At 71.6% G+C, this 456,159-nt stretch carries 425 protein-coding genes, 3 tRNA genes and 6 pseudogenes; 263 read left to right on the top strand and 171 right to left on the bottom strand.

Going from position 1 to position 456,159, the window contains the following annotated elements; translation table 11 throughout:
- Positions 1–1,050 precede the first annotated feature (1,050 nt).
- Genes purL through K8Z49_RS27020 form a run of 3 tightly spaced genes read left to right on the top strand, consistent with a single transcriptional unit; the run spans position 1,051 to position 4,806 of the window.
- The gene (purL, locus tag K8Z49_RS27030; protein ID WP_412521180.1) at positions 1,051–3,252 is read left to right on the top strand and encodes a phosphoribosylformylglycinamidine synthase subunit PurL; all 2,202 of its coding nucleotides are present in this window, start codon (positions 1,051–1,053) and stop codon (positions 3,250–3,252) included.
- A gap of 55 nt (positions 3,253–3,307) precedes the next feature.
- Complete coding sequence (locus tag K8Z49_RS27025; protein ID WP_412515544.1) at positions 3,308–4,033, top strand: hypothetical protein; 726 nt, start codon at positions 3,308–3,310, stop codon at positions 4,031–4,033.
- Between the two features lie 14 nt (positions 4,034–4,047).
- Positions 4,048–4,806 (top strand): hypothetical protein, encoded by a 759-nt coding sequence (locus K8Z49_RS27020; protein WP_412515543.1) that lies wholly within the window; start codon positions 4,048–4,050, stop codon positions 4,804–4,806.
- Between the two features lie 333 nt (positions 4,807–5,139).
- On the opposite strand, the gene K8Z49_RS27015 is transcribed toward K8Z49_RS27020, so the two are convergent.
- Positions 5,140–6,564 (bottom strand): pentapeptide repeat-containing protein, encoded by a 1,425-nt coding sequence (locus tag K8Z49_RS27015; protein WP_412515542.1) that lies wholly within the window; start codon positions 6,562–6,564, stop codon positions 5,140–5,142.
- A gap of 600 nt (positions 6,565–7,164) precedes the next feature.
- Here K8Z49_RS27015 and K8Z49_RS27010 point away from each other — a divergent pair.
- Both K8Z49_RS27010 and K8Z49_RS27005 read left to right on the top strand, forming a co-directional pair.
- Positions 7,165–8,010: a TIR domain-containing protein gene (locus K8Z49_RS27010; RefSeq protein ID WP_412515541.1), complete on the top strand. Its 846-nt coding sequence runs from the start codon at positions 7,165–7,167 to the stop codon at positions 8,008–8,010.
- A 14-nt stretch (positions 8,011–8,024) separates the two neighbouring features.
- The gene (locus K8Z49_RS27005; RefSeq protein WP_412515540.1) at positions 8,025–8,471 is read left to right on the top strand and encodes a DUF4231 domain-containing protein; all 447 of its coding nucleotides are present in this window, start codon (positions 8,025–8,027) and stop codon (positions 8,469–8,471) included.
- Positions 8,472–8,550: 79 nt separating this feature from the next.
- Here K8Z49_RS27005 and K8Z49_RS27000 read toward each other — a convergent pair whose 3' ends face one another.
- Together K8Z49_RS27000 and K8Z49_RS26995 are read right to left on the bottom strand one after the other, a co-directional pair.
- Positions 8,551–9,363 (bottom strand): inositol monophosphatase family protein, encoded by an 813-nt coding sequence (locus K8Z49_RS27000; protein WP_412515539.1) that lies wholly within the window; start codon positions 9,361–9,363, stop codon positions 8,551–8,553.
- Positions 9,360–10,217 (bottom strand): DUF5919 domain-containing protein, encoded by an 858-nt coding sequence (locus K8Z49_RS26995; protein ID WP_412521178.1) that lies wholly within the window; start codon positions 10,215–10,217, stop codon positions 9,360–9,362. The genes K8Z49_RS27000 and K8Z49_RS26995 overlap by 4 nt, the downstream gene beginning before the upstream one ends.
- Before the next feature lie 350 nt (positions 10,218–10,567).
- Between K8Z49_RS26995 and K8Z49_RS26990 the strand changes: the two genes are divergently transcribed.
- From K8Z49_RS26990 to K8Z49_RS26945, 10 genes are all read left to right on the top strand, one after another.
- A complete protein-coding gene (locus K8Z49_RS26990; protein ID WP_412515538.1) occupies positions 10,568–10,861 on the top strand; it encodes a hypothetical protein in 294 nt (97 codons plus the stop codon).
- Positions 10,862–10,938: 77 nt separating this feature from the next.
- Complete coding sequence (locus tag K8Z49_RS26985) at positions 10,939–11,340, top strand: hypothetical protein (protein ID WP_412515537.1); 402 nt, start codon at positions 10,939–10,941, stop codon at positions 11,338–11,340.
- A gap of 319 nt (positions 11,341–11,659) precedes the next feature.
- Positions 11,660–12,391, top strand: coding sequence for a GntR family transcriptional regulator (locus tag K8Z49_RS26980; RefSeq protein WP_412515536.1), 732 nt, complete (start codon positions 11,660–11,662; stop codon positions 12,389–12,391).
- A gap of 105 nt (positions 12,392–12,496) precedes the next feature.
- The gene (locus tag K8Z49_RS26975) at positions 12,497–12,919 is read left to right on the top strand and encodes a plasmid replication, integration and excision activator (RefSeq protein ID WP_412515535.1); all 423 of its coding nucleotides are present in this window, start codon (positions 12,497–12,499) and stop codon (positions 12,917–12,919) included.
- Positions 12,919–13,212 (top strand): hypothetical protein, encoded by a 294-nt coding sequence (locus K8Z49_RS26970; RefSeq protein WP_412515534.1) that lies wholly within the window; start codon positions 12,919–12,921, stop codon positions 13,210–13,212. Before K8Z49_RS26975 ends, K8Z49_RS26970 begins: the two co-directional genes overlap by 1 nt.
- Complete coding sequence (locus K8Z49_RS26965) at positions 13,209–13,523, top strand: hypothetical protein (protein ID WP_412515533.1); 315 nt, start codon at positions 13,209–13,211, stop codon at positions 13,521–13,523. The genes K8Z49_RS26970 and K8Z49_RS26965 overlap by 4 nt, the downstream gene beginning before the upstream one ends.
- 85 nt (positions 13,524–13,608) lie before the next feature.
- Positions 13,609–15,066 (top strand): FtsK/SpoIIIE domain-containing protein, encoded by a 1,458-nt coding sequence (locus K8Z49_RS26960; protein ID WP_412515532.1) that lies wholly within the window; start codon positions 13,609–13,611, stop codon positions 15,064–15,066.
- Positions 15,067–15,149: 83 nt separating this feature from the next.
- Positions 15,150–16,778, top strand: coding sequence for a replication initiator (locus K8Z49_RS26955; protein ID WP_412521176.1), 1,629 nt, complete (start codon positions 15,150–15,152; stop codon positions 16,776–16,778).
- On the top strand, positions 16,775–16,990 hold the full coding sequence (locus tag K8Z49_RS26950) for a helix-turn-helix transcriptional regulator (protein WP_412515531.1): 216 nt from the start codon (positions 16,775–16,777) through the stop codon (positions 16,988–16,990). The genes K8Z49_RS26955 and K8Z49_RS26950 overlap by 4 nt, the downstream gene beginning before the upstream one ends.
- Complete coding sequence (locus tag K8Z49_RS26945) at positions 16,990–18,273, top strand: tyrosine-type recombinase/integrase (RefSeq protein ID WP_412515530.1); 1,284 nt, start codon at positions 16,990–16,992, stop codon at positions 18,271–18,273. The genes K8Z49_RS26950 and K8Z49_RS26945 overlap by 1 nt, the downstream gene beginning before the upstream one ends.
- Positions 18,274–18,303: 30 nt before the next feature.
- On the opposite strand, the gene K8Z49_RS26940 is transcribed toward K8Z49_RS26945, so the two are convergent.
- The 3 genes from K8Z49_RS26940 to K8Z49_RS26930 all read right to left on the bottom strand — a co-directional run bounded on the left by K8Z49_RS26940 (position 18,304) and on the right by K8Z49_RS26930 (position 22,505).
- On the bottom strand, positions 18,304–19,293 hold the full coding sequence (locus tag K8Z49_RS26940; RefSeq protein ID WP_235206294.1) for a coiled-coil domain-containing protein: 990 nt from the start codon (positions 19,291–19,293) through the stop codon (positions 18,304–18,306).
- Between the two features lie 134 nt (positions 19,294–19,427).
- On the bottom strand, positions 19,428–20,591 hold the full coding sequence (locus tag K8Z49_RS26935; protein ID WP_021596059.1) for a S8 family peptidase: 1,164 nt from the start codon (positions 20,589–20,591) through the stop codon (positions 19,428–19,430).
- Positions 20,592–20,711: 120 nt separating this feature from the next.
- Positions 20,712–22,505, bottom strand: a complete 1,794-nt coding sequence (locus tag K8Z49_RS26930; RefSeq protein ID WP_024934220.1) for a serine/threonine protein kinase — start codon at positions 22,503–22,505, stop codon at positions 20,712–20,714.
- A 128-nt stretch (positions 22,506–22,633) separates the two neighbouring features.
- Here K8Z49_RS26930 and K8Z49_RS26925 point away from each other — a divergent pair, with 128 nt between their 5' ends.
- The gene (locus K8Z49_RS26925; RefSeq protein ID WP_021596061.1) at positions 22,634–23,077 is read left to right on the top strand and encodes a sterol carrier family protein; all 444 of its coding nucleotides are present in this window, start codon (positions 22,634–22,636) and stop codon (positions 23,075–23,077) included.
- Between the two features lie 43 nt (positions 23,078–23,120).
- A complete protein-coding gene (locus tag K8Z49_RS26920; RefSeq protein ID WP_412515529.1) occupies positions 23,121–23,756 on the top strand; it encodes a LamG domain-containing protein in 636 nt (211 codons plus the stop codon).
- On the opposite strand, the gene K8Z49_RS26915 is transcribed toward K8Z49_RS26920, so the two are convergent.
- A complete protein-coding gene (locus K8Z49_RS26915; protein WP_024934221.1) occupies positions 23,753–24,118 on the bottom strand; it encodes a hypothetical protein in 366 nt (121 codons plus the stop codon). The genes K8Z49_RS26920 and K8Z49_RS26915 overlap by 4 nt on opposite strands.
- 129 nt (positions 24,119–24,247) lie before the next feature.
- On the opposite strand from K8Z49_RS26915, the gene purF reads away from it, so the two are divergent.
- Positions 24,248–25,732: an amidophosphoribosyltransferase gene (gene purF, locus K8Z49_RS26910; RefSeq protein WP_412515528.1), complete on the top strand. Its 1,485-nt coding sequence runs from the start codon at positions 24,248–24,250 to the stop codon at positions 25,730–25,732.
- A complete protein-coding gene (purM, locus tag K8Z49_RS26905) occupies positions 25,729–26,769 on the top strand; it encodes a phosphoribosylformylglycinamidine cyclo-ligase (protein ID WP_111830760.1) in 1,041 nt (346 codons plus the stop codon). Before purF ends, purM begins: the two co-directional genes overlap by 4 nt.
- Before the next feature lie 237 nt (positions 26,770–27,006).
- Here purM and K8Z49_RS26900 read toward each other — a convergent pair whose 3' ends face one another.
- Both K8Z49_RS26900 and K8Z49_RS26895 read right to left on the bottom strand, forming a co-directional pair.
- Entirely contained in the window at positions 27,007–27,213 is a 207-nt protein-coding gene (locus tag K8Z49_RS26900) for a DUF3073 domain-containing protein (RefSeq protein WP_021596067.1), read from the bottom strand.
- 314 nt (positions 27,214–27,527) lie between these two features.
- Complete coding sequence (locus tag K8Z49_RS26895) at positions 27,528–28,610, bottom strand: Leu/Phe/Val dehydrogenase (protein WP_111830759.1); 1,083 nt, start codon at positions 28,608–28,610, stop codon at positions 27,528–27,530.
- A 125-nt stretch (positions 28,611–28,735) separates the two neighbouring features.
- Here K8Z49_RS26895 and K8Z49_RS26890 point away from each other — a divergent pair, with 125 nt between their 5' ends.
- A complete protein-coding gene (locus K8Z49_RS26890) occupies positions 28,736–29,614 on the top strand; it encodes a hypothetical protein (protein WP_021596069.1) in 879 nt (292 codons plus the stop codon).
- Positions 29,615–29,887: 273 nt separating this feature from the next.
- Complete coding sequence (bldC, locus tag K8Z49_RS26885; RefSeq protein WP_012850682.1) at positions 29,888–30,091, top strand: developmental transcriptional regulator BldC; 204 nt, start codon at positions 29,888–29,890, stop codon at positions 30,089–30,091.
- Positions 30,092–30,271: 180 nt separating this feature from the next.
- Here bldC and K8Z49_RS26880 read toward each other — a convergent pair whose 3' ends face one another.
- Entirely contained in the window at positions 30,272–31,045 is a 774-nt protein-coding gene (locus tag K8Z49_RS26880) for a TetR/AcrR family transcriptional regulator (protein ID WP_244938507.1), read from the bottom strand.
- A gap of 313 nt (positions 31,046–31,358) precedes the next feature.
- Between K8Z49_RS26880 and K8Z49_RS26875 the strand changes: the two genes are divergently transcribed.
- From K8Z49_RS26875 to K8Z49_RS26860, 4 genes are all read left to right on the top strand, one after another.
- Positions 31,359–32,363 carry a LacI family DNA-binding transcriptional regulator gene (locus K8Z49_RS26875; protein ID WP_021596072.1) on the top strand — a complete coding sequence of 335 codons (1,005 nt, stop codon included), beginning with the start codon at positions 31,359–31,361 and terminating at the stop codon, positions 32,361–32,363.
- A 313-nt stretch (positions 32,364–32,676) separates the two neighbouring features.
- Positions 32,677–32,913, top strand: a complete 237-nt coding sequence (locus K8Z49_RS26870) for a hypothetical protein (RefSeq protein WP_024934223.1) — start codon at positions 32,677–32,679, stop codon at positions 32,911–32,913.
- A gap of 93 nt (positions 32,914–33,006) precedes the next feature.
- Entirely contained in the window at positions 33,007–33,843 is an 837-nt protein-coding gene (locus K8Z49_RS26865; RefSeq protein ID WP_024934224.1) for an N-acetylmuramoyl-L-alanine amidase, read from the top strand.
- Between the two features lie 40 nt (positions 33,844–33,883).
- The gene (locus tag K8Z49_RS26860) at positions 33,884–35,302 is read left to right on the top strand and encodes a DUF7059 domain-containing protein (RefSeq protein WP_412515526.1); all 1,419 of its coding nucleotides are present in this window, start codon (positions 33,884–33,886) and stop codon (positions 35,300–35,302) included.
- Here K8Z49_RS26860 and K8Z49_RS26855 read toward each other — a convergent pair.
- Both K8Z49_RS26855 and K8Z49_RS26850 read right to left on the bottom strand, forming a co-directional pair.
- Entirely contained in the window at positions 35,299–36,369 is a 1,071-nt protein-coding gene (locus K8Z49_RS26855) for a quinone-dependent dihydroorotate dehydrogenase (RefSeq protein WP_075024070.1), read from the bottom strand. The two genes, K8Z49_RS26860 and K8Z49_RS26855, sit on opposite strands and share 4 nt — an antisense overlap.
- Positions 36,370–36,486: 117 nt before the next feature.
- Positions 36,487–37,626, bottom strand: coding sequence for a hypothetical protein (locus tag K8Z49_RS26850; RefSeq protein WP_412515525.1), 1,140 nt, complete (start codon positions 37,624–37,626; stop codon positions 36,487–36,489).
- Positions 37,627–37,818: 192 nt separating this feature from the next.
- On the opposite strand from K8Z49_RS26850, the gene K8Z49_RS26845 reads away from it, so the two are divergent.
- From K8Z49_RS26845 to K8Z49_RS26810, 8 genes are all read left to right on the top strand, one after another.
- The gene (locus K8Z49_RS26845) at positions 37,819–38,805 is read left to right on the top strand and encodes a hypothetical protein (protein ID WP_412515524.1); all 987 of its coding nucleotides are present in this window, start codon (positions 37,819–37,821) and stop codon (positions 38,803–38,805) included.
- 367 nt (positions 38,806–39,172) lie between these two features.
- Complete coding sequence (locus K8Z49_RS26840) at positions 39,173–39,862, top strand: hypothetical protein (RefSeq protein WP_111830755.1); 690 nt, start codon at positions 39,173–39,175, stop codon at positions 39,860–39,862.
- A 133-nt stretch (positions 39,863–39,995) separates the two neighbouring features.
- Positions 39,996–41,363, top strand: coding sequence for an extracellular solute-binding protein (locus K8Z49_RS26835; protein WP_412515523.1), 1,368 nt, complete (start codon positions 39,996–39,998; stop codon positions 41,361–41,363).
- A gap of 13 nt (positions 41,364–41,376) precedes the next feature.
- A complete protein-coding gene (locus K8Z49_RS26830; RefSeq protein WP_021594915.1) occupies positions 41,377–42,315 on the top strand; it encodes a carbohydrate ABC transporter permease in 939 nt (312 codons plus the stop codon).
- The gene (locus K8Z49_RS26825) at positions 42,315–43,145 is read left to right on the top strand and encodes a carbohydrate ABC transporter permease (RefSeq protein WP_021594914.1); all 831 of its coding nucleotides are present in this window, start codon (positions 42,315–42,317) and stop codon (positions 43,143–43,145) included. The genes K8Z49_RS26830 and K8Z49_RS26825 overlap by 1 nt, the downstream gene beginning before the upstream one ends.
- A gap of 10 nt (positions 43,146–43,155) precedes the next feature.
- Entirely contained in the window at positions 43,156–44,442 is a 1,287-nt protein-coding gene (locus K8Z49_RS26820; protein WP_021594913.1) for an ABC transporter ATP-binding protein, read from the top strand.
- A 3-nt stretch (positions 44,443–44,445) separates the two neighbouring features.
- Positions 44,446–45,732 (top strand): DUF4032 domain-containing protein, encoded by a 1,287-nt coding sequence (locus K8Z49_RS26815; RefSeq protein WP_024934226.1) that lies wholly within the window; start codon positions 44,446–44,448, stop codon positions 45,730–45,732.
- A gap of 23 nt (positions 45,733–45,755) precedes the next feature.
- Positions 45,756–46,442 carry a class I SAM-dependent methyltransferase gene (locus K8Z49_RS26810; protein WP_075024074.1) on the top strand — a complete coding sequence of 229 codons (687 nt, stop codon included), beginning with the start codon at positions 45,756–45,758 and terminating at the stop codon, positions 46,440–46,442.
- A 27-nt stretch (positions 46,443–46,469) separates the two neighbouring features.
- Here the strand turns inward: K8Z49_RS26810 and K8Z49_RS26805 are convergent, their stop codons facing one another.
- Complete coding sequence (locus tag K8Z49_RS26805; protein ID WP_412515522.1) at positions 46,470–47,444, bottom strand: helix-turn-helix domain-containing protein; 975 nt, start codon at positions 47,442–47,444, stop codon at positions 46,470–46,472.
- A gap of 381 nt (positions 47,445–47,825) precedes the next feature.
- Here K8Z49_RS26805 and K8Z49_RS26800 point away from each other — a divergent pair, with 381 nt between their 5' ends.
- A complete protein-coding gene (locus K8Z49_RS26800; protein WP_021594908.1) occupies positions 47,826–48,407 on the top strand; it encodes a hypothetical protein in 582 nt (193 codons plus the stop codon).
- Between the two features lie 70 nt (positions 48,408–48,477).
- Here K8Z49_RS26800 and K8Z49_RS26795 read toward each other — a convergent pair whose 3' ends face one another.
- Positions 48,478–48,672: a hypothetical protein gene (locus K8Z49_RS26795; RefSeq protein WP_021594907.1), complete on the bottom strand. Its 195-nt coding sequence runs from the start codon at positions 48,670–48,672 to the stop codon at positions 48,478–48,480.
- A 105-nt stretch (positions 48,673–48,777) separates the two neighbouring features.
- On the bottom strand, positions 48,778–49,311 hold the full coding sequence (locus K8Z49_RS26790) for a GNAT family N-acetyltransferase (protein WP_021594906.1): 534 nt from the start codon (positions 49,309–49,311) through the stop codon (positions 48,778–48,780).
- Between the two features lie 91 nt (positions 49,312–49,402).
- Here K8Z49_RS26790 and K8Z49_RS26785 point away from each other — a divergent pair, with 91 nt between their 5' ends.
- From K8Z49_RS26785 to K8Z49_RS26775, 3 genes are all read left to right on the top strand, one after another.
- Entirely contained in the window at positions 49,403–49,882 is a 480-nt protein-coding gene (locus K8Z49_RS26785) for an RrF2 family transcriptional regulator (RefSeq protein WP_021594905.1), read from the top strand.
- A 79-nt stretch (positions 49,883–49,961) separates the two neighbouring features.
- Entirely contained in the window at positions 49,962–50,408 is a 447-nt protein-coding gene (locus K8Z49_RS26780) for a carboxymuconolactone decarboxylase family protein (protein ID WP_075024075.1), read from the top strand.
- Between the two features lie 14 nt (positions 50,409–50,422).
- Complete coding sequence (locus K8Z49_RS26775; RefSeq protein ID WP_412515521.1) at positions 50,423–50,818, top strand: RidA family protein; 396 nt, start codon at positions 50,423–50,425, stop codon at positions 50,816–50,818.
- A 1-nt stretch (position 50,819) separates the two neighbouring features.
- Here the strand turns inward: K8Z49_RS26775 and K8Z49_RS26770 are convergent, their stop codons facing one another.
- A complete protein-coding gene (locus tag K8Z49_RS26770) occupies positions 50,820–51,323 on the bottom strand; it encodes a nuclear transport factor 2 family protein (RefSeq protein WP_021594902.1) in 504 nt (167 codons plus the stop codon).
- Positions 51,324–51,423: 100 nt separating this feature from the next.
- On the opposite strand from K8Z49_RS26770, the gene K8Z49_RS26765 reads away from it, so the two are divergent.
- A complete protein-coding gene (locus K8Z49_RS26765; protein WP_412515520.1) occupies positions 51,424–52,398 on the top strand; it encodes an alpha/beta fold hydrolase in 975 nt (324 codons plus the stop codon).
- 35 nt (positions 52,399–52,433) lie between these two features.
- Here the strand turns inward: K8Z49_RS26765 and fahA are convergent, their stop codons facing one another.
- The 4 genes from fahA to K8Z49_RS26745 all read right to left on the bottom strand — a co-directional run bounded on the left by fahA (position 52,434) and on the right by K8Z49_RS26745 (position 56,280).
- Positions 52,434–53,606: a fumarylacetoacetase gene (gene fahA / locus K8Z49_RS26760; RefSeq protein ID WP_412521174.1), complete on the bottom strand. Its 1,173-nt coding sequence runs from the start codon at positions 53,604–53,606 to the stop codon at positions 52,434–52,436.
- On the bottom strand, positions 53,597–54,436 hold the full coding sequence (locus K8Z49_RS26755; RefSeq protein ID WP_412515519.1) for a hypothetical protein: 840 nt from the start codon (positions 54,434–54,436) through the stop codon (positions 53,597–53,599). Before K8Z49_RS26755 ends, fahA begins: the two co-directional genes overlap by 10 nt.
- The gene (locus K8Z49_RS26750) at positions 54,433–55,638 is read right to left on the bottom strand and encodes a homogentisate 1,2-dioxygenase (RefSeq protein ID WP_021594898.1); all 1,206 of its coding nucleotides are present in this window, start codon (positions 55,636–55,638) and stop codon (positions 54,433–54,435) included. The genes K8Z49_RS26755 and K8Z49_RS26750 overlap by 4 nt, the downstream gene beginning before the upstream one ends.
- A gap of 114 nt (positions 55,639–55,752) precedes the next feature.
- Positions 55,753–56,280: a MarR family winged helix-turn-helix transcriptional regulator gene (locus K8Z49_RS26745; protein WP_111830746.1), complete on the bottom strand. Its 528-nt coding sequence runs from the start codon at positions 56,278–56,280 to the stop codon at positions 55,753–55,755.
- Positions 56,281–56,403: 123 nt separating this feature from the next.
- Between K8Z49_RS26745 and K8Z49_RS26740 the strand changes: the two genes are divergently transcribed.
- Positions 56,404–58,137: a pyruvate dehydrogenase gene (locus K8Z49_RS26740; RefSeq protein ID WP_412515518.1), complete on the top strand. Its 1,734-nt coding sequence runs from the start codon at positions 56,404–56,406 to the stop codon at positions 58,135–58,137.
- A 10-nt stretch (positions 58,138–58,147) separates the two neighbouring features.
- Here the strand turns inward: K8Z49_RS26740 and K8Z49_RS26735 are convergent, their stop codons facing one another.
- The gene (locus tag K8Z49_RS26735) at positions 58,148–58,732 is read right to left on the bottom strand and encodes a TetR/AcrR family transcriptional regulator (RefSeq protein ID WP_021594895.1); all 585 of its coding nucleotides are present in this window, start codon (positions 58,730–58,732) and stop codon (positions 58,148–58,150) included.
- A gap of 148 nt (positions 58,733–58,880) precedes the next feature.
- Between K8Z49_RS26735 and K8Z49_RS26730 the strand changes: the two genes are divergently transcribed.
- Both K8Z49_RS26730 and K8Z49_RS26725 read left to right on the top strand, forming a co-directional pair.
- A complete protein-coding gene (locus K8Z49_RS26730) occupies positions 58,881–60,479 on the top strand; it encodes an MDR family MFS transporter (RefSeq protein WP_412515517.1) in 1,599 nt (532 codons plus the stop codon).
- A gap of 94 nt (positions 60,480–60,573) precedes the next feature.
- Complete coding sequence (locus tag K8Z49_RS26725; RefSeq protein WP_075024083.1) at positions 60,574–62,181, top strand: AMP-binding protein; 1,608 nt, start codon at positions 60,574–60,576, stop codon at positions 62,179–62,181.
- Positions 62,182–62,190: 9 nt separating this feature from the next.
- Here the strand turns inward: K8Z49_RS26725 and K8Z49_RS26720 are convergent, their stop codons facing one another.
- Entirely contained in the window at positions 62,191–62,598 is a 408-nt protein-coding gene (locus K8Z49_RS26720; RefSeq protein WP_235206295.1) for an ATP-binding protein, read from the bottom strand.
- A gap of 95 nt (positions 62,599–62,693) precedes the next feature.
- On the opposite strand from K8Z49_RS26720, the gene K8Z49_RS26715 reads away from it, so the two are divergent.
- From K8Z49_RS26715 to K8Z49_RS26705, 3 genes are all read left to right on the top strand, one after another.
- A complete protein-coding gene (locus K8Z49_RS26715; RefSeq protein WP_412515516.1) occupies positions 62,694–63,236 on the top strand; it encodes a helix-turn-helix domain-containing protein in 543 nt (180 codons plus the stop codon).
- 414 nt (positions 63,237–63,650) lie between these two features.
- Positions 63,651–64,559 carry a hypothetical protein gene (locus tag K8Z49_RS26710; RefSeq protein WP_412515515.1) on the top strand — a complete coding sequence of 303 codons (909 nt, stop codon included), beginning with the start codon at positions 63,651–63,653 and terminating at the stop codon, positions 64,557–64,559.
- A gap of 44 nt (positions 64,560–64,603) precedes the next feature.
- A complete protein-coding gene (locus tag K8Z49_RS26705) occupies positions 64,604–65,485 on the top strand; it encodes an SCO6745 family protein (protein ID WP_412515514.1) in 882 nt (293 codons plus the stop codon).
- A 23-nt stretch (positions 65,486–65,508) separates the two neighbouring features.
- Here K8Z49_RS26705 and K8Z49_RS26700 read toward each other — a convergent pair whose 3' ends face one another.
- The 3 genes from K8Z49_RS26700 to K8Z49_RS26690 all read right to left on the bottom strand — a co-directional run bounded on the left by K8Z49_RS26700 (position 65,509) and on the right by K8Z49_RS26690 (position 67,741).
- On the bottom strand, positions 65,509–66,258 hold the full coding sequence (locus K8Z49_RS26700) for a methyltransferase domain-containing protein (RefSeq protein WP_412515513.1): 750 nt from the start codon (positions 66,256–66,258) through the stop codon (positions 65,509–65,511).
- 133 nt (positions 66,259–66,391) lie between these two features.
- Positions 66,392–67,114 (bottom strand): hypothetical protein, encoded by a 723-nt coding sequence (locus K8Z49_RS26695; protein WP_033330151.1) that lies wholly within the window; start codon positions 67,112–67,114, stop codon positions 66,392–66,394.
- A gap of 111 nt (positions 67,115–67,225) precedes the next feature.
- Positions 67,226–67,741 carry a CGNR zinc finger domain-containing protein gene (locus K8Z49_RS26690; protein ID WP_021597454.1) on the bottom strand — a complete coding sequence of 172 codons (516 nt, stop codon included), beginning with the start codon at positions 67,739–67,741 and terminating at the stop codon, positions 67,226–67,228.
- Between the two features lie 37 nt (positions 67,742–67,778).
- Here K8Z49_RS26690 and K8Z49_RS26685 point away from each other — a divergent pair, with 37 nt between their 5' ends.
- The gene (locus K8Z49_RS26685) at positions 67,779–68,396 is read left to right on the top strand and encodes a GNAT family N-acetyltransferase (RefSeq protein WP_412515512.1); all 618 of its coding nucleotides are present in this window, start codon (positions 67,779–67,781) and stop codon (positions 68,394–68,396) included.
- A gap of 31 nt (positions 68,397–68,427) precedes the next feature.
- Complete coding sequence (locus tag K8Z49_RS26680) at positions 68,428–71,370, top strand: AAA family ATPase (RefSeq protein WP_412515511.1); 2,943 nt, start codon at positions 68,428–68,430, stop codon at positions 71,368–71,370.
- A 10-nt stretch (positions 71,371–71,380) separates the two neighbouring features.
- On the opposite strand, the gene K8Z49_RS26675 is transcribed toward K8Z49_RS26680, so the two are convergent.
- Entirely contained in the window at positions 71,381–71,824 is a 444-nt protein-coding gene (locus tag K8Z49_RS26675) for a hypothetical protein (RefSeq protein WP_412515510.1), read from the bottom strand.
- 304 nt (positions 71,825–72,128) lie between these two features.
- Here K8Z49_RS26675 and K8Z49_RS26670 point away from each other — a divergent pair, with 304 nt between their 5' ends.
- Positions 72,129–73,829: an FAD-dependent oxidoreductase gene (locus K8Z49_RS26670; protein ID WP_412515509.1), complete on the top strand. Its 1,701-nt coding sequence runs from the start codon at positions 72,129–72,131 to the stop codon at positions 73,827–73,829.
- 15 nt (positions 73,830–73,844) lie between these two features.
- Here the strand turns inward: K8Z49_RS26670 and K8Z49_RS26665 are convergent, their stop codons facing one another.
- Entirely contained in the window at positions 73,845–75,116 is a 1,272-nt protein-coding gene (locus K8Z49_RS26665) for a hypothetical protein (RefSeq protein ID WP_075024090.1), read from the bottom strand.
- Between the two features lie 168 nt (positions 75,117–75,284).
- On the opposite strand from K8Z49_RS26665, the gene K8Z49_RS26660 reads away from it, so the two are divergent.
- Together K8Z49_RS26660 and katG are read left to right on the top strand one after the other, a co-directional pair.
- Entirely contained in the window at positions 75,285–75,728 is a 444-nt protein-coding gene (locus K8Z49_RS26660; protein ID WP_021597704.1) for a Fur family transcriptional regulator, read from the top strand.
- Positions 75,721–77,949: a catalase/peroxidase HPI gene (katG, locus tag K8Z49_RS26655; protein ID WP_412515508.1), complete on the top strand. Its 2,229-nt coding sequence runs from the start codon at positions 75,721–75,723 to the stop codon at positions 77,947–77,949. The genes K8Z49_RS26660 and katG overlap by 8 nt, the downstream gene beginning before the upstream one ends.
- Positions 77,950–78,044: 95 nt before the next feature.
- On the opposite strand, the gene K8Z49_RS26650 is transcribed toward katG, so the two are convergent.
- Positions 78,045–78,476, bottom strand: coding sequence for a Fur family transcriptional regulator (locus tag K8Z49_RS26650; RefSeq protein ID WP_021597702.1), 432 nt, complete (start codon positions 78,474–78,476; stop codon positions 78,045–78,047).
- Between the two features lie 102 nt (positions 78,477–78,578).
- Positions 78,579–79,541: a helix-turn-helix transcriptional regulator gene (locus K8Z49_RS26645; protein WP_075024091.1), complete on the bottom strand. Its 963-nt coding sequence runs from the start codon at positions 79,539–79,541 to the stop codon at positions 78,579–78,581.
- A 61-nt stretch (positions 79,542–79,602) separates the two neighbouring features.
- On the opposite strand from K8Z49_RS26645, the gene K8Z49_RS26640 reads away from it, so the two are divergent.
- Together K8Z49_RS26640 and K8Z49_RS26635 are read left to right on the top strand one after the other, a co-directional pair.
- A complete protein-coding gene (locus K8Z49_RS26640; RefSeq protein WP_075024092.1) occupies positions 79,603–80,175 on the top strand; it encodes a DinB family protein in 573 nt (190 codons plus the stop codon).
- Position 80,176: 1 nt separating this feature from the next.
- Positions 80,177–80,614, top strand: a complete 438-nt coding sequence (locus K8Z49_RS26635) for a VOC family protein (protein WP_075024093.1) — start codon at positions 80,177–80,179, stop codon at positions 80,612–80,614.
- 20 nt (positions 80,615–80,634) lie between these two features.
- Here the strand turns inward: K8Z49_RS26635 and K8Z49_RS26630 are convergent, their stop codons facing one another.
- Complete coding sequence (locus tag K8Z49_RS26630) at positions 80,635–81,744, bottom strand: hypothetical protein (RefSeq protein WP_075024094.1); 1,110 nt, start codon at positions 81,742–81,744, stop codon at positions 80,635–80,637.
- Positions 81,745–81,817: 73 nt separating this feature from the next.
- A complete protein-coding gene (locus tag K8Z49_RS26625) occupies positions 81,818–83,035 on the bottom strand; it encodes a L,D-transpeptidase (RefSeq protein WP_075024095.1) in 1,218 nt (405 codons plus the stop codon).
- A gap of 360 nt (positions 83,036–83,395) precedes the next feature.
- On the opposite strand from K8Z49_RS26625, the gene K8Z49_RS26620 reads away from it, so the two are divergent.
- From K8Z49_RS26620 to K8Z49_RS26585, 8 genes and pseudogenes are all read left to right on the top strand, one after another.
- Positions 83,396–84,811: an exopolysaccharide biosynthesis polyprenyl glycosylphosphotransferase gene (locus K8Z49_RS26620; protein WP_412515507.1), complete on the top strand. Its 1,416-nt coding sequence runs from the start codon at positions 83,396–83,398 to the stop codon at positions 84,809–84,811.
- The gene (locus K8Z49_RS26615; RefSeq protein ID WP_412515506.1) at positions 84,808–86,103 is read left to right on the top strand and encodes an O-antigen ligase family protein; all 1,296 of its coding nucleotides are present in this window, start codon (positions 84,808–84,810) and stop codon (positions 86,101–86,103) included. The genes K8Z49_RS26620 and K8Z49_RS26615 overlap by 4 nt, the downstream gene beginning before the upstream one ends.
- Positions 86,100–87,782 carry a lipid II flippase MurJ gene (locus K8Z49_RS26610; RefSeq protein WP_412515505.1) on the top strand — a complete coding sequence of 561 codons (1,683 nt, stop codon included), beginning with the start codon at positions 86,100–86,102 and terminating at the stop codon, positions 87,780–87,782. Before K8Z49_RS26615 ends, K8Z49_RS26610 begins: the two co-directional genes overlap by 4 nt.
- Positions 87,754–88,431 (top strand): polysaccharide deacetylase family protein, encoded by a 678-nt coding sequence (locus tag K8Z49_RS26605; protein ID WP_024934240.1) that lies wholly within the window; start codon positions 87,754–87,756, stop codon positions 88,429–88,431. Before K8Z49_RS26610 ends, K8Z49_RS26605 begins: the two co-directional genes overlap by 29 nt.
- Positions 88,428–89,561: a glycosyltransferase gene (locus K8Z49_RS26600; RefSeq protein WP_412515504.1), complete on the top strand. Its 1,134-nt coding sequence runs from the start codon at positions 88,428–88,430 to the stop codon at positions 89,559–89,561. The genes K8Z49_RS26605 and K8Z49_RS26600 overlap by 4 nt, the downstream gene beginning before the upstream one ends.
- Positions 89,548–90,246: a hypothetical protein gene (locus K8Z49_RS26595; protein WP_412515503.1), complete on the top strand. Its 699-nt coding sequence runs from the start codon at positions 89,548–89,550 to the stop codon at positions 90,244–90,246. The genes K8Z49_RS26600 and K8Z49_RS26595 overlap by 14 nt, the downstream gene beginning before the upstream one ends.
- Positions 90,243–91,373, top strand: coding sequence for a GNAT family N-acetyltransferase (locus tag K8Z49_RS26590; RefSeq protein ID WP_024934243.1), 1,131 nt, complete (start codon positions 90,243–90,245; stop codon positions 91,371–91,373). Before K8Z49_RS26595 ends, K8Z49_RS26590 begins: the two co-directional genes overlap by 4 nt.
- Positions 91,366–92,319: pseudogene (locus K8Z49_RS26585) on the top strand (glycosyltransferase); the annotation flags it as partial. The gene K8Z49_RS26590 and the pseudogene K8Z49_RS26585, both read left to right, overlap by 8 nt.
- Positions 92,320–92,426: 107 nt before the next feature.
- Here K8Z49_RS26585 and K8Z49_RS26580 read toward each other — a convergent pair.
- Positions 92,427–93,572 (bottom strand): glycoside hydrolase family 26 protein, encoded by a 1,146-nt coding sequence (locus K8Z49_RS26580; protein ID WP_412515502.1) that lies wholly within the window; start codon positions 93,570–93,572, stop codon positions 92,427–92,429.
- A gap of 222 nt (positions 93,573–93,794) precedes the next feature.
- On the opposite strand from K8Z49_RS26580, the gene K8Z49_RS26575 reads away from it, so the two are divergent.
- Positions 93,795–95,021: an ATP-grasp domain-containing protein gene (locus K8Z49_RS26575; RefSeq protein ID WP_412515501.1), complete on the top strand. Its 1,227-nt coding sequence runs from the start codon at positions 93,795–93,797 to the stop codon at positions 95,019–95,021.
- A 27-nt stretch (positions 95,022–95,048) separates the two neighbouring features.
- The gene (locus tag K8Z49_RS26570) at positions 95,049–96,299 is read left to right on the top strand and encodes an FAD-dependent oxidoreductase (protein WP_024934245.1); all 1,251 of its coding nucleotides are present in this window, start codon (positions 95,049–95,051) and stop codon (positions 96,297–96,299) included.
- A 77-nt stretch (positions 96,300–96,376) separates the two neighbouring features.
- Here K8Z49_RS26570 and K8Z49_RS26565 read toward each other — a convergent pair whose 3' ends face one another.
- Positions 96,377–96,628: a hypothetical protein gene (locus K8Z49_RS26565; protein ID WP_024934246.1), complete on the bottom strand. Its 252-nt coding sequence runs from the start codon at positions 96,626–96,628 to the stop codon at positions 96,377–96,379.
- Positions 96,629–96,987: 359 nt separating this feature from the next.
- On the opposite strand from K8Z49_RS26565, the gene K8Z49_RS26560 reads away from it, so the two are divergent.
- From K8Z49_RS26560 to K8Z49_RS26550, 3 genes are all read left to right on the top strand, one after another.
- Positions 96,988–97,887, top strand: a complete 900-nt coding sequence (locus K8Z49_RS26560; protein ID WP_412515500.1) for a hypothetical protein — start codon at positions 96,988–96,990, stop codon at positions 97,885–97,887.
- A 195-nt stretch (positions 97,888–98,082) separates the two neighbouring features.
- Entirely contained in the window at positions 98,083–98,994 is a 912-nt protein-coding gene (locus tag K8Z49_RS26555; RefSeq protein WP_412515499.1) for a chaplin family protein, read from the top strand.
- Positions 98,995–99,093: 99 nt separating this feature from the next.
- Complete coding sequence (locus tag K8Z49_RS26550) at positions 99,094–99,666, top strand: class E sortase (RefSeq protein ID WP_024934248.1); 573 nt, start codon at positions 99,094–99,096, stop codon at positions 99,664–99,666.
- Between the two features lie 43 nt (positions 99,667–99,709).
- Here the strand turns inward: K8Z49_RS26550 and K8Z49_RS26545 are convergent, their stop codons facing one another.
- Complete coding sequence (locus tag K8Z49_RS26545) at positions 99,710–100,705, bottom strand: matrixin family metalloprotease (protein WP_021600235.1); 996 nt, start codon at positions 100,703–100,705, stop codon at positions 99,710–99,712.
- 352 nt (positions 100,706–101,057) lie between these two features.
- Here K8Z49_RS26545 and K8Z49_RS26540 point away from each other — a divergent pair, with 352 nt between their 5' ends.
- From K8Z49_RS26540 to K8Z49_RS26520, 5 genes are all read left to right on the top strand, one after another.
- Positions 101,058–102,185 carry a DUF2382 domain-containing protein gene (locus K8Z49_RS26540; protein ID WP_412515498.1) on the top strand — a complete coding sequence of 376 codons (1,128 nt, stop codon included), beginning with the start codon at positions 101,058–101,060 and terminating at the stop codon, positions 102,183–102,185.
- A gap of 411 nt (positions 102,186–102,596) precedes the next feature.
- Complete coding sequence (locus tag K8Z49_RS26535; RefSeq protein ID WP_412515497.1) at positions 102,597–104,528, top strand: glycoside hydrolase family 3 protein; 1,932 nt, start codon at positions 102,597–102,599, stop codon at positions 104,526–104,528.
- A gap of 114 nt (positions 104,529–104,642) precedes the next feature.
- Complete coding sequence (locus K8Z49_RS26530) at positions 104,643–105,479, top strand: patatin-like phospholipase family protein (RefSeq protein ID WP_021591319.1); 837 nt, start codon at positions 104,643–104,645, stop codon at positions 105,477–105,479.
- A gap of 1 nt (position 105,480) precedes the next feature.
- The gene (locus K8Z49_RS26525) at positions 105,481–106,449 is read left to right on the top strand and encodes a 1-acyl-sn-glycerol-3-phosphate acyltransferase (RefSeq protein ID WP_412515496.1); all 969 of its coding nucleotides are present in this window, start codon (positions 105,481–105,483) and stop codon (positions 106,447–106,449) included.
- A 12-nt stretch (positions 106,450–106,461) separates the two neighbouring features.
- Positions 106,462–106,866, top strand: a complete 405-nt coding sequence (locus K8Z49_RS26520) for an RNA-binding S4 domain-containing protein (protein ID WP_021591317.1) — start codon at positions 106,462–106,464, stop codon at positions 106,864–106,866.
- Between the two features lies 1 nt (position 106,867).
- On the opposite strand, the gene K8Z49_RS26515 is transcribed toward K8Z49_RS26520, so the two are convergent.
- Both K8Z49_RS26515 and K8Z49_RS26510 read right to left on the bottom strand, forming a co-directional pair.
- Positions 106,868–108,292, bottom strand: a complete 1,425-nt coding sequence (locus K8Z49_RS26515; protein ID WP_412515495.1) for an arylsulfotransferase family protein — start codon at positions 108,290–108,292, stop codon at positions 106,868–106,870.
- Between the two features lie 62 nt (positions 108,293–108,354).
- A complete protein-coding gene (locus K8Z49_RS26510; protein ID WP_412515494.1) occupies positions 108,355–109,779 on the bottom strand; it encodes an MFS transporter in 1,425 nt (474 codons plus the stop codon).
- A gap of 100 nt (positions 109,780–109,879) precedes the next feature.
- Here K8Z49_RS26510 and K8Z49_RS26505 point away from each other — a divergent pair, with 100 nt between their 5' ends.
- Positions 109,880–111,919: a glycoside hydrolase family 97 protein gene (locus K8Z49_RS26505; RefSeq protein ID WP_075024144.1), complete on the top strand. Its 2,040-nt coding sequence runs from the start codon at positions 109,880–109,882 to the stop codon at positions 111,917–111,919.
- Positions 111,920–111,925: 6 nt separating this feature from the next.
- On the opposite strand, the gene K8Z49_RS26500 is transcribed toward K8Z49_RS26505, so the two are convergent.
- Complete coding sequence (locus K8Z49_RS26500) at positions 111,926–112,354, bottom strand: DUF7144 family membrane protein (RefSeq protein WP_412515493.1); 429 nt, start codon at positions 112,352–112,354, stop codon at positions 111,926–111,928.
- Positions 112,355–112,578: 224 nt separating this feature from the next.
- Between K8Z49_RS26500 and K8Z49_RS26495 the strand changes: the two genes are divergently transcribed.
- A complete protein-coding gene (locus tag K8Z49_RS26495; RefSeq protein ID WP_412515492.1) occupies positions 112,579–113,484 on the top strand; it encodes a hypothetical protein in 906 nt (301 codons plus the stop codon).
- Here the strand turns inward: K8Z49_RS26495 and K8Z49_RS26490 are convergent.
- The 3 genes from K8Z49_RS26490 to K8Z49_RS26480 all read right to left on the bottom strand — a co-directional run bounded on the left by K8Z49_RS26490 (position 113,481) and on the right by K8Z49_RS26480 (position 116,393).
- On the bottom strand, positions 113,481–114,272 hold the full coding sequence (locus K8Z49_RS26490; RefSeq protein WP_412515491.1) for a class I SAM-dependent methyltransferase: 792 nt from the start codon (positions 114,270–114,272) through the stop codon (positions 113,481–113,483). The two genes, K8Z49_RS26495 and K8Z49_RS26490, sit on opposite strands and share 4 nt — an antisense overlap.
- A 2-nt stretch (positions 114,273–114,274) precedes the next feature.
- Positions 114,275–115,375, bottom strand: a complete 1,101-nt coding sequence (locus K8Z49_RS26485; RefSeq protein WP_024934251.1) for a phospholipase D-like domain-containing protein — start codon at positions 115,373–115,375, stop codon at positions 114,275–114,277.
- Between the two features lie 67 nt (positions 115,376–115,442).
- Complete coding sequence (locus K8Z49_RS26480; protein ID WP_111830728.1) at positions 115,443–116,393, bottom strand: Lrp/AsnC family transcriptional regulator; 951 nt, start codon at positions 116,391–116,393, stop codon at positions 115,443–115,445.
- Positions 116,394–116,479: 86 nt separating this feature from the next.
- On the opposite strand from K8Z49_RS26480, the gene K8Z49_RS26475 reads away from it, so the two are divergent.
- Genes K8Z49_RS26475 through K8Z49_RS26465 form a run of 3 tightly spaced genes read left to right on the top strand, consistent with a single transcriptional unit; the run spans position 116,480 to position 119,313 of the window.
- Complete coding sequence (locus K8Z49_RS26475) at positions 116,480–117,355, top strand: VOC family protein (protein WP_200871717.1); 876 nt, start codon at positions 116,480–116,482, stop codon at positions 117,353–117,355.
- Complete coding sequence (locus K8Z49_RS26470) at positions 117,352–118,599, top strand: carboxylesterase family protein (protein WP_412515490.1); 1,248 nt, start codon at positions 117,352–117,354, stop codon at positions 118,597–118,599. The genes K8Z49_RS26475 and K8Z49_RS26470 overlap by 4 nt, the downstream gene beginning before the upstream one ends.
- Positions 118,600–118,650: 51 nt before the next feature.
- On the top strand, positions 118,651–119,313 hold the full coding sequence (locus K8Z49_RS26465) for a GntR family transcriptional regulator (protein ID WP_412515489.1): 663 nt from the start codon (positions 118,651–118,653) through the stop codon (positions 119,311–119,313).
- A gap of 17 nt (positions 119,314–119,330) precedes the next feature.
- Here the strand turns inward: K8Z49_RS26465 and K8Z49_RS26460 are convergent, their stop codons facing one another.
- Both K8Z49_RS26460 and K8Z49_RS26455 read right to left on the bottom strand, forming a co-directional pair.
- Positions 119,331–120,044 (bottom strand): class I SAM-dependent methyltransferase, encoded by a 714-nt coding sequence (locus K8Z49_RS26460; protein ID WP_412515488.1) that lies wholly within the window; start codon positions 120,042–120,044, stop codon positions 119,331–119,333.
- 9 nt (positions 120,045–120,053) lie between these two features.
- A complete protein-coding gene (locus tag K8Z49_RS26455; protein WP_412515487.1) occupies positions 120,054–120,647 on the bottom strand; it encodes a TetR/AcrR family transcriptional regulator in 594 nt (197 codons plus the stop codon).
- A gap of 51 nt (positions 120,648–120,698) precedes the next feature.
- Between K8Z49_RS26455 and K8Z49_RS26450 the strand changes: the two genes are divergently transcribed.
- Positions 120,699–121,961 (top strand): FAD-dependent monooxygenase, encoded by a 1,263-nt coding sequence (locus K8Z49_RS26450; protein WP_412515486.1) that lies wholly within the window; start codon positions 120,699–120,701, stop codon positions 121,959–121,961.
- 7 nt (positions 121,962–121,968) lie between these two features.
- On the opposite strand, the gene K8Z49_RS26445 is transcribed toward K8Z49_RS26450, so the two are convergent.
- From K8Z49_RS26445 to K8Z49_RS26435, 3 genes are all read right to left on the bottom strand, one after another.
- Positions 121,969–123,816 carry an ABC transporter ATP-binding protein gene (locus K8Z49_RS26445; RefSeq protein WP_111830721.1) on the bottom strand — a complete coding sequence of 616 codons (1,848 nt, stop codon included), beginning with the start codon at positions 123,814–123,816 and terminating at the stop codon, positions 121,969–121,971.
- Between the two features lie 211 nt (positions 123,817–124,027).
- Positions 124,028–124,702, bottom strand: coding sequence for a hypothetical protein (locus K8Z49_RS26440; RefSeq protein WP_412515485.1), 675 nt, complete (start codon positions 124,700–124,702; stop codon positions 124,028–124,030).
- Between the two features lie 17 nt (positions 124,703–124,719).
- Positions 124,720–124,965 carry a hypothetical protein gene (locus K8Z49_RS26435; RefSeq protein ID WP_024934254.1) on the bottom strand — a complete coding sequence of 82 codons (246 nt, stop codon included), beginning with the start codon at positions 124,963–124,965 and terminating at the stop codon, positions 124,720–124,722.
- 100 nt (positions 124,966–125,065) lie between these two features.
- Here K8Z49_RS26435 and K8Z49_RS26430 point away from each other — a divergent pair, with 100 nt between their 5' ends.
- Positions 125,066–125,215, top strand: coding sequence for a hypothetical protein (locus K8Z49_RS26430; protein ID WP_412515484.1), 150 nt, complete (start codon positions 125,066–125,068; stop codon positions 125,213–125,215).
- A gap of 79 nt (positions 125,216–125,294) precedes the next feature.
- Here K8Z49_RS26430 and K8Z49_RS26425 read toward each other — a convergent pair whose 3' ends face one another.
- A complete protein-coding gene (locus K8Z49_RS26425; protein ID WP_111830718.1) occupies positions 125,295–125,849 on the bottom strand; it encodes a TetR/AcrR family transcriptional regulator in 555 nt (184 codons plus the stop codon).
- 97 nt (positions 125,850–125,946) lie between these two features.
- Between K8Z49_RS26425 and K8Z49_RS26420 the strand changes: the two genes are divergently transcribed.
- Positions 125,947–127,527 carry an MDR family MFS transporter gene (locus K8Z49_RS26420; protein ID WP_177287886.1) on the top strand — a complete coding sequence of 527 codons (1,581 nt, stop codon included), beginning with the start codon at positions 125,947–125,949 and terminating at the stop codon, positions 127,525–127,527.
- A 43-nt stretch (positions 127,528–127,570) separates the two neighbouring features.
- Here the strand turns inward: K8Z49_RS26420 and K8Z49_RS26415 are convergent, their stop codons facing one another.
- On the bottom strand, positions 127,571–128,164 hold the full coding sequence (locus K8Z49_RS26415) for a dihydrofolate reductase family protein (protein ID WP_075024116.1): 594 nt from the start codon (positions 128,162–128,164) through the stop codon (positions 127,571–127,573).
- Positions 128,165–128,232: 68 nt separating this feature from the next.
- Positions 128,233–129,072, bottom strand: a complete 840-nt coding sequence (locus K8Z49_RS26410) for a helix-turn-helix domain-containing protein (protein ID WP_075024117.1) — start codon at positions 129,070–129,072, stop codon at positions 128,233–128,235.
- Between the two features lie 180 nt (positions 129,073–129,252).
- Here K8Z49_RS26410 and K8Z49_RS26405 point away from each other — a divergent pair, with 180 nt between their 5' ends.
- Complete coding sequence (locus K8Z49_RS26405) at positions 129,253–129,486, top strand: hypothetical protein (RefSeq protein ID WP_412515483.1); 234 nt, start codon at positions 129,253–129,255, stop codon at positions 129,484–129,486.
- A gap of 120 nt (positions 129,487–129,606) precedes the next feature.
- Positions 129,607–129,912, top strand: coding sequence for an alpha/beta fold hydrolase (locus K8Z49_RS26400; RefSeq protein ID WP_111830715.1), 306 nt, complete (start codon positions 129,607–129,609; stop codon positions 129,910–129,912).
- Positions 129,913–129,943: 31 nt separating this feature from the next.
- Here K8Z49_RS26400 and K8Z49_RS26395 read toward each other — a convergent pair whose 3' ends face one another.
- Genes K8Z49_RS26395 through K8Z49_RS26385 form a run of 3 tightly spaced genes read right to left on the bottom strand, consistent with a single transcriptional unit; the run spans position 129,944 to position 132,527 of the window.
- Positions 129,944–130,804: an ABC transporter substrate-binding protein gene (locus K8Z49_RS26395; protein ID WP_021591293.1), complete on the bottom strand. Its 861-nt coding sequence runs from the start codon at positions 130,802–130,804 to the stop codon at positions 129,944–129,946.
- Positions 130,805–130,836: 32 nt separating this feature from the next.
- Positions 130,837–131,628 (bottom strand): amino acid ABC transporter ATP-binding protein, encoded by a 792-nt coding sequence (locus tag K8Z49_RS26390; protein WP_412515482.1) that lies wholly within the window; start codon positions 131,626–131,628, stop codon positions 130,837–130,839.
- Positions 131,625–132,527, bottom strand: a complete 903-nt coding sequence (locus tag K8Z49_RS26385) for an amino acid ABC transporter permease (protein ID WP_412515481.1) — start codon at positions 132,525–132,527, stop codon at positions 131,625–131,627. The genes K8Z49_RS26390 and K8Z49_RS26385 overlap by 4 nt, the downstream gene beginning before the upstream one ends.
- A gap of 210 nt (positions 132,528–132,737) precedes the next feature.
- Here K8Z49_RS26385 and K8Z49_RS26380 point away from each other — a divergent pair, with 210 nt between their 5' ends.
- The 3 genes from K8Z49_RS26380 to K8Z49_RS26370 are packed head-to-tail and all read left to right on the top strand — an operon-like array spanning position 132,738 to position 135,816.
- On the top strand, positions 132,738–133,760 hold the full coding sequence (locus K8Z49_RS26380) for a threonine aldolase family protein (protein WP_146877399.1): 1,023 nt from the start codon (positions 132,738–132,740) through the stop codon (positions 133,758–133,760).
- Between the two features lie 59 nt (positions 133,761–133,819).
- Positions 133,820–134,452: a cupin domain-containing protein gene (locus K8Z49_RS26375; RefSeq protein ID WP_083598411.1), complete on the top strand. Its 633-nt coding sequence runs from the start codon at positions 133,820–133,822 to the stop codon at positions 134,450–134,452.
- Positions 134,449–135,816 (top strand): L-serine ammonia-lyase, encoded by a 1,368-nt coding sequence (locus K8Z49_RS26370; protein ID WP_412515480.1) that lies wholly within the window; start codon positions 134,449–134,451, stop codon positions 135,814–135,816. The genes K8Z49_RS26375 and K8Z49_RS26370 overlap by 4 nt, the downstream gene beginning before the upstream one ends.
- Positions 135,817–135,852: 36 nt before the next feature.
- Here K8Z49_RS26370 and K8Z49_RS26365 read toward each other — a convergent pair whose 3' ends face one another.
- Positions 135,853–136,764, bottom strand: coding sequence for a LysR family transcriptional regulator (locus tag K8Z49_RS26365; RefSeq protein WP_412515479.1), 912 nt, complete (start codon positions 136,762–136,764; stop codon positions 135,853–135,855).
- Positions 136,765–136,870: 106 nt separating this feature from the next.
- Between K8Z49_RS26365 and K8Z49_RS26360 the strand changes: the two genes are divergently transcribed.
- The 3 genes from K8Z49_RS26360 (at position 136,871) to K8Z49_RS26350 (ending at position 138,375) form a co-directional block, all read left to right on the top strand.
- A complete protein-coding gene (locus tag K8Z49_RS26360) occupies positions 136,871–137,371 on the top strand; it encodes a cysteine dioxygenase (RefSeq protein ID WP_412515478.1) in 501 nt (166 codons plus the stop codon).
- A gap of 12 nt (positions 137,372–137,383) precedes the next feature.
- Positions 137,384–137,881, top strand: coding sequence for a pyridoxamine 5'-phosphate oxidase family protein (locus tag K8Z49_RS26355; RefSeq protein ID WP_021591285.1), 498 nt, complete (start codon positions 137,384–137,386; stop codon positions 137,879–137,881).
- 71 nt (positions 137,882–137,952) lie between these two features.
- Positions 137,953–138,375 (top strand): VOC family protein, encoded by a 423-nt coding sequence (locus K8Z49_RS26350; protein WP_024934260.1) that lies wholly within the window; start codon positions 137,953–137,955, stop codon positions 138,373–138,375.
- A 186-nt stretch (positions 138,376–138,561) separates the two neighbouring features.
- On the opposite strand, the pseudogene K8Z49_RS26345 reads toward K8Z49_RS26350, so the two are convergent.
- Positions 138,562–138,804: pseudogene (locus tag K8Z49_RS26345) on the bottom strand (TetR/AcrR family transcriptional regulator); the annotation flags it as partial.
- A gap of 49 nt (positions 138,805–138,853) precedes the next feature.
- On the opposite strand from K8Z49_RS26345, the gene K8Z49_RS26340 reads away from it, so the two are divergent.
- Together K8Z49_RS26340 and K8Z49_RS26335 are read left to right on the top strand one after the other, a co-directional pair.
- Positions 138,854–139,141, top strand: a complete 288-nt coding sequence (locus tag K8Z49_RS26340; protein ID WP_412515477.1) for a hypothetical protein — start codon at positions 138,854–138,856, stop codon at positions 139,139–139,141.
- Entirely contained in the window at positions 139,128–139,340 is a 213-nt protein-coding gene (locus tag K8Z49_RS26335; RefSeq protein WP_412515476.1) for a hypothetical protein, read from the top strand. Before K8Z49_RS26340 ends, K8Z49_RS26335 begins: the two co-directional genes overlap by 14 nt.
- Here the strand turns inward: K8Z49_RS26335 and K8Z49_RS26330 are convergent.
- A complete protein-coding gene (locus tag K8Z49_RS26330; RefSeq protein ID WP_412515475.1) occupies positions 139,316–142,459 on the bottom strand; it encodes an NACHT and WD40 repeat domain-containing protein in 3,144 nt (1,047 codons plus the stop codon). The two genes, K8Z49_RS26335 and K8Z49_RS26330, sit on opposite strands and share 25 nt — an antisense overlap.
- A gap of 259 nt (positions 142,460–142,718) precedes the next feature.
- Here K8Z49_RS26330 and K8Z49_RS26325 point away from each other — a divergent pair, with 259 nt between their 5' ends.
- Positions 142,719–143,312 carry a hypothetical protein gene (locus tag K8Z49_RS26325; protein WP_021591280.1) on the top strand — a complete coding sequence of 198 codons (594 nt, stop codon included), beginning with the start codon at positions 142,719–142,721 and terminating at the stop codon, positions 143,310–143,312.
- Positions 143,313–143,619: 307 nt separating this feature from the next.
- Here the strand turns inward: K8Z49_RS26325 and K8Z49_RS26320 are convergent, their stop codons facing one another.
- Together K8Z49_RS26320 and K8Z49_RS26315 are read right to left on the bottom strand one after the other, a co-directional pair.
- Positions 143,620–144,240: a hypothetical protein gene (locus K8Z49_RS26320; protein WP_412515474.1), complete on the bottom strand. Its 621-nt coding sequence runs from the start codon at positions 144,238–144,240 to the stop codon at positions 143,620–143,622.
- Between the two features lie 86 nt (positions 144,241–144,326).
- On the bottom strand, positions 144,327–145,220 hold the full coding sequence (locus tag K8Z49_RS26315) for a hypothetical protein (RefSeq protein ID WP_143118772.1): 894 nt from the start codon (positions 145,218–145,220) through the stop codon (positions 144,327–144,329).
- Between the two features lie 928 nt (positions 145,221–146,148).
- Here K8Z49_RS26315 and K8Z49_RS26310 point away from each other — a divergent pair.
- From K8Z49_RS26310 to K8Z49_RS26300, 3 genes are all read left to right on the top strand, one after another.
- A complete protein-coding gene (locus K8Z49_RS26310; protein WP_021591277.1) occupies positions 146,149–147,105 on the top strand; it encodes an NAD(P)-dependent alcohol dehydrogenase in 957 nt (318 codons plus the stop codon).
- Between the two features lie 595 nt (positions 147,106–147,700).
- The gene (locus K8Z49_RS26305) at positions 147,701–148,888 is read left to right on the top strand and encodes a hypothetical protein (protein WP_412515473.1); all 1,188 of its coding nucleotides are present in this window, start codon (positions 147,701–147,703) and stop codon (positions 148,886–148,888) included.
- A gap of 520 nt (positions 148,889–149,408) precedes the next feature.
- A complete protein-coding gene (locus K8Z49_RS26300) occupies positions 149,409–151,586 on the top strand; it encodes a DUF6461 domain-containing protein (protein ID WP_412515472.1) in 2,178 nt (725 codons plus the stop codon).
- Positions 151,587–151,650: 64 nt separating this feature from the next.
- On the opposite strand, the gene K8Z49_RS26295 is transcribed toward K8Z49_RS26300, so the two are convergent.
- From K8Z49_RS26295 to K8Z49_RS26285, 3 genes are read right to left on the bottom strand one after another with little or no spacing between them, the layout of a single operon-like run.
- Complete coding sequence (locus tag K8Z49_RS26295; RefSeq protein ID WP_412515471.1) at positions 151,651–152,601, bottom strand: hypothetical protein; 951 nt, start codon at positions 152,599–152,601, stop codon at positions 151,651–151,653.
- Positions 152,598–153,155 carry a transposase gene (locus K8Z49_RS26290; RefSeq protein ID WP_412521172.1) on the bottom strand — a complete coding sequence of 186 codons (558 nt, stop codon included), beginning with the start codon at positions 153,153–153,155 and terminating at the stop codon, positions 152,598–152,600. Before K8Z49_RS26290 ends, K8Z49_RS26295 begins: the two co-directional genes overlap by 4 nt.
- Positions 153,156–153,188: 33 nt before the next feature.
- Positions 153,189–153,518 carry a hypothetical protein gene (locus K8Z49_RS26285; RefSeq protein ID WP_412515470.1) on the bottom strand — a complete coding sequence of 110 codons (330 nt, stop codon included), beginning with the start codon at positions 153,516–153,518 and terminating at the stop codon, positions 153,189–153,191.
- 454 nt (positions 153,519–153,972) lie between these two features.
- On the opposite strand from K8Z49_RS26285, the gene K8Z49_RS26280 reads away from it, so the two are divergent.
- The 3 genes from K8Z49_RS26280 (at position 153,973) to K8Z49_RS26270 (ending at position 155,233) form a co-directional block, all read left to right on the top strand.
- A complete protein-coding gene (locus K8Z49_RS26280; RefSeq protein ID WP_412515469.1) occupies positions 153,973–154,197 on the top strand; it encodes a hypothetical protein in 225 nt (74 codons plus the stop codon).
- A gap of 140 nt (positions 154,198–154,337) precedes the next feature.
- Entirely contained in the window at positions 154,338–154,730 is a 393-nt protein-coding gene (locus tag K8Z49_RS26275; protein ID WP_412515468.1) for a hypothetical protein, read from the top strand.
- Between the two features lie 293 nt (positions 154,731–155,023).
- Positions 155,024–155,233: a VOC family protein gene (locus K8Z49_RS26270; RefSeq protein WP_412515467.1), complete on the top strand. Its 210-nt coding sequence runs from the start codon at positions 155,024–155,026 to the stop codon at positions 155,231–155,233.
- Positions 155,234–155,494: 261 nt separating this feature from the next.
- On the opposite strand, the gene K8Z49_RS26265 is transcribed toward K8Z49_RS26270, so the two are convergent.
- A complete protein-coding gene (locus tag K8Z49_RS26265) occupies positions 155,495–155,941 on the bottom strand; it encodes a MarR family winged helix-turn-helix transcriptional regulator (protein WP_024934265.1) in 447 nt (148 codons plus the stop codon).
- A 72-nt stretch (positions 155,942–156,013) separates the two neighbouring features.
- On the opposite strand from K8Z49_RS26265, the gene K8Z49_RS26260 reads away from it, so the two are divergent.
- Together K8Z49_RS26260 and K8Z49_RS26255 are read left to right on the top strand one after the other, a co-directional pair.
- A complete protein-coding gene (locus K8Z49_RS26260; RefSeq protein WP_075024132.1) occupies positions 156,014–156,982 on the top strand; it encodes an NAD-dependent epimerase/dehydratase family protein in 969 nt (322 codons plus the stop codon).
- A gap of 280 nt (positions 156,983–157,262) precedes the next feature.
- Positions 157,263–158,087 carry an alpha/beta fold hydrolase gene (locus tag K8Z49_RS26255; protein ID WP_412515466.1) on the top strand — a complete coding sequence of 275 codons (825 nt, stop codon included), beginning with the start codon at positions 157,263–157,265 and terminating at the stop codon, positions 158,085–158,087.
- A gap of 171 nt (positions 158,088–158,258) precedes the next feature.
- Here K8Z49_RS26255 and K8Z49_RS26250 read toward each other — a convergent pair whose 3' ends face one another.
- The 3 genes and pseudogenes from K8Z49_RS26250 to K8Z49_RS26240 all read right to left on the bottom strand — a co-directional run bounded on the left by K8Z49_RS26250 (position 158,259) and on the right by K8Z49_RS26240 (position 159,592).
- Entirely contained in the window at positions 158,259–158,492 is a 234-nt protein-coding gene (locus K8Z49_RS26250) for a hypothetical protein (RefSeq protein WP_412521333.1), read from the bottom strand.
- A gap of 94 nt (positions 158,493–158,586) precedes the next feature.
- Positions 158,587–158,826, bottom strand: a pseudogene (locus K8Z49_RS26245) (IS3 family transposase); the annotation flags it as partial.
- Positions 158,827–159,247: 421 nt separating this feature from the next.
- On the bottom strand, positions 159,248–159,592 hold the full coding sequence (locus K8Z49_RS26240) for a helix-turn-helix domain-containing protein (RefSeq protein ID WP_412515465.1): 345 nt from the start codon (positions 159,590–159,592) through the stop codon (positions 159,248–159,250).
- Positions 159,593–159,820: 228 nt separating this feature from the next.
- Between K8Z49_RS26240 and K8Z49_RS26235 the strand changes: the two genes are divergently transcribed.
- From K8Z49_RS26235 to K8Z49_RS26225, 3 genes are all read left to right on the top strand, one after another.
- A complete protein-coding gene (locus tag K8Z49_RS26235) occupies positions 159,821–160,021 on the top strand; it encodes a hypothetical protein (protein WP_177287944.1) in 201 nt (66 codons plus the stop codon).
- A gap of 380 nt (positions 160,022–160,401) precedes the next feature.
- On the top strand, positions 160,402–160,560 hold the full coding sequence (locus K8Z49_RS26230) for a hypothetical protein (protein WP_412515464.1): 159 nt from the start codon (positions 160,402–160,404) through the stop codon (positions 160,558–160,560).
- Between the two features lie 407 nt (positions 160,561–160,967).
- Complete coding sequence (locus K8Z49_RS26225) at positions 160,968–161,480, top strand: hypothetical protein (protein WP_412515463.1); 513 nt, start codon at positions 160,968–160,970, stop codon at positions 161,478–161,480.
- Here the strand turns inward: K8Z49_RS26225 and K8Z49_RS26220 are convergent.
- A complete protein-coding gene (locus K8Z49_RS26220) occupies positions 161,390–161,863 on the bottom strand; it encodes a transposase (protein WP_412521170.1) in 474 nt (157 codons plus the stop codon). The genes K8Z49_RS26225 and K8Z49_RS26220 overlap by 91 nt on opposite strands.
- A gap of 395 nt (positions 161,864–162,258) precedes the next feature.
- Between K8Z49_RS26220 and K8Z49_RS26215 the strand changes: the two genes are divergently transcribed.
- The 3 genes from K8Z49_RS26215 (at position 162,259) to K8Z49_RS26205 (ending at position 164,539) form a co-directional block, all read left to right on the top strand.
- On the top strand, positions 162,259–162,495 hold the full coding sequence (locus K8Z49_RS26215) for a hypothetical protein (protein ID WP_235206299.1): 237 nt from the start codon (positions 162,259–162,261) through the stop codon (positions 162,493–162,495).
- Positions 162,492–163,052, top strand: a complete 561-nt coding sequence (locus K8Z49_RS26210; protein WP_412515462.1) for a site-specific integrase — start codon at positions 162,492–162,494, stop codon at positions 163,050–163,052. Before K8Z49_RS26215 ends, K8Z49_RS26210 begins: the two co-directional genes overlap by 4 nt.
- A 506-nt stretch (positions 163,053–163,558) precedes the next feature.
- Positions 163,559–164,539 (top strand): hypothetical protein, encoded by a 981-nt coding sequence (locus tag K8Z49_RS26205; RefSeq protein WP_024934269.1) that lies wholly within the window; start codon positions 163,559–163,561, stop codon positions 164,537–164,539.
- Here the strand turns inward: K8Z49_RS26205 and K8Z49_RS26200 are convergent.
- On the bottom strand, positions 164,487–165,602 hold the full coding sequence (locus K8Z49_RS26200) for a serine/threonine-protein kinase (RefSeq protein ID WP_412515461.1): 1,116 nt from the start codon (positions 165,600–165,602) through the stop codon (positions 164,487–164,489). The two genes, K8Z49_RS26205 and K8Z49_RS26200, sit on opposite strands and share 53 nt — an antisense overlap.
- 796 nt (positions 165,603–166,398) lie before the next feature.
- Positions 166,399–168,387 (bottom strand): TerD family protein, encoded by a 1,989-nt coding sequence (locus K8Z49_RS26195; RefSeq protein WP_412521168.1) that lies wholly within the window; start codon positions 168,385–168,387, stop codon positions 166,399–166,401.
- A gap of 390 nt (positions 168,388–168,777) precedes the next feature.
- Here K8Z49_RS26195 and K8Z49_RS26190 point away from each other — a divergent pair, with 390 nt between their 5' ends.
- From K8Z49_RS26190 to K8Z49_RS26175, 4 genes are all read left to right on the top strand, one after another.
- Positions 168,778–169,062: a hypothetical protein gene (locus K8Z49_RS26190; protein ID WP_412515460.1), complete on the top strand. Its 285-nt coding sequence runs from the start codon at positions 168,778–168,780 to the stop codon at positions 169,060–169,062.
- A gap of 421 nt (positions 169,063–169,483) precedes the next feature.
- Complete coding sequence (locus K8Z49_RS26185) at positions 169,484–170,002, top strand: tyrosine-type recombinase/integrase (protein WP_412521331.1); 519 nt, start codon at positions 169,484–169,486, stop codon at positions 170,000–170,002.
- Positions 169,960–170,412 (top strand): tyrosine-type recombinase/integrase, encoded by a 453-nt coding sequence (locus tag K8Z49_RS26180; protein WP_412521166.1) that lies wholly within the window; start codon positions 169,960–169,962, stop codon positions 170,410–170,412. The genes K8Z49_RS26185 and K8Z49_RS26180 overlap by 43 nt, the downstream gene beginning before the upstream one ends.
- An 81-nt stretch (positions 170,413–170,493) precedes the next feature.
- A complete protein-coding gene (locus tag K8Z49_RS26175; protein ID WP_412515459.1) occupies positions 170,494–171,150 on the top strand; it encodes a hypothetical protein in 657 nt (218 codons plus the stop codon).
- Between the two features lie 247 nt (positions 171,151–171,397).
- On the opposite strand, the gene K8Z49_RS26170 is transcribed toward K8Z49_RS26175, so the two are convergent.
- Positions 171,398–171,474: transfer RNA gene (locus tag K8Z49_RS26170), tRNA-Phe, on the bottom strand.
- A gap of 20 nt (positions 171,475–171,494) precedes the next feature.
- Positions 171,495–171,572: transfer RNA gene (locus K8Z49_RS26165), tRNA-Asp, on the bottom strand.
- 223 nt (positions 171,573–171,795) lie between these two features.
- Here K8Z49_RS26165 and K8Z49_RS26160 point away from each other — a divergent pair.
- From K8Z49_RS26160 to K8Z49_RS26150, 3 genes are all read left to right on the top strand, one after another.
- Entirely contained in the window at positions 171,796–173,229 is a 1,434-nt protein-coding gene (locus K8Z49_RS26160; protein ID WP_412515458.1) for an amino acid permease, read from the top strand.
- 73 nt (positions 173,230–173,302) lie between these two features.
- Positions 173,303–174,946 carry an adenylate/guanylate cyclase domain-containing protein gene (locus K8Z49_RS26155; RefSeq protein WP_083598492.1) on the top strand — a complete coding sequence of 548 codons (1,644 nt, stop codon included), beginning with the start codon at positions 173,303–173,305 and terminating at the stop codon, positions 174,944–174,946.
- Positions 174,947–175,100: 154 nt separating this feature from the next.
- The gene (locus K8Z49_RS26150) at positions 175,101–176,030 is read left to right on the top strand and encodes a glycerophosphodiester phosphodiesterase (RefSeq protein ID WP_021592630.1); all 930 of its coding nucleotides are present in this window, start codon (positions 175,101–175,103) and stop codon (positions 176,028–176,030) included.
- Here the strand turns inward: K8Z49_RS26150 and K8Z49_RS26145 are convergent, their stop codons facing one another.
- Complete coding sequence (locus K8Z49_RS26145) at positions 176,031–176,912, bottom strand: LysR family transcriptional regulator (RefSeq protein ID WP_075024476.1); 882 nt, start codon at positions 176,910–176,912, stop codon at positions 176,031–176,033.
- Positions 176,913–177,104: 192 nt separating this feature from the next.
- Between K8Z49_RS26145 and K8Z49_RS26140 the strand changes: the two genes are divergently transcribed.
- Positions 177,105–178,430, top strand: a complete 1,326-nt coding sequence (locus K8Z49_RS26140; protein ID WP_412515457.1) for a sensor histidine kinase — start codon at positions 177,105–177,107, stop codon at positions 178,428–178,430.
- Between the two features lie 140 nt (positions 178,431–178,570).
- Here K8Z49_RS26140 and K8Z49_RS26135 read toward each other — a convergent pair whose 3' ends face one another.
- A complete protein-coding gene (locus K8Z49_RS26135; protein ID WP_412515456.1) occupies positions 178,571–179,986 on the bottom strand; it encodes a cyclic nucleotide-binding domain-containing protein in 1,416 nt (471 codons plus the stop codon).
- A gap of 866 nt (positions 179,987–180,852) precedes the next feature.
- Here K8Z49_RS26135 and K8Z49_RS26130 point away from each other — a divergent pair.
- From K8Z49_RS26130 to K8Z49_RS26110, 5 genes are all read left to right on the top strand, one after another.
- A complete protein-coding gene (locus K8Z49_RS26130) occupies positions 180,853–181,725 on the top strand; it encodes a helix-turn-helix domain-containing protein (protein ID WP_021592634.1) in 873 nt (290 codons plus the stop codon).
- A gap of 255 nt (positions 181,726–181,980) precedes the next feature.
- Complete coding sequence (locus K8Z49_RS26125) at positions 181,981–182,193, top strand: DUF397 domain-containing protein (RefSeq protein WP_021592635.1); 213 nt, start codon at positions 181,981–181,983, stop codon at positions 182,191–182,193.
- A gap of 286 nt (positions 182,194–182,479) precedes the next feature.
- The gene (locus K8Z49_RS26120; protein ID WP_412515455.1) at positions 182,480–183,649 is read left to right on the top strand and encodes an alpha/beta fold hydrolase; all 1,170 of its coding nucleotides are present in this window, start codon (positions 182,480–182,482) and stop codon (positions 183,647–183,649) included.
- A gap of 310 nt (positions 183,650–183,959) precedes the next feature.
- Positions 183,960–184,340: an effector-associated constant component EACC1 gene (locus tag K8Z49_RS26115; protein ID WP_075024480.1), complete on the top strand. Its 381-nt coding sequence runs from the start codon at positions 183,960–183,962 to the stop codon at positions 184,338–184,340.
- On the top strand, positions 184,304–185,875 hold the full coding sequence (locus tag K8Z49_RS26110) for a caspase, EACC1-associated type (RefSeq protein ID WP_075024481.1): 1,572 nt from the start codon (positions 184,304–184,306) through the stop codon (positions 185,873–185,875). The genes K8Z49_RS26115 and K8Z49_RS26110 overlap by 37 nt, the downstream gene beginning before the upstream one ends.
- A 46-nt stretch (positions 185,876–185,921) precedes the next feature.
- On the opposite strand, the gene K8Z49_RS26105 is transcribed toward K8Z49_RS26110, so the two are convergent.
- Positions 185,922–186,749: an NAD(P)H-binding protein gene (locus tag K8Z49_RS26105; protein ID WP_412515454.1), complete on the bottom strand. Its 828-nt coding sequence runs from the start codon at positions 186,747–186,749 to the stop codon at positions 185,922–185,924.
- Positions 186,750–186,761: 12 nt separating this feature from the next.
- Positions 186,762–187,427, bottom strand: coding sequence for an SDR family oxidoreductase (locus K8Z49_RS26100; RefSeq protein WP_021592640.1), 666 nt, complete (start codon positions 187,425–187,427; stop codon positions 186,762–186,764).
- 78 nt (positions 187,428–187,505) lie between these two features.
- Between K8Z49_RS26100 and K8Z49_RS26095 the strand changes: the two genes are divergently transcribed.
- The gene (locus K8Z49_RS26095) at positions 187,506–188,384 is read left to right on the top strand and encodes a LysR family transcriptional regulator (RefSeq protein ID WP_021592641.1); all 879 of its coding nucleotides are present in this window, start codon (positions 187,506–187,508) and stop codon (positions 188,382–188,384) included.
- On the opposite strand, the gene K8Z49_RS26090 is transcribed toward K8Z49_RS26095, so the two are convergent.
- The 10 genes from K8Z49_RS26090 to K8Z49_RS26045 all read right to left on the bottom strand — a co-directional run bounded on the left by K8Z49_RS26090 (position 188,374) and on the right by K8Z49_RS26045 (position 199,330).
- The gene (locus tag K8Z49_RS26090) at positions 188,374–191,313 is read right to left on the bottom strand and encodes a right-handed parallel beta-helix repeat-containing protein (RefSeq protein WP_412515453.1); all 2,940 of its coding nucleotides are present in this window, start codon (positions 191,311–191,313) and stop codon (positions 188,374–188,376) included. The two genes, K8Z49_RS26095 and K8Z49_RS26090, sit on opposite strands and share 11 nt — an antisense overlap.
- A 70-nt stretch (positions 191,314–191,383) precedes the next feature.
- Entirely contained in the window at positions 191,384–192,001 is a 618-nt protein-coding gene (locus K8Z49_RS26085; protein ID WP_412515452.1) for an alpha-ketoglutarate-dependent dioxygenase AlkB, read from the bottom strand.
- Between the two features lie 42 nt (positions 192,002–192,043).
- Positions 192,044–193,978 carry an ABC1 kinase family protein gene (locus K8Z49_RS26080; protein WP_021592644.1) on the bottom strand — a complete coding sequence of 645 codons (1,935 nt, stop codon included), beginning with the start codon at positions 193,976–193,978 and terminating at the stop codon, positions 192,044–192,046.
- 130 nt (positions 193,979–194,108) lie between these two features.
- Positions 194,109–194,975: a helix-turn-helix domain-containing protein gene (locus K8Z49_RS26075; protein ID WP_021592645.1), complete on the bottom strand. Its 867-nt coding sequence runs from the start codon at positions 194,973–194,975 to the stop codon at positions 194,109–194,111.
- A gap of 193 nt (positions 194,976–195,168) precedes the next feature.
- Complete coding sequence (locus K8Z49_RS26070; RefSeq protein WP_412515451.1) at positions 195,169–196,206, bottom strand: helix-turn-helix domain-containing protein; 1,038 nt, start codon at positions 196,204–196,206, stop codon at positions 195,169–195,171.
- Positions 196,207–196,222: 16 nt separating this feature from the next.
- Positions 196,223–196,864, bottom strand: coding sequence for a hypothetical protein (locus tag K8Z49_RS26065; RefSeq protein WP_075024535.1), 642 nt, complete (start codon positions 196,862–196,864; stop codon positions 196,223–196,225).
- Positions 196,865–196,904: 40 nt separating this feature from the next.
- Positions 196,905–197,681: a glutamate ABC transporter substrate-binding protein gene (locus K8Z49_RS26060; RefSeq protein ID WP_412515450.1), complete on the bottom strand. Its 777-nt coding sequence runs from the start codon at positions 197,679–197,681 to the stop codon at positions 196,905–196,907.
- Positions 197,682–197,827: 146 nt separating this feature from the next.
- The gene (locus tag K8Z49_RS26055; RefSeq protein WP_075024485.1) at positions 197,828–198,490 is read right to left on the bottom strand and encodes a hypothetical protein; all 663 of its coding nucleotides are present in this window, start codon (positions 198,488–198,490) and stop codon (positions 197,828–197,830) included.
- A 144-nt stretch (positions 198,491–198,634) separates the two neighbouring features.
- Positions 198,635–198,982: a hypothetical protein gene (locus K8Z49_RS26050; RefSeq protein ID WP_412515449.1), complete on the bottom strand. Its 348-nt coding sequence runs from the start codon at positions 198,980–198,982 to the stop codon at positions 198,635–198,637.
- 219 nt (positions 198,983–199,201) lie between these two features.
- Positions 199,202–199,330, bottom strand: coding sequence for a DUF397 domain-containing protein (locus K8Z49_RS26045; protein ID WP_412515448.1), 129 nt, complete (start codon positions 199,328–199,330; stop codon positions 199,202–199,204).
- 672 nt (positions 199,331–200,002) lie between these two features.
- Between K8Z49_RS26045 and K8Z49_RS26040 the strand changes: the two genes are divergently transcribed.
- Genes K8Z49_RS26040 through K8Z49_RS26025 form a run of 4 tightly spaced genes read left to right on the top strand, consistent with a single transcriptional unit; the run spans position 200,003 to position 204,592 of the window.
- Entirely contained in the window at positions 200,003–201,016 is a 1,014-nt protein-coding gene (locus K8Z49_RS26040) for a sugar ABC transporter substrate-binding protein (RefSeq protein ID WP_075024486.1), read from the top strand.
- Positions 201,013–202,539, top strand: coding sequence for a sugar ABC transporter ATP-binding protein (locus tag K8Z49_RS26035; protein WP_412515447.1), 1,527 nt, complete (start codon positions 201,013–201,015; stop codon positions 202,537–202,539). The genes K8Z49_RS26040 and K8Z49_RS26035 overlap by 4 nt, the downstream gene beginning before the upstream one ends.
- The gene (locus K8Z49_RS26030; RefSeq protein WP_412515446.1) at positions 202,536–203,567 is read left to right on the top strand and encodes an ABC transporter permease; all 1,032 of its coding nucleotides are present in this window, start codon (positions 202,536–202,538) and stop codon (positions 203,565–203,567) included. The genes K8Z49_RS26035 and K8Z49_RS26030 overlap by 4 nt, the downstream gene beginning before the upstream one ends.
- Positions 203,564–204,592 carry an ABC transporter permease gene (locus K8Z49_RS26025; RefSeq protein WP_412515445.1) on the top strand — a complete coding sequence of 343 codons (1,029 nt, stop codon included), beginning with the start codon at positions 203,564–203,566 and terminating at the stop codon, positions 204,590–204,592. The genes K8Z49_RS26030 and K8Z49_RS26025 overlap by 4 nt, the downstream gene beginning before the upstream one ends.
- A 67-nt stretch (positions 204,593–204,659) precedes the next feature.
- On the opposite strand, the gene K8Z49_RS26020 is transcribed toward K8Z49_RS26025, so the two are convergent.
- The gene (locus K8Z49_RS26020; protein WP_021592656.1) at positions 204,660–205,307 is read right to left on the bottom strand and encodes a TetR/AcrR family transcriptional regulator; all 648 of its coding nucleotides are present in this window, start codon (positions 205,305–205,307) and stop codon (positions 204,660–204,662) included.
- 264 nt (positions 205,308–205,571) lie between these two features.
- Between K8Z49_RS26020 and K8Z49_RS26015 the strand changes: the two genes are divergently transcribed.
- The 6 genes from K8Z49_RS26015 to K8Z49_RS25990 all read left to right on the top strand — a co-directional run bounded on the left by K8Z49_RS26015 (position 205,572) and on the right by K8Z49_RS25990 (position 211,225).
- Positions 205,572–207,221 (top strand): long-chain fatty acid--CoA ligase, encoded by a 1,650-nt coding sequence (locus K8Z49_RS26015; protein ID WP_412515444.1) that lies wholly within the window; start codon positions 205,572–205,574, stop codon positions 207,219–207,221.
- 36 nt (positions 207,222–207,257) lie between these two features.
- On the top strand, positions 207,258–207,800 hold the full coding sequence (locus K8Z49_RS26010; RefSeq protein ID WP_021592659.1) for a cupin domain-containing protein: 543 nt from the start codon (positions 207,258–207,260) through the stop codon (positions 207,798–207,800).
- A gap of 182 nt (positions 207,801–207,982) precedes the next feature.
- Positions 207,983–208,696, top strand: a complete 714-nt coding sequence (locus tag K8Z49_RS26005; RefSeq protein ID WP_111830683.1) for a hypothetical protein — start codon at positions 207,983–207,985, stop codon at positions 208,694–208,696.
- 330 nt (positions 208,697–209,026) lie between these two features.
- A complete protein-coding gene (locus K8Z49_RS26000) occupies positions 209,027–209,398 on the top strand; it encodes a hypothetical protein (protein WP_021592661.1) in 372 nt (123 codons plus the stop codon).
- A 49-nt stretch (positions 209,399–209,447) separates the two neighbouring features.
- Complete coding sequence (locus K8Z49_RS25995) at positions 209,448–210,143, top strand: hypothetical protein (protein WP_412515443.1); 696 nt, start codon at positions 209,448–209,450, stop codon at positions 210,141–210,143.
- Positions 210,144–210,349: 206 nt separating this feature from the next.
- Entirely contained in the window at positions 210,350–211,225 is an 876-nt protein-coding gene (locus K8Z49_RS25990) for an endonuclease/exonuclease/phosphatase family protein (RefSeq protein WP_218163907.1), read from the top strand.
- Here the strand turns inward: K8Z49_RS25990 and K8Z49_RS25985 are convergent.
- Complete coding sequence (locus tag K8Z49_RS25985) at positions 211,212–211,343, bottom strand: hypothetical protein (protein ID WP_268746395.1); 132 nt, start codon at positions 211,341–211,343, stop codon at positions 211,212–211,214. The genes K8Z49_RS25990 and K8Z49_RS25985 overlap by 14 nt on opposite strands.
- A gap of 77 nt (positions 211,344–211,420) precedes the next feature.
- Here K8Z49_RS25985 and K8Z49_RS25980 point away from each other — a divergent pair, with 77 nt between their 5' ends.
- From K8Z49_RS25980 to K8Z49_RS25945, 8 genes are all read left to right on the top strand, one after another.
- On the top strand, positions 211,421–211,882 hold the full coding sequence (locus tag K8Z49_RS25980; protein WP_412515442.1) for a nuclear transport factor 2 family protein: 462 nt from the start codon (positions 211,421–211,423) through the stop codon (positions 211,880–211,882).
- 107 nt (positions 211,883–211,989) lie between these two features.
- Positions 211,990–213,210, top strand: a complete 1,221-nt coding sequence (locus K8Z49_RS25975) for a hypothetical protein (RefSeq protein WP_075024493.1) — start codon at positions 211,990–211,992, stop codon at positions 213,208–213,210.
- Positions 213,210–213,995, top strand: coding sequence for an SDR family oxidoreductase (locus tag K8Z49_RS25970; protein ID WP_412515441.1), 786 nt, complete (start codon positions 213,210–213,212; stop codon positions 213,993–213,995). The genes K8Z49_RS25975 and K8Z49_RS25970 overlap by 1 nt, the downstream gene beginning before the upstream one ends.
- A gap of 13 nt (positions 213,996–214,008) precedes the next feature.
- Complete coding sequence (locus K8Z49_RS25965; RefSeq protein ID WP_075024495.1) at positions 214,009–215,187, top strand: sulfotransferase family protein; 1,179 nt, start codon at positions 214,009–214,011, stop codon at positions 215,185–215,187.
- A 43-nt stretch (positions 215,188–215,230) separates the two neighbouring features.
- Positions 215,231–216,016, top strand: coding sequence for a class I SAM-dependent methyltransferase (locus K8Z49_RS25960; RefSeq protein WP_033330282.1), 786 nt, complete (start codon positions 215,231–215,233; stop codon positions 216,014–216,016).
- Positions 216,017–216,126: 110 nt separating this feature from the next.
- Positions 216,127–216,678 (top strand): copper chaperone PCu(A)C, encoded by a 552-nt coding sequence (locus tag K8Z49_RS25955; protein ID WP_075024496.1) that lies wholly within the window; start codon positions 216,127–216,129, stop codon positions 216,676–216,678.
- A gap of 116 nt (positions 216,679–216,794) precedes the next feature.
- Positions 216,795–217,676: a diacylglycerol/lipid kinase family protein gene (locus K8Z49_RS25950; RefSeq protein ID WP_075024497.1), complete on the top strand. Its 882-nt coding sequence runs from the start codon at positions 216,795–216,797 to the stop codon at positions 217,674–217,676.
- Between the two features lie 61 nt (positions 217,677–217,737).
- Positions 217,738–218,463, top strand: a complete 726-nt coding sequence (locus K8Z49_RS25945; RefSeq protein ID WP_177287910.1) for a TIGR02206 family membrane protein — start codon at positions 217,738–217,740, stop codon at positions 218,461–218,463.
- 7 nt (positions 218,464–218,470) lie between these two features.
- Here the strand turns inward: K8Z49_RS25945 and K8Z49_RS25940 are convergent, their stop codons facing one another.
- On the bottom strand, positions 218,471–219,250 hold the full coding sequence (locus K8Z49_RS25940) for a maleylpyruvate isomerase family mycothiol-dependent enzyme (RefSeq protein WP_412515440.1): 780 nt from the start codon (positions 219,248–219,250) through the stop codon (positions 218,471–218,473).
- A gap of 87 nt (positions 219,251–219,337) precedes the next feature.
- On the opposite strand from K8Z49_RS25940, the pseudogene K8Z49_RS25935 reads away from it, so the two are divergent.
- Positions 219,338–219,505, top strand: a pseudogene (locus K8Z49_RS25935) (isocitrate/isopropylmalate family dehydrogenase); the annotation flags it as partial.
- 28 nt (positions 219,506–219,533) lie between these two features.
- Here K8Z49_RS25935 and K8Z49_RS25930 read toward each other — a convergent pair.
- Positions 219,534–219,989 (bottom strand): hypothetical protein, encoded by a 456-nt coding sequence (locus K8Z49_RS25930; protein ID WP_412515439.1) that lies wholly within the window; start codon positions 219,987–219,989, stop codon positions 219,534–219,536.
- Between the two features lie 395 nt (positions 219,990–220,384).
- On the opposite strand from K8Z49_RS25930, the gene K8Z49_RS25925 reads away from it, so the two are divergent.
- From K8Z49_RS25925 to K8Z49_RS25835, 19 genes are all read left to right on the top strand, one after another.
- Positions 220,385–220,738: a DoxX family protein gene (locus K8Z49_RS25925; RefSeq protein WP_412515438.1), complete on the top strand. Its 354-nt coding sequence runs from the start codon at positions 220,385–220,387 to the stop codon at positions 220,736–220,738.
- 290 nt (positions 220,739–221,028) lie between these two features.
- A complete protein-coding gene (locus K8Z49_RS25920) occupies positions 221,029–221,460 on the top strand; it encodes an Asp23/Gls24 family envelope stress response protein (protein ID WP_021592676.1) in 432 nt (143 codons plus the stop codon).
- Complete coding sequence (locus tag K8Z49_RS25915) at positions 221,457–221,942, top strand: hypothetical protein (protein WP_412515437.1); 486 nt, start codon at positions 221,457–221,459, stop codon at positions 221,940–221,942. Before K8Z49_RS25920 ends, K8Z49_RS25915 begins: the two co-directional genes overlap by 4 nt.
- A gap of 24 nt (positions 221,943–221,966) precedes the next feature.
- Positions 221,967–222,170, top strand: a complete 204-nt coding sequence (locus K8Z49_RS25910; protein ID WP_412515436.1) for a hypothetical protein — start codon at positions 221,967–221,969, stop codon at positions 222,168–222,170.
- Complete coding sequence (locus K8Z49_RS25905; protein ID WP_021592679.1) at positions 222,167–222,520, top strand: Asp23/Gls24 family envelope stress response protein; 354 nt, start codon at positions 222,167–222,169, stop codon at positions 222,518–222,520. The genes K8Z49_RS25910 and K8Z49_RS25905 overlap by 4 nt, the downstream gene beginning before the upstream one ends.
- Positions 222,517–223,125 (top strand): DUF6286 domain-containing protein, encoded by a 609-nt coding sequence (locus K8Z49_RS25900; RefSeq protein ID WP_021592680.1) that lies wholly within the window; start codon positions 222,517–222,519, stop codon positions 223,123–223,125. Before K8Z49_RS25905 ends, K8Z49_RS25900 begins: the two co-directional genes overlap by 4 nt.
- Positions 223,125–223,709 (top strand): alkaline shock response membrane anchor protein AmaP, encoded by a 585-nt coding sequence (locus K8Z49_RS25895; protein ID WP_177287911.1) that lies wholly within the window; start codon positions 223,125–223,127, stop codon positions 223,707–223,709. The genes K8Z49_RS25900 and K8Z49_RS25895 overlap by 1 nt, the downstream gene beginning before the upstream one ends.
- Before the next feature lie 268 nt (positions 223,710–223,977).
- Positions 223,978–224,277, top strand: coding sequence for a UxaA family hydrolase (locus tag K8Z49_RS25890; protein ID WP_021592682.1), 300 nt, complete (start codon positions 223,978–223,980; stop codon positions 224,275–224,277).
- Entirely contained in the window at positions 224,256–225,419 is a 1,164-nt protein-coding gene (locus K8Z49_RS25885) for a UxaA family hydrolase (RefSeq protein WP_021592683.1), read from the top strand. The genes K8Z49_RS25890 and K8Z49_RS25885 overlap by 22 nt, the downstream gene beginning before the upstream one ends.
- A 1-nt stretch (position 225,420) precedes the next feature.
- A complete protein-coding gene (locus tag K8Z49_RS25880; protein WP_111830677.1) occupies positions 225,421–226,386 on the top strand; it encodes an NAD(P)-dependent oxidoreductase in 966 nt (321 codons plus the stop codon).
- Positions 226,383–227,453: an Ldh family oxidoreductase gene (locus tag K8Z49_RS25875; RefSeq protein ID WP_024934396.1), complete on the top strand. Its 1,071-nt coding sequence runs from the start codon at positions 226,383–226,385 to the stop codon at positions 227,451–227,453. The genes K8Z49_RS25880 and K8Z49_RS25875 overlap by 4 nt, the downstream gene beginning before the upstream one ends.
- Positions 227,450–228,142 (top strand): succinate dehydrogenase/fumarate reductase iron-sulfur subunit, encoded by a 693-nt coding sequence (locus K8Z49_RS25870; protein WP_412515435.1) that lies wholly within the window; start codon positions 227,450–227,452, stop codon positions 228,140–228,142. The genes K8Z49_RS25875 and K8Z49_RS25870 overlap by 4 nt, the downstream gene beginning before the upstream one ends.
- A complete protein-coding gene (locus K8Z49_RS25865) occupies positions 228,132–229,856 on the top strand; it encodes an FAD-dependent oxidoreductase (protein WP_412515434.1) in 1,725 nt (574 codons plus the stop codon). Before K8Z49_RS25870 ends, K8Z49_RS25865 begins: the two co-directional genes overlap by 11 nt.
- On the top strand, positions 229,853–230,356 hold the full coding sequence (gene sdhC / locus K8Z49_RS25860) for a succinate dehydrogenase, cytochrome b556 subunit (protein WP_021598990.1): 504 nt from the start codon (positions 229,853–229,855) through the stop codon (positions 230,354–230,356). Before K8Z49_RS25865 ends, sdhC begins: the two co-directional genes overlap by 4 nt.
- 19 nt (positions 230,357–230,375) lie before the next feature.
- Positions 230,376–230,747 (top strand): hypothetical protein, encoded by a 372-nt coding sequence (locus K8Z49_RS25855; protein WP_021598991.1) that lies wholly within the window; start codon positions 230,376–230,378, stop codon positions 230,745–230,747.
- A 107-nt stretch (positions 230,748–230,854) separates the two neighbouring features.
- Positions 230,855–231,664 (top strand): ABC transporter ATP-binding protein, encoded by an 810-nt coding sequence (locus tag K8Z49_RS25850; RefSeq protein ID WP_075024504.1) that lies wholly within the window; start codon positions 230,855–230,857, stop codon positions 231,662–231,664.
- A gap of 13 nt (positions 231,665–231,677) precedes the next feature.
- Entirely contained in the window at positions 231,678–232,532 is an 855-nt protein-coding gene (locus tag K8Z49_RS25845) for an ABC transporter permease (RefSeq protein ID WP_024934394.1), read from the top strand.
- A gap of 30 nt (positions 232,533–232,562) precedes the next feature.
- Positions 232,563–233,540 (top strand): ABC transporter substrate-binding protein, encoded by a 978-nt coding sequence (locus tag K8Z49_RS25840; protein WP_021598994.1) that lies wholly within the window; start codon positions 232,563–232,565, stop codon positions 233,538–233,540.
- 113 nt (positions 233,541–233,653) lie between these two features.
- Positions 233,654–234,400, top strand: coding sequence for a FadR/GntR family transcriptional regulator (locus K8Z49_RS25835; RefSeq protein WP_021598995.1), 747 nt, complete (start codon positions 233,654–233,656; stop codon positions 234,398–234,400).
- A 14-nt stretch (positions 234,401–234,414) separates the two neighbouring features.
- Here the strand turns inward: K8Z49_RS25835 and K8Z49_RS25830 are convergent, their stop codons facing one another.
- Genes K8Z49_RS25830 through K8Z49_RS25820 form a run of 3 tightly spaced genes read right to left on the bottom strand, consistent with a single transcriptional unit; the run spans position 234,415 to position 236,720 of the window.
- The gene (locus K8Z49_RS25830) at positions 234,415–235,149 is read right to left on the bottom strand and encodes a sulfite exporter TauE/SafE family protein (protein ID WP_024934393.1); all 735 of its coding nucleotides are present in this window, start codon (positions 235,147–235,149) and stop codon (positions 234,415–234,417) included.
- Between the two features lie 49 nt (positions 235,150–235,198).
- On the bottom strand, positions 235,199–235,798 hold the full coding sequence (locus K8Z49_RS25825) for a fumarate hydratase C-terminal domain-containing protein (protein ID WP_218163903.1): 600 nt from the start codon (positions 235,796–235,798) through the stop codon (positions 235,199–235,201).
- 19 nt (positions 235,799–235,817) lie between these two features.
- A complete protein-coding gene (locus tag K8Z49_RS25820; protein WP_021591185.1) occupies positions 235,818–236,720 on the bottom strand; it encodes a fumarate hydratase in 903 nt (300 codons plus the stop codon).
- Positions 236,721–236,949: 229 nt separating this feature from the next.
- Here K8Z49_RS25820 and K8Z49_RS25815 point away from each other — a divergent pair, with 229 nt between their 5' ends.
- From K8Z49_RS25815 to K8Z49_RS25805, 3 genes are read left to right on the top strand one after another with little or no spacing between them, the layout of a single operon-like run.
- Positions 236,950–238,350: a 4Fe-4S dicluster domain-containing protein gene (locus K8Z49_RS25815; protein ID WP_412515433.1), complete on the top strand. Its 1,401-nt coding sequence runs from the start codon at positions 236,950–236,952 to the stop codon at positions 238,348–238,350.
- A gap of 26 nt (positions 238,351–238,376) precedes the next feature.
- Entirely contained in the window at positions 238,377–241,199 is a 2,823-nt protein-coding gene (locus K8Z49_RS25810; RefSeq protein ID WP_412515432.1) for a molybdopterin-dependent oxidoreductase, read from the top strand.
- Positions 241,192–242,298, top strand: coding sequence for an Mrp/NBP35 family ATP-binding protein (locus K8Z49_RS25805; RefSeq protein WP_412515431.1), 1,107 nt, complete (start codon positions 241,192–241,194; stop codon positions 242,296–242,298). The genes K8Z49_RS25810 and K8Z49_RS25805 overlap by 8 nt, the downstream gene beginning before the upstream one ends.
- Positions 242,299–242,306: 8 nt before the next feature.
- Here K8Z49_RS25805 and K8Z49_RS25800 read toward each other — a convergent pair whose 3' ends face one another.
- Positions 242,307–243,221 (bottom strand): LysR substrate-binding domain-containing protein, encoded by a 915-nt coding sequence (locus K8Z49_RS25800; RefSeq protein WP_021591181.1) that lies wholly within the window; start codon positions 243,219–243,221, stop codon positions 242,307–242,309.
- Between the two features lie 73 nt (positions 243,222–243,294).
- Here K8Z49_RS25800 and K8Z49_RS25795 point away from each other — a divergent pair, with 73 nt between their 5' ends.
- Positions 243,295–246,276 carry a BRCT domain-containing protein gene (locus K8Z49_RS25795; RefSeq protein ID WP_412515430.1) on the top strand — a complete coding sequence of 994 codons (2,982 nt, stop codon included), beginning with the start codon at positions 243,295–243,297 and terminating at the stop codon, positions 246,274–246,276.
- 22 nt (positions 246,277–246,298) lie between these two features.
- Here K8Z49_RS25795 and K8Z49_RS25790 read toward each other — a convergent pair whose 3' ends face one another.
- Entirely contained in the window at positions 246,299–247,162 is an 864-nt protein-coding gene (locus K8Z49_RS25790) for a LysR family transcriptional regulator (protein WP_412515429.1), read from the bottom strand.
- 70 nt (positions 247,163–247,232) lie between these two features.
- On the opposite strand from K8Z49_RS25790, the gene K8Z49_RS25785 reads away from it, so the two are divergent.
- Together K8Z49_RS25785 and K8Z49_RS25780 are read left to right on the top strand one after the other, a co-directional pair.
- Positions 247,233–248,150, top strand: a complete 918-nt coding sequence (locus K8Z49_RS25785) for a PhzF family phenazine biosynthesis protein (protein ID WP_111830667.1) — start codon at positions 247,233–247,235, stop codon at positions 248,148–248,150.
- Complete coding sequence (locus K8Z49_RS25780) at positions 248,147–249,181, top strand: ornithine cyclodeaminase family protein (protein WP_021591177.1); 1,035 nt, start codon at positions 248,147–248,149, stop codon at positions 249,179–249,181. Before K8Z49_RS25785 ends, K8Z49_RS25780 begins: the two co-directional genes overlap by 4 nt.
- Before the next feature lie 125 nt (positions 249,182–249,306).
- Here K8Z49_RS25780 and K8Z49_RS25775 read toward each other — a convergent pair whose 3' ends face one another.
- Both K8Z49_RS25775 and K8Z49_RS25770 read right to left on the bottom strand, forming a co-directional pair.
- On the bottom strand, positions 249,307–250,674 hold the full coding sequence (locus tag K8Z49_RS25775) for a glucose-6-phosphate dehydrogenase (protein WP_412515428.1): 1,368 nt from the start codon (positions 250,672–250,674) through the stop codon (positions 249,307–249,309).
- A 28-nt stretch (positions 250,675–250,702) separates the two neighbouring features.
- Complete coding sequence (locus tag K8Z49_RS25770; RefSeq protein ID WP_412515427.1) at positions 250,703–252,532, bottom strand: glycoside hydrolase family 15 protein; 1,830 nt, start codon at positions 252,530–252,532, stop codon at positions 250,703–250,705.
- A gap of 197 nt (positions 252,533–252,729) precedes the next feature.
- On the opposite strand from K8Z49_RS25770, the gene K8Z49_RS25765 reads away from it, so the two are divergent.
- From K8Z49_RS25765 to K8Z49_RS25745, 5 genes are read left to right on the top strand one after another with little or no spacing between them, the layout of a single operon-like run.
- The gene (locus tag K8Z49_RS25765) at positions 252,730–252,939 is read left to right on the top strand and encodes a hypothetical protein (protein WP_021591174.1); all 210 of its coding nucleotides are present in this window, start codon (positions 252,730–252,732) and stop codon (positions 252,937–252,939) included.
- Positions 252,940–252,960: 21 nt separating this feature from the next.
- Positions 252,961–253,533 carry a MauE/DoxX family redox-associated membrane protein gene (locus K8Z49_RS25760; RefSeq protein ID WP_412515426.1) on the top strand — a complete coding sequence of 191 codons (573 nt, stop codon included), beginning with the start codon at positions 252,961–252,963 and terminating at the stop codon, positions 253,531–253,533.
- On the top strand, positions 253,533–254,081 hold the full coding sequence (locus K8Z49_RS25755; RefSeq protein WP_021591172.1) for a TlpA family protein disulfide reductase: 549 nt from the start codon (positions 253,533–253,535) through the stop codon (positions 254,079–254,081). The genes K8Z49_RS25760 and K8Z49_RS25755 overlap by 1 nt, the downstream gene beginning before the upstream one ends.
- Positions 254,082–254,090: 9 nt before the next feature.
- Positions 254,091–255,974: an ABC transporter ATP-binding protein gene (locus K8Z49_RS25750; RefSeq protein ID WP_412515425.1), complete on the top strand. Its 1,884-nt coding sequence runs from the start codon at positions 254,091–254,093 to the stop codon at positions 255,972–255,974.
- Positions 255,971–256,465 carry a S26 family signal peptidase gene (locus K8Z49_RS25745; protein WP_412515424.1) on the top strand — a complete coding sequence of 165 codons (495 nt, stop codon included), beginning with the start codon at positions 255,971–255,973 and terminating at the stop codon, positions 256,463–256,465. The genes K8Z49_RS25750 and K8Z49_RS25745 overlap by 4 nt, the downstream gene beginning before the upstream one ends.
- 8 nt (positions 256,466–256,473) lie before the next feature.
- Here the strand turns inward: K8Z49_RS25745 and K8Z49_RS25740 are convergent, their stop codons facing one another.
- The 13 genes from K8Z49_RS25740 to K8Z49_RS25680 all read right to left on the bottom strand — a co-directional run bounded on the left by K8Z49_RS25740 (position 256,474) and on the right by K8Z49_RS25680 (position 269,258).
- The gene (locus tag K8Z49_RS25740) at positions 256,474–258,006 is read right to left on the bottom strand and encodes a class I adenylate-forming enzyme family protein (protein WP_111830662.1); all 1,533 of its coding nucleotides are present in this window, start codon (positions 258,004–258,006) and stop codon (positions 256,474–256,476) included.
- Entirely contained in the window at positions 257,996–258,631 is a 636-nt protein-coding gene (locus tag K8Z49_RS25735) for a carboxymuconolactone decarboxylase family protein (protein ID WP_075024517.1), read from the bottom strand. Before K8Z49_RS25735 ends, K8Z49_RS25740 begins: the two co-directional genes overlap by 11 nt.
- Positions 258,628–259,335, bottom strand: a complete 708-nt coding sequence (locus K8Z49_RS25730) for an ABC transporter ATP-binding protein (RefSeq protein WP_075024518.1) — start codon at positions 259,333–259,335, stop codon at positions 258,628–258,630. Before K8Z49_RS25730 ends, K8Z49_RS25735 begins: the two co-directional genes overlap by 4 nt.
- Positions 259,328–260,056 carry an ABC transporter ATP-binding protein gene (locus K8Z49_RS25725; RefSeq protein ID WP_021591166.1) on the bottom strand — a complete coding sequence of 243 codons (729 nt, stop codon included), beginning with the start codon at positions 260,054–260,056 and terminating at the stop codon, positions 259,328–259,330. The genes K8Z49_RS25730 and K8Z49_RS25725 overlap by 8 nt, the downstream gene beginning before the upstream one ends.
- Positions 260,053–261,036, bottom strand: coding sequence for a branched-chain amino acid ABC transporter permease (locus tag K8Z49_RS25720; RefSeq protein WP_412515423.1), 984 nt, complete (start codon positions 261,034–261,036; stop codon positions 260,053–260,055). Before K8Z49_RS25720 ends, K8Z49_RS25725 begins: the two co-directional genes overlap by 4 nt.
- A complete protein-coding gene (locus K8Z49_RS25715; RefSeq protein WP_412515422.1) occupies positions 261,020–261,931 on the bottom strand; it encodes a branched-chain amino acid ABC transporter permease in 912 nt (303 codons plus the stop codon). Before K8Z49_RS25715 ends, K8Z49_RS25720 begins: the two co-directional genes overlap by 17 nt.
- A gap of 84 nt (positions 261,932–262,015) precedes the next feature.
- Entirely contained in the window at positions 262,016–263,272 is a 1,257-nt protein-coding gene (locus K8Z49_RS25710; RefSeq protein WP_412515421.1) for an ABC transporter substrate-binding protein, read from the bottom strand.
- Positions 263,273–263,339: 67 nt separating this feature from the next.
- Entirely contained in the window at positions 263,340–264,140 is an 801-nt protein-coding gene (locus K8Z49_RS25705) for a cyclase family protein (protein ID WP_021591162.1), read from the bottom strand.
- A gap of 19 nt (positions 264,141–264,159) precedes the next feature.
- A complete protein-coding gene (locus tag K8Z49_RS25700; protein WP_075024522.1) occupies positions 264,160–265,131 on the bottom strand; it encodes a fumarylacetoacetate hydrolase family protein in 972 nt (323 codons plus the stop codon).
- A gap of 90 nt (positions 265,132–265,221) precedes the next feature.
- Complete coding sequence (locus K8Z49_RS25695; protein WP_075024523.1) at positions 265,222–266,871, bottom strand: helix-turn-helix domain-containing protein; 1,650 nt, start codon at positions 266,869–266,871, stop codon at positions 265,222–265,224.
- A 116-nt stretch (positions 266,872–266,987) separates the two neighbouring features.
- On the bottom strand, positions 266,988–267,719 hold the full coding sequence (locus tag K8Z49_RS25690; RefSeq protein WP_021591159.1) for a hypothetical protein: 732 nt from the start codon (positions 267,717–267,719) through the stop codon (positions 266,988–266,990).
- A 17-nt stretch (positions 267,720–267,736) separates the two neighbouring features.
- Complete coding sequence (locus K8Z49_RS25685; protein WP_021591158.1) at positions 267,737–268,378, bottom strand: hypothetical protein; 642 nt, start codon at positions 268,376–268,378, stop codon at positions 267,737–267,739.
- A gap of 43 nt (positions 268,379–268,421) precedes the next feature.
- Positions 268,422–269,258, bottom strand: a complete 837-nt coding sequence (locus K8Z49_RS25680) for a TIGR03620 family F420-dependent LLM class oxidoreductase (protein ID WP_075024526.1) — start codon at positions 269,256–269,258, stop codon at positions 268,422–268,424.
- Between the two features lie 95 nt (positions 269,259–269,353).
- Between K8Z49_RS25680 and K8Z49_RS25675 the strand changes: the two genes are divergently transcribed.
- The 11 genes from K8Z49_RS25675 (at position 269,354) to K8Z49_RS25625 (ending at position 281,282) form a co-directional block, all read left to right on the top strand.
- Complete coding sequence (locus K8Z49_RS25675; RefSeq protein ID WP_021591156.1) at positions 269,354–270,259, top strand: LysR family transcriptional regulator; 906 nt, start codon at positions 269,354–269,356, stop codon at positions 270,257–270,259.
- A gap of 55 nt (positions 270,260–270,314) precedes the next feature.
- On the top strand, positions 270,315–271,073 hold the full coding sequence (locus tag K8Z49_RS25670) for a DUF6928 family protein (RefSeq protein ID WP_075024527.1): 759 nt from the start codon (positions 270,315–270,317) through the stop codon (positions 271,071–271,073).
- A gap of 154 nt (positions 271,074–271,227) precedes the next feature.
- The gene (locus K8Z49_RS25665) at positions 271,228–272,028 is read left to right on the top strand and encodes a TetR/AcrR family transcriptional regulator (RefSeq protein ID WP_024934389.1); all 801 of its coding nucleotides are present in this window, start codon (positions 271,228–271,230) and stop codon (positions 272,026–272,028) included.
- 173 nt (positions 272,029–272,201) lie between these two features.
- Entirely contained in the window at positions 272,202–272,813 is a 612-nt protein-coding gene (locus K8Z49_RS25660) for a VOC family protein (protein WP_021591153.1), read from the top strand.
- The gene (locus K8Z49_RS25655) at positions 272,810–273,067 is read left to right on the top strand and encodes a hypothetical protein (protein WP_075024529.1); all 258 of its coding nucleotides are present in this window, start codon (positions 272,810–272,812) and stop codon (positions 273,065–273,067) included. Before K8Z49_RS25660 ends, K8Z49_RS25655 begins: the two co-directional genes overlap by 4 nt.
- Positions 273,064–274,326 carry a hypothetical protein gene (locus K8Z49_RS25650; protein WP_021591151.1) on the top strand — a complete coding sequence of 421 codons (1,263 nt, stop codon included), beginning with the start codon at positions 273,064–273,066 and terminating at the stop codon, positions 274,324–274,326. The genes K8Z49_RS25655 and K8Z49_RS25650 overlap by 4 nt, the downstream gene beginning before the upstream one ends.
- Positions 274,327–274,331: 5 nt before the next feature.
- The gene (locus K8Z49_RS25645) at positions 274,332–274,904 is read left to right on the top strand and encodes a flavodoxin family protein (protein WP_024934388.1); all 573 of its coding nucleotides are present in this window, start codon (positions 274,332–274,334) and stop codon (positions 274,902–274,904) included.
- A 14-nt stretch (positions 274,905–274,918) separates the two neighbouring features.
- The gene (locus K8Z49_RS25640) at positions 274,919–276,043 is read left to right on the top strand and encodes an FAD-dependent monooxygenase (protein WP_111830655.1); all 1,125 of its coding nucleotides are present in this window, start codon (positions 274,919–274,921) and stop codon (positions 276,041–276,043) included.
- 27 nt (positions 276,044–276,070) lie between these two features.
- On the top strand, positions 276,071–278,935 hold the full coding sequence (locus K8Z49_RS25635; RefSeq protein ID WP_021591148.1) for a cytochrome P450: 2,865 nt from the start codon (positions 276,071–276,073) through the stop codon (positions 278,933–278,935).
- Entirely contained in the window at positions 278,932–279,882 is a 951-nt protein-coding gene (locus K8Z49_RS25630; protein ID WP_412515420.1) for a PDR/VanB family oxidoreductase, read from the top strand. The genes K8Z49_RS25635 and K8Z49_RS25630 overlap by 4 nt, the downstream gene beginning before the upstream one ends.
- Before the next feature lie 53 nt (positions 279,883–279,935).
- Entirely contained in the window at positions 279,936–281,282 is a 1,347-nt protein-coding gene (locus K8Z49_RS25625; protein WP_024934387.1) for an MFS transporter, read from the top strand.
- A 15-nt stretch (positions 281,283–281,297) separates the two neighbouring features.
- Here the strand turns inward: K8Z49_RS25625 and K8Z49_RS25620 are convergent, their stop codons facing one another.
- The 5 genes from K8Z49_RS25620 to K8Z49_RS25600 form a co-directional block, all read right to left on the bottom strand.
- Entirely contained in the window at positions 281,298–284,390 is a 3,093-nt protein-coding gene (locus K8Z49_RS25620) for an AfsR/SARP family transcriptional regulator (RefSeq protein WP_412521163.1), read from the bottom strand.
- A 170-nt stretch (positions 284,391–284,560) separates the two neighbouring features.
- Entirely contained in the window at positions 284,561–284,821 is a 261-nt protein-coding gene (locus K8Z49_RS25615; RefSeq protein WP_111830652.1) for a DNA-binding response regulator, read from the bottom strand.
- Between the two features lie 323 nt (positions 284,822–285,144).
- On the bottom strand, positions 285,145–288,252 hold the full coding sequence (locus K8Z49_RS25610) for a BTAD domain-containing putative transcriptional regulator (RefSeq protein WP_412515419.1): 3,108 nt from the start codon (positions 288,250–288,252) through the stop codon (positions 285,145–285,147).
- A 156-nt stretch (positions 288,253–288,408) separates the two neighbouring features.
- Entirely contained in the window at positions 288,409–290,886 is a 2,478-nt protein-coding gene (locus K8Z49_RS25605; RefSeq protein WP_412515418.1) for a peptidase domain-containing ABC transporter, read from the bottom strand.
- A gap of 12 nt (positions 290,887–290,898) precedes the next feature.
- Complete coding sequence (locus K8Z49_RS25600; RefSeq protein WP_412515417.1) at positions 290,899–292,161, bottom strand: condensation domain-containing protein; 1,263 nt, start codon at positions 292,159–292,161, stop codon at positions 290,899–290,901.
- Positions 292,162–292,368: 207 nt separating this feature from the next.
- On the opposite strand from K8Z49_RS25600, the gene K8Z49_RS25595 reads away from it, so the two are divergent.
- From K8Z49_RS25595 to K8Z49_RS25575, 5 genes are all read left to right on the top strand, one after another.
- Entirely contained in the window at positions 292,369–293,187 is an 819-nt protein-coding gene (locus K8Z49_RS25595; RefSeq protein ID WP_412515416.1) for a GNAT family N-acetyltransferase, read from the top strand.
- The gene (locus K8Z49_RS25590; RefSeq protein WP_111830650.1) at positions 293,184–294,155 is read left to right on the top strand and encodes a hypothetical protein; all 972 of its coding nucleotides are present in this window, start codon (positions 293,184–293,186) and stop codon (positions 294,153–294,155) included. The genes K8Z49_RS25595 and K8Z49_RS25590 overlap by 4 nt, the downstream gene beginning before the upstream one ends.
- A gap of 63 nt (positions 294,156–294,218) precedes the next feature.
- Positions 294,219–294,341 (top strand): hypothetical protein, encoded by a 123-nt coding sequence (locus K8Z49_RS25585; protein ID WP_021591137.1) that lies wholly within the window; start codon positions 294,219–294,221, stop codon positions 294,339–294,341.
- A 78-nt stretch (positions 294,342–294,419) separates the two neighbouring features.
- Entirely contained in the window at positions 294,420–295,697 is a 1,278-nt protein-coding gene (locus K8Z49_RS25580; protein ID WP_412515415.1) for an amidohydrolase family protein, read from the top strand.
- A gap of 36 nt (positions 295,698–295,733) precedes the next feature.
- A complete protein-coding gene (locus K8Z49_RS25575) occupies positions 295,734–300,293 on the top strand; it encodes an SDR family oxidoreductase (RefSeq protein WP_412515414.1) in 4,560 nt (1,519 codons plus the stop codon).
- Here the strand turns inward: K8Z49_RS25575 and K8Z49_RS25570 are convergent.
- The 7 genes from K8Z49_RS25570 to K8Z49_RS25540 are packed head-to-tail and all read right to left on the bottom strand — an operon-like array spanning position 300,277 to position 306,936.
- Positions 300,277–301,791, bottom strand: coding sequence for an AMP-binding protein (locus K8Z49_RS25570; protein WP_412515413.1), 1,515 nt, complete (start codon positions 301,789–301,791; stop codon positions 300,277–300,279). The genes K8Z49_RS25575 and K8Z49_RS25570 overlap by 17 nt on opposite strands.
- Entirely contained in the window at positions 301,788–302,561 is a 774-nt protein-coding gene (locus K8Z49_RS25565) for a hypothetical protein (RefSeq protein WP_412515412.1), read from the bottom strand. Before K8Z49_RS25565 ends, K8Z49_RS25570 begins: the two co-directional genes overlap by 4 nt.
- 2 nt (positions 302,562–302,563) lie before the next feature.
- Positions 302,564–303,559, bottom strand: a complete 996-nt coding sequence (locus tag K8Z49_RS25560; protein ID WP_412515411.1) for a 3-oxoacyl-[acyl-carrier-protein] synthase III C-terminal domain-containing protein — start codon at positions 303,557–303,559, stop codon at positions 302,564–302,566.
- Positions 303,560–303,561: 2 nt separating this feature from the next.
- Positions 303,562–303,837, bottom strand: coding sequence for an acyl carrier protein (locus K8Z49_RS25555; RefSeq protein ID WP_021591131.1), 276 nt, complete (start codon positions 303,835–303,837; stop codon positions 303,562–303,564).
- A gap of 55 nt (positions 303,838–303,892) precedes the next feature.
- On the bottom strand, positions 303,893–305,575 hold the full coding sequence (locus tag K8Z49_RS25550; RefSeq protein ID WP_412515410.1) for an AMP-binding protein: 1,683 nt from the start codon (positions 305,573–305,575) through the stop codon (positions 303,893–303,895).
- Positions 305,576–305,579: 4 nt separating this feature from the next.
- A complete protein-coding gene (locus K8Z49_RS25545; RefSeq protein ID WP_021591129.1) occupies positions 305,580–306,527 on the bottom strand; it encodes a ferritin-like domain-containing protein in 948 nt (315 codons plus the stop codon).
- Positions 306,528–306,561: 34 nt separating this feature from the next.
- Positions 306,562–306,936: an acyl carrier protein gene (locus tag K8Z49_RS25540; RefSeq protein ID WP_075023937.1), complete on the bottom strand. Its 375-nt coding sequence runs from the start codon at positions 306,934–306,936 to the stop codon at positions 306,562–306,564.
- 204 nt (positions 306,937–307,140) lie between these two features.
- Between K8Z49_RS25540 and K8Z49_RS25535 the strand changes: the two genes are divergently transcribed.
- Positions 307,141–308,586, top strand: coding sequence for a class I adenylate-forming enzyme family protein (locus K8Z49_RS25535; protein WP_412515409.1), 1,446 nt, complete (start codon positions 307,141–307,143; stop codon positions 308,584–308,586).
- A gap of 23 nt (positions 308,587–308,609) precedes the next feature.
- Positions 308,610–308,882, top strand: coding sequence for an acyl carrier protein (locus K8Z49_RS25530; protein WP_075023939.1), 273 nt, complete (start codon positions 308,610–308,612; stop codon positions 308,880–308,882).
- Between the two features lie 48 nt (positions 308,883–308,930).
- Here the strand turns inward: K8Z49_RS25530 and K8Z49_RS25525 are convergent, their stop codons facing one another.
- From K8Z49_RS25525 to K8Z49_RS25510, 4 genes are all read right to left on the bottom strand, one after another.
- On the bottom strand, positions 308,931–310,223 hold the full coding sequence (locus tag K8Z49_RS25525) for an amidohydrolase family protein (RefSeq protein ID WP_021591125.1): 1,293 nt from the start codon (positions 310,221–310,223) through the stop codon (positions 308,931–308,933).
- A 32-nt stretch (positions 310,224–310,255) separates the two neighbouring features.
- Positions 310,256–310,885, bottom strand: a complete 630-nt coding sequence (locus K8Z49_RS25520; protein WP_412515408.1) for an aspartyl/asparaginyl beta-hydroxylase domain-containing protein — start codon at positions 310,883–310,885, stop codon at positions 310,256–310,258.
- Between the two features lie 422 nt (positions 310,886–311,307).
- On the bottom strand, positions 311,308–311,484 hold the full coding sequence (locus tag K8Z49_RS25515) for a DUF4357 domain-containing protein (protein WP_412521161.1): 177 nt from the start codon (positions 311,482–311,484) through the stop codon (positions 311,308–311,310).
- Positions 311,485–311,502: 18 nt separating this feature from the next.
- Entirely contained in the window at positions 311,503–312,414 is a 912-nt protein-coding gene (locus K8Z49_RS25510; protein ID WP_412515407.1) for a hypothetical protein, read from the bottom strand.
- Between the two features lie 313 nt (positions 312,415–312,727).
- Here K8Z49_RS25510 and K8Z49_RS25505 point away from each other — a divergent pair, with 313 nt between their 5' ends.
- A complete protein-coding gene (locus tag K8Z49_RS25505; RefSeq protein WP_412515406.1) occupies positions 312,728–312,958 on the top strand; it encodes a hypothetical protein in 231 nt (76 codons plus the stop codon).
- 9 nt (positions 312,959–312,967) lie between these two features.
- On the opposite strand, the gene K8Z49_RS25500 is transcribed toward K8Z49_RS25505, so the two are convergent.
- Genes K8Z49_RS25500 through K8Z49_RS25480 form a run of 5 tightly spaced genes read right to left on the bottom strand, consistent with a single transcriptional unit; the run spans position 312,968 to position 319,616 of the window.
- Entirely contained in the window at positions 312,968–314,242 is a 1,275-nt protein-coding gene (locus tag K8Z49_RS25500; RefSeq protein ID WP_412515405.1) for a hypothetical protein, read from the bottom strand.
- Positions 314,243–314,252: 10 nt separating this feature from the next.
- On the bottom strand, positions 314,253–315,479 hold the full coding sequence (locus K8Z49_RS25495) for an OmpA family protein (protein WP_412515404.1): 1,227 nt from the start codon (positions 315,477–315,479) through the stop codon (positions 314,253–314,255).
- Positions 315,476–316,372: a hypothetical protein gene (locus K8Z49_RS25490; protein ID WP_412515403.1), complete on the bottom strand. Its 897-nt coding sequence runs from the start codon at positions 316,370–316,372 to the stop codon at positions 315,476–315,478. Before K8Z49_RS25490 ends, K8Z49_RS25495 begins: the two co-directional genes overlap by 4 nt.
- Before the next feature lie 32 nt (positions 316,373–316,404).
- Positions 316,405–318,633 carry a hypothetical protein gene (locus K8Z49_RS25485; protein ID WP_412515402.1) on the bottom strand — a complete coding sequence of 743 codons (2,229 nt, stop codon included), beginning with the start codon at positions 318,631–318,633 and terminating at the stop codon, positions 316,405–316,407.
- Positions 318,633–319,616, bottom strand: a complete 984-nt coding sequence (locus K8Z49_RS25480) for an AfsR/SARP family transcriptional regulator (protein ID WP_412515401.1) — start codon at positions 319,614–319,616, stop codon at positions 318,633–318,635. The genes K8Z49_RS25485 and K8Z49_RS25480 overlap by 1 nt, the downstream gene beginning before the upstream one ends.
- Before the next feature lie 105 nt (positions 319,617–319,721).
- On the opposite strand from K8Z49_RS25480, the gene K8Z49_RS25475 reads away from it, so the two are divergent.
- The gene (locus tag K8Z49_RS25475) at positions 319,722–319,922 is read left to right on the top strand and encodes a DUF397 domain-containing protein (protein ID WP_412515400.1); all 201 of its coding nucleotides are present in this window, start codon (positions 319,722–319,724) and stop codon (positions 319,920–319,922) included.
- A 44-nt stretch (positions 319,923–319,966) separates the two neighbouring features.
- Here the strand turns inward: K8Z49_RS25475 and K8Z49_RS25470 are convergent, their stop codons facing one another.
- A complete protein-coding gene (locus tag K8Z49_RS25470; protein WP_412515399.1) occupies positions 319,967–320,845 on the bottom strand; it encodes a helix-turn-helix domain-containing protein in 879 nt (292 codons plus the stop codon).
- Between the two features lie 405 nt (positions 320,846–321,250).
- Here K8Z49_RS25470 and K8Z49_RS25465 point away from each other — a divergent pair, with 405 nt between their 5' ends.
- The 5 genes and pseudogenes from K8Z49_RS25465 to K8Z49_RS25445 all read left to right on the top strand — a co-directional run.
- Positions 321,251–321,625, top strand: a complete 375-nt coding sequence (locus K8Z49_RS25465; protein WP_412515398.1) for a hypothetical protein — start codon at positions 321,251–321,253, stop codon at positions 321,623–321,625.
- A gap of 486 nt (positions 321,626–322,111) precedes the next feature.
- Complete coding sequence (locus K8Z49_RS25460; RefSeq protein WP_412515397.1) at positions 322,112–322,258, top strand: hypothetical protein; 147 nt, start codon at positions 322,112–322,114, stop codon at positions 322,256–322,258.
- Between the two features lie 77 nt (positions 322,259–322,335).
- Positions 322,336–322,659 (top strand): hypothetical protein, encoded by a 324-nt coding sequence (locus K8Z49_RS25455; RefSeq protein ID WP_412515396.1) that lies wholly within the window; start codon positions 322,336–322,338, stop codon positions 322,657–322,659.
- Between the two features lie 620 nt (positions 322,660–323,279).
- The gene (locus K8Z49_RS25450) at positions 323,280–323,567 is read left to right on the top strand and encodes a hypothetical protein (RefSeq protein WP_412515395.1); all 288 of its coding nucleotides are present in this window, start codon (positions 323,280–323,282) and stop codon (positions 323,565–323,567) included.
- Positions 323,568–323,984: 417 nt separating this feature from the next.
- A pseudogene (locus K8Z49_RS25445) lies at positions 323,985–324,194 on the top strand (DNA methyltransferase); the annotation flags it as partial.
- 448 nt (positions 324,195–324,642) lie between these two features.
- Here the strand turns inward: K8Z49_RS25445 and K8Z49_RS25440 are convergent.
- Complete coding sequence (locus K8Z49_RS25440; protein ID WP_412515394.1) at positions 324,643–324,948, bottom strand: DUF1330 domain-containing protein; 306 nt, start codon at positions 324,946–324,948, stop codon at positions 324,643–324,645.
- Between the two features lie 185 nt (positions 324,949–325,133).
- Here K8Z49_RS25440 and K8Z49_RS25435 point away from each other — a divergent pair, with 185 nt between their 5' ends.
- On the top strand, positions 325,134–326,036 hold the full coding sequence (locus K8Z49_RS25435; RefSeq protein WP_075023955.1) for a LysR family transcriptional regulator: 903 nt from the start codon (positions 325,134–325,136) through the stop codon (positions 326,034–326,036).
- 138 nt (positions 326,037–326,174) lie between these two features.
- Here the strand turns inward: K8Z49_RS25435 and K8Z49_RS25430 are convergent, their stop codons facing one another.
- Positions 326,175–328,838 carry an ATP-binding protein gene (locus tag K8Z49_RS25430; protein WP_412515393.1) on the bottom strand — a complete coding sequence of 888 codons (2,664 nt, stop codon included), beginning with the start codon at positions 328,836–328,838 and terminating at the stop codon, positions 326,175–326,177.
- 158 nt (positions 328,839–328,996) lie between these two features.
- Between K8Z49_RS25430 and K8Z49_RS25425 the strand changes: the two genes are divergently transcribed.
- Complete coding sequence (locus K8Z49_RS25425; RefSeq protein ID WP_021591107.1) at positions 328,997–329,503, top strand: pyridoxamine 5'-phosphate oxidase family protein; 507 nt, start codon at positions 328,997–328,999, stop codon at positions 329,501–329,503.
- A 390-nt stretch (positions 329,504–329,893) separates the two neighbouring features.
- Here the strand turns inward: K8Z49_RS25425 and K8Z49_RS25420 are convergent.
- Positions 329,894–329,969: transfer RNA gene (locus tag K8Z49_RS25420), tRNA-Glu, on the bottom strand.
- Positions 329,970–330,041: 72 nt separating this feature from the next.
- Positions 330,042–331,724 carry a metallophosphoesterase family protein gene (locus K8Z49_RS25415; RefSeq protein WP_412515392.1) on the bottom strand — a complete coding sequence of 561 codons (1,683 nt, stop codon included), beginning with the start codon at positions 331,722–331,724 and terminating at the stop codon, positions 330,042–330,044.
- A 23-nt stretch (positions 331,725–331,747) separates the two neighbouring features.
- Between K8Z49_RS25415 and K8Z49_RS25410 the strand changes: the two genes are divergently transcribed.
- The gene (locus tag K8Z49_RS25410) at positions 331,748–332,098 is read left to right on the top strand and encodes a metallopeptidase family protein (RefSeq protein ID WP_412515391.1); all 351 of its coding nucleotides are present in this window, start codon (positions 331,748–331,750) and stop codon (positions 332,096–332,098) included.
- A 96-nt stretch (positions 332,099–332,194) separates the two neighbouring features.
- Positions 332,195–333,526 carry an MFS transporter gene (locus tag K8Z49_RS25405; protein ID WP_024934380.1) on the top strand — a complete coding sequence of 444 codons (1,332 nt, stop codon included), beginning with the start codon at positions 332,195–332,197 and terminating at the stop codon, positions 333,524–333,526.
- Between the two features lie 10 nt (positions 333,527–333,536).
- Here K8Z49_RS25405 and K8Z49_RS25400 read toward each other — a convergent pair whose 3' ends face one another.
- Positions 333,537–333,851 carry a PspC domain-containing protein gene (locus K8Z49_RS25400; RefSeq protein WP_033330301.1) on the bottom strand — a complete coding sequence of 105 codons (315 nt, stop codon included), beginning with the start codon at positions 333,849–333,851 and terminating at the stop codon, positions 333,537–333,539.
- A 137-nt stretch (positions 333,852–333,988) separates the two neighbouring features.
- Between K8Z49_RS25400 and K8Z49_RS25395 the strand changes: the two are divergent.
- A pseudogene (locus K8Z49_RS25395) lies at positions 333,989–335,139 on the top strand (acyl-CoA dehydrogenase family protein).
- Positions 335,140–335,259: 120 nt separating this feature from the next.
- Positions 335,260–336,282 (top strand): aspartate-semialdehyde dehydrogenase, encoded by a 1,023-nt coding sequence (locus tag K8Z49_RS25390; protein ID WP_075023957.1) that lies wholly within the window; start codon positions 335,260–335,262, stop codon positions 336,280–336,282.
- 59 nt (positions 336,283–336,341) lie between these two features.
- Here the strand turns inward: K8Z49_RS25390 and K8Z49_RS25385 are convergent, their stop codons facing one another.
- The 4 genes from K8Z49_RS25385 to K8Z49_RS25370 all read right to left on the bottom strand — a co-directional run bounded on the left by K8Z49_RS25385 (position 336,342) and on the right by K8Z49_RS25370 (position 341,111).
- Entirely contained in the window at positions 336,342–336,560 is a 219-nt protein-coding gene (locus tag K8Z49_RS25385) for a DUF2277 domain-containing protein (RefSeq protein WP_021591100.1), read from the bottom strand.
- A 536-nt stretch (positions 336,561–337,096) separates the two neighbouring features.
- A complete protein-coding gene (locus K8Z49_RS25380; protein ID WP_412515390.1) occupies positions 337,097–338,089 on the bottom strand; it encodes a M28 family metallopeptidase in 993 nt (330 codons plus the stop codon).
- 72 nt (positions 338,090–338,161) lie between these two features.
- Complete coding sequence (locus K8Z49_RS25375) at positions 338,162–339,748, bottom strand: M4 family metallopeptidase (protein WP_256255679.1); 1,587 nt, start codon at positions 339,746–339,748, stop codon at positions 338,162–338,164.
- A 334-nt stretch (positions 339,749–340,082) separates the two neighbouring features.
- A complete protein-coding gene (locus tag K8Z49_RS25370) occupies positions 340,083–341,111 on the bottom strand; it encodes an alpha/beta hydrolase (RefSeq protein WP_412515389.1) in 1,029 nt (342 codons plus the stop codon).
- A 140-nt stretch (positions 341,112–341,251) separates the two neighbouring features.
- Here K8Z49_RS25370 and K8Z49_RS25365 point away from each other — a divergent pair, with 140 nt between their 5' ends.
- Positions 341,252–341,983 (top strand): isocitrate lyase/PEP mutase family protein, encoded by a 732-nt coding sequence (locus tag K8Z49_RS25365; protein ID WP_412515388.1) that lies wholly within the window; start codon positions 341,252–341,254, stop codon positions 341,981–341,983.
- A gap of 101 nt (positions 341,984–342,084) precedes the next feature.
- On the top strand, positions 342,085–342,909 hold the full coding sequence (locus tag K8Z49_RS25360) for an oxygenase MpaB family protein (RefSeq protein ID WP_075023960.1): 825 nt from the start codon (positions 342,085–342,087) through the stop codon (positions 342,907–342,909).
- Positions 342,910–342,963: 54 nt separating this feature from the next.
- On the opposite strand, the gene K8Z49_RS25355 is transcribed toward K8Z49_RS25360, so the two are convergent.
- Positions 342,964–344,616, bottom strand: a complete 1,653-nt coding sequence (locus K8Z49_RS25355; protein WP_075023961.1) for a BCCT family transporter — start codon at positions 344,614–344,616, stop codon at positions 342,964–342,966.
- Positions 344,617–344,646: 30 nt separating this feature from the next.
- Complete coding sequence (locus K8Z49_RS25350; RefSeq protein ID WP_075023962.1) at positions 344,647–346,101, bottom strand: pyridoxal phosphate-dependent decarboxylase family protein; 1,455 nt, start codon at positions 346,099–346,101, stop codon at positions 344,647–344,649.
- A 71-nt stretch (positions 346,102–346,172) separates the two neighbouring features.
- Between K8Z49_RS25350 and K8Z49_RS25345 the strand changes: the two genes are divergently transcribed.
- The 5 genes from K8Z49_RS25345 (at position 346,173) to K8Z49_RS25325 (ending at position 349,983) form a co-directional block, all read left to right on the top strand.
- Positions 346,173–347,117 carry a GlxA family transcriptional regulator gene (locus tag K8Z49_RS25345; protein WP_075023963.1) on the top strand — a complete coding sequence of 315 codons (945 nt, stop codon included), beginning with the start codon at positions 346,173–346,175 and terminating at the stop codon, positions 347,115–347,117.
- Positions 347,118–347,191: 74 nt separating this feature from the next.
- Positions 347,192–347,785 (top strand): hypothetical protein, encoded by a 594-nt coding sequence (locus K8Z49_RS25340; RefSeq protein ID WP_075023964.1) that lies wholly within the window; start codon positions 347,192–347,194, stop codon positions 347,783–347,785.
- 217 nt (positions 347,786–348,002) lie between these two features.
- Positions 348,003–349,469 carry a PepSY-associated TM helix domain-containing protein gene (locus tag K8Z49_RS25335; protein WP_075023965.1) on the top strand — a complete coding sequence of 489 codons (1,467 nt, stop codon included), beginning with the start codon at positions 348,003–348,005 and terminating at the stop codon, positions 349,467–349,469.
- Positions 349,470–349,522: 53 nt separating this feature from the next.
- Complete coding sequence (locus K8Z49_RS25330) at positions 349,523–349,765, top strand: hypothetical protein (protein WP_143118757.1); 243 nt, start codon at positions 349,523–349,525, stop codon at positions 349,763–349,765.
- Positions 349,762–349,983 carry a hypothetical protein gene (locus K8Z49_RS25325; protein ID WP_412515387.1) on the top strand — a complete coding sequence of 74 codons (222 nt, stop codon included), beginning with the start codon at positions 349,762–349,764 and terminating at the stop codon, positions 349,981–349,983. The genes K8Z49_RS25330 and K8Z49_RS25325 overlap by 4 nt, the downstream gene beginning before the upstream one ends.
- A 4-nt stretch (positions 349,984–349,987) precedes the next feature.
- Here K8Z49_RS25325 and K8Z49_RS25320 read toward each other — a convergent pair whose 3' ends face one another.
- Together K8Z49_RS25320 and K8Z49_RS25315 are read right to left on the bottom strand one after the other, a co-directional pair.
- A complete protein-coding gene (locus K8Z49_RS25320; RefSeq protein WP_111830627.1) occupies positions 349,988–350,758 on the bottom strand; it encodes a phytanoyl-CoA dioxygenase family protein in 771 nt (256 codons plus the stop codon).
- Positions 350,759–350,809: 51 nt separating this feature from the next.
- Entirely contained in the window at positions 350,810–352,630 is a 1,821-nt protein-coding gene (locus K8Z49_RS25315; protein ID WP_256255680.1) for a bifunctional metallophosphatase/5'-nucleotidase, read from the bottom strand.
- 225 nt (positions 352,631–352,855) lie between these two features.
- Here K8Z49_RS25315 and K8Z49_RS25310 point away from each other — a divergent pair, with 225 nt between their 5' ends.
- The 6 genes from K8Z49_RS25310 (at position 352,856) to K8Z49_RS25285 (ending at position 359,771) form a co-directional block, all read left to right on the top strand.
- Positions 352,856–353,764, top strand: a complete 909-nt coding sequence (locus K8Z49_RS25310; RefSeq protein WP_412515386.1) for a S1 family peptidase — start codon at positions 352,856–352,858, stop codon at positions 353,762–353,764.
- A 384-nt stretch (positions 353,765–354,148) separates the two neighbouring features.
- A complete protein-coding gene (locus tag K8Z49_RS25305) occupies positions 354,149–355,741 on the top strand; it encodes an AMP-binding protein (RefSeq protein ID WP_021591084.1) in 1,593 nt (530 codons plus the stop codon).
- Positions 355,738–356,970, top strand: a complete 1,233-nt coding sequence (locus K8Z49_RS25300) for an acyl-CoA dehydrogenase family protein (RefSeq protein ID WP_075023968.1) — start codon at positions 355,738–355,740, stop codon at positions 356,968–356,970. The genes K8Z49_RS25305 and K8Z49_RS25300 overlap by 4 nt, the downstream gene beginning before the upstream one ends.
- A 25-nt stretch (positions 356,971–356,995) precedes the next feature.
- Positions 356,996–357,754, top strand: coding sequence for an enoyl-CoA hydratase/isomerase family protein (locus tag K8Z49_RS25295; protein ID WP_021591082.1), 759 nt, complete (start codon positions 356,996–356,998; stop codon positions 357,752–357,754).
- An 8-nt stretch (positions 357,755–357,762) separates the two neighbouring features.
- Positions 357,763–358,701: a VOC family protein gene (locus tag K8Z49_RS25290; RefSeq protein ID WP_021591081.1), complete on the top strand. Its 939-nt coding sequence runs from the start codon at positions 357,763–357,765 to the stop codon at positions 358,699–358,701.
- The gene (locus K8Z49_RS25285; protein WP_412515385.1) at positions 358,692–359,771 is read left to right on the top strand and encodes an acyl-CoA dehydrogenase family protein; all 1,080 of its coding nucleotides are present in this window, start codon (positions 358,692–358,694) and stop codon (positions 359,769–359,771) included. The genes K8Z49_RS25290 and K8Z49_RS25285 overlap by 10 nt, the downstream gene beginning before the upstream one ends.
- 515 nt (positions 359,772–360,286) lie before the next feature.
- Here K8Z49_RS25285 and K8Z49_RS25280 read toward each other — a convergent pair.
- On the bottom strand, positions 360,287–360,889 hold the full coding sequence (locus tag K8Z49_RS25280; RefSeq protein ID WP_021591078.1) for a TetR/AcrR family transcriptional regulator: 603 nt from the start codon (positions 360,887–360,889) through the stop codon (positions 360,287–360,289).
- Positions 360,890–360,954: 65 nt separating this feature from the next.
- Between K8Z49_RS25280 and K8Z49_RS25275 the strand changes: the two genes are divergently transcribed.
- The 3 genes from K8Z49_RS25275 to K8Z49_RS25265 all read left to right on the top strand — a co-directional run bounded on the left by K8Z49_RS25275 (position 360,955) and on the right by K8Z49_RS25265 (position 364,028).
- On the top strand, positions 360,955–361,512 hold the full coding sequence (locus K8Z49_RS25275; protein WP_412515384.1) for a TIGR03086 family metal-binding protein: 558 nt from the start codon (positions 360,955–360,957) through the stop codon (positions 361,510–361,512).
- 76 nt (positions 361,513–361,588) lie between these two features.
- Positions 361,589–362,668 (top strand): epoxide hydrolase family protein, encoded by a 1,080-nt coding sequence (locus K8Z49_RS25270; protein WP_412515383.1) that lies wholly within the window; start codon positions 361,589–361,591, stop codon positions 362,666–362,668.
- A gap of 457 nt (positions 362,669–363,125) precedes the next feature.
- Positions 363,126–364,028, top strand: a complete 903-nt coding sequence (locus tag K8Z49_RS25265; RefSeq protein WP_412515382.1) for a hypothetical protein — start codon at positions 363,126–363,128, stop codon at positions 364,026–364,028.
- 97 nt (positions 364,029–364,125) lie between these two features.
- Here the strand turns inward: K8Z49_RS25265 and K8Z49_RS25260 are convergent, their stop codons facing one another.
- A complete protein-coding gene (locus K8Z49_RS25260; protein WP_412515381.1) occupies positions 364,126–364,998 on the bottom strand; it encodes an AraC family transcriptional regulator in 873 nt (290 codons plus the stop codon).
- Positions 364,999–365,020: 22 nt separating this feature from the next.
- On the opposite strand from K8Z49_RS25260, the gene K8Z49_RS25255 reads away from it, so the two are divergent.
- The 10 genes from K8Z49_RS25255 to K8Z49_RS25210 all read left to right on the top strand — a co-directional run bounded on the left by K8Z49_RS25255 (position 365,021) and on the right by K8Z49_RS25210 (position 375,269).
- On the top strand, positions 365,021–365,626 hold the full coding sequence (locus K8Z49_RS25255; RefSeq protein ID WP_412515380.1) for a LysE family translocator: 606 nt from the start codon (positions 365,021–365,023) through the stop codon (positions 365,624–365,626).
- Positions 365,627–365,736: 110 nt separating this feature from the next.
- Positions 365,737–366,231 carry a hypothetical protein gene (locus tag K8Z49_RS25250; protein WP_021591072.1) on the top strand — a complete coding sequence of 165 codons (495 nt, stop codon included), beginning with the start codon at positions 365,737–365,739 and terminating at the stop codon, positions 366,229–366,231.
- 56 nt (positions 366,232–366,287) lie between these two features.
- Positions 366,288–367,130, top strand: coding sequence for an aminoglycoside 3-N-acetyltransferase (gene aac(3) / locus K8Z49_RS25245; protein ID WP_024934372.1), 843 nt, complete (start codon positions 366,288–366,290; stop codon positions 367,128–367,130).
- 9 nt (positions 367,131–367,139) lie between these two features.
- Positions 367,140–368,333: a sensor histidine kinase gene (locus K8Z49_RS25240; protein WP_021591070.1), complete on the top strand. Its 1,194-nt coding sequence runs from the start codon at positions 367,140–367,142 to the stop codon at positions 368,331–368,333.
- 18 nt (positions 368,334–368,351) lie between these two features.
- A complete protein-coding gene (locus K8Z49_RS25235) occupies positions 368,352–369,149 on the top strand; it encodes a LytR/AlgR family response regulator transcription factor (RefSeq protein WP_412515379.1) in 798 nt (265 codons plus the stop codon).
- A 143-nt stretch (positions 369,150–369,292) separates the two neighbouring features.
- Positions 369,293–369,559 (top strand): DUF485 domain-containing protein, encoded by a 267-nt coding sequence (locus K8Z49_RS25230; protein WP_021595841.1) that lies wholly within the window; start codon positions 369,293–369,295, stop codon positions 369,557–369,559.
- Positions 369,556–371,286 carry a cation acetate symporter gene (locus K8Z49_RS25225; RefSeq protein WP_075023984.1) on the top strand — a complete coding sequence of 577 codons (1,731 nt, stop codon included), beginning with the start codon at positions 369,556–369,558 and terminating at the stop codon, positions 371,284–371,286. The genes K8Z49_RS25230 and K8Z49_RS25225 overlap by 4 nt, the downstream gene beginning before the upstream one ends.
- A gap of 156 nt (positions 371,287–371,442) precedes the next feature.
- The gene (locus K8Z49_RS25220; protein WP_021595839.1) at positions 371,443–371,817 is read left to right on the top strand and encodes a DUF485 domain-containing protein; all 375 of its coding nucleotides are present in this window, start codon (positions 371,443–371,445) and stop codon (positions 371,815–371,817) included.
- The gene (locus K8Z49_RS25215; RefSeq protein ID WP_021595838.1) at positions 371,814–373,424 is read left to right on the top strand and encodes a solute symporter family protein; all 1,611 of its coding nucleotides are present in this window, start codon (positions 371,814–371,816) and stop codon (positions 373,422–373,424) included. Before K8Z49_RS25220 ends, K8Z49_RS25215 begins: the two co-directional genes overlap by 4 nt.
- A gap of 231 nt (positions 373,425–373,655) precedes the next feature.
- Positions 373,656–375,269 (top strand): hypothetical protein, encoded by a 1,614-nt coding sequence (locus K8Z49_RS25210; protein ID WP_075023985.1) that lies wholly within the window; start codon positions 373,656–373,658, stop codon positions 375,267–375,269.
- Here K8Z49_RS25210 and K8Z49_RS25205 read toward each other — a convergent pair.
- Positions 375,259–376,647, bottom strand: coding sequence for an SDR family NAD(P)-dependent oxidoreductase (locus tag K8Z49_RS25205; protein ID WP_412515378.1), 1,389 nt, complete (start codon positions 376,645–376,647; stop codon positions 375,259–375,261). The two genes, K8Z49_RS25210 and K8Z49_RS25205, sit on opposite strands and share 11 nt — an antisense overlap.
- A gap of 218 nt (positions 376,648–376,865) precedes the next feature.
- On the opposite strand from K8Z49_RS25205, the gene K8Z49_RS25200 reads away from it, so the two are divergent.
- The 9 genes from K8Z49_RS25200 (at position 376,866) to K8Z49_RS25160 (ending at position 387,407) form a co-directional block, all read left to right on the top strand.
- Positions 376,866–377,990 carry a DegT/DnrJ/EryC1/StrS family aminotransferase gene (locus tag K8Z49_RS25200; RefSeq protein WP_075023987.1) on the top strand — a complete coding sequence of 375 codons (1,125 nt, stop codon included), beginning with the start codon at positions 376,866–376,868 and terminating at the stop codon, positions 377,988–377,990.
- A complete protein-coding gene (locus K8Z49_RS25195) occupies positions 377,987–379,063 on the top strand; it encodes a Gfo/Idh/MocA family protein (RefSeq protein ID WP_021595833.1) in 1,077 nt (358 codons plus the stop codon). Before K8Z49_RS25200 ends, K8Z49_RS25195 begins: the two co-directional genes overlap by 4 nt.
- A 100-nt stretch (positions 379,064–379,163) precedes the next feature.
- Positions 379,164–380,729 carry a glycosyltransferase family 2 protein gene (locus K8Z49_RS25190; protein WP_218163865.1) on the top strand — a complete coding sequence of 522 codons (1,566 nt, stop codon included), beginning with the start codon at positions 379,164–379,166 and terminating at the stop codon, positions 380,727–380,729.
- Positions 380,730–380,732: 3 nt separating this feature from the next.
- Entirely contained in the window at positions 380,733–382,073 is a 1,341-nt protein-coding gene (locus tag K8Z49_RS25185; RefSeq protein WP_021595831.1) for a nucleotide sugar dehydrogenase, read from the top strand.
- 29 nt (positions 382,074–382,102) lie between these two features.
- Entirely contained in the window at positions 382,103–383,641 is a 1,539-nt protein-coding gene (locus tag K8Z49_RS25180; protein WP_021595830.1) for a glycosyltransferase family 4 protein, read from the top strand.
- Positions 383,638–384,876: a glycosyltransferase family 4 protein gene (locus K8Z49_RS25175; protein ID WP_412515377.1), complete on the top strand. Its 1,239-nt coding sequence runs from the start codon at positions 383,638–383,640 to the stop codon at positions 384,874–384,876. Before K8Z49_RS25180 ends, K8Z49_RS25175 begins: the two co-directional genes overlap by 4 nt.
- Positions 384,873–385,412 carry a hypothetical protein gene (locus K8Z49_RS25170; RefSeq protein WP_021595828.1) on the top strand — a complete coding sequence of 180 codons (540 nt, stop codon included), beginning with the start codon at positions 384,873–384,875 and terminating at the stop codon, positions 385,410–385,412. Before K8Z49_RS25175 ends, K8Z49_RS25170 begins: the two co-directional genes overlap by 4 nt.
- Positions 385,413–385,416: 4 nt before the next feature.
- On the top strand, positions 385,417–386,790 hold the full coding sequence (locus tag K8Z49_RS25165; protein ID WP_412515376.1) for a glycosyltransferase: 1,374 nt from the start codon (positions 385,417–385,419) through the stop codon (positions 386,788–386,790).
- Positions 386,791–386,810: 20 nt separating this feature from the next.
- Positions 386,811–387,407, top strand: coding sequence for a hypothetical protein (locus K8Z49_RS25160; protein ID WP_152563834.1), 597 nt, complete (start codon positions 386,811–386,813; stop codon positions 387,405–387,407).
- Positions 387,408–387,412: 5 nt separating this feature from the next.
- Here K8Z49_RS25160 and K8Z49_RS25155 read toward each other — a convergent pair whose 3' ends face one another.
- From K8Z49_RS25155 to K8Z49_RS25135, 5 genes are all read right to left on the bottom strand, one after another.
- Positions 387,413–388,027, bottom strand: coding sequence for an acyltransferase (locus tag K8Z49_RS25155; RefSeq protein WP_111830612.1), 615 nt, complete (start codon positions 388,025–388,027; stop codon positions 387,413–387,415).
- On the bottom strand, positions 388,024–390,021 hold the full coding sequence (locus K8Z49_RS25150; RefSeq protein WP_412515375.1) for a glycosyltransferase family 2 protein: 1,998 nt from the start codon (positions 390,019–390,021) through the stop codon (positions 388,024–388,026). Before K8Z49_RS25150 ends, K8Z49_RS25155 begins: the two co-directional genes overlap by 4 nt.
- A gap of 38 nt (positions 390,022–390,059) precedes the next feature.
- On the bottom strand, positions 390,060–391,865 hold the full coding sequence (locus K8Z49_RS25145; protein WP_021600027.1) for a CDP-glycerol glycerophosphotransferase family protein: 1,806 nt from the start codon (positions 391,863–391,865) through the stop codon (positions 390,060–390,062).
- Between the two features lie 115 nt (positions 391,866–391,980).
- Positions 391,981–393,405, bottom strand: a complete 1,425-nt coding sequence (locus K8Z49_RS25140) for a bifunctional cytidylyltransferase/SDR family oxidoreductase (protein ID WP_033330952.1) — start codon at positions 393,403–393,405, stop codon at positions 391,981–391,983.
- 239 nt (positions 393,406–393,644) lie between these two features.
- The gene (locus tag K8Z49_RS25135) at positions 393,645–394,730 is read right to left on the bottom strand and encodes an acyltransferase family protein (protein ID WP_083598385.1); all 1,086 of its coding nucleotides are present in this window, start codon (positions 394,728–394,730) and stop codon (positions 393,645–393,647) included.
- Positions 394,731–394,859: 129 nt separating this feature from the next.
- Here K8Z49_RS25135 and K8Z49_RS25130 point away from each other — a divergent pair, with 129 nt between their 5' ends.
- Positions 394,860–395,276, top strand: coding sequence for a PGPGW domain-containing protein (locus K8Z49_RS25130; RefSeq protein ID WP_024934798.1), 417 nt, complete (start codon positions 394,860–394,862; stop codon positions 395,274–395,276).
- A 90-nt stretch (positions 395,277–395,366) separates the two neighbouring features.
- Entirely contained in the window at positions 395,367–395,774 is a 408-nt protein-coding gene (locus tag K8Z49_RS25125; RefSeq protein ID WP_021599163.1) for a hypothetical protein, read from the top strand.
- 11 nt (positions 395,775–395,785) lie between these two features.
- Here the strand turns inward: K8Z49_RS25125 and K8Z49_RS25120 are convergent, their stop codons facing one another.
- From K8Z49_RS25120 to K8Z49_RS25105, 4 genes are read right to left on the bottom strand one after another with little or no spacing between them, the layout of a single operon-like run.
- Positions 395,786–396,637, bottom strand: a complete 852-nt coding sequence (locus K8Z49_RS25120) for a fumarylacetoacetate hydrolase family protein (RefSeq protein ID WP_021599162.1) — start codon at positions 396,635–396,637, stop codon at positions 395,786–395,788.
- Entirely contained in the window at positions 396,634–397,503 is an 870-nt protein-coding gene (locus tag K8Z49_RS25115) for a fumarylacetoacetate hydrolase family protein (protein WP_021599161.1), read from the bottom strand. Before K8Z49_RS25115 ends, K8Z49_RS25120 begins: the two co-directional genes overlap by 4 nt.
- Complete coding sequence (locus tag K8Z49_RS25110; protein WP_111830609.1) at positions 397,503–398,291, bottom strand: SDR family NAD(P)-dependent oxidoreductase; 789 nt, start codon at positions 398,289–398,291, stop codon at positions 397,503–397,505. The genes K8Z49_RS25115 and K8Z49_RS25110 overlap by 1 nt, the downstream gene beginning before the upstream one ends.
- 54 nt (positions 398,292–398,345) lie before the next feature.
- Positions 398,346–399,140 (bottom strand): SDR family NAD(P)-dependent oxidoreductase, encoded by a 795-nt coding sequence (locus K8Z49_RS25105; RefSeq protein WP_024934799.1) that lies wholly within the window; start codon positions 399,138–399,140, stop codon positions 398,346–398,348.
- An 80-nt stretch (positions 399,141–399,220) separates the two neighbouring features.
- Here K8Z49_RS25105 and K8Z49_RS25100 point away from each other — a divergent pair, with 80 nt between their 5' ends.
- Genes K8Z49_RS25100 through K8Z49_RS25080 form a run of 5 tightly spaced genes read left to right on the top strand, consistent with a single transcriptional unit; the run spans position 399,221 to position 402,701 of the window.
- Positions 399,221–400,015 (top strand): IclR family transcriptional regulator, encoded by a 795-nt coding sequence (locus tag K8Z49_RS25100; RefSeq protein ID WP_412515374.1) that lies wholly within the window; start codon positions 399,221–399,223, stop codon positions 400,013–400,015.
- Positions 400,012–400,563 (top strand): carboxymuconolactone decarboxylase family protein, encoded by a 552-nt coding sequence (locus tag K8Z49_RS25095; RefSeq protein WP_412515373.1) that lies wholly within the window; start codon positions 400,012–400,014, stop codon positions 400,561–400,563. Before K8Z49_RS25100 ends, K8Z49_RS25095 begins: the two co-directional genes overlap by 4 nt.
- Before the next feature lie 44 nt (positions 400,564–400,607).
- Complete coding sequence (locus tag K8Z49_RS25090) at positions 400,608–401,225, top strand: TetR/AcrR family transcriptional regulator (protein ID WP_021599569.1); 618 nt, start codon at positions 400,608–400,610, stop codon at positions 401,223–401,225.
- Positions 401,222–401,422 carry a ferredoxin gene (locus K8Z49_RS25085; RefSeq protein WP_021599570.1) on the top strand — a complete coding sequence of 67 codons (201 nt, stop codon included), beginning with the start codon at positions 401,222–401,224 and terminating at the stop codon, positions 401,420–401,422. Before K8Z49_RS25090 ends, K8Z49_RS25085 begins: the two co-directional genes overlap by 4 nt.
- A gap of 1 nt (position 401,423) precedes the next feature.
- Complete coding sequence (locus tag K8Z49_RS25080; protein WP_021599571.1) at positions 401,424–402,701, top strand: cytochrome P450; 1,278 nt, start codon at positions 401,424–401,426, stop codon at positions 402,699–402,701.
- An 11-nt stretch (positions 402,702–402,712) separates the two neighbouring features.
- On the opposite strand, the gene K8Z49_RS25075 is transcribed toward K8Z49_RS25080, so the two are convergent.
- Entirely contained in the window at positions 402,713–403,603 is an 891-nt protein-coding gene (locus tag K8Z49_RS25075; protein WP_021599572.1) for a LysR family transcriptional regulator, read from the bottom strand.
- Positions 403,604–403,685: 82 nt separating this feature from the next.
- On the opposite strand from K8Z49_RS25075, the gene K8Z49_RS25070 reads away from it, so the two are divergent.
- From K8Z49_RS25070 to dacB, 3 genes are all read left to right on the top strand, one after another.
- Positions 403,686–404,411, top strand: a complete 726-nt coding sequence (locus K8Z49_RS25070; RefSeq protein WP_111830607.1) for an SDR family oxidoreductase — start codon at positions 403,686–403,688, stop codon at positions 404,409–404,411.
- A gap of 81 nt (positions 404,412–404,492) precedes the next feature.
- Positions 404,493–405,536 (top strand): maleylacetate reductase, encoded by a 1,044-nt coding sequence (locus K8Z49_RS25065; protein ID WP_412515372.1) that lies wholly within the window; start codon positions 404,493–404,495, stop codon positions 405,534–405,536.
- Between the two features lie 62 nt (positions 405,537–405,598).
- The gene (gene dacB / locus K8Z49_RS25060) at positions 405,599–407,161 is read left to right on the top strand and encodes a D-alanyl-D-alanine carboxypeptidase/D-alanyl-D-alanine-endopeptidase (RefSeq protein ID WP_412515371.1); all 1,563 of its coding nucleotides are present in this window, start codon (positions 405,599–405,601) and stop codon (positions 407,159–407,161) included.
- A gap of 14 nt (positions 407,162–407,175) precedes the next feature.
- On the opposite strand, the gene K8Z49_RS25055 is transcribed toward dacB, so the two are convergent.
- Positions 407,176–408,543 (bottom strand): hypothetical protein, encoded by a 1,368-nt coding sequence (locus tag K8Z49_RS25055; RefSeq protein ID WP_412515370.1) that lies wholly within the window; start codon positions 408,541–408,543, stop codon positions 407,176–407,178.
- 236 nt (positions 408,544–408,779) lie between these two features.
- On the opposite strand from K8Z49_RS25055, the gene K8Z49_RS25050 reads away from it, so the two are divergent.
- The 7 genes from K8Z49_RS25050 to K8Z49_RS25020 all read left to right on the top strand — a co-directional run bounded on the left by K8Z49_RS25050 (position 408,780) and on the right by K8Z49_RS25020 (position 415,676).
- Complete coding sequence (locus K8Z49_RS25050) at positions 408,780–409,259, top strand: GNAT family N-acetyltransferase (protein ID WP_412515369.1); 480 nt, start codon at positions 408,780–408,782, stop codon at positions 409,257–409,259.
- A gap of 82 nt (positions 409,260–409,341) precedes the next feature.
- Complete coding sequence (locus tag K8Z49_RS25045; RefSeq protein WP_412515368.1) at positions 409,342–410,346, top strand: DUF6282 family protein; 1,005 nt, start codon at positions 409,342–409,344, stop codon at positions 410,344–410,346.
- Positions 410,343–411,107 (top strand): ABC transporter ATP-binding protein, encoded by a 765-nt coding sequence (locus K8Z49_RS25040; RefSeq protein ID WP_021596392.1) that lies wholly within the window; start codon positions 410,343–410,345, stop codon positions 411,105–411,107. The genes K8Z49_RS25045 and K8Z49_RS25040 overlap by 4 nt, the downstream gene beginning before the upstream one ends.
- Positions 411,104–411,958, top strand: a complete 855-nt coding sequence (locus K8Z49_RS25035; RefSeq protein WP_021596393.1) for an ABC transporter permease — start codon at positions 411,104–411,106, stop codon at positions 411,956–411,958. Before K8Z49_RS25040 ends, K8Z49_RS25035 begins: the two co-directional genes overlap by 4 nt.
- On the top strand, positions 411,955–412,986 hold the full coding sequence (locus tag K8Z49_RS25030; protein ID WP_412515367.1) for an ABC transporter substrate-binding protein: 1,032 nt from the start codon (positions 411,955–411,957) through the stop codon (positions 412,984–412,986). The genes K8Z49_RS25035 and K8Z49_RS25030 overlap by 4 nt, the downstream gene beginning before the upstream one ends.
- 81 nt (positions 412,987–413,067) lie before the next feature.
- Positions 413,068–413,811 (top strand): hypothetical protein, encoded by a 744-nt coding sequence (locus K8Z49_RS25025; RefSeq protein ID WP_412515366.1) that lies wholly within the window; start codon positions 413,068–413,070, stop codon positions 413,809–413,811.
- Positions 413,808–415,676, top strand: coding sequence for a hypothetical protein (locus tag K8Z49_RS25020; protein ID WP_412515365.1), 1,869 nt, complete (start codon positions 413,808–413,810; stop codon positions 415,674–415,676). Before K8Z49_RS25025 ends, K8Z49_RS25020 begins: the two co-directional genes overlap by 4 nt.
- Here K8Z49_RS25020 and K8Z49_RS25015 read toward each other — a convergent pair.
- From K8Z49_RS25015 to K8Z49_RS24995, 5 genes are all read right to left on the bottom strand, one after another.
- Positions 415,673–417,541, bottom strand: coding sequence for an AAA family ATPase (locus K8Z49_RS25015; protein ID WP_412515364.1), 1,869 nt, complete (start codon positions 417,539–417,541; stop codon positions 415,673–415,675). The genes K8Z49_RS25020 and K8Z49_RS25015 overlap by 4 nt on opposite strands.
- Positions 417,542–417,561: 20 nt before the next feature.
- Positions 417,562–419,055, bottom strand: a complete 1,494-nt coding sequence (locus K8Z49_RS25010) for a DUF2201 family putative metallopeptidase (RefSeq protein ID WP_021596398.1) — start codon at positions 419,053–419,055, stop codon at positions 417,562–417,564.
- A gap of 138 nt (positions 419,056–419,193) precedes the next feature.
- Positions 419,194–419,967, bottom strand: coding sequence for an IclR family transcriptional regulator (locus tag K8Z49_RS25005; protein ID WP_021596399.1), 774 nt, complete (start codon positions 419,965–419,967; stop codon positions 419,194–419,196).
- A gap of 48 nt (positions 419,968–420,015) precedes the next feature.
- On the bottom strand, positions 420,016–421,656 hold the full coding sequence (locus tag K8Z49_RS25000; protein ID WP_412515363.1) for an FAD-dependent oxidoreductase: 1,641 nt from the start codon (positions 421,654–421,656) through the stop codon (positions 420,016–420,018).
- Between the two features lie 45 nt (positions 421,657–421,701).
- Positions 421,702–422,628, bottom strand: coding sequence for a cyclase family protein (locus K8Z49_RS24995; protein WP_075024002.1), 927 nt, complete (start codon positions 422,626–422,628; stop codon positions 421,702–421,704).
- 189 nt (positions 422,629–422,817) lie between these two features.
- On the opposite strand from K8Z49_RS24995, the gene K8Z49_RS24990 reads away from it, so the two are divergent.
- The 12 genes from K8Z49_RS24990 to K8Z49_RS24935 all read left to right on the top strand — a co-directional run bounded on the left by K8Z49_RS24990 (position 422,818) and on the right by K8Z49_RS24935 (position 436,349).
- Complete coding sequence (locus K8Z49_RS24990) at positions 422,818–423,684, top strand: isocitrate lyase/PEP mutase family protein (protein ID WP_111830600.1); 867 nt, start codon at positions 422,818–422,820, stop codon at positions 423,682–423,684.
- A gap of 14 nt (positions 423,685–423,698) precedes the next feature.
- Positions 423,699–424,988: a 3-isopropylmalate dehydratase large subunit gene (locus K8Z49_RS24985; RefSeq protein WP_021596403.1), complete on the top strand. Its 1,290-nt coding sequence runs from the start codon at positions 423,699–423,701 to the stop codon at positions 424,986–424,988.
- A complete protein-coding gene (locus tag K8Z49_RS24980) occupies positions 424,985–425,524 on the top strand; it encodes a hypothetical protein (protein WP_021596404.1) in 540 nt (179 codons plus the stop codon). Before K8Z49_RS24985 ends, K8Z49_RS24980 begins: the two co-directional genes overlap by 4 nt.
- Position 425,525: 1 nt before the next feature.
- Positions 425,526–427,190 carry an alpha/beta fold hydrolase gene (locus K8Z49_RS24975; RefSeq protein WP_412515362.1) on the top strand — a complete coding sequence of 555 codons (1,665 nt, stop codon included), beginning with the start codon at positions 425,526–425,528 and terminating at the stop codon, positions 427,188–427,190.
- Positions 427,191–427,245: 55 nt separating this feature from the next.
- Positions 427,246–428,424: an ABC transporter substrate-binding protein gene (locus tag K8Z49_RS24970; RefSeq protein ID WP_111830598.1), complete on the top strand. Its 1,179-nt coding sequence runs from the start codon at positions 427,246–427,248 to the stop codon at positions 428,422–428,424.
- A 20-nt stretch (positions 428,425–428,444) separates the two neighbouring features.
- Complete coding sequence (locus tag K8Z49_RS24965) at positions 428,445–429,329, top strand: branched-chain amino acid ABC transporter permease (RefSeq protein ID WP_021599865.1); 885 nt, start codon at positions 428,445–428,447, stop codon at positions 429,327–429,329.
- A 2-nt stretch (positions 429,330–429,331) separates the two neighbouring features.
- Positions 429,332–430,228, top strand: coding sequence for a branched-chain amino acid ABC transporter permease (locus K8Z49_RS24960; protein WP_021599864.1), 897 nt, complete (start codon positions 429,332–429,334; stop codon positions 430,226–430,228).
- 89 nt (positions 430,229–430,317) lie between these two features.
- A complete protein-coding gene (locus tag K8Z49_RS24955; RefSeq protein WP_412515361.1) occupies positions 430,318–431,085 on the top strand; it encodes an ABC transporter ATP-binding protein in 768 nt (255 codons plus the stop codon).
- 11 nt (positions 431,086–431,096) lie between these two features.
- Positions 431,097–431,840 (top strand): ABC transporter ATP-binding protein, encoded by a 744-nt coding sequence (locus tag K8Z49_RS24950; RefSeq protein WP_033330958.1) that lies wholly within the window; start codon positions 431,097–431,099, stop codon positions 431,838–431,840.
- Positions 431,837–433,438, top strand: coding sequence for an AMP-binding protein (locus K8Z49_RS24945; RefSeq protein ID WP_021598416.1), 1,602 nt, complete (start codon positions 431,837–431,839; stop codon positions 433,436–433,438). Before K8Z49_RS24950 ends, K8Z49_RS24945 begins: the two co-directional genes overlap by 4 nt.
- A gap of 180 nt (positions 433,439–433,618) precedes the next feature.
- Positions 433,619–435,538, top strand: a complete 1,920-nt coding sequence (locus tag K8Z49_RS24940) for a ricin-type beta-trefoil lectin domain protein (protein WP_412515360.1) — start codon at positions 433,619–433,621, stop codon at positions 435,536–435,538.
- Between the two features lie 157 nt (positions 435,539–435,695).
- On the top strand, positions 435,696–436,349 hold the full coding sequence (locus K8Z49_RS24935; RefSeq protein ID WP_412515359.1) for a lytic polysaccharide monooxygenase: 654 nt from the start codon (positions 435,696–435,698) through the stop codon (positions 436,347–436,349).
- A 53-nt stretch (positions 436,350–436,402) separates the two neighbouring features.
- On the opposite strand, the gene K8Z49_RS24930 is transcribed toward K8Z49_RS24935, so the two are convergent.
- The 5 genes from K8Z49_RS24930 to K8Z49_RS24910 form a co-directional block, all read right to left on the bottom strand.
- Positions 436,403–437,149, bottom strand: coding sequence for a hypothetical protein (locus tag K8Z49_RS24930; protein ID WP_111830593.1), 747 nt, complete (start codon positions 437,147–437,149; stop codon positions 436,403–436,405).
- Between the two features lie 79 nt (positions 437,150–437,228).
- Positions 437,229–438,959 (bottom strand): hypothetical protein, encoded by a 1,731-nt coding sequence (locus K8Z49_RS24925; protein WP_412515358.1) that lies wholly within the window; start codon positions 438,957–438,959, stop codon positions 437,229–437,231.
- A 64-nt stretch (positions 438,960–439,023) separates the two neighbouring features.
- Entirely contained in the window at positions 439,024–439,596 is a 573-nt protein-coding gene (locus K8Z49_RS24920) for a DUF4352 domain-containing protein (RefSeq protein ID WP_412515357.1), read from the bottom strand.
- Between the two features lie 118 nt (positions 439,597–439,714).
- Entirely contained in the window at positions 439,715–445,183 is a 5,469-nt protein-coding gene (locus K8Z49_RS24915; RefSeq protein WP_412515356.1) for a carboxyl transferase domain-containing protein, read from the bottom strand.
- Positions 445,184–445,388: 205 nt separating this feature from the next.
- The gene (locus K8Z49_RS24910; protein ID WP_081842452.1) at positions 445,389–446,948 is read right to left on the bottom strand and encodes an MDR family MFS transporter; all 1,560 of its coding nucleotides are present in this window, start codon (positions 446,946–446,948) and stop codon (positions 445,389–445,391) included.
- A 184-nt stretch (positions 446,949–447,132) separates the two neighbouring features.
- Between K8Z49_RS24910 and K8Z49_RS24905 the strand changes: the two genes are divergently transcribed.
- On the top strand, positions 447,133–448,182 hold the full coding sequence (locus tag K8Z49_RS24905; RefSeq protein WP_021598608.1) for an LLM class flavin-dependent oxidoreductase: 1,050 nt from the start codon (positions 447,133–447,135) through the stop codon (positions 448,180–448,182).
- 64 nt (positions 448,183–448,246) lie between these two features.
- On the opposite strand, the gene K8Z49_RS24900 is transcribed toward K8Z49_RS24905, so the two are convergent.
- Entirely contained in the window at positions 448,247–449,479 is a 1,233-nt protein-coding gene (locus K8Z49_RS24900; protein WP_075024012.1) for a CynX/NimT family MFS transporter, read from the bottom strand.
- A gap of 22 nt (positions 449,480–449,501) precedes the next feature.
- On the opposite strand from K8Z49_RS24900, the gene K8Z49_RS24895 reads away from it, so the two are divergent.
- Entirely contained in the window at positions 449,502–450,176 is a 675-nt protein-coding gene (locus K8Z49_RS24895) for a FadR/GntR family transcriptional regulator (RefSeq protein WP_021600611.1), read from the top strand.
- A gap of 12 nt (positions 450,177–450,188) precedes the next feature.
- Here the strand turns inward: K8Z49_RS24895 and K8Z49_RS24890 are convergent, their stop codons facing one another.
- A complete protein-coding gene (locus tag K8Z49_RS24890) occupies positions 450,189–451,586 on the bottom strand; it encodes a DHA2 family efflux MFS transporter permease subunit (protein WP_412515355.1) in 1,398 nt (465 codons plus the stop codon).
- A 95-nt stretch (positions 451,587–451,681) separates the two neighbouring features.
- Here K8Z49_RS24890 and K8Z49_RS24885 point away from each other — a divergent pair, with 95 nt between their 5' ends.
- Positions 451,682–452,620: a sigma-70 family RNA polymerase sigma factor gene (locus K8Z49_RS24885; RefSeq protein ID WP_021599942.1), complete on the top strand. Its 939-nt coding sequence runs from the start codon at positions 451,682–451,684 to the stop codon at positions 452,618–452,620.
- Positions 452,621–452,625: 5 nt separating this feature from the next.
- Here the strand turns inward: K8Z49_RS24885 and K8Z49_RS24880 are convergent, their stop codons facing one another.
- Genes K8Z49_RS24880 through K8Z49_RS24865 form a run of 4 tightly spaced genes read right to left on the bottom strand, consistent with a single transcriptional unit; the run spans position 452,626 to position 456,156 of the window.
- Entirely contained in the window at positions 452,626–453,456 is an 831-nt protein-coding gene (locus tag K8Z49_RS24880; protein WP_412521159.1) for a heme ABC transporter ATP-binding protein, read from the bottom strand.
- Entirely contained in the window at positions 453,456–454,508 is a 1,053-nt protein-coding gene (locus K8Z49_RS24875) for a FecCD family ABC transporter permease (protein ID WP_235206365.1), read from the bottom strand. Before K8Z49_RS24875 ends, K8Z49_RS24880 begins: the two co-directional genes overlap by 1 nt.
- Complete coding sequence (locus K8Z49_RS24870; RefSeq protein WP_412515354.1) at positions 454,505–455,527, bottom strand: heme/hemin ABC transporter substrate-binding protein; 1,023 nt, start codon at positions 455,525–455,527, stop codon at positions 454,505–454,507. The genes K8Z49_RS24875 and K8Z49_RS24870 overlap by 4 nt, the downstream gene beginning before the upstream one ends.
- Positions 455,524–456,156 carry a hypothetical protein gene (locus K8Z49_RS24865; RefSeq protein WP_052357380.1) on the bottom strand — a complete coding sequence of 211 codons (633 nt, stop codon included), beginning with the start codon at positions 456,154–456,156 and terminating at the stop codon, positions 455,524–455,526. Before K8Z49_RS24865 ends, K8Z49_RS24870 begins: the two co-directional genes overlap by 4 nt.
- Positions 456,157–456,159: the final 3 nt, after the last annotated feature.

The following is a 456,159-nucleotide window of genomic DNA, read 5'->3' as shown; positions in this document are numbered from 1 at the left end:
ATGAGTGAGCAACGGCCCCATGGTTCGGGGCGCGCGACCCGGGACAGTGACGAGCCGTCGATGGAGTGGCTCGGCGAGCTCAGGTCCGACGCCGACGACCCTGAGCTCCAGCCCGTCAACCCCGCGGTGACGCAGGGTTTCAAGGCCATCGTCGACGAGGACATGCCCGTGGTCCGGCCGTCCCGGCAGGAGCCTCCGGCCGAGCGCTCGCCGGGGCCCTTCACCGGGCCCATTCCGGTGCTGAACGGTGAGCAGTCGTCGTCGGACGTCCCGTCGGGGCCTGCTCAGGGCCCTGAGCAGGAGTTCGCGCGTGCGCTGGAGGAGGAGCGCGCCGCCGGTGACCCGAACGTCACCGCGACGGACTCCTCGCTGACCGTGCCCGACCTGAGCGGTTTCGCGGCCCCGCCGCCTCCGTCCGACTCCGGCCCGCAGCCTGCCGTGGGCTCCGGCACGGGCCCCCAGCCCGCGGTGGGGTCCGGCACCGGCCCCCAGCCTGCCGTCGGCTCTGGGACGGGTCCGCAGCCGCCCGTGGGCTCTGGGACGGGCCCGCAGCCCGCCGTGGGCTCCGGAACCCGTCCACAGCCCGCTGTGGGGCCCGGTGCGGGCCCGCAGCCTCCGGTGGGTCCCGGTACGAGTCCGCAGCCCGTCGTCGGCTCTGGGACGGGTCCTCAGCCCGCTGTGGGGCCCGGCGGCCCGGGGACCGGCCCGCAGCCTCTCGTCGACCTGAACACGGGTCCGCTGGTCCGGTTCGGCGCCGAGGGCCCCGGCACCGGCCCGCAGCCTCCGGTCGGCCCCGGCACCGGCCCCCAGCCTGCCGTGGGCCCTGGGACGGGTCCTCAGCCCGCCGTGGGGTCTGGCACCGGGCCGCAGCCCGCCGTCGGCCCCGGCACCGGGCCGCAGCCCGCCGTGGGCTCCGGGACGGGCCCGCAGCCGGCCATCGGACGGGGCACCGGCCCGCAGCCGGCGATCGCGCCCGCCGACCACGGCACGGACACCGTCGCCATCGCCGCCGCGTCCCCCGACCGTCCGCAGCCGTTCGCCGAGCTGGGGATGAACGGCGAGGAGTACCAGCGCGTCCGGCACATCCTGGGGCGCCGCCCCACGTCGGCCGAGCTGGCGATCTACTCGGTCATGTGGAGCGAGCACTGCTCCTACAAGAGCTCCAAGGTGCACCTGCGCCAGTTCGGCGAGAAGGCCCCGAAGACCGACAAGCTCCTGGTCGGCATGGGGGAGAACGCCGGGGTCGTGGACATCGGCCAGGGCTGGGCGGTCACCTTCAAGGTGGAGTCGCACAACCACCCGTCCTACGTCGAGCCGTACCAGGGCGCCGCGACCGGCGTCGGCGGGATCGTCCGCGACATCATGTCGATGGGCGCGCGGCCGATCGCCGTCATGGACTCGCTCCGGTTCGGCCCGGCGGACGCCCCCGACACCCAGCGCGTCCTGCCCGGCGTGGTGGCGGGCGTGGGCGGCTACGGCAACTCGCTGGGCCTGCCCAACATCGGCGGCGAGACGGTCTTCGACGCCTGCTACGAGCAGAACCCGCTCGTCAACGCGTTGTGCGTCGGCGTGATGAAGCACGAGGACATCAAGCGCGCCGTGGCCCCCGGCCCCGGCAACCAGGTGATCCTGTTCGGCGCCCTCACCGGCCCGGACGGCATCGGCGGCGCGTCCGTCCTCGCGTCCGCGACGTTCGACGAGGAGTCGCACCAGAAGCGGCCGTCGGTCCAGGTCGGCGACCCGTTCATGGAGAAGCTGCTCATCGAGTGCTGCCTGGAGCTGTTCCGCGAGGACCTCGTGGTCGGCATCCAGGACCTCGGCGCGGCCGGCGTGTCCTGCGCGACGACGGAGCTGGCCGCGGCCGGCACCGGCGGCATGCACGTCGACCTCGACGCCGTCCCGCTCCGCGACGAGACGCTCCGCCCGGAGGAGATCCTCATGAGCGAGTCGCAGGAGCGGATGATGGCGGTGGTGGAGCCCGCCAAGGTCGAGCGTTTCATGGAGATCTGCGCCCGCTGGGAGATCCCCGCGACCGTCATCGGCGCGGTCACCGACACCCGCCGCCTGGTCATGACGTGGCGGGGCGAGACGATCGTCGACATCCCGCCGGTCACGGCCGCCGACGAGGGCCCGGTCTACAACCGGCCGCTGGAGCCGCCGAAGGACCTCGGCGCGCTGCAGTCCGACACGCCGGGGCGGCTCACCCGCCCGTCCAACGGCGACGAGCTGCGCCGGACGGTCCTGTGGCTGGCCGGGGCGCCGAACCTCGCCAGCAAGACGTGGGTGACGTCGCAGTACGACCGGTACGTCCTCGGCAACACCGTCATGGCCATGCCGGAGAACGCGGGCGTGGTGCGCATCGACGACGAGTCCGGCCTGGGCATCGCGCTGTCCCTGGACGGCAACGGCCGCTACGCGCGTCTCGACCCGTACTCGGGCGCCCAGCTCGCGCTGTCGGAGGCGTACCGCAACGTCGCCGCGACCGGTGCGCGGCCCCTGGCCGTCACCAACTGCCTCAACTTCGGCTCCCCGGAGGACCCGGGCGTCATGTGGCAGTTCGCGCGCGCCGTCGAGGGCCTCGCGGACGGCTGCCAGTACCTCGGCATCCCGGTGACGGGCGGCAATGTCAGCTTCTACAACCAGACGGGCGAGACCCCGATCAATCCGACACCGGTGATCGGCGTCCTCGGCGTCCACGACGACGTGCGCCGCCGGGTGAACATGTCGCTGACGTCCGACGGCGCCACGCTCGCGCTGCTAGGCGAGACCCGCGAGGAGTTCGGCGGCTCCGAGTGGGCGCACGTCGTCTACGGGCACCTGGGCGGCCTGCCGCCGCTGGTGGACCTGAAGGCGGAGGCCGCGCTCGCGTCGGTGATGGTCGCCGCCATCCGGGACGGCCTGGTCACCGCCGTGCACGACCTGTCCGACGGCGGGCTGTCGCAGACGCTGGTGGAGTCGTGCCTGCGCGGCGGCCTCGGCGCCCGCGTCACCCTGCCGGGCGACGCGTTCGTCACGCTGTTCAGCGAGTCGGTGGCCCGCGCCATGGTGGCGGTCCGTCCGGGCGCCGAAGCGCGCCTGGCGGCCCTCTGCGAGTCGGCGGGCGTCCCGGTCACGCAGCTGGGCGTGGCGGGCGGCGACGCGCTGAACGTGACGGGACGCGGCCCGGACGGCGACCAGCAGGAGCTGTTCACCGTCCCCCTGTCCGAGCTGCGCGAGGCGCACGAGCGGATGCTTCCCAGCTACGCCGACTGACCGGCGCCTCCTCGGGCTACCATCCCTCATCAGGGATCTTGAGGAGGCGCACCGGATGCCGCACGCAGTGGCCGCCCGCTTTCAGGAGCTGGCGAGGGTCTCGGACGGCCGGATAGGGCTCCTGCCGGCCGTTCCGGACGACGAGATGTCTTCGTGGGCGACACCCGTCCCCGAGGACGTCCGCGCATTCCTCGGAACCGTCGGCGGTTTCACGATCGGCGACCGGCACGTCTTCGACTTCAACCACCCCGACAACCACGTCCCGGTGGCGAACGAGAACTGGCCGCTGGGCGCCGATTCCTCCACCTACTGGCTTCTGCACAGCGACGGTTCCGCGACGACGTACTACGTGGACGTGGAGAACGGTGCTTGGGGCCGGGTCTTCAGTTTCTGGGAGGAACCCCATGCCCGCCTCGTGGCCCCGAGCCTGCTGAGCTGGGCGGACAACCTGGCGTCAGGGCTGGAGGCCGCCCTGCGAACCGATGGCGACCTGGGCCAGGCGTTCAGCGACTGGCTGTTCGGCAACGAGGAATCCCTATCCCGCCATCCTGAGAACACCGTCCAACCCATGCCGGCGGCCACGGCGCGCGTATCCGACGACCCGGAAATCGCAGCCGCCGCGGCCCACCTTCCCGACGACGCCTTCCTGGCGGATCTCCGCAAAGCCGTCTACCCCACGGAGATCCCTTTCGCGTCCGTCGTCCCGTACGGCGAAGAAGTGACGTACGCCCGCTCCGCGAACGGCCGTTTCCTGACCGCCACGATAATCCCCGACCCGTAAAACCCGGAGCGCAGATGATCACCCCCGCCGAGCATTGGGTCTACAAGGACAGCAAGGGAATCACGCTCGAACGGGGGCTCAAGCGCGGGGACCTGTCATGGCAGGGCTTCGAGCGGTTGACCGCCCGATCCGCCATCGGCGCGCTCGGTGAGCTGTCACGCGACCTGGCGCGTCCCCTGGACTTCGGGATCACCCGGCGGGTCGTGGAGGAGGTCGACGGCATCCCCGGCATCGGCGTCCACGTTCCGCGCCGCTGGAACTGGTACCTGACGACCCCGGACACACCCCAGTACGCGCACTCCGCCTATGTCGACCCGGTGGAGGTGAAGGCCGAGACGATCGACGAGGCGAGCATGTTCGAGGTGGCCGCTCGCGCGCTCGACGACCCAGACGACGTATCCACCGGCCAATGGGTCGAATGGGAGGAGATGTACGTCCACGACACCATGGCCCACGTGCCGCAGCAGCACGGCCCGGCGGACCACCTGGTGGTCGACGACTACGACAACCGCAATGCCGACGTCCACATCCCGCTGATACGCGCGGACGACGGCACGACATGGGCCCACCGGGCCCACATGGTCACCTGGCCGCCGCTCTCCATGGACGCGCACAACCACACCGGAACCCGGCGCCCCGACCACGAAGACTTCGACACCTTCATCCAGCTCCGGATCCACGTCAACTGGTCACTCTGGTGGGAAAAAGAAGCCCCAGGCCACGCGATCCTCACCCGCACCCTCGACCGCCTCCACACCCAAGGCTGGACGTAGGCCCAGAGCAGCCGCAGACCCCCGCGTCGGTCGGCCACAGCCCTGGTCGGAGGGCCGGGCGCCTAGAAGACCGAGTTCTAAAACCCCAAGATCGCGACCAGCGACGATATCGCGCATAACGGTGCTGACCTGGTCCTCGTCCCCTCGGTCACTCTCAACGTCTCGCACATGATCGCGCCCCCATGTGCCCCCGATGTGCCCTCTGTGCTGTCCGGGCCTTGGCCGGATCGCCGCATCTTTATCCGTTCGACCATGGCCAGGGTCGCTGGCTGGCTTCCCCGCGCTGACCTCACGGTGACGGATCACGTGCGGAGGCGTCTGCTGGTGATGCTGTCACCGCTGCTGTCCGTCCCTACGGGTGAGCCGAGCCAAGCCGTTGTCGCCTATCTGCACACGCCAGGAACTTGGCCACGCGTGATCGACGTTCGGATCGCTCACTGTGGCTCCATCAAAGTTAGATTCGCTTTCGAACTGCGCTTCATGGAACCTAGTGGTACCGCTGAACTGCGCTCCGCCGAACCCAGCGGTCCCACCGAACCACGCCCCGCGGAACTGGGCGTCACCGCCGAACCGCGCCTCCCTAAAGGTGGCATCCCCACTGAACTGAACCCCTCCGCCGAATCTCGCATCTCCAACGAACCGCGCTTCAGCGAACCAGGCATCGCTGCCAAACCGCGCCCCGTGGAAGCCGCCGGCCCCACCGAACTGCGCTCCGCCGAACCCAGCGGTCCCATTGAACTGCGCTCCGCCGAACACGGCATCCCCGCTGAATTGCGCTCCGCCGAACCCAGCAGTCCCATTGAACTGCGCTCCGCCGAAGCTGATAGTCCCACCAAATCGAGCCGCGCCGAATCCAGCAGCTCCCTCAAAGTGCGCCTCGCTGAAGTCGACAGTCCCACCGAATTGAGTCTCGCCGAAGCTGACAGCCTCACCGAATTGCGCCCCGGCGAAGTTGACGGCTCCGCTGAACCGTGCCTCCCGGAATCCAGCGCTCCCACTAAAACGAGCGTCGATGAAACGAGCATCTCTTGGAGAGCAGCCATTGAAGTCGAAAAAGATCAATTGCGCGCCGCTGAGGTCGACGTCAATGTTCTCCCAGTAGGAGGGGAGATCCTGCTCTCCTAATTGCGTCGTGATCAAGTGACGTTTCAGGAGTTTTTGCACAGTGAGCCGAACTTGGAGTTCTTGGTGGGCTAAGTCAGTGGCAACCGGATCGAAGCGGGTAGAGTTGTTCGATTCGCTACCTTCGGGGTCCTGCCAAGTGGGTGGGAGCCGAAAGGGCATCCGCAGGTAAGAGCAGACGACGTCGATGACGGTTTGCCGGTAGTAGGGGTGGTCTTGAGCCAGGCGCTCTAGGGAGTACAGCCCACCTAGCCGGACGGCCGCTTTATCATGTCCGAGCAACTCGACGGCCTGGCCGTATTCGACATGGGCTTGGACGCGTTCGGCGCGTTCACCAGCAGCCTCGTCGACGCGTTGGCGGCGATAGGCGGTGACCAGGGCTACCAGGGCACCGACTCCGGCCACTAGGGCAAAGACAAGTTTGAGCAATTCCAGGAGATCCTTGGTCTCCAGTGGCTTCGGCTTTGCCTGGGATGGCGAGCCCAGCAGCCACAGCACCAGGAACCAGGCGGCGACCAGCAACACCACAGCGGCGGTGAAGGCGAAGGTCAATGCCCGGCGGATCGACCACAGCCCGAGTGTCTTGTGTGCGTCCTTGATCGGCCGATACCCCGGTGTCTGTCCGCTCTGCCGCATGAGCCCGATGCTACGGACAGCGCGGCCATATCCAACGATTGTTCAAGGTGAACTCGCTGCCCGCAACCGGCCACCTGCATTCGCCTGGCGTGCGACATCTGCGAGGGTCTTGGGCGTCCGGCGTAGCTGGTTTCTTCCCCTCACCTTCCTCCCCCCGGCCCCGACGAGACCTGTACTTAGCGACGGACAGGTTCCGTCAAGGGTGGCCGTAGGCCATCACGTAGTGACGCCGTAGGCGCCCTTGACGGGTTCTGGCCGTCGCCATCCTCGACAGATCGGGGTCGGGGGAGCCCCGCGGATTTCCGCCTCAGCCTGCAACGTCCCTGTATCGGGGATGGCTTGTGCTTGACCTGATGCACCATGTGCGACGGCGGCGCGGCCCCCGTGGCGGCCGGATGGGGCGGGGCCGGCGGCGCAGCGCGATGCGCGGCCCAGCGCGGCCGTCCGGTGACCGGCGCCCACGCCGCACGCTCCGGGCGGCCTGGCGCGGGGCCGCGCAGCGGCCTGAGCGCCGCCGCCCCTTGATCCAAAACAGCCCAATTCGGCAGCGCTCCAGCGAGAGTCCAACCAGAACGCATGATCAATTGATATATTGGGCGCATGCCAGCTAGGTTGCTCATCCCACGCGACAAGTTCGAGACGCAACTCAAGCAGTCACTTGCGCGCTACGAGAAACTTAAGGTCATGCCGATTTCTACCACGGCTGATCGAAAGACCCTGTTGGCAGCCTTCAAGAGCTGGGATGAACACAACAAGAGGCTTATCGAGAATAGCTTCACTGCGGTTCCTTGGCATGAAAGTAGTCCCAAGTCAGACTATGCAGACCTCCAGGATTTGGAATTCTTTTCCAGTCTTGATCTTGAGGAGGATCAAACAGGGACCCTACTCAAGCTTGCCGCTGAGAAGGCGCGCAAGATTCTTTCCCTGATTGACTCACTGTCACTCTATGAAGTAGAAGGTTCGAGCACAGGGGCTTCAAGCTTGAGTGTAGAACAAGCGGGTGTGATCTTTCTGGTTCATGGGCGCGACTCAGCCGCTCGCGAAGAAGTGCGCCGCGCCCTTGAGCGGATGACTGACCTCGCAGTTGTTGTTCTCAGCGATGAGGCAGCCGCTGGCAGCACCATAGTCGAGAAGGTCAGTTCTCATATCGGATCCTCTTCATACGCCGTGGTACTAATGACTGCGGATGACGAGGGTCGCCTTAAAGGCGACTCCGATCTATCGAGCAGAGCTCGACAGAATGTCGTATTGGAACTTGGCTATGTACTGGCTGCCCTTGGTCGGGCAAACATTGCCATCCTCAAAGAGGACGGCGTGGAGCTTCCGAGTGACGTACAGGGCATGAATTACATTGTCTTCGATGCGGGCGGGGGCTGGAAGCTTCGCCTCGTTCAGGAACTCAAGGCGGCGGGCTTTAACGCAGACGCAAACAAGATCCTGCCGTGAGCAGGAGTCTCCAGATGTCGACGCAAGAATCGAGTTCCAGTGAATCTGCTTATGTTTTGACGCTGGCAGATGATTCTTACCGCTGGTACCAGCGTGCAGCTCAAAAGGCGCGGAGGTACTATCGACTCACCGAGGTTCTTCAGCTAGTACTATCTTCAGCTATACCGATCTCGGCGGTACTTTCTCCCAAGAATGCCATAGTTCCAGCAATCCTCGGTAGTCTTGTTGTCATCCTCACGGGATTACGGTCAATATTCCATTGGCATGACGACTACATCAGATTTAGCGAGGCACGCGAAGCCGTAGAGGCCGAACGCCGCCTTTATTTGACAAAGACTGAGCCCTACAATGACGACCTCACACGGGATGGCCTTCTGGCACAGTCGGTCACAGAGATTGAGCAGCGGGAAATGAGCGCCTGGATTAAGATCGCCAAGCCGCGCAAGCAGAAGCGAAAATAGCCCCGGCTCACATAATTCGGCCGGGCAATTCTTGTAACGGAAGATTTTCGACTTCTGCAAGGAGGCAGTCTCGGGCCGTTTAGCGCGTGTTCGCAGCTTGGCTCGTTCCGCCCATTAGAGCGACTATATCTTTGGCGATCGCTTGTGTCGTGCCGACGGTGGCGGCTGACGCGAAGGTGTGATCGGTGCCGTCGTGATTGATGACCTTGGCTCCCGCTTCGCGGGCGATGATGACGCCAGCGGCCATGTCCCACGGTTTGTTGGAGAGGGTGATGCTGGCGTCTAGTTTGCCTTCGGCAAGCCAGGCTAGGTCGATGGCTACTGAGCCGAGCATGCGGATTCGTTGGACGTTGGCGGCTAGGCGTTCGGTGAGGGCGATGCGTTGGCGGTTCTTGGCTTCGGCTCCCTCGCCCACGGCGTAGTCGCCTATGGCCACGATTGCGTCTTTGAGGTCGGTGGTCATGCTGGCTTGGATGCGGCGGTCACCGAGGTAGGCGCCGGTGTGCTGGGCGGCGTGGTAGCGGTTGCCCAAGAACGGTAGGTCGATGACGCCTACTACGGGGCGGCCTCGTTCGATGAGGCCGATGGAGATACCGCACAGGGGGATGCCTCGGACGAAGTTGGCGGTGCCATCTACCGGGTCGATCGCCCACATGAGTCCGCCGGTGGTGTCTCCGCTGATGCCCTCTTCCTCGCCGAGGATGGCGATGCCGGGGGTTCGTTCTTTGAGGTGGGCGCGGACGGCGCGTTCGACGGCGTAGTCGACTTCGCTGGCCATGTCGCGGTCGCCTTTGGCGGTGACTAGGCCGGGGACGCGGGTGCGCACTAGTTCGCTGGCTATCTCCGCTGCTTGGAGGGCGACGGGTAGTAGGGCTGCTGGTGCGTCGGTCATACGGTGCGGCCTCGTTCCCATAGCGCGTTGAAGATCTCTTCGAACGTCCCATACAGTCCGGTGCCGGTCGTACCGCGCTCGGCGAGGAAGGTGGGCGAGTCGACTCCGCGGGCGTTCGGTAGGTAGGGCTGCATCACGCAGAGCTGGTCGTTGATGAGCGTGATGTTGAACCGGATGGTCTCGTCGTACACGGCGACCGACAGGCGGTCTTGGGCCTCGGGCGATAGGCGCTTGCGCAGGCGGGTCAGGACTTCGATGTTCAGGCGTGTGAGGGTGGTGAGGTGGTTGTCGCTGTAGCCCTCTTCGTGTTCGCGGGCTCGGATGGCCTCGCCTTCGGGGTCCAGGAACAGGGCTTGCAGGATGGCGCCGTCCTCGATGAGCCGGAAGAGACGGGTGTCGGGGTACTGCTGGCACAGCATGTTGAGGGAGAGGCCGGCGGCCCGGATGCTGCTCGCGCCGTCGAGCAGGGCGTGCGGTGGGTGGGCGAATGAGAACTCGGCGCGGGTGGCGAAGACGGCGGTGACGTCGGCGTAGGGGTTCGGGCCAACCCTGTCGGCGGTCGACTCAAGGTCTGCGCGCTCGTCACTAGGGGCGGCGTAGGCCGCGGGCTCGTCCGCCAGGACGTGAGGCGGGCAGGGGGCGAACAGCTCGTCGGCGGTCCACTCGGGGAACATCGCTTCTAAGACGCGGCAGTGGTCTGTGTAAGGGAGGCGCTTGAGTTCACCGGACGTCCAGCGGTGGAGCTGGGCACGGCTCGGGGCGGTGCCGGAGAGTTCGGGCGAGATCTTCTTGGCGGCCTCGTTGTAGGCGGCCTGAAACATGCCGTAGCGATGTAGGCGGCGCTGACGAATCACGACCTGCAACAGGATCGGTTGGGGAGACACCGGCCGTCCTCTCTGGGTGGGCGTTCACCAGGCTAGGCGCGACACGAGATCGAAGACGAGACAAAGTCGAGACAGATACAAGACGTTGACGCTCAAGACGAGATGATCACGGCGTCGTGACGCAACGTGACTCGTTGGCACGGTGTCGTCATGGCGAGCGATTGCACCTCTTGCAGGGGACGCGGAGTCAAGCGACGCGTTGCACGGCGGACGTTGGCTCCGGGGCACGTGGCGGGCGTTCCGGCTGACAGCCGTCAGGACACCTGCCCTGACTGCCTGGGGACCGGTCACGCGTCCGAGCGGCAGGACGGTGCGGAGTCGTGAACGCCAGGGATTTCGAGCTGCGGCTTCTGGCTGATCTGCGTACCTCGCTGCTCGGTCTGGGCCTGGCCGTCCGACTGGACGAGGGGATGCCGGGGCTGCTGGTGGGCACGGCCAATCCGGGCTTGTTCGTGTGGGTGTTCGTCGGGGCCTCCGGGCGGACGTTCACCTGGCGGCGTGACGACAGCAAGCACCCGGTCGACGACGTGCCGGGCGCGGCGGCGCAGGTCGTTCGTTTTGTGACCGCTCAGGCCGGACAGCTCAACGGGTCGGCCAACGACCACTTCGACTAACGCCTCGGCTGGCCCGATGGGCTGGCCATGGCGCATTGAACGGCAGAGCCGGCGGCGCGACGAGGATGGCCCGCTGCGTGATCGTCCCCCATTTCCCCCGTGGATCACGTGTGTGGGAGGGGCGGGCACAGGCCCCGCGCCGTCGGCTCTGCTCCAACGAAAGCGAGAAACAGGTGATGGGTCCTTCTATCTCCCGTGACGCCGAACTCCGCGTGCTGGGTGACCTTTGCCGGGCGTTGGTCAAGCGCGGTCTGTACGTCCAGCTGCGCGACGCGGTGCCGGGGCTAACGGTCACTCGGAGGGGCGGGACGGCGACGGACGTCATCGGCTACGTCGTGGTGAACCGGCGCAAGGGTGAGGTCTCGTGGTGGCGGGTGGACAACTTGCACCCGATCACGGACTTGGACGGCGCGGTGGACCTGATCAGCGCTTTCATGGCGGAGTCGGCGACCCCCGACCGTCCGAGGTCTCGGCCGTGAGGTCGTGGCCCCAGGATGCCCCCGATGACGTGACTGCGGCCGTCGTCACGCTGGAACGCCGGTTCCCGGGGGCTTCGGTCTGGTTCGGGCAGCACACCTTCCGGTGGTGGGCCGTGGTGCCCGGTTCTACTCGGTGGATGCTCGTTGAAGCGATGACGCCTATGCAGCTCGCGGACAGGATGGCTGAGGTGCTCGGGTCGGCTGTGCCTGGCGGCGTAGTCGGGCCTCGTGGTGTCCGGTAGTCGTGACAGCCGGGGCGGGTTGGGCGTAGGTTAGGCCCGACCTGGTAAGACAACCTGTCGGATGATGGACGGTCGAGATGAGCCTTGAATCCGTGCCGCCGAAGTACGCCCAGCTCGTCACGGAGCTTCAACGGCGCATCGAAGCAGGACAGTACGCGCCCGGCTCGGCGATGCCCAGTGAACACCAGCTCATCGAAGAGTTCAGCGTCAGCCGCCCGACCGTGGTCGCGGCCCTGCGGGTGCTCCGCGATCAAGGCTGGATCGACTCCCGGCAGGGCAAGGGCCGGTTCGTCCGCGGCCGTCCTGCCCTGGCCTCCCTGGAGAGCGCGCGGGCGGGTCAGGTTCGGTTGGCTGGCTCGGAAGCGGCCATCCCTGGTGAGTTGCTGGCCTCGGGGGTGGTGGATGCTCCGAACCGCGTCCGGACGCTCCTTGGTCTCGACTCGTCCGGCAAGGCGTTCCTTCGCCGGCGACTGCTGACGGCTGACGGTGCGCCGTCTGAACTCCTCTCCCTGTGGCTGCCCCTGGACCTGGCGGAGGGAACGAACCTGACCAGCGGTGTGCCCCTGGGACAGGGTGTGCGGGAACATCTGGAATCTCGCAAGGGCGTGAAGTTCGATCACATCATCGAGCACATCGTCGCGAGGATGCCGACTGAGGAGGAAGCGGGCCTGCTGTCCATGCGTGACGGGACGCCGGTCCTCGTCGTGTACGCGACGGCTCGGGACGCTGCTGGCCGTCCGCTGCTCGTGGTCGACACGGTCATGCCTGCTGACCTGCATGAGCTGGAAGACGCCTACCCGCTGGCGTGACCGCATCCGGCCACACGCCGGTTAGTTACTTGATAGACCAAGCTGGGTACGATCACACTTGATAGGTCAACTGACAGACAGTTGACCGGACGGGATGTGATCACAGTGGCAGTGCAGGGTCCGTTCAAGGTCGCGTTCGGGGATGTGTTCCCGTTCGGCGCGTTCGTCAAGGGCGGGGTGGAGCCGGTGCGGGACTTCGACCGGTCGACCCGGGAGAACTTCGTGCAGGCGCGGGACAAGGACACCGGCGAACTCGTCTGGGCCGTGGAGGTCCTGGACGCCGACCCGGAGTCCAAGGGCACGTTCAAGGTCAAGCTGGCCGGGCCGGTGCAGCCGCTGGTTCCGGAGGCTCCGTCGGGGTTCCCGTTCGTGCCGGTGGAGTTCGACGGGCTGGCGGTGACGCCCTACGTCAACAGCGGCACGGGCCGTCTGGCGTACTCGCTGAAGGCGGCGGCGGTGCGTCCGGCCAACTTCAAGGGCGCGGGCCGGACGGCGGGCAAGGACAACGCGGCGAAGGATGCGGCGTGATGGCGGGCGGGCGCATGTCGGCGCTGTCGCTGCCGATCGATGCCGGTGCGTCGGTGGAGTTCAAGCCGTTCCGGGCGCGTACGCCGCTGTTCACCGTGTCGGCGGGTCGGGTGCTGGTCACCCTCACCCTTCCCGAACGGCTGGGCGCCGGGGACGTGGAGTTCGCGCGGGCGCTGGCCGAGCAGGCGACGGCGTACGCGGTGGAGGTCGAACGGCTGTTTCGTTCCGACCGCCGTCCCTCGTCGGGGCGGTCCTCGTCGGGCCGGTCCTCCCGTAAGGGGGTGGCGGCGTGAAGGACGGATACGGCTCGCTGGGCGTCCACTTCGGCGCGGACACGCGCTTTGACTGCCACATCTACCCCGACAACCCGCCGACCGCGCCGATTCTGACGGTCTCCACGCCGGGCCTGTCGCTGGCACTGTCCAACCGGGGACGTGGTCTGGAGGAGGGCGACCTGCAGAACGCGCGGCGGCTGCTGGAGGTCGTCACCCGGTTCACGGCCGAGGTGGAGCGGCTCCACGCCCTCTACGGCTTCACGGCCGAGTCCCCCGAGTCACCCGGGTCCGCCGAGTCCTCCGGGTCCGCCGAGAACGCGGCGGCGTGATGTAGGTGGGGCGGCTGGAGCTGGTACCTCCGGCCGCCCCGCTTTTCCTCTCCCCTCAAACACCCAAAAGAAGAGGTCATCCATCATGGCATGGGAGTTCCGCAAGCTCCGTCCCGGCGACAACGTCGCCGTAGAAGCCCAACGCGACCCGTTCGCCGCCCCCAAGTGGGCGCCTCCGGTGTGGCACATGCCCGAAGGGCTCGTGCTGATCGTCAACGCCGTCCGCGTCCTGGTCCGCACGCTCGTCTTCCTGGCCCGCAACATCGTCCCCGTCACCGTCCTGTCCGGCCTGGCCTGGCTCGGCGTCCGGTTCGGATGGACGGTCCCCGTCCTGGTCCTGGCCCTCGTCGCCGTAGCGCTGGGTGTGTGGGCGGGGGTGGACCGTCCGTCCTTGGTCCGCTGGGTCGCTCGTCCGGCCCGTGCCCGGTGGCGGCTCATCTTCGTGTACCGGCGGCACTGGCAACCCGTCCTGGTCACCGCCGGACTGACCAAGGTCCACAAGGGACGGGAGTATCTGCCCTCCCTGGTCCGCGTTCGCTGCGGTCCGACGTCTGACCGCGTCTTGGTGAAGATGCTCAAGGGGCAGGCTCCGGACGCGTGGGAACGGGTCGCGGTCAACCTCGCGCACGGCTTCGGCGCAACCCTCGTCCGCGTCCGCGACGGGGACCGTCCGGGACGGATCTGGCTGGAGTGCGTCCGCAAAGACGCCCTCGCCGTCCCCATCCCCGCACTCCCCGTCCCCGACCCGTCCGAGGTCGACCTGTCCGGCCTGGAGATCGGACGGACCGAGGACGGCTCACCCTGGCGGCTGCGGCTCCTCGGAACCCACGTGCTGATCGCGGGCGCCACAGGAGCCGGCAAGGGCTCGGTCATCTGGTCCACCATCCGCGCACTCCTCCCGCTCATGCTCGGCGGGCTGGTGGAGGTGTGGGCCGTCGACCCCAAACGCATGGAGCTGTCGTTTGGGCGGGCGCTGTTCGAACGGTACGGGCGCTACTCCTCCGATCCCAAGGGCGGCATGGTCGATCTGCTGGAGGCGGCGGCCGAGGACATGAACGCCCGCGCGGAACGGTTCGCGGGGGTGACGCGGTCGTTCACGCCCAGCCATGAGTTCCCGTTCCGGGTGATCGTGGTGGATGAGCTGGCGTTCCTGACCGCCTACTGCCCCGAACGCGACCTCCGCAAGCGGGCCGAGTCCGCGCTGGCCGTGCTCACCTCACAGGGCCGGTCGGTGGGGTACTGCGTGATCGGGGCACAGCAGGACGCCCGCAAAGAGGTCAACAACCTGCGCAACCTGTTCCCCGACCGCATCGCCCTGCGGCTGGACGAGGATGAACAGGTCGACATGGTGCTCGGCGACGGTGCCCGCGACCGTGGCGCCCTGGCCGATCAGATCTCCTCCATCCCCGAGATCGGCGCGGGAGCCGGGTTCGTCCGGCTGGAGACCACCCCCGACCCGGTGCGGGTCCGGGCCGCCTACGTCTCCGATGACGACATTCGGGCCATGGTCGCGCTGGGCTTCCCGGACGTGGAGGCGGCGTGACACAACTGACCCTCGACGGATCGGCGTCTATCGCACCCTCCGAGGAGTCGACATCGGCCGCTGAGGGCTCGCAGACGGGCGCGGTGGTCAAGTCGCTGGCTCCGCTGGCACGGGGCGTGCTGGAAGCGGTCGCGGTCGAACACGGCGTCTGTATCCGGCCGGTGCCCATGCGGCGCGTCGACCTGCACACCGGCACGGCCGAAATGGTGTACGTCCCGTGTAATCACACGCTGGCCTCGGTGTGCCCGTCGTGCGCCGAACGCAAGCGCAAACTGCGGGCCGTGCAGTGCTCCCAGGGCTGGCACCTGGACACCGAACCCGTCATCACCCGCGCCGACCCCGATGCCGAGCAACACGCATGGATGCAACTGCGGGCGCAAGCGGCGGCGGCCCGTGACCGCGCATCCCAGGACGGCACAGCGGACGGGGAAGGGCCAGAGTTCTGGGATGCGGTGGTGCGTGACCTCGACAACGAACTCGAACGCACCGGCGTGCGCGGCTCGCTCAAGACCGGTGAGCAGACCAGGGGCCGGCGCACCCGGTCGACCCGGCGGCGGCAGGATGCGCCGGACCTTCCTCGGCGGCCGGTCGACTCGCGCACGGTCGGCAAGGTGTTCCGCGGCAAGGATGGAAAGACGTTCCGGCCGTCGATCTTCCTGACCCTGACGCTGGACTCCTACGGGCGGGTGCGCTCGGACGGAACCCCGGTCGACCCGGACACCTACGACTACCCGCGGGCCGCACGGGATGCCCTGCACTTCTCCAAGCTGGTGGACCGGTTCGTGCAGAACCTGCGCCGGTTCGTCGGCTACGACGTCCAGTACTTTGCCACCGTCGAACCGCAACGCCGTCTCGCGCCCCACCTGCACATGGCCATTCGCGGCACGATTTCGCGGGCTGAGCTGCGGCAGGTGGTGGCGGCCACCTATCACCAGGTGTGGTGGCCCTCGACCGACCGTGTCGTCTTCGAGAGTGACCACCTGCCGGTCTGGGACGACGTGGCGGGCGAGAACGGCGGCGGCTACCTCGACCCGGCTACCGGTGAGGTACTTCCGACCTGGGATGAGGCGTTGGACGCCCTCGGCCAGGACGATGACGCCGATCCGCTGCACGTGGTGAAGTTCGGTCGGCAGATCGACGCCCAGGGCGTCATGCCGGACTCGCCCGAGTCGCGCAAGCTGATCGGCTACCTGACCAAGTACCTGGTCAAGGGCGTCGCCGAATGCCACACCGCCGAAACTGGCGCGCAGCGTGAACACGTCGACCGGATGGCCGAGACCCTCCGCTACGAACCGTGCTCGCCCACCTGCGCGAACTGGCTGCGCTACGGCGTTCAACCCAAGAACCCCCGCAAGGGCCTCACGCCCGGCTACTGCAAGGGCAAGGCACACCGACGCGAACACCTCGGCTACGGCGGTCGCCGCGTCCTGGTCTCGCGTAGGTGGTCGGGCAAGACGCTGGCCGATCACAAGGCCGACCGCAAGGCGTGGGTTCTGGCGCGGCTCGCTGAGGCCGGAGTACCCGTGCTCAACCCGGTCGACCCGAACGCCGTCCACGTCTGGGAACGCGCCGGACCCGGCGACCCCGACGTCAAGCCCACAGACCAACGGCTTCTGCTCCTGATCAACGAACGCATCCAACGGCGCCGCCAGCTCGACGCCGCAACCCACCACCCCACCCCAGAACTTTCGGCAACTCCGGAGGCAGCGTGAGCAGGACGTCAGATGCCGAGGTGCTGAACCTGCCGGTCGATCGGACGTGGACTCCACAGGAGGTGTCTCGCTTCCTGGGCGTACCGGTGGCCACCCTCCATCAGTGGCGCTACCTGGGCACCGGCCCCAAAGCGGCCAAGGTAGGGCGGCATCTCCGCTACCTGCCCGCTGATGTCCTCGACTGGTTCCGGCAACAGCAGGAGGCTGCGTAATGGCCGTGTACGACCGTTGGCACACGGCCAAGCCTCGCAAGGACGAGCAGGGCCGACCGCTGTTCCCATGCCGTGAACACAAGCAGTTCCCCAGCGTCGATCACGGCAAGGGGGACCGCTGGCAAGTCCGGTGGCGTGACGAGAACGGCAAGCAGTGCAAGCGCAACTTTGCGAAGAAGGCGGGCAAGGACCCGAACACGTGCGCTGACGCGTTCGACGCGAAGATCAAAGCTGACCTCGACGCCGGGATGTACGTCGACCCGAATGCCGGGAAGGTCACGTTCCGCGAGTACGCCGGGGAGTGGCTTGCGGCCCAGACCTTCGACGAGGGGACCCGCGACGCCATCGAGCAGCGGCTACGCCTACACGTCTACCCCGACCTCGGAGACAAGCAACTCGGCGTGCTGTCCAAGCGGCCGTCCCTGATGCAGGCGTGGCTGCGGGGACGTCAGCAGGTGATCGCGCCGAACTACGTCCGCGTGATCCTCGCGCACGTGTCCACGGTCTTCAACGCGGCCATAGATGACGGCGTGATCATCAAGAATCCGTGCCGGGCCTCGTCGGTGCGTGCGCCCAAGCGGGACGGGCGAAAGTTCGAACCGTGGTCTGTCGAACGGGTGGCGGCGGTCGGGCAGGCCATTACCGAGCGATACGCGGTGATGGTGGCCGTTGGTTCTCGCCTCGGAATTCGGCAAGGTGAGGCGTTCGGCCTGGCCGAGGAAGATGTCGACTTCATCCGCGGGGTCGTGCACATCCGGCGACAGATCAAAATCTTCAAAGGCCGGCGCAAGGTGTTCGCTCTGCCCAAGGGCGGCAAGGAACGCGACATCCCGCTACCGGACTCGCTGCGGCTGCTCCTGGCCGAGCACATGCAGTCGGACAACTACCCGCCGGTGCCGGTGACCCTGCCATGGAAGACGCCGGACGGTGACCCGGTCACGGCTCGTCTGATCTTCACGACTCGGCAGGGGACGCCCATCCATCGGACGGAATGGAACCGCTTCGTCTGGAAACCGGCCCTCGTGCGCGCCGATGTTCCGGCAACTCGGGACAACGGGTTCCACGCGCTGCGGCATCACTTCGCGAGCGTCCTGCTGGAGCGTGGCGTGGACATTCGGGCGCTGGCCGAGTTCCTTGGGCACGCTGACCCCGGGTTCACTCTGCGGACCTACACCCATCTCATGCCGTCCAGCCGGGACAGGATGCGCAAGGCGATCGATGAGACCTGGGGAACGATTCCGGGGGCGAGTGCCCTGGATGTGCCCTCTCGGGAGATCTCGTGAGGTGCGGCCCTGGTCGGAGGGCCTTCACCTCTAGAAGACCGAGATGTGGACGTGGTCGTAGTGGTTGGCGGTCACGCCGCCTCGGTTCTCCATCGTGCGCCAGCCGGGGCTGCGCATGTCGTAGATGCGCTGGCGCCAGATGACGTACTTGATGCCGAGGGCGCTCGCGTGGGAGATGGCGTACTCGGCCGCGCGGTCGCCCTGGGTCTTGGCGCTGCCGCCCGCCATGACGCCGCCGGTGGTGACCATGAAGTCGCAGGCGTGGCCGGTGCCGTGGTCCTGGGGGTCGCCGGTCTGCCGGACGCAGCCGATCGTGGGGAAGGGGCCCGCCTCCAGGTCGATGGTGTTCTTGACCTTGAGCATGCGGGGGGTGACGCCGCCCAAGCCGGTGCTCGGCGACTCCGGCTTGTACTTCTTGACCAGGGCCTGGATCTTCGCCTTGCGGCTCTTCAGGTCCTTGATCTCCTTTTTGAGGTCCGTCATCTTCTGCTGGGCCTGCTTGCGGGCCTGGAGCTGGGCGTCGACGAGCTTCTGGATCTGGGCGACCTTCGCGGCCTTGTTCTGGGCGAGGTGGCTGACCAGGGTGGCGTTGCTGAGGAGGTCGGACGGGTTCGCGTCGGCCAGGAACGTGACGGTCGGGTCCTCGCCGTTGGTCATGTACTGGTTCGCGGCGAGCTGCGCGACGAGGCCGCGGGCCTCCTGGAGGTCGCGCTGGAGGTCGTTGGACTTGTCCAGCGCCTTCCTGGCGGCGTACTCGGCGTCCTTCAGCTTGGCGAGGTCGCCGCCGTACTCCTTGTCGAGCTGCTCGATCTGACGGTTCAGCTTGGCGAACTTGCTGCTGTCGCCCGGGTCGAGGGGCAGGGACGCAGGCGCGGCGCCGGCCGACGGCGTCGCCGTGCCGAGCAGGGGCAGCGCGGCGGCGACGGCCACGAGAGCCGCAGCGGCGCGTCGTCCGCCCCGGCGGCGATCGGTGGGCCGACGGGTGGAGGCGGGGGTCTCCACGTGTTCTCCTCTCGTCATGGCCAAAGGGTCAATGGACGTTAAAGAACCGTCTTTGCCTCGCCAAGAGTAAACCCCTGGCGTGCGTGGGACGGCGCGAAGCGCGAGATGCCCGGCTCCTTTGCTGGGAGCCGGGCCATCTTACGTGACAGGACTCACAGCTTGCCCTTGTAGACGAGCCGGTTCGCCTGTTGCTTCAGCCTCTTGAGTGTGTGTGTCGAGTTGTCGTTCAGCCACTTCTGCACCTGCGGGAAGGTGGCCTTCTTGTGGGTGGACAGGTAGAGGGCGGCGACGCCGCTGACGTAGGGGGCCGCCATGGACGTGCCGCTGAGGCCCTTGTGGCCGCCGCCGGGCCAGGTGGAGTAGATGCCGTAACCGGGTGCGTTGATGTCGACGCACTTGCCCCAGTTGGAGAACGCGGCGCGGTTGTCGTACTTGGTGGTCGCGCCGACGGTCATGACCCATCCCGCGCCGGACGGCGAGAACTTGCAGGCGTCGGCGTTGTCGTTGCCCGCGGCGACGGACACGAACACGCCGGACTTGGACAGGTTCATCACCGCGGTGTTCAGCGCCGCGGACTTCGGCCCGCCGAGGGACAGGTTCGCGACGGCGGGCTTGGCGGCGTGGGTGCGCAGCCAGTTGACGGCGGCGACCACGTCCGACATCGAGCCCTCGCCCTTGCAGTCCAGGACGCGCAGGGCGCGCAGCTTGACGGACTTGGCGGCGCCGTAGGTCTTGGCGCCGATGATGCCCGCGACGTGGGTGCCGTGGCCGTTGCAGTCCCGTCCGTCGCCGCCGAACCTGCTCGCGGCCCAGGCGACCGAGGCGCGGCCCCCGAAGTCCTTGTGCCCGACGTCCAGGCCCGTGTCGATGACGTAGGCGTTGACGCCGCTTCCGGAGGATTTGTAGTAGTAGCTCTTCGAGAGCTTCGCGGACCGCTGGTCGATGCGGTCGAGCCCCCAGGGGAGCGGCGCGCGCTGGGTCGTGCTGGCCGAGACGACCTGGTCCTGCTCGATCGCGGCGACGCGGCCGTCCCGGCGCAGCTGGGTGAGCTGGTCCTGGTTCAGCCGGGCGGAGAACCCGTTCAGGACGCCGTCGAAGCGCTTGACTCCGGCGGCCCTGACCTTCTTGGCCGCGGCGTCGGGGGACGCCCCGGACTTCAGCGTGACGATGTACTGGCCGGGGACCGGGGTGCCTTCCGCCGCCGTCACCCTCACGAGGGAGGCGGAGTCGTCGGCGAGCACCGGGAAGGTCGCGGCGGCGCCGAGGCAGGTCGCGACCGTGCCGACGAGCAGCAGCCTTCGGTGGACAGCCCGCAAGGCTTCTCCTTCTGCCGGGGGGACCGCGGCGCGGGCCCTCACATGATCGATGGTCTCGATCGAGGGGAACCTTAGCGGAACTGTCCTGAAATTAGATGAAAAATCGGACGGCTCGGCGGATCAGCCGCGGCGCAGGCGGCCCCCGTAGGCGAGGGCCGTCCCCGGCTTGCTCCACGTGTACTGCAGCGTCCCGTCCGGCTGCCGCGTGATCTGGACGATCCCGGACGTGCACGGCTTGCCGATGTCCAGGTTCATCTTCAGCGCGCTCTCCGTGCCCCTGGTCATCCGCAGGGTGCCGTTGCACCTCTCCCGCGGGTACACGGCGCGTCCGGTCGTCCCGCCGGCCTCGAACGTGATCTCCACGGGGAAGGAGGCGTTGCGGTTGGTGTTGACCAGCGTCCCCTTCCACGTCCCCGCGAACGAGGCCGGGATCGTCGTCACCGGGCGGTTGTTGGACGAGTTCGTGCTGTCCGGCGGCGACCCGTCGTCGCTCTTGAGCTGCGGCCACAGCACCAGCGCGATGATGGCGATCCCGACGCTGACCCCGATGACCAGCGACAGCGCCAGGCCGAGGACGTGGTTGCCGGGACGCCGCATCCGCACGAAGGACGACGTCGACGGGGAGCGGTGCCCGCCGCCCTCGCGGCCGTGGCCCAGCCCCGGGATCAGATTCGGGGGCGGCTCGGTCGTGTTGGCGTCGTCCCGCGGGTCGACGGCGTCGAACCTGGCCGTCGAGTCGGCGCCGACCGCGTCGAACGTCGCCGTCCGGTCCGTGCCGCCGGGCTCCGCCCGCGGCTCGGACCCGAGGGCGCCGAACGTCGCCGTCGCCTCGAAGGCGGACGGGTCGAGATCGGCGGTGGACGGCTCGTCGCCGGGCTCGGAGTCGTAGCGCCGGGAGCGCGAGAGCTTCCCGAACAGGGGGAAGGACGGGGACGGCGCCTGCTCCTGAGGCGGCCCTGGAGGCGTGCTCGGGGCCGGGGGAGGGGTGCTCGGGGCAGAGGGGAACGCAGCGGGAGACGGGACGTCAGGGGTGGCGCGCGGGGGCGAGATGACGGCACGCCCCTCTTCCACCATCCCGAACGGCAGGCGGGTCACGAGCGCACCGTTCGCGTCCAGCAGCTTTTCGAGAAGCTCCTTCGCGGTGGGCCGCTCGGCCGGATCCTTGGCGAGGGCGCTCGTCAGCACGTCGCGCAGGGACATCGGGACGCCCGACAGGGCCGCGTCGTCGTACATGATCCGCTGCATCACCTCGGACGGGGAGCCCTCTCCGAACGGCGGCCGGCCGGTGGCGGCGAACAGGAGCGTCGACGCCCAGGCGAACACGTCCGTCGCGGGGCCGATGCCCGTGCCGCTCAGCTGCTCGGGGGACCGGTAGGCCGGGTCCTCGGTGATGTGCCCGCCGAAGGAGACGTTCACGGCCTCCATGGCCTGCACGATGCCGAAGTCGCCCATCTTGGGCCCGCTCCGGCTGAGAAGAACGTTCCCAGGCTTCAGATTGTGATGAACGGCACCCGCCCTGTGGACGGCCGCGAGGGCGATCGCCACGCCGACGGCCACGCGCTCGACGACGACGCCGCCGCGCGGGCCCTCCTCGTCCACGAGCCTCTGGAGGGTCGGGCCACCGACCCACTCGCTCACCACGTAGGGAAGGTCGTCTTCCACGTCGGCGTCGAGAATCGCCGCCGTGTAGAACCCGGACACCTTCCGGGCAGAGGTGAACGCTTCCGCGAAGCGCGCGCGGGCGACGGGCTCGCCGCTCAGCCGCACGTGCAGGACCTTCACGGCGACGGGCACGCCGGACGGGTCCCTGCCGAGGAAGACGGCGCCCTGCTCGCCGACGCCGAGCCGTCCCGCGATCTCGTACGAGCCGAGTCTGCGCGGGTCACCCGGCTGCAGGGGCAGCGCCTCGGGCATCTGACGAACCTCCGTCTCCCCGGGGACGGCGTCCCCGGCCTCCCCGTCCACTCCACTCCCCCATGCCTGGCACCGGGGTCCTTTCTACCGCCTGCCGGTACCGCGGCGGACCCGGTAGCGTCGTCGCGATGCCGCGAACACCGCTTTCCCCCGACGTCCTGAACGAGCAGCGCGCCGCGCTCGGCCTTGCGCCCTACACCGGCGCGGACGAGCCCGGCGACCTGCGCCGCGCGGCCCTGGACACGGTCGTGGCCGGACTCGGGGCGGGAGGCGCCGAGCCGTCCCGGCCGGTCGTCAAGGGAGCGGTGCGGTACCTGCTCGACCGGCTGGCCGAGCTGGCACCCGGACGATCGGTGGAGGTGCGGGTTCCACCTCACGCCGCCGTTCAGTGCATCGACGGCCCGCACCATACCCGGGGTACGCCACCGAATGTGGTGGAGATGGACGCCGCCACATGGATCGCCTTGGCCACCGGCCGGCTGGCCTGGGCGGACGCGGTCGCCGATGGACGGGTCCGGGCGAGCGGCGCGCGCGCGGACCTGACGGAGTACCTTCCCATACCTCTCGACTGAGCAGCACTCCGGGCATAGCGTGCGCCCTACCGGAGGTGGTCCCGTGCTGATCGCTCACTGGACGTTCGACGCCGACACCGTGGACGGCCGCACGGTCGCGGTCGCGGCGGGCGCCGCGCCGGCGGCCGAGCTCGGCGGCACCGCCGGGATCGTCCCCGGGCGGGACGGGGCGGCGCTGTCGCTCGGCGGGGACGACCGCGTGGTGATCCCCGCCGCGCCCCAGCTCGTCCTCAGCCAGGTCTTCGGGTTCAGCGTGGCCTTCTTCGTCCAGGTCGCCGAGGAGCCGACCGGCGAATGGCGGAGCCTCCTCTACAAGCCGGTCGCCGAGAACGACGCCCGGGGCCTCGGCCTGTGGCTGTACCCGGACGCGATGAGGCTGCGCGTCCAGCTCTTCACCATCAAGGGCCCGGACTACGTCGACAGCCGCGCCAGGCTGACCGTGGGCGACTGGGCGCACGTGGCGTTCGTCGTGGACACCGCCGGGATGTACGTCTACATCGACGGCCGGCAGGACGCGGCCCTCCCGCTGGAGCACGCCGTCGTCACACCGGCCGGCCCCATCTACCTGGGCCGCGAATCCACCAAGCCCGGCTTCGGCGGTCTCATGGACGATCTGCGCGTGTACGCCTCCGCCCTCGACGAGGAGGCCGTCCGCGCCCTCGCGGACCCGGCGGGTTAGGGGTTCGCCTGGGCGAACGGGAACTCGCGTTCGACGCAGCCTCGGCGTGACACGTCGTCCGGGTACCGCGCCTCGTCCCCGCACTGGGCGGCCTTGCTGAGCAGCCAGGAGAGCGCCAGGGCACCGATGACGAGAGCGAGGCCCGAACAGACGACCCCTACGAGAGCCGGTCGCCGATCAGGATCGCGCCGCGCCAGGGAGATCCCGCCCAGGATGAGACCGACGACGGCCGGGACCAGACCGGCGAAGCATGCGGCGAGACCGACCAGGCCCACGATTCCGAGGACCTGTGAGGCCCGCGCCAGAGTGCTCTTCTTGGGCGGCGCAGGGGGCGAGTACATCCGGTACCCGGGCAGCGTCATGCAGTTCCTCCACGTGTCCGTCCTCAGAGTCCCCCGCACCGTGTGATGCCCATGGTTCGCAGGGGTAAAGGTCCGTTAAGGAGATGCCACCGATCGGAGCAGGTGAACCGGCCATCTAGACTGGCGAACGTGCCTCTTCGCGACGGACGTCTGAGCCACGACATCGATCCCTCTGACCGCGCTCCGCAGGACGCCTGCGGGGTCTTCGGCGTCTGGGTCCCCGCCGACCAGGCGTCCAGGGCCGAAGTGAGCAAGCTCACCTACTACGGCCTCTACGCACTCCAGCACCGCGGGCAGGAGTCGGCGGGCATCGCCGTGAGCGACGGCTCCCGCATCGTCGTGTTCAAGGACATGGGCCTCGTCGCCCAGGTCTTCGACGAGTCGGTCCTGAACACCCTGCGCGGCCACATCGCCGTCGGCCACTGCCGCTACTCCACGACGGGCTCGCCAACGTGGGAGAACGCGCAGCCCACGTTCCGGTCGACGGACGCGGGCGGGCTGGCCCTCGTCCACAACGGCAACCTGATCAACACGCCGGAGCTGGCCGCGCGGCTGGAACCCGGCGTGCTGACCGCCACGAGCGACACCGAGGTCCTGACGGCCCTGCTCGCCGAGCAGGGCAAGAGGGGCACCGGAGGCGCTCCGGACGGCACGGCCGGGCCGCTGGCGGCGGCGCGGGAGATCCTCCCGGCCACCCGCGGCGCGTACTCCCTGGTCTTCATGGACGAGGGGACGCTGTACGCCGCCCGCGACCCCGAGGGCGTCCGGCCGCTCGTCCTCGGCGCCCTGGAGGACCGCGGCTGGGTGGTGGCGTCCGAGACGGCCGGCCTCGACATCGTCGGCGCCCGGTTCGTCCGGGAGATCGAGCCGGGCGAGCTGGTCGCGATCGACGGCGCCGGCGTGCGGTCCGAGCGGTTCGCCGAGGCGCGGCCGAAGGGCTGCCTGTTCGAGTACGTCTACCTCGCGCGGCCCGACACCACGATCGCCGGGCGCAGCGTCCAGGCGACCCGCGTCGAGGTCGGGCGGCGGCTGGCCCGGGAGCACCCGGTCGAGGCCGACATGGTCATCCCGACGCCCGAGTCGGGCACCCCGGCCGCGATCGGCTACGCCGAGGCGTCCGGCATCCCCTACGGCCAGGGGCTGGTGAAGAACTCCTACGTCGGCCGGACGTTCATCCAGCCGTCCCAGACGATCCGCCAGCTCGGCATCCGGCTGAAGCTGAACCCGCTGCGCGAGGCGATCGAGGGCAAGCGGCTGGTCGTGGTGGACGACTCGATCGTGCGCGGCAACACCCAGCGCGCGATCGTGGCGATGCTGCGGGACGCGGGCGCCGCCGAGGTGCACGTGCGCATCTCCAGCCCGCCCGTCTCCTGGCCGTGCTTCTACGGCATCGACTTCGCGACCCGCGCCGAGCTGATCGCCGGGCACCTGTCGGTCGAGGAGATCCGCGACTCCATCGGCGCCGACACCCTCGGCTACATCTCGCTGGACGAGCTGATCTCCGCGTCGCACATCGCCAAGGACCGCCTGTGCCGGGCGTGCTTCGACGGCGAGTACCCCATCGCGGTGGACGAGGACGCCCGCGGCAAGCATCTGCTGGAGGTCACCCGATGACGGAACGCCGGACGGCCTCCTACGAGGCCGCGGGCGTCGACATCGCGGCGGGCGAGCGCGCCGTCGAGCTGATGAAGTCCCGGGTGGCGCGCGCGCGGCGTCCGGAGGTCGTCGACGACGCCAGCGGGTTCGCGGGCCTGTTCGACGCGTCGGCGTTTCTGCGCTACAAGCGGCCCTTGCTCGCGACGTCCACGGACGGTGTCGGCACCAAGGTCGACCTGGCCCGGCGCCTCGGCGTCTACGACACGATCGGGCACGACCTGGTCGGCATGGTCATCGACGATCTGGCCGTGTGCGGCGCGGAACCGCTGTTCATGACCGACTACATCGCCTGCGGGAAGGTCGTCCCGGAACGCATCGCCGACATCGTCGGCGGCGTCGCGGACGCCTGCGCCCTGGCCGGCTGCGCTCTCGTCGGCGGGGAGACCGCCGAGCACCCCGGCCTGCTGGAGCCGGACGAGTTCGACCTGGCGGGCGCCGGGACGGGCGTCGTCGAGGCCGACGAGGTCCTCGGACCGGAGCGGGTCCGGGCGGGCGACGCGGTCATCGCCATGGCGTCGTCCGGGGTCCACTCGAACGGGTACTCGCTCGTCCGGCACATCCTGGCGACGACGGATCTGACCCTGGAGTCCCGGCCGGCCGAGCTCGACCGGCCGCTGGGTGAGGTACTTCTCACACCGACGCGCATCTACGCCAAGGACTGCCTGGCCCTCTCCCGAGAGGGCGGCGTGCGCGCGTTCGCGCACATCACCGGCGGCGGGCTGGCGGCGAACCTGGCGCGCTCGCTGCCGCCGACCGTGGACGCCGTCCTGGACCGCTCCTCCTGGGAGGTCCCGGCGATCTTCCGCGTGCTGCAGGCGCATGGGGACGTGCCTCAAGCCGAGATGGACAAGACGTTCAACCTCGGCGTCGGGATGGCCGCGATCGTCGCACCGGACGCCGCCGGCGCCGCGCTGCGGCTGCTGGCCTCGCGCGGCGTGCCGTCGTGGCGGCTCGGCGAGATCACCGAAGGCACCGGGACGGCCCGCCTCGCCTGACGAGGTGCTCGCACACGGAGTGCTCGCCTGACGGGCTGCCCGTGTGACGGGCTGAGCGGCCCGCTGAACGCCTCACGGCCCTCAGAGGTCACACGGGGACCGGGAGCCCCCGAAGTCGCGCGAGAGGTCCGCTCGGCGGACGGCGTGGGGCACGTCCGGCGCGGAGGGCATCCGGTATCCGGAGGTCACGACAAACGCCACCGCCCAGCGTGCGGGCGGTGGCGCACTGTCGGCCGGTCAACCGGAGGTGCCGTCCTTGCGGGTCTCCGTGCCGTAGTCATCGGCGTAGTCGGCGTACTTCTCGGCGAGCTCGTCATAGGAGTCGTCGCCGGAGTCGCTGACTCCCAGTTCGTCCTTCAGGCGGTCGAGGTCCGTGTTGCCGGTGTTGTACTTGAGCTGCCGGGCAACCTTTACCTGCTTGGCCTTGGCTCGGCCGCGACCCATTGGCTCGACCCCCTCGATGGTCAGGGCTTTCGTGGGCCCATCAACGCGCGCGTGTACCACACGAACCGGTGCCTGATGAGCCATGCGTCAGTCACGGGTACAACCGTACCCGTTTTGCGCCTGGCTCGGTACATCGACGGTACGTGGCGGCGCCCCTGTAGCTGATAACAACAGTGTATCCGGTGGTCACGAGTACCTGCCAAGGCCACCGCGGGACGGTCGTACACCGGCCCGCGGCGGCCCTCGCAACGGTTTTGCAACGGTCTAAACAGGTCTAGGAAGCGCATCCGTTCAGACCGGCATCGGTCGGACAATCAGAGGAGAATGCCGCGAAGTCTCCCGATTTCGGACATCCGGCGCTCGGCGAGCCGGTCCGCGGCCACCGCCGGCGGGACGCCCTCGTCGGCGGCCAGCGCGAAGATCTTCCGGGTGGTGTCGTAGATCCCGGCCGCGCGGGCCTTGGCCCGCTCGAAGTTGAAGCCCTCGATCTCGTCCGCGACCTGGATGACGCCGCCCGAGTTCACCACGTAGTCGGGCGCGTACAGGACGTCGCGGTCGGCGAGGCGCTTCTCGATGCCGGTGTGGGCCAGCTGGTTGTTCGCGGCCCCGCAGACCACCTTGGCGCCCAGTACCGGCACCGTGTCGTCGTTCAGGGACCCGCCGAGCGCGCAGGGCGCGTACACGTCGAGGTTCAGGCGGACCATGGCGTCGGCGTCCGCGACGACCTCCACCTCCGGGTGCAGGGACCGGACGCGGTCGACGGCGGCCTCGTTCACGTCGCAGATGACGACGTCCGCGCCGTCCTCGCGCAGGTGCTCCACCAGGCGGTGGCCGACCTTCCCGACACCCTCGACGCCGACGCGCTTCCCGCGAAGGGTGGGGGAGCCCCAGGCCGTCTCCGCCGCCGCCCGCATTCCCTGGAACACGCCGAACGCGGTGAGGATGGACGAGTCGCCCGCACCGCCGTGCGCGACCGTCCGCCCGGTGACGAAGCGGCACTCGCGCGCCACGATGTCCATGTCCTCGCTGAACGTGCCGACATCGCACGCGGTGTAGTACCGGCCGTTCAGGGACTGGACGAACCGTCCGTACGCGCGCAGCTTCGCCTCGGTCTTGTCGACCTGCGGGTCGCCGATGATGACGGCCTTGCCGCCGCCGAGGTCGAGCCCGGCCAGGGCGTTCTTGTACGCCATGCCGCGGGACAGGTTCAGCACGTCGGCGAGCGCGTCCTCCTCGGAGCCGTACGGGTAGAAGCGGGTGCCTCCCAGGGACGGGCCGAGCGCGGTGGAGTAGATCGCGATGATGGCGCGCAGGCCGCTGGCCTCGTCCTGGCAGAAGACGACCTGCTCGTGTCGGGGTTCGGTGCCCTTGTGGGGCGCCCCGAAGACATTAGGCACGGTAGTGCCCTCCTCTCTGTCTCTAAGATCAGCCTAGGGCGCGTGATGGCGTCACGCCCGGCCGAATCTCGTGTAACGATGCGGTCGTGCTTCCGTACGCCGCGTACCTACGGGTTTATGAACCGGTGACCGCCTTCCCGGAGCCCGCGCGGACCCTGTGGACGGTCTACGCCGAGTCCAGGCGCCGTCCGAGGCGGATCCACGCGCTCGGGGTGGAGCACCGCGAGGCCGCGCTCAGGCTGACGGCCTCGCCGCCGGAGGTCGTCCCGGAGCGGGAGAGCAGGGACGCCTACGTGCGGCGGCTGGACGACATGATCTACGTGTGCCCGTGGGAGACCCGGCTGCGCTCCTGGCTGGCCTTCGAGCGGTTCAGGGACGAGCACGCGGCGGGCGTCGCGGCGGCGTTCGTGCCGCCGCCGCTGTCGGAGCGGGTGATGGGCGACTTCGAGCAGTGGAAGCGCTCGGGCCGGGCCCTGCGCCCGCACATCCTGACGAGCACCTGGCATGTCCCGCTGGACTGGTTCGTCCCTTTCGCGCGCGGCGAGCGCTGCCTGATGCTCGGCACGCCGGGCACCGGGTACCGCCGGCAGGACGAGACGTCCGAGGAGCACCCGGGGCACGGCCCGGCGACGGCCGCGCCCACGCGCACGCTCATCTACGTCACCTCGATGGGCGAGGCGCGCCGCCGGGTGGCCGCCGCGCTCCCGGTGGTGCGGGAGAACCTCGGCGACGGGACGGGAGAGGTCTACCTCCTGTCGGCCGGCCGCCTGGAGACGCTCGGCCGGTGGCTCGGCGAGTTCCACCCGCGCGCGCTCGTGGAGCTCGACTACGGCGGGCTCGTCCATCTGCTGGACGACGAGACCCTCCGCACGGACGAGTCGGTCGCCGAGATGACGGTCGCCCTCACCGGGATGGAGCGGGGAGAGGCCGAGCTGACCGTCGCGATGTACAAGCGGCTCCTCGCCCGCTGGCGGCCCGTCCGGTCGCTGGAGTCGGCGAACTAAAACAAATTTCCCGAATCCGCGCGCGATACGACTATACGTGTCGCTAGAATCACGCAGCGTGACCCAGGGACCACCGGACGGCCGCGGCACCCCGCATCCGCGGGGATGTTTGCACGCAACTACCGCCGAGAACTTGCTTGTTGCGCTGAGTGGTGGCAAGGTTACACGTTGTGATGTCATAGTGGCTCTTTCGGGCCATAGGGGACATCAGTGACCGCGCGAGGAACAACCGCAGGATCGCTGTCATCGGTCCACGGAGGAGAGGCCGCAAACATGTCAGCACGTACGCCAGAGGCCGAGCCCCTGCTGACGCCGGCGGAGGTGGCGACGATGTTCCGCGTCGACCCCAAGACCGTCACGCGCTGGGCGAAGGCGGGGAAGCTCACGTCCATCCGGACGCTGGGGGGGCACCGCCGCTACCGCGAGGCGGAGGTGCGGGCGCTGCTCGCGGGAATCCCGCAGCAGCGCTCGGAGTAACCAGCACCGATCGCGTCGTCCTGGACGTCGGACGCCCGGGGGTGCCCGGCATCCAGGACGGCGCGGCGATCGCCGGGATCATCGCGGACGCCGGGTGAGCTGGGCGAAATTTCGGACAATTCAGACTCGTGCGTCCACAAGCGGACACTAGGCCCAGAGGGCTCCGCTGCCGCGCGCGTCTCAGGAGGAGCCCATCTCCTCCTGGGCCAGGCGGTCGAACAGGGCGCCCGTGCCGGGGTCGTGCCGCCCGGCGACCTGCATGATGACCACGAGCTGGTCGACGAGCAGCCGCTCCAGGTCGGGGCGGGGCACGTCGCGGTTCTCCAGCCAGTCCAGCCCGGCGGTCTCCACGGTCGCCATCCAGCAGCGCAGCGTGATGCGCAGGACGGGCGGCGGGACGTCGACGTCCAGGGAGTGCAGGATGCGGTCGAGAAGGAGCTGGCGGATGCCGTCGACGATCTCGCCCGCCTCGCCCGACCGGTCGGCCGGGCCGCCGCGCAGCAGCGCGGTGTAACCGGCCGCGTGGCTCTCCACGAAGTCGAAGTACCGCTTCAGGGAGATCCGCAGCCGCTCCAGCGGCTTGCCCTCGGTGGGCGGCTCCAGCAGCACCGACAGCTTCTTCGCGGCGCTGCCGAGGGCCGCGATGTACAGCTCGTACTTGCCGCCGAAGTAGTGGTAGACCAGCGCGCGCGAGGCGCCCGCCTTGGCCGCGACGTCGTCGATCGAGATGTCCTCGGGTGAGCGCGTGCTGAACAGCTGCAGCGCCGCCTCGATCAGCTCGTCCCGACGCTCGTCCACGCTGAGCCGGCGACGGCCCCGTCCACCGCCCGTCCGGCCCCGCACCTTCTCACCCGGCACCTTCTCACCGGCCACCGCACGATCTCCCACCTGGGCAGCGTATCCGAGCCGGACCCGCGCGAGCCCCGCCGGGCGGCGGCGGAACAGGCTCTTCACCGGGTCGTGATCCTCCCCGGACGCCGTTGTGATCCGGGACACCACAGGCCCGAACCCCCATTGCCGTATGCCCGTTACTCACTGTTGCGACGATTTGGGGGGAAGGCGCGGCATCATGGCATCTCCTCCCGAGCGGAGGGCGGCGCGCCGAACCCCTCACCGGTGCGCCGTCGCGGCAGGTCCTGCAGGTCCCCCTGGACGGAGTGCCATGTCAGCTGATGAAGCGAATCCCCCGCACCACAGGAAGGGAGAGGGCGCGGTGCCCCGGCCGCGCAGCGAACCCTCTCCCGCCCCGCGCGACGAGGGGAGGGCGGTGCCCGCGCCGAAACCGACGATCCGCAACGTCGCCGAGCGCGCCGGAGTGTCGAAGTCGCTCGTCTCCCTGGTGATGCGGGGGTCACCGCACGTGAGCGAGCGGCGCCGGCAGGCCGTGCTGCAGGCCGCCCGGGAGCTCGGCTACCGGCCGAACGCCGTGGCGCGGAGCCTGGTCGAGGGGCGCACCCGGCTGATCGGCGCGATCGTCGCCGACCTGCACAACCCGTTCTTCGCCGAGTTCCTCGACGGGCTGCAGGAGACCCTGCACGGCGAGGGCCTGCGGATGCTCGTCGGCAGCGGCCGCTGGGATCCGATGTTCGAGGCCGAGGCGGTCGAGGCGTTCCTGGAGATGCGGGTGGACGGGCTGGTCCTGCTAAGCGTCGTCCCCGAGTCGCTCAAGGAGGCCGCGGCCAGCGTCCCCGTGGTGGTCGTCGGGGAACGCGACGTCGTCGGCGTCGACATCGTCGTGGACGACGACGAGCTCGGCGCGAGCCTGGCCGTCGACCACCTCGTCGAGCTCGGCCACCGCCGCATCGCGCACATCGAGGGCGCCCGCTCCACCACCGCCCGCTACCGCCGCGCCGGCTACGAGAAGGCGATGCGCCGGCACGGGCTGGGCGAGGAGATCGTCGCCGAGCCCGGCGACTTCACCGAGGACGGGGGCTACCGGGCCGCGGGCGCGCTGCTGCGCCGCGACCCCCGCCCGACCGCGATCTTCGCCCCGAACGACCTGGTCGCCACCGGAGCGCTGTCGGCCGCCGACGAGCTCGGCATGCGCGTTCCCGAGGACCTGTCGATCGTCGGGTACGACAACACCCATCTCGCCGCGATCCGGCACATCTCCCTCACGAGCGTGGACCAGCCGCGCCGCGACATGGGACGCGTGGCCGCCGAGCTGCTCACCGCGCGCATCGGCGACCCGTCCCGGCCCGCCCGGCAGAACCTGGTGGTCCCGCACCTGGTGGTCCGCTCGACGACGGGGCCCGCTCCCACCGCCCCGTGAACCGCCCGCGCGCGCCGCAGGACGTCCCCCCGCCTCATCTCGCTTCCCGCAGCACCCCACCCGCCCCGGTCCATGAACGTGGGTCCATGAACAGCGTGGGTCCATGACCGCGTGCCCGCCGCCGGTATGGCTTGGGTACGCGCCGGGTAAGGGGGCGGCCAAACCTGCCGTATTCACCGGCCCGCGCCCCGCCGGCGGGGGGTTAATGGGACTCATCGCCGGCGGGCGGTCCCGGGCGGCCTCGGCGCAGGCCGCCCGGACGGGACCCCGCCGGACGGACCAGAGAGTCGTGTCCACCCAGGGGGTTCAGCTCGTGCGTGATCCGGAACTGGTGTCGTGCGCGCAGCGCGCGGCGAGCGAATTGGAACGCGCGTGGTCGGAGTGGCGGCACGCGCGCGGCCTGGCCGAGCAGGTGTCGGAGTCGGTCGCCAGCTACGTGGCCCATTCCATCGACCACCCGTGGGGCCGTCCCCGGGTCGTCCTCGGCCTGGACGCGGACGAGGCCCGCGCCCTCGCCGCGCTGCTCGGCAAGGAGGACCCGCTCCGCTGAACGGGACGGGTTTCGCGGAGTTCGTTTGACGTTCCTCCGGCGGCGTGCAGACTGTCAGGGTCGGTAACGAAGACGTCACGGAGGAAGCGGCCTGTGCGAATCCATCGAGGCGGCCCGGCGGCCGCCGGTATCGCGCTGTGCCTGGGCGCGCTCACCGCGTGCGGCGGCTCCTCCGGGGCGGCCGGCGGGGCCGGCCAGGCGGCGCCGCCGACCGCCGGCGCGGCGCCCGGGGGCGGCGGGTCGCCCGCGCGGGAGGGCGGCGAGGCGCCGTCGCTGGACGGCAAGGTGATCGTCATCGACCCCGGCCACAACGGCGGGAACGCCTCGCACCCGGCCGAGATCCGCAAGAAGGTCAAGATCGGCAACGGCAGCAAGGAGTGCGACACGGCCGGTACCGCCACCAAGGGCGGCTACGCCGAGCACGCCTTCACCTGGGACGTCTCCAACCGGCTCGCCAAGATCCTGCGCGCCCGCGGCGCCAAGGTCGCGCTGACCCGCAAGGACGACAAGGGCGTCGGCCCGTGCATCACCGAGCGCGCCGCGCTCGGCAACAGGATGAAGGCCGACGCCGCGGTGTCGGTCCACGCCGACGGCGCGTCCCCGTCCGGGCACGGCTTCCACATCATCGAGCCGATCTCCATCGGCCGCAACGCCGAGATGGTGTCGAGGTCCGCCAAGCTCGGCAAGGCGCTGCGGGACGCCTACCACGACGGCACCGGCATCGCCTACTCCAACTACCTCGGCGAGAAGGCCATCGATCGCCGCGACGACCTCGGCGGCCTCAACATGTCGACGGTCCCGAAGGTCTTCATCGAGTGCGGCAACATGCAGAACAAGGACGACGCCGCCAAGCTCTCCAGCGCCTCGTTCCGGCAGCGGATCGCCGAATCCTTGGCCAAGGGCTTCCAGGAGTACCTGACCCAGGGCTAGCCGCCTCGGGGAGGATGGGCGGGTGCCTGATCTTCATCGTGTGCGTGAGCTGTTGCCGGGGAGCGGTTACACCGTCGCCGGGGTGCGGGAGCTCCTCGGCCCCGTCGCGGGCGGGGCGCTGGCCCGGGACGAGATCGTGCCGGCGCTGCGCGCGACGCGCGGCGGGTCGCCGGTCGAGGTGCTGACACGGCTGTTCTGGCTGCAGGTCCCCGTGGAGGCGGGAGCCGTCACGGACGGGCTGGTGGCGGCGGGCCTCGCGGAGAGGTCCGGCGGGGAGGTGCGGGCGCTGCTGCGCGTCGAGCCGCTGGAGGCGGTCGGCGGGGACGGGCATGCCGGATACGCCGTGTCCGATCTGAAGGTGCGGCCCGGGTCCGGCGGCGTCCCGGCGGACGATCACGTGGTGGGTGCGGGCGGCGCGTCCGGCAACCTGGCGCGGCTGGTTATCCACAGGCCTGTGGACAACGTGCTCGACCTCGGGACCGGATGCGGCGTCCAGGCGGTGCATCTGGCGGGCCGCTCTCCGGGCGCGCGCATCACCGCGACGGACGTCAATCCGCGCGCTCTCGAACTGGCCGCGATGAGCTTCGCGCTGTCCGGGGTGGAGGGCGCCGAGCTCGTGCGCGGGTCGCTGCTGGAGCCCGTCCGGGGGCGCCGGTTCGATCTGATCGTGTCCAATCCGCCGTTCGTCGTGGCGCCGTCCGGAGGCCGCCGGTTCACCTACCGGGAGTCGGGCATGCCGGGCGACGACTTCTGCCGGCGGCTCGTGGAGGACGCCGCGCGGTACCTGAACGACGGTGGATATTGCCAGCTCCTGGCCAACTGGCTGCACCTCGACGGGGTTCCGTGGGAGGAGCGCGTCGGGGCGTGGGTGGACGGCTGCGACGCGTGGATCGTCCAGCGGGACGTCCAGGATCCGGCGGAGTACGCCGAGTTGTGGCTCCGGGATTCGTGCGAGGCGGGCACTCCCGAATACCGCGCGCGGTACGAGGCGTGGCTCGATCATTTCGACCGGCAGGGCGTCACCGGGATCGGGTTCGGCTGGATCACGTTGCGGCGGAGCGACCGCCCGGCCGTCCGGATCGAGGAGCTGCGGCACGCGGTCGAGGAGCCCGTCGGCGCCTACGTCTCCGAGGTGCTGGACGGCCTCGCCGCGGGCGCGGAGTTTTCCACAGGCTGTGGACGGACGCCGGCGGCGGCGCCCGGTCTCGTCCAGGAACAGATCGGACCGCCCGGCGCCGAGGATCCGGAGCGGATCGTCCTCCGGCAGACCGGCCGGCTCCGCCGCGCCGCCGGCGTCGGCACGGTCGAGGCGGGCCTCGCCGGGGTCTGCGACGGCGACCTGCCCCTCGCCCCGCTCCTCGACGCCATCGCCCAGCTCACCGGGAGGGAACCGGACGAGGTCCGCGCGCACGCCGACGCCGTCCTGCCGGAACTCATCGCCGACGGCTTCTTCCTCTAGCGGCGGGCCTCGGTGAGGGTGCGGAACGCGCTGGCGCGGAGGCGGCGGGCCAGGTCGCGGTTGACGCGGTGCGCCCAGAGCGGGCCACCGTAGATCATGCCGGTGTAGCCCTGGACGAGGGTCGCGCCCGCGCGGACGCGCTCCCACACGTCGTCGGCCGTCTCGACGCCGCCGACCGAGACCAGCGTGAGCCGCCCGCCGGTGCGGGCGCGCAGCCGGCGCAGGACCTCCAGCGACCGGTCCCGCAGCGGCGCGCCGGACAGCCCGCCGGTCTCCTTGACCAGCGCGGGCGGGCTGAGCAGGGCGTCGCGGCCGACGGTGGTGTTGGTCGCGATGACGCCGTCGAGGCCGAGGTCGAGGGCGAGGTCGGCGACCGCGTCGATGTCGTCGTCCGCCAGGTCCGGCGCGATCTTGACCAGCAGGGGGACGCGGCGCGGCGACGACCGGTCGGCGGCCTCGCGGACCGCGGTCAGGAGCGGGCGCAGATGCTCGACGGCCTGCAGGTTGCGCAGGCCGGGGGTGTTGGGGGAGCTGACGTTGACGACGAGGTAGTCGGCGTGCGGCGCCAGCCGCTCGGCGCTCGCCACGTAGTCGGCGGCGGCCGAGGCCTCGGGCACGGCCTTGGTCTTGCCGATGTTGACGCCGACGATCGTCCGGGCGGACCGCCCCGCGAGGCGGCGGGCGGCGGCCTCGGAGCCCTCGTTGTTGAACCCCATCCGGTTGACGACCGCCCGGTCGGGGGCGAGGCGGAACAGCCGTGGGCGCGGGTTGCCGGGCTGCGGGCGCCCGGTCACCGTCCCGATCTCGACGTGGCCGAACCCGAACGCGCCGAGCGCCTCGTAGGCGACGGCGTCCTTGTCGAACCCGGCGGCGAGGCCGAGCGGGCTCGGGAAGTCCAGGCCGAACGCGCGGACGGCCAGCGCCGGGTCGCGCGGGACGAGCAGCCGCCGCAGCAGCGGCGCGGCGCCCGGCACCGCCTGGATCGCGCGGAGCCCGCGGATCGTCAGGTGGTGGACGGTCTCCGCGGGGACACGGGCGATGACCAGTGTGAACAGAAGTCGATACATCGCCTGCCAGTATCTCAGCCGGCTCCCGCGAAAACCCGTTGAGGGCCGCGGAACCTAATCACGGGCCGCGCCGGTCCTCCCTCCCGGGAGGCCGGCGCGGTTCGGTGTCCGGCGCGGTCAGTAGCCGCGGAAGACGCGGCGGAGTTGGAGCCGGACGTCGCGCCGCGCCTCGCGCATCGTCCGGCGGGCGGCGCGGACGGGGTCGCGTACCGCGACCCGCCATGTCCCGCGGATGCCGTGCCCGATCGGACGCACCACGGTCGCGCCCACCCAGCGCGCCGGGGCGACGACCAGGATCCGGACGGGGGCGACGACGAGCGTCCGCCACAGCCGGCGCAGGATGCGGCCCGCGAGCCGCCACGTCCCGACGAGCGCCGCCACCATGGGCGCGAGCACGAACCGCCACACGGCGCGGGCGGGCACGACGATCAGGATGTACCCGAGCCACGCGAGACCGCGGCCGAGCAGGGCCGCGCCCGCCGCCAGCAGTGCGAGGCCCGCCGCGAACACGCCCCAGCTCGCCGCGAGGACGATGAGGCAGCCCCGGCCGAGCCACGTCAGACCGCCCCACACGCCGCGTCCGAGCCAGGTCAGACCGGCCCACACGCCGCGGGCCAGCCGGACGAGGCCGCTCCAGACGCCCAGGAGCAGCCAGGCCAGGCCGAGGAGCGGCGGGCGCAGGACGTAGCGCCACAGCAGGACGGCGGGCATGACCAGCAGCACGCCGAGCAGCAGCCCGATCCCCTGGAAGAGCAGCGCGAACCCGCGGCCGATGAGGCGGAGGCACCAGGCGAGCCCGTGCCCGAGGGCCCGTAGCGGGCGCAGCAGGACGAGGTCCAGGAGACGTCCGAGGCCGCGCCCGATCAGGGCGATGAACCGTCCGACGGGCGCGAGCAGCACCCGGTGGAACCAGCGTGCGAGCCGTCCGGAGCCGCGCCCGAGCCGGCGCAGGAAGCCGAGGATCACCACGACGGCCAGCCAGCGCAGCGGCCGTACCACGAGGAAGTCGAACAGCGCGCCGAGCCCGCGCCCGATGGCGGCGAGGCCCCGCATCAGCCCGTTCCATCCCGCCCGGATGCCCCGGCCCACGACGACGAGCAGGTCGTGGACGAGGCGGACCGGCACCACCACGATCAGCGCGACGATCCGGGCGGGGACGACGATCCACGCCGGGCCGGGACGCGGCTCGGGCCTTTCCTCGCTCGGGCCCTTGCGCAGGTCGACCCGTCCGCCGGGGGGAGTGTTTCCGGTGGTCACCGCTGCCTTCCTCATCGATCGCCGTACGTATCCGACTCGGCACGCGGCTGACCGGTTCCGCGGCGTTGAACCCGGTCCGCGGGCTTCACCGTACTGCTCCACGATCCAGGAGAGCGGTGCGGCGGCTCCCCGCGATCGACGTGCGGGACCCGGAACCGGAGCCGGGGCCCAGACGACCTGGAGGACCACGACATGAGATTCCCACGTTGGGCGATCCCCGCTGCGGCCGCCCTGACGGCGACGGGACTGGTGCTGTCCGCGTGCGGGCAGGAGAAGGCCGGGGGGAAGCAGAACGCCGCGGGATCGCAGGCGCAGGCCCGGCCCTCCGCCGAGCCGTCGCGGCCGCCGGCGCCGAAGCCGTCAAGCCTGGAGGTCGCCAGCGTCACCAGGCTCGGCAAGGTCGTCACCGACGGCGAGGGGATGACGCTCTACCGCTTCGACAACGACACCGCCCGCCCGCCCGCGTCCACCTGCGCGGAGGCGTGCGCCAAGGCGTGGCCGCCGGTGGAGGCCGGCACGGGGGAGACCGAGGTCACGGGCGTCGAGCAGTCGCTGGTCGGCAAGGTGAAGCGCCCGGACGGCAAGTGGCAGGTCACGCTCGCCGGATGGCCGCTGTACCGGTACGCGAAGGACCAGAGCCCCGGCGACACCGAGGGGCAGGGCGTCGGCGGCACCTGGTACGCGGCGGCGCCGACGGGCAAGAAGGCCGCGCCGGTCAAGAAGGAGAACGACAACCGCTGGAAGGGCTGGACGGTCGTCAAGGCCAGGCAGGACCCGAAGCTCGGGATGATCCTGACCGACGGCAAGGGCCGGACGCTCTACCGGTTCGACAAGGACACCGACAAGCCGCCCACGACGACCTGCTTCGGCTCGTGCAAGAAGGCGTGGCCGCCGGTCGTGTTCAACGGGTTCAAGAAACTCAAGGTCGAAGGCGTCTCCAAGAAGCTCGTCGACTTCATCGAGCGCAAGGACGACGGCAAGTGCCAGCTCACCATCGACGGCTGGCCCATGTACTACTACGAGAAGGACGAGCAGCCGGGCGAGACGAAGGGCCAGGGCGTCGGCGGCGTCTGGTGGGCCACCCAGCCGTCCGGCAAGCGCGCCACCGGCTCGGGATCCGGTTCGGGTTCCGGCGACGGGGGAAGCGGCGGAGGTTACGGGTCGGGCGGCGGCTACTAGGCCGCCACCGCGCCACCGCCCCACAGGCGAAGGCGCGGAGGGCTCGCGGGTCGGTCGGGGTCCGCGATCTCTCCGCGCCTTCTCGATACCTACCGATAATGAGAATGTAACGTCGAGGACAGGTCGCCCCCATATGCCGTTCTGCCAGGTTGCAGAAAGGCAGGGGACACGCGATCAGTAAGCCTTTAACTGGGCCTTTCCAGCGGCTCGCGGGAACGTGCTCCAGTCTGCTCCGTTGCGATATGCCGGATCGCTCCGCGCCACCTGGCATTCTGCTTTCGGCGGCCATTTCGGCGACTTCTGCCATGCTCTCCCGGGTGCCATTCTGAATGCAACCCCGGCCAGGCCGGGAAGCCCGTCCAGGGCCGTGCACGAGGCGGAGGGCATCATGGCGGTCGTCCCGACATCCGTCCCAGAACCGCAAGTCCCGGAGCGTCCGGCGGACATCCGGCTGACGTTCCGGCTGCTGCTCGCCGTCGACATCCAGGGCTACAGCCTCCGCACGCCGCGCATGCAGGTGGCGGCCCAGCTCGATCTGCTGGACGCCATGGAGCGGGCCGCGGCGGACGCCGGGCTGGACCGCGCCGCGTGGGCGCAGCAGGTGGCCGGGGACGGTGTGCTGGCGGTGCTGCCGGACGACGCCGACATCGTCACCGTCACCGGCGTCTTCGCCCCCGCTCTCGAACGCGCGCTCGCCGCCCTGGAGGAGCGCGGCGCCCCGGGGCGCCGGCTGCGGGTGCGGCTCGCGCTCCACCACGGCGCGCTGATCATCGGATGGCCGGCGGTGCTGGGGCCGGCCGGGCACGCGCCGGTCGTCGTGAGCCGCCTCCTCGACGCCCGGCCGGTGCGCCGGTACCTGGACGCCCACCCCGAGCGGAACGTGGCGCTCATCGTCTCGGAGCCGATCTTCCGCGACGTCGTGGACAGCGGGCTGTGCGCGCTCCCGCCGACCCTGTTCCGGCAGGTCAGGACGGTCATCAAGGGGGTCCAGTACGCGGGCTGGCTGTACGACCCGGGCCCCTCCCGGTGCGACCCCTGTGGCTTGTGTTCCGCATGAGGTCGGCTTTGCCCGCCGATTACTCTTTGGATCTCGACAGTCACCCGGTCCGGTGTTCGAATGGAGATCGATCCCGCCGGATCCGCGGTCCGGCGAAGTGCTCGCGGTGCGGCGGGAGGCTGCGGGAGGCCCCATGGTCGAGCGAGTCGGACGAGCGGAGTCGGACGGGCCGGAACGCGCCCGGCGGCGCACGAGGGCCACCGGGCGGCACGGCCCGGCGGGACGGTTGCGGGCGGCGCTGGCGCTGGCCCTGGTGGCCGGGGGGCTCTCGGCCTGCGGAGGCGGCGGCGGGGCGCCCAAGCTCACCTGGTACATCAACCCCGACAACGGCGGGCAGGCGGCCATCGCGAAGTCCTGCACGCAGGCGGCCGGCGGCAAGTACCGGATCGAGACGTCGCTGCTGCCGAGCGACGCCACCCAGCAGCGCGAGCAACTGATCAGGCGGCTGGCGGCCAAGGACTCCGGGCTCGACCTGATGAGCCTGGACCCCGTCTTCGTGGCGGAGGCCGCCAACGCCGGGTTCCTGCGCCCGTTCACCCAGAGCGAGGCCGCGCCGCTGACCGAGGGCGTGTTCGACACGGCGGTGCAGAGCTCCACATGGGAGGGCAAGCTCTACGCGGCGCCGTTCTGGGCCAACACCCAGCTGCTCTGGTACCGCAAGTCGGTGGCGCAGAAGGCGGGCATCGACCCGAACGCGCCCGACTTCACCTGGGACAAGCTGATCGACGCGGCCATCCGCACCAACACCACGGTCGGCGTTCAGGGCAACCGGTACGAGGGCTACATGGTGTGGATCAACGCCCTGATCGCGTCCGCCGGCGGCCGGATCATCAGCGACGCCGAGAAGGGCGACGAGGCCACCATCGACATCGACTCGCCCGCCGGGCGGCAGGCGGCGTCGATCATCCAGAAGCTGGCCCGCTCGTCGGCCGCGAGCCCGACGCTGTCCACCGACATCGAGGAGCAGTCCCGGTCGACGATCAACGGGCCGCGCGGCGGCTTCCTGCTCAACTGGGGCTATGTCTGGCGGGCCGAGAAGGGCGACGCCGAGGCGGGCGCCATCGACAAGAACATCGTCAACGACCTCGGCTGGGCGCGGTACCCGAGGGTGAGCCCGCAGCAGGAGAGCAAGCCGCCGTTCGGCGGGATCGAGATCGGCGTCGGCGCGTACGGCAAGCACCGCGACGACCTGGCCGTGGAGGCCGTCCGCTGCATCACCTCGCCGGCGAACATGAAGCGGTACATGCTCGACGAGGGCAACGTCGCCGCCCGGCCGGCGATCTTCGACGATCCCGACATCCTCAAGGAGTTCCCGATGGCCCCGCTGATGCGGGACTCCATCGCCGCGGCGGCCCCCCGTCCCGCCACGCCCTACTACGCGGACGTCTCCGGCGCCATCCAGAACCGGTGGCACCCGCCGGCGTCGGTGAACCCGGCCACCACGCCCGGCGCGTCGGCCGCGTTCATCCGCGAGGTCCTGCAAGGCAAGGCCCTGCTCTAACGGAGGTGTCCGGATGACGTCCGCAGATACGACGCTCAAGCGGCCGGCCGGCGCCCCCGCCCGGGCGGAGATCTCCGACCGGGGCCGGGCCGAGCGCAGGCTGGGGCTGCTGCTGTCGGCGCCCGCGGTGATCGTGATGCTGCTGGTCACCGCGTACCCGCTGATCAACGCGCTGTACCAGTCGCTGTTCAGCTACCGGATCACCGCGCCCGACGACCGGCGGTTCGTCGGCCTCGGCAATTACGCGACCGCGCTGTCGGACCCGCTGTTCTGGCAGACCGTGCTCACCACCCTGGTCATCACCGTGATCACGGTGGGCGTCGAGCTGGTCATCGGGTTCGCGCTGGCCATGGTGATGCACCGCGCGATCTTCGGGCGGCGGACGGTGCGGACCGCGATCCTGCTGCCCTACGGCATCGTCACGGTCATCTCCGCGTTCGCCTGGAAGTACGCCTTCGACGTGCAGTCGGGGTTCGTGAACTCCTGGTTCGGGCTCGGCGACTTCGCCTGGTTCTCCGACCGCTGGGCCGCGCTGTTCGTGATCATCCTGTCGGAGATCTGGAAGACGACCCCGTTCGTGTCGCTGCTGCTGCTCGCCGGGCTGGCGCAGGTGCCGCGCGACCTCGGCGAGGCGGCGACGGTCGACGGCGCCACCGCGTGGCAGCGGCTGAAGCGGGTCACGATCCCGAACATGAAGGCCGCGATCCTCGTCGCGGTGCTGTTCCGGACGCTGGACGCGTGGCGGATCTTCGACAACGTGTTCATCATGACGGCGGGGCAGGAGAAGACCCAGGTGCTGTCGTTCCTCACCTACCAGCAGATCATCACCCGGACGGAGCTCGGCCTCGGCAACGCGGTCGGCGTCCTGCTGTTCCTGTCGGTGGTGCTGATCGCGGCACTGTTCATCAAGGGGTTCCGGGTGGACCTGTCCCAAGTGCGAGGTGACCGCTGATGGAGTCGGCACGTTCGAAGTCGCTGTGGATCGTCGCCTCGCTGCTGATCCTGGTCTGGACGGCGTTCCCGATCCTGTGGATCGTGATGCTGTCGTTCAAGACGCCCAGCGAGATCGGCAACGTCCAGGGGTTCTTCCCGCAGGACTGGACGTGGCAGAACTACGAGACGGTGTTCCAGACCGACCTGTTCACCTCCGCGCTGATCAACTCGATCGGCATCTCGCTGATCGCCACGTTCATCGGGGTGGTGTTCGCGACGCTCGTCGCCTACGCGATCGCCCGGCTGGAGTTCCCCGGCAAGAAGATCATCCTGTCCTTCGCGCTGGCCATCGCCATGTTCCCGGTCGTGTCGCTGGTCGGGCCGCTGTTCGACCTGTGGCGCAACATCGGCCTGTACGACACCTGGCCGGGCCTGATCATCCCGTACATCTCGTTCGCGCTGCCGCTCGCGATCTGGACGCTGTCGGCGTTCTTCCGCGAGATCCCGTGGGAGATGGAGCAGGCCGCGCAGGTGGACGGGGCCACGAGCTGGCAGGCGTTCCGCAAGGTGATCGTCCCGCTGGCGGCGCCCGGCGTGTTCACCGCGGCGATCCTGACCTTCTTCTTCTGCTGGAACGACTTCGTCTTCGGCATCTCGCTGACGTCCACCGACAACGCCAGACCGGTGCCGGCGGCGCTGGCGTTCTTCACCGGGGAGTCGTACTTCGAGCAGCCCACCACCGCGATCTGTGCCGCGGCCGTCGTGGTCACGGTCCCGGTCGTGATCATCGTCCTGCTGTTCCAGCGTCGCATCGTGGCCGGGCTGACGTCCGGCGCCGTCAAGGGCTGAGGGGAAGACCATGGCCGCCATCACCATGAAGAACATCGTCAAGCAGTACGGCGACGGCTTCCCGGCCGTGAACGACGTGTCCCTGGACGTGCGGGACGGCGAGTTCATGATCCTGGTCGGCCCGTCCGGCTGCGGGAAGTCCACCCTGCTGCGGATGATCGTCGGGCTGGAGGACATCACGTCCGGCGAGATGGTCATCGGCGACAGGGTCGTCAACAAGGTGGCGCCGCGCGAGCGGAACCTGTCGATGGTGTTCCAGAACTACGCGCTGTACCCGCACCTGACCGTGTTCGAGAACATCGCGTTCCCGCTCCGGCTCGCCAAGACCTCCGACGACGAGGTGCAGCGCCGCGTGAAGGAGACCGCCGACCTGCTGGAGCTGACCGAGCACCTGGACCGCAAGCCGGCGAACCTGTCCGGCGGGCAGCGGCAGCGGGTCGCGATGGGGCGCGCGATCGTCCGGCAGGCGGACGCGTTCCTGTTCGACGAGCCGCTGTCGAACCTGGACGCGAAGCTGCGCGGGCAGATGCGCACCGAGATCTCGCGCCTCCAGCGGCGGCTCGGCACCACGACCGTGTACGTCACGCACGACCAGACGGAGGCGATGACGCTCGGCGACCGGGTCGCGGTGCTGCGCAGGGGCGTCCTGCAGCAGGTCGGGAGCCCGCGCGAGCTGTACGAGGAGCCCGTCAACCTCTTCGTCGCCGGGTTCATCGGCTCGCCGTCGATGAACTTCCTGCCCGCGTCCGTGGACGGCGCGTTTCTCGAAACGCCGCTCGGCCGCTTCGAATTGCGGGACGAGCGGAAGGTCACCGCCATCGGCGACCGGTCGGTCGTGCTCGTCGGCATCCGCCCGGAGCATTTCGAGGACGCGTCGCTGGTCGCCGACGAGAAGAAGGCGCGGGGCAGCGTCGTCCGGGCCCGGGTGGACGTGACCGAGTGGCTCGGCAACGAGCTGTACGCCTACGTCCCGTACGAGGCGCCCGACGACCTCGCCGCGCAGCTGCGCGACCTGTCCCGGGAGCTCGACAGCGACCAGCTGCGCACGCAGGCCGTCGTGTCGCTGGACGCGGCCAGCCTGATCGCGCCGGGACGCGAGGCGGAGCTGTGGATCGACACCGCGCGCGCCCACATCTTCGACCCGGCCACGGGCGAGAACCTCACCCGGGACGAGGAGCGCGTCGCGCAGCTCGGCCGCATCGCCGAGGACTCGCGCGTCGCGGGCCGGGAGGCGCAGCGCGAGCCGGCGGCCGGCGCGGCCGGGGACGGGGACGGGGCGTCGGTCGCGGAACCGTGACCGATGCACTTCGTCTTCACCCCGCCCGGGGAGTCGGCGGCCGGCCTGCTCGACCTGCCGTGGACGGTGCCGCTCGCGGAATGGGACGACGCGCGGCTGGTGGAGATCAGGCAGCGCGGCCTGTCCCGCCACACGGTCAGGTTCGTGGCGGAGGGCGGGGCGGTCTACGCGCTGAAGGAGCTGGACGCGCGGCTGGCGCGCCGCGAGTACCGGCTGCTGCGCGAGCTGCGCTCCCTCGGCCTGCCCGCGGTCGAGGTGATCGGCGTGGTCGTCGACCGTCCCGACCAGGACGCCATCCTCGTCACGCGCTTCCTCGACCACTCGTCGTCCTACCGCGCGCTGTTCGCCAACGCGCGCTACGCCCATCCGACGGACCGGTTGCTGGACGCGCTGGTGGAGCTCCTCGTCCGGCTCCACCTGGCGGGCTTCATGTGGGGCGACTGCTCGCTGTCGAACGTCCTGTTCCGCCTGGACGCGGGCGCGTTCGCCGCCTACCTGGTGGACGCGGAGACCGCCGAGCTGCACCCGTCCCTCTCCGAGGGACAGCGCGACTACGACGTGTCGCTGGCGCGCGAGCGGATCGCCGGGGAGCTGTTCGACCTGGCGGCGGCGGGCACCCTTCCCGACGACGTCGACCCGATCGACGTCGCGGACGACACCGTCCGCCGGTACCAGGGGCTCTGGGACGAGCTGACCCGCGAGGAGATCCTGCATCCCGCCGACCAGCGCTACCGCATCGCGGAGCGCCTCCGCCGCATCAACTCCCTCGGCTTCGATGTGGACGAGGTGGAGCTGGTCGATGTGCGTAGCACCGAAGGTGCTCCGGGGGGTGTGGGGGGTCGTCCCCCCTCGGAAGGCCCGCCGGAGGGGGCGCGGCTGCGCGTGCGCACGCGCGTCGCCGAGCCGGGCCACCACCGGCGCATCCTCATGGCCCGCACCGGGCTGGACGCGCAGGAGAACCAGGCGCGGCGGCTGCTCAACGACATCGCCGCCTTCCGCGGCCATCTCGAACGCCTGCACGGCGGCCCGGTGCCGGAGGTCGTGGCGTCGAACCAGTGGCTGGCCGAGGTGTACGAACCCGTGATCAAAGCGATTCCGCCGGATCTGCGCGATCGCCTGGACGACGTCGAGCTGTTCCACGAGGTCCTCGAACACCGCTGGTACCTGTCGGAGAGGTCGGGCCGGGACGTCGGCACGTCGACGGCGGCCCAGGACTACTTCGCGTCCGTGCTGCCGGCCGTCCCCCCGGACCTGACCGAGAGCGGCCGTCCTCCTGACACGACCAGTTGATCTTTTCTGGCACGATCGGGGACATGTACGAGCGCTTCGCCCGCGAATACGCGGCCCATGCCGAGGACAGCGCCCACAACGCCCTCTACGACCGTCCCGCGATGCTCGGCCTCGCCGGAGACGTCGCCGGCCGCGGCGTCTTCGACGCCGCCTGCGGACCCGGCCTCTACGCGCGGGAGCTCCTGGACCGCGGCGCCCGCGTCACCGGCTGCGACGTGAGCCCGACCTTCGTCGAGCTGGCCCGCGCCCGCACCGGGGGCCGCGCCGACCTGCGCGTGCACGACCTCTCCCGGCCGCTGACCTGGGTGGGGGACGGTGCGGCCGACCTCGTCGTCCTGGCGTTGGCGATCCACTACATCGACGACCGGGTGGCCCTGCTGAGGGAGTTCCGGCGGATCCTGAAGCCCTCGGGGGCGCTGGTGCTGTCCACCGAGCACCCGACGATGGGATGGGTGCGCCTCGGCGGTTCCTACTTCACCGAGGAGCCGGTGGAGGAGTCGCTGAGCGACGAGCGCGACTGGCCCATCCGGGCCTGGCGCCGGCCGCTGACGTCGATCTGCGCCGAGTTCCGCGAGGCCGGCTTCCTCATCGAGGAGCTCCTGGAGCCCCGCCCGGCCCCCGAGATGGCGGACCGCTACCCGGAGGACCACGCCACGCTGGAGGCCCTCCCGGCGTTCCTGGCCTTCCGCCTCGTCCCGGCTCCTCGGTGACGGGCCCCTGGCGACCGGTCGCCGGGGTCAGCCGACGGGGTCGTCCTGGATGTTCCTCGGGCGGCAGGCGCGGTGGTCGCTGCCGCGGGCCAGGCCGTCCCGGCGGACCAGGTGGTCGGTTCCGTAGCCGCGCCGCTGCTGGTAGGCCCAGTAGGCGGTGCGCGCGCCGCTCGTCCACCTCTCGAAGATCAGGACCTCCCGGACGTCGGCGCCGCCGCTCGACTTGATGACCAGGTCGCCGGGGCGCAGCGACGGCATGGGGATCTGCCGGCAGTAGGACGCCTCCAGGAGCGCGGAGTTGGGGCCGGGCTTCGGGAGCCCTAGCGCCATCGACGCGTAGCCCGAGCCGTCCGTTCGGTACCCCTGGTGGCCGGCCGCCTGGTCGTAGGGCACCCGCCGCGGGCCGTGCGGATGCCAGCTCCGGCTGCGGGCGATGACGTCCTGGCGGCTGATCGCGCCGACGGACTCGCCGGTCGCGCCGGGCGGGCGGCCGCCCGAGTCCCCGGAGACGGGCGGCGTCCGCAGGGAGGCGCCGAGGGCGACCCCGGCCGTCCCGGCGACGAAAGTGCAGGCGACGACGGCGCCCAGGAACAGCAGGCGGCGGTGCCGGCCCGTCCGGTGGGGCGGCGGCTCTGACGGCGCGCTCACCGTGGCCGCCGTGTCCATCGTTTTCGCCGTGTCCATCGTGTCCGCCGTGCCGTTCGTCCCGGCGGGGGTGGGCGGCGCCGCGCGCCTCGCCTCGTCCGCCACCTCCCACAGGGCCGCCAGGCGGTGCGCGTCCGCGCCGCACAGGTCCGCGAGGGCCGCGACCGCGTCGGCCGGGATCCATGTCTCGCCGCTGAGCCACCGCCCCCACGACGAGCGGCTCGCGTGCGTCCGGCGCTCCAGGGCGCGCAGGTCGAGCCCGGACTCCTCCTTCAGCCCGCGCAGCTCGGTGAGCAGGACGCGCACCGCCTCCGGCAGGTCTCCGGGCAGCGGGGTCGGTGGTCGGGTTCGGCTCATGAACGATTCTCCCGCAGGTCACAGCGCCTTTTCCGGGCGGCGGCCCGGGTGCGCTCCGGAACTCGGGGCAGGGCTGGCCCATTATGCCCAGTTCCGAGAGTGCCAGCACGGAATCCCGTGATGATCACCGATCGTCCGGCCGCGGGCACCCAACGTGAGTCCCGAGAGGCAATTCAGCGTGTCCCAGTGTCCCGCCGGACGCCCGTCCGGGACAGCGTTGTCGCAGGTCGAAGCCGTAATGAATGTCTCAGCGTCCCAACCTTTCCGGAGAGGTTGGCGAATGGCGGACGGTGCTCCCTAGGGTTTGCCGAGTCGATCGACGAACCCCCGCCAAGCGCCCCCACCGGGCGCAATTCCACTGCCATTCACGGAGGATTATCAATGGCTTCCCCCCGAGCCGTTCTCATCGGCGCCAGCTCGCTGGCGCTCGCCGGCGGCACCGTCTTCGGACTGGTCGGCGCGTCCGGCCAGGCCGGACCGTCCGCACCGGTCCAGGGCGTCCAGCTGCAGGCCGCGGACGCGAAGGTCGCGGCGGCCGCCGCGCCGAAGGTCACCCGTGACCAGGTCATCGCCAACGCCAAGACCTGGAACCCGCACACCGGCAGCCGGGTCCCCTACAGCCAGTCCAAGACCCACGGCGGCTACCGCACCGACTGCTCCGGCTACGCGTCCATGACGCTGCGGCTGCCCAAGCCCGGCCCGAACACGGTGGGCCTGGCGTCGTCCACCTACAGCACGCGCATCTCGATGTCCCAGCTGAAGAAGGGCGACCTGATCATCGACGCGATCGGGAGCAACACCACCCGGCACGTCGTGATCTTCGAGAAGTGGACCAGCGGCAAGCACACCGCCTACTGGGCGTACGAGCAGCGGGGCGGCTACGGCACCGACCACCGGACCCGCACGTACGGCCTGTCGAGCGGCAGCGAGTACAAGGCGTACCGCCCGAAGAACATCGCCTGATCTGGTCCGGGGCTCCCCGCGCAACGCCCGGCCGGTTCCCTCCGGCCGGGCGTTCCGTCGTGCGCGGGGGTCAGGCGGGCGTCTCGGTGATCTCCCAGCGGCCCACCTCGCGGTAGTCCGAGTCGTAGATCGCGGACGCGTCGCCGGGCTTCAGCGCGTAGTGCCGGACGTTGCCGCCCCAGTACCGCAGGATGCGCCCCAGCTCGCCCGCGGCGTCCTCGGTGATGGCGCCTTCTCTCATGTCGACTTCGAGGATGAACTTCATACATTAAATCGTCTCATTGACGTGCCCTATGAAGGTTTGGCCGACAATGGTGCAGGTCGGCAGAGGAAACTCGACGCAGACCCTCAAACCACAGGCAGTCGGAAGTCAGCGGAGCGGCTTCACCAGGAGTTCGAACTCCAGGTCGTCCCGCTTGGGGATGCCGAAGCGCTCGTCGCCGTAATGGAACGGGCTCGTCTTCCCGGTCCGGACGTATCCGCGCCGGACGTACCAGGTGATCAGCTCCTCCCGGACGCTGATCACCGTCATGTGCATCTCGTCCGCGCCCCACTCCTCGCGGGCCAGCCGCTCCGCCTCGGCCAGCATCGTCGAGCCGAGCCCGCCGCGCTGGGCGGCGGGGGCCACCGCGAACATCCCGAAGTAGGCGTGCCCGTCGCGGTTCTCCAGTTGGCAGCAGGCGACCGGGCCGTCGACGGTCTCGGCGACCAGCACCCGGCTTCCGGCGCCGCTCACCGCGTCCGCGACCATGCCCGCGTCGGTGCGCTGGCCGTCGAGGATGTCGGCCTCGGACGTCCAACCGGTGCGGCCGGAGTCGCCGCGGTAGGACGACTCGACGAGCGTGACGAGCGCCGGGACGTCGGCCGGCGTCGCCGAGCGGAAGGTGAAGTTCGGAGTACTCACAGGCGGGACTCTAGCCCCGGGCCGGCGATGCCCCGGCCCCGCTCGTGGGTTGCACGGGTAATCCTGGATGCCTAGTATCCAGAATATGCGGATGAGCGAGGGGGTCGAATGGGCGATCCACAGCTGCCTCAACCTCACCTGGCTGGAGCCGGGCGAGGCCGTGACGGCGGCCAGGATGGCGGCGTTCTACGCGCTGCCGGCGGCCTACCTGAACAAGCAGCTGCAGGCGCTGGCCCGCGCCGGCATCCTCACCTCGACCCCCGGGCCGCGCGGCGGGTTCCGGCTCGCGCGAAGCCCCGGGGACGTCACGCTGCTGGACGTCGTGACGGCGATCGAGGGGCCGGACGAGGCGTTCCGCTGCGAGGAGATCCTGCGGCAGGGCCCCGGCGAGCACGAGGGGATCGACTACCGCAGGCGGTGCTTCGTCTCCCAGGCCATGCGGCGGGCCGAGCTGGCCTGGCGTAAGGAGCTGGCCGGGCAGACCCTCGCCGACATCCGGGACACGGTCGAGCGGCACCGTCCGGCCACGCCCGGCGAGACCCGCGCCTGGCTCGCGAACCTGCGCACCTGATCACGGCCGGCCCGGCAGGGCGTCCGGCCATCGGCTAATTCTGGACATTTAACATCCAGATTGCAGAAAGGAAACCACCATGCAGGCACGAATGAACGTCGTGAAGCCCGCCGCGGCGGGGTACAAGGCCATGCTCGCGCTGGAGTCGTACATCAACGGCAGCCCCGTCCCGCAGAGCACGCTGGAGCTGGTCAGGCTGCGCATCAGCCAGATCAACGGCTGCGCGTTCTGCGTGAACATGCACGCCACCGACGCCAAGAAGGCCGGCGAGACCGACGAGCGGCTCTGGTCGGTCGCGGCCTGGCGCGAGGCGCCCTTCTTCACCGACGAGGAGCGGGCCGCGCTGGCCCTGGCCGAGGCCGCCACCCGGATCGGCGAGAACCCGGACGGCGTCTCCGACGACGTCTGGAACGACGCCGCCGACCACTACGACGAGGAGTCGCTCGCCGCCCTCGTCATGGTGATCGCCGCGATCAACGCCTGGAACCGGATCAACGTCACCCTCCGCAACCCCGCCGCGTCCTGATGAGGAGAACGACCATGACGCACGCCATCACCAACCCCCTCGGCCTGCACGACCCGGTCCGCTTCGGCTACAGCCACGTCGCGTCCGCCTCGGGCGAGCTGGTCTTCATCGCGGGGCAGTACGCATCCGGCATCGAGGGCGAGGTCGTCGCGGAGGACTTCGCCGGGCAGGTCCGGCGCTCGCTGACCAACCTGGAGACCGCGCTCGCGTCGGTCGGGCTGGGCTTCGGGCACGTCGTCCAGCTGCGCACCCACATCGTCCAGCACGACGCCGGGAAGCTCGCGGTCCTCGCCGAGCGGATCCGCGAGATCTGGAAGGACGAGCCCCCGACGCAGACCCTCACCGGCGTCGCCGCGCTCGCGCTGCCCGGCATGCTGTTCGAGGTGGACGCGGTCGCGGTCCGTCCCTGAGCTACGGGACGTCGCCCGCCTGGTCGACGCGGCAGTCGCCGCCGATCGGGCGGGTGATCGTCCAATAGCGGCGGAAGCGGCATCTCGCCATCTTCCAGCGGCCGTCCTCGACGACGTACTCGTCGTGGTATTCGCCCGTGCTCACCGACTCGGTCATGTCGAGCAGGTTCACCTGGCGGAACTTGAGCGTCCAGCGGCCGGAGGCCCTGTCCGGGCCGTGCACGGTGATGTCCGGATGCGTCGCGTGATGCATGTCGAGAACGGCGTCGCGGCCGTCCACCCGCCGGAGCGCGATCGACTCGAAGACCTTGACCATGCCCTCCGCGTCGTCGAAGGAGCCGAGCCGGCCGTAGTCGATCGAGGCGCCCGAGGCGATGAAGCAGTCCCGGAACGTCGCCGGGTCCTTGGCGTCGCAGGCGCGCAGGTAGCGGTGCTTGAGGGCCTTGATCTCCTCGATGGCCTCCAGCCGGGCGACGCGCTCGGCGAGGTCGGACGGGTGCGCCATGGTGGTCGACCCTCGGCCATCGGGGACGGCCCGTCCAGGGGCGTCCCGGTGAACGGGAGGGGAGAGGATCATGCCGGGGCGGGCGTCGAGGATCGTCGGTATGAGCCTTGGCGAGCAGGAGGTCCGGCACCGGATGCTCGACGTCGGCGACGTCGCGCTGCATGTGGCCGAGCAGGGGAGCGGGCTCCCGGTGGTCATGTGCCACGGGTTTCCAGGGCTCTGGTACAGCTGGCGGCATCAGCTTCCGGTGCTGGCGGCGGCCGGGTACCGGGCGATCGCGGTCGACATGCGCGGGTACGGACGGAGCGATCGTCCCGCCTCGCCGAAGGCGTACGACCGGCGGCACACCGTCGCCGACCTGGTCGGGCTCCTGGACGGGCTCGGGATCGAGGAGGCCGTCTTCGCCGGGCACGACTTCGGGGCCGCTCTCGTCTGGGACCTGCCCCAGTGGGCCCCTGGACGGGTCAAGGCGCTGATGCAGCTGAGCGTGCCGCGCATGCCCGTCTCGACGCGTCCGCCCACCGAGATCTATGCGCGCATGGCCGAGCAGCATTTCGTCCACGTGCACTACTTCCAGGAGGAGGGGCCCGCGGACCAGGAGTTGGGAGCGGCGCCGGAGCGCTTCCTGGCGAACGTGTTCTGGGCGCTCAGCGGCGGTTACCGGTACCTCGACATCTGGCGGCACCCCAGCGAAGGCAACGGCTACCTCGATGTGCTGCCCGAAGCCCCGCCCCTGCCCTGGCCGTGGTTGTCACAGGACGAGTTCGCCTACTACGTCGACGAGTTCCGCCGGACGGGCTTCACCGGAGGCCTCAACTGGTATCGGGCCTACGACCACGTCTGGGAAGAGAAGCAGCGCCGTCCGGACGAGCCCGTCACCGTTCCGACGCTGTTCCTCGTGGGCGAGCGTGACCCCGTCCTCCAGATGATGGGTTCCAACGCAATGGAGCGGATGGAGACCGCGGTGCCGGGGCTTCGCGACGTCCACATCGTCGAAGGAGCGGGCCACTTCGTCCAGATGGAGGCGGCCGGCGAGGTCAACGCCGCGATGCTCGCCTTCCTCGCCGGCCTCTGACCGCTCGGCCATGCCGCCCGGTTGACTTTCGGTGATCAGCGGGCGGGGAGGATCCTGCCGGTGACCTCGCCGAAGCCGATGCGGGCGCCACCGGGGCCGGGGGCGGTGGCGGTGATGGAGACCTCGTCGCCGTCCTCCAGGAAGGATCGGGGCTCGCCCTTGACCGTGACCGGCTCCTTGCCGCCCCAGGTGAGCTCGATGAAGGCGCCGCGCTGGTCCTTGGCCGGCCCCGAGACGGTGCCGGACGCGAAGAGGTCGCCGGTGCGGGACGAGGCGCCGTTCACCGTCATGTGCGCGAGCATCTGGGCCGGCGACCAGTACATCTCCCGGTAGGGCGGGCGGGAGACGACCTGGCCGTTCCACGAGACTTCGAGGGTGAGGTCCAGGCCCCACGGGTTCTTCTCGTGGAGGTAGGGGAGCGGCTCCGGGTCCTGGGGCGGGGTCGCGACGCGGGCCTCCTCCAGGGCGAGGAGGGGGACGACCCAGTGCGAGACGGACGTCGCGAAGCTCTTCCCCAGGAACGGCCCGAGCGGGACGTACTCCCAGGCCTGGATGTCCCGGGCCGACCAGTCGTTGACCAGGACGACGCCGAAAACGCGCTCGGAGAAGTCGTCCGTGCCCACCGCACTGCCCAGCGACGAGCCGGTGCCGACGACGAAGCCGACCTCTGCCTCGATGTCGAGGCGGCGGCTCTCGCCGAAGGCCGGGCCACCCTCCGCCTTGCGCTGCCCGGAAGGCCGGACGATGTCCGTCCCGGACGGGACGACCGTGCCCGCGCGGCCGTGGTAGCCGACGGGCAGGTGCTTCCAGTTCGGCATCAGCGGCTCGGACCCCGGACGGAACAGCCGCCCGAGGTTGGACGCGTGGTGCTCGGACGCGTAGAAGTCCACGTAGTCGGCGACCTCGAACGGCATGTGCAGGGTGACGGAGTCGAGGGGATGCACGGCCTCGCCCGGGATGTCGCCCGAGACCAGGTCGAGGATCCGTCCGCGGACCTCGACCCAGCGCGCATGGCCCTGCGCCATGAAGGGATTGAGCGACGGCGCGGCGAACACGTCGTCACCGAGGCCGGCGGCCAGATCCACGACGGAGTCGGCCACGCGCACGCCCACGCGGGGCGCGGTCCCGGAGGTCGAGAAGACGCCGTAAGGGAGGTTGGCGAGCCCGAAGAGGGAGTTCCCGGGGATGTCGATACGGGTCAACGGCAGGTCTCCTGGAGGGCGGCGGACGCGAGCAGGCCGAGGTCGGCGAGTTCGCTGAGAGGGTCGGTGATGCTGCACGTCCCGAAGGACAGGAACGCGGCCCGCACGGCGGCCGTGCGCGCTGCGCCGAGCCCGGCCACGCGGGACGCGACGGACGGCGCGTCGCGGTCGGCCAGGACGGCGGCGAGCTCCGCCACCGGGCGTCCGGCGAGCGCGGCGTCGGTCGCGAGCAGCAGGTTCAGGAAGCCGTGCTGGTGGAAGCCGGTCTCCGGATCGGTGTTGCGGACGGGGTGGTGCAGCCCCGCGGTCGCCTTGAACGGGACGCCGACGTCCACGACCGCCGCGATCCCGGCGGCCAGCTCGTCCGGGCTCGGGTAGAGATGGGCCTTCACCCCGCCCGTGCGGAACTTGGCGCGGTGGCCGCGCGCGGCGGCCGCGGCGATGAACGCCGGACGGCGTTCGTCGCGGGGGATCTCGACGTACACCGGCGGCTCGACACGGCCGAGGACGCGGAAGAACTCGTCGGGCCCCATGCCGGGTGGGACGGCGACCTCCAGCCCGCGCACGGTGACCGGCAGGTCGGCGGCGGCGCCCATCGCCTTCGCCGCCTGGCACGGCCCGCTCGGCGCGGTGACCGACACGTCGAGCGGCTCGCCGCCGAGCAGCGGGTACAGCTCGTCCAGCGCGGCGGCCGGGACGACGAGCGGGCCGACCAGTTCCGCGTGGGGCGCGGACAGGTGGTCGCGGTGGGCCGGGACGGCCTCGGCGAGCGGCGCGAGGCCCGGCGGGAAGACGGCGGCGTCGTCGCAGAGCCGGACGGCGAACGCGGGGATCATGACCGCCTCGCCCAGGTCCAGGCGTAGGCCTCGTCCTCGCAGGCCAGGCCGCCCTCGCCGAGTTCGAGCGGGTGGAAGGTGTCCACCATGACGGCCAGCTCGTCGAAGAACTCGACGCCGATGCTGCGCTCGTACGCGCCGGGCTGCGGGCCGTGCGCGAGCCCGCCGGGGTGGACCGACACCGACCCCTGGCCGATGCCGGAACCCTTGCGCGCCTCGTAGTCGCCGCCGCAGTAGAACATGATCTCGTCGGAGTCCACGTTGGAGTGGTAGTACGGCACCGGGATCGACAGCGGGTGGTAGTCGACCTTCCGCGGCACGAAGTTGCACACGACGAAGTTGTGGCCCTCGAACACCTGGTGGACGGGCGGCGGCTGGTGGACGCGGCCGGTGATCGGCTCGAAGTCGTGGACGCTGAACGTGAACGGGTACAGGCAGCCGTCCCAGCCGACGACGTCGAACGGGTGCCTGGCGTAGGTCATGCGGGTGCCGGTGATGCCGCGCGAGCCGCGGTGCTTCACCAGGACCTCGACGTCCGTCCCGTCCAGGGTGAACGGCTCGTCCGGGCCGTGCAGGTCGCGTTCGCAGTAGGGGGCGTTCTCCAGGAACTGGCCGTAGCGCGACAGGTACCGCTTCGGCGGCGCGACGTGGCCGGTCGCCTCGATCGCGTAGGCGCGGAGCGGCTGGTCGCCGGTCGGCAGCCACCGGTGCGTGGTGGACGTCGGGATGACGACGTAGTCGCCCTGCCGCACGGCCAGCGTCCCGAAGATCGTCTCGACGGTGGCGGTGCCGGACTCGACGTAGACGATCTCGTCGCCGGTGGCGTTGCGGTACAGCGGCGAGTCGGCGGCGGACACGACGTAGGAGAGCCGGACGTCGTTGTTGGCGAGCAGGACCCGGCGGCCGGTGACGGCGTCGGTCTCCGCCCACGTCTCCTTCGGGAACAGCTCGTGCAGCCGGAGGTGGCGCGGCTTGAGCGGATGGTTGGGCGTGGTGGTGAGGCCCGGGACGTCCCAGGTCTGCGAGTCGACGATCGCCGACGGGATCTCCCGGTGGTACAGCAGGGACGAGTCGGAGGAGAAGCCCTCCTCGCCCATCAGTTCCTCGAAGAGAAGCCGCTCCGCGCCGTCCCCGTGGTCCATGTGGCGGTGCTGGGTGTGGCGTTTCGGCGGCACGTGGCCGACCCGGCGGTAGTGGGTCACGGTCCATCGCCTCCGATGATTAATGCATTAACTACTTTTCCCCGACACTACGACTGTTCTCCCATCCAGGGAAGGGCCCAATCCGGCCAGGAGGAATCGGGGGCGAACCGGGGGTCAGCTCCGTTCGCGCACGTCGAACCGGTGCCGGCCCTCGATCAGCTTGTCCAGCAGCATGATCAGCATCCGCTGCTCGGTCTCGGTCAGCGCGCCCGCCCACTGCCGCTCGCGCTCGTGCTGCCCGGCGAAGATCCCCAGCATCGCCGCGCGGCCCCGCTCGGTCAGTGACAGGATCACCGACCGGCCGTCCCGCTCCCCGGGCGTGCGGGTCATCATCCCGTCCGCGACCAGCGTCTTCGCCAGGTTGGACACCGCGGCGCGGCTCATCCCGGCCAGCGTGGCGGCCCGCCCCGGTTCCAGCGGCCCGGCGAGCCAGGTCACGAACAGCAGCCGGAAGCCCGCCCACGAGTGCCCGCGCGGCCGGTGCACGGTGGACTCCAGGTCGTAGGTGACGATCGCCGACGCGCGGTTCAGGGTCAGCAGCAGCCGCGTCGCCAGCCGGTGCGGGAACCCGAACTCCTCCGCCAGCCGCTCCCCGGCGAGATCGACGAACGACCAGAAGTCCAGTTCCGCGTCACTGCTCATGCGCTCGCCCTCACGATGGTTCACGGATTGACCATTTAACCGCGTCCGTGGCCGGGTGTCAGGCGGAGATCACCGGGCATCTCCTCCGTGCGGGGAAGCGGGAGACGTGTACGGGGAGGGACGATGGCGACCGTCGCCGACCAGTTCATCCAGGTGCTGCGGCAGGCGGGCGTCCGGCGCGTCTACGGGGTGGTGGGCGACAGCCTCAACCCCGTCGTGGACGCCGTCCGCCGCACGGGCGGCATCGACTGGGTGCACGTCCGCAACGAGGAGGCGGGCGCGTTCGCGGCGGCGGCCGAGGCGCAGACGACGGGACGGCTCGCCGTGTGCGCGGGAAGCTGCGGCCCCGGCAACACGCACCTGATCCAGGGCCTGTACGACGCGCACCGCTCCGGCGCGCCGGTCCTCGCGCTCGCGTCGCAGATCCCCAGCACGCAGATCGGCAGCGGGTACTTCCAGGAGACCCATCCCGAGCGGGTCTTCACCGACTGCAGCCACTTCTGCGAGGCGATCGGCACGCCCGCGCAGATGCCGCGCATCCTGCGGACCGCGATCCAGCACGCCGTCGGGCTCGGCGGCGTCTCCGTGCTCACGCTGCCCGGCGACGTCGCCGGCCAGGACGCCGCGGGCCCCGCGGGCGAGCACGACTTCCTCGTCCGGAAGGGGATCGTCCGGCCGCCGTCCGAGCAGGTGGCGCAGCTCGCCGGCGCGCTCAACCGGGCGCGCAGGGTGATGCTGTTCTGCGGGTCCGGCGTCAAGGACGCCCACGCCGAGGTGATGGAGCTGGCGCACCGGCTGCTGGCGCCGGTGGGCCACGCGCTCCGCGGCAAGGAGTGGATCCAGTACGACAACCCCTTCGACGTCGGCATGAGCGGGCTCCTCGGCTACGGCGCCTGCTACGAGGCGATGCAGGAGGCCGACCTCGTCCTGCTGCTCGGCACCGACTTCCCCTACGACCCGTTCCTGCCGGGCAAGAACACCGTCCAGGTGGACGACGACCCGTCGAAGCTGGGGCGCCGCACCCCGCTCGACCTCGCGGTCCACGGCGACGTGGGGGAAACGCTCCGGCTCGTCATGGACAAGGTCGAGCAGAAGCGGGACCAGACGTACCTGAACCAGATGCTGCACCGCCACGCCCGCGCGCTGGAGAACGTCGTCTCCGCTTACACGCGGGACATTGAGAAGCACATCCCGATCCACCCCGAGTACGTCGCCAGCGTCCTGGACGACCTCGCCGCTGACGACGCCGTCTTCACCGTGGACACCGGCATGTGCAACGTGTGGGTCGCCCGCTACATCACCCCGAACGGGCGCCGCCGCGTGATGGGCTCGTTCGTCCACGGCTCCATGGCGAACGCTCTGCCGCACGCCATCGGCGCCCAGTACGGCGCGCCCGGACGGCAGGTCATCTCCGTCTCCGGCGACGGCGGGCTCGCCATGCTCCTCGGCGAGCTGCTGACGGTGAAGCTGCACCGCGTCCCCGTGAAGATCATCGTCTTCAACAACGCGTCGCTCGGCATGGTGCGGCTGGAGATGATGGTGGACGGCTTCCCGTCCTACGAGACCGACCACGAGCCCGTCGACTACGCCGCGATCGCGCACGCGATGGGCATCGAGTCGGCGCGCGTGGAGCGCCCGTCCGACGTCCGGACCGTGATGGAACGCGCCCTCTCCGCGCCCGGCCCTTACCTGCTGGACGTCGTCACCGACCCGAACGCCCTGTCCCTTCCGCCCCACATCACCCCGCAGCAGGTGAAGGGCTTCGCGCTCGCGGCGGGCAAGACCGTGCTGACCGGCGGCGTGGGCAAGATACTCGACCTCGCCCGCAGCAACCTGCGCAACGTCCCCCGCCCGTAACGGAACGCCCTTAGCGGAACTCGCGGGCTATCTCGGCGAGTGCCGCCTCGACGGTCTCGCTCATGGAGTGGGGCGGCTGCTGCTCGATCCAGGTGAGGGTCCCGATGCGGAGCGCGGTGATGAACGCGCCCGCCATGACGCGGGCGCGCAACGGCGGCAGGCCGTCCCGGACGGCGATCAGGTCGGCGAGGCTGCGTTCGAACTCGGCGTACTGGGCGAGCTGCCGGGCGAGGACGGACGGGTGCTCGCGGGCGAGGCGCATCTGCGCGGCCCACCGCGGGTCGGGCTCGCCGAACCGGTCGCGCACGGCGCCGAACGAGGCGCGCAGCGCCGTCCAGGACGACTCCTCGGGCGGGCGGGCCTCGAACGTCCCGACCAGGGACCGGATGCGCTGCTCGGCGCCGTAGAGCAGCGCGTCCTCCTTGCCGGCGAAGTAGTTGGAGAACGTGCGTCGGGAGACGCCGGCGGCGTCCGCGATGGCCTCGACGGTGACCGCGTCCAGGCCGTGCTCGACGGCGAGCCGCATCGCGGCCTCGTGCAGGGCGCGGCGCGTCGCCTCCTTCTTGCGCTCGCGCAGCCCGCCGGTCCTCTCCATGGTCAGGCAAGCCTACCGAGAAGCCAGGCTGCGCAACGGGAAAAGTTGCTCATTGGGAATGATTTGGACCGGGCCAGGGTTGGAGCCCTCGTTCCCACTTCTCCCGGAGGCTTTGTTGACCGAGCAGGCTCGACCACGATCGGCGCCGATGTCGCACCGGCAGATCCTCGAAGCGCTCAGCGGCCTGCTGCTGGTGCTCTTCGTGGCCATGCTGAGCAGCACCGTCGTGTCCACCGCGCTGCCGCAGATCATCGGCGCGCTGAAGGGCAGCCAGTCGCAGTACACCTGGGTCGTCACCGCGACCCTGCTGGTCTCCACGGCCAGCACCCCGATCTGGGGCAAGCTGGCCGACCTCTACGACAAGAAGGTGCTGCTCCAGGCGGGCGTCGCCATCTTCGTCCTGGCGTCGGTGGCCTCCGGGTTCGCGCAGAGCACGGGGCAGCTCATCGCGTTCCGCGCGGTGCAGGGGCTCGGCGTCGGCGCGCTGCAGATCCTCGTCCAGATCATCATGGCCGCGATGATCAGCCCGCGGGACCGGGGCCGGTACTACGGCTACCTCGGCGGCGTGATGGCGGTCGCCACGGTGGGCGGGCCGCTGCTCGGCGGGGTCATCGTCGACTCGTGGCTCGGCTGGCGCTGGTGCTTCTTCATCGGCGTCCCGTTCGCGGTGGTCGCGTTCGGGCTGCTGCAGAAGACCCTGCGGCTCCCGGTGGTCCGGCGCCCGGACGTGAAGATCGACTACGTGGGGGCGACGCTGATCGCCGCCGGGGTCAGCGTCCTGCTCATCTGGGTCACCTTCGTCGGACGGAACTTCGCCTGGCTGTCCTGGCAGACGGCCGCGATGGCCGGAGGCGGCGTCCTGCTCCTCGCGCTCGCGATGCGGGTCGAGTCCCGCGTGGCGGAGCCGATCGTCCCGCTGGACGTCGTCGCGCGCCGCAACACCGCGCTCGCGATCGTGGCGAGCCTCGCGGTCGGCATGGCCATGTTCGGCGGCGCCGTCTTCCTCGGCCAGTACTTCCAGATCGGGCGCGGCTACAGCCCGACCAAGGCCGGAATCCTCACCTTCCCGATGATGCTCGGCGTGTTCGGCGCGTCCGCGGTCGCCGGACGCCTCGCGACCAGGACCGGCAAGGTCAAGCCGTACATCGTGACCGGCACGGTCGTGCTGACCGCCGGGTTCGGGCTGCTGGCCACCATCGACCACCAGACCTCGCTGGTCTTCATCGGCGCCGGGATGTTCCTGGTCGGCGCCGGGGTCGGCATGACCATGCAGAACCTCGTGCTCGTCGTGCAGAACTCGGTGCGGCTGGACGAGATCGGCGCCGCGTCCGGCACCGTCACGTTCTTCCGCTCGCTCGGCGGGACGATCGGCGTCTCGGTCCTCGGCGCCGTCCTCGCGAACCAGGTCGCCGCCCGGATCACCGACGGGCTGCGCGGGCTCGGGGCGAGCCCGGCGGCGGGCGGCGGCGACGCGGGCACCCTCGACATCGCCGCGCTGCCGGCGCCCGTCCGGGAGATCGTCCAGGCCGCGTACGGCGACGCGACCGGGCACATCTTCATGATCTCCGCCGGGATCGCGGTCGTCGGGCTCGTCGCGGCGGCGTTCCTCAGGCCGGTGACCCTGCGCGACAGCCTCGACCTGGCCGAGACCTCCGAGGCGGCCGAACTCACCGGGACCTCCGCCGCGGACGACGAGGACGCCGGGACGGTCCCCGTCGCGCACGGCCGCCCGTTGTCACCTCCCTGACAACCGCCCGGCCGAAGAGCTGGCGCGGATCAGCAGAGGACGGCGCGCGACGTCCGTACCGTTCCTATCCGGAACCTCAACCGGAGGCGGTCACATGAGCGGACGGACGGAGTTCGGGCGCCGCGCGGCGTCGGTCGCGCGGGTGGGCGGCATGTTCGCCCGGAGCGGGCTGTGGCGTCCCGGGCCGCCGCTGAAGGTCGCCCGCCAGCTCGGCGCGCTCCGCCGCTGGGGCACCCTGCTCGGCGGGACGGTCGCCTCCGCCGCCGCGCGCGATCCGGACGTCGTCGCGGTCGTGGACGACGCCGGGGAGCTGACCTACGGCGAGCTCGACGCCCGCACCGACCGCCTCGCCACCGCGCTCGGCCGGTTCGGCGACGCCCCGCGCGTGGCCGTCCTCTGCCGCAACCACCGCGGCATGGTGGAGGTGCTCGCGGCGTGCGGCAAGGGCGGCTGCGACCTCGTCCTGCTGAACACGGGGATGAGCACCGGCCAGCTCGTGACCGTGCTGGGTCAGCAGGGCGTCGAGGTCGTGATCGCCGACGAGGAGTTCGGGGACTTCCTCGCGGCGGTGCCGGAGCGCGTGCACGCCATCACCGCGGGCGGGCCGGGGTCGGAGCTGGAGAGGCTCATCGACGCCGCGCCCGCCGCGCCGGTCGAGCCCCCGGCCAGGGCGGGCCGGACGATCGTGCTCAGCTCCGGCACGACCGGCCGGCCCAAGGGCGCCGACCGGCACTCGCGCCCCGGGCTGTCGCCGCTGGCGTCGATCCTGTCCCGCATCCCGTACCGGGTGCACGAGCGGATGTTCATCGAGGCGCCGCTGTTCCACACCTGGGGATACGCGATGCTCCAGACGGCGGTATCGCTGCGCGCCACCGTCGTCCTGCGGTCCCGCTTCGACCCCCGGCGGACGCTCGGCACGATCGAGGAGACCGGCGCGACCGCGCTGGTCGCCGTCCCGGTCATGCTCCAGCGCGTCCTGGACGTCCCGGCCGGCGTCCGGCGCGCGCACGACACGTCCTCGATGCGGATCGCGGCCGTCAGCGGCTCCGCGCTGCCCGCGACGCTCGCCACCGCCTTCATGGACGAGTTCGGCGACGTTCTTTACAACCTGTACGGGTCGACGGAGGCGTCGTGGGTCACCATCGCGACGCCCGCCGATCTGCGCGCCCACCCGGACACCGCGGGCACCCCGCCGCCCGGCACGCGGGTCGCGGTCCTGGACGGCGCCGGCGAGCCCGTCCCGGCCGGCGTCACCGGGCGGATCTTCGCCGCGAACGAGCTGCTCTTCGCCGGCTACACCGGCGGCGAGACCCGGGAGACGCGGGACGGCCTGCTGAGCCTCGGCGACCTCGGCCACCTCGACGGGGACGGGCGGCTGTTCGTGCACGGCCGCGATGACGACATGATCGTTTCGGGTGGTGAGAACGTCTTCCCGAGCGCGATCGAGGAGGTGCTGGAGCGGCTGCCGGAGGTCAGGGAGGTCGCGGTGGTCGGCGTCCCGGACGAGGACTTCGGGCAGCGGGCCGCCGCGTTCGTCGTGCTGCGCGCGGGGGAGACGCTGGACGCCGAGGCCGTGCGCGCGCACGTCCGGAACCGTCTGGCGCGCTTCGCCGTGCCGCGCGACGTCACGTTCGTCGACGCCCTGCCGCGCAACGCCACCGGCAAGGTGCTGCGCCGCGCGCTGGCCCAGGACGCGGGTTGAGCACGCGGGTCAGGCGTCGGCGGGTGTGCGGTGGGCGTCGACGACGAACCAGAGGCGGGTGCGGCGGGTGGTCTGGTCGAGCCCCCACTCGTCGGCGAGCGCGTCGATGACGGTGAGGCCGCGGCCGTGGTCGAGGCGGGGGCGCCTGTGCGGGTCGGACTGGGCGGGGCCGTCGTCGGCGATCTCCACGCGGAGCCGCTCGCCGTCGGTGGCGACGTCCACGGTGACGAGCCCGGAACCGTGCAGGATGGCGTTGGCGACCGCCTCGGCGGCCATCAGCTCGACGTCGTCCAGGAGCGTGTCGTCCGCGACGACCTTCGCGGCACGCTCGCGGACGAGGCGGCGGGCTCGCCGGCCGCCGTCGCCGTCGCCGGTGAAGCCGAACGGTTCACCGAGCCGTTCCATCCCTACGGTCACTGGGCTTCTGGGGCGAACGCCCCATCCCTTTGGCCGGGGAGGGTGCTCCTGCGGCTGGTCATGTTCTGTCGGTCCTTTCCGTTAGCGTCGGGTGCGTGTCCCGTTACCGTCTGCAGTCGACTTCCGATCAGGAGGCGGGGCTGCTCGAGCATTGCGGGCACGCCCGGTTCGTATGGAACCTGGCCGTCGAGCAGCACGGGCACTGGAGGCCCGACCGCCGGGATGCGCCGGGGTTCGCCGAGCGGTGCGCCCAGCTCACGGAGGCCCGCGCCGCGTTCGCGTGGCTGCGCGCCGGGTCGGTGACCGTTCAGCACAAGGCGCTCAAGGACTTCGGCCAAGCCATGGCCAACTTCTTCGGCGGGACGCACCAGCGGCCGACGTGGCGCAAAGCCGGTGTGCATGAGGGGTTCCGGATCGTCGGTCGGCGCGGCAGGCAATGGGATGTACGGCGCCTGTCCCGCAAGACGGGTGAGGTACGGGTCCCGAAGGTGGGATGGGTCCGGTTCCGCTGGTCCCGCCCTATCTCCGGCGGTGTGAAGTCGTTCCGGGGCATCCGTGACCGTGCTGGACGCCGGCACGTCTCCTTCGCACAGGTCTCGGGGAACCGCGAACCCCAACCCGACCTCCACCCAGCGTAGGAACGGTTGAAATCCCCCCGCCTTCAACGGGGGGAGGACGTCAATGCATCACCACTCGGACTCGGAAGCGCACCGCAATCATTCACCTGCGATGAGTGATCGGGCAACGCAACGGACGCATTGATCTTGGCCTTTCCGGGACAGCTTCACCCTCGGTGGCGGAGCTTACGGTAGGAGTTACCACAGAACTCCCGCATCACGGAAAAAGTGAACAACGACCAGCACATTGCTCACTTCACCACATATCTGATGGTGCTCCGTGCGCGCCGGTGCGGGGCGCGGGCATCGGTGGCGCGGATGTGAGGGGAACCACTCACTCGAACGTACAAATCGGGCGGTTTCTCCGTCTTTCAGCGCCAATCACCGACCGCGTTCCCCGTGTCACGCTCAAGGCCCACCCCGTGGAGGTGCGCCATGCAAGCGGTCGTCCTCGCCTGTGCCGCGCAGGCCGTCTACATCGCCGCCTACGTTCTCTTCAAGACCGCCGCAGGGCGGATGGGCCCGGTCTCCGGCCGCCATCCGGCCGAGGCCGCGGCGCGGTTCCTCGGCAGCCCGCGCTGGCTCGCCGGCCTGCTGGTGCTCGCGGCCGGCTTCGGGCTCTCGGCCACGGCCCTCGCCGGCCTTCCGGTCGCCGCGACGCTGCCCGCCTACGGGCTCGGGCTCGTCCTGCTGCTGGCCGTCGGGATGAGCGGGTTCGGCGAGCGCCCCACCGCGCGCGAGTGGGCCGCCGTCCTCATCACCGTGGCGGCGATGGTCGCCGCGGCCCTGTCGGTGCTGCCGGTGCCGGACGAGATGCACCGCGCGGACGGGGCCGCCGCGCTCCCGCTCCGGGAGGCGGCCCCGGTGTTCGTGCCCTCCCTGGCGCTGCCGCTCTGGATGTTCGCCGTGCGGGACCGGCCCGTCGCCGGCCGGCACGCACGGCCGCTGACGGGCATCGCCTACGGGTTGGGCGCCGGCGTCCTGCTCGGCGCGGCCGAGGCGTGCGGGCAGGGCATGGCGATGATGCTCGCGGCGGGCCGCGGGGCGGACGTGCCGTCCTCGCCCCACCCGTACCTGTTCCTCCTCGCGGGGACGCTCGGGGTCGGGCTGCTGACGATCGGCCTCCAGCGCTGCCGCCTCACGGTGATCGTCACCGTCGTCACGGTCACCGCGAAGACGCACCTGCTGCTGTCGGCCACGCTGCTGTACGGGGAGCCGTGGCCCCGGGAGACCGGGCCGTTCGCGCTGCGCGCCGCGAGCGTCGGGCTGGCCGTCCTCGCCCTGCTGGTGTTCCCCCGCCACGAGCGCCGTCCCGCCCGCAGACCGGTCGACGTTCCAATCTAGTCAATGTCAAGATAGGGTGGGAGGCAACGAGAGAGGAGACGTCGATGACGGACGACCCGGGCCTGGCACGGCAGATGTGGCACCAGCTCGAAGCCGTGCACGCCCTGTTCTGGTACTCGCCCGAGGTGTTCGCCGAGGCGGAGCGGCTCGGCTACGACACCGGCACCCGCTGGCCGAGCTACTTCGCCTGGCGTGCCGCGCCCCTCGGCGCCGCGGGCCCCGAGCTGGTCTCGGCCGCCTTCTACAGCTTCAGCCCCCGCATGGTGGCCGAGCACGTCCCCGCGGCCTGGGCGGTCGCGCCGCCCGAACGCGTCCTCGACGGGCGCCTCCGCGCCGTCGACGCCATGTACCGCGCGCTTCTGGGCGACGGCATCGCGGACGCGGACCTCGCCGAGGCCGCCGAGCTGGCCCGCGCCGCCGCCGAGGCCGCGAGCACGGCCGGGCGCCCGATCGCCGCCGCCAACGCCGGCCTGCCCTGGCCGGACGAACCGCACCTCGTCCTCTGGCACGCCATCGGCATCCTGCGCGAGCAGCGCGGGGACGGGCACGTCGCAGCGCTGCTCGCCCACGGGCTCGACCCGGCCGAGGCGCTGGTGTCGTTCGCCGCGATCGGGGCCGCGCCCGAGGAGACGTTCGCGAGCCGCGGCTGGACGGACGCCGAGTGGTCCGCCGCCCGCGACCGCCTCGCGTCCCGCGGCCTCGTCGACGCCGCCGGCACCGCGACCGCCGCGGGACGCGAACTCCGCGACTCCGTCGAGCGGCTGACCGACGACCTCGCCCACGAACCGTGGCGCGCGCTCGGCGCCGCCAAGGCCGACCGCCTCGCGCAGCTCACGATGCCGATCCTGGTGAAGGTGCTGGAAACCGGCCTGATGCCGGCCCAGAACACCCTCGGCATAGGCAAGGTCCCCGCCCCGCAGCGCTGACCGCGCCCGGCCGGCTCGCCCTCTCAGGGACGGGTCGCCGCCGCCATGAAGATCGGTACGGCTGCGAACAGCCGGTCGGTCCGGGCGCGTTCCCGCTGGTCGGCGATCCATGTCTCGGCCTGTGCGGGCGTGATCGCGCCGTGCTCGCGGCAGGTCTCGGCGAGGCGGGTGAGGACCGGCAGGAACGAGCCGTCGGTGAACACCCCCGTGTGCACCTCGACCGTCACGTCGCGGAAGCCGGCGTCCAGCAGGAGGTTGCGGTACCGGCGGGCGGCCCGCGGCGACGCGACCAGGTCGGCGCGTTTCTGCACGATGGTGCGGGTGACCTCCGGGTCGGCGGAATCGATCGCGAACGTGTCCCAGTCCTGTCCGCACAGCACGACGCGCCCGCCCTGGGTGAGAACCCGGTGTGCTTCGGCGAGCGCCCGCCCCGGGTCGGCCAGCGTGTGGACGACCTTGTCGGCCCGATAGCCCGCGGCCTCCCCGTCCCCGAGCGGCAGGGCGTACGCGTCCCCGACGCGGAACTCGCCGTCCGGCCGGCGTTTCCGCGCCAGCGCGATCATCTGGTCGTCAACGTCGATCCCCATCACCCGGACGCCCTGGTCCGCCAGCTCGGCGACGGCGCGCCCGGCACCGCAGCCGACATCGACCGTGAGCGAGCCCGGGGCGGAACGCAGCAGTTCGTACGAGCGGGCGCGCAGCTCGGCGGCGCCCGGGCTCGCGTCGACCGCATCGAGTTGAGGGATGAGGGCTTCGATCGTTTCGTTGGACATGCGCGTCATGCTGCGACTTAAAGGCGACTTGAAGTCAAGCGCGCCTAGAACCGGCGGCGCCAGAAGGACGGCGTGACGCCGTTCGGCGACAGGTCCTCGGGACCGAGTATCGGGACGTCCCTCGGGGCTGGTGTCAGGCGGCGAGCTGATCGAGGCCGGTCCGAACCCAGCTGAGGCCCAGTTCGTCGGCGGTGGTCCGGGCGGTCTCGACGAGAGTGGCACGCTCAAGATCATCGCCGGGCAGCTCGGCGGCGAGCAGGAGCTGGGCCGCGGCGATCTGCGGACGCAGGCCGACCGCGGAGCGTAGATGAAGCGAGCGCCGCAGCATGCGCAGCCCCTCGTCGCGATCGCCGTCCTCGATCACCCGCCAGGCCAGGTGGCGGAGCACGATCGATTCGAGGATCGGGTCGCCTTCCCGGTGGGCGGCCTGGAGAGCCTCGGTGTAGTGCGCCTTCGCGGCATCACCGTCGTCGCGGACGTTGTCGAGGAGCGCTCCCCAGTGGAACTCGGCCCATCCGTGCGTGGCCGGGTCGGCGGACGCGAAACGGTACCCGGACTCGGCGGTCTCGTAGTCCTCCGGCAGCGGGTCCAGCTTGAAGACCAGGCGGGTGTAGGCGAGCCGGGCGGCGAGCAGGCGGGCTCGCGGCGATTCCGGGCCGAGGTCCGCGATCGCGCCGGCCGCGGCGTCGATGCCGTCGAGCCTGAACAGGAACCGCTCGTACAGGATCTCGGCCCTCAGTTCGAGCGCTTCGGTGCTTCGCTCTCCGGCCAGCAGTGCGGCGGCGTGGTCCCAGTCACCGAGCACGTGCAGGCGGCGGGCGGTGTCGAGAATTGTGTAGGTGTCATTAGCGCTCATGCTGCCTACGCTAGGAGGCAAGGGTGTAGGTGGTCAAGCGAACTACGACGACTACATGTCGCCGAGCAGGGCGGGTCGAGTCCGCCGACGCGAGGTGCACGGCGGCGCGGCTCAGCGGGTGGTGGCCGCCTTGCGGCGGGCGCGGTAGTTGGCGACGGTCGTCCGGCTCGCGCAGGTGTTGGAGCAGAAGCGGCGGCTGCGGTTGCGGGAGTCGTCGACGTAGAAGCGCGCGCACCCCTCCGCCCGGCACCGGCCCACGGCCACCTCGGGGTCTCCGCAGATCGCGTGCGCGAGGGCCGCGGCGCAACTGCGGCCGAGCCAGGCGACGGGCTCCTCTCCGTCGCGGCCGAAGTGCAGGTGCTGTTGGCCCTCCCCGTCGTGCTCGCTGACGTGCATCACGGGCGGGAAGCGTTCCAGCAGCAGGTTGACGGGAGCGATCGGTCCGCCGTCCGCGACGGCAGCGACCGCCTCGCGCAGGGGCGCGAGGAGACCTTCCAGCTCGCCGGCGTCCGGTTCGGCTATGTGGTGCTGGCGGAAGAACTCCCGCCGCAGCTCGCTGGGCTCGTCACCGTTGACCAGTTCGACGGCCAGGCGGGTCAGATTGCCGATGTAGGCGACGTAACGCACTTGACCCCCTACCTCCTTCGTTCGCATAGTAGGCGGCATGAACATGAACACCAACTACGTTACGACGTCGCGGCCGATGCCGTCCGGACGTCCAGGGCCAGGTGAAATGATCGCCGACGTCGACCTGGGGCGGGGGCTGCGGCTGCGCACTTTGACCAGGCATGACGTCGCCCTCGTGGTCGAGGCGACCGGTACCGAGACGGCTCGTTCGCTCTGGGGGCCGCACCCGGCCGGGCCCTACACGCCTCGGGACGCGCACGCCGCCCTGGACGACTGGGATCCGGCCGCGGGAAATCAGGCGTCCTACGGGCTCCTCATGCACGACCGCCTGCTCGGTGCCCTGGGGTTGATGATCGACGGCCCGCGCAGCGCCGAACTCGCCTACTGGGTGCGGCCGGAGAACCGCCGCCGAGGACTGGCCCTGCGCGGTGTCGGCGCACTGACCCGCTGGGCGTACGACGACCTGGGCCTGGACCGGATCTGGCTTGAGATCGAGCCCGGCAACACCCCCTCGCTGCGTCTGGCCGACCGCGCCGGATACCGGTACGAACGACGTCTCCCGCGCCACTGCCGAGCCTGGAAGGCGACCGACCCCGACCGCGATACCTGGCACGACTGCATGATCTGGGGACACGTCATGGCACGATTGCGGTGATCGTGAGGAGCCGAGCTTGCATCGTCTGGTCGTGTCACAGACCTCCCCCGGGGCGTACCGAACCGTACTGGAGGCGCTCAACGCGCCGTTGCCGGCGAACGCACCGCCCGGACGGCACATCGTGATCGAGCCGGGTTCGTACCCGAACACCGGCTTTCGCAGCACCGGCGACTTCTTCATGGAGGCCGCGGCGGGGCTGGGGTCGGTCACGCTCGACGGCCGTGGCGCCGCCACGATCGAAGTCACGGGCCAGGTCGTGCTGCAAGGACTGATCGTCCGGAACTGGAGCGACGAGGGCACCGCGGTGGAACTCGACGAAGGGTCCGTCATCGCGGACCAGTGCGAGTTCGTGTCACGGTCCAACATCGCCGTGCGGACGTCGAAAGGCGGCCGGCTCTACCTGCGGAACTGCAAGGTGGACGAGGGCGCGGTCGTGTACAGCGCCTCGACCGGGGCCCTGGAGAACACCGTCCTCACCGGGGCGACCGGCAACGCGGTCGCGATCCGCAGCGGCAGTTCGGTGATGCTGCGGTCGTGCCGCGTCGAGGACGCGGCCCAGCACGCCATCTGGGCGACCGAGGGGTCCCGGCCGGTGCTCGAGCAGTGCACGATCAGCGGTCCGGGCAAGTCCGGGATCGTGGTCGACGACCACGCGAGCGCGACCATCCGCACCTCGACGATCCAGAACGCGGGTGAGACGGCCCTGGTCGTGCGGGACAAGGGCAAGGCGGACGCGGAGGACACCCGGATCTCGGACGCGGGGATCGACGGCGTATGGGTGCTGAACGGCGCCGTCCTGACCGCGCGCCGGGTCAGGGTGGACGCGTCGAAGCGGGCCGGGCTGATCGCGACCAAGAGCGAGGCGATCCTCCAGGACTGCGAGGTCGTCGGAGCCGGCGCCAACGGCGTGTCCGTCACCGAGAAGGCGAGGGTCATGCTCGTCCGGGGCCGGGTCGCCGAGGCGGACAAGGTCGGCTTCGGGCTGGGCGGCGAGGGCGTCGGCATACTGGAGGGGGTGACGGTCAGCGGCAACAAGGTCGCCGGCGTGGCCGCGGACCCGGGGGCCCAGCTCTCCATCCGGGAATGCTCGGTGACCGACAACGCCGGCCGGGGCATCGCCGCCTCCGTCGAGGCGAAAGTCGTCGTCAGCGATCTGACGAGCGTCCGCAACGGCCGGCCGGACCGGTTCGACACCCCCGTCAAGACCGGCGAGACGAAGGACGCCGCCAGACCGGCGCCCGCGAAGAAGCCCGCGAGCAAGGCACCCGCCGAGCCCAAGACCGGGGCGCCCGCCCCGGAAGGAAAGAGCGGCACGAAGGCGGACGCGCTGCTCGCCGAGCTGGAGGCGATGATCGGGCTCGCCGGGGTGAAGCGCGAGATCCGGAAGCTGACGAACCTGCAGAAGGTCGCCGAGCGGCGGCGCGCCGCCGGGCTGCCGCCCGGCCCGGCGATCGGGCGTCACATGGTGTTCGCGGGCCCGCCCGGAACGGGCAAGACCACGGTCGCGCGGCTGTACGGCGGGATCCTGGCGGCGCTCGGTGTGGTCGAGAAGGGCCAGGTCATCGAGGTGAGCCGGGGCGACCTCGTCTCGGAGAACGTCGGCGGGACGGCCCTGCGGACGACCGAGGCGTTCGAGCGCGCGAAGGGCGGCGTGCTGTTCATCGACGAGGCGTACACGCTGTCGCGCACGGCGTCCGGCACCGACTTCGGGCTGGAGGCCATCGACACCCTCGTCAAGCTGATGGAGGACCACCGCGACGAGGTCGTCGTCATCGCGGCGGGGTACTCGGCGGAGATGCGCGAGTTCCTGGCCGCCAACCCGGGTCTGAAGTCGCGGATCTCCCGGACGGTCGAGTTCGAGAACTACAGCCCGGGGGAGCTCGTCCAGATCGTCGAGGCGCAGGCCGGCAAGGCCGGGTACCGGCTCGCCGACGACGCGCGGCAGGCGGTCCTCGAACACTTCGCGTCGGTGAAGCGGGACGCGACGTTCGGGAACGGGCGGGCGGCGCGGCAGGTGTTCGAGGCGGCGGTGGAGCGGCAGGCGCAGCGCTTCGCCGACCTGGAGGAGCTGCCGTCCGCCGAGGATCTGTCCCTGCTGGTGGCGGCGGATCTCGACGTCGACACCGGCCTGGCGGCGCGGTTCGGGGAGGCCCGCGACCCCGGGCAGGTCCGCTCCGTCCAGGCGCGGCTGACCGCGATGACCGGCCTGGACGAGGTCAAGCGCGAGATCGGCGACCTGCTGGACCTGATCGCGTCGGCGCGGCGGCGGCGCGCGGCCGGGCTGGAGGCCGAGCCGTTCACCGGACACCTGATCTTCGCCGGTCCCCCGGGAACAGGTAAGACGACGGTGGCCCGGCTGTACGGGGAACTGCTCGCGGCGCTCGGCGTCCTCGCGCAGGGACAGGTCGTCGAGACGGCACGGGCCGACCTGGTCGGCCAGTACGTCGGGCAGACCGCGCAGAAGACCACCGAGGTGTTCCAGCGCTCCCGCGGCGGGGTGCTGTTCATCGACGAGGCGTACACCCTGTCTCGCCAGGGGGGCGGCCACGATTTCGGCCAGGAGGCCATCGACACGCTCGTCAAGCTGATGGAGGACCATCGCGACGAGGTCATCGTGATCGCCGCCGGCTACACCTCCGAGATGGAGGGGTTCCTGGCCACCAACCCGGGCCTGGCGTCACGGTTCGCCCGCACCCTGACCTTCGCGCCGTACCCCGTCGACGGCCTCATCTCCATCTTCGAGGGCAAGGCCAAGGCGGCGGACTACCGCGTCCCGGACCCGACGAGGCAGGCCCTGGCCGCCCACTTGGAGGCGAACCGCGACAAGTTCCGGCAGGGCAACGGCCGCGAGGTCGACAAGCTCTTCCGCGCCGCCGTGACCGCCCACGCCCGCCGCACCGAGCAACTCGCCAACTCCGGTACGGAGCTCACCACGGACCAACTCGTCACCCTCCTCCCCGAAGACATCGTCTAAGGCCGTCGGCTCACAATGTCGTGTCGGGGCCGTGTGACCGGCCCGGCTCAAGCCAGGTCCCCACGCATTTCCCGATAAAGGTCCCGCGCTCCGTGTCGGGAGTGACCGTCTGGCCGGTGTATCGCCATCGGTAGCGGGTTCTGACGCCGAATTCATCCGACAGGAAGAAGAGGATGAAACCGATGGCCCACATGGACGCGATACCGGAGGCGATCACTGTGGCCCCGGCCCAGGTCGGCAGGCCGTCGGTGTAGCCCGGGCCGACACCGGTGAACATGGTGAAGACCAGGACGAGCGACGCCACGGCGAGCACCAGCAGGGGCAGCAGGAGCGCGAACCAGAAGGTGCGCATCCGCTGCGCGCGCTTGACGCTGAAAACGGTGAACTCGGTACTCCGGCCACAGTGATCGCACACGACGACTTCTCTGGCCTTGCCCTGCTCCGGACGCCGCACCTGGCGGGTGCTGTCGACAAAGGAGACATGGGTCAGCGTCCTGCGCTTCTCGTCCGGTACGCGGCCCGTCTCGTGCCTCAGCCTCAGAGGGCACTCCGTCGATATGGGGGGCAAGGGCACACGATCCTCCGAGACGGCAGCCGCTGAGCCGGAGTGTAGTGGTGCGCTCGCTCTGCGCGCGGGGCCGGATTTGTCAATCGGGTGATAAACGCGCCGGAGAATCGTTGCGTTGTGTGCATGGTGTGCGACGGTCCGGAAGGCCACACTCGGGCCCTTCGTTCCCCCGACGAAGGTGGTGTGCGCGGTGGCCGAGGACGGCTTCGACTTCGACGTGATCGTGGTGGGTTCGGGGTTCGGCGGCAGCGTGTCGGCGCTGCGGCTGGTCGAGAAGGGCTACCGGGTCGCCGTGATCGAGGCCGGACGCCGTTTCGACGAGGACACCCTCCCCAAGACGTCCTGGCGGCTGCGCAAGTACGTGTGGGCGCCGCGCCTGGGGATGCGCGGTATCCAGCGCGTCCACCTGGTGGGCGGCAAGGCCGGGGTGCTGGTTCTCGCGGGGGCCGGTGTGGGCGGCGGGTCGCTGGTCTACGCGAACACCCTGTACGTCCCGCCGGAGCCGTTCTTCAAGGACCGCCAGTGGGGCCACATCACCGACTGGCAGGACGAGCTGAAGCCCTTCTACGACCAGGCCCGGCGCATGCTCGGCGTCACCACGAACCCGCTCGTCACCCCGGCGGACGAGGCGATGAAGCGCGTCGCGGACCGGATGGGCGCCGGCGACACCTACCATCCGACGCCGGTCGGCGTGCTCTTCGGCGAGAAGCCGGGCGAGGACGCCGGCGACCCGTACTTCGGCGGCGCCGGCCCGCGCCGGACGACGTGCACCGGCTGCGGGTCCTGCATGATCGGCTGCAAGGTCGGCGCGAAGAACATGCTGACCAAGAACTACCTGTACCTGGCGGAGAGGGCGGGCGTGCAGGTCATTCCCGACACGACCGTCGTCGGTCTCACGCCGCGGGCCGGGGGCGGCCACGAGGTCGCGACCGAGCGCACGGCACCGCTGCGCAGGCGCCGCGGGACGCTCACCGCCGAGCACGTCGTCCTCGCCGCCGGGACGTACGGGACGCAGCGCCTCCTGCACCGGATGCGCGCGGCCGGCCGCCTCCCGCACCTGTCGCCGCGGCTCGGCGAGCTGACCCGCACCAACTCCGAGGCGCTCCTCGGAGTCGAGCGGATGACCGTCTGGCACCGCAAGAAGGACGTCGACCACAGCACCGGGCTCGCCATCACCTCGTCCTTCCACCCGGACGACAAGACCCACATCGAGCCGACCCGCTACGGCGCGGGCAACAACGCCATGGGCGTCATCCGGACGCTGCTGGTGGACGGCGGCGGCCCGCCCCGCTGGCTGAAGTTCCTCGGGCTGGCCGCCCGGCACCCGACGATCATCCTGCGCGGCCTGTCCCTGCGGGACTGGGCCAAGCGGACCGTCATCGCCCTCGTCATGCAGACAGCCGACAACTCCATCACCCTCGGCGAGAAGCGGGGGCGCCTCGGCCGCCGCAGGCTCGTCGCGCGACAGGGCGACGGGGAGCCGAACCCCACCTGGATTCCGGTCGCCCATGACGCGGTCCGGATGCTCGCCGAGGAGCTGGACGCCACCCCGGGCGGGACGTGGTTCGACCTGTTCAACATCCCGACGACCGCGCACTTCATCGGCGGCTGCGTCATCGGGGAGACCCCGGAGACCGGCGTCATCGACCCGTACCACCGCGTCCACGGCCATCCCGGCCTGCACGTCGTGGACGGCTCGGCGGTCACCGCGAACCTCGGCGTCAACCCGTCCCTCACCATCACGGCCCAGGCCGAGCGCGCGATGGCGTTCTGGCCGAACCGGGGGCAGAAGGACCCGCGGCCCGAGCCCGGCGCCGCCTACGAGCGCGTCGAGCGGGTCATGCCCGACAGGCCGGTCGTTCCAAAGGGCGCCCCCGCCGCGCTCAGATGACGCGGGCGGGCGGCGCTACTCGTCCTCGGACGCCGTCTCCTCGGCCTCGGGCTCGGGCTCGGCGGCCGGTTCGGCGGCGGGCGGCTCGTGGGCGGTCCGGCGCGTCGCCTGGTGGACGCGGACGGCGAGGATCGCGCGGGCGAACCGGCCGGCCAGCTCGCCGTCCATCAGCTCGGGGACCTCGTCGACGCCGATGAGCCCGCCGGGCTGGACGGTGACCGCGCCCGTGTCGCCCACCTGCACCCCGCGCCGGCCGCCGGTGACGTCCTCCATGGACGGGAGGTCCAGCGCCGCCCGCAGCGTGTCCTGCAGGGCGCGGGCGGTGGCGGCGTCGCGGTCGATGCGGATCTCGGCGGCGTCCGCGCGCATCTCCGCCGCGTCCGCGCGCTGCTCGGCCCGGTCGGCGCGCTCCCGCTCGGCGTCGATGCGCGCGTCCGCGGCGTCGGCGAGCTGCTCGGCCCGGTCGGCGCGCGAGGCCAGCTCCACGGCCCGCGTCGCGGCGGAGTCGCGCTCCACGGTCAGCCCGGCGACCTCGCCCTGGACGACGCTGAGCTCGGCCCGCAGCCGCCGCTCGGCCTCGGCGGCCTCCTCCAGCCTGGCGCGCAGGCCCTCCAGTTCGGTGCGGGCGTCGGCGAGGTCCGTGCGCGCGGTGGCCAGCGCCGCCTGTTCCGCGGACAGCCGCGTGGCCAGGTCGTCGCGCTCGCGCTCGGCGTCGACGCGGGCCTGGTGCTCGGTGCTCCACGCCGCCTCCGCGCGCTTGCGGAGCCCCTCGGCGTTGGCGGCCTCGTTGGCGGACGTGGCCCGCGCCTGCTGGTGGGCGCCGGCCTCCTTCCACGCGTTGGCCTCGCTCTCCTGCGCCGCCGTGACGCTCGCCTTCGCGGTGGCGAGGCCCTTGCGCAGCTCCTCCTGCGCCTCGGCGACCTCCTTGCGGGCCGCCTCCGCGCGGGCCTCGGCCTCCGCCGCGCGGGCGTCGGCCTCGGCGGCCTCCTGCCGCGCGCCGCGCGCCTCGGCCAGGGCCTTCTCGGCGCTGCCGAGCACCTCGCGGACCTCGCCGTCCAGCCGCTCGCCGAGCGTCCCGGCCGTCGTCACGAGCTGGGCCACCAGCTCGCCGAGCCGCTCGACGTCCTGGCCGAACGCGCGCACCGGCACGGAATCGACTTCGCTGCTGCGCTCCACGACCGCCTCCGCCGGTTGCTGGTCCTCCGGCCCGCCCGCCGGGAGCCGGAGCGGCGCGGTCATGACGTCGTCACCGGCCGCGTCCGGCCAGACCCCTTGATCTTCGCGCACGCGAGCATCCTAGTGAAACGTCCTGATTCGCACCTCCCCCTCGGGACCACCGGGCCGGCGCGGTGATCGGCCGGCCGCCCGCGTTCACTGGATTCGCGCGTATTCTTGACTCATTCCAGAAAGTGGGCCAAGCTGTCCTCCGTGTCGACGCCCTCGGACTTTCCGGCGATGCTGCGCGGCGCCGCCCTGCGCGTCACCCGCCCGCGGGTGGCCGTGCTCGGCGCGGTGCACGCGCGGCCGCACGCGGACACGGACTCGATCATCCGCGCCGTCCGCACGGAGCTCCCCACGGTGTCGCACCAGGCCGTGTACGACTCGCTGCACACGCTGACGGCCGCGGGTCTGCTGCGGCGCATCCAGCCCTCCGGCTCCGTGGCGCGCTACGAGTCGCGGACCGGGGACAACCACCACCATGTTGTGTGCCGGTCCTGCGGCGCCATCGCCGACGTCGACTGCGCCGTCGGCGAGGTGCCGTGCCTGACCGCCTCCGACGACCGAGGCTTCACGATCGATGAGGCCGAGGTCGTCTACTGGGGCCTGTGCCCCGACTGCTCCACCGCCAGAGATACAGGCTCACCCACAGACGGCCCGGAAAGGAATCGACATGGCTGACAACGGCCAGGCCGACGTCTACGACACCAACACCGCGAGCGCGGGTGAGTGTCCGGTCGCGCACGAGCGCGCCCCGCACCCGACCCAGGGCGGCGGCAACCGCGGCTGGTGGCCCGACCAGCTCAACCTGAAGCTCCTCGCGAAGAACGGCGCCGAGCGCAACCCCCTCGACGAGGACTTCGACTACCGCGAGGCGTTCCAGACCCTCGACCTGCCCGCCGTCAAGCGGGACATCGCCGAGGTGCTGACGACCTCGCAGGACTGGTGGCCCGCCGACTTCGGCCACTACGGCCCGTTCATGATCCGGATGGCGTGGCACAGCGCGGGCACCTACCGCGTCCACGACGGCCGCGGCGGCGCCGGGTCCGGCCAGCAGCGCTTCGCGCCCCTCAACAGCTGGCCCGACAACGGCAACCTCGACAAGGCCCGCCGCCTGCTCTGGCCGGTCAAGAAGAAGTACGGCCAGGCGCTCTCCTGGGCCGACCTGCTGATCCTCACCGGCAACGTCGCGCTGGAGTCCATGGGTTTCACGACGTTCGGCTTCGCCGGCGGCCGCGCGGACGTCTGGGAGGCCGACGAGGACGTCTACTGGGGCCCCGAGACCACCTGGCTCGCCGACGAGCGCTACTCCGGCGACCGCGAGCTGGAGAACCCGCTCGGCGCCGTCCAGATGGGCCTGATCTACGTCAACCCGGAGGGCCCGAACGGCAACCCCGACCCGATCGCGGCGGCCCGCGACATCCGCGAGACGTTCCGCCGGATGGCGATGAACGACGAGGAGACCGTCGCCCTGATCGCCGGCGGCCACACCTTCGGCAAGACCCACGGCGCCGGCCCGGCGGAGAACGTCGGCGCCGAGCCCGAGGGCGCCCCGATGGAGCAGCAGGGCCTCGGCTGGAAGAACGCCTACGGCACCGGCAAGGGCGGGGACACCATCACCAGCGGCCTCGAGGGCATCTGGACGAACACCCCGACCCAGTGGGACAACAGCTTCTTCGAGATCCTCTTCGGGTACGAGTGGGAGCTGTTCAAGAGCCCGGCCGGTGCGCACCAGTGGCGGCCGAAGGACGGCGCGGGCGCCGACACCGTCCCGGACGCCCACGACCCGTCCAAGCGGACCCACCCGACCATGCTCACGACGGACCTGTCGCTGCGCTTCGACCCGATCTACGAGCCGATCTCGCGCCGCTTCAAGGACAACCCGGAGGAGTTCGCGGACGCCTTCGCGCGCGCGTGGTTCAAGCTGACCCACCGCGACATGGGCCCGGTCCAGCGCTACCTCGGCCCGGAGGTCCCGTCCGAGACGCTGGTGTGGCAGGACCCGGTGCCCGCCGTCGACCACGAGCTCGTCGACGCCGCGGACGTCGCCGCCCTCAAGCAGCAGATCCTCGGCACCGGCCTGTCGGTCGCGCAGCTGGTCTCCACCGCGTGGGCGGCGGCCTCGTCCTTCCGCGGCACCGACAAGCGCGGCGGCGCCAACGGCGCCCGCATCCGGCTCTCCCCGCAGAACGGCTGGGAGGTCAACGAGCCCGACCAGCTGGCGGTGGTCCTGCGCGCGCTGGAGGGCGTCCAGGAGAGCTTCAACAGCGCCCAGACCGGCGGCAAGAAGGTCTCGCTGGCCGACCTGATCGTGCTCGGTGGCTGCGCCGCCGTCGAGAAGGCCGCCAGGGACGCGGGCCACACCGTCGAGGTGCCCTTCACCCCCGGGCGCACCGACGCCTCCCAGGAGCAGACCGACGAGGAGTCGTTCGCCGAGATGGAGCCGACCTCGGACGGCTTCCGCAACTACCTCGGGAAGGGCCTGCGCCTCCCGGCGGAGTACCTGCTGCTCGACAAGGCGAACCTGCTCACCCTCACCGCGCCCGAGATGACGGTCCTCGTCGGCGGCCTCCGGGTCCTCGGCGCCAACTACAAGGGCTCGTCGCTGGGCGTCCTCACCGAGACCCCCGGGGTCCTGACCAACGACTTCTTCGTGAACCTGCTGGACCTCGGCACCACGTGGAAGTCGACGTCCTCCGACCAGGAGACCTTCGAGGGACGGGACGCCTCCGGCCAGGTCAAGTGGACCGGCAGCCGCACCGACCTCGTGTTCGGCTCGCACTCCGAGCTGCGGGCGCTCGCCGAGGTCTACGCGAGCGACGACGCCCGTGAGAAGTTCGTCAAGGACTTCGTCGCGGCGTGGGACAAGGTCATGAACCTCGACCGGTTCGACCTGATCTGACCCGCTCGTCCGGGCCCGGCCCTCGCGGGGGTCGGCCCGGACGGCCTCGACGGCCCGGACGTTCCGGACACCCGGACGTCCGGGCCGTCGCCGTCTCAGGCCTCGGTGCGGCAGCGCGGGCACAGCCCCCAGAACGTCACGTCGGCCTCGTCGACCAGGTAGCCGCCGTCGTCCACCGGATGCATGCAGGGCGGCTCGCCCTTGGCGCAGTCGACGTCCTTGAGCGCGCCGCAGTCGCGGCACACCAGGTGGTGGTGGTTGTCGCCGACGCGCCCCTCGAACCGCGCCGGGCTGTCGCCCGGCTGGATCCGCCGCACGAGCCCGGCCGCCGTCAGCGCGTGCAGCGCCTCGTAGACGGCCTGGAGCGAGATGTGCCCCACCCGGTCGCGCACGCCGTTCGCGATCGCCTCGACGCCGAGATGGTCACCGACCCGGACCGTCTCCAGCAGCGCGACGCGGGCGGCCGTCACGCGCAGCCCGGCACCGCGCAGCTCCTCGGCGGTCGTCGGCCCCTGAGCTGCGGTCATGGCGTCGAACCTCTCCTCACAAACGCGAACAGGTGAAGTCAGCAAATACCGCAAGTGTATGTGCTCGGCCCGCGATCCCGCCTGACCCGTTCCACCGGGCCGTCAGCCGTCGCCGGCGGCCATCGCCGCGAGGCGGCGGGCGAGCCGGGCGGCGGCCTCCCGCAGCTCCGGGGGCTCCAGCACCTCCGCGTCGAAGCCCAGCCGGACCACGTGCACGGCGAGCCAGTCCAGGTCGTCGCCGCCGGCGACGAGCACGCACCGCCCGCCGCCCTCGTCCTCGACCCGCCCTACCTGGGGCGGCACCAGCTCCCGCACCCGGTCGGGCGGGGCGTCCAGCCGCACCCGCGCGACATGGCGGTACGGCGCCGCGGTCACCGACCGCTGCACGTAGGCGACCGGGTCCGGGTGCTCCCGCGGCCGGAACCGCCAGGTCGTCGCCGTCACCTCGCGCATCCGGTCCAGCCGGAAGGTGCGCCAGCCGTCGCGGTCGACGTCCCAGGCCATCAGGTACCAGCGGCGGTTGGTCGCGACCATCCGCACCGGCTCGACCGTGCGCTCGCGCTCCCCGCCGTCCCGGCCCGCGTACCCGAACCGCACCCGGACGGCGTCGCGGCAGGCGCGCGCGAGCGTCACCAGCAGCTCCGCGTCGATCTCGACCCCCGGGCCGACGAGGGTCTCGGTGGCGCCGTGCACCGCCCGCACCTCGCCGCGCAGCCGGGGCGGCATCACCTGGTCGAGCTTGGCGAGCGCCCGCAGCGCCGCCTCGCCCGCGCCGGCGACCGTCCCCCCGGACGCCATCCGCAGCGACACCGCGGTCGCGATCGCCTCCGCGTCGTCCAGGAGCAGCGGCGGCAGCCGGGTGCCGGCGCCGAGCCGGTAGCCGCCGCCGACGCCCGACGTCGCCTGGACGGGGTAGCCGAGCGTGCGGAGCCGCTCCACGTCGCGGCGCACCGAGCGGTCCGTGACGTCCAGCTCGGCGGCCAGCTCGGCGGCGGTCCAGGACGCCCTGCGCTGCAGCAGCGCCAGCAGCCGCAGCACCCGCTCGGTCGTCGCCTCGACGGTCACGCGGCCATCGTCCCACGGATCGCGGAAGGATTCTGTCCGCGATATGGGGAACGCTGGACCCATGGCCGATCAGACCTGGAACCAGCAGCTCAGAGACCAGATCAACTGGCACTGGACGAACCAGCTGCGCGACCGACTGGACGGGCTCACCGACGACGAGTACTTCTGGGAGCCGGTGCCGGACTGCTGGAGCGTCCGCCCGCGCGGCACCGGAACCACGCCGATGGCGGCCGGGGCCGGCGCGATGACCATCGACTTCGCGTTCCCCGCGCCCGACCCGGCGCCGTTCACCACGATCGCCTGGCGGCTCGGGCACGTGATCGCCGGCGTGCTCGCGATGCGCAGCGCCGCGCACTTCGGCCGCGCGCCCGTCGACTACGGGTCGTTCGAGTACGCCGCGACCGCCGCCGAGGCGCTGGACCAGCTCGACGCGGAGTACGCCACATGGCTGGCCGGCGTCGAGTCCCTCGACGAGGCGGGCCTCGCCGAGCCGTGCGGCGAGGCGGAGGGGGCGTACGCCGAATATCCGCTGTCGGCGCTGGTCCTGCACATCAACCGCGAGCTGATCCATCATCTGTCCGAGGTCTGCCTGCTCCGCGACCTCTACCTGCACACTCACCGGGAGGCGAGCTGACATGGCCCGCGACGTCCAGATCACCTTCGACAGCGCCGACCCGGCCGCGCTCTCCGCGTTCTGGGCCGAGGTCCTCGGCTACCGGCTGCAGGACCCGCCCGGGGACTTCGCGTCCTGGGACGAGGCCCTGGAGGCGCTGGGCGTGCCGCCCGAGCGCCGCAACGACGCCTCGGCGGTGGTCGACCCCGAGGGCTCCGGGCCGCGGCTGTTCTTCCAGCGCGTGCCGGAGGGCAAGCGGGCCAAGAACCGCGTCCACCTCGACGTGCGCGCCGCGCCCGGCCTGGAGGGCGACGCCCGGATGGCGGCGCTGGAGGCCGAGGCCGCGCGGCTCGTCGCCCTCGGCGCCACCCGCCTCGACCGCCACGAGCCCGCGCCGCCGCTCGGCTTCGGCCACATCGTGATGGCCGACCCGGAGGGCAACGAGTTCTGCCTCGACTGACCGGGCCCGACCGAAAGCGCTCAGCGCAGCCTGCGCCGGACGCGCCGGACGTTGCGCCGTACGAACGACTCGTCGAGGGCGGCCTCCGCGAGCGCGACCGCCGCCTCCGCGCCGGCCGCCCCGACCTCCTCGGCGGTCGGCGCGGACCCGTCCTCCCGGCCGGGGTCGTACCGCAGGTCGCCGGCGTCACCGACGATCCGCGCGGACGTCCCGGGCAGCCCCCGGAGGTCTTCTTCGCTCCACCCGGCGACGCGGCGCCGCCACTCGGGCGGGATGACGGCCCTGCCGCCGCGGTCTCCGCGCGCCTGGAACCGCTCCGTGACGACCTGCCGCACCCAGTCGGCGTTCTGCCCGCTCCACGACCTCTCGCGGATGGCCGCGTTCATGGCCGAGAGCACCACCGTCTCCGGGGCGGTGAGACCGGTGTGCGCCTGCCGGCCGGTCAGGGCGGGGACCCCGTCCAGGCCGGGCAGGCCCGCCGCTTCCGCGAACCGCCGCCACAGCAGCTCCGGGGGCCGGCCGGGCGTGGTCACCACGGACACGCGCGCGGCGCCCGCCTCCGACCAGCGGCGGACCAGCCGGCTCAGCGAGAACGCCCGCCAGAGGTGCAGCGCGGGCTCCTCCTCCACGCGCTCCCAGCCCGCCCTCCGCTGCTCCGCCAGCGTCCGGAGATAGCCCGCGAAGCCGGCGCTCCGCCCGTTGCGGACGTGCTGCTGCCACAGGGAGGGCAGCGACCGTCCGAGGCTCCGCGCCGTGACGACCACCTCGACGTCGCCGGCCCCGAGCGCGTCCATCAGCCGGTCGACGGCGGGCCTGCGGACGACCGACAGGGCCTCGGCCGACAGCAGCACCGTGCCCGGCCAGGCGTTCACCTCGTCCAGCAGCGCCTTCCACGAGCCGGCCTCCTCGGCCGCCCGCTCCCGCGACACCCAGGGGAACTCGGTTCCGAGCAGCCCGTAGCTCGGCCACTCGTGGTTGGCCACGGTCCGCTTCCCGCGCTCCCAGTCCGGCGGGACGGGGTAGAGCACCCCCGCCTCGGCGAGCGCCTCACCGCCCGCCTGCAGCACGTGCTGCAGGAACGTCGTCCCCGACTTCTGGAGACCGATGTGCAGGACGATCTTCGAGGCCACCGCCCACCCCGTGCTCGCAAGGCCGCTGGAACCAGCAGACTAGCCCCCGCTCACCACGGGCTTCCGGAACCTGTCAGGCGAGGGGGGTCGTGGTGACCGAGGTGCCGAGGGCGCTGCCCTTGGTCCACTTGGGGAAGGGGACCTGCCAGTAGCCCCAGCCGTTCGTCCACTGGAGGCTGCGCTTGGTGCCGCTGATGGTGACCAGGTCGCCGCGGTAGGACCAGTGGAAGAACCACTGCGCGTCGTTCGCGGGGGAGCGGACGCAGCCGTGGCTGCAGTTGCGCCTTCCGAGGCAGGACGGGTCGTCCATGTTCTGGTGGATGTACTCGCCGCTGTTGGAGATGCGGGTCGCCCACGGGACCTTCTCGTCGTACCAGCCCGGGTCGCCCTTCTTCTTGCCGGGCGGGCGCATCCGCTCCAGCCGGACGTGGTCCATGGTCAGGTGGACGCCGCTGGTGGTGAGCAGGTGGTCGACGCCGTCGGCCTGCACGTCGCCGCCCGAGCCGAGGCTCACGCCCCAGGTGCGGACCGTCCGGCCGTTCTTCTTCACCACGGCCCGGTGGGTCTTGGCGTTGATGTTGACGGTGTGCGAGTCGCCGATCTTGAAGGTGCGGACGACGTCCCGGTCGCCGTACACGTTGTCGCCGATCTTCAGGCCCGCGTAGTGGACCTTGACGGTCACCTGCTGGCGCGGCTTCCACGGCTGCTTCGGCCGGAACACGACCGACGGGAGGCCGTTGAAGGACTCGCCGGCGCTCAGCCAGCGCCAGGCGCCCTCCGTCGGGGTGGTCGAGGAGATCTCGATGGCGCGCTCGATGGCGGGCTTGGCCTTCTCCGGCACGGCCTTGTTGAACTGGACGAACACCGGCATCCCGGTGCCGACCGTCTCGTTCTGGCTCGGCACAAGGTTGTTGACGCGGGTGGCGGCCGTCGCGCGGCTCGCGCGGAAGGCGCTGTTCGCGCTGGTGGACTTGCCGTTCGAGGACGTCGCCGTCGCCGACACCTGGTAGGCGCCGCCGGGCTGCAGGGTCCACTTCGAGCGCCACATGGTCTTGTCGGCGGACAGGGTGCCGGGGACGGCCGCGCCCCGCAGCTTCACCGACACGGCGCCGAGCGTGCCGCCGGCCGCGCTGACCGTCACGCCCTGGTCGGGACGGGCCCGGCCGCTGCCGTTCGCCGGGGTGATCGTCACCTGGGGAGCGCCGTCCCCGTTCTTCGCGGTGGTCCCGGCCGCGCCCTCGCCGCCGTCACCGCCACCGCACGCGGCCGCCAGCCCCAGGACCAGCGCCATCACCAACGCCTTACCTCGCACCGTTCTCCCTTAACAGCCCGCCTGGCCCGCGTGACGCGGGACGGCATCAAGATCGCTTGCGGAACGGCCCGTTGTTCCCGTCCGGCCCGGAAGGCGTGACGGCCGGCTCTCCGGGACCGACGCACTCTCTAGACGTCCATGGTCCCGCGAAGGTTGGCCTTCCGGGGCCGATTCGCAGGATCTTTCTCGCTCCGGATCCGGCCTGTCGATCTTCTGCTCAAGTCTGTGGCGGCACCGGTTAAAGGCGGCGATTCGCGCCGTGACCGGCTGCGATTCTGTTCCGTGGCCGCCGGTGACGGCCCCCGCGACGTGAGTTCTTGCCTGTGAAAGGGACGCGCGATGAGAGCCCAGGGGCTGACCTCCGCCATCGAGCCGGGCGCGGCTCCTCCGGAGCTCGCCGCGGCGGCGGACGGGACGGCCGTCCCGTCCGGGGGCGCCGGTCCGCGGTTACTGGCCGGGCTGTGCCCGGTCTGCCTCGCCCTGCTGGACGGCTGGGCGATGGCCGCCGCCGTGACGCTCACCCGGGGTGGCTTCCTCGCCGGCCCGGCCGCGTTGGCGATCATGCTCCTGAACGCGTCCGCCGGGCTGTACCGGATGCGCCGCAGCCCCTCCCTGCTGGCCGACCTGCCGCCGCTGCTCGTCCGGGCGGCCCTCGTCGGCGCCGCCGCGGCGGCGCTCCTCGCGGACCCCGCGGCCTGGCCGTGGATCACGGCCGTCGCCCTCACGGTCCAGGCGGGCGGGCGCGCCTGCGTGAACGCCGCGGTCAGGACGTACCGGTGCCGCCGCTCCAGGGCGCGGCCGGCCCTGGTCGTCGGCACGGGCGCCATGACCGAGCACGTCCTGGAGGTCCTGCGGGAACGCGGCGAGTACGGGCTCGCGGCGGTCGGGCAGGTGACCGCGGGGCGTCCGCCCGGTCACCCCGGCGCCGCGCCCCTGCTCGGGGACACCTCCGACCTGCCCGCGATCGTCACCGAGCACCGGATCGGCACGCTGGTCGTCGTCGCCGAGGACGTCCACCCCCACCGGCTGGACGCCGTGCTGCGCGTGTCGTTCGGGCTGCCCTGCGAGACGCTGCTCGTCCAGCCGCCGTCGGACGTCGTCCCGGTGGTGCCGGCGCGGCGCGAGTACCTCGCCGGGCTGCCGTGCGCGCGGGTCGGCGGCCCGCTGCACGACCCGGCCGCCCGGCGCGCCAAGCGCGCCCTCGACGTCATCATCGCGGTCCTGGTCCTCGTGCCCGCGCTGCCGCTGCTCGCGGTGTGCGCGGCGGCGGTCCGGATCGAAGGCGGTCCCGGCGTTCTGTTCCGGCAGCGGCGGATCGGCCTCGGCGGCGAGGAGTTCGTCCTGCTGAAGTTCCGCACGCTGAAACCTGCGGACGAGCACGAGGCCGACACCCGCTGGACGGTCAAGAACGACGGTCGGATGGGACGGGTCGGCCGCTTCCTGCGGAACACGTCGCTGGACGAGCTGCCGCAGCTGTGGAACGTCATCCGCGGTGACATGAGCCTCGTGGGCCCGCGCCCGGAGCGCCCGCACTTCGTCGACCAGTTCTCCCGCACCTGCCCCGGCTACACGCTGCGGCACCGCGCCCCGGCCGGGATGACGGGCTGGGCGCAGGTGCACGGGTTCCGCGGCGACACCTCCATCGAGCTGCGGGCGCGGCTCGACAACCACTACATCGACCACTGGTCGGTGGCCGCCGACCTCCGGATCCTGCTGCTGACGGCGCGGGCGATGCTCTGCCGGGACTCCGGATGACGGTCTGCGCGCCGGCGGCGCCGCTCGTCGCGAGGGCGGTCCCGCGGCGCCCGAGCTGGCTGGTCGCGGTGGCCGTGGCCTGCGTCGGGATCCCGCCCGGCGACGCGGCGTCCGGGCCGGGCGTGCAGGTCACTGCCGGGGACGTGGCCAGCGGCGGGCTCGTCCTGGTCGCCGCTTTCCTGCTGGTCACCGGCCGGGTCGCGATGCCGCGCCGGGCCCCGCTGGCGTTCGGGCCGCTGATCGCCGCGCTCGGCGCCAGCACCGTCCACTCGGCCGACATCGGCGCCAGCCTGGCCGGGTTCGTCCGCGACCTCCAGGTCTTCGTGCTGGTGCCGCTGGCGGTCGTGCTGCTGCTGCGGGACCGGCGCGACCTCGCGATCGTCTGCTGGGCGGTGCTCGGCCTCGGGCTCGTGGAGGCGGCCTACGGGATCTGGCAGGCGGGCACCGGCAACGGCGCCTCCATGGGTGGCCAGAGCATCCGGGCCGTCGGGACGTTCGGCGCCCTCGACGTCATGGCCATGTCGATCGTCGCCGGGTTCGCGTTCCTCATCCTGGCCGCCTTCGCGCTGTCGGCCCCCGGGCGCGGCGCCGCCGCCGTCCCGGCCGCGCTGGCGGGACTCGCGGTGCTGGCCGCCGCGCTGGCACTGGCGCTCAGCCGCGGGACGTGGATCGCGCTCGGCGCCGCCGCCGTCCTCATGCTGGTGCTCTTCGACCGGTGGACGGCGGTGAAGGTGCTGGCCTGCTGCGGCGCGCTGGTGGTCGTGCTGGCGGGCGTGGCGGGCGGCGGGTCGCAGGCGGTCGTCGAGCGGTCCAGGTCGATGGTGGGCTCGATCGTCCATCCCGACCGGTCCGTGGACGACCGGTACGAGCTGTGGGCCGCCGCGGTCCGCATCTGGGAGGACCATCCGGTCGCGGGCGTCGGCGTGAAGAACTTCCCGGCCTACCGCGACACCTACGCCTCGATCGAGCTGTCGTCCGGCAGCGAGACCGCCGACCCGGTGAACGGGTACGTCCGGCAGCCGCTCCTGTCACCGCACAACCAGTACCTGCTGTTCCTGTCCGAGCAGGGAGTGGTGGGCCTCGCCGGGCTCCTCACGCTGCTCGGCGCGATCGTCGCCGGGCTGTGGCGGCGCCGCCGCGCCCGCGACCCGTTCTGGCTCGCCAGCGTCGCGCTGATGGCGTTCCTGCTGGTCAACTTCCTGTACGCGGACCTCGGCGGGCCGACCTGCCCGCTCACCGCCGTCGTCCTCGGCATCGCCGCCGCCCGCGCCATCGGGGCGGTCCGCGGATGACCCGGGCCGGGACGGGCTCCGTCGGCCGCGCCGCCGCGCTGTCGGGCGTGCTCATCGCCGCCGGCACCGGGCTCGGGTTCCTGCGCGACCTCGCGATGGCGCACCTGTTCGGCGCCAGCGGCAGCACGGACGCGTTCCTGGTCGCCTGGACGATCCCCGAGACCGTCTCGCCGCTGCTGATCGAGGACGCGATGGCGCTGCTGATGGTGCCCGCCGTCACGCGGCTGCTCGCCCGCGGCGACGGCCCGCGCCCGCTCGCCGCCACGACGCTGCCGCGCATGGTGCTCGGCCTGTCGCTGGTCACCGCCGCCCTCGCCGTCTTCGCGCCGCTCGTCGTGGACGTCCTCGCGCCGGGGCTCCCCGAGCGGGGCCCGGCCGTGCTCTGCGTCCGGCTCACCGCCGTCACCGTCGTGACGTTCGGCGTCGCGGGCTTCATGAGCGCGGTGCTGCGCGCCCACCACACGTTCGGCCCGCCCGCCGCGATCTACCTCGCCTACAACGCCGGCATCCTCGCGCTGATCGCTGGCTTCTCCGGCCTGATCGGCGTCACCAGCGCGGCGGTCGGCGTGGCCTGCGGCAGCGTGCTGATGGTCGCGGTCCAGGCGCCCGCCTTCGCCCGCTGCCTGCGCGCCGCCCCGGCACCGGCCCCGGCCGCCGGCCCGGACATCCGCCTCGGGCTCGCGGCCGTCGCGCCCGTCGTCGTCTACACGGTGACGCGGCAGGCGCAGGTGTTCGTGGAGAGGTTCCTCGGGTCGGAGCTGCCCGCCGGGTCCATCTCGCACCTGAACTACGCGCAGAAGGTCGCGCAGGTGCCGATGGTGCTCTCGCTGCTGATCGTGACGGTCACGTTCCCGAGGCTCGCCCGCGCCTCGGCGGACGGGGACACCGCGCAGGTCGCCCGCCGCATCCGGCAGGACATCCTCGTCGCGAGCGCGATGGTGCTGGCCGCCGCCGCGTTCCTCGTCGCGTTCGCGCCCGCGATCGTCCGGGTGCTGTTCGAGCACGGCGCGTTCGGGCCCGCGGACACGGCGAGCACCGCGTCCATCATGCGCGTCTACGCCCTCGGCCTGTGGGGGCAGACCGCCGTCGGCCTCGCCGCCCGCGCGTTCTTCGCGCAGCGGCGGCCGACCTGGCGCCCGGCGGCCGTGATCGCCGCGGGCCTGGCGGTCACCGCGGCGATCGGCGGGGCGTTCGCCGCGTCCGCCGGGACGATCGCGCTGGCCGCCGCGAACGCCGCCGGGATCACGCTCGCCGCCGTCCTGCTGCTGGCCGGGCTGCGGCGGGGCGTCGCGCCGATCCCGCTGCGCCGCGTCGCCGCCGAGGTGTCCCGGCTCGCGCTCGCCGCCGCCGGTGCCTGCGCGGCGGGCCGCCTCGCCGCCGGGGCGCTGGACGGCTCCGACCTCGTCCAGCTCGCCGCGGGCGGAGCCGTCACCACCGCGGCCTTCGCCGTCCTCGCCGTCCTGGCGGGACCCGGCCTCGCCTCTCCATGGATCGCTTCCGGGCCGCTCCGCGCGCGTGCCCGGCGCGGCCGCATCGAATCGGGGGATACCAGTGAGCCAGCCGACAGAACCAGCGCACCTGACGGAGACGACACGGCCGGCCGAGCCGGCGCCCCCGGCCGGGGAGATCCGGCCGGCTCCGCTGGTGCTGATGTACCACTCGGTCGACCACTTCGATGAGGACCCGCACCTGGTCACGGTGTCGCCCGCCCGGTTCGCGCGGCAGATGGCGTGGCTGCGGGCGCGGGGCCTGCGCGGCGCCGGCATGGGCGAACTGCTGGCCGCGCACGCCGCCGGCCGGGCGCGCGGCCTCGTCGGGCTCACCTTCGACGACGGGTACGCCGACTTCGCGACGCGGGCCCTCCCGGTCCTCGTGCGGTACGGGTTCGGCGCGACGACGTTCATCGTGTCCGGGCGGATCGGGTCCTTCAACGCGTGGGACGACGGCCCGCGCAAGCCGCTGATGACGGCCGACCAGATCCGGATGGTCGCCGACGCCGGCATGGAGATCGCCTCGCACGGCCGCCACCACGTCTCCCTGCCGGCCACCGACGAGACCGAGCTGCGCGAGGAGCTGGAGGAGAGCCGCGCCGTCCTGGAGGACCTCATCGACGGCCCGGTGACCGGCTTCGCCTACCCCTACGGGCACGCCACCGCCCGCGAGGCCGAGGCCGTGCGCGCCGCCGGGTACGACTACGCCTGCGACATCAGCCCCGAGCAGCCGGGACGGCACGCGCTCGCCCGCACCTACATCGGCGACCGGGACGGCCCCCTGCGGCTGCGCGTCAAGCTCGTCCGCCACGAACTGCGCCGGCGGAGGCGCGTGTGACCAGGGTCCTGCACGTCATCACCGGGCTGGAGCACGGCGGCGCCGAACGCCAGCTCGTGCTGCTGCTGCGCCACCTGCCGGTGGCCTGCGAGGTCGCCACCCTGACCCGGACCGGCACGCTCGGCGCGGAGATCCGCCGATCGGGCGTCCCCGTGCACGAGATCGGGATGCGCGGCAACCGGGACCTCGCCGCGCTGCCCCGGCTCGCCCGGCTGATCCGGCGCGGGCGGTACGACGTCGTCCACACGCACCTGTACCGGGCATGCGTGTACGGCCGGATCGCCGCCCGCATGGCCGGCGTGCCCCGCGTCATCGCCACCGAGCACTCCCTCGGCGACGGCCACATCGAGGGACGGCCGACGACCCGCGGCGTCCGGGCGCTCTACCGGGCGACCGAGCGGCTCGGGTCCGCGACGGTCGCGGTGTCGCCCGCCGTCGCGGCCCGGCTGCGCGGCTGGGGCGTGCCGCCCGGCCGGATCGCCGTCATCCCGAACGGCATCGACGCGGCCGCGTTCGCGTTCGACGCCGCCCGCCGCGCCGCGACCCGCCGCCGCCTCGGGATCGGCCCGGCCGAGCCCGTCGTCGGCGCGCTCGGCCGGCTCGTCCCGACCAAGCGCTTCGACCTGCTGATCGAGGCGGTCGCGCGGCTCGGCGGCGTCCGGCTGCTGCTGGTCGGCGCGGGCCCGGAGCGGGCGGCGCTGGAACGGCTGGCGCGCGACCCGCGCGTCGCCGGCCGCGTGATCTTCGCCGGGGGGACGTCGGACGTCGCGGGCGCCCTCGCCGCGATGGACGTCCTCGCCGCCCCGTCCGTCCAGGAGACGTTCGGCCTCGGCGTGCTGGAGGCGCTCGCCGCCGGGCTCCCCGTCCGCTACACGGCCTGCCCCGCCCTCGACGGCCTCCCGCCCGGCGCCGCCCCGCAGGCCCGCCGGCTCCCCACCGACGCCGGGATCTGGAGCGCCGAGCTCGCCCGCGTCCTGCGCGCCCCCCGCGACCGCACCCGCGTGCCGCCGGCCGTCGCCCGGTACGCCATCGCCGAGCGCGCCGCCGAGCTCGCCCGGCTCTACCGCCCCGAGCCGCCCGTCCGCGGAGCCGCACCGATACGAGAAAGGGTTCGTGATGCCGCCACGTGACGCCGACAGGAAGCCTGAGACCGGGGGGCGGGCCGGGACCGCCCGGCGCCTGCGCGGCCGGCTCGCCGCGCTCGCCCGGCGCGCCGGCCCGTCCGCCGCGCTCGTGCTCGCCGGAGGGCTCGGCGGCCTCGGCTACGCCCTGTTCACGCCCAGCACCTACACCGCGACGTCGTTCGTCATGGCCGTGGACGAGCGCGACGGCGGCGCCGGCCCGGCGGCGGTCAGCTTCGCGCAGGCCTTCGGGCGGCTCGCGCCGCTCCCGGAGACGCTCCAGTACTCCTCGATCCCGCTGCCCAAGGGCGCGGCGGGCGCCACCCGCGAGCACATCCAGGCGTCCACCTCGCCGGACACGCCGCTGATCCGGCTGGCCGGCAGCGCCCGGACGCCCCGCGACGCCGCCGCGTACGCCAACGCCGCCGCCGACGCCCTCGTCCGGTACGGCAAGACCCACCACGCCGAGACGGGCGTCCGCGTCGCGCTGATGAACCTCGCCACGCGGCCCGCCGAGCCCTCGTCGCCGAACCTGCCGCTCGGCGTCGCCGTCGGCACCGCGTCCGGGGTCCTGCTCGCCGGGCTCGGCGCCGCCCTCGGCGGCGGGCGCCGCGGGCGGGGCCGCGAGCGCGCGGAAACACGTCCCGCCACCGCGCCGGGTCCCGCGGCCGAGCGGGCGGAGGTGGGCTCGTGACCGCGATCGCCCCACCGTCGCCGGTCGACGCCCCGGCCGCCGAGTGGTCCGCCGAGGTGCACCGGGACGAGCAGTCCCTGGTCGGCCTCGCCGGCGAGCTGCGCGACCTCTACGACCGCAGCCCGGCCGCCACGCCCTTCCAGACGTACGAGTGGTTCAGGTCGTGGTGGGGCTGGTACGGGACGCGCGGGCGGCTCCGCCTCGTGACCGTCCGCCACCGGGGCCGGCTCGTCGCGGCGGCGCCGCTGATGGCGGCCACACGGCACGGGTTCCCGGTGCTCGTCCCGCTCGCGGCGGAGCAGAGCGACTTCACCGACTTCCTCCTCGACCCCGTCTACGCGGACGGCGCCGTCCGGCACCTCACCCGGGCGCTGCTGGACGAGCGCGGATGGTGCGCGCTCGACCTCCGCGAGGTGCGGCCCCGCTCGGCCGCCCACCTGGTCGCCGACCGGTGGCCGCGGCGGGCCTGGCGGACGCCGTCGTCGGTCTGCCTCGAACTGCCCGCGACCGACATCGACGACGTGCTCGGACGGCTGCCGCGCCGCACCGCCGGCAAGATGCGCGCCAAGCTCCGCAAGATCGACGTGCGCGGCATCACGGTGGAGAGCGTCCCGGCGGAGCGGGCCTCGGACGCCGTCCACGCGCTGCTGGACCTGCACCTCTGGCAGTGGGAGGGCCGCCCGGTCAACCCCGAGCACACGCGCGACCGGTTCCGCCGCCACCTGGCCGAGGCGGCGGACGGGATGGTCCGCGACGGGCGCGCCGCCGTCCTGCAGTACCGGTGGGACGGGCGGCTCGTCGCCAGCGACCTCCTCCTCATCGGCCACCGGTACGTCGGCGCCTACCTGTACGGCGCGATCCCCGACCTGCGGTCCTGCCTCGACGTCACGCTGATGATGCTGCGCCAGGACCTCGCGCTCGCCCGCGAGCGCCACCGGCAGGGCGTCAGCCTGCTGCGCGGCGACGAGCCCTACAAGCTGAAATGGCGGCCGGCGCCGGTCCGCAACGAGCGGATCATCCTCGGCAGGTCCGCGCCCGCCGCCGCGTTCGCCGGGCTCGCCCGCGCCCGCGCGCACCTGTCGGAGCGGCGGCACGCGGGGGACGGCCGGCCGGCCGGCGATGGCTGACCGGGAGGCGCGCGGCCCGCTGCGGGTCCTGCACGTCAGCCAGCCGAACGGCGGCGGGGTCGCCGTCTACGTCGGGCAGGCGGCCGGCGACCAGCGCAGGCGCGGCTGGGAGGTGGCGGTCGCCTGCCCCCGCGGCGGCGACCTGCCGGAACGGTGCGCGGCGGCCGGCGTCCCCTGGTTCCCGTGGGACGCCCGCCGCGCCCCCGGGCCCCGCACGCTGCTGGAGGCGCGCAGCCTCCGCCGCCTGGTGGCGACCTTCGCCCCGGACGTCGTGCACCTGCACTCCGCGAAGGCGGGCCTGGCCGGGCGGCTGCCGCGCCGCCCGCGCGGCACGCCGACGATCTTCCAGCCGCACGGCTGGTCCTGGCTCGCCGCGACCGGGCGGCAGGAGGCCCCCAGCCGGCTGTGGGAGCGGCTCGCGGCCCGCTGGACCGACGCCCTCGTCTGCGTCGGCATCGGCGAGCTCCAGGAGGGCATGCGCGCGGGCGTGCGCGGGGAGTACCGGGTCGTCCGCAACGGCGTCGACCGCCGCCGGTTCCGGCCCGCCGACGGCGCCGCCCGGCTGGCCGCCCGCGCCCGGCTCGGGCTGCCCGCGACCGTCCCGCTCGCCGTCTGCGTCGGCCGCCTGACCAGGCAGAAAGGGCAGGACGTCCTGCTCGCGGCCTGGCCGGAGGTCACCGCCCGGTGCCCGTCCGCGCGGCTGGCCGTCGTCGGGGACGGCGAGGACCTCGACGCCCTGCGCGGCGAGGCGGTCGCCGGGGTGTCCCTCGTCCCGGCCGTCGACGATCCGCGCGACTGGCTCGCGGCGTCGAACGTCGTCGTGCTGCCGTCGCGGTGGGAGGGGCTGCCGCTCACCGCGCTGGAGGCGTTCGCCACCGGACGCCCCCTCATCGGGACGGACGTCCCCGGCATCACCGAGCTGCTCCGGCCCGGTCTCGGCGCGCTCGTTCCCGCCGAGGACCCCGCCGCGCTCGCCGCGGAGGTGGCCGCGCGGCTGCTGTCCCCCGGCATCGCCGAACGGGAGGGGCTGGCGGCGGCGTCCGCGGCCGAGGCCTATGACATCTCCGGGACGGTGGCGCTCCTCGCCGCCGTCACCCGCGACGTGGCCGGGGCCGGCGGCGCCCCGGACGAGCCCACCGCCGGGACGCGGGCGGTGGCCGGCGGCTCCGGCCATCCGGGCCTCGCCGGCGTCGGCGCCGGCGCCGGCGCCTTCCAGGCCGGGGACGGCGCCGGGACGAACGGCCCGGACGGGGACGGCGGCGGAGCCGTCACGCCGCCGAACAGCTCCCGGTAGGCGGCGGCCGAGCGCGGATTGCCGCCGCACGACCAGACGCCGTGCGGGCAGTAATCCGTGATCGACTGGTAGGCGACGTCGTGCGACATGATCCAGTCATGCATTCCGCGGACATATTCCGGGTTGTCGGAATTGCGGAACAGCCCCCATTCGGGGAACGAGATGGGCTTGCCGTGCGCGGCGGCGAAATCCGCGTGGTCGCGCAGTCCGTAAGGCTCGTCCACGAAACTTTGGAAGGACTTTCCCGCCGGCTGGTCGTAACTGTCCGATCCGATGATGTCTACGACGTCGTCGCCCGGATAGCACTGCGTCCACGGAATCGCGTCCCGCCCCCGAGACGGCGCGAAGTCGAAACGCAGGCGCGTGCCCGGGACGCCGCGCATCGCGGCGACGATCCGCCGCCAGTAGGTCTTCCACGCCTCCGGATCGGGCGCGCACCGGCCGGCGTAGGCCTCCCCGTTCATCTCCCAGCCGGGGACGAGGACCGCGTCGCCCGCGCCGGCCGACACCAGCCGCCGCGCGAGGGCCCGGTAGTGCCCGTCGAACACGCCGCGCGCCCCGGCGCGCAGCAGCGAGGCGAGCACCGGCCGCGGCAGCCACGTCTCGTTCGGGGCCATCATCGGGACGTTGACCACAAGCATCCGGCGGGGGTCGGCCTCCTTCCAGCGCGCCCACGCCGCCAGCAACTCGCGCGGCCCCTCGATGTCGTCCCAGTCGTCGCCCGGCAGGTAGGTGCGGCCGACGGTGACCGTGGAGCCGAGCCAGCGCTCGAACGGGCCCAGCCGGGCCACGCCCTCCCCGCCCGAGCCGAGAAAGGCCCCCAACGGCACGTAGGGCGCGGTTCTCTGGGCCGACCGGAGTTGCGGCCAGGTCGCGAATACCGGCGCGATCAGCGCGACCAGCATGACGGACGCGGCCAGAATGGGAGGGAGTGGACAAAAGCGCGATGCCCTTTTCCACTGGCGCCCGGAGTGGTGCCCGGCTGGATGGATAATGTCGCCGCTCATGCGTATCGTATGCCCTGGGACGTCCGCCGCGAAAAAGCCGCCGGAGCGGGCGATGGCAAAATTTACCACCGGGAAAGGGACGTCGTGCACCGCAATATGTGGAATCGAGCCTGAACGAAAATGACGCGCCTCGATCCCGGCCTTCCCGTGCTGCTGCTGCGCACCGACCGCAACCCGCTCCACCACGGGACGCTCGCGGCGATCCGCAGCCTCGGCCGCGCCGGCGTCCCCGTGCACGCCATCCTCGAAGGCGACGCCAACCCCTCGTCCCGGTCCCGCTACCTGTCCCGCGCGCATCCCTGGGCGCCGCCCCCCGGACGCCCGGACGAGCTGCTGGACCACCTGCGGGCGGTCGGCGAGCGGATCGGCCGGCGCGCGCTGCTCCTCCCGATGGACGACGCCGGGGCGATCTTCGTCGCGGAGCACGCGGCGCCGCTGGCGTCCCGCTTCGTCTTCCCCCGCCAGGACCCCGCCGTCCCCCGCGGCGTCGCCGACAAGGCCCGGCTGCTGGAGGCCTGCGAGCGGCACGGCGTCGCGTGCCCGCCGAGCCGCATGCCGCGGTCCGCGGCGGAGGTCGACGAGGCCGCCGCCGACCTCGGGCTGCCGCTGATCGCCAAGTGGGCGCGGCCGTGGCGGCTCCGCCCCGGCCTGCGCAGCACCACCCTGGTCCGGACGGCCGGCGAGCTGCACCGGCTGTTCGCCGCCACCCGAGACCGCCGCCCGGACGACGCCTCCGGCGGCGGCGCGGGCCCGCTCATCCTGCAGCGGCGCATCCCGCCGTCCGGCGGCGACTGGTTCTTCCACGGGTACTTCGACGAGGACCTCGCCTGCCTGTTCGGCGGGGTCGGCCGCAAGCACCTGGCGCACCCGCCGCACGCCGGGCACACCGTCGCGGGCGAGTGGGTCGACGACCCGGCGCTCGAACGGCTCGCGGCGGGGATCGTCCGGCGCTTCGGCTGTCGCGGCCTGGTCGACCTCGACTTCCGGCTGGACGCCGAGCAGGGCGTCCACCACCTGCTGGACTTCAACCCGCGGATCGGCGCCCAGTTCCGGCTGTTCACCGACCGGATCGGGCTCGACCTCGCCCGAGTCCTGCACCTCGACCAGTCGGGGCGCCCCGTCCCGGCCGCGCGGCCGGCGCCCGGCCGCCACCTGCTGGTGGAGAACCACTACCTCCGGCGATCGGCGCGGCGCCCCCTGCCGCGCCCGAAGCACCTGCGGGAGACCCTCCGCCCGCTGAGAAGGGCCGACGAGCTCGCCTGGTACGCCGGCGACGACCTCCCGCCCTTCCTCGCCATGGGCCGGCAGAGCGCGCTCCGCGCGGTCGGGCGGCTCCGCACCGGGTAACACCACGAACACACGGGGGAATGGAACATGAGCGACTCGGCATGCGACGTCGTCATCGCCGGCGCCGGGCCCTACGGCCTGTCGACCGCCGCCCACCTGCGGTACCTCGGACTGGACGTCCGCGTCATCGGCGAGCCGATGCGCTTCTGGGACGCCAACATGCCGGAGGGCATGTACCTGAAGTCCGAGCCCTTCGCGTCCAGCCTGGGGGCGCCGCAGGAGGGCCTGCGCTTCATCGACCGCCACCGCGGCTGGCGGGTCGGGCACCCGATCCCCCTGGAGACCTTCGTCGAGTACGGGCGCTGGTTCGCCGCCGAGGCCGTCTCCGGCACCGAGGACGCCGAGGTCGTGAGCGTCGGGCGCGGCGGCCGCGGCGGGTTCGCCGTCGCGCTGTCCACGGGCGAGCGGATCGCCGCCCGGACCGTCGTGGTCGCCGTGGGCGTCGGGCCGTTCGCGCACATCCCGGACGAGCTGGAGGGCATGCCGTCCTGGCTCGTCTCGCACAGCAGCGCCCACAGCGACCTCGGCCTGTTCGCGGGCAAGGACGTCGCGGTCGTCGGCGCCGGGCAGTCCGCGCTGGAGACGGCGGTGCTGCTCGCCGACGCGGGCGCGCACCCGCACCTGCTGGCCCGCAGGCGCGAGCTCGACTGGAACACCGTCCCGGAGGAGCGCCGGTCCCGGCGCTCCGTGCTGCTGGAGGGACCGCGGTCCGGGCTCGGCACCGGGTACCGGACGTGGCTGTGGGCCGAGCGGCCGGGGATCGTCCGGTACCTGCCGGAGCGGACCCGGCGGAAGATCGTCCGGGAGACGCTCCCGCCGGCGGGAGCGTGGTGGCTGCGCGACCGGCTCGACGACCGGATCCGCGTCTCGACCGGTCGGCACCTGTCGAAGGCCGTCGAGCTGGACGACGGCGTCGCCCTCACCACCGTCGACCGGAACGGGCGGCGCCTCGTCACCGAGGCCGAGCACGTGATCGCCGCGACCGGGTTCGTCCCGGACGTGGAGCGGCTCCCGCTGCTCGCGCCCGAGCTGCGCGCCCGCATCAGGACCCGGGCGGGCGCGCCGGTCCTGTCCCGCGACTTCGAGGCGTCGGTGCCGGGCCTCTACTTCGCCGGGCTCGCCGCCGCGCTCACGTTCGGGCCGGTGATGCGGTTCGTGCACGGCGCCGGGTTCGCGGCCGGGCGGATCGCGCACCACATCTCCCGGCGCGGGCCGCGCCCGAGCATGCCGCCCGTGCGGGCGGAGAGCGTCCCGGAGGCGGACGTACCCCGGCGGTAGGACATCGTCACCCGGCGGTCAAGGTTTGTCCCCCGGCCGGCGGCGCACCGCGGCGGTGCGGTGCCGGCCGGGGCGGGTCAGGCCCAGGGCGGCCGGGCCCGGCGGCGGGCGCGCTCGTCCCGGGCGGTGGCCCTGGTCCACTCCCAGCGTGAGTACAGCGTCCACGCCGAGGACCATCCGCGCTTGGAGAAGGTGCTCTGACCGGCGGAGACGCGGGACAGAACGATCAGTTGGGCCTCGTTGCGGGTCACGAAGCGGTGGGTCTGGCGACGGGGGCGGTGATGGCGCGCGGGCAGCAGCCGCGCGATCGCGGACGAGGGGTCGGGCATCGGAAGCTCCTCGCTCGGACGGCCGCCGCGGCCGTCCGTTCACCGAATGTAGCGCACTCGATACCGTCCGCCATGCTTCCTCCGGTCATCGGACGGCCCGGCCGGTGCGCCACGGTCCCCGGGAGGGCGACGAAGCCCCCGACGTCCGGCGAAACGGAGAATTCTCGTAAAAAGGAATGCCGGGCGCTGGAAACCCGTCCACGGTAAAAGTGGAATTAATGCGCCGGTAAACGATTCGAGGACACGCAGGGAGAATTCGAAATCGTTCCGTGATCACCGCCGCCGCGGTGCTACCTTCATGCCGACCGGAACCAGAAACCGGATGCGAACACCGGCGGCGGCGACAAGGAGAACTGGCAATGCGGTCCCTACCGATCCAGCGCGGGGCAATTCGCCCGCAGGATCGGTGCCGGTATGCCATCGTCCCCGTTCTCGCCCGTGTCGCCGCCGTCGCGGGTTTCGCGTTCGCCGGCTGGATCGCGCTCTCCGCGCTCACCGAGACGGCGTTCGCCGACGAGCCGGCGCCCCGGCCGCAGCAGGCCGTCCATGACGCCGTCTTCGGCGACGGCGCCATGGAGCCGGACGACCTGTCCACGCTCCGGCACCTCTCGCCCGGCCACGGCCGGGACGCGGCGGACCCGGCGGAGTCCCTCTCCGGCGACCTCCGGGAGGCCGGCGACGACCCCGTGGAATACCTCGGGTCGCGCAAGCGGGACGTGCTCGACGACAAGGACCGGGCCGTCCAGCGGATCGAGGAGCTGACCGCCGCCGCGGGCGTCCCGCGGCTGCCCGCGCCCGAGGTCCGGCCCGACCGCCCCGTCATCGGCGAACTCGTCCAGCAGATGACCGGCCCCGAGCACGCCGCCCCCGAGCACGCCGCGCCGGCGGACGCCGGTGCGCAGCCGGGGGAGGACGCCGACGCCGGCCACGCCTCCGACAAGGGCGGGCCCGCCACCACGCGCGCCGGTCACACCAGCGCGCCCGAGACGTTCGCGGGCGCCGCGCCGGACGGCGACGGCGGCCACTGCGCGGCCTGCCGCGGCGGCGACCGCGCCCCGGTGCGGGACCCCGCCCTGCCGTCCGGACAGGACGGCCCGCGCAGCGCCGGCTCCGGCGGCGGGCACCCGTTCGTGCCGTTCGCCGACCTGCTGACCCGGCAGTACCCCGCGGCGCCTTCCGCCGCGGGCGCGGGGACGTTCCACCGCACGGCGCTGTCCGACGTGGCCGCGCCCGGCGGCCCGTCCGTCGTCCCCGACTAGGGGTCTCCCACAGCCGTCCGGCCACCGCCCGGCCGGCCGCGGCGCGGCCGCGTGCGCGAAGCACGCCGCCCGCCCCCTTTCACCAGACCTTCCTCTGAGGCAACGGCCGACCACCGGCCGCTGCCGGGCTGCGCCCACCCGGACGGTGCCGCGCAGCGTTCACCACCGAGATCGAAGCAACGACAGGAGAAACTCATGCGCAAGTGGGCGAAGAGCACGAGCCGCGCGGCCCTGGTGGCCGCGGGAGCCCTCGTCGTCGGAGCCGCCTTCGGCTCCGGGCCCGCCGGCGCCGCCACCCTGCACGGCGGCGGCCACGACGGCAAGGTCCGCATGGAGACCTCGCACAACTTCGGCGTCCTGAACGGCAACCAGGTGTTCGCGCCGATCAGCATCCCCGTCGACGTGTGCGGCAACGCCATCGCGATCGCCGGGATCAGCCGGGCCCAGTGCAAGGGCGGCGCGACCGTCAAGAACTCCGGCGGCCGCAACGTGAAGATGGAGAGCGCCGGCAACTTCGGGATCGGCAACGGCAACCAGGTGTTCGCGCCGATCAGCGTCCCGGTCGACGTGTGCGGCAACGCCGTGGGCGCGCTCGGCGCGGCGCAGGCCCAGTGCAAGGGCGGCGCGACCGTCAAGAACTCCGGCGGCCGCAAGGTGAAGATGAAGAGCGCCGGCAACTTCGGGATCCTGAACGGCAACCAGGCCTACATCCCGATCAGCGTCCCGGTCAACGCCTGCGGCAACGCCGTCGGCGCGCTCGGCGCGGCGGAGGCGCAGTGCAAGGGCGGGGCGACCGTCGACAACGGGCACAAGACCGCGCCGCCCACCTACCGGACGCCGAAGAAGCCGAAGCCCTACAAGCCGTCCAAGCACCGCCCGGCGGCCGAGCACACCAAGCTGCCCTCGACGATGCGCGCCGACGGCTCCCGCGTCGCGCGTCCCGACGCCGGCCACCGCACCGCGGACGCCGTGCCCGGCGTGCGGGGTGTCCTCGACACGATCAAGCGGCCCGTCAAGACGTCCGGCGTCGGCGTCGAGCCGGGGCGGATCGCCCCGCGCCTGGCCAAGGGCAGCGTGCCCGTCGCGCTCGGGTCGCCGCTCTCCTGACCTGACATGGTCCGGACCAGGGTGACGACCCGCGGCCGGACGACGGCGGAAGGGGGCGGCAGACGTGCCGCCCCCTTCCCCATGCCCGCGGAACCCCAGATGGAGGAGAGAACCATGCTCGGCCGGAAGTCCCTCTGCGCGGTCGCCGTCGCCGCGTTCTGCGCGCTGCCCGCCGTCTCCGTCCCGCCCGCGCAGGCCGCCCCCGCGCGCGGCACGGCCGCGGTCGCGGCCACCGCGGCCCGGCCGCGGACGGGCACGGTGATCGCGCGCCTCCAGATCCGGCGGATGGGCCTGAAGACCCTGGTCAGGCAGGGCGTCGGCCGGGCGGTGCTGCGGCGCGGCGTCGGCCACTACCCGGGGACCGCGCTCCCCGGGCGCGAGGGCAACACCGTCCTGCTCGGCCACCGGACGACCTGGCGGCACCCCTTCGGCGAGCTGGACCGGATGCGGCGCGGCGACCGGATCGTCCTGCGCGTGGGCCGGCGGACCTACGTGTACCGGGTCCGGCTCAAGCGCGTCATCAAGCCCCGGGACCGGCGCGCTCTGGAGCCGGTGCCGTTCCACCGCGGCAGCGCCCCGGACGGCCGGTACGTCACGCTGATCACCTGCACGCCGAAGGGATCGGACCGGCGCCGCCTCGTCGTCGTCGGCAAGATCGCGTCGAGGCGCTGAGTCGCGGCGCGAGCGCCGCGCGCCGCCTCCGGCCCGCCGCCGGTCAGCGCCCGCCGTAGAGCGAGATCAGCCCGGCGTGGTCGCCCTTGCCGAGCGTCGCGGCCCCGTCGTCGCAGGCCCCGATGGACGGCGCCATCGTGAGGTCGGAGTGCTGGGACCCGCTGACGTGGTCGAGGCCGAGGACGTGGCCCGTCTCGTGCGTCGCGACCGCCTCGACGGAGTAGGAGCCCGGCCGGCACGTCCCGCCCGTCCACCACTGCCTGTCCTGCGTCTGCAGCGCCATGTCCGTCTCGACCATCCGCGTGCCGCTGAACCACATGCAGGTCGCGGCGAGCACGTTGCGGCCCGCGCCCGGCATGGCCAGCCAGCCGAACGTGTTGGCCCGGTCGCGGGCGCCGCAGGCCGCCCCGCCGGTCAGGTTCGGCGGCCGGTTGCTCTGCCCGGCGTAGTTCTCGTGCACGTTCGGCTGCGGCGTGAACCGGCCCCCGCTCACGCAGTCGGTGCGGGCGTTGACCATGTTCGAGACGCCCTTGGCGATGGGCGCCAGCGGCAGCCCGGAACCCCCCGCGTGGTAGTGCCACTGGACGGTGTGGCCCCGCGGCCACCTGGCGGGCTCGGGACGGTACGTGCCGTCCTGGCACGCGGCCACCGCCGCGCGGGCCATGCGCGGCCTGCCCTGCGGCACCCGCCCGCTCCGGGTGCGGATGGTGATCTTGCCGGTCCGCCGGTCCACCCGGATGTGCAGCTCGGAGCCGCCGTTGGTGTGCAGCTGCTGCGCCACCAGCGAGGTCCCGTCGGTCGGCACGACCGCCGCCAGCCCGTTGCCGCGCACGGTCCGGCCGCGCAGGTCGCAGTCGTCGATCCTGATCGTGTGCGGCAGCGTCCGGACGGCGAGCGCCCCGACGGCCTTGCACCAGGCCGGTGGTCGCGGGGCCGCGGCGGCGGTGGCCGTCGCGCTGGGCGCCGTGCAGGCGAGTGCCGCGGTCACCGCGGCGGTCACGGCGCCCGCCCGCCGGGCCGCCGTTGAGAAGTCGCGCATTCCAGTTCTCCAATGTTCGGAACTTACCCTCGCAGTCTTTGCGCGGGCGGGGGAAAGGAAAACCGACGCCGACTAAAATGATCACCATCTCGGGTGGGATGCCATTCGTGAATGGGGGAAGTCGTGGCTGTTTGTCGAGAATTGTCGACAGGGATCGTTCGGGGGTGGGCGTAAGTATTCGGTAAATCGTTGCCTATAATCCTGTAAACGCGTTTATAGCTGGCGTGCAGGGAAAAGCAGGAGGTAATCCGGCAACTCGGGATCAACAGAACAACCGCGACCGAGTGGCGGGCACCACCTCCCCCCGGCCCCCCGCCGTCCGGGAGCGTTCACGGAAGCGGAGGTGCTCAACGTGGAGACGCAGACGCAGGTGCGGGAACTGATGGGCATGAGCGTGACCGACACGAACGGGACGAAGGTCGGCACGATCAAGCAGGTCTACCTCAACGACGACTCCGGCTCGCCGGAGTGGGTGACCGTCCACACCGGGTGGTTCGGGATGCGCGAGAGCTTCGTCCCCCTGTCCGGCGCGCGCAAGAGCAAGGACGCCCTCCAGGTTCCGTACGACAAGGAGACCATCAAGGGCGCTCCGAACGTCGACGCCGACGAACACCTGTCGCATGCCCAGATCGTCGACCTGTACCGGCACTACGGCGTCCGTCCTCCGGGTGGCCGGCGCTCCGGTGGCGAGACGGGCACGTCCGAGGCGTCCGGTGACCGTCGCATGGCCGGTGGCGAGAGCGGTGAGGGCAAGGCGGCCGGAGCCGCCGGCACGGCCGGTACTTCCGAGACCGGTACTTCCGAGGCCGGGGGCACTTCCGAGACCGGGGGCGCGGGCGGTCCGGCGGGTGCCGCCGGGACGGCCGGCATGGCGGGCGCCGCCGGGATGGCGGTGCACCCCGAGAAGGGCCGGCGCGGGACGACCGAGCAGCCCGCGGGCCAGTCGAGCACGGGCCAGTCGAGCACGGGCCAGTCGACCACGGGCCAGTCGAGCACGGGCCAGTCGACCACGGGCCAGCAGCCGGGCGGCCGGGCGATGCCGGCGCAGTCGCCGCGCGAGGGCGCCGAGGCCCCGATGACCGAGATCACCCGGTTCGAGGAGCAGATGCGGATCGGCACCGAGCGGCACGAGGCCGGCCGCGTCCGGGTGCACAAGTGGGTCGAGACGGAGACGGTCGAGCGGACGATCCCGGTCTCGCACGAGGAGCTCAAGGTCGACCGCGAGCCGATCACCGCCGGCCGGCCGGACCCGAAGGTGACCATCGCCGAGGAGGACCAGGAGATCATCCTCTACGAGGAGCGCCCGGTCATCGCGAAGGAGACGGTGCCGGTCGAGCGCGTCCGGCTGCGCACCGAGCAGGTGCAGGACGAGCAGACGATCCGCGGCGAGCTGCGCAAGGAGCGCATCGAGGTCACCCGCGACGACGGCACGCGCGCCGGCGGCGAGCGCGGGCGCGACCGCGACCGTCCGGCCACCTGACCGCGGGGCCGCACCGGCTGCCCGGCCCGCTCCGTGCCCGCCCGGGGGTGGGGCGCGGGTGGCCGGGTCTGGCCAGCGGATCCGTGGGGGCGGACGGGCCGCCGCGTGCCCGCACGGCGGCCGGACGGGTGGGCCGATCATGGCCCACCCGTCCGACCGGCTTTGTTTGGCCCATGATTCAACGTGTGAATTTAGTGGTCGTCAAGCCCTCTTCCACAGTTCCCGGCCACGGTCCGGTCTGTAATAGGCAGGTTTGTTGACAGGTAGCCGGGAGGCGGGGGAGGTTCCTGGGTGACGACGCCGGCGGCGCCGGGGTCATGGCCGTCCGGGCGAGCCATGACCCCGGCGCCCCGTCACGCACGCGGCCCGCCGGGCCGCGTGGGCGTCCTCGGACGACCCAGGAGGGACGACTTGCGACACCCCCACAGACGTGTCATCGCCACCCGGATCGGGCGGACACTGGTCGCCTTCGCGACCATCGCCGCCCTCCCCTCGGCCATCGCGGTGCAGCCGGCCCTGGCCGAGGCCCCCCGGCAGGCCGCGTACCTGAACCCCCGGCTGCCCGTCGCCAAGCGGGTGAGCGACCTGCTCGGGCGCATGACGCTGGAAGAGAAGGTCGGCCAGATGACGCAGGCCGAGCGCGGCGCCATCGACGGCGACCGCGACCAGATCACCGAGTTGGCGCTCGGCTCGGTGCTCTCGGGCGGCGGCTCGGTGCCCGCCGACAACAGCCCCGCGGGCTGGGCCGACATGGTCGACGCCTACCAGTCCAAGGCGCTCGCGACCCGCCTGAAGATCCCGCTGCTCTACGGGATCGACTCCGTGCACGGTCACAACAACCTCGTCGGCGCCACCGTCTTCCCGCACAACATCGCGATGGGCGCGACGCGCGATCCCGGGCTCGTCCGCAAGGAGGAGCAGATCACGGCCGTCGAGACCAAGGCGACCGGGCCCCAGTGGGTGTTCGCGCCGTGCGTCTGCGTCACCCGCGACCTGCGGTGGGGACGCGCCTACGAGAGCTACGGCGAGGACCCGCGGCTGGTCGTCCAGATGGAGACCGGCATCGAGGGCTTCCAGGGACGCCACAAGCGCGACCTCGCCACCAACCGGCACGTGCTGGCGACGGCCAAGCACTACGCGGGCGACGGGGACACGGTGTTCGGGTCGTCCACCAGCGGGACGTACACGATCGACCAGGGCGTCACCGTCACCGACCGCGGGACGTTCGCGAAGATCAACCTGGCGCCGTACGCCGTCGCGGTCAAGAAGTACGGGGTCGGCAGCATCATGCCGTCGTTCTCCAGCGTCGACTGGAAGGAGGACGGCGTCGGCAACCCGCTGAAGATGAGCGCGCACAAGGAGCTGCTCACCGACGTCCTCAAGCGGAAGATCGGGTTCGACGGCTTCCTCATCAGCGACTGGGAGGCCATCCACCAGATCCCCGGCGACTACCCGACGCAGGTCAGGACGTCCGTGAACGCCGGCATGGACATGTTCATGGAGCCGTACAGCGCCCCGCAGTTCGTGCAGACGCTGCTCGCGGAGGTGAAGGCCGGGCGCGTGAAGATGTCGCGCATCGATGACGCCGTCAGCCGCATCCTGAAGGCGAAGTTCGAGCTCGGCCTCTTCGAGAACCCGTACACCGACCGCAGCAACGCCAAGACGATCGGGTCGGCGGCGCACCGCGCGGTCGCCCGCGAGGCGGTCGCGAAGTCGCAGGTCCTGCTCAAGAACTCCAAGCGGGCCCTCCCGCTGAAGAGGAACGCGCGGATCTACGTCGCGGGCACCAACGCCGACGACATCGGCAACCAGGCGGGCGGCTGGACGGTGACGTGGCAGGGCTCGTCCGGCGACATCATCCCCGGCACGACGATCCTCGACGGCATCAAGCAGAACTCGTCGCGCGTCACCTACAGCGAGGACGCGTCGGCGCCGACGGCCGGCAACGACGTCGGCGTCGTGGTCGTCGGCGAGAAGCCGTACGCCGAGGGCGTCGGCGACGTCGGCAACGGCCACACGCTGAACCTGTCCGACGCCGACAAGGCCAACATCGACAGGGTCTGCTCCGCGATCAGGACCTGCGTCGTCCTGGACGTCGCGGGACGCCCGCAGATCGTCACCGACCAGCTGGCGAAGACGGACGCGTTCGTCATGTCCTGGCTGCCCGGCAGCGAGGGCGCGGGCGTCGCGGACGTCCTGTTCGGCAGGCGCCCCTTCACCGGGAAGCTGCCGGTGACGTGGCCGCGCAGTGAGGACCAGGAGCCGATCAACGTCGGCGACCGGAACTACAAGCCGCTGTTCCCCTACGGCTACGGCCTGCGGACCCGCGGCGGACACCACTGATCGGGCGCCACTGATTCCGAGGGCCGGCCGTCCGCCGCGTGCGGGCGGCCGGCCCGTTTATCCCGGTTTCCACGGGTGAGGTTGCCTCCAGCGCGCGCGTGAAGGGAGGCCCGGGTGGAACGGGAGCCGCGGGTGGCGTTCGTCCTCGGCGGCGGCGGGGTGCTCGGCGCGCACGAGGTCGGCATGCTGCGGGCGCTGGAGGAGACCGGCGTCCGGCCCGACCTGGTCGTCGGGACGTCGATCGGGGCGCTGAACGGCGTGTTCGTCGCGGCCGGACCCGGCACCGCCGTCGAGCGGCTCACCAGCCTGTGGTCGGACGAGTCCGTCCGCGAGGTGTTCGGCTCCCGCGTCCTGGCCCGGCTGTGGACGCTCGCCCGGTCCGGCACCCACCTGCACTCCAGCGAGCCGCTGCGCCGGATGCTGGACGAGCTGCTCCCCGTGTCGTCGTTCGAGGAGCTGGACGTGCCGTACCAGTGCGTCGCCGCCGGGATCGAGACCGCGATGGCGCACTGGTTCACCCGCGGCCCGCTGGTCCCCGCGGTGCTCGCCTCGTGCGCCGCGCCGGGGCTGCTGCCGCCGGTCCGGGTCGGGGACCGGCACTACTTCGACGGCGGGCTCGTGCACAGCATCCCGGTCGGCCGGGCCGTCATGCTCGGCGCCACCACCATCTACGTCCTGCACGTCGGGCGGATCGAGCGGGACCTCGCACCGCCGCGCCGGCCGTGGGAGGTCGGCCTGGTCGCGTTCGAGATCGCGCGCCGGCACCGGTTCTTCGAGGAGATGGCCGCCCTCCCCGACGGCCTGACCGTGCACGTCCTGCCCGCGGGGAACCGGTCGCGGCGGGCCGGCGTCGACCTCGCCCAGATGCGCTACCGGAACGGCTCCGGGATCCAGGCCCACATCGAACGCGCCTATCAGGCATCGTTGGAGTACCTGAAGGAGCGATCGTGAGATGGTGCCACCCCGTGTCGTCCGCCGCCTCGTGTTCACGCCGCTGCTGTTCCTGCTGACCGCGCTGGTCGTCGTCCTGTTCCCGGCGGCCTACCTGGTGACGTCGCTGATCGGGCGCGAGCGCCGGCGGGCGCGCCGGCTGCTGTGGTTCGCGCTGGCGTGGGGGACGCGGGAGTCCGCCGCCGTCGTGGAATGCGGATGGCTGTGGCTCCGCGGCCGTGCCCGCGACGAGCGGCACTACGACGTCATCCGCCGCTACATCGCGGGCCTGTACTCCATGGCGCAGCGCCAGCTCGGCCTGCGCGTCCAGATCGACGGCTCCTGGGACGGGCCGGACGGCGACCGCCCGCTGATCGTCCTCAGCCGGCACGCCGGGCCGGGGGACGCGCTGCTCCTCGTCCACCACCTGCTGTCGGACTACCGCCGGCGGCCCCGCGTGGTGATGAAGGCGCAGCTCCAGTTGGACCCGTGCATCGACATCGCCGCGGGCCGGATGCCGAACGTGTTCGTCACGCCCGGCGGCGGCGCCGTCGAGGACATCGGCCGCCTCGCGAGCGGCCTCGGCCCCCGCGACGCGCTGCTGATCTTCCCGGAGGGCGGCAACTTCACCCCCGAGCGCCGCCGCCGCGCGATCCGCCGGCTGGTCCGGCTGCGGCGCCGGGACGAGGCCGCCCGCGCCGCCGCGATGCCCCACCTGATGCCGCCGCGGCCCGGCGGCGTGCTGGCCGCGCTCGACGCCGCCCCGTCCGCCGACGTCGTGTTCGTCGCGCACTGCGGGCTCGACCGCATGTCCACGGCCGGTGAGATCTGGCGGCGCGTCCCGCTGACCGGCGTCGTGCGCGCCCGCTGGTGGCGCGTCCCGGCCCGGGACGTGCCCGGCGACCGGGACGCGCGGGTCGGCTGGCTGTACGACCAGTGGGAGCGCGCCGACGCCTGGATCGGCTCGCAGCAGGAGCCCGCGCCGAAGTGACATCATGGACGGATGGGCGACGAGGGGTCCGTGCGGGTCGATCTGTGGATCTGGTCCGTGCGCCTGCTGAAGACCCGGTCGATGGCGACGACCGCCTGCCGGGCGGGCCACGTGCGCGTGAACGACGAGCGCGCCAAGCCGTCCACCGCGGTCAAGCCCGGCGACACGGTGCGGCTCCGCCATGACGGGCGGGAGCGGATCGTGGTCGTGCAGAAGATCGTCCGCAAGCGGGTCGGCGCCCCCGCCGCGCAGGAATGCCTGATCGACAAGAGCCCGCCCCCGCCGCCGCGCGAGGCGCTCATCCCGGTCGGCCGCCGCGAGCGCGGCGCGGGCCGCCCGACCAAGCGCGACCGCCGCGAGCTGGAGCGCATCCTCGACCGCTACCGCACCCTGAACAGCCCACCGGCCGACGACTAGGTCACAGCGAGCGGGCGAGGACCGTGCCGTCGGCGGCCAGCGCCTCGGCCGCCGCGTTCTCGGCCCGGGGGAGCGTGACGGCGGTCTCGAAACCGGCCCGTTTCACGATCGCGGCCTGGGTGAGCCGGGTCGCGCCGGTGAGGAAGCGCCACGCCGCCACCTCCGTCGCACCGTTCCAGCTCGCGTGCACCCGCATCCGCCCGGCGTCGAGCGGCCGCGCCACCACGGCCGGCCGCGCCTCGGGCCGTCCCGTCCAGGGGGAGCGGTACGAGCGGTAGGAGCCGTCGCCCAGGCCCGTGATCTCCAGGACGGGCGTCCCGTCGGCGGCGAACTCGGTCAGCTTCGGGGTGGAGCCCCAGCCGACGACCGCGTTCCCGTCGGGCAGGACCTGGACGTTCCCCATGTACTGCCCGTACGTCGTCCCGTCGGCGTACTCGCGCACCAGGGTCGCGCGGCGGGCGGTCTCGTCCACGGCCAGCACGAGGCCCCGCGACGGGCCGTCGCCCACGGCGCCGATGTGGTTGTCGAACAGCGTGATCGTCCCGTCCGGGCGGCGGCGGGCGTCGTGCTGCCACGCGAACGCGGCGCCCTTCCCGAACGCGAAGTCGCCGCGCCGGCCGCCGAGCCGCCACCGGACGGCGCCGGTCCGGCGGTCGATGCGGTAGAGGGCGCAGGTGTTGCGGGCGGACACCAGCAGGGCGTCCCCGTCGTCCTGGACCGAGTTGATGTGGATCGGGTCGAACGCGTCGCCGCCCTTCTCGGGCAGGGCGGTGCGGGTCTCGGTGATGTCGAGGTGGTCGAGGGCGCTCCAGTCGAGCAGGATCCGGCCGGTGGCGACGTCGATCTCCTGGACCCGGCCGTCGAGGACGCGTCCCCTGCCCGGGCCGCCGATCGGCCGCAGGTCGGCGGTGACCTCCGGGTACGCGATGACCAGCGCCGTCCCCCGGTCGGTGAGCGTGAACTCGTGCAGGTCGCCGCGGACGCCCTCGCCGGCGTGCACCTCGGCGACGCGCCGGTAGTCCTGACCGAGGACGACGCCGACGCCCTCCCCGTGCCCGCCCTCCTTCCGGTCGCCCTCCCAGTAGGTCAGCACCGGCCGGCCGCCGTGGCTCTGCACCCGGACGTCGGTGATGAGCCGGTCCGACCGGTGGATCCACACCGGCTCGCCGGTGTCGTCGACGATCAGCGCGTCGGCGGTGCCCGTTCCCCGGAAGGGCGCGAGGAACAGCAGGCCCTCCGCCGTCCGGCCGAGGCGCCGCGCGCGCAGGTTCGGCGGCCGGACGCCCGGCAGGGTGAGGTAGTCCCCTTCACCGAAGGCGTCCCGCGTCTCCGGGGCGTCCGGTGGACGGCGGGCCGCGGCGCCGCTGACGAGCGCAGCCCCTCCGACCAGGCCCGACAGCAGGAAACGGCGGCGAGTGAAGCTCATGCGTGCCGGTCTATCCGACGAGTCTCAAAACTCCATGAGCGTCCGCTGAGAGCCGCCGGAGATCACTGCCCGTCGGCGAAGCGGCGCTCGGACTCCAGGGCCGACGCCACGTCCCGGGGGTAGGTGTGCCGCGCCCTGAGCAGCAGCAGCCCGTTGACCAGCAATGGCACCAACGCCAGGAGGAACACCTGGTCGAGGCCGTCCGCCGAGCCGCGGCCCGAGTCGAGCAGGCCCGACAGCCACCCGAACAGCACCGGCGCCGCGGCCTCCGCGGCCATCCGCACGATCGTCCGGATGGCCTCCGCGCGGCCCCACAGCCGGTAGTGGACGACGTCCAGCCGGATCGCGTCCAGCGGCGGGTTCGCGGCGGCGAGCGCGGCGGCGGCGAGCGTGAACAGCGGCAGCGCGACCAGCGCCTCGGTGGTGAGCAGGCCGGGCAGGAACAGCAGCGCCGACGCCGCGAACGCCACCCCCGGCACGTTGACGCGGGCGGCGAGCACGCCGCGCCGGACGAGCCGGTCCGCGAGCCGCCCGCCCGCGAGCACGCCCGCCAGCCCCGCCAGCCCGATGACCGGGACGAACGCCGACAGCTCGCCCCGGCCGACCCCGTACCGCTCCTGCACGAAGACCATCGCGAACGTGCGCAGCCCGGCGAAGAAGAAGTAGCCGATCGCGGACGCCACGATGATGATCACGTTGGTGCGGATCCGCAGGACGTGCCGCGCGGCGTCCGGCAGGCTCATCGCGGCGGGGTCGGCGTCGAGGACGGCCTCCGGGTTCGGCTCCACCCCCGCCTCGTGCACCTGCCGCTGGGCGAGCTCCTCGCCCCGGCCGGCGGTCTGCTGCGCGCCCCGCCGCGGCTCGGGCAGCATCCGCCACAGCAGCACCGCGAGGACGAGGCCCAGCCCGGCGACGAACCAGAACGCGACCCGCCAGCTGACGAACGCCGCGATGTTCCCGCCCGCGAGCAGCCCGAACCCGACCCCGACCAGTTCACCGGCCAGGATCCGGCCGTACGTCGCGGCCCGCTCCTCGGGCGGGAACAGGTCCCCGATCAGCGACGCGACGGTCGGCCCGGCCGTCGCGGTGACCGCCCCGAGCGCCACCCTGGACGCCAGCAGCCACCCGTAGGACTCGGCGAGCCCGCCGACGACCATCGCGAGGCTCCACAGCAGCACGCTGCCCGCCAGCAGCGGGATCCGCGGCACCCGGTCCGTCAGCTGCCCGACCGGCACCGTCGCGACCGCGCCGATCGCCGCGGGGGCGGCGGTCAGGACCCCGACCTGCGTGTTGCCGATGTGCAGCGAGTGCCGCAGCTCCTGGACGATCGCGCCGATCACCCCCGTGTCGGCCGCGTTCAGCGCGAGCACGCAGGCCAGCAGCACGATGACACGGGCGCGGCGTCCCCCGCCGTGCCCGCCTCCGGGAGCGGTGTGCGCCCGCCTCCGGGAGCGGTGTGCGCCCGCCTCCACGGCCGCGGGGTCCACGCCGGCGTCACGACCGACTACTGCCCGTACACGGGCCGGGTATGTGCAGGTCGCCGGGGGTCGCCGAAACATGGTCAAAGCGGGCAGCATGTGGATCACCATGGTGATACCGGGATCCGCGCGCCGCGCGCTGCGAGCCGCCGCGGCGGTCGTGTCCCTCGCGCTGCTCTCCGGGGCGACGGCGACCGCCGCGGGCACGCCGGTCCCCATGGAGCCCGCCGTGACGTCACCGGACGGCGCGCTGTCCCTGACGGTGTCCGCCGACGGCGGGCTCCTGCGCTACTCCGTCGAGCGGGCCGGCGCCGTGCTCGTCCGGCCGTCGGCCCTCGGCCTGCGGCTCACCGACGGTTCCACGCTGGGCGGGAACGTCCGGATCACGAGCATCCGCAGGACGTCCGGCGACCGCACGTGGCGGCCGCTGTGGGGCGGCGACGCCGCCGTCCGCGACCGCTACCGCGAGCTGACCGTCCGGCTCCGGCAGGCGGACGGCAGGGTCTTCAACGTCATCGCCCGCGCCTACGACGACGGGGTGGCCTTCCGCTACGAGGTGCCCGCGCAGGCCGGGCTGCGGTCCCTGGAGATCGTGGACGAGGCCACCGAGTTCGCCCTCGCCGGCGACCCGGCGGCCTGGTGGACGCCGCGCGACTTCGACTCCGACGAGAAGACCTGGCGGTCGTCCGCCTACAGCGCGATGGGGCCCGGCAACACGCCGGTGACGTTCCGGTACGGGGCCGGGCCGTACCTGTCGATCCACGAGGCGGACCTGAACGACTACGCCGCGATGACCGTCGTCCCGGAGTCGGGACGGCTGCGCGCCGCGCTCGTGCCGACCCCGGGCAGGACGGCCGCGGTCGTCACCCGGACGGGCCGCGCCACCCCGTGGCGGGCGCTGACCGTCACCCCCGACGCCGGCGGGCTCATCGAGTCCCACCTCCTGGAGAACCTCAACCCGCCCTGCGCGATCTGCGGCGCCGACACCTCATGGATCAGGCCGACCAAGTACGTCGGCATCTGGTGGCTGATCCAGCACCGCAAGGCGACATGGAAGACCGGCCGGTGGCACGGCGCGACCACCGCCCGCGCCAGGCAGTACATCGACTTCGCCGCCGCGCACGGCATCGGCGGCCTGCTCGCCGAGGGCTGGAACCGCGGCTGGGAGGGCTCCTGGGCCGACCAGGACTTCACCGCCGCCACACCGGACTTCGACCTCCCCGGGGTCGTCGCCTACGGCAAGAGCAAGGGCGTCGAGTTCATCGCCCACAACGAGACGGGCTCCGGCGTCGACAACTACGAGAGGCAGCTCGACGCGGCGTTCGCGCTCTACGAGCGGCTGGGGATCCACTACCTCAAGACCGGCTACGTCGGGAAGATCCCCGGCCACCACCACTACGACCAGCGCATGGTGAACCACTTCCGCCTCGTCCTGGAGACGGCCGCGCGGCACCGCATCAACGTCATCTGCCACGAGTGCGTCCACGGGACGGGGGAGACCCGCACCTATCCCAACGCGCTCGCCCGCGAGGCCGTCCGCGGCCAGGAATGGGACGCCTTCAGCGGGGGCAACTCCCCGGAGCACACGCTGATCCTGCCGTTCACCCGCATGCTCTCCGGCCCGATGGACTACACGCCCGGGATCGTGGACGTCCGCTGGGATCCGCGGAAGGCGGGCCGCCGCGTCCACACCACGCTCGCCAAGCAGCTCGCCTACTACGTGACCTACTCTTCCGGCGCCCAGATGGCCGCCGACCTCCCCGAGCACTACGCCAGGTCGCCCGGCCTCGCGTTCATCGAGGACGTGCCGGCCACCTGGGACGAGACGAAGGTGCTGTCGGCCGAGGTCGGCGACCACCTCGTCACCGCGCGCCGCTCGGGCGCCGACTGGTACGTCGGCGCGATGACCGGCGACCGCGCGCGGACCCTGCGCTACCCGCTCTCGTTCCTCGGCAAGGGCACCTGGGTCGCCGAGGCCTACACCGACGCGCGCGGGACCGACTACGCGACCGCACCGGAGAAGCTGGACGTCACCCGCTCTCTCGTCACCCGCGACGGCACCTTCACCGCCGTCCTGGCGCGCAGCGGCGGCCAGGCGGTCCGGTTCCGTCCCGCGACACCGGCCGACCTCCGATCGCCGGGCGGCTGACCCGGGTCAGGCGCCCTTCGCCCCGGCCGGGGGCGCGGTGAGCGCGTAGATCAGCAGGACGCACAGCGCGATCGTCAGCACCGACCAGAGCGGGAACGCCTGCAGGAACGCCAGGTGCCCGATGGCGGCGAGAACGGCGAAGAAGACCCCCGTGGCGCGGGCCCACATCTTCCCGGACAGGATCGCGGCGCCGACGGCCATCTGGATGATCCCCAGGACCAGCCAGAACCAGCCCCACGCGGTGTAGTCGAACACCAGGATCCGGTTGTCGCCGACGAGGTAGTAGTCGTCGTTGAACAGGGCCACCAGGCCGTCGATGACATTGAACGCGCCCACCACGAACGCCAGCGTGCCGGCGAACGTCAGCCACCCGGACGTCCGGACCTCCCTGTGGGTCCCGGCCGTGCCCGTGCCGTGCGCCATCCTGGTCGTCATGAGACCTCCCTCGTCGGGCCCGGATCACGTCGCTCGCCTATGCCGAAAGATCCCCTTTGTCGCACTATGTGCAAACCGTGACCGCGTCCCATTTGGCGCCCCCTTGAGCCAACCGTGCCCACCGTTTGGGCCCCGCCGCCCGGCGCCGGGCCGCCGGGCGAAACCCGGTGCCCGTCCGGTCCGTCTCAAGATCGAATCACCGTCGCGACGAACCGGAGCCCCTGATGGACACCGCCGACTACCCGGGCCTGGCAGGCGAGATCGCCTCCATGGCGCACGGCTACCCCTACGCCGACCCGCCCGAGCTGCTCGGGCGGATCGGCGATGAGGTGAGCGCCGACCCCGCGGGCCCGCACGGCCGCGCCATGCTGGCGGCGCTGTGGGCGAGCCGCTGGTTCGTGCACTGGAAGATCAACGACCGCGGACTGGTCACGGCACTGGCCGAGGCGGCCGAGCGCGCCGAGGCGGCGCTCACCGCCGCGGGCTGCGCCGGCGGGCACGAGCATCCCGATCTCGCCGACGCCTCCGACCCGGAGGGGATGGCCGCCCTGATCGAGATGATCGGCGGCTCGGACGACCGGGAGACCGTCGAGGCCGCCGCATGCCCGGGTCACCTCGCGCCCCTGGCCACCGACACGGCCTCCACGCTGCGGTCGACCCTCAGCGAACGGTTCGCCGCTCCCGAGACCGAGCACCTCGACGCCCGTTACCTCACCGCCGACGGCCGCACCGCGTTCGACCCCCTGATCGGCGACCTGGAACGGCAGCGGTACAGCCAGGTCGACCCGCAGGCGCAGAACGCGGCGATCTGGTCGGCACGGCGGCTGCTCGCCGGTGCTCCCGAGGCCGAACGGCCCCGCCTGGCGATCGCGGTATGCCTGCTCGCCAAGCACTGCTACTGGAGCTCCACGGCACCCGGCATCGTCGGGCTCTACCGGGAGGCGCTGGCGACCGTCGACCGCGCACCGCGCGAGACGTCCTGCCCGCACGGCGAAGGCCATCGGCGCGTCAAGCTCGCCGCCCCGCCCCGCCCCGGGGTGCCGGACGAGCGCGGCGAGCTCTGCCCCCGCCGGGTCGCCGAGCAGGTACACGACATGCTCGAGTACACCCGTGACTACCTGGGGTCCTAGAGGGCCGTGCCCTTGATCGCCCATGCCGTCGCGGGGAGGGTGAGGGAACCGTCCGGGGCGAGGGGGAGGCGTTCCCGCAGGTGCTCGCGCAGCGTGCGCCGCCGCTCCTCGCTCAGGGACGCGACGTATCCGGGGGCCGGGCCCTGGCCGCCCAGGAACGGCTCCCAGTAGTGGTCGAAGTCGGGGAACGCGGTCGGCACCTCGATCGCCTGGACGGTGACCCTGGTCAGCCCGGCGTCCGCCCAGAGGCGGGCCAGCGGCTCGGGGAGGCACATCGGGAAGCGGCGGCCCTCGTCCAGGCCGGCCGCCTCGGGGTCCAGGTCCGCGGCGGCGTCCCAGAAGTGGCGCAGCATCGCCATGCCGCCGGCGTAGTCCCACACGTACGCCGCGACCACACCGCCCGGGCTCGCGACCCGGGCGAACTCGGCGACAGCGCGCTCCGGGTCGGGGACGAAGTTGAGCGCCAGCCCGCTGACCACGGCGTCGACGCTCCGATCGGCCACCGGCAGCGCCTGCGCGTCACCGAGGTGGAAGACCGCCCGCTCATCATCCACGCGCTCCCGCGCGCGGTGCAGGAAGCCTTCGGAGGGGTCCACGCCGACGACCTGGAGCGGATCGGCCATCGCCAGCACGGTGGCCGTCAGCACGCCGGTGCCGCAGCCGACGTCCAGCCATCGCCGGCCCGGCGGGACGCCCAGCCAGGGCACGAACGCCTCCGCGATCCGGCGGCTCCATCGGCCGATGTACCTCTCGTAGGCCTCGCCGGCGGACCACACGTGACCTCCCATGGTCAGACCGGACGGGAGAGGTCGGTGATGATGCGGGAGATCTCCTGGAGCGCGTACGACGCGATCTCGCGCTGGGCGGCCTCGGCGTCCTCGCGCGTCTCCTCAAGGTCGCCGATGACGATGATGTTCTCGTCGTTCAGCGTGGTGGCCGGGGCGGTGTAGTTGAAGCTGCCGGCGATCACCAGCCGCTCGTCGATGACCATCAGCTTGTGGTGCACCTTCCGCACGCCCGTGCCCGGCTTGTTGGCGAACAGCTCCACCCCGGCGGCCCTCAGCGGGTCGGTGGCGGCCCACGCCTGGGCGCCCTGACCGTTGTCGAGGACGCCGCGGAGGCGGGAGAGCGACGGCGCGAGGCGGATCATCGTGTCGTCGATGCCCGAGGACCGGGCGAAGGTGAACATCGCGAAGTCGACGCTCGCGGCGGCCTTGAGCATCTGCTTCATGATCTCCATCTCGGGTCCGTGCCGGGGCGCGAACAGCGGCTTGACCCGGACCCGGCCGAGCCGGAACTCCGCCGGCGTCGGCTCCACGCGTTCGTGCAGGGCTCCGAACGTCCCCGAGCGCATCCGGAGGAACTCGGCGAGGTACAGATCGGCGGCGCGCCGCCCCCGCAGGACCAGGACGTGATTGAGGTTGTTGCCCGCCTTCCCGCGCCCGCCGGGCGGGTTCGTGCCGGTGTCGGTGAGGGTGAAGTTCGCCGAGCCGGTCAGCACCGCCGCCGTCGGCTCGCCGGCGTCCCGGACGATGAACTTCTGGTGGAAGATCGCCGGGTTGAGGTCGGTGACGAGGTCCACGCCCGCGCGCAGCAGCGCGGCGTGGATGAGCCGGTTCTCCTCGTTGGCCCCGGCCGCCGCCCAGGGGTCCGCGGCCGGACGCTCCTCCCGCAGGTAGTCGCCCTCCAGGATGATCTGGACGCGCACCCCGGACGCCCGCGCCGCCAGGAGGGCCTCGGCGATCGAGCGGGAGTCCAGCTCCTGCACCGCCACGCGCAGCGTGCGGCGGGCGCCCGCGACGAAGTCCCGGATGACGGCGTCCAGGTCGTCGGGCCCGCCGAGCACCGCTGGCCCCGCATGGAATTCGATGCCGCCAACCTGAATCGGCATAACCGCCCCCAAATCCACGACAGTCCCCGCGAACCAGGCATACCCACTTTCCCGGGAGGCGGTGCCGTCAGTGCGGCGGGGCCACGCGCTTGGTGTAGCCGGTGACCACGGCGGTCTCGACGTGATCGATGCCCTCCAGGGCCCCGAGCCGGTCGCTCAGGTACGTGAACAGGGCGTTCTCGTCGCGGCAGACGGCGATGGCCAGCAGGTTGTGCGTCCCGGTGATCGCGCCGACGAACGCGGCCTCCGGATCGGCGGCGAGGGAGCGGGCGACGTCCGCGAGCCGGGACGGGCTGACGGCCAGCCACAGCAGGCACTGGACGGTGTAGCCCAGCACCGCCGGGTCGACCTCGACGTCGAACCGGACCGTCCGGGAGCGACGCAGTTCGTCCAGCCGGCGGCGGACCGCCGACTCCGACCAGCCGGTCTGGCGGGCGAGGCGCGGATAGGCGGCACGGCCGTCCGCGGCCAGGGACGGCAGCAGCCGCCGGTCGAGGTCGGTCGGCGCGGCCGGCGCCGCCGCGCCGGAGACCGGCGGCCGGAGCGCGGCGATCTGGTCCCCGTCGAGGGCGGACGTCCGGCCCGACCAGCGGTGGTCCATCAGATGGCGGAGCAACCGGTGGGCGTCCACCGCGAGGACGTGCGGGTGCCGGGCGAGCGGCGCCAGCGGGGCGGGACGCCCCGCCGGGGCGCGCAGGACGCAGGCGATCTCCGTGCCGCTCGTCAGGACGGTGACCCAGCAGGTGTCCGGACGCCGCGCCAGGGCCCCGGCCAGCGCGGCGGCACCGGCGGGCCGCACGCGCAACCGCACCAGCCACTCGGCGAGGCCGATGTCCCGGCTGCTGACGTTCGCGGTGACACGGGCGGTTCCGGTGGCGCGCAGCCGCGCGAAGCGGCGGGCCACCGTGCGGTCGGAGACGCCGAGCACCTCGGCGATCCTGGCGAAGGGCGCCCGGCCGTCGAGATGCAGCGCGTGCAGCAGCCGCAGGTCGAGCGGGTCCAGCGTGACCGAATCCACCCGATGATGGTATTTCGATGTCGGATCCCGGCGTCTCCGGCCGTCGGACGGGACCGGGCCGGGCCGGGCACCCCACCATCGGTGCCATGACCAGCGACATCCATGGTTTCCATCACACCGGCATCCTGACCCGCGACCTCGACGCCCTGGAGCGCACTTACACAGGGTTCGGCTTCACCCTGAGCCCCCGATCCCGGCACCTGCTCAACGAGCGGCCCGGCGAGCCGCCGGTGCCCGGGTGCACGGCCAACCGGTGCGCGCTGTTCGGCAACGCCTACATCGAACTGCTCGGCATCGTGGACGAGTCGGCGCCCGACCCCTGGCGCACCAAGGCGATCGCGGACGAGTACGAGGGCTTCCGGCTGCTGAACTTCGACACCGCCGACGCCGAGGCCACCGACGGAAGGCTGACCGGGCTCGGCCTGCGCACCTCCGGCGTCCTCGACCTGGAACGCGACGTCGACACCGCGGACGGGACCCGCACCCTGCGCGCCCGCGCCGTGCACCTGGACCCGCGCTCGACCCCCGAGGCGTACGTCGGCATCGCGCAGCACCTCGACCGCGAGTACGTCCACCAGGCGCGCTACCTCGCCCACGCCAACGGGGCGCGCGCCCTGGAGGCGGTGCTGATCGTGGTGGACGACTCCGCGCACGAGCCGATCACCGCCCGGTACGCGGACGTGCTGGCGTGCACGCCGCGGCGGCAGGGCCCGCTCACGGTGCTGGACCTGGCGGACGGGCGGCTGGAGATCCTCCGGGCGTCCGACGCCGGGGAGGTGCTGCCCGGCGAACCCGTCCCGGCCCCGTCCTACCTGGCCGCCATGACCATCCGGGTCGACGACGCGGACGCCGCCCGCGCGCTGATCGAGGACGGCGGCACCGGGACCAGGCCGGCCGGCGACGGCTTCGCCGTGTCCGCCCGGGACGCGCACGGCGCCGCCCTGATCTTCACCGCCTCATGATCGCCGAGACCGTGGCGGGCCGGGTGCGCGGCGTCGCCGCCGGCCCGGTCACCGCCTACCTCGGCATCCCCTACGCGGAGGCCGGCCGGTTCGCCGCGCCCCGTCCCGTCCGGCCGTGGGCGGGCGTGCGGGACGCCTCCGCGCCCGGCCCCGCCGCACCGCAACCGCCGTCCCGCCTGGAGCGCGTGATGGGCGGCTTCGACGTCCCGCAGGACGAGCGGTGCCTGTCGCTGAACGTGTGGCGGCCACCGGGGGACGGGCATCCGGTCCTGATCTTCCTTCATGGCGGCGGCTTCACCAGCGGTTCGGGCGGCCTGCCCTGGTACGACGGCGCCGAACTGGCCGCGGCCGGCGACGTGGTCGTGGTGACGGTCGGCTACCGGCTCGGTGTCCTGGGGTTCCTGCGCCTGTCCGGCGTGGCCGGCGGCAACCTCGGGCTTCGCGACCAGCTCGCCGCGCTGACCTGGGTGCGCCACAACATCTCCGGTTTCGGAGGCGACCCGGGCAACGTCACCGTTGCCGGGCAGTCGGCGGGCGCCCAGTCGATCCTGGCCCTGCTGTCCGGCGGGCACGCCCGGGGACTCTTCGGTCGCGCGATCCTGCAGAGCGCGCCCGCGGGCATGGCTCCGGCCCGGCCGGACGACGCCGAACGCGTCGGCCACCTGCTGCTGGACGCGCTCGGCCTGGAACCCGATCAGGCGTCCCGGCTCGTCGACGTTCCGGTGGCCGATCTGCTGGCCGCACAGGGGGCGGTGGCCCGCGCCACTGCCGCCCCGCACAGCCCGGTGCCCCCGTTCCAGCTGGTCGCCGACGGCGAGCTGGTGGCACCCGATCCGCTCGCCGCGACCGCGGCGAGGGCCGCCGACGGGGTCCGGCTCATGATGGGGACGACCCGGGACGAGGCCGCGGCGTTCTTCGCCGACGACCCGGAGGCGGCCGAGCGGGTGACCGCCGAGATGTTCGTCGAGCCGGCCCAGCGCCTGGCGGAGGCACTCGCCGGCGGCGGTGCCGCACCCTGGCTGTACGGCTTCGACTGGCGCCCGGAGCACGGCCCGTTCGGCGCCTGCCACTGCATCGAGCTGCCGTTCGTCCTCGGCTCGGCGGCCGCGTGGCGGGACGCGCCCATGCTCGCCGGCGAGTTGCCGCCCGGCCTCGTCCGCCGGGTCCGGCGCGTGTGGACGTCCTTCGCCCGCGACGGCGACCCGGGTTGGGAGCGCGGCACCACGCACCGCTTCACCGGCTGACCCGTCCGGCCGGGCGCCGTGACATCGTGTACCGCGTCAGGAGGTGGGGTCGTGGCCAAGGCGGTCGAGACGGCGTACGCGGTGATCCGCGCCGGGATCGTGTCGGGCGAGTTCGCCCGGGGCGACCGGCTGCGGGAGGCCGAGCTGGCCGAGCGCGTCGGCGTCTCGCGGACGCCGATCCGGGAGGCCCTGCGCCGGCTGGACTCCGAGGGGCTGGTCGACTTCGTCCCGAACCGGGGCGCCCGGGTGACGGCGTGGACCGAGCGGGAGCTGGACGAGCTGTACGAGGCCCGCGCCCTGCTGGAGAGCTACGCGGCGAAGCTGGCGGCGTCCCGGATCAAGCGGGAGCAGCTCGCCCGGCTCCGCGAGCTGGCCGCGGAGACGAAGGCGCTCGCCGGCGCCGAGGGCCCGGCGGCCGACCGGCTCACCGAGCTGAACGGGGAGTTCCACCTCACGATCGCCGCCGCCGGAGGGAACGGGCACATCGAGACGCTGATCCGCGGGTTCATCGACGTGCCGCTCGTCCACCGCACGTTCCGGCGGTACGCGCCGGACCGGCTGCGCGCCAGCATGTTCCACCACGACGAGCTGATCGAGGCGCTGGCCGCCGGGGACGGCGACTGGGCGGAGGCCGTGATGCGCTCGCACATCCTCGCCGCCCGGACCACCGTGCACAGCCTCGGAATGTCCGCCGGCCTCCCCGACGAGCCCTGACCCTCCCCGGCGGGTGATCAGCTTGGCTTGCGGGCGAGGATGAGGCGGAAGCGGGGGCCGCCGTCGTCGCGCCGGCCGAGCATGGGTAGCGGGGTCGTCGTCACGGTGAAACCGGCCTCGGCCAGGTCGTCGCGGACCGCGTGCAGGGGACAGGTCCGGTAGTACATGACGAACGGTGGACGCCACACGGCGTTCCGGATGCGCATGGCCAGGTCGAACCCGAGCAGCGCCCAGTACCAGGCCGACCCGACATGTGGTGGCGCGCCGATCGGGAACGCGAACAGGCCGCCGGGCCGCAGCGCGCGATACACCCCGGCGAACACCGCGGACCGCTCGGCGGGCAGGAAGTGCCCGAGCGCTCCGAAGGTGACCGCGAGGTCGAAGTCCTCGGCGAAGGGCAGCGCCCGGACGTCGGCGCGTACCCACTCGGCGTCCGGGTGCGCCCGGCGGGCCTGCGCGAGCATCCCGGCGCTGAAGTCGACGCCGGTGATCCGTCCGTGGCACAGCGGTTCGAGGACCTGCATGCCGGCACCTGTCCCGCAGCACACGTCCACCCCCTGGCCGAACGGCCCGAACGGACGCAGCGCGTCGGCGGTGGCGCCGAGAATGCTTTCGGGGGTGCGAAAGGGCGTGTGGTCGAACTTCGGAGCGAGCAGGTCGTAGCCCCGCTCGACCGAGGACAACGCCTGAACCGTCAGCTCGCGCAGAGAAGGCCCTTGAGTGGAGAACACCGCCCAAGGCTACGGCCCCGGCCGGGCGTTCCCTTGATCGAGGAGTTTCGCGATGCCGAACTCGAACCGCTCGTCGAAGGATTCCTCGGCCAGGACGGGAAACACGCGCTGGAGTGCTGGGCGCCGTCCCACAGCGAGATCGCGGATGGAACGGTCGGGAAGCGCCTGCTCCTCCTGGGTCAGCCCGAGGACGAGGTAGATGAGGCTCCAGCACGTCCAGGCCGCTTCGCGGTCGGGCAGGCCGCCGTCGAGCAGCGCCGCGACGAGCGCCTCGGCGATGTCCAGGGTCGCCGGCTCGGCGGCGTACGTGCCGGCCACCACGGCGGCGCCGTCGCGGTGGGCCAGCAGGGCGCGCCGGTAGCGGCGGGCGATCTCGGCCGCGCGCTCGCGCCAGTGCTCCGGCAGGCCGTCGAGCGAGACGCCGGCGACGATCGCGTCGGCCATCAGCTCCTCCAGCCGGGCCTTGCTCTTGACGTGCCAGAGGACGGTGTTCATCCGCACGCCGAGGCGCCGCGCGATGGCGCGCATGGAGACCTCTCCGGCGCCGTGCTCGTCGAGGACCTGCAGGGCGGCCCGCACCACGTCCGCTTGACTCTTGGTCACTGACCTACTCTAATGGCCGGACGGTATTGGTCAGTGACCAAGGGAGGTTCGATGGAGGACGTCGTCGTGGTGGGGGCCGGTCCCACCGGGTTGTGGCTCGCCGGGGAACTGCGGCTCGGCGGGGCATCCGTCACGGTTCTGGAGACCAGGCGGGAGCGCGACCCCAATTCCAAGGCGCTCACGATCCATCCGCGCACGATCGAGATCTTCGACTGCCGCGGCGTCGCGGAACCGTTCCTGGCGGAGGGCCTGCGCATCCCGAACGGCCATTTCGCCGGGCTGCCGGACCGGATGGACTTCTCCGTCCTGGACACGCCGTACCCGTTCACCCTCGCGCTGGTCCAGGCCCGCACGGAGGAGCTGCTCGAAGCGCGCGCCCGCCGGATGGGCGCGACCATCCGCCGCGGTCGCCGGGTCACCGGCCTGGCGCCCGACGGTGTCGCGCTGGCGGACGGAGAGGTCGTCCCGGCTCGCTACGTGGTCGGGTGCGACGGAGTCCGCAGCACCGTTCGGGAGGCCGCGGGCATCGACTTCCCCGGCACCGACGCCACGACCTGGGGATGGCTCGGCGACGTGGTGCTCGGCGCGCCTCCGGAACGCGGCTTCGCGCAGGTCTCCGGCGCGGACGGCGGCCTCATGATCGTGCCGCTGCCCGGCGGGATCCACCGCCTCGTCGGCGGGGACCCCCGCACCAACCGGCCCGAATGGCCCGGCGAGCTCACTCTCGACGAGCTGCGGTCGACGGTCCGGCGGATCGCGGGCACCGACTTCGGCATGCGCGACCCGGTCTGGCTGTCGCGCTTCGGCAACGCGACCCGGCAGGCCGCGACCTACCGCAAGGGCACCGTGCTGCTGGCCGGAGACGCCGCCCACATGCACTTCCCGACCGGCGGCGTCGGCATGAACGCCGGCATCCAGGACGCCCACAACCTCGGCTGGAAGCTCGCCGCCGTCGTCACCGGCCGTGCGGACGAGGCGCTGCTCGACACCTACCACGAGGAACGCCACCCCGCCGGCGCGGACCTCCTCGAACACACCCGCGCCCAGACCGCGCTGATGACGACCTACTCTCCCGAAGGACTGGCACTGCGGGCGGTGCTGAGCGGCCTGATCACCACGGCGCCGGACATGTCCCGGGAACTCGCCGAACGCCTCTCCGGACTCAGCGTCGCCCACGCGACCGGCAAACGCGTCCGCAACCTACGGCTGCCGGACGGCCGCACCCTCTTCGAGGCCCTGCGCACGGGAGCCCACGTCCAGACCGAAGCGGGCCGGGTCCGCCCGGACGGCCATCTGGCGCCGGCGGTCCCGTGACACCGCGTCAGCCGATCGGCGACTGTGATGCCGGGTCGTGCCGGGCGGCGGGCACGATGTCGGGGGTGGCGTCCTCGGTGAGGAAGCCGCCCGACTGGTGGTGCCAGAGGCTGGCGTACGGGCCCTTGGCCTGGAGGAGTTCCCGGTGGGAGCCGTCCTCAAGGACGCGGCCGCGGTCGAGGACGATCAGGCGGTCCATGCGGACGACCGTGCTCAGGCGGTGGGCGACGACCAGCGCGGTGCGGTCGCGCATCAGGCGCCACAGCGCCTCCTGGACGAGCAGCTCGCTCTCGGAGTCCAGGGCGCTGGTCGCCTCGTCGAGCAGCAGGATCGGGGCGTCCCGCAGGATGGCGCGGGCGAGCGCGACGCGCTGCCGCTGGCCGCCGGAGAGCTTGACGCCCCGCTCGCCGACCAGCGTGTCGAACCCGTCCGGGAGGCTCTCGACGAACTCGGTGACGTGCGCCGCCCGCGCGGCCTCGAAGACCTCGGCCTCGGTGGCGGCCGGGCGGGCGAACGCGATGTTGTCGCGCACCGACCGGTGGAACATCGCGGGTTCCTGCGGGACGTAGGCGATCAGGTCGCGCAGGTCGCTCTGGCGCAGCCGCGCGATGTCCTGGCCGCCGACGAGGATCCTGCCGCCGTCGACGTCCATGAGGCGCAGCAGCAGCCGGGTGAGGGTGGTCTTGCCGCCGCCGGACCGGCCCACCAGGCCGATCTTGGCGCCGCTCGGGATGTCGAGGTCCAGCCGGTCGAACAGGGGCGGGCCGTCGCCGTGGGCGAAGAGCACCCGCTCGAAGCGGACCGACGCGTCGGCCGGACGCGACGGGAGCGGATCGGGCGGGTCGACGACGGTCGGCGGCGTCAGGAGCAGCTCGGTGAACTGCGCGGCCTCGGTCAGCGTGCTCTCCAGCCGCCGGTACACCTGGTTGAACTCGAACATGATCCGGGTCGCGTTGGTGTAGTAGGAGAACGTCACCACGATGGCCTCCACCCCGAGCCCGCCGCGCAGCGTCACCGCGACGAGCAGCCCCAGGGCGCCGGTCAGGATCGACATCGGGGCGACGACCATGTCGACCCGCAGGTTGCCGTAGTCCCAGGAGCGCAGCGACAGGCGGTGCTGCTCGGCGGCCCGGCCGCGGAACTCGGCGGCCTCGCGGCGCTCGGCGGCGAACGCCCGCACCGTCTCCATGTTGGTCATCACGTCGGCGACGTGGCCGGACACGCGCACCTTGGCCGCCTCGCGCGCGTCCACCAGCGCCTGGCGGCGGCGGATGAGCGGGGACGCGACCAGGCCCGTGAGGACGATCAGTCCCACGAGGACGATGACCAGAAGCGGGTGGTACCGCCACAGGATCACCGAGGCGAACGACAACGGGATCACGTTGGCCATGACCGAGAACGTGAGGGTGTCGGCGAAGTGTTCGAACCCGCCGGAGAAACTCAGGATCCGTTTCGTCAGTGAACCGGCGAAGTTGTCATGGAAAAAGGCGGCGTCCTTGGCGAGCAACTCGTCCATGCCGGCGATGCCGAGCCATTCGATGCCCCGGCCGTTCGTCCGGTTGAGGTAGTGGAGCCCCACGCGCCACAGCGCCTCGCCCGCCAGGCCCAGCCCGGCGAAGCCGAGGACGAAGGGCAGGAGCGCGGCGAGGTCGCCTTTCCCGCCGCCGGCGAGATGTCCCACCAGAGCCGCCACCACCAGCGGCGACACGTAGAACAGGCTGATGTTCCCGAGCGATGGGAAAAGCAGAGCGGGAAGCGAGATCCGCCACTGGCGGCGCAGCTCATCGCAGTAATAGCGCAGGGCCAGCAGAACCGCTCGTCGCCGGGTCGACTGGCCGTCCTTGGAGGAGCCCACTCGTAATCCCAGCACAGCCGCCCACCCCTCTACACCGCCGCCCTTCCATGCTGCCCGAGGTCACCGAGATCAGGCGAATGCTTTTTCGGCGGCGGGGGCCGAGTGTGGTTTTGGTCCGGGAATTTCGCGGTAAAAACCCCTGCTCTGCCGTCCGAAGGAGGCGGCAGAGCAGGGGCCGACCGCGCTTTCGCGGAGAGGTGGCGGACCCGGATCATTCCCCGTCGAGGCGGGCCGAGAACTGATCGACGGTCCTGGCGCGTTTCCAGCCGGTGGGCAGGTCGGCGGCCTCCGCGCCGACGCCGAACATCCGGGTGTCGCTCCGCCCCTGGAGCCACATGCCGTCGGTGTACGGCGCGTACAGGCGCGCACCCGCCGGGATGTTCGCCGGACGCACGACGGTCTCGTCGGGCGAGGGGCGCCAGGTGGTGATGTCGTCGAGCACCGCCACCACCTTGGCCTGCGGGTTGAGCGCGGCCAGCTCGGCGGCCGGGGTGGCCCCGTCGGTGTAGACGGAGACGTAGACCCTGCCGCCCGTCACGTCGCGCTTCTTCCCGTCCAGCACCTTGTCGACGTTGATGACGAAGGTGACGTAGCCGTCGTCTGTCGGGGTGGAACCTGTGACGAGCCGGATGCCGTCCTCCACCTTCGTCAGCGTGCCGGTGACGATGAGGTCGGCCTTCTTCCTGGCGTCCGCCGGTGACGTCAGCGGGTCGTAGTCGACGTGCACGCTCCCGGTGGCCAGGTCGGTCAGCGCGCGAACGGAGCCCGAGTCGCGCGTCCCGCTCACGACGGCGGATTCACCACCGGATTCACCGCCGGAGCAGGCGGTCGCCGAGAGCGCGAGGCCGGCCGCGACGATGGACACGACGACGATGTTCGCCTTCATCGTGACGTCCCCTCGGCTCAGTAGGCCTTGTTGATGTGGCTGCGGTCGTGGGCGGTGTAACTGCGCCAGACGATCGAGCGGCTCGGGACCTCACCGGTCCTCATCGCGCATTTGTGGGAGCCGCTCGCGTGGTGGTCGAAGCCGATGGTGTGCCCGATTTCATGGACGGCCGTCTTGCGGTAGTCGTACCAGTCGTCGGTCCCCTTGGCGAGTTGGGGGAAGTCCATCCAGATGGTGGCGCTGTCGCACTTGGGGCCGTTCACTCTGGTGCACCTCGTCACGCCTCGCACAGACCCCGCCAGGTTCTTCACCTTCCAGAGGACATCGGTGTGAGGGCCGCACGCGCTTTCGTATTTCGCGCCCATGTCCGTGGTGTTGGCCAGGCGGTTCATGCCCCAGACCGCGGAGGTCCTGCGGGCGCTGGACCAGCCGCCGCCCGCGATGCAGTACGTGTGGGTGGCGTTGTCGGCCAGCCGTGTCTCAGGGAACGGGGTCGCCTGCGCCTGGACCTGAACGGCCATCAGGGACCCGGATGTGTTTAGTGCGCCATAGAAATGGAGCGCCGTACCTGCCCGGCGCGGGGCGTGGGCGCCTAGTCGTCCGGGATGAGGCCGAGGGCGACGTCGAGCGCGGCGGCTTGGAGCTCGTCCTCGTCGGTGACCGTGTCGCGCATGGCGAAGTGCGCCATGTGCAGGGTGAAGATGGACAGGCGGGCGCGGATCTGGTCGGGCAGGCTCGCCTCCTCGTCGGCCAGGAACGCGGCGAACGACTGCATGAGCGTGCGCAGGTTCGCGCTGCCCTTCAGATCCCGTATGGCGGGTTCGTTCTGCTGCATGAAGTGGATCATCTCCCGGCCGGGCCCCTGGAAGATCTCGGCGTAGCGGCGCACGAACTCCCGCCGGGACGCCGGAGTCGCCTCCTGCCCGCGGGACCACTCCAGCAGCTCCTCGGCCTCGGCGTGGAAGTCCTCGAAGAGGCTGGCGACGATGTCCTCTTTGGTCTTGAAGTGGTAGTACAGCGCCGCCTTGGTCACCTCAAGGCGTTCGGCGATCTCGCGGAGCGAGGTCTTCTCGTAGCCCTGCTCGGCGAACAGCTCCAGCGCCACCTTGCGGATCTGCTCGCGGGTGTCGCTTCGACGGCGGGTCATCGCGTCCTCCCTCTAACTTACTTGACGCCCGGCTAGTTCTGAGCTTACCGTACGGCAGGTAAGCAAACTAGCCGGACGGCAGGTAAGTGAGGACGCGATGAGTACGACCCCCACGGAGAGCCCGGTGACGGCGCCCTCCCAGAGCAAACGCCAGATCTACATCGTGATGAGCGGGCTGATGATCGGGATGCTGCTCGCCATGCTGGACAACATGGTGGTCGGCACCGCGATGCCCACCATCGTCGGCGAGCTGGGCGGCCTGGCGCACCTGTCGTGGGTGGTCACCGCCTACACGCTGGCCACCGCCGCGGCGACGCCGATCTGGGGCAAGCTCGGTGACATCTACGGCCGCAAGGGCATGTTCATGGCCGCGGTCGTGCTGTTCCTGATCGGGTCGGCGCTCGCCGGCATGGCGCACAGCATGACGCAGCTGATCGCCTTCCGCGGCGTCCAGGGGTTGGGCGCGGGCGGGCTGATGGTCGGTGCGATGGCCATCATCGGCGACCTGGTCCCGCCCCGGGAGCGCGGCCGCTACCAGGGGCTGATGGCCGCGGTCATGCCGCTGGCCTTCATCGGAGGCCCGCTGCTCGGCGGCCTGGTCACCGACCACCTCAGCTGGCGGTGGGCCTTCTACATCAACCTGCCGCTGGGCGCCCTCGCCCTGGTCGTCACCGGGCTGACCATGCACCTGCCCAAGCGTCCCCGCGGCACGTCCCGCATCGACTTCGTCGGCGCGGCCCTGCTGACCGCCGGCATCGTCTGCCTCTCGCTGATGACCAGCTGGGGCGGCACCGAGTACGCCTGGTCCTCCGCCACCGTCATCGGCCTGGGCATCGGCGCCGCCGTCCTGCTGCCCCTGTTCGTGCTGTGGGAGCTGCGCACCGACTCCCCGATCCTGCCGATGAGCCTGTTCCGCAGCCGCAACTTCACGCTGGCCTCGGTGCTGGGCTTCCTGGTCGGCTTCGCGATGTTCGGCGCGGTGACCTTCCTGCCGCAGTTCCAGCAGCTCGTGCAGGGCGCCTCGGCCACCAACAGCGGCCTGCTCCTGCTGCCGCTGATGATGGGCATGCTCGTCACCACCATGGCCGTCGGCCAGCTGGTGACCCGTACCGGGCGCTACCGCGTCTTCCCCATCGTGGGCGGGGTGTTCATGACCGCGGGCATGCTCCTGCTGGCCCAGCTCACCGTGGACTCCACCCGCCTCACCACCGGCCTGTTCATGCTCGTGCTCGGCGCCGGACTGGGCTTCCTGATGCAGAACACGATGCTCATCGCCCAGAACAGCGTCGAGATGAAGGACATGGGCGCCGCCAGCGGCGCGGCCACCCTGTTCCGCACGATCGGCGGCTCGCTCGGCGTGTCGATCCTCGGCGCGGTCTACAGCAACCAGCTGACCGGCGCGCTGACCGACCGGCTGGGCGAGCAGGCCGGACGGTCGCTCTCCGGCGGCGGCGGACAGCTCACCCCGGCCCTGCTCAAGCAGATGCCGGCCAACGTCCGTGACGCCGTGGAGCACGCGGTCGCCTCCGGCGTCCACAACGTCTTCCTCTGGGCGGGCGCGTTCACCCTGCTGGCCATCGTCGCCGCCTGGTTCATCCGCGAGACCCCCCTCCGCGGCGCCCCGACCGACCAGCCCACCCCCAAGGACCAGGAGCTCTCCGAACCCGCGATCGTCTGACCGGCAACCCGCCAGGGGCCGCCCTCACCCAGAGGACGGCCCCTCACGCGGTCGGTCGGCGGCGCACGCGGTAGCGCAGGTGGAGCACCCGGTCGCCCCGGATCACCACGTCGGGATCCTCCAGCAGGTGCTGCGCGTCGACCGGCCCGAAGTAGCGCTTGCCGGACCCGAGCACCACGGGCGCGACCTCCATGGCGACCTCGTCGACGAGCCCCGCGGCCAGCATCTGGCCGCCGACGTCGCCGGCGGCGACCTCGACCGTGCGGTCGCCCGCGAGCTTCCGCGCGGTGGCCATGGCGGCCTCGATGCCGTCGACGAAGTGGAACGGCGCGTCAGCGTTCCATCCCTCGGGCGCCGGCCGGTGCGACACGACCACGACGTGGTCGACCCCGGCCGGGGGCGTGCCGCCCCAGCCGTCCGTGAGGTCGAAGACGCGGCGGCCGGCGATCGTCACCCCGATCTCGTCCCAGTACGCCCGGACGTAGTCGTGGGACGCCTGCGTCACCTTCACGACCTCGGCGTCGTCCAACGGGACGTCACCGCTGGACATCCAGTCGAACAGCGGCCCGACCTGGTCGTCGCCGTCCGCGATGAAGCCGTCCACCGACACCGTGCCGTACATGACCACCTTGCCCATGGGCCACCTCCTCCGCTCGGGATGGTGCCCATCATGGCCCGGCGGGAGTCGCCGGCTCTTGTAAGGAATCAAACGGCCGGGATCAGCCCGACGTCGAGCGCATGGCCGGGATGCTCGCGCAGGAACCGCCTCCGAGCCTCCACATAGCGGGTCGGCGTCAGGCCGGTGAAGGCCCGGAACTCGTGGCCGAAGTGCGCCTGGTCGAAGTATCCGGCGCGACCGGCGAGGTCGACCCAGTCGACCGGCCCGGCGGGGTCGATCGCGCGGAGGGCGGCGGCGAAGCGGTAGGTGCGGGCGAGCCGCTTCGGCGTGACGCCGATCAGCTCCTTGAACCGCCGCGCCAGGTGGGTGCTGCTGACACCGGCCGCCGCGCCCAGGTCGCCGATCATCACCGCTCCCGTGGCCGCCGCGATGACGCCGCTCGTGTGGCGGACCAGCCCCAGGCCGGCGGTCTCGCGGAGCCGGCGGAGCAGCTCGTCCTCAAGAAGGATCAGCATCTCGCGCGGCCCGGCCTCCGAGGCCAGCCGGTCCCGCAGCTCGGCCGTGCGGGCGCGGCCCCAGACCTGCTCCACCGTCACCGGACGGTCGCACAGCTCCGCCGCGGGCATCGGCAGGAAAGGTCCGAGTCCCCACGGCTTGAAGTGCACGCCCACCGACCGCGTCCACGGCGGATAGCCGAACTCGGCGGCGCGGGTCGGCATGGTGACCACGCAGCCGTCGGCGTACTCGGCCGTCTCGGCCTCGCCGCCGGCACGGATGAGGAACGGTGGCCCGAGATTGAGGATGAGCACCGCCGAAGGCATCGGCGGCAGGGCCAGCCGAGAGTACGGCCGCGGGCCCTCCAGGTAGTAGAGATCGTCGATCAGCTCGTCCAGCGGCGATCGCGGCGCCCACGACACGTACTCCACGCGTCCAAGTATCGCGCCGACGCGAGCCCTCGTAATGCCGTTGCCAGGGGTGGACGGCTGGATCAATGATCGTGCGATGGAGCTCGACTGGGGCTTTTCCGCCGGCTGTACGAAGGCCTGTTCGACCACCATGACGACGTTGCCGGACGTGAGGGCTACCTGGGTGGCCAGCAACGAACGGTGGCCGCCCATCTGGCCGACCTGGCGCCGCTGCGCAGGCGAGAACTGATTCCCGCCGGCGGGTACAAGGGCGACGACGAGCAGCTGTGGCGGATCACGAAGTTGTACGGGCTGAGCCGGGTCGGCGATTACCTGATCGAACTGTTCTGCCCAGAAGGGGAACCGCCCCCGGGATTCGGCCCGACTGGTTTCCGCAGGCTGGATTTCGACGGACGGGCTGTGCACACACGGTGACCGACATGCCCCCGGACGGGCCGTTCCAGAGCCTGACCGGCCACGCCGAGTTCAACGAGGCGTTCATGGAGGCCCTCGGGCTGGAGCGGCCCGCCATGCGGGGCCGACTACACGCCCACCATGTCCGGCTTCCTCCTGGAGATGCTGCTCAGCAACGGCCAGCAGATCGTCGAGACCTTCTGCGAGTCCCTCACCGGCCCCCGCACGCCCGGCGACCGGGCGCGGGAGGCCGTGTGGCAGATCCGCCGCAACGTCCCCGAGGTCATGGCCGGAGACCTCATCGGCTACGCGGGCTTCGACAAGCGGGACGAGGTCGGCGGGATCGCCGCGCCCGTCCTCCTCCTCCGCGGCGAGGCGGACTGGCTCGTCCACCAGGAGCAGGTGGAGGCCGTCCGGACCTTCCTGATCGAGAACGGCTGCACGTAGCGACCCGCCACGGCGTCGGCGGGGTCGCGCGTCAGCCCGCGTTGTTGATCGTCGCTTCCACGTAGCTGTTCTCGGATTCGCCCCACTTGGCCAGGATCTTGGCGTAGGTGCCGTCGGCGATGATCGCCTTCAGGCCGGCCTGGAGCGCGCGGGCCAGCTCCATGTTGGACTTCGCGACCCCGAAGCCGTAGTGCGCGACCTTGCCGAACTTGCCGCCGGCTCTTTCGAGTCCGGGATTCTGCTTGAGCACGACCGCCGCGGTGGTGCTGTCGTTGAAGGCGAAATCGGCGCGCTGCGATCGGACGGCGAGCAGCGCGGCGGCGGCGGTGGGGAACTTCGACGCCCGGATCTTGTCGTTCGCGCAGTCCGCGGCATTGATCGCGTCGATGTCCAGGTCGAAGGTGCTGCCCTGGAGAACGGCCGCGGTCTTGCCGCACAGGGACTTGGTGTCCGAGAGCCGCTTCGGGTTTCCCTGCTGCACGAACAGAGCGCTGTAGACATTCAAGTAGTCGACGAATGTCAGGGTCTTCTGACGGTCCTTGGTGTCGTTGATGGCTCCCGCGACCACGTCGTAACGGCCCGAGGCGACGGCGATGAGCTCACCGGGGAACGCGGCGTTGGTGACCTCGACTTTCAGGCCGAGCTTCGCTCCCACGGCTTTGATCAGATCGATGTCGTTGCCCTCGGCGATGTTCCCCTGGCCTGACAGGAACGTCAGTGGCGGCTGTCCCGGGGCGGTGACGACGGTGAGCACGCCCGACTTCTTGTTCTTGTCGGGAAGCGAGTCGGCGAACGCGGAAGCCGCTTTCGTGGTGTCGCCGGACGTGCCGCAACCGGTGAGCAGCGACGCGGCACCGGCGAGTGCGGTCACGGAGAGCATGAGCCTGTTCATGGTGTACCTCCTGGGTGCGAGCCGTGCGGGGATCAGCCGATCCGGGAAAGGAAGCCGCGTACGCGCTCGTTGCGCGCGTTGTGCATGACGTCCTCGGGGGTTCCGGAGTCGATGACGAGCCCGTCGTCCATGAAGATCACGCGGTCGGCCGACTCCCGCGCGAACTGCATCTCGTGGGTGACGACGACCATGGTGGTGCCGTTGGCGGCGAGGTCCTTCATGACGAGCAGCACCTCTCCGACGAGCTCGGGGTCGAGTGCGGAGGTGGGCTCGTCGAAGAGCAGCACCGAAGGGGAGGTCGACAGTGCCCTGGCTATCGCCGCGCGCTGCTGCTGCCCTCCGGACAGCTGCCCCGGGTACTTGTGCACGTGGTCGCCGAGGCCGACGGCTTCCAGGTGGCGTACGGCGATCTTCTGTGCTTCGTCCTTGCTCTTCTTGTGCACACGACGTAGCGAGAGAGCACAGTTCTCGACCGCGGTCATGTGCGGGAAGAGATTGAACGACTGGAACACCATGCCGAAGAAATGGCGCTGCCCGGCCATCTGCCGTTCGGTGGCCGCCACGACCGCCCCCTTCCGGGAACGGACCGCGCCCATGCGATGGCCCTCGATCCGCACCGCACCCGAATCCGGCACTTCCAGGTAGGCCAGGCATCGCAGCAGCGTGCTCTTCCCCGACCCGGACGGCCCGATGAGGCACAGGGTCTGGCCCCTGTCGACCGAGAACGACACACCCTTGAGCACCTCGACCCCACCGAAGGACTTGCGAAGATCGCGTGCCTCCATGACCGGGCCGGCCTCGTTCGCGTTCGATTCCTGGCTCATACGCTTTCCCTGGAGGTCAAGAGGCCGTCCATCGCGTCCCGCCGTGTTCGGGTTCCCCGGCGTTGGGAGAGGCGGCGTTCGATCCAGCCCTGTCCGAGGGAGGCGACGGTGGTGACCACCGCGTACCAGATGGAGGCGACCATCAGCAGCGGGATGATCTGGTAATTGCGGCTGTAGATGTTCTGCACGACGGTGAGCAGATCGTTGCCGGCGATGAAGGCCACCAGAGACGACGACTTCAACATGCCGATGAACTGGTTGCCCAGCGGGGGGATCGCGATGCGGGCGGCCTGCGGCAGAACCACGTACAGCAACGACTTCGCCGGTGACAGCCCGAGCACCCGCGCCGCCTCCACCTGCCCTTTCGGGACGCCGTCGAGCCCGGCGCGCACGATCTCGCTCGCGTAGGCCGCCTCGTGCAGGCCCAATCCGAGCAACGCGGCGACGAACGGCGTCATGAGCGAGTTCGTCTGCCAGGAGGCGAGGGAACCACCGCCGGGCAGGCCGAGGCTGATGACGGGGAACAGCAGCGCGAGGTTGAACCAGATCAGCAGTTGAACCAGCAAGGGGACGCTGCGGAAGACCCACAGGTAGGCAAGGGCGATTGTGCGAAGGATCAGGTTGTCGCTCACCCTCAGCAGGGCGATGACCAAGCCGAGAACGACGCCGAGCAGCATCGCCAGGATCGACAACTCGATCGTCACCCGGACCCCGTCGAGCACCTGGCCGGAGAGCACGTACTCCCGGACCACCGGCCACTCGACATTCGGGCTCGTGACGACGGTCGTGGCCACGACGCCGGTCACCGCCAGCAGGACGATGCCGAGCGTGCAGGCGCCGACGCTCTTCCTCGGACGCACGGCCGCATCGAGCGGGATGGGTGCGCGAACTTCCGCCATACGTCACCTCCCATCAGATTGACTAGTGAAACTAGACGATGGCTTCGGCGGCGTCAACGGATCGGACGCGCCGTTCTGGTCGAATCCCCTGGTGATCATCAAGTGACGAGGAGGTTTACTGCGCCGCTGTCGGGCCACGCGCTCACGCGGCGAGGCCGGTTTGGCTACTGAAACTAGACACAGGCGCCGATAGATCGCTACGTTGGAACCGTGCTTCCCTCGACGGCGACCGCGGCGGCCTCAGACAGCCGCCCTCACACCGAACCGATCGTCGACCTGCGATCGGACTCGTCCTCACTGCCCAGCACGGAGATGCTGCGCGCCATGCAGACCGCCCGGCTCGGCAACGACCTGTACGGCGAGGACCCCACCGCCAACGAACTGGAGGCCGCCGCGGCACGCCTGCTCGGCAAGGACTCCGCCGTGCTGATGCCCAGTGGGGTGATGGCGAACAAGGTGGCGCTGTCCGTGCTCGCGGAACCGGACCAGCTCATCGCCGTGGGCCGGCTGTCCCACATCAACCTGTTCGAGGACTCTCTGCCGCAGCGGCTCCTGCTGCCGGTGGACGACTCCGATGAGGAGCGGTTCGCCGAACACCTCCGGTCGGCCCGCGACCAGGTGGTCGCGCTCGCCATCGAGAACACGCACCTGATGCGCGAAGGCCATGTGATGACCCCGGAGGCGGCCGATCGCTTCGCGCGGATCGGAGTACCGGTCCACCTGGACGGCGCACGGCTCATGAACGCCGCCGCGGCCCTGGACGTCCCGCCCGCCGACCTCGCGGCCTGCGCGACGACCGTCACGCTGACCTTGTCCAAGGGCCTGGGCGCGCCCATCGGATCCGTCCTCGCGGGCCCGGAGGACATGATGAACCGCGCTCGCCAGAGCCGGCTCGCCATGGGCGGAAGCCTTGCGCAGGCCGGAGTCGTTGCGGCGGCGGGGCTGGTCGCGCTGCGCCGCCCCCCGCAGGAGTTCCGCGCCGACCATCGCGGGGCCGCGCGCATCCGGGCCGCGGCCGAGGAGCGCTGGCCGGGTAGTACGAGCCCGCGCACGACGCCGGGCACGAACATCGTGATCTGGTCTCCGCCCGAGGCCCCCGGTGTCGTCGCCCGGCTCGCGGACCGCGGAATCCACGTCCTTCCCTGGGGCGAGACCTCGATCCGTGCCGTCACCCACCCCGGCATTTCCGAGCGGGACATCGATCATGTCGTCGACGCGATCGGGGAGATGTGACCGTGGACATACCGGCTGGTGCATAACGTGGTCACCGTGACACAGAAAGAAAACCATTCATGAGCGACGAGTCCGCACCGCAGGCTCCGGAGCACGAAATGCCGCCGGACCTCGGAGACCGCCTGCGCGCGGCGCGGCAGGCAAAGAAGCTCTCCACCCGCCAGCTGGCCCGCAAACTCGGCGTCTCTCCGGCCCTGGTCGGTCACATCGAGACCGGCCGGACATTGCCGAGCATCAACACGCTCTACGCGATGGCCACCGCGCTCGACCTGTCGCTCGACCGGTTGTTCACGCTGGAAGGAGCCCGGCCGGCCCGCGCCGAGGAGCAGTCCTCCGGGGTGCGCGTCAGCAGGCACAATGCTCGTCCGCGCCGTCCGGGCCAGGCCGGCATCCGGTGGGAGGGCCTGGCGAGCGTCGACCACCATCTCCGGTTCGGGCTCCTCGCCTATGACGCCGGGGCCTCGACGACGGGAGAGGCGACCCCGCTGGGCCACGAGGGAACCGAATACGGATACCTGCTTTCCGGGACGCTCGAATTGACCGTGGACGACGAGAAATACGTCCTGCAAACCGGCGACTCCTTCGAACTGGACGCGCGAGTTCCCCACACGCTGTTCAACCCCGGGCCGCACCCGATGAACCTGCTGTGGGTGTTCGATCCGCACAGCCACGGCCCGTTCGCGGACGAATGATCAGCGTCTTCGACCTGTTCTCGATCGGCGTCGGCCCGTCCTCCTCGCACACGGTCGGGCCGATGCGCGCCGCGCGCGCCTTCGCCCGGGGATTGGACGCCGACGGGGTGCTGAGCCCGGTCGCCCGGGTCCGCGTCGAGCTGTTCGGGTCCCTCGGCGCCACCGGCCTGGGCCACGGCAGCGACCGCGCCGTCGTGCTCGGTCTGCTGGGGGAGTACCCGGAGACGGTCGATACCGCCACGGCATCCGAGCGCGCGTCGGCGATCCGCGCGACGGGACGGATCGCTCTGCTCGGCCGCCACGAGGTCGTCCTCGGCGCCGGAGACCTCGTCCTGCACCGTCGCGAGAGCCTGCCCCATCACCCGAACGGGATGCGGTTCTCGGCGTTCGACTCGACCGGACGGACGCTACGCGAACGGATCTACTACTCGGTCGGCGGGGGTTTCGTGCTCGACGAGCAGGGAGCCCACGTCGGACGGGACGCCGAAGACCCCGCGCCACCCCAGTACCCCTTCAGCAGCGGCGCCGAGCTGCTCGCGCGCTGCGACGAGTCCGGCCTGCCGATCAGCGGGGTCATGCTCGCCAACGAGCAGGCCCGGCGAACGGCCGACGAGGTCCGGTCCGGGTTGCTGGAGATCTGGGCGGTCATGAGGCAGTGCGTCCGGAACGGCTGGACGAACGAGGGCGCGCTGCCCGGCCGGCTGCGGGTCCCCCGCCGGGCCCCCGGGCTGTACCGGCGGCTGCGCGCCGAGCCGGACGCCGGCGACCCCCTGCTCGTCATGGACTGGGTGAACCTGTTCGCGCTGGCCGTCAACGAGGAGAACGCCGCGGGCGGCCGCGTCGTCACGGCCCCCACGAACGGCGCGGCGGGCGTGCTCCCGGCCGTCCTGCACTACTACGCGCGGTTCTGCCCCGGATCGACGGACGACCAGATCGTGCGCTTCCTGCTCTGCGCGGGCGCGATCGGGGTGCTCTACAAAGAGAACGCGTCGATCTCCGGTGCCGAGGTGGGCTGCCAGGGCGAGGTGGGCTCGGCCTGTTCGATGGCGGCGGGCGCCCTGTGCGAGGTCCTGGGCGGCACGCCCCGGCAGGTGGAGAACGCCGCCGAGATCGGGATGGAGCACAACCTCGGGCTGACCTGCGACCCGGTCGGCGGGCTCGTCCAGATCCCCTGCATCGAGCGCAACGCCGTGGCGGCCGTCAAGGCCGTCAACGCGGCGCGGATCGCCCTGCGCGGCAACGGGACGCACATCGTGAGCCTCGACCGGGTCATCAAGACCATGCGGGACACCGGCGCCGACATGCTGCTCGAATACAAGGAGACCTCGCGCGGCGGGCTGGCGGTCAACGTCATCGAATGCTGAGCCGGAACGGTCCGTGGCGCCGCGGCGCTCGACGCGTCACTCCGCCTGAGATGGACGGAGCACGGGCGGGAGCGGTCCGCCGGGCCGGATCTGCTGGACGGCGTGGTGCAGTGCGGCGATGAAGGCCGTATTCGCCGGCGGATCCGGCGGATCGCCGTAGGTGGCGAGGTAGACGTGCCGCTGGAAGTCGCGGAGGACGCTGGCCTCGATGCCGGGTGCGCGGTGGGTGCGCAGTGCCAGCCCCGGCATGGTGGTCACGCCCATGCCCGCGGCGACCAGTGCCTGGTTCACGATGATGTCGTCGGCGGTGTAGGCGATGGGCGGGGTGAACCCCGCCTTGTCGCAGGCCTCCAGGAACTCGCGGCGGCAGTTCTCGCAGCCCGCGATCCAGTCGGAGTCGCGGTTGCCCTCCAGCGTCTGGCCGGGGTCGAGGCTGAGCAGGTACATCGGGTCGTCGAACAGGTGCGCGGCGCGGACGTCGTCCGGGGCCGGGTCGTCGTAGCGGAAGGCGACCGCGACGTCGACCTCCCCGGCCCGCAGCAGGTCGAGGGCCACGCGCGGATGGGACTCGATCAGGCGCAGTTCGAGGCCCGGGTGCTCGCGGCGCAGGGTGCCCGCGGCGTGCGGTACCAGAGCGGCCAGCGCCGACTGGAAGCCGGCGACCCGGACCAGGCCGGTGTGCAGGCCGACCAGCGCGGACAGTTCCGCGGCGGCGGTGTCGACCCGGCCGACGATCTCGGTGGCGCGGCGGGCCAGGTGCTCGCCCTCGGGGGTGAGCCGGATGCCCCGGCCGACCCGCTGGACGAGCCTGGCCCCGGTCTCCGCCTCCAGCCTGGCCAGATGGCGGCTGACGGCGGGCTGGGAGTAGTTCAGGTGCTTGGCGGCCTTGGTGACCGAGCCCTCCGCGGCGATCGCCGCGAGGACGCGTAGCCGCACGATATCCAGCATCCATCAAGGATACGCATGAGTTAGGCCAAGCATTGTCATTAGACGTATGACTCGGCGTGCGCGACGCTGAGCGGGACGAACTCGTTCTGCCAAGGAGGACGCGGTCATGCTCCGGACATCAGCGACACTTACCGACCTCGTCGCGGCCGTGCGCCGGACGGTCGACATGCGGACCGGCTGGACCGACACCGCGGACCTGGTCGCCGACCAGCTCCGCGCGCACCTGCCCGGCCCCGAGATCCTGACGCCCGATCAGCGTCTCGGCCTGCCCGACCAGGTGGCGGGCCACCTGCTGCACGCCGAGCCGGACGGGGCGTTCTCCATCCTCGGCCTGGTCTGGCGCGCGGGGCAGGGCACCCGGATCCATGACCACATCACCTGGTGCGTCGTGGGCGTGCTGGCGGGCATCGAGCACGAAGAACTGTTCGACGAGTCGCTCAACCCCATCGGCACGCGGGACAACCCGCCCGGCGAGGTCAGTGGCTTCGCGCCGCCCGGCGACATCCACCGCATCCGCAACGTCGGCGACGAGACCGCCATCAGCCTGCACATCTACGGCACCGACATCTCCCGCGTCGGGTCCAGCGCCCGCCGCTACTACGACTGAGGAGCTCGAACCATGGACCAGAACGCCATCGACGAGGTACTGAACCGTCCGTACAGCCAGGAACTGCTCGCCCGCGACCTGGCGAGGCTGGCGTACGTCGCGCTGGACGGCACTCCGCGGTCGATCCCGATCGGGATCCACTGGAACGGCACGGAGATCGTCATGTGCACCGCGAAGAACGCGCGGAAACTGCCGGCGTTGCGCGACAACCCGGCGGTCGCCCTGACCATCGACACCGAGTCGCACCCGCCGAAGGTCCTGCTCCTCCGCGGCAACGCGGAACTGGACGTCGTCGACGGCATCCCGGAGGAGTACCTCCAGTGGAACGGCACGTACGAGATGACGCCGGAGCAGCGGGCCGAGTGGGAGAAGGGCGTGCAGTCGCTCTACGACGGCATGGTCCGGGTCGTGGTGAAGCCGACCTGGGCCAAGCTGATCGACTTCGAGACCACGCTGCCCACCGCCATCGAGGAGCTCATGGCGCGCCAGAAGGAGAACCAGCGCGCATGAACACGGAAAGGACCGCCATGGAGGACACCGGCCGGCAGGACCCGCGTCCAGGGCGCGGGACGGTCCAGCGGATGGACAACGTCGCCATCGTCGTCGACGATCTCGCGGCCGCCAAGGCGTTCTTCGCCGAACTCGGGCTGGAGCTGGAAGGCGAGGCGACACTCGAAGGCAGCGTGGTGGATCGCCTCGTCGGGCTCGAAGGAGCCCGATCGGACATCGCGATGATGCGCACCCCGGACGGCCGCGGGCGGGTCGAGCTGACCAAGTACCACGCCCCGTCGATCCGAGAGGGTGACCCGCGCGCTCCCGCGAACACACTGGGCGCCCATCGCATCATGTTCGCCGTCGAGGACATGGAGGACATCCTCGACCGTCTGCGGATCCACGGAGCCGAACTCCTCGGCGAGCTGGTGCGGTACGAGGACAGCTACCGGCTCTGCTACGTCCGCGGCCCCGCGGGCATCCTCGTCGCGCTGGCCGAGGAGACCGAGTAACCGATCGGGGACGGCCCACGCAGGAGGGGCCGTCTCCGGCGTGGGGGCGAACCCTTCACCCTTCCCGCGGCGCCACCCATGGGTGCCGCATCGCCCGGTGAGGATGTCGCGCCGATTCGCGTCGTCGGGCATATTCAGATCGATCTCCGCCATCACCGCGTCCATGGCGAGATCGAGGACGTCCTCCCTGCTCGTCACGTATTCGTACAGCGACATGGTGCCGGCGTTCAGGCGCGCGGCCAGGCGGCGCATGGAGAAGCCGTCCGCGCCTTCGGCGTCCAGCAACTCGATGGCCGCCTCGACGATGCGCTCCCGGGACAACCGAGGTTTGCGAGGCGCCGGCTCGTCACGGAACCAGACGGACTGGCCCGGCGGCTTTCTTGGCACGCGCTCGCTCCTCCCGTGCGGTGTACGGAAAACCGTACACATAGCTTGATCGTGGATCGATTCCCGCAGGACGTTCGCACGTGGAGGGACGATGACCGATGAGCCCGCGCAGCGGTGGCTGCGCACGTACGCGACGCTGGCTTTGCAGGTCAACCGGCAAGTGGTCGGTACCTCCCGGGGGACCGTCCTCATCTGCCGGGGGCCGCAGGAATGGCGCGCGCAGGTAGAGGCGGACGACCCGCCGCCGCCCGCCCGGCTCGCCGAGGACACCGAACGCTTGCTGGCGGAGATTCCGTTCGATCCTCCGCGGGCGACCTTTCTGGCCTCGCAGGTCGGAGCGAGCCCGCACCGCCGCCCTGGTGCCATTGCCGGACGATGAGGACGTCGACTGCCAGGTGGTGCCGGACGCGCACTTCCAGGCGGCCGGACACTACGCCGGCGGGAGAAAGTCCACGATCTTCATCAACGGCGGTATCCCGTTCAACCTGGCCGACCTGCTCCATGTCGTCAGCCATGATCTCCACCCCCACGATCCGCCGGCCGAGCGGTCTGGTCATGCGGGGTCGGCGTCGGGGTAGAGGCGCCAGAGCTGGGCCTCGCGGGCCATCTCGCTGGCCGTGACGAGCAGGGCGGAGTCAGGGCTGAGCGCCGCACACGAGACGTACCGACTCTGGCTGATCTCGACGAGTTTGCGTCCGGTGGAGGTGTCCCAGAGTCGGGTGTAGAGGCCGGGGCCCGAGGTGAGGAGCATCGAACCGTCTGGAGTGAACTCCAGTTGCCGGGCCCCCTCCTCGATGCGCAGGGTCTCGGCGCCGGTGAGGGCGTCCCACAGCACGGTGGCCCTGTGCGTTCCCGCCGCCAGGACGGTGCCATCGGGGCTGAAGGACACGCTGTTGACGCCGTCGACGGTCGCGCGGCCGGGCGCTGTGTGCAGACGTGCAAGGGCCTGACCGGTGGTGGCGTCCCAGATCTCGGCGGGACAGTGGTCGGGGTCGGCGGGCCACACACCGGACGTGCCCGTCGCCAGGCAGGTGCCGTCCGGGCTGAACGCCACGCTGTGCACCCATCCGATATTGCTGATGACGAGGAGTTCGTCCCCGGTGGTCGCGTCCCAGATCTTGGTGGTGCCGTAGTGGCTGCCCGTCGCGAGGCGGCCGCCGTCCGGGCTGAAGGCCACCGCCTGGACCCAGTCGTCATGGACGATGCGAGCGATCTCGCCACCGGTCGCGGTGTCGAAGATCCGGCAGCGGCCGCGGGTGTACTCCGGTGATCGTCCCCCGAGACCGCCGCCGGAGACGGCGAACCGGGCACCGTCGGGGCTGAAGGCGATCTGCCCCTCCTGCAGGGCGATCCCCCACAGCCGCGACCCGTGGCGTACGCGGCGGACGGGAGCGCCCGACGGGTCGAGAAGATCGGTGGCGCCGTCGCGGAACAGCGCCAGATACCGCCCGTCCGGGCTGAAGGCGACGTCCTTGAGCCACCGGGGCGTTGTGAAAGTGCGCAGGCGGACGGGCCGGAGCGTTCCGTCCGGGCGGGGTGCCCGGACGGGAGGCCGGACCGGCTCGGGAGCCGGCCGGGGCGGCGGCCGGCGGCGGGAGATGTGATCGTGGAACTCCGCGTGGCGGAATTGGAAGATGGGGCCGACCGCGCGCAGGAGTCCGAGCTTGTGGGCGTCGTCCAGGAAGGGCATCAGCCGTAGCGGCAGGCGGCGTCGGCGCGCCAGCCGGGCGGTGACCAGGGCGTAGCCCAGCCAGGTGGCCTCCTTCTCGGTGACGAAGGCGAACACCGCGCCGCCCACGATTCCCAGCCCGGCCGCCACAGCGGTTCCGGCGAGCGTGCCTCCGGTGAAGGCGGCCGTGGCGCCGGAGACGCCGCCCGCCAGGAGCACGGCGATGAGGAACCGGGTGAGGGTGATGCGGCGGTCCGCGCGGCAGCTGGTCACGGGCGTGCTGGCCTCCAGGCGCGCGGTGGCCTGCGTCCAGCGGGACAGATCCTCGGTGAGCAAGGGGACGAGTAACGCCAGCCCGTAGAGGGTTCCCGCCGACAGGCCCTCGCGGAGCGGCCCTTCGAGCCCGCCCGGAGTCCCGTGCGACACCAGGTGGAGGCCGACCCGGACGAGAATCACGCCCAGAAGGCACACGGCGGCGAGCCCGAGCGCCCACGCGAGAGAGCCCAGCATCGAAAGGGGCGTCCAGCGGGAGGCACGCTCGTCGTCGCGCATGTCGTTCGCCAAAGCCGCGATCAACACGCCGCCGGTGAGCCCGCCGAACCACTGGACGTCGAGAGCGACGATGCCGACCGCCATGACGCACAGCGCGCACACGAGCGCGCCCAGCGCCTTCACCAGGTCACCCGGCGTCCCACCCGGCAGGACGGTCCGCGCCAGCCTCCACCAGGCGAAGTCGCGGGTGCCGATGCCCCGGGCGCCGACCTGCCTGACCGTCGCCGGACTGCGGTCGAGAAGGTCGGCGAGATTCCCGAGCCAGCGACGCGTCGGCGCCGGGTCGTGTTCGCGCCGCGGACGGAAGAGCGCCGCATCGTCCCTCCCGGCCGGAGGACGCGCATCGATCAGCGCGGGGATGAGACGGTCGAACAGGTGAGACCGCAGCGTCTCGGCGGTCGGGAACCGTTCGCGATCGAGCAGAGGGGACGGGTCGGCGTCGGGCTCGGCGTACGTGGTCCGCAACAGCCACATGCCAAGGGGGTTCGCCAGGACCTCCACCAGCGGGCTGGGGCCGTCGCGCACCTCGTCCAGCAGGCGCCGCCAGGCCGGGTGCGGATTCGCGGACAGCGTCGCTTCGAGATACCGGGCGGCGTCGTCCGGGGCGAGCGGCTCGGACTCCACGAAAGCCGCGCCGGTGATGCTCCGCGACGCGAGGGCGGCGTCCATGAACTCCTCGGTCCGGCTGGTAATGATGAGCCGGCTCCCGGCCGACATCGCCTCGTTGATCGCTCGGATGATCAACGGGCGCATCTCGCCCGGGGCCTCGTCCAGGCCGTCCAGGACGGGGAGGACGTGCCCGAGGCGCAGCAGCCTGCGGGCCGTGCTGCTCCCCGCTGAGGGCGCGTGCTCGCGGAGCCAGGGATAGGTCTCCTCCAGCCGGGTGATCAGCCATTCCTCGAACGAGGGGGAGGCGACGGCGTCCCAGCCCGAGATCGACAACAGCACCGGAACCGGCCCGTCGTCACGGGAGTCGGCGAGGTGGAGGAGGAGTTGGATCGCGAGGGTCGTCTTGCCCGCCCCTGGACCGCCGAGGATCACCAGGCGCCGGCTGGGCAGCTCCTTGAACCGCGCGACCAGGTCTTCGATGTTGTCGCCGGACCCCGTCCAGACGGCCGGCCCGCCCAGGTTGACCCGCCCGGCCGCGTCCCGGCGCTCGACCTCGACCGTCAGGGCCCACCGCACGGGCATCGGGGACGGGTTGGCCAGCCCCAGAATGCGTTCCTCTTCCCGCCACTGCACCCGCACGGTCTCCCGGAGGCTGCGGACCGTCTCCTCCAGCGTGGACGGCAGCCCTCCGTCCTGCCTGACCTGGCCGACCACCACGACCGCCGTCGCCAGTGCCAGCCCACCCCACACCAGCGGCACACCCTTGCCATGGACCGCCACGGTGTTCGTCGCCATGTTCCCCAGCAGCGCGAGCAGGACGCCCATCAACCCCGCCCACGCGGCAGCCACCCACGGCCGTCGCCTCATGCGACCAGCATCACGACCTCGCGCGCCACGCCACAACGGAAGCCGCCCTCATCCGTTGGCCACCTACGGCCTGCCCCCTCCCAGAGGCCGCTGACGACATGGATCCGGATGCGTCGCCCTACTCGCGCCCTCCGTCCGCGCCGGGTCCGTCACTCATGGGGGTCAGGCCTCAACTGGACACCTTGCGTCTCTACGGGGCAGGAGATCGGTGCGACTTCCGAGAAAGAATGCAGCACAAGAGTCGTGTTGGGAGGGGACGATGCTGTTCAGGCGGGAGGTCCTTGAAGGGATCGCAGGCGGGCGGATCGACCGGGTGTTCCGGGTGTGGGCCGAGCCCCCGGTCCGCGCGGGGAGCACCCAGCGCACCTGGGCGGGGATCATCGTCATCGACTCGGTCACGGCCGTCGCCCCCGAGGAGATCACCGAGGATGACGCCCTGCGTTCGGGCTTCAAGAGCCGCGCGGCCCTGCTCACCGCCCTGTCCAAAAGCACCAAGCAGGGCGGCTACCACCGCGTCATGCTCCATCTGGGCGGCCCCGACCCCCGAGCGGAACTGGCCGCGAACGCCGACCTGACCGACCAGGAACTGGCCGACATCAAAGCCGCCCTGGACACCATCGACACCCGCAGCCGCCGAGGCCCTTGGACCCGCGAGGTCCTCCGCCTCATCGAGGAACACCCCGGCCTACGCGCCCTGGACCTGGCCGAACGCCTGGACCGCGACAGACTCCCCTTCAAGGCCGACGTCCGCCGCCTCAAAGCCCTCGGCCTCACCGAAAGCCTGGAAACCGGCTACCGCCTCTCCCCACGCGGCAAGGCCCTCATGGCCTACCTCCACTCCCTCCCCGACTGATCCATTCCGTGAGGCGGTGTTGCATCGCAACCACGGACGAACCGTGGCGCTCGACGTGGCCGCCCGCTGGAATGGCCGATCTCATCACCGCCCCCACCCCAGAAAAGCACGGAGAAAGATGGCTTCGATCTATATAGAGGTAAGCTCCTTAGATGAGACAAAGCTGAAAGCGTTACTCCAATGCATAGCGCAAGCAGAGGTGCAAGATAGCGAACTCCTCCATAGCTGCTTTCTAAGTACCGCCTTGCCACTCCTGCCGATGGGGTGATGTGTGGGCACGGTCATCGCGCGGGACTCAGCCACTCGGTCAAGGGGCGGGGGAGGGCCGACCAGATGGGCCGGGTCGGCTGGTAATGATCAGGGCGAGGGACGCGAACGTGATCAAACCAAGTTCGGCGCCGGCGGTCCAGGCGATGTCCTGCGGCTTCATGCCTTCCGTGTCGCCGACCAGTTCGGCCTTGTCCGATTTCCCCCCCTCCAGGGGGTCGTGGCGCACGCGGACGCGCTGATCTACCTGCAGCGTCCGGTCGGACCGCGTGACCGAGACGGTGCCACCGCCGTCACAGGCCAGCCGATACCGGTAAGCGGAACCGGACCCGTTAACCGTCTCGACCTCGGTCACGGTCACCACCCGGCAGGTGGAGACCCGTCCGCGCTCGTACAGCAGCCACTCGCTGAACCAGGCCGGAACGGTACCGGCGAAGATCAAGGCCACGACTCCGGCGACCACGGCAACGCCCGACCACACGGGACGGTCACCGGTGCCGGCCATCAAGAGGGCCATCCACAGCCCCATCACCACCAGACCGGCAACGACGAACACCAGGATCAGCGCCCATCCCCGTATGCCGTCCGGCCCATCGGCGATCGCCCACGACATGCCCAACACCGCCGCGGCGAACAACGCCAGCAGCACCACTGCCGCCACGCATGCCAACGACCGCCGCAACCTGCCTCCTCCGTCCGACCCGGCGAGCCGCAGCGGTCGGCACCAGCTGTTCTGACGACACTAGGTCAACTCGGAGCATTGTGCCCCAGACCGAACCACGGGTCCTCCCGAAAGACCTGGGCAAATCGCTCGCGAACGGCGTCCCGAACCTGCGCTCTGGCAAGACGGAGGATCGGATACCAGCAATGTTCTCTCACCATTGCGTGATCTGAGGCGTCCGGGCACATCAGTACCGCGATGACCCGGATGGGCCAGAGGAGCCGCCCAAGGTCTCCGCCGGCCAGCACCGTCGCCAAAGTCCCGGCGCCCGATGCCGCGACGACGCTCGGGAGCACATATCGCCAGGCCCAATGAACCGCGGACCCGATCGATCCAGCATGGCGCAGTGCATCTGGAAAGGTCTGCCCATGTTGCTGCTCGATAAGATTCTCTACCGTTCGGAATATTCGACAACGCAGAACCTCGTACTGTGCAATCGCACATGCCATCTGCGCAAGCAACCCACACCAGAAGTGTTTCGCCAGAGCCCATTCCTGAAACTCCGCCATCAGCTCCGAACCGAGGTGTTCACCAACCCTGCGTAAGACCATGCCTTGTGCAGGTGCACTCGGGTCGTCCTCGAACGCAACCGTCTGCGTCGTCCACGCGCAGTAAAGCAGTCCGCGGTCACGATGCAACCAGTGGACGACCTCCGCTTGTCCACAACCAATCACAGCCTGGCGAGTGGGCCTTGTGGGCTTCACACTCTTTGGATCCCACGCATCTTCTCGCTGCTTCACAAGTTCCAGGACACCATCGAGCGGCCCGTCTGCGATCTTGAACGCGCCCCGGCAGCCATGTCCAGCGCCACCACAGGCGCAGTCACAACCAGGATTCTTAGCTTCCGCGCAACTCCAGTTGTGGGCCATGCGGTTCCCCAAAGTTTGATCGGAAACCGCATCATGCAAGCCACTGAGCATGTGCGTAAGTCTTCGGTCGGTGAGACATGTCTGCTGGACATGCGGCGGCCGAGCAGAGCACTGACGATCGACCGCGACCACTCCAATGGCGCCCACGGCAGCCGGCCGGGAGAATCACGCGCTGCGAAGGCCGGGCGCGCCGACCTCGACCAGCAGGCGTGCGGCACCGGAGGGGCCGATGCCGTTGCAGCCTTTGAAGGCCCACACCCGGTCCGGTCCATGCACGTTCTCCGATGCTCGATCCAGCACTGGGTTGTCGAGCCGGGAGGGCGCCGCTTGCCGGGGCCTCTGGTCCGGAGCTGGCCGGGGCACCGATCCCGAGGCGATGAAATCAGTAGCTGAGGGAAGGGCACTTGCACTGATTCGTCGACCTGGAATCCTGAAGGCGTGGACGAAGATCTCGCGGCCGTGGTGGCGCGACTCGACCAGGCTTTCGCGTCGTATCGCCGTCGAGCGATGCTTAACGGCTGCCGCATCGCCGTCCTGCGTTGCCTGCCGACGAGGACGCCCCTTTCTCGTTGACTCTCCGCTTGGGCGGCACGGTGGGCGGCCGGGAGGATGTGGTGTTGCGGGGGCCGGGCGATCACTGACCGTCCACGGGGGACGACGTGCCGACGTTGTTCTGCGTGAGGTCTCCCGGGTCCTCGGCGAGATCGTCCGCGCGTGTTCGGCTTTCTGGCCTGCGGTCCGATATTGGCCGGTCTTGTGGTGCTGTCCTTGGGTTAGCCTGCGGCTGTGACGCCTGTTGCACGCGCGTGGGGACGTCGTGCGGGTTCCGTGTCGTCCAATGCCAGGGGACGGGTGGCGACGCGCAGCTCAGCAGGGCACGATCGGCGTCCGTCTCGGCGCGTCGCCCGGAACGATGGTCTTCAGGGTCGGGCACGATGCGCCCGGCTTGAAGGTTCGGCACCTCGGTGGTGGAGGGTACGTGAAGGCTGTCGTGTACGAGCGGTATGGGCGCCCCGACGTGTTGCGGGTCGAGGACGTCTCGATGCCGTCGCCCGGGGCCGGGCAGGTGCTGGTGAAGGTCGCGGCGACGTCGATCAATCTCAGCGATTGGGAAGGCCTGTGTGGCTCGCCTTTCTACGCTCGCCTGGGTGGGTTGCGTGCGCCACGACGCCCGATACTGGGCTCGGACATCGCCGGCTGGGTCGAAGCCGTCGGCACCGGTGTCACCCAGTTCCAGCCCGGTGACGAGGTCTACGGAGACAATCTCCAGCTCAAGGGCGGGTTCGCTCAATACGCCGTCGCGCCCGAGTCTGTACTCGCCCTCAAGCCCGCCGAGCTGACATTCGCCGAGGCTTCGACCATTCCGCAAGGTGGTGCGATCGCTGTGCAGGGCACGGCCGACGTCGCCGAAGGACACCGGGTGCTGATCAATGGTGCCGGCGGGGGCACCGGCGCGTTCGCCATCCAGTTGGCCAAGCGTCTCGGTGCGCACGTGACCGGTGTCGACAACGGCCGCAAGCTCGAATTCATGCGATCACTCGGGGCCGATGCCGTGATCGACTATCAGAGCGACGACTTCACCCGTGATCGTGAGCCGTACGACGTCATCTTGGACCTCGTCGCTCACCGGTCGGTGTTCGCCTATCGTCGAGCGCTCGCTCCGGGCGGCCGGTATCGGTGCGTGGGCGGGTCGGTACGGGCGTTGTTGCGCGTGCTCACGATCGGCGCGGCCGCCGGGTGGATGACCCGTCGGCGGCTAGGGGTACTCGTCGTCAGGGAAGGCCCCTCCCATTTCGAGCCGATGACCCGACTGTGCGTCGCCGGTGACGTGAGCATCCACATCGATCGCACTTTCGAACTCGATCAGGTACCAGAAGCCCTCGCTCACGTCGGCGAGGGACATGCCCTTGGCAAGGTCGTCGTCACCCCGCACTGAGTACCGGGGACGGACGCGCTAAAAAGTGCGCGCTCCCCAACGAGTGCAATGGTCAAGCCCCACGGCAGATCCACCGGCATGGCCTCACAAGCCGTCGTCGGGCTCTCGCAGGGAGCGGTGGGCTTGGGAAGCGGGTTACGTGATCCGAGCCCCTATTCAAGTTGCGTGGACCAGGGCCCCAACTCCTGACGCCCTCTGCATCGGGAACGCCAGAACCGGGCACGTTAAGCAGATCCAACTGGTGGCTTGCATCGAGGTACCAGCACCGCAGGCGGCAGCGGCGAGGGCGCTGGTGAGGCTTGGAACCCTTGGATCATGAGTTTCGATGCATGGCTTGTCTTAGTGCAGTTCTGCTGCTCGGCGGACCTCATTTTCGGCGGCAGTTGGCTGTGAACCGGCCTGGTATTGGTCTGGCTGCCTGTGGAGCAGGCTATTTCACCGTGACGGTCAAGGTAGGGCCAGGCTTTGACTCGCGACATCAGCGGAAAACGGGGGATATCCACGGATATCGGACGGGTGATCAAGGTGACCGGTTGACGCGGTGGCCGTTTCCGGTAACGAGTGCTACCGGCGGGATGGGCTAAGTGTCTTACAGATGACTGCTTTCAACCCTATTTCGATCGGGGGAACGGTGCGGGATTCATGCATCACGTTCACTTCCAAGCTTCGTCGTCTCATGCCAGTGCCGGCGTTAGCGGTGGGGCTGGTGTTCGTGGGAGCGGCTCCGTCGGCGCAAGCCGCACAGCCGCAGCCCTGGCGAGTGGTGAAGACCTACGACGTCAACCAGTACGACGCCATGTCGGCGGTCACGGCCACCAGCCCGCGCAACGCCTGGACGTTCGTTACCGGTGACCTGCACGAACGGATCGTCGCGCAGCACTGGAACGGCAGGGCCTGGCGCGAGGTGGCAGGACCCGCCGAACTGCCCGGAGAGATCCGCGAGGCCAGCGCCACATCCGCTTCGAACGCCTGGGCGGTCGGCGACAGCGACAGTGCTTCCAGGGGTTCGTACGCACTGCGCTGGAACGGCCGCAAATGGGTGGTGGCGCAACAATGGGCCACCGGCGTCGTCAGTGGCGTGACCGCGGCGGGTCCCAACCAGGCATGGGTCTTCAGCGACGGTCGCCGCGACGCAGGCGTGGGCACCTGGCACTTCGACGGCCGCCGGTGGACCCAGGTCCAACTGCCGTACGGCATCCAACAGGCCAGCGCGGTGTCCGCACGCGACATCTGGGCGGTCGGCAACTCCGCGTACAGCTTCAAGGTGATCGTGCATTACGACGGCACGGCCTGGACCGAGATACCGGCCGGCGACGCGCTGCCCGACGAAATCCAAGGCGGCGAGGGGGAGCCCTCCCAGTACGTCTTCCTGTCGGACGTGGTCGCAGTGTCGGCCAAGGAAGTCTGGGTGACGGGGTCGGTGAGCCGTACCGACGACCTTGGCACAACGGAGCTTCCGGTGGCCGCGCGCTGGGACGGCAAGCGGTGGCAGAAGGTGGACGTGCCGGGGAACTGGCGTCCGCGGGTCGCCGAGTCCGATGGCCACGGTGGGCTGTGGATCTCCGGGGACGGCGATCCGCGCGAGTCGGGCCGCGACACACCGGTGCTGATGCACCGCTCGTCCAACGGCACGTGGTCCAGTTCGGTCGTCCAAGCCGGGGACCGTACCGCCTACGTCGACGCCATGGCCCTGGTTCCTGGGACCACCACCGTGTGGGGCGCGGGGCAGCTACGGCCTGCGGATGAGTCCTCGTCCGACGGAGCCATCTTCCGCCGAGGATAAGGACCGCCAATCCACATGACACGGGGCGGTCACCCACGGGAGATCGCCCCGCGTCTGAAAGCGGCCGTCACCGCCCACGCCGAACTCCAGGGAACGCCCTGAAGAGCGTCAGCCTCGCGGCCGCCATGACCGCTGCCGCTGCCCTCGTCCCCTACGGCGTGCCCAATCCAATCGCCGTCCTCAAGTGGGGATATAACGAATGGTCCGAAGACGACCGGGCCCCTGTAGACGGTTCGCTACTTACCTATCACCGAAGGCCCTGAGCGAAGTACACGCCGCTAGCGCATCACTTGGCTGACCTTTTCGCTCGTCGTATCCCGATGTCATGCCGCAAACCGCTTCCTCGTGTCGATTCGCGTGCGGCTCATCGCCCCACGCATTCGGGATGGAGTGGCGCGGGAAGCGGTCGAAATGGGGGCTGTCGCTCAAATCCGACCGCTTTGCCGTCAGTTGTGACAACCGGCGGCTATGTCGGGGCTAGAGTTCGTCCGTCTTGTCCATGTCGGCGGCCGGGGGTGCTGTGGTCGAGGTTCCTGATGCGGTACTGGACGAGTTGGCCGGGCCGGTCGCCGCGGCGATTCCGCTCGTCGTCGCTCGCACTCCGAAGGCGCCGGCGGCCGAGCTCGGTCGGCTGCGGGCGACCGTCGAAGGCACGTACCCGACCCACGGAACGGCCTTCGGACTCCAAGCTGTGGCCCGGTTACGCTCTGGCGTCCGGTCCGGGGCGGGCCAATCGCCGGTACGGGACGCGCTCGGCTCGCTGCCGCCGTTGCTGATCGAACGCCTGCTCGGCGCGCTGGAACTGACCGTCCCAGAGTTGGACATGGCCGAGGTCCCGGATCTGACCGGCTTCCTGGGGGAGCCGTTCACCGGCACCTTCGGTGTGGCGAGAGCTGCGGGGACGAGCGAGGCGGTCAACGGCGCGGCGATGCTGGACCACGTCCGGCCGGGCGCGGTGCCGCTGGTCGCCGCACTTGCCCGCCGGCTGGCCACCCACCCACGAGTGGCCGCGCTCCTGGCAGCGGGGCCTGAGATCACCGACGAGCCGGGTCTGGCAGCGGCCCATGGCGCGGCACAGCTCGCGCTGGCCGTGTCCACCGCCACGGCCGTCCTGCACGGGGTGGGCGTCCAGGCTTGGGCGATGGAGCCGCCACCGGTGCTCGGCGTCGCGATCGGCACCGCAGCCCTGCTACTGCAAGAGACCCCGATGCCCTCCGGTTACGCCGCCGCGGTACTCGCCAAAGCCCGGGCGGACTACCTCCTGCCCCTCCACTCCAGCGGGCAGGCACCGGTGTCGGGGCACCGGTTCGCACTGCTGGAGGACGATGCCGTCCCGGACGTCGACTTCAGCGGCAACGGGCTGGTCGCGGTCGTCGCGGGCGGCGCGGTGATCCGTACCGGCGTCGAGGACGGACACGTCCGGCTCCTGTTGTCCGTCTTGGACGGGCCACCACCGGACGTCGCGACCGGCTGGGAGGAGATCGTCGAGGTCAGCTGGCGGGCGTCCGTCGGCAGCGCCTCGGTGGCCGGGCCCCAGGCGGTCCAGGGGCAGTTGCGCAGGGTCACTCCACCATGGCCGGGCGACTACCGGCTGCGGGTACACGCCCGTGGCCGGGACGACGCCGACGAGACCGAGTCCTACGAGCTGGTGGTGTGGCAGGCACCCGCCGCGCCCGACATCGTGCACGCCCGAAGCGACCGGCTCGGCCACCGGTTGCGCGGCGAGCCAGAGCCGACGCGGCCCGAACTGCCCGAAACCTCTTACCGGTGGCTGAGCCGCAGCTCTCTGTCCGAGGCCGCGACGGTCACGATGGTGACCGGGGCGGACGTCGCGGACGTGCTGCGCGCCTTCAACGCGGACCCGGCCCGGCCGGAGTCGCTGCGGACCATCGCCGAGGACCTGATGAACCGGGGGTCGACCGATCCCTGGGTCGCGGTACTGGACATCGGCGGCGCCGTGCTCGCCGTCGAATACAACGGCTGGCAGGGCTCGACCGCACCCGTGCTCACCCGAGCCTCCGCCGGCGGGCGGGCCGCCGGCATGTACTGGAACGTCAATATGCTGACCCGGCTGTCGTTCGCCGAGCACGGCGAAGTGCTGCTGTCGCAGGAACCATACGGCGACCTCGACGCGCCACCACAGCTCACCGCGACACTCGACGGCCTCGACTTCGACGACCATCATCGCCGCAGGCACATGATGGGCCTGGTCGCGGTGCAGCGATTCACCGGCCACGGCATCACCGCCGAATACCTGGCCCGCATCGAGGCCGCCGACATCGCATTCCGGATCGTGCCGGACCTACCCGCGCTGTACCCGCGGGGACCGCGCCCCGACAACCCGCTCGGCCCTGCCGCCCAGGCGCTGGCCGGGCTACCCGAACCGGCCCAGCGGGACCTGGCCTGGTGGGCCGCCGCGGAGGCCGCCCGCTACGCGGGACTCGCCGAAGACCCCGACATAGCCGCCAGCGTCGCGTCCCGCACACTGACGCCGGACGCGCACCTGCGCGCCCGCCGCTCCCAGCTCAGCGACGGCGAACACAGGTGGGTCTGGCTCGCCTTGCACCACGCGACCAACCCGGACCCGCTCGCCGCGGCCACCGGCGCCATCAACGCGGCCCGCTACGCCGCCGGCCCGCACGCGGCGACCCTGATCGCCGACGCCCAGACCAGAATCACCACACCCGACAAGCCATAACAGCTTCGAACCCAGGCGAACCCCGGCTGCTTCGTGGTGGGCTACAGGCGTCTCACGCTTTTGTTCAGCTTTGTTGATACTCCACCGCCGCCAGCCCGCATTGCGTGTGCAGGAACAGGTAGTGAGCGCCTTCGCCGTATTCGAACAGGTCCGCGCCGCCGACCAGGCCGACATAGTCCATCGCCTTTCCGCAGTTTGGGCAGTCGAGGTAGACGGGGTCCTGGATCCAGTCGGGGCATCCGCCGAGCGTGGACCCTTCGCGATTCCAGGCGCTGGCAAGGTAAGGCGTCGACCATTGCTCCCCGAGCGTCAGCCTGACCGGTGGCGGCTCCTCGGGTCCTCCACCAGGCAGATACTCCGGGCGCTCGTTATGGGCGGACCATCTCGCGCCCCCGTCGGCGGCGACCTCGGCGTAAGTGGTGCCGTAGCAGGAGCATATCTGGCAGGTGACGATGCGCAGCCTGCCCCGCCAGCGGGTATGCGCGAGTGCGTCACGAATCCTTGGGTCAGAGGTGTCCACGTCCAGCACGGTCCACAAGGGACTGGTGCACCATGGGCAGGTGTCCGCGGTGCGATCGCCGCCCTGCTCCGGTACGAGGCGGTAGGCGCTGGTACCGCAGAGTTCTCTGACGCCGTCCTCCGCCAGCTCCCACCCACCATCACGGATCAACGCCGCCACGCCCCGCTGATAAGGGTCGAAGTCCGGCTCCGTCGGAGGCGACTGCATCCAGCGGCGAAAGGCCTCCTCCGCAACCCGACCACGCGTCTGTGTCAGCACGTACGCCAGCATGGCCGGCGACTCGGCTGTACCCGATTCGATCCGGGCCACCACAGCACGCTGGAATTCCTCGTCCGCACCCCGATACAGCACCCACAACCGCCAGAACACGCCGGCGTCCAATAGCCGCAAGTGGTACGGAGACAGCGCTTCCGGATCCGCCGCCGCAAGGTCGGCCAGCTCCTCGACCACGGTGTCATCACCAGATTCCACCCGCGCCACCAGATTCTCGATCACCCCGCGACGCTACTCCAGCCAGCCAAAGGACAACGCGCCCTCGACAACACGAGCGTAAGCGCGCCGGTCTCGGTGAACGCCCTGTCATGGCTCCCCTCTGTGTCAAGAGGCCGTGCTGAGGGTGGTCGTAGGCTGTGCGGTGGCGGGTCCGGGAAGTGGCTTGTCCGAAGTGCCGGCATGGGGATGTGAGCCGGCCGCGCTGGAGTCTGGAGTCGCTCCCCGGTGTCCCCCCGGGCCCGTCGCCGAACGCGTGAGCGCGTCGTCGAGCATGCGCCGGTAGACGACGTCGGACAGGCGGCATTTGAGGGCCCGCATCGCTTCCATCGAGGTCTTGCCCGAGACTGTCGCGCGGTCGAAGTAGGCCCGTTTTCGGTGGGGTTGCGGAGTTGGACGGTGGCCATGATGTGCAGGACCCGGTTGATCTGCCGGTTGCCTGCTCGCGACAGCCGGTGCCGGATCTGGTCGCCGGAGGATGCATCGATGGGGGCCGTACCGTTCCAGGAGGCGAAGTGCGCCCGGTTGGGGAACCGGGAGATGTCGCCGACCTCGACCAGCAGTACGCCGGTAGATGCGTTCGAGGTCGCTGATCAGTTCCGCGGCGACCCGCCGCCGCGCCTTCCCGACCGCGTCACGGGGCCGGACCGTGGCGACCGAGTGCGCGTCGGTCGCGTCGGTCTTGCGGCCTTGCCCCGTGGCGAATACCCGTGCCGTGCCCGTGCCGACAGCTTCGTCGGGACATCGAGGACCTGTTCACCATCGGCCAGGAGCCGATTGGCGATGTGCCGGCCGATCCCGTTGCAGCCTTCGATCGCCCACACCCGGTCCGGCCACTGGCGGGCGTAGCGCAGCATCGCGGCGTAGCCGTCGCGGTCGGTGCCGTAGCGCCCGCGGCCGAGGATGGCCTCGTCGGCGGCCATCACCTCGATCGTGGCAGAGCGTTTGTGCGGGTCCATGCCAAGGACAACTGGGTCCATGCGCGTCCTCCGATGCTCGATCCATCGCCTGGTCGTCGAGCCGGGAGGGCACCGCTACTTCGAGCAGAGCAAACCCCTCTTGAGCCTCTCCCCGCCCTGGGGCGACGCCCGGACCGCGCAGGCCATGAGAGAGCCACCCGACCAGCGTGGGCAGCCGCAGAGAGAGAGCGACGGCCCAGGCGCCTGGACCGAGCCTGGCCGGGCACCGATCCTGAGGCAATGAAACAAGTAGCCGCGAAGTGAGCGTTAGCTCGGTGGTGAGCAGGGCCGGGCCGAACCGCCGACCTTCGGCTGCTCAGAAGTTGCAACCGTCCCGGTTGGTAGGGCGCTTGCCCGAGGTAGAGGGTGCCCGGCTGCTGCTGGCGCCCCTTGCACGGGGCTCTTGCCGTCAGCTGCGTTGGCGCTGACGTCGGGCTTCGAGACGCCGCGCATGCCGCTCGTGCAGTCCCGCTCGACGTCGCTGGGCACGGTCGACGAGCAACGTTCGCGGGTCGGACGCCAACTCGTACAACTCGACCTCGAACGGGTCGGCGTCGTACTCGATAAGACGGGCCAGGGCGTCCCGATCCTGCTCGGCGGTCACTCGCCGGCCCACCAGCCGCACTCGTTTCATCAACCGTGATGTTGCTGGTGGCGTTCGGCTGCCCATGAGACGGTGGCCGCATCGCCTCCGTGCGGGGAGTGGCCGCTTCCCGTCGTGGTGGTCACGGGACAGATTTCGGACGTTGAACCAGGCATCCGTACGGACAGGGGGAGTGCGGGATGGGCGGGCATCGAGCCGCGGCGGATGCCGATCAGGACGGTCGTGCAAGGGGCGGCCTCTGGGCGCCCGGCCTGGCCAACCTCGCCTTGGGAGTGCCCGCGATGCTTCCGCTCTACCTGGCGAGATGGCTCTGGACCGAGTACCTGCCGATGGACTGCAGGAGCAGCCAGGACGTGATCAAACCCGGGCTGACCAACTGCTACCACCCGACTCTTGATCACGCGCCGGTCGTCATGCTCCTCCTGGTGGTGACCGGAGTAGCGCTGCTGGCACTGGTGCTCGCCGTGGACGTGCTCTTGCCGCTCCGACGCAGGGGGCGGCAACTCGGAGCCTGGCTCGGCATGGCCGCACTGATCCCCGTCCCGTTCGTGGTCTGGCTCAGCCTGACCTGACCGCGTCCCGGTTGCGTCCGCGGAGCTGGTGTACGGGTGTGGAGGTGGGCAGGGGCGGGGTCGAACCGCCGACCTTCGTCCGGAAGCTGGGCGGGCGCTGCGGTGAGTTCCGGATGCGAGTGTGGTCGGAACTTCCGAAGCGAACGGGGGGAGTTGTCTGAGTGGACCTGTACAGCGTCATGCCGGTGAGTGACAGTGCCAGGGCACTGGGGTGGTACGGGGCGTTCTTCGGGCGTGCGGCGGATGAGGCGATCGGCGAGGAGTACCTGTAGCAGGTCGGGCCGAACGCCTGGGTGGTCGTCGACGATCGGGACGTGCTGGCCGAGCGGGTGGGAAAGGCCATGGTGACGTTGGGCGTGACCGACCTCGACGAGATTCTCGCCCGTCTCGCCGCGCACGGTATCGGCCACGAACCCGTGGAGACCTACAGCAACGGCGTGCGCCACGTGGTCGTGCTGGACCCTGACGGGAACAGCCTGTCGCTCGCCGAGGCGCCCGATTAGCGGGCCCTGGTGCTTCCGTGCTCGGGCGGTCGCGGAGTCCGCGGGTGGGCCGGCGGCAGAGATGCGCGGACTGCGACAGAAAAGCGCGTCCGGGTTGTTGACATGGGTCGGGCTGTATAGGTGCCGCTGCGGGTAGCGGTTGCGCGGGTCGGGTGGAAGACCGCTGTGCCGATGGACGAGAGGCCATGCCCAGCTCTCGTGGCTACCGACCGGCCTGGCCCGCGATATCCCTTTCGGATGTGATCGAGGGACTCTGGGGGCCTAGTCGTGTGAGGGGAGTGCAAGCTTCTGTAGGGAGTTTCGTAGGTGCTCGGCGGCCTTCGGGGTGAGGGGCGCCAGGAATTCGCGCTCGGCTTTGTCGTTGGCGTCGGTGGCCTGGCGGAGGGTCTCGCGGCCGGCATCGGTCAGTTCGACGACGTTGCGGCGGCGGTCTTCCGCGTGCGGGTGACGTGACACTAGACCTTTGCCCTCCAGGGCGTCCAGCATCGCGACCATCGTGGTGCGGTCGATGCCCAGCCGCTGCGCCGCCTGTTGCTGGGACGCCGGTTCGCGGCCGGCCAGGCAGAGCAGGACCCCCAGCTCACGCCCGTCGATGCCGTACGGCGCCACCGCGTTCGTGGCCAGTTCCGCCATCCGAAGGTGCGCATGCTTGAGCAGGTAGACGAGGTTCCTGCTCAGCTCGGGGCCCGGCCCATCACTGCTAGACACGGAAGGACTCTACCGCTAGCCTGATCGTCAGTGTTACTGATAATCAGTAAAGCGACAGGAAGTGAGAAGCAAATGATCTTGGTGACCGGAGGTCTGGGATTCATCGGTTCCCACACCGTGCGCGCACTGTTGGACGTCGGCGAGAGCTGCGTGCTGGTCCAGCGCCGGACGGGCGAAGTGCCGGCCTATCTCGCGGGCGGGCAGGTGGCGGTCGAGCGGGCCGACATCACCGATCTGAGCGCGTTGCTCGACATCGGCAGGCGTCACCAGATCACCGGCATCCTGCATCTCGCGGGCTCGATGCCGTGGCCGCCCGACTCCGAGCAGCCCGTCGAGGCTGCGCGGAAGGCCCTGGGCGGCCTGTTCAACGTCTTTCAGGCCGCCTACGAGTGGGACGTGCACCGGGTGGGTGTGGCGAGCACGATCGGTGTCTACGGCGGCATCGCGGGCGATGGCCCGCTGGGGGCCGGAGAGGGGCCGCTGTGCGAGGACATGCCGCTGGTGATGACCTCAGCCCACCTGATCCCGACCTTCAAGAAGATCGGTGAGCTGCTCAACGGTCACCTGGCCGACGCCGCCGGCATCGATGTCGTCAACTACCGCATCTCCGGCACCTGGGGTCCGCGCGACCCCCACGGCGCCCTGTTCTTCGCGGCTCCCGAACTCGTCCATGCCGCCGTTCGCGGAACCGAACCGGACCTGTCCACGCTCCCCGGGCCCGCGCACGCGGAAGACTCGATCGACCTGTGCTACGTGAAGGACACCGCCCGTGCCATCGCGCTCCTTCAGCTCGCAGAGCGGCTCGACCACCGCACCTACAACGTCGCGTCCGGCCGCGCGACGACCAACGCCGAGATCATCGCCGCGATCAAACAGGCGGTGCCGGACGCCCGGGTCGAACTGCCCACCGGAGGGGACGCACGGCAGAACCACCTCGACATCACCCGGCTCCAGCACGACACCGGTTACCAGCCCGAATACGACACCCAACGCGCGGTCGCCGACTACATCGCCTGGCTGCGTGCGGGCAACGAGCACTGAAGACCTGTCCGGGCGCCGGGCTGTGCGCGATGACCACAGCGGTCCGCCGGATCGCGGCATGAGCGTGCGTGGGGGTCCCAGGGCCGTCCGATCGGATGGGTCTTGGCACTTCGCAATCCCCGGTCTCGCGCTCAGACTTGAATTCAAGGTAGTCAGTGTGGCGGACATTCCTCGCACTGTGGCCTTCTGAACGTGCGCGCTGGAGCTCGCGTCAGGAATATCGGGTTGCCTCCGCGGGGATGGCGGTCAGTGCCGTATCCGATCGAACAGGAGGGTGACCGTGGACTGGAGGCTGGGCGAAGAGTTCCGGACGCCTGACGGGGTCGTGCGGTGGGCGGCCATGGGCAGCGGCGACCCTGTCGTGCTCGTGCACGGCACCCCCTACTCGTCCCTTCTGTGGCGGGACATCGCACCGGCGCTCGCTCTGACCCGCAAGGTCTTCGTTTTCGACCATCTGGGGTTCGGTCAGTCGGACAAACGTGAAGGCCAGGACCTCAGCCTGGCCGCTCATGCCAGGAACTTCAGCCGGCTCCTGGGCCACTGGGGACTGTCTCGCCCGAGCGTCATCGCCCACGACATCGGCGGAGCGGTCGCGTTGCGGGCACTGCTGCTGGAAGGGGCGGGCTTCGGGGATCTCACCCTCTTCGACGCGGTGAGCGGCGGCCGGTGGGAGAGAGGACTGTTCCAGCTCATCCTGGAGCAGGCGGACGTCTTCCGGCAGCTTCCCGATTACGCCCACGAGGCACTGGTGGCCAGCCATCTACGCCACGCCACGCATATCGGCTTCCGGCCGGGGATCCTCGACGCTTTCCTTGCGCCGTGGCGGGGCGTCGAGGGGCAGGCCGCGTTCTACCGCCAGTACAGCCAGATCAAGGAGGTGGACACGGCCGCGTACGAGCATCTGCTGGACGACATCTCGCTGCCGGTGCGCCTCATCTGGGGCCGCGAGGACCGCATCCTTCCCCCGCGGTACGCCGAGTGGCTGCACGAGAGGATCCCGCACGCCGAGCTTCACTGGATCGAGGGAGCCGGCCACCTCCTTCAGGAGGACGCGCCCGCGCAGCTGGTGGCCCATCTCACCGCGAAGGTCCCGGCACCACGCTGAACAGGCCGGTGACACCCAGACCCGCACGCGTGAGGTCCACATGGTCTGCGAACTGGCCCTGACGCAAAGGACCAGTCGTGTCGGGCTTACCTCTATCCCGTCAGCCGTGCCGGCGGCACGCGGCTGCGGTCTTGGCCGCGGTGTACTCCGCCCCGCGATCGGTATGGAAGATCACCCCGTCGACGTCGCCACCTCTGGTCGCGGCCGCCATCTGTAGCGACGCCGCCACCAGGGCCGCGTCGTGGTGGCCGACATGGCGTGGCCGAGCAGACGGCGAGAGAACAGGTCCTCGGTCGTCGCGAGGTAGAGCGGCCCCTCGCCGGTGTCGATCAGCGTCACGTCCCCGCACCACGGCACATCCGGTGCCACCGCGGCGAAGTTGCGGCGCACCAGATCCGGTGCCACCGGTCGCCTTCCCTGGCGCGTCAGCGACCTGCGCCGTCAGGGTGCCCGCCCGGCCAGGCCGAGCTCGACCATCCGAGCGGCGACGGTGTTGGCCGACACCCCTCCGCCCCTCGTCCCGCAGGTCACGGGCGATCCGCGGGGACCCGTAGGTGCCGCCCGAGGCGGTGAACAGCCGCTGGATCTGCTCATCCAGCCGGTTCCGTCGCTGCTCGCGAGCGGTCAGCCTACGTTTGATCCACCTGTAGAGCCAGGACTGCGAGACCTCCAAAGCCCGGCAGGCGACCGCATGCGGGATGCCGTACTTGGTCCTTCGGGACGCGGTGAACTCCGGCACGATCGTTTGCAGAGGTGACGGCAACAGACGGACCGGCACCCGCCCTGCGGTCAGCCGGTTTGCTGGCCGCGCAATGCCCTTGGGGGGACTTCCCCTCGGCGTTGAGGTGGAGGATGAACGAGTTGATCGCGGGCTGGAAGGTACCTGCTCGGAGGTCCATCGGGCGCCGCGTACGGGCGGTACCCATCGGGAGATGGTTTTCCTCTGTTCAAGCGGTATACACCGACGATGATCAATCAGTCACCGGTGTTTCCGCTGGTCAGAGGACCAGGTGGGCACGGGCGGGGTCGAACCGCCGACCTTCCGCTTTTCAGAAGTAGCAACTACCCTGCCGCAGTGCCATCCACCGAGGTCAGACGGTGCCCGACGTGCGCCCGTGGTGCTGGTTGGCTGCCGTCGTTGCCGTCACCGCTTGGGGCTTTCAGGCGACCTTGATTGAGTGGGGGCCGACGCTGACGGTGATGTCCAGGTGTCCTCCGAGTGCGGTGGCGTAGGCGCGGAGCGTTTCCAGTTCCATGGCTTCGAGGTTGCCGTTCTCGATCTGGGAGACGCGGGACTGGGAGACCCCCAGGATCTGGGCGACCTCGGCCTGCGTCTTGCCGATGGCCTTGCGAAGCTCCTTGAGGTGGTGGCCGGCGACGTAGGCGTCCAGTTCGGCGCGAGCCTGGGCCTGGCGCTCGGGGGCGGCCAGTTCGGGGTTGCGGCGGTGTGCTTCGGCCTTGATGTCCGCCGCCGGCGCTGGGCGAGCGGGGAGCCGCGCCCGCACACAGGAGACCAGTGAATTCTTGACCGGGTTGATGGACGCGCTGCGCGTTGGCTGGGACGTCGAAGACCCGGATCTGGCCGAACTGCTGCGGGGGCGGACATCCGCATCCCCGAGCTCCGCAACGCCCGCCGCGAGGACGCCCGGGAAGGTCTTCGGCAGTGGAAGGCGTGCGGGCTGGGCTCCAAGACCGCGGGCAACCTCCGCACGGCGATCATCCCGATCCTGCGCATGATCGGGCTGGAGGGCGTGCAGAGCGACGCCCCCGACGACCGGGGCGGGTCGCATCGCATCTGGATCGACCTTGAGCAGGTGCGCGTGGTGGGCAAGCCGCTGCTGCCGGCCTTCGGATCCCGGATGAGTCCGTCCGGTGACCACCTCCGGCTCCTGCTGGTGTGGCGCCGGCCCGGCCCCCAGCAGCTCATCGAATGACCTCCGGGCCGCCATACCGCATCCGAACCGCAGCACGCACCAGCCCAGTATGACCACGAGGCGGGCGGGCGGCTCGTCCTCGGCCTGAGTGGGTCTCGGCGTCCCCGCGGCTCGGGAGCGTCAGACCTGTCAACGCCCCTCGACCATCCCGAAGACCAGGCTGTTGATGTGTCGCACGAGGCTATCTACGGCTGGATCTACGCACTGCCCAAGGGTGAGCTGGCCCGCCAAGGGCTGGCGCTGCGCTCAGGTCGCACCCGCCGCAAGTCCGCTCACGGTCGTGCCCCACGGGCGCCACGGATCAATGGCATCCGGTGGATCGACGATCGGCCCGCCGACCCCACAGACGGCAGGTCCCCGGACACTGGGCGGGCGATCTAGTGATCGGCAAGGACGGCAAGACCGCCGTGGGGACGCTGGTCGAGCGGGTATCGCGGTTCGTGGTGCTGGTGCCGCTGGCCGGCCGCGACGCCGCCACCGTGTCCGAGGCCGTCATCGACCAGGTCAGGACCTGCCGGACGTGCTGCGGCGCTCGCTGACCTGGGACTGCGGGTCGGAGATGGCCGAACACGCCGCCGTCACCCTCAAGGCCGACCTGCCGGTGTAATTCGCCCACCCGCACTGTCCCTGGAAACGCGGCATCAACGAGAACACCAACCGCTGGCTACGCGAATATTCCCCAAAGGTGCCACGATCACGGGCGACCCGGAGTACCTGCAAGCCGTCACCGACGACTCAACGACCGACCCCGCGCTATCTTCGGGTTCAAGAAGCCCAAAGAAGTCTTTGCCGAGCCACTCACCAGCCCGAATGCTTCCACCCGTTGAGCGCGGGCCCGGCTGATGTCGATTCACAGCTCGGCCCCGGCCGAAAATGGCCGCGAACTTCGTCAGCGTGAGCAGCGTCTACTGGGGTTGTACGTGATCACCGAGATACGGGGGCCGGCATGCTCATCTCACGAAGAATCATCGGCGCGGGCGCAGCCGCGGTCGTCGCCGTCAGCGCGTTCACCGGCATGACCGGCAGCGCCGCGGCCGACAGCCGCCAGACTCCGAACGACTCCACCGTCACCCAGCCGACCGGCGATTCCGGTGCGACGCAGCGAAGCAGCTGCCCCAGCGGTCACAGCACCTGGCACTGCTTCGGCGGCTACGCGGTGATCGACGGCGGACCCAATTACGTCTACGCCGTCGCCAGGAAAAACAACGGCGACAGTGTGGCGGCGTCATTCCAGCCCTCCGGCGAATATCTGAAAGTCCACGACCACTTCAACAACGACCACTGGACGATGGCCGAGATCTGGGTCGAGGGGTTCGGCACGGAAAGGCGCTATTCGCACGGCCGCCAGACCGTGGAGTGGCAGCTCGATTATCCCGAGAATCGGAAGATGTGGTTGAGGGTGTGCACGTCGAAGTACGGGGGTGCGGTCTGCACCAAGCCGTACCACCGCAGCACCTGAAAAAAATCCCAGGAGTTAACTGTGTCAAGTCGTAGCGTTCTGGACGTGGTGCGACCAGGCGGTCGCTTCGTCGTAGGGCGTGCCGGTTTTGAGGCAGCCGTGCAGGATGCCGACGAGCCGGTTGGCGAGCTGGCGCAGGGCGGTGTTGTACCCGGCTCCGCGGGCTCTGAGCTTGTCGTAGTAGCGGCGGGCGCCGGGCGAGTGGCGCAGGGCGATCGAGGCTGGGTCATCAGGGCGTCGATGAGCCGGTCGTTGTGGACGAACCGGGCCAGGACGGCCTTCTTCTTCCCGGACGCGCGAGTGATCGGGCTGGTGCCGGCGTAGTTCTTGCGGGCCTTGGCGGTGGCGTAGCGGTCGGGGTCGTCGCCGAACTCTGCAAGCACCCGGGCGCCGAGGATCTGCCCCAGGCCGGGCTGGGACAGGACGATCTCAGCGGCCGGGGTTCTGCCCAAATGTGCCTCGACCTGCCCTTGAAGGGGCTTGACCTGGGTATTGATGACGTCCAGTACGGCCAGCAGAGCACGCACCGACGCGGCGTAGGCGTTGGTGACGACCTCGGGCTGGCTCAGGTGCTCGGTGCGCAGTGCGGTGCGGATCTCGCGCGAGCGTGCGGCCAGGTCGCTGCGGGAAGCTCACGGCTCGTGACGTGCGCCTGTCCCTGACCCGCATCCGGGAGGCGTGCCAGTGCTGCTGCAACGAGTGGGATGCGTCCTGCGAGGTGCCCCGCTGCTGCGCTCTCGAGGGCGGGGAGTCCTGCCAGTCCCGGCTATCGTCGCGCATGATCCAGTTCGTTCATGCGGTCCTGCGCAACGCCCTGCAGACGGCCGTCCGCGAGGAGATCATCCCGCGCAACGTGGCCAAGCTGGTCACGGTCACCACGCCGAAATACGGGGTCAACCGGGGGCTCACGGTCGACCAGGCGCGCGACGTCCTCAAGGCGGCCAAAGACGAACGGCGTGCTGGCGCTATGCCTCGGCCTGCGGCGCGGGGAGCTGCTCGGGCTGTGGTGGGATGACGTCCGGCTCGTCGGCTGCCGCGCCTGCGGCGGTGAAGGCGGCACCCTCGACGGTGAGCCGTTCGGACGCTGCGGAGAGAGCGGCATCGAGTCGGCGACGCTGGAAGTGGTCAAGACGCTTCAACGCGTCGGGCGAGCGCTGCGGTTCGTCTGGCCCCAAGACCGACGACTCCAAGCGCACGGTGCCGCTGCCGGACCGGTGCATCACCGCTCTGTGTGAGCACCAGGTCCGCCAGGACGCCGAACGGGCGGACGCCTGGCCGAACTGGCAGAACTCGGGACTCGACTTCCCGTTCCGCCTCGGTACGCCCATGGAGCCGGACAACCTCCGCCGTAGCCGGGGCCGTATCCGGGAAACGGCCGGGCTGGAGTCGATGCGGTTCCACGACATGCGGCACATCTGCGTCTCGCTGCTCCTGGCCCTCGGCATCCCGCCGCACATCGTCCGGGACATCGTCGGGCACAGCGACATCGAAGTGACGATGACGATCTACGCTCACGCGGCGCCTGATGAGAAGCGGGCGGCGCTCGGGAAGCTGGGGGATGCGCTCGGCTGAGGCCGTTGCTGTCAAAAGGCTCGGAACCTGATCAGGTTCCGAGCCTTTTAGCTGGTCAGATGTGGTGGGCAGGGGCGGGGTCGAACCGCCGACCTTCCGCTTTTCAGAAGTAGCAACCACCCTGCCACGACCCCGTAGGCCGAGGTCAGAAGGTAGCTGACGTGCGCCGGTGGTGCCGACTGGTTGCCGTCGTTGCCGTCAGGGTTGCCGTCACCCTCGTGGCGAAAATCGTTCTGGTAGGAACGTCGTGTGCCTGCCCTGGCGAGCATCACCAACCGCCGCGCGTGGGATGCGGCCCGCAAGGCGGTGCTCAGTGACGCCGAGTACGCCTCACTGCTCGCCAAGAGGGTCTACGACCTCCGGTACGCCTGCGTGTCCACCTGGCCCGGTCTGCCGCGCGGGACCCGCGCTTGTCTTGAAAACCTCGGTTCGGGTGAGTCCGCAGCGGGGTCGGAGCACGTTGTGGTTTCACAGACTGCCCGGAAATGCCGGGTTATCGTCGGGGCGTGAGCGGTGCAGGGGAGGGGCGCTTACGAATCGCGCCCGAGCTGATCGTGGGCAGCGTCTGGACAGAATCGCGCGTCGGGACCCGTGCCGCGAAGGGGATGCTGGGGCTAGGCGCGGGCCTCGTGGAGGCCGTCTTGTTCCTCCCGCTCGCCAGCTGGTGGGCGGTGCCGGTCGGGGTGGCCGTCGGCGCGACGGCCGGGTGGTTCGCCAACGGCTCGACCTTGCTCCGGATGTGGGCCTTACGCAAAGGGAAGGACGGCGCAGCGGCGCAGCGCAAGCCCGAGATCAGCATTCGGCGCCCAGCCGGTGAGATCACGGCCGGGATGTGGGTTTGCCCCAGTAGCGTCATCGCAGGGCAGGAGCGTCAGCACGACCAATTGATCAAGCGTCGGCAGCGCGAGTTTGAGAATAAAGACGCGGAATGGCTGAGGCGCGCGCGGATGAACCGGCAGGAGGAGGAAGCTGGAAACGAGCCGGTAGAGGCGTTGCCGCCACGACCCGTGCGCCCCCCCGACCCGCCCCCGCCAAAGGGAACCTTCAAGCAGGTCGTCGCCGTGAAGCGCACCGGGGAACAGGTTGACATCGCCTGGCGGGGACGAGGGCGCGGCACCGACAAGGCCCATCGCGACGAGCAATACAACTGCGTGGATAGGGAGGAAACCCCGCGGCTCGACCCCGGCCGTCGCGCCGCCGCTGTCGCGCTCCGCGAACTCATGCGCATGTTTCCCGAGGACCGGGACGAACGCGAACTGATCACCGTCCTGGAGAAGACCGGGCACAGCCCGGGCGCAGCCCGGCAGGCGCTGCGTGGCGCGCTCGCCTGGGGGCTGCTCGAGATGACCGGCCATACCCCTGGCCACCGGGCCCAAGAACTGGTGGCCCTGTTCCACAAGCCCGACTCGCCGCAGCCCGTGCGCCGCGTCACCGTCACCCCGGCGGGGGAGGTGTGGGCTTTCGCGGACGCCCGCGCCCCTGCCTGACCTGGGAGTGGTGCGCCGGATCCGTACCGATCGAGAACAGCATCAACGTGACGACGAACAAGCCCACTGCGGCGGGCAGCACCTTCTCCGCCCCGGCATCCAGCAGGACGAACGCCAGGGTGGTCAACGCCGTGGTCACACCCACGCTGACCGGGATCGGGAGATACGGCCGGAGATACCAGGGGGTGGCCAGTAAGCGTCGCGTGTGGCCCGCTGCAGTGCCCCCAGAGGGCATCGCGCTGACGGCCGTCCATTCCTCCGACGCTCCATGAGCTCGGGCGATGCCCGCCTTCGTCATCTGCCAGTGCAGCTCATGGGCACTGGGACGCTTCTCCTGGTCCTCGGCGAGGCAGGCCTCGAGCATGCCGCGTAGGGGATCGCCGACCCTGTTCACATCGGACTTTCCGGATTCGGGATCGTAGCCGCCCGCGGCGAAGAGGATGGTGAGTGCCCAGGAGTAGATATCGGTCTTGGTCTTGACCCGATCGTTCCGATGCTGCTCCGGTGACATGAATGCGGGAGTCCCGAAGATCTCCCTGCTCTGGGTGTCGCTGTTCAGCATCTTCGCCACGCCGAAGTCGATGATCCGTGGCCTGCTGTCCCGGCCGATCAGGATGTTCTTCGGCTTGATGTCGCGGTGCATGATCCCCTTACGGTGCACCGCGCTGAGGGCCGTGATCGTCCGGACGGCTAGGCCCTCCAGCTCGTCCCGCCGCAGCGGCCGCACCGCTCCGTCTCCGGCGACCAGCTCGTGCAATGACCGGCCGGGCACATAGACGCTGACCAGGTACGGCGGGTCGGCGTCCAGGTCCCAGTCCAGGATGGGAGCCGTGCATTTCTCGTTCAGCTGCCGTAGCGCCACCACTTCCCGCTTGAATCTGACCTGGGCCCTGCGGTCCGCGAGCTCGTCCAGGGTCCCGGCAATTAGACGCTTCAGCGCCACCCTTCCCAGGTCATCGGTCTCGGCCAGATAGACGACGCCCTGGCCGCCCTGCCCAAGGCGCCCGAGGAGACGGTAACGACCAATCAGCTGAGGATCATCCGGCAATAACGGCAGAGTCAAAGGGGCCTCCCCGTACTCGATGCAGACTCGCAGGACACCGCCCCGGCCGTCTATGGCATGCGTTACAGAACCGAGGCCGAACCCACATTCGGCATGGCCCCGTGATCGAGTGGTCCTGCGAACACACGCATCTGCCGCAGATGGGGCGTGTAGGCGTCGATGGTCGGGTATGCGGGAGCGATCCGGCGGGAGCGGATTCATGGTGCCAGCTGTCAAGGTGACGCTTGTGCCGGGTACGTTGTTGCGTCGCGCTCAAGACGCGCCTCGATATTGACCGGATCCGCGCGGCTCGCCGCGTGATCGGCCCGGTGTCCCTGGACACTCCATTGTTCTAGTGCGAAGCGGACCGTGGCGTCGCCGCTGTCCTGGAAGACTCGGCCTGCTTCGCCAGCTGCCACGTGGTCACCATCATCTGCGGTAGCAACGTCGACCTGGACGACTATCACCGCTGGTCTGGTGTCGGTCCACGGACCTCGGGGTGGCCGAGACGAATCGCTGGCGGTGCCGCCCACACTCAGCCGACCTGCACAGCTGCGACGCCCATTTCGCTTCGTTTTAGTGGCCAAGATCGGCGCCACTCGAGGGCGACCTTGAACCAACACACGTGTCGGTGAGCCCTACGTTCCGTGACCGGCCTCCTCGAGAGCGATCGTGCTGATCAACTGGTGCTTGCACTGGCCAGTTGCGATGACTAGCGTGCCGGTGATTCAAAGCCAACCAGGTGACGTGAACGCCGTCTTGCGAGTGCGGATGCCGGTCGGGGCTGTACGCCCGAGGGACCTACGACGCGGACCAGTTAGCCGGCGTTCTTGGTGTCGGCAGCCGTCGCGGGATCGGGTTTCAGGACCTGGAGTATTTCTTGGTGGAAGCGGTCCACGGCGGTGTCGATGCTGCGGACGAAGCCGGTTTCCTCGGTGCCGCGTTTGGTTCCGAGCCCGGTCGCAAGGGTCAGGCGGAAGGTGTCGATATGTGGTGTGGTGTCGGGGACGAGAAGACCGGGCTCGGTGATGAGGTTCTTGAGCAGTTCGCAGGGGCCGGTCTTGTGTTTGGGGGCGAGGGCTTCGACGCGGAGTTCGGGCGGCGCGTCGTTCAGCTGGCGCAGCAGCCACTGGACGCGGGTCAGGGGACGGGCGCGGGCTGCGGCGGGGACCTCGACTGTGGTTTCGATCTGTCCGGTGCGCAGGTCGGCTTCGAGTAGGATCGGGCCGCCGGCGTTGGGGATCCGGATCTCGGCGCTCATGCGACCGGACTCCACCAGGGAGGTGACGGTCTGCAGGCGGCGGACCGAGGCGTCCCCGTCCCGTCGTTTGCGGAGGACGGGGGCGATGGCCAGGCCGGTCTCCCCGCTGAGACGCAGGCACAGTTGCCGGATCAGCTTCTCCCAGCTCTCGGCCACCTGCATCGCGCGCCGATCACCGAGGCGCAAGGTGCCCGCGGTGACGGCGTTGCGCACCGGGACCCAGGCGGCACCCATGGCCCGGAAGCCCTGGCAGCCGGCGTTGTCCTGGCGCAGGTAGTCCAGCAGCTCGCCCAGCAGCCAGGCATGCATGGGGGTGGCCACGCCGTCGTGGCGGCAAAGCATCTCGGCCTCGTGGGCGACCTCGGCCCAGGACAGGTGCCGCAGGGCCACCTTGCGCAGCAGCCGCTTGTCGACCTTCAAGGGATGCTCGTTGTCCAGAGCCAGGTCGTTGGACAAGGTGATCACGGTTTCGTAGCCGTGCCGGGCCGCCACTCCCAGATAGGCCTCGACCTGGTCGGTCTTGAGGGGGTTGCCGCCGGTCTTGGTCTCGATGAGCGCGGTCCAGATCCTTCCGGCCCTGGCCACGCGCAGCACACCGTCCGGGCGGACCTTGCCCTCGCCGTGTTTGAAGGTGGCTTCGGCGAAGGTTTGAATGGTGCCGGCGGGGGCGTTGAAACGGGCCGTCAGGCGACGGCCGAACTCCGGTACCTGCGCCATCACCGCCAGCAGCGTGGCGGTTGCGCGCGCTTCTCGTTCCTGGTCGTTGCGCAGCCCCGTGACCGGGAACAGCCGCGCATGCTGCCAGGACGGATGCTCGGCCAGATTGACCTTGGCAGCCTTGGGCACGGTCGTCTTCTTCTTGGCCGTCCGGACCCGCTTGGGGCGGTCACCGTCGGTGGGCGTTGAATCATCGGGCGGGGGCGCGGCGGCGGGCCCTGGAGCCTCCGGCCGGTCAGGCTCGGGTTCGGCGGCCCGCTGCGAGCGGGTCCGGCTGGCTTCTTCCTCGTCGCTGTCATCGGCGTTGATGCCAAAGTCGGCGACCAGGCCCGCGAGGCCGGACTCGTAGCCCTGACCAACCGCCCGGAACTTCCAGCCGTCGCCTCTGCGGTACAGCTCCCCGAAGATGAACGCGGTCTCGGTGTCGGCGTCGGTGATGTCGAAGGTCAGCAGCACCTCTCCGGCGCTGTCGGAGGTGGTCAGCCGCAGATCGTCCAGTCCGCCGAACGTCGCACCCGCGTAACGGCTGGCGGCGATGACAACGCGCTGCACCTCGGGCCGCACCGCGCCCAGGTCGACCAGGATGCGGTCCTCGCTGCCGGTGGCGGTGGGCGCCTTGCCCAACAGGCGCACCGATTCGTCAGCGGTGGCGGGCTGGTTGTAGAAGACGAAGTCGGCGTCGCTGCCGACCTTGCCATCGGCGTCGACCAAGAGCACCGAGACATCGGCCTCACCTTCGCCAGAAGGATCGATCCAGCTCAACGCCACGGTGAACGGGCCGGTCGCCGTGGTCAGGCCGGACAGGTCAATGTTGGCGCCCTTGGTCATCTGTGGCACTGCGTCTACTCCTCTGCTCGCCCTGATCTCGCGCGTACAGCGGGAGCCATGACGCCGCAATCCGTGGAAACACGTAGTGCGATCAACTGCATGCGCAGTGCCAGCGTACGCTGATCAGTCGCCGTGAAGCCCGACTCGGTATGGAGGGGCCGCACCCGGCCACACATCACGGCAGCCGGAGTAGACCGAGTCGGACCTGGGAGCCAGAAAGAAGAGACACCCCTGTGAGACCACAACAGCGATCTCGGTGATCGTAATTCGCCGCCATCACGGATTGTTCATTTCGCTGGACCAGCGACGCCCGTCATCCATCCGCTTTGTGAACCGTGCCCGGCCTGATCGTTGCTTGCGGCCCCGAGGTTGGTGGGATGGGATCGGGCCATGACGGACAGAGGCCGGCAGGATGATCGCGAGTTCGTTGCGCGGCTTTCGGAGCCGGTCCCGCTGGGTGATCGGTCGGAGCCGCTGCTGTTGTGGGATGCCGGTGAGCAGGGTCTGGCTGTGGAGACTATGGCGGACCTGCTCTGTGATGCCCATGTGCCGTTGGGTTGCGCGGACCGGGCCCGGCTGGCTGAGATGGCGAAGTCGTGGAATGTCCTTGGCCGGGTGGCGGGGCGCTTCGCTGGTGCCCGGACGCCGACGATCCAGTCGGTGGCAGGTCCTTGAGGGTACCGAGCGGGAACGGGTGGTGGCCGTCGAACTCGGGGCAGAGATCGGGCCCCGGCCACATCCTGCACGGTCGGGAATTGGTGGTCTGGCTGGCCTGCAATGCCTGTGACGACGTTTTGGTCCGGCTCGATGAAAGCAAAGCCCGAGCGCGGGGCAGGCCACACCACTTCGCGGTCGCGCATCCGACGTGGAGTGGGCAGCGCGAAAACCCGCCGTGGCCGATGGTGACGGTGTACGCCAGCTCACTGGCAGCGCTGGACCGCCTCGAACGGTGCTCAGCTTGACTCTGCTCGCCCCTGCATCCAGACCGGGTGATGCCTTCGCCGCCTTCAGGTTCAGCAGGATTCGGCAGGGCATCCTCTTCTACCGCGTGTGGTCGGTCTGGTCTTGGGTCTGATGCAGGCGCAGCGTCGCAGGTATGACTTCCTTCGATGAACTCTTGGGAGCGACGCCCGGCGCTGGGACCGCCGACAGGGACGTCCTGCGGCTGGCGACGCTCGCCTACCTGGCCCGATACAAGGGCGACTCCCGCATGCACACCGAGTCGGACCTGCGGATCTACCTGAACTGGTGCGCCGAACGGCACCTGGCGCCTTTAGCGGTACGGCGCGCGCATGTGGAGATGTACGTACGGTGGCTCCAGGAGATCCGCCGGTTCCGGCCCTCGACCGTGTCCCGACGCCTGTCAGTAGTGGCCGGCTTCTACCGCACCTGCGTGATCGACGGGATTCTCGAACACTCGCCCGCCGACCACGTCCGCCGCCCCAACGTCCCACCCGAATCGCCCACGCTCGGACTCTCTCATCTGCAATTCGAGGCCCTGCTGTCAGCCGCACGCGCCTCGACCAACCCCAACGACTTCGCGCTGGTGGCCATGCTCGGCCTCCTCTCGGACTGCGGATCTTCGAAGCCACCGGCGCCGACATCGGCGACCTAGGCGAGGAACACGGTCACCGAGTCCTACGCGTGATCAGCAAAGGCATCCGGAGTGTACTGGTCCCCCTCCCGCCAGCAGTCGGCAGAGCCATCGACCGCGCCATCGATGACCGGCCGGCCGGGCCGATCCTGCTCAACACCCGCGGAGCCCGGATGGACCGGCACGCCGCCACCCGCCGCCTACGCCAGCTCGCAGCCGCATCCGTCGTCCGGCTGCCACGGATGCACCCACACATGCTCCGCCACACCTTCGTGACCACCATGCTCGACGCCGGCGTCGACCTACGCGACGTACAGATCGCCGCCCGCCACGCAGACCCACGCACCACCATGCGCTACGACCGAGCCCGCAACAACCTCGACCGCCACCCCTACTACATCCTCCCCGGCTACATGGCCTCCGGCACCTGAACCAAGGACCCAGACCGGAACGCGCTGGTCTGCCGATGAGCGGGCATTTGCACCGATCCGTCGACCTGGAATCCTGAAGTCGTGGACGAAGACCTCGCGGCCGTGCTGGCGCGCCTCGACCAAGTTTTCGCGCCGTATCCCCGTCGAGCGGTGCTTGACGGCTGCCCACATTGCCGTCCTGCGACGCCGGTCGACGAGGACGACCTCCTCCCGTTGACTCTCCGCTTGGGCGGCACGGTGGGCGGCCGCGAGGATGTGAAGAGCCTGCTCCCTCTGCTGTTCGAGCGCATGGTGACGTCCGGTGAGCTCGACGGGAGCATCGTCCTGTCCACTCTGACCAAAGAACAATGGCGCCACTGGCCTTCGGCCGAGCAGCAAGCGATCGACGACTATCTCGATGCGGTCTGGCGATCCCTGCTGAGGCAGTTCCCCTCAAGGATCGGTGCCTTCTTTGACGCTGCCGCATTCCTTCAGGCCGCTGCAACGACCGGCGACAGCATCGGAAGATACCTCGCCGTCTGGGACACCATCCCTGATCCGGCCGCAGATCGCCACCTTGCCCAGCTGGTGAACGAACACGATTTCGCTGATGCCCGTCACAGGGGCTTGACCGCCTGGCTGTGCCGCGAGGTGACAATCGACCGGCTGATCAGCGCCTTCGAACGTGACCACGACGCAGCGTGGGCGGACGACCTCGCCATGGCCTACGACCTCCTGTCCTGGCAACCTCGCGCATGACGACCGATCGCCCTCGGCTGGCTCCCGCTCATGCCGCGAAGCGTTCGAAAGCCGGGGGGCTGCCATGGTGAAGTCGATCATGGGCGTGACCAGCGTGGTGGACGTGGATCGGTTGGCCGATCTGGGCACTGATCATCTTCGAGGGCGATAGGCGGAAGGTGTTCGAGCGGTGTGCATCCGCTTGAGGCCGCTTCGGGGCCAGAAACTGAAGCGCCTCTGACCGTGTTTCGGCTGGTCAGAGGTGTGGTGGTGGGCAGGGGCGGGGTCGAACCGCCGACCTTCCGCTTTTCAGGCGGACGCTCGTACCGACTGAGCTACCTGCCCAGGACGTGCATCCGCACGTCTGGCGGTCCTGACGGGATTTGAACCCGCGGCCTCCACCTTGACAGGGTGGCGAGCACTCCTAACTGCTCCACAGGACCTTGCTGCTCCGAGCTTAACGGCTTCGGAGGGGTGTCTCGGCCGGGTGGCCCGGCGCTTGGCGACGTCCGAGAGCATACGCGATGGCCGAGGGGCGCGCCAACTCGGTTATCGCGGGGCGAGCGGGGCAAGATCGTGACGGAGGGGGATCGGGCTGATACCGGGTGACGGGCGCCCTGGCCTGTCCGGGGGGCGTTACTGTGCGTGTCTGGTTAGTGGCGTTTGGTGTGTGAGGGGGGACGGGTGGTCGCGAAGCTCCCAGCGGGCCAGGGGTATCAGCGAGGGCTTGGTACTCGCCAGATCCAGATGCTGGCGATCGGCGGGACGATCGGGACGGGGTTGTTCCTCGGGGCCGGGGAGAACATCGCCAAGGCCGGCCCGAGTCTCGTCTTGACGTACGCCGTGGCGGGGCTGGCGCTGTTCTTCGTGATGCGGGCGCTCGGTGAGCTGCTGACGTACCGCCGGACGGAGGGTGGGTTCGCCGGGTATGCCCGGGAGTTCCTGGGGCCCTTCTGGGGTTACGCCACGACCTGGACGTACTGGATCATCTGGGTGACGACCGGCATGGCGGAGCTGACGGCGGCCGGCCAGTACATCCAGAAGTGGTGGCCGGGCGTCGAGCAGTGGCAGACGGCGCTGGTCGCGCTGCTGGTCCTGTTCGTGGTGAACCTGATCTCGGTGAAGCTCTTCGGCGAGCTGGAGTTCTGGTTCGCGATGATCAAGGTCGCGGCGATCGTGATGATGATCCTGGTGGGGCTCGGGGTGCTGGTCTTCGGGTTCAGCGATGCCGGGGACACGGCGCGGGTCGGGAACCTGTGGGGGCACGGCGGGGTCTTCCCCGAGGGGTACGGCGCCACGATCATGACGCTGCAGATGGTGATGTTCGCCTACCTGGGCGTCGAGCTGGTGGGTGTGACGGCGAGCGAGGCGAAGGATCCGGAGAAGAACATCCCGCGGGCGATCAACGCGCTGCCGGTGCGGTTCGCGCTGTTCTACCTCGGGTCGCTGCTGGTGATCCTCGCGGTGGTGCCGTGGACGGCGTTCAAGGGCGGGGCGAGCCCGTTCGTCCTGGCGTTCGACCAGATCGGCATCAAGGGCGGCGGGGACATCGTCAACTTCGTGGTGCTGACCGCCGCGCTGTCGTCGTGCAACGCGGGCGGGCTCTACTCGACGTCCCGGATGCTGCGGACGGCCGGGGTGAACGGCGACGGGCCGAAGGTGCTCGGACGGTTGAGCGGGCGAGGTGTCCCCGTGCTGACCGTCGTCATCTCCGCGCTGGTCATGGGCATCGGCGTGATCGTCAACGCGGTGGTGCCGGAGAAGGCGTTCGCCTACATCACGTCGGTGTCGACGGGGGGTGCCCTGCTGGTGTGGACGGTCATCCTGGTGGCGCACATGATCTACCGGCGGCGGTCGGCGGCCGGGGAGCTGCCGCGGTCGCCGTACCGGATGCCGTGGGCGCCGTACACGAACTGGGTGGTACTGGCGTTCTTCGCGTTCGTCACCGTGACGATCGCATGGGAGGCCGACACAAGGGTCGCGCTGTACGTGATGGCCGCGTGGGCGGCGCTGGTCGTGGTCGGCTGGCCGTTCGTGCGGAGGGCGTCGCGGGTCGAGCCGATGGAGGTTCCGGTGGCCGAGGAGGGCGCGAGCGCCTGAGAGAGGGCGCCCTCCTGCCGTGGGATGATTCCCCCTGAGCGGTTCCTTCCCTCCGGAGGCGCGCGTGACCAGCATGCTGGAGATCCGAGTCCGATGGGTCCTGCTGGTCGTGGTGGGCGTCGCGAACGTCGTCGGTTCGCTGGTCGTGCTGCTGTTCGCGACGTTCGTGATCCCCGATCCTCCGCTGGCCGACCGCGACCATGTGCGGTTGATCAACGCGCTGGCGTTCTTCGGCTACCCGTTCGTCGCGGCGCCGGTGGCGCTGGTCGCGGGGCTCCGGCTGTGGCGTCCGGTGGTGACGTTCGTCCGGGACGGCGGGGAGCCCGACCGGCTGCAGCGCCGGGCGGTGCTGCTCGGGCCGCTGCGGCTGACCCTGCTCGTCGGCGCGCTCTGGGCGGTGGGGGCGCTCGGCTGGGCGGTGCTCGACCTGGTCCTGTTCACCGGGCGGCTGGCCGTGAAGACGGGCCTGACGTGCCTGCTCGGCGCGGCGACGACGTGCACGATCGTCTACCTGCTGTCGGAGCGGCTGCTGCGGCCGGCGGCGGCCCTGGTGCTGGGCAGGGAGCGTCCGAAACGGTTCCGGCTGCCCGGCGTGACGACGCGGGTGATGCTCGCCTGGACGCTGGGGACGGCGATCCCGGTGTTCGGGCTGATCTGCGTCGCGATCGCCGCGCTGGCCGCGCCGGACATCAACGTCACCCAGCTCGCGATCACGATCCTGGGCGTGGGCGGGGCCGCGCTGGTCGCCGGGGCCTACGTCCTCTACATGGCGACGAAGGCGATCGCCGATCCGATCAGGTCGGTGCGCACCGGGATGGCGCAGGTCGAGCGGGGCGATCTCGGCGCCGAGGTCGCGGTGTACGACGCGAGCGAGGTCGGGCAGCTGCAGGCGGGCTTCAACCACATGGTCGCCGGGCTCCGCGAGAACGAACGGCTGCGCGACCTGTTCGGACGGCACGTCGGCGAGGAGGTCGCCGACCTGGCGCTGGAGCGCGGCGACATCACGCTCGGCGGCGAGACGCGCGAGGTGGCGGTGCTGTTCGTCGACCTCACCGGCTCCACCCGGCTGGCCGACACGCGGGGCCCGGACGAGGTGGTCGGGCTGCTCAACCGGTTCTTCGGCGTCGTGGTGGCGGTCGTGGCGGGGCACGGCGGCTGGATCAACAAGTTCGAGGGGGACGCGGCGCTCGCGATCTTCGGGGCGCCCACCCAGCTGGAGGACTCGGCCGGCGGGGCGCTCGGCGCGGCCCGCGAGCTGGCGGTGCGGCTGCGCGCCGAGGTCCCGATGCTGGACGCGGGCATCGGCGTGTCCGCGGGCCCGGTCGTCGCCGGGTACATCGGCGCCGAGGAGCGGTTCGAGTACACGGTGATCGGCGACCCCGTGAACGAGGCGGCCCGCCTCAGCGACCTGGCCAAGGGGGAGGACGCGCGGGTGCTCGCCTCGGCCGCCGTCCTCGACCTCGCGCATCTGGCCGAGTCGGACGAGTGGGACATCGGCCGCTCGGTGATCCTGCGCGGCCGGAGCCGCCCGACCCGGCTGGGCACGCCCCGGTGGCCGGCGCTTCCGGAGCCGCGGCCGGCGGCGCGGCGGTCCCGCGTCCGCTTCCCGCGCCCGCTGCGGCGCAGCCGGCGGCTGGTGCTCGGGGCGCTGGTGCTGTCCCGGGCCGCGAAGAGCGCCCGTGCGGGGGAGTCCGGCGAACCGGACGACACCGGCTGATCTTTTCGCCGGAAGCGCCGTGTCCGGCACTTCCGGGACCACCCCGGATGCGTATTGTCGCCGGATGTACACAGTCTGCTACCGACCCGTAACGCTGTCGTCACCAGAAGGTCCCAGGGTGGGGGCGGACAGTCCGGCTCCCGAAAGGTGACCGATGCACCGACGGAATCGTCTCGCGCTCGTCGTCGTCGTGACCACGGCGGCGATCACCGTTCCGGTGGCGACCGCCGAAGCCGCCGCCCCTACCGCTCCCAGGGCCACCGCCCCTACCGCTCCCAGGGCCGCCACGACCGCCGCGGCCGCCAGGGACGTCGTGAACGTCGCGCACCGCGGCGCGTCCGCGTACGCGCCGGAGAACACGCTCGCCGCGTTCCGGCTGGCCAAGGTCCAGAACGCGGACATGTTCGAGCTGGACGTGCAGGAGACCAAGGACCATAAGCTCGTGCTCATGCACGACACCACGCTCGGCCGGACGACGAACGTCGAGAAGGTCTACCCCGGCCGCGCGCCCTACAGGGTCGCCGACTTCACCCTCGCCGAGATCAGGAGGCTGGACGCCGGGTCGTGGTTCGCGAAGAAGTACGCCGGTGAGCGCGTCCCGACGCTGGGGCAGGCGCTCCGCGCGATGCGCGGCAAGGGCCTCGGGCTGCTCCTGGAGATCAAGAGCCCGGCGCTCTACCCGGGCATCGAGAAGCGGATCGCCGCGGAGCTGCGGCGCTCGCCGTCCTGGCTGCGGTACGACCCGCGCGAGCGGCTCCTCGTCGTCCAGTCGTTCGACTGGGAGTCGGTGCGGCGCTTCCACGCGGTGCTGCCGAAGGTGCCGACGGGGCTGCTCGGCACGCCCAAGACCGGGGAGCTGCGGAAGCTGGCGTCCTACGCCGACCAGATCAACCCCACGTACGGTGACCTGACCGCGTCCTACGTCCGCGCGGTGCACTCCAACCGCATGGACGTGCTGACCTGGACGATCAACGATTCCGCCGCCATGAAGAAGGCCATCGGCCTCGGCGTGGACGGCATCATCACCAACAAGCCGGACGTTCTCGACCGGCTCCTGAAGGGCACCGCCAGGCGGGCCGCCTGATCAGGGGGTGACCCGGCGGGCGCGGGCGATCAGTGCCCGCGCCGCCGGGCTGCGCGGTCCCTCGGCGCGCCAGGCGAGCGCGATCCGCCCGCTCAGCCGCGGCCGGACGATCGGCATCGCGTGCAGGACGTCCGGCACGCTCCGGGCGGCGGACTCGGGCAGGACGGCCACGCCGAGGCCGTGCCCGGCGATCTCCGCCAGCACGGGCGGCTCGCCGGCCTCGAACGCGATGCGCGGACGGAGCCCGGCGTCGGCGAAGGCCCCGTCCAGGACGGCCCGCATCCCGGTCCCCTTCGGCAGGCAGATCAGGTCCTGGTCGGCGAGGGTCCGCAGCGGGAGCGTGGACCGCCGCGCCAGCGGATGGCCGTGCGGCACCGCCGCGACGAGGTCCTGCTCGATGACGACCTTGGTGGCGATGCCGTCGGGCGGTTCGGCGCCGATGCTGAGGAACGCCAGGTCGATCCGCCCGGCACGGAGCCCGCCGGTGAGCGTGTCGGCGTCCTCCTGGAGGACCGTGATCTCCACGTCCGGATGGTCGCGGTGAAATCCGGCGAGCATGCCGGGGAGGTCGAGGGACCGGATCCAGTCGATGGTGCCGATGGTGACGTGCCCGCGCAGCAGCCCCGTCAGCTCGTCCACCGACCGCCGGGCGCCCTCGACCGCCGCGAGGGCCGCCCGCGCGTAGGGCAGGACGGCGGCGCCGACCTCCGTCAGCCGGACGGTCCGCCCGGACCGGTCGAGCAGGGGCTGCCCCAGTTCCCGTTCCAGCTGCCGGATCTGGGCGCTCACGCCGGGCTGGGCGACGTGCAGCCGGGCGGCGGCCTTGGTGAAGCTCGCCTCTTCGGTCACTGCCACGAAGTACTCAAGCTGGCGCAGCTCCATAACCGGACATGCTAATCCGGCACCGGTCCAGCGCTCCCGCTTCTGCGGAACGGACCGGCCGGGCAACCTTTTCTTTGACCTCTATTGGCGGCGTCGCTGCTGTTCAGAGGACTGATTTCGGTCCGGGCGGTGATTACCTCACCTGCGGGAGGTCGGGTGTACGGACGGCGCACATGGTCCATACGGGTGCGGATGACCGTCATTGCCGGGGCGGTCACCGTCGTGATCTGTGCCATCGTCACCACGCTGATCCTGGTGGAGGCCCGGGGGGCGGAGACCACCTCCTCGCGGAGCAAAGCGACGTCCGCCGCGCTGAGCACGGCCTACGAGATCAGGCGCGGGCAGGTGAGCGGCCCCCTCGTCACGCCGGACGGCGTCGTCGTGCAGGTGCTGGACCAGACCCGGACGGTCATCGCCGGGACGCCGGGCCCGACGCTGGACGGTCCGCCGATCGCCCGGTTCGATCCGTCGAGGTTCCGCGTGTTCGACGCCGACACCCTGTGCTCCCCGCCGGGGCTGAGCGGCTGCCAGTGGGTCATCGGCTTCCGCGTGTTCCAGCCCGCGGGCGACTGGATCATTTACGCCGCCGTGCCGACCGTCCCCTGGTATGTCAGCGGCGGGCTCATCCTCTTCCTGGCCAGCGTCTCGCTGCTGGTGATCCTGCTGGCGTGCCTGCGCGCCTGGGGGACGGTCGACCAGACCCTCGCCCCGGTGGACGCGATTCGGGCCGAGCTGTCGGAGATCACCGCCGACCAGTCGGGGCGCCGGGTGACGGTGCCGGAGAACCGGGACGAGATCAGGCGGCTCGCGGAGGCCGCGAACGCGACGCTCGACCGCCTGGACAGGGCTTTGGAGCAGCAGCGCAGCTTCACCTCCGACGCGTCCCACGATCTGCGCAGCCCTATCGCCGCGGCCCGCACGCAGATCGAGGAGGCGCTGCTGTTCCCCGACCAGGTCGACTGGCCGCAGACGGCACGGGCCGTCCTGCAGAGCCTCGAACGGCTGCAGGCGATCGTGACGGACCTGCTCCAGCTGGCCCGGCTGGACGCGGCGGCATGGCAGGACGTGGAGCCGGTCGACCTCGGCGCGCTGGTCACCATCGAGGTGGCGAGGTCGGAGCGGACGAAGCGGATCGTCCCGCACCTGCAGGAGGGCGTGATCGTGCTGGGCGACCGGCTCCGCCTCGTCCGCCTGCTGACGAACCTGCTGGACAACGCGGAGCGGCACGCCGAGTCCCGGGTGGACGTCACGGTGGCCCGGGAGGACGGTGTCGCCGTCCTGGAGGTCCTCGACGACGGGGTGGGCATAGCCGAGCAGGACCGGCACCTGGTGTTCCGGCGTTTCGCGCGCCTGGAGGACAGCAAGGCCCGCGATCCCGGCGGGACGGGCCTCGGCCTGCCCATCGCCCGGGAGATCGCCCGGTTGCACGGCGGGACCCTCACCATCGAGGACAGCGACCGCGGTGCCCGTTTCGTCCTGCGGATGCCTCGCGACCGCCGGGATCCGCCCTCGGCCTGACCGGCCACGTCCCATCCGGGCATCGTGCACGAGCACACGAGTCGGTCCGGCAGTGCCCTGGACGCGAAGAACCCCGCGGCGCCGGTGCACGCGGGGTCGGGGGTTCGGCGGCCCGCGCGGGGGGACGGGCCGGCGTGGGGTCAGATCGCCGATTCGGCGGGGAGGCCGTGCAGGTGGATCCAGCCTTCGACGTCCGAATCCTTCACTCGGCAGCTGACCTGCTCGTACTCGGTGGCCTTCACATAGCCGGGGCTGTGGACGATCACGGAGTCGTACACGAAGCGCGACGCGATGACGCCGAGGTCGGCGCCGGTCGCGGCGAGCCGCTGCTTCAGCGGCGGCGCGTCGAGCAGCCGGGCGGTCGTGATGATCGACGATCCGGACACGCCGGGCGGATCGGGCATCACGGGGCCGACGTTCACCGCGACCCTGAGCTGGATGCGCACGGCCTCGCTCGACCGGTGGTTGTGGCGGCGCAGCCGCATGCCGAGCGACACCAGCATCGGGTCGATCACAGCGGCGGTCGTGACCTGCGGTGGGACGACGATGAGCGCGCCGTCGCCGCGGTCTTCGATGTGGCAGCCGTCCCAGGGGACGCCGGAGTCCTCGAAGGCCTCCTGGAGGGCCCGGTACATGGCGCGGCGCACGTCGATCCGGTCGGCGTCGTCGCGGTCGGGGGAACTGAACCCGGCGACGTCGGTGTACACGATGGTGCAGTTCTGGCCGGCCCAGGACGCTCCTTTACGCCGGGGGAAGTCCATCGGCTGCGTCGGCTGTTCGTAGGACGCCTCGACGACCGCGCCGATGGTGTGGGCCGGCAAAGGCGCGTTGGTCATGGGCGCGTTGGTCATGGGCGCGTTGGTCATGGGCGCGTTGGTCAAGTAGGCCGCGCCGCCTGTGCGGGGGTCGGGTACCGCGTAGGCGCCGGCCACCGTGAAGGGCCCCGTCATCGCGTACTGGTAGTGCGGAAGGACCGGCACGTACGCCGACGCGTAGGGCTGCGGGGGCCCGTACTGGGCCGCGGGGCCGTACGGGTGCATCGGTCCGGTGGCGTACTGCGGCGGCTGCGCCGAACCGTGCTGTTCGGTCATCCGGTCGTATATCTCGTGTTCCAGGACGGCCACGACGCGCGGGTGGTCGCTGAGGTAGGCGACGAACTCCTGCGTGGACAGGAGCAGGGCGTGCAGCGTGTCCATCGCGACGACGGTGGCCGAGCGGCGGCGCAGCATCAGCGCGGCACGTTCGCCCAGGATGTCGCCGGGGCCGCGGAAGGCGATGATCCGCTCGCGGCCGTCCCGTTCGACGCTGACCCGCACCGAGCCGGACTTGATCACGATGGTCTGGTCGGCGGACTGGCCCTCGGCCCACAGCACCGCGCCGACCGGGTACACGACCTCGCGCGCGGACGCGAGGAACGCGGCCTGCTCGATCGTGGTCAGGGACGGCCAGAACCCCTGCCGGCGGGCGGTCTCGGCCGGCCGGGCGGACCGCGGCCGCGGCATCAGCTCGGAGTTGACCATCTGGTCCGGGTCGTGGTCGCGGGCGTGGTCGTTCACTGAACCACCCGCCTCGGGCCGGACCGGACGGGACGTGGCGACCCCGTGGGGTGTGGGGGGTGGACGGCGAAGGTCGGGGAAGAAGACTGCAGCTCTGACATGACAGGGACCCCATGCCTCGAATCGTGACACCGGCCTCCGGTCGGGGGGTGCCGGGAGGCGCCCGGCACCGGTCGGGGGCGGCCGATGTTCACTTCACCTATGGCCCGGACCGCGTGATCGCGGTTAGACTGGGTGAGTCCGCAGAAACGTTTTGGCAGGTCAGCCCGGATCTTTCTGCGTCTTCGCAGGTGTCTGCGCAGACCGGCCCGGACGTTCTCGTGCGGCCCTGGGAGTCGCTCTCCGCTCTCCCGCGATCGTCTTGGCTGCCAGACCGGTGATCGTCGGGAAGCGGCGGGCGACTCTGTTTTTCGCCTCTGACAGTGTTCGTGGGTGTGCTTCCGGCTCTGCCGAAGTCATGTGCTCCGTCGTGCCCTCCCGTCCGGCGCGCGCCGGGTCCGTCGTTCGTTCCGCGCCGGCGGCGCCCGTGGCCCCGTGGCCGCCGGTGGAGTGCGGACCGGGCGCGCGTCCCGCCCGAGGCCCTCACTCTGAGTCAGTGTTGACCCTGACGATACGTTGCACCGCGTTCGGTCGCAACTAGTCTTCTGCTATTCTGCTACCTAGCACTTTAGTACATGGTCTCAAGGTATGCAGCAGTCTGGAAGCTCTAGATGCGAGATTCGGGCGATATGACGGGGTCTGATGCCCACAGTGAAGATCGCTTTACCGGGACATATAGCGCAGTGACGTCATGTGGGATGTGAGGTCCCGGTATGCCATGTAGCATCCAGGTTGGTGGCATCAACTACGGACAGTGAGCGATAACGATGACCAGTGACCAGGGGCCCATAGTCCAGAGCGCACTGCTGCGCACCGAGCTGGTACGCCTGCGCAAGGAGAAGAACCTGACGCAAGAGCAGGTGGCGCGGGAACTGGAGTGGTCTCCGTCGAAGCTGATCCGTGTGGAGGGCGGTAAGAACGCCATCACCAGGACGGACCTGCAAGCGCTCCTCAGGGTGTACGGAGTGAACTCGGAAGGGCGTCAGGAGCGGCTCCAGGCACTGGCCCGCGGTGCACGCGAGCCCGCCTGGTGGAACCAGTACCGCAGTGAGCTCGATCCCAGTTTCCTCGCCTATGTGGGCTACTCGGCCGGTGCGGCCTACATCCGGCAGTTCCACGGGACGGTCATCCCCGGGCTGATCCAGACGCCCGAGTACGCCGAGGTGCTCTCGACCGGCAAGTCGTCCGAGACGGGACGCGTGCTCGCCGCTAAGCTGCGCATCCAGCGCCAGCAGGAGCTGGCCAAGCGCGAGAACCCGCCCCGCCAGCACTACATCATCGACGAGGCGGTCATCCGCCGGCACGTCGGCATCAAGATCGACCCGGCGATCATGCCGGCGCAGCTCAACCACATCGCCGACGCGTCCGAGAGCAACGATCTGCTGACCGTCCGGGTGCTCCCGTTCAAGGCCGGGGCGCACCTCGGGCTGGAGGGGCCCTTCAGCGTCCTGGAGTTCGACGGCGACCTCGGCGACATCCTCTACCTGGAGGGCCGGCAGGGCGCCAGTCTGATGATCACCGGTGACGACCCCCGGATCCCCGAGTACCGGGACAGCTTCGAGCTGCTGCTGGAGCAGGCGCTGTCGGCCGAGGAGTCGATCGCCCTGATGCGCCAGTGCGCGGAAGACCTCATGGCCTGACTGACTACCGGACCGTAACTCAACCGGGAGGTGACCGCGGCACCAGCATCCCCAAGGCGAGTGGCCGTCATAACACTCTGAGTGATCTTGTGTTCCCTTGTAGGCGGGATAACTAGAACCGTTTACACTCTTGATCGGGAAATTATCCACAAGGTCGTGGTTTGTTGTGCCCAACTTGATGCTCGCCCGGTGGTCGCCCCCGCCCGATCGGCAGGGCGTGACGGCAACCGCCGACCATGGATGGAGGGTTGCTGAATGGTGTACCGGTCCGACCTGGAGACCGCACTGAACTGGCGAAAGGCCAGCGCAAGCCAGGATTCGAACGACTGCGTGGAAGTCGCGGCCCAGGGGCCGTCCGTCCTGGTCCGCGACTCGCGTAACCGCTCCGCCGGCGTCGTCACCCTCGCTCCCGCAGCGTGGCGGACTCTCCTGAACGCCATCCAGAACGGAGATCTGGACGGCCGTTGAGTCACCAGACTCATTTCCCCTGTAAATCTTAGGAATTGTCGAATACCACGACGCTGTGAAGTATTGACCGACGACTCTTGACAGGACCCGCGGGGTCGGAGGAGTTCGCGCGCTGCCCTGAGCGAACCCTGAACCTACCCTGAAACGTCCCTGAACGCCCTGTTCCGGTGAGGGAACCGCCCCTAGCTTGATCGTCAGAGGTCCCCGGCCACGGTCGGGCCGGGGACCGTGACGCCCGCACGCACGAGCCGGCGTATCCGACGTCCCCTCCACCGGAAGGCCATTCATGCTGCGCCAACACGGGCTCGCCCTCTGGGCGGCGGCCGCCGCCGGGGCCGTGGCGCTCACCGGCGCCGCCGCTCCCCTCCAGCCGAGCCCGGCCGCGGCGTCGCCCGCCATCGACTGGCGCCCCTGCGGCGACGACGGCAAGGCCGAGTGCGCCACGCTCCGGCTGCCGGTCGACTGGTCGCGCCCGGACGGCCCCACGTTCGGCCTCGCCATCGCCCGCCGCAAGGCCCTCGACCCGTCCGCCCGCGTCGGGACGCTCGTCTTCGGGCCCGGCGGCCCCGGCGACTCCGGCGTCCAGCGCGTCACCGACGGCGTCGACCGGTTCAGCGACCGGCTCCGCCGGCACTTCGACATCGTCAGCTTCGACCCGCGCGGGGTCGGCGCCAGCAACCCGGTGACGTGCTCGGCCGACCTCGTCGCGAGCGCCCCCTCACCGATGATCAAGAGCGCCGCGGGCTTCCGGGCGACGCTCGACCACAACGCCAGCCTCCGCGCCGACTGCCGCGAACGCACCGGACCCCTGTACGACCACGCCGACACGCTCAGCACCGTCCGGGACGTCGACGCGATCCGCGCCGCGCTGGGCGAGCCGAAGCTGACGTTCCACGGCTGCTCGTACGGCACCTTGCTGGGCGAGATGTACGCCGAGACGTTCCCGAAGCGCGTCCGCGCGATGGTCCTGGAGAGCGTCAACGATCACAGCGTCCCCGACACCCGCCGCTTCCTGACGTCCGAACTGGCCGCCGCGCAGGACTCCTTCGACCAGTTCGTCGCCTGGTGCGGACGCACGAAAGACTGCGCCCTGCACGGCAAGGACGTCCGCGACGTCTGGCGTGACCTGCGCGCCCGCGCCGCCCGCGGCGAACTCCCCGACCCGTCCGACCCGAGCACCCCGCTCCCCGAGTTCGCCCTGGTCCTGATGGCCTACAAGAGTTTCTACGGCCCCGACTGGTCGGACCTCGCCAAGAACCTGGCCGCCCTCAACGCATCCCAACCCGTGAGGCCCGCGCTCGCCGAGAAGCCGACGGCCAAGGAGACCACCAAGGACCCGTTCACCGCGCAGTTCTGCTCCGACTGGAGCCTGCCCGTCCGCGACTACGCCGAGTACGCGCAGCTCATGCGGCAGACGACCCTCCCCCCACCCACCAAAACCTGCCCCTCCACCTGACCACCCCACACACCCCAGGGGCCGACCACCACCGGTCGGCCCCTTCGTTTGCTCGGCGTCGAGTCCGCGCGCTTCCTAGCAGTTGGCCACTTGCAGTTCTGGGGGGCTTGGAATTCCGTGTTTTCCACGTATCGTGTGGCGATATTGCAGGTGAATCATCCGAAGATGAGTGGAATGCCCGCGGCTACTCGGTGGTGTATTCCAAATCGAGACCTGGAGGGTGCCCTCCCGCGTGGATGGGGGCGCGTCAATTTAATGAGGGCGCGACACGAGGGAAGAGGGCAATGGTAATTCGGCGAAAGAGTGATCTATGACGCGAACCGTCCTGGTCGAGATCCATGAGCGCGGCGCCGATCCGGTGCGGCTGGACCAGCTCAGCCGTCATCTGCTGAAAGACCTGCGGAGAGTCGGAGTGCAGGCCGAGCGGCGGGCCGTCCGGGCGCCCGCGGGGGCGAAGTCCGGATCGGCGGTGGCGATCGCGACGCTCCTCGTCGGCCTCGGCGGCACGCCGGCCATGAAGGCGTTCGTGAATGGGATCTTCGGCTGGCTCGGTCCGCGGAGAGGAAACATCAAGATCAGTTGCGGTGACAGGTCGGTGGAACTGTCCGCGGCGACTCCGGGGGAACGGCGGGAACTGCTCGAATGGCTGCTGACATGCGACGAGGAAACGCGGGACGGGCGCGGAGACTAGCGCTTCTGCTGGCCTCGGACCGCTACGAGGATCCGGGGCTCGGCTCGCTGCGCTCACCCGCCCATGACGTGCGGGCCCTGTCCGCCGCGCTGGCGGACCCGAGGATCGGCGGGTTCGAGGTGGACGACGTGTTCAACCGGCCGGCGCACGAGGTGAACGCCGCGATCGAGGACTTCTTCTGCGACCGGCGGCCCGATGACGTGCTCCTGCTCTACGTCTCGTCCCACGGGGTGAAGGACGACGCGGGGCGGCTGTACTTCGCGACGTCCAACACCCGGGTGAACAGGCTCGGATCGACCGGGATCGCGTCGACGTTCGTGAGCGAGCAGATGTCCCACAGCATGTCGCGCAACATCATCCTGCTGCTGGACTGCTGCTACAGCGGGGCGTTCGTCGAGGGCATGGTCGTGCGGGGTGGTGGGAGTGTCGGGATCAACGAGCGGCTGAGCGGCTCCGGACGGGCGATCCTGTCGTCGTCCTCGGCGCTGGAGTACGCCTTCGAACTCGACCGGCGGCGGGTGACCAAGGAGATCTCGCGTTACCCGTCCCAGGACGAGAGCGGCGGGCCGTCGGTCTTCACCGAGGCGCTCGTGCGCGGCCTCACCACCGGGGAGGCCGATCGGAACCGGGACGGGCGGATCTCCATCGACGAGCTGTACGACTACACGTACTCCGAGGTCACCGCCGCGAACCCGAACCAGACGCCGACCAAGTTCTCCGACGTCAGCGGCGAGCTGATCGTCGCGTTCAGTCCCGGGACGGCCCGCCCGCCGGCGCTGCCGGAGGAGGTTTCCTCGGCGGTCGGGCATCCGCTGACGTCCGTGCGCGCCGCCGCCGTGACCACGCTGAAGGACCTGGCGCTGGCCGGGGACGAGGCCGGGCGGCTCGCCTACGAACGGCTGAGGACGCTGCTCGGCGACGACAGCCGCATGGTGGCGACCGGCGCCCGCGAGGCCATGGCGGAGGTCGACCGGGTACGGCCCTTCGAGGAGCGTCGGCGGGTGACGGCGCCCCCGCCCCCGGGTCCCTTCCAGTCCGGAGGAGCCTGGAGGCCGCCGGGGCCGCCGTCTCGACCGTGGCCGCCCCCGCCGCCGGCCGCTCCCGTCGCTCCGCCGGCGCAGGGTTGGGAGGAGCCTTTGCGTGGTGGATCGGTGCTGGCCTACCTGCTGCCGTTCTTCGCGAGCCTGCTGCTCGTCTTCAGCCGGAGCCGGAACGTCAGGTACCACGCGGTGCAGTGCGGGCTCATCGACGCGGTGACGACCGTCTACGTCGTCCTCACGGTGCTCCCGCTCGGTATCTACGCGGATATCAGGTACGGCACGGAGCCGGTGCCTGGGGGAGACGTCCCCTTCATCGCCTGGACGGTGACGTTGCTCCTCACGCCCTGCGTGCTGCGCGGCTACTGCCTGGTCCAGCTCGCTCGGAAGGGGACGGCCCGGATCAAGTTCCTCGGGACCCTGGCGCGCCGGGTCGTCTACGGACCGCAGGGTGCCACCGAGATGTTCCAGTCGCCGTACCGGTGGTCGCAGACCTGAGGGGCCGCGCCTCGGGGCCGGTCAAGCCGGTGCCGGGGCGCGGCCGTCACGCGAAGGCGGTGATGTGGGTTCTGGTCCAGTCGGCGAAGGTTCGGGGCGGGGTGCCGGTGACGTCCTGGACGGTGGGGCGGACGACCGACTCGTCCAGGGAGCCGTTGACGTAGAAGTCGAAGAACGCGTCGACGTACTCGGCGGGCATCTGGCCGGTCATCTCGGCGCGGGCCTCGTCGTCCGGCTGCGCCTCGAAGCGCAGGTCGCGGCCGAGGGTCTCGCCGAGGATCGTGACCTGGTCGGACGGGAGGAGGGATTCCGGGCCGGTCGGGTAGTAGGTCCGGCCCTCGTGGCCGTCGTCCAGCAGGGCCGTGGCGGCGACGGCGGCGATGTCGTGCGGGTCGACGACGGCGGCCCGGACGTTCGCGAAGGGCAGCCGCACGGTGTCGCCGACCCGGAGTTGCGGGAGCCAGCGGAGCGCGTTCGACATGAACGCGCTCGGCCGGAGGATCGTCCACGGCAGGCCGGAGTCGTGGACGGCCCGTTCGGTGACGACCATGTAGCGGGTGACGGCGTTCGTCATATCGCCGCTGCCCGCCGAACCACCAGAAAGCTGGACGACGCGCTCGACTCCGGCACGACGGGCTTCGGCGAGGACGCCCGGCATGTCGCGGTAGCCCGGGAGCAGGAAGACGCCCGAGGCCCCGTCCAGCGCGGGTGCCAGGGACGCGGGGTCGTCGAGGTCGCCCGTCACGTACTCGACGCCGTCGAGGGTCGACGGCGGCACCTTCCGGACGAGCGCCCGCACCGGTTCGCCGGACGACGCGAGGATGGAGACCAGCTCCGAGCCGATGTTTCCCGTGGAACCGGCGACCACGATCATGTCAGTGTCCTTTCACCAGGGGAGGGGGCGGCCGTCGCGGAAGAACCCGCCGGTCGGGCCGTCGTCGGGGAGGGTCGCGGCCCACACCACGCTCGCCGCCCCGTCGGCGACGGGACGCCCGCCGGGCCCGCCCATGTCGGTCGCGACCCAGCCGGGGCAGACCGCGTTGACGAGGACGCCGTCGGCGCGCAGTTCGGCCGCGAGCATGCGGGTCAGCGCGTTGAGCGCGACCTTGGACGCGGTGTAGGCGGGGGTGCCGCCGCCCATGTTGGTCAGCGAGGCGGCCTCGCTGGAGACGTTCACGATCCGTCCGTGCCGGCTGCGCCGCAGGAGGGGGAGCAGCGCCTGTGTCAGCCGCCACGGGCCGTACAGGTTGGTCTCGGCGGCCTCCCGGACGACGGCCAGGTCCGCGGTCGAGGCCCGCTGCCACGTGTCGTAGGTGATCGCGGCGTTGTTGACCAGGACGTCCAGCGCGCCGATCTCGGCGGCGACCCGCTCGATGTCCGCGGCGGAGGTGACGTCCAGCCGGACCGGTGTCGCACCGACCTCCTTGGCGGCGTGTTCGGCCGCCTCCGGCGAGCGTGCTCCGAGCAGGACGTCGTGGCCCTGCGCCGAGAGCAGCCTGCACACCTCGCGGCCGATGCCGCGGTTCGCTCCGGTGACCAGCGAGACCGTCATGCCGTACCTCCCCCGTCGCGACGATCTTTGCTCGGGTGACCGTCGCGCGTCCAATGGCGGCCGTGATTACCATCGGTTATGGATGCGCATCTGCGGGATCTGCGGTACTTCGTGGCGGTCGCCGAGGAGTTGTCCTTCACCCGGGCGGCCGAGCGGCTCTTCGTGTCGCAGCCGGCGCTGAGCAAGCAGGTCAGGCAGCTGGAGGAGCAGCTGCGGGTGCGCCTGTTCGATCGCGACCGGCGGGCCGTCGCGCTGACGGCGGCGGGACGGGCCCTGCTCCCCGCGGCCCGCGACATGCTCTGCGGCTGGGACGAGGTCCAGCGGGCGGTGAGCGACGCGGCGGCGCGGGAGGCGTCCGTGCTGACCGTGGGCATGTCCACCAGCGTCGGGCGCGGCCTGATCGCGGACATGCGGGAGCGGTTCGCGGAGCGCCGTCCCACCTGGAGCATCCGGTTCCGCCAGGTCAACTGGGACGACCCCACGGCCGGCTTGGCGGACGGTGATGTCGATGTGGCGTTCGTGTGGCTGCCGGTCCCGCGCCAGGAGACGTTGAACATCCAGGTGGTCGCCGAGGAGCCGCGCTATGTCGCGTTCAGGGACGACCACCCGCTCGCCGGACGCGCGACCGTCGCGTTCGAAGAACTCCTGGACGAACCCTTCATCGCGCTTCCCGAGACCGCCGGCCCCTTACGCGACTTCTGGCTCGCTCTGGATGAGCGCGACGGAAGGCCCGTCCGGGTCGGCGCGACCGCCTCCAACGCCGACGAGACCTTCGCCGCCTTGGAGGACGGCAGCGGCATAGTGCTGATGGCGTCCGGCAACGTCGACATCTACCGGCGCCCGGGAGTTACCGCGATCCCGGTGACGGGACTGTCTCCGAGCCGGCTGGCTCTGGCGTGGCGTGCCGGCGACCACAGGAACGTGATCCGCGACCTGCTCCACACCGCTAAGACCTGACGTCCTCCGGCAGGAGTGTCGCGAGCTGCTCCGTGGTGAGCTCCGCACCGGAGTTGGCGAGTTGCTCGGTTCGGCGGGCGTGGGCGGTCACGGCGGCGCGGAAGAGCTTGTCGACCTCGCGGCCGTTGCCCTGCCGGAACCGGTCGTGGTTCGCCTTCAGGTGGACGGTGAGGGCCTGCCTGGTCGGGTCCGGGACGCGGTAGTCCGCCGCCTTGGCCTTGCCCAGGAAGATCGAGACGAGGCCGTCCACGCTGTAGGGGTGGAAGGTCAGCGTCCGGGCGAAACGCGAGGCGAGACCGGGGTTCGTGGCGAGGAATCCGTCCATCTCGGACGTGTATCCGGCCGCGATGACGATGACCTCGTCGCGGTGGTCCTCCATCAGCTTGACGAGCGTGTCGATGGCCTCCTGGCCGAAATCGTGGCCCGATCCCGAAGGACGCGACAGCGAGTACGCCTCGTCGATGAACAGCACACCGCCCCGCGCGCGCTCGAACACCTCCGCCGTCTTCTGCGCCGTCTGCCCGACGTACTGCCCGACCAGGTCCACCCGCGCGGCCTCGACGACCTGCCCCTGCGCGAGGACGCCGAGTGCGGCGAGCAGTTCCCCGTACAGGCGGGCCACGGTCGTCTTACCTGTTCCCGGGGGACCGGCGAAGATCAGGTGTCCGGTGAACGGCTCGGCCTCCAGCCCGGCGGCACGACGCCGCCGGGCCGAGGCGATCAGGTCCAGCAGGTCGCCGATGTCGCGTTTCACCTCGTCCAGGCCGGTCATCGCGGTCAGCCGGTCGAGGACGGTGCGCACCTGGCCCGGGTCCCGCGCCTCCCCGAACCGGGCGGCGAGGCCGGTCTCGACGTCGAGGTCCTCGGCGAGCAGCAGGGACAGCTCCTCGCCGGAGGGCAGCTCGTCCATGTCGGCGAAGCGCTGCGCCTGCCGCTCGACCGCCGCCTCGAACGTCCGGCGCGCCGCCCGGCCGTTGCCGAACGTCGCGTCCCGCTTCACCGACGCGAAGTGCTCCATGATCGCCTGCCGCGCGTCGTCGGCGAGCCGGTAGCCGTCCTTCTCCGCCTGCGCCGCGGTGATCTGGACGAGTTCGGCCGGGCTGTAGTTCTCGAACTCGACCGTCCGGGAGATCCGCGACTTCAGACCCGGGTTGGCGGCGAGGAATTCGCGCATCTCCGCCGAGTATCCGGCCGCGATGACGACGACCTCGTCGCGGTGGTCCTCCATCAGCTTGACGAGGGTGTCGATCGCCTCCTGCCCGAAGTCGGTGCCGGTCGTCGCGCGGGCCAGGGTGTAGGCCTCGTCGATGAACAGCACGCCGCCTCTGGCGCGGTCGAACGCCTCGGTCGTCTTCAGGGCCGTCCCGCCGACGTTCTCCGAGACGAGGTCGCCCCGGCTCACCTCGATGACCTGGCCCTTCTCGACCACGCCGAGCGCCGCCAGGATCCCGCCGTACAGCCGCGCGACGGTCGTCTTGCCCGTTCCGGGCGGGCCCGCGAACACCATGTGGCGGCCGATCGCCGGGCCGGGCGGCAGGCCCGCGAGGCGGCGCTGCTCGGCGACCTTCTGCAGGTTCGTCAGCTTCCGGATCTCGCGCTTGACGCCGGCGAGCCCGATCATCGCGTCCAGCTCGGCCAGCAGGACGTCCGCGGACGCGGTGCCGCCGGTCTGCGTCCGGGCGGGTTCAGGGGTCTTCTCGACCGGTGCCGCGGGTTCGCTGACCTGCGTGGTCACCGTGCTGGGGTTGTCTGGGTCGAGCTGGTCGGGCCGGCCGTTGCGGTCGCTCGTCAGCCCGTCGATGTCCACGGCGGCGCCGCGGGACACGAAGACGCCCGCTCCGCTGTTCTCCACCACCGTGCAGCGGCGGACGGTCAGCTCGCCGCCCGGCTCCACGCTCACCCCGGCCAGCCCGCTGCCGGTGATCGTCGTCCCGTCCAGCAGGGCGCGCGCTCCGGCGCCGAGCCCGGCGCCGACCCTCCCGGAGTCGGCGACGCGTCCCCGGACGACCGTGACGTTCGCCTGGTCGGTGAAGGACAGCCCGTTGGTCGACGCCCCGACGATCTCGCAGTCCTCCAGGAGCGCGACGCCCCTCTCGACGACCACGCCGGTGCGGCGCGGCGCGTCCATCGTGATCCGGCGGGCGGTCAGCGAACCGCCGGTCGCGACCCACAGCGCGTCCGCCCCGGCGCCGGCGATCAGGCAGTCCTCCGCGACCGCGTTGCCCTTCTCCACGGCGATCAGGGACGACTCGCCCGAGTCGTGGAAGGCGCAGTTGCGGACGGCCGCGTCCGCGCGGTCGTCGACCCGGATGCCGGCGCTCGCCGGGTTGCTGATCGTGCACTGCTCGATCAGCGGGCGCGACCCCTCGGTCACCCAGATGCCGTGCTGGCCCGCGTCGGTCACCCGGCACGACCGGATGGTCACCGTGCTGCCGCTGCGGATCGCCACCGCGTTGCCGTCCGTGCCGGAGACGGAGCTGCCCTCCATGACCCCGGAGGCGGCGCTGTAGACGACCGCGCCGTCCTGCACCTGGCACTCCCGCAGCGCCAGCCGCGCGCCCTGCGCCGCCCGCACCGCGAGGTCGGACCGGCTCACGAACTCGCACTGCTCCGCGAGGACGCTGCCCTCCGCGACCTCCAGCGCGAGGCCCTGGGCACTCCAGTTCCGGACGATCAGCCCCTGCAGCGTCACCTGCCCGGTGACCTCGATCGTGGCGTCGGTGGCGCCGTCCAGCGTCACCGTGCCGGGCCCGCCCACCGCCGTCAGGACGAAGTCGCCCGAACTGTGGAAGCCGGTGTTCGGATACAGCCCCGGCTCGATCAGGATGTGCCGCCCGGCCGGACCGTACACGGGCAGCGGCGCCTGCAGCGCGTCCAGCACCGTCCGATACGCCCCGGGGGAGGTCTGTGAAACGACCAGACGCAGCAACGGCCCTCCTCACGAATCACCGTAATGGTGCCATGAGGCGGCGGGCCCTCGCCCGTTTCCCCTCCCGGCTTCAGCGGACCCCGCGCGGCCTGAACTGGACGCTGATCCGGGCGCCCTTCACGCGGGTGCTCTTGGGGATCGCGTGTTCCCACGTCCGCTGGCAGCTCCCGCCCATCACGATGAGGTCGCCGTGGCCGAGTTCGTGCCGGATCGTCGGGCCGCCCCCGCGCGGGCGCAGCAGCAGGCTCCGCGGCGTGCCGACCGAGAGGATCGCCACCATCGTGTCGTGCGTCGCGCCCCGCCCGATCCTGTCGCCGTGCCAGGCCACGCTGTCGCGGCCGTCCCGGTACAGGCAGAGCCCGGCCGTGCGGAACGGTTCACCGAGCTCCTCGGCATAGTGCTCGTTGAGCGCCGCCTTCGCCTCGTCCAGGACGGGATCGGGCAGTTCGTCGTCCTCGTCGTAGAACGCCAGCAGGCGAGGGACGTCCACGACCTTCTCGTACATGCGCCGGCGTTCCGCGCGCCACGGGACACCGTCCAGGAGACGCTCGAAGAGCGCGTCCGCCGCGGGGATCCAGGTGGGCAGGACGTCCACCCAGGCGCCGTGCGCCAGCCGGGTCCGCCGCGCCGACCGCAGCGGGCGAGGTCCGCGCTCGTCGGTGTCGTCCAGCAGCGACCCTTGGAACATGCCCCCACTGTATCCAGCGGGTCAAACATGTGTTCGATCATGTCACCGGCGGAAGATCACCGCCAGCACGCGCAGGGACAGCACCGAGCAGATCACCAGCCCGCAGTAGCCGAAGAACTGGAACAGGGAGACCTCCGGCGTCATGGCCGGGCCGTCGTCCAGGCCGAGCAGCATCACCGCCATCACCCCGGCCGTCGAGGCGAGGACGGTGAGCAGCACCTGCTGGAGGAGGCCGGTGACCGTCCGCCGGTCCGCCTCGTCCGCGAACAGCCGGACGTTCATGGTCAGCCGGCCGGCCTCCGCGGCGGCCGCGATGCGGTCGAGGCGGCGCGGGAGCCGGCGCAGCATCGGCATCAGGCTGACCAGCTCGTCGCTCGCGGCCTCCTGGAGGGACGCGGGCCGCAGCCGCTCCCGCAGGTAGGTCTCGCCGAACGCCTGCGCCTCCTGGACGATGCCGAAGCCCGGCGCCAGCTCCGTCAGCCCGCCCTCCAGCGTCGCGAGCGCCCGGAACACCGCCGCGATCTCCGCCGGGACGGCCAGGTCGAACCGCGCGACCAGCCGGAACAGGTCGGTGAACATCGTCATGTCCGGGGTGGTGCCGGGGCCGAGGTGGCGGGCCATGAAAGCGCCGAGCGCGCGGGCGAGGGCCTGCTCGTCCAACTCGTCGGGGCGGGCCGTGAACTCCAGGAACGCGTCCGTCACGGCGACCGCGTCGCCCCGGTTCATCGCGATGAGCATCCGCTGCAGGCCGCCGCGGAGCTCGCTGTCGAGCCGCCCGACGGACCCGAAGTCGATCAGGCCGAGGCGGCCGTCGTCGAGCAGCAGGATGTTGCCCGGGTGCGGGTCGGCGTGGAACACCCCGTCCAGGACGATCTGCCGCAGGACGGTGTCGAGGAGGGTGTTCGCGAGCTTCGTCCGGTCCACGCCCCGGGCGTCGATGCGCGGGCCCGCCTTGCCGAGCGCGACCCCGTTCAGGCGCTGCATGACGAGGACACGGCTCGTGCACAGGTCGTCGTAGGGGCGCGGGATGACGACGTCGCCGCCGCGCGCGGTCGCCGCCACGGACGCCATGTTGCGCGCCTCGACGCGGAAGTCGAGCTCCTCGCGCAGCGCCTCGGCGAACCCGTGCGCGAGATCGACGACGCCGAACGCCCTGGCCCATCCGGCGCGGTCGTGCAGCGTCCGGGCGAGGCGGCCGACGATGTCCAGGTCGCGCTCCACGACCGCGCGGACGCCCGGCCGCTGGACCTTGACGACGACCTCCTCGCCCGACCGGAGCGTGGCCGCGTGCACCTGCGCGACGGACGCGGCGGCGAGCGGCGTGCGGTCGAAGGCGGCGAACACCTCGCCCGGGTCGCCCAGCTCCCGCCGGAGCACGCGCTCGATCTCCGGCCACGGGACGGGCGTCGCGCGGTCCTGGAGCCGCCCGAGCTCCTGGACGAACTCCGCCGGCAGGACGTCCCGCCGCGTCGACAGGACCTGCCCGAGCTTCACGAACACGACACCGCCCTGCTCCAGGGCATGGGTGAACGAGCGCGCCGTGTGCGGGTTCGGCTTGGCGCGTCCCCGCAGGTAGGGGCCGAGGCCGTGGCGGAGGAAGATGAACGAGATCCGCCGGTACCGGCGCGTCCGCGCCATCCGCGACCGGACGCCGCCGAACCACGCCAGCGGGGACGGGACGGTCCCGGACGGGACGAACGCCTCCCACAGCACCAGGGTCGTCATCGAGACCAGCAGCGCGCAGGCGAACCCGAGGCAGACGAACCAGAGCAGCGGCGTCACCTCACGGCGGTCGCCGAGGTCGCCGATCAGCGCCGTGATGATCGGGCTCGCGACGCCCTGCCCGAGCGCGCCGGCCACCACCGTCCTGAACAGGGAGAACCGGACGTTGAGGAGCCGCCTCGCCCCGTACGCCATGACCCACGTGTTGATCGCCGTTCCGCTGATGAACGCGACGACCGCCGCCGAACTGTTCACTTTCCTACCGCCCGCAGAATCGCTTGCCCGTCGCGGCGACGCTACGGAGCGGGGAACCGGGCCCGCCTCCCGCCCGCGGGGGAGCCCGCTCGCCCCGGCGGGTGATCACCGGCCGGGCGGCGGCGCGCGGTCAGAGGTCGCGCAGGAGACCTCGGAGCAACGAGGCGGTGCGGGTGGGACGGGCCGCGCGGATCGCGAGCAGATCCATGATCCGTTGGTAGCGGAAGGCCTCCTCGCCTTCCGGGTAGCGCGCGCCGGTCAGCTGCTCCAGGTAGATCACGTCCTCCAGGTCGTGCTCGGCGAACCGGACGATCGTGATCGGACCGCCCAGCGCCAGATGCCCGCCCGCGGAGAACGGCAGCACCTGGAGTTTCACGTTGTGCATGCCCTCCGACACCGCGATCAGGTGCTCGATCTGGCCGCGCATCGTGTCCGGCCCGCCGATCGGCCGCCGCAGCGCCGCCTCGTCGATCACCGCCCACAGGGTCGCCGCGCCGGTCTGCCGGTGCAGGATCTCCTGCCGCCGCATCCGCACGTCGAGACGCCGTTCGAAACCCTCGTACGCCGCGTCGTGGTATTCGAGCCCGATTACGGAGCGCGCATAATCGCGCGTTTGCAGCAGGCCCGGAATATATTGCACCTCGTAACAGCGAATTGTCGCCCCCGACTGTTCGAGGCCGAGATACTGCTCGAACCAGCTCGGCACGACATCGCTGTAGCTCTGCCACCAGCCGGGTTTGCGCGCCTCCTCGACGAGCTCGACGAAACTCGCGCGCTCGTCCTCGTCGTCGACGCCGTAGAGGGTGAGCAGGTCGAGCACGTCCCGGACCTTGAAGCCGTGTCGTCCCAGCTCAAGTCGGCTCATCTTGGACGCCGACCCGTGGATGGCCTCGCCCGCCTCCACCCGGCTGAGGCCCCTGTCCTCGCGCAGGCGTCGTAACCGCGCGCCGATCTGCATGCGCAGCGCGGTCGGGCCCGCCTCCCGATTGTCCAGCACAAGATCTCCAGCGTCCGCATACGTCCGTCCCGGCGACTCCCCGGGAGGGTCTCACAACTAATGGCGAGTGTGCAGGAGACCTCCGGACAGAGATATATAACTCGGTGTGCGCGTTGTACAAATCACATCATCGTGTTAAACGGGTTCCTAAAGGACCGTTCCATTGACCCAGAGACGGCAGGGGCTGCCGGGTTCAGCGGTGCGGGACCAGGAGGTCGAGATCGGCCCGGGTCACCCGGGAGCGCTCGGCCACCTCGTCCCGGTCCACCCCGGCCTGGCCGACGATCTCGATCGCGCGGGTCAGCATGGTCGGCCGCTCCAGCCCCCGGGCCGGGCCCGGCTCGCGCCGCCGCCAGCCCCGCGCGCTCATCGCGCTCATCGCGTTCCGGTACGCGGACTCCTTCATGATCCCGAGCGTCCGCGCGCGGTAAAGGAGCGCGGCCATGCTGACACCCCAGGTGCTCTTCAGCGACGCCAGCCGCTCCCAGTCGGGCGTCGGCGGGAGTTCGGCGGCGATGCCCTCCTCGGGCATGAGGAACTCGGCGGCGAACCGGTGCGCCTGGTCCTCGACGATCTTCTCTCCGGGCTCGGCGTCGGCGTGCATCACGAGATGGCCCAGCTCATGGGCCCCGTCGAACCGGTTCCGCCAGTAGTCGCCCTTGGCCGGGTTGAAGAACACCATCGGCCGCGGGTGGACGCCCACGCTGAACGCGTCGACCCGCTCGGCGGCCTCCGGCAGGACGAGGACGATCACGCCGTGCGACTCCAGCAGCCTGACGACGTGCGGCACCGGGCCCGGCTGGTCGAGCAGGGCCTTCCTGGTCAGCCGGGCCGCCTCGACGGGACCGGGACCGGCGATCTCGTCCGGTGAGACCGGGTACTCGGGCAGGGCCACCTCGGGGAAGTCGACGTGCTCCTCCAGGGCGGCGACGACGTCGGTGGCGATCCGCCCGTAGGCCAGCGCCTGGTCGCGCTCGATCTGGCTGGTCGATCGCAGTGACCGGAAGTGGGCACCGTCCATGGAGACGGGGCTGCGCCCGGTGTGGAAGAACTCGACCGGCACGCCGAGCGCGATCGCCAGCCGCCGCAGGGTCGTCTCCTCGGGCTTCTGGACGCCCGCCTCGTACTGCCCGATCGCCTTCGGTGTCGTCCCGACGGCCATGGCGAGCTGGTTCTTGCGCAGCCCCCGGAGGCGCCGGGCAAGCGTCAGCCGCTCGCAGTCGAACAGCACCCTGCGCCACCCTTTGCTAGGCCGTTCTCGTCTCCCCGCGAAGCCGCATGGGCACGTCTCGTTCATCGTCGCCCCAGAGCGGCATCGTCCGCTCGACGAGCTTACGACGTGGATCGGCGCCGATGGTGTCGTCCAGAGGTTTCACCCAGTGCCAAGCCGTGCCGCCGTCCGCGTTCCACCTGGGACGTCCCAGGAAGAGCTCCATTTCCAGCGGCTCCTCACTGGCACTGTGCGCGAGCACGAGCGTCACCACGCCGGGCGTGTCGCTGTGGCCGATTCCGAGCGGGAGCGCCAGCTGCGGGTCGTCGAGGTAGCTCTGCTGCGCGACGGACTGCTTGGTGGGGCTGTCGCGATCCCACCGGATGCCCCGCACGTTGCCGAACTCGTGGTGCTTGAGCAGGACGCGGTAGCGCCCGTACCGCCACCCGGGCGACCCGTTCAGATCGTCCCGCGTTACCAGGGGCTCGCCCTCGAAGATCCGGTCTATCTGCGAGGTGAGGACGTCGAAGGCGCTGACCCCGTAGGACCGCTCCGTGAACCCCGCCGCCCGGCTCAGCCCGCCGAACACGGCCAGCGTCGCTTCGCGGTGGGCCTCCCGGAGCGCGTGCAGAAACCCCACCTGGAGCAACTCTCCCCAGACAACCTGCTCCTCAGCCATACCCTCGACCCTAACGACCGCCACCGACACTCCAGCGGGGTCACTCCGTGCAGCCCTCGAACTGCGGGACGGTTCCGACCAGCGTGATCCCGCTGCGCCCGAACCATTTCTTGAGCAATTGGCCGGCCGTCCCGTCCTGATACATCGTCGTGAGGGCGTGGTTCACCCGCTCGCACCCCTCGACATCGCGCTTCCGCATTCCTACGCCGTAACGCTCGTCCGTGAAGGGCGCGTTGATGATTCTCAAATCCGGCGCCGCGAACCCGGCCAGCACGAGATCTCCGGTGGACACCGCGTCGACCGCCCCGCCCCGCAGTTTCGCGACGCAGTCGCTGTAGGACGACCCGGGGACGAGCCGCGCCGGAACGCTCAACCCGGTCACCACACGCTCGGTCGACACCGACCCGCTCGCCTCGCACATCTTCCGCCCCGCGAGATCGCGCACCCCCCGAATCCGAGCCTCGCCACGCCGCACCATGACGTCCTGATGGGCGACGTAGTACGGCCCGCCGAACGTCACGAGCTTGGCCCTATCGGGGGTGATCGAGTAGGACGCCAGGACGAGGTCGACCACGTGATCCTTGAGCTTCCGCTCCCGGTCGTCCGACCTGACCTCCCGGAATTCGACCCGGGACGCACCGAGATGCCGGGCGATGTAGCGGCCCACATCGACCTCGAATCCCTGGAAAACCCCGTCCTTCCTCAGCCCGAGTCCGGGTTGGTCGGCCTTCACCCCGACGACGATGACCTCTCCTCCGCCGATCGAGGCCCCGGCGTTCGCGCACGCCACAACACCGAAGGACAAGAGCAGAAGCACGAGAATGGCACGCACACCCCATGGCTAACGCCGCGGTCGGGCCACCAGATGAACACGGAACGACGTCAGGTGAACCTATCGGCCAAAGGCCTGGTGGCCGCCGCAGGCTTTCGCCCGCGACGGCCATCCGACGCCCCCGCGTCCACTCAGCTCCGCGCGCCCTGGGGCAGCGGAACGGCACTTCGCCTGCCTCGGAGCGTGACGATGCCCATCATGAGCAGCCAGTAGCTGAGGATGGCGCCCATCGAGGCCGTCGTCCCCCACCCATTGGCGGCGTAGAAGAACGAAGGCTCGTTGCCGAAGAAGAGCGACGGGATGAAGGCGAAGTTGACGAGCGCCAGCACGTAGGCGGACGTCCCGGTCCAGCGCGGCAGCGCACCGGTTTTCATGACGGCATATCCGAGTGCGACGAGGAAGAACCCCAGGAGCATCCGCCCAATGGATCCGTACAGGATGTAAGTCCCGCTGACGATGATCGTGGGGTCGATCGCCTGATCGGCCTCGATGACGGCGCCGGCCTCCAGCCCACTCGACACCAGAGTGACGACGACGTAGGCGACTCCGGTCGTGAACGCGAGATTCCCGACCCACTCGTACCGCGGGTCGACGCTCTTGACGAACTCCCGGAAGCCGGTCACGAAGATGAGCAGGAATCCCAGCGCGAGAATCCCGATCAGGAGCCGGCTGAGAACATTGGCGTCCGGCGGCGGCCCCGAGTAAACGAAGTACAGCGGAACCTCGACGATGAATGCCGCGGCGGCGGCGAGGCACGACCATCCGGTGAGGCGGCGAGCAAGAACCGTGTCCACGAGAAACCCTTCTGAGTCGGTATCTGCGGTGAACACTCTGCCGGGACGTCCATAACCCCGTCCGTGGGCATGCCCCCCTCTTTCAGGTGGACTTATCTCTACCTCTACGCCCGCCGCCCCTCCATTTCGGCGGCGTGGCCGTTCTCACTTCGCCTTGCGACTCCGCCGCCGCTGCACGCTCTTAACCGGTGCGGCCTTGCCCTCCGCGACGAACCGCTCATGCTGCTGCCACCCCTGAAGCCATTTCCACCCGGACCCGAAAGCCGCCGTGGTCGCAGCGACCATGAACGTGGTCACCTGCGTCTCATCAAGATCCGCCCCGGGCACAAGCTGCGCGACGACCTCGGCCAGCCACCCGGCCGCAACGGCGAACACAGGAGTGAACAAGGCAACCCCGCGCCCCAACCACGAAGCCTCCGCCCTCACCTCGTCCGGGCCCTCGCCATCCTTCGCCGGGACGTCCTCAAGAGCACTCTCAACCACAGCAACCACACCTCAACACGCTGGGAGCGGCCAGTCACCGGTCGCCACCCTCCGACCAACCTCAACGCCCAAGAATGCCGCGCCACCCAACCACCCGCCCCCAGAACTCCCAACACCGGAAGCGCCCGAGGTCATGTGGACGCCTCACTTCTGGACGGTGAAAGATGCGTCCGGTGTGCACCACGACGCGCACCCATGGCGCGACCGATACCGCCCCTGACCCGCGTCTCAGCGCAGCTTCTCAAGGCCCCGGACGAGCGCGGCGAACGCCTCACTGGTGAAAGTCAGATGGCCGCCATCGGGATCCTTGCCGTCCCGCACCCCAACTACGCCCGCAAAAGCGCGACCTCCACACATTCGCCGCCCTGGTCGCCGCCCTGGTCGGTGCCCCTCGTGCTCTTGCGCCATACGGGGGCATTTCCGCCGAGCCTGGCGCTGGTGTACCTGCGCTGCAAGCGCTGCCCGTCGCGCGGTACAAGACCCACCTCATCTTGGATGCACACTCGCGCCGATCGACCGGCTCTCCGGTGCGGGCGACCGGCTGTACTGCTACGCCGACAAGGGCCATGTCGGCGGCCCTCACCCCGTATCGGTGGCCGCCACCGCCCACGCCATCACCGCGGTCCGCGTCGCGTCGACAACCGTCCGCGCCGCGTGCGGAGCATGAGATGACCGTCCTGTTCATGTCGGCTCCGGCTCGCCCGCTTGGGCGGGACGGGTGAGCCGGCCGTTCGCGAGGCGGGCTGGAGTGCCGCATGATCTTCGTGGCGAGAGCGGCGTAGGCGATGCCGGTGGCGGCTTGGCGCCGTCGGTGACCAGATCAGCAGGGGCAGACGGCGATGATCCCTCTACCCCTGACCCACAGCCCTTCCTAGGTCCGGAAGTGGACGTACAGCGGCGCCAACCGACTCCACCTCGCAGGATGCCGTGCCGTCGTGTGAGCACTGTGAGCCTTGACACAGCCATCCGCGTTGGTGACTATGCGCTTATTCAGTTATCGGTCTCCCTCTATCAAGAGTCGAGGAGCCCATGTTCCGCATCACCACTTCGCTCCGCGCCGGTCTCGCCGCCGGCGTGCTCGGGCTGACCCTGCTGGCCACCGCGTGCGGGGGCCAGTCGGGCTCCGCAGGCACCTCGGGGAAGTCGCTTGAGGGCAAGACGATCGCTCTGGTCGGTTACGGGAAGTCCAATCCGTGGGGCGCCTACTACAACAAGGTGTTCGGGGACCGGCTGGCGTCCACCGGCGTCAAGATCAACGACCTGACGACGATGGACCCGGGCACCCAGGTCCAGAAGTTCAACCAGGCCGTCGCGCAGAAGCCGGATCTGATCGTCACCGCGATGCTCGACACCAAGGCGATGGTGGTGCCGATCAAGAAGGCGAAGACCGCCGGGATCCCGGTGCTCGCCGTCGACGGCCGTCCCGACCCCGCGGTCGCCGGCGACGTCATGGCGGTGCTCTCCGACAACGAGAAGCTCGGCGAGTTCGCCGCGCAGAACATCATCGAAGGTCTGAAGGCGCAGGGCCGCACTTCAGGGAGCATCATCGTCCTCACCGGCACCAAGTCCATGCTCGTCACCCAGGACCGCATGAAGGGCTTCAACCGCGTGATGGCGACCGCGCCGCAGTACAAGGTCGTCGACGAGCAGGACGCCAACTGGGACCCGCAGCTTTCCGGCACCATCGCCCGGCAACTCCTCGCCAAGCACGGCAAGGACGGGGTGCAGGCCGCGTACGGCATGGCCGACTACATGGCCCTGCCGATCATCCAGGCGGCCACGCAGGCGGGCTTTCCGGTCGGCGGCAAGAAGGGACTGGTCGTCACCGGCAGCAACTGCTTCAAGGCCGGTATTGACGCGATCAAGGCGGGCCGGCTCTACGGCACGGCCACCGAGGATCCCGGCACGATCGCCGCGCAGACCGCCGACTACGTCGTCCGGTTCCTGACGGACAAGAACCCGCCGCGGCAGGAGATCGTCAAGGAGGAGCGGATCACCGCGGCGAACGTGGCCCAGCAGGCCGAGAAGTGCAGCCACGCGTGAGCGGAGCGGAAACGGGGCGGGCCTCCGGCGGCACCGAGGTGCGCGTCGAAGGCCTGGCCCGTTCGTTCAACGGCGTGCCGGCGGTCCGGGACGTCTCCTTCACCGTCGGGCCTGGCGAGATCCACGGCCTGTGCGGCCACAACGGCGCGGGCAAGAGCACCGTGGTGCGGATGCTGTCGGGAGAACTGGCGGCCGACGCCGGACGCATCGTCATCGGCGGGGACGAGGTCGTGCTGCGCAGCCGCCAGGCCGCCCAGCGCGCGGGTGTGGCGCTGGTCGACCAGGAGCTGAGCGTCGTCCCGGCGCTGACCGTGCTGGAGAACGTGCTCCTCGGCGACATCGACGCACCCTTCGTCAACCGGAGGCGCAAGGCGGCGGCGCGCTGCCGCCGGATCCTGGACGACATGGGCCTGAAGCACATCAGCCCTGACCAGCCGCTGTCGGCGCTCGGCATCGGCACCCGGCAGCTGGTCGAGATCGCCAAGGCGCTGAGCCAGAACGCCCGGCTGGTGATCCTGGACGAGCCCACGGCCACGCTCAGCGACGCCGAGAGCGCATTCGTGTTCGCGGCGATCCGGCGGGTCGCCGCCACCGGCTGCTCGGTCATCTTCGTCTCGCACCGGCTGTCGGAGGTGCTGGAGCTGTGCGACTCGGTGACCGTCCTGCGCGACGGCCGCGAGGTCGCCACGACCCCGGCGAAGGACCTGACGGTGGACGAGCTGATCGTGCAGATGCTCGGCGAGGCGCCTCACCGTCCCGCGGCCGTGCGCGAGCCCGCCCGGGACCTCGCGCACGCGCTGCGGGTCGAGCACCTGCGCGTGCCCGGACGCCTGGGCGACTTCGCCCTCACCGCGCAGGCGGGCGTCATCTACGCACTGGCAGGACAGCTCGGCAGCGGCGCGTCCGACGTCCTGCGCGCCCTGGCGGGCCTGCACCCCAAGGCGACCGGAACCGTCGAGCTGCACGGCAGGCCGGTTCCGTTCCGCGACCCGGTCGGCGCCGCGCGCGGCGGCATCGCCTTCGTGTCCAACAACCGCAAGTCCGAGGGCCTGTTCCGGGACAAGTCCGTCGCGTCCAACCTCGTCGCGACCCGACTTCCCCGCCTGGGCAGGGGCGGCGTCCTGCGGCCACGGCGTGAGCGCCTCGCCGCCCGGTCGCTCGCCGAGCGGTCGGGCCTGCCGCGGCACCGGCTCGGCCATCGCGTGGGGACCCTGAGCGGCGGAAACCAGCAGAAGGCATTCGTCGGCCGGTGCCTGGAACGCGAGGACGTTCGCGCCCTGCTGCTGGACGAGCCCACCCGCGGCGTCGACATCGGCGGACGGGCGGCGATCCACCGGCTGCTCCGCCAGGCCGCCGACTCCGGGCTCGTGGTCATCTTCGCGTCCACCGAGCTGGAGGAGCTGCTCGAACTGGGCGATGTGATCGTCACGATGCGCGACGGCCGGACGGTGAACCGCTACCAGGGCGACGCCGAGAGCGCGCAGCTGATGCGCGACATGACCTACGGAGCAGGGGAAGCATGAGGAGCGTTGACGACCCCTCCGGCGGCGCGGCGACGGCCGCGCCGGACCCGCGGCGGCCCGATGGCGCCGCCGATCCCGCGCCGGTCACGGGCGTGTCCGGGAGGTGGCGGCCGAGCGCGTTCGACATCGGCCCCGCCGTCCTGGTGCTGCTGCTCGTCGCGCTGGCCGTGACGACACCGCGGTTCTTCAGCGCCGACAACGTCCGCGCGATCCTCGCCTCATCGGCCTTCGTCGGCATCACCGCCATCGGCGCCACCCTGGTGATGATCTCCGGATCCGTGGTGTCGCTGGCCACCGCGCAGACCGCGACCGTCGTGGCGATGCTCTTCCTGAGCACGCAGCAACTGGGCCTCGCGGTCTCCCTGCTGATCGCGCTCGCGGCTGGAGTCGCGCTCACCGCGTTGCAGGGCGCGGTCATCGGCTCCTGGAACGCCAACCCGATCGTGCTGACCATCGCCGCCGGGTTCGCGCTCGGCGGCGCGGCCACCTGGTTCAGCGACGGGACGACGGTCTACCCGGAGAGTAAGGCGTTCGACGCGCTGAACGCCACACCGCTGGCCCTCCCCCTGGCCGTGTACGTTCTGCTCGCCGTCGCCGTCCTCGCGGAGTGGACGTTGCGCCGCACGACCGCCGGGCGGCAGATGTACCTGGTGGGGGAGAACCGGGACGCGGCACGCGCGGCCGGGCTGCCCGCCGGGCGGGTGACCGTGATCGCGTGGGCCTTCTTCGGCGCGTGCATCGCGCTGACCGGGGTGTTCCTCGCCTCGTTCCACACCTCCGCCACGGTGACGCTGGGCGGCACGCTCTCGCTCGATGCCATCGCGGCGGTGCTGCTGGGCGGTACCGCGATCGCCGGTGGACGAGGGACCGCCCTGCAGACCCTGGGCGGCGCGGTGCTGATCTCCGTCATCTCGGACGTGCTTCTGCTGCGCGGGTTCTCCACCGGCGTGCAGATCCTCGTGAAGGGAATCCTCGTGCTCGCCGTCGTCACCTTCGTGTACCTGCGCGCCACCAAGGGCCGCCGATGACCCGCCGTCGGCTTGCCGCGCCTGACCGTCTGATCCCCGCGGTCTCCCTGTTCGCGGTGCTGGTCCTTTTCGCGTGCTCGCCGATGGTGAGCGGCGAGGCCCTGGAGACGTTCGACGTCTACAACGCGCTGCAGGGCTTCGCCCAGCTGGGTCTGCTGGCCCTCGCGCTCGGGATCACGATGATCGCGGGCGAGTTCGACCTGTCGGTCGCCGGGACCTACGCGTTCGGTGGCATGCTCGCCGTCCAGGTCGGCGGGACGGCCCCCGTCCTGGGTGTGCTGGCGGCCGTGGCCGCGGGCGCCGCCATCGGCGCGCTGCAGGGCGGGTTGATCGCGCGGCTCCGGATCCCGTCCATTCCCGTCACGCTCGCGACCTACATCGCGTTGCTGGGGCTGGCTTACACGATGTCCGGCGGCCAGAGCAAGACCTTCGCCAACGACGGTGCGACGCTGTGGGTCGACCAGACCATCGCCGGGATCTTCTCGCCCCGCAGCCTGATCACGCTCGCGGCCTTCCTCATCGCCGCGCTCGTCCTGGGCTACACCAAGCTGGGACGCGAACTGCGCGCCATCGGCAGCGACCGCCGGGCCAGCCGCGTCGCGGGCGTCAACGTGGACCGGCGGATCGTTGGGATCTTCGCGCTGTCGGGGATGCTGGCCGCTCTGGGCGGTGCCCTGCTCAGCTACAGCCTCGCGTCGGCCAACCCCGACCCGGGCCTGCAACCGCTGATCCTTGCCGCTGTGGCCGCCCTGGTGGGCGGCGTGTCCCTGGCAGGTGGCCGTGGAGCTCCGCTCGGGCTGCTGGCCGGTGCGCTGTCGGTGGCCCTGCTCGCACAGGTCGTCGCGGTCACCGCCATGCCCGACTACTTCACCCAGTTGCTCTACGCTGCCCTGCTCGGAGCGATCGTGGCCATCGAGAGCCCCGGACTGCATCAGGCGATGGACCGGCTCCGAGCCCACCGCGCGGACGCGATGCTTCACCCGCCGACGGAAACGGTCAGCGCTGTCAAGGGAGGACGAGAATAACGGAAGCGACGACCGTGGGTGAAGGTGGACGGAGCACGCACGAGATCAAGCCGGGCTCACCGGTCTCCTATCTCGTCGGCGTTGCCGCCTGCGCGACCTCGGTCATCTTGATCGCCAGCCTGGCGTAGAACTCCCCGAGCTCCGAGGGGGTGTCGGGGCCATCGAGCCGGTACCAGCGCACCAGGTCGACCCCGAGTGACAGGATCGCCCGTGCGATCTTGTTGACGTCCCCGTCGGACACCGGCACATCGGAGATCCGCGCGTCTTCGATGTGCCGGTGGACCGCGTCCCGGAAGATCGTGTTGATCTCACCGCGCAGCGCCAGGATCTTGTCGTAGTGCTCGGGTCCCAGCGGCCCCAGCTCGTACTGGCAGATCCGGCCGACCGTGTGGTGCCTGGCGTGCCAGGACACGAACGCCGCGACCAGGCGGCACAGGTCTGCGCGTGCGTCCTCGCCGGCAGGCAGCCGGCGCAGGTCCTCCAAGACCCGGGTGTGGCCCATGCGGAGGATCTCGTACAGCACCTCTTCCTTGGACTCGAAGTGCACGTAGAGGGCTCCGGGGGAGATCCCGATCTTCGCCGTGATGTCCCGCGTCGTGGTCGCGTGGAACTCCTTCGCCGAGAAGCACAGGACCGCGGAGTTGAGCAGGGCCTTCGCCACGTCGCCGAGTTCGGCGTCCCACAGCTGCTCGGACGCGTCGTCGAGCCGGATCATCGCCGGTCTGGCACGGCGCCGTGGACCACGTTTGGCCACCATGCCGCTCAGAAGACCCGCGCGGAGCCGGTCATCTCCCGCTCCCCGGCCAGTGCCGCGAGGCCCTCGACTCTGGGCTTCGCCGTGACCACGATGCCTTTGCGCATGCCGGGCTCCCTGATCCGTCGCGCTCCCACACACTTACTGGACGCAGAGTTACTTTCGTGCACGGTGGGCGTCAAGTCCTCTTCCGGGTGTTGACAGCCAGGCACTATATCACTAACTATGCGCTTAGTAAGTATCCCTGCGAGGAGGGACGCCGACCGGATGCACGGCTTGATGCAGGAACGATCCCTGGCCCTTCCCCTGGTCTTCCGGCGGGTTGAGCGGTATTTCGGGCACAAGCGAGTGGTGTCGGGCCATGCCGCGGGGGAGACGGTTGTGGCTTGGAGTGAGGTCTGTGAGCGGACGCGCCGTCTTGCGGCGGTGCTGGATCGTCTGGAGGTTCCGCATCAGGCCCGGGTTGGAACGTTCGGGTGGAACAGCCAGCGGCATGTCGAGTTGTATCTGGCCGTGCCGTGCTCCGGCCGGATTCTGCACACCATCAATCACCGGTTGTTCGGCGAGCAGATCGGCTACATCGTCGAGGACGCCGCCGACGATGTGATCTTCATCGATCGTTCGTTGCTGGCGGTCGTCTGGCCGGTGGTCTCCGCCTCGGCCGGCATGCGGTACGCGGTGGTCATGGACGATGGTGCCGATGTGCCGCTGCCGGACGATCCGCGGATTCTGGACTACGAGACCCTCATCGCCGAGGCCGCGCCCGTCGGTCAAGAGTTCGCCGTGCCCGATGAGAACACCGCGGCGGCGCTCTGCTACACCTCGGGGACGACTGGGAACCCCAAGGGCGTCTTGTACAGCCATCGCTCGGTGGTCCTGCATGCGCTGCTGCTGCTGATGACCGACAATTTCGGGATCAATGAGCGCGATGTGATCATGCCCGTCGTGCCGATGTTCCATGTCAACGCTTGGGGGCTGCCGTACGCCGCGATGCTGAGCGGCGCGGATCTGGTCCTGCCCGGCCCGGTGACCGATCCCGCCGGACTGATCTCGCTGATGGAGCGGCACCGTGTCACCTTCTCCGGTGCGGTGGCCACCGTATGGCGGGGCATGGAGCCGTACCTCGCCGGCCATGACCTGTCCAGCGTGCGGATGATCGTCTGCGGTGGTGGCGCGGTCGACGAGGCGCTGTCTCGTTCGTACCAGAAGGCCATCGGGATACCGCTCACCAATGCCTGGGGGATGACCGAGACCAGCCCGGTGGTGACCACCTCGCGGCTGGCGACCGTGCACGACGGCCTGGACGCCGACGCCCGGCGCGCGGTCATCGGGTCCCCGGGCCCGGCGATTCCGTTGACCGAAGTGCGTCTGATCGGTGACGACGACGCCGAAGTGCCGTGGGACGGGGCGAGGCCTGGAGAGCTCCAGGTCATGGGGCCCACCATCGCGGGGCGGTACTTCGGGGAGGCCGAGCCCGGCCCGGCCTTCACCGAAGACGGCTGGCTCAGGACCGGGGACGTGGCGACGATCGACCGTTACGGGTACGTACGGATCGTCGACCGGACCAAGGACCTGGTCAAGTCCGGCGGTGAGTGGATCTCCTCCGTCGAGCTGGAGAACGCGATCATGGCCGAACCCCGGGTCGCCGAAGCCGCCGTGATCGGGGTGACCGACCAACGATGGGGCGAACGGCCGGTCGCCTACGTGGTCCCGAGACCCGGAGCCGAGCTCACCGCCGACGACGTGCGCGAGCACCTGGCCGACCACGTCGCCCGCTGGTGGATCCCCGAACAGGTGGTCTTCGTGCCCGAGATCCCCAAGACCGCCACCGGGAAGTTCTCCAAACGGCAACTACGAGCAGGACACCAACGGTAGGCCAGCACCCGACCACCCCACGAAGGAGCCGCGATCATGGCCATTGAACCCCGTCTCATCGTCACGGGCCGCGAGGCCGACGGAACCTCGGTGTTGGTCACCGACCAGCCCGGCGAACCGATCACCGTCGGCGCCATCCCCGGCTCGGAGTTCTACCTGCTGTGGGGCACCGAGGACGGCGGCGCCACCGTGGGCACCGAACCCCGGCAGCCGAAACTCGTCCCGTTCTTCCCCGGTACCGCGGGCACCCGCATCCTGTTCCTGCGGTGGGCGCCGGAGTCCTCCGCCCCAGAACAACTCGGCGACCCGGACGAACTGGCGGCCGAGGCCACCGACAAACTCCCCGGCCTGATGGACGTGTTCGAACCCGACCACCCCGGCATGCACACCACCGACACGATCGACTACGGCATCTGCCTCGAAGGCGAACTACACCTGGAACTGGACAACGGCGAAGAGGTCAAGCTCACCCCCGGCGCCTGCGTCGTCCAGCAGGGAACCCGCCACGCCTGGCACAACCGCAGCGACAAGCCGGCCCTGATGTGCTACGTCCTCATCGGCGCCGACCGCGACTCCTGATCTAAGGATCTCCTCGACGACGGCAAGGGCCTGACCATCATCGGCATGATCGCCGACTTCTGGGGCGGGTGGGGGCGCGCGATCCCCAATACGTCCTCGCGCATAAAGCGCACCCTGCCCCCCAACCCCGACAACCGCACCACGAGAACCCGAACCGACCCGCGAACTGCGTCAAGCTGGGCTTGGCCGCGCTCAAAGGGCTTGAAGAGCCCGAACTGCAGAAGCTCGCCCCGTCGCTGCGCACTGTTGAGGAGATGCTGCCGTCCGCGTGGGGGACCCGGGGCGCCGACCGTGCTCGCTTGCCTCAGGCCGTGCGGTCCTATCTGGCACTGGCCGGCGGGTCGCCTGCCGATCTGCCCGACTCGGTGCTCGTGCCGCGCGATCGATGGGCAGGGGACCTGAGGGAGTGGCTCGGCGCCGAACCTCTGCCGCATCTGGTCGAGTTGATCATTCATCTGGCGACCCTGGCGTCGGGCCGGCCGACGGCCGCGTGGCGGGGGACGTGCGAGGCATTGGCGCTCGGGGAGGGTGCACGGGAGTTCGGCCGGCGAGCGCTGGCCGGACTGGTGGAGTGCGACCCCACCACGATGCGGCGCCACGGTAAGCAGCAGCGGGTGCTGCTGGACGTCCGCAACCAGGAACTGGCGCGAGGTGTCGTCTGGATGGCGGCGCTGACCGAGGGCCCCGCAGCGGTGGCAGCACTGGAGGCGGTGTTCTTGCGGACGTCATACGACACCTTCGCCTACTTTCCCGAGCCCAAGGTGGCCACGGCAGCGGTGCACGCGCTCGGGGTCATCCCCGGCCCGGAGTCGTCCGCGGCGCTGCGGCGGTTGCTGGCGAGGACCCACCATGCGGGAGATCGCAAGCAGATCACGGCGGCGCTCAGTTCCCCGTGACCTTCGGTCGTCATGTTGGTGTGGCGGGTGTGTCACGCTGGGTGGGTGGTTGGTGGGGGTTTGTCTGGGTGGGTGCGGTGGCGGGTCGGGGTTGCGATCTCGTGTGCCTTTGTTGCCGTGGTGGGTGGGGGCGGGGTGGTGGCCGCCTGGCGGCTCGGGCTCTTCAACTCGGATGGACGGTTCGAGGATCTGGACGCGTGCGCGCTCATGCCTGAAGCGGGAGTCCTTGCGCCGTTGGTTTCGAACGGGCGGCGAGAGCCTGGGGCGTCCAAGCCTCGGTCGTTTCTTGGATGGGGCGGGGATACCTGGTCAGAGTGCAAATGGAGCAGCGTGCCGGCGGGGATCGACCGGCCGTTCCGGACGGTGCGTGTTCACGTCCAGACGAAGCATGCGGCCACGAATCGGACCGGCCCTGAAGTCGCCGCCGATGCGCTGCAGAACTGGTACGACAACCGTGTTCGCCGGGGTGCGCGGGTAACGCCGGTCGACGTTGGAGAGAGGGGCTACGGGGTCACCGACAAGGCGACCTACGTCGTCATCGTGGCTCGCGTCGAGGTGTTCGATGTGCACGCCAAGTTCAGGGTGTCCAACGCCGTTGTGGACGTTTCGGCGCGTACCCATGACCAGCCGGGCGTTGAGGAGAGGGCGCAAGTGGACGGCCTCGCGAAGAGGGTCGCCGCCCGGTTGAACTCCTTCGGCTGATCCGCCGGGGTAGTCGCGCCGTTGAGCTGAGCGCTTTATCGTTCGTTGGGTGTCGGGTGATCAACGGGTGCGCAAGCCTGGTGACGAGGCCGTTCTGGTGGCGATCAAGCGGCCGTCGCGGGAACGCCGGCGTGCGCTGGGGCGGCGGGCCTTGGGGCGGATGGGCCGGGCGCAATGGATCGTGGCGGGGCCGCTCGTCGCGGTCGTTCTCTTTTTCGTTGTCGCCTTGACCGTCTACCCGCCCTTGTACGTCCTCTTCGGCACGAGCGTGCCGGGACTCGTCGATGAGAAGGGGCCCCTTTCGGCCGGGGACAAGTTCAAGGCATTGGGGATCTGGATTCCCTGGATCCTGATTCTCGGATTCGCGGTTTGGGCGTTCGTTCGGCAGCGGGTCATGCGTCCGTACCTGGCCGTGGATGCGGACGGGGTCTGGCCCGTCTTCGGTGGGCGTATTCGGGATGGGCTCGGGTGGCAGGAGATCGCCGCGATTCATGTCGTGGCGGAGAACGCGCCCACTACGGTGCCCGCGGTGGAGGCTTCGCCGCCGTTCGTGGAGATCTTTCCGACCAGGGCGATTGACGATTCCGGCTCGGCGACTCCGTTGGCGGCCATGGTCGTCATGGCTCAGCCTCCTGTGCCGAGGTTGCGCGGTAAGCGTTACGTCATTGAGCTGGCCGTGCCGCCTGATGAGTTGGGGCGCGCCATCGACTGGTTCGGTGCAGGTAAGCGCCTTGTCTTGAGGTAGAGCCGAACTGCCCCCGAGCAAACCGGGTCGCTTGTTAGGGCGTTCTAGGGACGGTGAGGGCAGCCTTGGTGGAGCGGATTCGCGTGGCGGGCGGTGCGGCGGCGAAGGCGGCGGTGTCGCGGTGGGCGCGACGTCCGGCGTCGGACGGGGACGAGAAGGGCCGGTCGACCTGGGCGCGGGGGCGGGTGCTCGCGGCGCTCGCGGTGATGACCGCCGGGCTGTTCGCGTTCCACAGCGTCCTGCCCGATTCGATGGGCAGTCTGGTCGAAGCGTTTCTGCCTTGGTTCGGTCTGGCCGTGGTGGTGCTGCTCATCTTGGCGGTGGTTCGCCGTTCGGCTACCGCGCTCGTGGCCCTGGTCCTGCCGGTGGCGGCGTGGATATACGGTTTCGGCGGGTTGTTGCTGCCCGTGGGCGAGCCTGGCGGGCACGACCTGGTCGTCGTGCAGCACAACGTCAGCGACGAGAACACCGACCCGGCGGGGACGGCTCGCGCACTGGCCAAGGCCGAACCCGATCTCATCGCGGTGGAAGAGCTGGTGCCTTCGGCGGTGCCGGTTTACGAGAGGACGTTCGCGGCGGATTTCCCGTATCACGCGGTTCAGGGCACCGTCGGGCTCTGGTCGAGGCATCCGCTGAGCGGTGTCAGGGCGCTGGACATCAAGCCCGACGGGATCACGGAGGAGTGGAACCGCGGGCTGCGGGCCGTGGTCTCCGCGCCGCACGGTGAACTCGCCGTGTATGTCGCGCATCTGCCGTCCGTCCGCGTAAGGGCGAGTGGTCTGGCGTCGGCCTGGCGTGATGAGAGTGCCGGACTGCTGGGCAATGCCGTTGCCGCGGAGGAGGTAAAGGCGGTGATCCTGCTGGGCGACCTCAACGGGACGGTCGATGATCGTGGGCTAGGACCGCTGACATCGCGGATGAACGTGGCCGAGCGCGGGTTGGCCTTCAGCTTCCCCGTGTCTTTGCCGGTGGCTCGCATCGACCAGGTCATGGCGCGGTCGGCGACCGTCCGTCACGTTTGGACCCTGCCCGCCACCGGCAGCGATCACCTGCCGATCGCCGCACGGGTCACGCCGGATTGACATGCCAGGGGCGTTCGCCGGGCTCGGGCAGGGTGCCGCGCTTCACGAGGATCTTCGTGCCGTCGTCGGCCTCGCCTTCGTCGTCGCCGGTCATGACGAGCGACGCCCCGGCGCTCACGTTACGCACCGCCTCGCGGCGGCCGGGGGTAGAACCTGTTCTTGTCTTATCGCGGTGGAGCGAGCAGGCTGTGTCGCATGGATCTGGTTGCCCTGGAAGAGATTCGGCGGCTGAAGTACCGCTACCTGCGCTGCGTCGACCTCAAGCTGTGGGACGAGTTCGCCGAGGTGTTCACCGAGGACGCCGTCGCCGAGTACGACACGCCCGTCCTGAAGAAGACGCTCCGGCTGGAGGGGCGGGACGCGATCCTCGACTACATGCGCTCGAACCTCGGGCCGGACAAGATCTCGACGCACACGGCGGGCTGCCCGGAGATCGACCTGGACGGCGACCGGGCCACCGGCGTCTGGTCGCTGGACGACACGATCATCATCCCCGGGCACAACCTGCTCATCCGGGGCGCCGCGTTCTACTACGACACCTACCGGCGCGGGGACGACGGGACGTGGCGGGTCGAGAGGACCGGGCACCGGCGGACCTACGAGTACATGGTGTCGCTGGACGACGCCCCGAGCCTGAAGTTCACCACCTCCCATTGACCGGGACCTCGCGTTGACCTCCACCTAGAACGAGTTCTAGCGTGCGTCACGCCAGTCGCGATCACGAGCACGGCTAAGCTCCTCACCCGCGATCCCAGGAGAGCCCGGTGGCCACCGACTCAGCCGCAGGCACGACCGACCGTTCCGCAGCCGCCGCGCGCTCGTTCGCCGACGCGGTCCTGGAGGCCGAGCGGATCATCCGCACCGCGCCGCACGTCAAGACCGACCAGGACCTGGCCGAGGGCCTCGACTACCTGGCCGGCAGCATCAAGGCGTCGCTGCACATGGTGGGCGCCTACCAGCAGGACTATCCGTTCTTCGCGTCGTCCACCGGCCCCTACACCAAGCTGGGGCTCGACAATCCCGACACGCTCTACTTCCACGCCTACATCAGGGACGACGCCGAGTACGTGGTCACGGGTCGGCGCGGCACGACCGCCGATCTCAGTTTCCAGATCATGAACGGCGACTACTCGCCCACCGAGTCGCCCGACAGCCTCACCGCCTTCGACGACCGCGAGCTGGACATCGCCGCGGACGGGACGTTCCAGGTCCGCTTCGGCCCGGCGAAGGAGGACGCCGGCCCCGGTTACGTCGCGCTCGCCCCCGGATCGGCGATGCTGATCGTCCGGGAGGTGTTCAGCGACTGGCCGAACGAGAGGCCCGGCGAGATCCGCATCCACCGGGCCGACACGCTCGGGACGTCCCCGCTGCCCACGCCGTCCGATCGGATGGCCCGGCGGTACGAGATCGCGGGGAAGATGCTGGTGTCGAGGATCCGCACCTTCCTGGCCTTTCCCGAATGGCACTACCTGCAGTTGCCGGTCAACACGCTGACCGAGCCGCGGCCGACACCCGGCGGGCTCGCCACGCAGTTCTCGTCCGTCGGCCACTACGACCTGGACGACGACGAGGTCATGGTCATCACCGCTCCGGCCGCCGCCAAGGACGTGGCCCCCTACCAGGGATTCCAGCTCGGCAGCATGTGGTACATCTCGCTCGACTACATCAACCACCAGACGAGCCTCACCGCCGACCAGGCCCGCGTGGACGAGGACGGCATGATCCGATACGTGGTCAGCGAGCGCGATCCCGGCCTCGCCAACTGGATCGAACGCACAGGTCATCGCCGCGGTTATCTGCAATTCCGCTGGCAACGCCTCACCCGCGACCTCAAACCGGAAGACGGCCCGAGCGTCGAGGTGGTGCCGTTCGACGAGCTGCCGAACGTTCTGCCCTTCCACGACGGGCAGCGCATAGGCAAGGACGAATGGGCGGAGAAGATAGCCGCGCGCCAGACCGCCGTCGCGAAGAGGATGCTCGGCTGATGGGCACGGAACTGCTGAAGGACAAGGTCGTCGTCGTATCCGGGGTCGGCCCCGGGCTGGGACGCGGCCTCGCGCTCCAATGCGCGGTCGCCGGCGCCGATGTCGTGCTCGCCGCCCGCAAGGAGAAGCGCCTCCTGGAGGTCGCCAAAGAGGTCGAGGAGATCGGCCGCCGCGCCGTCACCGTCCCGACCGACATCAGGGACGCGGACGCCTGCGAACGGCTCGCCGAGACGGCCAAGGAGGCGTTCGGACGTGTCGACGGCCTCATCAACAACGCCTTCGCGACGCCGCCGCTGACCGATCTGACCACGGTCGACATCGACGCGGTGCGCGCCGGGTTCGAGACCAACGTCCTGGCCGCGCTGCACCTCACGCGGCTGTTCGTCCCGGCGCTGGAAGAGACCGGCGGCTCGGTCGTGATGGTCAACTCGGCCGTCCTGCGCCATTCGAGGCGGACGTTCGGCGCCTACAAGATGGCCAAGGCCGCGCTGCTCGCCATGGCGCAGAACCTGTCCACCGAACTCGGCCCGCGCGGCATCCGCGTCAACACGATCGCGCCGGGCTACATCTGGGCTCCGAACCTCAAGTGGTACTTCAACCACCTCGCGGAGAAACGCGGCGTCCCGCCGCAGCAGGTGTACGACGAGAACGCCGCGACCACCGACCTGCGGAAACTGCCCGAGCCCGACGAGGTCGCCGACACCGTCGTGTTCATGCTGTCGCCGCTGGCCCGCGCCGTCACCGGCCAATGCCTGGACGTCAATTCCGGCGAGTGGCACCACTAGGAAGGGCGCACCGATGGCGAACGGCCGCGACAGCGTGGGGACCGTCGAGGACCTGCACGCCTCCGCCAGGAAAGTCACCGGCATGGACGACTTCGGTGGCGACGAGTACATGGAGGGCCTGCGCGTCCTCGTGGAGTCGCTCGTCAAGGACGCGGGGCTCACCCCGTTCGGCAACAAGGCGCAGCGGGCGATGCTGCGCGGCGCTCTCGCGGCGCGCCAGTTCTCCGAGGCGGCCTGGCGGCGTCATCCCGAGTACGCCGGCGTTCCCATCGAGCGGCCCGTTTTCGTGACCGGCCTGCCCCGCACCGGCACCACCGCCTTGCACCGGCTGCTCACCGCCGACCCGGCCCACCAGGGCCTCGATCTGTGGCTCGCGGAGGTGCCGCAGCCCCGCCCCCCGCGCGAGACCTGGGCCGACGATCCCGTCTTCCAGGCGATCGACGCCGGATACCGCCGGCATCACGTCGAGAACCCGGAGTTCATGGGCGTCCACTACATCTCGGCGGACTCGGTCGAGGAATGCTGGCAGCTCCTGCGCCAGAGCATGCTGTCCATCTCGTTCGAATGCCTCGCCCACCTGCCCACCTACTCGGCGTGGCTCGCCGGGCGGGACTGGACGGACGCCTACCGCCGCCACCGGCGCAACCTCCAACTCATCGGCCTCAACGACGCGGGGCGCCGCTGGGTGCTGAAGAACCCCAGCCACCTGTTCGCGTTGGACGCGCTGCTCGACGTCTACCCCGACGCCTTGATCGTCCAGACGCACCGCTCTCCGCGCACCGCGATGGCGTCGATGTGCAGCCTCGCCGCGCACGCCACCGCCGGATGGTCGGACGTGTTCACCGGCGCCACGATCGGCCGCGACCAGCTCGACCTGTGGAGCCGGGGCCTCGACCGGTTCCGCGCCGAACGTGCCCGGCACGATCCGGCGCAGTTCGCGGACGTCCACTACGACGATTTCGTCCGCGATCCCATCGGAACGGTCGAAGGCGTATACACCCGGTTCGGCCTGCCCTTCACCGACGAGGCCCGGACCGCCATGACGGAGCTCCACAACGCGAGCGCCACCGGCGCCGCAAAACCGGCACATCGGTACTCCCTGGAAGACTTCGGCCTTACCGCGTCCCAGATCGACGACCGTTTCGCCGACTATTCCGCGAGCCCGCGCTTGCCGGACGCGGCGCCGGGGTAGGGCACCCAGCACTCACCGAGGGTGCTCATGGGGGATGAGCCTGATGACCGGACCGCTGCCGCCCACCCGCAGGAATCGCGCGAGCCTGGCCTACAAGATCCGATATGCCGCACGGAACCCGGACAAGATCAGGTCGTATCTGTCGCGGGTCGCCCGCGATCTGAAATTCCGCGTTTCCAGCCGGAACCACATCGCCTACTACCGGGCCGTCATGAAGTCCGACACGGCGCGGGACCCGGAGGCCGCTGTCGGCAGCCGCTCCCACGAACGCTGGCTCGCGCTCGGCCAGATGCAGTTCGACTACCTGCTCAAACACGGCCTCAAGCCGGACGACCGGATCCTGGAGATCGGTTGCGGGAACCTGCGGGCCGGCTGGCGCTTCATCGACCACCTCGACGCCGGGAACTACTACGGCATCGACATCTCGCCCGACATCCTGCTCGCCGCGCAGAACACCCTCGTCCGCCACGACCTGGGCGAGAAGCTCCCGCACCTGATGCTCGTCGACGACCTGAAGCTCAAGTTCCTGCCTTCCCGGCACTTCACCATCGTGCACGCGCACAGCGTGTTCAGCCATTCGCCCATCGAGGTCATCGACGAATGCCTCGCCCATGTCGGACGCGTTCTGGCTCCCGACGGCTTCTTCGACTTCACCTTCGACCGGACCGAGGGAACCGAGCACCACGTCCTGCGTGAGGACTTCTACTACCGCACCGAAACGCTCCTCGCGCTGGCCGAACGCCATGGATTCAGCGCCCGTTTCATGGACGACTGGGAAGAACTCCCGCACGGCCAGTCGAAAATCCGCGTCACCCACCGCGAAACCTGACGCCGGCGGCGCCGCCGCCCGTGGATTCGTCTTTACACGCGCATGGGTTTGATCGACACGGCGGCGAGGAATCCTTCGCCAGTTCGGAGAGATCTGAGGTCGGGGGAACGATGGACGTCGCTCAGCTCGCCCGCGCCTTCGCCGCCCCGGCGGTGGCGGCGCTGCTGGCCGGCGCGCTCCTCGCGGGATGCGGCGACGACCCGACCGAGACCGATGTGTCGCCCGCGGCCGGCATCTCGGGGCAGATCGGGGCGGTCGACATCCGCGACCTCTTCGTCCTTGGCGGCCAGGAGGGCGAGACGATCCAGCGGGGCGGGTCGGTGCCCGTCTACATGACGCTGGTCGACTCGCCCAGCGACGCCGAGAGCCTCGACGCGTCCGGGAGCCCCGATCCCCGCGCGGGCACCGACCGGCTGACGGCGGTCTCGTCGCCCCAGGCCGCCTCCGCGGAGATCGTCGGCGGGACGGTCCGCCTCCCCGCGGGCGGGAACGTGCGAATCGGGCCCAAGCCCACGATCGTCCTGCGCGGGCTCAAGCAGGCCGTGCAGTCCGGGCAGTTCGTCCCGATCACCTTCCGTTTCGAGCGGTCCGGCAGCGGGTCCTTGAACGTCCCGGTCCAGGCCCGTGAGGGCGATCTGGAGAGCTACTCCCCGGCCCCTTGAGGGCGGTGCCGGAATTTTCCGGACTTGAAGGGGAAGGCATCGGGGGCGTGGGCACCCCCCGCGACCTCCGGCCCGCAACGCCTCCCGGAGGTTTCCGTCCGCCGACCAGAGGGACCATGCTTCTCTTCACCAACGCCAACGCCGGCACCCATGACGCTGAGACCGTGGAGAAGGTCGCCGGCCTCCTCCGGGACGCCGGGCGGGACGTGACCGTCTGCCCGTCCGCGTCGTCCGGCGACCTCGACCAGGCTCTGGACGGCGACCGGGACGCGGTCGCCGTGGCCGCCGGCGGCGACGGGTCCATCAACCGCCTGGTCGGCGCCCTGTACCGGCGCGGCGAGCTCGACCGGACGGTGGGGCTGGTGCCGATGGGCACCGGGAACGACCTCGCCCGCAACCTCGGCGTCCCGCTCGACCCCGAGGACGCCGCCCGCCTCCTGCTGGACGGCGGCCGGCGCGAGCTGGACCTGATCGTGGACGAGGACGGCCGCGCGACGCTCAACGCCGTCCACGCGGGCATCGGGGCGGCCGCCGCAGCGAGCGCCACGCGGTTCAAGTCGCGCCTGAAGGCCGCCGCCTTCCCGCTGGGCGCGACTCTGGCTGGCCTCCGCCACTCCGGATGGCGGCTGAAGGTCGAGGCGGACGGCGAGCCCGTCGCCGAGGGCAAGTTCCTGATGGTGGCGCTCAGCAACGCGTCCGGCATCGCGGGCGGTACGGCCCAACTCGCCGCGGACGGCCACCCCGGGGACGGCAAGCTCGAACTGGTCGTCTCGGCCGCCACCGGACCGTTCGCGCGGGTCGCCTACGCCCTGCACCTGCGGAAGGGAACCCACCGGTTCAGGGACGACGTCCTGCACAGCACGGCGTGCAGCGTCACCCTCAGCGGCGAGGACTTCCGGATCAACAGCGACGGCGAGGTGTCCGGCCCCTACACGAGGCGCACGTGGACCCTGCACCCGAAGGCCTGGCGCCTGATCGCCCCGCCCGCCGCCGGCTGAAGCCCGCAAGGCACCCCCGCACTTCCCGAAGTCAGAGCGGGTGTGGTTAGCATCACCTGTGGTGACCGCCGCCGAACGATTCGCCGCGTACGGGCCTTCGCATTGGGCCGCGCTCGGGTTCTTCGCGATCGGATGCGTCGGGCTGGTGCTCCTCGGCCGTGCGCAGCGGACGGCGGGTCCGGAACCCGGGGAGCAGGCCAGAGGCTTCGGCAGGGCGTACGCGCTCGCGGTCGTCTACGTGATGATCGGCACCCAGCTGCACTCGCTGCTGCCCGGGCAGTTCCGGCTCGGCGGCTCCCTGCCGCTGCAACTGTGCGACCTGGCGTGGCCCGCCGCGGTCGTCGCGCTCTGGACGCTCGGCAGGCGCTCCTTCGCGCTGACGTACTACTGGGGCCTCACCCTGTCGGTGCAGGGCCTGATCACCCCCGCGCTGAACAACAACGACTTCCCGGACATCGCCTACCTGGGCTTCTTCGGGATGCACCTGATGATCGTGTGGGCCGCGGTGTACCTGACGTGGGGGCTCGGGATGCGCCCGGACTGGGGGAGCTACCGGTTCGCGTGCGCGGTCACGGCGATCTGGGCGGTCGCCACGTTCGTGTTCAACCTGATCGCCGGGACGAACTACGGCTACCTCAACGAGAAGCCCGGCACCGGGTCGGTGCTCGACCTGATGGGCCCCTGGCCGTGGTACATCCTGGTCGAGGCCGCCATCATCCTGGTCGGCTGGGCGCTGATCACCTGGCCGTGGACGCGGGCGGACCGGGCGCGCGAGGCCGCCCGCTGACAGCGGCTCAGGCCAGCCAGAACCCGGTGCGGGTCAGCCACAGGTCGAGCAGGCCCGCGTCGCCGGCCACCTCGACGCGGGGCGCGGGCCGCCGGTAGAGGAGCATAAGGACGTCCGTGGCCGGACCGCGAACGGTGACCGCGGGCTTATCGGCAGCGCCGTCGCGCTGGGAAGTCGGCTTGCCCCCGGTGAGGTCGACCAGCCACCGCGCCTCGCCCGCGTGGAACTGCAGCGTCCGGCCGGGGCCGAGCAGGCCGGGCGCGTCCGGTCCGGGCTCGTACGCCTCCGGCACGGTGGCGAACTCGATCCATTCGTCCACGCCGTCGAGCGCGACGTCCTCGTCGAGCGTGTACTCGGCCCCGGTCGCCAGCGCGGCGTCGGCCCGGTGCACGGCGGTCTCGAACGTCATGCGGCGGGCCCAGAAGTCGGCGGTCCGGCGGTCGATGTCGGACGGGTTCCACACCTCCACGCCGGGCCCGGCCTCGTGCAGGCACGCGGCCAGCCGGGAGGCTCCCTCGGCGAGCCAGGGATCCAGGACCGCCCAGTCCTCGTCGGCGTATCCGGCCAGGTCGTTGGCGGCCTTGTCGGAGACGGGCTCGGTGGCCCGCGTCCGGACGGCCGTCTCGGCCCACCGGTGGTCACCGCCGACGTGCCGGAGCAGCTGGCCGACGTTCCACCCGGGACAGGAGGGCACCGGCGCGGTCATGTCCGTGTCCTTGGCGTGCGCTCTCAGCAGATCGGTCTGGGCGACGATCTCCTCGCAGTAGCGGTCGAACGGCAGGAGCATGAGTTGATCATAGGGACACGGTGCCTCTCCAGTGGTCGTTCACGCCGGTTCTCCGGCCTTGAGCAGGTGGGCGTCGAGCGATGACCGGGGACGATCGGCATCGCCCCGAGCGCGAACATCAACCCGGACCGCACTCGTCCGAGCCTCTTCGAACCCGTCCACGGCTCCGCCCCCGACATCGCCGGGCAGGGCATCGCCAACCCGGTCGGCCAGATCTGGTGCGCCTCGATGATGCTCGACCATCTCGGCCACCCCCGCCGCTCCCTGACCCGACTCGCAGGCCTCAGAGTTTGGCGACGATGAGCTTCGTGAACGGGATGGTGATGTGCTCGCGTTCGAACGCGACCTTCTTCTGGAAGCCGCCCGCCGACTCCCTGTCGAAGGTCACGATCTTCCCGGCCAGGGAGTAACGCACCTTCTCCTCGCTTGAGCGCTCGCGTTTCTGGTAGGCCGACGGTGCCGAGATCTTGAAGGTGATCCGGCCGCGCGCGCACTGCACCTCGGTGGTGGTCCGGTCCGCGGCGCAGCCGTCCCCGACCTCGACGCTGTTGGTGCCGCCGGAAGGCAGCTCGCTCTCGGGCAGAGCGGTGACACGCCTTCCGGCCGTCCGCTCATCGATCAGGACGGCCCCGTTCATCCCGGGAAGCCGGAAGGCGATGGTGCACCTGGCGCCTTTCGCGGTGACCTCGCGGCTGGACCCGATCAGGCTTATCTTGATGTCGCTCGATCTGTGGCTCACTTTCGTCGCCTGCGGAGGGACGGACCTGATCTCCGCCGCGGTCAGAAAGGAACAGGCCGCAGGCCACTGGTCGAACGCGAAATACCCGGACGAGTCGAATGCCGCCGGATAGCTGACGCGCTGCCCGGTGCCCTTCGCCGTTCCTATCTCGATCACCGCTGGCGGCTCTGATGAGCAGCCGCCCACCGCGGCGCATGCCACGATGGCGAATGCCAGCCGCCTCGCGGTACTCGCTCCCGGAGCGCGTGCCGGTTCCCGCTTCTTGTCATTGCTCAAGACTTCACCTACACGATAGAAGTGACCTGTTACTGGATAGTCGAATCCGGCTTTCCGTCCGCTATCAGCGTCCTGTCTTCGCTGGTCAACGTCCTGTCGTCCACACAGGAGGTCCTGCCGTGATCAAGCCGTGGTGGCCGCTCGCCGGTCTGGCCGCCATCCAGCTCGGGGACGCCGCGATGTGCCTGAAGCCCGCCGGCTTCATCCGCGCCTGCCTCACCGATGTCAGGTTCCCCCGCCGTTACTGGCGGCTGCTGCCCGTTCTGAAAACGGCCGCGGCAGTGGGCCTCATGGCCGGGATCTGGATCGAACCGCTGGCCGTCATCACCGCCGCCGCACTGGTCGCCTATTTCCTCGTCGCCATCATTTTCCATATCCGCGCTCGCGACTTCGGACGCAACCTTTTCGTTAATGCCACGGGAATGCTCGTCCTCTGCATACTCGTGCTGGCGGTCGTCCTGCGCTCGGTATGACGCACGATGCGGCGGCATTAGCCGGAGTGGCCGGGCCGGACGAGATCGGACGCTCGCGCGAACCTCGGCGCCGGGACTCACCCGTCCGAGTGGCCGTTCATCGCGCCGCACGGTGCTCCCTGGAGTAGATCGGCGTTGACCCGCTCTTTGACTAAATGTCGGTTTTGGGTGACGCTCCGTGAGCATTAACGGCACGTCAGCCGACACACGGGAGGCCGACACCTAGGTGCATGGGGGGCATCGTGAGTCAGGACGACAGGCGGGGCGCCGGGCAGGGTGCGGCTGGAACGATGCGCAAGCGGGGGGACGACGGAGGGTCGAGCGAACTCGTCACCCCCGGCGGCAACACCAGGATCGCTGACGGTGTCGTCGCGAAGATCGCCACTACGGCCGCCAGGCAGGTCGGCGGCGTGCACGAAATGGGCGCGGGCGTATCCCGGGCGCTCGGATCGGTTCGGGAGCGTCTGCCGGGCGTGACGGCCGACAGCTCGCAGGGCGTGGCCGTGCAGGTCGGTGAGCGTCAGGCGGCTGTCGACATCGACCTGGTCGTCGAATACGGGCTGTCGATCCCCGACCTGGCCGCCGCCGTTCGCACCAACGTCGTCAACGAGATCGAGCACATGTGCGGCCTGGAGGTCGTCGAGGTGAACATCACCGTGGACGACGTCCACATGCCCGGTGACGAGCCGGAGGCGCGGCCCGAGGAGTCCCGAGTTCGATGAACTCTCCGACGGACGTCGTGGGCGCGTCCCAACAGCCCTGGTCAGGGGCCGCCGGCGAACCGGGTCCGGCCGGAGGGCAAGGGCCCTACGAGCCGGGGCTCGTCGCCGGGGCGGCGCGACCGGGCGCCCTGTCAAGCGAGAGACCGCCCGGCGGAACCAGCGCGGTGGCCGCCCAGTCATGGACAGCGCCCAGCCGCCGGGAGCCGCTCGCGGAGCTGGCGGAGCGGGTCGCGGAGAAGGCCATGGCGTGCCCGGACGTACTGGGCCTGACGGCCGGTCCCCGCGGCTGGATCGTGACCTACCGCGTCGGGCCCCCGTTCGCGGGGGTCGCCGTTCACGAAGCGGTGATCGAGGTGGGGGTGGTCGTCCGGTACGGACGCCCGTTCGCCGAGATCGCCGAGGATGTACGGCGTCTGGTCAGTCCTCTTGCCGGTCGGAGGACGGTGGATGTGCTGATCGGGGACGTGGCCGATGGCGGGTAAGCGTTAGCCGAGTGGGAGATCCAGATGGATGTGAGAGTGCTGTGGCCCGTGGTCGGCCTGGCCTTCGGGGTGGCCCTGGGGTTCGCCGGAGCGTTCGGTGGTGCCGGGCCGTTCTTCCTCGTGCTGTTCCTCGGCGCGCTCGGGTTCGTGGTCGGCCGTGTCATCGAGGGCGGTCTCGACCTCCGGGAGATCTTCTCCCCGGGCGGCGCGGGACGGCGCCCGCGATGACGAAGACCGAGCGGGGCAGGACGACGATCCGCGACCGGGCCGTCGCGCGCATCGTCGTCAAGGCCGCGCAGGATGTCGAGGCGGTCGGCGGGCTCGGCCGGACGATCGCCGGCGTGCCGGTCCCCGGGCGGCGCCCCGCCCGCACCGAGGTGTGGGTGAACGGCGACATCGTCACGGCCAAGGTCGCTCTGTCGGTGACGTACCCGATGCCGGTGCGCGCTGTCGCCCGCCGGGTGCGCCAGAGCGTCCGCGATCGGGTGATGGGGTTGACCGGACTCACCGTCCGGCAGGTGGACGTCGACGTAGCCGAGCTGGGGCGTCCGGCGGCGGGTGAGAGGACGGTGCTGTGACCGCGCACGCCGGTGCCCGGCCCGCCACCGAGCCGCGCACCCGCGTGACCGGTACGCGTAAGGCCGACCGGGCGGCCAGGCACGCGTTCCGTTCGCGCCGGGTGCCGTCGGCCCTCGCCGGGGCGCTGCTGATGGCGGCGGCCGGCGTGCTGACGGCGATCGAGGTCATCTCGGCGTTGCTGGACCGCCAGGCCCACATCTTCCCGCACGGGTGGGTGCAGGACGCGGAGTGGAACGACTGGTACGTGCTCGCGATCTTCGCGACTCTGGCGCTGATCGGCGTCTTCTTCGTGCTGGCCGCCCTGCTGCCGGGCACGTCCCGGATCGTCCCGCTGCACGGGCGGGACTCGGGCCTGGTCATGGGGGTGAGCAGGCGTGGGCTCAAGCGCGTCGTCGCCGCCGCGGCCGAAGGGGCGCCGGGCGTGTCGGGTGTCCGGAGGGTGCGGCTGCGCCGTCGGCAGGTGAAGGTGGTCGCGGAGACGCCCGTTCATGCCCCGGCGAGGCTGGACGAAGGGGTTGCCGAGGCCGTCCGTGAGCGGCTCGATCAGCTTGGGCCGCTGCCCAGTCGCTCGGTCGCGGTGCGGATGCAGCACCGGGAGGGGTGATGGTGATGGACCGCCGTCCCGCGCACGTCAACCGCACCGGCCTGATCCTGCTCGGCTTCGTCCTCGCCGCCGCAGGGGGCGGTGGCTTCGCCCGCGGCCTGGGCGCCTTCGGAGACACGCGGGCCTCCGCCCCGGTGCTCACCGGCCAGGCCCGCCGCTTCGCCGATGACCATGGCTGGTTCTGGCCCGCCGTCGCTGCGGCTGCCGTCGTCTTGGCGCTGCTGGGACTGGCCTGGCTGCTCATGCAGATCCGCTCGGGCCGATTGCGGGGCCTGGCGCTGGAGCCGGACGCCGAGGCCGGCACGACACGGGTGGAAGCCAAGGCCATCGCGGGCGCGCTCGAAGCGGAGATCGGAGAGTACCCGGGCGTGCACAGGGTGCGGGCACGGCTGATCGGTTCGTCCAAGCGCTCCGAGCTGCGCCTGAACATCGCCTACGGGCAGGATGCGGACCCCGCCGAACTTCGGCGGCGCATCCAGGACGAGGCCATCCCCCGGCTCTGCACCGCTCTCGAACGCGGGTCGATCCCCACCGTGGTGCGACTGCGGCCTCTACCCGGAAAGCAACCCGCAACCGTCATCTGAAACGCGGTGGCTCGGCGACGTGAACCGATCTTGGTTCCCGCGGTCACCACGTGGCCGGTTCGGATACCACCACGCCTCTCTACCGCCCGCCGCACGACGTGCGGAGCACCCGCCGCGCGACGGGGCAAGTATTCGTGGTGACGAACGTTTTTGACGTTCCAGCAGGTCAGAGGGTTATCTGAAAATCCGTTGCCGGTCAGGCGTTGACCGTGGCCAGGCGCGTGCCTACTGTGCCGGGGGTAAGAGGTCTTACCTTTCGGAGGCAAGAGTGAATCAGCCACCCGGTTTCCTCGCTCACTACGAGGGGGACTCGGTCGCGGTCGCGGTCAGGGACGTCGCGGCCGGCCCGGCGCAGTGCGGCTACCTGCGCGGGCCGGACGCCGTGGACCTGGAGGTGCTCCAGGACATCCCGCTCGGGCACAAGGTCGCCCTCGTCGACATCCGGCAGGGCGAGGACGTGCGGGAGTACGGGGCCCGCACCGCGGTCGCGTCCGCGGACATCAGGAAGGGCGAGTACGTCCACGTTCACAACGTGAGGAGCGCGCGGTGGCAGAACAGCATGGCCTGACGGGATACCGCCGGGAGAACGGCACGGTCGGCATCCGGAACCACACGGTCATCCTCCCCGTCGACGACCTGTCGAACGCGGCGGCCGAGGCGGTCGCGAAGGTCGTGCCCGGCACCCTCGCCCTGCCGCACGCCTACGGGCGGCTCCAGTTCGGCGAGGACCTCGAACTGACCTTCCGCACGCTCATCGGCACCGGCCGCAACCCCAACGTGGGCAGCGTCGTCGTCATCGGGATCGAGCCGAACTGGACGAACCGGGTCGTCGAGGGCATCGCCAAGACCGGCAAGCGGGTCGAGGGCCTCGCCATCGAGGGCGTCGGCGACCTGCGCACCATCGAGCGGGCGTCCCGGATCGCCCAGCGGTTCCTCCAGGAGGACAGCGAGCGCGGCCGCGAGCGCGTCGAGCGCGGCGAGATCATGCTGTCGATCAAGTGCGGGGAGTCCGACACCACCAGCGGGCTCGGGTCCTGCCCGACCACGGCCGAGGCGGTCGACCGGTGGGTGGACGCGGGCGGCACCGTGCTGTTCGGCGAGACGAGCGAGCTGACCGGCGGCGAGCACCTGATCGCCGACCGCTGCGTGAACGACGAGGTCCGGGCCAGGTTCCAGGGCATTTACGACGACTACCTGGCGATGATCGAGCGGACCGGCGCCAACCTGCTCGGCTCCCAGCCCACGCAGGGCAACATCGCGGGCGGGCTGTCCACGATCGAGGAGAAGGCGATGGGCAACATCGCCAAGACCGGGTCCAAGCCCGTGATCGGCGCGCTCGGCCCCGCGGAGGAGCCGGAGTCGGGGCCCGGCCTGTACTTCATGGACACCTCCTCGGCCGCCGCCGAGTGCATCACGCTGATGGCGGCCGGCGGCGCGGCGATCCACCTGTTCCCCACGGGCCAGGGCAACGTCATCGGCAACCCCATCGAGCCGGTGATCAAGCTGACGGCCAACCCGTCCACGGCGGCGAACATGGGCGAGCACATGGACTTCGACTGCTCGGGCCTGCTGCGGCGGGAGATCTCGCTCCCCGAGGCGGGCGACGGCCTGATGGACGTCATCGACCGGACCGTCAACGGCCGTCTCACCTGCGCCGAGTCCCTCGGGCACCGCGAGTTCGTGCTGACCCGCCTCTACCAGAGCGCCTGACATGGGAGTGGACGTCGCGGTCGTCGAGGACGTGTGGGGCGCGCCGTTCGAGGCGCTCGCCGGCCGCCGCAGCGTGCTCCGCGACCCCGGCGTCTGGTCCGCGCCCGACCGGCTGCGGGCCGTCGCGGGCGAGGCCGGCGCCCTCGTGGTGCGCAACCGCACCCGGGTGACGCGCGAGCTGCTCCGCTCGGCTCCCGGCCTGCGCGTGGTGGCGCGGGCCGGGGCCGGGCTGGACAACATCGACCTGGACGCCGCGGCCGAGCTGGGCGTCACCGTGGTCGCGGCACGGGGCGCCAACGCGTCCAGCGTCGCCGAGCACGCGCTCGGCCTGGCGCTCGCCGTGTCCCGCCGCGTCCTGGAACTCGACCGGGAGGTCCGGGCGGGCACGTGGCGCCGGGTCCCGGGGCGCGAGCTGGCGGGAGGGACGTGGGGCCTGCTGTCCGCCGGTGCCACGGCCCGGGCCACCGCCCGCCTCGCCCGGGGCCTCGGCATGCGGGTCGTCGCCTACGACCCCTACATCCCGGACGATCATCCCGCCCTCCGCGAGCTGGGCATCGAGCTGCTCCCCCTGGAACGCACCGTCGCCGAGTCGGACGTCCTCAGCGTCCATCTCCCGGCGACCGAGGCCACCACCGGCCTCGTCGGCGCGGACCTCCTCGCCCGCTGCAAGCCCGGCGCGATCCTGGTCAGCGTCGGACGCGGCGAGGTGGTGGACGAGCAGGCTCTGGCCGAGGCGCTGGAAAGCGGCCGCCTGGCCGGCGCCGCACTGGACGTCCGCGCCGCCGAACCTCCGGCGGCGGGGCCCCTGGAGCGGCTGCCCAACGTCGTCCTCACGCCGCACGTCGCGGGCATCACCGTCCAGTCGCAGGCCCGGATCGCGCAGATCCTCTGCGACGACATCGAGGCGGTGCTGGACGACCGCGTTCCCGCCCACGCCGTCACGCCCGCCCAGGGAGGTCGCCGATGAAGATTCCGCTCGGGGCGGCACGCCGGCTCGCCCATGACCTGCTGGCCGGCGCCGGGCTCGCGGAGGAGCGGGCGGAGACGACCGCACGGGCGATCACCCTGGCGGACGCCTGGGGCATCGGCTCCCACGGCCTGTTCCGGCTGCCCTACTACCTCGACCGGATGGCGGCCGGCGGGCATCCCCCGGACGCCGAGCTGAAGACCCGCGCCGACACCGGCCCCCTGGTGTTCCTCGAAGGCGGCGGCGGGCTCGGGCACTGGCAGGTCGCCGCCGCCGCCGAAACGGCGGTGGAACGGTCCGGACGGTACGGGGTGGCGGCCGTCGCGGTCGGCGACAGCGGCCACTGCGGAGCCCTCGGCGTGTACGCGCTGGAGATCGCCCGTGCCGGACGGCTCGGCCTCGTCTTCTCCAACGGCCCCGCGGCCCTGCCGCCGTGGGGAGGCGACCGGGCCCTGCTGTCGACCTCGCCCATCGCGGCCGGGATACCGCTCTCGCCCCGCCCGGCGGTGGTCGACCTGGCGCTCAGCACGGTCGCGCGGGGCAAGGTCGGGGCCAAGGCGAAGGCGGGGGAGACGCTGCCCGAAGGCTGGGCCCTCGACCGGGCCGGCAGGCCGACCACCGACCCCCGGGAGGCGCTGGCCGGGATGCTGGCTCCACTCGGCGGCGCCAAGGGATACGCCCTCGCCTTCATGGTCGAGGCGCTGACCGGCGGCCTGGTCGGGCCGCACCTGTCCCGCGACGTGGCCGACCCGTTCGCCGCCGGCGACCGGGGGAGGCCGCAGCGGATCGCCCACCTCGTCCTCGCGCTCGACCCGTCCCTCGGCGACCCCGAGGACGGCGGCGCCGCCGCGCGGGACCGCCTCGCCGACCTGGCGGACCAGGTCACCGCCGCCGGCGGCCGGGTGCCCGGCACGGGCCGCAGCGCGCCCGACGAGCTGGGCGACGACGACGAGATCGAGGTCGACGCGGCCGTCCTCGACGACCTGCGGGCCCGGGCCGCGAGCCGCGGCGACGGCGGACCGCCCGTCCCGGAGGGCGACGACCGCGAGCAGAAAGGATCCGCATGACCCTCCTCGTCCGCGTGGCCCGCAGCGACCCAGGCCCCCCCGCCGAGTTCCGGATCGAGACGTTCCACCCGATGACCGTGCTCGACGTCCTGCTGGCCATCCAGCGGGAGCACGAGCCCTCGCTGGGATTCCGCTTCTCCTGCCGCGTCGCCATGTGCGGGACGTGCACGCTCCGGGTGGACGGGCGCTCCGCGCTGGCGTGCCAGACCGTCCTGGCGGAGGACGCGACCCGCATCCGGCTCGACCCCGCCGCGGGCTTCCCCGTCGTGCGGGACCTCATCACCGACACCACCCCCTTCTGGGAGCAGTGGGCGCGCATCACCCCGTACGTGGTGCCGGACGAGGACGCCGTCGGCGGCGACCCGGCCGTGATCCCGCCGGACTCGCCGGAGCGGCGGGCCATCGATCCCGCGCTCGACTGCATCCAGTGCGGGGCGTGCTTCTCCAGTTGCGGCATCGCGGGACGGCCCCGCACGTTCCTCGGCCCGGCCGCGCTCAACCGCGCCCTCGTCCTCATCCAGGACTCGCGCGACACGGCGACGCGGCAGCGCCGGGAGCTGGTCGCCGGGGCCGACGGCGTCGACCGGTGCCACTACATCTACGGCTGCACGGGCTCCTGCCCGAAGGGACTCGACCCCGCCCGGTCGATCCGGCGGCTCCGCAAGGGAGGCGGTCGCGATGACGGCTGACACTCCGAATTTCGAGGAGGTCGTCACCGACGTCGCGATCGTGGGCAGCGGCGGCGCGGGCCTGATGTGCGCGCTGCACTGCCACGAGGCCGACCCCGGGCTCGACATCACCGTCATCAGCAAGGGCGCCGTCGGCCGCTCCGGCTGCACCCGCATGGTGCAGGGCGGGTTCAATGCGGTCCTCGACCCCGCGGACTCGGTGGACGCGCACTTCCGCGACACCCTCGCGGGCGGCAAGTACCTCAACCACCAGGACCTCGCCTGGACCCTGGTCAACGACGCCCCGAACGTGATCCGCGAGCTGGAGAACCGGGTCGGCTGCTTCTTCGACCGGCGTCCGGACGGGCGGATCAAGCAGAAGGCGTTCGCCGGCCAGTCGTTCGACCGGACGGTGCACCGCGGCGACCTCACCGGCATCGAGATCATGAGCCGGCTGCGGGACCAGATGCTGCGCATCGCGGCGCGCGAGCTGGAGGACGTCCGGGCGCTCGACCTGGTGTTCGACGCCGGGGGGCGGCTGGCCGGGCTGACCTGCCTGGAGGTGCAGACCGGACGGTTCCTGCTCGTCCGGGCCCGGGTGGTGGTCGTCGCGACCGGCGGCGCCGCCACGATGTACCGGATCGCCGCGCCGGCCCGGGAGAAGACCGGTGACGGAGTGGCGATGTGCCTGCGCGCCGGGCTGCCGGTCCGCGACATGGAGATGCTCCAGTTCCACCCGACGGGCCTGCTCACCGGACGTTCCCGGATGACGGGGGCCGTGCTGGAGGAGGGCCTGCGCGGCGCCGGCGCGCACCTGTACAACGCCCGGGGCGAGCGGTTCATGGAGCGCTACGACCCGGAGCGGATGGAGCGCTCCACCCGCGACGTCGTCGCCCGCGCGAGCTACACGGAGATCATCGAGGGGCGCGGCACCGAGGCCGGCGGCGTGTTCATCGACATCTCGCACCTGGGCGCCGAATGGGTCGAGCGCACCTTCACCGGCATGGTGGAGCGCACCCGGCTGTTCGGCGGCGACCTCGCCCGCAGGCCCGTCGAGGTGTCGCCCACCGCCCACTTCCACATGGGCGGCGTGGTCATCGACACGGACTGCCGCACCGAGATGCCCGGCCTGCTGGTCGCGGGTGAGGACGCGGGCGGCGTCCACGGCGCGAACCGCCTCGGCGGCAACGGCGTCGCCGAGTCGACGGTGTTCGGCGCGCGCGCCGGTGACACGGCGGCCCGGCTGGCGCGCGAGCGCGCGCTCGGCCACGCCGATCCGGAGGCGGTGGGGGCGTCGTTCGCCAAGGCCACCGCGCCGCTGCGCACCGGGGACGGCGAGCTGCCCTACCCGCTCACCGCCGAGCTCAAGGACCTGATGTGGGAGAACTGCGGCGTCGTCCGGCGGCGGGACCGGCTGGAGGACGCCCGGGAGCGGCTGGCCAAGCTCGCCGACCGCGCCGGCCGGCTCTCGGTCCCCGGCCCGGCGGCGTTCAACCCCGCCTGGCAGGAGTCGCTCGACCTGGTCAACCAGCTGACCGTCGCCCGCGTCATCGTCGAGTCCGCGCTGGCCAGGGAGGAGACGCGGGGAGCGCACGCCCGCTCGGACTTCCCCGGCGGCCAGGACGACGGCGGGCTGCGCTACATCGTCGCGAGCCAGGCCGCCGGGCACGGGCCGCGCCTCACGACCCGGCCGGTGGAGTACGGCCGGCTGCGTCCGCGGGAGGCCGGGCGATGATCGCGCAACTGGTCTTCCTGGCGGGGTTCACCGCCGTCACCGCCGTCATCATCGCGTTCACCGGAATGGTGGCCGTGGGCGCGCGCCGCACCGACGGCGGAACGCATGTGGGCGCCTTCCTGCGAAGCCGCCTGGCGCGCCGGTCCTACGACCGCGCCGAGGGCAACCGGTGGGCGTTCTACGCCCATCGCGTCAGCGGGTTCGCCGTCTTCGCGTTCCTGGCACTGCACATCCTCGACGTGAGCGCGTACGCGTGGTCGCCGCGGCTGTACGACGACGTCCACGAGCTGTACTCCACCGTGCCGATGCGGGTGTTCGAGTGCGGGCTGCTGGCGGCGCTGGGCTTCCACGCGCTGAACGGGCTGCGGCTGGTGGCGATCGATCTGTGGGACGTCGGGCCGGTGGGGGCGGCCCGGCTGCTGGACGCGGTCGCCGGTCTCACGGCCGTGATCACGCTCGGCGGCGCCGTGGTGATCATGTGGCCGGTGCTGGCGGGCTAGGCGGGAGGGCGAGGACACCGTGGAATCGACGACGACGCGCACCCGCGCGGGCGGCCGGATCGGCGGCCGGGGCTTCCTGATGATCCGGGGCACCGGCGTGCTGCTCGCCGTACTGGCGCTCGGGCACTTCGCCGTGACCCATCTGGTGAACGACGTGGCGCAGACCGACGCGTCGTTCATCGCCCGGCGCTGGAGCTCGGCGCTCTGGGTGATCTGGGACGGGCTGCTGCTGGTCGCGGCCCTGGCGCATGTGGGCGCGGCCGCGGTGGCCGTCGTCCGCGACTACTGGACCGATCCGGTGGGCCAGCGCCGGATGCTGGCCGGGCTCCGCGGCGCGCTGCTGGTGCTGCTGGTCATCGGGGCCGTCACCCTGTTCCGCGCGGCCGGCTGAGCCGCGACCGTACTGGCCGAATAAACCGACCGAAACGATAGGAAACCGAGCCGGGAACGCTGAGGCATGACCTCTTCCTCCCCCACCCCAAGGAGTGAGGTATCGCAATGAAAGTGGACGCGACGGCGGAGCGCCCCGCCAAGGAGCCGTTGCTGACGGTGCAGGGCGCGCGCGTCGGCTACGAGACGGACGGCCGGTTCCAGACGGCGGTCCAGGACGTGAGCTTCGACATCTATCCGGGCGAGAACATCATGCTGCTCGGGCCGTCCGGGTGCGGCAAGTCCACCCTGCTCAAGACGATCGCCGGGTTCATCGAGCCGTCCGGCGGGACCGTGCGGATCTCCGGGCGGACGAGCCTCGCGCCGGGGCCCGACCGCGCGGTCGTCTTCCAGGAGTTCGACCAGCTCTTCCCGTGGCACACGGTCGAAGGGAACCTGAGCTACCCCCTGCGGGTGAACGGCCGCGGCAAGCAGGAGGCGAAGCGGCTGGCCGGCGAGTACCTGGAGCTGATGGGGCTCGTCCACGCCGCCGACCGCTACCCGCACCAGCTGTCGGGCGGGATGAAGCAGCGGGTGGCGATCGCCCGCGCGATGGCCCTGCAGCCGCTGATGCTGCTGATGGACGAGCCGTTCGGCGCCCTGGACGCGCAGACCAGGTCGCGGCTCCAGCGCGAGCTCAAGGACGTCGCCGCCCGCAACGACGTCACGATCCTCTTCGTGACGCACAGCATCCAGGAGGCGGTGTTCGTGGGCCACCGGGTGGTGGTGCTGACCCCGCCGCCGTCCACGGTCCGGGAGGTGGTCGACGTCTCCGGGCTCGACGACCCGACCTCGCCGGAGTTCGTGGCCGCGCTGCGCCGGCTGCGGTCGCTGCTGACCGAGGACGGCGAGGAGCCCGACGACATGGCGTTCGAGTAGGGAGAGCGGTTCGATGAGCGAAGCCATGACCAAGGCGGTCGGTGCCGCCGACCCCGTGGAGCACGGCCGTCCCCGGGCCCGCCGCAGGACCTGGGGCGACCTGCCCGTGGCGCCCCGGCGCCTGATCATCCTGGCGCTGATCCTGGCCGCCTGGCAGGCCTACGTGTCGTTCTCGGGCGTCAACCAGCTGCTCGTCGCGGGCCCGGTGGACGTGGCGAAGACGATGGCCGAGGGGCTCGCGGGCGGCGACCTGCTGCGCTCCACCGCGACGACCCTGGAGATCCTGCTCGGCGGCATGGCGGCCGGCATGCTGGTCGCCGCCGTGCTGACGACGCTGGCGTCCTGGACGCGGCTGGGCGAGGACGTCCTCGTGCTGCTGACCTCGATGCTCAACCCGCTGCCGTCGATCGCGGTGCTGCCGCTGGCCATCCTGTGGTTCGGGATGAACAGCACCTCGCTGATCTTCGTCATCGCCAACTCGGTGATCTGGCCGATCGCGATCAACGTCAGCAACGGGTTCCGCACCGTCAACCCGACCATCATGGCGGTCGGCCGCAACATCGGCCTGTCCGGCGTGCGGATCGTCAAGGACGTGCTGATCCCGGCCGCGCTGCCGAACATCATCGCCGGGCTGAAGACCGGCTGGGCCTTCGGCTGGCGCACGATCATCGCCGCCGAGCTGGTGTTCGGCGTCGCCGGCGGCAAGGGCGGCCTCGGGTTCTTCATCAACGACGCGCGGACGTTCATGCGCACCTCCGAGGTGTTCGCCGGCCTGGTCACGATCGCCCTCATCGGCATCGCGCTGGAGCTGCTGTTCACCTGGATCGAGCGCCGCACCGTCGTCAAGTGGGGCACCAAGACCGCCTGACCCGAAGGGATTCAGATGGGGCTAGAACTCATGACTCGGCCCACCCGCCGCGCGCTGCTCGCGGTGCTGTCGGCGGGGGTGCTGGCGGTCTCGGCGGGCGCGTGCGCGGCCGGCGCCAGCGGCCCGACCGACGAGATCACCATCGCCTACCAGCCGGGGATCGGCTACGCGCCGCTGCTGGTGGCCAAGCAGCAGCGGCTGCTGGAGAAGCGGTTCCCGAAGAAGAAGATCAGCTGGCGGATGCTCAACTCGGGGTCGGCCATCCGGGACGGCATGGTCTCCCGGGACATCCAGGTCGGCTCGGGCGGCATCGGCCCGTTCATCGTGGGCGCCAGCAACGGGCTGCCCTGGAAGATCGTCATCGCGCTGGACAACGCGAACCTGCAGCTGATGTCCAAGTCGCACGGCTCGCTGGCGGACCTGCGCGGCAAGGGGAAGATCGCCATGCCCGGCCCCGACTCGATCCAGGCGGTGGTGCTGCGCAAGGCGGCCGAGAAGCAGCTCGGCGACGCCGACGCGCTGGACACCCAGATCGTCTCCATGGGGCACCCGGACGGCCTGCAGGCCCTCTTGTCCGGGCAGCTCGCCGGCCATCTCACCTCGCCGCCGTATCAGATGCAGGAGCAGCGCGGCGGCGCGCGGGCGATCGTCCGCAGCTACGACGTGTTCGGCGAGCACACGTTCAACGGCGTCTACGTGCTGTCGGACTTCCGCAAGTACAACCCGGAGTTCGTCCAGGGCCTGGAGGACGTCGTGGCGTCGTCGGCGAAGCTGCTGAACGACGACCCGGACCAGGCCGCCGAGATCCTTTCGGCGGAGTCCGGCGGGAAGGTGCCCGCGGCGCAGCTGAAGGAGCAGATCACCGCCGGGGACATCACGTACTCGACCAAGCCGACGGGCTACATGGCTTTCGCCCGCTTCATGAAGAAGATCGGCCTGATCGAGAAAATACCCGCCAGCGGCTCGGACTACTTCTTCGCCAACCAATTCACCAAGGGAGGAACCTGAGTAGCGTTCGCACCGCCGGGACCGGGCGGCTCCGCCGGGGGGCGGGTGATCTGCGGATGCCGGTAATATCGAGCGGAAAGTGGTCTCGTTAATGCGGAAAAAGGGGGGCCCGGGTGGGTAGCGGAGTTCCCGACGTCGGCTGGCGCCTGGTCAAACCGAGCGGCCACCTGCCCGAGCGCGTGGTGACGCTGATCAACGAGCTCATCGTCGCCGAGCGGCTCAAGCCGGGCGACCGCCTCCCGCCCGAGCGCGAGCTCGCCGTCCTGCTCGGGGTGAGCCGGCCGGTGGTCCGGGAGGCGGTCCGCGAGCTGGCCGCACGGGGGCAGCTCAGCGTGCGGCACGGCCGCGGGATCTTTGTGGAGACGCCGAGCGCGGCCCAGGACCTGCGCGCCGCCATCGCCGGCGAGCAGGTCGGGCTGCAGGAGCTGTTCGACATGCGCGAGGTGCTGGAGGTGGCGGCCGTCGGCTGGGCCGCCGCCCACGCCACGGACGACGACGTGGCCGCGCTGCGCGAGGCGCTCGCCCGGCTGGACGAGGCCGCGACGCCGGAGAGCCCCGACTTCGCGACCCTCCAGCTGCTCGACTCGGCGTTCCACCTCAAGATCGTGGAGATCGCGCGCAACCGCTTCCTGCTGAAGACGGTGGGGGTGCTGCAGGACATGATGCACGCGAGCATGCGGACGACGCTGTCCCTCCCGGGGCGCATCAAGGCCTCCAGTGCCTGCCACCACGAGATCCTCGACGCGATCGTCGCCCATGACGAGGCGGAGGCCACGCGGGCGATGCGCGACCATCTGGAGTCCGCGCGCACCGCGGCCCTGTCCCGCCTCGAAGAGAAGCGGCGGACCGTCGCCGACTGAACGTCCGGGGCGGGTCACAGCGCGGTGGCGATCGTCGCGCAGCCGGCCGTCAGGATGACACCGAGGCTGATCCCCCGGAACACCCGGTAGGGGATGCGGCCGGCCGCGCGGATGCCCAGCTGGTTGCCGAGGATGCCGGCGGGCAGCCAGAACGCGACGTATCTCCCCAGCGGCGCGAGGACGTCCGGGTCGGTGGCGGTGAGCAGCGCCAGCGTGAGGGCGTTCGACACGATGAAGTAGACGGTGAGGTCGGCGACGAACGACATCTGCTCCACGCGGTCGCGGGTCAGCAGCAGGGCGGGCGGGACGCCGTTCAGCGACGTCGTCACCCCGAGGAACCCGCCGCCGGCCCCGGCGGCGAGGGTCGTCGCGGCGCCGGCGGGGGCGCCGTCGCGGTCGCCCGGCCGGAACGCGATGGCCAGCGCGGCGCCGATCGCGACCAGCCCGACACCGATCTTCAGTACCCCGGTGTCGAGCGTCCCGCGGACGGCGAGGCCGGCGAGGATGCCGGGGACGGCGCCGCCGATCAGCCGGGCGGCGCGCGGCCGGACCAGATGGCGGCGCAGCCGCGGGACCGCCGCGAGCCGGGTGAGCAGGGCGATCGCGAGGTTGGCGGCGACGACCTCGCGCAGCGGCAGCCCGGCCGCCAGCAGGGACGGCGCCGCCACCAGGCCGAAGCCGAAGCCGGTGGCGCCGCCCAGCAGCGCGGCCAGGAAGATCCCGGCCGCGCCGACGACGATCTGCGTCACGGCCGGCGGGGGCGGGCACCGGCCCGCGGGCCGCGGCCGGGGGGAGCGGTCACAGGCCCAGCTTCCGGTAGGCGGCCTCCATGTTGGCCTGGGCCCGCTCGGACGTCCGCTCGTACTCGGACGCGCCGTGGGAGTCCATGGTGACGAAGAGGGGGCCGAACCCCGTCACGCGGAACTTCCAGAGGCATTCGGGCATGAGGTCCTCCCAGAGGACGTCCTCGATCTCGGCGACCTGGAGGGTCTCGTAGCTGGCGGCGCCTCCGGTGATGGACAGGTAGACGGCGCCGTGGCGGCCGAGATGCTCCAGCGACCCGGCGCTGAGGCCGCCCTTGCCGATGATCGCGCGGACGCCCAGGTCCTCGACGCAGCCGCGGGTGAAGCGGTCCATCCGCATCGAGGTCGTGGTGCCGACGGAGACGGGGACGTAGCCGCCCGCGTCCGTCCGGCGGACGCTCGGCGCGGTGTGCAGGAAGGCGGCGCCGGCGAGGTCGGCCGGAACGCGCCGGCCCTCGTCGAAGAAGCGGATGAGGGACGCGTCGCGGACGCCCCAGATCGTCCCGTCGATCCAGAGCTCGTCGCCGCAGCGCAGCGAGCGGGCGGTGGCCTCGTCGAAGGGGGCGTCCAGGCGGAGCACGCGGTCAGTACCCACGCGTTCAGGACCCACGCGGTCAGTACCCATAGGTCACCTGCCCGCCGGCCGCGATGCGCGCCCGCGCCCGCTCGCCCCGCCAGCACTGGATGTTGACGGCGACGGGGTTCATCGAGATGTGCGTCCAGGCGTACTCGACGTGGACGGCGAAGGAGGTCGTGGCGCCGCCCAGGCCCTGCGGTCCGATCCCGGTGGTGTTGATGGCGTCCAGCATCTGGCGCTCGAACTCGGCGATCTCCGGCTCGGGGTGCGGCTGCCCGACGGGACGCAGGGTCGCCTTCTTGGCGAGCGCGGCGCACTGGTCGGCGGTGCCGCCGAGGCCGACGCCGACCACCGTGGGCGGGCAGGGGCGCGGGCCGGCCTCCACGACGCGGTCGAGGATGTACTTCTTGACGCCGGCCTGGCCGTCGGCGGGAGAGAGCATGCTCAGGAACGACATGTTCTCCGAGCCGGACCCCTTCGGGATGAGCAGGATGTCGAGGCCGTCGCCGCCGTCGGCGAAGTCGACGTGCACGGCGGGGACGCCGTCGCCGGTGTTGTCCTGGCGGTTCTCGCGGGTGAGCGGGTGCACGATGCTCGACCGCAGCGAGTGCCGCTCGCTGGCGAGGGCGACGCCCTGGCGCAGGGCCTCGGTCATCCGGGCGCCGTTGACCGGCGCCTCGGTGCCGATCTCGACGAAGAACACGCAGATCCCGGTGTCCTGGCAGACGATGATGCCGGTCTCGTCTGAGGTCTCGATCGCCTTGACCATCACCTCCAGGCGGCGCCGGGCGCCGCCGTCCTCGCGCTGGTGCGCGGCGTCGACCGAGTGCCGCACGTCGGGCGGGAGGTCGGTCAGGGCCTTCTTGTAGAGCGCCGCGGAGACCTCGCGCAGGTCGTCGTAGAGCTGGTCGGTTCCGAGCCGGACCGTGCCGGGACCCATCGCACCCCTTCCCTAGTGGTTTGACCTCTGACCAATGTAGGAAGCCGGGAGCGCGGCCGTCAACGCTCATAGGCAACGCCTATGAGCTCATCGTCAACCGGCGGGTACCGGCCCGCGCGCCGGTGTGTGCACGCTAAGCGGCGTGCAATACGGCTTCGCGATCGACCAGCGCACATGCATCGGTTGTCATGCATGCACCGTCGCCTGCAAAACGGAACACGAAGTCCCGGTGGGACAGTTCCGTACCTGGGTGAAGTACGTCGAGAAGGGGGAATTCCCGTCGACGACCCGCGAGTTCGGCGTGATGCGCTGCAATCACTGCACGGACGCGCCGTGCGTGAAGATATGTCCGACGAAGGCGCTGTTCAAGCGCGACGACGGCATCGTCGACTTCGACGGGGACAGCTGCATCGGCTGCAAGAGCTGCATGCAGGCCTGCCCCTACGACGCCATCTACATCGACGAGGACACCCACACCGCGGCGAAATGCAATTTCTGCGCCCACCGCGTCGACCAGGATCTGGAGCCCGCCTGCGTGGTGGTCTGCCCGACCCATTCGATCTGGGTCGGTGACCTCGACGACCCGGACAGCGGCATCAGCAGGCTGGTGAGCACCCAGCCCACCGCCGTCCGGTCACCCGAGCAGAACACCGGACCCAACGTCTTCTACCTGGGCGCCGACCACGCCGTCCTCGACCCCCTGGCCGCGCCCGTCGACGACACCTACATCTGGGCGAGGCCGGACGCGCGGCGCCTGGAGGCGGCGCGCGACGCCGGTCCCGCCGATGAACCCGGCCGGCCCCGCACCACCCTCAACACCGCCCATCCCCGGCCCTGGGGCTGGCGCGTCACCACGTACCTGTGGACGAAGGGCGCCGGGGCCGGGGCCCTGCTTTTGGCCGCGCTCGCCCTGATCGCCGGTGTCGACCTCGGGCCGGTGGGACGGTACGTCGCGCCCGCCCTCGCCATCGCCGGCGCGGCCAGTACCGGGGCGCTGCTCGTCTGGGACCTGAAGCGTCCGGAACGGTTCCTGTACCTGTTCCTGCGTCCCAACCCGACGTCGTGGCTGGTCTGGGGCGGGATCGTGCTGTGCGCCTGCACGGGCGTCGGCGGGCTGTGGCTGCTGTTCGGGGACATGTCCGTGCTGCGCTGGGCCGCGATACCGGTCGCCGTGCTGACGGCCGGGTACACCGCCTTCCTGTTCGGCCAGGCCGAGGGACGCGATCTGTGGCAGTCGCCCGTGCTGTTCTGGCATCTGATCGCCCAGGCCGGAATGGTCGGCTCGGGGGCGCTGCTCGTCGCCGCGCCGTTCGCAGGGCTGGAGGGCGAGGCCGCCCGGTTCCTCACCTGGGCGCTCGTCGCCTCGGCGGCCGCCCACCTGCTGTTCCTGGCGCTGGAGTACGGCGGCCGGCACTCCGGGCGGGCGGCGGCCTTCGCCGCGCACCTCGTCGTGCGCGGCCGGTACGCCAGGACGTTCTGGCTCGCCGGGGTGCTGCCGGTAGTGGCGGGCGCCGCGCTGGCCCTCCTCGGCCCGGCCGCCGGGGTCGCGGGCGGCCTGCTCGTCCAGGCGGCGCTCGTCGCCTACGAGAGCGTCTACGTCCGCGCCGGCCAGGACGTCCCGCTGTCCTAGCTCTTCCGTCGTCCGAGGAGTGCCCTATGACGATCGACCTTCCCGGGATGCGCAACCACGAGAGGCTGCGGAACTACCCGGCGCCAGAGACGTGGGACCACCATGTCGAGAACGACGCCCGCGCCCACCCGCGCAAGGTGCCCCGGGAGTTCATGCTCATCCCGACCACCTGCTTCAACTGCGAATCGGCCTGCGGGCTCCTCGCCTACGTCGAGAAGAAGGACCTGTCCGTCACCAAGGTGACCGGCAATCCCGCGCACCCGGGCTCGCGCGGCCGCAACTGCGCCAAGGGCCCCGCCACGATCAACCAGCTCGACGACCCCGAGCGCATCCTGCACCCCCTGCGCCGGACCGGCGAGCGCGGAGCCGGGAAATGGGAGCGCGTGACCTGGGACGAGGCGCTCGACGACATCGCGGCGCGCATCCGGCGGGCGATCCTCGAAGACCGCCACGACGAGGTCCTGTACCACGTGGGACGTCCCGGAGAGGACGGCTTCGCGGAGCGGTTCCTCCAGGCCTGGGGCGTCGACGGCCACAACAGCCACACCAACATCTGCTCCAGCGGCGCGCGGTTCGGCTACACCCTGTGGGGCGGGTACGACCGGCCCTCGCCCGACCACGCCAACGCCAAGGTCATCCTTCTGCTGTCGAGCCACCTGGAGACCGGGCACTACTTCAACCCGCACGCGCAGCGCATCATGGAGGCCAAGCAGGACGGGGCGAAGCTCGTCGTCCTCGACCCGCGGATGTCCAACACCGCGTCCCACGCCGACCTGTGGCTGGCGCCCTGGCCGGGCAGCGAGGCGGCGATCCTGCTGGCCGTGGCCTCGTACCTGATCCGGACGCGGCAGCTCGCGGACGGCTACATCCGCCGGTGGGTCAACTGGCAGACCTACCTGGAACGGCTCCATCCGGACGCGCCTCGCGACTACGAGACCTTCCTGGAACGCCTGGAGTCCGACTACGCCGGCTACACCTTCGAGTACGCGGCCCGCGAGGCCCGCATCCCGGAGGAGCGGATCGAGGAGCTGGCGCGCATCGTCGCCGGCGCCGGGACGAGGCTGGCCGCGCACGTCTGGCGCGCCGCCGCCGCGGGCAACCTCGGCGGATGGCAGGTGGCCCGGTCCCTCTTCTTCCTCAACGTGCTCACCGGAAGCGTCGGCACCGAGGGCGGCACAAGCCCGAACGGCTGGAACAAGTTCGTCGCGCACGGCCCGAACATGCCGGACGCCCACGAGCGCTGGAACGAGCTGCTCTGGCCTCGCGAATACCCGCTGTCGACCAACGAGATGTCGTTCCTCCTGCCGCATTTCCTCGCGGACGGGCGCGCGAGGCTGGCCGTCTACTTCAGCCGGGTCTACAACCCCGTCTGGACCAACCCGGACGGGTTCATGTGGATGGAGACCCTGACCGATCCCGACCGGGTGGGATGCCATGTGGCGCTGACGCCGACCTGGTCGGAGACGGCGGCGTACGCCGACTACGTCCTGCCCATGGGGCACTCCACGGAGCGGCACGACACCCACTCCTACGAGACCCACGCCGGACGGTGGCTGGGCTTCAGGCAGCCCGTGCGCAGGGTCGCCATGGAGAAGACGGGCCAGGCCTTCACCGACACCCGTGACACCAACCCGGGCGAGGTCTGGGAGGAGAACGAGTTCTGGTTCGAGCTGTCCTGGCGCATCGACCCGGACGGCGCACTCGGGATCCGCAAGTACTTCGAGTCCCCGTACCGTCCCGGCGAGAAGGTCACCGTCGACGAGTACTACCGGTACGTCTTCGAGAACTCCGTCCCGGGCCTGCCCGAGAAGGCGAAGGAGGCCGGGCTGACCCCGCTGGAGTACATGCGCAAGTACGGCGTGGTCGAGATCGACTCGGGCGTCTACCGGCTCGACGAGCGGCCCCTCACGCCCGCCGAGCTGGACGGTGCCGAGGCCGACGAGCAGGGCGTGCTGCGCCGGCCGACCACGCCCGACTCGGTCCCACCGCTGATCGGCGAGGCCGGGGCGGTCGGCGTCCGGCACGAGGACGGCACGGCCACCCAGGGCTGGCTCACCCCGTCCCGCAAGCTGGAGATCTACTCGACCGCCGTCGCCGACTTCGGCTGGCCCGAGCACGCGACGCCGGGATACGTGGAGTCGCACGTCTCCTGGAACCGGCTCGACCGGGACGCCGGGGACCTCGTCCTCATGCCGACCTTCCGGCTGCCCACGCTCATCCACACCCGTTCCGGCAACGCCAAGTACCTGAACGAGATCAGCAACACCCACCCGCTGTGGGTGAACCCGGAGGACGCCGCGGGCCCGGTCACCGGCGACCTCGCCACCGACGACCTCGTCCGCGTGCACACCGAGATCGGGCACTTCGTCGCCCGGGTCTGGGTGACGTCCGGCATCCGTCCCGGCGTGGTCGCGCTCTCGCACCACATGGGCCGCTGGAGGCTGCACGAGCAGGACGGCAGCCGGTGGGTGAGCGGGCTGGTGGACCTCCAGCGCGGCGAGGAGGGGGTGTGGCGGCTGCGCTACCGCAAGGGGGTCCGGCCGTTCGCGTCCGGCGACGCCGACAGTTCCCGGATCGACTGGGACGATCCCGGCGTCCACCAGAACCTGGCCTTCGCGGTGCACCCGGATCCGCTGTCCGGGATGCACTGCTGGCACCAGAAGGTGCGGCTGGCCCCGGTCGAACCGGGCGACGAGTACGGCGACGTGGTCGTCGACACGCGCAGGTCGCGGGCCGTGTACCGGGAATGGCTGGAGATGACCCGGCCCGGACCGAACGCGGACGGTCTGCGGCGCCCCGAGTTCCTCATGCGCCCCGTCAAGCCGAAGCGGCGGGCCTTCCATGTCTGACCTGGAGCGGGCGGTCCGCGCCGCGCTCGCGTCGGTCGAGGATCCGGAGCTGCACCGTCCCCTCACCGATCTCGGCATGGTCGCGGACGTGCAGGCGGGGCGGCGCGGCAAGGTCCGCGTCCGCGTCGCGCTCACGACGTCCGGCTGCCCCCTGCGCGAACGCCTGCGCGCCGACGTGGAGGCGGCGGTGCTGGCCGTGCCCGGCGTCCGGGACGTCGCCGTGGAGTTCTCGGCGATGAGCGCGCGGCAGCGGGCCGAGCTGGGAGAGCGGGTCCGGGTGGACTCGCGCAAGGTCCGCGGCGCCCTGTCCGGCGGGAGGCCCGCCGTCTACGCGGTGGCGAGCGGCAAGGGCGGCGTGGGCAAGTCCACCGTGACGGCCAACCTCGCCGTGGCGCTGGCCGCGGCGGGATCCACGGTCGGGATCCTCGACGCGGACGTGTGGGGCCCTTCGATCCCGCTGCTGTTCGGCGCCCGCCGCCCGCCGGTCGTCCTGGGCGGCCGGATGATGCCCGTCGAGGCCCACGGCGTGCGGCTCATGTCGACCGGCCTCTTCGTGGAGGGCACCGAACCGCTCGTCTGGCGCGGCCCCATGCTGCACAAGGCGATCCAGCAGTTCCTCGACGACGTCCACTGGGGCGACCCGGACGTCCTGCTGGTCGACCTGCCTCCGGGCACCGGGGACGTCTCGCTCTCCCTGCTGGAACTCGTCCCGGACGCGCGGGTCATCGTGGTCACCACGCCGCAGCCCGCCGCCCGGCAGGTGGCCGAACGCGCCGGGCGGATGGCCGCCGACCTCGGTATCGCGGTCGCCGGCGTGGTGGAGAACATGTCCGGCTTCACGTGCGACTGCGGGCGGCACGCCCCGCTGTTCGGATCCGGCGGCGGCGACTCCCTCGCGGACGCGCTCGGCGTCCCGCTGCTCGGCCGCGTCCCCCTCGACGAGCGGCTGCGGGAGTCGGGCGACGCGGGCGTGCCGGTCATGGCGGGCCACCCCGGCCGCCCGTCGGCGGCCGCGCTCCGGGACGTCGCGCTGTCCCTGCCGCTGGAGGGGCCGCGGCGCGGCCTGGCCGGGATGCCCCTGCCGCTCTCGCCCGTCTGACCGCCGGGTCAGTGCGCCGAGGCCCGGCCCGCCTGGACGGCGATCCGCAGCAGCGCCTCCGCGTGGGGCGCCGGCGCCGACCGGCGGGGCCACACGGCCCGCAGCCGCCGGGTCAGCTCGATCCCCGCCACAGGAACCCGGACGAGCTGGCCGGTGCGCAGCTCGTGCTCCACGGCGAGGGCGCTCAGCACCGCGGCGCCCGCGCCCGCGACCACCGCCTCCTTGATGGCCGTGGTCGACGACAGCTCCAGGTGCGGACCCTCGCGCAGCTCGCCGAGCACCCGGTGCAGCGTCTCCCGCGTCCCGGAACCGCGCTCGCGCAGCACCAGGCGCCCGGCGGCCAGCTCACCGGGGGTGAGGGGGCCGCGGCCGTCCGACCAGGGATGGCCGGGCGCGGTCACCACGGCGAGCTCGTCGTCGGCGACCACCAGCTCGGTCAGGCCGTCGTGCGGCGCCGGATCCTCGATGAAGCCGAGGTCGGCCTCCCCGGCCTCCAGCAGCTCCACCACGTCGTGCGAGTTCTCCGCGCGCAGCGCGACCGTCAGCTCGGGCCGCTCGCGGCGCAGCGCGACCAGCCAGCGCGGCATCAGGTACTCCGCGATCGTCATGCTGGCCGCCACGCGCAGCAGGCCGCTGGCCCGGTCGCGCAGGGCCGCCACGTTCGCCATGAGGTCGGCCGCGGGCGCCACCACGTCGCGCGCCCACTCCGCCACGGCCGCGCCCGCCGCGGTCAGCCGCGACCCGGACGGGGACCGGTCCAGCAGCTCCAGCCCGAGCCGGCGCTCCAGCAGCTTGATCCGCGCGCTCGCCGACGGCTGCGAGATCCCGTGCTCCCGGGCGGCCCGGCCGAGGCTCCCCAGGCGCTCGACGGAGAGCAGGAGGTCCAGGTCGGCGAGTTCGGGGGTACCCGGCGCTAGTGGCACGCCCCCACCCTACGAGACCGGGGACGTTACGGATTGCGCCGATGTCGCGTCAGACCGGTAAGGTCCGTTGATCATGAAATTGCGAGGGCGCACGGTCGTGCTGTACGGGGACTTCTGGGAGATCGAGAGGGAGTCCGCGACACGGCGGCTCCAGGCCCTCGGCGCCCGCGTGGCGCAGGAGGCGACCGAGGAGACCGACCTCATCGTCGTCGCCCCCGGCGAGCGAGGGCCCGTTCCCCGCACCGACGCGATGCTCCGCACGCCGTACCTCGACGAGGACGCGCTGATCGGCATGCTGGAGCGGGAGGAAGGCGCCGCCGACCCGGTGGAGGCGCCTCCCCGGCCGTTCGTGTCGGCCGCCGAGCTGGCAGGTGCGCGCGGATCCGGCGATCTGTACGCGCTGCTCGACGGGGCGGACTGGCCGGCCTTCACGCCCGAGCGCGACGTCCCGCCGCTGCGCGCCCGGCTGGACGAGCTGGAGCGCGCCGAGGGCGTGACCGACGCTCACCGGCTGGCGACCCGGCGGCTGATCGACACCGGTGAGGCGCGGCTCCAGCACCCGTACGGCCACGACACGGAGATCGTCGCCCACGCGATGAGCCCGGACGGCCGCTACCTCGCCACCGGGAGCTGGGTCGGCGACGACTACGACGCGGGCGGCGTCCTGCAGATCTGGGAGGTCGCGACGGGCCGGTGCGTCAACACCGTCCGCCGGATCGACGGCGGTATCGGGTGGCCCCGCTACGCGCGCACGATCCAGTGGTCCGCCGACTCGTCCCGCATCGCCATGGTCCACCGCACGAACACGGTGGGGGTCTGGACCTTCGACGGCGAGCCGCTCGCCACGATCGACGTGTCGGACGGCAACTCCCGCCCGTCGGATTTCGCCCTCTCCCCGGACGGGCGCAGCGTCTACTTCCACTGCGGCACCAACGGCGACGGCGGGCTCCAGGGTTGCATCGTCCCCCTGGACCGCGGCCACCTGAGCTGGTTGCCCAACCATGTGGAGACCGACCACCCGTACCTGCTCGCGCGCCGGCTGCCCAACGCCGTCCGGGACGACTTCGCCTCGCTCGAACGGGGCGACGGCGACTGGCTGGTCGGGCAGTGGATCGAGGACCCGGCGTGGTCGCCCGACGGCGCCCGGCTGTACGGGTCGAACGCCATCAGCGTGGACGCGGCGACGCGCGAGGTCGTCTGGCACGCGCCCGGACGTCTCGCCCGTCTCAGCCCGGACGGCGCCCTCGTCGCGACCGTCTCCCGCCGCGGCCTGTTCCTGCGCGAGGCGTCCACCGGGCGGATCCGCTGCGGCCCCTTCGCGCTCGGCAAGCCCGTCTCCCTGCACTGGGCTCCGGGCCGCACCGTCAACCGGCTGGCCGTCCTGACGCCCCCCACCGGCACCGCCGAGACGGGAGGCGTGCACGTCTTCGACGACGACCGCCTCGTCTTCAGCGCCCAGGCCCCGCATTCGGGGTGGGGGGATCAGGAGGGCGACCACAACGCCTGGGCCTGGGCCCCCGGCGGCGAGCGGGCCGCCTTCCTGACCATCGAGGGGTCCGCCGAGATCTGGTCGTTCGCCGATCCGGCGAACCCCCGGCTGATCCGCAGCGTGCTCGCCGGCGGCGCCGACACGGTCTACTGGGGCGCGGACGACACGCTGGTGGTGCTCGACGACGCGGTCATGCAGTTCGTGAAGGTCGAGACCGGCGAGGTCGTCGGCGACTTCTACTCCCTGTACGTCCCGCCGGGCCCGCGTCCGGTGGAGGGCGACGCCGTCGAGGAGTTCGAGGGGCAGATCTTCGCCCTCGACGAGGACCACTGGGCGATGACGCTCCAGCCCGACGCCGTGATCGCTCCGGAGGGCCGCGAGGACGAGCTGGACGCCCTCCTGGCCTGGGGAGTCGGGCGACGCCACGCCTGGCCGGTCCGCTGGGGCGAGCTTCGCGTGCTGCCCGACGCCCGCACCGCCGCGGACGTGCTGGACTCCGAGGACGGCGAGATCCTCCGCGAGCTTCGCGAGGAGCTGGACCCGGACGGCGACGACTCCGGGGAGTGGCCGCCTCCGAACACGGCGAGCGTGGACGACCTGTTCGAGGCGGCGCGCGCCTCCCTCGCCGACCTCGACCGGTACAGCTGGGGCACCCACATCGCCGACCATCTGCGGGCCGCCGCCCGGCTCCGCGCCCGGCACGGCGAGCCCGAGGCGGCGATGACCCTCGTCGGCGACATCCCCGAACCGGCGGACCGGCTCGCCGCGGCGTCCGGCGTCGCCGTGATCCTCGTCCGCGCCGGGCACGCGGCGTCCGCCCGCGACGCCTTCGCCCTCGCGCGGTCGCTGTACCCCTCGGTGGACCCCAAGATGTTCGACGCCGACAGGTCGGCCTGGTTCGGCGCCGCCTGCCAGGCGCTGGGCGACGCGGCCTCCGCCGAGCAGTGGTTCCGGCACGCCCGCGCGTCCATCGCCCTCGAACCCAACCCGTGGCAGGACCACATCGCCGTCATCCACCCGATGCTGGAGTGCGGACGCGACGATCTCGTACGCGCCCTCCTGGACGACCGCGCCGGGCACCCGGACGGCGGCTTCTTCTGGGAGGCGGAGTGGCTGGTGTACCTGCTGCGCACCGGCCGCCTCGACCTGGCCCGCGAGTTCCAGGGCCTGCCCGGCTGGGACGTCCCGTACGAGGTGCTGACGGTCCTCGCCGAGCAGGGACGCGCCGACCTGATGGAGACGTGGGGAGATCACAACTGGGCGATCGGCGACGACCTCGTCGAACTGGCCCACCGGGGCACGCCCCCGGTCCGGCCTCCGGCGCCGACCGGCCAGGACGTCCGGGACCTGGCCCGGGACCACGCCCGGATCCAGGGCATGCCGCACTCGCGGCGACAGCACCCGACCGCGCAACTGATCGAGACCGCCGCCGAGCGCGGCCACATCTCCGCCGTCCTGGACCTCCTGGAACGCCTGCCGGAGCGCGGTGACTTCAACGACCGCCCCTCGTCCGCGTTCGGTGCGATCTGGCTCCTCCACACCGGCTTCAACCGCCCCCCGTTCTAGCGAGGACGCGCGGGCGGGCCTGCTACGGCTCGACCGTCCGGAGGAGGAGGCGTTCGAGACCGTCCAGAGCCGGATCCGCCTCGGTGCCGGGCCGCCGTGACACGGCGATGTCCACCTCGGGCGGATCCGGCAGGCCATGGCGGGAGGGCAGGCGAGCCGCGCCCGCGGGGATGTTGCCCGCCAGCAGCGCGCCGACCCCGATACCGGCGCTGACCGCGGCCTGGACGGCGTGGACGCTGTTGCTCTGGAAGGCGATCCGCCACGCTCGTCCTCGCCGGTTGAGGGCGTCCAGAACCGGAGCCCGCCACTGGCACGGCTGGGAGAACATCACCAGCGGCAGCGGATCTGTGAGGGGATCCAGCGAGGCCGCGGCGGTCCAGAAGAGGGGGACCCGGCGCCGCCACCGGACGGCGTTCTCGCTCATCACGGACGGGTCGCCGAACACCAGGTCCACGCGGCCCTGATCGGCGAGCGGGCGCAGCGCCGCCGCTGCGCCGATGACCACCTCCAGCTCGATCCCCGGGTGCAGCGCGGCGACGTCGGCGAGGGCGTTGGGCAGGGTGGTCATCGCGAGGTCTTCGAGCAGGCCCAGCACGCGCCGCCCGTGCGGCGCGTCCCCGCGCCGGCCGACCGCCGCGCGCGCCTCGTCGTGCAGCGCGAGGACCCGCTCCACGTAGGCGAGCATGGTCTCGCCGGCGGGGGTGATCCGGATGCCGCGCGCTTCCCGTAGGAGCAGCCGCTCTCCGGCGGCCCGCTCCAGCCGCTGGATGCGCTGGCTGACGGTCGGCTGGCTCAGCTGGAGCGCCGCCGCGGCCCGGGTGATGCTGCCCGCGCGGACGGCTCCCGCGAACGAGCGCAGGTCCGCGATCTCGAAATCCCTCTCCATTCGAAAATCTTATGCCTACCATGCCGATATTGCTCTTCTCGATGGGCGGACGGCTTTCTAGCCTGGCGCCATGCCCCAAGACCAGACCGCGTCCGGCCCCGTCGCGTATCACCATGTCGACGTCTTCTCCGACGAGCCCTACGCGGGCAACAGCCTCGCCGTCTTCGTCGACCCGCCCCCGCTGACCACGGCCCAGATGGCCGCCGTCACCAGGGAGCTGCGCCACTTCGAAACGATCTTCGTGACGCGGTGGCCGGACGGACCGTCCGCCGACGCCCGGGTCTTCGACCTGAACGAGGAGCTCCCGTTCGCCGGGCACCCGGTGCTGGGAGCGGCCGCCGTCCTGCACGACCTCGACGGCACGCCCGACGGCGCCGACCGCGGATGGACGATCCACCTGCCCGCGAGGCCGGTGCGGGTCGCCACGCGCCGGAGCGCCCCGGGCCGGCTCACCGCGTTGATGGACGCCGGCCCGCCCGAGCTGGTCGGCACACCGGCCGCCGAGGACGCCGCGTCCATCGCGGAGCGGCTCGGGCTGTCCGCCGACGATCTCGACCGGCGGCTCCCGCCCCAGGTCTGGTCCACCGGCCTCGCCTATCTCATCGTCCCGGTGCGCGACGGCGACGCGCTCGTCCGGGCGCGGATCGCCTCCCCGGACTTCGAGGGCTTCCTCGCACGCCACGGCGCGCAGTTCGCCTACGTGCTCGACGCCTCCGTCCCGGAAGGCCGGCACTGGAACAACGACGGCGTCGTCGAGGACGTCGCCACCGGCAGCGCGGCCGGATGCGTCGCCGCCTACCTCCTGCACCACGGGCGCGCCGGGGACGGCGTCGAGACCCCGCTGGCGCAGGGACGCCTCACCGGCAGGCCGAGCACCATCGCGATCACCGCGTACGGCCCCGCGGAGCGGCCGGTCCGGGTCACCGTGGGCGGCGGTGTCGCGGTGGTCGGCACGGGACGCCTGCGCGCCCTCCCGGAGCCGCTGTGAGCGCCCCGCAGATCTTCGAGGCCGGCGCCATCCGGCGGGCCATCGGGTTCGAGGACCTCGTGGACCCGGTGGCGGGCGCGCTGGCCGCCTTCAGCCGCGGGCTCGGCGCGTCGCCCCTCGCGGTCTTCGCGCCCGCGGGCCCGGACGGCGACGTGCACGTCAAGTCGGCCTGGCTGCCGGGCCGGCCGGTGTTCACCGTCAAGGTGGCGGCATGGTTCGCGGCGCGGGCGGCCCGCGGCCTCCCGGGCGGGAGCGGCTACGTCGCGGTCCACGACGCCGCCACCGGGGACCTCCTGGCGCTGCTGCAGGACGAGCACCACCTCAGCGACGTCCGCACCGCGGCGGCGGGAGCCCTCGCCGCCCGGCTGCTCGCTCCCCGCGACGCCCGCACGCTCGCCGTCCTCGGCACCGGCGTGCAGGCGTACCTCCAGGCGCTGGCGGCCATCGCGGAACGTCCCATCGACACCGTCCTGGTCTGGGGGAGGCGCGCCGACGCCGCGCGGACATTGCGGGCGGCGATCAGCGCGCGGGCGCCCCGGGTCACGGCCACCGTCGTGGCGAACGCCCGGGAGGCCGTCCGGCTCGCCGACGTGATCGTCACCGCGACCTCCAGCAGGCGGCCGATCGTCGCCGGGTCCTGGCTGCGCCCCGGACAGCACGTGACCGCCGTCGGCGCCGACGACGCGACGAAGGCCGAACTCGACCCCGAGTGCTTCCGGCGCGCGGACCTCCTCGTCGTCGACAGCAGGGCCGACGCGCCCGTCCACGCCGGCGACCTGCGCGCCGCCCTCGCGGCGCACGCCGTCACCGAGGCCGGCATCGGCGCGGAACTCGGCGACCTCGTCCCGGACGGGCACGCCCGCCGGAGCGGAACCCAGATCACCGTCGCCAGACTCATCGGCCTCGGCGTCCAGGACCTCGCCGCCGCGGAGACCGTGCTCCCACGCCTGACCGCCGCCACCCCGCCCGAAGCCGGAACCCCACCCCCGGCATCGGTCCTCGACCTCCACCGAACCCCGGAAACGAGCTGATACCCGCCAGCCCGCCGGGCAACGACACGCCGCGTACTACTCCGAGAAGGCGATCGCCTCGGTGCGGCGCATCGCCGCGGAAGGGGCCGTACGGGTTCTGACCGGGCGACCCGCACGCTTCCCGGTCAACGAGGTGGTCGCCGGAGTCCGCTAGAACCGGCCGGGTAGTCCTGGAGCGGTACGCGGTCGGCGGCCCAGGCGGACATGACGGGGGCGAGGACGCGCCAGGCCTCCTCCGCCTCGTCGCCCCGGATGGACAGGGCGGCGTCGCCGTGCAGGACGTCCAGCAGCAGCCGTCCGTAGGCGGGCAGCTCGGGGGCCTCCATCCGCGCCGTCATGGTGAGCGGGGTGAGGGTGCGCGCACCGGAGCCGATGCCCGTGAGCCCCAGGGTCATGTTCTCCGGGTCGAGGCCGAAGCGGAGCACGTTGGGCAGCGCCTCCCCCGCGTGGCCGAAGGGCAGGTGCGGGACGGGCCGGAAGTGGACCGCGACCTCCTTGCGGTCCTCCGCGAGCGCCTTGCCGCTGCGGATCCGGAAGGTCGTCCCGGACCAGCGCCAGCTTTCCAGCCGCAGCTCCACCTCGGCGAACGTCTCGGTGCGGCGCCGGGCGTCCACGCCGTCCTCGTCGATGTAGGCGGGGACGTCGCGGTCGCCGACGCGGCCGGCCGTGTAGCGCGCCCGGCGGGTGCGGCGCAGGACGTCCTCCTCGGTGAGGGGCCGGACCGAGCGCAGCACGTCGATCTTCCGGTCGCGCAGGTCGCGCTCGTCGAGGCTGAGCGGCGGTTCCATGGCCACCAGGCACAGCACCTGGAGCAGGTGGTTCTGCACCATGTCCCTCAGCGCCCCGACGCCGTCGTAGTAGCCCGCCCGGCCCTCCAGCGCGAGCGACTCGTCCCAGACGATGTCCACCTCGGAGATGTGCGCGCTGTTCCAGAGGGGCTCCAGGACGCGGTTGGCCAGCCGGCTGCCGAGCAGGTTCTGGACGGTGGTCATGGCGAGGAAGTGGTCGACGCGGAACACCGCCTGCTCGGGGACGACCTCCGCCAGCAGCCGGTTCAGCTCCACCGCGCTGTCCAGGTCCTCACCGAACGGCTTCTCCAGGACGATCCGGCTGCCCGGCGGCAGGCCCGCCCCGCGCAGGGCGGTGACGGTGCCGGGGAAGACCGCCGGGGGAAGGGCGAGGTAGAGGGCGACCGGCCCGTCACCGGCGGCGAGGTCGGCGAGGTCGGCGGTGTCGGTGGCGTCCGCCCGGCGGTAGCGGACGGCGCCGGTGAGCCACGTCCTGACCTCGGCGGGGGAGGAGCGGTCGTGCCGGTCGAGCTGCCCGGCCGCCCATTCCCGGAACTCCCCGTCGCTCCAGCCCTTCCGGTCGGCGCAGGTCAGCCGGAACCCGTCGGGGAGGTGCCCGGCGGCCCGCAGGGCGGCCAGCCCGGGGAGCAGGAAGCGGGCGTTGAGGTCGCCCGTGGCGCCGAAGACGACGAGCCGGTCGATCATGCCCCTGTCCCTTCATGCCGTGGTCCCTTCATGCCGTGCCGCCCGCTTCCGCTCGGGCGAGGGTGACGCCGCTGGCGATGATGCCGATGTGGCTGAACGCCTGGGGGAAGTTGCCCATGAACGTGCCCGTCGACGGGTCGATCTGCTCCGGAAGCAGGCCGAGCGGGCTCGCCCGGGAGCACAGTGAGGCGTACAGATCCTGGGCCTGCTCGATGTGGCCTTGCAGGACGAGGTTGTCGACCAGCCAGAAGCTGCACAGCAGGAAGGCGCCCTCGTCGCCGGGCAGGCCGTCGGGCGACCGGTCGTGCAGGTAGCGGTAGAGCAGGCCGTCCCCCGCGGACAGGCGTTCGGCGATGGCCGAGGTGGTGGCCCTCATTCTCGGGTGGCCGGCCGGGACGACGTTGCGCAGCGGGAGCGCGAGCAGGCTCGCGTCCAGGCTCCCGCCGCCGTCGAGGTGCTCGCTCAGGCACTGCGCGTCCTCGTCCCACGACCGCTCAAGGATGAGCCGGCGCAACTCCTCGGCCTTGGCACGCCAGGTGTCGATCGGACCGGGCAGGCCGAGCCGCGCGCCGATGGACGCGGCCCGGTCCAGCGCCACCTGGCACATCCCGGCCGAGTAGGTGAACACCCGGCCCTCGCTGCGCACCTCCCAGATCCCCTGATCCGGGTGCCGCCACGCGTCCGCGGCGGTCTCGGTCAGTTCCGCCAGCTTGGACCACAGCGCCGGCTGGAGGTCGCCGCCGGCGAGCAGCCACTGGTCGGCGCAGTCGAGGACCTCCCCGTAGATGTCGTGCTGACGCTGGTCCGCGGCGCCGTTGCCCCACCGCACGGGGGACGAGCGCCGGTAGCCCTCCAGGCCGGCGTCCGGGATCTCCTCGGGGACGGGATCGGCGCGCAGGGTGTACATGATCCGCGGCAGGCGGCCGCTCTCGAAGGCGTCCAGGACCCAGCCGAGGAAGCCGTCCGCCTCGCATCGGAACCCGACGCGGCGCAGCGCGAACACGGTGAAGGCGGCGTCCCGGATCCAGGCGTACCGGTAGTCCCAGTTGCGGACCCCGCCGATCGGCGCGGGCAGCGAGGACGTCGGGGCCGCCACCATGGAGCCGTTGACCCAGTCGTCGCACAGCTTCAACGTGATCGCGGCGCGCCGGACCAGCGGCTCCTGCGGGCCGCCGTAGCCGAAGCCGCCCATCCAGCGGCGCCACGCCTCGGCGGTCTGGCGCAGCACCGTCCCGGGGTCGAACCGGTGGTGGCGGTGGAGGCGGCCCCAGGAGAGCGTCAGGTCCAGACGTTCGCCCTCGGTCAGGTCGTGCACGGTGCTCAGCCCGTCCAGCGGGCGGTTGGAGCGCAGATGCAGGCGCAGGTCCGGCCGCCGCGCCGCCCGCACCTCCAGCCCGCTGGCCAGAACGCGGGCCTGCGCGCCGTCGCGCGGCCACAGCTCCGCGTGCAGCCGGACGGCACCGTCCAGGACGACCGCTGACCGGACGAGCTCGTCCCGGCCCGCCCCCGCGTCGTCGGACAGGTCCGCGCCCGCGCGCAGGCCCAGCGCATCGGTGACCCTGACCAGGCCGGACGGGCCGCGCAGCTCGGTCACCAGCACCGCCGTGTCGGGCTCGTAGTACTGGCGCGCCTCCCGCAGGTCCGCCACCGTCAGGGTGAAGTGCCCGCCGCGCGCGTGATCCAGGAGGCCGGACAGCAGCGGTTCGCTGTCGAAGCGGGGCAGGCACAGCCACGGGATCGAACCGTCCAGGGCGACCAGCGCCGCGGTCGTGCCGTCCCCGACCAGGCCCAGGTCTTCCAGCCGCGGATAGCCCTCCGATCGGCGAACCGGGCGGAACGGTGGATCGGGATGGAGCATGCCGGCCTCCTTCTCACCGACCGCGCCGCCGACAAGCGACGTGTCCGCTCCGGCCCCGGCTACGCGTGAGCGCGCGGAACTTTGCGATATCCGCAGGACGGAATGGGGTGCAGCCTAGCTGCGGTGAAGCGGCGATGAAGCTGATCTGAACACGGCTGGTGATCTCATGGTCGCCGGTCGACGAAGGAGACTTGAGAATGCTCGCGAAGCTCGAAGAGCTCGGTGACCGCCTGCTCGGCTTGGTGGTCCCCCAGGCGCAGGCGTCCGCCAGGGACACGTGCTGCTGGTATGACGGTGTCTGCGACCGCACCCGCGACTGGTGGTGCTGCTACACCCCGGGCGGAACCGCACCCGGACGGTGCCCTGCCGGCGCCTACTGCGCCTACTCCAACCCCCACCCCTGCTAGTCCCGCGTCAAAGGGTGTGTGATGGCGTACGTCGCGCTGGGGTGCCGCTGCATGGTCGGGCTGGTGTTCGCCGCCTCGGTCCTGGGCAAGCTTCGCGGCCGCGAGTCCTACGCCCGGTTCGTGGCGGCCGCCGGCCGGCTGGGACCGGGGTGGGTGCTCTCCCGGATCCCGGCACCCGTGGTGGCCGGTGGTGTGATCGCGGCTGAAGCGGCGGTGCTGGTGCTCCTGGTGCCGCCGGGGACGGCGTGGATCGGTTTCGCCCTCGCCGGTCTTCTGGCGATGGCCTTCGCCGTGGCGGTCCTGACCGCGCTGCGGCGCGGGGATCGCGCACCCTGCCAGTGCTTCGGGGGCTCGGACCGCCCGGTCAGCGGGGTGCATCTGGTCCGGAACGGCGTGCTCGCCGCTGCCGCCGCCCTCGGAACGACCGCCGGCGCGGTCGCGGCCGGGCCGATCGAGCCGGCGGGCGGCGTCATCGCCGCGGTCGCCGGTGCCGTGGTCGCCGCCTTCGTGGTGACCGCCGACGACCTTGCCGGACTGTTCCGTCCCGTGGTGTCTCCAGATGGACACCACGCCACGAAAGGATTCTCGCGTTGATGCCCTTCGTCGCGGCGCTGGCCCTCCTGGCACTCGCGGTCTGCCTGCTGGACCTGGTCCTCACGCTCGGCGTCGTCCGGCGGCTCCGGCACCACACCGAGCTGATCTCGAACCTGTCGTCCGGGGGACGGCGGCCCTACGCGATCCTCGACGAGGGGGAGACCGCCGGGTCGTTCGAGGCCGTCGCCACCACCGGCGAGCCGGTGTCCCGGGACGGGCTCTCCGGCCTGACCCTGATCGGCGCCCTCGCGCCGGGGTGCAGTGCCTGCGAGGAGAAGCTGCCCGCTTTCATCGATTACGCGAGGACGTTCTCCGGTGGACGCGACCAGGTGATCGCCCTCGTCGTGGGATCGGAGGACGAGACGGAGACCTACCGCGAGCGGCTGGAGCCGGTCGCCCGGGTCGTCGTCGAGCCGCCGGTGACCGGTGAGATCGGCACGGCGCTGGGGCTGGGCTCCTTCCCCGCGTTCGGCATCTTCGACGAGTCCGGGACCGTGGTCACCAGTGGCATGGAGCTGAACCGCTCGGCCTCCGCCGCCGGAGTGTGACCGCCGCTCATGCGCGACACCCAGGGCGAGGTCAGGACCGGGGTCAGAGCCGGTGCTGCCAGGATCAGGGGCGCCCTGGGGCTGGCCTGGCGCGCCGGCCGCCACCAGATCCTCGGCTACGGGGCGCTCGAACTGGTCGCGGCGCTGGTGCCGGTCTCGGTGGCGTGGCTGACCAAGCTCGCGCTGGACGCCATAACGGGGCCGCCCGCGAGCGGTTCGGCGCTGGCCTGGATGGGCGGCGGGCTCCTGGTCGCGGGGCTGGCCGTCGCCGTCCTGCCGCAGATGTCGTTCTACATCCGGCAGGAGCTCGAACGCCGGATCGGCCTGACCGCCCAGGACCGGCTCTTCGCGGCGGTCGAGCGGCTCCCCGGCCTGGCCAGGTTCGAGAACCCGGCGTTCCTGGACCGGCTGGCGATGGCCCAGGGAGCCGGTGGCCGCGCCCCCGCGATGCTCGTCTTCGGTGTGCTGACCGTCTGCCGCGGCGCGATCACCATCGTCGCGTTCCTCGGCTCGCTGCTGCTGATCAGCCGCTGGCTGACGCTGGCGGTGACGCTCGCGGCCGTCCCGGCACTGGTCGCCCACCTGCATCTGTCCCGGCTCCGCGCGGGGATGATGTGGCGGATCACCCCGATGGAGCGGCGTGAGGCCTTCTTCCAGCGGCTGCTGAGCAGCGTCCAGGCGGCCAAGGAACTCCGCCTGTTCGGGACCGCCCGGTACTTCCGCGAACTGATGACCGCGCAGCGGCAGGAGGCCAACGCGCAGCGGCGCCGGATGGACCGGCGCGACCTGCTCACCCAGTCCGGGCTGGGAGTCCTGGCCGCCGGGATCTCCGGGGCTGGGCTGCTGTGGGCGCTTTTCACCGCCCGGTCCGGTGGACTCACGGCCGGTGACATACCGCTGCTCATCGCCTCGGTAGCGGGCGTCCAGGCCGCCGCGACCTCCCTGGTGAGCAACGTGACCCAGGTCGACCACCAGCTGTTGCTCTTCGACCATTACCTCACCGTCACAGGAAGTGAGCCGGATCTGCCGGTGCCTGCCGGAGCGCGGGCGACACCGCCGTTGCGTCGAGGGATCGAGCTGCGCGGGGTGTGGTTTCGCTACTCGTCGGAGCATCCCTGGGCGCTGCGCGATGTGAACCTCACGATTCCGCACGGCCGGTCGGTGGGGCTGGTGGGCCGCAACGGTGCTGGGAAGAGCACGCTGGTCAAGCTGCTGTGCCGGTTCTACGACCCCGAGCGCGGCGCGATCCTGTGGGACGGGGTGGACCTGCGCGACATGGACCCGGCCGAACTGCGGTCACGGATCGGCGTGGTGTTCCAGGACTACATGGAGTACGACCTGACCGCGGCCGACAACATCGGGCTCGGCGACATCCGCGACCGGGACCGCGACCGTGTGCAGGCCGCGGCTCGCAAAGCCGGGGTCCACGACGCTCTCGCCGCACTGCCCCGCGGCTACGACACGCCGCTGTCGCGCCTGTTCTCCACGAAACTGTTCTCGCCGGACCTCGGAGACGGCGACAGGGACCCCGAGGTCGGCGTCCCTCTGTCCGGGGGACAGTGGCAGCGGCTGGCGCTGGCCCGCGCCTTCCTGCGCGACCAGCGGGACCTGCTGATCCTCGACGAGCCCAGCTCGGGCCTGGACGCCGAGGCCGAGCACGAGATCCACGCACGGCTGCGCGAGCACCGCGCGGGCCGGACCAGCGTGCTGATCTCCCACCGGCTCGCGGCCGTCCGCGACGCCGACCTGCTCGTCGTCCTCGACCAGGGACGGATCGTGGAACAGGGCGGCCATGCCGAGCTGATGGCGGTGGACGGCAGGTACGCCCAGCTGTTCACGCTGCAGGCGAGCGGCTACCAGCCGGACCCGGCCATGGACGTGCCCACGCCATGACCGGGACCGTGCTCGCCGCCGCGGCCGCGCTCGCCGGGACCGCCGCGCTCATCGCCTGGCTGCGCCGCCGCTACGTCGTGATCGACGTCGACGGCCAGAGCATGCGGCCCACGCTCGACGCGGGCGACCGCGTCCTGGTCCGCCGCCGGTCGCTGCGGCACGTCCGGGCCGGTGACATCGTCGTGGTCGAGAACACCGCGCGCCAAGGGACGGACCGCCGCCCGAGCGCCGCCGCACACGGACGCCGGGGCGCCTCCGGCCACGCCTGGGTGATCAAACGGGCGGCGGCCGTGCCCGGCGACCCGGTGCCCGCGTCGCTGGCCGCCCGGGTGTCGGCCCCCGCCGGCACCCCCGTGCCGGACGGCCGCATGCTCATCCTGGGCGACAACACCACCGCGAGCTTCGACTCCCGCCACTACGGCTACCTCCCCGGAACCGGGGTCCTCGGTGTCGTCATACGCCGCCTGAAGGCTCCGGGAAAGACCGGCTGACCTTTTGGTCACCAGCCCGGCCACCCCTGCCGCAGTTCCTTCTTGTCGATCTTCCCCACCGCCGTCACCGGCAGCGACGGGACGAGGACGACCCGCTTGGGACGCTTGTAGGCGCTCAGGGCTTCGCGGGCCACGGCCTGGATCGCCTCGGCCGTCACGTCGGACCGCTCGGGCACGACGAACGCGACGACGGCCTCGCCCCAGTCCGGGTGCGGGACGCCGGTGACGGCCGCCTCCTGCACGCCGGGGACCCGGACGAGCGCCTGCTCGACCTCGGTGGAGTACACGTTGAGCCCACCGGTGATGATCATGTCGTTCTTGCGGTCCACGAGGTACAGGTAGCCGTCCTCGTCGAGGTAGCCGAGGTCGCCGGTGTGCAGCCAGCCGTCGCGCAGGGCCTCGGCGGTCTCCGGCTCCCGGCCCAGGTAGCCGATCATCGTGTACGGCGCGCGGGCGACGACCTCCCCGACCTCGCCCGGCTCGCATGCCGACCCGTCCTCCTTGCGCACCTCGACCCGGGCCATCACCACCGGCTGGCCGCAGCTGGCGAGGCGGCGCACGTCCCGTCCCTCGACGCGGTGGTCGTCGCGGCGCAAACGGGTCAGGAAGTTCGGCGCCTCCGACTGCGCGTACAGCTGCACGAACACCGGCCCGAACCTGCGCAGGCCGTCCCGGAGCCGTTCGAGGCTGATCGGCGCGGCGCCGTACAGGATGGTGCGCACCGAACTCGTGTCGATGTCCGCGCGGGCGGCCACCGCGTCGATCAGCCTGTAGATCATCGTCGGCACCATGAACAGGTAGGTGACCCGGTCGCGGGAGATGCGGTCGAGGACCACCTCGATGTCGAAGCCCTGCTCGACGAACACCGACGCCCCCTTGGAGAGCGCGGCCTGCAGCAGGAAGCCGGCGCTGTGCGGCAGCGGCGACGTCAGCAGCAGCACGTCCGCGGCGCCGAGCTCCATCTCGACCAGGTGCGAGAGCAGGTTCGCCGCGATCCCGCGCTGCGTGTGCAGCACGCCCTTCGGCCGTCCCGTCGTGCCGCCGGTGTACATGATCAGCGCCAGCGCGTCCGGCGGCACGGGCGGCTCGGCGGCGAGCGGCGCGTGGCTCACCGCGGCGTCCCAGGATCCCGGGCCGGCCCCGCCGCCGCGGACCACGACCAGCGGATCGGCGCCGTGCTCGCGCGCGGCCCCGATCACGTCGAGCCGGTCCGCCTCGATCAGGCACACCCGCGCGCCGGAGTCCGCCAGGATGTACGCCTGCTCCTCGGTCGACAGCATCAGGTTCAGCGGGACCTTCGCCGCCCCGAGCAGCGCGATGGCGAGGTCGGCCACCACGTACTCGGCGCCGTTCCGCAGGATGATCGCGACCGGGTCGCCCGGCCCGGTGCCGAGCTCGGCGAGGTGGCCCGCGACCGCCCGCGACGCGCGCTCCAGGTCCGCGTACGTCCAGGTCTCGCCGCCTGCCACCACGGCGCGGCGCGATCCGTGGCGCCGGATCGCCGCCGAGAGGTAGTCCCGCAGGATCGCCTCAGTGGTCACGTTCGTCTCGTCCTTCCAGCTCTGTTCCGGCCAGATCCGTTCCGGGTAGGGGGCTGCGGGCGACCCGCATGGCGAGCCCGAGGGCTCGGTAGAGACCGGTCAGCCAGACGACCTCCTGCAGCCGTCTCCAGCCGAGCCGGTCGACGGCGTCGTCGAACGCGGCGTCGTCGAGGTCGCCTTCGTCGACGAGGCGGCGGGCCACGCGATGGACGGTGCGCAGCGGCTCGCCGAACCGGGGCACCTCGCCCGCGCGAATGCTCTCGGCCGCCTCGGGGGCGAGGCCCGCCGCCAGCGCCACCGGACGGTGCCCCGCCCACATGAAGCCGGCGCGCTCCGCGACCGCGACGACCAGGATCACCAGCTCACGCTCGATGACCGCCAGGTCCGAGTCACGGAAGCTGGCCGCGGCCTCCAGCACGGCCGCGCCCACGTGCGGGCTCGCCGCCATCAGGTCGAACGGGCCGACCAGGCGGCCGCCGGAGTCGAAGGGGCTCACACCGAGCGAACCGTCGCCCCAGTCGTCCCGGATCCGGTCGACCAGGCCGCGCTGCGCGGCGTCGAGGTCGCCGGCCGTCGTCCACGGGGCGCGGCCCAGCCGCGGCGGCCCGCCGGCTGCCGTGCTCATCGGTCCCCGAGATACGCCTTGCGCACGCTGTCGGACTTCAACAGCGCGGCACCGGTGTCCTCAAGGACCACCGTGCCGTCGGCGAGGACGTAGCCCCGGTCCGACAGCTCCAGGGCCTTCTGCATGTTCTGCTCGGCCAGCAGGACCGTGACGCCGGCGGCGGTCACGCGCTCGATCGTGGCGAAGACCTCCCGCACGACGATGGGCGCCAGCCCGAGCGACGGCTCGTCGAGCACGAGCAGCGACGGCCTGGAGATCAGGGCACGGCCGAGCGCGACCATCTGCTGCTCGCCGCCCGACAGCGTGCCCGCCAGCTGGCGTGGACGGCGGCCCAGGATCGGGAACAGCTCGTACACCTCGTCCAGCGCGCCGCTCGCCCGGCGCCGGGCCACCGGATGGTGCAGGCCGATCAGCAGGTTGTCGCGCACCGACATGTCCTTGAACAGCCGCCGCCCCTCCGGCACCAGGGCGATCCCGAGCGCGGGCCGGTCCGTCGCGGGCCGCCCCGTGATGTCGTCCCCGTCGAACGTGACGGTCCCGCCGCTGATGGGCTGCATGCCCATCAGCGCCTTGACCAGGGTGCTCTTGCCGGCGCCGTTCGATCCGACCAGCGAGACGACGGAGCCCGGCTCGACCCGCAGATCCACCCCGCGCAGAGCGACCGCCTCGCCGTAGCTGACCCTGAGACCCTTGACGTCAAGCATCGACCACTCCTCCCAGGTAAGCGGCGACCACGGAGGCCTCGGCCAGCACGTCCTCGGGACGGCCGCTGGCCAGGTTGCGCCCCTGGTTCAGCACGTACATCCGGTCGGCCAAGGTCGCGACCGCCCGGACGTTGTGCTCGATGTAGACGACGGCGACCCCGCTGTCCCGCAGCGACGAGATCAGCTCCATCCCCTCCTCGGTCTCCGACGGGTTCAGCCCGCCGAGGACCTCGTCGAGCAGGATCAGCTGCGGATCCAGCGCCAGCGCTCGGGCGATCTCTAGGAACTTGCGCTCGTGGAGGTTCAGGACGTCGACTGGGCGGTCGGCGTGCTTCCCCAGCCCGACCCGGTCGAGCACGCCGCGGGCGCGCTCCACCGCCGCCGACCTGGCCATGTGGTCCCGGCCGAACATGCACGCGGTCGCCACGTTCTCGACGACGGTGAACGAGCCCATCGGCCGCGGAACCTGGAAGGTCCGGGCGATCCCCAGGCGGGCGCGCCGGTGCGGACTGGACCGGGTGATGTCCCTGCCGCGGAACTCCACGGACCCGCCCGTCACCGCGAGCGAGCCCGCGATCCCGCTGAGCAGGGTGGTCTTGCCCGAGCCGTTCGGCCCGACCAGGCCCACGATCTCGCCTTCCGACACCTCCAGGCCGACGCGGTCGAGGGCGGTCACCCCGCCGAACCGCTTGGTGACGTCGACGCAGCGCAGCAGGGTCATCGTGCTCCTCCCCGGACGCCGAGCGCCGCACCGGCGCGCGAGACGAAGCCGGACACGCCCTGGGGCATCACCGCGATCACGGCCACGAGGCTCAACCCCACGATCACCTGCGCCATCTCCGCCGACCCCAGCCCGAGGAGCGCCTCGCGCAGCGTCACGACCAGCCCGGCGCCGATGACCGGCCCCCACCAGCGGCCCATGCCGCCGAGAATCGCCATCATGATCACGAACAGCGGGATGTTGAGCGCGAAGACCGCGCCCACCTCGACGTAGCCGAGGAACACCGCCTGCGGCGCACCGGCCAGCCCGGCCAGCGCCCCGCTCACCGCGAAGGCGACGACCTTGTACCGGTAGGTCGGCACGCCCAGGGATTCGGCGACCGCCTCGTCGTCGCGGATCGACCGCAGGGCCGTGCCCCACCGCGTGGTGGACGTCGCGACGGCCGTGGCCGCGCTCAGCCCGGCCAGAAGAGCGGCCACGATGTACAGGTGGCGCGCGGACGAGCCGATCCAGCTGCCCGCGGTGTGCTCCCGGACGAACACGCCCGTGCCGCCGTCGAGGAACGACACGTTCGACACCATCGTCATCACGATGAACGCCATCGCCAGCGTCACCAGGCCGAACAGGTCGCCGGCGAAGCGCGGCGACGAGAACACCGCGAGCCCCACGAGCAGGGCGAGCGCGCCCCCGACCGCGCCCGCGACGAGCAGCGCGACGACGAAGGGGGCGTCGGTCGAGCGGAGCACCGCGGCGGCCGCGTAGGTGCCGAGGCCGAAGAAGACGCCGTGGCCGAAGCTCGCGTACCCCGAGTTGCCGGAGAACAGGTTCCAGCTGAGCGCCAGCGCGACCCAGATCAGGAACTGGTAGCCGAACGAGACCGCGAAGCCGGAGCCGAACGCGGGGACGGCGAGGACGAGCAGCACGCCGGCGGCCACGATCAGCAGCGGCCGGCGGAGCGACGGATCAAGCCAGCGATTCACGGGTGGCTCCCGACGACAGGCGTTCCCGGAAGAGGCGCGCGAGGGGTTGCAGGGCGAGGAAGGCGAACAGCAGGCCGAACGTCACCGCCGGCGACCACTCCGGCGGGAACCACAGCGACCAGGCGTTCTGGATCATCATCAGCAGGATCGCCGCGAGCAGCGCGCCGAGCGGCCGGCCGAGCCCGCCCAGCAGGGTCGCCACGACCACGGTGCCGACCCAGTTCAGCGGCAGGCCGGGCGACAGCGGCATCTTGAGCGCCACCACCATGCCGGTGGCCGCGGCGCTCGCGGCCGCCAGCCCGGAGATGACCAGGGTGATGGGCAGGATCCGCACGCCGAGGGTCTCGGCGATCGAACCGTCCTGGCGCATCGCCTGGACCGCCCGGCCCCACCGGGTGCGGTGCAGGGCGAGCGCCGACGCCCCGACCATGACCACCGCGAACACCGCCGCGACGAGGTCGATCGGGGACACCGACAGCGAGCCGACCTGGATGCTCTCGGTGAGCCCCTCCGACAGCCAGGACCGCATGCTCCGCAGATCCGGGCTCCAGATCATCGACACGACGCCCTCGGCGGCGATGAACAGGGCGAACGTGAGCAGCAGGCTGGTGAACCCCTCGGCCTTGATGACGTGCAGGAAGTACTGGACCACCACGCCGACCAGGAAGAACGCCGGCACCGTGACGACCAGCGTCAGGAACGGGCTCCACAGCAGCTCGGTGAGCAGCGTGTAGGTCAGGTATGCGCCCAGCAGTGTGAGCGAGAGGTGGAAGAAGTCGGGGACGCCGAGGTGGCCCCACTTCATCGTGATCCCCAGCGCGATGCTCCCGAACAGGCAGCCCATGAACAGCCCGTTCAGCAACGTCTGCGCCAAGGCCAGCGTCGATACCGCCATTCTGCGGTCCTTCCGGGTAGCGCGGGTGCGGCGGGCCGCGTGGGCCCACCGCACCCGCATGGCATGCTCAGGCGAGCGGGACGGTCAGGGCTCGTACCGGATCTCGGCTCCCGCGATGTCCTTCGGCCAGACGAGGACGCGCTTGCCGTCCTGGATCTGCGTCACCCGGTTGAGGTCGGCGCCGTAGTTGTTGTAGCCGTCGAACGACAGCCGGCCGACGATCGTGTCGACCTTGTTGCCGTTGAGCCAGGCGATGATCTTCTTGTTGTCGACGCCCACCTCGCCGACGGCGGTCAGCAGGATCTGCCAGGCGGCGAATCCGGCGGCCGCCTGGGTCTCGACCAGCGGGAAGAGCTTCTTCGCCTTGGCCGCCTCGCTGAAGCTCTTGGCGAAGTACCGCGCGATGTCGGTGTCGCCGAGCGGCGCGTGGTTCTCGTAGATCGAGGAGAGCAGCATCCCCTCGGCCTTGTCCCCGAGGCCCGCGATCGAGGCCGGTGACGGCAGGGCGGCGTACACGGTCTTCGGCTTGTACCCGATCGTGTCGAACGCCTGGTAGATGTTGGTCACGTCCGCGCCGAGCGAGCCGAGGTAGACCAGGTCCGGTCGCTGGCTGGAGATCCGGGTGGCGATGGAGCTGAAGTCCGTCGTGCCCATGTCGTACTGGACCGACCCGGCGATCTTGACGCCGGCGGCCTTGAACGCCTTCTCGATCGCGGCGGTGTAGCTGAGGGTCGTGGGGAACTTGGCCGTCGCGAGGAACATCGACTTCGGTGCGTTGCCGCTGGACTTGAGCGCCTCGACCAGCGTCTTCGCCTGCGCGTCGAACATCTGCGACGGGTCGGAGACGCCGCCGCCGATCTGCCAGCTCGGGAAGTGGTTCTCCCCGATGAGCTTGTCGGGCGCCCCGTTCGTCGCGGTCGGGTACGCGTAGCCGGCCTTGGTGACCGGACCGGCGCCGGCGAGCGTCGCGGCGCCGCCGTAGGGGCCCATGACGAGGTCGACCTTGTCGCCGATGAGCCGCGAGTAGTTCGACGTGACCTGGGCCGGGGTCGACTGGTCGTCGAGCACCTTCCACTGGATCGGGCGGCCGTCGATGCCGCCGCACTCGCCGACCCACTCGGCCACGATCTCCCCGACCTGCTCGTGGACGAGGCCGGTCGGCGCCAGCGCGCCCGTGAGGCTCAGGGACGCGCCGACCACGATCGGCTTTCCGGTCGGCTTGGTGCCTTCCTTGCACTCCATGCCTGCGAAGGGGGCGACCAGCTTGGCGTCGGCGAGGCCGGCCGTCGCGTCCCGGTTCTGGGAGGCGTCCTTGACGCCGCCACATGCCGTTATCACCATGAGGGCCGCCGTGACAGCGGCTATTCCGGCGCCGCGCCTGGGGTGGATGGACATGCTCGTGCCCCGTTCAGTCGTTGAGGAAAGCGACAACCCGGCAGGGTGAGGCGCTGGTCTTGGGCAGCTTGATCGGGAAGAAGCCGACCTCGAACCCGGCCGGCGGCAGGGCGGCGAGGTTGTCCAGCTGCTGGATGATGAACGCCTCCTTGTCGGCGATGGCGAAGTGCCCGTCCCACAGTTCCCTGGGGTCGCCGGTCTTCTCGTAGGCCGCCTTCATCACCGGGAAGGGGCGGTCCCACGCCATGGCGTCGGTGCCGAGCACGGTCGCTCCCAGGCCCGTCAGGTATCGCGTGCCGTCGCCGCTCATGCCCGGGTAGTTGAAGAACTCGGGGTCCTTCGGCTGGTAGCGCTCCTGGCCGGTGCGCAGCAGCAGCGCGTCGCCCTGCCGGACCTCACGGCCCGTCGCGGCGATCGCCTGCTCCAGCGCCTCGATCGGGATGGCCTCGCCGGGCCTGGCCCAGGGCCGTACGTCGAGCACCATGCCCGGCCGGTACAGCTCCGACAGATCGATGTCGCTGATGGTGCGCGCCGGCTTGCCCTCGATGAGGCTGCCGCTGTGGAGCGGCGCGTCGACGTGGGTGCCGCAGTGGGTGTTCATCTCCGTGAGCCAGTCCTCGCCCCAGCCCTCCTGGTTCGGCAGGTGCTCGGGCGGGCAGCCGAAGATGTCGGTCATCCGGTCCCTGCCCTCGCCGCCGGGGCGGAGGTAGTGGATCTTCGGTGCGAGGACGGTCTCCAGCGCCTTGTACGCCTCGGGGACGAGCTCGCGGTTGGCCGGATCGAGCGTCCGGGACAGGTCGACGAGTGTGGTCATGGTGGTTGCCTTCCTGACCTCAGTAGGGGAGTTGGACACGGTTGCGCAGGACGCCGATGCCGGAGACCTCGAGCTCGATCTCGTCGCCGTCCTTGAGCTCCTTGCCGATCTCGACCGGGCTGCCGCTCATGACCGTGCCCGTGCCGAGGACCTCGCCGGCGTGGACGGTGCGGCCGAGGCTGAAGTGCGCCACGGCCTCCTCGAAGGAGTGGTGCATCGTCGAGCTGGACCCGTGGGACCACATCTCCCCGTTGACCCGGGCGGTCAGTTCCAGGTCGTAGGGCGAGGTGATCTCGTCCGCGGTGACGATGCACGGGCCGAGGGTGTTGGAGCCGTCGAAGTCCTTGCCGCGCGACGGGCCGAGCTGGGAGCCCATCGCGGTCGACTGCAGGTCCCGGCAGCTCCAGTCGTTGAAGATCGTGTAGCCGAAGATCGCTTCGGCGGCGTCCTCCGCGCCGATGTCCCGGCCGGTCCGGCCGATGACGGCGGCGAACTCCAGCTCGTAGTCGAGCTGGCGCGTCTCCCGCGGGGCGACGATGAGGTCGCCCGGCCCGCTGATCGCGGTGTGGTCGGCGTTGTAGTAGATGACCTGCTGGGAGAACACCTCGGGCGTGTCGTACCGGCCCGTCGCCACCAGCCGCTCGTACTCCGCCTCGGGGTCGTCCGCCGTGGAGGCGAGCTTGCGCGCCATCCCGCGGAACGCGGGCTGCAGATGCTCGATGAACAGCGAGCAGTCACGCAGGCGCACGGGATTCGGCAACGGTGCCTTCAGCGTCACCGTCTCCAGGTCGAAGGCGGCGTCCACCGGGTGCAGCTCGACCAGCTCGGCCGCGTCGGACAGGGCCGGCTCGCCGCCGCGGATGAGATCGAGCATCGAGGCGAAGCGCGGGTCGCCCTTCGAGGCGGACGTCAGGCTGATCGCATACGCGCCCGAACCGTCGATCGCGCCGACGTGGACCTGGCCGTCGGCCGTGAACGTGATGAGCTTCATGGCGTCCTCTCGGTCGGTGGGGTTTCACCGTGCCGAGAGTGACCCGCATCACTCCAGGTCTTGCCGCGCCATCAATTCAGCGCGCCCCTGTCACGCCGTGACATCCTCGTCGACCTCGGAGAACGCGCGGGTGAGCGCGTGCATCCGGAGCGCGGTCTCCAGCCGGTACCGGTGCTCGACGTCACGGACGTCGACGTCGAGCAGTTCCTCGACACGCGCGATCCGGTTGCGCACCGTGTTGTAGTGCACGTGCAGAGCCGAGGCCGTGGCGGGGAGGTGGCGGTCGTTGCTCAGGTAGGCGTGCAACGTCTCCACCAGGTCGGTTCCGCGCTGGTCGTCCGCGTCCAGCAGCGGTCCGAGAGTGTCCCGGACCATCGTGCGCAGATGCCCGAGCGGGACGCTCGCCAGTGGGACGATCCCGAGGTCGTGCGCGGTCAGAACCGGGGACCTGCCCGTGCCGCGCAGCCCGAGTTCGCACGCGGCCCGCGCCTGGTCGTACGACATCGCGTAATCACCGAGGTCCTGGCAGGGGCGGCCCAAGCCGGCGACCAGATCGCGGTACGGGACGCGCGCCAGCACCGATTCCAGCCGGGCGCGAACGTCGGGACCGGGCTCCACCAGCGCCACCAGCCGTCCCGAACGCACCCCGGTCGTGCACCCGGCGAAGGCGCCGGCGAGGACGTCGGCGAGCTGTGAGTCGCGTCCGACGTCGCCGCGCTTGCTGCCGATCACGACGACCTGCCCCTCGTCGGCGGAGAACCCCATGGTGAGGAGCCGCTGCCTGAACGAGTCGGGGTCGGCGATGCGTCCGGTCAGGAGCTGGTCGAGCATCTCCCCGTGGAGCTGCTCGACGGTCCGCTCGTGCTCCCGCAGGCGGAGGAACTGCAGGCGGAACAGGCCGGTCGCGAGCTCGACGGTCGCGGCGGCGACCTCGTCGAGATCCACGACGTCGACGACGGACATGGTCAGGCCGCCGGTTCCCTGGAGCTCGCGCCTCCAGACCACCCTGGGGTTGCCGTCCCCGACGTCCCCCGCCGAGCGGAGCAGCCGGCCGTCACGGTTCCGCAGCTCGACCAGCCCGCCCACCTTGAGAGCCAGAAGGTCCAGCGCAGCGCCGGAGTCCTCCTGCGCGGCGAGACTGCCCGCGAGCACCGCGCATTCGCGCTGCGCGCCGAGCGTCCGCTCGTACTTCAGTTCGGCGACCCGCACCCGCTCCTCGCGCCGGCCGTCGACGTCGAGCTGCCGCAACCGGATCGCCAGGTCCTGGCCGATCCGGTCGAGCACCTGCTGCTCCGCCTCGGCCCACGGATAGGGGCGCCGCTGGGCGGCGTACAGAACGCCGAGCGCCTCGTCGCCCATCAGCAGCGGAACCACGAGCGTCGCCTGGATCCCCTCGTTGTCGATCAGCCGCTTCATCAACGGCACGCGGCGCGAGTCGTGCCGGTAGTCGCGGCTCATGTACGGCCTGCGCTCCGCCGCCACCCGGCCGCCGATACCCTCCCCGACCTTCAGCCGCCACGCCGACGACATCTCGGTCGAGATCAGGCCGGCGTGCGCGCCCATCACCAGGTACTCGCCCTCGATCAGCCCCGCCCAGGACACGGCGCAGCCGAGGGCCTCCACGACGTGGTCCACGGCGATCTGCAGGGCCTGCGTCGCGTCGTTCGCAGCCAGGAGGCGGCGCAGGAAGGCGGCATCGGTCTCCTGCGGGGCATCCGGGAGAATCGACAGAGCAGTCATCAGCCACTCCTGATGTCCTTGAGCCGAAATCAGTGATCTTGTCCGCTGACCGGGATGTGCTGATAAGGGGTTTTCGCAGCTCACCACACATCCGGCGCGCGGTCCAGACCCAGGGTCTAGCTGCCGCTGACCCTGTCCAGGTACACGACGTGATGCGCGAGCAGGAAATGCAAGGCGCCCAGTACCCGAGTCACCACACCTTCGGGGTCGCTTGAGGGGGACGAATCCGGCTCGGCGGCGGCGCCCGCCAGGCGCTCGCAGGTGGCCCAGAGATCGGAGAGATCGCTCCACTGCCACACCAGGTACAGGTCGCGCGGGAGCCGCACCACGGGCTGGTCGGCATAGCCGATACCGAAGCTGGACGGCTCCTCCGCGGTGTTGCCGAAGCCGACCATCAGCGGGCGCAGCCGGTGCCGGCGTGCGAACGCGACGGCGTCGGCCGTCCCCGGCGACGCCTCGACGAGAGCGCCTCGTTCGAGGAGGCGGTCGATCAGCCGGTCAGGCTCGCGATGGCCGTCGGCACGGGCCTGCTCGTCCAGCATCGTCCGAGTCAACGGCCGGCTCTCGGTGCCGTCCGCCGCGCCATGGGTCAGCCGCCAGATCGCGACCTCCTCGTCAGACAGCCTCACCGACCGGTCGGCGATCCGTACTCGGTGACCCTTCGGCTCGACCACCGCGCGAAGCGGACGAGGGTCGGGCAGGGCCATCCCGTCGCCGATGCCCGAGACCGGAGTTTCGTACTCGCGCTCAAGGTAGGCGTTGGGAGCCGGGCGCGCGACATACGTGAGGCCCATCTCATGGCCCACCGGGAAGATGAGCGCGACCCCGTCCCGGCTCGGTTCGATCATGCGGACAAGGTTAGGCGTCACGAAGCCCCGGAGCGTCGCGCTACATCGAGGTACGCGGCCGAGGCCGAGGTGAACAGGTGCAGTGACTTCACCAAGCGCATGAGCACCCGCCGCGGGTCGGTGTGGTCGCGGTCCGTTCCACCTGCCGTGACCTCCACGTCCGCGTACGCCTGGCAGGCCTTCCAGAGGTTGTCGTCGCCGGGTGCCCATTCCCAGATGCTGAACAGGTCGCGCCGGACCCGCAGCACCGGCTCCTCGCCGAACCCGATGCCGTAGAGCCACGGTTCGAGCCTCGTGTTCCCCAGACCGAGCATCAAGGGGTGCAGATGGTAGGCGAGGGCGAACCGATGGGCCGCCTTCCGGTCGGGGACCAGCTCGGCGATCAGGCCGTCGGCGACCAGCCCGTCCACGATCGCCGCGGGGTCGGCGACACCGAGCCGGCGGGCCTCCCGCTCCACCACCCGGCGGGTCCACCCACGCCGGCCGGGCTCTTCGCCCTTCTTCCCCCGCGCCAGTCTCCACAGTTCGAACCGGCGGCGATCCACCTCGACCAGGTCGCCGCCCCGCCGGATGACGTGTGCTCGCTCCGGGCCGTCCCCGATCTCACCCATGGAGTGGCCGATCGGGAAGATGAGCGGCTGCCTGGTTCCGAAGTGCATGGATACAGGTCACAGAAGCCCCGCAGGGCTTGTCAACGCCCGATCACCCACGGGTCCCCAGCACGGCGTCGGCGGCCGCTCGGAGGGTGGCGACGGGGTCGTCGCCGAGGGGGTAGACGCCGACCTGGTCCGCGCCGGCGTCGAGGTGCGCGATCAGGCCGCGCGCGAGGTCGGCCGGGCCGCCGTGGGCGACCAGCGCGTCGGTGAGGCGGTCGCTACCGGTGCCGGAGAGGTCCGCGTCGGTGAAGCCCAGGCGCCGGAGGTTGCTCGCGTAGTTGGTGACCTGCAACGCCTGCCCGGGCGGTGCGGCCCGGGCGACGGCGCGGGCCCGTTCGGCGTCGGGCTCCGGCAGCGCGAAGTGGCCGGGGAGTACCAGCCTGCCCGCGCCGAGGACCTCCCTCGCCCACCGGGTGTGCTCGGGCGTGACCATGCAGGGGAGGGTGCCCGCGGTGCGGTCGCGGGCCAGCCGCGTCATTCTCGGACCGAGGGCGGCCAGCACCACCCGCTCGGCCGGGACGCCGCCCAGCGCCAGTCGATCCAGGTAGGACACGAGGGTGTCATAGGGCGACGCCCACTCGGCGTGGACCTCGCGGTGCCCGATCCCGATGCCGAGAACGAACCGGCCGGGATGCCTGGCGACGATCCGGTGGTAAGAGGCGGCGACGATCTCGGCGTCAGCTGTCCACACGTTGACCACGCTCGTGCCGACCACCAGCCGGGTCGTGGCGTCCAGCAGCTTCTCCGCGAAGGCGAGGTCGGCCGGTGGCGATGCGTCCAGCCAAAGCGTGCCGTAGCCGGCCCTTTCCACGTCCATTGCGCTCTCCGGGCTCACCTCGTGCTCGCGCAGGTGGGCGCCGAGCAGCCCCAGGTCGATGTCCATGTTCCGATCTCAGCGGCACACCCCAACGGAGACCAGAACCAGTTCGGACGCGCTCGATAACCTGAAGGCATCGTCGCAGAACAGGGGGCGGCTCCGTGGAACTGCGCGCACTGCGCTACTTCGTCGCGGTCGCGGACGAACTGCACTTCGGCCGGGCCGCCGAGCGGCTGCACATCGCCCAGCCCGCGGTCAGCAGGCGGATCGCTCAACTGGAACGGGAACTGGGAGTCCGGTTGCTGGACCGCTCACCGCGCCCGGTCCGGCTCACCGCCGCGGGCCACCGGGTGCTCGCCGCGGCGCGTGAGGCGCTCGCCGCCGCGGATCGGGTCAAGGCCGCCGCCGGCGCGCCGGCGGGCATCATGCGCATCGGCACCGCCGCCGGGTTCACCGCCCGCCTGGAACGCGGGATCGACGCGCTGCGCGAGCACCCCTCGGCGCTCGGCGTCGACGTCGAGCTGGTCGACCTGCCACTTTCGGCTCGTCTGGACTCCGTGCGACGAGGGGAGATCGATCTCGCACTGGCCCGAGGGGTGCGTTCGGCGCCCGGGCTGAGGGTGCTGCCGACGTGGACGGAGCAACTGTTCGCGATCGTGTCCGCTCAGCACCGCGCCGCCGGACGCTCGGCGGTCGACCTGGCCGATCTCGCCGTCGGCGAACTGCGGATCCCGTCACGGGACCACGGCCAGTTCCTGCCCGAGGCCGTGGCGGCCGCGATGCGCAAGGCCGGGGTCGAAGCCCGTGTCGCCGGGACCGTCCAGGACACCATCGTCGAGGTCGGTTCCAACCCGCGCAGCTGGACCGTCCTGCCGGCCGACCAGGTCGCGGAGATCCGCTCCGCCCGCGTCCGCGCGATCCCGTTCACCCCCCAGCTGACGACCACCGGCAGCGTCGTCGTCCCGGTCGACCTCCCGCACACCTGCGCCGCCGCCCACCAGACGGCCTTCGGAGATTCAGGGGTCCCCGAGCCATCGGTCGGCCGGGATGTCAGGGCCGCCCCATAGAGTCACCGGGCACGTGCAGGGGCAGGTGCCTGCACATGGAGGCGTGAGGGGTGGCATGGGAGCGAAGACGGCGTTGCTCGCCTTCACCGAAGGCGACATTCGTTCGGCACTGGCCGGGGCGTCGCAGTCGGATCGGACCGCGACCGAGAACCTGGTCCGGAAGATTCATCCGGGGTATGCGGTCGAGGCGATCGAGGACGGCACTCTCGACTACACCTATCCGCCCGACGACGTGACCTACGCGCTCACGCTGCCCGGGACGGAATTGGTCATCGACCGCAGGCTCGTCCACGATTATCCGTCGGAACTGCCTGAACATCTGCGGCGGCTCGGCGCGGGACGCCGGATCGTCATGCACGGGATGCATTCGGTCGTCGACTGGCTCGCGTTCGCGGTCTGGGAGGACGGGAAGCTGGTGCGGTCGCTGAGCTTGTCCCCGGACAGCGGAATCATGGAGAACATCGGGGAACCCTTCGATTTCGAGCGGCCGTACTGGGCGGGAGAACGCCCCGTCGGACCGGACCCGGTCTTCGACGACGAGGGCCCGTATCCACTGCCGTTCCATCCGCTGGAAATGGGCGAGGACGCTTTGCGCGCCCTGTTCGGTTTCGTGATCGAAGGCCGCATCGAAGCCGATGACATCGACAGCGATGAGATCCCTGTGCTCGGGTTCCGGGTGACCGACCCGACGGGACGTGAACAGGCCGAGCGTGAAGCCGCCTACGCCGAAGTGGTCGCGAACATGGGCGAGCCCAGAATATTCGAGCCGGGCCCGGACGGGACGATGCGAGAGATCAGCTTCGACGACCTCTGACCCCGTCACCGGAGTCGGCTCGCCGAAGGGACGCCGACCGCATTCCGTGATCGCATCCTCACGGCCAACGTCATGGCGTGTCCCGCGAGAGATCGGCCTTCGCGTGCGGGTGCGCGGCCCGCGGCTAGGGTGGCGCAAGGCTGGAACGGCGCACATGACGGCTCGCGACCGAGGGGTGGACGTGGTGACGGCGGAGGGTTCCCAGGCGCAGGGGCGGTCCGGTGGCCGCGCCGAGTCCCGTCGGGGCGCGGCGCCCCGGCGCAAGCTGCTGATGAGCGAGATCGTCGACCAGGCCATGCGCCTGTTCGCCGAACGCGGCTACGAAGGGACCACGCTGCAGGACGTCGCGGACGCGGTCGGGCTGAGCCGTCCCAACCTCTACAACTACGTCAAGAGCAAGGAAGAGCTGCTCGTCGCGATGGTCACGGCGACGACCGAGAGCGCGGTGAGCTCGTTGCGGGAGGTCCGGCAACGGACCGATCTCGACCCGACGGAGAAGCTGCGCATGCTCGTGCGCGACCTGGTCATGCGCCGCGCCGAGCAGCCGACGCAGTTCCGGACGCTCGACCGCAGCGAGCAGGCGCTCCCCCGGGAGATCGCGGAGAAGCACCTTGAGGGCCGGCGGGCCGTCCTGCACGAGGTCACGGCCGTCATCGAGGAGGGGGTGAGGGCCGGCCGCTTCCGCCCGGTCGACGCGCGCATCACCGCCCTGTCGATCATCGGCATGTGCAACTGGGTGGCCTGGTGGTTCCATCCGTCCCCGGGCCATCCCGCCGAGCCGGTGGCCGAGCAGATCGCGGCGAACGCGGTGGCGATGGTGGTCCGCGAGGCCGGGCGCGCTCCCGAGGCGCCGCCGACCCCGCTCGGGGCGGTGGCGCTGCTCCAGCAGGACATCGATCACCTGACCCGCCTCCTCGGCGCGCAGACCGGGCGAGGGGACGTCCCGCCCGGCTAGTCCCGAGCCCTTCGGATGCCGACCGGCTCCCGCGGTGCGCGCGGGAGCCGGTCTTCGTGCTGCTCGGGGCGCTGTCATGCATCGAACGATACATAAGCGTCAGGATATTGACGAGTGCGCCAGATCACCTCTACGCTCGGCGGCACAGAGCACGTCGCGAGAGGAGTACGCAGATGCCGTCCCCGGAGCGAGACCCGCTTGCGCACACGGTGCGGGGCGTCGACCATGCGGCGTTCCCCACCTTTGACCCGCGGTCGACGATCACCTTCTACCGGGACGTCCTCGGCTTCCCGGTTGTGCATGCGACCTGCGCGCTCGGATGGGGGCCCGGGGACCACCCGGACTTCATCCACTTCTTCTTCGACATCGGCAACGGCGACCGGCTGGCGTTCTTCTACTACTTCGGAGTGGAGCCCTACCGGGACGCCGAGATCCCCGATCTGCTCCGCCGCGCCCGGCACCTCGCGATCCACGTCGACGGTGAGGACGACCTCCTGGAGTACCGGCGCCGGCTGGACGCGAGCGACTGGCCGTGCGAGCTGCAGGTGCGGCACGAGACGGTCGAGTCGATCTACGTCACCGACCCCAACGGGTACCTGATGGAGATCACCCGTCCGCTGCGGGCGATCACCCCCGAAGACGATGTGGACGCCGGCCTCAGCGTGGACGCGCTCATGGAGGTCGCGGGCGAGCCCGAGCCCTCCCTGGAGAAGTTCTTCGCGCGCAAGGCGAAGCTGATCGCGGAGCGGTACGAGGCCGAGCCGGAGATGGTGACGTTCGCATGACCACCCTGTTCGTCCTCGACGTCGACGACTTCCGTCCGCTGGCCGAGGTCGCCGGGAAGGATCCGGACGTGACCGTCCGGCGGCGCGGGCCCTACTTCGAGGTCACCGCGCCCGGCCCGATCCGCATCGGGCGCGACGCCACGGGGTGCCGCAACGCCGTCTGGTACAGCTCGGTCGCCGCCGTCACGGACGGCCGGGTGAGCCGTTGGGACGGGGCGGAACTGGTGATCGAGCCCGCCGGGAGCGCGGGATGAACCCCCTGGCGGTGGACCGGCTCGGTGCGGGCCGGGACGTCCAGACGGCGGAGGCGCCGCCCGGCGTCACGGTGAGCACGCACCAGCTCACCACCTTCGACGGCGCCAAGGTCGAGGGAGTGCTGTACGCCCTCGTCGGCGCGGCGGCGGTGGTCACCTTGATGCACCCGCGTCAATCGATGACCCACCATCCGATGATCCCGCTGCTCCTGCGGGGCGGCGTCTCGGTCTGGACTCAAGGCACCCGCTCGCCCAACAACGACATCGCCCTGGTCCACGAGCAGGCGCTGCTGGACGCGGCGGCGGGGCACGTGTTCCTCCGCGACGCCGGGTTCGAGGCGGTGCTGACCTTCGGCCACTCCGGCGGCGGAACGCTGTCGGCCTTCTATATCGAGCAGGCCTCCCTAGAGCCCGAGCTCCGACTGGACGTGACACCCGCCGGCAGGCCGATCGGCCTCGCGGGCGCGCGGATGCCCGTCCCGGACGGCGCGATCTTTCTCGCGCCGCACCCGGGCCAGGGACAGGTGCTGCTGCACTGCGTCGACCCGTCCGTCACGGACGAGTCGGACCCGATGTCGGTGGATCCCGCGCTGGACATGTACGCGCCGCGGAACGGGTTCGCCGAGCCGCCGGAGCCGAGCCGCTACGACAGGGAGTTCCTCCGCGCGTACCGCGCGGCCCAGAGGGAGCGGATCGCCCGGATCGACGCCCGCGCCGTCGCGCTCGCCGCCGAGGCCTCGCGGTCCCGTGCCCGCTTCGCCCGCACGAAGGATCCCGCCGACCGGCGGACCGGCCTCGCCCCGAGGATCATCACCACCTACCGGACCGACGCCGACCCCTGCTACGTCGATCCTTCGATCGATCCGAACGACCGGCACTACGGCTCGCTGTTCGGCCGTCGCCCGGATCTGACCAACTACGGTCTGGTGGGCTTCGGCAGGCTGACCACTCCCGACGCGTGGTTGTCGACCTGGTCGGCGAACCACACCAACGCCGACTTCGCGCGGTGCGCGGCCGGGGTGCGGCTGCCGACGCTCTACCTGGAGTTCAGCGGCGACCAGGCCGCGCTTCCCACCGTCAGCGCCCGCATGTTCGAGGCGCTGGCCGGGCAGGACAAGGTCCGCCGCATCGTCCGGGGCCAGCACTTCGGCCAGCCCGTCGCGGAGGGCGAGCCCACGGGGTACGCCGCCGCCGCCGTCCACATCGACCGCTGGCTGGCCGGCCGTTTCGCCACCGCACCACAGCAGAGAACGAGGTGAAGGACGTGGGCTCCATCGGAGTCGTCTACGACAGCGGCTACGGCCATACCGCCGCGCAGGCCAGGGCGGTCGGAGAGGGCGCCGCCTCGGTCCCGGGCGCCGAGGTCGCGCTGTACTTCGCCGAGGAGGTCGCCGCCGACCCCGGCCGGCTCGACCGCTGCGACGCGCTGATCTTCGGCACCCCGACCTACATGGGCAGCGGCTCGGCGGTGTTCAAGACGTTCATGGAGGCCAGCGCGAAGATCTGGCTGGACCAGGGCTGGAAGGGCAAGCTCGCCGCGGGGTTCACCAACTCCAGCGGCCACTCCGGGGACAAGCTCAACACCCTCACCCAGCTCTGGCTCTTCGCCATGCAGCACGGGATGGTCTGGGTCGGGCTCGGCCTGCTGGACGGCAACGGGCGCAGCACCGGGTCGGACTCCGCGCTGAACCGCCTCGGCGCCTACGCCGGAGCCATGGCGCAGTCCAACTCGGACCAGGGTCTGGAAGGCATGCGGGACAGCGACCTGCGAACGGCGTCGGCACTGGGCGAGCGCGTCGCGCGCTACGCCGCATCGTGGCGGGAGGGCGGACGGTGAACCCGGGAAGGCCGATGAGGATCCTGGTGGTCGGCGGCGGGCCCGCGGGCCTGTTCTTCTCGATCATCGCCAAGCGAGCGGTCCCGGCCGCCGCGATCCACGTCAGGGAGCGGAACCCGCAAGGGGTGACGTACGGCTGGGGCGTGTCGATCAGCGAGAGCGCGGCCGACGCGCTCCGGCCCGCCGCGCCGGACGTGATCGAGGCGTTCACCACCGACACCCGCCACGATCGGATGGTCCTCAGCCTGGACGGCGTCGACGTGCCGGTCCAGGTCGGCCGCAGCCACCTCAACGCCCGCTGGTCGCTCCTGGCCACGCTGGAGAGGTTCGCCCTCGCGGCCGGGGTGACGATCGAGCACGAGCGCGACACGGCCGTGACCGAGGACGACCTGGCCGACTGGGATCTCGTGATCGGCGCCGACGGCGTCAACAGCCGGACCCGCGAGCGCTTCGCCGAGCATTTCCTGCCCAGCGTCGAGCTCGGCGGCAACTGGCTGGCCTGGTACGGCACCCCCAAGCCCTACCCGCCGTCGATCATCCTCAAGAACAGCGAGTACGGGACGCTGATGGTCCACGCGTCCCGGTTCTCATCCGACATGAGCAACTTCACGGTCGAGGTCGGCCAGGAGACGTTCGACCGGCTCGGGTTCGCCGACATGACCGAGGACGAGTCCCGGGAGCTGTGCGAGCGGCTCTTCGCCGACGCGCTGGACGGCGCGCCACTGCGGAGCGACCACTCCCCGTGGTTCCAGACGAAGTTCGTCAGCTGCGCACGGTGGTCCCACCGCAACCTCGTGCTGATCGGGGACGCCCTGCACACCGTCCACCCGTCGATCGGGTCGGGCACCCGGTTCGCGATGCGCGACGCCGTCTACCTCACGCAGGCGCTGGCCGGCGCGGGATGGGACGTCGAGACCGGGCTCAAGGAGTTCGAACGGGTGCGCAAGCCCGTCGCGGACGCCTTCCAGACCGCCGCCAAGCGGAGCATCGCCTGGTACGAGGGGCTCCCTTCCCGCACCGTCACCCACCCCACGAAGTTCGCGCTCGAATACCTGATGCGCACGGGCCGGGTCTCCTACCGGGACTTCCGGCGGGAGAACCGAGAGGTCGTCCTCGGCTATGAGCGCGACCTGCGCTGACCACGCCCGGCGCCGCAAAGGAGAGACATGATGAGGCTTGCTTCCGACCATTCCGAGAAGATCGTCCTCTATCCGGCCGAGGAGCAGGCCCGCTACGTCCGCGAAGGCCTGTGGGAATCGCCCACCATCGCCGAGCACCTGCACCTCATGGCGCGGGAACACGGCGACCGGGACGCGCTGGTCTGCGGCGACGCCCGGCTGACCTTCGCGGAGCTGGACCGCGTCACCGACCGGCGCGCCGCGGGGCTCCATCGGCTCGGGCTGGAACCGGGCGGAGCGGTCCTGCTCCAGGTGCACAACACCGTCAACACCGTGATCGCCTGGTACGCGCTGCTCAAGGCCGGACTCGTGCCCGTGTGCACGCTGCCGCTGCACCGCGGGCACGAGATCGGCGAGATCGCGCGGCAGACCCGCCCGGTCGCGCACCTGGTCGCGGCCCGCGATCCCCGCTTCGACCTCGTCGGCTTCGCCTTCAGGCAGGCCGAGGCGGCCGGCGTGGAGCGCACGGTCCTGGTCTCGGACGGCCGGGCCGACGACCCCCGGGCCGTCGAACTGGACGGGCTGGGGGACGACATCGACGGCTCCGAAGCCCGCCGGACCGTCGAGGGCATCCAGGCCGGGCTCGGCATGCAGTCGCTCGCGGTGTTCCAGCTCTCCGGCGGCACCACCGGAGTGCCCAAGGTGATCCCGTGCCTCCAGGCCCCCTACTGGCACTACGGTGCGAGCCTCGCCCGCGCCATGGGATGGGGGCCCGGGGACCGCGTCGCGTACATGATGCCGATCGTGCACAACGCGGGCGTCATCATCGGTCTGCAAGGCCCGCACAGCGTGGGGGCGACCCTCGTCCTCGGAGTGCCCGACGCCTCGGCCGCGCTCGACCTCGTCGTCCGGAACGGGGCGACGGACGTCCTGCTCGGTCCGTTCGCCTTCGACCTGGCCCTGGACCCGGACCTGGCCGCCGCCACCACGCTGCGGCGGGTGCTGTTCAGCGGCAAGAAGGTACCCGGCCGGCACATGGCGGCGCTGGAGGCGCGGGGGATCTGGGGCGGGCAGATCTTCGGGATGAGCGAGGGACTCTGCCTCACCACCCCGCCCGGCTTCCCGCCCGAGGCCCGCGCGGCGAGCGTCGGGGTGCCGATCTCGCCCGCGGACGAGATCCGGCTGTACGAGCCCGGGACCGAGAAGGAGGTCGCGCCCGGCGAGGTGGGCGAGCTCTGCGCCCGGGGCCCGTACACCCTGCACGGCTACTACGACGCGGCCGAGCATGACCGGCGGGCCTTCACCGCCGACGGCTTCTACCGCACCGGTGACCTCATGGCGGAGCGGACGATCGCCGGCGTCCGGTGCTACACCGTCGAGGGGCGGGTCAAGAACATGATCAGCCGCGGCGGAGAGAAGATCAACACCGAGGAGATCGAGCTCCTCCTCGGCTCCCACGACGCGATCGCCGAGGCCGCCCTGGTGGCGATGCCGGACGAACGACTGGGCGAGCGGGCCTGCGCCTTCGTCGTGACCCGGGACGGCCGCGAGATCGACCTCGCGGAGGTCCGCGCCCACTTCGAACTCCTCGAAGTCGCGAAGTACAAGTGGCCGGAGCGGATCGTCGTGCTGCCCGAGATGCCGCGGGTCAGCCAGGTCGGCAAGATCGACCGCCGCCGCCTGCGGGAGATCGCCGAAACGCTCGGGAGCGAGCGGGGAGGAGCCGTCATGACCACCGGGGATCCCGCCTTCGACCACCTCGACAGGACCCTGTCCGCCGAGGACGTCCGCCGGGCTCACGCGGAGATGCGCGAAGCCTGCCCCGTCGTGCACAGCGACCGGCACGGCGGATTCGACTTCCTGACCCGCTACGGCGACGTCCGCGCCGCGCTGACCGACACGGGGTCGTTCTCCTCGGCGGACGGTGTGCACATCCCGCCCAGCCGGCTGCTGCCGCCGGTCCCCGCACTGGAGTTCGACGAGCCCGAGCACGCCCAGTGGCGCAGGGTCCTCGACGGTCCGCTGACCCCGCGCGCCGTGCGGGCCTTCGAACCGGTCATCACCGAGATCGTCGACCTGCTGATCGACGATTTCGCGACCGCCGGCCAGGCCGACCTGGTCTGCCGGCTGACCGAGCCGCTGCCCGCCATCGTGATCGGGCGGATGATCGGCCTCGACCAGGCCGAGGCGGTGCGCGCCCGCGGCATCGCGGCGGCGCTGTTCGCCGCCATGGGCACGGACGAGTTCCCGGCACGGTTCGCGGAGTTCTCCGAGCACACCCGGCGCTGGCTGGCCGACCGGCGCGAGAACCCCCGCGACGACATGCTCACCGAGATGGCCGGTGGTGTGGTGCAGGGCAAGGAGATCGACGAGGCCGGCGCCACCGGGCTGCTGCTGGCGTACATCGTCGGCGGCCACCATTCGACGGGCTCGGCCCTCGGCGGTCTCATCCGGCACGTGCTGACCGTCCCGGGCCTGCGCGACGGCCTCCTCGCCGACCGGCGCGGGCTGCCGCGCGTGATCGAGGAGAGCCTGCGGCTGACCACGCCCCTGCAGCTGTTCGCGCGCACGCTCCGCTGCCCGGTCCGGGTCGGCGACCGGGACCTCGCCGAGGGCGGTCGCGTCCTGCTCGACCTCGCGGCCGCCAACAGGGATCCGCGGGAATTCGGCGACCCGGAGGAGTTCGACCCGCGCCGAACCCGGAACCGGCACGTCAGCTTCGGGGCCGGACCCCACGTCTGCCAAGGCCAGCACCTCGCCCGAGCCGAACTCCGGATCACCCTCACCCGCCTCCTCGACCGGCTGCCGGACCTCCGCCTCGACGGGGAGCCGGTCGAGACCGGGCTGGTCGGCGGATCCCTGATGACCCACGCCGCGCTGCCCGTGGCCTTCACGCCGGAAAACGCCGGATGAGCGGTTCGAGCGAGTTCCGCCTCGCCGTCGGCAGGCGAACGACCGTCGCGCTCGGCGTGGTCGAGTTCGAACTGCACCCGGTCGACGGCGATGAGCTGCCGTCATGGCGTCCCGGCGCGCACATCGACGTCGTGACGGGGACCGGGATCGTCCGCCAGTACTCGCTGTGCGGTGACCCCGGCGATCGCACGAGCTACAGGATCGCCGTCCTGCGGCAGGACGGCGGCCGGGGCGGATCGGCGTGGCTGCACGAGCGGCTCCATGAAGGCGACCGGATCGCCGTCAGCAGCCCCCGCAACCACTTCCCCCTGGAGGCGGGCACCCGCTACGTGTTCCTGGCGGGCGGGATCGGGATCACACCGCTGCTGACCATGATCCGCAGGGTGGCCGCGGACGGTGCCGACTGGTCACTGCACTACGGCGGCAGGACGCGGGCGTCCATGGCCTACGCCGACGACCTCCGGGCCATCGGCGCGAGCCGGGTGCGCCTGCACCCCTTCGACGAGTGCGGTCTGATCGACCTCGACTCCGCGCTCGCGGACGCGGGACCGGAGACCTCCGTCTACTGCTGCGGACCGGAGCCGCTGATCCGCGCGGCCGAATCGATGTGCGCGCGCCGCGGGACGCGGTTGCGAACGGAACGGTTCTCGCCGAAGGAGATCGACTCCTCGCGGTCCGACGCGCCGTTCACGGTGCGCATCGCCTCGACCGGGGCCGAGCTGGTGGTGCCCGCCGGCCGGTCGATCGTCGACGTGCTGCTGGAGGCGGACGTCGACGTGCTCACCTCGTGCGAGGAAGGCACCTGCGGCACCTGCGAGACGGCCGTGCTGGACGGCCGTCCGGACCACCGCGACTCCGTGTTGACCGAGGAAGAGCAGGCGGCGGGCGACCGGATCCTGCTCTGCGTCTCGCGGTCTCGCACACCCCGGCTCGTACTCGACCTCTGACCGACGCGCCGACCGGGGCGAGGCGCGGCCATCACATCTCCGAGAGGACAACCATGTCCCACCCCAGTTCTTCAGGCGGGCCGACCCGTCCCTGGCGCGTGGCCGTGGCCGGGCTGATCGGCACGACCATCGAGTGGTACGACTTCTTCATCTACGCCCTCGCGGCGACGCTCGTCTTCGCCCCGCAGTTCTTCCCCAGTGCCTCGACCCTGGCCAGCAACCTGGCCGCGCTGTCGACCTTCGCCATCGGCTTCGTCGCCCGACCGGTCGGCGGCGCGCTCATCGGCCACTTCGGGGACCGGGTGGGACGCAAGCGCATGCTCGTGCTGTCCCTCCTCGTCATGGGCGTCGGCACCGCCCTCATCGGGCTGCTGCCGACCTATGCCACGATCGGCGTCGCCGCCCCGATCGTGCTCGTCCTGGTCCGCCTCGCCCAGGGACTCGCCGTCGGCGGTGAATGGGGCGGTGCGACCCTGCTCGCCCTTGAGCACGCCCGCACCCCCGCCCAGCGCACCCTGTTCAGCTCGCTGCCGCAGGTCGGGCTGCCGCTCGGCGTCGTCCTGTCAAGCCTCGCCTTCCTGCTGGTCCGGCTCGGCTTCGGAGACGCCGGGTTCGTCGACTGGGGATGGCGCATCCCCTTCCTGGCCAGTGCCGTGCTGGTCGCCGTCGGTCTCGTGATCAGGCTCAAGCTGGACGAGAGCCCCGAGTTCGAGCACGCCCGCCGACGGCGCACCGTGCGCCGGGCGCCGATCATCGACGTGCTGCGCGCCCCACGGATCTGGGTGCCCGCTTCCGGCATCACCATCGGCAGCTCCACGCTGGGGAACCTCCTGCTCGCCTTCATGCTGAGCCACGCCTCCCGAGCGCAGTTGTTCAGCGCGTCGACGATGCTCACGGTCACGATCGTGGCGGCTCTCCTCTGGAGCGCGACCCTGCCTCTCGCGGCCCTGCTCGCCGGTCGCGTCGGACGCAAGCGCCTCCTCATCTCGGGGAGCGTGTGCCTGATCGTCTGGGCGTACCCCTACTTCGCGTTGGTGGAGTCCCAGTCCCGCGCGGCTCTGTTCATCGGGACCATCGTCGCCGCGCTGTGCATCGCCGTGGTCACGGGCCCGTACGGCGCCTACCTCAGCGAGGCGTTCCCCACCGAGATCCGGTACAGCGGCGCGTCGGTCGCCTACGGCATCGGCGGCGTGCTCGGCGGCGCGATCGCGCCCATCGTCGCCACCCTGCTCGTCACCTCGACCGGCGGTCTCGTCGCCGTCGCGGGCTATGTCGCCCTCGCGTCCCTGGTCAGCCTGGTCGCCGTGCTGACCCTCCGCAGCCCGCACCCGGAGGAGTGGGCGGCCCGGGGACGCGTCGGTCCCGCCGCCGGCGCGGTCCAGGACAAGGCGGAAGCGTAGATCCCGGCACCCGGCCTAGGACCGTCGGCCGTTCGCTTCACGCGTGAGCCGGCCGTCCAGTGTTCTCACGCCGTCGTCGTGGGAGATCTCGCGGAACAGTTCGCGGGCTTCCAGCCAGACGGTCCTGGCCGTCCGGTGGTCGCCGGCGGCGTCGTGGGCGTCGCCGAGGACGCTGAGCGTTCGTGCCAGGTAGGGGATCGAGCCGCGGGTCCGCCAGACCCGGACCGAGCGTTCGAGGGTGGCGATGGCGGCGGGCGGGTCGCCTTCGGCCAGGTCCAGCTGCCCGAGAACGCTCAGCGCGTCGGCGAGATGATGACCGAAGTTGCCGTGCTCGCTGTGGGCCAGCGTCAGTTCGGCGGTCGCCCTGGCCCGTTCGTCGCCCGTCGCGGCGAACAGCTTCGAGAGGTAGAGCAGCGAGAACGTCTCGTGATAGCGGTAGTTCAGCCGCCGCGCCATGTCCAAGGAGCGTTCCAGCAGTTCCCGGCCGCCCTCGATGTCACCGCAGAACGCTTTCGCCGCGCCGAGGAACTGGGTGATCGTCGTGGTGTAGTGGGCGTTGCCGAGCGCCTCGGCGACCTTCGTCGCCTGTTCCAGGACCGCGTGCGCCGCCTGGGGGTCGTCCTCGCCGTGGATGATCGCCATCACGTGGTAGGCCCGCGCCTGGCCGCCGAGGTAATCCGCGTCGGCCGCCGTCCGCAGAGCGCTTTCCGCCAGGGCGAGCGCCTGGGCACCACCGTTGCCGTCGGCCGTCAGGCTCCAGGCCAGGGTCGCCAGGGCGTCGGAGATCCCGATCGGATCATTCAGCGCGGTGGACAGGTCGAGGAGCTGCGAAGCGCCGTCCCTCATCCGTGTCATCGCGGGTCCGGGGCCCGCCGGGGCCGTCCAGGTGGTGACCTCCAGAAGACCGCGCATCAGCACGGCCTCGCCGAGCTTGTCGCCGGTTTCGCGGCAGAGCGCGAGCGCCTGTTCGTGCATGCGCTGCCAGCCGTCGTACAGGCCCCGCACGTTGAGGTAGGTCTCGGTGGATCCTGCGAGGTCCCAGGCGAGCTGGGTCAGGCGTGCCTCGCACGCTTGGGCGACCCCCGCCATCAGGGCGGTGTGCTCCGCACCGAACCAGGCCATCGGGTCGGCCAGCAGCGGGCCGGAGACCGCCGCGGGCGGCCGCCAGCGCGGCGCGCGGCCGTGCCTGATCGCGTAGCAGGGGCCCGGGACGTGCTCGGTCGCGGCCTCCGCCAGCGCGAGCCATGCGCCGAGGGCCCGCTGGACCGCCGCCCGGCGCTCGGGTTCGGGGTCCTCGCGCAGCGCCCGCTCACGCGCGTACAACCGGATCAGGTCGTGGAACCGGTACCTCAGCCCGCCGGTCTCGTCCGTCCCGGTGAGGGTCAGCAGATGAGCGTCGACCAGGGTTTCGACCTCGTGTTCCGCCTGCCGCACCGGGACGTCGAGGAGGGCGGCGACCGCCCAGGACGCGAAGTCGGGCGCGTCGAGCAGCCCGGCCAGCCGGAAGGCCCGTTGCGCGCTCGCGGGAAGCGTCCGGTAGCTCATCTCGAATCCCGCGCGGATGTCGAGGTCGCCCGCCACCAGTTCGTCCAGGCGGTGCCGTTCCTCCCCGAGGACGTCGGTGAGGTAGGACAGGCTCCACTGCCGCCTGCTCAGGAGCCTGGCCGCGGAGATGCGCACCGCGAGCGGGACCCGGCCGCACAACCGGGTGATCTCCAGGGCCGCCTCCGGGTCGGCCCGGACGCGTTCGTCGCCGACGATCCTGCTCAGCAGGTCCATTGCCTGGGCGGACGGCAGGACGTCGAGTTCCAGCAGGTGCGCGCCTTCGAGGCCGACCAGCCGGACGCGTCCGGTGAGGAGGACGGCGGTGCCGGGGGAGCCGGGCAGCAGTGGCCGTACTTGTTCCTCCCCGGCGACGTTGTCGAGCAGGATGAGGATTTTTCGTCCGGCCAGGCGGCTGCGGTAGAGCGCTACGCGTTCTTCGAGGGATTCGGGGATGCCGGTGGCGCTGAAGCCCAGTGCGAACAGGAACCGGCTGAGCACGTCTTCTGGGCGGGCCGGGTCGGCGGAGGCGCCGCGCAGGTCCACATAGAGCTGGCCGTCGGGAAACCGGTCCGCGATGCGGTGCGCGACGTGCACGGCGAGCGTGGTCTTACCGAGGCCGCCCAGACCGGCGATGCTGGCCATGGCGACGGTGCTCGGCCGCGGCTCGGTGAGGACTTTGGTGAGGTCGGCCACCTCGCGGTCCCTGCCGGTGAAATCCGCGATGTCCGGCGGCAACTCGGCAGGGGCGGGGTTCGCTTGAGGTTCACGGTAGGCCCGCGGGGCCTCCGCCGGTCTGGACGCGTCCGGCCCCACCGGGGAGCCCGTGATCGTCGCCGTGACGCTGGGAACGACATCGAGCGAGGGGTCCTGAGTGAGGATTCTCTGATGTATTTCGTGCAGCTCGTCGGCCGGGTCCAGACCGGTCTCTTCCATCAGGGTCTTGCGGGCACGCCTGTATTCGGCGAGGGCGTCCGCGCGCCGGCCACAGCGATACAGCGCCAGCATCAGCTGCGCATGCAGCCGCTCGCGGAGTGGGTACTCGCGGGTGAGCGCGGTCAGCTCGCCCACCAGCTCGGCGTGGCGTCCCAGCTCCAGGTCCACGGCGATCCGCGATTGCAGGGCCGACAGGCGGACCTCGTCCAGCCGCGCGGCCGCCACGGCCAGCGCCGGCACATCGGTCATGCCCGCGAACGCGGGTCCGCGCCAGAGACTCAGCGCTTCGCGCAGATGGTGGGCCGCCTTCTCCGGCTCACCGGCCGTCTCCGCGGCGCGCCCTGAGCCGGCCAGATCCTCGAACCTCGCCGCGTCCAGTTCGTCCCGGACCAGCGATACCAGATAGCCGGGACCCTGCCGCACGACGCGCGCCGGATCGCCCAGTCGCCGCCGGAGCCGATGCACGTAGGTCTGCACATTCTTGCCGGCGCTCTTCGGAGGAGCGTCCCCCCATAGTGCCCCGATCAGTTGATCTTCCGGGACAGGGGTGCCCGCATGGCACAGCAGAACCGCTAACAGCACCCGCGCCTTGGGCGTGCCGAGATCGAGTCGCTCACCCTCGCGCCACACCGTCAGCGGCCCTAGTATCCCGAAATTCACCGTGCTCCCTTGCGTGGACGCACTATAAACCCGGTCGGGCTGATCTTGGTGAGTATAACGGCGGAATATTCTCGGTATACGCTGCGGGCGTCGCATGCGGGCGGGGCCGCCCGGCTACGCGGGGACCAGGGCCGGTGACCTCAGCGGGCTTCGTCCCGGGCGAAACAGTTCTGGCAGCCGCGGCGTACCAGCTCCACCCCGCCCTGGAACCTCGTGGCGACGTTCAGATGGTCGAGGAGCTCCGCCACGCGCCGGCTGAAGGTCCGGGGCGAGATCCCGAGCCGCTTGCTGGCCGCCTCGTCCGTCTGGCCCGACAGCAGGGCCTCGACGATCGGGAGCAGATGGCGGGGCGCGTCCGGCGCGAGCAGTTCCCGGACGTCGCGGCCGGACCGGCAGGGCACCGCCGCACCGGGCGCGAGCCTGGCGACCGCCGCCCTCTTCCCATTCCGTGCCGCGCCATGTGTGCCGTCGGGACGCTTGTCCCACCCCGGTACCGGGCAAATAGAGTCGGACGAGCCCGGTGCCGCCTTGTGATGGATACCTGAATGCGGTGTCATTCTTGCCCAGCCTCCCGTGCGGTCTGCCGTTTCAGTCGAGCAGACCGAACTGCACTTCCGATATCGCCGCGACCACTTATCAATGGCGCTACTTGATCAGTGGAGGTGATGCTAGCGACGCCCCACTTACGTATCGCTAACCTCGAAGCAGGGTGAGGTATACGGAACTATGACTGCCGGCAATCTTCACGCGCGAGCCGGTCGTCCAGCGTTCTCACGCCGTCGTCGTGGGAGATCTCGTGGAACAGTTCGCGGGCTTCCAGCCAGACGGTCCTGGCCGTGCGGTGGTCGCCGGCGGCGTCGTGGGCGTCGCCGAGAGCGCGGAGCGTTCGTGCCAGGTAGGGGATCCAGCCGCGGGTCCGCCAGACCTGGACCGAGCGTTGGAGGGTGGCGATGGCGGCGGGCGGGTCGCCTTCGGCCAGGTTCAGCTGCCCGAGAACGCTCAGCGCGTCGGCGAGGAAATGGCCGAAGTTGCCGTGCTCGCTGTGGGTCAGCGTCAGATCGAGAGTTGCCCTGGCCCGATCGTCGCCTGTCGCGGCGAACAGCTTCGAGAGGTAGAGCAGCGAGAACGTCTCCAGGTACCGGTCGTTCAACCGCCGTGCCATCGCCAGGGACTCTTCCAGCAGTTTCTCGCCGACGGCGATGTCACCGCAGAACGCTTTCGCCGCGCCGAGGAACTGGATCACCGTCGTGGTGTAGCGGGCGTTGCCGAGCGCTTCGGCGACCTTCATCGCCTGTTCCAGAACAACGACCGCGCCTTGGGGGTCTTCCTCGCCGTGGACGACCGCCATCACGTGGTAGGCCCGCGCCTGCCCGCCGAGGTAGTCCGCGTCGACCGACAGCCGCAGGGCGCGCTCGGCGAGGGCGAGGGCCTGCGCGCCGTTCCCGTCGGCCGTCATGCCCCAGGCCAGGCTGACGGTGGCGTCGGACATCCCGACCGGATCGTCCAGCCGGGTGAACCGGTCGAGGAGTTCGGACGCCGAGACCCGCATCCGCGTCATCGCGGGTCCGGGCCCCGCCGGGGCCGTCCAGGTGGTGACCTCCAGAAGACCGCGCATCAGCACGGCCTCGCCGAGCTTGTCGCCGGTTTCGCGGCAGAGCGCGAGCGCCTGTTCATGCATGCGCTGCCAGCCGTCGTACAGGCCGCGCACGTTCAGGTACTTCTCCATGGACCCCGCGAGGTCCCACGCGAGTTGGGGCAGCCGGCCCTCGCACGCTTGCGCCACTCCGGCGACCAGTGCGGCGTGCTCCGCGCCGAACCAGGCCATCGGGTCGGCCAGCAGCGGGCCGGAGACCGCCGCGGGCGGCCGCCAGCGCGGCGCCCGGCCGTGCATGATCGCGTAGCAGGGGCCCGGGACGTGCTCCGCCGCGACCTCCGCCAGCGCCAGCCACGCCCCCAGGGCCCGCTGGACCGCCGCCCGGCGCTCGGGTTCGGGGTCCTCGCGCAGCGCCCGCTCACGCGCGTACAACCGGACCAGGTCGTGGAACTTGTACCGGAACGCGCCTGTTTCGTCCGTCCCGATGAGATTCAGCAGATGAGCGTCGACCAGGATCTCGATCTGACGTGCGGCCTGCCGCACGTCGACGTCGAGGAGGGCCGCCACCGCCCAGGACGCGAAGTCGGGCGCGTCGAGCAGCCCGGCCAGCCGGAAGGCCCGTTGCGCGCTCGCGGGAAGCGTCCGGTAGCTCATCTCGAACCCGGCCCGGACGTCGTGGTCGCCCGCCACCAGTTCGTCCAGCCGGTGCCGCTCCTCCCCGAGGACGCCCGCGAGGCGGGACAGGCTCCACTGCCGCCTGCCCAGGAGCCTGGCCGCGGAGATGCGCACCGCGAGCGGGACCCGGCCGCACAAGCGTGTGATCTCCAGAGCCGCGTCCAGGTCGTCGCTGACGCGCTCCGTGCCGATGATTTTGGTCAGCAGCTCCATGGCCTGGGCGGACGGCAGGACGTCGAGTTCCAGCAGGTGAGTGCCCTCAAGGCCGACCAGCCGGACGCGCCCGGTGAGGAGGACGGCCGTGCCGGGGGAGCCAGGCAGGAGCGGCCGCACCTGTTCCTCCCCGGCGACGTTGTCGAGCAGGATGAGAATCCTGCGTCCGGCCAGGCAGCTGCGGTAGAGCGCCACGCGTTCTTCGAGGGACTCGGGGATGCCGGTGGCACTGACGCCCAGCGCGAACAGGAACCGGCTGAGCACGTCCTCCGGTCGGGCCGGATCGGCGGAGGCGCCGCGCAGGTCCACGTAGAGCTGGCCGTCGGGAAAGCGATCGGCGATCCGGTGCGCGACGTGCACGGCGAGCGTGGTCTTACCGAACCCGCCCAGACCGGCGATGCTGGCCATGGCGACGGTACCCGGCCGAGGCTCGGTGAGGACCTGGGTGAGGTCGGCCACCTCGCGGTCCCTGCCGGTGAAATCCGCGATGTCCGGCGGCAACTCGGCGGGAATGAGGGTCGCCTGCGGCTCGGGCGTCGTGGCTGCCTGCGGCTCGGGCGTCGGAGCCGTGGCGAGGACGGGACGGTCGGCCGACAGCGCGCGCATGTGCGCGCGTTGCACCTTCTCGCTCGGCTCGATGCCCAGTTCGTCCGACAGTCGCGCGGCGAGTTCATGGTAGGCGCGCTGAGCCTCCGCCGGCCTGTCGGCGTCCAGGAGGAGCTCGATGAGCGCGGCGTGGAGCGGTTCGTCGTAGGGGCGCTCGCGCGCCAGCCGCCGCACCGCCCTGACCGCGTTCCCCGGCGTCGCGGTCCGCCTGGCGGTCGTGGCGAGGTCGAGGGCCGCCTGGCCGATCTCCTCTTCGAGCGAGCGGACGAGGGGGTCGGAACGGCTGATCCTCGTCACGCCGGAGAGCAGCGGTCCGCTCCGTTCCCGGAAGGCGTCGGACAGGGCCCGGAAGCGCTCATCCGGTCCGGCCGCCGCGCGCGCCCGGGTGAGGGACGACAGGAACCGGCCGAGGTCCGACCGCTCGGGCGGGCAGCGCAGCAGGTACCCGTCGGCATGGCTGATCGAGGGCGGCTCCGCCGTGCCGTCGAACCGGGCGAGCCATTTGCGCAGGCGCGAGACGGCGACGTGAACCGATGCGCGACTGCCCTCGCGGACCTGGTCCGCCCACACCAGATCCATGAGCCGGTCCACGGTCAGCGGTTCGCCGCGCGCGATGATCAGCGTTCCCAGCAGCCCCTGGAGAACGGCGGAGGCGGGCGCCGTGACGCGGGACGCGCCGAGCCGGACCTCCAGGCCCCCGAAAACCCGGAAACTCGAACTCTCGGTGAGCGTCTCGTCTGCCATGGAGCGGCCTGCCACTGTCCGATACCCGGCCGGTTGCGATCTCGGGGTGAAGCTAGCACGGCGTCACGCCGAGACGAGGACCCCGTGCAACGTTCCAGGATCGATCCGGTGTCCACGGCGATCGTGGACGCGCCGGCCCGTGGGTGCGACTGGCGGTCAGGTCGCTCGATCGGCTTGGAACCACCCATTGGACAGGTGCTCTCGCGGGGGAGGACCCGGTGGCGGCGCCTGGGCCGCGGTGCTCGGGCCGCCCGTGACCCCCGAGGCCGCCATCAGGTCGCGGTAGGGGCCGGGCCGCATGCTGAGCCGGCCGTGGTCGCCCCGCTGCACGATGCGCCCGCCGCCGAAGACGCAGACCTCATCGGCCTCGGCCGCGACGGCGGGCCGGTGGGTGATGACGAGGAGCGTGCAGTCCAGCCGGCGGATGTTCGAGATCACCTTCGCCTCGGTCACCCGGTCCAGGGCGCTGGTCGCCTCGTCGAGGATGAGGATCCGCGGCCGGCGGACGAGGGCGCGGGCCAGGGCGATCCGCTGCCGCTGGCCGCCGGACAGGCCGGTGCCGCCCGAGCCGAGCAGGGTCTCGTAGCCCATCGGCAGCGCGGCGATCTCGTCGTGGATCTGGGCGATGGCGGCGGCGCGGACGTGGTCGCAGGTGTGCCCGTCCGCCGCGGCGGCGCCCATCGTGATGTTGTCGCGGATCGAGCCGGCGAAGATGCGGGCGTCCTGGTTGACGAACGAGATCGCCCGCCGCAGGGAGGCGCGGTCGATGTGGTCGAAGGGCGTCCCGCCGATCAGGACCCGTCCCGCATCGGGCCGGTACAGCCCCGAAAGGATCATGGCCAGGGTCGACTTGCCGCATCCGGAGGCGCCCAGGAACGCCACGAAGCCCCCGGCGGGGACGGTCAGGTCGATGCCCGACAGGGCCGGGGCCGCGGCGCCCGGATACTGGAACCACGCCCCCCTGACCGCCAGGTCCCCGCCGGTGTCGAAGCGGGCCGTGGCCGTCCGTCCGGGCTCGTCGGGCTCGGCGTCCAGGATGTCGCCGAGCCGGGTGAGGGGGGCCTTCAGCGTGGCCACCTGGAACCCCGCCTGCACCAGGCTGGTCAACGGGATGAAGACGCCCATGGACAGGGAGGTGAAGGCGGTCATCTCGCCGAGCCCGAGCTCCCCCGCGCTCACCTTGACGGCACCGGTGACCAGCACCAGCAGGGGGGCCATGAACTGGATGGACGCGACGAGCGAGGAGAACAGGGTGAAATGGCGGCGCCGCCTGGTCCCGGCGTTGATCTCCTCCATCAGGGAGTGGGTCCACCGGCCGCCCATCGCCTCGTCCAGGCCGGCGGCCTTCACGGTGCCGATGCCTTCGAGGAGTTCGTTCAGCGTGCTGTTGGAGTGCGCCTGGCATTCCAGTTCGTCGGCGGCCAGGTACACCTGCGAGCGCCACGCCAGCGACAGGAGCCCGATCTGGATCGCCGCCAGCAGCGAGATCCACATCGCGATCTGCGGTTCCACCACGAAGAAGGCGGCGAGATAGCAGCCGACCAGGATCCCGTCGAAGGCCGCCGAGAGCATGGAGGCGGTCAGCACCTGCCGGACCGACGTGCTGGTCCGCACCCGCAGTGCCAGATCGCCCGGCGCGCGCCGCCCGAAGAAGCCGAAGGGAAGCGCGAGGAGCCGGTTGAAGACGCCCAGGGTCACCCGTTTCTCCGCCGCCGCCTGGAGTTCCAGGATGAGGGTGCCGCGGAGCAACTGGAGGAGGAAGAAGCACAGGGCGGACAGCGCCGTGGCCGAAACGGCGCGCACGGGCGTCAGCTCGCCCCCGAGACCGCGGTGGTCCACGGCGTAGGCGATGGCCAGCGGCGTCAGCAGGCCGAACACGAGGATGGCCAGGGACGCCGCCGCCAGGGCCGGCCATTTCCTCGACCGGGGAAAGAAGTAGGCGAGGTGCCGCCAGGGGCTGCGGGGCCGCCCGGCGCTCCTCCGCGGGCGGGCCGAGCGCAGGGGAGCGTCGAACTCGACCGCCACGCCGGTGAAGAGCCGGTCGACGTCCTCGACGCGCAGCCGCCGCCGGCCGTAGGCGGGGTCGACGATGTAGACGTGCCGGCGCGTGGCGCGGTCGAGGACCACGAAGTGGTTGAACTTCCAGAAGAGGATGGAGCCGGACGGCAGGTTCCGCAGCCCCTCCAGGGACGTCCGCACCCCCCTGCCGGGCAGTCCGTACTTGCGGGCCGCCGTCAGCAGGGAGCGGGCCGACACGCCGTCCCGCCCGCAGTCGGTGTCCTGCCGCAGCTGTTCGAGGTCGACCTCGATGCCGTGGTGCCCCAGCGCCATCATCAGGCTGACCGGTCCGCAGTCGCTCAACTGCGACTGGAGCCGGACGGGGACCGGGCGCCGCCTTCGTGCCCGGAGTCTCAGGCCCACGCCCCCCGCCGGCCATGACGGCCGCGGGAACCCGCCCGCCTCGATGGGCGGGCCCAGTTCGCGGTCGGCCGACGCGGCCCGACGCGCCTCCTCCCGGAAACGCGACGGTCCCGGCGCGCGCCCGTTACCGGACGAGGGCTCGGGCCGGCTTCCGGCCCCGTCGCCGGTCTCACGCGGGCGTGCGAAGAAGTCGAACGACGACTGACCCGGCACTCTTCCTCTTCCTCACCGGCCCGGAACCGATGTCAGGCTCGTCCTGAGCACGCCGGACAGGTCCTCCGCGGCGTCCGCCGAGAACAGGCCGGAGGCGAACACCGCCTGGGCGTGGAGGACGTCGCGGTAACTGAAGATCCGCAGCCCGACGCCCGACGCCTCGTAGTCGACCCGGGGCCGGTAGTCGGTGCCGCCGAGCCGTGCGAGCTCGGGGCCGTCCGGGCCGGTCATCCTCCGGTAGTTGACCGACAGGTCGGTCGGGTGCTCCTCGTCCCAGGCGCGGTCCCGCCGGTACCGGACCGCGGCGCGCAGTACCGCGGTCCCGACCGCGGCGACGAAACCGCGCCCTGCGCCGGCGTCCCGCGGTCTCTCGACGACCACGGGGACCTCCACGACGTACATGCCGACGGTCTCGCGCTCCGCGGGGCCGCGAAGGTCGACCGGGACGGCCACGGCGATCCGGTCCTGTCGGGTGAACCGGAAGACGGTCCTGGCGAAGGCGGCCAGGACCCAGGTGAACTCCGTGCACGTGTGCAGGCCGGCCTGCTCCCTGAGCGCCGCCAGCTCGGTCCCGGCGAGCGAGAAGGAGGACTGCCTGGTCCGGCCGCCCCGCTCGTGCGGGCCGGGAGGCGGCACGTCGAACCGGGTGGGCGACGGCAGGCCCGAGGGGACCCGCCCGGCGGTGCGCCGGAGGCCGTCGCCGCGTGGGGCGGCTCCCCGGACGACCGAGTCGGCGTATCTCCGGCCGGCCGGCCCGCGGGGGGCGCGGCCCGCCAGGGTGTCCGCGTAGGTGCGCATGAGGTCGCGGACGAGTATCCCGGCCCCGATCCCGTCGACCGCCATGTGGGAGAGGCCGACCATCAGCGCGTGGACCGTCGGGCTGTAACGGAAGAGCCCGAAGCTGAACGGGTAGCCGCCGGCGTCCCACTCCCGGCGGTACCGCTGGACCATGAGGTGCCGGAGATAGCGGCCGAACTGGTCCTCCGAGCGGGCGAGGACGTTCTGCACGGTGATCAGTCCGGCCCGGGGAGGCAGCCCCCTGACCCGCTGGCGCGGCTCACTTCCGGGTCGCTCCACTATTTCGATGCGCAGCGCCTCGTGCCGCGACACCAGGATCTCGACGCTGTCGGTGAATTTGTCGACGTCCAGCTCGCCCGGAATCCGGAAGCAGGACCAGATCGCCATGCGCAGTGCGGGGTTCTCGCGCGTCACCTTGAAGTGCTGCAACTGGCCCAAAGTGAGCGGAAGTTCTGTGGTCTCCGCCGAACCCGTCATTCCCCGGCTCCTCGGATCAGGCATCAAGCGGTGCCGTGAGCGGGCGGCACGAAAGAAAGGTGTCCGTCCTTTCGTGCCGCCCGGCCCGTCACGTCTTGTCGTAGGGCACGACGACGTCGCTGCCGCCGACGACGTCGTCGAGTTCTTCGTCGGCAAGAGCGGTGATGTCGACCGTCTCGGCTTCCTTCTTCTCATTCTTGCTCATGGATGGCACCTCCTTCCCCGCAGGACTCACATGGGCAGGAACGTAAGCGATGGGCGGGCCGGACAACACCTCTCGAATGGATGGTGGCGAGAACTAGCCAGGCACCTTCCGGCGGCCATGTGCGGGCCGTTACGTTGGCGAAGCGGTTAGGCACCGGAAGGTTGGGACCACGCATGCCCAATAAGTACTCGGTAACGCTGACTCCGGTGACGGAGGACGACTACGAACTCCTTTCCCAATGGACCTCATCGGATACCTGGGTCTATGCCTCCGGTATTCAGGGCCATACCAGCGCGGCCGACCTGAAGGCATTTCTGGCCCGGGTCGACGACAAGTTCCTGATCGTGTGCACACCCGACGGCCAGCCGCTCGGCATGGTCAGCTGGAAGCCGACCGACACGCCGGGGAACTATGTCGTCGGGACGATGATCGGCGACGCCGGCATGTGGGGCGCCGGCTTCGGGCTGGAGGCGACGATCCTGCTCGTCGGGATGCTCTTCGACTCGAAGAACGCGCACCGGGTGGAGTTCACCTGCGGGACCTTCAACCGGCGGGCGGTGGAGAACTTCTGCGCCGGAATGATCACCGTGGAAGGCGTGCTCAGAGACCGCTACTTCGTCGACGGGGCCTATCACGACGCCCTGATCGGCTCCGTGCTCAGGGACGAGTACTACGCGCTGCGCCGGCCATCGGAGATCGTTCCCGCCGCGGACAAGGACGCGGCCCGGCGGCTCGTCGCCGACTTCCTCGAAAAGAACCCCATCGTGCCGCGCGACGTCCCGGCGGCCGCTCCCACTGCGACGGAGGGACAGCGCGCATGACGACGACCACCGCACGCGACGGCCTGCTCAGGCAGCTCTTCCCCGAGGGCGGGATCGTCGCCGTGGCCGACGACGCCGAGCTGGGACGGGCCGCGGCCGAGCGGGGGCTGACGTACGTCCCCCTGGACCGGGCCGAGGAGCTGCCCGCGGGCGCGAGCGTCGTCCTCCTCCTCCAGCACCACATGGTCAGCAAGCGGATCAGGCTCGTGTTCAGGCACCACAGCGTGCTGGTGGTGCCAATCGCCAGCTTCGACGGCTCGCCCGGCGCCGCCCGCTACACGCTGGAGATGGCCCTGCGGACGGACTGGGTCCGGGCCGCGGACACGGCGTCCTCCTGGATCGGGAAGCTGAGGGAGGGCGCCGAGCAGGTGGTGTTCGGCCCCGAGGTGGCCGGGACGGGCGCCGGGGACGGGGACGACACGCGGCTCGTGTGCTCGCTGGGCGGCGCCCTGACCGTGGACGCGTGGCCGCGCGCGGCGATCGGGCCCGGCGACTGGGTGAGCGTGGGGAGCTGCTGCGAGCTGTCCATCACCAAGCGGCCCGGGCAGTCCGGTGCGGACACCTTCAGCATGGACGGGACCGCGATCGCCTCCGGCGTCCTGGCGGCGCGCGATCCCCGGTGCACCGAGGCCGGGCGGGAGCGGTTCGAGACGGCCCGGAGACTGCGCGCGGAGATGGCCGGGCTCGGCGCGGTCCGGCTGGAGATGACGGACAACGTGCTGACCCGCGTCACCGCGGGCGGCCGGGATTTCACCCGGGACCTGCTCGGCGCCACCAACCCCGACCACGGCCTCCAGGCCCTCGAACTCGGCATCGGCACCAACCTCGGAGTGCTGCCCGCGGTCGACTGGCGGGTGAACTCGCAGCTCAACGAGGGCGCCGGCGTCCTGCACATCGGGTTCGGAGAGGGGATCACGGGTGCGCACATGGACTTCGTCGTCCCCCACTGCGAGCACCACTTCCGCTGAGACTCCGGGCCGTGCGGCGCACGGCCCGGGCTGTGTCCGGCCGGCATCGAGAGGAGGTGTGACATGCGGGAGGTCAACGTTCAGTCCCAGTCCTGGAGCGTCGTCGACGACGACCTCGCCGCCGACGAGGCGGAGGAGTTCGACGAGACCGAGGGCGCGTACAGCTTCAGCTATGCGCGCGTCTGATCGGTAGCGGCCCGGTGACGGGGGGCGGGTCCCCTCCGGCCCCCCGTCAGCGGGTTTCTGCCGAAGGAAGGAACGACCATGGGCGACCACAGCCGCCACGTCATCATCTCCGCGGACTGCCACGGGGGCGCCGACCTCATGCGGTACCGGGACTACCTGGACCCCGCCTTCGCCGACGACTTCGACCGCTGGGCGGCGGAGTTCACCGTCCCCTACGAGGACATGAAGGGCCCCGGCGCCTCCCGCAACTGGGACTCCGCGCGGCGGGCGGCCGAGCTGGAGGCGGACGGGATCGTGGCCGAGGTCATCTATCCCAACACCGTGCCGCCGTTCTTCTCCACGTCGTCGCTGGCCAGCAGCCAGGACGGGGTGGCGGGCGCCGAAGGCCTGCGGCGCCGGTGGGCCGGGCTCCGGGCCCACAACCGGTGGCTGGCGGAGTTCTGCCGGGACCTTCCGGGCCGGCGGGCGGGCGTCTTCCAGATCCTCCTGCACGACGTCGACGCGGCGATCGCCGAGGTGCGGTGGGCGCACGGGGCCGGCCTCACCGGCGGTGTGCTGCTGCCGGGCACCCCTCCCGGCGCCGGTGTGCCACCGCTGTACCACCCCTCGTACGACCGGCTGTGGAACGTCTGCGAGGAGCTCCAGGTCCCGGTGAACTGCCACGGCGGCGGGGCGGGCCCGAGGCTCGGCGACTCGCCCGTCGACGACATGTTCTTCCTGCTCGACCTGCGCTGGTGGGACATCAGCCGGTTCCGGCACCTGATCCTCGGCGGCGTCCTGGAGCGGCACCCCGGGCTGAAGGTCGTCTTCACCGAGTCCGGCATCGGCTGGATCCCCCGGGAGCTGCGCAAGCTGGACCAGCTGGTCGACTCCATGCGCTCCACGGGGGACGGCGAGGACATCGCCTACGACGCCGCGAGCGCGATCGACGGCCTGACCCTGCGGCCCAGCGAGTACTGGCACCGGCAGTGCTACGCGGGCGCCACCTTCGTCCACCCGACGGAGGTGGCGATCAGGGACAGGGTGGGCGTCGACAAGATCCTCTGGGGCAGCGACTACCCGCATCTGGAGGCCTCCTACCCGTTCTCCAAGGAGGCCGTGCGCACCGCCTTCCACGACGTCCCGGTCGCGGACGCCGAGCGGATGCTGGCCGGGAACGCGGCGCGGATGTACGGCTTCGACCTGGACCGCCTGCGCGCCGTCGCCGAGCGGGTCGGGCCGACCCGCGACGAGGTCGGCGCCGGGCTCGATCCGGCGACCCTGCCCCCGGAGGCGGCGGGCTGCCCCGCGTTCGCGGGCCTGGTCCCGGGCTCGGCGAAGGTCCGCATGGGGGACAACCGGGGGGCGGGCAAGTAGGCCCGGCGGGACGAGGAGGAGCGGGAGGAAGAGAACGTGTACGGAGAGTCCGGGGACGCGATCGCCATCGTGGGCATGGCCGGCCGGTTCCCCGGCGCGCGCGACCTGCCGGAGTTCTGGCGCAATCTGTGCGCCGGCACCGCGTCGCTCACCCGGCTGGACGACGATCGCCTCGTCCGCGCCGGCGTGCCGCGGGAGGCCCTGGCGGACCCCGACTACGTCAAGGTCGCCTCGCTGCTCGGCGGCATCCACCTGTTCGAGCCCGCGCTGTTCGGCATCACCCCGCGCGTGGCGGAGGCGATGGACCCCCAGCTGCGGGTCCTGCTGGAGATCTGCCACGACGCCCTGCAGGACGCCGGGTACGACCCGTACCGCTTCGACGGCAGGATCGGGATGTACGCCGGGGCCAGGAACAACGAGTACCTGGCCCGCTACCTGCGCGCCAACCCCGGGTTCATGGAGACGATCGGCGAGGCGCGCGCCCGGATCACCAACCACTCCGACTACCTGTCCACCGCCGTCTCCTACCATCTGGGGCTGCGCGGCCCGTCCGTGACCAGCCTCACCGCCTGCTCCACCTCCCTGATGACCGTGCACATGGCATGCGCGGCGCTGTTCGGCAACGAGTGCGACATGGCGATCGCCGGCGGCGTGGAGATCCCGCTTCCGGCGTACCGCGGCTACAGGTACAGCGAGGGCGGGGGGATGCTGGCGGCCGACGGCGTCGTCAGGCCGTACGACGCCCGGGCCTCCGGGACGGTGTTCGGGGCGGGCGCCGGCGTGGTGCTGCTCAAGCGGCTGAGCGAGGCCGTCACCGACCGGGACGCGATCCACGCGGTGATCATCGGCTCGGCGGTCAACAACGACGGCGCCGCGAAGGCCGCGTACGCGGCACCGAGCGAGGCTGGCCAGGCGGAGGTGCTCGCGTCCGCCCTGCGGGTCGCCCGGATCGACCCGGTGTCGGTCGGGTACGTCGAGGGCCACGGCACGGGCACACCGGTCGGCGACCCCGTCGAGGTGGCCGCGCTGAACCGGGTCTACGGCGCGGACCGCCGCGGCGCACGGGACGTCGCGCTGGGCTCGGTGAAGAGCAACGTCGGCCACCTCGGCGCCGCCGCCGGGATCTGCGGGCTCGTCAAGGCCGTGCACAGCGTGCGGGAGGGGGTCGTCCCGGCCAGCCTCAACTTCAGCGACCCGAACCCGCGGATCGACTTCGACGGCGGGCCGTTCTACGTCGCGGACCGCACGGTGCCCTGGCCGCGGGACGCCGGCCCCCGACGCGCGGCCGTGAGCTCCTTCGGCGTCGGCGGCACCAACGTCCACATGATCGTGGAGCGGCCCCCGGCGGTGGAGACCGCCCCGCCGCGGGGGCCGTACCACCTGCTGGCGCTCTCGGCCCGCACCCCGACCGCCCTGGCGGCCATGGCGGAGACCTTCCGCGACCACCTGCGCGAGTCCCGGGGGAGCGGGGACGAGGGCGAACTCGCGGACATCGCCCGCACGCTGGCCGAGGGACGTCCCGTCCGTGCCGTGCGCCGCGTCCTGGTCGTGTCCGACCGTGAGGACGCCGTGAGCCGGTTGGGCGAGGGATGGACCGGGGCGGCGGCGCCCCCGGTGCCGCGCGGCCGTGCGCCGGAGCCGGCCTTCCTGATGCCCGGGCAGGGGTCCCAGTACGTGGGCATGGCGCGCGGTCTCTACGGACGGGAGCCGGAGTTCGCCGCGATCCTGGACCACTGCCGCGCCGTGCTGCGCCGCTCGCACGGCCTCGACCTCAAGACCGTCCTGTTCCCCGCGACGGCCTCGGCCGCGCCCCGGGCCGAGGCCGAGATCGTCCGGACCTCGGTCACCCAGCCCGCCCTCTTCGCCGTGGAGTACGCGCTGGCCGGCCTCCTGATCTCCTGGGGCGTGCGGCCCGCCGCGATGGCGGGCCACAGCGTCGGCGAGTACGTGGCCGCGGCCCTGGCCGGGGTCGTGGACGCCGACGACGCCCTGCGCCTGGTCGCCGACCGCGGCCTGATGATCGAGTCGCTGCCGCCCGGCGCCATGACGGCCGTCCCGCTGCCCGCGGACGAGCTCCGGCCGCTTCTCCCGCCCGGCGTCGACATCGCGGCCGTCAACGCGCCCGGCATGTGCGTGGTCTCCGGTCCGGTCGCCGCCGTCCGCGAACTTGAGGCCTCACTGTCGGCGCGGAAGGTGGGAACCAGCCGCCTGCGCACCTCGCACGCGTTCCACTCCCCGATGATGGAGCCCATCCTGGAGGCGTTCGCGGAGCGTGTCGCCATGGTGCGGCTCCACGCACCCGAGATCCCGTTCGTGTCGAACGTGACGGGTGACTGGATCACCCCCGGGCAGGCCACCGACCCGGCGTACTGGACGCGGCACGTTCGCGCCCCTGTGCGCTTCGCGGACGCCGCCCGGCTGCTGCTCGCGGACGGCGGGTACCGCCTGGCGGAGGTGGGCCCCGGGCACACGCTGTCCGACCTCGTCGCGGAGGCCGCGGCGGGTTCGGAAACGCAGCGGTCGCAGCGCGTCCCGGCCGTCCCCATGATGCGCGCCGCCCGGGACGAACGCGACGACCTGCGGGTCATGCTGGAGGGCGTGGGCCGGCTGTGGACGTACGGCTGCTCCGTGGACTGGGACCGCATCCGCGCGCACGAGGGACGCGGCCGGGTGCACCTCCCCACCTACCCTTACGAGCGCGAATCGTTCTGGGTGCAGCGGGTGAGCGGCGAGTCCTCCGCTGCGGAGCCCCAGGACGAGGGGCCGCTCTACGTGCCGACCTGGACCGAGACGACTCCGCCGCAGACCACCGCCGACGACGGCGGTACCTGGGTGGTGTTCGCCCATCCCGGCGAGGCCGTGACCGACGAGCTGATCCGGCTGATGCGGGCCGCGGGCGAGAACGTCGTCGTCGTATCGCCCGGTGGCCGGTACGCGGAGACCGGGGACGGCCGCCGTACCGTCCGGCCGCGCGAGTCCGCCGACTACGGCAGGCTGGCCGCCGCCGTCCTCGGCACCGGGCCCGGACGGGTCCGCCTGGTGCACGCCTGGCTCCTCGGCGGCGTCCCGGCGCGCACGGAGAGGGCCGCCGTGCGCGGTCACCTCGACCTCGGCCTGTTCAGCCTCCTGCCGGCCGTGCAGGAATTCTCCCGCGGAACCTCCGGGGTCTCCGGGGCCTCCGGGGCCGCTCTGGAGCTGTCCGTGCTGACCAGCGGCATGCAGGACGTCCTGGGCGACGGCGACGTCCACCCCGCGAAGGCCGCCGTGCGCGGGCTGCTCAAGACCCTGCCCCGGGAGCTGCGTTCCGTCGCCGTCCGCGGTGTCGATGTGGGAGAGGGCGATGTGGGAGAGGGCAGGGCGGAGACCATCGCCGCTCAGCTGTTCCGGGAGCTCCGGTCCGGCTCGACGGAGCGGGAAGTGGCGCTGCGGGGGCGCAAGAGGTGGGTCGCGGGTCACTCCGCGATCCGGCTCGACGAGGCCGCGGACGTGCCGTCCGTGCTCCGGGAGGAGGGCGTCTACGTCATCACCGGCGGCCTGGGCGGTCTCGGCCTGGACCTGGCCGGGGAGCTGGCGAGGCTGGTGCGGGCGCGGGTGGTGCTGGTGGGCCGGTCGGGCCTGCCGCCCCGCTCCGAGTGGGAGCCGCTCGCCGCCGGGTCGCCGGACGAGGCGCTGAGGGAACGGCTCCGGAGGGTCCTCGCCGTGGAGGAGGCCGGCGGCCGGGTTCAGGTCTTCGCCGGGGACGTCGCCGACGAGGCCCGGATGCGGGAGATCCGCGCGGAGGCGATGCGCGCCCACGGCCGGGTCGACGGCGTGTTCCACCTGGCCGGCGTCGCGGGCGGCGGTCTCGCCGAGGTGCGCACGCAGGAGGCCGTTGAGAGGGTCCTCGCACCGAAGGTACTGGGCACCCACGTGCTGGACCGGGTGTTCCGGCCGCCGCTGCTGGTGCTGTACTCGTCCATCGCGGCCGTCACAGGTGACTACGGCCAGTCGGACTACGCGGGGGCCAACGCCGTCCTGGACGCCTACGCCCAGGCGCGGTGGGGCGCGGGACGCCATGTCGTCTCCGTCAACTGGCCGCAGTGGACGGACATCGGCATGGCCTCCCGCGCGGCGGACGCCCTGCCGGAGGCGTACCGCGAAAGCGCCATCGGCCCCGAGGCGGCGGCCGGGGTGCTGCGGTCGATCCTGGCCTCCGGCGCCGGTCCGCAGGTCGTGGTGAGTCCGGGGGGCCTGACCAGGCGGGAGCGGCTCGCCGACCGGGTCGCCGCCGACGCGGGCAGGGCCGGTGCCGAGGTCTCCGGGTCCGCTCCCGCCGCCCGGTACGTCGACACTCCGTACGCCCGTCCGCGGACCGATGTCGAGCGGAAGCTGGCGGCGCTGTGGCGGCAGGCCCTGGGGGTCGAGGAGGTCGGGCTGGACGACGACTTCCACGAGCTGGGCATGAGCTCGATCACGGCGGTGCGGCTGGTGGGGCGGATACCGGAGGTGTTCGGGGTGGACGTCTCCGTGCGGGAGCTGTTCGACTGGCGGACGCTGCGGGCCGCGTCCGGGGCCGTCGAGAAGGCGCTGGCCGGACGGGTCAGCTCTCCAGCATGATCCGTGCCCGCTCGGCCAGCACTGGCCGGTCCGTCTTCCCGTTGGCGTTCAGCGGCAGGTCGTCCAGGTACTCGTAGTGGCGCGGGATCATGTACCGCGGCAGGAAGGACCCGAGTTCTTTCATCAGCACCGGGACGGGTTGCTCGTCGCCCACCAGGAACGCCACCAGCCGTCCTGCCACGGCCACCGCCGCGGCGTCCCGCACGCCGGGCAGTCGGCGCAGGCCCGCCTCGACCTCGGCGAGCTCCACCCGGAAGCCGCCGATCTGGACCTGGTGGTCGACGCGGCCCAGATAGGCGAGTTCGCCGCCGTCGACGCGGCGGACCAGATCGCCCGTGCGGTACCAGCGCAGCCCTTCGTGATCGAGGAAGCGGCCGGTGTCGTCGGCCGGGTCGAGGTAGCCGGGGAACATCTGCTCGCCGGTGACGCACAGCTCGCCCGTGCCGTCCTCCTCCGCGCCGAGGAGCATGTACCGCAGCCTCGGGTGCACGGTTCCGATGGGGACGATGTCGTTGACCGCCAGCTTCGGTGACAGCTCCGGGTCGAACCGGTGGACGCTGCACGAGATGGTCAGCTCCGTCGGCCCGTAGAGGTTCTCCAGGCGGGAGTTCGGCGCTGCCTCCTGCCACTGCGCGGCGTCGTGGACCAGCAGGGCCTCGCCGCAGAACAGGCTCCACCGCAGGCCGGGCATGGAACCGGGCCCCAGCCCCCTGCCCCGGCGGACCAGGGAGATCATGCTCGGCGTGGAGAACCAGACGGTGATGCCGTGCCTGGCCACGAAGTCGGGCAGCGACACGTACACGTGCGAGGGGACGCTGACGACGGTGCCGCCGGCCCCCCACGCGGCGAAGACGTCGAACATCGCCAGGTCGAAGGTCAGGTCGAAGGTCTGCGAGAAGACGTCGTCGCGGGTGAAGCCGTAGCGCGCCCCGACCTGGCGCAGGTAGGCGGCCACGTTGGAGTGCCGGACGGGGACGCCCTTCGGCCGGCCGCTGGAGCCGGAGGTGAAGAGGATGTAGGCGATGTCCTCGGGAGCGGACGACAGCGGCCTGTCCAGAGCGGGCGCGGTGGGCTGGTGCACCACCCGGACGCCGTCCAGCGCACCCTTCAGTTCGGCCAGCAGGGACAGGCCCTTGTCGTCGACGATGAGGCCGTCGAGCGAGGCGGCGCCGATCATGGCGCGGAGGCGTTCGGGCGGGAAGGCGGGGTTGAGCGGGACGGCCGCCGCGCCGGTGTAGAGGGCGGCGAGCAGGCCGGCGTACAGGTCCTCGCCGCGGGCGCCGAGCACGCCGATCCGCCGTGGCCCGCCCGGGCCGCCGGGGTCGTGGAAGAGGAGGCCGCCGGCGAGCCGCAGCGCGCGTTCGTGGAGGCGCCCGTAGCTGATGCTCTCCCCGCCGACGCGGAGCGCCTCCGCGTCGGCGTCACGGTCGACGCTCCACAGGAACGCCTCGTGGAGCAGGCACTGTCCGGGCAGGTCCGGTCCCATCTTCTCCGTCACTCTCCCATCGGCGCGCTGGACATCCTCAGTTCGCGCGGTTGGACGGCCTCAAGAAGCAGCCAGCCGTGCCGCTCGTCCCCCACGGTGCGCAACAGCACGGGTTCTCCGGGCCCGACCGCACCGGACGACAGCGCCGCGTACAGGTCGAGCCATGCGTCGCAGGCGCCGGGGCCGGAGAAGACCCGTGCGTGCCGTGCCTCCACCGGCGTCTCCGTCCCGGCCGGGCCCGCACCGACGGCGACGATGCGGAGCGCTCCCGTGCGGGCCACCCGCAGGGCGACCGCCGCGAAGGCCGGCTTCTCGGTCTCGACGTCGACGTACGCGGGATCGTCGACGATCACCACGGTGGCGCCCCGGTCCTCGGGCACCGCCCAGGCGAGCAGGTGGAACACCTGCGTCCCGCCCTGTTCCGCGAGGTGGCTGATCCCCACGTCCTCGCCCGTCCAGCCGACCGCGTGGACGGTGCCCGCGAGGGGCGACGTCATCGGGTCGATCACCGGTCCGGAGCGCACCACGACGAGGGGCTGGTCGTCGTCCGGGTGCCCGAGCGCGTCCAGGGCCCGCCGGGTGGTGGCGTAGTCCGCGGCGTCGGCCGGGTCGCCGGGCACGGGCCGCCGCACGTGCATTCGCTCCGCCGGGATGCCGCGGTCGCGCGCGATCATGTTCGCGACCAGGCGGCGCATGTTCCGGCGGGGCAGTCCGGCGGACGGCTGGAGCCCCGGCCGCGCGCGGACCGAGGTCGCGAGTGCGTCGATGTACAGATCGGCCACGGCTATCCGCCCATCACCTCGACGACGACGACCTGGAAGTACGCGCCGTGCCCGAGCGCGACCAGCGCGCACCGGTCGCCGGGCCGCAGCCGCCCGGTCGCGTCGGCGTGCTGGAGGACCGACAGCGCGTCGATGCCGTAGTTGTGGCCGCGCACGGGGAGCAGGTCGAGCGGGACGCGGTCGCGTCCGACGCCCGTCTCGCGGCACACGTTGCGCCAGAACACGGCGTTGGTCAGGTCGGGCATGATCCAGTCGAGGTCCGCGACGCCGAGACCCGCCCGGCCGGCGGCCTCGCCCAGGACCGTGGCCACGTGGTCGAGGCAGGCCTTCGCGTAGCGCGCCTGTTCGTCCTGGGTCATCCGGAGGGCCCGGTGGAACCGCTGGTCGCGCAGCGCCGCACCGGACAGGTAGCGGTAGCGGGGGGACCCGTGACCGTCCGCGTCGCCGTGCGAGGCGTGCACCACGACGGCCGCGGCGGCGTCCCCGCCCACGGTCACGTTCGGGATGATCCTCGCCGTGTCGTCGTAGCTGCCCTGGTCGCCGCCGAGCACCAGGACCCTGTCCCCGGGCCGTGCCCCGGCGCGGGCATGGTAGCGGCGGGCGATCTCCACGGCCCGCAGCACGCTGACGCAGTGCAGTTGGGAGATCCCGTAGAACTCCGCCCCGGGGACGCCGAGCGCGGCGCACAGCCGCCCCGCGAACCCCGGCCGGTTCGCGAACTCCTGCACGACATGCGAGTGCGCGTACAGCACGACGTCGGCGCCGCGTCCCGCGAGAGCGTCCCTGCCCGCCCCGACCAGGAGGTCCTCCATGCGCTCGTCGGGGGCGAGGGTGGGGCTGTCGCGCAGTCCGTGGAACCTCCTGAACATCCGTCGCTCGAAAGGTCCGCGGCCGGCCCGCTCCAGGACGCGATCGACGGGTTCGGTGCCCCTGGGCAGCCGCACCGACACCCGGGACAGGCCCAGGGTCCCGGTGCCGGCGTCCGGTGACGCGCCCACGGTCACGCCGTGGCCCCGGCGTCGACCGTGGTGACGAGGTGCCCGGCGACGTAGTCGGCCAGGCTGCCGGCCGTGCGGAAGACCTCCGTCTCCAGCTCCTCGGGGTCGACCTCGAACCCGAGGGTGTCCTCCAGGACCAGCAGCAGTTCGAGGGTGCCCGCCGAGTCCAGGCCCAGCTCCTCGTAGAGCGCGGTGGTCTCGCGCAGTCCGGTGACCTCGCGGTCCAGGGCCACGGTGAGCGACCGCCGTATGTGCTCGATGATCCCCGTACGTTCCACTGATCCTCTTCTCGATCCGGCGGGTTCTCTCTCGATTCGGCGCGGCGTGGTGTCTTCAGGCCCGGTCCGCCGCCGAGTCCCAGACCCGGTGGGCGGCCAGGTCGCCCGCCGTGACGAGGTTCCGCCACATGGCGCGGCGCCTGAGCTTGCCGCTGGTGGTGCGCAGCAGGGTGCCGCGCGGCACCTGCAGGATCATCACGCGCAGCCCGGGCAGCTTGGCGGCCACGTGCCGTCCGACGGCGGCGGCCTCGTCCGCGGTGCAGTTCCGGATGGTGACGACCACCGCGTCCCGTCCCGACACGGTGCCGAGGAGGGCGACGGTCCGCCGCGGTCTGGGCGCCGCGGCGGCGGCGATGACCTGCACGTCCTCGGCGAACAGCCAGCGGCCCCGCACCTTGATGCCGTCCCCGGCCCGCCCGACGACGTACAGCTCGCCGTCGAGGGTGAACCCCATGTCCCCGGTGCGGTGGCGGGGACCGATCGCCGTGAACTCGTCTCCGACGTATCCCGCCGCCAGGCTCTCCCCGCTCACCGCGATCTCTCCGAACGCGCCCTCCGGCAGCGGCGAGCCGTCGGCGTCCAGGATCTCGACCCCCACCCCGCCGAGCGGGCGGCCGCACGAGACGAGACGGGCGGCCAGGCGCGCGCCGGCGGCGGGGAACGTCACCGGCTTGCCCGGCTCCAGCGAGTCGGTGTCCACCAGCCGGGTCCGGATGCCCGCGGGGTCCGGCCGTTCGCCGGTCACGGCCAGCGTCGCCTCGGCCATGCCGTAGGCGGGGAGCAGGGACTCGTGACGCAGGCCGGCAGGCCCGAGCAGCCGGTGGAACGCGTCCAGATCGTCCGGGTCGACGCGTTCGGCGCCGATGACGAGGCCGCTCATGCCGCCGAGGTCGAGCCCCTCCAGGTGGGCCGGACGCAGTTTCCGCACCACGTGGCTCAGGGCGAACGCGGGTATGGCGGACGCGGTGCCGCCGGACCGGGAGATCTCGGCCAGCCACCGGGCCGGTGCCCCGATGAACTCCTGCGGCGGCAGGTAGGAGCCCCCGGCCCCCCGCGCCAGCGGCATCAGCAGGCAGCCCACCAGCCCCATGTCGTGGTGGAAGGGCACCCACGACACCACCCGGGAGTCCTCGGTGATCGACAGCCAGTCGTGCAGGGCGCGCACGTGCGCGTTGAGGGCCGGCCACGGGATCTGGACGCCCCGCGGCGTCCCCGTGGACCCCGAGCTGAACTGGACCAGCCCCACCTCGGGCGGCTCCGGCGCGCCGTCGGCCATGGGGCCGTCCTCGGCCGCCTCCGTCAGGACGCGGCAGCCGGGCGGGTCGAGGCCGTCGAGGAGCGGTGCCTGCTCCCTCGTGACGAGGAGAGCGGCGGGGCCTACCGCGCGGGCGACGTCCCGGAGGCGGGCGTCCAGCTCGGCGGGACCGCCCGGCGCGACGATGGAGGGCGTGGCGCCGGCGTGCATGACGCCAAAGAGGGACACGACGAAGCCGGGCGTGTTCGCGCCGATGAGGAGCACGGTGTCGCCGGAGCCGATGCCCGCCGCGCGCAGCCGGTGAGCGTTGCGGCGCACTCCCGCCGCCAGGTCCGCGTAGGAGTGGCCGGTCCAGGTGCCGCGACCGTCGGAGAAGCGGACGGGCTGCTCCAGTCCGGGATGCTCCACCCAGGAGAGGATGTGCTCCAGGCGCGGCCTGGTGGCCGTGCTGGGGATGGCCGTGCTGTTCGTTGCGGCGGTCATGCGTTCACCTCCGAGAGACGGTGCGCAGCAGCTGGAGCTGCTCCAGGTGCGCGCGGACTCCTGGGGTCAGCAGCCCCACTCCGGCCAGCGAGGTGACGATCTTCGTGAACATCAGCCGGCGGAAGTCGATCATTTTCCGGTCCTGGAGCGCGTAGTCGGTGCCCGCCCGGACGTCCACGTCCAGGCGCCGCCAGATCTCCTCCAGGCGGAACCTGCGGGACATCAGCAGCGCCGCGTCCTTGACGAACTCCTCGCGCTCGGCCTTCTCCCTCGACGTCAGCTCGCCGTAGATCTCCCGGAGGGCGAGCCGGCCGAAGGCGACGTGCCGGGCCTCGTCCCTGGCGACGAGCCGGGTGAGCCGGGCGATGACGGGGTCGAAGGAGCGGGTGTGCTCCAGCCTGAACGCGGCGAGCGCCAGCCCTTCGACGATGATCTGCATGCCGAGGAAGACGATGTCCCAGCGGCTCTCGGTCACCACCGTGTCCAGCATCCGCTTGAGCGACGGGTTGACCGGGTACTCGTTGCCGAGCAGCCCGACGTAGCGGGCGTACGCCTCCACGTGCCGTGCCTCGTCGGCCACCTGGGCCGCCGCGTAGAACTTGGTGTCCAGGTCGGGGGCCATCGCCACCAGCCGGCCGGTGGCCAGCAGGGCGCCCTGCTCCCCGTGGAGGAACTGGCTGGTCATCCACGAATGGAACTCCCAGTGGAACGCGGCCCAGCGCTCGGACGGGACGGGGCACGCGTCCCGTCCGAGCGGGAGATCGCGGCCGCGGAGCCCGGCGTGGCCGGGGGTGCCCACGCCGGCGGCCCAGTCGATGTCCGTCGTGGCGTTCCACTGCGCCGCCTTGCCCCGCTCGTACAGGGCGCGCAGGCGCTCGTCCGTTCGTGCGTAGTCCCAGACGAACCGGGACTCGGCGTCGCCCGGGCGCTCCGGGCCGTCGGCCACCGTCATTCCCTGCCTCCCGGACCTTTCCTGATGCCCTCGGTCACCTCGGCCGCGCGGCCGCGGCCGCGGTCGTGGGCCCGGCCGTGGTCGTGGGCGCGGGAACCGTGGCGCGCCCCTGGGCGATCATGTCGAGGGTGAAATCCTCCAGCTCCCCGACGGTCTCCAACTGCGGTGCATCCTCGACGACGAACGGCTCGAATTCGAAGAGTTCTTCGAGGGCGAAGGTGAGTTCCACTTCGCGCACGGAGTCGAAACCCAGCTCGTCCCGCAGGAGGTGACCGGGCCGCACCTCTGGTGAATCCGGCGGGGCGATCTCGGCCACAAGTTTTCTGATGAGTTCGCGCACCAGCGCGCCTTCATTGCTTGCGTCATTGTTCGAGAGGGCCTCGTCCCGGTCCTGGAATCCATTGGACATTCGCAAGGCCTCTTCTCCTGCTCCGCTTCGATATGCGTTCGCCTGCCGTGTTACCGGCTCGCAGCAGAAGTATCGAGTGACCCCGGACGGCAGGGAAGTGATGTGGCGACAATTCGCCACAAAGCCATCGGCGGCCGGTACGGGAAATACGCTGACGGTCCGGTCTCGCCTTACCCGGAGGGGAGCTGAGGCACCTTGTTCCGTTTGCAGACCACCGAGTCCCGCCGCCTGCTTTCCCTGGCCCGCGCCGCTCCCGGCCGTCCGATGCTCAGCGTCGAGGAGCCGTCCGGGGCGTGGATCCACTACACCGCCGGGGAACTGGCCGCACGGGTCGCGGCGACGGCCCGGTTCGCGCTGGACGCCGGCTGGGGACCCGGCCGCCACATCGTCGTCGCGCTGCCGAACGGCGAGGGGCTGGTACGGGCCGTCCTGGCGTCGTGGATGCTCGGTTGCAGCCCGCTGATCCTGCCGCCCGAGTCGACGGACCTGGAGCGTAAGACGCTCGGCGCCGATCTGGGCACGGCCTTCACGGACGCGTTCCCGCTGGGCGAACGGGAGCTGGCGGCGGCGCTGGAGCACGCGCCGCCCCGGGAGCCTTCGGCGGCCCCGGAGCCGGACGTGACCTGGCACCTGCCGACCGGCGGCACCACGGGTCTCCCGCGGCTGTACCCCGTCGTGCCCGGTCCCGGCAGGGCGCTCGGCGGGGTCCGGGAGATCATGCGGGCCGCCGCCTGGCACCGCGACGCCGTCCAGCTCTCCGTCGGGCCGCTGTCCCATGCGGCGCCCGCCCTGACCTGCATGGCCGGCATCACCGGCGGAGCCCACGTGGTCCTGCCGCGCAGGCTCCACCCCGCCTCGCTGAGGTCCGCGGTCGAACGCTTCCGCCCCACCTGGTGCCAGCTGACGCCGCACCAGATGGCGCTCCTCGACGCGAACGAGACGCTCTGGGACGCCCTGTGCGCCTCGCTCACCGGGGTACTGCACACCTCCGCGCCCTGCCCGGAGGAGGTCAAGCGCCGCTGGATCTCCCGGCTGGGCGGCGAGCGGGTGTTCGAGACCTACAGCTCCACCCAGGTGACCGGCTCCACGTTCTGCGACGGCGTCGAATGGCTGGCCCGTCCCGGAACCGTGGGCAGGCCCTTCCGGCACAACGAGGTCCTGATAGCGGACGCGGACGGCGAACCGCTGCCGCCCGGCGAGACCGGCGAGGTGTTCATGCGCAGCACCTGGACCCGGACCTTCGGCAAGGAGGGCTTCGGCCTGCTGCGCGGCCGCGGCGACGGGTTCTTCTCCATCGGCGACACCGGCCGGACCGACGCCGACGGCTACCTGTACCTCACCGGCCGCCTGGACGACATCGTCGTGGTGGGCGGCGCCAACGTGAACACGCGCGAGGTGGAACGCGCGCTCGCGACCCATCCGGGCGTCGCGGAAGCGCTGGTGGTACGGCGCCCCGACCGGCTCCTCGGGGACGTCCTGCACACGCTGATCGTTCCTTCCGACCCGGCGGATCCACCGGGCACCGACGCCGTGCGCGAGCACTGCCGGGGCCTGATATCGCCGCACAAGATCCCGATGACGGCCGAGATCGTCGACGCGCTTCCGCGTTCGCACGCCGGCAAGGTGGAGCGCTTCCTGCGTCCCGATTGAGAAACCCGAAGGAAAAGATCCCGATGCCGACCGATTTCACCGCTGACAAGCCGCTCTCCGAACTTCTCGACCTCGCTTTCGAAGTGCTGGGCGTCCACTGCGATCCCGGCGAGAACTTCTTCGACCACGGCGACTCCATGGCTGCCGCCCGGCTGTGCACTCTGGCGGCCCGCCGGCACGGCTGGACGATCACACCCCGCGACCTCTTCGCCTGGACGTCCTTCACCCTCCTGGCCGGGGTGATCGAGCGCGAAGAGTCGGAGCGCGGGACCACCGCCGCACAGGGCGCCGACTGAGCACATGCGAAGGGGCGCGCCCGGCGATCCGGAGCGCGCCCCGTCTGGTCAGGCGGACCTGCTGATCTCCGGCACGTCCGGCCCGTCCAGCCAGTGGCGGCCGGGTACGCCGGACGTCGTCAGGCTCGTGCTCGGGCGGGACGCCTCGTCCCGGCCCAGTTCCGAGGGGAGCGGCCCGATGCGCCGCGCGACCGCCATCAGCTCCTCGCGGTCGAAGCCGAACATCTCCACGGCCGCCTCGCCCAGCATCACCCGGGTGTCGTCCTCGGGCACGTCGGCGAACATGTGCGTGAGCCACTCCCGGGTGTGCGGCCAGGAGCCCTCCGGGTGCGGGAAGTCGTTGCCCCACAGGATGTTGCGCACGCCGATCTGGTGACGGTCGGCCAGCTCCCGGCGCTTGGCCGTGGAGCCTCCGACGAAGCAGTTGGCGTCGAAGTACTCGCTCGGCCGCCGCTTCATGTGCGCACCGAAGCTCGCCAGCTTCTTCGTCCCGTGCTCGCGCTCGAAGGCCACGTCCATCTGCCAGAGCATGTTCGCCACCCACCACAGGCCGCACTCCTGCGCGCCGAACCGCAGCCCCGGGAACCGCTCGAAAACGCCCGTCCAGATAAGGAACCACATGGGGCGCGCCGACCACCAGGAGACCTCGGTCGCGTACAGGCCCAGGTGCATGCCCAGGTCCTCGCCGGGGGCGGCGCCGGCGTGGGTCTGGACGGGCAGGCCCAGCTCCTCGCAGACGGCCCACACCGGGTCGTACTCCGCATCGTGGTACGGACGGTTCCCGTGCCCCCAGAGGGAGGGGATCATGATGCCGCCGCGGAGGCCGTCGGCGTGGGCCCGGCGGATCTCGGCCACCGCGCCCTCGACGTTCCCGACCACGGGGGCGACGATCACCCCCCGCCGTCTGGCCGGGCTCTGCCGGCACAGCCCGGCCAGCCACCTGTTGTGCGCGCGGGCGCCGGCCAGCGCGAGCTCGGGATCGTAGTCGGCGCCGGACATGCCGATGCCCGCCCCGAAGGGCACCGCCGTGGTCGCGGCCACGGCATCGGCGTCCGGGAAGATCACCTCACCCGCGACGCCGTCCCCGTCCAGCTCCCGGTCCCTGCGCTCGGCGTCCCAGCTGGCCCGCAGTCCCTCGTCGTTCTCCTCGTACCACTCGCGGACGAACTCTTCGTTCTGCGTCTCCTTGCGCATTCCGGCGGTCGACTCCTGCCATTGCAGGTAGAGGTCCAGTTGCGGGTGGTACCTGCTCTCAAGGAACTCCCGGTACTGATCGGTCCGCAGCCCGGCATGGGTGTCGGAGGAAATGATCAGGAACGGGGTGCTGGTGGCTTTCTCCACGGTCTCTCCTCATGTCCGATGCGGGATCGGGTTCACGCGGCGGGGACGGCCGCCGCGTTCAGGCGCCGCAGCAGCATGCGGCCGTAGAAGAAGCGCAGAACGAACGCGAAGGAGCGGTTCGCGAGGTGCTGTCTCCTCGGCATCGGCCGCAGCACGTCCACGATCAGCACCACTCGCCGTTCCGCGCAGTTGTTGATCACTTCGTGGTTCCAGCTGTCGTCGAACAGGACGCTCTCCCCGGCCCGCCACGTGTGCACGTGATCGCGGATCCTGATCTGCGGCGGGTCGTCGTCGGGCACCTCGATGCCGAGGTGGTACCGCAGGTAGCCGTAGTAGGGACCGTTGTGCGCGGGAATCGACTTCCCGGGATCCAGGATGGAGAAGCTCGCCTGGAACAGGTTCGGAACCTTCCTCAGCGCCGCGATCGTTAGGGGGCACAGCGCCGCGTTCTCCTCCGCCACTTCGCCCATCGAGTACAGGTAGAACATCCGCCAGTCGTGGGGCGTGGTCGCGGATATCCCGCGCTGGAGCGGGTCGAGTTCGTGGTAGGTCGGCATGACGGCGTCCCGCCCGGAGGCGACCAGGAACTCGCCCCGGATAGCGTCGAATTCCTTCTCGACCTCACGCAGTTCGGGAAGCGTCTCGTCGATGTCGAATACCACCGGGCGCTCATCACCTCCGGCGGTACCCAGAAACCACAGGTTCAGGCGTTTTTGGAGACGCGTGACCGTACCCGAGAGCACCGCCAGCATGCGCCTTTCGATTGCCCATGGCACCGTAGCCATACGACCTCCACCGGAGCGCACCAAATTCATGAAACCGATCGCCGTGGCGACTATAAGCGTGCCCACCCCAAAAACAACCCCCCATGGCAAGAACTCGCCACCCCCACCCCGTCGCACACGGGCACAACACCCCACTCCCCACCGGATGGCGAACCGGCGAGATCTTCCGCTGGCCGTGGCCGCCGAACGCTATGGCGTGAGCGTCGAGCTGATGCGCTGGCGGATCAACATGACGGGAGCCTGCCGTCGCGTAGACGCTCGTAGGAGGTCATCGATGGGGAGAAAGACGAGTCCGACGCTCACTCTCTGGAGGGCGAATCGAGGCGCGCTCGCAGGGCGCCGAGTGTGACTCTGCCGGATTCGGTCTCCGTTGCCCAGAAGGACCACCCGTTGACGGAACCACTGGTGACGTAGTCCGCCGCGCCCGACGGGCTGTTGAAGGATCGTCCGCCGTACTCGATGCGGCCATCCGGCAGGACCGTCGCTTCGGCTGGTCAAGCCCTGCTGGTAAAGACGAGTTTCGCATGCGCTTGAAGCAGGCCGGCCCTTAAAAGATCTTGTACTGTTCCTCGGATCACTCGCCTCGCAGGCTTGCTGGTCGATGTCCGTGCGGCCGGGACGGTCAGTTCGTTCTTTCCCGACGTCGCAGTTGGCGTCGGGTCGTAGCCGAGAAGGCGTAGAACACGGACGAACGGCATGACGCAGGACTCGAGCATCTGGCGGTCGTGCGGCGGCAGCGTCTCATCGACCGGACGGCGAATATTGTGGAGACGGGCGTTTGCCGCCGCATGCAATAGGTCGTACAGGCGCCCTTCCAGCCACCCGACCTGAGCTGAGTGGAACCCGTATTTGGTGTCCCTGCGGACGAGTACGGCGCGGGACCAGTGGTCCTTCTGGCTGAGGTGGGTCGACAGGCGAGACTTGATGCCTGCGGGAGCCTTGCCCACGTAGCCGCCCCATGTTCCACCCGGAGCGGCAGGGTCAAGGAGGACATAGACGCCAGGTACGTCCCAGTCGGAACCGAGAGACCTGGCCCCCTTGCGCTCCACGATGGCTACGCACAGGGCGACGTGATCGATATAGACCTCGATCGGATCCTGAGCCGAGTCAGGGATGACCACGTTCGCCGACAGGCTGTCAGCAGCGCCGATCTTCAACCTTCCCTCCAAGCTCTTTGCGAGCATCGTACGGCCGAAAGGAGGGTAGCGTCGCTGCGTCCGATCTCTCGCCTGTTGTAATCCGGTTCGACCTGCTTTTGTCAACCATTGGGAAGAATCGGTTGAGCGAGAGAAGCCGCTGATGGGGGGCTGAACGAGTTCTTCGACCGTGAGATCTTCGGCGCCCACCGACGCGAACGCCTGCAGGCGCTTCTCGCCCAGATGCACGGCGAGCATCTGGACGAGCACCAGATACCGAGCTGAAGGCGGAGCGGGCTGGCTCCAGGAACTCCAGGAGAGGGCGCCCGTCCGCCCGGCGCCCGAACTGGTGGATCTGCAGCGCGATGTCGCGAACGTAGTGATCGGTTCCGGTCGAGCCGGTACCGGGTGTACCCCTACGGGATGCACCCCAGGCCGGCTCCAGCCCCCACCCCACCCAACGCCCGCCCAACCACCCCATCCCGCTTCAATATCCATCGACGGGGCGCCAGCTTCGCCGTCCGCAAGACCTCTGTCGACCCGCTGACCGACCTCGAGCACCGTCACCCTTGCGGGCCGCGACGTGACCGGCCTCATCCCGGCCGAACGCACCCGCCGGCGCCGCGACCGCGTCGGCATCGTCTTCCAGCGGCCGAGCCTCCTGCCGTCCCTGACCGCCCTCGACCAGCTGACGGTGGTGGCCCAGCTCTCCGGTGGCTTGGTTCGTTGGTCGCTATCCGAAACGGGTCAGCCTCTTATGCTCCGCCACTTCAGCAACCCTCTCACCGATGTCCCCCCGACCTCGCCCCGGTGAGATAGGCCCTCAGGACGGGCCTGGTGGCAGGGCCAACGGGGGCTTCGCCGCCAGGCCCGGTACCGAGGTCAGCTGACGGGCATACTCGGCGTCCAACAGCCGCTTGCGTGCCTGAAGTGCGCTGGGGTCGCGCTCGTCCAGGAGGCGACAGATCTCCAGGAGCGCACCCATCTCCATCTGCGGCTGGGGGATGTTACTGAACTCGGGTTCGATCACGTTGCCGTTCGCGGAGCCGCTGGGCATGTTGGCCGTGACATTGCCCGTCATGCGGTGCAGCGAGCGGATTCGCAGGACGAAGCCTTCCCATGCCGAGAGCATCTTGATGCGCAACAGGCCGATGAGGTCGTCGCGGAGCGTCCGGAGGTTGCTCCAGGCGGAGGCGTAGTCGCTGATCAGCTTTGCGGCCCGGCGTGAACGCCGCAGGTAGATGCGGCGACGCCACCACAGTTCGCGCCTGGCGGAGGCGAGGCTCTCCGAGGCCGGGTCGGAGGAGTAGGCCTTCACCATCATCGCGCCGAGCGACAACATTATGATCAACAACATGACCGAGGCGATCGGGTAGCCCTCCGACGGCGGTCGCACGTACTTCGCGCGCAAGCCGGCCCATACGCCCACGACCAGCAGCAGCATCACGACGAAGCAGATCGGCAGCAGCCGCCAGAGGGCGCGCATGATCCAGCGGACGAATGCGGGCAACTGGTTGCTGGCCGCCGTCGCGCGCCACGCTTGCAGAGGCCCGAGCAGGAGTTCGCCGGAGGCGGCGATGATGACCGCAAGAACCACTCCGGGGACGATCGCGGCGGTCCGCTCCCAGATGTGGACGAACCAGCCGGGCGCGGTCGCCGCGTCTCCCGTCTGCGAAGTCAGATAACGAAAGACCTGGTTGAAGTAGTAGACGTCGAAGAGGCCGATGCCCACGATCGCGGGCCAGCGCACTTTGCGCAGCCAGGGTGATCGACGCTCGCCCCGGGCCGCGTCCGCCTCGGCCTGCCGGACGCGGGACGCGGCCTCGCGCAACTGTCCCTCATCCAGCATGGTCTCCATGGCGGCGAGCTCGCGGTCCGCGCGTGCCCAAGCTGAGTTCGCCTCCTCCCGGCGCAGCGGCAGCCTCGGGTCGCCGCGGACGTCTTCGTAGCCGCTGCGCACCGCCGTCAGCAGCGCGCGCATCTCCGCGGCGTCCACGTCCTCGGCGGCGCGCGCACCGTTTTCGTGCGCCTGCGCGACCAGTTCGCGGACACCGCACACACAGCCTGATGGGCATTGGGAGAGCGGGTCATCACTCATATCAGGAACCTCAGGTGTAGACGGAGATCTCGACGCGCCTGTTACAGGCCATCGCGATCGGGTCGGGGGCCCCGTTCTTGTACTCGGGCGTGCAGGCGGGGTCCTTCTCCCCATGGCCCTGCGCTGTGAGGCCGGTGACACCCCTTGTCTCCAGCGCGCGGAGGACGTTCTCGGCACGACTTATCGAGAGCTTTCGGTTGTGGGAGGGGGTGCCGGTCGAGTCGGTGTAGCCGGCGATCTGGACTTTTGTGTAGCGGACGTTCTCGAGGTATTTGAAGATCTCCGCCAAGGCCTGCTGGGACCGTCCGGACGCCAGCTCGGCGGAGTCGACGTCGAAGAGCAGGGATGCAGGGATGGTCATGATCGCGGGGTTGCCCGGCTGGACCTTGATATGCGGCATCCTCACCTCGGCGTCGTCCGGTGGTGTGGCGGCCCCCGCCTCGGTTTGGACCGGTGCCTGAGAGTCGGGTTCCTCGCAGTCCGCTCCGGTCGCTGCGCACAGCTTGCGCCAGAGTTCGACGAGCCAGGAACGGTCCGGAGTCTTCACGTCGGACCACCCCGCCCCCGGATAGCCGAGCCCCAGAAAACGGACATGGAAAGTCTTGTCCAGCTTGGGCAGCTCTGGAGCGCACCCGCGCACCATGCCTTCGATCGCGGTGAGATCGTCGATCGGCGCGGCGCGCAGATCGGCGCAGCCGGTATTGCTCAGTCCGTCAGTGGCGATGTACACCCGCTTGTCGCCCGGGTAGCGCCGTACCTGGTCCGCGCCTTGAGCGAGTGCGCGCAGCACGTCGGTCTGCGACCGGGACGGCGGTGCCGCCAAGACTTCGGCGAGGTTCTGCTTGAAACAGGCGCGAGCGTCCTTGATGTCGTTCGAGGTGCGGGTTTCGTCGGTGCTCTTGCCCGGCGTCAGCTTCTGGAGCCTCCAGTCCACCGACCCGCCGAACACCCCGGCGCTGATCAGGACATCGCCCTCGTCAGGGAACTTGGCGGCCAATAGCGCGTTCCAGTTCTGCCGTGCCTTGCCCTTCTTGACGTAGCCCGAAGCCGAGCCGTCGGCGAGTAAGACGGTGACGTCCTTGGCCGGCGTTTCGCCGGTCGGTTGGGTGAGTACTTCCTCGCACCGGGCTTTGGGCGGGGCGGAATCGGTGGCCTTGGTCCCTGAGCCGCCCAGCAGAGCCTCCGTACTGCAACCGCTGAGGAGGAACACCGCGAGCAGGGGAAGCGCCTTCTTCACGAGGAACCCGCCTCCCCTTCCGAAGAGGAGAACAACGAGTCGGCGCCGCCTTCCGGCTGCGCGATGCCGAGCAGTTCGTAGGTCTTGCTGAGCGCGCTGTCGGTGGCGAGCGCGAACTCCAGCAGGTCCATCCGCTCATGTCCGTCCGCCACCTGGGCGACCGTCTCGACAAGCTTGGCGGCCTCGTCCCTGCGGTCCTTGCGCATCTGGAAGAGGGTGGCCGCGACCTGGTTCGGGTGCTGAGCCATGAGGATCGCGTACGGGGTCTCCCACATGGGCAACCCGTCCTTGATGAACTTGCTCCATATGGTCCGGAGCTCGCCGAGCCGCTGCGCGGAGTACTCGCTCTGGTCGTAGCGCGCGTTGAACTTCACCTGTTCGATGACGGCCGTGCGCTGCAGGTCCCGGATCTCCGGGTCCATGTCGACGCGGAGCCGCACAGAGCAGTCCACATGCACGCCGTCGACGTCCTGGAGACCCGTCAGAGCCCGCGTTACGGCCTGCTGTGCCTCATCGAGGATCACCGGTTCCGCGGCGCCCGGACGGAACGGTGGAAAACGCCGGGCGGCGGAACGGACCGAGGCCTTGATCTCCGCTGTCAGGTCCGGCACCCAGAAGTCGATCCTCGCGGTGAGACGTTCCCACGGCAGAGCGCCGGTCGCGCAGAAGCACAGCTCGGCCGTGATACGGAAGTCGTACGCGTCGCCCTTGGCGGGCGTCGTGAACTCGATGATTCTGGTGTTGCGTGCAGTGTCGGTCGCGTCCAGCTGCGGCGCTGGAGTTCTCGTGTCATGTGCGAAGTAGTCGCTCAACGCGCCGTGTACCAGCCCGCTGAACCATCGCCGGAAACGGCCGCGCCGCGGACGGGAGGGATCGGGTGTCGATTCGGCCATGGAGCCGCTCCTTGATAGGGGGAAAGGGGTGATCAGTCGTCGCCACTGGCGACGCGGCTACTGCGGAAAGCCCAGATGCGCTGGTGGAATGTGAGGCTCTTGGCGAGTTCCTCGTCGGTCCGGATGTCAGCGACGATCTCGTCGATCAGTTTGCCGAGGTCGGGGTCGCCGACATCGTCCGCGCGCTCGACCCATCGGCGCAGCGCGTCCCAGGGGCGTTCGTCGCGGTGCCGGGGACTGAGCGCGTTGCGCCAGAGGCAGCCGACGGCCGCGCGGATCTCCGGCTGGGTGGCGGCCAGCTCAGCGAGGAGCGGCCACCCTGCTGTCTGGCCGTTGCGGCGGGAAAGGCTGACCAGCGTCCGGGACGCGGCCCGCCGCCACCGCCAGCGCGGCGACCGCGTCCACCTGACCAACTCGTGGATGACCTTCTCCTCCGCGCCGACGGTGAAGACGTCCAGAAGTGCCTGCTCCACAATGTTGGCGAGCCCCTTCTCGAACCGGTCGAGCGACTTGATGCGCCGCCCGTCCCAGCCCAGCACTTGGCCCCCGATGATCCGGCGCAGCCGCTGGAGCGCCTCGTCCGGGTCCTGCGCCCCGAGGAACGTGCCGTAGGCGGACGCTGCGGTGGCCAAGAGCTGGACGTTCGTGCTGCCGGCCCAGGAGCGCACCAGTCCTCGGACCCGCTTGGCGAACCGTCCGTCGGCGGCGAGCGCCAGTGCCTCCAGCGCCCACGAGCAGGTCTGCCGGGTGCGGAACCCGCCGTCGATCGCCCAGACGTGGAGCAGTTCGCGGACCACGAAATCGAAGTCGTAGCAGGCCAACTGCGCCGCGGCCTGGGCGGTGCGGACCCGCACGGCCGAATGAGGATGGTCGCCGAGCGGCCGGAGCCAGGCGGTGAGGGTGTCGCGCTCGCCCAGGTGGTCCTGCCAGATCGCCTGCAGCAGGTGCGTGGCGAGCCGCGGGTGGTTGAGCCGTACGAGTCGGCCCTGCCCGTCACCGGCCGGCTCGCCCACCAGTTCCACTGACTCCGACCAGTCGTTGCCGGAGCCGACGAACCAATCGCCCCGGTCTTCTTCGTCACCGCTCTTGTGCAGGTTGGCGAGGCGCCCTGCCTCCCGCGTGACCGTGCCCGCCGTCTGCCCGTCGAGCACGGTCGCGGTGATGAGGAACATCTTCTTCCAGAACTCATTGTCGACGAGCTGCTCGCGCGCTGTGTTCAGCTGGTCGGACGGCTCCCGCGTGGAGATCAGCCTGTCGTCGGGGAGCTGTTCCTCGACACCCGCCAGGATCTCGGCGGCCAGCGCCGCGGCGGCCCGGGGCGCACGGCACTGCCGTACTTCGTCCCAGATCGCGGGGACGGAGAGCAGTTCCTCGGTCCTTGCCGCGGTCAGCCGAGCTCCGAGGTGGCGGCGCACCACCTGGTCTGGTTGCGGTGGCTCGTGCGCCACCGTCCATCCGTCCAGCAGAGCGGCGGGCCCCGTGGGCGCGCTGGCGGTGACGATGATCAGAATGCTTTGCCGCAGGCGCAGCTCGGCCTCGATCGATGTGAACGACGCCAGGTCCGGAGTGGGGCCGTCCGGGGGCAACGGCAGCACTAGCGCGCAATCCTTCGGAATCGATTCCGAGCCGATGCCAGCCACACCCCGCTCGGATGCGACGAGGTGGACGTTGCCCTCGAAGGGGCGGCCAGTCCGCTGCAGGAAGAGCATCGCGGTGCCGATCGCTGTCGTCGTCCGGCCCGTGCGCGGGGCCCCCACATAGCACTGCAGCGGGGACCGTTCGAGCCGCTGGATCAGCTGGTCATGGCTGTCGGACTTCGCGAACGTCACCCTGAGCTGCCGGAGGAACGTGGCGGGGACGGGGCCGCGCCGCGGCAGCGCGGACGCCTCCTGGCCGAAAAAGTTGATCTTTTCGGCCTGATAGAGCCGCGGGCGGTCACCGGGCAGCTCGATCAGCGTCCGCAGACCCGCGACCCGCGCGGTGTGCGCGCCTCGGTCGTCGGTGGCGGACGATGAGCCCGGGTCGGCGTCCTCCAGTTTCTCGTCATCGCCTGCGTCAGGCTCATCGGCGCTGTCGGGCTCGCCGACTCCTTCGCTCGTGCCGGAACCCGGTTCGGTGGAGCCCTCCGGGTCCTGCCCCGTGGAGGATTCCTCAGCATCATCCAAGTCGACGACGGGCGGCGACTGCTCCCAGGCCGGCTCCGAGGGCTGGTCCGTGCGGCTCTCCTCGGCCTTCTCCTCGTGCGGCTGTGGCTCGTCCACTACTCGTCGGACCTCTCGTAATAGTCCACCTCGCTGGCGAACATCTGGACCCTCGGGTTGTCGCCTGTGATGAGGGTGTGGAAGAGGGCGCCGGCCTGCGCGGTCGCCTGCTCCTCGTCGGAGGGCTCCACCGAACCTTCCTGCGTCGGTGGCTGCGCCGTTTCGTCCTGCGTCCCTTGGCGTGTCGCGCGTTTCGGGAGGTCGAGCGCGGGGTCCTGGTTCATGATCTGCTCCTGAAGTTCGCGGGTCTTCACGTCGGGCGAGTTGCCGAGGGTTCGCAGTTCGTTGAAAAGGTCCCGGTAGACCGCGTCGGCGTCAGGCCGGCGACCGCAGCGGTAGTAGGCGAGCATGCGCATCCTTGCGATGGCCTGGTTCGCCTTCCCGCAGTCGCCGTTCTCGGCCAGCTGGTTCAGCTCGGGAAGGATCTGTTCGTGCCGACCGCAGGCGAGTTCCGCTCGCAGACAGGTGAGCAGCGCCGACTGGTATTCCTGCCGCCACGTCTCTGCGAGGCTCTCGAGCTGACTCTCGAACCCGCCGAAAGGGGTGCCGCCGCGGACACCGGGATGGGCTCCCCATTCGCTGAGCGCCAGCCTGCCGAGGCGGGCGCCCTCCATAGGGTCGTCGTCCTCCACGGCTGCGGCCTTGCTTTTGAGACGGAGGAAGCGAAAATAATCGATGTTCTCCCTCGGCACGTTCAACCGGTAGCCCTGCTCTCGCATCGTGACGAGAAGCCCCCGGGCTCCGGGGCAGGCCCGGTCGAATGCCTGGCGGAGGTTCTTGGCGTAGGTGTAGAGCTGCTGCCCGGCGCCCTCCGGTGTTCCTCCGGCCTCCCACAGCAACCGCAGCAGGGTTGCCTTGCTCACGGTGCCGCCCTGTACGGCGAGGGCACCCGCCATCAGTTGCTGCTTACGTTCTCCGAGGGACACGGGGGTGCCGTCTATCGTGACCCTGATCTGATTGAGTACTTTGACTTCAACTTCCATCAGATCGCCTCCAAGCCCCTACATAAAGGCTGCAGGAACGTCTGGCTGAATTGTTCTTAGCGGCGCAATGAAGGCGCCGAAGGGACAAGTGGAAGGAAAACCCCGATGTTCGGAATCGAGGACCGGAGCAAGCAGTTCCTGACGGCCTGCGAGGGCGGCGGGTCGTGTGTGGAGGTTGCCGACTACTACGGCTATGTGCTGATGCGCGACTCCAAGAACTCCGAGGGACCGCGTCTCGTCTTCAGCCGCAACGAGTGGACGGCGTTCTTGGTCGGAGCCAAGCGCGGCGACTTCGACCAGATCTGAGCACTCCTGGCCGGGGCCCGGACGGGCCCCGGCCTCGGCGGTTGTCATGCGTTCCGCTCTCGGAGTTCCCGGCCCAGGCCGTTCAGGAAGAGCCGTGCCTCGTCCTCCTGCAGGGCGAGGCTTTCCAGGCCGTCCCAGCGCTTCCGGTAGGTGTCCACATCCATTTCGCCCTTGAGATAGGTGTTCGCGTGGATCATTTCGATGCTCACGATGTCGTTTTCGTCGTCGTCGGGTGGCCCGTAGATGATGAACGAGTGCGAATAAGGGACTGTGGCCCGGACGCCGAAGGGCAGCACCCCGATCGATACGTTGCTCAGTGTGCTCAGGCTGCTGATGCGGTCGAGTTGGGTGGCCAGCACGGCCGGTGTGCCGGGACACCAGCGCAGGGCACCCTCGGTAATGAGGAACTTGAATGTCCGGCCTTCGTCGTAGAGCAGCAGTTGCCGGTCCAGACGGGCGGCCAGAGCCTCAGCGAGTTTGTCCCTCGAGTAGGGCACTGCGTCGAACATCGTGAAGACCAGCCGCGAGTACTCGGCGGTCTGGAGAAGGCCGGGCACGAGTGCCGGCTGGAAGACGCGGGTGATCCTGCTGGTCCACTCCAACTCCCCGATCTCGCTCTGCAGATGCGGCCGATGCTTCAACTCGGCCCCCCACCTTCTGACGTCGGTGTGGGCGGCCTCCGTCAGCGCGAGCACCCGCTCACGAGCCCCGTCGGAGGCGCCCACAGCCTCGGCCCACGCCCGCACTTCAGGCAGGGACGGCACGGTGGTGCCCGCTTCGATCCGGGACACCTTGGATTGGCTGATCTCTATCCGCCTGGCCAGTTCACGCCCCGTCAGGCCGGCGAGGTCCCGGATGTGCCGCAGTTCCCTTCCGAGCCGCTGCGGACCACTGGATCCAGTCCGCTCATGGCCGATTTCCATCGAATCCCCTAACACCACTACTCATCGCAATCGAGTCATCGCACCCTGAGGTGCTGGATTCGCTGTGATTCGTAGCGATTCAGACCTAAGCAGAGGTCGGTCCATGCTGTCAAGTGCTGGACGCCTCGTCTTTCGGCAGGTGGTGCACTTCCAAGATCGATAATAAAGGATCTTCGAAGCGAACCTCCGACCCGACTTGATTCGAATCGATTCAAGCCTCTGCGTCATAACCGTGACGCAGGGCACACATCGGATGAAAGGGTCATCATGGACCTCGGTCCCCAGGAACCATGGGATCAGCGGCGCCTACGTCCTCGCAAACGTGCGTTCGGCCTGGGCGTGGGGATGAGCGGTGCGTTCGAGGGGGTGCGTGGCCAGGGCACCGCGGCATGGAGGATGGCGATCGTGGCAGCGCTGATCGGCGCTGGCGGATCGATCGCAGGCGGGTTGATCAACGCGGGAGCCGCACTCTGGAACGCGCGCGACACCGCCCCGGCGTTCCGTATCGCCGATTCCTGCAGCCGCGAGGGCCAGATGCTCACCGCGATGTCGGAAGGTTTCGACCCTGGTGGCGAGTATGTCGTCGAGGTCCGTACGCCTGCCGGTCGTCCTTACAGGGGAAACTCGCTGCTCCGGGGAGTCGTCACAGTGAACGGCGACTTGGACTGGGTCTGGCGGTGCACAGGGCATGACAGGTCGGGTGTCTACCGCACTCGCCTCAAGAGCCTCCGCACTGGCGAACACACCGCTTGGGTGGCATTCAGCGTGAACATCACCTGAGCGGCCCGGTGGCGGTGTCAGCCTTCGATGAGTTAGCGGGTGGCCGTTTCGCGGAGATGGTAGTCGATGCCGGCGTAGGCGGAGGCCGCTTGTAGGGCGGCCATGGGGGAACTTGGCCAGCACCGGTGAATGGTCAGCGCCATCGCTACGGACGGCGTGCGTGGCCGCCCTCGGCCCTTGGACGCCGGCGAACGCCCGGACCGTGAGACCGCCCTGCCGCGCCTCCTCAAGACAGGGTTCGATGGGCTCTCTCCGGCGAGGTGCTCAGCTTGCAGACGCTGAGCTGGTTCGTCGCCGCGTTCGCGCTGAGTGCCGCTGGCGCCGCGCTGCTGCGCACGCCCCGTCTGGCCGGTTGATTGGGGGCCCCGCTACCAGAACGGAGAACGCGCGATGCGTTACAACCGGGTACGCCGTGCCGTCACCCTGCTCCTCACGGCGCTGCTCTTGCAGATCCTGTAGGTCGAGACGGCGTCCGCCCACGGCTCGGTGATCTACCCTGCCTCCCGCAACTACGGCTGCTGGGACCGCTGGGACGACGGCAACCCCAAGGCCGCGCCGCCCGGCGGCCAGTTGTGCAGCGGCGGCCAGACCGAAGGTGGACGCCACCGCCCCATGGACGCCGTGGGCCCGTAGAAGACCATCGACGTCGGCGCCGCCTTCACGATCAACCTGTACGACCAGGTCACCCACGGCGCCGACTACTTCCTCATTTGCGTGACCAGCCAGACTACGCCCCCCTCACGCAGCCGCTGCGCTGGAGTGACCTGGAACTCCTCGTCAGCATCAAGATTTTGTCGAAACGCAGCAAGCCGCGCTGGTTCGGAGACGCTCTCGCAGCCGCCCCACCACAGGAAGACACGAAACAGCCGTACATCCTGCGCTCCTACATCACCTGCGTCGACTGCGAGCGTTGGATGTTCGGCAAGAACGACCGGTGGCGGTTCTACTACGTCTGCAGCCCGAAGCCCTCCCACCTGCCAGAAGGGGATCCCGCAGTTGTGCGGATCCGAGAAGAGCCCCTCATCGTGGGTTGAACGACTTCAAGCGTTCGTCCAGAACATCAATGAACGCGCTGCCCGCGCTGCCGACCTTGAAGCCGCACAAGCCAAGCTGCGGGAAGGCTGGGGTGCGGCGCTCTCCCGGCCTTTCCGGAACTGCTGGATCTGCTCTCGGCCGGAACGATCGATCTAGGGCGGATCCCTGGGCCGATGCTGCGGCGGCTGCTGGACGTATTTCGGCTGCGGATGCGCTACGACCGGGAGTCCGGTCTCGTGGAGCGCGAGGTCACGATCACTTCCGAGATCGTGGGGACGCAGCAGGATGCGGCGAGTGGGGTCGCCGAGACGGGAGTGCGCGGCGGGCTGAGGTACCCCCTACGGGATCCGCCCCGGACCGGCTCCAGCCCCCACCTCACACAACGCCCGCCTAACCATCCCATTCCGCTTAACGATTTCGTGACCGCGTGTTATCGAGTGACTAGATACGACCACACAAGCTCACCGATCGGACAACGAGCCGACATGGTCCGCCGGAGGCCGGACTGCTTCTCAATTGATGCGTCATGTGGTATCCAGACCGGGCGGTCCGGTGTGGGGAGTGGGGGCCGTTTCACTCGCGACGGGCGGTGAGTAAGGCCATGGTGGCGAGGACCGACATGCTGGCGGATGCGTTCCGTATTGAGGGCCAGGGCCGGTTGCCGGCCGTTGATGTTCCGCGAAGCCTGGTCGTGGTGGTGTTCAATGGTGCGCTGCTGGGGAGCATGTCGTTCGCCTTCGGCGTTTTCGAGATCGCCGCGCACTACGGCGTCCTGCCCGGTTCGGATTTGCGGATCGTCGCAGGCGAGCCCGATGCCGCGCTCGTCGGCGGGGGGATGCGGAACTTTCGGCGCTCGTCCACAAGTTTCTCAATGGCCGCATTATTTTTAGCCGTATTGGCTATGTAGCTTCTACTTTAACATTTTTCAGTATTAACGGGGAGCGAGTTTAAAGATCTATCCTCAATAGGAGCGATCGCTCGCCAATCAAAAGGCGCACCTAGTTACTAATGTCGTGTAACCGTACGGGCAGGAAAGGCTACAAGTTAGGCGTGGCTATTATTAGTTGGCCGGACGATGTATCTCCCCCAGAGAACATCGTCTGTGTGTTATGTGGTAAACAGAGAGAGTATAGTGAAGTAGCCGCTGGTCTCTGTGATTCAGACGGCAGGCAGACTTTTGCTTGCAACGGTCACTCTTGGAACGGAGCACAGTCCATTATCGCACGGCGCGCTGGCGAGTCGTGAGCTGTACTTGCCCGGCCTCTACAGCGTGACCACAGCACGCGGCCCCAACCGCACGCACATCACCTAGAAGCCACTCAGCCTCATGCGGCAGCTCATGGACATCACTCCTGCGGGCAGCGCGGTTCTCGACCCGTTCATGGGTTCGGGCACGACAGGCGAGGCGACCGTGCTGGATGGTCGGAAGTTCGTCGGCATTGAACTGTCGGAGCACTCCGTCAGACAAGCCACTGCGCGTATCGCCGACGCCGAACAGACCGTTCGCGGCCGGACGGAAGGGGGTGCCCCATGATCCTGACCCTCTTTCTGCTCCTAGCCGGCCTGGCTCTCCTCGGCGTGGTGTTGGCAGCCCGCTGGCTCGACGCACGGCGATGGGCCGATTCCCTCATCGCCTACCGGCTGACGCTGCCGCGCGGGCTGTCGGCGGACGACGTGGCCGCGTGGCTGGCCCGAGTTTCGGCGAGCACGCACGCACCGCGGTTCAACCTGGTCACGCCCCAGCTTCTCGGTCTAGAGGTGCATGCCGACGACCGTCACGGTATTCGGCATGTGCTCCTGGTCCCGCCTGCCCTGCGCGGGGCGGTATTGGCCGGGCTGAGAGCGACGCTGCCGGGCGTGCGCCTCGAAGAACTACCAGAGCGCTCCGCCGCGCAGGGGCAACACGAGCACCCACGAACCCCGCCACACCAGCAGCCGCACCAAGATGGTGGATCTTCGGTGAGGATCCGGCTGGACCTCGGTCAGTCGATGCCTTCGATGATGCGGAAGTCGCGCTCGACGCCGTCGGGGAGGGCCACCAGCGCCTTCTGGTACGCCTCGCTCTCGTATGCCGCGACGGCCTGTTCAAAGCCGTCGAACTCGATCAGAACGACGCGTTGCGTGATTCCGGCCTCGTGGGCGACGACTCGACCGCCGCGGGACGGGAGGAGGGCCAGGTTGCGCCCGCCCCCAGCCCGGACAGCCGGACCGGCCAGCTTGTCGTAGGCAGCCAGCCTCTCAGGGTCGGAATTGGCGGGGTAGACACTGACCCAGTAGCCCTTAGCCATGGAAACCTCCAGTGTTCGGCCGGACACGTCCGACTTCGAATTGGCGTGATCGATCGATCCCGGCAACGGGTACTGCGGCCGGTTGAATCGTCATATGCGCAGGTTAGGGCTTGATGTGCGGTCGAGGGAAAGACCGGTACGGGATAGACTCAGAACGGATCGTTATCAATCGGCAGGGAGGGCACGTGGCGCCGGATACCGTGAGCCTGCGGTACTTCCTGGTGTTGGCGCAGGAGTTGAACTTCACCCGCGCGGCCGCACGGATCGGTATCGCACAGCCCGCACTCAGCGCCCGGATGCGCCGATTGGAGGCGGAACTCGGTACGGCCCTGCTGGTCCGCAACACCCGTAGCGTCGTATTGACCACGGCCGGTGCGGCTTTGGCGGAGTCCGCGCCGCCCGCGCTGGCGGCGCTGGACCGGGCATGGGACACCGCCCGGAGCGCGGCGGCCGGTGAACTGGGCACGCTGCGCATCGGATACAGCCTCAGCACCGGGGCCGAGACGGCACCGGCCCTGGTGGACAGGCTCAGTCGCGGCAGCCCGGGACTCGAGGTCGGAGCGGTCCCGATGGCGACACCGGAGATCTCCCCCGCGGTCGCCGACGGCCGCATCGATGCCGGGATCACCCGCGGTGAACAGCCGGGCCGTGGCGTGCGCCGGTTCCTGCTGCGGCGTGCGCGCGTCGGGGTCCAACTGGCACAGCACCATCCGCTGGCCGAACACCCGGAGATCGAGATCGCCGACGCGGCCGCGTATCCGCTGCGACTCCCCGACCGTGCGGCCAACCCCGTGATCCACGATCAGCTGTCCGCACTGTTCCGAGACATCCGACCACATCCCCACTTCCACACGCCCCCAGTCTCTTTCGACATGTATCAGCGCGACCTGCGCGACGGGCTCACCCTCGCCCCGGCCGGAGAAGCCGCGGTCACGGCACAACCGGCCGGTCTCACCTGGCGACCGCTGCGGGGCGCGCCCAGCCTGACGATCCACCTGGTCCTCCCACGCGAGCAGTCGCCACTACACCGCCGTATCCGTGCCGTCGCCAAAACCCTGGCGCACGAGCTGCATTGGCTGCCGGACTGACGCGCAAGAGGTCAAGCGAGACGGACGCCTGCGGTGACGAGGCCGAAGCCCTCGCGCCTGCCGACGTTGGGCACTGAAACGCTGGTGCAAGCGCCGACCCATACGTTGCATGGGCCTTCGTGCGTAGGCCCGGCGACCCTAGCGGCAGCCCAGCGCGGCCAGTTCGGCGTGCCCCTCGTCGATCCGGGCGGGCAGCAACTCCAGCGTGGCCGCGCGCTCGAAGCGCGCACCCAGCCGGTCCCACTGCTCCACGGCGTCCGCCAAGGCGGCGTGGTCGCCGAGCCGACCCCGCACCCGGGCCAGGCACGCGGCCGCCCAGGCGCTCTCGGCCGCGTACGGCTCCGCAGCGATGATCCGGTCGCCGGCGTCGGGAAGGCCGGCCGTTACCGCGAGCTCTGCCCCTACGACGCGCGCGTAGCCGACCCACCGCTGGTCTGAGAACGGCGCGAAGGCTCGTTCGACCTGGTCGGCCGCGTCGTCGAACCGGCCACGGTGGACGGCGACCCGGGTGTCGGCGAACATCAGGCAGGCCGCCACGACAGGCGAGCCCGCCGCGACCGTCAGCGCCCGTTCGCGCCATCGCCGCCGGTCCGCCGGGTCGCCGCGCAGGCCCTGGATCATCCCGGCGAGGGCGAGCGCCGAGGTCATCCACGGCATCCACGGATCTCCGTCGCGCCGCCACGCCGCCCACAGCGTCTCGGCCCGGCTGAGCGCCTCGTCGAAGTCGCCGGTGAGGGCAAGCGCGCGCACGAGCCGCGGGGACTGGAGGTACGGATGTCCGCCGAGCGGGTCGTCGGTCAGGGACCGCCTGGCCAGCGCCAGCGCAGCGGGTAGGTCGCCTGCGCCCAGCGCAGCCCTCGGCGCGACGTGGAACGCGTCGACGATCTCGGCGACCGCAGCCGGGTCATGGCGCGGCAGGGTGGTCGCGATCCGCAGTCGTTCGCCGGCCAGCCGGTGGGCTTCCCGGAAGGCCCCGGCTCGGTCGAGCGCATTGCCAAGGGCGTCCATCGCTGCGACCAGTACCAGCGGATCGCCGGCCGCGCGGGCGAGTTCCACGGCCTCGGGGGCCCGGCCCAGGTCGGGCATCCAGCCGTGACCCTCGTGCCAGACCTTCGCCATGGCGACCAGCGCGGTGAGTCGCTGATCGCTCTGGTCCGCGTCGGCCGTCCTTTGCGCCTCGGCCAGCAAACGCGCCTGGTCGTCGGTCGGCGACTCGATCGGCCCGAAGTCGTAGCGCACGCCGATCACCACGGCCTCGGCACGCAGGTCGGCGGTGCCCGCGGCCTCGACGGCCTGCCGCATGAGCTCGGTGGCGCTGCGGTAGTCGGCGACGGACAGCGCGGCGTAGGCGCCGGCCCGCAGGTCCTGGCCCTGCTCGACGCCGGTGGCGCACCGGGCCGCGGCCTGGTAGAGCGTCCGCGCTTCGACGAACCGGCCCGCGGCGAAGGTCAGGTGGGCGAGCGTGCGCACGAAGCCGTGGGCCGCCGGGTCCGATCCGACCGCGACGGCCGCCGCCCGCAGGTCATCGGCGACACCGTCGAACGCCGATCGCCAGTCGGCGTCGAGCCGGGTCTCCAGGTCGGCGGCGGTCGCGAAGGCCCAGAGCAGGTACCGCTCGCGAATCGCGTCATGCTCCCCCACGGTGCTCGCCTGGGAGAGGCCGAACGCGCGGATCGTGTCGAACAGCCGCCATCCGCGACCGGTGCGCACGACCAGGTTGTGATCGACCAGCCGGCCCAGCAGATCGGCCACCTCGGCCCGGGGCATCTTCGGGCTCAGCGCCGCCGCGGCGTCCAGGTCGAACACCCCGACGAAGGCCGACAGCCGGCGGAACGCGATGCGCTCGTCCTTGTCGAGCAGGTCGTAGCTCCACCCGATCAGCTCGCGCAGCGAGTGATGCCGGGCGTGCATCCCCCGGCCGCCGGCCAGCAGCCGCAGCTGATCCTCAAGGCCGGTCAGCAGCCCGTCGGCGCCGAGCGCGGCCGCGCGGGCGGCGGCCAGCTCGACCGCGAGCGGCAGGCCGTCCAGCCTGGCGCAGATGTCGGCCACGACCGCCGGCGCCGCGGCGAACCCCGGATCCGCGGCGCCGGCCCGGTCCCGGAACAGCTGCTCGAGATCGGTGCCACCGAGTGGGCGCACGTGCACGAGTCGCTCGCCGGGGACGCCGAGTCGCTGCCGGCTGGTGGCCAGCACGGTGGCCTGCGGGCAGGCGGCCAGCACCCGTTCGGCCAGCGCGCTGACCTCGTCGATCACGTGCTCGCAGTTGTCCAGCACCAGCAGCGGCCGTCCCAGGCGCAGCCGCTCGAACACCGCCCGCTCGACGGACTGGGTCGCCTCGGTCACGTCCAGCGCGTCGGCGACGGCCTGCCCGACCGCCCCGGCCCCGGTCACGGCCCGGACCGGTACGAGGTCGACGAAGGCGCCGCCGGCGGGGAACCGGGACGCCGCCTGCTCGGCGACGGCGGCCACCAGCCGGGTCTTGCCCACCCCGCCAGGGCCGACCACGGTCACCAGCCGCGACGTGTCCAGCGCCGCCTCGACCGCGGCGACGTCCGCGGCACGCCCGACGAAGGTCGTCCGGCTGGCGGGCAGCCCGAGGAACCGCCCGGTACGGGCCTGCTCCGCCCTCGCGGCCAGGGCGTGCCGGTCGGCGGCATCGAGCTTGCGCAGCAGCGCCGCGACGTGGCTCTCGACCGTCCGGACCGAGATGCGCAGCCTGCCGGCGATCTGCGCGTTCGACAGGTGCTCGCCCACGGCGGCGAGCACCTCGGCCTCCCGTGTCGAGATCTTCGTCGCGTCCACATCGACCAGGATGGCGTACGTCGGTGATCGTTCAGTAGTGACTCAGCGCTCGGCACGGATGTCCAGATGCGCGCCGCCCGGCAGATTGGCTGTGCACCGTCGAACAAGGAGGTCACGATGCTCAACCCGACCGTGTCCCTGGAAGCGGGGCCGGCGTCATGACCGGCGTCGACCTGGACACCCACGCCCGTGGCCTGATGGACGCCAACCTGTACGTGATCCTGGGCACCGCCGACGCCGACGGCACCCCGTGGACGTCGCCCGTCTACTTCGCGGCCGCCGACTACGCCGAGATCTTCTGGGTGTCCAGCCCCGACGCGCAGCACTCCCGCAACCTCGCCGTGCGTCCCCGGCTGAGCATGGTGATCTTCGACTCGACGGTGCCGGCCTACCACGGCCGGGCGGTGTACCTGTCCGGCACCGCCGCCGAGCTCACCGGCCGCGACCTGGACCGCGGCATCGAGATCTACCCCGGAGACCCCGGCCGTGGTGGGACCGCCCTGTCGATCGAGGACGTCACCGCACCGGCGGCGTGGCGCCTGTATCGCGCGACGATCAGCGAGGCGTTCGTGCTGTGCCCCCGCGAGCCGCGCCAGCCGTGCCCCCTGCACGGCATCGCCGCCGACCATCGCGCACCCGTGATGCCCTGGCGGCATCCGGCCTAGTGCTCGAACGGCGCCAGGCGTTCCCGGTGCGCTTCCCTGTGCCGGAAAGGAAGAAACAGTATGGCGAAGTCCGTGTTGTACATGTCGATGTCGCTCGACGGGTTCATCGCAGGCCCGGATGACGGCCCGGGCAACGGGCTCGGGATCGGCGGCATCCGGCTGCACGAGTGGCTCGGCGAGCCTGTCTCCGACCCGCCGCATTTCGACCCGCCGGGGCTGAGCGGGCAGGTGTTCAGCGAGCTGCTGGCGACGGGCGCGGTCGTCGTGGGTCGCAAGACGTTCGAGTACGCCGGCAACTGGCGCGGTGATCACCACGGCGTCGTAGAGTCTCAGTGCGCCGGCGGCTGCGGCGATCGGGGCCGCCGAAACGGGAGCGCGCGGCGGGCCGTGTGGTACCCCCTACCGGATTCGAACCGGCGCTACCGCCTTGAAAGGGCGGCGTCCTAGGCCGCTAGACGAAGGGGGCCCGGTGGTGGCGGGGTTGGCCGCCACTCGACCTCGCCAGTGTAGAGGACGTGGCGGGGCGGCGCGCAAACGGTTAGCGGGGTTCCGTGGTGCGGCTGGGGGACGGGGAGGACGGGGTGCGGGAGGGCCAGTCGGAGGGGAACTCCGACGGGAACGGGGAGGTCGGCGACGGGGGCGGGGAGGTGGCCGGGGGCTGCGGCTTGACGACGCGGTCCGGGTCGGGTTCGAGGTGGCGCTCGATCTGGGCGGAGGTGAGGCCGAGGCCGCCGAGGCGCAGGTCGTCCCAGCCCTGGAGGCGGTGGGTGGCGCGGCTGAAGTAGAGGACGGACAGCTCGATGGGGGTGGGCTGCTCGTGTTCGAGGCCGCGGAGGCCGGCGCCGCCGGTGGAGCCCTGGACGAAGAGGCGGGTGCCGGTGGGGAGGAGCTTGGTCGAGCGGGCGTGCGCGTGGCCGGCGAGGACGAGGGGGGTGACGCCGGAGAACGCCTCGCCCTCGGTGGGGTCGTGGGTGACGACGAGGTCGGGCAGGCTTCCGGAGGCCCGGAGCTTCTCGGCGTAGCGGAGGCCTTCGGCGCGGAGCTGGTCGGCGCCGACGTAGTCGTCGCGGGTGCTCTTGTCCGGGGTGAAGCGGGGGTCGCCGACGCCGTAGACGTGCAGGCCCGCGACCTCGCGCGTCCGGTCGTCGAGGACGATGGCGTTCTTCTCGCGGGCGACGGCCCGCTCGGTGGCCTTGGAGTCGTGGTTCCCGCGGACGTAGACGTAGGGGACCTTCAGGTCGGAGATGGACTCGGCGAACCTGTCCTCGGGCTTGCTGCCGTGGTCCATGAGGTCGCCGCTGTCGACGACGAGGTCCACCTGGAACTGGGCGCTGACGGACTTGATGACGCTCCACGCGGCGGGGTTGAGGTGGATGTCGGAGACGTGCAGGACGCGGATGGTGGACGGGTCGGGCTCGTAGGTGGGGAGCGTGGAGGTCGCGGTGTACAGCTCGGAGACGTTCCCGACGAGGCGGGCGAGCTGGGCGCGGTAGGCGGAGAAGCGCTCCACGATGCTGCGGGCGTCGCCGACGACCTGGGGGGCGTTGGCGAGCAGGCCGGTGTAGCGGGGTTCGGCGATGGACTGAGGGTTGAACGTCGCCCAGCTGAGGAGGGTGAGGGCGACGAGGCCGGTGGCGGCGGACGAGAGGCCGAGCAGGGCGCGCCGCCAGGAGCGGAAGAGCAGGAGGGACGCGACGAAGCTCGTGGCGAGGGCGATGAGGGCGGCGCGGATCAGGAGCTGGACGAGGCCGTGCCGGATCTGGTCGGCGATCTGGTCGGTGAGCCGGTCGACCTCGGTGTCGTTCTCGATCAGCTTCTTGGCCTGGTCGGGGCGCAGGTCGGTGAGGCGGGCCTCCAGGGAGACGGGGCCGCCGTGGGTGTCGAGCTGGAGGGAGCCGAGGGGCGGCAGCTTCAGGGTCGTCCCGCCGTGCAGGGCGGGGTGCAGGGTGAGCTGGACGTCCGTGGGGCCGACCGGCGCGACGTAGCGTCCGCCCGCGAGCAGGCCGATGTACCCGCCGGCGAGGCCGACGGCGACGACGAGGGCGAGGCGCGTCCAGCGGCCGGCGAGGACGGGACGGGTGCGGCGGGCGACGGGTGTCCAGACGGCGCGGGTGCGGCGGGCGACGGGGGACCAGGCGGTGCGGGCGCGTCTCGCCGCGGAGGCGGTGGCGGCGCGGAGGGTCGAGAGGGCCTGGGCCGACGCGGCGCGGACCTTGGGCACGGGTTCCCTTTCCGTCGAGCAGAATGGCCGGTGTGATCGAGTTGTCGCGAGACGCGTTCGAGGACCTCGTGGGCGAGGCCCTGGACAGCATCCCGGCCGAGCTGACCGCCCACATGCGCAACGTCGTCATCGTCGTCGAGGACGAGGCGCCGGAGCGCGGTCTTCTCGGCCTGTACCAAGGCGTACCCCTCACCGAGCGCGGCGACTGGTACGGAGGCGTCCTGCCCGATCACATTTCTATCTACCGGAATGAGATTCTCCAGATATGCGACACCGAGGATGACGTGGTGGAAGAAGTCCGGATAACGGTCGTGCACGAGATCGCCCACCACTTCGGGATCGACGACGCCAGGCTCCACGAGCTGGGATATTGATCTGAGGAATTGCGCACTGTAGGTCACGCGACTGCCACGCAGCGTGAGTTAATAGGGGAGGGCGCCCGGTTGCGGGCGGGCTGAACTGGAGCGTGCGTGGCGGGAAGGCAGACCGGCAGGCATCGTCGTCCGCCGGACGAGCAGGCGACCTACCGTGAGGTGTTCGCGGTCGGGGAGTTCCGTGCCCTCTGGCTGGCGCAGGCGCTGTCGTTCATCGGCGACCAGCTGGCCCAGGTCGCGCTGGCCGTGCTCGTCTACGACCACACCAGGTCGACGCTGCTGACCGCGCTGGTGTACGCGCTGACCTACATCCCGCCGATCGTGGGCGGTCCGGTGCTGTCCGGGCTGGCCGACCTGTTCCCGCGCCGGACGGTCATGGTCGTCTGCGACGTCCTGCGGGCGGGGCTCGTGGCGCCGATGGCGCTGGTGGAGATGCCGGTCTGGCTGCTGTCGGTCCTGGTGTTCCTGACCGTCCTGCTGGGCACGCCGTTCTCCGCCGCCCGCGCCGCCGTCATGCCGGACGTCCTGGAGGGCGACCGGTACGTGGCCGGGTCGGCGATCGCGAACGTCACGCACCAGGTCACGCAGGTGCTGGGGTTCCTGGTGGGCGGCGCGGTCGTCGCCGTCGTCGGGACGTACGAGGCCCTCGCCCTGGACGCGCTGACGTTCGGCCTGTCCGCGGTCATCCTGATCGGCGGGATGCGGCGCCGGCCCGCGCCGCGGCGGCGGGAGCGCGAGTCGCTCGGGCTGCTGCGCGGCACGCGGGACGGCGCGCGGCTCGTCTTCGGCGACCCCGCGCTGCGGTCGCTGGTGCTGTTCGCGTGGCTGTGCGCGTTCTACGTGATCCCGGAGGGCCTGGCCGTCCCGTACGCGGCGACGTTCGGCGGCGGCGCGGTGACGGCCGGGCTGCTGCTGGCGGCGATGCCGGCGGGCATGGTGGTCGGCTCGCTGCTGTTCAGCCGGTTCGTCCGCCCGGCGAACCGGCTGCACGTCATGGGGTGGATGTCGATGCTCGCGTGCCTGCCGCTGATCGGCGCGGGCGTCCACCCGCCGCTGTGGTGGGTCGTCGGGCTGTGGGCGCTGTCGGGCGTCGGCGCCGCCTACCAGCTGGCGGCCAACACCGCGTTCGTGGCCGCGGTGCCCCCGGCGGGGCGGGGGCAGGCGTTCGGGCTCGCCCAGTCCGGCATCCTCGCCGGGCAGGGCGCCGGCATCCTCGTCGGCGGTGCCGCGGCGCAGGTCCTCGGCCCGGAGACGGTGGTGGCGCTCGCCGGGGTCCTCGGCCTGTCGGCCGCCGCGATGCTCACCCTGAGCTGGAACCAGGTCCGCGGCGGCGTCATCGCCGGGACGCGCGAGCGCGCCGGGCCGCTCGCCGTCGCTCCGTCCTCCGCGGGCGGCGACGAGCTGTCGGGCGTCGGCAGCGCCTCCTAGGCGGTGCCGCTCAGGCGTGCGTGCGGTTCTTGCCGACCGCGTCCTTGGTCTTCTGGACGGCGTCCTGGACGGTCGGGGAGTCGCTCGCCTTCTTGGCCAGGTCCTCGGCGATCGACTTGGTCGCGCCCTCGTCGGGGATCAGCAGCCACGCGATCGCGTACAGCGCGACGCCCGCGCCACCGAAGATCGTGAAGACGCCCAGGCCGAGCCGGAGGATGTTGGCGTCGACGCCGAGGGACCGCGCGGCGCCGGAGCAGACTCCGGCGATCATGCGGCCTTCGTGGGTGCGGCGGAGCTTCGTGCTCGTGGTCTTCTCCATGTCCATGCCATCGAGCATGCCCAACCCGGCGCGACTCTGACATCCGGATTCGCCCTGATTGGCCCCTGAGTACACCCCTGTCCGGTCAGGGTGCCGTCCCCGACGTACCCTCGTGCGGACGGCCCCGGACGGAGGAGACCTGCATGGACGTGCTGCGCGTGGACGACCGGCTCACGGACGAGGAGCGGATGGTCCGCGACACCGTCCACGCCTTCGTGACGGAGAAGGTGGCGCCCCACGTGGCCGGCTGGTTCGAGGACGGGACGTTCCCGCCCGCGAACTGGCCCCCGAGCTGGGCGCGCTCGGCCTGCTCGGCATGCATCTGAAGGGCTACGGCTGCGCCGGGACGAGCGCCGTCGCGTACGGGGTGGCGTGCCGGGAACTGGAGGCGGCCGACTCGGGGCTGCGCAGCTTCGTGTCCGTCCAGGGGTCCCTGGCGATGGCGGCGATCCACAAGTACGGGTCGGAGGAGCAGAAGGAGGCGTGGCTGCCGCGGATGGCGGCCGGGGAGGCGATCGGCTGCTTCGGCCTGACCGAGCCCGACCGCGGCTCCGACCCCGGCGACATGCTGACCCGCGCGCGCCGGGACGGGTCCGGCTGGGTGCTCGACGGCACCAAGATGTGGATCACCAACGGCTCGATCGCGGACGTCGCCGTCGTGTGGGCGCAGACGGAGGACGGGATCCGCGGCTTCCTCGTCCCGAAGGGCACGGAGGGTTTCACGGCGAGCGACGTCCACCGGAAGCTGTCGCTGCGGGCGTCCGTCACGTCCGAGCTGGTCCTGGACGGCGTGCGCCTCCCGGAGACGGCGATGCTGCCCGGCGTGAAGGGGCTGAAGGGCCCGCTCGGCTGCCTGTCCGAGGCGCGCTACGGGATCCTGTGGGGCGCGATCGGCGCCGGACGGTCCTGCTACGAGGCGGCCGTCGACTACGCCAAGGCCCGCGAGCAGTTCGGCAAGCCCATCGGGTCGTTCCAGCTCACCCAGGAGAAGCTCGCCTGGATGGAGGTCGCGCTCGGGCAGGCCGGCCTCGTCGCGCTGCACGTCGGGCGGCTCAAGGACGAGGGGACGGTCACCCCGCAGCAGGTCTCGTTCGGCAAGGTCGCGAACGTCCGCGCGGCGCTGGACGTCGCGCGCCAATCCCGCACGGTCCTCGGTGCCAACGGGATCACGCTCGAATACCCGGTGATCAGGCACATGAACAACCTGGAGAGCGTGCTGACCTACGAGGGCACCGAGGAGGTGCATCTGCTCACGCTGGGTAAGGCCATCACCGGGCTGGACGCGTTCCGTTAAGGAGCGCTTGAACCGTCCCCGTAGGGTTATTCACTGGACGTCCTTGCACGGACCTGGGCAGACTCGCGAGCACCCAGGTCAAGCGACTACACAGGTCAAGCGATCACCAGAGGGAGCGGCATGAGAGTCGGCATCGTCGGGGCCACCGGACAGGTCGGGGCCAAGATGCTCGAAATCCTGGCCGAGCGCGGATTCCCGGTCGACGAGCTACGGCTGTTCGCCTCGGCGCGCTCGGCGGGCCGGAGGCTGCCGTGGGACGGCACCGAGATCACCGTCGAGGACGCGGCCGCCGCCGACTACTCCGGTCTCGACATCGTGCTGTTCTCCGCGGGCAAGACCACGTCGAAGGAGCTCGCCCCGAAGGTCGCGGCGGCCGGCGCGGTGGTGATCGACAACTCCTCCGGCTGGCGGATGGACCCGGACGTCCCGCTGGTCGTGTCCGAGGTCAACCCGCACGCCGCGGCGAACCGCCCGAAGGGGATCATCGCCAACCCGAACTGCACGACGATGGCCGCGATGCCGGTGCTGCGCCCCCTGCACGCGGAGGCCGGGCTGACCGCCCTCGTCGTCTCCACCTACCAGGCCGTGTCGGGCAGCGGCGTCGCGGGCGTCGCCGAGCTGCACGACCAGGCGGCCAAGACCGTGCAGACCGCCGACCGGCTCGCCCACGCCGGGACGGCGGTGGAGTTCCCCGAGCCGTCGGTGTACGTGCGGCCGATCGCGTTCAACGTGCTCCCGATGGCGGGTTCGATCGTCGACGACGGCCTCGCCGAGACCGACGAGGAGCAGAAGCTCCGCAACGAGAGCCGCAAGATCCTGGAGATCCCGGACCTGAAGGTCTCCGGCACCTGCGTGCGCGTCCCGGTCTTCACCGGCCACTCGTTGCAGGTCAATGCCCGTTTCGAGCGCCCGCTCAGCCCGGAGCGCGCGAGCGAGCTGCTGGCGGGCGCCCCTGGCGTCGCGCTGTCGGACGTCCCGACGCCGCTGCAGGCCGCGGGCCAGGACCCGACCTACGTGGGCCGCATCCGCCGCGACGAGACCGTCGAGAACGGCCTCGCCCTGTTCTGCTCCGGCGACAACCTGCGCAAGGGCGCGGCGCTCAACACCGTCCAGATCGCCGAGCTGGTCGCCGCCGGCGGCTGAGCCCGCCACGCCCCAGGCCCGCCGCGGACACGTCCCGGCGGGTCTGCGCGTTTCCGGGGCTAGCTCGCGCGGCGGCCGCGGACCTCCAGGGAGTCGAGGAGGGCGGCGGTGCTCCGGGCGATCTCCTCGACGGCCCGGTCGAACGCCTCCGCGTTGTGGGACGCGGGCGAGCGGAACCCGGAGATCTTGCGAACGTACTGGAGCGCCGCCGCCCGCACGTCGTCATCGGTGACGTCGTCGGAGTACGGCGGTCGAAGCGTCTTGATACTGCGGCACATCCCCCCATTGTGACCCCGTGCACCGACATCAGCCCTCGCAGCAACCCCGCAACAACTTCAACGGTTGCGATCGCGTCCGAAGGCAGGTTCGAGCGGAGCGAGAATCTGATCGCGCAGCGAGCCGCTAGGCGAGCCGGAGCGATGCCAGCGATCGCCCGCGTTTTTCGACGATGGAGGGCGCCCAGCGCCCGAAGGAGGAGAGAAATGCAATGAACACGGTTTCGCCCCCTGGCGCCGACGGAGACGACGGCGCCAGGGGGCGGGCGGGGGGCGGGGCCCCGCGGGGCGGCGGGACGGTTCGGGCCGAGATCGCGCCGTGCCGCCGCCGGAGGTCAGCCCAGGGTGGGGAGAGGGGCTGACTGAGAGTGCATCGTGGCGGGCGCGGGGTGTCAACGAATCCATCCGCCACTGGATTTTCAATTGTGTGAACGAGGCCGTTGAAAGGACTGAAACCGGCCTCCGGCCTGCGGCCACTTGGTGATCTTGACGTTGGCGGGCCCGGCCTCGACCGGGCTTCCCGCGCCCGTGCCGGCGGCCTAGGCGGCGGCGCGGGCGGACCGCCCGCCCCCGCCCGCCAGCGTCCAGACGGCGTGGGCGATGGCGTCGGCGTTCCGGTCCAGCGCGGTGTCGTTGATGTTGGACGTGGTGTCGCACGACGCGTGGTAGCAGCGGTCGAACGCGACGCCCGCCTGGCCGCCCCACAGCTGCGCCTGCTGGGACGTCTTGCGCCCTTCGGCACCGGTGAACATCCCGCCGGCGGGGATGCCGACGCGGATGAACGGCCCGTAGTCGGAGCGCCCGTCGAACGCGGTGTCCTGGACGGGCACGTTGATCGACGAGAAGTGGGACCGGAGCACCTGCTCGATCTCGGCGGACCCGGCCGGGCCGCCGCTGCCGCTGGACCCGTCGCCGTCGTAGGCGAAGTAGCCCGGGTTGGGGGAGCCGACCATGTCGAAGTTCAGGTAGCCCGTGATCTTCGACCGCTCGGCGGACGGCAGGTTGCTGACGTAGTACGTCGACCCGACGAGCCCGAGCTCCTCGGCGCCCCACCAGGCGAAGCGCAGGTGCCGGTCGGGTCGCAGGCCCTCGCGGGCGACGGCGAGCGCGGTCTCCAGGATCGCCGCGGAGCCGGAGCCGTTGTCGTTGATGCCGGGCCCCGCGGACACGCTGTCCAGGTGCGCGCCGGTCATCAGCGTGTCGTCGGTGTCGCCGCCGGGCCAGTCGGCGATCAGGTTGTATCCCGTCGCCCCGCTCCGCGAGAACGACTGGACGGTGGTCTGGTAGCCGGCCGCGTCCAGCTCGCCCTTCACGTAGTCGAGCGAGGCGCGGTAGCCGGGACGGCCGTGGGCGCGGTTGCCGCCGTTGGCGGTCGCGATGCCCTGCAGCTCGGACAGGTGCGCCTTGACGTTCGTGAGCGGGATGTCGGGTGCGGCCAGGGCGGCGGGCGCGGCGGACGCGCCGGCCGGGGCGAGGAGGGCGGACGCCACCAGCGCCGCCGCCCCCAGGGTCGCCATCGTGCGCGATCTCATGTGGTCCTCCAGAGGGGAGCGCGGCCCGCGACGGGGGAGCGGGCCCCGTCGCGGGCCGCGGGCGGGGGGCGGTCAGGAACCGGTGATCGTGTTCGGCTGGGTGCCGCAGGACGCCTCACCGCTCTGCGCGGGGACGTTGATCGCACTCCAGGCGGCCTTCACCGCGTTGCACTCGGTGGCGGAACCGGGGAACAGCTCCAGCGCGGCGCTGACCGTGGCGACGCGGGCGCGGGCGTGGCTCCAGCTCGTGACCTTGCGGTTCAGGCCGCCCATGAAGATCTGGCCGGCCTTCTGGACGCCGATGCCGGTGACCGTCGAGCCGTCGCAGGTCGGGCTGCCCGGCTTGCCGCCGCCCGGGTTGGAGCCCTCGGCGAGCAGGTAGAACCAGTGGTTCTGCGGGCCGGCCGCCGCGTGCACCTCGGTCCTCGGGATCGAGGACGAGTAGCAGTTCGGGTCGCCGAGCGCGGACGGGTCGTACATGTTGCGGATGGGCCCGGAGCCGACCAGGTCGACCTCCTCGCCGACGAGGTAGTCAGGCGGGTCGAGGTTCGACGGCTCGTTCATGTAGTGCTCGGTGAGCGCGCCGAAGATGTCGCCGGCGGACTCGTTCATGCCGCCCTTCTCGTTGCCGTTGCCGCCCCCGGCGCCGCCGGGCGTGGTGCTGAAGATCGCGTGGCCGTTCTCGTGCCCGACGACGTCCACCGACGTCGCCTGCCGCGAGCCGGAGGAGTTGCGGCCGTAGTTGGTGTAGCTGCCGTTCCAGTACGCGTTCGCCTGGTTCAGGCCGACGCGCATCGGGAAGCCGCCGCCGCTGCCGTTGATGCCGTTGCGACCGAGCCAGTCGCCCAGCATGTCCCATTCCTTCTGGACGGCGTACATGGCGTCGACGCAGGCGGTCTCCAGGTTGGTGCCGCTGCCGTTGCCCCAGGCGCTGTCACCGCCGGTGTAGGTGGAGCCGTTCTGGCCGCCGCACCGGACCCCGGAGCGCTGCGGGTCGCTCATGGACGTCGCGGCGGTGCTGAGGTCGACGATGCCGTGGTAGTAGCTCTGGTCGTCGGCCGCGTCCCGGACCTCGTCGAAGGTCTCGACGACCTTGCCGGTCTTCGCGTCCACGAACACGTGCAGCTTCGTGGGGGCCTTCTTGCGGGTGCCGGTGACGACGGTCTCGTAGGCGAGCCGTCCGGAGCCCTCGGCGATCACGGTCAGGCGGGGCGTGGACGTGCTCTCGACCGTGGACACGCGGGACCGCGACGTCGCGGCGGCCTGTGCCGCGGTCACCGTCGCCTTGGTCGACACGTCCAGCTTCGTGGTCTGGCCGACGGACGTGCTCAGCACGCCGCCGCCGGCGTTGGTCGTGACGACGAAGTCGCCGCCGTACACGGGGAGGCCGTCGTAGGTGCGCTCGTACGACACGTGCTGGAGGCCGCGCAGGCCGGAGACGACTCCGCGGCGGACGATCCTGTCCTTCGGGGCCGTCTTGAAGGTGGCGGGCTTCGCCGCGACCAGGCGGTCGGCCGAGGCGGCGGCGAGGGTGCGGGGGTCCGGCTTGCCCGGGGCCGCGGGGGAGGTGCGGGGTGTCGCACCGGTGGCGGGGGACGACATCGCCACGGCGAGGCCGACGGACAGCGCCGCCGCCCCGATCGCGGTCTGGTGTCTCACGGGGGTGCTCCTTCCACGTGCCGGACGAGTGGGGAGATGGCACGTGGAGGTCCTTGTGGGAGCACTCCTCGGGCCGCCCGCCCGGCGGGGGGCTTGGATGGGGGACTCATCCGGATGAGCTGACCCGAAGTGCACTCCGAATTATGAAAGGTGTCAATAAATCCAATTGGTACTGGATTTTCAACTTCTAGCGGTCGATGACTGAAACCACTGGAAATGTCGCTGTGGGCAGCGCGAACGGGCCGGGCCGGTCATGCCGGCCCGGCCCGGCCGGCGGGGAACCCTCGGCGCCCCGCACGCGTTGAGGCGGGACCGCGGGCGTTGGGGCCGCCCGTCAGGGGGCGATGCGGCGGCAGAGCCAGGCGAGGGCGAGCGGGTAGCGGTAGTCGATGCCGCCGTGGCCCGCGTCGAACAGCTCGAAGCGGATCGCGTCCTCCGCGACGCCCGCGTCCAGCAGCGCCCGGTGGAACGCCTGCGCGCCGATGTCCAGGTACCACTCGTCGCGCGTGCCGCCGTCGATCCAGATCGCCCGCTGCGACCGCATCGCCTCGGCGTGCTCCGGCACCATCCGGACCGGGTCCCATGCCAGCCAGCGCTCCCACACGTCCTGCCGGAGCACTCCGGTGACCGGGTCGAACGGCAGCTCGGGCGTGCCGTCGCCGCGCGCGGAGTAGCACAGCGCCATGCCGAGGATGTTGAGCAGATCCATGTCCTCGGCCTTGGTGAACGACGTGCGCGAGCGGAAGTCGTCCCACCAGCGCCAGATGTCCCCCTCGTACTTGCGCAGGTGGCGGACGCACTTGGGGAACTCGGGCAGGTAGCAGTACTCGAACAGGGCGTCGCCCGCGTGCGTCGCGAGCGCCCCGAACAGGTCCGGCCGGAGCATCGGCGTGATCATCGCGCCGTAGCCGCCGCTGGACTTGCCGCTGATCGCCCGGTGCTCCGGCGCGTCCAGCGTCCGGTAGCGGGCGTCCACCCACGGAACGATCTCGTCGCAGATGTAGGAGTGGTAGCGGCCGGTGCCGGGCGAGTCGACGTACTGGCTGCCGCCGTGCGCCGTCCAGGCGTCCACGAACACCACGATCGCGGGCGGCGCCTCCCCGCTGGCGAACACCGCGTCGGCCGTCTCGGGGAACGGCTGCCGGTACGGCATCCTATTCCGCCAGATCCCGACGTGCCCGGTGAAGCCGGTGATCACGTACACGCTGGGGTAGCGGCGGTCCGGCTCGTCGTCGTAGCCGGGTGGGACGTACACCAGCACCGGCCGCTCGTGCGGGTCCTTCAGCGGGTTGCCGCGCAGCAGCTCGCTGGCGACGACGTGCTCTTCCAGGCGCCCGGCGAACTCGGCGGACCACGGCAGCATGCGCAATCTACTCCCTCATCACAGGTGGATGATCACTTCGACGCTAACCCACGCCCCCGACGGAGCACACCGTCGCCGGGGCGGATGTCACAATCCGGCAGGGCCGTCTAGTCCTATGTGCCGAGGGGAAGGAGAACGGAATGCCCGACAACGCCGCACGACTTCGTGACCTGCACCGCCCAGGGGACCCGCTGCTGCTGCCGAACGTCTGGGACGCCGGAAGTGCGCAGATCGTCCAGGAGGCCGGGTTTCCCGCGCTCGCCACCGCGAGCGCCGCCGTGTCCGCCATGCTCGGCTACCCCGACCACGAGGGCGCCCCCGCCGAAGAGATGTTCGCCGCCGCCGGGCGCGTCATCCGCGCCGCGACCGTCCCGGTCACCGTGGACGCCGAGGCCGGGTACGGCCTCCAGCCGGCGGAGCTGGTGGAGCGGCTGCTCGCCATCGGCGCGGCCGGCTGCAACCTGGAGGACACCTACGCCGGGGAGCTGGCCGCCCCCGAGACGCAGGCCGAGTACATCGCCGCCGTCCGGGACGCGGCGGGCGAGGCCCTGGTCATCAACGCCCGCGCCGACACGTTCGTCGCCGGGGTGCCCGACCCGGTCGACGCCGCGATCGCCCGGGGCCGCCTGTACCTGGAGGCCGGCGCGGACTGCGTCTATCCGATCACCGCGCCGCTGGACGCCGTCCCGTCCCTGGTCAAGGGCCTGCCGGGGCCGGTCAACGCGAACAACTTCCCGGGCACGTCCCTCCGGGACCTGGCGGAGACGGGCGTCGCCCGCGTCTCCTACGGCCCCATGCCCTACCTGCGCGCCCTGGACGCCGTGAAGGACTTCGCCGCCCGCGTCAAGGCGATGGAGGACCCCTACGCCTGACGCGTGTGAGGGCGCCCACCTCCGGCCGCCCTTGCAAGGGGTCACTTGCCTTGGCACAGTGATACGCGAAATGTTGCTACGTATCAGAGGGTGAGGCTCGCATGACCACGATCGAGGAGGAGTCGCCCCCGAAGGTCGTCCTCGACTCCATCAGCGGCGTCGCGCTCGCCGCCGCCGCGTCGAACGTCGTCATGCAACTCGCCCGCCTCCCGGTCGGGCATGGCGTCGCCGAGAGCACGGTGGACAGCGGCCGCGTCGACAAGCACCCGGTCAAGCGGGCCCGCACCACCCTCAGCTACATCGCCGTCGCCATGCTCGGCACCGAGTCCGAGCGGCTCGCGATGCGCCGCGAGGTCAACCGCGCCCACCGGGGCGTCAACGCCAAGGCCCCGGTCGCCTACAACGCCTTCGACCGCGAGCTGCAGCTCTGGGTCGCCGCCTGCCTCTACCAGGGCATCGAGATGATCTACACGCTCCTGTACGGCGAGCCGTCCCCCGAGCAGGCCGAGGAGATGTACCGGTACGGCGCCCGCTTCGGCACCACCCTCCAGGTCCCGCGGGACATGTGGCCGCCCGACCGCGCCGCCTTCGAGGACTACTGGCAGGCCGGCGTCGCCGAGATCGAGATGGACGACGTCACCCGCGGCTACCTGCGCGACCTCACCGAGCTGCGCCTCTTCCCGGCCCCGCTCCGCTGGGTCCTCGGCCGCCACCACCGCTTCCTCACCCTCGGCTTCCTGCCCCAGCCGTTCCGCGACGAGCTCGGCTACCCGTGGACCGCCCGCGACCAGGCCCGCTTCGACCGCTACACCCGCTTCCTCGCCCGGACGAACCGCGTCCTCCCCCGCCCGGCCCGCGAGTTCCCCTTCAACCTCTACCTCCACGACGTCCGCCGCCGAATCAGAAAGAACCGCCCCATCGTCTGACCACCCGGCCGGTATGCGGGTGATCAGGTGGTCGGGCTGGATCGGTCAGGTGCGTCATCGAGAGGGCGTGTCGCGGCCGGAAGGTCTGATCTGGAGTTCGAAGTCGCCCTTGTGGTGGCGGACGCCGGCCACGACGGCGTCTTCGAGGACTTCGGCGCCCTTGTTCTGGCGGCGCATCATGGGGTCGGAGCGGACGTCCTTCGCCAGGGAGAAGCAGAGCAGGATCAGGACGATGGCGAACGGCAGCGCGCCGATGAAGGTGATGTTCTGGATGCCGTTGAGGGCCCGGTCGCCGCCGATCACCAGCATGATCGCGGCGACGCCGCCGGTCATCGCGCCCCAGAAGACCACGATCCAGCGGGACGGGCTCGTGGAGCCGCGCTGGGACAGCGTGCCCATGACGATCGAGGCCGCGTCCGCGCCGGACACGAAGAAGATCGCGACGAGGACCATGACGACGATCGCGGTGAGCAGTTCCCAGGGCAGGTTGCCGAGGACGTTGAAGGTGATCTGCTCCTCCGAGCCGTTGCCGTAGGGGTTCAGGCCGGCGCGCTGCTGGTCGACGGCCGTCCCGCCGAAGATGGCGAACCAGCCGAGGCTGACCGCGCTCGGCACGATGATCACGCCGGCGACGAACTGGCGGATGGTGCGGCCGCGGCTGATCCGGGCCAGGAACATGCCGACGAAGGGGGCCCAGGAGATCCACCAGGCCCAGTAGAAGATCGTCCACTCGGAGAGGAAGGTCTTCATCGGCTCGCCGCCCGTGGCGCCCGACCGGGACGCCATCTCGCCGAAGTCCTGGATGTAGACGCCGACCGTGGTGGGCAGCAGCTCCAGGATGAACACCGTCGGGCCGGCCACGAACACGAAGAAGGCCAGGAAGGCGGCCAGCACCATGTTGGTGTTGGACAGCCACTGGATGCCGCGGGCGATGCCGGACACGGCCGACAGGATGAAGCAGATCGTCAGGACCACGATGATCAGGACGAGGACGGAGGTTCCGAGCGAGTCGATCCAGCCCGCCTCCTGCATGCCGGTCCGGATCTGCAGCGCGCCGATGCCGAGCGAGGCGGCGGAGCCGAACAGGGTCGCGAACAGCGCGAGGATGTCGATGAGCCGGCCGACGCGGCGCTCGGTGCGGCGGCGGCCGAGCAGCGGGACGAACGCCGCGCTGATCAGCTGGCTGCGGCCGCGGCGGTAGTGGCCGTACCCGATCGCGAGGCCGAGGACGGCGTAGATCGACCACGGGTGAAGCGTCCAATGGAACATCGTGGTGGCCATCGCGGTCTCGATCGCCGGCTCGCTCTGCGACGGGTCGGTGCCCGGCGGCGGCTTGACGTAGTGGGTGAGGGGCTCGGCCACGCCGAAGAACATCAGCCCGATGCCCATGCCCGCGCTGAACATCATCGCGACCCACGAGACGGTGCGGAACTCCGGCTCGTCGCCCTCCCGGCCGAGCGGGATCCGCCCGTAGCGGCTGAGCGCAAGCCACAGGGAGAAGACCACGAACCCCGTCGCGGCGAGGACGAACAGCCAGCCGACGTTCGCCAGCAGCCAGCCGAGCGCCGTCCTGGTGGCCGAGTTCAGGCCGCGGTGGTTCGCGGCGCCCCAGACGACGAACGCCGCGGACAGCGCCGCGGTCACGCCGTAGACGATCCAGTCGGTGCGCGAGCGTGCCGGGGCGGCGGGTTCCTCGGAGATCTTCACAGTCTGTAGTCATGCCCGGAGAATCACGGCTCAGTGACGCAGCGTGCGATCGGCTGAGGCTTCCTTGCGTGCGTCGTTGACCGCCTGGACGAGCTCGTCGATGTCCGCGGGCGTGGTGCGGTGGCTGATGACGCAGGCGCGGAGGGCGGCGCGGCCGTCGAGGCGGACGGGGCTGATCCAGGCGCGGCCCCCGGTGACGACCTTCTCGGCGAGGGCCTCGTGGTGCTCCCACGTGCCGTCGTCCGGGTCGGCGAAGCAGACGACCGGGAGCGGCGTGTCGTTGACGACGTCCCAGCCTGCGGCGGTGATCCGTTCGCGGAGGCCGTGCGCGAGATCGGCGTCGTGGTCGAGTTGCGCGGCGTACCCTTCGCGGCCCGCGACGGCGAGGCTGAGGAACAGCTTGAGGCCCATGAAGCGGCGCGACCACTGCTGGCTGGAGGTGTAGGGGTCGACCGTGTCGGGGATCTCGGCCGGCATGTAGGACGTCGTGACCCGGAACGTCTCGGCGAGGCCCGCGGCGTCGGTGCACAGGAGGGCCCCGGCGCCCATCGGGACGCTCAGCCACTTGTGCGCGTCGACGGTGATCGAGTCCGCGCGCCCGATGCCGTCGAGGGCGGGCGCGAGCCGGTCGGAGAGCGCGGCGGCGCCCCCGTACGCGGCGTCCGCGTGCAGGTGGAGGCGCAGGTCGCGGCACAGGTCGGCGATCTCGTGCAGCGGGTCGATCACACCGGCCGCCGTGGTCCCGGCGGTCGCGACGACGAGGAACGGCAGGTCGCCGGCCGCGCGGTCGGCGGCGATCCGGCGGGCCAGGGCGGCGGTGTCCATCCGCAGGCCGGGGCCGGACGGGACGAGGCGCACGGCGTCCCGTCCGATGCCGGTGGCGTGCGCGATCTTCAGCCAGGCGAGGTGGCTCTCCGCCGACGCGTACATGACGGGACGGCCCGGCAGCGCCCGCACTCCCTCCTCGCCGTAGCGCGGCCACGCCTTCGTCAGGGCCAGCAGCACCGCGGTCAGGTTGGCCTCGGCGCCCCCGCTGGTGAACGACCCGGCGACCTCGCCGGGCGGGTAGCCGAGCCGTCCGCCCAGGTAGCGCAGCAGATGCGCCTCGATCTCGGCCGCCGCGGGCGCGTGCGACCAGGCCGCCATCTGCGGGTTGAACGCCGCCGCGAGCGTGTCCCCGACCACGCTCATCAGGGTCGGCGTCGGATTGAAAAGCCCGAAATACCGGGGATGGGTCGTGTGGACGGTGGTCGCGCGCAGCATCCCGGCGACATCGCGGATCGCCTCGTCGGGGGCCACCGGACGCTCGAAGTCGTACGCGCCGATCCCGGCCCGGAGGCGCTCGACGTCCACCGGCCTGCTCACGGGGCGGCCGGCGATCTGCGCGCGCTCCTCCTGGAGGAGGTCGACGACGTCCCGCCACAACCGTTCGGAGGCGGACGGGGGCGGGTCGAAGGAGGCACGTCCTACGGGAAATCGGTCCATACCGTCGACCATCGCGCCCGCCCGGCACCGAACCAAGTGGCAGAAGTGACCACTACCGCTAAGATTGTGACATGCATCGGCTCGCCGTCGCGGTCACCGAAGGGGTCCCGATCTTCGAGCTGGCCATCCCGTGCGAGGTGTTCGGGTACGAGCGGCCGGGCCTCGCCCCCACCTGGTACGACTTCCGGCTGTGCGCCGCCCCCGGCACCCGCACCACCGCCGGGTTCGCCGCGGACGCCCGGTACGGCCTCGACGCGCTCGCCGAGGCCGACACCGTCGTGATCCCCGCCTGCGCGAACGTTCTCGGCGACCAGCCGCCCGACCTCGTCGAGGCGGTCCGCGCCGCGCACGGCAACGGCGCCCGGATCGTGTCGCTGTGCACCGGCGCGTTCGTCCTGGCCGCCGCCGGCATCCTGGACGGACGCCCCGCGACCACCCACTGGATGCACGCGGACCAGCTGTCGTCCCGCCACCCGAAGGTGCGGGTGGACGCCTCCGTCCTCTACATCGACGACGGCGACGTCCTGACCAGCGCGGGCACCGCCGCGGGACTCGACCTGTGCCTGCACGTCGTCAGGAAGGACCACGGCGCCGCCGTCGCCGGTGCGCTCGCCAAGCGGCTCGTCATGCCCGCGCACCGTCCCGGCGGCCAGGCCCAGTACATCGACGCGGAGATCACCGTCCTCGACGCGGACGAGCTCGGCCCCCTTCTCGACTGGGCCCGCCGGCACCTGCACGAGCCGTTGACCGTGCCCGTCCTGGCGCGACGCGCCAACGTCACCCCGCGCACCCTGATCCGCCGCTTCCACGCCGCGACCGGAACGACGCCCATGGCGTGGCTGCGCGGCATCCGGATCGACCACGCCCGCAAGTTGCTGGAGACGACGTCCCTGCCCGTCGACCAGGTCGCCGAACGCTCCGGCCTGGGCGGCCCGGCCAATCTCCGGCACCATTTCACCCGCGCCGTCGGCGTCCCGCCCACCGCCTACCGCCGCGCGTCCCGCCCCGGGAGCTAGGAGCCGTTCTCCCGGTGAACCACTCGGGTCCGGGGTGCGTATCACGCGCTGAGGCTGGGAGGATCCAGGGCGAGATGGAGTTGTGGTCGGTGGTGCGCTGGGTGCGCGCGGCGAGCTTCGCCGCGACGTGCGCAGGGCTGGCCGCCGCCGGGCACCTCCTGGGCGGCGGCTCCGTCGGCCGCCTCGCCCTGCCGGTCTGCTTCGCGGTCACGTTCGTCCCGGCGCTGGCGCTGACCCGCCGGGAACGCACCCTGGCCACGATCCTGCCCGCCGTCGCGGTCTGCCAGACGGTGCTGCACGCGCTGCTCGCGCAGATGTCGCCCGGCCACGCGATGCCCGCCGGAGCGGGCGCGGCCCCGCACATGGCGGGGGAGATGCAGGGCATGCACGGCGAGTCGTCCGGGTTCGGGATGCTGCTGATGCACGCGGTCGCCGTGCTCGTCACCTCGTGGTGGCTGGAGTGCGGCGAGTCCCGGCTGTGCGCCCTGGTCCGCAGGGTGGCGGGCTGGGCGGTGCGGGCCATCGTCCGCCTGCGGCCGGTGCCGGTCCGCGGCCCGGCCCGCGTGGTACGGCCCCGCCGCCGGGTTCGCGCGCCGCTCCAGGCTTCGGCGCTGCGGCATGTGATGGCCCGTCGCGGCCCGCCGGCCGACCTGGCCGCCCTCGCCTGACGCTGCCCCCCGGGCCCGATCGAGGGCGACCTTCTGTCACCGGACCTTCCGCACGTGGCCGCTGTTCCGTATGCCGTCCGAAGGGCGTGCGTCGCGTCCGGTTCTGACATCTCGCGTGGGTTCCGTCCGGGTGCCCACGGGAGCGACGGGTCCTCTCGTTCTCTTCAGGTCCGCGGCTGAGCCCGCCTGGATCTGGAGCCCTGTGTCTGGAGCAGGCATGTCGACAACGTCCGATCACCTTCCCCTGCCCACCGGTACCGAACCGGTGCGCGCACCCGGCCGGGACGGGTCCACCGGCCGCGACGTCTGGCCGCTGGTGCGGCGGCTGCACTTCTACGCCGGGGTGTTCGTGGCCCCGTTCCTCGTCCTCGCCGCCCTGACCGGGCTGGCCTACGCGTTCACGCCGCAGCTCGACGGCCTCGTCTACGGGGACGAGCTGCGCGTGCGGAGCGTCTCGGGCGCGCCGCGTCCGCTGGCCGGCCAGGTGCGCGCCGCGCAGGCGGCGCACCCCGAGGGCACGGTCGTCACCGTCACCCCGCCCGCCGACGAGCACGCCACCACGGCCGTCGCGATGTCGGTGCCGGAGCTGGGCGATAAGCAGCGCACCGTGTACGTCGACCCGTACACCGGACGGGTCACGGGGGCGCTGACCACCTCGTCCGGCGACACCCCGCTGACCACCTGGCTGGACGAGCTGCACCGCAGCCTGCATCTCGGCGTTCCCGGGCGGCTGTACTCAGAGCTGGCCGCGAGCTGGCTGTGGGTCATCGTCGCCGGCGGGCTGCTGCTATGGCTGGGACGCCGCCGCCAGTATCGGGGACGCGGCCCCGCCCGGCGGCTGGTCATCGTGGACCGCTCGGCGCGCGGGGTGCGCCGTTCCCGCGGCAGGCACGCCGTGGCCGGGGTGTGGCTGGGGACGGTCCTGCTGTTCCTGAGCGCCACCGGACTGACCTGGTCCGATCACGCGGGAGCGAACTTCGACACCGTCCAGGGGGCGCTGCGTTCCTCCGCACCCGAGCTGAACACCGCCCGTCCCGGCTCCGCCCCGTCATCGGCCGGAGAGCACAGCGGTCACGACGGCGGCACGGCCACCGGCACCGACGATCCGGCCGCGGACGTCGACCGGGTGCTGGCGGCGGGACGCGCGGCGGGGCTGTCCGGTCCGGTGGAGCTCGGCGCGCCGGAGGACGTCGACAGCGTGTGGACGGTCACCCAGGTCGACAACGCGTGGCCCGTCCACCGGGACGAGGTCGCCGTCGACGCCGCCACCGGACAGGTCACCGCCCGCGTGAACTGGGCGGACCACCCGTGGCTCGCCAAGCTGTCCACGCTCGGCATCCAGTTCCACATGGGACGGCTCTTCGGCCCGGCCAACCAGCTCCTCCTCGCCGCGACCGCGCTCGGGCTGCTGTGGATCATCTTCTGGGGCTACCGCATGTGGTGGCAGCGCCGCCCGACCCGGGCCGCCCGCACGCGTTTCGGACGGCCGCCCGCGCGCGGTGCCTCGCGCCGCCTGCCCCGCACGGCACTGCTGCTCGGAATTCCGGTCGTGGCGCTGGTGGGCTACGCCATCCCGCTTTTCGGCATCACCCTCCTGGCCTTCCTGCTGTTCGACGCGGCCCTGGCCGCGGTACGCCGCCGAACCACCGGCGGCCCGGCCGGCGGGGAGCGGGCGGCGTCTTGACAGGTCCGGGCGGCCGGCCCAAAGATCAGATCACCCAGGGTGGGGAGGTCGGTGTGCGGGCCCACAGTGCGGCGATGGCGGCCGTGGTCGTCGTCGTGGGAGCCGGGGTGCTCACCGGATGCGGCGGCGGGTCGAACGTCGTGGAGAAGTCGTTCACCGACCGGAACGGGCGTGCCTGCACGTACGTGGTCGTCAACGAAGTGGAAGACGAAGGCTCCGAGTACGACTACGACGTCCACAACATCGACTGCGACTATCCGCCCTCACCGTCGGCGAGCGCAGGGGGACCCCCATGACCAGGCGATTGCTGTACACATTGCCCGTCCTCGCCGTGGTGCTGAGCGGCTGCGGCGAGGACGTGAGGGAGAGGTCCTTCACCGACAACCACGGGCGCGTCTGCACGTACATCCTGGTCGAGGAGTGGGACGGCGACAAAGACGTCGGGAACATCTCCTGCGAGTACCCGAGGTCCCCGGGCACGACCCCGTCGCCCGCCCCCTCGCCCAGCGGCTGACCCCTCAACGGCCGAGTGCCTGCCTGATGGCGGTCTCGACCGGGGAGGGCCCTTCGAGCCGGAGCGTCCCGGCCGGGCTCAGCTTCGGCTGGGCCAGGAAGCGCGCGGTCGTGCCGAGGTTCGGCTGACCGGCGTGCACCAGGAACGGGTGGCACAGGTAGACGTCACCGGCGCTGCCCGTGGCATGAACCGTCGGACGATGCGCGCTGGCCGTATCGGCTCGCTCGGCGAGTTCTCTGGCGTCCAAGCCTAGGTCGCCCTCGGGCGCGAGGACGCGGGCGACGTCGTGGTGGGAGCCGGCGCGGAGACGGGTGGGCGCGGCGGCCTCTCCGGTGTCCGAGAACAGGAAGAACATCAGGAGCGCGCGGTCTCTGGACGTGACGTTCGCCCGCCAGGTCAGGTAGTCGTCCGGCTCCGACGCGGGGCCTGGGAAGCTGACGTCGACGTGCCAGCCGTCGACGACGGCGGGTTCGGGTGAGGGGAAACGGATCACGAAGCCGCCCAGGCTGGTGCGCGGCGTCCAGCGTCCATCGCCCACGAGCGTGTCGAACGCGGTGTGGAGACGCGGGGTGTTGGCCGCGGCGACGAACGGGGCCTGCGCGTAGTCGGGGCGCGCGGCGACCGGGCCCGGCCAGGTGGACGGGTCGGCGGGGTCGGCGTCCAGGTCGCGCCAGATGATGCCGCGGCACTCGTCGGCCAGCTCGCCGGGGAACGCCTTCTCGACATGGACGAAGCCGTCCCGGATGAAGGCGGCCACCTGTGCGTCGTCGAGCATGATCACACGATGGCCGCCGGCCGGCGGCCCGCGCCAGCGGTTTTCCGGGGGTCAGAAGACCGGGGCGCCGTCGCGGACGAGCTTCCAGTTGTCCACGTGGAACGTCGCGGGGTCGATGGTGCCCGCCTCGGACGCGTACTCGACGATCGCCTCCCGGATCGCCACCTGCGCGTTGTAGACGACCGGGGCCGTGGCGATGTGCGGGAACCCGCCGCCGCCCGACTGGCGGTAGTTGTTGACCGCCACCACGAATCGCCGGTCGTCGGCGACCGGCGTCCCGTCGTAGGCCAGGTTGACGATGCGCGAGCCTTCGGCCTTGGCGATGTCGACGTCGTAGGTGACGCCCGAGAACTGGTCGTAGTTGTAGTCGGGACGGTTGTCGGCGTTCGTCCAGGAGGCCGGGTCGACGGGGGCGTCCGCCGCCACCCGCTCGAAGTACTGCGCCGAATACTCCAGGTACTCCTTGATCTGCGCGCCCGTCAGGATGCTCGCCAGCAGCGTGTTGTCGTAGATGTAGAGCCCGGCGATGTCCTTGATCGTGACCTTGCCGGCGGGGAAGGTCGCGGCGCGGCTGAACGGGGCGGCGATCGACACCACGGGCAGGGACGCGTGCTCGGTGCCCTCGACGGCCGCCGTGACCGTCGCGGTCTGCACCAGGTGGATGTAGTCGAGGATCGCGGTGTCCTTCCAGCAGGACTCCGCCGCCGACATCTCCTCGGTGGAGGTGGCGACCTCCTTGTTGACGTAGGTGGTCACCGCGTCGTGCTGCTTCTTGATCAGCGTGACGAGCTTCGGGTCCTCCTGCACCGCGTTGCTGTTCACGGTCGTCGCGGACCTGCCGGTGACCCTCCACCGGCCGCGCTCGTGGCGGAGCGTGAGGTCGAAGACGGACAGGCGCTGGCCCCAGCACTTCGGCTCGCTCATCACGACCGTCCGGCCGGTGGCCTTGTTGGTGACGAACCGCTCCGGGATCTCCTGGTGCGCGTGCCCGAACAGGATGGCGTCGATCCCCGGGACCCGCTCGGCGACCAGGGCGGCGGCGTTCTCGACCGGGAGGTCGTCGCCGTAGGACGAGGTGCCGCTGTCCCCGGAGTGCGCGCTGACGACCACGACGTCGGCGCCCCGGGCGCGGATCACCGGCACCCAGCGCTTCGCCGTCTCCACCAGGTCGAGGAAGTCGAGCTTGCCGGAGACGTTGGCCTTGTCCCAGATCGCGACGCCCGGGTTGGTGAGGCCCAGCAGCCCGACCTTGATCGGCGGGTGGCCGCGGACGTGCATCTTCTTGATCATGTACGGCGCGTAGGCGGGACGCCGGGTGCCCGCGTGGACGGCGTTCGCGGCGAGCACCGGCGCGTCCATCTGGTCGATCCACGTGTCGAGGAACGGGATGCCGTAGTTGAACTCGTGGTTGCCGAGGGCGACGGCGTCATAGCCGATGGCGTTCATCTGGCGGGCCATCGGGTGCACCGCGCCGGTCTCGGTGATCGGCTCGACGGAGGCGTAGTAGAAGCCGAGCGGGGTGCCCTGGATGGTGTCTCCGGCGTCGAAGAGCAGCGTGCGGTCGCGTCCGCGGTCGGCGCGGATCTGGTTCACCAGGCTGGACACGCGCGCCAGGCCGACCGTGTTGCCGTCGGCGTCGGCGTACTCGGCGTCCTTGTAGTAGTCCCAGTTCACCGCGTGGCTGTGGATGTCGGAGGTGCCCATCACGGTGATCGTCACCGACCGGCCGTGCGTCGCCGCGGACGCGGAGCCGGGCCAGCCGGCGAGGGCGAGGGCGCTCGCGGCGGTGAGTCCGCCGAGGACCTGCCTGCGGCCGACGTCGGGGACGCGGCAGGAACACCAGCGGGGCTCCGGGGGCATCGGGTTCGGCATGGCGCGCTCGTTCCTTCCGCGAGGGGGACGGCAGAACGATAAAGGCGCCGGTCAAGATCGTTGCTGGCGAACATTCCCGATCCTGAGGGGAGATCGTTGGCACTCCTTGTGCAGCCGCCCCGACCTGGGCGTTCTTGATCTTTCCGGACGGAGCGTCGCGAACCGGGTGTGCGGGGCCGGTAGCGTCCGTCGGGTCATGATCAACTCGACCGATCGGAGCTGTCCTTGGGGACGCACGACAGGAAGATGAACGGCGCGTGGCGACGGCTCGCCGGCGCGGCGGTGGCGCCGGTGCTGGCGGGGGCGCTCGCGACCGGGGCGCTCACCGGCCTCGCGGGCCTCGGCGCGGCGGCGCACGCGGACGAGCCGCCGCCCACCCCGAAGATCATCGGCGGGACGCCGGCCGACCAGACCTACCCGTTCATGGCCTCCCTGCAGTACGAGCGGGACGGGAACCCGAACTCGCACCGCTGCGGCGGCGGGCTGATCGACGAGGAGTGGGTGGTCACCGCCGCCCACTGCGTGACCACGGCGGGCACCGGCGGCGCCCCCTACACGGTCATGGACCCGGCGCTGTTCCACCTCCGCATCGGTTCCAACGACCGGACGAAGGGCGGCAGCGTCGCCAAGCTCAAGGAGATCGTCGTCCACCCTGACTACCAGGCCCTGGACGACCGCTCCGAGGGCAAGGACATCGCGCTGCTGCACCTCGACGCCGCCGTCCCGCAGGCGACCGTCCCGCAGGCCACGAGCATCCCCGCGCCGGGGACGCCGGTCCGCCAGATCGGCTGGGGGTACACCTCGACCAGCGCCGGCGACCCGAGCCAGCTGCCCGTCCAGCTCCAGCAGCTCGACACCAAGGTGATCGCGCCGAGCACCGGGAAGTGCCGGGTGGACGCCGACGGCGACGACGCGTGGGGCATCCGCGACAACGACATCTGCACCGACAACCCCGAGGGCGTCCGCGGCCCCTGCGGCGGCGACTCCGGTTCGCCGCTGCTGACCAAGGTCAAGGGCCGCTGGGTCATCCAGGGGGTCGACTCCCGCGGCGTCGGCGACGTCTGCGGCGAGACCCCCGACATCTACACGAGCATCGGCCACTACCACGGCTGGATCGCCGGCGTCATCGGCTGATCCCGTCCTCGCGCGAACGCCCGGTCAGGCAGCCGCCCGGCCGGGCGTTCGGCGTTCCGTGCCGCGGGTAGACGTCCCGAAATCCGAGTGCGGGTGTCCGAAACCGGGGTACACGGATGATGTGTCCCTTGTCACATTCGTTAACATTCGTCCCAGGAGGTCATCCCTGCCACGACTTTGTTCCCTTTTCGCCAGTGTTGCTGTGTCTAGAGTTTCGTGTTCCTCTATTTAAGGCAATGTCCGGTTGCGGATCGCTCCTGGCCGATTCCGCCCCACCGCCCGCCCGACACCGCCCGCCGACACCGCCCGCCCGCCACCTCACCGCCCAGCCACCGACGACCGCCACCGACGGCCCACGCCACGCACGCGACAGCGGAGGTCCGGATGCGCAAGGAGACGCTGGAGAGCTTCGTCCTCGGGGACGTCCTCCGGTCACAGGCGCAGGTTCACCGAAGACAGACGTTCCTCAAGTTCCGCGACGGAGAGATCACCTACGGCGAGGTCGACGCCACCGCCGACCGGCTGGCCCGCATGCTGTCCGCCGCCGGTGTCCGGCGCGGCGACCACGTCGGCCTGATGCTGCCCAACTGCGCCGACATCGTGCACCTCGTCTTCGCGCTGGCGCGGCTCGGCGCGGTCGCCGTGCCGATCAACATCGCCTACCGGGGGGAGCTGCTGCGGCACGTCCTGGACAGCTCCGACTCCGGCTGGCTGATCACCGACGGGCCGTACGCGGAGCGGATCACCGAGATCGCCGACCGGCTGCCCAAGCTGGGCCGGGTCCTCGTGCGGGACGCCGCGGGGTCCGGGGTGCCGCTCGACCGGCTCGGCAAGCCCGCCCGTGACCTGTGGGCGCTGCCGGACGACGGCGACGGCCGGGTCGAGGTCGACGTCGGCTTCGCCGACATGCAGGCGATCATGTACACGTCCGGCACCACGGGGCCGTCCAAGGGCGCGATGGTGCCGCACGCCCTCGCTCTGACCTGCGCCTACGACTCGCTCGACTTCCTGGACCGGTGGGGCAAGACGATCTACTGCCCGCTGCCGCTGTTCCACGCCGCCGCCCTCTGGGACGGCATGCTCTCCGCCCTGCTCGGCGGCGGGTCCATCGCGATCGTCGAGCGGTTCAGCGCGTCCCGGTTCTGGGACGACGTGCGCCGCTTCGACGCGCAGGTGTGCATGAGCGTGTTCTCGATGATCCCGATCCTGCTGAACCGGCCGCCGACGTCGCGGGACCGCGACCACCGGCTGGAGACGTTCTACATGGGCAAGTCGAACCTGGACGAGCCGATGCGGGAGCGGTTCGGCGTCCGGTCCGTGGAGACCTACACCAGCACCGAGGCGGGCATCGCCACGGGCAGCCCGTACGGGGAGTGGCGGGTCGGCTCGTGCGGGCGGGCGCACGAGGAGCGCTTCCACGTGGCGGTCGTGGACGAGCACGACCGGGAACTCGGCCCCGGCGAGCCGGGCGAGCTGGTGCTGCGGCCGAAGCAGCCGTTCGTCCTCACGACGGGGTACTACGGCAACTGGGAGGCCACGACCCACTGCTTCAGGAACATGTGGTTCCACACCGGAGATCGGGTATGGCGCGATGACGACGGGTACTTCTTCTTCCTGGACCGGATGAAGGACGCCATCCGCCGGCGTGGTGAGAACATCTCGGCCTTCGACCTGGAGACCGAGATCAACCAGCATCCGGCGGTGCTGGAGTGCGCCGCGATCGGCGTGCCCTCGGAGCTGGAGGACGAGGACATCAAGGTGTCGATCGTTGTGCAACCGGACACCGGCATGGAACCGGAGGAGCTGGTGGCCTACTGCGAGGAGCGGCTGCCGCGCTCCATGGTGCCGCGCTACGTGGAGTTCGTGGACGCGCTGCCCCGCACCCCCACGGACAAGGTCGCCAAGTACAAGCTGCGCGCGCAGGGCGAGCACGGGGTCACCGAGACGACCTGGGACCGGGAGGCGGACGGCCGGTGAACTGGGACGACACGCCGGAGCAGGCCGCCTTCCGGGAGGAGGTCCGGGCGTTCATCGCCGAGCGGTTCCCCATCGGGTACCGTCCGGCCGCGGACGAGGAGCAGAGCCTCGAACCGGAGGACGTCGCCGGCTACAACTGGCCCGTCGACCGGGTGGCCGACGATCCGGAGCGCCGCGAGGGCGCACGGGCCTGGGCGGCGGCGCTCGCCGAGCGCGGCTGGATCGCGCCGCACTGGCCCGCCGAGTACGGCGGCGCCGGCCTGTCGGCGCTGGAGGAGTTCATCCTGCACGAGGAGATGATGCGGGCGCGGGTGCCGACCGTGAACGGCATCGGCGCGTTCCTCCTCGGCCCGACGCTGCTGGTGCACGGCACCGACGAGCAGAAGGCGACGCATCTGCCGCCGATCGCGAGCGGTCAGGCGACGTGGGCGCAGGGGTTCTCCGAGCCGGGGTCGGGGTCCGACCTGGCCTCGCTGCGCACCCGCGCCGTCCGGGACGGGGACGAGTACGTCGTGGACGGCCAGAAGGTGTGGACGTCCCTCGGGCAGTACGCCGACTGGCTGTTCGTCCTGGTCCGCACCGACCCCGACGCCGGCAAGCCCCACCGCGGCATCACGTTCCTGCTCGTCGAGGCGGACGCGCCCGGGGTGACGATCCGCCCCATCACCGACATCCGCGGCGCGGCGCCGTTCTGCGAGATCTTCTTCGAGGGCGTCCGGGTGCCGGTGGCGAACCGGGTCGGCGAGGAGAACCGCGGCTGGTACGTGGCGATGTCCGCGCTCGGCTTCGAGCGCGCCGGGATCGGCGCCACGATCAAGTACGAGCAGGCGCTGGCCGAGCTGGTCACCTACCTGCGCTCTCCCGAGGGGCGGCGCTTCGCGCGCACGACCCCCGCGGTGAAGCAGGAGATCGCCCGCCGGCAGACCGAGATCCGCGTCCTGTACAACCTGGCCCGCTACACCGTGTCGCGGCAGGCGGCGGGGGACGAGCCCGACTTCGAGGCGTCCATCAACCAGCTGTTCGGTGCCGAGCTGCACCAGCGGCTCGCCCGCACGGGCGCCCGCGCGTTCGGGCGGTCCGCCGCGCTGTGGGAGCGCGACGGGGCGCCGCTCGGCGCCGCCTTCACCCACATGTGCCGGGACTCGGTGGCGTCGACCTTCCTCGGCGGCACCACCGAGATCCAGCGCAACGTCATCGCCACCCGGGGCCTCGACCTGCCCCGTAGCTGATCATCCACCGGAGGAGCGCACGCGTATGCCCGACGAGAACGCCTACGAGACCGTCGATCTGCGGATAGAGGAGCGGGTCGCCTGGCTGACGCTGAACCGCCCGGACAAGCTGAACGCGCTGACGCCGACGACGATGGCGGAGCTGCGCGACATCTTCACCCGCGTGGACGACGACGAGGACGTCTGCGTGGTGGTGCTGCGCGGCGCCGGCGAGCGCGCGTTCTGCGCCGGGATGGACCTCGGCTGGTCGGAGAAGCTGACGCCGCGGGAGCGGATCGAGCAGGGCAGGCTCGGCGAGAAGACGTTCGCGATGATGGAGCGGCTGTCGGTCCCGGTGATCGCGGCCGTGCACGGGTACGCGGTCGGCGGCGGGCTGGAGCTGGCGCTCGCGGCGGACTTCATCATCGCCTCGGACAACGCGAAGATGGGCCTCGTCGAGATCACGCTGTCGGCGCGCCCGCCGTACCGGCCGAAGATGACCGAGGACGGCGACCCCGACCAGCCCGAGTTCGGCGGGTCGGCGCCCGGCTGGGGCGGGGTGAAGCGGCTGCCGGAGCGGATCGGCAAGGCCCGCGCCAAGGAGCTGCTGTTCACCGGCGCCCGCATCGACGCCGACCGCGCGCTGCGGCTCGGCCTGGTCAACGACGTGTATCCGGCGGACGAGTTCGACAAGCGGATCGGCGAGCTGGCCGAGCGGATCGCCGCGATGAACCGCTACAACCTGCGGCTCGTCAAGGAGCTCGTCACCTACGGCTACGACTGGATCGAGCCCCACCCGAGCTAGGAGGACCCGTGCAGATCTATCGCATCGATCATGTGGCGCAGGTGACCCCCGACCTCGACGCGCAGGTGGCCCGGCTCTCCGGGCTGTTCGGGTTCCGGACGGTCCGGACTTGGGACAATCCGGGCGAGGGCGTGCGCGGTGCCCGGCTGGAGATCCCCGGCAGCCGCGGCCAGGCGTGGGAGGTCGTCGCGCCCTCCGGCGAGGGCTCGTCGTTGCGGACATGGCTGGACGAGCACGGCGGGCGCCCCGGCCTGCACCACGTCGGCGCCGAGGTGCCCGACCTGGAGGCCGTCCAGGCGGAACTCGAAGTGCGGGGCATCAAGGCCACCGACGGCGCGCGGGGGCGCTGGCTGGAGGCGTCGCTGAGCCCGCCGGAGAAGGGCCCCGGCGTCCTGTGGCGGCTCCGCGGTCCCGGCAGCCTGGACATGTGCGGCGATTCGGCCGCCTCGGTCGCCGCGACCGGGTCCGTGGACGGGCCGTCCCTCGGCATCGTGGCGCTCGACCACATCTGCCAGGCGTTCCACGACCGCGACGAGCTGGCCCGCTGGTACCACGACCTCGCGGGGTTCGTCCAGGTGTGGCGGACGGCCGACGACGAGCACCCCGACATGGCCGACCTCGTGCTGAACATCCCCGGCTCGGCCATCTGCTGGGAAGTGATCATGCCGCGCGGGGAGGGCTCGTTCATCGAGCGGTTCCTCGACAAGGGAGGCCCCGGCGCCCACCACGTCACCTTCGAGGTGGACGACTGGGACGCGGCCATGGCCGCCTGCGAGCACCACGACACCCCCACGTTCGACGACGAGGAGGGCGTCACCGACGGCGCCGCCTGGAAGCACACGTTCATCCATCCGAAGCACACCGGCGGCGTCCTCGTCCAGCTGTTCTGGGAGGAACGGCCGGGCGTGTGGGTCCGCTCCGACAAGGTGCCGCCGCGATGGACCTGAGCCTGACCGAGGACCAGGAGCTGATCGCCTCCACCGCCCGCGAGCTGCTGGAGTCCCGGGCGGCGGTGGCGGGGGTCCGCGCGCTGGGCGACGACCCCGCCGGGTACTCGGCCGCGCTCTGGAAGGAGATGGTCGAGCTCGGCTGGACGGGCCTGCCGTTCCCCGAGGAGCACGGCGGCGTGGGCGGCGACTTCCTGGACGTCTGCCTGCTGTTCGAGCAGCTCGGACACGCGCAGGTCCCGAGCCCGCTGCTGACCTCGGTGGCGTGCTGCGGGATGCCGGTGGCCCGCTTCGGGACGTCCGCCCAGAAGCAGCGGTGGCTGGACGCGATAGCGAACGGCGAGATCGTGACCGCCGCCCCCCTCCCTTGGGACCGTCCAGGGGAGGGGCCGGTGGCGACGCGCTCTGACAGCGGGTTCGTCCTGGACGGGGCCGCCACGTTCGTCCCGTTCGCTGCGTCCGCCGAACACATCCTGTTGGTGGCACGCCTCGACGGCGAGCCGCACGCCTTCTGGGTGGAGGCCTCCGACACGACCTTGCAACCGCTGGGGACGATCGGCTCCGGCCGCTCCTGCAACGTCGAGCTGGACGACGTCTGGGTACCGGCCGATGCCGCCGTGGGGACCGGCGCCGCCAACGCGGTCTCCCTGTTCGGCGCGGCGGCGACCTGTGCGGAGATGGTCGGCGCCGCCCAGCGCGTCCTGGACATGACGGTGGCGTACGCGACGGAACGCGAGCAGTTCGGCCGCGCTATCGGGTCGTTCCAGGCCGTCCAGCACCATTGCGCGAACATGGCGATCGACGTCCTGGGATCCCGGTTCATCGCCTACGAGGCCATCTGGCTCCTCTCGGTGAACCGGGACGCGGCACAGGAAGTGGCGATGGCCAAGGCGTGGGTGAGCGAAGCGTACGAACGCGTCTGCGCCCTAGGCCACCAGGTACACGGTGCCATCGGCTTCACGCAGGAGCACGACCTGCACCTGTTCTCCGAGCACGCCACGGCCGCGTCCCTCGCCTTCGGTGACGCCGACCTCCACCTCGACACCCTGGCCAACGACTTCCTTTTCTGAAACGGAAACGCTCTGCCGGGACGAACCCGGCAGAGCGCTTCCGGTGTCAGACGGCCTTGCCGCGGGCGATGTAGAGGTTCATGTCGGTGAAGTCGAAGGTGACGTTGTACGGCTTGTAGAAGCTGTGGGAGAAGTGGCCCAGCACGTCGAACCCGTTCCCGGCGGCCCGCCGTTGACCGAGCCCTCCACCAATGGTGACGGGTCCCGCTGCTGGAAAGGCACTCGCGCGATGTCGCCGTGGATCTTGTACGGCGTTCCGCGGACCGCCCCGAACCATTTGGCGAAGACGTCCTTTCCGGCCGCTTGCCAGCACGGCACGGAGAGGGCGAACTTGTCCTGCCGGATATAGCAGTCGGCGAGGAGCCGGTTGGTGTCCTTGTCGCTGGGCGCCAGTCGGAGGGCCATCTTGAGGTATTTCTCGGCGTCTGGGAACTTGTTGGGGCTTGGCCTGCGCCGTCGTCGTCCCGCCCAGAAACGACACGCTTGCCGCGGCCCCCGCCACCACGGCTGTGACCCTAGGCGTCCAGCCCGGCGGCGTGGCGCATGGCGGCGCGGGCACGAGCCGGGGCCGTCGGGTCCTGCAGCAGCTGGATCTCCTGGTTGGCGGCCATGGACAGGCCCAACAGGGTGGTGGCGACCTCTTCCACGGGACGGTGCGGGCCCGGCAGCTCGCCCTGGGCGGCGGCGATCTCCGCGGTCAGCGCCCCGCGCATGAGGTCGACGATCTCCCGCAACCGTTCGCGCAGCGGCCCGGGGCGCCCGTCGAGCTCGGAGGAGGCGGCCGTGACGAAGCAGCCGCCGGGGAAGGGGCAGTCGGCGAGGTAGTCGATCCATCCGTCGATGAGCCGTCCCAGGCGCTCCGCACCGGACGGCAGGTCCGCCAGGGGCGCGGTGACGGCCGCGTTGAAGATCTCGACGGCCTCGTCGAGGGCGGCCATGAGCAGCCGGTCGCGCGATCCGAACGGGCCGACGAGGCCCGCCTTGCTCATGTCGAGCCGCCGCGCGAGCGCGCCGACCGTCAGACCTTCGAGGCCCAGCCGGGAGGCGTCCAGCACCGCGGCCCGCACGATCCGCTCGCGCGTCCGGGCCGCCTCGGCCGCCGAGTGACGAGGAGACATGGCTCCACGATAGCGAACAGGTGTACGCTATTTGGCGTACGAGCGTTCGCTAAAGGAGGAAGGGCATGACCGACCTGCTGGCGTTCGACGCCACGGCACTCGCACTGCTGGGCCATGACGTGGCCCTGGTCCCCGACGCCGCGATGAAGAACCCGACGCCCTGCGAAGGGTGGACGGTCGCCGACCTGCTTCACCACATGAACGAGGAGCACGAAGCCCTCGCCCGCGCGCAGTTGCCGCCCATCGAGGTGACCGGCGACCCCCGCGACGCCTTCGCCCGCATCGCCGCCCGCTGCCTGGCCGCGTTCGAACGGGCCGGCGAGACCGTGGACCTGCCGAAGTACGGCCCGATACCGACCGAGACGGTCTTCGGCGTCCACGGGGTCGACATGCTCGTCCACCGCTGGGACCTGGCGCGCGCCCTAGGGGACACCCCCACCGTGCCGACCCGGCTGGCAGAGATCGCGTTGCCCCTCGCCCGGACCAGCACCGCGCCCGGCAGCCCGCTCAACGGACCCGGCGGCGTCTATCGCCCGCCCCTTCCCGAGGATCCCGCCCGCCCCGCGATCGACAACCTCGCCGCCCTCCTGGGTCGCGACCCGGCCTGGTCTCCCTCGCCCTGACGACTTGTTGGTCTCGCCAACGATGACATACAGTTGGCCGTGCCAACATTGGCGTCGCCAACAAGTGGGGGACCTCATGATCAAGCCGTTCCGCATCTCCGTCCCGCAGGCCGACCTCGACGACCTGGCCGACCGCCTCGCCCGCACCCGCTGGCCCAACGAGGTCGCCGACGCGGGCTGGGACTACGGGTTCCCGCTGGCGCGGCTCAAGGAGCTCGCCGACCACTGGCGCACCGGCTACGACTGGCGGAAGCACGAGGCCGAGCTGAACGAGCTTCCGCACTTCACCACCGAGATCGAGGGGCAGAACATCCATTTCGTCCACGTCCGCTCCGCGAACCCGGACGCGCTGGCGCTGATCCTCACGCACGGCTGGCCGGGGTCGTTCCTGGAGTTCCTGGACGTGATCGAGCCGCTGTCGCGCGACTTCCACCTGGTGATTCCGTCCATCCCGGGCTACGGCTTATCCGGGCCGACCCACGAGCGCGGCTGGGACGTCCCCCGGATCGCGCGGGCCTGGGCCGAGCTAATGAGCCGCCTCGGCTACGAGCGCTACGGCGCGCAGGGCGGAGACTTCGGCTCCGGCATCTCACTGGCCCTAGGCGCACAGGCCCCGCAGCAGGTCGTGGGCGTGCACATCAACTACCTGCCAACGAGACCCGACCCAGACGCCGCCATCGACCTGTCCCCCACCGACGAGGCCCGCCTGAACAAGGTCAGAGAGCTGATGGCGAACCGCCCGCCATACCAGGCCTTGCAGGCCCTAACACCACAGACCATCGGCTACGCGCTGACCGACTCACCGGTCGGCCAACTGGTCTGGATCGCCGAGCGCTTCGCCCACTGGACGGACCCCCGCTCGCAGATCAGCGACGACCGGATGCTCACCGACATCTCGCTCTACTGGCTGACCGCCACCGCGGCTTCCTCCGCACGCCTCCACCACGACGCCCCACGAGGGCAGGCCGCGAAATGCCCCGTCCCGGTCGGCGTCGCAGTCCTCCCACACGACATCACGCAATCAGTACGCCCCCTGGCCGAACGCCTCTACGACATCAGGCACTGGACGGAGTTCGACCGCGGCGGCCACTTCGCCGCAATGGAGGTCCCCGACCTCCTAGCCGAAGACATCCGCCACTTCTTCCAAACCCTCTAGAAACCGGAGACCCGGCGGAGCGCGGTGTCGTTTGGTACACCCTCTGTGGGGGCTTGGGTTCACCGGGGGTGGGGGTGTAGGTGGATGGTGCACGGGCGGAGGCCTTTCTAGCTTCTGGCGTATGGGAATTCACTTAGGTGGCAAACGATTGTCGCGGGTGCTGGTCGGAGGCTCGCTGGTCGTGGCCGGTGCCGGATGGGCTGTCGGGGGCGAAACACAGGCCGTGGCCGCGAGCACGGACGACGGGTGGCGCGGGTCGGTCGTGTCCGTGACGCCGGTGGTCCGTATGTCGCGGACGGACGTACGTCGCTATCTCGGGAAAGAGGATCCGCGGTTAGGGTCACCCCAGGCACGTCGAGGGGTCAGCGGCTTCCGGGTTCTCTATCGCACCATCTCTCCCAGTGGGCGGCCCATCGTCGCCAGCGGGGTCGTCGTCCTGCCTCGTGACGATGCCAAGGTGCTGCGGGCCGTCAGCTTCACCCATGGGACCCACACCGGGCGCGACAGTGCCGGGTCGGTCGCGGAGGACGGGCAGAGCAGGGTCGCCGCCATCTACTACGCGGCCGCAGGATACGCAGGCGTCGCGCCCGACTACCTGGGACTCGGCCTGGGCGAAGGAAAGCATCCCTATATGGACGCCGCATCGGAAGCGTCCGCCTCCCTGGACATGCTCCGCGCCGCCCGCACGGTCGCGGGCCGGCAGGGTCGGCGACTGGACCGGCGAGTGCTGGTGACCGGCTTCTCCCAGGGCGGCCACGCCGCCATGGCACTGGGACGGCAACTGCACCAGAGTGCCGACCCCTATCTGCGGCTCGGTGCTCTGGCCCCGGTCAGCGGGCCCTACGACCCGCATGTGCAAATTCCGGCGTCCCTCGACGGATCGTTGGATCCGCGGGGATCGGCGTTCTACCTCGCTTACGCCACGGTCGCCTGGAATCGGCTCCATCGCATTTATGAGAAGCCCTCCGAGGTATTCCAGGCGCCCCATGACACCGCCATGGAACGGCTTTTCGACGGCAGCCACGATGAGCAGGAGATCTTCCCCCAGCTTCCCACAAGCCCTGAGCAACTGCTGACCTCGCGTTATCTGGCGCGGCTCAGGCAGCCTTCGGGCGGGCTCCTTCGGGCGTTCCAGGCGGTCGACGGGACCTGCGACTGGGCCCCGCGTGCCCCGGTCCGGCTCTACGGCGCCACCGGGGACGAGCAGGTCACCTTCGGCAACACCCGCAGCTGCATTCGCACGCTACGCGGGCACGGCGCACGCCCCCAGCTCGTGATCTACGGCACGGACGTCCACCACATCGACACCCTCTACCGCGGCCTTACCGACACGCTGCGCTGGTTCCAGGCCATTGCGTAAGCCGCGCGACTTCACGTTCCGCGAAGGAGGCGGCGCGGATTGGCGCCTTTGTCCACCACGAACCGCCGGGCCCATAAGTGGGGAAGTCCCGCGCTCGTCATGGCTCCAGGTCTGGGCCCGGGGCTTGGTGCAGCGTTGTGTAGCGGCCGGGGGGCATGCCGTATGCGGCCTTGAAGACTCTGGTGAAGTGGGCTTGGTCGGCGAAGCCGACCGCGTGTGCGGTCTCCGCTAGAGGTGTGCCTGCGCGCATCTTTTCGCGGGCGAGGTCGAGGCGGCGCATGACCGAGTAGCGGTAGGGGCTGGTGCCGCACCGGGCACGGAAATGGCGTGCGAACTGGTAGCGGTCGAGGCCCGTGACGGTCTCCAGTTCGCTGGAGCGCACGACCGCCGGACGGTTCTCAAGGTACTCTCGGCCGCGCTCCACGGCCCGCAGGTCTATGCGGTGGGGCGGGTCGGGGAGGCGGGGTGCGCTGCACCTGAGCAGGCCCTCGGCGAGTTCCAGGACGAGGGCGTCTAGCGCCAGCGGCTCGGGCGTCGCTTCGAACGCCGTGCGTATCGTGCGCACGAGTTCGGGGTCGTCGGTCACCGGGGCTGCGAAGGGCAGGGGTGTGGGGCGTCCGGTGATGGACGACAGGGCGGCGGCGATCCGGGCCGGGGCGACGTAGATCTGCGCGTAGCCGAGGAGGCCCGGCCCGTCGGCCCAGCCGTCGTGCGGCTCGTCGGGATGCAGCACGAAGACCTGTCCTGGGGCGCTGCGCTCCACCGTGCCTCGGTAGTGGAACGCCTGGGCGCCCGCTTCGGTGACCCCGACGGCGTACACGTCGTGCCGGTGCCGACTGTACGGGTGGCCGCGCAGTCCGGCGCGGAACAGCTCCACGCCGTCCACGGGTCCGCTGGCCTCCACCCACTCGCCCGGGTCACACGAACGTTCAAGACCGCTGCGGCGCGGTCCGGCCACGCTGGGTGCCATATGGGGATCCTAAGGAGATGCCGTGGAAGTCTCCCAGACGATCGCGTTCGTGACGTTCGCCGCGGTGGCCACCGGAACGCCCGGCCCCAGCAACGTGCTCCTGGCCGCCGCCGGCGCCAAGGGCGGCATGCGGCAGGGGATGCCGAGCCTGCTCGGGCAGGTGATCGGGATGAGCGCCCTGCTGCTGGCCGTCACCCTGGGAATCGGCGGCCTGCTCCTCGACCGCCCCTGGCTGCTGGAGTCCCTCAAATGGGGCGGCGTGGTGCTGCTCTGCTGGATGGCCTGGGGTATCGCGACCGCGACCTCTATGGAAGGGGACGCAGACACCCCGGTGTGGTCCGGCTTCCTCGGCATGGCCGCATTCCAATGGGCCAATCCCAAGGGCTGGCTGATCTGCGTCGCGGCCAACGCCACCTTCCTGAACCAGGACAGCGGGATCCTGAGCCGATCACTGACCCTCACCGTTCTGTTCATGCTCACCGCACTGCCCTGTTGTTTCCCTTGGCTGGCGGTCGGCGCCGCACTCCAGCGCACTCTCCGCACGCCGCGTACCTGGCTTGTCTACCGCTGCGCCATGGCTGGCCTACTGGTCGCGTCGGCCGCCCTCTTTGTCTGGCCCCACGACTGATCCGCACCGGCTGGACCCGGATGGGTACGTCCTGCTTCGCCCTTGGAAACGGTGAAGAAACCCTCGGTTCCGTAGAAACGAGGTCGGTGTACCGAGGAAAGGGGAAGCGGATGAAGAAGTCGGCACTGGTGGCTGCGTCCGGCGTCGCGGCGGTCATGTCCTGGACGATCACGGGCGCGGCGGCAGACGCGCAGGAGCCGCTTTCGTCAGGTAAGGCTTCGTTGGCCGATTCCATCCTCCCCGGCCCGCGCTACGAGATGCGCACGGACGATGGCAGTCCGGGCGGGAAGGTGGAGTTCTGGACGGTGGGGGACCACGTACGGGTGACGGACACCCAGGCGGACGGGAAGGGCGTCGAGGTCATCGTCTGGAACGTCACCAAGGACCCGAATAAGGAAGAGTACCGCCTCCTGAACGATGGCGGGAAAGGTTATGAGGAATGGGGCCATGGAAATGTGGCCCAGCCATGGAACCTGGCCGAGGGTTCCTGCTTCCGGTTCATGATCAGACTGGTGGACAACGGTAAACCGCTTCCCGACTCCACGGATTTCGCTCAGTGGAGGAACTACAACGACACCACGCAGAATTGCGACGGCGTCGAGTGATGCCGGAGACCGTCTTGCCGTTTGGCCGGTCGGGGGGCTGCGCGTAGGTTGCGGGTGTGGACGAGGTGGGGCTGCTCAAGCGCTCTGGTGGTCCGGTCACCCGGCAGGGGCTTGCCCGTGACCTGGGCCGGTTGGGCTTGGGTGCGGGCGACGTCGTGATGTTCCATACCCGGATGTCGGCGCTGGGGTATGTCGCCGGTGGTTCGCAGACGGTCATCAACGCGTTGCGGGACGCGGTCGGTGAGCGGGGCACGTTGATGGTCACGTGTGGGTGGAACGACGCCCCGCCTTACGACTTCGTCGAGTGGCCGCCGGAGTGGCAGGACGCTCTGCGTGCCGAGCACCCTGCGTACGATCCTCTGCTCAGCGAGGCCGACCACAGTAACGGCCGGCTGCCCGAGGCCCTGCGCCGCTGGCCGGGGGCGGTGCGCAGTCGCCATCCGGACGTCAGTTTCGCCGCGCTCGGCCCGCAGGCCCATGCCTTGATGGACGACCATCCCTGGGACGATCCGCACGGTCTCGACAGCCCGCTCGCTCGGTTGACCGATATGGGCGGGCGGGTGCTGATGCTGGGTGCGCCACTCGACACCATCACGCTCCTGCACCACGCCGAAGCGCTCGCCGAGGCGCCCGGCAAGCGGTTCGTCGACTACGAGCAGCCGATCACGGTGGACGGCGAGCGCGTCTGGCGGCGCTTCCACGACATCGACTCCGAGAACGGCGCCTTCGACTACGGCCTGGGGGATCGGGATCCCTTCGAGGTCATCGCGCACGACATGATCGCCGCCGGGCGCGGGCGTAAGGGCACGGTCGGCGCCGCCACCGGCCACCTCTTCGAGGCGCCCGACGTGGTGGGTTTCGGCGTCGACTGGATCGAAGGCAGGCTCGGGCGGGCGTAGGTTTGGCGCGTGGACGTGGTCGTTGCCGTTGTCGCGACGCTGGTGGTGACGTGGGTTCCGGCTCTGCTGTGGTGGCGGCGGCAGGGGCGGGGCGGCGATCTCGGCGGGCCCGCGCGGCGGGCCACGTTCGAGACGCTGCACACCGCGTCGCGGGCCGCGCCCGCGTTCCGGGCCGGGTTGACCGAGCAGGGGGCGCAGAAGGCGGCGCGGCACCTGCGGGCGCTGCTGGGGTGCCCGGCGCTCGCGATCACCGACGGGGAGCGGCTGCTCGCCTGGGACGGGGAGCACGAGCACCATGCCGAGGGCGCGCTCGGCCATGCCGAGGCGACGCTCGGGAACGGGCGCACGCAGGTGCGGGACGTGACGTGCGATCGGCTCGACTGCCCCATCCGGCGGGTCGTGGTGGTGCCGCTCGCCACGGACGACCGGGTGATCGGGACGCTCGCCGCGTACGGCGAGGAGGTGCCCGCCGGGCTGATCCGGGCGGCGGAGGAGGTGGCGCAGTGGGTGGACGCCCAGCTGGAGCTCACCGAGCTCGACCACTCGCGGACGCTGCTGATGGAGGCGGAGATGCGGGCGCTGCGGGCGCAGATCTCGCCGCACTTCATCTACAACTCGCTGACGACGATCGCGTCCTTCGTCCGGTCCGATCCGGAGCGGGCGCGGGAGCTGCTGCTGGAGTTCGCCGGGTTCACGCGCTACTCGTTCCGGCGCCACGGGGACTTCACGACGCTGGCCGAGGAGCTGCGGTCCATCGACCGGTACCTGCTGCTGCAGCGGGCGAGGTTCGGTGAGGAGCTCCGGGTGACGCTGCGGATCGCGCCCGAGGTGCTGCCGGTCGCCGTCCCGTTCCTGTGTCTCCAGCCGCTCGTGGAGAACGCCGTCCGGCACGGGCTGCAGGACAGGTCGGAGCCCGGCCTCATCACGATCGTGGCGGAGGACGCCGGGGCCGACTGCGTGATCAGCGTGGAGGACGACGGGATCGGCATGGACCCCGAGGACGTCCGGCGGCTCCTCGCGGGGGAGCGGCGGGCGCCCGCGGGCGACGCCGACACCGCCGGGATCGGGCTCGCCAACGTCGACGACCGGCTGCGGCAGGTGTACGGCGACGAGTACGGGCTGGCCGTGGAGACCGGCCCCGGCGCGGGGACGAAGGTGACCGTCCGCGTTCCGAAGTACCGGCCGGGTGTGACGGCCTCTTGACTCCCGCCCGTTCGTTGCATGGAATGTGGCGGACGCTACGGGGAGGACGGTGCTGTGGGGCTGCGTGTCCTGGCGGTGGATGACGAGGCGCCCGCGCTGGACGACCTCGTCCACCTCCTGCGCGCCGACCCGCGCATCGGGGAGATCCACACGGCCCGGGACGGCGCCGCCGCGCTGCGCAAGCTCGACCGGGCCCTCGCGGACGGGCGCCCCATCGCCGCCGTCTTCCTCGACATCCGGATGCCGGGCCTGGACGGCACCGTGCTCGGCCGCGTCCTCGCCCAGTTCGCCCGCGCCCCGCAGATCGTCTACGTGACCGCGTACGAGGAGCACGCGGTCGACGCGTTCGAGATCAAGGCGGCCGACTACATCCTCAAACCGGTCCGGCCGGAGCGGCTGGCCGTCGCGATCCGCCGGGTGACCGAGGTGTTCGAGGAGTCTGGAGATCCCGCCGAGGAGGCGCAGGCCCCGTCCGAGCCGGAGCCGATGCCCGTCGAGCTCGGCGGGGTGACCCGGTTCGTGAACCCGGCCGAGGTGCTGTACGTGGAGGCGCAGGGCGACTACGCGCGGCTGCACACGTCCGGCGGCAGCCATCTGGTGCGGATCCCGCTGGCGGCGCTCGGCGAGCGGTGGAGCGGCGCCGGGTTCGTCCGGGTGCACCGCAGCCATCTCGTCGCGCTGTCGGCGATCAAGGAGCTGCGGCTGGACTCGGGCCGCTGCACGATCGTCGTCGGCGACACCGAGCTGCCGGTCGCCCGCCGGCACGTGCGCGAGCTGCGCGACCTGCTCGTCCGCCGGGCGAGGCGGTCACCCTGAGCGGCGACGAGCGGCCGCGCGCCCCGGCCGGGCCGGCGCCGGGCCGGACGCTGGTCACCGGGCCGCGGACCCGGACCGTCCGCCGCCCCCGCTACCCGGTCACCCGCGAGATCGACGAGCAGACCGGCCTCGGTGAGGCGTACATGCGGTCGCTGGTGCGCACCCAGCTTCGGCTCGCGACGTGGCTGTGCCTGATGCTGGCCGCCGTCGTGTTCGGGCTGCCGCTGCTGTTCGCGCTGGTCCCGGCGGCGCGGGCGCAGGAGGTGTTCGGGCTGCCGCTGCCGTGGGTGCTGCTCGGCGGGCTGATCTACCCGTGGTTCGTCGGCTGCGGCTGGTGGTACGTGCGGCAGGCCGAGCGCAACGAGGACGACTTCGCCGATCTCGTCGACCGCGCAGAGAAACGGCCATGAGTGCCGCGTACGGCATGGCGGGCGTCGTGCTGGTCGTCGTCGCGACCGTGCTCATCGGCGTGCTCGGGGTGCGGATCTCCCGGACCACGTCCGACTTCTACGTCGCGTCCCGGACGGTGACGCCGCTGCGGAACGCGTCCGCGATCGGCGGCGAGTACCTGTCGGCGGCCTCGTTCCTCGGCATCGCCGGGCTGATCCTCGCCTACGGCGCCGACATGCTGTGGCTGCCCGTCGGGTGGACGGGCGGCTACCTGGTCCTGCTCGTGCTGGTCTCGGCGCCGCTGCGCCGTTCGGGCGCCTACACGCTGCCGGACTTCGCCGAGGCGCGGCTGGAGTCCATGGCGGTGCGCCGCGTCGCGAGCGTCCTCGTCGTGCTGATCAGCTGGCTCTACCTGCTGCCGCAGTTCCAGAGCGCCGGGCTCGTGCTGCGGACGGTCACGGGTGCGCCGGTGTGGACGGGCGGCGTGCTCGTCGCGGTCGTCGTCGCCGGCAACGTGCTGTCGGGCGGGATGCGGAGCGTCACGCTCGTCCAGGCGTTCCAGTACTGGATGAAGCTGACCGCGCTGGCCGTCCCGCTGGTGTTCCTGCTGCTGGCGTGGAGGTACGACGGCGCGCCCGGCCTCTCGTCGGACACCCCGCCGCGGTTCAACGAGCGGACGACCGTCGCCGTCGGCATGGCGGTCACCGTGAACGTCAGGGCCCCCGTGGAGGTGGTCGTGGACGGGCAGGTCGACGGGCGGCCCTACTCCGGCACGGCCGTGCGGCTCGACCCGGGGGAGCACCGGTTCCAGCAGGACGCGTCCGTCACCTTCCCGGCCGGCGCCGACGTCCCGCACGTGACCGGACGGCCGGTGAGCACCGACCGGGAATGGGCCCAGCCGCTGGACAGCCGCGACCACTCCCTCTACGCCACGTACTCGCTGATCCTCGCCACGTTCCTCGGGACGATGGGGCTGCCGCACGTGCTCGTCCGCTTCTACACCAACCCGAACGGGCGGGCGGCGCGGCGCACGACCGTGATGGTGCTGTCGCTGCTCGGCGCGTTCTACCTGCTCCCGGCCGTGTACGGGGTGCTCGGACGCCTGTACACCCCCGAGCTGCTGATGACGGGGCGGGCGGACGCCGTCGTGCTGACCCTGCCCGGACGGCTCATCGGCGGGGTCGGCGGCGACCTGCTGGGCGCGCTCGTGACGGGCGGCGCCGTCGCGGCGTTCCTGTCCACGTCGTCCGGGATCACGGTGTCCGTGGCGGGGGTGCTGGCGCAGGACATCCTGCGCGGCGGGGTGCGCTCGTTCCGGGTCGGGACGCTGCTGGCGCTCGTCGTCCCGCTGTGCCTGGCGATCGCGGCCCGGTCCCTCGCCGTCGCGGACGTGGTGGGGCTGGCGTTCGCCGTCGCCGCGTCCACGTTCTGCCCGCTGCTCGTGCTCGGCGTCTGGTGGCGGCGGCTCACCGTGCCGGGCGCGCTCGCCGGGCTCGCCGCCGGCGGCGCGCTCGCGGGCACCGCGGTCGTCGTGACGATCGCGGCCGGGCCGCCGTCCGGTCTGCTCGGCGCGCTCCTCGCCCAGCCGGCCGCCTGGACGGTCCCCGTCGCGTTCGCCGTCATGATCGTCGTGTCGCTGTGCACGCAGGGCCGCGTGCCGCCCGGTGTCGCGCGCATGATGGTGCGCCTGCACACTCCGGAGTCGCTGAGCGTCGACCGGGGCACGTGGCGCCCGCGGCGGGTCTGACCGTTCATCGCGCCAGATCGACCGTTCACCGACGTGCGCGGCAGGCCGTCGACGGTGAACGGCAGCTGAACGCAGCCCCGGCGCTGACCCCTCGCCCGCCCCCAGCTGGATCTTTAGCGTGGCGCGTGACCGGCGTCACAACACAGGAGGGCCCTCGTGTCCGTCGATAAGAGCGCCTCCGGCACCGTCTATGAACGGTTCCAGGGCACCTCGGAGTTCCAGGAGCTCCGGCGCAGATTCCGCAGATTCGCATTCCCCATGACCGCGGCGTTCCTCAGCTGGTACCTGCTGTACGTCGTCCTGTCGGGGTGGGCGCGCGACTTCATGGGCCACAAACTGGTCGGCTCCATCAACGTCGCCCTCGTCTTCGGGCTGCTCCAGTTCGTCTCGACGTTCGCCATCGCGTACTGGTACGCGCGGCACGCCGAGCGCAGCCTCGACCCGGTCGCCGACAAGATCCGCAAGGACATCGAGGCCGAGGCGGCGCCGGCCACCGACGCGACTGCCGGAAGCGCGGAGGACGCCCGATGAGCAACGAGACACTGTCGATCATCCTCTTCCTGGTGTTCGTGGCGGCCACTCTCGCGATCACCGTGTGGGCGAGCCGGAACACCAAGACCGCCACCGACTTCTACGCCGGCGGGCGGACGTTCTCCGGCGCGCAGAACGGCCTCGCCATCGGCGGCGACTACATGTCCGCCGCGTCCTTCCTCGGCATCGCCGGGCTGATCGCCCTTTACGGCTATGACGGCTTCCTCTACTCGATCGGGTTCCTCGTCGCCTGGCTCGTCGCGCTGCTCCTGGTCGCCGAGCTGCTGCGGAACTCCGGCCGGTTCACGATGGCGGACGTGCTGGCGTTCCGGATGAGCCCGCGGCCCGTCCGCACCGCCGCCGGGGTGTCCACCATCATCGTGTCGATCTTCTACCTGCTGGCGCAGATGGTCGGCGCGGGCGCCCTGGTGGCGCTGCTGTTCGGCTTCACCAGCGACTTCGCCAAGGGCGCGACGATCGCGCTGGTCGGCGTGCTGATGATCGTGTACGTGGTGTTCGGCGGGATGAAGGGCACCACCTGGGTGCAGATCGTCAAGGCCGTCCTGCTGATGACCGGCGCCACGCTGATCACGCTGCTGGTGCTCGGCCACTCCGGGTTCAACCTGAACGACCTGCTGAACGACGCCGCCGACCAGAGCGGCAAGGGCGGCGCGTTCCTGGAGCCCGGCCTGCGCTACGCCACCGAGGACTCGGGGCTGACCGGCAAGCTCGACCTGATCAGCCTGGGCCTCGCGCTCGTGCTCGGCACCGCCGGGCTGCCGCACATCCTGATCCGCTTCTACACCGTCCCGACCGCCCGCGACGCCCGCAAGTCCGTGCTGTGGGGCATCGGCATCATCGGCACGTTCTACCTGCTCACGCTGGTGCTCGGGTTCGGCGCCGCGGCGCTCGTCGGGTCCAAGGAGATCGCCGCGGTCAACCCGGCCGGCAACACCGCGGCGCCGCAGCTCGCGGAACGCATCGGCGAGATCGTCTTCGGCGACGCGGGCGGGACGATCCTGCTCGCGGTCATCGCGGCGGTCGCGTTCGCGACGATCCTCGCGGTCGTGGCGGGCCTCACCCTCGCCTCGTCCTCGTCGTTCTCGCACGACCTGTACGCGCACGTGTTCCGCAAGGGCAAGGCCACGGAGCGGGACGAGGTCCGCGTCGCCCGCATCTCCGCCTTCGTCATCGGAGCGGTCTCGATCGTCCTCGGGATCTACGCGCAGCGGCTCAACGTCGCGTTCCTCGTCGCCCTCGCTTTCGCGGTCGCCGCGTCCGGCAACCTGCCCGCGATCCTCTACAGCCTGTTCTGGAAGCGGTTCAACACCTCCGGCGCGGTCGCGGCCATCTACGGCGGGCTCGGCTCGGCGATCTTCCTGGTCGCCTTCTCGCCGGTCGTGTCGGGTGACGAGAAGGCCCTGTTCACCGACTCCGACTTCAGCTGGTTCCCGCTCAGCAACCCCGGGATCATCTCGATCCCGGTCGGCTTCCTGGCCGGCTGGCTCGGGACCGTCCTCAGCAAGGAGTACAACAACGAGAAGTACGCCGAGATCGAGGTCCGCTCCCTGACCGGAGCGGGCGCCGAGGCGGCGTCGAAGCACTGATCCTCCGAAGCCGAGTCGTTCCCGTCCCCGGCGGCCGAGCAGGGCCCCCACCCCCGTACGCCGGACGGGACACGGCTCGCCGCGCGGGCGACCGTCGCCCGGTCCCGCGCGGCCGCGGCCCCGTCCCCCTCACGCCCCCGGGACGGGGCCGCCTCCGTTCTCCGGCGGGAGCCGGCCCGGCTTCGCCGGCCGGCTCCCGCCGGACGTTCCCGGCCGCTACGGTGACGGTCCATGGCCCCCCATCGCTACGGCTGGAAGACGATCCGCGCCGAGAACATCGTCGGCTGCACGGCCGGGCTGCTGCGCTTCGCGACGCCCGCCGAGATGGACGTGCTGATCGGGATGCTGCCGGACGAGCACGTCCGGCTGGCCGCGCGCAGTCACGGTATGGCGAACCGGGTCGTGCTGGAGGCGCTGCTGCGGCGCGGCGGGCCCGGCGACCTGGATCTGCTCGTCCAGCACGCGCTGCGGGCCGGCGACCCGCCGTCCCTGCTCGGCCGGCTGCTCGACCTGGACGCCCCGGAGGTCAACGCGACCCTGCTGGACGCCGTGACCGCGCTCGGCGGCGTCCCGCGGAACCTGCGGCGCCAGCTCGCCCACCAGACCTCGCGCCGGGACGGCGCCACGCCGCGCCCGCTGCCCGCCGCGACGCGGCAGGACCTCCTGTCCGGGCTGGGCGGGTCGGGTGCGCTCGACCACGCGATGCTGTACTCGGCCGACCCCGACATGGCCGGGACGGCGCTGTGGTTCCTCGGCGCGGGCGCCGACCCGCACGGCGCCGTCCAGGCGTGCCGGACCCTCCTCGACGCGCATCGCGGCCACGAGATCAGGCAGCTCGTCGAGCAGGGACGGCTGCCCGCGTTCCAGTGGGGGCCGGACGGGTCGCTGCCGAGCGTGCTGGCGTACGCGCAGGCGGCGCTGGAGTCGGGGCAGGGGGAGTGGCGGCTGCGCGACCTCTCCGACCAGGCTCGCAAGGCCGAGTTCCTGCGGTCGGTCGCCGAGATCGCCGACGCGGCCGGGTGCGAGCCGTGGCGCGGCCGGCCGCTCGTCCGCACGGTGGTGCACCGCCGCCATCCCGGCGTCCCGCGCGTCGGCTGGGACGACGTCCTGGCGGACGAGCGGCGCCGGCGGGCGAAGGAGGGACCGATCCCCCGCCGCGCCGCCCGGTTCATGGCGAAACGTACCGATACTCCGCTCGAACTGCAGCGGACGGTGGTCGCCGATCACCCGGACCTCGCCGCGCTCATCTGCGACCCGTCGCCGGTACTGCTCGCCGACCTGTGCGGCCAGGAGACGCGTCCGGGCTCGGACGTACTGGTGAAGGTCGCCGGGAACGGCCTGGTCGCCGGGACGCTGACCGCCGAGTTCGTGGTGGCGACCGTCCCCGAGGAGGCGCTGGCGGACGTCGCGGAGTCGCTGTGGCTGCCCGGCCTGCGCGGCACGGCGCGGATCCGGGCGAGGCTCGGCCTGGACGGGGACGTCCCGCTCGCCCCGCTGTTCGTCGACGAGACCGGCGACGGGCGCGCGAGGCGCCTGCGGGAGCCGGGGACGCGGCGGCACTGGGATCCCGAGCCGATCTACGGCACCTACGCGGCCCGGGTGCTGCGCGAGGTGGAGGACCCCACCGCCGATCTGGTGCTCTCCGTCGCCGAGGTGGACAGGCTGCTCGCCCCGGCCGACGGCGCCTTCCCCGACCCGCGCGTCCTGCGCCGCCTGGCCGAGCACGTCGACCGGCATCTCGGCGGGCGCCCGGACGCGTGGCGGGTGGCCCTGAAGCTGCTGGGCGAAGGGTTCGCCGGGGCGCTGCCCGAACTGATCGCGACCGCCGGCGCCGTCACCAGCTGACCACGCGGTAGTCCTTCAGCAGGCAGCCGTACGGCGGGTCGCCGTCGCGTTCCCCGCGCACGATCGGGTCGTAGACGCGGGCGGCGGCGTCCACCACGTCCAGCGGCGGGCGGAACCCGGCGGCGGCGCGGCGCGCCCGGTCCGCGGTCGGCTGCTGGTCGGTGAACCAGCCCGGGTCGACGCTGGTCACGTACACGCCGTGCTCGGCCAGCTCGGACGCCACCGTGCGGGTCAGCATGTTCAGCGACGCCTTCGCCATGTTGGTGTGGGGGTGCTCGGCGCCCTTGTAGACGCGGTCGAACTGCCCCTCGACGGCCGACACGTTCACCACGTACCGGCGCGGGTGCGCGGACCGCTCCAGCAGCGGGCGCAGGCGCCCCAGCAGAAGGAACGGCGCCGTCACGTTGATGAGCTGCACCTCCAGCAGCTCGACCGGATCGACCTCGTGCACCAGCCGCGTCCAGGAGTTGTCCGTGGACGGGTCGGGGAGCAGGCCCGCCACGTCCACCGTCCCGTCGCGCGTCGCGACCGGCAGCGTCACCGCGCCCGGCAGTGCCCCCGAGCCCGGCAGTGTCCCCGAGCCCGGCAGTGTCCCCGAGCCCGGCAGTGTCCCCGAGCCCGGCAGCGTGGCCGGGCCCGGCAGGGCGGCGGCGCCCTCGCCCGCCAGCAGCTTCGCGTACGACTCCGGCGGGTGGCGGAGCGTCTGCGCGGCGTGGTTCACGAGGATGTCGAGAGGCTCACCCTCCGCGACCAGGCCGTCGCACCAGCGGACCAGACCCGGAATGTCGCGCAGGTCCATTCCGGTGACGGTGAGCCGGTCCTGCCATTCCTCGCGGTCCGGCGCCTCGGAGAACCGGCGGCGCGCGTCGGCCGGGAACCGGGTGAGGGCGGTGACCGCGGCGCCGTCCCGCAGCAGCTTCAGCACGAGCTCGAAGCCCGCCTTCACCCGGCCGCCCGTGACGATCGCGCGGCGACCGGCGAGGTCGGCGCGGGCGCCGCGGCGCCGGTGGTGCTCGTCCGCGCAGGGCGGGCACAGCCGGTGGTAGAAGGCGTCCGCCTCCCGGAAGTTCGCCTTGCACACGTAGCAGCTGACCAGCCCGTTGAGGGGGATCCGCGGCCGGGCGGCCGCCCGCGGCGGCTCCACCGGGACGCCCTCCTCGCGGCCGGCATCGCCGGTCGCCGTCCCGGCCAGCACCCGCGCGTCCGCCTCCGCGCGCCTCCGCCGGGCGGCCGCCCGCTCCCTCTCGCGGGTGCGTTTGACGAACGCGCCCGCCGCCGCCCGCACCCGCTCCAGATCGGGATGCCCGTCCGGTTCGTCCGCGAGTTCGGAAAGTTCGGCAAGGACGCGCAGGCAGGTCCGTACATCCTCTTCGCGCATACCCGCCATTAAATCGGGTGAATCCGGGCCGGATCGCCCGGCCATTGGATCGGCGGGCGGGTGCCGGGTTAAGATCAAAAAACCGGCTCGCGGATGTCCGGCCTGGCTGGAATTCGCGGGCTTGGCTCTGGCTTCCGCCAATTGTGCCCAAATGGTGGCGCTCCGTTCCCCCGCGAGGAAGCCGCACGTTCATATCGTCATGTCTGGGGAGCGTGTGCATGCCCGTGGAATCGGAGGGGGCCGTCCTCGCGGCGAGTCCGCATATCGGAGAGGCGGAGATCGAGGCCGCGGTGCGCGTCCTGCGCAGCGGCCGGGTCGTGCAGGGGCCGGAGGTCGCGGCGTTCGAGGAGGAGTTCTCCGCGATCGTCGCGGGACGGCACTGCGTGGCCGTCAACTCGGGGACGTCCGCGCTGCAGCTCAGCCTGCTCGCGCTCGGGATCGGCCCCGGCGACGAGGTGATCGTCCCGTCGTTCACGTTCGCGGCCAGCGCGAACGCGGTCCGCCTGGCCGGCGCCGAGCCGGTCTTCGCCGACATCGAGCCGGGCTCGTTCTGCGCCGACCCGGACGCCGTCGCGGCCGCGGTCGGCCCGCGCACCGCGGCGATCATGCCGGTGCACCTGTACGGGCACCCGGCGGCGATGGACCGCATCGGGCCGCTCGCGGAGCGGCACGGCCTCGCCGTCGTGGAGGACGCCTGCCAGGCGCACGGCGCCGCCCTCGGCGCGGTCCCGGCCGGGGCGATGGGCACGGCCGGCTGCTTCAGCTTCTACCCGACCAAGAACATGCACTCCCTCGAAGGCGGCATGGTCACCACGGCCGACGCCGCGACCGCCCGGACGCTGCGGCTGCTGCGCAACCAGGGCATGGAGCAGCGGTACGCCAACGAGATCGTCGGCGCGAACATGCGGCTCACCGACGTCGCCGCCGCCATCGGCCGCGAGCAGCTCAAGCGGCTGGCGGACTGGACCGAGCGGCGCCGCGCCAACGCCGCCCTGCTGGACGCGAAGATCACCGCCGCGGTCACGCCGCCGGTCGCGCCCGGGGCCCGGCACGTCTACCACCAGTACACCGTCCGGGTCCGCGACCGCGACGCCGTCCGGCGGCACCTGGACGCACGCCGGATCGGCCACGCCGTCTACTACCCGACGCCCGTCCACCGGCTGGCCCCGTACCTGAAGGACGGGCGGCCGGACCCGCGCTGGGACCTGCCCGAGACCGAGCGAGCCGCCGCGGAGGTGCTGTCGCTCCCCGTGCATCCGGCGCTCACCGGCGAGCAGCTCGCCCGCGTCGCCGACGCCGTCGACGAGACAGCGGCCGTCGACGAGACCGGGGCCGCGCTGTGAGCGCCCCGCTCCGCGCCGGCATCGTCGGGTTCGGCGTGATGGGACGCAACCACGCCCGCATCCTCACCGGGCTGGAGGGCGTGGACCTCGTCGGCGTCGTCGACCCGGCGGGACGGCCGGACCGGGTCCCGCACGGCGTCCCGCTGCTGGAGTCGGTCGCCGAGCTCATGGAGGTCGGGATCGACTACGCGGTGGTCGCCTGCCCGACGGCGCTGCACGGGGAGGTGGGGCTGGCGCTGGCCGAGGCCGGCGCGGGCGCGCTCATCGAAAAGCCCCTCGCGGAGTCGGTGGAGGCCGCCGAACGGCTGGTCACGGCGTTCGAGTCGCGCGGCCTGGTCGCGGGCGTCGGGCACATCGAGCGCTTCAACCCGGCGCTGCAGAGCATGCGGACCCGGCTGGAGGCGGGCGAGCTCGGCGAGGTGTTCCAGGTCGTCACCCGCCGCCAGGGGCCCTTCCCGCACCGGATCTCCGACGTCGGCGTGGTCAAGGACCTCGCCACCCACGACATCGACCTGACCGCGTGGGTGACCGGCCAGGACTACGTGACGATCTCCGCGCACACGGTCGCGCGCAGCGGACGTCCGCACGAGGACATGGTCGCGGCCATCGGGCGGCTCGCCGACGGCTCCATGGTCAGCCACCTGGTGAACTGGCTGAGCCCGCTCAAGGAGCGCACGACGGTCGTCACCGGCGACCGCGGCTGCTTCGTCGCCGACACGCTCACCGCCGACCTGACGTTCTACGCCAACGGTGAGATGAGCACCGAGTGGGAGGCGCTGCGGGCGTTCCGCGGCGTCTCCGAGGGAGACATGATCCGGTACGCGATCCCCAAACGCGAGCCGCTGCTGATCGAGCACGAACGCTTCCGCGACGCGTTCCGCGCGGGCGGCGACGGCCACGTCGTGACGCTGCGGCAGGGCCTGCGGACGGTCGAGGTGTCGGCCGCCGTCCTGGAGTCGGCCAAGCTCGGCAGGACGGTCTCGCTCCCCGCGCAGGTCGCGCAGGAGCAGGTCGCGCAGCAGCAGGAGCCCCAGGAACCCCAGGAGCCGCAGGAGGTGGCAGGTGCCGTCTGACCGGCTTCCGGAGCGGAGCGCCAGCGGAGTGGAAGAAGACGGTCAGGCCTCAACCGGGGAGCGTGGGGGGTCGTCCCCCCACAATGACGCCGCGCCCGATGTGACGGTGATCGTCGCGGTCTACAACACGATGCCGTACCTGACCGAGTGCCTGAAGTCGCTGGCCGAGCAGACGATCGGCCCCGAGCGGATGGAGGTCGTGGCGGTCGACGACGGCTCCACCGACGGCGGCGGCGCCGAGCTGGACCGGTTCGCGGAGGAGTACCCGGACGTCTTCACGGTGCTGCGGCAGCCGAACTCCGGCGGCCCGGCGGCCCCCAGCAACCGCGCCCTGGACGTCGCCTCCGGCCGCTACGTCTACTTCGTCGGCGCCGACGACCATCTCGGCACCGAGGCGCTGGAGCGCATGGTGGCGGCGGCGGACGAGTGGGGCTCGGACGTCCTCGTCGGCAAGATGGAGGGCGTCAACGGCCGGGCGGTGCGGCGCCCGGAGCTGTTCGCGGAGAACCGTCCCGAGATCGACCTGTACGACTCGGTGCTCCCGTGGGTGCTGTCGAACTGCAAGCTCTTCCGCCGCGACCTCGTCGAACGGCACAAGCTGCGCTTCCCCGAGCACATGCGGATCGGCAGCGACCAGCCGTTCACCCTGGAAGCGTGCGTGCGCGCCCGGCGGATCTCCGTCCTGGCCGACTACACCTGCTACTACGCGGTGCTGCGCGAGGACGGCGGCAACATCACCCAGGGCGCCGTCGACGTCCGCACCAGGCTCGAATGCGCGGAGAGCCTGTTCGGCGTCGTCGCCGGCCTGCTCGAACCCGGCCCGCGGCGGGACGCGATCCTGAAGCGCCACACCCGGTGGGAGCTGACGATGCCGACACGGGAGGGGTTCCTCGACCTCGACCGCGAGGCCCGGCGCGACGTCTGCGCGCGCGTCGGGCGGCTCGTCGAGGAGTACGTGAGCGACGACGTCCTCTTCACGCTGCCGATCGTCCGCCGGGCCAGGCTGCGGCTCGCCCAGCTCGGCGAGGCGGACCTGCTGTGCGAGGCCATCCGGGCGGGACGGGACGGGCACGCTTACCCGATCGCCCTCAAGAACGGCCGGACCTACCTCGCCTACCAGGGCTTCGAGGACCCCGATCTCGGCCTCCCGGACGAGCTCTACGAGATCACCAAGGGCATGCGCAAGCGGCTGTCCCAGGAACTGCGCACCGTCCGCGCCCGGCGGGACGGCGACCTCGTCGAGCTCACCGTGCGGACTCCGTTCACCGGCCCCGACGCCGCGGACCCCGCGGTCGCCGGGCTGGCGCTGGCCCCGCGCGGCGGCCGGGAACGCGTCCACCTGGACGAGGCCGTCGTCACCCGCGAACCCCGCGAGGACGGGCTCCACCTGACCGCGCGGATCCCGGTGGCGCTGCTCGTCGAACCCGGACCGGTGCGGCACGACCTGCGGCTGCTCCTCCGCGCGTCCGGCGAGACGCACGACGCCGCCGTCCCCGCGGACCTGCCGGGGCCGGTCGGCGGGCTGGTCTGGCACCGGGCCAGACCGCACCGGCTGTCGGTGACCGGCGACACCCGGCACGGCACGGTGCTCGACACCCGTCCGGTCCGCCCGGCCCGCGCCGTCGCCGCGCGGGTCCGGCGTGCGGCGTCCTCTGGAGGTAGGTAGCACATGCGGATCTGCGTGGTCGCGCTCGGCAAGATCGGTCTCCCGCTGGCGGTGCAGTTCGCCCGCAAGGGACACCGGGTGATCGGCGCCGACGTGGACGAACGCGTCGTCGCCGACGTCAACGCCGGCCGCGAGCCGTTCCCCGGCGAGGCGGACCTCGGCGTCCACCTCGGCGAGGCGGTCCGGGCCGGGCTGCTGACGGCGACGACCGACACGGCGGCGGCGGTCGCCGGCGCCGAGGCGGTCGTCGTGGTCGTCCCCCTCTTCGTGGACGGGACGGGCACCCCCGACTTCGGCTGGATGGACGCGGCGACCCGGTCGATCGCCGAGGGCATGCGCCCGGGGACGCTCGTCAGCTACGAGACGACGCTGCCCGTCGGCACCACCCGGAACCGCTGGGCGCCGATACTGGCGGAGGGGTCCGGCCTCACCGCCGGCGAGGACTTCCACCTGGTGTTCAGCCCGGAACGCGTGCTCACCGGCCGGGTGTTCGCCGACCTGCGCCGCTACCCGAAGCTGGTCGGCGGCATCGACGAGGCGTCCGCCCGGCACGGCGTCGCGTTCTACGAGCAGGTGCTCGACTTCGACGACCGGCCCGACCTGGACCGGCCCAACGGCGTCTGGGACCTCGGCTCCGCGGAGGCGGCCGAGCTCGCCAAGCTCGCCGAGACCACCTACCGCGACGTCAACATCGGCCTCGCCAACCAGTTCGCCCGCTACGCCGGCAGCGTCGGGGTGGACGTCACCAAGGTCATCGAGGCCTGCAACACCCAGCCGTACAGCCACATCCACCAGCCCGGCATCGCCGTCGGCGGCCACTGCATCCCGGTGTATCCGCGGCTGTACCTCTGGAACGACCCGTCCGCGACCGTCGTCCGCGCCGCCCGGGACGCCAACCTGGACATGCCCGAGTACGCCGTCGGCCTGCTGGCCGGCGCCTACGGCGACCTCACCGGCGCCGAGGTCCTGGTGCTGGGCGCGGCGTATCGCGGCGGCGTCAAGGAGACGGCGTTCTCCGGCGTCTTCCCGACGGTCGAGGCGCTCAGAGCCCGCGGCGCCGTCCCGTACGTGTCCGACCCGCTGTACTCGGCGGACGAGCTGGTGGCCCTGGGGCTTCCCCCGTACCGGGGTGAGCCGGTGACCGCCGCGATCGTCCAGGCCGACCACGCCGCCTACCGCGAGCTGGGCGCGTCCGACCTGCCCGGCGTCAAGGCGCTCGTGGACGGCCGCCGCATCACCGACCCCGCCCGCTGGCCCGGCGTGGAGCACGTCGTCATCGGCGGCCCCGCGCGCGGCACCGGCACGTCTCGGCCCGCCGGGTCCCCGGCCCTCGACGCCGGATGACCCCGGCCAGACAGAACGGAGAAGAGCGCATGCAGACCGAAGGCGAGAGCGCGCCGGAGAAGCCGCGCGGCCGCGTCGTCATGCTCGTCGACAACGATGTGGTGCGCGACTCCCGGGTGCAGAAGGCGGCGACGTCGGCCGCCGAGGCGGGCTGGGAGGTGCATCTCCTCGGCTGCACCTCGGCGAAGAAGGGCCGCTCCTGGACGCTCGGCGGCGCCCGCGTCCGGCTCCTGCCGCTCCAGCACACGCTGCAACGGAGGAAGAGGCACGGCGCCCTGCGGGCCACGCTCCGCCGGCCGCTCGCGTACGCGCACCCCGACGTGGCGGACTACCGGCGCCGGCTCGTCCAGTCCCGGCGGGCCGACCTCGCCGCCACGCGCCTCGCGCCCGGGTCCGGCGGGCCGGTGCGCAAGGGGTGGCTGCTGGCGCGGCGCGTCGCGGCGAAGGCCCAGTCGCGATGGGTGGCGCTGCGCGTCCGGCGGACCGACGCGCTCGCCGAGGCCCGCAGGGACCCGCGTTCTCCCGTGGAGCGGCTGGCGATCAAGTTCTGGCTGACGCTCCTCGGCGACCGCGCGTGGCGCGTCCTCGACCGCAACCTGTGGGACTGGGACAGCGCCTACGGGAAGGTCATCGATCGGCTGGAGCCCGACATCGTCCACGCCAACGACTTCCGGATGCTCGGCGTCGGCGCGCGCGCCGTGCGGCGGGCGCGCGCCAAGGGCCGGAGGACGAAGCTCGTGTGGGACGCCCACGAGTTCCTGCCGGGCATCCGGCCCTGGGCGGTCGAGCCGCGCTGGCACCCCGCCGTGTGCGCGTACGAGCGCGAGTACGCCGGGACGGCCGACGCGGTCATGACCGTCTCGGAGGCCCTGGGCGACCGGCTCGTCGAGCGTCACGGCCTGCGGCACCGGCCGACGGTCGTGCTGAACGCCCCGCTGACCGGCGGCGAGCCCTCCACCGGTGACCCCGTCCCGGACATGCGGGAGCTGTGCGGCGTCGGCCCTGACACCCCGATCGCCGTCTACAGCGGCAGCGCCGCCGTGCAGCGGGGCCTGGACATCATGATCGAGGCGCTGCCGCGGCTGCCCCGGCTGCACGTCGCGCTGGTCGTCTCCTCGGCGCGGTCGGACTACGTCCGGGGCCTGCTCGCCCGCGCCAAGGAGCTGGACGTCGCCGACCGGGTCCACACGCTGCCGTACGTGCCGTTCGACCAGGTCGTCCCGTTCCTGGCGGCGGCCGACATCGGCGTCATCCCGATCCACCACTGGCCGAACCACGAGATCGCGCTGATCACCAAGTTCTTCGAGTACTCGCACGCGCGGCTGCCGATCGTCGTCAGCGACGTGCAGGCGATGGGCGACATGGTGAAGTCCACCGGGCAGGGCGAGGTCTTCCACGCCGAGGACCTCGCCGACTACGTGCGGGCGGTCGAGACGGTGCTCGCCGATCCGCGGCGGTACCGGGCCGTGTACGACGACCGGCCCGACCTGCTCCGCGGGTGGACGTGGGAGGCGCAGGCCGAGATCCTCGACGGGGTCTACACCCGGCTGCTGAACGACGGCCGATGACGGCCGGCCGAGCGGGGGACCGGGACGTCGCCGTCGTCACCCCCTGGTATCCCAACCCGACGCAGGTGTGGGCGGGGTCCTTCGTCCAGGCGATGGTCGAGGCGACGGCGCCGGGCTGCGGCGAGGTGATCGTCTACCACACCGAGGCGTGGCTGATGAACCGGCCGCGGGAGGAGGTGGAGGCGGCGCGGGAGGCGCACCGGCTGCTGCTGCCGGTCGCGCTGCACCCCGCACCGGCCGTCGCGGGCGCCCGGCTGCTGCGCGTGCCGGTCCCGACGGTGCCGGACTACACGTTCGCCGATCTCGCCCGGGAGCACGCGTCCTGGCTGCGCGAGGCCCTGGGCGGCGAGCCGATCCCGGCACCCGTCGTCCACGCGCACGTGGGGTTGCGCGGCGGCTGGACCGCCCTGGAGAACGCGCGCCCGGACGCCCGCGTGTTCGTCACCGAGCACGCGTCCTTCCTCGACAAGGTCCTCGCCCAGCCGGACTCGCTGGAGCTGTACGAGCAGGTCCTGGAACGGTGCACCGGCTTCTTCGTGGTGACCGACGTGCTGCGGGACAGGCTCGCCGAGGCCTTCCCGGCGCTCGCCGGCAAGATCGAGATGATCTCCAACCCGATCTCGTTCGCGGAGTCCCGGCCGCGTCCCGTTACGGAGCTGCGCCGCTGGCTGTACGTCGGCACGCTCGTCGAGCGCAAGGGGGTCGGCCTGCTGGTGGAGGCGTTCGCCGCGTGCCACGCCGAGGACCCCGGGCTGACGCTGACCGTCGCCGGTGCGGGCGGGCTCGCCGGCCGGCTCGCGGAGCGGGCGGACGAGCTCGGGGTCGGCCACGCGGTGTCGTTCCTCGGCGAGGTCGCCCCGGACGAGGCCGTGCGGCTCATGCGGGAGCACAATCTCCTCGTCCACGCGGCCCGGTGGGAGACCTTCGGAGTGTCGGTCATCGAGGCGGTGGCGGCGGGGCTGCCGGTGCTCGTCACCCGGTGCGGCGGCCCGGAACGGACACTCGCGGGAATAGAGAGCGCCGCCGGGGAAATGATCGAGGTCGAGGAGGATCCGGAGTCGATCGTCGCGGGGTTCCGCAGGCTGCGCGACCGCTTCCCGGACGGCCTCGACCTCGCGAAGGCCCGCGCGGTCCTGGACGAGCGCTTCGGGTACCGCACGGTCGCCGAGGCGCACCACCGGCACTGGTTCCGGGAGGCCGGCACGGGGGACGCCGGCAAGGGGGGAGATGCGTGAACGTGCTGTTCGTGGCGCTCGGGGCCACCCGCCGGCCCGCGGTCGCCAGGGAGTCGGCGCGGGTCGTCGCGGACGGCGGAAGCGCCACCGTGCTCGTCCGCAAGCCGTCCGCGTGGGCGCGGGATCCGCTCGCGGACGGTGTCGACACCGTCGAGCTGCCCGAGCTCGAACGCCGCTACCGTCCCGCCGCGGCGCGGATCCTGCTGTACCGGATCCCGCGGCTGCTGCTGCGCGCGTGCCTTCCGGGGCCGCTGCGCGGGGTGCGCCGGCGGCTCGACTCCGCGTACCGCCGCCGCGTCGCCGGCCCCGTCGACCGCCGGCTGCTCCGCTTCTACCGGCGCGACCCCGTCGCGGTCCGGCGGCGGGTCGTCCGCCGCGAGCTGCTGCGCGGCCGGTCCATCGACCTGGTCGTCGTCGCGGACCCGCAGTCCATGGTGACCGTCTCCGAGCTGGTGGACGTCATCGCGGACGCGGGAGCGCGCCCCGCCTACGCCATCGACCACGAGGTGCCCCCGGCCCGTTCCGCCAGAGGATGAGCCAATGACCGGACACCGTCCGCGCCTGCTGTATCTCGCCTTCTACTTCCCGCCGTCCCGCGCCAGCGGGGTGTACCGCCCGCGGGCGACCGCCAACCGGCTGACCGAGCTGGGCTGGGACGTGACCGTCTTCGCGGCGCCCCTGGCGTTCCTGTACGGCACGCTCGACTCCGTCGACGACGAGCTGCTGGCGACCGTCGACCCGCGGATCACGCTGGTGCGGCCGGAGCTGAACCGGTTCGCCTGGCAGACGGACCTGCGCGAGTACAGCGGGTTCCGCGGGGCGTTCCCTCAGCTCGCCCAGTCGCTGTACACGTGGGGCCAGAAGCACGTCTTCCCCGAGCACTACGCGTCCTGGGCGCGGGCCGGTGTCGCGCGGGCGCTGCGGATGCACGCGCGGAGCAGGTTCGACGTCGTCCTCGCGACCGGGAACCCGTTCGCCTCGTTCGCCGCGGCCTGGCTGTTCCACCGGCTGACCCGCACCCCCTACGTCATCGACTACCGGGACTCCTGGACCCTCGACCAGTTCACCGAGGAGCCGAGGTTCGGGGACGGGCATCCCGCGTGGCGCTGGGAGCGGCGGGTGCTGAGGTCGGCGGCGGCGGCGCTGTTCGTCAACGACGCGCAGCGCGCCTGGCACGCCGAGCGCCACCCCCCGGCGGCCGGGCACATGATGACCGTCCTGAACGGCTGGGACGCCGACACGCTCCCGCGGATCGCCGAGCCGCCCCCGGCCGCACGGGCGGGAGAGCGGGCGCCCCGGTTCGCCTACGTCGGGACGGTGACCGACCAGCAGCCCATCGAGGCGCTGGTCGAGGGCTTCGCCCGCGCCCGGGAGCTTCCCGGCCTGACGGACGCCGTCCTGGACTTCTACGGGTACTTCGGCTTCTTCAAGAACACCGACCGGCGGCTCCGCGAGCGGTTCGCCGCCGCGGCGGACGGTGCCGAGGAGGGCGACGACCGGGTCCTCGCGCCGGGGGTGCGCTACCGGGGCCCGGTGTCGAAGACCGCGCTCGCCGGGGTCTACCAGGACTCCGACGTGCTGGTGTTCCTCAACGGGGGCGGGCGCTACGTGACGTCCGGAAAGATCTTCGAGTACATGGCGGCGGGACGGCCCGTCGTGTCGGTCCACACGCCCGGGTCGGCGGCCGAGGAACTCCTGCGGGACTACCCGCTGTGGTTCAACCCGGGCGGGCTCGACCCGGCCGGCATCGCCGCCTCGATGGCCGCGGCGGCGAAGGCGGCCGCGGGCCTCGACGAGCGGCAGGTGGCGGAGGCCCGCTCCTACGCCGACCGCTTCGAGCGGAACGTGACCCTGGAGCCGCTCGTGGAGCGGCTCACCGACCTGGCCGCCCGCGGGCGCGCCGTGGCCAGGTGACCGCGATGGGAGGCGGTGACGTGGGAGACGGTGACAGGGGCGACGCGGGAGCACCTCGGGTGCTGGTCCTGGCCATGGACCCCGGGCTGACGATGGACCCCGATCCCGCCGTGTCCGCCAAGCGCCAGTACGCGCGCATCATCGGGCTGGCCGGCCACTTCGCGGAGGAGGAGGGGGCCGAGGTCCACCTGGTGACGGCCGAGGGGGACGGCTGGCGGGATCTGGACGAGCGGGTGCGCCTGCACCGGCTCGACCGGGCGGAGGGTGGACATCCCCTGCCCTGGCTGGAGCACGCCCTCGTGGTCAGGGCGCCGCGCCTCGTCCTGCGGCCGGTGACGCGGCTCGGCGGTCCCGGTGCCCGGCTGAGCCGCGTGCGGAGCCGCGCCTCCCGCGGCGTCCACCGGCGGCTGTTCGTGCCGTTCTACCGGCACGTCCGGCCGCTCCTGCTGGCCCGCCTCGCGCAGCGGCGCCTGCTGCGCGAGATCGGCACCGACCGGCTCGCCCGCGTCATAGTGATGGACCGGACGTCGGTGCCGCTCGGCCGGCGGCTGGTGCGCCTGCATCCGCATCTCGCCGTGACGACGCGGCAGGACCGGAGCCTCGACGCCAGGCCCTGACCGGATCAGCGCTTCTCGATGAGGACCGTCGTGCCGGGGGCGCCGTCCGCGGGCACCTCGGCGTAGCGCTCGCCGGTCCGCGGGCACTCCCACGTCCCGTCCGGGCCCTCGGCGAGCCGGGCGCCGGCGCGGCCCACCCAGCCGATCCGGCGGGCGGGGACGCCCGCGACCAGGGCGAAGTCGGGGACGTCGCGGGTGACGACCGCGCCCGCGGCGACCATCGCCCAGCGGCCGACGCGGACCGGCGCGACGCACACGCTGCGGGCGCCGAGCGAGGCGCCCTCGGCGACGTGCACGCCGACGGCCTCCCAGTCGGCGCCGCGCTTCAGCCTGCCGTCCGGGTCGACCGAGCGGGGCTCCCGGTCGTTGGTGAGGACGACGGCCGGGCCGACGAACACGCCGTCCTCCAGCACGGCGGGCTCGTAGACGAGGGCGTGGTTCTGCAGCTTGACGTTGTCGCCGATGCGCACGCCCGCCCCGACGTAGGCGCCGCGTCCCACGATGCAGCCCGCGCCCAGCCGGGCACCCTCGCGGATCTGGGCGAGGTCCCACACGGTCGTGCCGTCGCCGAGCTCGGCGCTCGGGTCGACCTGGGCGCTCGGGGTGATCCGGTGGGTCATGGGCCGCCTTCCTGGACGTCGCGATCATTGTCCCGGGTCCGGAGCCGGATCGCGAGGCCCCGGCGGGCGCGTCGCAGCCGTGCCCTCATCGGCACCGTGACGTGCACGGTCAGCGGGTTCCGGTCGAGCCGGACGTGCATGCGGCGCGGCGGCACCAGCGACGCGCCCATCGGCCCGAGCGTCCCGGCGCCGTCCCCGAGGCGGACCGGCACGGGCGCCCCCACGCCGTCGATCTCGAAGGACGCGCGCCAGGGACCGGGCCGGGCGCCGGCGAGCGAGACGTCGGCGCGGCGGCGGGCCGGCTCGTCCGGATCGGCGGCCAGCGGCGCGCGGAGCACGGTCTCGTCGCCCGGCAGCCGGAGCAGCAGGCTCATGCGCGGCGGCGGGCCGGACGCCAGCACCGGCGGCGGTTCGGCGAGCACCCGGAGGCGCCGCCCGGGACCCCGGCGCAGCTCGACGCCCGCGAGGTCGGCGGAGGTGAGGCCGCCGCCGACCTCCAGCGCGAGCGTGCCGCGCCCCCGGCCGGGCAGCGGGCGGACGAGGCGCCAGCGGCCGTCCGCCTCGACCAGGCAGGCGCGCGGGACGCTCATCCCCCGAGGCTTGACCACCTCGACCGTGAGGATGTGCCCGTCGAGGACGGCCTCCAGGCCCATCGTCCAGCGGCCGTCCGCCCAGGCTCCGGACGCCGGCGCGACCGTCGCGGTGAAGGTCGTTGCCCGCCCCTCTCCGGTCAGGTCGCCGGGGGCGGTCGTGCAGCCGATCCGGTGGCGGACGCCGCCGCTCTCCACGACCAGATGGACGTCCGGTGACCCCTGGTCCACGTCCCGGATCACGACCGTCCCGTCGATCCTCAGCCCGGAGCCGTCCCAGGCGACGCCGGTCAGCGCGGACTTCAGCCTCGGTGACGTCTCGTAGCACGTGTCCGGAATGCCCGTGGTGCCGTCCCGGAAGAAGGGGTACCGGGCGTACGCGCGCCCCGCCTCCAGCAGCACGGCCGGGCGGACCCCGTTCCGGTGGAACCGCAGGACCCTCTCCAGCTCCTCGACGAGATCGTGCCGCAGGCAGTGGGCGAGCACCCGGCGCATCGGGTTGTAGCGGGCCAGGAGGCCGGGGGTGAGCCAGGTGTCCAGCAGGTCGCGGCTCCCGGTGAGGGCCACCTTGCGCTCTTCGGCGGAGGAGTCGAGGTAGAGGCGTTCGAGCCGGCCGAACACCTCCAGCTGGAGGTAGCGGTGGTGCAGGCGCTCCCGCAGCTCCCCCGGCTCGGTGTGCTCGGCGACCAGCGCCATCGCGCGGTGGGCGATCGCGTGGACGTCGGCGGTGGACGCGCCGCCGACCTGGGTGCTGCTCGTCCCGTCCGCCCTGGCGGCCCAGAGGTAGCAGTCGTAGTCGGCGAGGACGGAGACGCCGCCCGCGTTCAGGTACGCGCCGGCGGTGAAGAGCTGGTCCTCGTGGGAGAGCAGCCCCTCGGTGAACCGCAGCCCGGCCCGCTCGACCAGCGACCGGCGGAACAGCTGCAGGGCGGCCATGGACATGCGGGGGAACAGGTCGCAGTCCGGGTCGAGCACGTGGGTGCGCTCGATGGTGCGGTCGAACACCTTCGGCACCCTGCGCCCGCCCGTCCCGACCTGCTTGCCGAGGACGACGTCGGTGCCGTTGCGCTCCGCCATCGCCGTCATCCGCTCCAGCGCCTCCGGGCCCAGCCGGTCGTCGGCGTCCAGGAAGAACACGAACGTCCCGGACGCCAGCTCCAGCCCCCGGTTGCGCGGCGCGCCCGCGCCCCCGGAGTTCGGCTGGTGGACGACCGTGAGCCGGTCGTGGGCGCGGGCGAGCCCGTCCAGCAGCTCGCCGCCGCCGTCGGTCGAGCCGTCGTCGACCGCGATGATCTCGACCTGCTCCGCCGGCAGGGTCTGGGCGAGGACCGACTCCAGGGCGCCGCCCACGGTGTCCCGGCAGTCGAAGACCGGCACGATCACGCTGACCAAGGGGTGCGCCATGGGCCCTCTACCGTCGGAGTCCGGATGTGGCCACCACTCTAGGCCGGGCCCGGGGCCCCGGTGATCGCCGGGTCGGCCGTGCCGTGCAGGGTCGCGCGGGGCCCGGCCTCCGCCAGCGCCTCGACGGCGGCGGCGAACCGCGTCATCGCGTCCGGGTGCTCGGGGCCGAGCAGGTAGTCGCGCAGCGTGCGCCGCTCCGCGGCGAGGGGGTCCGCGCCGGGCGTCGTCGCGACGGCGAGGATGTCGGCCAGCTCGGCGCAGGCCGGGCCGAGCAGGTAGGCCGCCGACGCGGACGGGAACTCGGCCCGGAAGACCGTCTCGTCCATGCCCTCGGGGTTGGTGACCACGTACGGCTTCAGGCTCGGGATGTAGTCGGAGATGACGCTGGAGATGTCGGTGACGAGCATGTCGGACCGGTTGAAGCACTCGTAGAGGGAGGCGTCCGCGCCGGTCACCACCTGGTGCGCGCCGCCGTCCCGGTTCGCCTCCTCGATCATCCGCACGAGCCGGGCGTGCACGGCGCCCGCCCGCGGCAGCCGCCGGCCCGTGTAGGGGTGCGGCCGGTAGATCACGCGCAGCCGCGGGCCCTGGTCCAGCAGGGTGCGGACGATCCGCTCGCCCATGGAGAGCAGCGAGCTGTAGCCGTGCTCGTTGTCCCAGCCCTCCCAGGTGGGGGCGTACAGCACGGTCGGGACGGGCCCGCCGGACGGCTCGGTGGTGATCTCGCCGAGCTGCGGGCGGCCCACTTCGACGATGGCCTCCTCGCGGACTCCGGCGTCGGAGTTGCGGTAGCGGTCGCGGCCCGCGGGCCCGGCCACCCAGACCTCGTCGAAGACCTTGCTGACCGGGTTGGAGCTCGGCCCCTTGTCGCTGTCGCCGTGCCCGACGAACACATGCTTGATGTGCTCCTCGCGGAGCAGGTGCAGGTTCTTGCCGGTGTTGCCCGGGTACAGCGCGACCTTCACGGTGCCGAGGTCGAAGTTCATCATGTCCTCGGCCTTCGTGACGCACAGCACCGGCAGCCTCGTCGGCGCGAGCGCCCCGACGACCTCCGCGGACCGGACGAGCACCAGCGCCTTGCGGTCGAGCCGCTCCAGGGCGTCCAGCCACATGTTGGCCTGGTAGACGGTCGCGGGCGGGCCGGTGAAGTACAGGACGACCTCGGGCCGGTAGCGGTCCACGAGGTCCTGGACGTCGCGCCCGACGTGGTCGGCGGTGAGCAGCGTGCGCATCCGGCGCAGCCGCCCCGCCTGGCCCGCGTGGGCGGCCACCGCCGCTGCCGTGGTGGCGAGCAGCCCGCCGGCCACCAGCGCGGGAACGCCGGTCATCAGGCCGGCGACGCCGAACAGGAGGGGGAGGAAGTCGGCCCGGCTCTCCAGGAGCCCGATGAGGCGCGTCTGCCACTCGGGCAGCTCGCGGGGGAGCGCCGGCTCGTTCGGCCCGAGGTTGCGGGAGACGAACGGGAGCCGGTTGGCGCGGCGGACGGCGACCGCGCCCGCGAGCGCCACGGCCCTGATCCAGTCGAGGAGCACGAACCCGGCCGCCGCCAGCGTGACCGTGGGGGTGCCGGCGTCCTCGTCCTGGACGAGCAGCAGCACGAAGGCGGCCTGCCGGGCGAGCACCCGGGCGCCCGCGGGCATCTGCCCCCAGCGCAGCGCGCGGGCCGCGTCCGGCGTCACCCGCAGGACGGCCTGCTCGGCCAGGTAGCACAGCACCATGGCGCCGAGGAAGAACGCGGGGGAGCCGGACGCCCCCGCCACGGTCAGCAGGATGAGCATGACGGGAAGGGACAACACCGTCGAATAGCGCACGAGCGTCGAGTACCGGGAGACGAGTCGCCGCACGGCACACCTCCGTCTGGTCGGCACGGCCTGTCGAGGCCGGGAGGGGTGGGAGAAGGGGAGGGCCGGCCGGGGCGCCCGCGTGCCGGGCGCCGCCCGCCGGGCGGGGGGAGCGGGCTCAGCCGGCGCGAACGGCGGCGAGCGGGTCCTCGCGGCGCACGTCGACGACCTGCCCGGTCAGGCCGGACAGCAGGACGTTCAGCGACGTCCTCGCGACCTGGTCGGCGCTGAGCAGGGTGTGCGGGGGCTCCTGCCCGAACGCGGCCGTCCGCATCGGGGTGCTGGTCCGCTCCGGGTTGATGCAGTTGATCAGCACCCCGTCGGCGGACCACTCGTCCGCGAGGGCCTGGGTCAGGTTGACCGTGGCCGCCTTCGCGGACGAGTAGAGGCTGTAGTCGGCGCGGCCGCGCGTGTACGAGCTGGACGTGTAGAGCAGCAGCCGGCCGCCGGTCTTGGCGAGGTACGGGAACGCCGCGCGCGCGATGTGGATCGGCGCGAGGTAGTTGACCCGCAGCGCCTCCTCGACCGCCTCGGAGCCGATCGTGTCGAGCCGGCCGATCCGCAGCACGCCCGCCGTGTTGACCACGTGGTCGACGCGCCCGGTCGCCCCGTAGGCCTGCGCCAGCGCGGCGGCGACGTCGTCCGGCCGCTCCACGTGGGTGCGGGTGGTGCCGCGGCTGTAGCCGAAGACGCGGGCGCCGTACCCCCGGGCCAGTTCGGAGACGGCGGCGCCGATCCCCTGGCTGGCGCCGAACACGACCATCGTCTTGCCGGCGAGCGCCCCGGCGTACTCCTCCTCGGACAGGTCGGGGGCGTCGGACGAGGCGAGCTGGAACAGCTTGTCCGCGACGAACATGTCGACCGGCGCGGTGACCTTCATGTTGTGCTCGTCGCCGGGGACGACGTGGATCGGCGTGCCGGGCAGGTAGCGCAGCACCACCGAGCAGTCGTCGGTGGCCTCGAACGCCTCGTCCCGCCACGCCTTCTCGTAGGCGGCGCGGATGGTGGCGAGCCGGAACCCCTGCGGGGTCTGCCCGCGCCGCAGGTTCGACCGGCGCGGCACGTCGACGATGACGTCGTCCTCGACCTGGATGATCGTGTCGGCGGAGGGGATGGCGACGTCCACGGCCCGGTGCTCGCGCAGGGCGGTGACGCAGTCGTGGATGATGCGCTGCGACAGCAGGGGGCGCACCGCGTCGTGGAAGAGGACGCTGGTGGTCTCGCCGGGGTGGTCGGCGAGGGCGTCGAGGGCGAGCTGGGTCGTCGCGTTCCTGGACGTCCCGCCGGGGAGCACGGCCGTGACCTTGGTGCAGCCGGCCTTCCGGACGCACTCGGCCGCGTCCTGGAGGAATCCGGGGTTCATCAGGACGAGGATCTCGTCGATGTCCGGGGCTTCTTCGAACACGCCGAGCGTGTGCTCCAGAATCGTTTTTCCTGCAATTCTCAGGAGCTGCTTGGGGGTGCTGAGCCCCATCCGCTGCCCGCTGCCGCCCGCCAGTACGACGGCGACGATGCGATGTTCGCCCTGCGATGCCTTGACCAATGCGACCGTCCTTCTTCCACATGGCATGCCGAAACGACGTGCCAATCGAACGTGTTGCAGTCGACCTGTGGGATCTGAAGGGGCGCGAGTAGCGCAGCGGTCGCAGGGCTGACGACCCACACAGGGAGAGAACTGCGGCCCACAGTACCCGGGCCTCTGGGAATTTGCGGGAAATTCAGTGATCTTGAAGTTTGCCGTTATCTTCCCGTTATCTACCGGGACGGTCAGTGACCTACTGGTCACATCCTGCTGAACAATGGCCGCGGATCGGGTTCGACGGCCCAGCGCGTCACCCGCCGGACCGGTTTCGTGCTCAGCAGCGTGACGGCGGCGAAGCAGGCGGCCACCACCGACAGGACGCCGGGGACGGTGTCGAACCAGGCGAGGTCGTTCCACCCCTCGAACGTGAAGAGCCGCGTCAGGAACCCGTGCAGCAGGTAGCCGTACAGGGTCGCGGCGCCCAGGTCGCTGTACCAGGTGCGGCGGGACGGGACGACGGCGAGGAACGCCGCGATCAGCGCCGCGGCGGTGGCGAGCAGCGCCAGCCGCATCACCGTGCCGGTCAGCTCGTCCACCCCGAGCTCGGCGTTGGAGGTGTCCCAGTTCAGCCAGCGCGCGTTCATGCGGTCGTGGGTGAGAAAGGCGAGGCCGAATCCGGCCACGAGGGCAACCGCCCCCGCGACGCGCGCGGCCGGACGCCGGAGGCGCGCCAGCAGCTCCGGCGACAGCGTCAGCCCGAGGACGTAGAACGGCACCAGTCCCAGGATCCGGTACAGGTCCAGCGTGCTGCCGATGTCGGTCATGTAGCCGAGGAGGCAGACGAGCACGGCCGTGGCCAGCGGGTACCTCAGCCTCCGCCAGACCGAGGTGAGCAGCCGCCACACGAACAGCGCCAGCAGGAACCAGGTCAGGTAGTACGGGTCCAGGACGTCGACCTTGAACTCCCGGCCGCCCACCGCCCAGGCGAACAGGCTGTAGGCGCACTGGAAGACCAGGTACGGCGCGAGCGTCGAGCCGACGAGCCGGGCGACCTTGTCGTCGGTGAGCGTGAACCGCTTGGACAGGTAGCCGCTGATCATGACGAACAGCGGCATGTGGAACAGGTAGAAGAAGTTCCAGATCGCCGCGGCGAACGGGACGTCCCGCAGGCCGGAGAGGCCGTGCCCGCCCGCGACCAGCAGGATCGCCAGGAACTTGGCGTTGTCCAGGTGCGGGTCGCGGCCCCGCGGTGCCGGAGCGCCCCCCGGCGGCTTCTCCTCCAGGCGCCCGGCGGATCGTCCCACCGCCGGTGCGGCCTCGGCGGACGCCTCAGATGTCTGTGTCATGGAGGAACTCGGTCATGGAGAACTCGAATCCGCGGGGTGGGCTGTGGAGCATATCGCGCGATCTAGACCTAGCGTTGTAACCGCAGGGGCGTGCGCGGGGTACGACCCTGCCTGGACGGAGGACGCGCATTGGGGTACGGGAGGAGCACCAAACGCGGCTTGGTGCTGGTCGGCGGGGGTGCCGTACTACTGACGGGGGTCGCGCTGCTGGTACTGCCCGGTCCCGGGCTGCTGCTCGTGCTGGCGGGGCTGCTGATCTTGGCGCGCGAGTTCCCGGCCTTGGACAGGTACGTCGAGCCCGTCCAGGAGCGGGCGATCCAGGCCGCCGAGGAGAGCGTGACCTCGTGGTGGCGGCTCACGGGGTCGATCCTGACCGGGCTGGCGCTGATCGGGGCGGGCGTGGCCTGGGGACTCGTCCCCGAACTGCCGCTGAGCGGGTGGAGCACCGGGTCGGGTCTCATCCTGTCCGGGCTCATCCTGTACGGCCTGCTGCTGTGGAGCCACCGGCGGGTCAGGGCCCGCCGAGGCCGTGACCCGGTCGTGTGATGGCCGGGTCTTGCCGAAATGTTCCGGACGGTTGATCCGGCGAGCGGGTATCACCGTGCAATGGGTATGGGCATACTTCTTCGACTTCTCGTGGCCGCCGGACTGGCGGCCGACGCGATCGTGCACTGGCGATTCGCGCCTGACATGGCCCCCGGGCCCAACACGCCGGACGACGTGATCCCCGGGGACGACCTGTTCCGCGCGCAGGCCATCGCGGCGGCGGTGGCGGCGGTGCTCGTCCTCGTGTGGGCGAGCAAGTGGACGTACGCGCTCGCGTTCGTCGTGGCGGCCAGCGCGGCCGGCGCCGTGCTGCTCTACTACTTCGTCGACTTCGGGCAGCTCGGCCCGATCCCGCGGATGTACGACCCGTCGTGGTACGCGGACAAGACGATCAGCTTCGCGGGGGAGGCGATCGCGACCATCGCCGCGCTGGTCGGCTTCTTCACGGTCGGGAGAAAGGAGCGCGCGGAACCGCGGTCGGGCGCCCACGTCGGATGACCTCGCCCGCGTCACCGGCCGTCCGGTGCCGCGGCGAACCGCTGGGTGAGCCGGCCGACGCCCTCCAGTTCGCTCACGAGGACCTCGCCCGGGCGCAGGAAGCGCTTCGGGGTGCGGGCGTTGCCGACGCCGGACGGGGTCCCGGTGAAGATCAGGTCGCCGGGGTACAGCCGGCACACCCGCGACAGCCGGACGAGCAGCTCGGGGACGTCGTAGATCATCTCCGACGTCCGCGCGCTCTGCACGGTCGCCCCGTCCAGGGCGCAGGAGATGGCCAGGTCGGACGGGTCGCCGAACTCGTCCGGCGTGACCAGCCACGGGCCGGTCGGGCCGAAGCCCGGGTACGACTTGGCCAGGCTGAACTGGGGCCTGGCCCCGGCGAGCTGGGAGGTCCGCTCGGACAGGTCCTGCCCGAGCGTGAGGCCCGCGACGTGGTCCCAGGCGTCCGCGCGCCGGACGCCGGAGGTCTCCCGGGACACCGCGACCACCATCTCGACCTCCCAGTCCACGGTCCCGGTCGGCAGCTCGACCTCGCAGACGGGCCCGGCCAGGCAGCTGGGGAACTTGGTGAAGGTGACGGGCGCCGAGTCCGGCGGGTATCCGGCCTCGCCGGCGTGCGCGGCGTAGTTGACGCCGATCGCGAACACCTGGGCGGGCCGGGGGACCGGCGGCCCGAGGTCCTCGACCGCGAACGGTGCGCCCCCGGAGCCGTCCCGCGTCGCGGCCCAGTCGCGGAACGCGTCCCACTCGGCGAAGACCGCCTGCGGGTCGGCGGGGAACCGGCCGCCGCTCGCCTCGGCGACGTCGACGGCCGCGCCGCCGTCGACCAGGACGAGGCGGCCGGCGAGGTTGGCGGTCCTCACCAGCCGACCCGTTCCGGTGCGGGCTCGCCGTGGGCGTCCTGCCAGGAGACGACGGGGTTTCGGAGCGTGCCCACACCCTCGACCCACGCCTCGACGACGTCGCCGGGACGCAGGTAGAAGTCGAACGGGTCCGGCTGGACGGCGGCGACGCCCGAGACCGTGCCGGTCGTGATGAGGTCGCCCGCGCTGTAGGTCTGCGGCGAGTGGTAGGCGACCAGGTGCGGGATCGACACCCGCATCTGCCGGGTATGCCCCGTCTGCCGGGTCTCCCCGTTCACCCGTAGCTCCATGGCGAGGTCCTGCATGTCGTCGATCTCGTCGGCGGTGACGATCCACGGGCCGATCGGGCAGAACGTCTCGATGGCCTTGCTGAACGAGAACACCCCCGACTCCATCTCGCGGCGCTGGATGTCGCGGGCCGTGACGTCGTTGAAGACGGTGAACCCGGCGATGTGCTCCAGCGCCTGCTCAGGGCCGAAGAACTTACCGGGCTTGCCGATGACGACGGCCAGTTCCAGCTCGTAGTCCAGTTCCCGGGTGAGGTGCTCGGGGTAGACGATCGGGTCGTCCGGGCCGATGATCGCGTCGACGTTCTGGAAGAACACGATGCCCTTGTGCACCGGGTGCGACCAGTTGACCGCCTGCAGCTCCTCGTGGTGGTCGGCGAAGTTGCCCGCGGTGTGGAAGAACTTCTTCGGGCGGATCGGCGGGCGGAGCCGGACGTCCGCCAGCTTGAGCCGCTCCCCGGTCTCGCCGGCCGTCCCGCCGCGCTCGAAGAACGCCCGCGTGGACGGCACGTCCAGCTCGATGACGTCGTCGCCGTCCAGCCGGCCGACCCGTCCCTCGTCGAAGGTGATCAGTTTCATCAGGCGCCGACCATGTTGAAGCCGCCGTCGGCGAGCATGTAGGCGCCCGTGATGTGCGCGGCGTCCTCGGTGGCCAGGAACAGGGCGGTGCCCGCGACCGCCTCGGGCGGCGGGATGGTGCCCATCGGCGTCTGCGCGATCAGCTTCTCGCGGCGCCCCGACTTCCAGTCCTCGCGCTCCAGCGTGGCGCCGGTCTCCATGAAGCCCGGCGCGAAGGTGTTCACGCGGACGGACGGGGCGAACGCCGCCGCGTACGACTTGGTGATGCCGAGCAGCCCGTACTTGGCGGCGGCGTACTGCGGGGCCCGCGCGCTGCCCCGCACCACGACCGTCGACCCGATGTTCACGATCGCGCCGTGGCCCTGGTCGAGCATCCGCGAGCCGAACTCGTGCGTCATGAGCAGGGTGCCCTTGACGTCCACGTCGATGACGCGGTCCAGCGACTCCTGGGTCAGCGCGCGCCACGACATCTGCTCGGTCGCCACGTCCCCGACGTTGTTGACCAGGACGTCCAGGGTGCCCGCCTGCGCGAACGCCCCGTCGGCCAGCCCGCGGATCGCGTCCCAGGACGAGATGTCCGCCTGCACGACGAACGCCTCGCCGCCCGCCTCCCGGACGCGGTCCGCCGTCCGCTCGGCGCCCTGCTTGGAGCTGTTGTAGTGCACCCCGACCCGGGCGCCCTCCCGCGCCGCGCGGACGGCGATCTCCGCGCCGAAGCCGGTGCCGGCCCCCGTGACCAGCACCGTCTTCCCGGCGAACCGGGGGAAGATCTTCTGCTCCGTGCTCATGTGCCTTCTTCCTGTCGTGTCGGTGTGCGGGGCGGCCCGCGCTCCGGGAAGCCTTCAGACCAGCGTGCGTCCGCCGTCCACGTACATGACGTGGCCCGTCATGAACGCCGCGTGCGGGGAGGAGAGGAACAGGACCGGGCCGACGACCTCGGCGGGCGTGCCGAGCCGCCCGGCCGGGACCAGCCGCACGAGGTCCTCCCGGACGCCGGGCCGGGCGAGGTGGCCGGCGGTCAGCGCCGTCTCGACGTAGCCGGGCGCGACCGCGTTGACCGTGACGCCGTGGCACGCCCACTCGGCCGCCATGACCCGCATCATCTGGTTCATCCCGCCCTTGGACGCGGCGTAGGGCCCGTGCCTCTTGTGCGCCAGGTGACCGGACACCGAGGACAGGAGGACGATCCGCCCGCCGCCGGCCTCGACCATGTGCCGGCCCGCCGCCTGCGCCGCGCCGAACGCGGTGGACAGGTTGGTGCGCAGCACCCGGTCCCACTCGGCCTCGGTGAACTCCAGGATCGGCCGCCGGTCGTTGACGCCGACGCAGTGCAGGAGCACGTCCAGGCCGCCCATCCCGTCCACCGCGTACCGGACGGCGGCCGCGCCGGCGCCCGGTTCGGTGAGGTCGGCGGCGCGCGTGCGCGGCCGGGTGCCGTCCGGCCCCGCGGGCAGGGCGGCCAGCCGCTCGGGGTCCCGGTCGACCACGGTCACGTCCGCGCCGGCGTCCAGGTACCCGCGGGCGCACTCCGCGCCGATCCCGCCCGCGCCGAGGACGAGCACCCGGGCGCCGCGGAGCCCCAGCCAGCCGGCCGCCGCGCCCGCCGTCGCCTCGGTCGCGGAAGACCCCTCAGCCACTTGCGCTCCCTCGCTTTCGCCAGTACTTTCACTCTATAAAAGTAACTTTTACTAGCCAAGAGTATGGAGGGGGACCTCTCGTGACGTCAAGCGATCGGGGCGCGGGCGACCGGTCGCGCTACCACATCGCGGCGCTCGCCAAGGGGCTGCAGGTGCTGAGCCTGTTCGAGGGGGCGACGCTGTCCCTGCGCACCAGCGACATCGCCGCGCTGACCGGCATCCCGATGCCCACCGCGTTCCGGATCGTCTCCACGCTGGAGGACCTCGGGTACCTGGAGCGGCGGCACGACGGGTCCGTCCAGCCCGGGGTGAAGGTGCTCACGCTCGGCTCGGCGGCCATCCGGGGATCGAGCCTGGTGCAGCTCAGCGACCGCCCCCTCCGGCTGCTCGCGGCGGCGACGGGCGAGACCGTCAACCTCGGCGTCCTGGTCGAGGACCGCGTCCTCTACCTCGCCCGGCTGCGCAACGCCGACCTGGTCACCGCCAACGTGCACGTGGGCTCGACCCTGCCCGCGACCTACACCTCCATGGGCAAGGTGCTGCTCGCCTACCTGCCCCGGGAGGATCTGGAGCGCCGCGTCACGGAGGCGTCGTTCACGCCCGGCGCGGGGCCCAACGCCGTCACGGGCCCGGACGAGCTGTATCCGCAGCTGGACCAGGTCCGCCGCAACGGGTACGCCGTCCAGGACGAGGAACTCGCGCAGGGCCTGCGGTCGGTCTCGGTTCCGGTGTTCGGCGCCGGCGACGTCCCGGAGGCCGCGGTCAACGTCGCCGTGTCCGCGCAGCGGTGCTCGGAGCACGACCTGCGCGGGGACATCCTCGAACGGCTGCGCGAGACAGCCGCCGACATCACGACGAGACTGAGGACGCGATGACACGCCGCCACGCATTCACGCCCGCCGAACTGGAGGGGGACCGGCTGGCCCTCTACCGGTCGATCACCGAGGGGCCGCGCGCCCGGGGTCCCCGGCTGTTCGACCTGGTGTCGGAGTCGGGCACCCTGCTCGGGCCGTTCAACGAGTTCCTGCTGAACCCGCCGCTCGGCGACGCCCTGCAACGCCTCGGCGCGGCCGTCCGCTACCAGGGCTCGCTCTCCGGGCGGGCCCGCGAGATGGCGATTCTGGTCGTCGCCGCGGCCTGGGACTGCGCCTTCGAACGCGCCGCCCACGAGGCCGTCGGGCGCGCGGCCGGCCTCACCGAGGACGAGCTCGCCGCCATCGCGGCCGGGGCCCCGCCGGACCTCGCCGACCCTCGCGAGGCCGCCGTCCTGCGCCTCACCCGGGCGCTCGTGGGCGGCGACGTGGACGACGAGACCTGGGCGTCCTGCGTCCCGCCGCTGGACCGGGAGACGGTCTTCGAGCTGACCACGCTCGTCGGCTACTACTCCACGCTCGCCCTCCAGATGCGGACATTCCGCGTCTGAGGCGGACCCTTGACCCATCAAATGAATAATCGTTTAATTCCCTCATGGGACGCATCGCGGGCGTCACGCGGGCGGAGACGCGCGAGCGGCTGCTGAGCGCGGCGGCCGACGCGTTCGCCCAGCGCGGCTACGACGGGACGCGCGTCGCCGACATCGCGCGGGCCGCGGGCGTGAGCAACGGCGCCCTCTACGCGCATTTCGGCTCCAAGGCGGAACTGCTGGTGGCCGCGCTGCGCGTGCACGGGAAGCGGCTGCTCGCCGAGCTGTTCGCCGCCGACCCGGACCGTCCGGTCATCGACCTGCTGCTCACCATCGGGCGGGGCCTGCCCCACCGGCAGGAGCCCCGCGCCCACCTCGTCGTGGAGGCGCTCGCCGCGGCCCGCCGGGACGAGGACGTCGCCCGGCCCATGCGCGACTACGTGGGCGAGCGCGCCGGCTGGCTGGCCGGCCTGATGGACATCGCCCAGGCGGGCGACGAGATCGACCCGGCGCTGTCGCCGAACGCCCTCGCCCATTTCTGCCTGCTGCTCGCGCTGGGCGCCGCGCTCGTCCCGGCGGACATGCACGAGGTCGGGGACGAGGAGTGGGCCGCGCTGCTCACCCGGGTCGTGGCGGCGTTCGCGCCGCCCGCCCCCACACCCCAGGCGGGAGGACCACAGTGAAGGTGCGGATCGATCCGGAGCGCTGCCAGGGCCACGGCCGGTGCTACGACCTGGCCCCCGCCGTGTTCGGCGAGGACGACGAGGGCTACGGGACGGTCCTCGGCGACGGCGTCGTCCCCGAGGACGGCGAGCACGACGCGCGCCTCGCCGTCGCGAACTGCCCGGAACGGGCGATCGACGTCCTCGGGGAGGGATGAGATGGCCGCCGACGACCGCTTCGCCAAGAGCTTCGAGGAACAGCGGGAGAGTCGCCCGGAGGGCACCCGCAACGAGGTCGTCACCGGCCCGGTGGCCGACTGGGCGACCGACTTCTCCCACCTGGAACCGGAATGGGCGGCCGACCCGTATCCCATCCAGGACGACCTGCGGTCCCGCTGCCCGGTCGCGCACACCGGGCGGTTCGGCGGCGGCTGGCTGCCGACCCGGTACGAGGACGTCGCGGCGGTCGCCTACGACACCGAGCGCTTCACCTCCCGCTCGGTCGTGATGAGCAACTTCCGCCCCCCGCGCGAGGTGGCGCCGGTCGGCGTCACGCCGCCGATCTCGTCCGACCCGCCGTTCCACCACGACGCGCGCAAGCTGCTGCTGCCCGCGTTCACCAAGTCGGCGGTGCGGCGCCTGGAGCCGGCGACCCGGGCCTTCTGCCACTCCCTCATCGACTCCTTCGAGGGCCGGGACACCGTCGACGCCGCCCAGGAGTACGCCCAGCACATCCCGATCCGCGTCATCGCCGACATGCTCGGCTTCCCGCCGGAGGACGGCCCGAAGTTCCGCGAGTTCGTCGAGAACACCCTCGAAGGGGTCAACCTCCCGCCGGACGAGCGCATCGCCCGCATGGACACGCTCTTCGACTACCTCCTCGACCAGATCCGCGACCACGTCGCCCACCCGCGCGACGACCTGACCAGCTACCTGATCGACGCCGAACTGTACGGGCGCAAGCTCGACCCGTCCCACGTCTCCGGGACGATGGCGCTGCTGCTCATCGCCGGGATCGACACGACGTGGAGCGCGATCGGCGCGTCCCTGTGGCATCTGGCGAAGACCCCGGCCGACCGGGAGCGCCTCGTCGCCGAGCCGTCGCTGCTGCCCACCGCGATGGAGGAGTTCCTGCGCGCCTACGCGCCGGTCACGATGGCGCGCCTGGTGCGCGAGGACACGCGCTTCGGCGGCGTCGACATGAAGGCCGAGGACTGGGTCCTGCTGTCGTTCCCCGCGGCCAACCGCGACCCGGCCCAGTTCGACCGGGCGGGCGAGGTCGTCATCGACCGGGAGGTCAACAGGCACGCCGCGTTCGGCCTCGGCATCCACCGCTGCCTCGGCTCCCACCTGGCCCGCATGGAGCTCCGGGTGGCCCTGGAGGTGTGGCTCGAACGCGTCCCGTCCTTCACCCTGGACGACCCGTCCGCGGTGACCTGGGCCGCCGGCCAGGTCCGCGGCCCCCGCACCCTCCCCGTCCGCCTCGGCTCCCGGTAGGCCGCCACGCTTCAGGTGGACGGGCTCGGCTCGGCGTTCGGGTGGACCGGCTCGTGGTGGGTGTGGAGGCCGGTCGCCACCCGGACGAGGGCGGCGAGGGGCTGGGAGCGGCTGTGCGGGGGCCAGGCGATCACCGTGGTCACCAGTGGGGCGTCCAGCAGCGGGACGGTGGTGAGGCCCTCGTGCAGGTGGGTCCGGACCGACTCCGGCAGGACCGCCGAGGCCCGGCCGAGGGTGATCAGTTGCAGCAGTTGCGCGTGGTCCCGGACCGCCGGGCCGGGGCCGTCGGCGTACGTGCCGTCGAGACCGGGCCAGCGGGGCAGCGGCAGGCCGGGCAGCGCGGTGACGTCGGCCATGCGCAGGTGAGGCTCGGCGGTGAGCGGGTGCCCGGACGGCAGGACGATCACCTGGCCCTCCGTGTGGAGCTCCTCGGTGTCGAAGCCGGCCACCGAGTCGAACGGCCGGTGCAGCAGCGCGACGTCGGCCCGGCCGTCCCGGAGCAGCCGCTCCTGCTCGCCGGGGCCGCACAGGAGCACCTCGACGGTGACCGCGCCCGGCTCCGCGGCGTACGCGTCGAGCAGTTTCAGCAGCAGCTCGCTGGTCGCCCCGGCCTTGGAGACCAGGACCAGACCCGGTTCGGCCTGCGCGGCGCGGCGCGTGCGGCGGTCGGCGGCCGCGATCGCGTCGAGGGCGGCCCGCCCTTCGCGGAGCAGCACCGATCCGGCCTCGGTGAGCGCGACGGTGCGGTTGGTCCGCTCCAGCAGCGTGACCCCGAGCCGCCGTTCGAGCTGGCGGATCGCCCGCGACAGCGGCGGCTGCGCGATCCCGAGGCGCTCCGCCGCGCGGCCGAAGTGCAGTTCCTCGGCGACGGCGACGAAGTACCGCAGCTCCCGCGTCTCCATGACCGTCACGATACCCGCGAGGTATCACGGCCTACTCAGACGGTGTTGGAGCCCTCGCCCCGGGGGCGCGCAGGATGAACGCATGAGCGAAAAGACGATCGCGCTGGTGACCGGCGCGAACAAGGGGATCGGGTACGAGATCGCGGCCGGCCTGGGCGCCCTCGGCTGGAGCGTCGGCGTCGGCGCCCGGGACGCGGAGCGCCGGGAGGCCGCCGTGGAGAAGCTGCGCGCGGGCGGCGCCGATGCCTTCGGTGTCCCGCTGGACGTGACCGACGACGCGAGCGTGGCCGCCGCCGCGGAGCTGATCCGGGAGCGGGCCGGGCGGCTCGACGTGCTGGTCAACAACGCCGGCGTGACCGGCGGCGCGCCGCAGGAACCCACCCGGGTCGCCCCCGAGACCATGCGGACGGTCGTGGAGACCAACGTGATCGGCGTCATCCGCGTCACCAACGCGATGCTGCCGCTGCTGCGCCGCTCGTCCTCGCCGCGGATCGTGAACATGTCCAGCAGCGTCGGCTCCCTGACCCGGCAGACCACTCCCGGCGCCGAAACGGGCCCGATCGCGGCCGCCTACTCGCCGTCGAAGACGTTCCTCAACGCCGTCACCGTCCAGTACGCGAAGGAGTTGCGGGACACGAACATCCTGATCAACGCGGGCTGCCCCGGTTTCTGCGCGACCGACCTCAACGGCTTCCGCGGACACCGCACCCCGGAGCAGGGCGCGGCGATCGGAATCCACCTCGCGACCCTCCCCGACGACGGCCCCACCGGCGGGTTCTTCGAAGACGACGGCCCGATCCCCTGGTAACACCCGCCGCCCCGCTCCTGGACGCGGGACGGTTCCGGCGGCTATGAGAGAACGCATGACTCTCCTTTTCGTGTGGTCGGCATGAGCGGCGGCGGTGCGGTGTCCGTTCACGAGACGCTCGCGGTGCGCGTGGTGATCGGGCCCGGGGCGGTCGAGCGCGTCGGCGCGGAGGTCGCGCGGCTCGGGGAGCGGCGGGTGCTGCTGGTCGCCACCCGGTCCGCCGCCGGCGCCGCCGACCGGGTCGCGGCGGCGCTGGGGCCGCGGCTGGCGGCGCGGTTCGACCGGCCGGCGCCGCACACGCCGGTCGCCGTGACCGCGGAGGCCATGGGGCTCGCCGGGGACGCGGACTGCGTCGTCGCGATCGGCGGCGGGTCCGCGATCGGGCTGGCCAAGGCGCTGTCGGCGCGGACCGGAATGCCGCAGGTCGCCGTCCCGACCACCTATGCGGGCTCGGAGATGACGCCCGTCCTCGGGGAGACCGAGGACAAGGTGAAGACCACCCGCCGCGACCCCGCCCTGGCGCCCGGCACGGTCGTCTACGACCCCGGCCTCACGCTGGGCATGCCGCCCGGACTGACCCGGACCAGCGCCATGAACGCGCTCGCCCACGCCGTCGAGGCCCTGTGGGCGCCGGACGCCACGCCGGTCACCGACGCGCTCGCCACCGAGGCCTTCGCCGGCGTCCTGGGCGCGCTGCCCGGCGTGCTGGACGACCCGTCCGGCCTCGAAGGCCGGGCGCGCCTCCAGGCGGCCGGGTGGCTGGCCGGGATCTGCCTCGCGCAGACCCGGATGGGCCTGCACCACCAGCTCGCGCACGTTCTCGGGGGCGCCTTCGACCTTCCGCACGCCGAGCTGCACACGATGCTGCTGCCGCACGTGATGGCGTTCAACCTGCCGTCGGCGCCCGCCGCGGCCGCCCGGCTGGCGCGGGTGACCGGGCCCGACCCGGTCGCCGCCGTCGCCGAGCCGGCCCGCGCCCACGAGGGGCCGACGCGCCTCTCCCAGCTCGACGTGCCCCGGGGGAAGCTGCCGAGGGTCGCCGAACGGGTGGTGGCCGAGCCGTACCCGAACCCCCGCCCCCTCGACGTCGCCGCGGTCACGGAGCTTCTCGACGCCATGTGGTGAGCCATGCCCGTTCGCGCCGTTCTCCTGTATTGGAGTTGATCAATGCCCTACGATCGCTCTCCATGCGTGGACCACTGGTGCGAATCACGTCCGTCCTGCTCGCCGGATCGTCGGTGCTCGCGGCACCGGCGGCACACGCCCAGGTCATCGCCGCACCGGCGGCGGCGCCGGCCGCCGCGCCGGGGGATCTGGGCAAGGACCTCGACGCCATCCTCGCCGACGAGCGCCTCAAGGGCGCCACCGTCGGAGCCGTGGTCCGCGACGCGAAGACCGGGGCCGTCCGGTACGCGCGGGGCCCGAAGAACGCGGTGCTGCCCGCCTCGAACCTGAAGATCTACACCTCCGGTGCGGCGCTGTCGCTGCTGGGCACCGGGTACCGGTTCCGGACGAGCGTGTACGCGGGGAAGGTGGCGGGCTCGTCCGTCAAGGGCGACCTGTACCTCAAGGGCACCGGCGACCCGACGATGAAGGCCGCCGACTACGACCGGCTCGCCGCCCAGGTCGCTGCGCGGGGCGTCAAGCGCGTCGAGGGCGACCTGGTCGCGGACGACTCCTGGTTCGACGCCGTCCGCGTCCCCTCCCACTGGGACCCCACCGACCTGCAGTACTACTACGCCGGCCAGACGTCCGCGCTGACCGTCTCGCCGAACGACGACTTCGACGCCGGCTCCGTCAACGTGACGGTGGCGCCGGGCGCCGAGGGCGAGCCGGTGAAGGTCGCCCTCGCCCCCGCCACCCATGTCGTCAAGATCGACAATCGTGCGGTGACGGGCGCGCCGGGCTCGGCGTCCACCCTGTCGGTCAACCGGGACAACGGGACCAACACCATCGTGGTCAGCGGCTCCTACCCGGTCGGCGGCTCGACGTACAGCACGCTGCGCACGGTCGAAAACCCCACCATGTACGCGGCGGACGTCTTCCGCACCGCGCTGAAGGCGCACGGCGTCCAGGTCGGCGGCACGACCGAGCGCGGCCGGACGCCCAAGGGCACCGCGCGGCTCGCCACCCGCGCCTCGATGCCGCTGTCGCAGCTGATGACCCCGTTCCTCAAGCTCAGCAACAACATGATCGCCGAGACGCTGGTCAAGGCGATCGGCCGGGCGAAGAGGAACAGCGGGAGCTGGACGGCGGGCCTGCCGGTGATCGAGAAGTACGTCCGCGGCCAGGGCGTTCCCGCCGCGCGGCTCGACATGGCCGACGGGTCGGGCCTGTCCCGCAGCAACCGCACCACGTCGCAGGACCTGAGCACCGTCCTGACGAAGGCGCAGAAGGCCCCCTGGTACTCCACCTGGTACGCCGCGCTGCCGATCGCCGGCGACCCCGACCGCCTGGTCGGCGGGACGCTCACCTCGCGGATGCGCAACACCCCGGCGGCGGGCAACGTGCACGCCAAGACCGGCACGCTGACCGGCGCCACCGGCCTGTCCGGCTACGTCACCGACCAGGCCGGGAGCAGGCTGGTCTTCTCCGTCGTGCTCAACGGCTACCAGGGCGCCGCGCCCAAGGACATCGAGGACAAGATCGCCATCCGGCTGGCCGGGGGAGACCCCGCCGCCGCGACCCGGACGCTGCGCACCGCGCAGACCGGGCCGCAGCTGGAGTGCTCCTGGATCAAGCGCTGCTGAGCCGCCGTCGCTGACTACTTCTCGCCCCCGGGAACGTACAGGCGGATGTCGTCCACGTACGCCTCCCCCTCGTAGTAGTTCAGGTGCGGGTCGCCGATGATGAACGAGTCCGGGTAGGCCGAGCCCTTCGGCCACGCGTGCTCCGTCGTGTACGTCCCGGCGGGGCCTTTGTGGACGAGCCTGCGGTCGAACCTGCCGTCGTACTCGCCGGGCGTCTGGTTGTAGTGCCAGATCGGGCGGCCGTTCTCCACGAAGTCGTGGTGGACGCGCAGCGTCCGCTGCCCCGAGTGCAGGAACGGCCCGCTCATCTCCAGCGTGTACCCGGTGCGGTCGCGCTCGATGGCGAACCGGTAGGCGGCCTTGGGCAGCAGCTCCGGACGGATCTCGGCGCTGGTCAGGTGGCCCTCGAACTTGCCGCCCGGCCCGTAGCGCTCGTCCATTGACGCGTTCCCGCAGGCGGTCTTGGCGTAGTACTCGTTGCTGATGTTGTTGTTGGCGGCCTCGCGGAACCGGTCGCCGCGCGGGAACAGCGCGTTGACGCCGTTGAAGGTGCCGTCGAACGTCCGGTACATCCGGCGGGTCTTCGGGTTGCAGGTCGCGGCGTTCTTCCAGCGGGCGTCGTCGCTGTAGTAGCCGTCCATGATGACCTTGCGGCGGAAGTGGATGCCGGGGTTGCCGTGCGGCGCGGGCGTCGCGTAGTCGAGGATCGTCAGGTAGTAGAAGCCGTTCTCCCTGGTCACGTCCGGGTACTGGCAGCGCTTCTTGCCGGGGATCGCGCCCTGGAACGTCCACGGGTACCGGGTCTTGCAGGGCTCCCGGGTGTAGCCGTTGTGCCGGCCGTTGTAGTCGAACGTGCCGTGCCGCTTGCCCCCGAAGTCGATGCCGCGCAGCGTCATCTCCACGCGGTAGTGCCGGGGGAGCGGGCGGGTGGGCCGGATCAGCACCCCGGCGTCCCAGCTCGGCTCGGAGATCCGCGCGACCCTCTGGCCGCCCGGCAGCGAGGCCCTGGAGACCCCGGGACGGGAGTCGGGGCGCCCGTCCCTGTCCTTGTCGACGGCCGCGACCTCGGCGGTGAGCCACCCCTTCCGCCCGAACGCGACGCGCTTGCGGAACACGTTCAGCGTGTCGAGCCGCCGCTGGAACCGCCGCCCGCTGATCTTCTTCCAGGCCTCGCCGTCGTCGTCGAACGCGTCGACGTGCCAGGGGCTGCGCGGCCCCTGCGGGTCCAGGCGCCACGCCGCGCCGTCCACCCGCAGCGGGCGGTCGAACCCCTCGCGGGCGACGAGGACCCACCTGTCCTCCGCCCGCGCCGGCCATGCGGCGGAGACGGCCGCCACCGCGACCGCCCCGGCCGCGGCCGTCACCTTCCCGCGTGCCCTCATGGCGCGCCTCCCCCCGAACACAACCGCGCCGCGCCCGGTCGGCGCGGCTCGCACGGACCCTACGGCCGCCCGGCCGCCGCCGGAGGCGGCTCGACCCGTCCTGGACGATCTCTTGCCCGCGCCCTTAACCCGCCCATGCGCGTCCGGGTAGGTCATTGACCGGGGAACTCCGGCATGCCTAGCGTGTCACTGGCGTAACCGACTATGTCAGTGACGACAGGGGGAGGGTGAGGGCGATGATCCTGCGCGCCGCACGACCGGACGACGTGCCGCGGCTGGCTCCGCTCTGGCGGGCGGCCTGGCTCGACGGGCACGTCGGCCATGTGCCGGACGAGCTGATGGCGGTCCGCGGGCCGGAGCACTTCGAGGCCCACGCGAAGAAGTACGCGCCGTCGACGGTCGTCGCGGTCGACGTGGAGGACCGCCTGCTCGGGCTGATCATCCTCGGGGACGACGACGGCGAGGTCGTCCAGCTGGCCGTCGACCGGTCCGCCCGCGGCGGGGGCGTCGGCGGGGCGCTGCTGCGAGCCGCGGAGGAGCGGTTCTCGGGGCGGCACTCCGAGGCGTGGCTCGCGGTCGTGCCGGGCAACACGCGGGCGCGCCGGTTCTACGAGTTCCACGGATGGCGCGACACGGGGCCGATGACCTACTCGGCGCCCACGGCGACGGGCCGCGTGGACGTTCCCGTGCACCGGTACGTCAAGCCCCTCGGATGACGACGCCGAGGCCTGGCTATTGACGATGTCGCCGAAATTGTTAACAATCTCGGCATCAGTCATGGCGACATAAGGGGCAGGGATGACCGACCATCCGAAGCCGTCCGCCCGCGCCCGGGACCTCGTCCGGGGCGGGTACGACGTGCACATCCACGTGGCCCCGGACGTAATGCGGCGCCGCATCGACGACCTCACGCTCGCACCGAGGTTCGCCGAGGTGGGACTCGGCGGATTCGTGCTGAAGTCGCACTACTTCCCCACCGCGGAGCGCGCCGCCGTGGTCCGCGCCGCCCACCCCGGGTTCGGCGCGGTCGGGGCGATCACGCTCAACGGGTCCGTCGGGGGCATGAACCCCGTCGCGGTCGAGCTGGCCGGGCGCGCCGGCGCGCAGTTCGTCTGGCTGCCGACCGTCGACAGCGCCAACCAGCGCGAATGCACGGCGCATGACCCCGAAGGGGCGCGTCCGCCCATGTGGGCGCAGCTGCAGGACGAGCTGCGCGCCGACGGCATGGCCGCCGACCCCGTGGACGTCGTCGACGCGGGCGGGAAGGTCAACGACGCCACCCGGCAGGTGCTCCGGGTGATCGCCAAGCACGACATGACGCTCGCCACCGGCCACCTCAGCACCGCCGAGATCGGCACCGTCGTGGACGCCGCCGTCGAGGAGGGCGTGCGGCGCATCGTCGTCACCCACCCCGAGTTCACCTCCCAGCGGGTCGGCGTCGAGCGGCAGCGGGACCTCGCCGCCAAGGGCGCCCTGATGGAGCGCTGCTTCACCACCCCTTACACCGGCAAGGTCTCCTGGGACGTCTGGGTGGAGAACATCAGGGCGGTCGGGCCGGAGCACTCCGTCCTGTCCAGCGACCTCGGCCAGCCGTTCAACCCGCCTGTGGAGGACGGGCTGGCGCTCATGGCGGACCGGCTCCTCGCCGAGGGATTCACCGAGGAGGAGGTGCGGACCATGGCGGTCCGCAACACCCGCCGACTGGCCGGCGCCGACAAAAGCGATGTCTCCCGAGGGGGGACGACCCCCCACACCCCCCGGGGCGCCTCCGGCGCCGATGATGCCGAGGAGGCCCGGCGATGACCGAGGTCCTGAAGATCAAGAATCTGAGCAAGCAGTTCGTCAAGGACGATCGGGGGATCGTCGCGCTCCGCGACTTCAGCCTGGACGTCGCCGAGGGCGGCTTCGTCAGCGTGCTCGGCCGCAGCGGCTGCGGCAAGTCCACCATCCTCAACCTGCTCGCCGGGCTCATCCCGCCCACCTCCGGCGAGGTGCTGTACCGCGAGAAGCCGGTGTCCCGGCCGCGCGTCGAGGTCGGCTACCTGACGCAGTCCGACACGCTGATGCCCTGGCGGGACGTCCGGCGCAACATCGAGATGCCGATGGAGCTGCGGAAGGTGCCCGCCCGCGAGCGCCGGAAGCGGGCCGAGGAGCTGATCGAGCGCGTCGGCCTCCGCGGGTTCGAGAAGCACTACCCGCGCGAGCTGTCCGGCGGCATGCGGCGGCGGGTCAGCCTCGCCCGGATGCTCGTCGGCGACCCCGAGACCCTGCTGATGGACGAGCCGTTCGGCGCCCTCGACGCCCAGCTGCGCTCCGACCTGCAGAAGGAGCTGCTCCGGCTCTGGCAGGGCAGCGGCCAGACCGTGGTGTTCGTGACGCACGACATCGAGGAGGCCCTGCTGCTCGGGGACCGGGTGGTCGTGCTCGGCCGCCTCGGCCGCATCGTGCTGGACGAGGAGATCGGCCTGCCCCGGCCGCGCGACCCCGACGAGATGCGGGTCGACGCCCGCTTCGTCGCCCTGCACCGCAAGCTGACCGACGCCCTGAGGGAGGGAGCGCGATGAGCGCGGAGACCAAGCCCGTCCCGGACGTCGACAACGGCGGGGCACCCGAAACCGTCCCGATCGAACGCGGATTCATGGGCAAGTACGGCGGCACGGCCGGCGTGTGGGCCGCCCGGGTCGTTCTCGTGGTGGCGGTGCTGCTCATCTGGCAGTGGGCGGCGGACCGGTGGTTCGACGTCATCTTCACCAGCAGGCCGTCGGAGATCTGGGAGCGCCTCGTCGAATGGCACGAGGACGGCGTCCTGTGGTCCAACACCTGGGTCACCATCCAGGAGATCGCCTACGGGTTCGCGCTGGGCGCGGCGCTCGGCGTGGTGATCGGCTTCGTGCTGGCGTCCGCGAGCGTGCTCTACCGGGTGCTCGACCCGTTCATCATGGCGCTGTACTCGATCCCGAAGGTGGCGCTGGCCCCGCTGTTCATCGTCTGGTTCGGCATCGGCATGAACATGAAGGTGTTCCTCGCCGCCGCGACCGTCTTCTTCCTGGTGTTCCTCAACACCGTCGCGGGCGTCCGGGAGGTGGACCGGGGGCTGATCGACGCGGTCCGGCTGATGGGCGGCGGGCGGGCGCACGTGCTGCTCAAGGTCGTGCTGCCCGGCTCGATGACCGGCGTTCTCACCGGCCTGAAGGTCGCCATCCCGTACGCGCTGATCGGCGCGGTGATCGGTGAGCTGGTGGCGTCCAACCGCGGCCTCGGCTACCTGATCAACGACGCCGCCGCGCAGTTCGACACCGCCGGGGTGTTCGCCACGCTGGTCGTGCTGAGCGTGATCGCCGCCGTGCTGAACCTGCTCGTCGGGCTGCTCGACCGCAGGCTGAGCCGCTGGAAGCCGCTGGAGGCCCGCCGATGACGCGCGCCCCGGTCAGGCGCCTCACCGCGGCGCTGCTCGCCCTCGTCCTGGTGGCCACCGGGTGCGCCAAGCGCACGTCCACCACCCCGCCGGGAGTGCTGAACGTCGGCCAGATCAGCAACTCGATCGCGTTCTTCCCGCTGTACGTCGCCGAGCAGAAGCACTACTTCGAGCAGGAGGGCGTGCGGCTCGGCGACCGTCCGCGGCTCGGCACCGGGGCCAAGGTGGCGGCGGCGCTCAAGTCCGGCGGGATCGACGTCGGCGCGGGCGTCCTCACCGACGCCCTCAACCTGCGCCGCATCGACAACGGGACGCGCCTGGTCGGCGACCTCGTCGACCGGTATTACGTCGACGTCATCGTGAGCCCGGACTTCCCGGGCGCGCCCGCGTCCGCCCCGCTGGACGACCGGATCCGCGCCCTGCGCGGCAAGAAGATCGGCATCACCGGCCCCGGCAGCGGCACCGAGGCGCTCATCACCTACCTTTTCCAGCGGGTCGGGATGCGGTCCGACCGGGACGCCGAGCTGGTCAACCTCGGCGCCAAGGCCACCTCCGCCATCGGCGCGCTGAAGACCGGCCGGGTGGACGCCCTGTCGTTCTTCCAGCCGATCGCGCAGCAGGCCAAGGCCGCGGGCGCCGGGTCGCTCTACATCTCCCCGGTCCGCGGCGACATCCCCGGCTTCCAGAACACCACGCACGGCGTCGTCTTCACCACCCAGCGCCTCATCGACAAGAAGCGCAAGGAGATCGCGGCCTTCCAGCGCGCCCTCGCCCGAGCGCAGCGCGACATCCACGACCACCCCGAGGAGATCCCCGCCCTGCTGGCCGGCTACCTGAAGGGCACCGACCCCAAGGCCCTCGCCGAGCTGCCCCCGATCATCCGGCGGGAGATCCCCCCGCAGATCGGCTTCACCCGCGCCTCGTTCGACTCGGCCATCCAGTTCCACCGCAGCACCGGCCTGGTCAAGCGCCTCCCGACCTACGAGGAGGTCGTCCCGCCGAATCTGCGGATCTCGGCGAACTCCTGAGCGGGTCCGGCCCGCGCGCGGCGCGGGCCGGACCGTCCATTCGCGCCCCGGGTGTCGGTGGTCGCACCTAGGATGCGCCGAATGGAGGCAGCTGATCTTGAACGGCCGCCGGCGGGGGTGACCTTCCTGCGGCACCGCGGCGGGGCCGCCGCGAAGGTCGCCGTCGAATGGTCGGACGCGGCGCCGGTGCTGATCGGCCGGGCCCTGCGCGTACCGTCGGTCACGGCGCTGCGGATCACGGCGCCGGAGGGCGGGGAGGACGACCACCTGTACTGGGAGGACGACCGCGACGAGGACGGCGAGCCGACCCCCGCCACGACCGTCGAGACGGGCGCGCTCGCGACGCTCGACCTCGGCGGGCTCACCGAGCTCGACCTGTCGTACCTGCGCATCGGCGCGCTCGGCGCGAAGACGCTCGCGGTGTCGGCCTACCTGCGCGCCGAGGCCGCCGACCTCGGGACCGCCGCCGGCGGCCACCCGCTGGAGACGCTCGACCTGCGGTACTGCGGCATCGGCAACACCGGGCTGGCGGCCCTCGCCGCGGCCCCCCTCTTCAACGGGGTCCGCCGCCTGCGCCTCCAGAACAACGTGATCACCGAGAAGGGGACGCCCGCGCTGCACCGTTTCACCGGCCTGAACGACCTCGACCTGCGCTACAACGAGATCGGCGTGGACGGCGTGCGGGCCTTGCTCGCGGCGCCGTTCGTCCCGTCCCTCACGCGGCTTCTCCTGTACCGCTCGGACGTCGGGGACGAAGGTGCGGCGCTGCTCGCGCAGGCACCCCAGCTCCCACCCGCACTGCGCAGCTTCTGGAGAAGCGTATGAGCCTTGAACTCCGCGACCGGTTCTTCGCGCTGTCGACCGGCGACGCCCCCGCCGGCGAGGTCGCCGAATACCGCGCGCTGGTCGACGCGACCGACGCCGAACCCGCCGCGACCGTGGACGGGCTCGCCGTTTCCTGGCATCCGACGGCGCGGTTCAAACAGGTGCGTTTCGTCGACGCGGAACGCATCGACGGCGAGGCCCGGGACCTGTTCGCCCGTCCCATCGAGGCCATGCCGGACCTCGCCGCCGTCTTCGCCGACCCGCGCGAACTCTCGTTCCGGACGTTCGAGAACATCCTCCCGCTCGACCGCCTTTTCTCGGACGTCCCGCTTGACCTCGAACTCACCGGGTGCGACGAGTTCGCGAAGGATGCGTACACGCTCTCGCTCCGGCTCCCGGCGCCCACCAGGTCGCTACTGGAAAGCCTCGATGAGCTGAACCTCTACGTCCCGCCGCTCAACGCCTCATCCCGAGGCGGTGAACGCTTCATCTTCCATTCGGGGCTGCTCGCCGAGGCGCTCACCGAAGCGGTGCGCAAGGCGATGCCTGACTCGCTGTTCGACGGTTTCTCGCACGTGAACCCCGTCTTCCGCTGCAACCGTTTCGAGCCCGGCGACGCCAACTTCCATCCCCACCTCGACACGCCCTACTACGACGCGGGGCGGAATCACGTCTCCCGCTACACCGTGCTGCTCTACCTCACCGGAGGCGAGGGAGAACCCGCCCTCGACCTCGCGGAAGGCGGCGCGCTCACCGCGATCGAGCCCTTCACCTGCGTGGTCTTCGACCAGCGGTACGAGCACGAGGGCGCGCCCTACCGCGACGGCCGCAAAGTGTTCCTGCGCACCGAACTCGTCTTCACCGGCGACGGCCTCAAGCACGACCCGGAGATCGGCGCGCTGTTCGCCAAGGCCTGTTACTGGACGGGCGAGAGCGTCTTCGCACCCGAACTCGCCCGCCACGCCGACACCTACTACAACAGGGTCGCCGCCGCGCATTGGAACGGCCTGACGCCCGCGTCCGGGAGAGAGCCGTTCGTCCACAAGAACTTCCGCGGCGTGCACTACGTCGCGAACGGCCACGACTTCTGGTTCGAGGCGAAGGACGGGCTCTCCCCGGCCGAATGCGCCGCCATCGCGCTCCTGGACTACTTCAACTGCAAGATAGGTGACGCCGCGTTCCGCACGCTGTGCGACGCGGAGGTGATCGAGGCCGACGGCACGGACTGGATCCCGGCGTTCCTCACGGGCAAGAGCGGCGAGTCGCCGGTCGTGCCGTTCGATAAGTCCATGCTCTTTCCCGAGCCGGAGGACGCCGACACCGGAGACCTGCCCGACTGCGCCTGCGCGATCTGCAGCGGTGACGTCATCGGCCCCCATTTCGACACCACGCGCAACGCCGACATCATCGAGCACTACGCCCGCGCCCAGGAAGCCGCCAAGGCCGACGTCATGCCCGCGCCGATCCTGATGCTGGGCGAGGACGTGCTCCTCGACCCGGACATGTTCGTCGTCGAGGGAAACCGCATCCACGTCCTCGGCAAGCGGTCGCCGGCGCCGGTGAACTTCGCCGCCTGCCAGGGCGGTCCGCCCTTTCCCTCGGCCGACACCTGGATCGCCACCGCGGTCGCCGTCGACGCGGCGCACTTCCTCGTCCCGCCGATCCTGTTCGCCGAGGCCGACGGCTGCCGGCACCTGAAGTTCGACTTCTTCCGCAACACCTGGACGGTCGGCCACGAGCGGTCCACCGTGCCCGTCCCGATGATCCGCCAGTTCGACCCCGACGCGGACATCGACGAGGACTGGGAGGACGACTACGACGAGGACGAGGACGAGGACGACGACTACGACGAGGACGACGACTAGGACGGCTCGGCCATCTTGGCGAGGGCGTCCACCCAGAAGCGCTGCCGCTCCGGGGTCTGCCCGACCAGGTACGTGGCCCGCAGCTTCGGCGGCACGTACCGCAGCAGGCTCGCCACGACGTCGAGGTGCCGTTCGAGCTGCGACACCTCGGCGTTGGAGAACACCTGGTGCACCAGGTCGGTGTCGTCGGTGCCCTCGGCGGACGCCTCGGCCGCGGCGGCGAGCCGGGCCTCCCAGCTCGCGCGGTTGCGGGCGAGCTCGGCCAGGCCGATCTGGGGGCGGCCGGCCAGCCGCGCCTCCAGCGCGGACAGCGGCACCGGGGCGTACTCGCCGTCACCGAGATAGATCAGGCCCGGCTCCAGCGGCATGCCCGCCTCGTGCAGCTTGATCAGCCGCTCCAGGGTGCGCTTGGTGATCCAGTCGCGGCCCTCGTCGTCGATGTCGTTCTTCCACCACTCCAGGACCGTCTCGGCCGTGTCCCCGTACGTCGAGATGAGCCACTCGTTGGCGGGGATGTCGTCCGGGAGCACCTCGTAGCTGATCGTGAACCGGCTCGCCTGCGCCACGTTGTTGCTCGCGACCAGCATCTTGCGGCCCAGGTAGTACGGCGGGTTCTGCAGCGCCACCTGCGCGCGCAGGTTCGGGATGCGGCGCCCGGCGAGCGTCCACTCCTGCGTGACCTCCATCAGCTTGGCGAAGGTCGCCTTGTCCTTCGGCCGGTTGTACTCGTCCCAGACGAGCACCTTGGGCTCGGGGTCGAGCAGCGACCGGGCGAGCATCGCGGTCAGCGAGCCGTCCGGGGCGGGCACCGGCACGCACAGGTCCTCGACGTTGGTCACCGGCAGCGAGAAGTAGACGGGGTCGCGGCCCGTCTCCTCCCGGGCGATCTGCTTGGTGATCTCCGTCTTGCCGCAGCCGGGCGGGCCCTGCAGCAGCACCGCCCAGCGGTGGGTCATCGCGGCCCGCAGGATGCGGCGGACCGGGTCGGTGACGGTCGCGGGATTGCGCGCCCCGACCGCCGCGGCGATGGCGTCCAGCACGTCCGCCGTCCGGTCGCGGCCCGGCTCGCCGTCCTTGCCCTCCTCGGTCAGCGCCAGCCGGGCGCCGTTCAGCAGCGGCAGCCCCCAGGCGAGCGGGAACCCGGCGCGGGCGCAGTGCAGGACGTGCTCCAGGGTGCGCGGGGAGAGCAGGTACCGCAGGCGCGGGCTCAGCGAGGCCCACTCCCGGAACACCTCCCGCAGATCCCACTCGGGGAACCGCGCGGCGAGCGCCTGCCGCCACGCGGTGTCGTTCGGCGTCAGGCGGATCGTGACCATCCGGTCGAGGATCGCCAGGTCGGAACGCCGGACGCTGGTCTCGGCCAGCGACTCGTTGTCGGTGAGGAACACGCCGACGCAGCCGAGCTCGCGCAGGTCGTACTCGCCCAGCGTCCAGTTGCAGGCGATCTGCATCAGCTGCGACTGGACGGTGCTGCCCGCCTGGAGCGAGTCGTCGATGAGGAGGACGAACGGCTTGCCGGGGACGAGCTGGCGCATGACGAGCTGGCGGAGCACCAGCTCGCCGCTGTCGTCGTCGCGGACCGGGGCGTTGACCAGCAGGTCGTCCGGGGTGAGGTTCGCCGCGGGGATGACGACGAGGGTCGTGCCGGGGAACCGCTTCGGGATGTACGACACGAACGTGGACGTCTTGCCGATGCCGTGCTCGCCGAAGATCTGCCCGGTCTGGCCGGTCGCCACCATGGCGTCGATGAACTTCTCGAGCTTGGCGGTCGGGCCGTCGTCCGGGGGCTGCGGGTAGGTGGCGTTGCGCCTCCACCAGCGGCGGCCCGCCCTGTGCTTCGCCTTGGACGGCTCCGTCGCGGTCATCGCTGCTGTCTCCTCGCTCCTCATCCGGGCGTGACGCGGTGGCAGGCCATCGGGGGATCGTGCCGGTCCGGCCAGTCGTCGCCGCCGTCGGTGATGAGCCAGATCCACCGGTCGGGGTCGGCGGGGGTGACAGCGGGCGCGCACCCGTCGGTCACCATGATGATCGCATCGGGCTCGGCGTCCAACCGCTTTCCGTTCACCTCGGCCCGGCCCTCGGCGTAGTCGACGACGTTCTGGAAGTTGGTGCCGCCGCCACCGACCACCCGCTCGCCCGGCACGAACGGCGTCACCACCCCGTCGAAGCCGAGCCAGTGGCTCTCCACCCCGTCGGTCTGCCCGACCAGGGTGGTGAGCCACTCGACCACGGCGTCCGGCATCGACCCGGACGTGTCGAACGCGATGAGCACGACCTTCGTCCGCTCGGGCCCGCGCCGGGTCAGCATCGGATCGTGGCCCAGGGCCAGCAGGATCGCGCCGTGCTTCTTCGGGTAGATCAGCCGGTCGCTCTCGCTCAGCTTCGAGGCGAGCACGTCGACCAGCCACCGCTGCCACCAGTCGACGCGGCGGGTCGCCGGGGTGGTGCCGCGCAGCCTGTCCAGGCCGAGGTCGCCCCAGAGGCGGGACAGCCGCTCCCCGCCGTCGGCCGTCCGGTCGGCCAGGTCGAGCAGCTCGGCGCGCGCCGCCGGGTCGCCCCGGAGGGCGGCCTGCATCACCTGGTGCAGCACCTCGCCGCCCAGCCGTTCCACGGTCTCGGGATCCAGCGGCACCGCGTCGCCCGCGTGACCGTCCAGGTGGATGCAGAACCCCGGCGCGGATTCGTCGAACGCCCTCATCCGCCGCAACTCGCCGTAGACGGTGAGGTCGGTGTGGATGAAGTCCTCGTAGGGCAGCGGGGACAGGCCCTGCTGCCGCAGGTCTTCCTGGTACGCCTCGTAGACCTCGGCGGGATCGACGCCGACCGGCTTCCGTCCGTCCTCGTGTCCGTCCTCGCCTTCGTCCGACGGGACCGTGGGCAGGCCTGACCACCGCAGCCGCTCCAGGGCGACGTGGTTGATGGCCACCTCGGCGGCGAGTGTGAACGCCGGGTCGGACCGCAGGTCCTCGTCCACGTGCAGGTGGCGGTGCATCAGGTGGCGGGCCTCGTGGAACAGGACGAACTTGACGCCGTCGAAGTCCAGGTCCATGAAGAAGCGCGGGTTGTAGAGCAGGGCGCGGGAGCCGTCGCCGAACGCCACGACCGCGGCGGTGGGGATCAGCGTCGTCGGGATGTGGTGGTGGCACTTGGCGTACAGCCAGGACGCCACCGTGCTCTGCCCGACGCCGAAGTCCAGGAGCGCGGACTCCTTGCGCCGCCGGGCCTGCTCCACCAGTTCCGGGTCGGCCGGCTCCTCCGCGAGCAGCCGGTGCAGGTCCGGCAGGCGGGGCGCGGGGCGGCGCCGGCGGCGGCCCGGCCGGACGGGCCCGCCGCCCGCCGGGTGGTGGTCACCCGCGCCGGTGCCTCCGGTGGCGTTCATCGGTGCCCCCTCCGATGTACGGGACCCGTGCGGGGAGCGTTCCGGGAGTCCCGCGGTGCCTGCTGACCGCTGGCACGATAGCGGGTCGATCCGCCGGAACGCCCCCGAAATAACCGGCGGCCGGCGGGCCCGGCGGGGTCAGTGGCCGAGGCGGGCCGACAGGTCGCGGGCGCCCGCGGTGACCTCCTGGATGATCTCCAGGAGGCGGCTGCCGCGGAAGCCGGCGTTCACGCCGCCGAGGCTGAGGGTGGCGGCGATGTCGCCCTGCGCGTCGAAGACGGGCGCGGCGACGGCGCCGACGCCGTAGAGGTAGTCCTCCTCGCTGATGGCGTAGCCGTCGCGGATGACCTTCTCCAGGCGGTCGGTGAGCGCGGGCACGTCGGTCACCGTGTGGGACGTGTACTGGTCGAGCCCGGTGGAGAGCCAGTGTTCCCGCAGCTCGCGCGAGTAGGCGAGGATGACGACCGGCCCGGCGGCGGCGTGGTAGGGCAGGACGGTCCCGACTCCCACGGTGTTGACGCTGACCGGGTTGTTGCCCTGGAGCATGTCGACGCAGATCGCGCCCTCCTCGCCCGGGATCATCAGGTACGCGGTGTCGCCGAACCGGTCGGCCAGCCGGCGCAGGAACGGGGCCGCCTCGTCGCGCAGGCTGAGCTCGGCGAGCGCGACGGCGCCGACCCGGAACGGGCGCATGGTGAGCCGGTAGGTGGCGCCGTCGCCGCGGGTCAGCCAGCCGGCCCGGATCAGCGTGGCCGCCAGCCGGTGCACCGTGGTCTTGTTCATCCCGGTGGCCGCGGTCAGGTCGGTCAGGGTCAGGGTCGGCCGCTCCCGGGTGAAGCACTCCATGAGCTGGCAGGCCTTGAGGACCGAGATCACCAGGTTCTTGGGGTCCACGTCCTCGTCGGGGGTCATCGGACCGCTCCCGGCAGAGGTTCCGTATTCCGGTACATGTTCCGGATCCTATCGGCTCGTCGGTGGCCGCGCGTCCAGTGCGTGCGAGGCGGCGGCGTAGGCGTAGGTGTGGTTGCGCGCGTTGGCGAGGCCGGTGACATACCCCTTGAGCTCCCTCGTCGCCGCGGCGTTGCCGGTGGCGTACAGGCCCGGCACCGCGTGGCCGTCGCGGCGCAGCACCCGCCCGTCCGCGTCGATCCACAGCCCGAGGGTGCCCATGCCGAACCCGACGATCGACAGCGGCAGAGCGTAGTACGGCGGCGTGGCGAGCGGGCCGAGGTTCGGGTTGGGAGCATGGGCCGGGTCGCCGTAGGCCCGCCGGACGAACGGCAGCGTGCCGCGGCCGAACTCGGGGTCCTCGCCGCGCGCCGCGCCGGCGTTGAACTGGGCGACGGTCACGACCAGGCCGTCCGGGTCGATGCCGGCGGCCTCGGCCAGTTCCCGCGGGGAATCGGCGCGGACGAACGTGTCCGGCCACGCGTCGCCGGGGGAGTACGGCCCCAGCCGGTAGCGGCGGCGGAACTCGTCGTCGGCGAGGAACCAGGACGGGTGGTTGGCCCACCGCTTGTTCCGGCCGTCGTAGCGCCGGATCGCGCCGATGAGCGCGCCGTAGTAGCTCTCGTCGCCGAACCGCCGCCCCTCCCGGTTGACGATCATCGAGTGCGGCAGCCCGAGGTGCTCCAGCAGGGGCCGGCACAGCGGGACGTCGCCGCCGGGGTGCGTCTCGCCGGGGAAGTGGTGGCCGACGCTGAAGAACGGGTCGGCGCCCCGGACCATGGCCGCGCCCGCCCGCTGGGCCAGCAGCAGGCTGTCGCCGTCCACGACGGGCGGCGCCGACTCGACGAGCGCGGGGACGTCCTCCAGCTCGGCGCCGTCCGGTGCCCCGCCGTAGCCGCCGGCGGCGATGAGCACGCCGCGCCGGGCCCGCACCGTCACGGGGCCCTCCGGTCCTTGCAGGACGGCGCCGGTGACGGCGTCGCCGTCCACGAGCAGCGCGGTGGCGCGGTGGTGCAGGAGGCAGGGGACGCCGCGCTCGGTCAGCGCGGCCCGGACGAAGGCGCCCGACAGCCCGGAGCCGTGGGTGAGCAGGTCGCGCTGGGCGCCCTCCCGCCGCAGCCGCTCCCGCACGGCCGGGTCGAGGACGCGCTCGGAGTACAGGTCGTCGCGGGCCACGCCCGTCTCGTAGTAAGGGCTCGGCCGCAGCCGGTCGCGCCACGGGCCGAGGCTCGCGCCCGGGACGGCGCATTCGAGCAGCCGCCCCTCCTCCGTCGAGCCGGGGGCCGGGTGGTAGAGGTCCGGGCAGTTCCGGATCACCTCGAACGGGACGCCGGCCTCGCGGTACCAGGCGGTCGCCTCGACGGCGCGGCGCAGGTAGGCGCGGCGGGCCTCGCGGTCGACCGGGCGGCCCTCTCCCTGGACGTGGTCGAGGTAGGACTCCGTCGCGGCGAGCGTGTCGGGGGGCGCGAGCGTGTCAGGGGCCAGGCCGTTCGCGCCGACCCAGACGAATCCGCCGCTGTAGGCGGCGACCCCGCCGACCATGCCGGAGCGTTCCGCGACGAGGACGTCGGCGCCGAGGTCGTGCGCCCGGACGGCGGCGGCCAGCCCGCCGAGCCCGCCGCCGATGCACAGGAAGTCGACGGCACGGTCCATGGATGTTCCTCCTCTAGGGGACGGACGGCGCGCTGGGGAAGGGCCTCACAGCACGGCGACGGGTGTGATGGGCGAGCCCGTCCCGCCGGGGACGGCCAGCGGGGCGAGCGTGAGCATGAAGGCGGTGCGGTCCTCGGCGGCGAGCGCCTCGGCCAGCTCGTCCAGCGCCATGCTGTGGACGAGGTGGACGCCCAGGTAGACGAGCGCGAGCACGTGCACCGGCAGGCGGCACTCGGCGACCGGGACGGGGAAGGCGTCGCCGGGCCCGTCGGTGCCGACCACGGCGGCGTCCCTCTCCTGGACGAATCGCAGCGCGTCGGGATGCAGCCCGGACAGCCGCCCGTAGCGGTCGCCCTCCTCGCCCTCCTCGCGCGGCGCGGGCGCGCTCCAGCGGCCGGTGCGGACGAGCAGCGCGTCGCCCGGTTCGAGGCCGGGCGCCGCCGCGGCCAGGTCGTCGTACCCGACCGCGGTCCCGGCCGGGAGGTGGTCCACGCCGTGCAGCCGGGGGACGTCGGCGAGGACGGCCCGGGTCACGACCGGCGCGGCGGAGGTGATGTCGCAGCCGGCGACCCCTTCGGGCCCGGCGATCTCGGCGAACTCCCGGCCGCCGTAGCCGCGGCCCCGATGGGCGATGTGGCTGAGCGCGTCCATGTGGGTGATCTCCAGGCCGTGGCACTCGGAGCTGACCCGGTCGCTGGCCGCCTGCACGTCCCCGCCGGCGTTGGAGCCCCACCAGGTGATCATCCGGTGCTCGAAGGCGGTGTCGCCCGCCTGCGGGTAGTAGGCCGGCGTCCCGGTGCGGAACGGGCGGGCGAGGGACAAGGCCCGGCCGCTGCGGACGGTCGCCGCGGCGGCGCGGACGCGGTCGGGCCCGGCGAGGTTCAGCGTCCCGCGCTCGTCCCCGTGGCCCCAGCGCCCCCAGTTGGCCGTGATGCCCGGCCAGAAGGTCTCCATCATGTCCTCCATCCGCATCCGCTGGAAGATATTCCGGATTGCGAACTCGCGTTGGCGTAGGGCGGCGCAACCCCCTACTGTCCGGATGTACGGCCTTGACCAGCAACTCTTCCAGAGAATCCGGCGCCTGGGAACCCGTTGACAACCGCGCCGAATCGAACTTATCGTCAGTTCCCGGAATCTATTCCGTATTCCGGAAGGATGAAGATGACAGCGCAGCGCCTCCGTGAACTGATGGCCGAGGACGTCGTCTACGCCCCCGGCGTGTGGGACGGCCTCACCGCGCGTCTCGCCGACCAGGCCGGCTTCTCCGCCCTCTGCGCCTCCGGGTTCGCGATCTCCGCGGCGCTCGGCCTGCCCGACGCGGAGCTGTACACGATGTCGGAGAACCTCGACGCGGTCCGCCGCATCGTCGAGGCCAGCGACCTGCCGGTGATCGCCGACATCGACACCGGCTACGGCAACGCCGTCAACGCCGCCCGCACCGCCCGCAAGTTCGCCGACGCGGGCGTCGCCGCGGTGTTCATGGAGGACCAGGAGGCGCCCAAGCGCTGCCCGATCTGCGTCGGGGACCCGGTGCCGGTGATCGGCGCCGACGAGGCGGCCGGCAAGATCCGCGCGATCCGGGACGCGGCCGGCGACCGGCTGGTGGTGATCGCCCGCACCGACACCGCCGGGGAGGAGGCGATGGACCGGGCCGCCGCCTACGCCGCCGCAGGCGCCGAAATGATCATGCCGGTGACCAAGACGTTCTCCTCGGTGGACGAGTGGGCCGAGTGCCGCCGCCGCGCCGGCGTCCCGCTGATGGCCACGCTCACCGCGTCCACCTGGGTCGAGCGCGACCTGTCGCCGGACGTGCTGCGCGAGGTCGGCGTCCGGCTGGCGCTGCTGCCGACGCAGATCCTGCTGTCGGCGACCGGCGCGATGCGCGAGACGCTGCGCCGGCTGCGCTCCGGCGAGCCGCCCGCGCGGGTCAGCGCGGACGCGCTCCCGCACATGGACTTCGTGAAGCTGATCGGCTTCCCCGAGGTGGAGCGGGCGCAGGAGAAGTACCTGCCCGCGGCCCAGGTCTGAGGGGGATCGTACCGATGACCCCCGCAGGCGCCGCCCGTCCCGCCCGGACGATCACCGAGAAGATCCTGGCCCGCGCGGCCGGCCTCGGCGACGTCCGGGCCGGAGAGAACCACCCCTTCCGGCCGGACTACATGGTCGCCTACGACTTCCCCGGCTACACCGACCTGATGTTCAAGCAGATGCACGACGACTTCGGCATCACCGAGGTCGACGACCCCGAGCGCTACCTGGTCTTCATCGACCACATGCTGTCCAAGGGCGACGGCCGGGAGAAGGAGGTGCACGACGTCACCCGGCGGTGGGGCGAGTTCTACGGCATCACCGTCCACGAGGGCCGCGGCATCGGCCACCAGGTGGCGGCGGAGATGGGGTACGCGCTGCCCGGCTCGTTCCTCATCCACTTCGACGGGCACATCAGCGGCCTCGGCGCGTTCGGCGCGCTCGGCTGGGGCGTGCGCCGCGACCTGCTGGAGGCCTGGGTCAGCGGGCAGATCTTCCTGGACGTGCCCGCCTCCACCCGCTTCGAGCTGACCGGGTCGTTCGCGCCCGGGGTCGACAACCGTGACCTCATCCACGAGATCATCGCCCGGGTCGGCGCGGACGGCTGCGCCCACCAGGTCATGGAGTTCACCGGGCCCGGCGCCGCCGCGATGAGCATCGGGCGCCGCCAGGGCCTGTGCGGGATGGCCATGTTCACCGGCGCCGTCTCCGCCATCTTCAACCCCGACGACCTGGCGCTGGAGTACGCGAACCGGGTCGCCCGTACCGAGTTCGAGCCGCTCTACAGCGACGCGGGCGCGCAGTACACCGCGACCCACGCCATCGACCTCGACGAGCTCCGGCCGCGGGTCGTCCTGCCCGGGTCCGCGCGGGCGGCCAACACCATCGGCGTGGACGAGGCCGCGGGGACGTCCATCACCAGGGCGTTCATCGGGTCGTGCGCGAGCGGCCGGATCGAGGACATCCGGGCCGCCGCCGAGGTGCTGCGGGGCCGCCGGGTCGCGCCGGGCGTGCAGCTCAACGTGGTGCCGACCTCGCAGACGATCCACCGGCAGGCCGAGGAGGAGGGGCTGCTCGACGTCCTGCGCGAGGCCGGCGCCGACGTCGCCATCTCCAGCTGCGACTTCTGCTTCGGGTACGCGCGGCCGCTCCAGGAGGGCGAGAACTGCATCTCCACGGGGGTGCTGAACATCTCCGGCCGGATGGGCAGCACCGCCGCCGACATCTACATGGGCTCGGCCTACACCGTCGCGGCCAGCGCGGTGGCCGGGCGCATCGCAGACCCGCGGGAGGTGACCTCATGAGCGGCATGGAGTCCGTTCTGCCGGACGTGCTGCGCGGACGCGTCGCCTGGATCTTCGGCGACGACTTCGACGTCGACCTGATCATCGGCGTGGAGAACATCAAGTACTACGACGCGGACAAGCTTCGCTCGGTCTGTATGAAGGCGTACGAACCCGACTTCGCGGACAAGGTCCGGCCAGGCGACGTCGTGGTCGGCGGGCGCAACTTCGGCTACGGCCACCCCCACTACCCGCCGCTGGTCGCGCTGCGGAACCTCGGCATCAGCGCCGTCCTCGCCGAGTCGTTCTCCCCGGGGTTCTGGCGCGGCGAGACCTACAACGGGATGCCGCTCGTGGCAGTCCCGGGCATCGCCTCGGCCGTGCGCCGCTTCGACGCCGTCGAGGTCGACTGGCGGCGGGCCGAGGTCCGGCTGCCGGACGGCACCGAGCTGCGCGGCGACCCGCCCAGCGACCGGGTGGTCAAGGTGCTGGAGGCCGGCGGGAACCTGAACCTGCTGCTGCGCGAGCACGGCCGCCGGCCCTCCGCGGTGACCTGACATGAGGGGCAGCCACGTCGACACGGGCCACGGGCAGATCCGGGTGTGGCTCACCGCCGATCGCCCGGGGGTCCTGGTGCTCCCGGGGATCCGCTGGTCGGGACGGCCGCTCGCCGAGGAGATCGTGCTCGGCGCCCCCGAGCGCCCCGTCGCGGTCGCCGACCTCCCCGGCGTCGGCGGGTCGGCGCCCGCCGCGGCGGCCGGCCCCGGCCCGGCCGCGGACGCGCTCGCCGAGGTCGCGGGGGCTCTCGGCGTCCACACCGTGGTCGGCCTGGACATGAGCTGCGACCTGGCCGCCGCCGTCGCCGGACGGGCGGAGGGCTGCCGGGAGCTCGTGCAGGTCGACCGCGGCCACCTGGCCGCCGCCCGGGAGCTGCCGCCGCCCGACGTCGCGCCGCGTCCGGACGGCACCCACCTGGCCGCGCTGTGGCAGCTGGTCCGGGACGCGCACCTCTTCCCGCCCGGCGCGCCGCGGTCCGCGGTGCCCGGACGGGCCGAGCTGCCCGGCCCGTCCGCCCTGGACCGGACGGTCGTCGCGTTCGCCGAGCACCCGGAGCACTTCGCCGCGCTGTGGCAGACCTGGTGCCGCGCGTCCGAGGACCCCTTCGCCGGGACGCTGCCGGTGACGCACGCCGTCAACGCCGACGGCCACGGCCCGACGCCGGTGCGGCGGTGGCTGGACAGGCTCTCCCGCGCCCACGGGCGCGCGCCGGCCGCCGCCCCTCCCGCGCCCGGACGCCGGATGCTGCCGCTCGCCGGTGAGCCATCGATCGAGAACGGGCCGGTCGGGACGGCGCTCGCCGGGCGGGGCACCCGGATCCGGCGCGAGTTCGTGGAGACCAGCGTGGGGCAGGTCCACGTCCGGGCCGCCGGAGACCCGGACGCGCCGCCCCTGGTGGCGCTGCACTCGGCGCCGGGCTCCGCCGGGCTGCTCGAACCGCTGATGCGCGGGCTGGCCGCGGACTTCCACGTCCTCGCGCCCGACTACCCGGGCAACGGGGAGTCCGACAAGCCCTGGCGGGACGAACCCGGCATCGACCGGTTCGCGGACGTGATCGCCGAGGTCGCCGACCGCCGCGCCGCCGGACCCGTCCACCTCTGGGGCACCCACACCGGGGCGCTGATCGCGCTCGAACTGTGCCTGCGCCGCCCCGACCTGGTGCGCCGCGCCGTCCTGGAGGCGCCGCCGCTGCTGCCGCCGGACTTCACCGCCGACATCCTGGAGCACTACCTGCCGCCGCTGCGCGCGGACCGGTTCGGGTCCCACCTGGCCCGGGCCTGGGGGATGCGGCGCGACATGTTCCTGTTCTGGCCGTGGTACCGGGACCGCACCGCCGCCGACCGCCCGCTGCGCGTCCCGCGCGCCCGCGAACTGCACGACTGGACGGTCGGGCTGCTGCAGAGCGGACCGACCTACCACCTCGGCTACGCCGCCGCGTTCCGCTACCCCACGCGGGAGCGGCTGCCCAAGCTCGCGGTCCCGGCACTGATCTGCGCGGGACCGGACGACATGTTGGCCGACAACCTCCCGGCCCTGCGCGCCGCGGCGCCGGGCGGCGTCACCCTCGCCGAGATGCCCGCGACCTGCTGGTACCCAGACCAGGATCCCGCCGCCGTGGCCGAGACCGTGCGGCGTTACCGGGACTTCCTCGGCGCCCCCTCCTGACGGCCCACCCAATCGGATCCGTCCCCGGATCGGATTCCTTCTCTGAGGAGACGCAATGGCACGACGAATCGCCCGCAGCGGCCGGCCGGCCAGGACGGCCGCGGCCATGGCCGCCGTCCTGGCCGCGGCGGCGTGCAACGGCGCCGCGCAGAACGACGGCGAAGTCAAGATCGGCTTCATCACCGCGCTGACCGGCCCCGTCGCCTTCGCCGGCCAGACCTTCGCCAACGGCACCGAGCTGGCCGTCGAGCAGCTCAACCAGGAGGGCTACCTCGGCCAGGGACGAAAGATCAAGCTGGTGAAGAAGGAGGGCGCCGAGAAGCCCGCGCAGGCCGTCGACCAGGCCAAGCAGCTCACCGCCGACCAGGACGTCGTCGGCGCCATCTGCTGCATCCTGTCGCCGGTCGCCGGGGCGGTGAAGCCCATCACCTCGGCGTCCAAGCTGCCGCTGGACATCTACGGCGCCACCGACGAGGGACTCCAGGACCCGCCCTACGTCGTCCGCACCACCACCATGCCGCAGGACGCCAACCGCGCCCTCGCGCAGAAGGTGGCGCAGGAGGCCAAGCCCGCGTCGGTCGCCTACGCGGTGACGCAGGACAACTCCGGCTGGGTCTCCCAGCTCAAGAGCTTCCAGCAGGGCTTCGCCGGGACGCCCGTCAAGGACCTCGGGACGGTCAACACCCTCGCCGCGCAGACCGACTTCAGCGGCGCGGCCGGGCAGCTCATGGCCAAGAACCCCGAGGCGATCGTCATCGCGGCGCTCCAGCAGTCGTCCATCTCGCTCATCAAGGCGCTGAAGAGCCGCGGCTACAAGGGCCTCATCGTCACGGCCGAGACGATCGGCAGCCCCGGCGCGTTCAAGGCCGCGGGCGCGACCCTCGCGGACGTCCCCTTCCCGGTGTACTTCTACGCGGGGAAGGCGTCCCCGGCGGGCCAGAAGTTCGCGCAGAGCTACAAGGCGAAGTACGGCACCGACCCCGACTCCTACGCCGCCCAGGGCTACATGGCCGGCTACACGATGGCGACCGCCGTGAAGAACGCCGGCAAGGAGGTCACCCGGGAGAGCGTGACCAAGGCCCTGTCCGGCATCAAGCAGATCGACGGCACCATCTACGGCTCGGTCCAGTTCCAGGACGGCCAGCTGCGCGCCCCGAACAGCATCGTCCACATCACGTGGACCAAGGACGGGCGGCTGGCCGAGTGGAAGCCGTCCGGCACCGGATCGGCGTGACGGGACAGGTGATCTGACCGATGCTGTTCGTCCAGCAGCTCGTCAACGGGATCGCGCTCGGCGCCGTGTACGCGCTGTTCGCGGTCGGGTTCGGCGTGGTGTTCTCCACGATGCGGATCCTGAACCTCGCGCAGGGCGTGTACGCCACGTGGGGCGCGCTCACCGCCTACTGGGCGGTCGCGAACCTCGGGCTGCCGTTCGCGGTGGCCTGCCTGGCGGGGACGGCGGCCGGCGCGCTCGCGGCGGTCGCCGTCGACCAGGTGGCCTTCCAGCCGCTGCGCTCGCGCGGCGGGGAGCAGCTCCTCGGCACCATCATCACCAGCGTGGCGCTGTGGATCTCGCTGCGGGAGGCCGCCAGCCTCGCCACCGGTGCCGCGCCGCTCGGCTTCCCGCCCGGCACGGTGCCGGACGGCCTGCTGCAGGTCGGCGGCGTCCGGGTGCTCACGTCCCAGCTCATCGCCATCGTGTGCGCGGTCGCGGTGACCGCGGCGATCCACCTGATCCTGCACCGCACCCGGCTCGGCTCGGCGATCCGCGCGGTCGGGCACGACCGCGGCGCCGCGATGCTCGGCGGCGTGGACCCCCGGGTCGCGATCCTCACCGCGGCGGCGCTGGCCGGCGCGGCGACCGGGCTCGCCGGGGTGCTGTACGCCGACAACCAGACGTTCACGTTCGCCCTCGGCGACGGGCTGCTGCTCCAGGGCTTCGCCGCGGTCGTCATCGGCGGCATGGGCGACGTGCGCGGCGCCGCCCTCGGCGGGCTCCTCATCGGCGTCGTCCAGGTGATGTCGGCGCAGTACATCTCCAACTCCTTCCAGGACGCGATCACGTTCGGCCTCCTGCTGGTCGTCCTGGTCGCCCGCCCGCGCGGCCTGTTCCGCACCGTCGAACTCGGAAGGGCCTAGCCATGGGGCAACAACTCACGCTGCTGACCAGCGCGACCGGGTTCGCGCTCGTCGGCGCGCTGCTCGCGCTGAGCACATACGTGACGCTGTGGGCGGGGCTGCTCAGCTTCGCCACGGTGAGCTTCGCCGCGGTGGGCGCCTTCACCGCGACGCACCTGATGGCCTCGGAGGGCCTCGGGCTGTGGCCGGCGCTCGCCGCCGGGGGGCTCGGAGGCGGCGTGCTCGCCGCGGTCGCGGGCCTGCTGCTGATCCGGCTGGCCGACCACTGGCTGGCCCTGGCGACCGTCGCGCTGATCCTGGTGACCCGAGTGATCGTGGTGAACGCCGGGGATCTCACCGGAGGGTCGATGGGCGAGGTCGTGCCGGTCGAGGTGCACCTGTGGCAGTGCGTGCTCGTCCTCGGGCTGGCGTGCCTGTTCCTCGCCCGGCTCGCCCGGTCCCGGTTCGGCACCGCCGCGGTCGCCACCCGCGAGGACCCGACGGCCGCCAAGACCATGGGAGTCCCGGTGCGCCGGATCCAGGTGGCGGCGTTCGTGATCAGCGGCGTCCTCGGCGGGCTCGGCGGCGTCCTGCAGGCCGGCCTGCTGCGCTACATCGACCCCGACACCTTCTACATCGACCTGGCGGTGACCGTCATCGCGTGCGTCGTCCTCGGCGGCGCCTACCACTGGTTCGGGTCCGTCATCGGCGCGGTGGTGTTCACCGGGCTGCCGGTGTACGTCAACCAGTTCATCGGGCAGGGCCAGTCGATCATCAACGGGATCCTGCTGCTGGTCATCATGATCTGGGTGCCCGGCGGCCTGATCGACCCGCTGCGCTGGCGGCGGCTGCGCGAGCGCCGCCGCGCCACCACGCCCGCACCCGAGGCTCCGCGCGAGGTTGCGGAGGCACGCTCATGACCGAACGCAGCGAGCGCGGCGAGCGGAGTGAGGGCATGACGCGGCTTTTGCCGGGGGGTGTGGGGGGTCGCCCCCCACAGGGAGAGGGCATGACCGAACGTAGCGACGCGCTCGTCGTGGACGGGCTGGCCAAGCGGTTCGGCGGGCTGAGCGTGCTCGGCTCCGTCGCGCTCACCGTGCCGAGCGGCACCATCTTCGGGATCGCCGGGCCGAACGGCGCCGGGAAGACGACCCTGCTCAACATCATCAGCGGGCTGCTGCCCGCGGACGGCGGCTCGATCAGGCTGTTCGGCGAGCCGTGCCACCACCTGAACGCCACCGCGCTCGCCCGGCTCGGCATCGCCCGCACGTTCCAGAACATCCGGCTCCTGCGCGGGCTCACCGTCGTCGAGCAGGTCATGGCGGGCGCCTACCGGAACCGGCGCGTCGGCAGCGTCCGCGGCCTCGCCGGGACGCCCAGGGCCCGCGCCGAGCTGCGCGACGTCCGGGAGCGGGCGCTCGCGTGCCTCGGCTCGGTCGGCCTGCGCGGCACCGCCGACCGGCTGGCCGAGACCCTGCCGTACGGCGACCAGCGGCGGCTGGAGATCGCCCGCGCGCTGGTGTCCCGGCCGCGGCTGCTGCTGCTGGACGAGCCGACCGCCGGCATGAACGCGGCCGACTGGACGGGCATCGGCGAGCTGGTGTCCGGGCTCCGCGGGGACGGCACGACGGTCGTCGTCGTGGAGCACAACATGCGCATGATCGAGACGGTCTGCGACCAGGTCGCGGTGCTGGCCTCGGGCGAGGTCATCGCCTGCGACGAGCCCGTCCGCTGCCTGCGCCGCCCGGACGTCCGCAGAGCGTATTTCGGCAAGTGAAGGGACCCACCATGCTTACGGTCGAGTCACTTGAGGTGACGTACGGGTCGGTGCGCGCCGTGGCGAAGCTCGACATCGCCCTCGGCAAGGGGCGGGCCACCGCGCTGCTCGGCGCGAACGGCGCGGGCAAGTCGAGCACGATGCGGGCGATCGGCGGGCTGCTGCGCCCGTCCGGCGGGCGGGTCGTCTTCGACGGGGAGGACATCACCGGGATGCCCGCGCACAAGGTCGCGCGCCGCGGACTCGCGCTCGTCCCCGAGGGGCGGATGGTCGTCGGCTGCCTGACCGTCCAGGAGAACCTCGCCCTGTCGGCCTACGCCCGCGGCCGGCGCCGCACGGCCCTGGCCGACGACGTGTACGACCTGTTCCCGAGGCTGGCCGAGCGGCGCGGGCAGACGGCGGCGCTGATGTCGGGCGGCGAGCAGCAGATGCTGGCCATCGGCCGCGCGCTGATGACCGCGCCGTCGCTGCTGCTGCTCGACGAGCCGTCCATGGGCCTGTCGCCCGCCCTGGTCGAGACGGTCTTCTCGGCGATCTCGCAGATCCGGTCCGCCGGGATGACGATGCTGCTCGTCGAGCAGAACGCCGCCCTGGCCTTCCCGATGGCCGACCACGCCTGCCTCATCCAGCGCGGCGCCATCGTCGCCGAGGGAACCCCCGCCGAGCTGGAGAAGGACCCGGCGACCATCGCCCGCCACCTGGGCATCGACGAGGAGCCGGGCCGCGAGCCGGCGTCGAAGGGGGCCGCGTCGTGACGCGCTGGCGCAGCCTCTACGGCGAGGGCGTGCCCGGTGAGATCGAGGTCGAGGGCGGCAGTGTGGTCGAGCTGTTCCGGCGCCGCGCCGCGGAACGCCCGGACGCCCCCCAGCTCCACTACTTCGGAGCGACCCTCGACCGCGCCGGGACCGACCGCCTCAGCGACGCGCTGGCGGCCGGCCTGCAGAAGCGCGGCGTCGGCTCCGGCGACCGGGTCGCGGTCTCGCTGCAGAACACCCCCGTCTGCGTGCTCGCGGTGCTCGCCGCCTGGAAGCTCGGCGCGACGGTCGTCCCGGTCAACCCGATGTACAAGGAACGGGAGCTGGCCCACCTGCTCGCGGACTCCGGCGCCCGCGTCCTCATCGCCCACCCGGACGCCCGCGCCACCATCGAGGCGCTCGCGTCCGGGCCCGAGCACGTCCTCTACTCGGCCGGAGGCGCGCTGGCCGGCGACGCGACCGGTCCCTGGCCGGACGAGGCCGCCGACGACATCCTGCCCCTGCTGGAAGCCGGAGGCGCACCGCGGGCCGCCGTCGCCCCGGGGCCGGACGACCCGGCGCTGCTCAGCTACACGTCCGGGACGACCGGCCCCGCCAAGGGCGCGGTCAACATCCACCGCAACCTCGCCTACCAGGTCGCCGCGTGCCGCACCTGGATCGGCCTCGGCGACGGCGACGCGATCCTCACCATTGCCCCGCTGTTCCACATCACCGGGCTGGCCATGCACCTCGCGCTCGGCCTCGGCGGCGGGCTGCCGCTCGTGCTGACCTACCGGTTCGACGCCGCCACGACGTCCGCCCTGGTGGAGCGGCACCGTCCCACGTTCACCATCGGCTCCATCACCGCGTTCATCGCGTTCCTCAACGACCCGGCCACCCGCGACCGCGGCCTCGCATCCCTGACGAAGGTGCTGAGCGGCGGCGCGCCCGTCCCGGCCGCGACGGTCCGGGCCTTCGCCGACGCCTTCAGCGTCTACATCCACAACGCCTACGGGCTGACCGAGACGACGTCGGCCGCGGTCGCCGTCCCGCTCGGCGCGACCGCCCCGGTGGACGAGACGTCCGGCGCCCTCGCGATCGGCGTGCCCTTCCCGAGCGCGCACGTCGAGATCCGCGACGAGAAGGGCGGGCCGCTCCCGCCCGGCGAGATCGGCGAGCTGGCGATCACCGGTCCGCAGGTCGCCGCCGGCTACTGGCGCAACCCCGAGCAGACCCGCGCCTCCTTCCCGGCCGGCACCCTGCTCACCGGGGACGTCGGCTTCATGGACGAGGCGGGCTGGATCTACCTCGTCGACCGCAAGAAGGACATGATCGTCGCCTCCGGCTTCAAGATCTGGCCCCGCGAGGTCGAGGACGTCCTGTACGAGCACCCGTCGGTCCGCGAGGCGGCGGTGGTCGGCGCCCCCGACCCCTACCGCGGCGAGACCGTGCACGCCTTCGTCAGCCTCCGCCCCGGCACCGCCGCCACGCCGGACGACCTGCGCGCCTTCTGCCGCGACCGCCTGGCCGCCTACAAGACCCCGGCCCAAGTAGAGATCAAGCACGACCTCCCCAAGAGCGTCACCGGCAAAATACTCCGCCGCCAACTCCGCACGTAGTCGCGAGAGGCTGTTAGCAGCTTGTACTAAGGCTTGGAGAAAGTGGCCGGGACTCATTGACACGGGTCTCATTGCAAGGTTTCCTTCCTGTTAGCCGCCGGGGTGTCCGGGCAGCGTCCGGCAGCGGACCGAAGGCCGGTGCCGTGTGCGCCGCGTCCGTCCCAGTGAGGGAGACCATCGATGCCCACTGCAGGCAGCCCCCCACCTGCGCTCCGCCACGCTCCCCGCCGCCGCCGGCTCGTCTCGGTGGCCGGTGCCGTGGTCCTGACCATGGCCGCCGCGCTCGGCGGCGTGCCCATCGCGCCGCCGGCCCTGGCCGCCGGCGAGACCGTGACCATCCATCTGACGACGACGTCCGACTCCGGCGGGCGGAACGTGACGCGCGGCCTGGAGCGGCAGGCACCGGTCAACTTCGCCGCGACCAACCCCGGCGCGGACCACACGATCGCGGTCGACGAAGGAGTGCGCTACCAGCGGTTCGAAGGCGGCGGCGCGTCGATCACCGACACCACGGCGCACCTGTTCCGGGGCGGGGCGATCAGCGCCGCCACCCGGGACGCGGTCATGCGCCGGCTGTTCGACCCGGTCGACGGCATCGGGCTGTCGTTCGTGCGCAACCCGATCGGCGCGTCCGACCTGTCGCGTCCGGGGATGGTCTCGCTGGACGACACCTGCTGCGACCTGAACGACTTCGGCGCGAACGGCTACGACACGAACGTCCGGCTGCTGACGCAGCAGGCGAAGCAACTCAATCCGCGGCTGCGGGTCATGGGCGTGCCGTGGAGTGCGCCCGGCTGGATGAAGGACAACGGCCGGATGGACCAGATGGGCTGGCTGAAGTGGGAGTACTACCCCACGTACGCCCAGTACCTGGCGAAGTACGTCCAGTCGTACCAGGCTGCCGGCGTGCCGGTGGACTACGTCTCGGTCCAGAACGAGCCGAACTGCTGCCAGGCGGGCAACCCGACCGCGATGAACTATCCGGGCATGTCCTGGAACCCGTCCGGGCTGGTGGAGTTCACCAAGAACCATGTGTACCCGGCCTTCCGGGCGGCGGGGATCGGTACGAAGGTGATCCACTTCGACTGGAACTACGGCGACTACGCGAGCTTCGGCTCCCAGATCGTGGCCGACGACGCGCTGCGCAACGACCCGCTGTCGGCCGGGATCGGGTGGCACGACTACGCGGGGAGCCCGTCCGTGGGGGCCCAGGCGCACGACCGGTACCCGTCGATGACGCAGTTCAACACCGAGCACTCCGGTGGAACGTGGGTGGGCGACCAGCACAACGAGGACATGGGCGACATCATCGAGCACGCCCGCAACTGGTCCAGTGCCGAGGTGAAGTGGAGCCTGGCGCTCAACCAGAACATGGGCCCGCACAACGGCGGGTGCGGGACGTGCACCGGGCTGGTCACCGTCCAGGAAGGCGGCGGCCGCGCGGGCCAGGTGGACAACACCATCGAGTACTACACGATGGGACACCTCACCAAGTTCGTGAAACCGGGCGCGTACCGGATCTTGTCCACCGCCGACTCGACCGTGCAGAACGTCGCCTACGTCAACCCGGACGGGTCCAAGGCCCTGCTCGCGCACAACGGCGGCGGAAGTGCCCGGTCGGTGCGGGTGGTGTGGGGCGGCCAGTCCTTCACCTACGACCTCCCCGCCCGCACGACGGCGACGTTCACCTGGTCGGGGACGCAGTCCGGCGGCGGTGGCGCGGGCCAGGTCACCGGCCTCGCCGGCAAGTGCATGGACGTCGCCGGCGCCGCCACGGCGAACGGCACGGCCGTCCAGCTCCACACGTGCAACGGCACCGCCGCCCAGCGGTGGAGCCGGGGTGCCGACGGAACCCTGAAGGCGCTCGGCAAGTGCCTGGACGTGGCCGGTCCCAGCACCGCGGACGGCGCCCAGACGCACCTGTGGGACTGCCACGGCGGCTCGTCCCAGCAATGGACGTACACGCCCGGCCGCGACCTGGTGAACGCCTACTCCGGCAAGTGCCTGGACGTGACCGGCAACAGCTCCGCCGACGCGACCCGGCTCCAGATCTGGACCTGCACCGGCGGCGCCAACCAGAAGTGGACCGTCCCGGCGTAGCGCGCGCTCCGGGGAGCCGGCACTGCCCGGTCGGCTCCCCGGCCCGTCCGTGAAAGCTTTCACGCTCCGAATGACGCGTGCCGCGCGGCGCGTTACGATCCGCTTGGGAGCGCTCCCAATCCGGCCTACCCCCCGCCACCGGAACGGAGAAGGCGCCATGCCTCACACCCGACTACGCCGCCGCGTCCTGACGGTCCTCTGCGCCGCGACGCTGGTGCCGGCCCTGTGGGTCGACACGGCCTCGGCCCACGGATCCGTCATCGACCCCGCGTCCCGCAACTACGGCTGCTGGGAGCGCTGGGGCGACGACTTCCAGAACCCCGCGATGCAGCAGGAAGACCCGATGTGCTGGCAGGCGTGGCAGGACAACCCCAACGCCATGTGGAACTGGAACGGGCTCTACCGCAACAACGTCGGCGGCAACCATCAAGCCGCGGTGCCCGACGGGCGGCTGTGCAGCGGCGGCCACGCGGAGAGCGGGCGCTACCGCTCGATGGACGCCGTCGGCCCGTGGACGACCACCGACCTCGGCACCACCTTCACGATCAACCTCTACGACCAGGCGAGCCATGGCGCCGACTACATCCGCGTCTACATCACCCGCCAGGGGTACGACGCGCTGACCCAGCCGCTGCGCTGGGGCGACCTGGAACTGGTCCGCGAGACCGGCCGGTACGCGCCGAGCAACAACTACGTGATCGAGAACGTCAACGCGTCCGGGCGCACCGGGCGCCACGTGGTGTACACGGTCTGGCAGGCGTCCCACATGGACCAGGTGTACTACATCTGCAGCGACGTGAACTTCGGCTGACCCCAGCTCCCCGCCCCGTCGAGGCCGCGCGGCACGTCGCGGCCTCGACGCGGTCAGTCGTCCGGGAACGGGCCGGCGGGCCGCCCCTGCTTGATCTTCGTCGCCCAGGTGAGGAACCGGGAGATCTGCGGCAGCGAGGGAAGGTCCTGCGCGCGGTCGGGACGGCGGCCGTCGCTGGTGACGGGGGTGAGCCGCGCGACCCGGTTGAACTCGTCGCGCAGCCTGATCCAGCGCCGGCTCCGGGGCTCCGCCCGCTCCGCGATCCGCTCCTCCAGCACCTGCCGGACCGCGTGGTCGATGGCGCGGTTGACCTTCGTGGCGTCGGTGACGCCGTGGCGGAACTGGGCCTCGGGGTCCCGGGGCGGGGGCACCCGCCGCCGCGCCAGGTCGGGGCGCAGCACCGCCGCGCGCAGCGCCTCGGCGTCGGCCATGTCGGAGCGGTGGTAGAAGAAGTCGGCCCGCGCCTCCCGCATCCGGCGGCGGACGGCGTCGTCGAAGAAGTGGCCGGTCACCACGATGACGGTCAGCCGGCCGGCGGGGACGGTCCGCCGCGCGTGCTCCACGACGGCCACGCCGGGGAACTGGTCGCCGTCGCGGCGATGGTCGGCGGCGTCCACGACGGCCACGTCCGCGCGCTCCCATACGTGCGCGCCGGCCAGCGCGTCGTCGTGGCCGATGGCCGCGACCAGCTCGATCCGCGGGTCCGCGTCCAGCACGCAGGCCATCCCGTACCGGTTGATCTCGTCGTCGTCGACCACGACGACCCGGACCGGGACGCGGCCCGGACGCTCGGCCGGCACGGCGGCTCCCGAGGTCGGCTGCACGGAGGGTGATCGACTCAATCATGACCGACGGGCCGCGGCCGGGCAACGGGCCGGGTCAGTCCGCCGGGAGGGCGGACAGCATCGCGCGGGCCTCGTCGAGGCGGCGCCCGACCTCCGCCGCGATCTCCGGCGGCAGCGCCGGCCCGAGCGCGCCGCAGCGGGCGCGCAGCTGCTCGGCGGCGCCCTCGGTGAGTTCGACGACGAGCCGCCGGCCGCGCCGGAACCCTTCGCGCACGGCCTGCTCCTGGAACCGGTCCAGCGACTCTTGCAGGTGAGCGGAGTCCTCGGCCAGGACGTCCCGCAGCCCGTGGACGGCGAGGGCGGGGGCGATCCACCACGGCACCGCGAGCAGCGCGCCGGCGAAGGGGAACGGCACCGGCATCGCCACCGCCCCCGCCAGCACCGCCGCGGCGAAGCCCGCCAGCACCAGGGCGTGCCCGCGCCCGGTCAGGTCGCGGAAGTGCACGACCGCGAGCGGGACGGCCCATTGCAGGAAGAAGAAGCACGGGAGCCGGTTGCTCGCGGGATCCATCAGCGCCGACGTCAGCACCGACTCCGCCGCGGCCAGCAGGACGGCGATCGCCATCACCCGCCCGGCGACCTCGGCCGCGGGACGGCTCGTCCAGCGGTGCGCGCACCAGGCCGCCGCCAGGGCGAGCAGGGCGACCGGTCCGGTGCCCCAGAGCGGGACGCCGTCCCACTGGGGCAGCGACTGGGTGAGCGTCAGCACGGCGGCGGCGACGAACGCGAACGGGCCCGCGTGCACCGGCCGGATCCGGGGCCGGGCGTCCGCGGGGACGACGACGCGGTGGCCGCCCACGTCCACCGCCTGCTCCGCGCCGGCCGGGCCGGGCCGGGGCACGGTCACCTCGACCGTGCCGCGCGGGCGCAGCGCGTCCAGGCGGGCTTCCAGATGGCTCGTCTGGGCGGACGAGAGCAGCAGCGTGCCCGCGCCGGGGCCGGGCCGCAGGTCGGCGTCCGCCGACAGGTCGGGGCTGCGGCTGTTGTAGAGGCTCTGCCACCGCAGCAGCGCCACGCCGAGGTAGGTCGCCTGGCGCCCGCTGGCCTCCGCGAGCCTGGCCTTCCAGGCTCCGAAGGGGAGCGGTTCGGGGTCGCGCTCGAACGTGGTGACCAGGGGAGCGGTGCGCACCAGCAGGTCGACGACCGAGTCGGCGCCCATCGCCACGCTGTTCTGGCCGGACAGCTCGGCCCGGCCGACCGCGGCTTCCAGGTGGTCGCGCATGACGGCCGCCTCGGCGAGCCAGCGGCGGCGCAGGTACGCCCGGGTGAGCGTGCCGCCGGTCCACGCCGCGGCGGGCCAGAGGAAGGGCAGCGGGTCGATCCGCCCGGCGGCGAACCAGGTCGCCGCCATGGCGGACGCGCCGGCCAGAACGGGCAGGGGCAGCGCGCGGGCGCCGTGCCGCTGCGCCGTCTCCAGGATCAGCGGCCCGGCCACGAGGACGGTCAGGTCGCCGATGCCGCCGAGCGCGAGCGTCCACAGGACGACGTCGAGGAGGTCCATGACCAGCCGGACCGGGGTGGACGCACCGCCGCGGCGCGCCAGGAGGGCGGCCAGGCGCAGGTCGAGCGCGGCGCAGGCGACGGCGGCGAGGACGAACGCCCAGGCGTGGTCGTGCCCGAGCGACACGGCGGTCGCCGCCACCCCGAGCCGCGTCGGCAGCCGCAGGCCCAGGAACATCCGGTGGCGGAACCGGGCCATGGCGCGCGGCAGCAGCCGCTCCAGCCGGTCGTCGTCGAGCGCCGTGCCCGTGTCGGCCATGATCACCAGCCCGCCCCTCGGGGTGGTCGTCGGCAATGATCGTAGGCCGGAGCGCGGGTCGGCCGCGCGGTCAGCCGACGGTGATCACGGCCTCCGGCCCGCGGGCGCGGTCGGCGGCGAGCATCGGGTTCCCGGGCCTCAGCTCGAGCCGCACGATCCGCCGGTCGGCGGGAAGCTCGAACACCAGCTGCCCCGTGGTGCGCTGGCCGGGGCTGAGGTCGTCCTCCGGGGGCTCCACCTCGCGCCCGCTGAGGCGCTTGCCGTTGTACTGGCTGCCGTCAGTGGTGTAGGCGCGCTGGGCGTGCGGCTGGAATTCCAGCGGCACCTTGCTCAGCACCTCGACGTCCAGGGTGTAGATGCAGTACTGGCCGTCGGCCGTGTAGCCGAGCGCGACGCCGACGCGGATCTTCCGCACGCCGCACTCCTGCTCGCGGACGGTGTAGGCCAGCTCCTTACCGCGGACGGTCTGCCCCATCCGCCCCTGCACGGGCTCGGGCGCCTCCTCGGCCGGCCGCTCACCCCCCGCGGAGAGCGGCCGGCCGTTCGCTCCCGCGGTGGACGCGGGCTCGCCGCCGCCCCCGCAGCCGGACGACAGCAGCACGGCGCCGGCCCCGGCGACCAGCAGGCGGGAACGCAGTGGCATGGCCAACTCCCCATGTCGACGGCCGCACACCCGGCCGGAGGAGCCCCAACGTAAGGCGGCGCGGTGCGCGTTCCGGACCCCCGGAACGCGCACCGCGCCCCCGCACCGCCCCGCCGGGTCAGCGCAGGCGGGCCTCGATGGCCTCGATGATCCGCGGCCGCATCTCCGCGGCGCCGATGACGGCGTCCACGGACCCGACCTCGACCGCGCGCCGGATGTCGTGCACCCGGTCGAACTCCGCGGCGACCTCGCCGAGCTTCTCCGTGCGCACCGACGCCCGGAGCTCGTCCAGCTCCGCCGTCAGCGCGGCGCGGTCGGCGCCGGAGGCCGGCGCGACGCGGGCCTCCAGGCCCCGGACGCGCGGGTCGGCCGCGGTGCGGGCGTCGACCTCGCCCGCGAACACCGCCGCGGCGGCGGGGGCGCCGCCGAGCACCGAGGCGAACGAGCCCTCCAGCGCGAGGACGGTCATGTTCGGGTTCAGCGCCTTGGAGAACACCACGAACGCGCCGCCGTGGTAGCGCGAGATCACGCAGAACACGATGGGCCCGCGGAAGTTGACGATCGCGCGGCCGATCTCGGCGCCGTACTCCAGCTGGAGCTTGCGCATCGACTCCGGCGAGCCGTCGAACCCCGACAGGTTCGCCAGCACCACCAGCGGCCGGTTCCCGCTCGCCGCGTTGATCGCCCGCGCGGCCTTCTTCGACGACTGCGGGAACAGCGTGCCCGCGGTGTAGGCGTCCGGGCCGTCGGTGGGCGGGAAGCCGCGCCGGGGCACGGCCCGCGACTCGATGCCGAGCAGGCACACCGGGATCCCGCCGAGGTGCGCGTCCTGCACCGCCGCGGTCTCCGCGTCGACCATGCCCGCCCAGCGCTCCAGCACCGGGTGGTCCTGGTCGGACAGGGCCCGCATGACGGTCCGGATGTCGAACGGCTTCTTGCGGTCCGGGTTGGCCTCGGCGGAGAAGATCTCGCCGACGGTGGTGAAGTCGCTGCCCTCCACGGCGTGCGGGAAACCGGAGATGTCGCGGTCGACCGGGTCGGTCGTCGCCGCGCGGCGCGGCGCGTCCTCGCCGGGCGCGACGTAGGTGTGGTCGTAGTGCGCCATCAGCACGTCCCGGGCGGCGGCGAGGTTCGGCGCCCAGTACTGCGCCTGCCCGTTCGGGCCCATCACCCGGTCGTAGCCGCCGATGCCGAAGTTGTCCTCGGCCGAGACGCCGCCGGAGAAGTCGAGCGCCTGCTTGCCGGTGAGCACCATCGCCGAGTCCGGCGTCATCACGAGGATGCCCTTGGTGTGCATGAGCATCGTCGCCTCGGCGTTCCAGTACGGCTGGGCGCCGACGTTGATGCCCGCGACCACGATGTTGATCTCGCCGCCCTCCTGGGTGAACTCGACGATCCGCTTGAGCGCCGCGGCCACCCAGTCCATGTTCTCGGTGCCCGACTCCATGGAGATCCGGGCGCCGGCGGACAGTGCGTACCACTCCAGCGGCACCCGCATCCGCTCGGCCAGGTCCAGCGCGGCGATCACGCGGCGGCACTCCGGCTCCGACAGCGCGCCGAGCGACTTCGTCGGATCGCCGAGCAGCACGACCCGGGTGATGCCCTGCGGATGGCGCGGGGTCGGCGTGGTGACGACGCCCGCGACCATCGCCGCGGTGTTGCGCCCCTTGGGCCGGTCGACCGGCACCAGCACGTTCGCCCCGTCCTCGGCGAGGTCGTGCTCGACGAAGTCGCCGAGGATCCCGGTCAGCTCGTACGGGTAGACGGTGTTGCGGCTGCTCGCGCGCAGCACCTTCTGCCGGTAGCCGTCGAGCGGCTCGACGGGGTCGTCCGACGGCTCGCCGATGGTCAGCTCGGTGCCGCCGGTGGCGTCGAACGTGATCCGCACGGCGACCTTGGTCAGCGCGCCGGTCTCCCGGTCGCGCCGCCGCGCGATGAACAGGATCTCCTCCAGCCCGGCCCCGGCGGTCGTCGGCAGCATGCGCTCGGCGAGCATCTCCAGCTCCGCGCGGGTGAGGTCGCTCGGCGGCCAGACGTAGATCACGATCCGGTTGGTGGAGAACCGCTTCTTGGACGGCCGCCGGGCCTGCGCGCGGCGGATGGAGTCGAGGCAGGTGGCGACGGTGTACTCGGCCGTCGGCAGCGCGAGCAGCCGGCCCTCGTGGTCGCGCAGCTCCTTCAGGTCGCGCACCTGCGCGAACGCGACGAGCCGGTCGTCGGACGGGTTCTCCCGCGCCACGCACTGGAAGAGGTAGACCTCCTCGTCCGAGGACGGCAGCCGGGTCAGGTCGAACCTGCTCAGCCGCTCCATCTGCATCCGCTGCGCGATGTGCGGGTGCAGGCCGCGGATCAGGCGGTCCTCCGTCATCCCGGTGGGGGACGGGCGGAACGTGAAGTGGTGGTGCATCACCGCGCCGCTGCTGCCCGCGACGGTCGCGGTGAGCCTGCGGACCTGCTCCGGCAGCGGGTGCGCGTCGATGACCTGGTGCAGCGCCTCCGCCATCGCGGCGAAGTCCTGCGGCTGCTTCTCCCAGGAGAGGTAGATGTCGGCGTCGATGGCGTCCTTGCCGGCCGCCGGCTCGGCGAGGCCGGTCAGCGCGCCGCCCAGCCGCTCGAAGCTCACCGCGGCCGACACCAGGCACGAGCCCGCGCGCTCGGCGACGACGAACGTGCAGCCCCCGGCCTCGGCGGTGCGGACGCCCGTCAGCCCCTTGTTGCCGTAGTACCGCCGGGTCAGCACCTCCAGCATGACCGCGTTGTCCTGGTTGCCGCGGAAGAGCCGCTGGCCGAGCAGCCGCACCAGCGGCTCGGTGCTGCGCACCATCTCGGCGATGCGCTCGGCGCGGTCCGGGTCGTCCGGGTGGCGGTCCAGGTGGCGCAGGTGCGCCCGGACGCCGGCGTAGACGCGGGCGCGGTTGCGGCGCAGCATCGGCTGGGCGTACCAGGCGAACACCACCCCGGCCGCGAGGTCGTAGACCACCGGGAAGTGCCCCTGCGCCGCGGCGATGAGCCGCTCCAGCGCGAGCCCGGCCGGCTCGCGGAGGGCCTCCTCCGGCGGCGGCTCCCGCAGCCACGTGCGCAGCAGCGCCGCGACGACCGCGGCGTCGGTGGACGCGCGCTGCTGCGCCAGGAAGATCCGGAAGACCGCCGCCTCCAGCTCGGGGGAGCGCTCCAGGTCGGTGACGCCGTAGTGCCCGATCGCCTTGGCGAGCTTGGCCTGGAAGCCCTTCGGCAGTCCGGCCCGCTCCACGTCGAGGCTCTGCAGGTAGGTGTGGAAGTACTCGCGGGCGCTGTGCACGTGCCCGCCGGAGTCGCCGTCCTCGCCCGCCGGGCGGTTGCGGCTCAGCTCGGCGAGGTCGGCGAAGACGTCGAGGAGCCCGATCTCCTCGGCCAGCGGCCGGTGCCCGTCCGCGGTGGCGGCCCGGCGGGCGGCGAGGTAGTCCTCCAGCACCCGGCCCTCGTCGTGGGGGTCGACGTCGAAGCCCAGCAGCAGGCCGCGCAGGCCCTCCCGGCCGCGGGCGACGCGGTCGCGCGCCGGGACCTCCCCGGGCGCGGCGGGCAGGTCCAGCTCGGCGGACGCGGCGGACGCGGCGTCCTCGTCCTCGTCGTCGTCGGCGAGCGGCTCCAGGCGCAGCAGCGGCGCGCCCGTCTCGACCTGGCTGCCCACGGACACGGCGCACTCCTTCAGCCGCGCCCGGAACGGCGCCCGCAGCACCGTCTCCATCTTCATGCTCTCCAGCACCAGCACCGGCGCGCCCGCCTCGACCTCGTCGCCGGCCGCCAGCGGAGTGGCGACGACCAGGGCGGGCGCGGGCGACCGGACGACGCCGCCCTCGTCGCGGCTGACCCGGTGCGTCACGCCGTCCACCTCGACCAGGTGGACCGGCCCGTGGGTGCCGGTGAGCAGCCGGTACCGGGCGCCGTTGACGACGATCTGCCCGGTGTGCCGGTCGAAGCGGTCGAGCTCGACGTCGGCGGTGCGGACGTCGCCGCCCGCCTCGATGCCCACGCGGAAGCGGTCCGCGCCTACCCGCGCGACGCGGGCCCGGTAGAGGGCGCCCCGCAGCTTCAGGTCCAGCGGGCGGCCGCTGCGGTGCCGCACCTGCGGGCGCCCGCCGAACGCGGTCGACAGCAGGCGCTGCCGCTCGGCGCGCTCCTCGTCCTCGTAGGCCTCGATGGCGGCGGCGGCCAGCGCGACCGCGGAGTGCCGGTTCTGGACGAGCCCGTCCTCCGCGCGGACGCGGTCGATCCAGCCCGTGTCGGCGCTCGCGTCGACCACCTCGGGCCGGTCGAGCAGGTCGAGGACGAAGCTCTTGTTCGTCGCGCCGCCCTCGATGATCACGGTGGTCCGCGCCATCGCCCGGCGCAGCCGGCCGAGCGCCTCGTCGCGGTCCCGGCCGTAGGCGATGATCTTGGCGATCATCGAGTCGAAGTCGGCGGGGATGGTGTCGCCCTCGCTCACGCCGGTGTCCACCCGGATGCCGGGCCCGGCGGGCAGGTCGAGCCGGGCGATGCGGCCGGGGGCGGGCGCGAAGTCGCGGTCGGGGTCCTCGGCGTTCAGCCGGGCCTCGATGGCGTGCCCGCGCTCGGCCGGCGGGCCGCCGTCCAGCCGGCCGCCGGACGCCACGTGCAGCTGCGCCTTGACAAGGTCGAACCCGGTGGTGGCCTCGGTGATCGGGTGCTCGACCTGGAGGCGGGTGTTGACCTCCAGGAACGCCAGCAGCTCGTCGCCGGGGTGGTAGAGGAACTCGACGGTCGCCGCGCCGCGGTACCCGACCGCGACGGCCAGCCGCTCGGCGGACGCCTTCAGCTCCGCCGCCCGCTCCGGGCTCAGCACCGGCGACGCCGACTCCTCGATGATCTTCTGGTTGCGCCGCTGCACCGAGCAGTCGCGGACGCCGAGCGCCCACGCCGTCCCCTGGCCGTCCGCGATCACCTGGACCTCGACGTGCCGGGCGCCGGTGACCAGGCGCTCAAGGAACACCACGCCGCTGCCGAACGCCCGCGCGGCCTCCTGGCTGGTCCGCTCGTAGGCGTCGGCGAGGTCGGCCTCGTTCGCGACGACGCGGATGCCGCGCCCGCCGCCGCCCGCGGTCGCCTTCAGCATCAGCGGGTAGCCGATCCCGGCCGCCGCCGCGAGGGCCGCGTCCAGGGTCTCCACCGCGCCGCGGCTCCACGGCGCGACCGGGACCCCGACCTCCTCGGCGATCAGCTTCGCGCCGATCTTGTCTCCGAGCTTGCGCATCGCCTCGGCGCTCGGCCCGACGAAGGCGACCCCGACCCGCTCGCACAGCTCCGCGAACGCCGGGTCCTCCGCGACGAAGCCCCAGCCGACCCAGGCGGCGTCCGCGCCGGTCTCCACGAGCGCGCGCTCCAGCACGTCCAGGTCCAGGTACGGGCGGGCGGAGGCGGGACCGAGGTCGTAGGCCAGGTCCGCCTCCCGGACGAAGGTCGCCGCCCGGTCCACGTCGGTGTGCAGGGCGACGGTCTCGATCCGGGTCCCGGTCTCCGCGGCGATGTCCCGCACGGCGTGGATGAGCCGCATGGCGGCCTCACCGCGGTTGACGATGGCGACACGACTGAACACCGCACCGAGCCCTTCTGTAGACGATCCGTGCCGCGACATGACGGCCGGCGGCAGTGTTCAGCCTCCCGCTTACCGCCCGGCCGGCGCCATGCCGCGAACTACGCACGCTACGCGTCTCCAGTTGTGGGATTCCTGCAAAGCCGTGTCCGGCCGGCGCACGCTTTGCCGCCTCTCGACCACGCCGCGTGTCCGCCGGGGGGTGAGATCAGCAGGCCGGTTCGAGGACGAGTTCGGCCTTCTCCGGCTCGCGGGCGGCCGTTCCGGACGCGTCGAGCGCCGCAGCGGTCTCGGGGGCGGCGGGCCGCTTCGGCAGCAGGAAGGCGATCCCGACCATCACGAGGGCGAGCGCGCCGCTGAGGACGAACGCCAGCCGCATCCCGTCCAGCTGGGCGAGGGCCGCGGGGACGCCGGCGGCGACCCGGGAGTCGGCCCGTCCGGCCATCACGGTCACCACCAGCGCGGTGCCGAGGGCCGCGGAGACCTGCTGGAGAGTGCCGAGCATCGAGCTGCCGTGCGGGTACAGGTGCTCCGGGAGAGCGCCGAGGCCGAGCGTGAACACCGGCGTGAACGCCGCGGCCAGCGACACCATGAGCAGCGTGTGCAGGCCGAGCACCTGCCAGTACGGCATCGTCATCGAGATCTGGGTGAACCCGGCCAGGGCGAGCAGGATGCCGAGCGCGCCGGGGATGATCAGCATCCGGGCGCCGAAGCGGTCGAACAGCCGGCCCACGACCGGGCCGAGCAGGCCCATGGCCAGCCCGCCGGGCATCACCAGCAGGCCGGTCTCCAGCGGGGACAGCCCGCGCAGGTTCTGCAGGTAGATCGGCAGCAGGATCATCGAGCCCAGCATCGCCATGAACCCGAGCGACATCAGGGCCAGGGAGAGGGCGTAGACCGGGTACCGGAGGACGCGCAGGTCCAGGAGGGGGACGTCGCGGCGCTGGAGCCGGAGCTGCCGGACCGCGAAGGCCGCGATCGTCGCCAGCCCGGTCAGGACGATGAGCGCGGGGACGGCCGTGCCGCCCTCGCCGAACCGGCTGAGTCCGTAGACGAGGGAGCCGAACCCGGCCGCCGCGGCGCCGACGCTGAACCAGTCGATGGTGCTGAGCCGCGGCTCGCCGACGTTCTCCAGCCGGGCCAGGCCGCGCCAGGTGATCAGGGCCGCTACCGGCAGCACCGCCGCGAACAGCAGGCGCCAGGAGCCGAGCTGCAAGATCAGGCCCGAGACGGCCGGGCCCATCGCCGGCGCGACCGACATCGCCAGCGTCACGTTGCCCATCACCCGGCCGCGGTCCCGCTCGGGGACGACCGTCATCAGCGTCGTCATCAGCAGCGGCATCATCACCGCCGTCCCGGTCGCCTGGACGACCCGGGCGAGCAGCAGCAGCTCGAAGACCGGCGCGACCATGGCGAGGGCCGTCCCGGTGAGGAAGACGCCCATCGCGGTGGCGTAGGCGCGGCGGGTGCTGACCCGCTGGAGGAACCAGCCGGTGACCGGGATCACCGCCGCCATCGTCAGCATGAACGCCGTCGACAGCCACTGCGCCGCCTGCTCGGTGACGGCCATGTCCGCCATCAGCCGCGGGATCGCGTTGATCATGATCGTCTCGTTGAGGATCACCACGAACGTCGCGAGCACCAGCAGGCGGATCACCGGCGGTGTGCGGTGGGCGCCGGAAGCTCGTCCGGCCGGGGCCTTCCGGGGCGCGGGGGCGGTCGGCGCGTGTCCCGGCTCGCGGCCGGTGGGGGCATCTGTGGTCGTCATGCCAAGGCTGACCGGCGGCCCCGCGGAAACTCATCGCCGATCCCGGAATGAGTTGATTTTTCCGTGACAACCCGGGGTTGGTCCGATACGCGGAAAGTGACCACCTCGTCACGGCGCAGCGCCTACGCTCGTCCCCATCCCCCGATGGGTGCGTGAAGAAGCGCACTGCAAGGAGACGTTTTCCGTGAAGTTCAGCTACGCCATGCTCCCTGACTATCCGGTCGCGGAGTCGCTGGCCTCGATCAAGCTCGCGGACGAGCTGGGATTCCACGCGGTGTACGCGGCCGACGAGCCGTGGCACAAGGACCTGTGGCTGCTGTTCGCCGCCGCCGCGGCGAACACCTCGCAGATTCGCCTCGGGCCGTCGGTGTCGGCGGTGACGCTGCGCGAGCCCTCCCTCATCGCGCAGGCGGCCGCGACGCTGGACGAGCTCACCGGTGGCCGCGCCGAGGTCGTCCTGGGCAGCGGCAACTTCGGGGTGCTCGCCCAGTACAAGATCGACTGGGCGAAGACCAAGCCGCTCACCCGGGTCAAGGAGGCCGTCGCGGTCGTCCGGACCCTGCTGGACGAGGGCGCCATCACCCGCGACGGCGAGTTCTACTCCTACGACGGGCTGTTCACCTTCGCCCGTCCGGTCCAGGAGCACCTGCCCGTCAAGATCGGCGCGATGCGCGGGCCGAAGTCGTTCGAGGCGGCCGGCGAGCTGTCCGACGGCGTCCACCACGCGCTCAGCTACTCGCGCGGCGCGTACGAGTACGCGGTCGAGCACTTCCGGGCCGGCGCCGAGCGGGCCGGCAAGGACTGGCGGTCGCTCGACATCGGCGCCTGGGTGGTGTTCGCGGTCGGCCCCGACTCCACCGCGGCCAAGGAGGCGGCCCGCAGCATGGTCGGCCTGTACGCCTCGGCGATGCCGGCCGAGCAGCTGCAGCGCAACGGCGTCGACCCGGCGGACATGGCCCCGATCATCGACGCCATCGGCGGCGGCGACCTGGCCAAGGCCATCGAGCTGACCACCCCGGAGATCACCGAGAAGCTGTCGCTGGCGGGCACCCCCGACGAGGTCCGCGCCAAGATCGAGAGCAACATCGCGCCGACCGGCGTCAACCACATGATCTGCGCGATCACCGACCCCGGCCTGGTGAAGTCCTTCACCGGCCGCGACCTCACCGGCGTCCCGGACGTGGACGGCCAGCTCCGGCTGATCCACGAGCACCTGATGCCCGCGTTCAAGTAACCGGCACCTGGGGCCGGGCACCGACCGCGGTGCCCGGCCCCTCGCATGCCGCCGCGCGCGTCGCTCAGCCCGTCCGGCGGTCGCGGCCCGCGACGAGGCCCGCCGCCAGCTGCGGCACCATGAGCACCGCCATGAGGACCAGCGGCGCGGTCCAGCCGCCGCCGTGCTCGTAGAGCGCGCCCACGAGGACGGGGCCCGGGATCGAGATCAGGTAGCCGGTGCTCTGCGCGAAGGCGGACAGCCGCGTGACGGCCGCGCCGTCCCGCCCGCGCATCCCGATCATCGTGAGCGCCAGCGGGAACGAGCAGTTGGCGACGCCGAGCAGGCACGCCCACAGCCACGGCGCCGCGGTCGGGGCCGCCCCCAGCCCGGCGTAGCCGGCCAGCCCGAACAAGCCGAGCGCGACGGCGAGCCCGCCCTGCCGGCGCAGCCGCCCGGCCACCAGTGCGAGCGCGAACGACAGCGGGATGCCGAGGACCGAGGTGACGGCGAACAGCAGCCCGGCCGTCTCCGCGGGCAGCCCCGCGTCCCGGTAGATCTGCGGAAGCCAGCCGATGACGACGTACGCGGCGGTGGCCTGGAGCCCGAAGTAGACGGCGAGCGCCCACGCGGTCGGGCTGCGGGTGAGGGACGGCCGCCCGGCGTCCGGGGCCGCGTCCGGCGGGGGCGCGGGCGCGACGCGGTCGCGGGCCAGGGCGGTCCATGCCGGGACGGCGGCGGCCGCCACCAGCGCCCACGCGCCGAGCCCGATCCGCCAGTCGCCGAACCGGTGGGCAAGCGGGACGGTGGTGGCCGCGGCCGTCGAGGCGCCGATGTTGAGGGCCGTCGCGTAGCCGCCGGTGACCGCGCCGACGCGGTCCGGGAAGCGCTGCTTGACCACGGCGGGCAGCAGCACGTTGGCGACCGCGATCCCGGCGAGCGCGACCGCGCTGAGCGCGACGAACACCGCGCCGTCCGGGGCGAGCGGGCGCAGGGCGAGCCCGGCCGCGATCGCCCCCATGCCGGACAGGACGACGGTGCCCGGCCCGTGCCGGCGCGCGAGCCGGGACGCGGCGAAGCCGACCAGCGCGAAGCAGACGGCCGGCATCGCGGTGAGCAGCCCGGCGGCGGTGGCGCTCATCCCGAGATCGGCGCGGGCCTCCTCCAGGACCGGGCCGACGCTGGTGACGGCGGGCCGCAGGTTCAGCGCGGCCAGCATCAGCGCGAGCGCCGCGAGCCATGGCGCCCGGACGCCGGGCCGGGACGAGGCCCGCGGCGGACCCGGGCGGGACGGCGCGGCGGCCCGCTCGTCAGGCACTCACGCCTCGTATAATCATGGGATGAGTCTACGTCCCGTCCCGCGGCCGACCGGACTGTTCGACCATGTCGTCGCCCGGCTCCGCCGGCAGATCACCTCCGGCGCCTGGCCGGTGGGGTCGCGCATCCCCACCGAGCCGGAGCTGGTCGAGCAGCTCGGGGTGGCCCGCAACACCGTCCGGGAGGCGGTGCGGGCGCTCGCGCACAACGGGCTGCTGGACGTCCGGCACGGCTCGGGCACCTACGTCGCCGCGACGAGCGAGCTGGCCGGGGTCATGCGGCGCCGCTTCGCCGGCGTGGAGCGGCGCGACGTGATCGAGATGCGCGGCGCCCTCGAATCGTCCGCGGCGGCGATGGCCGCCGGGCGGCGGACCGAGGACGACCTCCGCCGGCTGGAGGAGCTGCTGGACCGGCGGGAGGCCGCCTGGGAGTCGGGGGACCGCGACGCCTTCGTCGACGCGGACGCCGCCTTCCACCGCGCGGTGGTGGCGGCGTCCCGCAACGAGGTCATGGCCGAGCTGTACGCCGACCTCGGCGAGGTGATCCGGCGGTCGCTGCGCGACCACTTCAGCCCCGAGCTGCGCGTGGACGAGTACATGGACCACTCCCGGCTGCTGGACGCGATCCGCGCCTCCGATCCCGGCGCCGCCGCCCGCGAGGCGGCGTCCCACACCTCCACCTGCCGCCCGGTGCCCTGAGCGGCGGGCGGGTCAGCGGCTCGGCGCGAGCGCCCGCGCGGCCGCGGTGGGCGCGACCTTCCGGCGGCCCGGGATGGCCAGCGCCGCCAGCGCCCCGGCGAGCGACAGCGCGGCGCTGACCCCGGTCGCCGCGGCGAACCCGTCGGCGAAGGCGTCCGGCCCCGCGTAGCTCCCGGCCCGGCCGAACGCCAGGGCCAGCAGGGCGACGCCGAACACCCCGCCCAGCTGCCGCCCGGTGTTGAACACGCCGGAGGCGTTCCCGATCCGCTGCGGCGCGACCGCGTTGAGCACGGCCGTCTGGGTGGCGGGCATCGCCATGCTCACGCCCGCGCCCGCGACGAGCATCGGCGCGACCAGCTGCCAGTACGGCACCGACGGCGTGGCGGCGAGGGCGAGCCATCCCATCCCGGCCGCCTGCAGCGCCAGCCCGGCCGCGGCCGGCGGGCGGGCGCCGACCCGGTTCACCAGCCGTCCGGCCAGCGGCGCGACGACCGTCACCGACGCGGTCCAGGCGAGCAGGTGCAGCCCGGCGGCCAGCGGCCGGTCGCCGCGTCCGGTCTGGAAGTACTGCGCCGCGAAGAACAGCGACCCGTACAGCGCGGCGTACAGGAACACCCCGGCGGCGTTCCCCGCCGCGAAGCCGCGCAGCCGGAACAGCTCCAGCGGCAGCATCGGCTGCCGGGCCACCCGCTCCCAGGCGACGAAGGCGACACCGCAAACCACTCCGGCGATCAGCGACCCGGCCACCTCGGCGCTGCCCCAACCGGCGGCCTGCGAACGCACCAGCCCCCACACCAGGCCGAGCGCGGCCCCGGTCACCAGCACCAGCCCGGCGGCGTCGACGGCCCGCCCGCCGCCCCGGCTCTCCGGGACGCGGCGCAGCACCAGCGGGACGACCACCAGCCCGATCGGCAGGTTCAGCCAGAAGATCCACTCCCAGGCGAGCCCCTGGGTGACGGCGCCGCCGATCACCGGGCCGCCGACCACCGCGAGCCCGGTCAACCCGGCGAACAGGCCCAGCGCCTTCGGCCGGTCCGGGGGCGGGTAGGCCGCGCTCAGCAGCGCCATCGCGAGCGGCATGACCAGCGCGGCCCCGGCGCCCTGCACCGCCCGCGCCGCGATCAGCCAGCCGACGTCCGGGGCCAGCGCGCACGCCGCCGAGGCGGCCGTGAAGAGCGCCAGCCCGGCCGTGAAGACCAGCCGCCGCCCGAACCGGTCGCCGAGCACGGCGCCCGTCATCAGCAGGACGGCGAAGCTGAGGCTGTAGGCGTTCACCGTCCATTCGAGCTGTTCCATCGAGGTGCCGAGATCCAGCCGGATCCGGCTCAGTGCCGTCGTCACCACCGTGGCGTCCAGCGCCACCATCACCGAGGCCGCCGAGGCGAGCCCGAGAACCCATGTCCTGTTCATGCCGGTACCGACCGGCGGCCCGGCGAAATCCGCCGGGTCGCGACCGACGAATTCCGCGTCCCGGCGGGTCTGTACAAGAAAGGGAGGAGCATCGGGTGACCGTGACCGAACAACCGGGCGACGACTTCGTCCGCCTCACCGGGCCGTTCCGGCGGGAGCTGCTGACCCACTGCTACCGGATGCTGGGGTCGGTGCAGGACGCCGAGGACCTCGTCCAGGAGACCTACCTGCGGGCCTGGCGGGGGTACCGGGACTTCGAGGGACGCGCCTCGCTGCGCACCTGGCTGTACCGGATCGCCACCAACGCCTGCCTCAACGCGCTGCGGCACGGCGGCCGGCGGGTGCTGCCCGCGGGGCTGGGCGGCCCGATCACCGATCCGGGCGCGCTCGCCCCGCGCGATCCGGAGATCCGGTGGCTGGAGCCGATCCCCGACGAGCGCGCCGACCCCGCCGCCATCGTGGCCGGACGCGCCGGGCTGCGGCTGGCGCTCATCGCGGCCCTGCAGCACCTGCCCGCGCAGCAGCGGGCGGTGCTCATCCTGCGGGACGTCCTGGCCTGGTCGGCGGAGGAGACCGCCGGCACCCTCGGCATGACCCCGGCCGCGGTGCACAGCGCGCTGCGCAGGGCCCGCGCCCGGATGGACCGGCTCGCCCCGGACATCGACGACGTCACCGAACCCGCGGAGCGGGAGCGGCGCGACCTGCTGGACCGCTACGCCGACGCGTTCGAGCGCGCCGACATCGACGCGCTGACCGGCCTGCTGACCGAGGACGCGGTCTGGCAGATGCCGCCCAACCCCTCCTGGTTCGCCGGGCGCGGCGACGTCGCCCGGCTGCTCGCGGCCAGGCTGGGCCGCAAGCGGGCCCGCCTGCTGCCGCTGCGCGCCAACGGGCAGCCGGGGTTCGCGATGTACGTCGACGGCGAGGCCTTCGCCGTCCAGGTCGTCACCCTGCGCGGGCCCGCCGTCGCGGCCGTCACCGCCTTCCACGACCCGGACCTCCCGGAGCGCTTCGGCCTGCCCCGCCGCCTGTGAGGCCGTCAGCCGGGACGCGGGCGGTGCGGCAGGATGATCGGCCGGCCGGTGCGGGGGTGGGGGATCACCTCGATGTCGTGCCGGTACACCTTGGTGAGCAGGGGCGCCGTGAGCACCTCGCCGGGCGGTCCGCAGGCCGCGACGCGGCCCGTGTCGAGCACGGCCACCCGGTCGGCGTGCGCGGCGGCGAGACCGAGGTCGTGGACGACCGCCACCACGGCGGTGCCGGAGGCGGCCCGGCGGCGCACGACCTCGAACACCATCTCCTGGTGGCGCAGGTCCAGGGCGGCCGTCGGCTCGTCGAGCAGGAGGACGCCGGTCCGCTGCGCGAGGACGCGGGCGAGCGCCACCCTGGCCTGCTCGCCACCCGACAGCTGCGGGTACGGGCGGCGGGCGAACCCGGTCGTGTCCGTCCGGTCCATCGCCTCGGCGATCGCCGCCTCGTCGTCGTCGGCCAGGGGCGTCCCGGCCCAGGGCGCGCGTCCCATGGCGACGACCTGCGCGACGGTGAACGGGAAGGCCAGCGTGTGCCGCTGCGGGAGGATCGCCCGCCGCATCGCCAGCTCGGCGTGGGTCCAGGACGCGAGCGGCGCGCCGTCCACGGTGACCCGGCCGCCCGCCCTGGCCACGTCGCCCGCGACGGCGCCGAGCAGGGTGGACTTCCCGGCGCCGTTCGGGCCGACGAGGGCGAGGACCTCGCCGGCCCGCAGCGTCAGGTCCACCCCGGTCAGGACGATCCGGGCCGCCCGCTCGACGGTGAGCCCCCGGACCTCGACGGCCGGGGCGCCCGGCGGTGGCGGCCGGGGCGTCCGGGGGCGGCGGACCAGCGCGCGGATCACGCCGGGCCCTCCGGACCGGCCCGCCGTGCCCGGCGCAGCAGCCAGAAGAAGAACGGCCCGCCGAGCAGCGCCGTGAGGACGCCGAGGGGGAGCTCCTGGTAGGGGATCGCGGTGCGGGCGATCGTGTCGGCGGCGACCAGCACGATCGCGCCGCCGAGCGCGCTCGCCGGGACCAGCGTCCGGTGGGCGGGCCCGGCCACCAGCCTGACCAGGTGCGGGACGACCAGCCCGACGAACGATATGACCCCCGCGAACGCGACCGCCGCCGAGGTCATCAGGGCGACCACGACGATCGCGGTGAGCCGCAGCCGCTCGACGTCCACCCCCAGGTGGCGGGCGGCGCGCTCGCCGAGGGCCAGCAGGTCGAGGCGGCGCGCGCAGCCGAGCGCGACGGCCCACCCGGCCGCGGCGAGCGGGGCCACCGCGGCGACGGCGTCCCAGTTCGCCCCGGCGAGGCTGCCGAGGTTCCAGGTCGTGATGGCGCGCAGCGCGTCGTCGCCCGCCGCGAACATCAGCAGCCCGAGCAGCGCGCCGGCGACCGCGTTGACCGCGATGCCGGTGAGCAGCAGCGTGACCACGTCCGTGCGGCCGCCCGTCCGCGACACCGTGTAGACCAGCAGGGTCGTGACGAGGCCGGACAGGAACGCGGCGGACACGACCGTCCAGCCGCCGAGGGTGGACAGCCCGAACACGATGACGGTGGCCGCGCCCACGGCCGCACCCGACGAGACGCCGATGACGGCGGGCTCGGCCAGCGGGTTGCCGAACACGCCCTGCATCACGGCGCCGGAGCAGCCGAGGGACGCGCCGACCACGGCGGCGAGCGCGACCCGCGGGAACCGGACGATCCACAGCGCGCTGTCGCCCTGCGCGGCGGTGGGCCGCGGGCCCACGTCCAGTCCCAGGTGGTGCAGCAGCGAGCCGAGGACCTCCTCGGGCGGGACGTGCACCTGCCCGGTCCCGGCCGCGACGACGGACAGCGCCGCCAGCGCCAGGCCGAGGGCGGGCAGCAGCGCGAGGCCGCGCAGCCGCCGCCCGCGGGCCCTCACCGGCAGGTCCGGCGCAGCGCGGTGGCGAGCGCGCCGATCGTCTCGGCGGTGCGGGAGCCGAAGGACAGCAGGGCGCCGTCGTCGACGCGCACGATGCGCCGGTTCCGCCCGGCCGGGGTCTGCGCGACGCCCGGCAGCTTCAGCAGGCCGGTGGCGCCGCCGACCGAGCGCAGCCCGGCGGTCAGCACCAGCAGGACGTCCGGCGCCGCGTTGATCATGCCCTCGCTGGTGAGCGGGCGGAAGCCGGACAGGCCGATCGCCGTGCCCGCGTCGGTGCCGCCGGCGGCCTCGATCATCGCGTCCGGCCCGGCGCCCTCGCCGCCGATGAGGTAGACGCCCGCGCTGCCCCGGACGTAGAGGAACGCGACCCGCGGCCGGTCGCCGGACGGCACGGCACGGGCGGCGGCCTCGACCCGCTCGCCGACCCGGGCGGCCAGCCGGCGGCCCGCGCCGGGCACGCCGAGCGCGGCGGCGACGGCGGTGATGCGCGGCCCGATCGCGTCGAGGGTCTCCCTGTCCTTCACGAGGACGACGGGAACGCCGGCGCTGCGGAGCTGGCCGAGCACCTCGGGCGGGCCGATGCCGTCGCCGGCGAGCACCACCGACGGGTCGAGCTTCAGGATCGCCTCGGCGGACAGGTCGTGCCCCTGCGTGGTCACCAGCGGCAGCGCGCGGGCGGCCGGGAACGTCGTGGAGATGTCGCGGCCGACGAGCCGATCGCCGAGGCCGAGCCCGTACACGATCTCGGCGAGCGATCCGTAGAGGTCGACGGCGAGGACGCGGCGCGCGTTCCGGACGGTGACCAGGGTGCCGTCGGCCGAGCGTACGGTGACGGGCAGCTCCGGCCTCGCGGTGCCGCCGGCCGGTTCGGGGTCGCCCGCCGGAGCCGCCACGGTGGTGGGTTCGCAGCCGGACGCGGCGCCGGGGCCCGACGCGGCCGTCCCGTCGCCGCACGCGGTCAGCGGCAGGACGCAGCCGAGCGCGAGCAGGGCGCCGAGGGACCGGAGCGGACGGATCACGGGGCCGCCCCCGCGGCGCCGCCCCGGCGGCGGCGCACCAGGAGGGCCGCGGCGCCTGCCGCGAGCACGGCGGCGCCGCCGGCGAGCGCGGCCCAGGCCCACGCGGGCATGCCGCCGTCGTCGAAGGCGACCGGCACCCGCACGTCCTGCGAGCGGTCGGAGGTCCGGGTGTGGTCGGCGCGGGCGACCACCGCGCACCGCACCTCGGTGCAGTCGGTGGAGCCGGCGAGCGCGGGCCCGACCCGGAGGGTCACCGCGAACGTGCCGCCGGGACCGTAGGGGACGGCGAGGCTCCGGCCGTACGGGGGCGGGTTCGACGAGATCCACTGCGAGGAGCCCGTCGAGCCGGAGGTGTCGGCGCCGCCGCCGCACGGGGACGGCGCCTTCCCGGCTCCGTTGTCCTTGCACAGCGCGACGTAGATGCCCTTGCCGGTGTCGAAGCCGGTGCCGGTGACGCGGATCGTCGTGCCCCCGGTGGACAGGCCGTCGGCCTGGGAGACGGTGAGGGTCTGCCCGGAAGGCCCGGTGCCCTTGGCGCCTTCGGCGTGCGCGGCGGTGGCGAGCGCCAGGCAGGGCGCGGCCGTCAGGACGAGCGCCGCCAGTGGCCGGGCGGCTCGCAGGGCAGGCATCGG

The sequence above is a fragment of the Actinomadura madurae genome (assembly GCF_047130825.1).
GTDB lineage: Bacteria > Actinomycetota > Actinomycetes > Streptosporangiales > Streptosporangiaceae > Spirillospora > Spirillospora madurae.
This window is presented reverse-complemented; position numbering and strand designations above follow the sequence as displayed.

Coding starts and splice junctions, on each gene's coding strand:
- K8Z49_RS25595 (WP_412515416.1), top strand. CDS start 292,369: ATGGCACCTCCTTCCCCGCAGGACTCACATGGGCAGGAACGTAAGCGA.
- K8Z49_RS26625 (WP_075024095.1), bottom strand. CDS start 83,035: ATGGCGCTGGTCCTGGGGCTGGCGGCCGCGTGCGGTGGCGGTGACGGC.
- K8Z49_RS25165 (WP_412515376.1), top strand. CDS start 385,417: ATGACCGGACACCGTCCGCGCCTGCTGTATCTCGCCTTCTACTTCCCG.
- K8Z49_RS26330 (WP_412515475.1), bottom strand. CDS start 142,459: ATGAGGCGACGGCCGTGGGTGGCTGCCGCGTGGGCGGGGTTGATGGGC.
- K8Z49_RS26695 (WP_033330151.1), bottom strand. CDS start 67,114: ATGAGCGCTAATGACACCTACACAATTCTCGACACCGCCCGCCGCCTG.
- K8Z49_RS26150 (WP_021592630.1), top strand. CDS start 175,101: ATGCACCGACGGAATCGTCTCGCGCTCGTCGTCGTCGTGACCACGGCG.
- K8Z49_RS26430 (WP_412515484.1), top strand. CDS start 125,066: ATGTCCGTGGTGTTGGCCAGGCGGTTCATGCCCCAGACCGCGGAGGTC.
- K8Z49_RS26145 (WP_075024476.1), bottom strand. CDS start 176,912: ATGGAGCTGCGCCAGCTTGAGTACTTCGTGGCAGTGACCGAAGAGGCG.
- K8Z49_RS25690 (WP_021591159.1), bottom strand. CDS start 267,719: ATGATCGAACCGAGCCGGGACGGGGTCGCGCTCATCTTCCCGGTGGGC.
- K8Z49_RS25050 (WP_412515369.1), top strand. CDS start 408,780: ATGATCCTGCGCGCCGCACGACCGGACGACGTGCCGCGGCTGGCTCCG.
- K8Z49_RS25635 (WP_021591148.1), top strand. CDS start 276,071: ATGATGAGGCTTGCTTCCGACCATTCCGAGAAGATCGTCCTCTATCCG.
- K8Z49_RS25500 (WP_412515405.1), bottom strand. CDS start 314,242: ATGAGTGATGACCCGCTCTCCCAATGCCCATCAGGCTGTGTGTGCGGT.
- K8Z49_RS26545 (WP_021600235.1), bottom strand. CDS start 100,705: ATGCGCGACTTCTCAACGGCGGCCCGGCGGGCGGGCGCCGTGACCGCC.
- K8Z49_RS25260 (WP_412515381.1), bottom strand. CDS start 364,998: ATGGCACCCAGCGTGGCCGGACCGCGCCGCAGCGGTCTTGAACGTTCG.
- K8Z49_RS25640 (WP_111830655.1), top strand. CDS start 274,919: ATGAGGATCCTGGTGGTCGGCGGCGGGCCCGCGGGCCTGTTCTTCTCG.
- K8Z49_RS26140 (WP_412515457.1), top strand. CDS start 177,105: ATGACCGTCATTGCCGGGGCGGTCACCGTCGTGATCTGTGCCATCGTC.
- K8Z49_RS26370 (WP_412515480.1), top strand. CDS start 134,449: ATGATCAGCGTCTTCGACCTGTTCTCGATCGGCGTCGGCCCGTCCTCC.
- K8Z49_RS24955 (WP_412515361.1), top strand. CDS start 430,318: ATGACCGAACGTAGCGACGCGCTCGTCGTGGACGGGCTGGCCAAGCGG.
- K8Z49_RS25410 (WP_412515391.1), top strand. CDS start 331,748: ATGGCCGGTGTGATCGAGTTGTCGCGAGACGCGTTCGAGGACCTCGTG.
- K8Z49_RS25015 (WP_412515364.1), bottom strand. CDS start 417,541: ATGACCGCGACGGAGCCGTCCAAGGCGAAGCACAGGGCGGGCCGCCGC.
- K8Z49_RS25990 (WP_218163907.1), top strand. CDS start 210,350: ATGACCGCCGGGCTGTTCGCGTTCCACAGCGTCCTGCCCGATTCGATG.
- K8Z49_RS26425 (WP_111830718.1), bottom strand. CDS start 125,849: ATGACCCGCCGTCGAAGCGACACCCGCGAGCAGATCCGCAAGGTGGCG.
- K8Z49_RS25530 (WP_075023939.1), top strand. CDS start 308,610: ATGCCGACCGATTTCACCGCTGACAAGCCGCTCTCCGAACTTCTCGAC.
- K8Z49_RS26375 (WP_083598411.1), top strand. CDS start 133,820: ATGAGCGACGAGTCCGCACCGCAGGCTCCGGAGCACGAAATGCCGCCG.
- K8Z49_RS25080 (WP_021599571.1), top strand. CDS start 401,424: ATGGCCGCCGACGACCGCTTCGCCAAGAGCTTCGAGGAACAGCGGGAG.
- K8Z49_RS26485 (WP_024934251.1), bottom strand. CDS start 115,375: ATGCCGATTCAGGTTGGCGGCATCGAATTCCATGCGGGGCCAGCGGTG.
- K8Z49_RS26825 (WP_021594914.1), top strand. CDS start 42,315: ATGGAGTCGGCACGTTCGAAGTCGCTGTGGATCGTCGCCTCGCTGCTG.
- K8Z49_RS26110 (WP_075024481.1), top strand. CDS start 184,304: ATGCGACGAGGAAACGCGGGACGGGCGCGGAGACTAGCGCTTCTGCTG.
- K8Z49_RS25285 (WP_412515385.1), top strand. CDS start 358,692: ATGGACCTGAGCCTGACCGAGGACCAGGAGCTGATCGCCTCCACCGCC.
- K8Z49_RS26980 (WP_412515536.1), top strand. CDS start 11,660: ATGAGCCTTGAATCCGTGCCGCCGAAGTACGCCCAGCTCGTCACGGAG.
- K8Z49_RS25075 (WP_021599572.1), bottom strand. CDS start 403,603: ATGGAGACGCGGGAGCTGCGGTACTTCGTCGCCGTCGCCGAGGAACTG.
- K8Z49_RS26775 (WP_412515521.1), top strand. CDS start 50,423: ATGACGCACGCCATCACCAACCCCCTCGGCCTGCACGACCCGGTCCGC.
- K8Z49_RS25810 (WP_412515432.1), top strand. CDS start 238,377: ATGACGATCGACCTTCCCGGGATGCGCAACCACGAGAGGCTGCGGAAC.
- K8Z49_RS24890 (WP_412515355.1), bottom strand. CDS start 451,586: ATGAACAGGACATGGGTTCTCGGGCTCGCCTCGGCGGCCTCGGTGATG.
- K8Z49_RS25035 (WP_021596393.1), top strand. CDS start 411,104: ATGAGCGCGGAGACCAAGCCCGTCCCGGACGTCGACAACGGCGGGGCA.
- K8Z49_RS25490 (WP_412515403.1), bottom strand. CDS start 316,372: ATGGCCGAATCGACACCCGATCCCTCCCGTCCGCGGCGCGGCCGTTTC.
- K8Z49_RS26560 (WP_412515500.1), top strand. CDS start 96,988: ATGCGGTCCCTACCGATCCAGCGCGGGGCAATTCGCCCGCAGGATCGG.
- K8Z49_RS26685 (WP_412515512.1), top strand. CDS start 67,779: ATGAACATGAACACCAACTACGTTACGACGTCGCGGCCGATGCCGTCC.
- K8Z49_RS25200 (WP_075023987.1), top strand. CDS start 376,866: ATGCCCGTGGAATCGGAGGGGGCCGTCCTCGCGGCGAGTCCGCATATC.
- K8Z49_RS25910 (WP_412515436.1), top strand. CDS start 221,967: ATGGATGTGAGAGTGCTGTGGCCCGTGGTCGGCCTGGCCTTCGGGGTG.
- K8Z49_RS26495 (WP_412515492.1), top strand. CDS start 112,579: ATGGACACCGCCGACTACCCGGGCCTGGCAGGCGAGATCGCCTCCATG.
- K8Z49_RS25600 (WP_412515417.1), bottom strand. CDS start 292,161: ATGACGGGTTCGGCGGAGACCACAGAACTTCCGCTCACTTTGGGCCAG.
- K8Z49_RS25205 (WP_412515378.1), bottom strand. CDS start 376,647: ATGCGCGAAGAGGATGTACGGACCTGCCTGCGCGTCCTTGCCGAACTT.
- K8Z49_RS25580 (WP_412515415.1), top strand. CDS start 294,420: ATGGGCGACCACAGCCGCCACGTCATCATCTCCGCGGACTGCCACGGG.
- K8Z49_RS25920 (WP_021592676.1), top strand. CDS start 221,029: ATGCGCAAGCGGGGGGACGACGGAGGGTCGAGCGAACTCGTCACCCCC.
- K8Z49_RS26810 (WP_075024074.1), top strand. CDS start 45,756: ATGTACGAGCGCTTCGCCCGCGAATACGCGGCCCATGCCGAGGACAGC.
- K8Z49_RS25760 (WP_412515426.1), top strand. CDS start 252,961: ATGGCGTACGTCGCGCTGGGGTGCCGCTGCATGGTCGGGCTGGTGTTC.
- K8Z49_RS26285 (WP_412515470.1), bottom strand. CDS start 153,518: ATGGCCGCCGACGAGGCCATCCTCGGCCGCGGGCGCTACGGCACCGAC.
- K8Z49_RS25795 (WP_412515430.1), top strand. CDS start 243,295: ATGAAATTGCGAGGGCGCACGGTCGTGCTGTACGGGGACTTCTGGGAG.
- K8Z49_RS25755 (WP_021591172.1), top strand. CDS start 253,533: ATGCCCTTCGTCGCGGCGCTGGCCCTCCTGGCACTCGCGGTCTGCCTG.
- K8Z49_RS25630 (WP_412515420.1), top strand. CDS start 278,932: ATGAGCGGTTCGAGCGAGTTCCGCCTCGCCGTCGGCAGGCGAACGACC.
- K8Z49_RS24985 (WP_021596403.1), top strand. CDS start 423,699: ATGACCCCCGCAGGCGCCGCCCGTCCCGCCCGGACGATCACCGAGAAG.
- K8Z49_RS25875 (WP_024934396.1), top strand. CDS start 226,383: ATGAAGATTCCGCTCGGGGCGGCACGCCGGCTCGCCCATGACCTGCTG.
- K8Z49_RS26550 (WP_024934248.1), top strand. CDS start 99,094: ATGGAGGAGAGAACCATGCTCGGCCGGAAGTCCCTCTGCGCGGTCGCC.
- K8Z49_RS25350 (WP_075023962.1), bottom strand. CDS start 346,101: ATGGACCGATTTCCCGTAGGACGTGCCTCCTTCGACCCGCCCCCGTCC.
- K8Z49_RS25940 (WP_412515440.1), bottom strand. CDS start 219,250: ATGCTCCTGCCGTTCGACCGCTACTGCGAGGAGATCGTCGCCCAGACC.
- K8Z49_RS26575 (WP_412515501.1), top strand. CDS start 93,795: ATGACGCGCCTCGATCCCGGCCTTCCCGTGCTGCTGCTGCGCACCGAC.
- K8Z49_RS25725 (WP_021591166.1), bottom strand. CDS start 260,056: ATGACCCTGCTGCGCTGCGTCGACGTCACCAAGCGGTTCGGCGGGGTG.
- K8Z49_RS26780 (WP_075024075.1), top strand. CDS start 49,962: ATGCAGGCACGAATGAACGTCGTGAAGCCCGCCGCGGCGGGGTACAAG.
- K8Z49_RS25210 (WP_075023985.1), top strand. CDS start 373,656: ATGGCCCCCCATCGCTACGGCTGGAAGACGATCCGCGCCGAGAACATC.
- K8Z49_RS26390 (WP_412515482.1), bottom strand. CDS start 131,628: ATGAGCCAGGAATCGAACGCGAACGAGGCCGGCCCGGTCATGGAGGCA.
- K8Z49_RS25750 (WP_412515425.1), top strand. CDS start 254,091: ATGCGCGACACCCAGGGCGAGGTCAGGACCGGGGTCAGAGCCGGTGCT.
- K8Z49_RS25915 (WP_412515437.1), top strand. CDS start 221,457: ATGAACTCTCCGACGGACGTCGTGGGCGCGTCCCAACAGCCCTGGTCA.
- K8Z49_RS26570 (WP_024934245.1), top strand. CDS start 95,049: ATGAGCGACTCGGCATGCGACGTCGTCATCGCCGGCGCCGGGCCCTAC.
- K8Z49_RS25090 (WP_021599569.1), top strand. CDS start 400,608: ATGGGACGCATCGCGGGCGTCACGCGGGCGGAGACGCGCGAGCGGCTG.
- K8Z49_RS26235 (WP_177287944.1), top strand. CDS start 159,821: ATGATCGGGCTGGAGGGCGTGCAGAGCGACGCCCCCGACGACCGGGGC.
- K8Z49_RS27010 (WP_412515541.1), top strand. CDS start 7,165: ATGCCAGCTAGGTTGCTCATCCCACGCGACAAGTTCGAGACGCAACTC.
- K8Z49_RS26085 (WP_412515452.1), bottom strand. CDS start 192,001: ATGTTCCAAGGGTCGCTGCTGGACGACACCGACGAGCGCGGACCTCGC.
- K8Z49_RS25345 (WP_075023963.1), top strand. CDS start 346,173: ATGCATCGGCTCGCCGTCGCGGTCACCGAAGGGGTCCCGATCTTCGAG.
- K8Z49_RS25020 (WP_412515365.1), top strand. CDS start 413,808: ATGAGCCTTGAACTCCGCGACCGGTTCTTCGCGCTGTCGACCGGCGAC.
- K8Z49_RS25665 (WP_024934389.1), top strand. CDS start 271,228: ATGACGGCTCGCGACCGAGGGGTGGACGTGGTGACGGCGGAGGGTTCC.
- K8Z49_RS26095 (WP_021592641.1), top strand. CDS start 187,506: ATGGATGCGCATCTGCGGGATCTGCGGTACTTCGTGGCGGTCGCCGAG.
- K8Z49_RS26210 (WP_412515462.1), top strand. CDS start 162,492: ATGACGTCCGGCTCGTCGGCTGCCGCGCCTGCGGCGGTGAAGGCGGCA.
- K8Z49_RS25965 (WP_075024495.1), top strand. CDS start 214,009: ATGGCGAACGGCCGCGACAGCGTGGGGACCGTCGAGGACCTGCACGCC.
- K8Z49_RS25785 (WP_111830667.1), top strand. CDS start 247,233: ATGCCCCAAGACCAGACCGCGTCCGGCCCCGTCGCGTATCACCATGTC.
- K8Z49_RS26515 (WP_412515495.1), bottom strand. CDS start 108,292: ATGAGCTTCACTCGCCGCCGTTTCCTGCTGTCGGGCCTGGTCGGAGGG.
- K8Z49_RS25540 (WP_075023937.1), bottom strand. CDS start 306,936: ATGTCCAATGGATTCCAGGACCGGGACGAGGCCCTCTCGAACAATGAC.
- K8Z49_RS26730 (WP_412515517.1), top strand. CDS start 58,881: ATGTCGCACCGGCAGATCCTCGAAGCGCTCAGCGGCCTGCTGCTGGTG.
- K8Z49_RS26365 (WP_412515479.1), bottom strand. CDS start 136,764: ATGCTGGATATCGTGCGGCTACGCGTCCTCGCGGCGATCGCCGCGGAG.
- K8Z49_RS26855 (WP_075024070.1), bottom strand. CDS start 36,369: ATGTATCGACTTCTGTTCACACTGGTCATCGCCCGTGTCCCCGCGGAG.
- K8Z49_RS25715 (WP_412515422.1), bottom strand. CDS start 261,931: ATGGCGGTATCGACGCTGGCCTTGGCGCAGACGTTGCTGAACGGGCTG.
- K8Z49_RS25270 (WP_412515383.1), top strand. CDS start 361,589: ATGATCAAGCCGTTCCGCATCTCCGTCCCGCAGGCCGACCTCGACGAC.
- katG (WP_412515508.1), top strand. CDS start 75,721: ATGGCTGACAACGGCCAGGCCGACGTCTACGACACCAACACCGCGAGC.
- K8Z49_RS26710 (WP_412515515.1), top strand. CDS start 63,651: ATGCAAGCGGTCGTCCTCGCCTGTGCCGCGCAGGCCGTCTACATCGCC.
- K8Z49_RS26820 (WP_021594913.1), top strand. CDS start 43,156: ATGGCCGCCATCACCATGAAGAACATCGTCAAGCAGTACGGCGACGGC.
- K8Z49_RS26420 (WP_177287886.1), top strand. CDS start 125,947: ATGAGTACGACCCCCACGGAGAGCCCGGTGACGGCGCCCTCCCAGAGC.
- K8Z49_RS26130 (WP_021592634.1), top strand. CDS start 180,853: ATGACCAGTGACCAGGGGCCCATAGTCCAGAGCGCACTGCTGCGCACC.
- K8Z49_RS25005 (WP_021596399.1), bottom strand. CDS start 419,967: ATGACCCCCGACGAGGACGTGGACCCCAAGAACCTGGTGATCTCGGTC.
- K8Z49_RS25010 (WP_021596398.1), bottom strand. CDS start 419,055: ATGAACGCCACCGGAGGCACCGGCGCGGGTGACCACCACCCGGCGGGC.
- K8Z49_RS25175 (WP_412515377.1), top strand. CDS start 383,638: ATGACGGCCGGCCGAGCGGGGGACCGGGACGTCGCCGTCGTCACCCCC.
- K8Z49_RS25340 (WP_075023964.1), top strand. CDS start 347,192: ATGGAGTTGTGGTCGGTGGTGCGCTGGGTGCGCGCGGCGAGCTTCGCC.
- K8Z49_RS26845 (WP_412515524.1), top strand. CDS start 37,819: ATGAGATTCCCACGTTGGGCGATCCCCGCTGCGGCCGCCCTGACGGCG.
- K8Z49_RS25030 (WP_412515367.1), top strand. CDS start 411,955: ATGACGCGCGCCCCGGTCAGGCGCCTCACCGCGGCGCTGCTCGCCCTC.
- K8Z49_RS26960 (WP_412515532.1), top strand. CDS start 13,609: ATGGCATGGGAGTTCCGCAAGCTCCGTCCCGGCGACAACGTCGCCGTA.
- K8Z49_RS26415 (WP_075024116.1), bottom strand. CDS start 128,164: ATGGGCAAGGTGGTCATGTACGGCACGGTGTCGGTGGACGGCTTCATC.
- K8Z49_RS25295 (WP_021591082.1), top strand. CDS start 356,996: ATGCCCGACGAGAACGCCTACGAGACCGTCGATCTGCGGATAGAGGAG.
- K8Z49_RS25680 (WP_075024526.1), bottom strand. CDS start 269,258: ATGGACATCGACCTGGGGCTGCTCGGCGCCCACCTGCGCGAGCACGAG.
- K8Z49_RS26525 (WP_412515496.1), top strand. CDS start 105,481: ATGGTGCCACCCCGTGTCGTCCGCCGCCTCGTGTTCACGCCGCTGCTG.
- K8Z49_RS25695 (WP_075024523.1), bottom strand. CDS start 266,871: ATGACTGCTCTGTCGATTCTCCCGGATGCCCCGCAGGAGACCGATGCC.
- K8Z49_RS25425 (WP_021591107.1), top strand. CDS start 328,997: ATGACCGGCGTCGACCTGGACACCCACGCCCGTGGCCTGATGGACGCC.
- K8Z49_RS25315 (WP_256255680.1), bottom strand. CDS start 352,630: ATGCCGAACCCGATGCCCCCGGAGCCCCGCTGGTGTTCCTGCCGCGTC.
- K8Z49_RS26260 (WP_075024132.1), top strand. CDS start 156,014: ATGATCTTGGTGACCGGAGGTCTGGGATTCATCGGTTCCCACACCGTG.
- K8Z49_RS25730 (WP_075024518.1), bottom strand. CDS start 259,335: ATGCTTGACGTCAAGGGTCTCAGGGTCAGCTACGGCGAGGCGGTCGCT.
- K8Z49_RS25870 (WP_412515435.1), top strand. CDS start 227,450: ATGACCCTCCTCGTCCGCGTGGCCCGCAGCGACCCAGGCCCCCCCGCC.
- K8Z49_RS24980 (WP_021596404.1), top strand. CDS start 424,985: ATGAGCGGCATGGAGTCCGTTCTGCCGGACGTGCTGCGCGGACGCGTC.
- K8Z49_RS26615 (WP_412515506.1), top strand. CDS start 84,808: ATGACGGTCTGCGCGCCGGCGGCGCCGCTCGTCGCGAGGGCGGTCCCG.
- K8Z49_RS26940 (WP_235206294.1), bottom strand. CDS start 19,293: ATGACGAGAGGAGAACACGTGGAGACCCCCGCCTCCACCCGTCGGCCC.
- K8Z49_RS25805 (WP_412515431.1), top strand. CDS start 241,192: ATGTCTGACCTGGAGCGGGCGGTCCGCGCCGCGCTCGCGTCGGTCGAG.
- K8Z49_RS26520 (WP_021591317.1), top strand. CDS start 106,462: ATGGGCGACGAGGGGTCCGTGCGGGTCGATCTGTGGATCTGGTCCGTG.
- K8Z49_RS26815 (WP_024934226.1), top strand. CDS start 44,446: ATGCACTTCGTCTTCACCCCGCCCGGGGAGTCGGCGGCCGGCCTGCTC.
- K8Z49_RS26100 (WP_021592640.1), bottom strand. CDS start 187,427: ATGACGGTCTCGCTGGTCACCGGAGCGAACCGCGGCATCGGCCGCGAG.
- K8Z49_RS26355 (WP_021591285.1), top strand. CDS start 137,384: ATGGACCAGAACGCCATCGACGAGGTACTGAACCGTCCGTACAGCCAG.
- K8Z49_RS26400 (WP_111830715.1), top strand. CDS start 129,607: ATGTCCGGCTTCCTCCTGGAGATGCTGCTCAGCAACGGCCAGCAGATC.
- K8Z49_RS26640 (WP_075024092.1), top strand. CDS start 79,603: ATGGCCGATCAGACCTGGAACCAGCAGCTCAGAGACCAGATCAACTGG.
- K8Z49_RS25335 (WP_075023965.1), top strand. CDS start 348,003: ATGTCGACAACGTCCGATCACCTTCCCCTGCCCACCGGTACCGAACCG.
- K8Z49_RS25585 (WP_021591137.1), top strand. CDS start 294,219: ATGCGGGAGGTCAACGTTCAGTCCCAGTCCTGGAGCGTCGTCGACGAC.
- K8Z49_RS26385 (WP_412515481.1), bottom strand. CDS start 132,527: ATGGCGGAAGTTCGCGCACCCATCCCGCTCGATGCGGCCGTGCGTCCG.
- K8Z49_RS26155 (WP_083598492.1), top strand. CDS start 173,303: ATGCTGGAGATCCGAGTCCGATGGGTCCTGCTGGTCGTGGTGGGCGTC.
- K8Z49_RS25385 (WP_021591100.1), bottom strand. CDS start 336,560: ATGTGCCGCAGTATCAAGACGCTTCGACCGCCGTACTCCGACGACGTC.
- K8Z49_RS25065 (WP_412515372.1), top strand. CDS start 404,493: ATGAGCGGCGGCGGTGCGGTGTCCGTTCACGAGACGCTCGCGGTGCGC.
- K8Z49_RS25215 (WP_021595838.1), top strand. CDS start 371,814: ATGAGCAACGAGACACTGTCGATCATCCTCTTCCTGGTGTTCGTGGCG.
- K8Z49_RS25135 (WP_083598385.1), bottom strand. CDS start 394,730: ATGACACAGACATCTGAGGCGTCCGCCGAGGCCGCACCGGCGGTGGGA.
- K8Z49_RS25450 (WP_412515395.1), top strand. CDS start 323,280: ATGCTGGCGGATGCGTTCCGTATTGAGGGCCAGGGCCGGTTGCCGGCC.
- K8Z49_RS24990 (WP_111830600.1), top strand. CDS start 422,818: ATGACAGCGCAGCGCCTCCGTGAACTGATGGCCGAGGACGTCGTCTAC.
- K8Z49_RS27015 (WP_412515542.1), bottom strand. CDS start 6,564: ATGCGGCAGAGCGGACAGACACCGGGGTATCGGCCGATCAAGGACGCA.
- K8Z49_RS26635 (WP_075024093.1), top strand. CDS start 80,177: ATGGCCCGCGACGTCCAGATCACCTTCGACAGCGCCGACCCGGCCGCG.
- K8Z49_RS25250 (WP_021591072.1), top strand. CDS start 365,737: ATGAAGAAGTCGGCACTGGTGGCTGCGTCCGGCGTCGCGGCGGTCATG.
- K8Z49_RS26475 (WP_200871717.1), top strand. CDS start 116,480: ATGACCAGCGACATCCATGGTTTCCATCACACCGGCATCCTGACCCGC.
- K8Z49_RS25880 (WP_111830677.1), top strand. CDS start 225,421: ATGGGAGTGGACGTCGCGGTCGTCGAGGACGTGTGGGGCGCGCCGTTC.
- K8Z49_RS25155 (WP_111830612.1), bottom strand. CDS start 388,027: ATGACCCACCGGATCACCCCGAGCGCCCAGGTCGACCCGAGCGCCGAG.
- K8Z49_RS24865 (WP_052357380.1), bottom strand. CDS start 456,156: ATGCCTGCCCTGCGAGCCGCCCGGCCACTGGCGGCGCTCGTCCTGACG.
- K8Z49_RS25655 (WP_075024529.1), top strand. CDS start 272,810: ATGACCACCCTGTTCGTCCTCGACGTCGACGACTTCCGTCCGCTGGCC.
- K8Z49_RS26045 (WP_412515448.1), bottom strand. CDS start 199,330: ATGTGTGGAGGTCGCGCTTTTGCGGGCGTAGTTGGGGTGCGGGACGGC.
- K8Z49_RS26215 (WP_235206299.1), top strand. CDS start 162,259: ATGATCCAGTTCGTTCATGCGGTCCTGCGCAACGCCCTGCAGACGGCC.
- K8Z49_RS26125 (WP_021592635.1), top strand. CDS start 181,981: ATGGTGTACCGGTCCGACCTGGAGACCGCACTGAACTGGCGAAAGGCC.
- K8Z49_RS25095 (WP_412515373.1), top strand. CDS start 400,012: ATGACACGCCGCCACGCATTCACGCCCGCCGAACTGGAGGGGGACCGG.
- K8Z49_RS25845 (WP_024934394.1), top strand. CDS start 231,678: ATGAGCGAAGCCATGACCAAGGCGGTCGGTGCCGCCGACCCCGTGGAG.
- K8Z49_RS26580 (WP_412515502.1), bottom strand. CDS start 93,572: ATGCTGGTCGCGCTGATCGCGCCGGTATTCGCGACCTGGCCGCAACTC.
- K8Z49_RS24965 (WP_021599865.1), top strand. CDS start 428,445: ATGCTGTTCGTCCAGCAGCTCGTCAACGGGATCGCGCTCGGCGCCGTG.
- K8Z49_RS24995 (WP_075024002.1), bottom strand. CDS start 422,628: ATGCGGATGGAGGACATGATGGAGACCTTCTGGCCGGGCATCACGGCC.
- dacB (WP_412515371.1), top strand. CDS start 405,599: ATGCGTGGACCACTGGTGCGAATCACGTCCGTCCTGCTCGCCGGATCG.
- K8Z49_RS25970 (WP_412515441.1), top strand. CDS start 213,210: ATGGGCACGGAACTGCTGAAGGACAAGGTCGTCGTCGTATCCGGGGTC.
- K8Z49_RS27020 (WP_412515543.1), top strand. CDS start 4,048: ATGATCACCCCCGCCGAGCATTGGGTCTACAAGGACAGCAAGGGAATC.
- K8Z49_RS26755 (WP_412515519.1), bottom strand. CDS start 54,436: ATGATCCCCGCGTTCGCCGTCCGGCTCTGCGACGACGCCGCCGTCTTC.
- K8Z49_RS25070 (WP_111830607.1), top strand. CDS start 403,686: ATGAGCGAAAAGACGATCGCGCTGGTGACCGGCGCGAACAAGGGGATC.
- K8Z49_RS26795 (WP_021594907.1), bottom strand. CDS start 48,672: ATGAAGTTCATCCTCGAAGTCGACATGAGAGAAGGCGCCATCACCGAG.
- K8Z49_RS25000 (WP_412515363.1), bottom strand. CDS start 421,656: ATGGACCGTGCCGTCGACTTCCTGTGCATCGGCGGCGGGCTCGGCGGG.
- K8Z49_RS25670 (WP_075024527.1), top strand. CDS start 270,315: ATGGGAGCGAAGACGGCGTTGCTCGCCTTCACCGAAGGCGACATTCGT.
- K8Z49_RS25325 (WP_412515387.1), top strand. CDS start 349,762: ATGACCAGGCGATTGCTGTACACATTGCCCGTCCTCGCCGTGGTGCTG.
- K8Z49_RS27000 (WP_412515539.1), bottom strand. CDS start 9,363: ATGACCGACGCACCAGCAGCCCTACTACCCGTCGCCCTCCAAGCAGCG.
- K8Z49_RS26705 (WP_412515514.1), top strand. CDS start 64,604: ATGACGGACGACCCGGGCCTGGCACGGCAGATGTGGCACCAGCTCGAA.
- K8Z49_RS27005 (WP_412515540.1), top strand. CDS start 8,025: ATGTCGACGCAAGAATCGAGTTCCAGTGAATCTGCTTATGTTTTGACG.
- K8Z49_RS25225 (WP_075023984.1), top strand. CDS start 369,556: ATGAGTGCCGCGTACGGCATGGCGGGCGTCGTGCTGGTCGTCGTCGCG.
- K8Z49_RS25475 (WP_412515400.1), top strand. CDS start 319,722: ATGTTCGGAATCGAGGACCGGAGCAAGCAGTTCCTGACGGCCTGCGAG.
- K8Z49_RS27025 (WP_412515544.1), top strand. CDS start 3,308: ATGCCGCACGCAGTGGCCGCCCGCTTTCAGGAGCTGGCGAGGGTCTCG.
- K8Z49_RS26440 (WP_412515485.1), bottom strand. CDS start 124,702: ATGAAGGCGAACATCGTCGTCGTGTCCATCGTCGCGGCCGGCCTCGCG.
- K8Z49_RS26470 (WP_412515490.1), top strand. CDS start 117,352: ATGATCGCCGAGACCGTGGCGGGCCGGGTGCGCGGCGTCGCCGCCGGC.
- K8Z49_RS26735 (WP_021594895.1), bottom strand. CDS start 58,732: ATGGAGAGGACCGGCGGGCTGCGCGAGCGCAAGAAGGAGGCGACGCGC.
- K8Z49_RS25480 (WP_412515401.1), bottom strand. CDS start 319,616: ATGGAAGTTGAAGTCAAAGTACTCAATCAGATCAGGGTCACGATAGAC.
- K8Z49_RS25550 (WP_412515410.1), bottom strand. CDS start 305,575: ATGACCGCCGCAACGAACAGCACGGCCATCCCCAGCACGGCCACCAGG.
- K8Z49_RS25685 (WP_021591158.1), bottom strand. CDS start 268,378: ATGCACTTCGGAACCAGGCAGCCGCTCATCTTCCCGATCGGCCACTCC.
- K8Z49_RS26970 (WP_412515534.1), top strand. CDS start 12,919: ATGGCGGGCGGGCGCATGTCGGCGCTGTCGCTGCCGATCGATGCCGGT.
- K8Z49_RS26395 (WP_021591293.1), bottom strand. CDS start 130,804: ATGAACAGGCTCATGCTCTCCGTGACCGCACTCGCCGGTGCCGCGTCG.
- K8Z49_RS26360 (WP_412515478.1), top strand. CDS start 136,871: ATGCTCCGGACATCAGCGACACTTACCGACCTCGTCGCGGCCGTGCGC.
- K8Z49_RS26020 (WP_021592656.1), bottom strand. CDS start 205,307: ATGATCCGGCTCGACGACGCGTCCGAGCAGCTGTGGGACGCCGAACTC.
- K8Z49_RS25025 (WP_412515366.1), top strand. CDS start 413,068: ATGGAGGCAGCTGATCTTGAACGGCCGCCGGCGGGGGTGACCTTCCTG.
- K8Z49_RS26315 (WP_143118772.1), bottom strand. CDS start 145,220: ATGCTCAGTGGCTTGCATGATGCGGTTTCCGATCAAACTTTGGGGAAC.
- K8Z49_RS25895 (WP_177287911.1), top strand. CDS start 223,125: ATGGTGATGGACCGCCGTCCCGCGCACGTCAACCGCACCGGCCTGATC.
- K8Z49_RS26725 (WP_075024083.1), top strand. CDS start 60,574: ATGAGCGGACGGACGGAGTTCGGGCGCCGCGCGGCGTCGGTCGCGCGG.
- K8Z49_RS26900 (WP_021596067.1), bottom strand. CDS start 27,213: ATGGGTCGCGGCCGAGCCAAGGCCAAGCAGGTAAAGGTTGCCCGGCAG.
- K8Z49_RS25230 (WP_021595841.1), top strand. CDS start 369,293: ATGCGGTCGCTGGTGCGCACCCAGCTTCGGCTCGCGACGTGGCTGTGC.
- K8Z49_RS25185 (WP_021595831.1), top strand. CDS start 380,733: ATGCGGATCTGCGTGGTCGCGCTCGGCAAGATCGGTCTCCCGCTGGCG.
- K8Z49_RS24960 (WP_021599864.1), top strand. CDS start 429,332: ATGGGGCAACAACTCACGCTGCTGACCAGCGCGACCGGGTTCGCGCTC.
- K8Z49_RS25610 (WP_412515419.1), bottom strand. CDS start 288,252: ATGGCAGACGAGACGCTCACCGAGAGTTCGAGTTTCCGGGTTTTCGGG.
- K8Z49_RS26650 (WP_021597702.1), bottom strand. CDS start 78,476: ATGACCGCAGCTCAGGGGCCGACGACCGCCGAGGAGCTGCGCGGTGCC.
- K8Z49_RS25440 (WP_412515394.1), bottom strand. CDS start 324,948: ATGGCTAAGGGCTACTGGGTCAGTGTCTACCCCGCCAATTCCGACCCT.
- K8Z49_RS25110 (WP_111830609.1), bottom strand. CDS start 398,291: ATGAGCACGGAGCAGAAGATCTTCCCCCGGTTCGCCGGGAAGACGGTG.
- K8Z49_RS26305 (WP_412515473.1), top strand. CDS start 147,701: ATGACTGCTTTCAACCCTATTTCGATCGGGGGAACGGTGCGGGATTCA.
- K8Z49_RS25045 (WP_412515368.1), top strand. CDS start 409,342: ATGACCGACCATCCGAAGCCGTCCGCCCGCGCCCGGGACCTCGTCCGG.
- K8Z49_RS25905 (WP_021592679.1), top strand. CDS start 222,167: ATGACGAAGACCGAGCGGGGCAGGACGACGATCCGCGACCGGGCCGTC.
- K8Z49_RS24970 (WP_111830598.1), top strand. CDS start 427,246: ATGGCACGACGAATCGCCCGCAGCGGCCGGCCGGCCAGGACGGCCGCG.
- K8Z49_RS26605 (WP_024934240.1), top strand. CDS start 87,754: ATGTACCACTCGGTCGACCACTTCGATGAGGACCCGCACCTGGTCACG.
- K8Z49_RS26945 (WP_412515530.1), top strand. CDS start 16,990: ATGGCCGTGTACGACCGTTGGCACACGGCCAAGCCTCGCAAGGACGAG.
- K8Z49_RS24935 (WP_412515359.1), top strand. CDS start 435,696: ATGCCTCACACCCGACTACGCCGCCGCGTCCTGACGGTCCTCTGCGCC.
- K8Z49_RS26490 (WP_412515491.1), bottom strand. CDS start 114,272: ATGGGAGGTCACGTGTGGTCCGCCGGCGAGGCCTACGAGAGGTACATC.
- K8Z49_RS26765 (WP_412515520.1), top strand. CDS start 51,424: ATGAGCCTTGGCGAGCAGGAGGTCCGGCACCGGATGCTCGACGTCGGC.
- K8Z49_RS26770 (WP_021594902.1), bottom strand. CDS start 51,323: ATGGCGCACCCGTCCGACCTCGCCGAGCGCGTCGCCCGGCTGGAGGCC.
- K8Z49_RS25980 (WP_412515442.1), top strand. CDS start 211,421: ATGGATCTGGTTGCCCTGGAAGAGATTCGGCGGCTGAAGTACCGCTAC.
- K8Z49_RS26505 (WP_075024144.1), top strand. CDS start 109,880: ATGGTGATACCGGGATCCGCGCGCCGCGCGCTGCGAGCCGCCGCGGCG.
- K8Z49_RS26915 (WP_024934221.1), bottom strand. CDS start 24,118: ATGACGCTGCCCGGGTACCGGATGTACTCGCCCCCTGCGCCGCCCAAG.
- K8Z49_RS25365 (WP_412515388.1), top strand. CDS start 341,252: ATGCCCGACAACGCCGCACGACTTCGTGACCTGCACCGCCCAGGGGAC.
- K8Z49_RS25790 (WP_412515429.1), bottom strand. CDS start 247,162: ATGGAGAGGGATTTCGAGATCGCGGACCTGCGCTCGTTCGCGGGAGCC.
- K8Z49_RS26595 (WP_412515503.1), top strand. CDS start 89,548: ATGCCGCCACGTGACGCCGACAGGAAGCCTGAGACCGGGGGGCGGGCC.
- K8Z49_RS25865 (WP_412515434.1), top strand. CDS start 228,132: ATGACGGCTGACACTCCGAATTTCGAGGAGGTCGTCACCGACGTCGCG.
- K8Z49_RS26350 (WP_024934260.1), top strand. CDS start 137,953: ATGGACAACGTCGCCATCGTCGTCGACGATCTCGCGGCCGCCAAGGCG.
- K8Z49_RS25735 (WP_075024517.1), bottom strand. CDS start 258,631: ATGAGCACGGCAGCCGGCGGGCCGCCGCGGCTGGGCCGCGCCCCGTGG.
- K8Z49_RS26835 (WP_412515523.1), top strand. CDS start 39,996: ATGGTCGAGCGAGTCGGACGAGCGGAGTCGGACGGGCCGGAACGCGCC.
- K8Z49_RS26785 (WP_021594905.1), top strand. CDS start 49,403: ATGAGCGAGGGGGTCGAATGGGCGATCCACAGCTGCCTCAACCTCACC.
- K8Z49_RS25115 (WP_021599161.1), bottom strand. CDS start 397,503: ATGAAACTGATCACCTTCGACGAGGGACGGGTCGGCCGGCTGGACGGC.
- K8Z49_RS26805 (WP_412515522.1), bottom strand. CDS start 47,444: ATGAGCCGAACCCGACCACCGACCCCGCTGCCCGGAGACCTGCCGGAG.
- K8Z49_RS26930 (WP_024934220.1), bottom strand. CDS start 22,505: ATGCCCGAGGCGCTGCCCCTGCAGCCGGGTGACCCGCGCAGACTCGGC.
- K8Z49_RS26015 (WP_412515444.1), top strand. CDS start 205,572: ATGCGCTTAGTAAGTATCCCTGCGAGGAGGGACGCCGACCGGATGCAC.
- K8Z49_RS25745 (WP_412515424.1), top strand. CDS start 255,971: ATGACCGGGACCGTGCTCGCCGCCGCGGCCGCGCTCGCCGGGACCGCC.
- K8Z49_RS24910 (WP_081842452.1), bottom strand. CDS start 446,948: ATGACGACCACAGATGCCCCCACCGGCCGCGAGCCGGGACACGCGCCG.
- K8Z49_RS25850 (WP_075024504.1), top strand. CDS start 230,855: ATGAAAGTGGACGCGACGGCGGAGCGCCCCGCCAAGGAGCCGTTGCTG.
- K8Z49_RS26620 (WP_412515507.1), top strand. CDS start 83,396: ATGAGAGCCCAGGGGCTGACCTCCGCCATCGAGCCGGGCGCGGCTCCT.
- K8Z49_RS24940 (WP_412515360.1), top strand. CDS start 433,619: ATGCCCACTGCAGGCAGCCCCCCACCTGCGCTCCGCCACGCTCCCCGC.
- K8Z49_RS26555 (WP_412515499.1), top strand. CDS start 98,083: ATGCGCAAGTGGGCGAAGAGCACGAGCCGCGCGGCCCTGGTGGCCGCG.
- bldC (WP_012850682.1), top strand. CDS start 29,888: ATGTCAGCACGTACGCCAGAGGCCGAGCCCCTGCTGACGCCGGCGGAG.
- K8Z49_RS25360 (WP_075023960.1), top strand. CDS start 342,085: ATGACCACGATCGAGGAGGAGTCGCCCCCGAAGGTCGTCCTCGACTCC.
- K8Z49_RS25320 (WP_111830627.1), bottom strand. CDS start 350,758: ATGCTCGACGACGCACAGGTGGCCGCCTTCATCCGGGACGGCTTCGTC.
- K8Z49_RS26025 (WP_412515445.1), top strand. CDS start 203,564: ATGACCCGCCGTCGGCTTGCCGCGCCTGACCGTCTGATCCCCGCGGTC.
- sdhC (WP_021598990.1), top strand. CDS start 229,853: ATGATCGCGCAACTGGTCTTCCTGGCGGGGTTCACCGCCGTCACCGCC.
- K8Z49_RS25705 (WP_021591162.1), bottom strand. CDS start 264,140: ATGACCACACTCGTCGACCTGTCCCGGACGCTCGATCCGGCCAACCGC.
- K8Z49_RS24895 (WP_021600611.1), top strand. CDS start 449,502: ATGAGTCTACGTCCCGTCCCGCGGCCGACCGGACTGTTCGACCATGTC.
- K8Z49_RS25840 (WP_021598994.1), top strand. CDS start 232,563: ATGACTCGGCCCACCCGCCGCGCGCTGCTCGCGGTGCTGTCGGCGGGG.
- K8Z49_RS25180 (WP_021595830.1), top strand. CDS start 382,103: ATGCAGACCGAAGGCGAGAGCGCGCCGGAGAAGCCGCGCGGCCGCGTC.
- K8Z49_RS25400 (WP_033330301.1), bottom strand. CDS start 333,851: ATGGACATGGAGAAGACCACGAGCACGAAGCTCCGCCGCACCCACGAA.
- K8Z49_RS25305 (WP_021591084.1), top strand. CDS start 354,149: ATGCGCAAGGAGACGCTGGAGAGCTTCGTCCTCGGGGACGTCCTCCGG.
- K8Z49_RS26195 (WP_412521168.1), bottom strand. CDS start 168,387: ATGACCAAGGGCGCCAACATTGACCTGTCCGGCCTGACCACGGCGACC.
- K8Z49_RS26740 (WP_412515518.1), top strand. CDS start 56,404: ATGGCGACCGTCGCCGACCAGTTCATCCAGGTGCTGCGGCAGGCGGGC.
- K8Z49_RS25950 (WP_075024497.1), top strand. CDS start 216,795: ATGCTTCTCTTCACCAACGCCAACGCCGGCACCCATGACGCTGAGACC.
- K8Z49_RS25625 (WP_024934387.1), top strand. CDS start 279,936: ATGTCCCACCCCAGTTCTTCAGGCGGGCCGACCCGTCCCTGGCGCGTG.
- purL (WP_412521180.1), top strand. CDS start 1,051: ATGAACGGCGAGGAGTACCAGCGCGTCCGGCACATCCTGGGGCGCCGC.
- K8Z49_RS24950 (WP_033330958.1), top strand. CDS start 431,097: ATGCTTACGGTCGAGTCACTTGAGGTGACGTACGGGTCGGTGCGCGCC.
- K8Z49_RS25955 (WP_075024496.1), top strand. CDS start 216,127: ATGGACGTCGCTCAGCTCGCCCGCGCCTTCGCCGCCCCGGCGGTGGCG.
- K8Z49_RS26500 (WP_412515493.1), bottom strand. CDS start 112,354: ATGACGACCAGGATGGCGCACGGCACGGGCACGGCCGGGACCCACAGG.
- K8Z49_RS26010 (WP_021592659.1), top strand. CDS start 207,258: ATGGCCATTGAACCCCGTCTCATCGTCACGGGCCGCGAGGCCGACGGA.
- K8Z49_RS25275 (WP_412515384.1), top strand. CDS start 360,955: ATGACCGACCTGCTGGCGTTCGACGCCACGGCACTCGCACTGCTGGGC.
- K8Z49_RS25775 (WP_412515428.1), bottom strand. CDS start 250,674: ATGATCGACCGGCTCGTCGTCTTCGGCGCCACGGGCGACCTCAACGCC.
- K8Z49_RS25820 (WP_021591185.1), bottom strand. CDS start 236,720: ATGGGTCCCGGCACGGTCCGGCTCGGAACCGACCAGCTCTACGACGAC.
- purM (WP_111830760.1), top strand. CDS start 25,729: ATGACGGAACGCCGGACGGCCTCCTACGAGGCCGCGGGCGTCGACATC.
- K8Z49_RS25960 (WP_033330282.1), top strand. CDS start 215,231: ATGACCGGACCGCTGCCGCCCACCCGCAGGAATCGCGCGAGCCTGGCC.
- K8Z49_RS25235 (WP_412515379.1), top strand. CDS start 368,352: ATGGAATGTGGCGGACGCTACGGGGAGGACGGTGCTGTGGGGCTGCGT.
- K8Z49_RS25390 (WP_075023957.1), top strand. CDS start 335,260: ATGAGAGTCGGCATCGTCGGGGCCACCGGACAGGTCGGGGCCAAGATG.
- K8Z49_RS25765 (WP_021591174.1), top strand. CDS start 252,730: ATGCTCGCGAAGCTCGAAGAGCTCGGTGACCGCCTGCTCGGCTTGGTG.
- K8Z49_RS26830 (WP_021594915.1), top strand. CDS start 41,377: ATGACGTCCGCAGATACGACGCTCAAGCGGCCGGCCGGCGCCCCCGCC.
- K8Z49_RS26450 (WP_412515486.1), top strand. CDS start 120,699: ATGGAGGACGTCGTCGTGGTGGGGGCCGGTCCCACCGGGTTGTGGCTC.
- K8Z49_RS25650 (WP_021591151.1), top strand. CDS start 273,064: ATGAACCCCCTGGCGGTGGACCGGCTCGGTGCGGGCCGGGACGTCCAG.
- K8Z49_RS26325 (WP_021591280.1), top strand. CDS start 142,719: ATGCTGTTCAGGCGGGAGGTCCTTGAAGGGATCGCAGGCGGGCGGATC.
- K8Z49_RS26120 (WP_412515455.1), top strand. CDS start 182,480: ATGCTGCGCCAACACGGGCTCGCCCTCTGGGCGGCGGCCGCCGCCGGG.
- K8Z49_RS25770 (WP_412515427.1), bottom strand. CDS start 252,532: ATGCTCCATCCCGATCCACCGTTCCGCCCGGTTCGCCGATCGGAGGGC.
- K8Z49_RS25380 (WP_412515390.1), bottom strand. CDS start 338,089: ATGAGATCGCGCACGATGGCGACCCTGGGGGCGGCGGCGCTGGTGGCG.
- K8Z49_RS25545 (WP_021591129.1), bottom strand. CDS start 306,527: ATGACGGTGGCCGACGGCCCGGAGCGCCCGGGCGACGCCGAGTCCCGG.
- K8Z49_RS26115 (WP_075024480.1), top strand. CDS start 183,960: ATGACGCGAACCGTCCTGGTCGAGATCCATGAGCGCGGCGCCGATCCG.
- K8Z49_RS26275 (WP_412515468.1), top strand. CDS start 154,338: ATGGGCGGGCATCGAGCCGCGGCGGATGCCGATCAGGACGGTCGTGCA.
- K8Z49_RS26190 (WP_412515460.1), top strand. CDS start 168,778: ATGACGGACAGAGGCCGGCAGGATGATCGCGAGTTCGTTGCGCGGCTT.
- K8Z49_RS26040 (WP_075024486.1), top strand. CDS start 200,003: ATGTTCCGCATCACCACTTCGCTCCGCGCCGGTCTCGCCGCCGGCGTG.
- K8Z49_RS25590 (WP_111830650.1), top strand. CDS start 293,184: ATGACGACGACCACCGCACGCGACGGCCTGCTCAGGCAGCTCTTCCCC.
- K8Z49_RS25370 (WP_412515389.1), bottom strand. CDS start 341,111: ATGCTGCCGTGGTCCGCCGAGTTCGCCGGGCGCCTGGAAGAGCACGTC.
- K8Z49_RS26800 (WP_021594908.1), top strand. CDS start 47,826: ATGGCTTCCCCCCGAGCCGTTCTCATCGGCGCCAGCTCGCTGGCGCTC.
- K8Z49_RS26610 (WP_412515505.1), top strand. CDS start 86,100: ATGACCCGGGCCGGGACGGGCTCCGTCGGCCGCGCCGCCGCGCTGTCG.
- K8Z49_RS26340 (WP_412515477.1), top strand. CDS start 138,854: ATGACCGATGAGCCCGCGCAGCGGTGGCTGCGCACGTACGCGACGCTG.
- K8Z49_RS25055 (WP_412515370.1), bottom strand. CDS start 408,543: ATGAGGGCACGCGGGAAGGTGACGGCCGCGGCCGGGGCGGTCGCGGTG.
- K8Z49_RS26745 (WP_111830746.1), bottom strand. CDS start 56,280: ATGAGCAGTGACGCGGAACTGGACTTCTGGTCGTTCGTCGATCTCGCC.
- K8Z49_RS25040 (WP_021596392.1), top strand. CDS start 410,343: ATGACCGAGGTCCTGAAGATCAAGAATCTGAGCAAGCAGTTCGTCAAG.
- K8Z49_RS25710 (WP_412515421.1), bottom strand. CDS start 263,272: ATGGTGATAACGGCATGTGGCGGCGTCAAGGACGCCTCCCAGAACCGG.
- K8Z49_RS26660 (WP_021597704.1), top strand. CDS start 75,285: ATGCTGCGCGGCGCCGCCCTGCGCGTCACCCGCCCGCGGGTGGCCGTG.
- K8Z49_RS25470 (WP_412515399.1), bottom strand. CDS start 320,845: ATGGAAATCGGCCATGAGCGGACTGGATCCAGTGGTCCGCAGCGGCTC.
- K8Z49_RS26225 (WP_412515463.1), top strand. CDS start 160,968: ATGCTCATCTCACGAAGAATCATCGGCGCGGGCGCAGCCGCGGTCGTC.
- K8Z49_RS26065 (WP_075024535.1), bottom strand. CDS start 196,864: ATGGCTGAGGAGCAGGTTGTCTGGGGAGAGTTGCTCCAGGTGGGGTTT.
- K8Z49_RS24975 (WP_412515362.1), top strand. CDS start 425,526: ATGAGGGGCAGCCACGTCGACACGGGCCACGGGCAGATCCGGGTGTGG.
- K8Z49_RS26030 (WP_412515446.1), top strand. CDS start 202,536: ATGAGGAGCGTTGACGACCCCTCCGGCGGCGCGGCGACGGCCGCGCCG.
- K8Z49_RS24920 (WP_412515357.1), bottom strand. CDS start 439,596: ATGCCACTGCGTTCCCGCCTGCTGGTCGCCGGGGCCGGCGCCGTGCTG.
- K8Z49_RS26700 (WP_412515513.1), bottom strand. CDS start 66,258: ATGTCCAACGAAACGATCGAAGCCCTCATCCCTCAACTCGATGCGGTC.
- K8Z49_RS25660 (WP_021591153.1), top strand. CDS start 272,202: ATGCCGTCCCCGGAGCGAGACCCGCTTGCGCACACGGTGCGGGGCGTC.
- K8Z49_RS26925 (WP_021596061.1), top strand. CDS start 22,634: ATGCCGCGAACACCGCTTTCCCCCGACGTCCTGAACGAGCAGCGCGCC.
- K8Z49_RS26185 (WP_412521331.1), top strand. CDS start 169,484: ATGACTTCCTTCGATGAACTCTTGGGAGCGACGCCCGGCGCTGGGACC.
- K8Z49_RS26105 (WP_412515454.1), bottom strand. CDS start 186,749: ATGATCGTGGTCGCCGGTTCCACGGGAAACATCGGCTCGGAGCTGGTC.
- K8Z49_RS25280 (WP_021591078.1), bottom strand. CDS start 360,889: ATGTCTCCTCGTCACTCGGCGGCCGAGGCGGCCCGGACGCGCGAGCGG.
- K8Z49_RS25700 (WP_075024522.1), bottom strand. CDS start 265,131: ATGAAGCTCATCACGTTCACGGCCGACGGCCAGGTCCACGTCGGCGCG.
- K8Z49_RS25150 (WP_412515375.1), bottom strand. CDS start 390,021: ATGGCGCACCCCTTGGTCAGCGTGATCGTGCCGGTCTTCGACTGCCGG.
- K8Z49_RS26565 (WP_024934246.1), bottom strand. CDS start 96,628: ATGCCCGACCCCTCGTCCGCGATCGCGCGGCTGCTGCCCGCGCGCCAT.